A 461,373-nucleotide genomic window follows, 5' to 3' on the forward strand; every position below is an offset into this window, starting at 1 on the left:
ACAAAATACATCCATTAAAATTACTAAAAGTAAAGTTATTTATTTTTCCATTTTTACTGAAAAATGTCACTAACTCATTTAATATGTTATTAATTCATAGTTTTATTGTTGTCTTTTCTCCAACTACTATACCAGCTGTTCCTATCATTCTTAAAGCCCTTCCTATCTTTAAACGTTTTACATGTAGCGGTTTAATATATGCTTTTTCTCGGGCTGGTGTCTTTATTGTTTGTTCTTTTGGATTAATTTATTTAACAACATATTTTGGCTATCCAGGATTATTATTTATTATGATCCCAGTAAGTATTGGTTATATATTTGGGCTACTTCATTTTGAGAAGTTGTCTCGGGAAACTGAAAATCATCTTTAACCATAATTTTCCATTGTTTCAATAAAGGATGTTTAATAGATAAATGTTGACAGCATAGTTCAATAATTTGTTTTGTTATTGTTGGTATTTTTAAATGCATAGCTAAAGTTACAAAATGTATTATTGTTTCCTCTATAATCTTCTTAATTTTTTCAGGAGATTTTACACCAACAGTTTCTAAATTATGAATCCGATCAAAAATTTTAATCAATGCTACATTATATTTTTTTTGTTGAATTAATAAATCTAGTGTTGCCGCCGAGCTAATCTTGCCACTAGGTTTAACCCTAGTCAAATCTTCTACTTGACTAGCAACCTTGCTGCCAAAAATATAGGCAATCATCTTTTCGGTAAGTGTTGTATCCTCGATGGTGTCGTGTAGTAATGCGGTAACTATCATGTCCGTCCTAAACAATCGTGGAATTTCTAGGGCTGTATACTGGGCAACCATATAAGCCACCTCTATTGGGTGTGAGTAATATGGCTCGCCGGACTGCCTCATTTGACTACCATGATATTTTTTAGCATAGTAGATGCCTTTTTTTACTTCATCAATGTCTATTGGTTGCTTTACTTTTTCATTTAGCAAAATTAATTCATTAAGCAACCTCTCAGCATATGTACAATACTGGTATCTTGAATTATCCCAATAGTTAATATTTTCCATAAGAACCACAATATTTTAATTCTAAAGTCATTTTAAACTAAAATTTCGACTGTTTAAAGCATTTACTATTTTTTATTTTTAAAAAGATGCAATATCTTCTAATCTTGTTGTATAAATTACAGCATAGTACCATTTTTTATGCTGCTGCTGTTAAGAGGTCTTCCGAGCGTCTATTAGCGAGGAGTCGCGAAAAAGCGGCGACGCGGCAATCTAGGATACGCACAACTGTTGAAAGTTAAAAAATCGTCATTGCGACTCATCTTCGAGACAAAAAAGTGCTTAAAACGTCTAAAGAATCAGGTTTGCAGTGGTTTTGGCATGAAGTTTGCAGTCATGTAAACATCACTTTTCTACTTGACATACTAAAAATTAGTCAACATAATGCTTCTTATGTGTATTACCATTGTTTTGTTTCAAATAAAAACTCTTGTCATTATAAGTACACTTTTATCAGTATTTCTTTATTATAAAATTCCACAGGTGAAAAAATAATGGTATGGACCTCCTGATATACAGAATGAAAAGCAGTTGCTAATCTTCTAAAGTTAATATTAAATATTAAAATAACAATCAGGAGGCTAAGATGGAAGTTACCACAATTGGTATAGATATTGCAAAAAGAATTTTCCAAATTCATGGTGTAGATAAAAATGGTAAGACGGTATTAAAGAAAAAATTAATGAGAGATCAAGTTTTAACATTTATGGCTAATTTACCAAAATGTTTGGTAGGGATGGAAGCTTGCGGCGGAGCTAGTTACTGGGCAAGAGAAATAACTAAATTGGGGCATACAGTAAAACTAATGGCAGCACAATTTGTCAAACCGTATGTTAAAACTAATAAAAATGATCAAGCTGATGCAGAAGCTATATGTGAAGCGGTAACAAGACCAAATATGAGGTTTGTACCAATTAGAACTGTAGAACAACAAGATATTTTATCAATTCATCGAGTAAGAGAGAGATTGGTAAAAAATCGTACTGCCCTTGCTAATGAAATTAGGGGTCTACTACATGAATTTGGTTTTATTATTCCTCAAGGGATCAATAAGGTTATGACAAAATTAACCGAGATTTCAGATGAAGGAAATTTAAGCCAGCTGGGTTATCAAACATTTAGTGAACTGAAAGAGGAATTTTTGGATAATGACAAAAAAATAAAAGAGATAGAAAAAAGATTAAAAATAATAGCTAGCAACTTAACTCAATATCAACGATTAACAGCTATACTTGGTCTTGGTTTAATTACTGCTACTGCTTTAATAGCATCAATAGGTAATGCTACAAGTTTTGAGAATGGTAGGCAATTATCGGCATGGTTTGGATTAGTGCCAAGGCAGCATTCCAGTGGAGGGAAAGATAAGTTGCTTGGAATTAGCAAGCGAGGTGATGTTTACTTGCGTACTCTATTGATCCAAGGAGCTAGAGCTGTACTAAATGCCAAGATAAGATTTACATCGGAAGAACAAAAATCTAAAAAAGATTTTAGCAAATTTACGCAGTGGATGTTTAATTTATCTGAGCGAAATGGACATAATAAAACAGTAGTTGCTGTAGCTAATAAACTGGCAAGAGTGGTGTTTGCAGTACTAAGGTCAGGGGATGATTATGTAGAGAGTAAAGTTTGTAGCACAAAGCTATTATAATTAACATAAAATAAAATAAATAGTGGTTTATTAATTAATAGGTAAACAAAGAATATGTAAGAGATTCCAACCCGGAATATGCGTGAGATAATAATATTGATGGTAAATAAGACAAACCTTAGCTTACAAAGAAACTGATGACTACAATGGCTCTTTGAAGCCGATAAAATGATAAGTATATAGTAAATTTGTAAGCCAGCGAATTCCATCAGGGCTGTAGGATAAATTACACATAATTTATTAACTATAAGCCGGATACATGTATGCATTTGCATTTTTGCTATTAGATGTTATTTTTTTCTTGCATTTTACAGGAGGTTCATACATGTAGTCAGTAACGAGAATTTAATTCTACACTCCACTCGTCGCATAATACTCACGTTCTATAGCATAATTTCTGCTCATATTTATCTCGAAGATGAGTCGCGATGACGGTTTTTTAACTTTCAACAGTTGTGCCAGGATACGCGAAGCGTTACTCTAAAAAAACAGCTTCGCTGTTTACCTAGAGCATCTAAAGAGCCTTGCTATGACGATTATAGAAAAATGTAGGTATACTCTTCTGCTTTGAAAAATTGTTTTTTGAAAATATCATGGATTCGCATGCTCACGTACTATATGTACGCTCCGCTTGCTCACCATTCATTTTCAAATCCAATTCTTCAAATCATTTGAGTATACTATGGGTGCAGGGACACCCTAGGCTATTAAACCGATGTCTTACATAAATACTTGAGGTTATGTTATATCTTAAATATTGCTTTAGTTAGCTCATCATAGCTCTTTAACCTAACCAATATAGGTTCTAAATCATCCAGCTTGATCATACAAGGTCCGTCACTTGGGGCATTATCTGGGTCTTGGTGAACTTCCATAAAAATGCCTGCTACTCCAACGCTAACAGCTGCCCTTGCTAATATTTCAACATATTTTCTTTCGCCACCACTACTGTTGCCTATGCCACCTGGTTGCTGAACTGAATGGGTCGCGTCAAAAATTACAGGGGTCTTAGTTTCTGCCATAATTGGCAAACTACGCATATCCGATACTAATGTGTTGTAACCAAAACATGCACCCCGTTCGGTAAGCATGATATTCTTTGCACCAAACGCTTCAAGTTTAGCATACACATTCTTCATATCCCAAGGGGCAAGAAACTGACCTTTTTTAACATTAACAACCTTATTAGTCATAGCTGCAGCATGCAGCAAATCTGTTTGTCTACATAAGAAGGCAGGGATTTGAATTATATCAATAATTTCAGCAACTTTAGCACACTGATTCTCTGTATGAACGTCAGTAAGAATAGGGCAGTTAAAGGCTGTTTTTACTTTAGATAAAATTTCCAGCCCTTTCTCAAGACCGCTACCCCGGATACCATTTATTGAAGTTCTATTGGCTTTATCGAATGACGATTTATAGATAAAGGGTATGTTAAGTTTAGCAGTAAGGGTCACAAGCTTGTCAGCCATAAATAATGCATGATCTAGATTTTCTATTTGACAAGGTCCAGCAATAAACACAAATGGTAGGGTATTACCAATTTTGATATTATGTAAATCAATTATTTTTTGCATAACTTAGTCCTTAAATTTTACTTGGCAATTGGCAAGCTAGACTCTTCTTGTTTATCGTCAACTTGCTCAATTTTCTTAATTATCCCAAGGTTTTTCTTAGAAGACAGATTGGCAAGAATAATAGCATTAATTATAAACAAGGTGGCAAGCACTACCGTGGTTTTAGTCAAGAAATTAGCTACAGTTCTGCCTGTTACAACACCCATATTACCACTACCACCGCTCATACCACTTAACCCATCATTGCCAGTCTTTTGCATCAGAATTACGATAATTAGCAGTATTGCTATTACAATATGAACAAAAAGTAATATATTCATCATTTTTTAAAAAACCTATAATTTAATATTTGAACTAAAATTTGATAATCAAGTGAAGATTTGCCAATCATAACCCCATCAATATTCTGTACACTTAATATTTTTTCTATATTACCTAAATTTACAGATCCACCATACACTAAGCTAACATTATTTGCAACTTGGCTTTGCTGAAGAAAATAATTGAGGGCATCAAATATTTCTATTAATTCTTCTTGGTTAGGAATAATGCCTGTTCCTATAGTCCAAATCGGCTCATACGCTATTATCACATCTATCCCCTCCCCTATTGTATCATTTGGCAGGGATTCCACTAATTGTTTTAATAAAAAATTTTTATAATTATTATTTCTTCGTGTAGCTAGGTCTTCTCCGATACAAATAATAGGGCTAATCTTGGCGTTTAAGCAATTTTCTGCTTTTTGTCTGATTAATTCATTGGATTCTTGAAAGAGACTTCTACGTTCACTATGACCAACAATAGCGTAATTAATACCACTTAGTTTCAGTAGCAGGCTTGAATATTCTCCCGTATAACTTCCTTGTCCTTCAAATTGACTGACATTTTGTCCACAAAACTCTATAGATTTGAATTTATCAGATAAATAAGCAAGATAGGGAGCAGGAGGAGCTATAATAAATTTGTTGTTATGTTGCTGCTCTGTCAGCCTAGCACAAAATTTAAATGCATCATCTAAACTTATATGCATTTTCCAGTTAGCAATAATAAGTTTTTTCATAAAAATCGCTTGCAGATATTAGTGTACAGAACTATTGTACTATACTATTTTAGTATACTACAAAAACTTGAAGAGAAAAATTTATAATTTATGTTAAATAATATTAGAAACGCTGCTGATAGTTTTGTAATGCGTGTTTTACTTGGAATGATTGCCTTTGCATTTGTTGGATGGGGAATTAAAGATGTATTACAGACTACCAATAATTTTGATTTGATTACATTTTCTGATGCAAAAACTATTAGCGAAGAAGATTTTCTAAAAGCAAAAGCCGAACAAATTCGTGTTATTCAAAAACAAACTGGAACACATCTTAGTGAAGAAGATATAAAGCAGTTGAATATTGATAATTTTATTATTAAAAAACTTATCAATAATCGTATTATGAACTATTTAGTACACTATTATAATCTAGATATAACTGATGATACTGTGATTCAGTTTATTAAAGAATCTGCTAATTTTAAGAATGAGCAAGGTCTATTTGACATAACACTCTTTAAAGGTTTTTTAAAAAATTCTTATATTAATGAGGAGGACTATGTATCTGACGTAAAAGAACATACCTTAAAGAATACTCTAATTAGTATTTTTATAGAATCATTTCAAACACCAAAAATAATGGTCAAAAATATCGTAGACTATATGGCTGAAACAAGAGAGGTCGACCTTGTACAAATTGACCTAAAAGCTCAGCCTAAAGGTGCGTTTATGACTTATGCAACTTCGGTCGAGTTAGAAGAACTATACAAGCAAAATCAAGAGTTATTTGAAATACCGGAAAAACGTAGCTTGTCTTATGTAAAAATATCAAGTGAAGTGTTAGGTAAGCAAATTCATAATAGCGATGAAGAATTATTGAAGTTTTATCAGGATAACCAAGAAGAATTTGCTAATAAAAAATTTAGCGAGGTACGAAAACAGGTTAATGAATTATTGCAACAACAAAAAATAGAAGAGCTGAAGCTACTGTTAGCAAAAAATTTAGAGGATGATGTAGCAGCTGGTTCAAGTTTAACAGAAATTGCTGGAAAATATGAATTACCAATACAAAATTTGGATTCTGTAAGCTATAAGGATTTAACTAATAATATACAAGATGAATTTCAAGATTTGGCTAAGCCTGCGAGTGGTGAGCGGACTAGGCGTAGTCAAACCGTTGTTCCTACGCGAAGTCCCATCGTGCCACAACGCCAACATTTGAAAGGCGAATGGTATGTTGATCTTGGCCAAAATGCTGACAGTATTTTTGATCTTGCAGAAGGAGAATTATCATATCCAATGGAGATAACTGATCAAGGAGCTTTTATATTGGTTGAGATTAAATCTATTCAGCCAAGTAAACTACAAGAATTCTCGGCAGTCAAGGATCAAGTATACGAACTATGGTATAAGCAATATATTAGAAAGATAAATTTAGGAAACATAGAGAGTCTTGCTAAAGAATATAAACTTGGTAAAAGTAAAAAACCTCTAGACATTACTACCAACCAAGCTGCAACTTTTTCTAGGTATGAAGTTCACAATAATCAGCAATTACCAGCAGAATTACTATCAGCAATTTTTAATACTAACATTGATTCCAATACTCCAGTTTTTCAGTCAAAAGATAAGGCGTATTTTGCTTATGTAAAATCAAAAAGAATTGATAAGACGAAAAGGCAAGAAATTCAGAAAAAAAATGAAGTAGATATTGCAGTAGCCATAAGAAACAATGTTATTGATGAGCTGATTAGCTATGCCATTAAGAAAAATAAAATGAAACAAAAGAGTATGTGATTTATATTGTATGTTATCATTCACCTTACGTATAGCATTTAAAAATTGCAGAAAAGTACAAGAGTCTATTAGCAAGACCACGTAGTGCTAGGTGATGCACACAAAATTAGTAAGATGTATACAACTTTTAGTTAAACGTCATTGCGAGGAGCCACTTTGTGGCGACGCGGCAATCCAAATTACTTATTATATTTTTTGTGGATTGCTTCGTCGCCACAAAGTGGCTTCTCGCTAATAGCGCTAGGCTGTTTTTTCTATGACTTTTAAATTGCCATGGGGGTTACGCATAAGGTGAGTTATTATGATATAAATATGACAATTTATATAACTAATTTTAACCATATTGTTACTAAATCTTGCATATTAATATATATTAAGATTATATTATGTCATATTAATATAATCTTAATATGTGTTTATTATGTCAAAAGATCGTACGCTATTAGCAAGGCTTTCTACCGCAAAACAATTACTTGAGAATAAAATTGATAAGACAGAACGAGCTATAAAGTTGTTTGCTACTGATAGTACTGTTCATGAGATATTGCAGGCTGCTGATTTGGAAAAATGTTGTAATTTTGTAGAAAATACGGAAGATAGATCAGTAGCTAGTCAGGGATTAAAAACTAGTTTAAAAGGTCTGCATAGTCAACAATCTGTCTTATCAAAGTATAATACAGTTGATTGTAAAAAGTTTAAAGAACGCAGTGACCAAATATACGAAATAATTCAAGCTAGAAAGTTACTTAAATGTATTGACCAACATGATTTTAAGGAAGCACTGAAGATTGCTGGGTTGAGCTATATAATTAAGAAGGGTGCACCATGGATAAGTAGAATATGGATAACAGAAAATACTTTTTTTGAAAATTTGGATAAATATTTAGAAGTTAAACGGGAAGAATATAAAGTAATACTAGATGCACATCAAGCTGAATGTGAGCGTGAACCAAGTGCTCCAGCACTACCCCTATCAACTCCTCTTGAAGGATCAAGTAACTGTAATAATACGTATGTTACTAATAACAACCATCCAGCAGCAGATTCTGCACAACCTAGTGTACTACCACTTGATCAACATCCATACCTGCAACTACCTCAAAATAATATTACAACTACATCCCCAATGTACTCTTACCCAAAAGTCCGTAAACTTGCACCACCACCTCCAATACTATCCTCAGCACCGCCTTCATATACTGAAACAGTGCATGATGTGTCAATAGAATCTGATGAGAATAACCACCTTTTAGGTATGGCAGATCATTATAATTAAGCTCAGCTTTGTGGTTATACCACAATTGTTGAAAGTTAAAAAACCGTCTATTAGCGAAGCATTGTCCAGTAACATCATTTATCTATAGATTGTTTCCTAGATTGCTTCGCTTACGCTCGCTAATAGACGCTGTGGTATACTGCTCGTAAATGAAGAGTTGGTAGACGAAGATCAAAATCAACAAGTGCTAGGAGTGTCCAAGCCGAGGAGCACAGCGTACATTAGTACGTGAGCACCGCAGGTCTTGGACAACGACAACGCAATTGTTGATTTTCATCGAGTATATAGGTATTTGTAAACTTTCAACAGTTGTGAACCTACGGTCTCCTCGCAACTCATCTTCGAGATAAATATGAGCAGAAATTATGCTATAGAACGTGAGTATTATGCGACGAGTGGAGTGTAGAATTAAATTCTCGTTACTGACTACATGTATGGACCTCCTGTAAAATGCAAGAAAAAAATAACATCTAATAGCAAAAATGCAAATGCATACATGTATCCGGCTTATAGTTAATAAATTATGTGTAATTTATCCTACAGCCCTGATGGAATTCGCTGGCTTACAAATTTACTATATACTTATCATTTTATCGGCTTCAAAGAGCCATTGTAGTCATCAGTTTCTTTGTAAGCTAAGGTTTGTCTTATTTACCATCAATATTATTATCTCACGCATATTCCGGGTTGGAATCTCTTACATATTCTTTGTTTACCTATTAATTAATAAACCACTATTTATTTTATTTTATGTTAATTATAATAGCTTTGTGCTACAAACTTTACTCTCTACATAATCATCCCCTGACCTTAGTACTGCAAACACCACTCTTGCCAGTTTATTAGCTACAGCAACTACTGTTTTATTATGTCCATTTCGCTCAGATAAATTAAACATCCACTGCGTAAATTTGCTAAAATCTTTTTTAGATTTTTGTTCTTCCGATGTAAATCTTATCTTGGCATTTAGTACAGCTCTAGCTCCTTGGATCAATAGAGTACGCAAGTAAACATCACCTCGCTTGCTAATTCCAAGCAACTTATCTTTCCCTCCACTGGAATGCTGCCTTGGCACTAATCCAAACCATGCCGATAATTGCCTACCATTCTCAAAACTTGTAGCATTACCTATTGATGCTATTAAAGCAGTAGCAGTAATTAAACCAAGACTAGGTATAGCTGTTAATCGTTGATATTGAGTTAAGTTGCTAGCTATTATTTTTAATCTTTTTTCTATCTCTTTTATTTTTTTGTCATTATCCAAAAATTCCTCTTTCAGTTCACTAAATGTTTGATAACCCAGCTGGCTTAAATTTCCTTCATCTGAAATCTCGGTTAATTTTGTCATAACCTTATTGATCCCTTGAGGAATAATAAAACCAAATTCATGTAGTAGACCCCTAATTTCATTAGCAAGGGCAGTACGATTTTTTACCAATCTCTCTCTTACTCGATGAATTGATAAAATATCTTGTTGTTCTACAGTTCTAATTGGTACAAACCTCATATTTGGTCTTGTTACCGCTTCACATATAGCTTCTGCATCAGCTTGATCATTTTTATTAGTTTTAACATACGGTTTGACAAATTGTGCTGCCATTAGTTTTACTGTATGCCCCAATTTAGTTATTTCTCTTGCCCAGTAACTAGCTCCGCCGCAAGCTTCCATCCCTACCAAACATTTTGGTAAATTAGCCATAAATGTTAAAACTTGATCTCTCATTAATTTTTTCTTTAATACCGTCTTACCATTTTTATCTACACCATGAATTTGGAAAATTCTTTTTGCAATATCTATACCAATTGTGGTAACTTCCATCTTAGCCTCCTGATTGTTATTTTAATATTTAATATTAACTTTAGAAGATTAGCAACTGCTTTTCATTCTGTATATCAGGAGGTCCATACCATTATTTTTTCACCTGTGGAATTTTATAATAAAGAAATACTGATAAAAGTGTACTTTAATGACAAGAGTTTTTATTTGAAACAAAACAATGGTAATACACATAAGAAGCATTATGTTGACTAATTTTTAGTATGTCAAGTAGAAAAGTGATGTTTACATGACTGCAAACTTCATGCCAAAACCACTGCAAACCTGATTCTTTAGACGTTTTAAGCACTTTTTTGTCTCGAAGATGAGTCGCAATGACGTTTTATAGACGCCTTTTATAGACGTATTCGTAGGTAGCCACGTACTATATGTACGCCTAGCACCTAGACCCTTTGACTCTTGCTACTATCAGGATTTTGATTCTATCGTATATCAACTCTTCATTTACGAGTAGTATATTATTCATCTGTATTAAATATTTAATAGTTCATTAGCAAATTTATAATGGTTTTTACAATAAGTAGCAGCCACGTATAAAAAATAATCATCCTCTATATTTACTTTTTTCAAGGGTACTTTTTTATAGGATCTTTCGTAAGTAGTAACGGTAATTAGGCCGGCAGATGACAAAGTACCAAGTACAGACCAAAGTAGAGTGTTAATTGTTGTATGCCGTAGATTTTCGTTAATTAGGATGGTGACAGGCTTATTATTGCATCTCATTACTTGGCGGATTAATTTGCCAAAAGTACTGTGGTCATAAGGTCCTTTAGATTCGATAATTTTTACTACTGTTAGTCCTTCTTGTTGGCTGGTAGTAATGACATCATCTCTAAGTTTTAGATCCTTAGGATGCTCATAAACTGGATCAAAAAAGATGATTGCTTCAGAAGGTAAAGTTGTTGTGTATGTCATGGCAGTATCCCCTTTATGATTAAACTTAAAGTTATTAAGTTTTAACCACCAAAGAACCTTGAGAGATTACTTTGGCGATCGGGGAGTTAGTAAAACCGCTTAAGAACAGTTACGATAGCCTTTAGGCTTAAGGTATAAACCTTAAGCCCTGAACATAGCTAGCATCTCCCCGACCATGAGATCGAGGAACATCATTTTTGGCTGATGACTACCATCTTAAGTTAAGGGTTACTACACCCCAAAGGAACTTTGCAGTTACTTCACTTTTAATTTTAAACTATACTCCTATAAAGTCAATAATAGAAAAACTTATGCGAGGATAAAAAAGGTATTACTCGATAATCAAGTTTTTTAGAATTATTAAAAAATACGTCTATTAGCGAGAAGCCGCGAAAAAGCGGCGACGCGGCAATCCAGTATACGCGAAGCGTTACTCTAAAAAAACAGCTTCGCTGTTTACCTAGATCGCCACGGCATCTAAAGAGCCTTGCTATGACGGTTAAGGAAAAACTTGATTATCGAGTATTACACACAATTTGCTCACAGCAATTATTCTTAAAAATTTTTCTTTTTACCCCTTGAACTGTTATAAAATCAAGCATATATAGAATACACATTATTAAGTATTAAATCTATGGAGGTAAGAATGTCTTTTAGACCATTGCACGATAGAATTGCGGTAAAACCAATTCAACAAGAAGAAAAAACAAGTGGAGGAATTATTATTCCTGATACAGCAAAGGAAAAACCAATACAAGGTGAAGTAGTAGCTGTAGGTAAGGGAACAAAAAGTGAGAATGGTACTGTCCATCCATTAGAAATAAAAGTAGGAGATAAAGTACTTTATGGCAAATGGGCTGGCACTGAAGTAAAAGTTGATGGTTTAGATTTGGTCATTATGAAAGAAAGTGATGTCATGGGCATAATTGGTTAATAATTTATTTATTGTAAGGAGAATATATATATGGCAGCAAAATTAATAAAACACGGCTTACATGCACGTGAACAAATGCTAAAAGGTATTGATATTTTAGCTGATACCGTAAAAGTAACATTAGGTCCAAAAGGTAGAAATGTTGCAATTGAACAATCATTCGGGGCACCAAGGCTAACCAAAGACGGTGTAACTGTTGCAAAAGCCATTGAACTAAAAGACAAAGCTCAGAATTTGGGAGCTCAATTAGTGAAATCTGTGGCTAGCAAAACATCTGATGTTGCTGGTGATGGAACAACTACCGCAACTGTGCTAACTCAAGCAATAGCAAGAGAAGGCAATAAAGCCGTAGCAGCCGGTTTTAATCCTATGGATATAAAACGCGGTATAGACTCAGCGGTTAACCTAGTAGTTGAAGAAATTAGGAAAGCAAGTAAAAAGATCAGTAGCCAAGAGGAGATTGCTCAAGTTGGTACTATTTCGTCAAATGGTGATAAAGAAATTGGTGAAAAAATTGCCATGGCTATGGAAAAAGTAGGCAAAGAGGGAGTAATTACCGTCGAAGAAGCCAAGAATTTTAGTTTCGAAGTAGATGTAGTTGAAGGTATGATGTTTGATAGAGGTTATCTATCACCATATTTTGTTACTAATTCTGAAAAGATGGTAGCAGAATTGGAAAATCCTTTTATCTTACTATTTGAAAAGAAATTATCAAATTTACAACAAATGTTACCAGTACTTGAAGCGGTAATGCAATCAGGACGTCCTTTACTTATAATCGCTGAAGATGTAGAAGGAGAAGCACTGGCTACTCTAGTAGTAAATAAATTACGTGGTGGGTTAAAAGTTGCGGCAGTTAAAGCTCCTGGCTTTGGAGATAGAAAAAAACTCATGATGGAAGATATATCTATTTTAACCAATGGTCAGCTTATCAGCGAAGATCTTGGTATGAAGCTTGAGAATGTTAATATCAAAATGTTGGGTACTGCTAAAAAAGTTACCATCTCTAAAGAAAATACTGTCATAATTGATGGTGTTGGCAGTAAGGCGGATATCGCTACTCGTTGTTCACAAATTCGTAAACAAATTGATGAATCTACTTCAGAGTACGATAAAGAAAAATTACAAGAGCGTTTGGCTAAACTTGCTGGTGGTGTAGCTGTCTTAAAAGTTGGTGGTACTACCGAAGTTGAAGTAAAAGAAAGGAAAGATCGTGTCGAGGATGCCCTGCATGCTACTAGAGCTGCAGTAGAAGAAGGTGTTGTTGCAGGGGGTGGGGTCACTCTTTTCTATGCAGCAAAAGCTTTAGAATCGTTAAAAAATACTAACGAAGATCAACAGGCTGGTATTAACATAGTTAAGAAGGCATTGCAAGCTCCAGTAAAACAAATCGCAGAAAATGCTGGTGTGGAAGGAGCTATTGTAGTTGGAAAACTTAATGATAGTAAAGACAAACATTTTGGCTTCAATGCTCAAGATATGACTTATGTTGATATGATTAAGGCTGGTATTATCGATCCAACAAAAGTTGTACGTACAGCTTTGCAAGATGCAGCATCAGTTGCTTCTTTGATTATTACTACTGAAGCATTTATTATTGATGAACCAACTGATAAAGATGAACCTGCTATGCCACGTGGTGGCATGGGTGGTGGTATGGGCGGCATGGGCGGTATGGACTTCTAACGCTCATTTCTTCATACGAATAAACCCCAATTCGGGATAAGAATTAGTTAATTCTTATCCTGAATTGGCTTTAATACAAGGAAAAATGCATTAGACTTCTTTCGAAACTCGCTTATGCGCAAGGGTGTGAAGGAGACGCTTCACCTCGAACCGCAGCGTACTCTAATGTACGTGAGGATTCGAGTACCGCATCGACGTACAAATCACCAGCAGAAGTAGAGTTTCGAAAGAAGTCTAATAAAATTTACTTTGCTATAAGCCGGATACATGACTGCATTCGATCTTTAGGTTGCGGAAAGCTTAATTCTTGAAGTTCTACCTGAGTATACCTGAGTATGCTCAAGAACCTAAGCAAGGGGTAGATATGTTTGTTGCTTATCAGAATAAGTAAAAATTTGCCCAGTTTTTATATCAAAAAACCATAAATGAATAGTTAGCTCTTTCTTGGTCACTAGTTCATTAATCCATGGAAACGTCATACAATTTTGATGTGATTGTTTAAGTGCTAATTTTGTATAATCATCAGCATTATGATGTCTAAAATTAGGTGTTTTTATCAGAGAGACCCAGTTGGTTATAAAATCATTTTGCACTCTATCGTCACTATTTAATAATTCTTGAATTCCTCCACATTGGCTATGTCCTAATATAATTAAGTGTTCAACTTTCAAAAAGCATATTCCAAACTCTAAGGCAGCACTTGTGCCATGATGAGATCCATCTTTTTCGTAAGGAGGCACAATATTTGCTACATTACGTACAACAAATAAATCCCCTGGATCACATTGTACTATTAATGCCGGATCTACTCGTGCATCACAACAAGCAACCACCATAATCTTTGGTTGTTGACCATCCCGGGATAGACTCTGCATAATAGATTTATTACCATAAGCATATTTTTTTCTAAATAGCTGATAGCCTTTTAGTATTTTTTTAAAACTTTGTTGCATATATGACCCTCAAGACGTCACTGCAATTATAGCAGATATTTTTCAAGCACTAATAGATTTTAAATTTTTGTAGGCATACCATCCCAACGTTTTATTAAATCAGTATTAATATCAAAAATATCAAGAACCCGCGAAATTGAATAATTTATCATGTCATCCAAGGTTTTAGGTAAACTATAAAAAGCAGGTACTGGAGGTGCAATTATCCCACCATAATTCGTTACTTTTAACATATTTTCTAAATGACCTAGATGTAAAGGAGTCTCTCTTATCATCAACACCAGTTTTCTTCGTTCTTTTAGTGTAACCCCTGCTGCTCTACTGATTAAATTATTCTCAATACTGCCAGCAATTGATGCAAGAGTTCTCATGCTACATGGGGCTATTATCATGCCAAATGTCCTAAAAGCACCGCAAGCAACCCTAGCACCAATATCAGAAAGATTGTAACAGTAATCTGCTAGATATTTTACTTGTTCTATGGAATAATTCGTCTCATGTAATATGGTAAGATGAGCAGATTTTGAAATAATTAGATGACTCTCAATATTTATCTGCCTCAGAATTTCAAGTAACCTTATACCATATATTGCTCCAGAAGCTCCAGAGATTGCCACAAGCAATTTTTTTTTATTATCGCTAGTCATAGCTATATTTTTTCCTTTCAAAGTGTGTTTGCTTATATTAAAATGATGCTTGGTTTACAAAAAACCAAGCTAAAAAACCAAGATTTTAACTGATTATGGAGTTTGCAAATGAGTCTCATGAGCCACATACAAAGTTTACAAAAAAAACATAATGATTTAGAAAGACTAATAAATACCGGATTTTTGCATTTGCAAGATAATACTAAAGTCAGGCAGTTAAAGAAACAAAAATTAATATTAAAAGATAAAATTCTATTGCTATATAAAGGTTTCACCAAGAATGCTACTATCTCTCAGAAGTAAAGGATTAGCTATTATTTTGTCTTCGCCCTCGGCTACTGGTAAATCTAGCTTAGCTAGAGCAGTTTTAAAAATTGATAGTAATCTTAGATTGTCCGTTTCTGCAACTACTAGAAGGTCAAGAACAGATGAAGTTGATGGAGTAAGTTACTATTTCAAGACCAAAGAGGAATTTAATAAATTAATTGAGCAAGATGCATTTCTTGAATATGCAAATATTTACAATAATTATTATGGAACACCTAAAAAAGTTGTAGAAGACTTACTAAGTCAAGGGTTAGATGTTTTGTTTGATATAGATTGGCAAGGTACAAAGCTAATAAAAAAAACCTTGCCAAATGTAATTACAATTTTTATTTTGCCACCGAGTCCTAGTATTTTGCAACAACGAATTAAAAATAGAGGGCAAGATAGTAAAGAATCAATAAAGTTGCGTATGAAATTGGCTACTAAAGAAGTGTATTATGCCAAACAATATGATTACGTGGTTATTAACGATGATTTTGATACCACTCTTGAAACAATATATTCTATAATCACTGCTGAGCGATCGAAAAGAATAAGACTTGATTTAGGCAAGTTTTATAATGATTGGCATGACCAACTCTGATGTTATCCCATAACTGTTGAAAGTTAAAAATCGTCATCGCGAGGCGTTGATAGACGCCGTGGCGATCTTATGAAGTAAACTCTTCTTCACAAGATTGCCACGTCGTCGCTTACAGCGACTCCTCGCTAATAGACGGTTTAGGGCTTACAAAGCTCATCGCAATGACGATTTCTTAACTTTCGACAGTTATGGACGTTATTCTAGACAGTAGAGTTTACTATTACCCACAAATATTTATAGAGTTATAGTCAATTGATGAGAAGTTGGTGACGTCGTCACTCGTCGCTCGCCTATTACATATAGGCGTCGCTCCATCGCTCCTAGCACCAAATCCTCCTGAATTGACTATAGCCAACCGCCAACCTTGGATTAATTAGATAAAATTTCTCTCTAACGGTTCTATATTATTTATTTCTTTTATAAATTGTTCTTGTATTGTTTGCAAGTTATCTTGAAAATTATCCCAAAAATTTTTAATTTCTTGTTCGTAAGCAACCAGTTCAGACATAGTCCAATTAAATTGTTCAAAAAGTTTATATAAATTATTTAGTCCGATGTGAAGAACAATTATATTAAGTAATTTTGGAGAAAATAATTTTTTTATCCTTGCTTCTTGTGCTTCTTTATATTCACCATGATTAGCGATGCCAAACTCTGCTATATCATGCATTTGACTAGTCCGTACTTGTATTTCCACATTACGTCTAGATGTACCAATAGTAGTCACAATATGCAAGGAACTATAGCCGTTATCTTTGGGATTAACAATATAGTCTTTATATTTTTCATGGTTACTAGGATATATATCATTAATAATATCCAGTACTTTATAGCAGTCTTCTAGCGTATCAACTATAATTCTAAAAGCAATGAGGTCAGTTAATTGATAAAAACCAATACCTTTTCTTACCAACTTCTTTACGATAGAATAAGGGTCTTTTAATCTGCAAGATATCTTTGCTACTATAAAATTCTCTTGCAATTTAGTACTAATAATATCAGTGATATTGTGTAAATTATCAATATCCTCGTATAACATAAAATGCATACTGTTACTTTAATTATTGATTTAGATTATTATATATACTTTACTATCAAGAATTCGCAAGTATTTACGAAGGCAATTCTTCAAAAGCATCGAATATACCTGTAATATTAATAAAAACTATTACCCTGTCAAGATCAAATTATTAATTTATAAATAAGAAAGAGCTTCCAAATGATATAATTTGTTAAATAATTTTTATATCGAATTGAGATTAATGTACTTAGTGTTTAGTTATTTTATGTTATTATACAATCAGTTGATTTGAATTTGCTATGTTATAGAGAGGATAGGGTGAAAGTTTTAGTAGTAGGTGCTAATGGTTTTATTGGTTCATATATCACCGCTGAGTTATTAAAAGATAATCATGATGTAGTTTGTGCAGTTAGAGATATAAAAGCTACTAAAAGAAAATTCCCTAACCTAGAAATTTTAGCTTGTGATTTTAACAATGATACTGATCAACAAAAGTGGCTTAACAATTTACAAAATATTGATGTAGTCATTAATGTATCCGGAGTGTTAACTTCAACTAATAACAACAAAATAGAGAATGTTCATTTCTTTGGTTCAAAAGCTTTATTTGATGCATGTATTTTAGCTAAAGTAAAAAGAATTATTCATATTTCAGCTCTTGGTATAGATAATGAGAAAACTACTGACTATGCTATAACAAAGAAAAAAATTGACAATTATTTAAAAACTTTAAAAAATATTGATTGGGTGATTTTACAACCATCGCTTGTGTATACAAGTGGTTGTTATGGAGGCACTTCATTATTTAGATCTCTTGCAGCTTTACCTTGGTTTATTCCTTTAATAGGAGATGGATCACAACAATTCCAACCAATACATATGGATGACTTAACTAAAGTGGTTGTTAATTGTACTAAAAGAGAAGGAAAAATTTGTAGAGTATTAAAAATAGTTGGTTCAGAAATAGTTACAGTAAAAGATATATTGATTAATTTTAGGAGCTGGCTTGGTCTAGACACTGCTAGGCTAATAAAGATTCCTTTAATATTCATTAGAATTGCAGCTAAGTTAGGAGACTTTTTTAGTATAGGACCACTTAATAGCACTTCATATAATATGTTATTACAGCCGAATATTGCAGATAAGAAAGACTTTATCAATTTTACTTCTGTCGTTCCAAGAAGTTTTGAGCAAGGATTAGCCACTGAACCTCTTACTGTCCAATCACTATGGCATGCAAGACTTTTTTTGTTGAAACCACTATTAAAAATCATTTTAGGTTTATTTTGGATTATGACAGGCGTCATTACGGGAGTTTTTACTTCAGAACGAGGTCTGAAAATAATAACAGAGTTAGGATTTAGCAAGCAAATTGCACAAGTTATGTTATATTCAAGCTGTCTTGCTGATATAATTCTTGGAACTCTGATGATGATCAAGCCAAGAATTATAGGAGTATGTATACTACAGATTTTATTAATGCTAGCTTATACATTTTTTCTAACCTTTCTTAAGCCTGATTTATGGCTAGACCCCTTGGGGTCACTTACTAAAAATATTCCCATAATACTTCTTACTCTTGTCCTACTTGCTATAGAAAAGGATAAATAATGGATTGGTATTCTGTCGTCAAAACTATTCACATCATTAGCTCTACTATTTTGTTTGGTACAGGTATTGGTATTGCTTTTTTTATGTGGTGGGCGAATAAAACCGGGGATTTAGCAGCCAAAGTTTATGCAGCACGTACTACGGTTATTGCCGATTTTCTCTTTACTACCACTAGTGCTATTATTCAACCAATTAGCGGCATAATATTAATCAATATAGTTGGATATGATTTCTTTGATTTATGGCTTGTTTTAACTTATTTAGGATACGCTATTACAGGAGCATGTTGGCTACCAGTAGTATGGATTCAAATACAATTACGGAATATTGCAGTCAGAACATTAAAAAATAATGAGCAATTACCAGCACAGTATTATAAATTATTTAATTTATGGTTTTATCTTGGCTGGCCAGCATTTATCAGCCTAGTTATTATTTTCTTTTTAATGGTTTTTAAGCCGATGTAAAATTCGGTGAAATTATCGAAACAATCAGATTTGAGGCTGCTCTGCATCTGATTGTTAAATCATGTCATTGCGAGGAGGCCGTAGGTCGACGAAGCAATCCATATGACAAGCTTCATGGATTGCCACGCTCACGTACATTCGCTCGCAATGACGTGTAGAGAAGGTGTATTTACTAATATTAAAGCCAATTTGGGATAAGAATTAGAAATGAAAATAGCTACTTGGAATATTAATTCTATAAGAATAAGACTACAACATTTACGGGACTTTTTAACAGAAGTAGATCCAGACATTGTTTTGTTACAAGAAATCAAGTGTGAGACTGATAAGTTTCCTTTTGATGAACTATCAGATCTAGCGTATAATTTCTATGTGTATGGTCAGAAATCCTATAATGGTGTGGCTATCTTATCAAAGTTTCCAGCTGATGAAGTGGTAAAAGACTTTCCGGGTATTAATTGTACTAATCAAGCACGGATTATAGAAATATCTCTACAAACTCCTATAGGTTTTTGTAGTATCACTTCATTATATGCACCTAACGGTTCATTGGTAGGTAGTGATAAATTTAAAATGAAATTAGAATTTTATGACAATTTAATTAATTACTTCGAATCCAAGAGATCTCTTGATACTAAGGTGATAGTTGGAGGAGATTTTAATATTGCTCCTTTTGATATTGACGTATATTCCGCAAAAGAGTTGCAAAATACTACTTGTTTTACTAGTGAAGAAAAACAACGACTGAGAATTATTTTAAATTCTAGTTTTGAGGATTTATATAGATTATCAAATCCTACTAAGCAAGAATTTTCTTGGTGGGATTATAGAGCAGGTTGCTTTGAACAAAATAAAGGTATGCGTATTGATATGATACTTGCATCAAGCAATGTTGCAGATTATCTAAATGATTGCTACATGCATTATAATTTACGAACAAAAATTAAGCCTTCTGATCATATACCCGTTGTTGCTGTCATTAGTTAACCTCAAATATCGATGTACGCGAATTCGGGATAAGAATTTGTCAATTCTTATGCCAAATTGGGGTGATGTAAAACATCGGTTTAATAGCCTAGAGTGTTCCCTGCGTAGGTAGGGGGTATAAAAAAATAGCATGTATTGCCAAAAAAAAGTTAAGAAAAGTTAAAAAATGGTTACAAAAAGGTTTTACAGAAATAAAGAAGATTTTATTTGTGAGATATGTAGTGAATCGGTACAAGGAAATGGCTATACTAACCATTGTTCAACATGTTTCTACAGTAAGCATGTGGATATTAACCCTGGGGATAGAGCCTCTAGATGTAACGGACTAATGCAGCCAGTTTCCTATAAACTCGATAGTAAAAAGGGCATAATTCTAACCCATAAATGTCTTAAATGTGGAGAATATAAAAACAACAAGCTTGCGAACACAGATAGCGTAGAGAATTTGCTAGATGTTTTCAGTTATGCCTGAATATACCCCAATTAGGGATAAGAATTAGTTAATTCTTATCCCTAATTGGCTTTAATATAAGAAAAAATGCATTCTTAAAGCGGCTAACGCGAATGCATTTTAAACCTTTCTAAAGCTAAAAACATGATTTTAATCTTTTAAAATCATGTTTTTAGCAAAATATTAATTTAACAATCAAATGCAGAGTCGTCTCAAATCTGATTGTTTCTATAATTTTACCGAATTTGGGATAAGAATTCACAAATTCTTATCCTGAATTCGCGTAATATCAGGGCAATGGCATAAATTCTATCACCATTACTATGGCTCAAACATTTGCGGGTTAGCTATAGATCAGTCTATATATGTGTTTTTATTGCCACAAAGTATCTCTATAACACTATTGATTAATGCTCATAATAGTTTTTAGTTTGCCCTAAGGGAAATAGTATGCTATATATACCGAACTAGGTGGTCTAAGTGGGATTTGGAGAGATTTGTGTTTCACGGACCTTATTTGAGAATCTAATAAGGGGATTCTTGTCTATATAATTTAAGGAGAAATATTATGAAAAAGTTGTTTTTAATCGCTGCTACAAGTACGGCTCTTTTAACTTCTGCTACATCTTTTGCAGATGTAGGACAATTTTATATTAAAGCCGAAGGTGGTGCGACTAAGTTGAATAATACGAAAATGAATTCTGAGAATTCTAAAACAAAGAAAGAAGATAACTTGAAACTTAAATCTAAAACTAACGCGATTTTGGGTCTTGGTGCTGGTTATTATGCCATGGATAATGTTAGAGCAGAATTGACACTTGATTTCCTAGTCAACCCAGAATTTACTGGTTCTATCCCTGCAACTTCGACTGACGCAGCTAAAAAAGCGACAGCTAAAGGACAAGTGATGTCATTGTTGCTCAGTGGTTATGTTGATTTGTATGATGCAGGTTTTGCTAAATTCTTTGCCGGAGCAGGTATTGGTATGGCTCAAGTAAAAGAAAAGCTAACTGTGGAATTCACTAAAGACAATAAAAAGGGAGAGACAAGCTCTAACACTAAGAAACCCGCTAATAATTTTGCTTATCAGTTAACTGTTGGTGCTTCTGCTAATGTGGCTGATGGTGTGAATGTCGAGCTTGCCTATAGCTGGAGAGATTATGGAGAAACAAATTCTAAAAATAAAGATAAGAAGGAGACTGAAAAAATGTCTAAAACCGCTTACAGAGGTCACAATTTAATGGCTGGCTTAAGATTTGATATCTAATAGTAAATAATTTATAGATTTATTATTTTTGTTCTACAAAAGAAGAGGGCTTTTAGTAACCCTCTTCTTTTGTTATTTGTAGGGTTATCTTGAAAATAAGCTAGCGGATTAGTTTAATTTATAGTAAACTGTAAATTAAAAACTCACCTTACGCATAACCCTCATGGCAATTTAAAAGTCATAGGGAAAACAGCCTAGCGTCATTGCGAGGAGCAGCGACGAAGCAATCTAATGAATGTGGATTGCCACTACACTTACGTGGTCTCGCTAATAGACGTCTTGTACTTTTCTGCAATTTTTAAATGCTATACGTAAGGTGAATTAAAAAATGGAATTATGAAAAATTTACTCTTAGTAACGATTATAGCTATTTCACTTTTATTCTCTGTTTCCTCTTTGGCTATTGAAAATCAATTTTATTTGAAAGCAGAGGTTGGGGCGAATAAAATGGCTAATATTAAGTTAAATGATAAAAAACTAAAGCAAAATACCGCTATATTTCTTGGCGGAGGTTTGGGTTATTATATTCTAGATAATGTTAGAACTGATCTCATGTTTGCTTGGATTGCTAATCATCAATCTAAGCATTCTTTTGCCGGTACAGACTCAAAAATTAAGCCTCAAATTGCTACTTTAATGCTTAATGGTTATGTGGATATTGTTGATATAAGTATTTGTGAATTTTTTGTCGGTGCTGGTGCTGGAGTTGGTCAACTAAAAAACCAAATTACTAAGAATAATGGTGTATCAGTTTCTAGTGGTAAAAAAAACAACCTAGTCTACCAGCTTACTCTTGGAGCTGCTACAAAGTTAGCCCTAGGAGTAAAAGTTGAAGCAGCTTATAGTTGGAAAGATTTTGGTAGCACAAAAGAAATAAAAAGTCATATTAAGTCATTAGCATATAAAGGTCATAATGTATCACTCGGCGTCAGGTTTGATGTGTAATATCTAGTACCCTACATTTTTCTATAATCGTCATAGCAAGGCTCTTTAGATGCCGTGGCGATCTAGGTAAACAGCGAAGCTGTTTTTTTAGAGTAACGCTTCGCGTACTTGGATTGCCGCGTCGCCGCTTTTTCGTGACTCCTCGCAATGACGCTTTAAGCCTTACAACAGCACTTCGCTAATAGACGATTTTTTAACTTTCAACAGTTGTGGAATAACATCATTGAATAATTCGGACACTATATGAAAATACCATACCATTGTGATGTTGCCAAAAGGGTTATATTAAAAGAGTCTGCTGCATTAGTTGAATTATCTAATAATATTCCTAGTGATTTTAACAATATAGTAGATTATATAATTAATTATAAAGGGAGGATTATTTTAACCGGTATAGGAAAGAGTGGTTATATAGCTCATAAAATAGCAGCAAGTTTTGCTTCTACCGGTACGGCTGCTTTTTATCTGCACCCAGCTGAGGCTAGCCACGGTGATCTTGGTATGGTAACTGACAATGATGTAGTATTCATGCTGTCTAATTCAGGGGAAACAAAAGAATTATTTGATATAATGAAATATTGTAAGAGATTTTCTATAAAAATAATTGCCATGACTATGAATGCCAACTCTACTATAGCAATCAATAGCGATTTCCTATTATTAATACCAAGAATCAATGAAGCATCTTATATTGCCGCTCCAACAACTTCTTCAGTAATGATGTTATCTCTTGGAGATGCACTTACCACTTCTGTACATGAAGCACGAGGCTTTTCTGAAGATGATTTTCGGCTGTATCATCCTGGAGGAAAGATTGGAGCGAATCTTATAAAGGTAGAGAGCTTAATGCGAGTGAAAGATCAGTTGCCTTTAGTATATGCTGATACCTCATTTACCGATACTATATTGGTTATGAATCAAAAAAGTCTTGGATGTGCTATAGTGGTAGATAAAGATTTGAGTTTGGTTGGTATTATAACAGATGGAGATTTGCGTAGACATATTAATGATAAAATAGATATGAAGTATGCAAGCGATGTAATGACTTCTAACCCAAAACAAATTTCTCCTTCGAAATTAGCGGGAGAGGCTTTAGGTGTAATGAATAGTAAATCAATTACTAGCATACCAGTAACTGAAAATAATATAGTGATTGGTATTGTTCATATACATGACTTACTTAGGGCAGGAATCAGCTGATAAATGTTCATGATAATGTTACCCCAATTCTAGATAAGAATTAATTAATTCTTATCCTAAATTCGCGTATAATGTTGGCAATATTATGGTTAAGATTCCCTTCATAGATAAAGGTAGTAGTGCTATCATTTCATCTTATAGACGTTCAATTAGTCTATCAAAGATATTATCTTGTTTAGGAATAGTATTAACCTTATATTTTATTTATATAAATTTAAATCCTATCAGTAATAATTCAAAATCAACGGAGGATAATAGTAGCAATAGTGCTTTTAATCCAAATGATAAAGATTATGAAATAAAAATTTCAAATTCAATTTTTAAGGGGTTCAATAAAAACTTAAATCCTTACCAGATTCAGGCTGTGCAAGCAGTTAGGACTTTAGGTAATCAATATAAACTAGAAGAAATTAATGCTACATATAAAATAAATGACAACAAAGACTTAGTGATCAGTGCAAAAAATGGTATATTAAATGAGAATAGTCATATGTTAAAATTAAAAAATGATGTACAGTTTTTTTTAGGAGAAAGCACATTAAAAGCACAAGAAGCCCAACTGAATCTAATAAATAAAGAAACATATAGTAACACAGGGGTGGTATTATTTTATAAAAATTGTAAGATTACTTCTAATAAATTTAGTGCTACACATGATAATGATATTATAAATTTCAAAGGTAATGTATCGACGGTTATTGATGTATCGGATTTTTAGCATAATTTGCTATGTATTGTTTTTTCTAATCATAAGTTCATCCGTAGCCTATGGGAAATACTCAAAACATTCGAGTATGGATAGATTATATATTTATTCTGACAATTTAGTAATTGATCAAACTAAGAATCAAGCTTGTTTTACAGGAGAGGTGATTTTGTGGTTTGATGATATGATGGTAAAAACAACTAATTTAGAAATTTTTTATAAAACAGTTGATAATAAAAAAACTATTGATTACATTTCCATACCGTCAAGATTGACTGCTAAGAGGAATAATGGTCAAGAGTTACTAACTGCTACTTCTGCAAAATATTTTGTAGAAAGAAAAGAACTAGTACTGCTTGGTGATGTAATAGTACAGAATAAGGATGGTATTATAAAAACTGACAAACTAGTATATTATACGGAACTCAATAATATAGATTATACCAAATCAAAAAATTAGTTATGTAAGAAATTTTTTAAAGTATGCCGCGTTTAATAATAGAGAAATTACAAGTAAGTAGTATTTCAAAATCTTATAATAAGAGAGTGATCCTAAACGACGTATCTCTTCAATTAAAAACAGGAGAAATAGTTGGTCTTTTTGGTCCAAACGGTGCAGGTAAAACTACCTGTTTTAGTATTATTATAGGACTTACCAAACCAGATAGTGGAGCATTATTTTATAATGATCATGATATTACTCATTTACCAATTTATTTAAGAGCTAGGTTTGGCTTTAGCTATCTTCCTCAAGAACCATCAATTTTCCGTGGGCTATCTGTAGGAGATAATATTAGATTAATGCTAGAGGTTTTAGAAAATGACCAAGAAATTATCGAACAAAAAACATTAGATTTGCTTAAAGAATTTTCTATTCTTCATCTAAAAGACATGCCAGCAATAGGACTATCCGGCGGAGAAAGACGTAGGCTAGAAATCGCAAGAACAATAGCACTAGATCCCAAATTTATTATGCTTGACGAACCACTTGCAGGCATTGATCCTTTAGCAATTGAGGATCTTAAAAATTTGATTGTTCACTTACGTAACCGCAATATCGGCATCCTAATTACCGATCACAATGTTAGAGATACTCTTAATATAGTTGACAGAGCCTATGTTATTTACGAAGGAAAAGTCCTATTAGAAGGAACTCCACAAGAAATAGCCACAAGCTATCAAGTAAAGGAAGTATATCTAGGGCAATCTTTTTGTTTGTAATAATAGACATACTGTAATTGTAGGTAACCATACACTTTAAATTATCTATCCTATAACTTACAATCTTATACCTATTTTCAACTATTTTCTTTCAAAACTTAAATACTCGTGAACGGTTACACCTCGACTTGGTAATTCCTGCTACTATCATGATTTTGATTCTATCGTCTATCAACTCTTCATTTACGAGCAGTATACTTCATTATTTTAGAACGAAGTCAAAGTTCAGAAAGAACAGCTTCAAAAATAAATTAAGTTCAATTTAAACAGGAGTCATTTTACAGGATATCTATACATGAAAAAATTACCAGCAGAAGTAGATATTTTTTAGCTTACTATTATGTCAACCTGATCAACACATATTTTTTCTTACCTACGGATATCTTAATAACTTGGTTGTCCTGCATAAAGATCAAATCAATAACCATGTTTTCGTCTTGGATTAATTGATTATTGATTTTTGCTCCAGCCCCTCTAATCAACCGACGTCCTTCGGATTTTGATTTAGCAAGACCTGCTTCATAAAGTAACTCATATGCTGGAATACCTAGAGCTAACCTCCCCTGTTCTAGATAAATAGTTGGTAAATTGCAATCAATTTCTCCTTGTTCAAAAAGCTTGGTAGCTGTTTCTAAAGCTATCATAGCTGCCTCTTTACCATGACAAAGTTTAGTTAAATTAAAGGCTAATTGCTTTTTGGCACTATTAATATCAGATGCACTAAGTAAGATAAACTCTTGCATGGCATCTTCTCCTAACTCACTATATAATTTTGCGAACTTGACCACATCTTGATCTTCACAATTCCGCCAATATTGATAATAATTGTACGGGCTTAACATATCCTCATTTAGCCACACAGCTCCACCAACAGACTTGCCCATTTTGTTGCCAGAAGCAGTTGTTAGTAAGGGAGTAGTCATACCAAAGACTTCATTACCTGTTAGTTTCCTTGTAAAATCAACGCCCATTACTATATTACCCCACTGGTCACTACCACCTATTTGTAAAGAACAACCATATAGTTTATTTAAATGATAAAAATCGTAGGCTTGTAGCAACATATAATTAAATTCTAAGAAACTCATATGTTGCTCTCTCTCTAAACGTAATTTTACAGAGTCCATAGATAACATACGATTCACAGAAAAAAAACTACCAAAATTGCGAAGAAAATCTAAGTAATTTAACGATTCTAGCCAATTTGAATTATCAACTAATATTGCATCATTTTCCCCAGTACCAAATTTAATAAATTTTGATAATGATTTTTTTATACCTTCAGCATTTTGGGCAATTTCTTCTTTTGTTAAAGATTTCCTTGCTTCATCTTTACCAGTAGGATCACCAATTTTACTAGTTGCCCCTCCTAGGAGTACTATTGGCTTATGACCATATTGTTGCAATAAACGCAGTATCATAATTTGCATCAGACTACCTACATGTAAAGATTGTGCTGTACAATCAAAACCAATATAAGCAGAGATTTTGCTGTTTTTCATTAGCTCTGTTAGTTTTTCTAAATCAGTACATTGATATAGAAAACCTTTACTATCAAAATCTTTAATAAACATTTTTAAAACTAATTTTTTTTTAATATTTATTATTATTTTGTAGCAGAATTGAAGACCTCTACTTCAATTTTGCCACTCAACTTTTATCCAAAAACTTGAAAATTGATTTATCAATTCTTCAAGTTTTTGAAGTAGGTCAATATAGGAGCAGATATAAAAATAGATGAATATGTACCAACTATTATACCAAAAAACACTAATACACTAAAACTATAAATAGCTTCCCCACCAAATATTACCAAAGCTAGGTTTGCGAGTAAGGTTGTAACAACTGTTAGAATAGTTCTAGACAGAGTTTCATTAATACTCAGATTAATAATTTGTGGCATTACTTTCTTATGTGATTTACGTAAATTTTCTCTGATTCTATCATAGATAACTACTGAATCATTCACAGAATAACCTATTATGGTAAGAATAGCAGCTATGGAGCTTAAATTAAAGTCTAGCCTCATTACACTCATGAAACCTAAGCTTAGTATGGCGTCATGTAACAAAGCTACAAGTATACCAAGCCCAAAATACCACTCAAATCTAACCCAAGTGTAAACCATTATGGCAAGAAACGAAAGAATTAGTGCCGTTATTCCTGATTTTATCAGTTGAGTACCAACTTGTGGACCAACAAAATCTACTTTACGGTACTCAAATTTATAAGGAAATTGGTTTTTTAAAGTTGATTTGATAAGATCAATATTTTGCATTAAAGTATCTTCACTATTACTGCCAACTCGTATTGACAAATCATGCTGATTACCAAAATTTTGCAATACTACTTCACCAATCTTAAGGTTATTAAGTACTTCACGCATTTTGGTTAAATCAGGGTCTTGATCAAGCCGCACTTCTATAACAATCCCACCAGCAAAATCAATACCAAAATTAAATTTGTAAATCCCTATCCAAATAATACTTACAAGAGATAAAATAATGGATATCGTATAACTTACTTTTTTAAATCTGATAAAATCAAAGTTGATTTTATCAGGTAAAAGCCTTAATGGATATAATTGCATTATTGAATTCTTTAATTTATATACCGAGAGCTTGTCTATACAATTCTAAGATTGCATCTTGTTCAGCTAGCTTATTTTTATCAAGTTTTTTTAATTTTAACACCGACTTCATAGCCTTGGTATCAAAGCCACTAGAGCTAGCTGCATCAAATATATCTTTTATTGCTTCAGATAATTCAGCTTTCTCTTGTTCAAGTCCTTCTATTTGATTTATATATTGTTCTAATTGTTCTTTAGCTATCACTTCTGTCATAAAATTCAAGTTTATTGTTTATCAAAAATTGTATACTCAAATGATTTGAAGAATTGGATTTGAAAATGTCATGGATTCGCATGCTCACGTACTATATGTACGTTCCGCTTGCTCACCATTCATTTTCAAATCCAATTCTCCAAATCATTTGAGTATAATATGGCTAGTATATATTATTTTATCAAGCCACTAAGTAATTTATAGATAATTTTGCTATAAATGCTAGAAAAATTTTTAGATTAGTTACCCCAGCATCCGTAATGGAAGTCAATAAAAAATAGTAACTTAACATAAATTTTCATTCCAAGAAGAATTATTTTTTACAATAGAGTGCATAAAAGATGCTGGTTCAAAGATAAAATGACGACCGCATTAAACTCAGTATCCTGCCTAGCAATTTCTTGATTCTTAAATACTAATAATTGTTCTCTTCTTTTTAATAAAGCATGTAACTGTTGTTGACTATTACTATCATAAGTAACATTCACTGGTAAAGCAAAGCACGTTGCATAATCATGCAACAATTTACTATCGATATTATCAGTTTTAGCAAGCCATCCTTTAGCTTTAGCATAACTACGCACTTTATTAGGGTGTACTGTAGCAAAAGGCAATTTATTTATTAGACTTATTTCGAAACTCTACTTCTGCTGGTGATTTGTACGTCGATGCGGTACTCGAATCCTTACGTACATTAGAGTACGCTGCGGTTCTGCGTTCCGCGTCTCCTTCAAATCCCTCAGCATAAGCGAGTTTCGAAATAAGTCTATTTTTAAAAATTCTCTTAAGTTATGTTCATATCCACCAGTAGGTTCAAAGACAACAATTAACTCAGATAAGACAGGATAGTATTTATTAATAGTGCTAAGTATAGTAGTAAAGCCATGTTGATCATTGGTAACTTCAAAAGCCTTGTTGGTAGCTGGCATATAGATACTTAAAGTTTTTTTACTAACGTCCACACCAATATAAGTTGTTGCCATATAGAGTCTCATGATTTATATTAATAATAGGATATGCTACATACTCATACGCAAGGTTTAAACCTTATGACATCCGTTCGTAGTCTTTATCCAAACAGGATGGGTCTTTGCTGAGGTACGAAGTCTTTAAAATTCAAAGCTTCAATTCGGGATACAGTTTACCCATCCTACCACTATATATAACTGATCATGTTATATTTATCATGGTTTTTTTTATTGTATGAATTCGGAATAAGGATTAGTTAATTCTTATCACGAATTGGCTTTAATATAAGGAAAAATGCATTCTTAAAGCGGCTAACGCGAATGCATTTTAAACCTTTCTAAAGCTAAAAACATGATTTTAAAAGATTAAAATCATGTTTTTAGCAAAATATTAATTTAACAATCAGATGCAGAGCCGTCTCAAATCTGATTGTTTCGATAATTTCACCGAATTTGGGATAAGAATTGACTAATTCTTATCCCAAATTCGTGTATTAGTTGTTACCCTCTTGAACGATCCTTATAAAAACAAAGAGCTATTAGGCTTGAAATAGCACAAGCAATTACATAATAAATAGATGAAGTAATAGTACCAGTTTTTTGTACAAGATATTCTAGTATTAAAGGTGTTGTACCACCAAAAATACTGGTTGCTGTATTATAAGACAATGATAAAGCAGTATTTCTGATATTGGTTGGATAAAATTCAGCTTGCAGTGCAGGTTCAGGACCAATATAACAAGCAGCTAAAATTGATAATACGATTTGAGATATAATTATAAAACAAAATTCTCCAGTTTCAATTACATTCATTAAAAAAGGGATAACTAAAATAATTACCAGTAAATTAATCACAAAAATTTTCTTTCGACCAATTACATCAGATAAATAGCCAGAACATAAAGTAACAATAGCCATGATTATATAACAATAATTAGCTAAATTGCTAACTTGGTCATCGGTAAAACCACGATTTATCCTCAAAAATGACATTAGATAAGTAGCTTGTAGATAGAATATTACTGAACCTGTAGAATTGATGAAGATTGATATTAACATATCAATCCAATATACAGAGATAACTTTTTTTAGAGGAGATTTTAAAATCCCACCATCTTCTTTTATACTTTGAAAACTAGGGGTTTCACTGGTATATTTTTTTATATAAAGTCCAGCAAATAAAATAAAAATTCCTAATAAAAATGGTATTCTCCACCCCCAATCATTAAATTGTTGTGCTGATAAAAGGCTTTGTATAAGCTGTGAAATGACTGATCCAAATAATATGCCAATACAAATACTGGACATTGGTATACTACCAGTAAAGCCACGATGCACCTTACCTGTATGTTCAATAGCAAATGCAATTGAGCCAGTAAGTACTCCGCCCATTGATAAACCTTGCAGCATCCGAAGTAGAATCATTAATATAGTTGCGGTAACACCTATATTGTCATAAGTTGGTAATATGCCAATTAGTGCCGTTGGCAGAGACATACAAAATATAGATGTACTTAGAGCAGTCTTTCTACCAAAACGATCTCCCAGTACCCCAAAAAATACCCCACCTATTGGTCTCATTAAATAACCGATAGCAAATACCAAAAAAGCGTGCAATAAAGACGAGCTAGGACTTGATCTAGGAAAGAACTTTGCCCCTATTATAGGAGCAAAGTAACCAAATAGTGCGTAATCATACCACTCAAATGCATTTGCTACACCGCTTGCAAAAACCAACTTACGTTTATTCATATTTTTTATTATTTTTTGGCTATCAAGGGTTAGAACGCTTGTTAGCAACATATACTCGGTGAACTTCAAGAATTGGCGTTCCCGCGACCAAAGATCTTCGCTACTCACGTACTAATGTACGCCTAGCAGTTCGACTTTGACACTCCTAGCTCTTCTTGAAGTTGACCTTCGTCTACCCAACTCTTCATTTACGAGCAGTATATCAATCTATGTTTGATATTAATTCTTAGAGAATAGCAACCTTTTAAGTTGCCTACGAGTTTTTCACTGCTGACAGGTCTTGGATTATTTTTTAATTCAGTCCATAGTTTTCTAGCCTTATTATCAAGCTTTTCTGACTTTAACTTTTGGAAATCTTTAAATGATTTTTTAGTAAATTTCAAATTGTACAATGACATTAATTCATATCATCTTCATTTAAGCACTCATCCAAAGGTTCTTGCCGAGCTTTTAGTATTTCCTTAACTAATCCAGGTATAAAATATAATTCTAATGTTGCTTGCAAAGATTCATAATCTTCTTTAGATAGTAGCACTGCATCATAATCCTTACCTTTTAAATATACTGGCTTATGTGTTTCGTTTGTTTCTTGTACAAGCCTAAATAAATTAGCCCTTGCTACCGATATTGTCTGTACGTTCATAATTTATCTTCCTTATAAGTATACTCGCTTTGAAGGATTGTTTTTTGAAAATATCAAGGACTCGTGTACGCTCTGTTCGCCCCTTATTTGCAAATCCAATTCTCCAAATCATTTGAGTATATATACATAACTAGTACATGATATTGTACATTCAATATCATTTCAACAAAATGTTTGAAGAAAACAAGCATTGCTAGTATTTCTTCATGCAGTAGCTTTATCATTTTGTGTTATATTTCCTTTCTCAGAATATATTATAAACAATGTTGCAGGTATTATTATCAATGCTCCGTATAAAGTACTGTTTTCAGGTATTTCATTAAACACAAGATATCCAGCTGATGCTGAAATTATTAACTCTAAATATCTATAAGGGGCGGTGGCAGTGGCATCAACTAGAGAGAAAGCCTTTAATAAGAAAAATAAGATTAAACTACCCCCAGCTCCTAAGGTAAATAACAAAATAAATTCTGAACTGGTAGGTGTTTGCCAATACATTATTGATGGTGGTATTGATACTAAAGATGTTACTAGAGCAGAATAAAATAGCATACTAATCATTGATTCTTTTACTACAAATTTCTTATTGATAATATCTAACATTGCAAAAGCTACAGAAGCTAAGACAAAAATTAATATCTGTGGATTAAAGTCACTAGCATGAGGTTTCAGGGTAATAACAATACCAATAAAACCAAATAAAGTTGCTGCCCATCTTTGCCAAATAATATTCTCATTTAAGAAAAAAACTGCTAGAACTAGAGTAAATAAAGGTGTAGCAAAACCAATAACTGTAGCAGTAGTCACGGGGGCAATACTGAGACCATAAATCCAACACGTCATTGCAAAAAACAATAAAACCCCTCTTGCAATATGTATAAAAGGACGATTAGTTTTAAGAGTCTGTTTCCCATAATATAAAATAAAAGGGACAAGAATTAAAGCACTAAAGAAAAAGCGAAAACTAGTCACCTCAAAACTATGTAGCCTAAGTCCAAGATATTTTGCTGTTATGTCATTAGTTGCACTACTTACCAAGCTTAATATAAACCAACTAATACCAACAAAATAAGTTTTTAATTTATTATTCATTGTATAGACCTTAATTCGTTATTTTTTTATATTTTTTGTATTAGTGTTTTCTATATTTAGTGTTATAGTGTCACTAATGTTGAACAAGTTTAAAAATCTTATTATCAATTTGATTTCCAAATAAGAAAGAATATATATAATACAGCAATATATTTAAAGCAAGCAAAGGTTTATAGTTATGATAAAAGTCACGAAAAAATTTGGAATATTGCTGTTGGTAAGTTGTGTAAGTATCTCTAGCTTTGCTAATTCTGATTTAACTAATAATGACTATGATGCCGATTATTATGAAAATGAAGGTAATCTTGTTTTTAAAATAAGAGGGGGGGGGATAAAATCTAGTGCAAAGCAAAAAGGCTTTCCTAAGGCTACCGCCGCAAGCCCAGTATCGATTGGTAATTTTGTTGAAAATGGTTACGGTTTTGATGCTTCTACATCAATATTCTTTGCTAGTAATGTTGCTGCAGAGTTATCTTTAGGTTTTAATGTATTACGTACTAAAAATAATAGTTTAAAAAATGTGGCTTATAATTATGGTGGTAATCCAGCAGATGTTGGTAAGAGAAAAGATCTTTATATGATTCCCCTGACTGTCACGGGACAATATCATATAGCTCCCTTTGGTGCTATTAGACCTTATGTTGGCGTTGGTTATCATGGAGCTTATATGTTCAGTAAATCTAAAGGATGTACAGTCAAAAATGGTCACGGTGCTGTATTACAGATCGGGGTTGACTTATATGCTAAGGATGATACATTGATTAACTTAGATGTAAGGCAGTATTTTCTTAAGACCAAAGTTGATTATAAAAATAGTTTAATAAAACAACCTATATCATCTAAAGTAAGATTTAATCCGTTAATGATTGCAGTAGGTATTGGTTTTAGGTTTTAGCCTGACCTAATTAAGCGAGAAATTGAAAGTTGACTTATTAGTTAGAAGAGACTATATCTTTTCTAGACATATCAATATTATATTATTAGTTTTTTACTATGAGTTCACAACAAAAATTACCCATACTGCCTAGAGCAACTGCTATTTGGTTGATTGATAATACTGCTTTAACGTTTAAGCAGATAGCTGATTTTTGTGGGATTCATGAGTTTGAAATTAAAGGCATTGCTGATGGTGAAGTGTCCCAAGGTATTATGGGGCTAGATCCTATTGCTGGAGGACAATTAACTCAAGAAGAAATAATGCGTTGCACGAAAGATCCAAGTAGTAGTTTAAGACTTTTTGTGAGTAGTGCCTATGATTTGGTAAGTACAAAGAAAAAACAACAATCTAGATATACTCCTATTGCTAGACGTCAGGATAAACCAGACGCGATATATTGGTTACTTAAAAATTGTCCAGAAATTTTAGATAATCAAATTATAAAACTCATTGGTACTACTAAGTCAACCATAGAAGCTATCCGTGATCGTAGTCACTGGAACATGAAAAACATTCGCCCACGTGATCCAGTTTTACTTGGAATTTGTAGTCAAGTGGAATTAGACAAGAGTATTGAGCAAGCACAGCTTTTATCTAAGCAAGAAAAAACTGCTAAAGAATAAGTCAGGGCAATTTAAAAGCCGCGAACGGTAGTTGCTATAGACATGCCTGCAAAGGCTATGAGATGTTATAGATTCCCGCCTATGCGGGAATGACCTACTCATGGTTCATGCAACAAATCCTCCATGCGGAAGTTGGGAGGATTTAAAATGGCATCTTTAGTCCAGGTGGCAAACCAATATTACCTAAAGCATCAGACATAGAGTTTTGTGAATCTTCATCGACCTTGCTTTTAGCATCGTTGAAAGCAGCAACAATTAAATCTTCCAATAATTCCTTCTCTGTCTCTTTAAGCAAAGAGGAATCAATGGAGACCTTTCGAACCTCACCACGACCACTAACGGTAATATTTACTAACCCACCACCTGCTTTTCCAAAATATTCAGCATTTGCCATTTTTTCCTGCATTGCTTGCATTTTTTTCTGCATTGACTGAGCTTGTTTTAAAAATTGATTAAAATTTGTCATACTATGTACCTTTTAATTTTCTAACAAAATATCTGAAATTGTAACATTTGGAAAGTGTTGTGTTAAAATTTTCCAATCTTGACTTGATTTTACTTTATTTAGCAATTGTTCTTTAAGAGTGATTATTTTTAACTGTTTTGTAATGATAACATTCCAAGTTTTTCCTGACCAAGCAAATAATAAATTAGCAATTTGTTCTTTTATTTTTGTATTGAGATCGCTTCCAGCAATTTCTATAGTTTGAAGAACAAAAGATTTTAACTCCACTTGGTTTAGTAATCTGTAATAAACTTCCATCTCATTATGTAAATGTAAAAACTCAAGAAAATCGATAAGAAGAGCGGTAATTTGATAATTCTGAGTTGATTGTTGTAATACCGGCTGTTCTAGTTGTTCCCCATCATTATATTCCGCTAATTCTTCTAGCGATGGCAACATCTGGGAGTAAATAGATTTTATCACCAGCATTTCAGCTTCTATCAATTGATTATGTGAAGTTCTCATCTCTATAATTCCTTTACTATATATTTGCCAAATAATAGATAATTGAGGAAGAGTAATTTTTGTTAAAATATTTGTAACATTATCATTAAAAGATACATATATAGGATTTTGATAATTAGGTATACTATTCTGCTTTGAAGAATTGGTTTTTGCAAATACTTGCGGGGTATTCGCGTACTCACGTACTTCATGTACGCCTAGTTCGCTCACCCCTTGTTTATTGTCCCCATTCTCCAAATCATTTGAGTATAATATCTTTATTTTATTAAGATAGGCAGTAAAATCAGCAACTAATGCTACAAAAGTTTCTAAATTTGCTGAAGACATATAGAGATTGTTTACTAAATCAATCGATTTAGCAGCATCTTTTTGAATAATATATTCAAAAAACTTAACTATACTAGCTGTATCCACTAAACCAAGTATTTGATAAACGATTTCAGGAGTGATCAGATATCCTGCTGCCAAACTAGTTGCTTGGTCTAGTACTGAAACTGCATCTCTAGCTGAACCATCGGATCTAGACGCAATTATTCTCATAGCCTCTATCTCAACGTTTAACTGTTCTTTTTTAGCGATGAACTGAAGCAATTGAAAAATTTCATCAAATGTTAGCCTCCTTAAATCATATCGCTGACATCTAGAAATTACGGTTAATGGAATTTTTTGTGGTTCAGTAGTAGCAAATATAAATATTACATGTGCTGGTGGTTCTTCAAGGATTTTAAGTAGAGCGTTGAATGCACCTTTAGATAGCATATGAACTTCATCAATTATGAAGATACTGTACCTAGCGATTAGCGGCTTATATTCACTACTTTCTATTATTTTACGGATATCATCAACACTTGTCTTGCTAGCAGCATCAATTTCAATTATATCGGGATGGTTATTTTTATTAAAACTACTACAATTCTGACAACTCTCACAAGGTTTAATACTATCACCTTCAACTATCAGATTGGTACAATTAATAGTTTTAGCGATAATACGTGCTGAAGTAGTTTTGCCAACACCCCTAATACCAGTAAGAAGATAACCTTGAGATATACGATTTTTTAGAATAGTATAGCTTAAAATCTTTGTTAAAACTTCTTGTCCGTATAGCTCAGAGAAATTAGTAGGGCGATATTTTCTAGCAAAATTAATATATTGGTCAGTTGTTTTTGTCACTATGGTATATTCACAAAAATATGATCTACTCAAATGATTTCAAATCCAATTCTTGAAAACAGAAGAGTATGCTAGTAATGACCCACTAGAGACTATTTTGGCTGCTTCCTTTCGAACCTGACCACCTGAACAGCACCAATGCCCACTACTAGCACATGATAAAATAGTTCTTTTATCATCTAGAGGCAAGTTATTTAAGTAGCTAAATTGTATTTTTTTTCTATATCGCTTTTTGTCAGTCTACTTGGTGTTCCGAATATGTCTGGATTCTTAAGCTTAAATAAATCATCATCAAATTTTTGTACTTTTGCAATATGATTAAATATTATGGTAATAACATTTTCATCTTCAAGTATTTCTAGCTTTTTTATTTGTTTAGTTTTTTTATCAAAGGTAATCTGACTATGTCGTTCTGATAAAGTATGATAAATAGTAATTTTAAACATATTATCTTGATCTATTACTGACTCAATTTTGAAATATTTATCAAAATCTATACTATCTTCTAATAAAAAATTAAATACATTCTCTTCTGCCTTAATACGACTTACATGTTTCATATCATAGTCATACACAGAAACATAATTAGCATTACCAATAACCACCAAAGGGAATGGTGGGTAATAATTACATCGAAACTTAGAAGGCTTATTTATTAATAACTTACCTTCAGCTTTATTCCCTGCTGAATCCTCTTGGCTAAAGTCCACAGCCATGGATTTTATTTCACGTAAATATATTTTGAGTTGATCAGTAGCTTTGTTATCAAGAGGTTTATTCTCTAATATTAGAGCTCTAGCAGAATTCGCTTCTACTAGGGAATTTGTAGGAGGATCGGAACGCAGAATCGTAGCGTACTCTAGTGTACGTGAGGATTCGAGTCTAGTCCCGATGCCCAAATTACCAGTAGAAGTAGAGTTATGCAAGAGGTCTATTTCAGCATAGGCTATGGTTAGAAACCAATAAATGACAATAATACCTTTACAAAGCCAGCTCATCTTTTATACCTAATATACGCGAATTCGGGATAAGAATTAGTCAATTCTTATCCCAAATTCGGTGAAATTATCGAAACAATCAGATTTGAGACGGCTCTGCATCTGATTGTTAAATTAATATTTTGCTAGAAACATGATTTTAAAAGATTAAAATCATGTTTCTAGCTTTGGAAAGGTTTAAAATGCATTCGCGTTAGCCGCTTTAAGAATGCATCTTTCCTTATATTAAAGCCAATTCGTGATAAGAATTGACTAATTCTTATCACGAATTGGAGTTAATATGTGTTATATTTTGTTTCGCTGCTTTAAGTGTATTCTTTAACAAATAAGCGACAGTCATTGGTCCAACACCGCCTGGAACTGGGGTTATATATCTCACTTTATCAACAACATTGGTAAAATCAATGTCTCCTACCATCTTGTCGCTATTAGGAAGTTTACTAATACCAACATCAATAACTATAGAGTTAGGACTGAAATATTCTTTTGTTAGTGTTAAAGGAGATCCAATAGCAGATATTACTATATCAGTACGGGAAGTTATAGAACTTAAATTTTGAGTTCTTGAATGGCATATAGTCACAGTACAATCTTCTCTAAGTAATAAAGCTGATAATGGTTTACCTACAATATTAGAACGCCCTATAACTACAGCATTTTTTCCAGCTAAATTTGGTTCAACTTGTTTAAGTAAATCAATGCAACCAAGAGCCGTGCAAGGTATAAAGCCATTGCCTGAGTTACTATGTAGATAACCAACATTTATAGGATGGAAACCATCGACATCTTTGCTAGGATTGATGGCAGATAAGATTAAATTTTTATTGATATGTTCAGGTAGAGGAAGTTGTACGATAATTCCAGAAATATTTGAATCATTGTTGAGCATACTGATTTCATGCAGCATATGGTCAATATCAATTTCATTGGGCAAATTTATTTGCAAGGCGTTCATACCAATTGCTCCTGCTGCTTTGATCTTATTTCTTACATATATACTACTAGCTGGGTTATCACCCACTAGTATAATAGCAAGGGTTGGTACTAACTTGTGTTGTTCCTTGATTAAATTAATCTCTGCCCTTAACTTAGATAATATTTGTTCTGCAACATATTTACCATTGATTATATTACTACGTTCATTCACTATTTATGCACTCCTTTGGTAGTTGAATATTCGAAGTGTAAGGCCTTACCCTCAAATACCCTGCCATAGGCGTGATGTAAGCTGCTAGCTGCTTCGGCAAAACCAGTAAGAATTAATTTTAATTTTGCCGGATAACTAGCAATATCGCCAATTGCATAAATGCCCGAAATATTTGTTTCGAAATATGAAGGTTCTACAACTATATGATTAGTTTTGAGATTTAATCCCCAATTTTTTATGGGACCCAATTCTTGGGCAAGTCCGAAGAATGGTAATAAAATATTCGCGGGTAAAGTACAAATATTTCCCTCAAAATCTTTGACGTTGACTGCTTCTAGTTTGCCGTCTTTTCCTACTAAATGGTTCAGTTGATAATTAATTACCAACTCAATTTTACCACTATTTGCTAGTTCTTTGAGTTGCCTTATACTTTCATTCGCCGCCCGAAATTTCTCACGCCTATGCACTAAATATATTTTTTTAGCAATTTCAGAGAGTGATATTGCCCAGTCTACAGCCGAATCCCCTCCACCAGCTATTACAATTTCTTTGTTGGCAAAACTATTGCGGTTATTGATAAAATAAAATACTGATTTTCCCTCAAATGCTTCTATATTAGGTAATGGAGGCCTATTAGGTCCAAAAGAACCGCATCCAGCAGCTATAATAATAACTTTAGCAGTAATTATGATGTCTTTAGAAGTGGTAATTTGGAATTGCCCCTCTTCTTTTTTCAACTGTACTACTTGCTGATTTAGATGATAAACCGGATCAAACGGTTGTGCTTGCAATGCCAATTGTGCTATCAACTCTTCTGCCATAATTTTAGGATATGCTGGTATGTCATATATAGGTTTTTCCGGGTAAAGTTGGCTGCATTGGCCTCCTATTATCTCTTGGGAGTCAATAACATGGCAACGCATACCAAGCATCCCAGCTTGAAAAATAGCAAATAGACCAACTGGACCTGCACCAATTATTATAATATCAGTGTTGTGCATAAAATAAAATTTTTATAAATAAAAAATAGTCAAACTCTTAACACGCGAATTTGGGATAAGAATTTGTCAATTCTTATCCCAAATTCGGTGAAATTATCGAAACAATCAGATTTGAGACGGCTCTGCATCTGATTGTTAAATTAATATTTTGCTAAAAACATGATTTTAAAAAATTAAAATCATGTTTTTAGCTCTAGAAAGGTTTAAAATGCATTCGCGTTAGCCGCTTTAAGAATGCATTTTTCCTTATATTAAAGCCAATTCGTGATAAGAATTAACTAATTCTTATCACGAATTGGGGTTTAACGATACCGGGATTTTATGTTAGAATGGATAAATAATCAACTAATCAGTTTAAATTAATTTTGTATCATGATAAATTTTTATTTAGTTATCAATATTTTGTTCATTGGTTTAATGATCTATTTATTAATTAAAAATGTAAATATTTTTGTCAAACTCTTAGTGCTAAATAGTTTAACTAGTATAATAACCTTATTCATTTGTTTTCTTGGTTCATTTAAAATGAATAATTGTTATCTAGACATTGCTATAATTTACTTTCTCTTAAGTTTTATAGCAAGTGGAGCATATTTAAAGTATTTTATCAATCAATCTAATAATGTGATGTGATGGAAAAAGAAATAGTAATATTGGGTTGTGGTTTCAGTGGTATGCTTACGGCATTATCGTTTGCGAAAGAGGATATTAAGACTACCATCCTTGAGTATCAATCGATAAATTCTGATAATTTTTGTACTGATATCAGAACGACCGCCTTAACCCCTGCTTCTGTACAGTTTCTAAGAGGCCTTAATGTATGGTTTGAGATTGAGAAGATAGCTAGCAAAATGTTGGACGTCTATGTTGTTGATAATAAAGCACCAGAGATGCTATGTATGTCAAATATTAAGGGAAATGATGCATTAGGTTATATAGTAAAAAATAGTGAATTTAAGAAAATATTGCTAGCAAATGTTAGAAAAAACCCTCTGATTAAGGTAATTGATCAGTGTGATTATAAAAAAGTTGATAGTAAACCTGATCATTCAACCATATATCTAGATGACAATAAGACTATGAATAGTGACTTATTGATTGTTTGTGATGGACGTAATTCTAAAGTTCGTCAATATTATTTTTTTAATAAAATAGAGAGAACCTATAACCAAATCGCCTTGACATTTGATATTAAGCATGAGAAAGATCACGAAAATTGTGCTATTGAACATTTTATGCCATCTGGTCCTTTTGCTATTTTACCTCTCAAGGACCAAAAGGCCTCATCTATAATATGGACTACAGGGCAAGAGCAGGCTGCATTATTGATGAGCTTACCAAAGGAAGAATTTGAGTATTTAGCAAGTAAAAATTGTGGGAATTCTTTAGGGTCTATTGCTTTAGATAGTACTATTAGCTCTTTTCCTTTAAAGGCTCGTATAGCTAGTAAATATTTTTATAATAAAATAGCAGTTGTGGCAGATAGTGCCCATACAATTCATCCTTTAGCTGGTCAGGCTTTGAATCAAGGAATAAAGGATATTGAAACTTTAACTCAATTAGTGGCTAGTAGTGGTATAAGTACAGGAATGCTAGAACGATATCAAAAATTAAGACAAAATGATAATTTTCATATGTATATGATTACTGAAAGCTTAAATAGTATTTTCTCAAACCATTCAAAAACCTTGTGGTATCTAAGACGTTTGGGGCTTAAAACTATTGATAATATACAGCCTATTAAAAATTTGTTAGTAGAGTATGCCATGGGTCGTAGATAAAATGAATAAGGAAATTATAAAAAAAGTTCAAAATACCAGTTGACAGGATGGTAGATTTTGCATATAATTACTCCTACGAAAAGACGAACATTAATTATTCGTAGCTGTTTTTAAAAGTAAATAATCAGATATAGGTAGTGACAGCAAAATGTACTTATCACTAAAAGTGATAAATTAAACCTGTCAATTTTTTGAATAAAAAGTAGACAGAATCAAACTTGAGAGTTTGATCCTGGCTCAGAACGAACGCTTTCGGTATGCTTAACACATGCAAGTTGAACGGATTAATTTAGGGTTTGCTCTGAATTAGTTAGTAGCAAACGGGTGAGTAACACGTGGGAATCTACCCATCAGTACGGAATAACACTTAGAAATAAATGCTAATACCGTATATTCTCTTCGGAGGAAAGATTTATCGCTGATGGATGAGCCCGCGTCAGATTAGGTAGTTGGTAGGGTAATGGCCTACCAAGCCAACGATCTGTAGCTGGTCTGAGAGGATGATCAGCCACACTGGGACTGAGACACGGCCCAGACTCCTACGGGAGGCAGCAGTGGGGAATATTGGACAATGGGCGAAAGCCTGATCCAGCAATACCGAGTGGGTGACGAAGGCCTTAGGGTTGTAAAGCCCTTTTCAGCAGGGAAGATAATGACGGTACCTGACCAAGAAAGCCCCGGCTAACTCCGTGCCAGCAGCCGCGGTAAGACGGAGGGGGCTAGCGTTGTTCGGAATTACTGGGCGTAAAGAGTGCGTAGGCGGTTTAGTAAGTTGGAAGTGAAAGCCCGAGGCTTAACCTCGGAACTGCTTTCAAAACTACTAATCTAGAGTGTAGTAGGGGATGATGGAATTCCTAGTGTAGAGGTGAAATTCTTAGATATTAGGAGGAACACCGGTGGCGAAGGCGGTCATCTAGGCTACAACTGACGCTGATGCACGAAAGCGTGGGGAGCAAACAGGATTAGATACCCTGGTAGTCCACGCCGTAAACGATGAGTGCTAGATATCGGGAGAATTTCTTTCGGTTTCGTAGCTAACGCATTAAGCACTCCGCCTGGGGAGTACGGTCGCAAGATTAAAACTCAAAGGAATTGACGGGGGCTCGCACAAGCGGTGGAGCATGCGGTTTAATTCGATGTTACGCGAAAAACCTTACCAACCCTTGACATGGTGGTCGCGGGAAGCAGAGATGTATCCCTTCAGTTCGGCTGGACCACACACAGGTGTTGCATGGCTGTCGTCAGCTCGTGTCGTGAGATGTTGGGTTAAGTCCCGCAACGAGCGCAACCCTCATTCTTATTTGCCAGCGGGTAATGCCGGGAACTATAAGGAAACTGCCGGTGATAAGCCGGAGGAAGGTGGGGACGATGTCAAGTCATCATGGCTCTTACGGGTTGGGCTACACGCGTGCTACAATGGTATCTACAGAGGGAAGCAAGACGGTGACGTGGAGCAAATCCCTAAAAGATATCTCAGTTCGGATTGCTCTCTGCAACTCGAGAGCATGAAGTTGGAATCGCTAGTAATCGCGGATCAGCATGCCGCGGTGAATACGTTCTCGGGCCTTGTACACACTGCCCGTCACGCCATGGGAGTTGGTTTTACCTGAAGGTGGTGAGCTAACGTAAGAGGCAGCCAACCAAGGTAAAATTAGCGACTGGGGTGAAGTCGTAACAAGGTAGCCGTAGGGGAACCTGCGGCTGGATTACCTCCTTTAAAGACTTAATTATAGCATGTTATTACTTTTGTAATATTTGCTCAAGTCCGACTTTCGCTGTCACTACCTTTAACTGATTGTTTATCAAATTTTAAAAACAGCTTTTTCTTTAAGTATTCTTTTGTATTCACCAAGCCTAGCAAAATAAATATTTCCCAATATATATACTTGATGAATTTCAACAGTTATGGGTGACAGCGAAGGCTGGGATGCATAGTACCCTACATTTTTCTATAATCGTCATAGCAAGGCTCTTTAGATGCCGTGGCGATCCAAGTAACTCATCTTCGAGACGAAAAAGTGCTTGAAACGTCTAAAGAATCAGGTTCGCAGTGGTTTTGGCATGAAGTTTGTAGTCATGTAAACATCACTTTTCTACTTGACATACTAAAAATTAGTCAACATAATGCTTCTTATGTGTATTACCATTGTTTTGTTTCAAATAAAAACTCTTGTCATTAAAGTACACTTTTATCAGTATTTCTTTATTATAAAATTCCACAGGTGAAAAAATAATGGTATGGACCTCCTGATATACAGAATGAAAAGCAGTTGCTAATCTTCTAAAGTTAATATTAAATATTAAAATAACAATCAGGAGGCTAAGATGGAAGTTACCACAATTGGTATAGATATTGCAAAAAGAATTTTCCAAATTCATGGTGTAGATAAAAATGGTAAGACGGTATTAAAGAAAAAATTAATGAGAGATCAAGTTTTAACATTTATGGCTAATTTACCAAAATGTTTGGTAGGGATGGAAGCTTGCGGCGGAGCTAGTTACTGGGCAAGAGAAATAACTAAATTGGGGCATACAGTAAAACTAATGGCAGCACAATTTGTCAAACCGTATGTTAAAACTAATAAAAATGATCAAGCTGATGCAGAAGCTATATGTGAAGCGGTAACAAGACCAAATATGAGGTTTGTACCAATTAAAACTGTAGAACAACAAGATATTTTGTCAATTCATCGGGTAAGAGAGAGATTGGTAAAAAACCGTACGGCACTTGCGAATGAAATTAGAGGATTATTACATGAATTTGGTTTTATTATTCCTCAAGGGATCAATAAGGTTGTAACAAAATTAACTGAGATTTTAGATGAAGGAAATTTGAGTCAGCTAGGTTACCAAACATTTAGTGAACTGAAAGAGGAATTTTTGGATAATGACAAAAAAATAAAAGAGATAGAAAAAAGATTAAAAATAATAGCTAGCAACTTAACTCAATATCAACGATTAACAGCTATACTTGGTCTTGGTTTAATTACTGCTACTGCTTTAATAGCATCAATAGGTAATGCTACAAGTTTTGAGAATGGCAGGCAATTATCGGCATGGTTTGGATTAGTGCCAAGGCAGCATTCCAGTGGAGGGAAAGATAAGTTGCTTGGAATTAGCAAGCGAGGTGATGTTTACTTGCGTACTCTATTGATCCAAGGAGCTAGAGCTGTACTAAATGCCAAGATAAGATTTACATCGGAAGAACAAAAATCTAAAAAAGATTTTAGCAAATTTACGCAGTGGATGTTTAATTTATCTGAGCGAAATGGACATAATAAAACAGTAGTTGCTGTAGCTAATAAACTGGCAAGAGTGGTGTTTGCAGTACTAAGGTCAGGGGATGATTATGTAGAGAGTAAAGTTTGTAGCACAGAGCTATTATAATTAACATAAAATAAATAGTGGTTTATTAATTAATAGGTAAACAAAGAATATGTAAGAGATTCCAACCCGGAATATGCGTGAGATAATAATATTGATGGTAAATAAGACAAACCTTAGCTTACAAAGAAACTGATGACTACAATGGCTCTTTGAAGCCGATAAAATGATAAGTATATAGTTTGTAAGCCAGCGAATTCCATCAGGGCTGTAGGATAAATTATACATAATTTATTAACTATAAGCCGGATACATGTATGCATTTGCATTTTTGCTATTAGATGTTATTTTTTTCTTGCATTTTACAGGAGGTCCATACATGTAGTCAGTAACGAGAATTTAATTCTACACTCCACTCGTCGCATAATACTCACGTTCTATAGCATAATTTCTGCTCATATTTATCTCGAAGATGAGAAGTAAACAGCGAAGCTGTTTTTTCTAGGCGTATCCTAGATTGCCGCGTCGCCGCTTTTTCGCGGCTTCTTGCTAATAGACATATTTTTTAATAATTCTAAAAAACTTGATTATCGAGTATACAGGGTAATCAACATGCTGTATCACCAATAAGTTCTACAGATGATTGATATTCCAGCTCTGTAGATGCCGGTAAAAAATCTGCGAGAGTTTTGAGGTCGCATGTTATTGTTGGTTCTTGGGTAGAAGAATTGTGAAAAAGGTATGGGCTTTTAAAAAACCATGCGTATTCCCCTTCCATATCCTTGGCAGTTAAGTCATTTAATATAATACCATTTTGTGCTGAAAGTTTAAATGACTCATATTTTTTATAACCATTACCTTCTTTAACTTCTAAAGGCATCTTGGTGTTTTCTTGTTCCAATAATGCTTGTTGCTTTAGTAAATGAATTGATAGTAAATGTAGATTGTACTCAAGGCTCATACGATTACTTTTATTATATCCAGCAATAACCATTGCTTCATGGGTGTTTATCAATGATTCTAAAGGCTCTTCGCTATATTGTATATTATTATCTCCTATAAAAATCTTACTATTATCTTCAAATGATTTAATTAATATTGTTCTCATATGTGAGGCTGGAACAGTTATCATATACTCTTTATCTAGATGATGCTCCAATGTAGCTTTAGCAATAAAACTATGCAAATTTGTTGATAGATTTTTATGAAATTACCCGTTATAAGAAGCGGCTCTTGCAATCCCTACATGTCCAGTAAAATGAGCATTTTTAGATGTCATCATACTCACAAACATTTCAATTGATTCTTGGTCAATTTTATTGTGATCTTGCCAAATTTTATTTGCAACAAAAGCAACATATGTTTCTGTAAGATACTGGTCATGATAACGTAAACTAGGCAAAAATCCTGTAATACCAATGTCTGCCTTTTGTATACCTGTATGTGTAGTATAATAGTTTTTGCTATTTTGCCTCTGATTCACAGCATATTCGTTCCACATATCACAATTTTTTTCTGTAACTTTCACCATATAGAAATGAAGATCTTCTTGTTGTAAATGGTAAATTTCTGATTTTACCTCTTGTGATTCATATATAGATTTTAATTTATCTTTAAGATTAGAATGATCGTTGATCAATTGCAGTAAAATCAAAATTCATGAGTATTTTTAAAGCATGAAGATACTGCATTGATTTGTCATTTGTAGATTTCGCTTCATTACAGGTATTACAAGCATTCTTTACAAACTTAGCTAAGTCATCATTGCTTAGATTATTAGCATCACAGTCCTTAACTTGGCTATAAAAATTTTTAATTAAAGTATCGTTTGCACTAAATTTAATTTCTACTCTAGATGTTATGCTTAAAGATGTAATGTGATTATCATGGCAATTATGGCAATCTATTTGTATATATTGTAGCGGAGGGGTTGATAAAATAAACTCTTCAAAGTTATCAAAATCATCTTTATTAAGATAGTCAATCTTAATAGAATCGACGTTATCAAGCATTCCTGAAAATTGCACTTTATTTTGTAAAATATACTGGATTCCTTTAAAACCAATGGCTCTCAATATATTGTTGTCAATAGTTAAGGTGCTAGTTCCTATGCTGTTTTTAGCTTTTTCTAATAATTTTAATATTTGGTTATTGTCATATTCTAAATTTGGCATATAATTCCTACTCATCATTAAATTTCTAATCCGTTTAAAACGGATTATGGTTGGTCATTATATACAAAATTACTTAATTTTCTAGTATAATTTTGCTAAAAATTCATGTTATATAATTAAGCTTTATTTATTTTGCCTCTAATGAAATCAAATAAAACGCTATTGCAGCAGCATTTGAGACATTTAAGCTTTCTACTTTACTTGAAATGGGTATTTTAACTAAGTGATCACATGCTTCTTTAACTAGACGTCTGATTCCTTTATCTTCAGAACCAAGTACTATTGCCATTTTATCTGAAAATATTTTTGTACTTAAAGATTGTTTTGCATTGCCATCAAGACCAATAATCCAAAACCCATGTTTTTTTAGATATTCTATTGACCACCTTAAATTAGTGACTTTAACCATTTGTACTAGCTCTAAAGCTCCAGAAGCTGTTTTTGCTATGGTAGCATTTTCATCAGGTGCATTATCTAGAGGTAATATTATGGTCGTGATGTCAAAAGAAGCTGCACTACGAATAATAGCACCAATATTTTGTGGATCGGTTATTTGATCCAAAATAGCAACTTTACAATTAGGAATAGTTATGTCAATATCTTCAATACGATTAGAGAAGATACTTTTAACGTTAGCGGCTATTCCCTGATGATTATGATTTGAACCAAAAAGACGGGTTAAGTAATCTATGTTGGTAATCTCATACGGGTGGTTAGAGATTAAATTTTTGTGCAAATTGAAAATATCTTCTGTACATAAAACATTTTGAATATAACGTTTTGGGTTGCTTAATGCTGCAAATACTGGATGTTTGCCGTATATATAGTGCAAATCTTTAGAAATTTTAGCTTTATTTCTCATCTTATTAGAACCTAGAGTAATTTATTCTTGACACAAACTACTATTTATTATAGAAAGTTACAACTGATAAACGTTCTGAAGTAATGTAAGTTTAATATTAGCTTATTTAGGATAGTTCAAGAGAAAAGAGCCGGGGTCATTTGAGTTTCAGCTTTATAACAAAAAAGATGTCCTTCCCGCGTAGGCGAATCCATGATACCTAACAGCCATTTAGGCTGTTTTTTGGATTCCTGCCGCGGGAAGGATATAGAGGCTTCTTAAGTTAACACCCATGCGATTACTCAGGAATGATACTGATGTTGTTTAAGGGTTATATCCTTATTTATAAAGGCTTGTAGCCCGAAGTTCAAATGTCCTTGGAAAAGAGCAAAGAAGATTTGTTGGTACTTATACTAAGTTATATATATGCTTTACGTTTAATTAGACCATTTAATACTTGCGTAAATTCTTTGGAGGAATGGTCGAGTGGTCAATGGCAGCAGACTGTAAATCTGCCCGCGTGAGCGTACGAAGGTTCGAATCCTTCTTCCTCCACCACAAGTTGGTTAGGTAGATACGCGGGTGTAGCTCAATGGTAGAGCTCCAGCCTTCCAAGCTGGCCACGTGGGTTCGATTCCCATCACCCGCTCCAAGAGTATTGGTGATAATTGGAAATTGGATAAATTTGTATTTTTATGTTAAATTGTATTAAATCTTAAATTGTGGAGAATGAATTATGGCAAAGGTAAAATTTGAAAGGGATCTACCCCATTGTAATATAGGTACTATAGGACACGTAGATCATGGTAAGACTTCTTTAACAGCTGCAATAACTTTAGTGTTATCAAAAGAAGGTGGAGCACAGGCTACTAATTATGATGACATTGATAAAGCTCCTGAAGAGAGGGAAAGGGGTATAACTATTGCTACTGCTCACGTTGAATATAGAACTAAAAAAAGGCATTATGCTCACATTGATTGTCCTGGTCACGCAGATTATATAAAGAATATGATAAGTGGTGCAGCTCAAATGGATGCTGCTATATTGGTAGTATCTGCTGCTGATGGTCCAATGCCTCAAACAAGAGAGCATATATTGCTTGCTAAGCAAGTTGGCGTACCTGCAATAGTTGTATTTTTGAATAAAGTTGATATGGTTGATGATCCAGAATTGCTTGACTTAGTAGAAATGGAAGTCAGAGAACTTTTATCAATGTATGATTTTCCTGGAGATGATATACCAGTTATCAGAGGTTCAGCTTTACAGGCTCTAGAAGGAAAACCTGAAGGTGAAGCTGCGATTAAAGAGTTGATGAATGCTATTGATGAATATATACCTCAACCTGAGAGAGATACAGATAAACCTTTCTTAATGTCAATAGAAGATGTATTTTCTATTTCTGGAAGAGGTACGGTTGTTACTGGTAGAATCGAAAAAGGTATAGTAAAAGTTGGTGAAGAGGTAGAGATTGTCGGTATAAGAGATACTCAAAAAACTACTTGTACTGGTGTGGAAATGTTTAAGAAGCTATTAGATCAAGGTGAAGCCGGTGATAATGTTGGTATATTACTGCGTGGAACTAAAAGGGAAGATGTATGCAGAGGTCAAGTGTTAGCTAAGCCTGGAAGTATAACTCCGCATACTGAGTTTGAAGCTGAAGTTTATGTACTTACCACAAAAGAAGGTGGTCGTCATACAGCATTTACAGATAAATATCGACCACAGTTTTATTTTAGAACGACTGATGTAACTGGAGAAATCACTTTGAAAGATGGTAAAACAATGGTGATGCCTGGTGATAATGCGAATCTGAAAATTGCATTGATCGCTCCAATAGCTATGGAAGAGGGCGTACGTTTTGCTATACGTGAAGGTGGTAGGACAGTAGGAGCCGGTGTAGTATCAAAGATTATAAAATAATAAGAAATAGTCATCCTGAAAAAGTTCAGGATGACTATTTTTTTAGGGTTAGGCAAAATATGTTTAATTAGAGTAAATCTATTAAAGAATGTGCTTTGACTGGTCTAGCTGTTTATAAAAAGGTTTAGTTAATGAAAAATAATCAAAAAATCAAAATTCGTTTAAAGTCGTTTGATCACCGCTCGCTTGAGCAAGGTACTAGAGAAATAGTAGGGGCTGTTAAAAGAACCGGTGCTGATATAATTGGTCCAATTCCGTTGCCAAGGACAATTGAGAGATTTACCGTTAATAGGTCTCCGCATGTCAATAAAAAATCAAGGGAGCAATTTGAGATTAGAATTCAGAAAAGACTTTTGATAATAAGTTATCCAACTCCTCAGACTGTTGATGCTTTAAAAAAAGTTGATTTGCCTGCTGGTGTTGATGTTGAGATTAAGTTAGAGAGTGTTGAGTAATGAGAACCGGTTTAATTGCTAAAAAAATTGGTATGAGTTCAATTTTTAATGAAAAGGGTGAGAGAGCTACCGTTACTTTTCTACAAGTTGAAGATTGCCAAGTAGTGGGACAAAAGACCCTAGAAAGGGATGGCTATAATGCTTTGGTTATTGGGGTAAAAGATAAAAAATTATCTAAAGTAACAAAACCAATGAAGCAGGTATTTGCTAATGCTCAAGTTACGCCAAAGGAAAAATTGAAGGAATTTAGAATTTCTAAAACTTGTTTCCTTGATGTAGGTTTTGCATTGCATGTGGATCATTTTGTTATTGGTCAGTTTATAGATGTTGTAGGTACTACTATTGGTAAAGGTTTTGCTGGTAGTATGAAAAGGCATAATTTTAGAGGACTTGAAGCTTCACATGGTGTATCTGTGTCTCACCGTTCGCATGGTTCTACTGGTGGTAGACAAGATCCTGGTAAAGTATTTAAGAATAAGAAAATGGCTGGTCATATGGGAAGTACAAGAGTTACTATTCAAAATTTGAAAGTAGTCGATACTGATATGGAAAAAAGCATAATCATAGTTAGTGGAAATATTCCCGGTTCAAAAGGATCTTATGTCTACATTAAGGATGCTATTAAGAAAACCATTACAGCTATAGGATAAACTATATGAAAGCCAAATTATTAAATCTTGAAAATGAAGCTGTTGGTGAGATTGATTTAGATAACGAAGTTTTTGCCGTAGATTTTGTTAGGGAAGATATTATCAAGCTTGTTGTTGATTGGCAGAGAGCTAAAGCTATGGCTGGTACACATCAAACAAAGACAGTGTCGCAAGTATTTGGTACTACAAAGAAACCTTTTAAGCAAAAAGGTACGGGTAATGCAAGGCAAGGATCTTTAAGATCTGTCCAAATGAGAGGTGGTGGAGTTTCTCATGGTCCAGTAACAAGGAGTCATGCTACAAAATTGCCAAAAAAAGTTAGAAAACTTGGTTTAAAACATGCTTTGTCAGAAAAATTAGCTGAAGGAAAACTGCTAATAGTAGATTCTTTAAAATTACATGAATCCAAAACTTCTAATCTTATAAAATTATTAAATAATTTTCATGGTAAAAGTTATTTTATTGTTAGTGGTGATGAGGTTGATATCAATTTTTCTTTGGCAGTACAAAATATTCCAAATACTATTTCAGTACCGCAAATTGGTGCAAATGTTTATGATATAATACGCCATGATTATGTTTTGTTATCACAAGAAGCTGTAGATGCTTTAGAAAAGAGGTTAAAGTGAAGTCTTATAAACATTATGATCTTATTAGGAATCCTGTGATCACTGAGAAGACCAATATTTTATCTGAGCAACAAAATAAGTTTACTTTTCATGTTGCTGGTAGTGCTGAGAAAGCTTCTATCAAGATGGCGGTTGAAAAAATTTTTCAGGTTAAGGTTAAAAAAGTTAACATAATGAATGTAAAAGGTAAGAGAAAAAGATTTAAGGGTATTAACGGCAGACAATCAGATAAAAAGAAAGCAATTGTGACGTTAGAAAAAGGTTATACTATTGATTTTACAGGGGGTATTAAATAAATGGCTTTAAAAACGTTTAATCCAGTTACTCCATCCCTTAGAGAATTAGTACAGGTTGATAAATCTGATCTTTGGAAGGGTAAGCCTCATAAAGCTTTAACTAAAGGTTTATCTAAGACTGGTGGTAGAAATAATTTGGGTAGAACCACTGCTTGGCATAGAGGAGGAGGGCATAAAAGACTTTATCGTATAATTGATTTTAAAAGAAATAAACAGGATGTATTTGCTACTGTTGAAAGAATAGAATATGATCCTAACAGAACTTCCTTCATTGCTTTAATTAAATTCGATGATGGTGAGTATTCTTATATTTTAGCACCACAAAAGCTTATTATAGGAGATAGAATAGTATCAAGTGATGAAGCTGACATAAAAGTAGGAAATTGTTTATCTTTGAAATCTATTCCTGTTGGTACTACTTTACATAATGTAGAAATGAAAGTTGGTAAAGGTGGTCAAATTGCAAGATCTGCTGGTACTTCTGTTAATTTAGTAGGTAAGGATTCGGGTTATGCACAGATCAAGCTTCGATCTGGAGAATTTAGATTGATACCGTTAGATTGTAAAGCTACCATAGGTGTTGTTTCAAACCCTGATCAAAAAAATACCAATTTAGGTAAGGCCGGAAGAAATAGATGGCTAGGTTGGAGACCACATGTTCGTGGTGTTGCAATGAATCCAGTCGATCACCCACATGGGGGGGGAGAGGGAAAAACTTCTGGTGGTCGTCATCCAGTGACTCCATGGGGTTTCCCAACTAAGGGTAAGAAAACACGTAAGAATAAGCTTACATCAAAATTTATTATTAAGAGAAGAAAGTAATTAGGTAGTAATTATGGCTCGTTCAGTTTGGAAAGGACCTTTTGTAGATGGTTATCTGATAAAAAAAGTACAAAAATTGATTGAATCTGGTAAATCAGAAATGATCCAGACTTGGTCTAGAAGGTCAACAATTTTACCATTTTTTGTTGGAATAACATTTGCTGTACATAATGGAAATAAATTTATACCTGTTACTGTAAGTGAAGAAATGGTTGGTAAAAAATTAGGTGAATTTTCTCCAACTAGGACTTTTCATGGTCATGGCACAGATAAAAAAGTTAAGAGAAAATAGATATGGTGAAGGTGAATAAAGGCTCTACTACAGCAATTGCTAAGTCTCTTAGAGTGAGTCCGAGGAAATTGAATTTGGTTGCAACTTCTATTAGGAATATGAAAGTGTCTGAGGCTCTAATTCAGCTTACCTTTTCCCCTAGAAGAATTGCTCAAGATGTAAAAAAATGTTTGCAGTCTGCTGTTGCTAATGCTGAAAATAATTTTGGTTTAGATATTGATACTTTGTTTATTACTTCTGCAACTGTAGGTAAGGCGTTGGTGATGAAAAGAATTATGCCAAGAGCTAAAGGAAGAGCAACAAGGATTAATAAATTTTTTAGTAATTTATATATTACAGTTACTGAAGTTGAGGGGAAATAAGATATGGGGCAAAAAGTTAATCCGCATGGCTTTAGAGTTGGTCCGACATTAATTAAAGGTTGGGACTCGGTGTTATATGCTGATAAGAAGCACTATAAAGTCCTTCTTATCCAAGATTTAGAGGTTAGAAATCTAGTTAATAAAAACTATGTGCAAGCACAAGTTAGTAGAGTATTAATAGAGAGGCCTTCTAATAAGAATGTTATAATTAATATTTTTGCTAAAAAGCCTGGAGTTATTATAGGTAAAAGTGGTAACGACATTGATAAATTAAAAAAATCTGTCCAAAAAATTACGGGTTTAGAAGAAATATATATTAACATACATGAAGTAAAGAAGCCTAATATAGACTCTAACATTATTGCTCAAACGATTGCTATGCAGCTTGAAAAAAGAGTGTCTTTTAGAAAAGCTATGAAAACCGCTATCCAAGCCTGCTTTAAGCAAGGAGGGTTAGGTATAAAGGTTGCTTGTTCTGGACGTTTAGCTGGAGCTGAAATAGCGAGAACAGAGTGGTATAGAGAAGGTAGAGTACCTTTACATACTTTGAGAGCTGATATTGACTATGCGACTGCTGAAGCTATGACAACTTATGGAGTTATAGGTATAAAGGTTTGGGTCTATAGGGGTGATCATGTGGAAAGTAGAAAGAAACATAATTAATTTTGAAGTAAAATAATGTTAGCTCCAAAAAAACAAAAATTTAGAAAAGCACATAAGGGGAGAGTTTCCTCAAAAGCAAAGGCTGGTACTATGCTAGCTTTCGGTTCTTTTGGCTTGAAATCATTAGATGGTTTAAGGGTTACCGCAAGACAAATAGAGGCAGCAAGAAAGGCTGCAGTTCGTTGTATGAAAAGGCAGGGGAGATTATGGATTAAAATTTTTCCTGATTTGCCTGTGTCAAAGAAGCCTGCGGAAGTTAGAATGGGTAAAGGAAAAGGTTCTACTGAATTTTTTGCAGTGAGAGTATCACCTGGAAGAATTATGTTTGAAGTGGAAGGGGTTACAGATGATGTAGCGACGAAAGCACTTGAGCTTGCTAGTGCAAAATTGCCTGTAAGAACAAAGATAGTGAGGCGTTATGAATAATTTAGGGGTATCAGCAAAGGAATTGGTTGGGCAGACTACGGAAGAGCTTCACAAAAAGAGAATTTTGTTTAAAAAAGAGTTTTTTAATCTACGGTTTCAGAGAACATTAGGTGAATTACAAAATACTAGCAGGTTTTCTTTTGTAAAAAAAACAATAGCTCGTATTAATACAGAGTTAACTATAAGATCAAAAACTGGAGAATAGGGAAATGCCGAAAAGAGTGCTACAGGGTGTTGTTGTAAGTTCAAAAACTGATAAGACTATTACAGTTAAAGTAGAGCGTAGGTTTAAGCATCCTATATACAAAAAAATTGTGAAAGTTTCTAAAAAATATGCTGCTCATGATTCAGAAAATACTTATAAGGATGGTGATAAGGTTAGTATAGTTGAAAGTCGCCCTATATCTAAAACTAAGTCTTGGGTAGTGTTAGGGGATGTAGAGGTATCTCTTTAATAATAGGTTTAGTTGTTACAGAATGGTGAGTTTTATCCTTTGACTTTGTTGTTTAGATTGTTTATTGTGTTGCGTTATTAAATTCTCAAGTGGAAGTAAGTTATGATTCAGATGCAGAGCATCTTAGATGTTGCGGATAACTCTGGTGCTAAAAAAATTATGTGTATTAAAGTGCTTGGTGGTTCACATCACATGATAGCAAATCTTGGGGATGTCATTGTGGTATCTATAAAAGAAGCTTTACCAAGCGGAAAAGTAAAAAAAGGTGACGTACATAGGGCTCTAATTGTTAGAACAAAAAAGGGTGTTAGAAGGGCAGATGGTAGTACAATTAAATTTGATTCTAATGCAGCAGTACTTTTAAATAAGCAAGGAGAACCAATAGGTACAAGAGTTTTCGGTCCTGTAACTAGAGAATTAAGGGCAAAAAAATTCGTTAAGATTATGTCACTTGCAGAAGAGGTGTTGTAATGATTAAGCTAAAAATTAAAAAAGGTGATGAAGTTATTGTTATCACCGGAAAAAATAAGGGAAAAAAGGGTAAGGTCTTAAAGGTTTTGCCTGAGCAAAATAGAGCTATTGTTTCGGGTATAAATATTGTTCGCAAGCATGTTAAGGCGAGTAAAACAAGTGAAGGTGGCATAGTGTCAAAGGAATTATCCATACATATATCCAATGTTGCTCACATAGATCCTAAAACAGGTAACCATACAAAAGTTGCTTTTAAATTTCTAGAAGATGGTTCTAAAGTAAGAGTAGCTAAGAAGTCTGGTGAAATTATTAGTAGTAAGGAAGGTAAGTAATGTTGCTCAGGTTTAAAGATTTATACACTAAAGAGATTGTACCAAACTTACAGAAAGAGTTTGCGTACAAGAATAAACATCAAATGCCTAAGGTTGTAAAAATTGTTGTTAATATGGGTGTTGGTGAAACGGTTGCAGATTCTAAGGTAATTAATAATGCTGTCAATGATCTAACTCTAATTTCAGGACAAAAGCCTTTAGTGACTGAGGCCAAAAAATCTATTGCTACTTTTAAGCTTCGTGAAGGTATGAAAGTTGGTTGTAAAGTTACTCTGCGCAAAGATAGAATGTATGATTTTTTAGAGAGATTAGTAATCGTTGCTCTACCGCGTATTAAAGAATTTAGAGGTTTCTCCAGTAAAAGTTTTGATGGTAGAGGTAATTTTACTTTTGGTATAAAAGAACAGATTGTTTTTCCAGAGATTAATTACGACAAGATAGATGTAATTCGTGGTATGGATATCACGATTGTTACAAGTGCTATGAATAATGAAGAAGGTAAATTATTACTTTCTGGCTTTAATTTGCCTTTTTATAATTAATTTTTAGAAGAAAAATAGATGGCTAAAGTAAGTTCTATAAAAAAGAATAATAGAAGAAGAAAGATGGCACAAAGTTTATATAACAAGCGTGCTAAATTAAAGGACAAGATTTACGATAAAACTTTATCTTTGGAAGAAAGATTTTCGCTAGTGATGGTTTTAGCTAAGTTACCTAGAAACTCAGCTATGAATAGAGTCCGAAATCGGTGTGAGCTTACTGGACGTCCAAGAGGAGTGTATAGTAAATTTGGTCTATCACGAAATAAGCTGAGAGATCTTGGTAGTAAGGGATTAGTTCCTGGTTTGATTAAAGCAAGTTGGTAAAATATCTTGAATTCGATATAACTTATTATATCGAATTCAAGGGTTAAGTAGAAACAATCAGGTTTGAAGCGGTTCAGTACCTGATTGTTAAAATGTAATATTCTATTCAATAGGTGCTTTTAATAATTAAAATCACCCATTGAATGATGAAAAAAGTTGAAATGTACTCGTAGAACCGCTTCAAGGGTACACTTTTCCTTATAACAAGCCAATTAGATATAAAAATTAATAATTCTTATATCGAACTGAAGTTAAAATAGTAGGTTTATCGTATGTCAATGACAGATAATATAGCGGATATGTTGACTAGAATTAGAAATGGTCAAAAAAGTAAATTGATGAATATATCTCTACCTTGTTCAAAAATAAAATGTGCTATTTTGGACGTTTTAAAAAAAGAAGGTTATATAAAAGAGTATGTAGTTGTCAAGGATGGTAATATAAGTCATATTGAAGTGGATCTAAAATATTCTGTTAATGGAAAACCTGCTATATGTGAAATAAGTAGAGTTTCAAAACCAGGTAAGAGGATTTATTCTTCTATTGATAAACTAAAAGGATATTATAACAATATGGGTATTTATATTCTTTCTACTTCTAGAGGAGTTTTATCAGATAGAGAAGCACATAGCCAAAAAATTGGCGGTGAAGTAATTTGTAAAGTGTTTTAAGGTATAAAGATGTCACGTATTGGAAAATTGCCAGTCCCTGTGCCTGAAGGGGTGAAAGTTGAACTTGATGGGTTGAAAGTTAATGTTGTTGGTCCCAAGGGAGAATTAACAAAAACTTTCGCAGGAAATATAGCAATTTTATTGCAAGATAATCAGCTTTTTGTAAAACCATTAGCAGAGACTAAAAGTGCTAGATCTATGTGGGGTACGGCACGAAGTATAATAAATAGTATGATAAAAGGTGTTAAAGAAGGTTTTACAGAAGAGCTTGAAGTCAATGGCGTCGGTTATAAGGCTTTGGTGAAGGATAAATATTTAAACTTAATGCTTGCTAAAAGTCATAATACTAAAGTAGAAATACCTCAAAATATTAAAGTTACCGCTCCTAAACAAAATCAGATTATATTGGAAAGTGTTGATAAAGAAAAATTAGGTCAGTTTATATCAATTATTATAAAGCAGAGACCACCTGAACCATATAAAGGTAAAGGTATTAAACGCAAAGGTCAATATGTTCAGAGGAAAGAAGGTAAGAAAAATTAAAATTTAAGAGTTAAATATGCGTAGTTCAAAGTTAAAGTTTGATATAAGAAAGGCTAGAGTGAGGTCTAAGATATCAAAGGTATCAAACAGACTCAGGCTGTCTATTTTTAAGTCTGGAAAGCACATATATGCACAAGTCATAGATGACAAACAATCAATAACTATTGCATCTGCTTCGACTTTAGATAAAGAAATTAGACAGTTAAAAAAATCCAACTGTAATATTGGTACAGCCACGAAAGTAGGTGATTTAATAGGCGAAAGAGCATCGCTTAAAGGGGTACAAGAAGTTGTATTCGATAAGGGTGGTTATAAATATCATGGTGTTGTTAAGGCTTTAGCTGATGCAGCAAGAAAAAAAATGAAATTTTAATTTTAGGTTTAAGAAATGGCTAAAGCTAAAAAAAATACGGGTGAAGCACTAACAGAAACTTTGGTGGATGTAAACAGAGTTACTAAAGTAGTAAAGGGGGGTAGAAAATTCTCTTTTTCTGCTTGTATTGTTGCTGGTGATAAAGCCGGTAAGGTTGGTTATGGTCATGGTAAGGCGAAAGAGGTAACAGAAGCTAGAGCTAAGGCTACTCAAGAAGCAAGGAAAGATATGATTAAAATTCCTCTTTATCAAAATAGGACTATTCATCATGATGTCATTGGTAAAAGCGGAGCAGCTAAAGTCATTTTAAGAAGAGCCAAGGCAGGTACTGGTGTTATCGCTGGTGGTGCTATGAGAGCAATTTTTGATTCTTTAGGAGTTCATGATATTGTTGCCAAATCTTTGGGTTCTAGTAATGTATATGCGATGATTGCTGCAACTTTTGATGCGTTATCTCAACTCTCTTCTCCAAAGAATATTGCTGAAAGGAGAGGAAAAAGAATAAATGAGGTATCAACTAAATCTACAAAAGGGCAACAAATAATATCAGAAGCAAGTGTGCAAGTTTAAGTAGTGTAATAGCCCTTTCAGCGTAGACTCATGGGTGTCAACTTAAGAAGTTTCGATGTCATTCTCGCGTAGGTAGCAGAATCTAAAAAATAACCTGCAAAGGCTATTAACCCAAATTCGGGATAAGAATTAGTTAATTCTTATCCCGAATTTGCGTGTGAATGGGGTTTGGAAGCAATGGGCTATAGTGAGTCTTTATATTTAAAGTAAAGTAATAATTGGGTTGTAGGAATTTATGAGTAGTAATCAAGAAAAAGTGAATGAGGCAAAGGTTAAAGTTACCCAAATTGGTAGTAGTATAGGTCGTAAATATGATCAGGAAGAAACCTTGGTAGGTTTGGGTCTAAATAAAATGCATAAATCTGTTATTTTGAAAGATACAAACTCTGTTAGAGGGATGATCAAGAAGGTAAGACATTTGTTAAAAGTAGAAAATATAAATTAGAGTTTAGAAAATGAAATTAAATGAGTTATCTAACAATTTTGGTGCCAAGAGAGATAAAAAAAGAGTAGGTCGCGGTATTGGCAGTGGTAAAGGTAAAACATGTGGCAGAGGTGTTAAGGGGCAGAAATCTAGATCTGGTGTAGCTATCAAGGGTTTTGAAGGGGGGCAGATGCCTATGATTAAAAGATTGCCAAAGAGAGGCTTTAACTGTCCTAGTTCTAAGAAATATAGTGTAGTAAATATTGCTGATATAGAATTTTTAATAGCAGAAAATCGTTTGAACTCAACAGAAGTTGTAACAAAAGAGAGATTAGTTGAAGTCGGGTTAATTAAGAATACTAAATTATTGGTTAAATTACTATCTGTTAGAAGTGGTGAATTTAATAGTCCCTTATCATTTCAATTAGATGCTTATTCTGCTTCTGCTAAGAAGTTAATAGAACAAGTTGGTGGTCAAATATTGTAATTTATGAGTTTAAATTCCACACAAAAATCTAATAAAGACTTAGCTAATAGGATTATTTTTACTATTTTGGCTCTTATAGTATGTAGATTTGGGTCATTTATTCCTATAGCGGGTATTGATTCGGTTGCGTTAAGCAGTGTGGCTGAGCAAAATCAATCTGGTATACTTGGTATGTTTAATATGCTATCTGGGGGTTCCTTAGGTAGAATGTCTATTTTTGCTTTAGCAATTATGCCATATATAACTGCTTCAATTATCATTCAATTAATGTCAATAGCCTACAAGCCTTTAGAGAATTTAAAAAAAGAAGGTGAGGTTGGTAAAAGGAAAATCAATCAATTATCTAGGTATTTAACTGTTTTATTAGCTTCTTTTCAGGCATATGGTGTTGCAGTAAGTTTGGAACATGTTGTAACTAATGTAGGTCCAGTAGTTATTATACCGGGGCTTTTTTTCAAGGTTACTACCGTTATTACTTTAGTTGTAGGTACTATGTTCTTAATGTGGCTTGGTGAACAGATTACTGGTAGAGGTATTGGTAATGGATCGTCCTTGATTATATTTATAGGTATAGTGTCGGGGGTACCAAGTGCTATTATAAGCATGTTTGAGTTATCAAGAAGTGGTGGTTTGTCTCCGATAGTAGTTATGGCTATTTGTTTAGGAGTTATTGTAATTATAGCTATAATAATTTTCTTTGAGAAGGCACAGAGAAAAGTTTTGGTACAATATCCAAAGAGACAAGTTGGCAATAAAATTTATGGTGGTGATTCGACTCATATGCCTCTTAAACTTAATACTTCTGGGGTAATTCCGCCAATATTTGCTAGTTCGATTTTGTTGTTTCCTGTGACAATAGCTAATTTTTCTGGCAATAATTCAGAAATTATGAGTTTATTAACTTTCCATCTAGGGCATGGGAAGCCTTTATATATTTTGTTGTATGTTGCGTTGATAATGTTTTTTAGTTTTTTTTATACAGCAGTAGTTTTTAATTCAGAAGAAACAGCAAATAATTTAAGAAAGTATGGGGCATATATTCCTGGCAAAAGACCTGGTAAGAATACTGCGGAATATTTTGATTATTTGTTAACTAGGTTAACTGTAATAGGTGGTATATATCTTAGTTTTATATGTATAGTTCCTGAAATGTTAATGAATAAATACGCCGTATCTTTTGCCTTAGGGGGTACAAGTTTTTTAATTGTTGTTAATGTTGTTCTAGATACATTTGTACAAATTCAAACTCATTTATTTAGCAGTAAGTATGAGGGATTAATTAAAAAAATGAAGTTAAAAAACTAACTGATATTATAAAAAAACAATTCTTTAAAGCAAAAAATTATACATTTTAACTTAGTGGAGGGTATATATTATGTTATGTTTAAAGAAGAGTTTCAAATGATTATAGTGCTTATAGGGTCTCCTGGTTCAGGGAAGGGAACTCAAGGGCAGTTATTGGCAAGAAAGTTAAATTTACCTCATGTGTCTACTGGCGATATATTCAGACAAATGGTAAAGGTTAATAACAAGGATGGTTTGTTAATTAAAGAGTATATGGCACAAGGAAAACTTGTCCCTCCTAAATTGGTGAATAATGTAGTTAAGGAGTTTTTAACTCAGGATATATATAAAAACGGTTATGTTCTAGATGGTTATCCTCGTAATTTAGAGCAAGCTAATTTTTTAAGAATGTTTGCTAATCAAAAGATTAAAGTTGTGTTTTTCAACATAGACGATCAAGTGATTATCAAGAGGATTCTAGGTAGGTTTAATTGTGAAAATTGTGGACAAATTTATAATAGTTATTTCATTAAACCTAAGGTTGATAATGTCTGTGATGTTTGTGGGTCAGATAAGTTTATGCACAGACAAGATGATGATGAACAGACTATTAAGCAAAGAATAGAAGAATATAAAATAGAAACTTATCCGTTACTTAACTATTATAGAGATAATAGTGAATTCTATGTTGTTGATGCAAATAAGGATAAAGAAGAAGTAGAACTTGTTTTATATAAAGTGTTAAAAATGATTTGACTTTAAGGGATATTTTTATATTATTCCCTTTTGGTTATTATCGAAATTTTGGAGATTATTTGTGGCAAGAATAGCGAGTGTTAATATTCCAGCAAACAAAAGATTAGTAGTGAGCTTAACATATATTTATGGGCTTGGTTTTTCTGCTGCAGAAGAGATTTGTCAAAAAACTGGAATATCTGCAAGTAAAAGGGTCAAAGACTTAACAGATCAAGAACTTATTATTTTACGTAATATTATTGAAAAAGAATATAAAGTAGAAGGTGATTTAAGAAGAGAAGTGAATCTTAATATCAAGAAGAAAAAGGATATTAGAAGTTACCAAGGTCTTAGACATATAAGAAAGTTGCCTGTTCGAGGTCAGAATACTCATTCTAATGCTCGAACAAGAAAAGGTAAAGCTGTTGCGATTGCCGGTAAGAAAAAAGTTACAAAGTAATATGGTATAATGATGAGTCAGGCTAATACTAAGGTCAAGAAAAAAAGAAAAAATATTACTCTTGGCGTTGTTCATATAAAGACAACTTTTAATAATACTATTGTTACTTTTACGGATGTACAAGGTAATGCTATAGCTTTTTCAACAGCAGGTACACATGGTTTTAAGGGGGCTAGAAAAGCTACGCCTTATGCTGCTCAAATAACTGTTGATAAAGCCTCAGAAGTTGCAAAAGAACACGGTCTGAAAACTGTTTCAATTAGAGTGCAAGGTGCAGGGGCTCAAAGGGAATCGGCTATGCGTGCGGTATTTAGTCAAAATTTTATAGTTACGTCAGTTTTAGATGTTTCGTCTGTTGCACATAACGGTGTTAGAGCACCAAAAAGAAGAAGAGTATAGGGGCATAGGTAAATAATGTTATCATTAAATAAAAACTGGAGTGCATTAATAAAACCTTCTAAGATAGTTTATGACAGTCCTGATAAGAGTAGTAATATAGTAAAAATTGTGGTTGAACCTTTAGAGAGAGGCTTTGGTTTAACAATAGGTAATGCTATGAGGAGAATTCTACTCTCATCTCTTCAGGGTGCTGCAATAACATCAATAAAGATACTAGGGGTGGTGCATGAATTTTCTGCTATACCTGGGGTTAAGGAAGATTTAGTTGATGTAGTTTTGAATCTTAAGTCTGTGGTCATTAAGATGCATTCTTCAGAAAGAAAGATTGTCAGATTAAGTGCTACTGGTCCTTGCGTTGTAACTGCTGGGATGATTGGAACAGGGCATGATGTGGAGGTACTAACCCCTAATCATGTGATTTGTACTTTGGCAAAAGGGGTTCAGCTTGAAATGGAATTAGTGTGTGAGACGGGAAAAGGGTATGTTCCCGCTGCAAGCAGCGTTGGTTCGGAATTAGCTATTGGCGTTATCCCAATAGATGCGTTATTCAGTCCTGTAAGAAAGGTTACCTATAAAGTTGATAATACACGTGTTGGTCAAGTTACAGATTATGACAAATTGATTATGACCGTTGAAACTAATGGTAGTATTTCTCCGGAGATGTCTATAGCACTTGCTGCTAGAATTTTGCAAGATCAGTTGCAATTATTTATTACATTTGAAGAACAAACAGAAGATAAACAGGATAAGTTAGAAGAATTAGCATTTAATCCAGCGTTGTTGAAGAAAGTTGAGGAATTAGAATTATCTGTTAGATCTCAGAATTGTTTAAAGAATGAAAATATAATTTATATAGGCGATCTTGTTATCAAAACAGAAACAGAAATGCTTAGAACTCAAAACTTTGGTAGAAAGTCTCTTAATGAGATTAAGGATATATTATCAGGCTTTGGTTTAAAATTTGGTATGGACATACCAGGATGGCCTCCAAAAAATATTCAGGAGCTATCTAAGCGTTATGAAGATCCATATTAATAAAAGGTAACAACATGCGACATAAAATTAAGGGTAGAAAGCTTAATAGAACAAGTAGTCATAGACAGGCGATGTTTGCTAATATGGCCGCTGCACTTGTGATGAATGAGCAAATAAAAACAACTTTACCTAAGGCTAAAGAGCTTAGACCATATATTGAAGTGCTGGTAACTAAGGCCAAAAAATCTGATTTAGCGACTAGAAGAATGGTGCTTGCTAAAATCAAAGATAAAGTTGCTACTGAAAAACTTATTAGTGTTTTAGGCAAAAGATATAGTGAACGTCCAGGTGGTTATACTAGGATAATAAAAGCTGGTTTTCGTTATGGGGATATGGCATCAGTAGCTTATATTGAGTTCGTTGATAGAGATGTAAATAGTAAAGGCTGTATGACCCCAAAAGCAGAAAGTCATAACCATGAAGAACAAAACTAATGAATCTGTAGGAAAATAATAAATATGGCTAATCATTCATCAGCAAAAAAGGCAATAAGACAAACAATAAAAAAAACTTTAATAAATAAGAATAGGTCAAGTAGAATTAAAACTTACATAAAAAAAGTTTTGCAAGAAGTAACGCATGGCTCGAAAGAATCAGCTAAATTAGCTTTGACTGTTGCACAATCTGAAATAATGAAAGGTGTAACAAAAAACATTATCAAATTAAATACAGCATCACGTAAAATCAGTAGATTATCTCAAAAAATTAAAAATATGAATTAGCTTCTAGCTTCTTGTGTATGCCTTCTGTGTAACCTCAGTTTGATGAAAGACAGTTTAATAGCCTAGGGTGTATTATCCCTGCCTTATTACTATTACCCACATCTCTAGATTTGTGGGACGTCGTATATGACGTCAGTAGGTTCAAATATACGACTTTTAAAAGATGTAGGTAATAGTAGGTATGCAAGTGAGGATTCGAGAACAAAAAGAAGTGTTCACGAATTGATTCCTTTTGGTAGTTTTGTTGTCAAAATTTGCTTTCGTTCCTCATGGACATATATGTACTGCTTGTGGTTACTTGGCTACTTTTTTACTCAGAAATTCCTCAATAATTATTCAATTTGTGGGTACTTCCTAAAAATAATAGACTTCTTTCGAAACTCGCTTATGCTGAGGGATTTGAAGGAGACGCGGAACCTCGACCCGCAGCGTACTCTAATGTACGTGAGGATTCGAGTACCGCATCGACGTACAAATCACCAGCAGAAGTAGAGTTTCGAAAGAAGTCTAATGAACATATAGACTATAGAAATGAAACCTTTACAGAAGCTAGATAGAAAATGTATGCAAGGATATAGTTGAGAGGGATATGCTAAATATTTCAGCCTTTATTATCACAAAAAACGAAGCTACTAGGATTGCAAGAGCTATCAACAGTGTTAAGGACATTGTCGAGGAGGTTATTGTTGTTGATAGTGGGAGTACTGATGATACAGCACAAATTGCTAGAAATTTAGGAGTCAAAGTGATTTCTAACGGATGGAATGGATATGTTAAACAAAAGACTTTTGGTAAAAATTTATGTCAGAATGATTGGATATTAAATATTGATGCTGATGAAGAATTGTCAAAAGAATTACAGGATGAAATAGAGTTTATATTCGCTTCAAATAATCAAGATAACTATTTAGCCTATCGCACTAAAATTGTCACATTGCACCGTAATGATGATAAGATTCGCTGCTTTGCTCCTTATAATAAATGCATCAGATTGTATAATCGTAAATATAGTAGTTTTTCTGATAATAATATTACTACCCATGATTCGGTGTTATTTAATCTAAATATTAGTTTACAAAACAAAATCTATGATTTAAATGGTATAATTTATCGCAGGCTTGGCACGTCAATTGAACAACTGGTAGCTAAAGCAAATTGCTATTCCTCTGAGCAAGCAGAAAACTTAGTTAAACTAGGTAGGAGTCCATCAAAAACAAGAATTGTTACAGAAACTATGTTTTATTTTTTTAAATCATTTTTTATAAGACGATATTGGGTGTTTGGTCTTGATGGTTTTGTTGACTCTATGATTTTTGCTTTTGCACGGTTTATAAGACTTGCTAAAGCAAGAGAGTTGTTAAATAATAAAAAAGACGATAACAACATAGAAGCGTAGATTACATAATAGCCTACAATTTTTGTAAGGTTTAGTAGCAAGCTCAGCATATAGACATAAATACAGGGCAGTTTAAAAGTCGTTACCAGTGGGTGGTATAAATATATATTTAGCTGCTATCGATGTCATCCCAGCCTCGGTACGGGAAAGAAATGTTCTGAGGGGGGTGTTTATAGATTGTAGACCCTTGTTTTTGCAGGGGGTGACATCAATTCTATTACTATGACTCAAACATTTCTAGATTAGCTATAATGTATATAAGGCTACACGCTAGTTATGGTTGAAACATTTCCATGTTAGCTACATTACTACTTTCTGTAAACAAAATTAAAAAATTTCAAAATAATTACTTGCATAAAATAAAATTTTACTGTATATGTGACTAGAACACAATAAAACCGTTTGTTACGGTTCTTTTGTTATCAGAAATTATACTCAAATGATTTGAGTATAATCGAGGTTGAAAATGAATAGATTAAAGAGAAGATTAGCAATCTAATCAAAAATATGGTAAAATTCAAATGACCCTAGGGAAGATATTAATAAGTCGAAGATCCTATATATATGGACTATTATTTGTTGCAGTATCGATTGTTGTAGTGATAGTTTCTATCAAAAAAGTAGTCAGCAGACAAGCCCCAACACAGCAAGTGGACAATCAAGCTGTCGTAATTCCTGTAGAAGTGGTTAAGGCTCAATATTCAGAGGAGACAAATGATATATTGGTTACAACAGGTAAAACCTTAGCCTATGAAACACATGCAGTTAAAGTCAATACAACAGGAAGAATTAAAGAACTTGACTTGCCTATAGGTAGCTATGTTAAAAAAGGTGATATTTTAGCGGTATTAGATACCACGCAAATTGACTATCTGATTGAACTAGCAAATGAGGAGTATCGTCTTAAAGAGAAAAAAGCTAATGCGATGAAGCAGTTATTGGATAAGAACCTCATTAGATATACAGAGTATGTGAACCATAACATAGAATACCTTGATGCTAAACAAAAATATTATACATTACTTGATGAAAAAACCAATCATTATGTTGTTGCACCATTAAGTGGAATTGTTGAACGAAAACTTGTTACTGTGGGGGAGCTTGTTACACAAAAGGATAAAATAGTCGTTCTTTATGATATTCATATTATCAAGGTTGCGTTTGGTCTTGATGAAAGCGACTATCAAAAATTTAAAAGTTCGGGAGGAAGTTATGTCAACATCTATATTCCCGCTTTAAACTTAGCCCTTAAACTAAGTGATTTTAAAACTTCAGAAATTGCCCAAGATAAGAATCACTCAGTCTATATTGAGGCATTTATTCCAAATGATGATAATTCAATCATGCCGGGCTTATTTGTTAACGTAAATGTTATTTTCAATGGCAACAAGCAACGGATAAAATTGCCAAACTCAGCTGTTTTTTTTGACTCTTATTACTATGTCTATGTTATTGAGAATAATATAGCTAAAAAAGTAAGGATTGAAATAGGTGATAGTGATAGCCAAAGTGTAGAGGTAGTTAGTGGCATCAAACCCAATGACCAAGTGGTTATTTCAGGCAAGAAGGGATTGCATGACGAAGCCAAGGTTTTGATTGAAGATGAGACAACTCACTCAACAATACGAAATAGACCATAACTTATTGACGTACCGGAATCGAAACTTGACAAATTATAATAATAGTTTGGTAAATCGAGGATATTTCAATTTAATTTACAATATATTAATACTTTCTTTCATTATCGGAGAACTAAATTAAATGAATAAAAAAATTCAAAAACTATACTTTTTTATGATACTGTTATTCTGTAGTTCTGTTAGTGCTCTTGAGAATAATGATGATAACACAGCTAAACTTAAGCAATTAAACAAAATTCAAGCAGGTGCTATACAGGACCTGAGGAAGAAGGAACTTAAGCTTCAGGAAGAGTTGAAGCAAAAAGAGCAAGAACTGGAGGAATCTCAAAATATTAATGGTAGTGGTACTTCAAATAACTCAAATTCTTCATCAAATACAGGGCAAAGAACTACAGGAAGCAATAATGTTGCTCTAGAACAGTATATTGGTAGTAATAATCGTAATACTCAAGATAATGCAAGTTCTCAAATAAATTCTAAACTATCTGTAAATGATGACAAAAATCTTGATATTGTAAAAGTTCCAAATACTGCTGATTCTGTGCAGAAAACTAATCAATCACAAACTAATCAATCACAAAGTGATATAACTGGAAATTCGAACCAACAAGAAATAATGTTAGGTGATAAGAAGCAATCGAATAGTCAAATTGACCAATTGGATTCAGATGGTGAACCGCTGGAAACACGTGAAAATACTTTGAAATTTGAACTATTGCAGAGCGATATTGAAAAAGCTGAAGCAAAATTAAATGATTTGAATAATGCTTATATGGAGAAAAAATTAGCATTTGAAAAACTAGAGCAACTACAATCACAACTGCCTAAACAACCGGAGATAAAAGATCATTCATTAAATCAGCTGCAAAATCAAGAAGCTCAAAAAAATGTGGCTGCTTTACAGGGTGGTTTGCAGTTAGAGAAAGGGGTTGTTAAGGAAGAGTTAAAGACTCAGTTAGAAGAGACAGAAAAAAATACAAAAAATCAGCTGACAACACTTAGTGCAGCACAGAATTTAGAATATAATAAGTTGAATACAGATTTACAAGCTAAGTTGGATAAAGATAAAAAAGATCATGAACGAGTTCAGCAAGAATTAGTAGAAAAGGAGAAGGAAAATGAGAATTTGCAAAAGCAGATAACAACCTTAGGTAAAGATAAGGATGGCTTGGAGAAGGGTTTAGTAGATGCTAGAAATAAGGCAGCAGCTTTGACTAAAGAGAAACAGGAAAAAGATAACGAATTAAAAGGGATAAAGGATGAGTTGGCTAAAACGATAGCAGCTCACGCATTAGACAAACAAACCTTAGAGGATGGTAATAAGGAGTTGGAAAAAAACTTAGCAGATGCTAGAAAAAATGCAGAAGATTTGATTACAGCAAACGATAAAGCATTAGACGAGAAGGGTAAGTTAGCTGAAGCACTTGCGGCTCAGCAAGATACGTTAGCAAAGAATCAACAGGAACTGCTAGGTTTGAATCAAGAAAGAGAGAAGATAGCTAAAGAGCTAAAAAATTTGACTGAAGCTCAAGCAAAGAAAGAGCAGGAATTTGCAGCACAAATAGCAGCTTTGACAGAAGTTCAGAAACAATTTGTGGAAGATAAGAAGCAGTTAGATGTAAGCATTGTAGCTTTGACTGAGGCTCAGCAGGTAAAAGACCAAGCACATGAAGCAAAATTAGCAGAATTGAATAAAGAAAAAGAGCAGGCGGATAAAGATCAGAAAGTTCTAGAAGAAAAAATTGCAGCTTTGACTAAGGCAAACAATGAAGCATTACAAGTGGTACAAGATAAGTATGAATTAGCTGAGAAACAATTTGAGGAAGGTAAGAATCAGTTGGATGAAAAAATAACAAATTGGGCTAAAGAAAAAGAGCAATTGGTTAAAGCCCATGAAGAAAAGATTGAAGATGCGACTAAAGAGATTACAGCTTTGATTCAAGCTCAAGCAGAGCTGACTAAAACAAAAGATAAGGCATTAGAAGAGAATACTAAGCTAACTAAAGAGGTTGAAGCTCATAAAGTAAAAGAGGAAGAATTTAAAGTAGCAAAAGAGAGTGCTGCTAAGGAGCTAGCAGAATTTAAAGAAGCCAATGAGAAGGCTGCTAAAGAGGTAGCAGCTTACAAATTAGACAAACAAAACTTAGAGAAAGAGAATAAGTTAGTAGTGGAGAGGTTTGCAAAGGCAGAAAATGAGATAGCAACTTTGATGGAACAAAAAGATAAAGTGGCTAAAGTTAAGGAGCAGTTGGAGAATAGTTTACAAGTTGCTAATAATGAAAAAGATGCTATTCAAGATGAATTTGCTAAAGCACAAGAATCAGAAAAGTTGGCACAGGCTGAGATAGCAAAGAAACAACAGGCATTAGAATTAGCTCAGAAAGAATTAGAAATAGAGAAGAACAAATTTAAGGAAGAAAGTGAGAAGTTTGCTCAAGAAAAGGAACAGTTGAAAACAGAATTAGCAAATGCTAATCAGGATAATGAGGATTTAGACGTCAAGATAGCAGCTTTGACTCAACAAGCAAAGGAGGCAGAGGATAAGTTTGCTGAATTGGAGCAAGCTCACGAAGCTGCACAGGTTGAGATAGTAAATAAGCAACAAGAATTAGAAATAGAGAAGAGCAGGTTTGAGGAAGAAAGTAAGAAGCTACAAAAAAATATAACAGATTTAGAGGATGGTAAGAAACAGTTGGAACAGAATTTAGTAAATGCTGAAAGAAAAGCAGAAGATTTGACTGCAGCAAACGATAAAGCATTAGACGAGAAGGGTAAGTTGGCTGAAGCACTTGCGGTTCAGCAAGATACGTTAGCAAAGAATCAACAGGAATATAAAGCACAAATATCAGATATAACTAACGCAAAAGATGAGGCATTAAAAGACAAGGCTAAGTTGGATGGAGAGGTTGAAGCTCATAAAAAACAAATAGCAAATTTAACTGAAAATTATGAAGAGAAAATTGCAGATTTAACTCAAGCAAATGAGGAAATATTTGAAGATCTAGAAGCACAAGATAAGGAAATAGCAAATTTGACTGAAGAGAGTGAAGTTTATAAAAAGCAAATTGAATATCTGATTGAAGGACAAAATAGGGTTAAGGATTTAGAAGAAAAAGAACGGGAGTTAGAAGTTGCATTGGAAAAGTTGAAGGACAATAAAGGGGGCTTGGCAAATACAGATAGGGCTAATCAATCTAAAACAATTACGCAACAACAAGAGAAAGTAAGAATGATGAGGGAACAGATTAATCAAGAATTAGTAAAAGCTAAAAAAGAACTTGCAGCAGCTAATCTTTTCGCAGAGAATAGGAGAATAGAGGCTAGGGCTATAAGAAGCAGTGCTAATAGAGCAGTTACAGCAGCTAATACTTATGCAGATGGTAAGAGAATAGAGGCTAGTGGTATAAGAAGCAGTGCTAATAGAGCAGTTACAGCAGCTAATACTTATGCAGATGGTAAGAGAACAGAGGCTAGTGGTATAAGAAGCAGTGCTAATAGAGCAGTTACAGCAGCTAATACTTATGCAGATGGTAAGAGAATAGAGGCTAGTGGTATAAGAAGCAGTGCTAATAGAGTAGTTACAGCAGCTAATACTTATGCAGATGGTAAGAGAACAGAGGTTAGTGGTATAAAAAGCAAGGCTGATAGAGAGCTTAGCACAGCTAAGACTAAAGCACAGAATATTAAAAGACAGACTGAAAAAATACTTAAAGATCTTGGTACAAAACTTACAGAAGCTCAGCGTGCTGCAACTGCAGCAAATGCTAAAAAAACAAATGCTAGTGGAGGACAAGATGGGTCTGTGACTACAGCAGATGCAGGATATCAAGAATTAGTTGAAGTACAACAAAAATTAGATGCATTAGAACAAGAGATAACCACTTTAACTGATACTATTGGAGAAAAAGAACAAGAGATAACCACTTTAACTGATACTATTGAAGAAAAAGAACAAGAGATAACCACTTTAACTAATACTATTAGAGCAAAAGATCAAGAGATAAAAGAGTTAACTAACACTCATAAAGAAGAAAAGCAAAAACTTACAGAGCAGCATGATAAGGTAGTTAAAGATATGAATAAAGACTCCAAAGACAAAGCACAAGAAGTTAAAGATAAACATGATAAGGTAGTTAAAGATTTGAATAAAGGTTTCAAAGAAAAAGAACAAGAACTTAAAGAGACGAATAAGAAGATAGTTGAAGGTTTGAATAAAGGTTTCAAAGAAAAAGAGCAAGAAGTTAAAGAGAAGCATGATAAGGTAGTTGAACAGTTGGATAAGAATTTCAAAGCAAAAGAGCAAGCATTACAGAAAGGTTTAGCAGATTTGACTAAGGCTCATAAAACACAAGGACAAGAACTTGCAATATCAAAGCAGAATCTAACAAATCTGACTAACAGTTATAAACCATCAGGGCAAGTTATGGCTCAACAGAAAAAAGACGAGAAGAGGCTTCAAGAGCTGGAAAAACAAATTACAGCTTTGAAGGAAGGTCATAAAAATGAGTTGGCAAAGTATCAACAAGAAAATCAGTCTCTTAAAAGTCAAATAGCTTTGAATGAAACAAAGCAGGCAAACGATGTAGCATTAAAACAGAATATGTGTGAATTAGCTCAGCAAGGATTAGCTGGTACACAACAAGCAATGCAGAAGTTAAAACAACTGCCACTTAATCTAGACCCTATAGATGGAGATATAGCAAACAATGGCATTAAGAGATCTAAAAGATATAGTAAGAGATCTCTTAATTCAAATGATTTGCCCGATCCATTAAATAAGAAACTTGCTGCAACTAAGCTACTAGAACAACAGAGCAACGAAACTCTAGTTGTAATCCAAAAAGAATTTCCAACTGAGGTAGCTAATCCAGTAAAAATAGTAGAAACTGAAGCTCAGAATGTATTAAGAGACCAAAGTGGGGTTGTAGCATACAATACCATTAAGAAATCTAGTAGTGTAAATGATTTAAAATCACCCGATCTATCAGACAATAAACCTATTGAGACTAATATATCAGAAAAAAAACAGATCAAGAGTGAAGTTGTAACCCCAAAGAATCCTACAACTAAAGTAGTCAATTCAGTGCAAACAGTAGGAGTTGGTAGGATATCAGGAGTAAAACAGGACAAAACTCCAGTTGTAATCCAAAAAGGAGAATCCCCAGCTAAGGTAGCTAGTCCAGTAAAAACAGTAAGAACTGGAGCTAGTAACGTATTAATAGAACGAGGACAGAATGGTCCTCAACTTGCAGCCTCAAAGCGGCCTACAACTAAGGTAATCGATCCAGAAATAGTAAAAAAAGATACTGCTGTAACTAAACCTAAAATTGTAATCCCAGCTGTAACTAGAATACCAAACAATGCCACGCCACCCAAAATCCTGAACTCACTACCGAGGCAAATAGGGGTGCAGAGTCCTACTAAGAATATTAGGGATTAATATGAAAAAACTTTTATGATAAAAAAATTGTTGGAACATAGTAGCTTCTTTATTGTGATAAATATTGTGGTTGTGCTATTTGGTATATACTCATATTTGCAGCTGAAAATTCAACTTTTACCAAACATTCCTGTTTCAAATATTTACATTTCTATCGTTAACCCGAATGTAAAGCCGGACCTGATAGAGAAATATACTACCAAACCTTTTGAGGAAGTTTTTTCACATATTGATGGTCTTAAGTCGATTATTGCTATTAGTCAGTTAGGAGAGAGTAAAATAACTCTAAGCATTGCCAAAAAAGTTCCTATAGAACAAGCAATTAATCAAGTTAGAGATTTGATACTAAAAAATAAGGCTCTCCTGCCAGAGGGGGCTAAAGAGCCTATAATATCTACTGAAAGCTTTTCTGTTTTACCAATGATGTATATTGCGGTGAGTTCTAAGAACAATGTATCAGCTACTGCTGATGATATTGAGTTGATCAAAAAAAAGCTTAAATATGTCGATGGTATAGCCAATACATCTAGTTTTGGTATGACTGAAAAAGTGATCAATATCGATATTGATCCTGAAAAGATTGCAAAATATTATATTCCGTTAGATAGTATTCTTGCTTCGTTAACACTACAAAACAGTGATTTCTCTGGTGGTAAATTATCAAATCAATATAAAACAGAGTATATTTCTTTTGATACAGCAATTAATAAGTTGAGTGATTTTGGTGAAATCAATTTAGAAAGTAATAATGTTGCTATAAAATTAAAAAATATTGCCAGCATTACAATATCAGATAAAGAAGCCCTTAGCCTTGCTTATTTTGGCATGGATAAAATTGTTTTATTAGGTATTTTTGCTAAGTCGGATGCAAATCCAATCGATGTATCAAAGAGTGTAAAACATTTCCTAGAACATTATGAAAAAGCCAATCCCCAATTTATCTTTCAGGTTATTATCGATGATAGCCAAGATATTTTACAAGCATTTCAAGAAGTAAGAAAAACTTTGCTTGAATCGGTCTTGTTGGTGTCAGTAATTGTTTTACTGCTAATGGGATCATTGCGATATTCAATTATCGCAATTTGTGCAATTCCAGTTTCGCTTGCAGCTTGTTTTGTTATGCTGTACTTATGTGGTTTTACACTCAATGCCATAACAATGTTGGCTATGGTACTGGCTATAGGGTTAGTGGTTGACGACTCTATTGTAGTGATTGAAAATGCTGAACATTATTATCGGAAGAATAAAGATGCTTTAACTAGTATATTGCAAGCAATTTATAGTCTTTTTTTATCTGTTTTAATATTGATGTTTACGCTAGTAGTAATATATGTCCCTATTTTGTTTATTAAAGGAGAAGTAGGAAAAATTTTGCAGGAATTTGCTTTGTCAGTAATTGCTTGTTTAGTGATGTCCTTTATCGTTGCATTTACCTTAACACCCATATTGTTTTTAAAACTAGCAAATAATATGCATGAAAGCAAATTTGCTCAAATTGTTAATAAGACATTGGATATAATTACATACAAATATCAGGAGTCTTTATTTTTTATTATACGCCATGCTAAAGTATTTTTATCCTTGGTGACTATCGTTGTAGCGGCTGGTACATATGTTGCAGTTAACAATATGAAAATAGAAATTGAGCCATTTGAAAAAAAAGATATGCTTATACTTACTAACACCTTTATGGTTAATACCAATTTAAGTTACATCCATCACTATATGGAGAAAATTACTAAAATAATCAAAGATAATGATAATATAAAATATACTCTGAGCATTGAAGAATCACCACGTTCAACGATTTGGTTGATATTAAAAGATAAAACTAAAGCGGTACAAACATTGCATGACATTGAAGCTAAACTAGCAAAAATAGCAGTGGGTGGAGATATTTCAGTGAAATTTGCTCAAGGGAAAAATGCTGGTTCAGCAAAGGGTAACGTTGAGTTAAGCTTTTATGTCAATAACCAATCATCCATGGAGAATGCTTGGCAGGCTGTTCATTTTATACAGACTAACTCAAAAGATTTATTTACTAATGTTATAGCTATTGAGGCTTCACCTGTACAAGATTATAAAATTTGGTGTAATCAAGATAAGTTATTTAAATATGGTTTAAGTCAGAAAGATATATCAAGTACGTTAGACATTCTGTTTAATGCTAGGAAGATAGGGAGCTTTAAGCACTATGATAATAGCTATGATGTCATCGCTAAATCAGATCCTAAATTTGGCAAAACACTAAGTAATATACAAAATATGTTCATTACAACACAGAAAAATGGAGAAAACCTTATTCAGCTTAAGGATATATGTGATATTAATAGGGTGAATACCGTTAATCAAATTATGCGTTATAATGAGCAATATTCCATTGAAGTAATTGCCACTGCTAAACATGGTATTAAATTGCAGGATGCAGTTCATTTTATTAATCAGTTAAACAGCAAGTTACCAAATGATAGTGATATTAGCTATAGTGAGCAAACGCAAATACTTATTGATTCAACATCATCATTTACAGTACTAATTTTACTATCTGTACTTGGACTCTATTTATTAATGTTTGCACGCTTTAACGACTCAATTCTATCATTGTTTATTTTAGTTGGGGGAATTCCAGCCGCTTTAAGTGTAGCATTATTAAGCTTATATTTTTCTCAAGGGGGATTAAATATATATACGCAAATATCACTTATCACACTAGCAGGATTAATGACTAAGCATAGTGTGTTGTTATGTAGTGCAATGCATCAGAAGGGACAAAGAACTCTAAAAACAATAGTAACAGCGGCAACATCAAGAATCAGGGCAATTTTAATTACTTCTTTAGCTATGAGTATTGGTTTGTTGTCACTTTTCTTTGATAATGGCAACTATGCCAATAGTCGTTTTCAAATGGCTATAGTTTTGGTAACAGGGATTGTTGTTGGGTCGATATTAACACTTTATGTAACACCTTTGCTTTATGTTGGTTTTCATCAACTGTCGAAAGTTAGAAGAGCTAGGGAGCAGTAGTAAAAGCTATTAGTTTAATATATAAAAGATAGCTTTAATTATACAGGATAATGATAGCACAAATATTAACCCCACTAAGTATAATATTACAAACCAAAACCATTGTTTGGATTTTTGAGAAATAAAAATTTTTCTCAACTTACTAATACATAGGGTGATGAGTCGATTTTCCACGGAATATATAATAACAATAAGTTGTATAACCCAATATTATTGGTAAAAGTGTTGCCGCCCCTACCAACATTAGAGATTGTGATTCTGCTGCCGCTGCCGCTTGCCACAGAGATATTTGATATGGTACTATAAAAGGCCAAATACTTAAGATAAGCCCCAAATAGCCTAGAATAAAAAGTAAAACTGAGTAACAAAAAGGCTGAAATTCTTTATTCTTATAAAGAGTTGAAAGTAACCTAAATAATGTAAAAATAGTTAAAACGGGGATTAATGAGAGATATATAAAATTAGGCATACTAAACCAAAATATACGAATTCGCTCATTTAAAAACGGTATCCATAAACTTACTAAACCCATAAATAACATAACATATATTAACACGTATGATGCGGATTTACGAGCCCATATTTGGGTATTTTCGTCAGTCTTCATTATCAGCCAAGTAGCCCCAAGAAGAGCGTAACCAAATACTAGAGCAATACCTGTCATGATAGAAAAAGGTGTTAGCCAATCAAAAGCATTGCCAACAAATATCCTGCCATCAATTTTAATTCCTTGTATAAAAGCTCCTAGCATAATTCCCTGAAATAATGCAGCGATGATAGAGCCAAAATGGAAAGAGTAATCCCATATGAAACAATATTTTAGAGAGGCTTTAAATCTAAATTCAAAAGCTACTCCGCGGAAGATTAATCCCAAAAGCATTACGGTAATTGGTATATAGAAGGCTGACATTAAAACTGAATAAGCTAGTGGGAATGCGGCAAATAACCCCCCACCACCTAAAACTAACCAAGTTTCATTACCGTCCCAAAATGGTACTACAGAGTTCATCATTTTATTGCGGCAATCTTGAGTAGGAGCAAATGGGAATAATATACCAATGCCTAGATCAAAACCATCTAATAATACATAAAGAAAGATTGCTGTGGCAATTATTCCACCCCAAACCAAAGGTAAATCTATATAGGGAGCAAAATTAAGCATGGTTGATATATCCTTACTACGCTAATTCGGGATAAGAATTTGTCAATTCTTATCCCAAATTCAGTGAAATTATAGATTGCTTCGTCGACCTATGGTCTACTCGCAATGACGTTTTATAGGCGTATATGTCATTGCGAGCGAACGTACGTGAGTGTGGCAATCCATTTTGCTAAAAACATGATTTTAATCTTTTAAAATCATGTTTTTAGCTTTAGAAAGGTTTGAAATGTATTCGCAAAACCGCTTTAAGAATGCATTTTTCCTTATATTAAAGCCCATTCGGGATAAGAATTAACTAATTCTTATCCCGAATGGGGGTATATACTATAGTTGTAGTACTAGGTCCTTTTTTTATTAAAGTTATAATATAATAAATGCCTCCGCCAAATATAAAAGCATACACTATAACAAAAGCAATTAGTGAGGCAAAGATATATTGACCTAATACTGGTGAAGATACTTCAGATGTTCTGAGTATATTATATACTACATAAGGTTGCCTACCAACTTCTGTAACAAACCAACCTGCTAATATTGCTATAAAACTAGATGGAGTCATCAACATGCACCAATATTGAAACCATTTTGTATCAAATAATCTTTTACGTAAGTATAACACTAATGCAATAACCCCAGTAATTACCATTAATATACCGATTCCTACCATTACTCGGAAGGAAAAAAATACTATTAATACAGGAGGTCGATTTTCTTTTGGCCATTCTTTTAAACCTTTTACTTCTCCATCTAAGCTGTGTGTCAGTAATAAGCTAGCAACTTTTGGTATTTCTATAGTATATTTTGTCGTCTCTTCTTCTGATAAAGGCCAGCCAAAGAGTCTAAGGCCTGCTCCTTTCTCTGTGTCCCATATACCTTCTATAGCAGCAACTTTTGTCGGCTGATGTTTTAGAGTATTTAACCCATGTTGATCACCAATAAGAAGTTGTATGGGGGCAACAGCTACTGCCATTAACATTGCCATGCCAAACATGATTCTAGCATGGTTAACAAATTTTTTATGTAAAAGATAGCAGGCAGCAACACCACCAACTGCAAAAGCTGTAGTTAAATATGCTGCTACAATCATATGACAAAAACGATATGGAAATGAAGGATTAAAAATAATTTTCAACCAACTTACCGGGTATAAAATATTATCTGCTCGTACTTCATAACCAGTAGGAGTTTGCATCCAGCTATTAGCTGCAAGAATCCAAAAAGCAGAGATAATTGTACCAACTGCCACGATTAAAGTGGCAGCGAAATGCATATTTTTACTGACTCTATTCCAGCCAAATAGCATAATTCCAAGGAAAGATGATTCCAAAAAGAATGCAGTAAGCACTTCAAAACCTAAAAGTGGTCCAAGTACATTACCTACCTTATCAGAGAAACCTGACCAATTAGTACCAAATTGATAAGACATAACAACGCCTGATACCACTCCCATACCAAAAGTAATAGCAAAAATCTTAATCCAAAATTTATATATTTCTTGATAAATATTATTGCCAGTTTTAATCCATAACCCTTCTACGACAGCAAGCCAGCTAGCAACTTATCTTCGAGAGGGAGAAGTGTTTGAAGAGGTAGGAAAGTAAGGTTTATAAGGATTTTGCTATAAGATTTGTAGTCATGTAAATGATATTTTTTATTTGACAATGCTGGAATTTAGAGATATAATCTCTTTCATGTATATTACAACTGTTCCAAATAGAAATTCTCGTCCTGCAATATTGCTTCGTACCTCTTATCGCGAAGACGGGAAAGTATTAAATAAAACCCTAGCTAACTTAACTAACTGGGATGATTTACGCATTGAGGCTTTTAAGAAGATGCTGAAAGGTGAATTTGATGGTTTAGATGGTGTTCCTGAGGTTGGTGAAAGTTTTGGGACTATTTTTCTACTAAAAAGAATTGCTGATGAAATTGGTATTACTAAGGCTCTTGGTACTAGAAGCAAAGAAGCTTTATTGAGTCTATTTTTGGTTTTAGCACGCTTTGCTCACCAAGGGTCTAGACTTTCCAGCGTGAAATGGGCGAAATCGCATGCGATATCTGATGTATTATCTGTCGATTCATTTGATGAAACCCATTTATATCAGGCTCTAGAATGGTTAGAAGAGAACCAAGAAAAGATCGAATTAAAATTATTTAAAACTTATCAAAAGAAAAATAACAAGCCGCCTGTTATGCTTTTATATGACGTCACTTCCAGCTATTTCGAAGGAACAGAGAATGAACTTGCGGAATATGGGTACAATCGGGATAAAAAGAAGGGTAAAAAGCAAATAGTGATTGGTCTATTAACTGATGATCATGGCGAACCTTTGGCTGTTAGAGTTTTTAAGGGTAATAGTGCTGATCCTTCTACCATTTATGAGCAGATTGAGCTAGTAAAATCTAATTTTGGTATTAAGAATATAGTCTTTGTTGGTGATAAAGGAATGATTAAGAGGACAGGCAAAGAAGGATGGGACTATATTACAACCTTAAGTAAAGTTGAGATTGAAAGCTTAAAGAAAAGCGGAGTTTTGCAATATAGTTTTTTTGAAGAACAGCTATGCGAAGTAACCAATAATGGCAAAAGATATATTTTAAGGAAGAATGGTTCTATAGCCCGAAAAGTTGAGTTTGATAGGAATAACCGAGTTGAAAAATTGGTTGCAAAGATTGAAGAGCGTAATATATATGTATCAACCCATAAGAAAGCAAAGCTAGAACTTGGTTTAAATAATATTCAAAAAATTGCCAAAGAATGGCGGATAGATAAATTTATCAACCTAAAATTAGACGGCAACCAAATAGTGGTTGAAATTGATCAAGATAAGAAAAAAGAGTTGTTTGCTCTTGATGGTTGTTATGCGATTGAAACACAGATTGAAATTAAACTGATGAGTAAAGAATTGGTTGATAAAGCTTACCATAATTTACATGAAGTAGAATTGAATTTTAGCAGTATGAAGACAGGATTACTCGAGGTAAGACCGATCTTTTTAAGGAAAAGCAACAGAACGAAGGGACATGTATTTGTTTGCATGTTGGCATTAAAAATATGGCACTATATGAAAAATAAGTTGAAACAAGGTTGTGGCGTAACCAAGGATGGTAAATATAATGTGACCATTGAGGAAGCATTAAGAGAGCTGGATAAAGTATGTTTTTTATATTACACAATCAAGGGTTGCAAAGTTGCAAGATTACCAAAATTAAGCGAGTTTCAACAAAATTTATTCAATTTATTTGATTTAACGATGCCCCAAATGACAAAATCTGCAAAATGATAAAATAATGGTATGGATCTCCTGATATACAGAATGAAAAGCAGTTGCTAATCTTCTAAAGTTAATATTAAATATTAAAATAACAATCAGGAGGCTAAGATGGAAGTTACCACAATTGGTATAGATATTGCAAAAAGAATTTTCCAAATTCATGGTGTAGATAAAAATGGTAAGACGGTATTAAAGAAAAAATTAATGAGAGATCAAGTTTTAACATTTATGGCTAATTTACCAAAATGTTTGGTAGGGATGGAAGCTTGCGGCGGAGCTAGTTACTGGGCAAGAGAAATAACTAAATTGGGGCATACAGTAAAACTAATGGCAGCACAATTTGTCAAACCGTATGTTAAAACTAATAAAAATGATCAAGCTGATGCAGAAGCTATATGTGAAGCGGTAACAAGACCAAATATGAGGTTTGTACCAATTAGAACTGTAGAACAACAAGATATTTTATCAATTCATCGAGTAAGAGAGAGATTGGTAAAAAATCGTACTGCCCTTGCTAATGAAATTAGGGGTCTACTACATGAATTTGGTTTTATTATTCCTCAAGGGATCAATAAGGTTATGACAAAATTAACCGAGATTTTAGATGAAGGAAATTTAAGCCAGCTGGGTTATCAAACATTTAGTGAACTGAAAGAGGAATTTTTGGATAATGACAAAAAAATAAAAGAGATAGAAAAAAGATTAAAAATAATAGCTAGCAACTTAACTCAATATCAACGATTAACAGCTATACCTGGTCTTGGTTTAATTACTGCTACTGCTTTAATAGCATCAATAGGTAATGCTACAAGTTTTGAGAATGGTAGGCAATTATCGGCATGGTTTGGATTAGTGCCAAGGCAGCATTCCAGTGGAGGGAAAGATAAGTTGCTTGGAATTAGCAAGCGAGGTGATGTTTACTTGCGTACTCTATTGATCCAAGGAGCTAGAGCTGTACTAAATGCCAAGATAAGATTTACATTGGAAGAACAAAAATCTAAAAAAGATTTTAGCAAATTTACGCAGTGGATGTTTAATTTATCTGAGCGAAATGGACATAATAAAACAGTAGTTGCTGTAGCTAATAAACTGGCAAGAGTGGTGTTTGCAGTACTAAGGTCAGGGGATGATTATGTAGAGAGTAAAGTTTGTAGCACAGAGCTATTATAATTAACATAAAATAAAATAAATAGTGGTTTATTAATTAATAGGTAAACAAAGAATATGTAAGAGATTCCAACCCGGAATATGCGTGAGATAATAATATTGATGGTAAATAAGACAAACCTTAGCTTACAAAGAAACTGATGACTACAATGGCTCTTTGAAGCCGATAAAATGATAAGTATATAGTAAATTTGTAAGCCAGCGAATTCCATCAGGGCTGTAGGATAAATTACACATAATTTATTAACTATAAGCCGGATACATGTATGCATTTGCATTTTTGCTATTAGATGTTATTTTTTTCTTGCATTTTACAGGAGATTCATACATGTAGTCAGTAACAAAAATTTAATTTTCTGTCCCACACGCCGTATACTAACCTCGTTTTATGGCACAATTTTAATCCTATCCATCTCGAAGATAAGTCGCTATTTCCTGAAGATTCCCCTGTTGAATCGGAATCTGAATTGCAGTCTGACTCGTCATCAGTTGGAGCTGCCTCAGAGGAATTGCAGGGTAACGTTTCATTTACTGAGTTTACCGTTGTCTCCATAGGTAAATTAAAACTTTTTTCTTCAGTTGACTCAAGCTTTGGTAAACTTTTTTTACCTGAACTTACCGTTATCTCCGGCGATGAATCAAAGCTTTGCTCCGTAGTTGACTCAACTTCTGACAAACTTTGTTCACCTCTTTTTGCCGTTACCTCAAGCGGAAAATTAATGTTTTGTTCCTCAGTTGATTCAGGCTCTGACACGGTTTGTCCACAGACTTGCCCACAATATCTAGATATTATAGATATATTATAGATAGATGCGTTTTTTTGAAAATTTTTTACAGTTGGGTGGTAATTTTTTTCAGGTTGAGCTGAAATTTTTTGATGGCTAGATTGAATATTTGTACGATTAACGTGATAAGAAGTATCATTAGCTTTACGAAAATTTATAAATTTCTTAAGAAGTTTGATAGATAAAATATTACGGCATTTTAGGTTATGTTTGACCGTAGTAATCAAAGTGTGATAAATGAACCCACTTGTTTGTAATTCTATTAGACATTGTTTAACCCGTCTTTGACAAACTCCTAGCTCTTTCTCGAAAAAATGATAGCCTTCTTGTAATTCTTGTGTATTGTTATAGCTATCAGTTTTCGTGCAAGAAACTATCAACGATAAAAGTTGACGAGAAGTTTTACTTAATTGTTTACCACAATTATTGGTAAGGCTTCTCCATTCAGGTGGGACAAAATTACCGACTATATTATAGAAAATAGTGTCAGGATTTTCAATTAAGTTGTCGGAAAAAATTAACGATTCTGTCATATTTCCTCCCCGTGAAAAACGGTTAAAAATAGACTATTTTGTAGGTCAAATTTCAGGAAATTTGTCTGAGAAGTTACATATGAATTACATATGGAATTTTTAGCAAAAGTTAGAAAACCTTGGAAGTGGCATAAGTATTGGTGGAGACGAAGGGAATCGAACCCCCGACCCTCTGCGTGCAAGGCAGATGCTCTACCCCTGAGCTACATCCCCAAACCATATTAATGATAGGTAGCTTATATACCTTTTTACATGTAAGGTCAACAAACTTGTTTGAAAACTTAATATTTAGGCTAAATTTTTGTTCTGTCCCAAGGTAATGCCTTGCCATCAGATCCAAGTACCAAATCTCCTGATACATCATATTCTGCTGCCAAAAAAGAAGATTTACCGGATATAAGTTTTACAGGTCTAATTTTTTGTCCATTATGAAAATACTCCTTTGCCTGTTCTCTAGAGGTTGGGTTATTTTTAGACGCTGTTTTAGCTTTTGACATATATGTAATAATCTCAAATATTTTTCTATAATATACAAACCTAAGTACAAAATATCTTACCTTTTGTCAAGAAAAAGCTGTGAAATGATGTAATAGTGAATTATAGTGCATCAATACAATTATATCATATTTTATTAAACCACTAAGATGTTTAAAATACTTCCAAAAACATTTTATGAAAGAGATACGCTTATTGTCTCACAAGAGTTACTTGGAAAGGTTTTGTGCTTTGGTAATATAGAAGCACGAATTATTGAAACAGAAGCTTATGTTGGAGAAGATGATCCTGCTTGTCATGCAGCAAAGGGTATAACGCCCCGTACAAAGATTATGTATGGTTCTGCAGGTTATGCATATGTATATTTGATTTATGGTATGTATTATTGTTTAAATATAGTAACAGAAAAACAGGGATTTCCAGCTGCTGTATTAATTAGGGGGGTGTATCAATATAGTCCTTTACAAGTTTTACTTGATGGACCTGGTAAATTATGTCGTACTCTTGGAATTAATAAAACCCAAAATGGTCAAGATGTAACTAGTAATAAGTCTTTTTGTATTATTGATGTAGGTAGTACTCCTAAATTTATTAGTACTCCTAGAATTGGTATTAGCAAAGGTACAGACAGACTTTGGCGTTATTTAGAGGTATAATTTGGTGTGTGCCATCGAAGACGTAGGGGTGGACAATGTTTTACATCGAACTCAGGTTAAATTATAATGAATCTACAAGACCCAAATATTTCAAAGAGTCAAGCTACTTTGCCTAAGGTTACCATATACACTGATGGAGCTTGTTCAGGTAATCCTGGACCAAGTGGCTGGGGGGCATTATTACAGTTTCATGGAGATAGTGTAGAGCTAGACCCAAATGCTTTAAAAAATTGGTATAACAAAAAAAAGTTAAACGAGTTAGATATATGTGAGAACTCTACGAAGTTTCATGATAGCTTTTCTTTAAAGCAGAAGAGTATATTTGGTCATGAACTATATACCACTAATAATCGCATGGAAATGACAGCAGTAATTGAAGCATTAAAAGTTCTTAAAAAATCATGCTATGTAGAACTTTACACAGATAGTAAGTATTTACAGCTTGGAATAACACAGTGGATTAACACATGGATAAAAAATAACTGGCATAAAAACAACAATGATCCCGTCAAGAATGTTGATTTATGGAAAAAATTGTACGAAGAGTTAAGTAAACACTATATTATTTGGAATTGGGTTAAAGGTCACAATAATAATGAAGGTAATGAAATGGCTGATAGGCTAGCTGTGCAAGGAAAAGAAACTGCTATAAAAATACTTAAATGTCATTCATAGATAATTTTTTTATATCTATTTTCTCTAAGGAAATTGGAAAAGATCAATTTGGTAACAAATATTATCAAAGTAAAAAGCAGAATTATTTAGGTCAAGCTAGAAGACAAGTGGTTTATAAAGGTAAAGTGGAAGCATCGAAAGTTCCTCCTATGTGGCATGCTTGGTTGCATTATATGACTAATGAAGTACCAAATAACAATAATAAATTTGACTGGCAACAAAATTATCTCCCTAATATCACTGGCACTAGCTTATCTCATAACCTAATAAGAAATAGTACAACTGAAGCTAAATATAGTAGCTGGAAACCTTTAGATAAATCAAAATAATGAAACAGAATGTTATAGAAACTTTAGTTGGCTTTATAGTAATACTAGTTGCTTTAGCCTTTTTTGTTTTTGCTTATAAAATTGGTAACTCATCAAAAGTTGAATCTGGGTATATAGTTAAGGCAAATTTTCAGAATGCGGAAGGGATAGTTCAAGGCAGTAGCGTGATGTTAGCTGGTATAAAAATCGGATCAGTAACTAACATAACTCTAGATAAAACTAGCTTTTTTGCTTTATTAACCCTTAGCATCAATAATGATATAAAGTTACCTAAAGACACTAGTATAGCAATAGTCACAAGTGGAATACTTGGTAGTAGATACATATCCGTAACTCCCGGTTCATCTGAAGAAAATTTGGCTGGAGGTGATCAGATAAAATACACCCAGTCAGCAGTTAATATTGAATCCTTAATAGGTAAATTAATTTATTCCTTTGGTAGTGGCCGTAAGTAATCTACGCGAATTAGGGATAAGAATTTGTCAATTCTTATCCCTAATTCGGTGAAATTATAGATTGCTTCGTCGACCTACGGTCACAACTGTTGAAAGTTTACAAATACCTATACCACAGCGTCTATTAGCGAGCGTAAGCGAAGCAATCTAGGAAACAATCTATAGATAAATGATGTTACTGGATTGCTTCGTCGGCCTTACAGCCTCCTCGCTAATAGACGTATAGGGAAGCTGTATTTACTAACTTTCAACAGTTGTGAACCTACGGTCTCCTCGCTACTCATCTTCGAGATAAATATGAGCAGAAATTATGCTATAGAACGTGAGTATTATGCGACGAGTGGAGTGTAGAATTAAATTCTCGTTACTGACTACATGTATGAACCTCCTGTAAAATGCAAGAAAAAAATAACATCTAATAGCAAAAATGCAAATGCATACATGTATCCGGCTTATAGTTAATAAATTATGTGTAATTTATCCTACAGCCCTGATGGAATTCGCTGGCTTACAAATTTACTATATACTTATCATTTTATCGGCTTCAAAGAGCCATTGTAGTCATCAGTTTCTTTGTAAGCTAAGGTTTGTCTTATTTACCATCAATATTATTATCTCACGCATATTCCGGGTTGGAATCTCTTACATATTCTTTGTTTACCTATTAATTAATAAACCACTATTTATTTTATTTTATGTTAATTATAATAGCTTTGTGCTACAAACTTTACTCTCTACATAATCATCCCCTGACCTTAGTACTGCAAACACCACTCTTGCCAGTTTATTAGCTACAGCAACTACTGTTTTATTATGTCCATTTCGCTCAGATAAATTAAACATCCACTGCGTAAATTTGCTAAAATCTTTTTTAGATTTTTGTTCTTCCGATGTAAATCTTATCTTGGCATTTAGTACAGCTCTAGCTCCTTGGATCAATAGAGTACGCAAGTAAACATCACCTCGCTTGCTAATTCCAAGCAACTTATCTTTCCCTCCACTGGAATACTGCCTTGGCACTAATCCAAACCATGCCGATAATTGCCTACCATTCTCAAAACTTGTAGCATTACCTATTGATGCTATTAAAGCAGTAGCAGTAATTAAACCAAGACCAGGTATAGCTGTTAATCGTTGATATTGAGTTAAGTTGCTAGCTATTATTTTTAATCTTTTTTCTATCTCTTTTATTTTTTTGTCATTATCCAAAAATTCCTCTTTCAGTTCACTAAATGTTTGATAACCCAGCTGGCTTAAATTTCCTTCATCTGAAATCTCGGTTAATTTTGTCATAACCTTATTGATCCCTTGAGGAATAATAAAACCAAATTCATGTAGTAGACCCCTAATTTCATTAGCAAGGGCAGTACGATTTTTTACCAATCTCTCTCTTACTCGATGAATTGATAAAATATCTTGTTGTTCTACAGTTCTAATTGGTACAAACCTCATATTTGGTCTTGTTACCGCTTCACATATAGCTTCTGCATCAGCTTGATCATTTTTATTAGTTTTAACATACGGTTTGACAAATTGTGCTGCCATTAGTTTTACTGTATGCCCCAATTTAGTTATTTCTCTTGCCCAGTAACTAGCTCCGCCGCAAGCTTCCATCCCTACCAAACATTTTGGTAAATTAGCCATAAATGTTAAAACTTGATCTCTCATTAATTTTTTCTTTAATACCGTCTTACCATTTTTATCTACACCATGAATTTGGAAAATTCTTTTTGCAATATCTATACCAATTGTGGTAACTTCCATCTTAGCCTCCTGATTGTTATTTTAATATTTAATATTAACTTTAGAAGATTAGCAACTGCTTTTCATTCTGTATATCAGGAGGTCCATACCATTATTTTTTCACCTGTGGAATTTTATAATAAAGAAATACTGATAAAAGTGTACTTTAATGACAAGAGTTTTTATTTGAAACAAAACAATGGTAATACACATAAGAAGCATTATGTTGACTAATTTTTAGTATGTCAAGTAGAAAAGTGATGTTTACATGACTACAAACTTCATGCCAAAACCACTGCAAACCTGATTCTTTAGACGTTTTAAGCACTTTTTTGTCTCGAAGATGAGTCGCTAATAGACGTTTTATAGACGTATATGTCTATTAGCGAGCGAACGTATGTGAGCATGGCAATCCATTTTGCTAAAAACATGATTTTAATACATGATTTTAAAAGATTAAAATCATGCTTTTAGTTTTAGAAAGCTTTAAAATGCATTCGCAAAACCGCTTTAAGAATGCATTTTTAAGTAATATTTTTGAATTATGACAAATAACCTATTAGTGTAGCTCGAAATTAGTGTATACTGCAAAAATATTGAGAATTGATGAATTATATTGTCAATGTTTTTGTTATGAAATAAGTTATGATTATAATGTTTGAATTAATTTATTCACTAACTTGTCTTAGGTTTTACAAGTAGTGGGGATGTACAATGTTTAAGTTAGCTAATATATTAAATATACTAAAATCACCTTCTGATGCAGTAGAGGATCAAAGCGTTCAGTCTAACAACTTTGTTAAAGCTACTAGGAATTGGTATGAGGAAAGATCTGATAGGTTAATTGTACAACGTAATATCTTGTTGGTATTATCTATATTACTAATAATACTTATAATGGCATCTATAGCAGCGGTAACTATAGTGGTAAATTCAAGAGAGTTTAGCCCTTTTGTTATCCAAATTGATGATAGTACGGGGATGGCAACGATTGTAAATCCAATATCTTCGGAGATACTAAACGGTGACGAGGCACTTTCAAGGTATTTTATTAAAAAATACCTCATAGCTAGAGAAACATATAATCCTGTTGATTTTGATACTGAAGCAAGGAAAAGCGTTAGATTATTATCTTCAAGTCCAGTATATTATAACTATCTAGGATATATACAAAATAAAGATGTAAATCCAGTTTTAATATATGGTCAAAACAACACAACTTTTTTGGTAATTAAATCTTGGTCAGGAGTAGAAAAAAATAAATATATGGTTAGGTTCTCTATTAATGAAACAACAGGCAATAAAACGGTTTTCAATAAAATAGCTGTGGTAAGTTACGCATATATTCCAATGGAATTAACAGATGCAGATCGAGATATTAACCCAGTAGGTTTTCAAGTTAATGATTATAGGGTAGATGATGATAATAGCTAGACTTCTTTTCGTAGCGGCAATATTATTACATTCGGTTATTGCCAACGCTTGTGCAGGTAATATGCATATAGATAATGATGTAGATGATCTAGCCATAACTACTGATAACAGAATTAAAACTTATATACATAATCCTAATGAAGTTTATTTATTAGTTCTGCATTTTGGTTTTCAGTCAAGTATAGAATTTGCCAAAAATGAGGAGATACAAAATATTGTTCTAGGAGAATCCTATGCTTGGAAAATGACCCCGTTGGCAAATAGATTATTCATTAAGCCATTGGAAAAAAACATTAGAACAAATATGACTATCATAACTAATAAAAGGACTTACCAATTCGATGTTGTATCCAAAGAATTGGAAGAAGGTCGTGAAAAAGACTTGGTATATGTAGTTAGGTTTTATTATCCTAAAAAAAGGTTTAGTACTTCACAATAATACCTCAATTCGGGATAAGAATTAATTAATTCTTATTCCAAATTCGCGTAATAATGATATTAATTTACTATGGCAAAGCAAAATAATACCTCTTCTCAAATCAGTACACAGAGTGCAGAGGAACAAGACATACCAGAAGTTCAAAATGAGCTATCAAAAGTTGCCACTAATCCTAAGCAAAGCATTCTGATTCTACTTGTCATTTCTGCTGTCTTTATATTTATTTTTTTTAAACTTTTTATTGCTGATAATAAACCAGCTGAGGTGGTAGCTCCATCAGCACCTACTGATATTACTAAACCGACACAAGATAATTCTAAAAATCTACCAGAGATTCCAAAATTACCAGAAGCACCTAAACTCGAAACACCTGTGGAGCCTCCACCACCTCCACCACCTCCTCCCCCTAAAGTTGCTGATGTGCCAAAGCTTCCTTTACCTACTACTTCAGTAGATAATAATAATGCTGACAAAAGTGCTGATAAAGCTTCTCTTCCTTCCGTTGTATCATCACCCCTTCCTGGAGGAATAGCTGAAAGTGACGAGGAAAAGAAACGCCGTGAAGCAAAGAGAAAATCTTCTATAGTATTAATTGCAGGAGTTCCAGAGAAAAAAACACCAAGTCAAATTGCCGAAGAAGCAAATTTTCAAGATCGTGGAGATATGGCATTTGTTCTTGGTCGTGGTAAGATAATTGAAGCGGTACTAGAGACTGCTATTAATACTGACTTAGGTGGGGAAGTAAGGGCAATAATTAGCAGAGATGTATTTTCTGAAAGGGAAAAGATTATTTTAATTCCTAAAGGATCAAAGATTTTTGGTGCTTATACAACTGGTATTGATGGAGCGTATGGTCGAATTGCAATAATATGGAATCGTATTGATCTATCAAACGGTTATACCATTACCTTAGATGCTATAGCTGTTGATAATCTTGGAAGGAAAGGTGAGCAAGGAAGAGTAGATAATAAATATAAAGAACGATTAACCAATGCTGTATTATTATCGGCATTTAATATTGGACTTGCCAATGCCCTTGACAAAGTGGTAGCTCCCCCAGTTAATTCACAAGCTGCTGCCGCTAATGCTGCTGTTGCTGCTAATATACAAAGTTTAGCACAAAGTATTAATAATGGTCCTGGTACTGAGGATGTTAAAATTTCACAGATATGTTTTAGTGTCATGAACGCCATTCCCGACAAGACCTCAGCAGCCTATATTTCCATGATGCAGGCTTGCAATACTGCACAAAATCCAACTGGATCACAGCCTGGTCAAAGGATTGTTGCATTAATGACTGCAGTAACTAATGCAGCAGCTAGTTTGCTAACTAGCACTGCAACTGCTAGCACTCCAACCCAAGCACAAACAGCTTCAAAAAAAGCTTTTACTGATATCAGTGATACTATGAAATGTATGATTCAGCAACATGAATTTAGACCAACTATTACCATAGATCAAGGTACGGTAATTAAAATTTATGTCAATAAAGATTATAAATTTCCTCAATCTGTACTGAGAAAATCAAGATTGATAAAATGAGTGATAATTTTGCTGCATTAGAGACTTTTCTATTACCATTTAAAGAACTGTTCGCAGAAGATGGTGTCAATGAGATCATGGTAAATAAACTAGGAGAAGTATGGGTTGAGAAGAAAGGAGATTTGTTTTGTAAATCAGTACCTGAACTTGATTTTGAACATCTTATATCGCTTGGTAGGCTTGTAGCTCAGTCAACTGATCAGACAATTTCTGAGGAGAAACCTTTACTCTCTGCATCCCTACCAAATGGCTATCGTATCCAAATAGTATTTCCTCCTGCTTGTGAACCAGGTCATGTCGGATATGCTATCAGGAAAGGTAGTACAATGAACCTTACACTAGATCAATATGCCAAGCTGGGAGCTTTTGATTCAACATCTACTGGAGAATTAATTGACGAGAATGCAAAAATCTTAAATAATTATTTAAAAGAAAATAAAATAAAAGAATTTATTCGACATGCTGTAATTTCTAAAAAAAATATTATTATTAGTGGTGGTACATCAACTGGTAAAACAACCTTTACTAACGCTGCTTTAGCAGAAATTCCAAATAGCGAGCGATTAATTACTGTTGAAGATGCTAGGGAGGTAATCTTAGCAAATCACCCTAATAAATTACATCTCCTTGCTTCAAAAGGGGGGCAAGGTCGTGCAAAAGTTACTACTCAGGATTTGATTGAAGCATGTTTACGTCTAAGACCTGACAGAATTATTGTAGGTGAACTTAGAGGAGCTGAGGCATTTAGTTTCTTACGAGCAATTAATACAGGCCATCCTGGCTCTATATCTACTTTACATGCTGATGCACCAGCAATGGCTATAGAACAACTTAAGCTAATGGTTATGCAAGCTAGTTTAGGCATGCCACCAGAAGAAGTGAAAAAATATATATTAGCGGTCGTCGATATTGTGATACAATTAAAACGTGGTAGTGGTGGGAAGAGATATGTCTCAGAAATATACTATAGTAAGAATAGGCAAGACTAATGATGGGATTGGAGAAAATAGTAAACATTATCCGTAACCTCTTAGGTCATTTTATAATACACCCTTTGGTAGTATTTTGTACGATATGGATTAGTGGAGTGCTAGTTGCATTTACTACTAACGAGATTAGAGCTATAAATGTTGACTTAACAGCCATAGATATAGCTTATAAGTGGACTTATTGGCTAATTAGTGTATGGTCGCAATTAACTTTTCAAGCATATAACTACTTAAAAGTTAAGTTAATATTATCCCTTACTATACCGACAATTACAGTTATCATATTTTACTGGAAAAATTTTAAAAGAATAAAGAATTTACAATTTTTTATTCAACCGGAAAAAGTTTATGGAGATGCTAGTTGGGCTACTGAAGCTGATGTAGATAAAGCCGGTCTACGTTCAAAGCATGGTATGTTGCTTGGCACCAATAGCGGAGGATATTTTGTTGCTGATGGATTTCAGCACGCTTTGCTTTTTGCCCCAACCGGTTCAGGTAAGGGTGTAGGATTTGTAATTCCTAATTTATTATTTTGGGAACACTCTATTATAGTACATGACATTAAGCTAGAAAATCATGGTCTTACAAGTGGCTGGCGACAGAAACAAGGACAACGAGTATTTGTTTGGGAACCTTCCAATCCTGATGGGATAACTCATTGTTACAATCCTATAGACTGGGTAAGTACCAAACTAGGTCAAATGGTGGATGACGTACAAAAAATCTCAAATCTGATTATGCCTGAAAAAGATTTTTGGAATAATGAAGCACGCAGTTTATTTCTTGGTGTGGTACTATACTTAATTGCTGATCCGACAAAAACTAAATCCTTTGGCGAAGTGGTCAGGACAATGCGTAGTGATGACGTGGTGTACAACTTGGCAGTAGTTCTAGATACTTTAGGCAAGGTAATACATCCTGTGGCCTATATGAATATTGCTGCATTTCTACAAAAAGCAGATAAAGAGCGTTCAGGTGTTATCTCTACAATGAACTCTTCTTTAGAATTATGGGCAAACCCGCTAATCGACTCAGCTACTGCATCATCTGACTTTAATATACTTGAGTTTAAGAAGATTAAAACAACAGTTTATGTTGGTTTAACTCCTGATAATATACAGCGTTTACAAAAATTGATGCAGGTTTTTTACCAACAAGCTACGGAATTTTTAAGCCGCAAAATGCCTGATTTAAAAGAAGAACCTTATGGGGTTATGTTCCTGCTTGATGAATTCCCTACTTTAGGCAAAATGGATACATTTAAGGCTGGTATCGCATTCTTCAGGGGATATAGAGTTCGCCTATTCTTGATTATACAAGATACTCAACAGCTCAAAGGAACTTATGAGGATGCTGGAATGAACTCGTTCTTGTCAAATGCTACATATCGTATTACTTTTGCAGCTAATAACTATGAAACAGCTAACCTGATATCACAGCTAGTGGGTAATAAAACAGTTGAACAACGATCTTATAGTAAACCACTATTTTTTGATCTTAATATTTCAACAAGAACGCAGAATGTATCACAAGTTTCCAGGGCTCTGCTTTTACCTCAAGAAGTAATTCAATTACCAAAAGATGAACAAATCGTTTTAATTGAATCTTTTCCACCTATTAAATCTTTAAAAATTAAGTATTATGAGGATAAGTTCTTTACAAATAGGTTATTACCGCCTACATTTGTTCCAACTCAAAAACCTTATGATCCTAATAAAAATAATGTAGATGAGGAACAAGACAATACAGATTCTACTACTAAAGAAGATTAATTTTTTAAGTAAGAAATAAGATAAAACTCTATGCGTTCAGCCATTATTGATATTGGCTATAATGCCATAAGAGCTGTAGTTTATGAATGTGATAGACTTGGAGCTCCAGAAATTTTCAATGATAAATTTAAAAGTGATATTATCAATTTACTTAATCTAGATGACCTAGAAGTAAAGCATCAAGTATATCTGTCACTACAATATTTTGTACATATTTTTGATAGGTTATCAGTAACAGATGTTAAATGCGTTGCTACTGCTGTACTTAGAGGGCATCCAAGAGCTGAAGAATTTAGAGAAATAGTTAAAAGAAAATTTAATATTAATATTGAAATTATTTCTGGTAATCGCGAGGCCTATCTTACAGCTGCTGGATTAATTTCTGGTATCAATGATGCTTGTGGCATAGCAGCAGACCTAGGTGGAGGTAGCCTTGAACTTGCCCAAATCAAAGACAAAAAAGTGGGAATCTTAAAGTCTCTACCTTTAGGCACTAGCTTAATCACTAATAATCATTTTGACGATATTAATATAATTAGCCAAATGATCAACAAAGAGTTTGGAGAGCTATACTCAAATCATTCGGGTATACAACAATGTCAACAAGGGTATCATTGTCCAAACTTATACTTAATAGGAGGAGCTTTAAGGCTAATTGGACTTTCTTACATGGAGTTTGTTCATTATCCTCTTAAGAACTTACATAACCTTGAAATAAATCGTAGAGAATTTGAACTATATCTCGAAAAATTGGCTCATGCTCATAGTATGAGAACACAATATAAATCAAGAATTCATTCTAACGCAATTTTGGTGGCAAAATCTATGCTGAATGTCTTTTTACCTGAAAAGGTAATAATTTCAAATTATGGTTTAAAAGAAGGTGTTAGATTTGCTTGTCTCCCTAAAGAAGAACAGGAGAAAGATATTATTTATGAAAGAATCAAGACATTAGTAAATTTTGATGAAACTACTTATAATATCAAAAATTATACAGAAGTCATTAAGCCTATCTTAATTCAACCAGATACAACAACAATTAGTATAATTACTTTGGTCATAATGCTTGCACAATATAATAAAAATATCGATAAAACTCTTCGCTCTAATTTTATTGTTGAATTTATTTTAGCTTCAGATATTCCTTTTAGTCATCGTCAAAGGTTGATGCTGAGTATTGCTCTTGCACTTACCTATACAACAAGAAGTGATACATATATTAATAGATTAGCAAAAAGAATGATTAATTCATACGATTATTGTAACAGTCATATAATAGGTAATTTTATAAAAATTGCTAGGGAAATTGATGGACCAAGATTTCAGTCACCATCTTTTTCTCTTGAGTTAAAAGATAATAGATATATTGAAATTTCTACACTAAATATTTTACCAAAAGCGGTGTTTGAAAAAGTGTGCGAACGTCTGAAAGCTATAGGTTTCGCCCGAAAAATATTTATTGAAATAAAATGATAACAGTCTTATATTGCAAGTGTACAAGCTTTTTTAGAGTACGCGAGTCCCTCATTGTCAAAAAACAATTCTTCAAAGCAGAAGAGTATACAATAAATTAATACAACTACTTTTACATAATACGTCAGGAGATATATATGTTTATAGAAAATGCCTACGCAGATAACAACGATACAATATCAATAACAGAAACTGAAGAAGTAGCTCCAGTAGCTGAACCATCATCTACTCAATCAATATTAACAAGCCTTGTACCGATGGTATTAATCTTCGTTGTATTCTATTTTTTTCTAATTAGACCACAAGATAAACGTCGTCGTGAGAAAGAGGCTGTAGTTGGTAGCGTTAAGAAAGGAGAAGAGGTGGTAACTAATAGTGGAATCTTCGGAGTGGTAAGTAAGATTAACGATGCTGACAACACGGTAGATCTTGAAATAGCTGAAAATATACGAATCAAAATTCTGAAATCTTCAATACTTGATATTACAAGTCGTCACAAAACAGAAGTTACTGCCAAAGGTAAAAAAGATAAAGGGAAATAAGCTGTGTATAATATTCCTAAATGGAAAATATTCCTTTCTATTTTATGTACAATAGCAGCCTTTATTTGTGCTTTACCTAATTTTACAACTATAGATTCTAAAATACTGCCAAACCATAAGGTGAATCTTGGTCTTGATTTGAGAGGTGGTGCTCATCTATTGCTAGATGTAGATTTTGATAGTTACTTAAATGATGTAATGGACAGTTTAGCTGACCATTTACGAAAATATTTACGGGAAGATAAAATAGGTTATAAAAATCTTGTTGTTAAGAACAAGGCGGTGCAGTTTGAATTGAGAAACCTAGAAGATTATAAACAGGTCAAAAAGATATTAGGTAAAGTCGACCGAGAAATTACTGTGGAAAATGATAATACTAATATTAAGCTTAGCTATGGTGATTCGAAGCTTGCTGAATTAAGGTATCAAGTTATTGCCCAATCAATTGAAATAATCAGAATGAGAGTGGATAGCACCGGCACAACAGAACCTAACATACAAAGGCAAGGTGATAAACATATATTACTGCAAGTACCAGGTGAGGAAAATCCACAACAACTCAAAAATATTCTTGGCAAAACTGCAAAACTAACCTTTCATTTAGTAGATGAAACTGCCAACATACAACAAGCATTAAATGGACATTTACCCTTTGGTTCAATTTTAGTGAAAGGGGAAAATGAAAATAAGCAAGAATATTACGTAGTTGTTAAGAAAAAAGCTATTGTTAGTGGTGACCAGCTAACAACCGCCCAAGCTTCTTTCAATCAAAATTCCCAACCTGCTGTTGCTTTTTCTTTTAATAATCTTGGTAGTAAATTATTTGCAGAAATAACCAAGAATAATTCTGGCAAGAGGCTTGCTATCGTGCTTGATAACAAATTATTAAGTGCACCAGTAATTAATGAACCAATTCTTGGAGGAAGCGGTATAATTTCAGGTAATTTTACTGTTGAATCAGCAAATGAATTAGCGTTATTACTTAGAGCTGGTTCGCTGCCAGCCCCTTTAAAAATAATAGAGGAAAGAACCGTAGGACCAAATCTTGGAGCAGATTCAATAGAGGCAGGCAAGAAAGCAGGTATGATTGGTTTTGTTAGTGTGGTAATATTCATGATTTGGTCTTACGGAATTCTTGGCATTTTTGCCAATATAGCATTAAGCCTAGCTTTACTTTATATTTTAGCGTTATTGTCACTTTTTCAAGCTACATTAACTCTGCCAGGAATTGCTGGTATAATCCTAACGATTGGTATGGCAGTTGATGCCAATGTACTCATTTATGAAAGGATAAGGGAAGAACTTAAAAAAGGTGCATCTAATCTATATGCCATAAGGATGGGATTTGAATCAGCTTTTTCTACAATCCTTGATTCAAATGTTACAACTTTGATTGCAGCATTTTTACTTTTTATATTTGGAGCTGGAGGTATAAAAGGTTTCGCAGTAACACTAACTATTGGTATAATATCATCTATGTTCTCTGCGATTATTATTACTAAGTTGTTGATTGATACTTGGATTAAGTATCAAAAGCCCAAAAATCTAGGGTTATAATTAAACGAAGAAAATTATATTATGCTTCAAGCCTTAAAAAGAATGCTACTATCTGTTGTAACAGTTGCCCTAACTACCAGCGTAACATACGGGGATTATAAACATTCATCAGAACTTTCAGGATTCGAATTAGCTGCTAGCAAATTAGGTTTTACCTCACCAACCCAGCAAGAAGCTTTGTTAAAGATTTTTTATCTAGCTGGATATTTTGAACCACAAAAATTATGGCACGATCTAGTATGTTTTGACAAGACTAATGCAGACAAAATATTTCGTTTGATTCAGGGCAGTTTGGCTAAAGCTGGTGCTAATCAAAACGCTCCTAGTAAATTCAATGCTAAATCATTGCGTAAAAATTTATTTAAATCTATTAATGAGATAAATGTACGAAATATTGAAGATTGGTTACTATTTGTTGCTCAGGATGCGTTTGATCTTAATCTTGGTCAGGAACGGAATGAACTGACCACTAAAGATTGGATGACTAAATATAAGTCTCAATATATTGTAGATGCTAGACAATTGGGACTTATTAATGAAATAAAACCTCACTATCAAGAATATGATGAAGCTTGGATTGCCGGGGCAGCTAGAATTAGGTTATTGACACGTATAATCTATTATAATAAATTAACAGAACAAATTAAAGTTAACGGATTAGTACTAGTATTAACAGGAGCAAGACCCTTATGGGCTAATCTCGATGGCATTAACCCCAAAACATACACTGAATTGCTAGAAGCATGGCAAGGAAAGGCAGATATTAATAGATTGGATACTGTACAATTAGTTGGAAATGATTCAGCTTGTATTGAGGAAGGTGAAAGATATATCGAGTCTCTTGCTAAAGATTACGCTATTAAGTTAAATAAAGCTCAGCCATTTATTCAATATAAAACACAAGAAGAATGTCCATTAGGTCTTTTTCCTAGAAGATTCTATCCTAATTATGCAAGCAGCAATGAGAGAAAACTCACAGAAGACCTGATGAGTAGTGACCTAGTAAACAAGTTCCTTAATAAGGATCAAGTTAAACGTACTGAAATAATCAATACTAAAGTAGGCAAGAATAACGAAAGACCTGATACAGCCACTACTGCTCATGATGCAGCAGTTAATTTTGCTGAAAGAATTTTAAGTAGAAAATTTGGTAGACAAAAAGACTTTGTTATTTTATTTGTCAGTAATAATCCTCATATTGAACGCCAAACAATTGTTACTCAAAGAGAAGTTGATAAAGTATTACAACAATATGGATTAGATAAACAGGGTTATCATATTAAAATTGCAGGAATAGGTGCTAGTGCCGTACCGGATATTCCAATTATTCATTCTGAACTGGGTAAGTTGATAACGGCAAAATGGATAAATAAAAATCTACTAAGCACTGATAAATTTGGGCATTCTATTGATCAATTAATGTTCCAAACTCGTAAATGCCCTGATCCTAAATCAATACCTCCAATACCAAAAATTAAAGAAATATAATATAGGACTAATTGAAGGCATAATTGGATATTTGATTAATTGGGAGTGCCTACGAATTGAATAATTTTTCAGTAAAAAATAGATATCTTTGGCAAACTAGCTTATGCTGAGGAATTTAAAGAAGCCACAAAACCTCGACATGCAGTGGACTATGATGTACGTGAGGAGCAAAGTACCGGTAGCACGAATAAATTACCAGCAGAAGTAGAGTTTGCCAAAGATATCTAATGTAGCTGAGTACTACAAACAGTACGCAAATATATGTGAGGAACGAAAGCAAATTTTGACGACAAAATTACTAAAAAGAATCAATTACAGGCATGCCCTAGTGGACAATTGTAGAACCCAAACCGAAGTAAGAAATGTGATAAACCAGCATTCTTATCGTGCATTTGTATAGATGTATCAATTTAATTAATCTTTAGGAGGATATTGCCTGAATAATTTTAGAGTTTAGATTGCAATATGCTTTTGACTCCTTTTGAAAAAAAATTATTGACTCTAATGTGACTAGAATCCTAACCTAATCACACTAAAAGCTAATTAAGATAAGGTTTTTGAAGAAGATAAGTCAACTATTAGTACTGGAAAAGTTCCGTCAATAATGTCATTATTGACGACAATAAGCAACACTCCATTTAGAGCCTGAATTACTCAAGGAAGTAATATCTTGTATAAAAAGCTCAGCCAGTATCGAACAAGATTATCATAAAAGTCGTATATCTAAGTTACAATCTGAACATACAAAGATGAAAACTCGTATGGATAGGTTAACTGATTTATTTTTAGACGGTGATATTAGCAAGGAAGATCATGAAGAAAAACGTCAGCAATTAATGCAAAAACGTAAAGATATTATTAGAGAAATAGAGAACCATACAAATGCTGATGATAAATTTTCAGAACTCTTGATTAACCTAGTAGAACTGGCTTCTAGAGCGTTCGTAGCCTTCAAAGGTTCTACTATTGAGAGAAAACGTAAATTAATAAATTTAGTGTTTGGTAACCTAGAATTAAAAGACGGAAAGCTAGACTTTATGCTACGTTCACCATTTGACGCATTCGTAAAATGCACTAAAATCGGAGAATGGCGAAACCGGGGGGATTCGAACCTCCGACCTAGCGATTAGGAATCGCTCGCTCTATCCTGCTGAGCTACGGCTTCTTTTTTACTGTTTTTGAAGATTAATCATTAGACAATGAGGTCTATTATAGCAAAATTTTCAACAGTTACAAGCGTGTGACACAAAATCAAAAGGATTGACATGTTTATTATTAAGCCAAATTTCAAAATGTAAATGTTCCCCCGTACTATTGCCACTATTCCCTTGAAGCCCAATCATTTGACCTTTTATAACCATATCTCCTTCTTTTACATGTATTTTTCTCAAGTGAGCATATTTAGTGATAAATTTATTTGAATGTTTTATTTCTATTAAATTTCCATAAGCACGTTCTCGCCTTATGGTAGTAATTATTCCATCAGCAGAGGCATAAATAGGAGAGCTACTATAGCTTTTTAAGTCTGTCCCACAGTGGAATTTTTTTTTGTTTTTTCCTAGGGTGTTTGCGTACGCCGTAATGACTGGTAATCTTTACGTTATTATATTGTGGTAACATTATAGGAATAGTAGTAGTTAGCTTATTTAATTGTGCTAGCTCATTAATATTATGGGAACTATTTTTATTACTAGCTTTTTGAACAAGTCGTAATTCTTCTTGGGATAAGAACTTATACTTACAATTTAATTTTAGTAGCAAGTCCTTAATCTTGGTTGACCTGATCATTGCTTGGTTATTAATATTCTCAGTACAGCTGGCTTTAAATTTTTGTAAAAAAACCTTATTATATTGGCTATCATTAATAATAAGACCAAAATCTTTTGCATAGATGCAGTTATTTTTACTTAGTGCTGCTAAATTATATTGTATAATTAAAGTGCCGTGATTTAGTTTATGATCTTTTTGTAATTGTTGAGCGGTAACAGTTAAAAGCGTCTTGTTGGTAGATGAGGAGCTACATCCTTGTAATAATAGTATAGTTAACAACAATATACACAATTTAAGCATTTATTGCCTTTTATACCAAAGAAAATAAACCGGTATTCCGCTTAATATAAATGAGATAGCTGGTATTATGACCTTTAATGGTGTCTCACAAATAATCCACAGGCAAAAAGCAATTGATCCGAAGGCAATTAACCATTTATATAGTGAAGATTCTTCTAACTTTGCTAGCAGTAATTTTAAAAAAGCTACACTACAGGCTAGATATACAAATAAAAAAGAGATAACTGAAAAACTAATTATTGCGGTAACTTGTTCTGACAAATCTTCATTTGTTGTACTAATCAATAATAATAATATTCCAATACAACTTACAAACAAACTCCAAATTGGCGCTCCATTTTTATTTTTCTTAGCAAAAAAAGATGGCATTAAACCGTCTTGTGCTAATCCTAAAGCAATTTGTCCGCTGATTAATACCCAAGCATTTAACGTTCCAATGCAAATAATTGAAGCAAGCAAAGAAATAAGTAGATGCCACTGACCGCTAAAAATTATTTGAGTAGCATCTACATAAGGGGCGTTAGAATGTATCAAATCTTCTCGTGGAATTAAACCAATTATTCCAATACTATTAATAAGGTATAAAATAGCCACACAAAGTGTACCCATTACTATTGCTCTTGGTATTGTTTTTGATGGGTTAATTACTGAACCAGCCTGAGCAGTTGCTGACTCTACACCAATAAATCCCCAAAATGTCAGTAACGTTACTTCACCAAGAATTTGAGAAAAAGTTAAATTAGTTATTCTCTTATCCATAACAAAATTATTACTATCAAACTGATATAATGCTACAACTGGTATTATTATTAATGGAATAAATTTTAACATTGCTAGTATAAATTCAGCACGCCCCGCTACTCCTATACCTTTAAAGTTTAGTAACATAACAGCAAATAACAATAATATTTGTAGAATTAAGCATATAAAACTATTACGCACACCAATTAAAGGTGTTAAATATGTAACAGCTGAAATAACTACTACAGCTGTACTAACCCATGAAATAATCCAATAAGTCCAGCCAGTAAAGAATGCTACATCATTGCCAAATGTCTGCTTTAAATAAACATGAGGTCCACCTGTTTGTGGAAATCGTGCACAAAGTATACCAAATAAAAGTGCTATTATTATGGCACCACAGGAAGATACTATCCATCCAACTAAACTAAAAATACCAAATGGGGCTAAACCTGCCGGCAATATCAAAATAGCAGTGCCAAGTTGGCTACCAATAACTAAACCCAAAACTGACCAAAAACCAAGCTTTTGTGACATGTAATCTTGTGACATATAATCCTTAAGATGTAATAATCATAAACTTTACATAAAAAAATAAAAACTTGAAAACTGATCTATCAATTTTCAAGTTTTTGCAAGCAATATATTATATTCGACAATTATATTGTTGTTTCTTACGATCGCATATAGCTTTGCCAGCGTAGATCATGAGTAGGTCATTCCTAGCTAAAAGCAGGAATCCAAAAAATAGCCTGCAAAGGCTATTAGATATTATAGATTTCCGCCATTGCTAAAAATGACATACTAGTGATCCACGTTGGCAAAGTCTACGCAAGGATGACATCATTTTTACCACATCAAGATACTGGTGACCCCTACGGGACTCGAACCCGTGTTTTCACCGTGAAAGGGTAACGTCCTAACCACTAGACGAAGGGGCCATAAACTTTTTGGCATAGCTAACTAGAGAAGGTTTTAGCCATAGTAATGGGGATAGCCTTAATGTCATTCCCACGTAGGTAGCGGAATCTAAAAAAATAGCTTAAAAGACTATTAGATATTATATATCCCGCTACCTACGCAGGAATGACATACTTTTAACTAAGATATCAACATGCAACTAAAACATTCTCGGGTTAGCTATAGCCTATCTATATTCTCAGAATCAGAGCGTTCTAGTTTATACAGTATCTATGAAATATTGCAAGTATGATTTTATCGTTTTTTCTTATTTTTTCCGTCGGTAGTTTTATTGAACCTACCAATATTTTTTACAAACTTTTGTAGCCCATTTAATTCTGTACCATAAGTTTTCGTATATTCTTTAATTAACATTATATCATCTTTATGTGAGTCATTAAGTAGTAGAACTTCTTCAATTATATCATTTTTATTAAAAGTAATTCTTACTATTCTTTGTTCAATCACTTTTGGTTTAAACCATGTTCTCCTAGCTAAAGAACGTTGAACATAATACCAAGTATTAGGTGTATAGTCAGGTATAATTGTTGGTGTGCCAATTAAATCTTTTACCTCGGATTTACTAAGCCTCCTCTCCTCAAGCGTAGGTAATAAATTATCATCCACATACTGCCCTCTTGATTCTATAGTTTGACAACTACATAATGTAAAGAATATTGATGAAACAAGAAAAGTCCGAATTATAAAAAATTTCATAAAATTTATGTTTGAAATACCTAGATTTTGCAATGGAAGTATAATATACTGCTTCATCGATTTGACAAACACTTTTTCACAGATTAAGTATAATTTTTAAGAGGCTATATGGCAGTTCCAAAGAAGAAAACATCAAAATCAAGACGTAATATGAGACGCTCTCATCTTGCACTTGGTAAGATTAATGTAGTAGTAGATTCTCAAACAGGAGAATATAAACTTCCTCATCATATATCTTTAGCTGATGGCACATATAATGGTCGTCAAGTTATTGTGAAGAAAGAAGAAAAAGATGAAGAAGTAGCATAAACCAGTATGGCTTGTAAAATTCTTGGGTGCGGTGCATATTTGCCGGAACGTATTGTTAGCAATGCAGAATTATCGTTATCGGTTGATACCAACGATGAATGGATTCGCTCAAGGACGGGTATATTACAAAGGCACATTGCCGGGAACGATGAATATACGTCACATTTAGCTCTTAAAGCCAGTCATAATGCTCTAGATGATGCTGGGTTAAAGGCATCATCTATAGATTTGATAATTACCTGCAGCACTACTCCAGATAATAGTTTTCCTTCTATAGCTTCTAAGTTACAAGGTTATCTTGGGCTTAATAATGTACCTTCATTTGATCTCCAAGCGGTATGTTCGGGTTTTGTATATGGTTTACATGTTGCTGACTCTTTGATTAAATCTAGAAAATATAGGACAATATTACTGGTCGGTGCTGAAAAAATGTCGTCTCTACTAGATTGGAGCGATAGAACTACTTGCGTCTTATTCGGTGATGGTGCTGGTACTGTAATTCTGCAATATAGTGAGGATAGTTCTGGTATAATAGATAGTAATATTTACTCGGATGGTCGTTATTTTGATATTCTTTACACTGATGGTGGTGTAAGTACAGATGGCAAAAGCGGTAAAATAAAAATGAAAGGACGAGAAGTTTTTAGGCATGCAGTAGAAAAAATGAGCAAATCAGCTGAAGACATATTACATAATAATAATTTTACCATAGATGATGTTAACTATTTTATTCCACATCAGGCAAATATAAGGATTATAGATGCAATTATAGAGAGACTAAAAATTAATCCAAGTAAAGTAGTAAAAACGGTTGCAGAACATGCCAATTGTTCTGCTGCTTCAATCCCTTTAGCCCTCGCTTCTCTTAAATCTTATGCTAATATCAAAAAAGGTGATATACTCCTTTTTACAGCTATCGGTGCTGGAATAACTTGGGGATCGGTTTTAATCAGATGGTAACAACTAAGACTATTACTAGAGAAAAAATTGCTCACATATTAAAATCTAATCTAGGGCTATCAAGTATTATATGCGAGGAAATAGTCGATCAAATATTTAAGAATATTCAGCTAATGGCAAGCAATCAAAGATTGACGTTAACAGGTTTTGGAAGCTTTTGTACTAGCACAAAAAAACCTAGGCCTGGCATAAATTTTCATACAAAAGAGACAGTGATAATTCCAGCAAAAGAGGTAATGCGTTTTATACCAGCTAAAAAGTTAAAATTATTAATTAACTAAGACATCGGTTTAATAGCCTATTGTGTCACCCCTGCCCCTTCGGATATCACCCACAACTGTTGGAAGTTAAAATCGTCATTGCGAGACGCCACAGGCGTCGTGGCGATCTCATGATAGTCAAGCTCTCCTTCACAAGATTGCCACGAAGCTGCTGTAAGCGGCTTCTCGCTAATAGACGGTTTAGGGCTTGCCTCATCGCAATGACGATTTTAACTTTCAACAGTTATGCGGATGCCACCCCTGCGTAGGTAAGGGGTTAAAAAAATAGCAGAAGAGTATACCAGCAGAAGTAGAATTATGCAAGAGGTCTATTAAAAATGCAGAATAAAAAATATTACTCCATTGGTGAAGTAACAAAACTTCTAAATATTCACTCTCACCAGCTAAGATATCTAGAGCGGCTACTACCAAATCTAACTATACATAAGATACGTAACAGACGATATTATACAAGACAAGATATTGAATATTTGAGAGTCCATATGACAATCAAGAATATACAGATAGAATCGCAGCCTATTATCTCAAAACTATCCCATAATCAAATAAATAAAATTGATTGCCTGATCAAAAATTTTTATGACTTATCGTTGACTATCCAGCGAATTATTTCTAGATAAAAATTAATAATTCTTACATCGGTTTAATAGCCTATTGTGTCATCCCATAACTGTTGAAAGTTAAAAAAATCGTCTATTAGCGAAGCACTATTGTAAGGCTTAAAACGTCATTAGACTTCTTTCGAAACTCGCTTATGCTGAGGGATTTGAAGGAGACGCGGAACGCAGAACCGCAGCGTACTCTAATGTACGTGAGGATTCGAGTACCGCATCGACGTACAAATCACCAGCAGAAGTAGAGTTTTGAAAGAAGTCTATTGTGAGCGAACGTACGTGAGCGTGGATCCCCATGAAGCTTGTCATATAGATGCTTCCTCGACCTACGGTCTCCTCGCTAATAGACGATTTTTTTTAACTTTCAACAGTTGTGGCAGCAATACGCGAGGATGACATCGCTTTGACGTTAGTAACCTCAATTTTGGATTAATAAAATTAATCCAAAACTGAGGTTTGAAAAGACTGAATACGATTAATAATCATATTACAAAAAAGCTGGCATAGAAAAACTCCACACCAGCCTTAGAAAACAGGGATTTATTTCTTCACTTCTTCTTTCTTCGTTTCTTTCTTGTTCATGTTGTTTTCATCCACGTTCACTTCGTCTTGCTGCGGGTCTTTTTTCTCAGGAGTCGCTGCAGCAAAAGCAGAAATAGAGAAAGCTAAAGTTAGAATAATAGTTAACAAATTTTTCATAATAAACCTCATTTTTTGTATTGGTGATTCTAGCTTAAACTCCGTAATATTCAAGTCAAATAATAAGTAGAATTACCCTTTATTATAAAATATATTATTAATGTAATAACTCTGTGTCATTTTGGTTCACATTTTTACAAGTTTATTGACTGTTCTTTGCAAATTATTTTATAAGTTTCACATTTCTCAAGCAGTTTAGCGTGAGTATCCCTTGCAATTAACCTTCCATGATCAATTACCAAAATTTCGTCAGCCTGCTCTATACTTGAAATACGATGAGCGATAGATAATATCGTTTTATCTTTCATTATTTTTTGTAATCTATCTAGTAATTTTTGTTCACTCTCGCTATCTAAAGCACTCATTGCTTCATCTAGAAGTAAAATCTCCGGGTTATATAGAATTGCCCTACTAATAGCTATTCGTTGTTTCTGTCCCCCAGATAATTTAATGCCCTTCTCACCAATTTCAGTATCTAGTCCTTCTTGAAGATTTTGAACAAAATCCATTATTCCGGTATTATTAGCTGCTTTTATTATTTCTTCTTCACTAGCATCCGGTTTAGCAAAAACGATATTTGACCTAATCGTACTAGAGAAAATACTTGAATCCTGTGGCACATAGGCAATCATACGCCTTATCTGCTGGTCATTAGTCTTTGATATATCTTGCTTGGCAATTCTAATAATCCCTTTTTTAGGAAAATAAAATTTTAACATTAACTGCATCATGGTACTTTTACCAGCACCTGATCTGCCAACTATACCAATAAATTTACCTCTATCTATTTTAAATGACAGATCATCTATAACTAAACTATCTAATCTTGATGGATATATAAAGCTTACATTTTCAAACTCTATAATCCTAGAAGTCTTATTATCTTGATAATCACATATTTGGATATTGGTGTGTTGATTTTTAGAAGAATAATCTATAAGAGCAAAAACCCTTTCTGAAGCTACAAGAGATGAGTGTACCTCACTTAGAAGCTCAAAAATACCCCCGCTGCTCATACCGGCGATTATAGCGTAATAAATAAATGATATCATCTGACCTGATGATAAATCGCCATGTACTATATCTCTGCTACCTACCCATATAACTATAGTGATAGAGAATAGTATAACTGAAATAGCTATCGCGAAAAATATAGAACGGATTTTTAAGCGATCTGCCGTATGCTTTAAATAATCAGAAATTTGCCTATTGAAATCAGCTATTTTATTTGCCTGCTGATTAAAAGCTTGTATCGTGCAAATATTTGATACAGTTTCTTCTAAATTAACTGCAATATTGGCTTGCGACTTAAGAGCATTTTTTGATAAATTTCTTACATATTTGCCAAATTTTATTAGTGGTAACAATAATAATGGTATAATGGTAATGACAATCACAGAGAGTTTAGGACTCTGAAAGAACATCAATATAATTCCACCAATTAGCATTATTGAGTTACGAACAAAGAAAGAGAGAAAATTGATAATCAACTTGGAGATAAGTTCTATATCTATAGTCAGGCGGGAGATGATATCACCAATTTTTAGCTCTTCAAAACAAGCAATATCAAAATTAATTATATTACTGTAAGCTTCTTGCCTAATTGTACTCACGATTTTTTCAGCAATATTATTAATGAAATAAGAACGGAAAAAACTACCTACACTAAAAATTACTATTAAAATAGTAATATATAATATCGATTGATCAATTGACTGCAGATAATGTGTTTTTAGACCATTATCAATTAACTGTCTAAAACTACTACCTATTGCTAGCAACGAAATTGACACACATAATAAGGCCAACATAACAATTGCTAGATCTAATTTATAGAGCTTTAAGTAACTGATAAATCTATAAGAAATTGTCTTATGTATTGCAAACATAATTATTAAATAGCTGGTGCCGGATGTCGGATTTGAACTGACGACCTACCGCTTACAAGGCGGTTGCTCTACCACTGAGCTAATCCGGCAAATAAGAAAAAGCTCTAAAGTCAAGCACCTATTACTCGATAATCAAGTTTTTTTCTGAAGGCTACAATTCATGGTAGTTTATGTCATCCGAGCTACGGCGGGGTTCTCAAAAACCTTTAAGTCTAAGGTGTTTTTGTATTTTTAGATTCCGCTACCTACGCGGGAATGACATATTTTCGACTTCTTTTCATGACTTTTAAACTGCCATGAATTATATAACTTAATAAAAACTTGATTATCGAGTTATATGTACACCATAACTGTTGAAAGTTTAAAAATCGTCTATTAGCGAGGAGACCGTAGGTCGACGAAGCAATCTATATGACAAGCTTCATGGATTGCCACGCTCACGTACGTTCGCTCGCAATGACGGTTTTTTAACTTTCAACAGTTATACCTTACGGGGAGCATGTTTTTATCCACCCTAAGCTTTTTTTGACTCTTTCTTAGGAGATTTTATTTTACGATTCTTAATTTTAACTTCCATTTTCTTTTTGATTGATGCCGGAAGTAATATACCAGCTTCTTCAATAAACCTAGCAACACGATCTGTAGGCTGAGCACCCGTACTTAACCAATATTCTATACGATCAGATTTTAGAACCACACGATTTGCATCACCTCTGACAAGCATTGGGTCATAAGTACCTACTTTCTCCAAAAAATCACCATCCCTAGGAGCTGTTGCATTAGCTACAACTACTCTATAATGAGGACGCTTCTTTGCCCCACCTCTTGCCAAACGAATTTTTGTTGCCATATACCTCTATTTCACTATTTAATCTTTTCTTCTTTAAAAGGAACATGCTTCCTGACTACAGGATCATACTTCTTAAATGATAACTTCTCAGTTTGAGTTTTAGGGTTGCGTTTCTTTACCAAAAAATACCCTGTACCAGCTGTACTAACAAGTCTTACCAAAACATTCTTATTTTTTTTAGCCACAACTATCAGACCTTTTTGTATTATTTATAAAATAAACTGCTGGTCATAATAAAAGTAAGCTGGCAAATAGTCAAGAGTAAAATAGCTTTTGGTTTAATTGTTTGTAGTCCTTAATTTATCCCAAGACCGAATTCAAGAAGCATAAAGCAATATACCAATCACCACCATTATCATTCCTACTAATCCAACTATTTGAGCAACAATGATTGTAGTGTTATGGTGGATTATACCATAAATTAACCAACTCAAAGTAACAATAATTATCACAAGAAAACCATCAAGAGATAAGTCATCTGCACTCTTAGTAGTAAAAATTTTATAGGCCTGAGTATAAAATAAATATTGACCCATTGTACCAGCAAATATCATATATCTATCAAAAAAAATAACTAGTTTATTTTTTGTTTTCTCTGTATATGCCATATATGCACCTATTTAACTATTAGAACCTAAATAACCTCAGTTTTGGATTAAAATTTTTAATTTTAATCCAAAACTGGCTAAAATATCAGAAAAATGCATTCTTGAAACGCTTCTACGAATGCATTGTAATCTATTATCGCTAATAATCTTATTTTTATTGGTATAAAAATAAGATTATTAGCAAATGAAATCATTCCAATTTCTGATTAATGAAATTAATCCGAAATTGAGGTTAAATATCTATATGCTGTTTCTCATAACTCTCATGTCGCTCTTGTGCTTCAATACACAAAGTTGCAACTGGTCTTGCTTCTAGACGTTTTAAGCCAATTGGCTCTCCAGTTTCTTCACAATAACCATATTCATTTTTTTCTATCCTTACCAAAGCTTCTTCGATTTTATCAAGAAGCTTACGATACCTATCTCTTGTCCTAAGTTCAATTGCTGTATCCGTTTCAATTGACGCACGATCATTTAAATCCGGCTCATTCCAATTTTCTTCCTTGAGATGGGTTAAGGTTTCTCGTGATTCCTCTAGTAAAGAACTTTTCCACTCAAGGAGTTTTTGTCTAAAATATTCTAACTGTTGAGGATTCATATATTCTTCATCATTGGAAGGTTTATACCCTTTTAGTAAAATAATTTTAGACATACAGGCTTCTCATATTCAAACATGGGATAATATAACCTATAATTAAAAAGCATGGCAAGAAGATTATAATACTTCCCCTTTAGATTTTGATATTGGGTGAGCATTATTATAAATATTTTCCAAATGTTTTAGACTAATTTTAGTATAACGCTGGGTAGTTGACAAACTTTTATGCCCAAGTAATTCCTGAATAGACCTTAACTCTGCTCCATTCTCAAGTAAGTGCGTGGCAAAACTATGTCTAAAGGAATGAGCTGATAAATGTTCTGATAATCCATAGAAGCGACGTAATTTTATCAGTTCACGATTAAATACTGGAGCTTGTAATTTTTTACCCATTTTACCTCGAAATATCGGGTCTTTTTCATCTATACTATAAGGTAATTTACTCAAATATTGTTCTATTAGATCTCTAGCAACTGGCGTCCATGGTATTATCCGTTCTTTTCTGCCCTTCCCTGTTATTTTTATAAAATCTAAGTTTTGTAAATGAGATGTAGTCATAGATAATGCTTCGGATATTCTAAGACCAGCAGCATAAATAAGCACTAAAAGGGCTTTATTTCTTAACTCCACCCATTCTAAATCAGCAAAATCATCAATATGTTCAATGGATAATTGAGCATCTGACTGCGATAAAGATTTCGGTAATATTTTAGCTTTCCTAGGGTTTTTGACGGAGAAAATTGCATGGCAAGTGATATTAGCAGTCTTCTCTAGATATTTATAAAAATTCTTTATAGCAGATAAACTTCTAGAATTAGAAGCTGTTAGGTAATTATCTTGTTGCCTTTTAGAAAGCCAGCTCCGTACTAATCTTATGTCAACTTGCCTTATAGAACTAATGGTTATGATTTCAGAATTATAGTGAGTCATAAAATTCAGAAAATGTTCTAAATCATTCTTATAAGAAATTATGGTATGTTCTGAACAATTTTTTTGTAATTTCAGATATTTTTGCCATTTATCTATTAGCTCCAATACTTCTTGTGCTTTTTTCTGAATCATTGATCATTTACCTATACAAAAATTACTAAATATCTCTCCTAACACTTCTTCAACACTAATCTTACCAGTAACATTACTTAAACTTCTGATAGCCATTCTAACATCTTCTGTGGCTAGCACTAAGTCATTTTCAATATTAAAATTTTCTAAATATTCCAACGCTTTTTCTATACAATCTCGTTGACGTTGTCTAGTAATATGCGGCGATTCGGTTAAACCTGCTATATTATGAGCAATATTTTCGATTTCCTTTAATAAAATATCCAGTCCTATTTTTTCTTTTATAGAGATTTTTAAATAATTCTTGTTTAATGGCAGCAATCTATCTTTCATGATATCATTCCCGCATAGGCGGGAATCTATATCCCGCACTGAAGCAGGTTGACAATGCCCCAAACTTTTATCCAAAAGATCAATTTTATTGACCAACATTATGGTATTATCATCTATTAAATCTATAATATCAACCATCTCCTCAAAATATGAGGGTGAGTTGCTTAACTTTATAGCATCAAGCATAATTATTTTGATATCAGCCATTTTTGCTGACTCAATTGCACGTTTGATACCTTCTAGCTCTATTAGATCATTACTAGACCTTATACCAGCCGTATCTTGTAATATAATTGGGTATCCTCCTATATCTAGATGCCCCTCAATTATATCACGAGTTGTGCCTTCAATGTTTGATACAATAGCAACGTCTCTTTGCATCAAAAAATTAAGTAAACTAGATTTACCAACATTAGGAGTTCCTAAAATAGTCAATTTAATCCCAGTTCGTAGTAACTCCCCTCGTCTATTATCGTTAAGGTGTTTTATTATAGCATATTTAAGATCAGCACTAATAGTCATAACCCTATTTAATATTTCTTGTGGAATATCTTCATCAGGGAAATCGATATAAGCTTCAAGTAAGCCAATAATGGTAAGTAAAGTTTGTCTCCATCCATTATAAAGTTCTTCAAGTTCTCCACCAACTTGCTTAAGTGCCTGCCTATGTTGCCAAACAGTTTCAGCTTCAATTAAATCGGCAATACCTTCTGCAGCAGTTAAATCAAATTTGCCATTTAAAAACGCCCTACGGGTGAATTCCCCAGGCTCTGCAATCCTTAAACCATCTATGGTTAACAATGCTTCACTTAGCATAACAGCAATTGCTATGCTGCCATGTGTGTATATCTCCACTACATCTTCTCCAGTGAAGCTAGCTGGAGCTTGAAAATATGCTACAACTGCATCATCAATTAATTCTTGATTTTTAGGATTTATGAGCTTTTTACAGTACATAATTCTCGGAACAAACTCTATATTATTATTCTTAAGCAGGTGTTTTAAGGCAAATAGGCTTTTAGGTCCAGAGATACGAAAGACTGCAACACCAGCTTTTCCTAGTTTAGAGCTTTGAGCAAAAATAGTTTCCACGATGGCAGTGATCCTCTTGCTTAAGTAATTTATTTAATTATACTATACTCAAATGATTTGAAGAATTGGATTTGAAAATGAATGGTGAGCAAGCGGAGTGTACATATTAGTACATGAGCATGCGAATCCATGATATTTTCAAAAAACAATTCTTCAAAGCAGAAGAGTATATCTCTATTGCAACAATTATAAAGTTTGGTAACAACTATGACAATAGAAAAGACATCTTTAGCTTTGAGTAAGCTTACTTGTCAAGTGCCTAATTATAAATCAGAAATTTTATCACTAAGTACAACAAAAAGTGGGAATCCACTTTATAGCACCCCTCTTTATAGTAAGTTTGTACAAAAATTTCTAGTTTATATCCCTGTAGACTATAGATTTAGAGATAGACAAGAATTATTTGGTGAGTTTATAAATAATGCCTTTCAGTTCTTTCAAGAAAAACAGCCTGATAAAAGAAAGTTGCAGATTGTCAGTACAGTAATTGAAAATGATCCTGCAATTAATATTCTGCTACTGAATGATGACAAATCATTTATAGTTGATTCGATCATTTGTTTATTAACAAGCCTAAGTTTAAAAGCTAAATTTTTACTTCATCCTATTATAGCTTGTGTAAGGAACAATGATGGTCACTTACAAGAAATATTGGATATAAAGAAAGATAGAGTGGAATCTTTAGTCCATATCACTATTCTAGGGAGTTTTGATCAAAAAGATATTAGCTCTTTGGAAATGGCTTTAAATGAAGTTCTAGATCAGATAGATACTACTTATAATGTATGGTCTAAAATCTTAAACAGAGTGACGTTAATTTCAAACGATATCCAAAATAATCAGCAATTATATAATGACAATCATTTAGATTATCATGAATCTACAAATTTCTTAGATTGGTTAAAAGATGATAATTTTACTTTCCTAGGTATGATTAACTTTGATCTCACCTCTAAAGACTTCTCATCAGAAGATGGGGTCAAAAAGATATGGCAAGATAGTGGTGAGGTTATTGATATTATCGAACGCTCAGCAAATTCATTACATGAAAATAAACTAATTATTTTAGGTAAAATTAATATCTTATCAAAGGTACATAGAAGTAACTTAGTAGATTATATTTTAATTAAGAAAATTGATCAGGATAAAAAATATCACTCAGGTAGTATAATTTTTGGCTTATATAGCTCTGCAATGTATTATCAATTAGTTACTGATATTCCTATACTGAGACAAAAACTAAAATTTGTTGTAGATAAAGCCGCTTTCCCGATTGGTGGATATAATACCAAGAAACTTAAAAATATAATTCAATCTCTGCCTAAAGAAGCTTTGATACAGATTGATGAAGGTGATTTATACTGTATGTGCTTACATGTACTTTCAGGGATAACGAGTAAAAAACTTAAATTATTTATTCAACAAGATTGGTCTGGTTCGTTTATTAATATCATAATATTTCTACCAAGAGATCGTTTGACACTAGAAGTACATAGTAGCATAAATTATTATTTATCAAATATACTTAGTGGTCTAATACTTTCAGATTATACTGCAGAAGTGGTAGAAAATTTTTCATATTTATTTGTTACGTTGGAGGTACAGGGTAAAAAGAATATTGATTTTGATGTTGAACTAATAGAGCAAGAATTAGATAAACTCTCCACTCGTTGGAGTGAAGATTTCTACCAAGAGTTATGTAAAAAATTTGGTGAATACCAAGGTGGGGTAAATTTTAAGCTTTTTGACCCAATTTTTCCTATCGACTATAGAGAAAAATTTAATGGACAAACAGCTTTAATAGATATTGAGTATTTAAAAGAGGCTAGTATTTATCACAAACCGATATTTAATTTAATTGTTATAAATAATACAGAGTTCCAGCTAAAAATTTACAGCCCGACGCCTAAATTAGCTCTCTCAGACTTACTACCATCTATAGAAAATTTAGGATTCAAAGCTATAAATGAACAAAGCTTTGCCATAAAAGGAGCAGGAGATATAGTCAATTCAGGAGGATTTGGTGCTAGGAGCGATGGAGCGACGCCTATATGTAATAGGCGAGCGACGAGTGACGACGTCACCAACTTCTCATCAATTGACTATATTGAAGAAAGTTGGATATATGAGTTCACTCTCGAAGCATTGATAACTATTAAAAGTGATATTGATTTACTTAAAGCAAACGTAGAAGAGGCTCTAGATAAGATATATCTTGGACTTTTGGCTAATGATTCTTTGAGCAAATTAATAGTATTATCGGGTTTTAATTGGTGGCAAGTTAAATTGGTTAAAGCATTAACTAGATATTTACATCAAACTGGCTTTATCTATGGCAAGGGCTATGTTCAGTTGACCTTAATAAAGCATTTTTTATATACTAAAATGTTAGTTGATTTGTTTGATGCTAAATTTAATCCAGCAAATTTCTCAGATATATACTCAAATGATTTGGAGAATGGGGACAACAAACAAGGGGTGAGCGAACTAGGCGTACATGAAGTACGTGAGTACGCGAATACCCCGCAAGTATTTGCAAAAACCAATTCTTCAAAGCAGAAGAGTATACGTTCAAAAACTATAAAAGATAGTATCTTTAACTATCTTAATACAATTACTAGCAGTAGTGAGGACAAGGTTTTAAGACAGATGTTTGATATTATTGAAGCTATTATAAGAACTAACTGTTATCAGCCTAGCTCTAATGACTTAAAAAATTCAGCTAACAAGCATAATACAGTCAGTAAAAATTATTTTTCTTTTAAATTTGACTCGCAAAAAGTTCCTCACCTGCCTTTGCCAGTACCATTTGCCGAAATATTTGTTTACGATAATGATTTTGAAGCTATCCATTTACGAGGAGGCGTCGTCGCTCGCGGAGGTATTAGATGGTCTGATAGAGGTGAGGATTATAGGGTAGAAGTATTAGGACTAATGAAAGCACAAATGACCAAAAATTCAGTTATTGTACCTGTTGGCTCAAAAGGTGGATTTTTCGTTAATTTCACTGATGATAATATGACTCGCCAAGAATATATGGCAAGAGTGGTGCAGTGTTATAAAAATTTTCTCCGTGGATTACTTGATATCACTGACAATATAATTGATGGTAAAGTTATTCAGCCAAAAAATACTATTATCTACGACCAAGAAGATCCATATCTAGTGGTTGCAGCCGATAAAGGTACGGCAACGTTCTCGGATTATGCAAATAGTGTGTCGGCTGAATATAATTTTTGGTTAGGCGACGCTTTTGCTTCCGGTGGATCAGTAGGTTATGATCATAAGAAAATGGCTATTACCTCAAAGGGAGCTTGGATTTCTGTAGCAAGCCATTTCCATGCTATGGGTATTGATGTACAAAAAGACCCTATTACTGTTGTTGGTATTGGCGATATGTCTGGGGATGTTTTTGGTAATGGCATGCTTAGGTCTAATACCATAAAACTTGTTGCGGCATTTAATCATAAACATATATTTATTGATCCACAACCTGATCCAATTATTAGTTTCAATGAACGTATGCGACTATTCAATTTACCTACATCAAATTGGTCTGACTATAATCAACAATTAATTTCAAAAGGTGGCGGAATTTTTGAGAGAAGCAGTAAGTCTATATCATTATCCCTAGAAGCCAAGTTATTGCTAAAACTAGACATTAGCGAATCATCTCCTGAAGATATGATTAGAGCTATCCTACAAGCAGAAGTTGATTTGCTTTGGAATGGCGGTATAGGAACCTATATAAAAGCTTCAACGGAAAATCACCTAGAGATAGGCGATAAGGCAAATGATAATCTTAGAGTCAATAGTAAAGATATCAGAGCTAAAGTAATAGGAGAAGGTGGAAATATTGGTGTATCACAACAAGGTAGAATAGAGTATAGCAAGCTAGGTGGGAGAATAAATACTGATTTCATTGATAATTCAGCTGGCGTTGATTGTTCGGATCATGAGGTAAATATCAAAATTGCTCTTAATCAAGCTATGTCCTCTAAGAAGATTAGTTTAGAAGAACGTAATAAGTTCTTATTTACTATGACAAAACACGTCGAAGAACTGGTTCTAGTTGATAACTATAAGCAAAATCAGGCACTTGATATAATGCAATTATCTAGTACCTCAACTATCGGAATATTTAGCCAATTTATTGATACTTTAGAAGAAGAAAAATTAATTAATAGAACTGTTGAGTTCTTACCAACTCAGGAAGAACTCAGTAAAAGGACAGTTAATAAGGAAAGTATGACCCGCCCCGAGCTTTGTGTATTACTTTCTTATAGTAAACGCTCAGTCTATCATGATTTAATAACAGCAACATTTTCAAAAGATAAGTATTTTGAATCTTATCTGATTAATTATTTTCCAAAACTAATGCAAGAAAAGTTCCGTGAGGAAATTTTAGCTCATCCGCTTAAACATGAAATTATTCGAACCGTTGTAACAAATAAAATTGTCAATCAATTAGGCGGACCATCACTTAATCTTATAAAACGTGAAACTCAGGCTGCTCTTTGTGATATAGTTCGTTCGTATACTATTATCTGTGAAATTTTTGATTTAGATAATCTATGGACTATAATAGAATCTCTAGCAAGTAATATAGATCATAAAGTTAAAATTGACATGTTCACTGAGCTTGCTAAAATTATGCGTAGAGGTATCTCTTGGTTTCTAAAGCATAAAAAACATCCTATCAATATTAGCAATACCATTGATGAATTTTATGAACCAGCTAGAATGCTTAGTAAAGTGGTTGGTAATCTTCTTTTAGGAGAAGCAAAAAATAAATTCGATAATAAAGTTAAGCAATATACTTTATCAGGAGTGACAGATGAAATAGCTCATAGGATTGCAACTCTTGACAGCCTAGTGTCTGTCTTTGATATAATATATATTGCAAAAAAGACAAAAGCTAAAAATAATGATGTTGCTAATTTATATTTCACTACTGGTAATAAATTTAGTATTGATTGGCTTCGTAAATCTTGTGATAAACAACTAAATGATTCCTACTGGAATAGATTATCAATTCAATCATTAAAAGATGACTTATATGATAAACAAAGACAATTATTGACTAAAATAATTAACAACTCTAAATTAAATATTGATTTAGAGTTATGGATTGATAATAATATAGATGCCGTATGTATTTTTTTAGATTTTGTAAAAGGAATTAGATTGCAAGAAACTATTGACTTAAATATTTTAATTTTAGCAAACAAGAAATTTGAAACTTTTTTGCGTAAGCTTGAGTAATGCGTTATGTCGTCATCCCTAAAACAAGCGAGAATAGAATCTGGTAAAACTCTTGAAGAAATATCTAGCTATTTGAAGATTAGGAAGCAATATTTGGTAGCTCTTGAAGAGGAGGATTTTAGTTCGATGCCAGCGGAAGTTTATGTAAAAGGTTATCTTAAATTATACTCAAACTATTTAGGGATAGATGTAAATCTCAGTGAAAAAGACAAGCAGGAATCTTCAAAAGATATTGACCTCAGAAATAGGTCAGATCCAATGATATTGGACTATAAATGGAAAAAACAACTAATTATTATTTCTGTTTTAATATTAATAATAATTCCAATAATTTATCACTTAATATTATCATCTGAATGAAAATAACTAATGATTTATTACTTAAGTTAATGCAAGAAGTGGATCAAGGTCTTGAAGGTCTCTTGTCAAAGATCGCTAGGCAACATGAAGAAATCAATAAACTGCAGGATGAAAATAAACAGCTCAGGGATAATTATGCAAAAATACTTGAGCAAATAGCCGTATATATTGCTGAACTTGAAGCAATAAAACATAAAAATACATAAAATAAAGATGTCTATAGTAACAATACTACTTGGTAACAAAACTTTCCAACTCGCATGTAGTGAAGGATCAAGAGAAGAATTATGCAATCTTGCAGCCAGATTGAATGAAAATATTGCTCAGATAAAAAAAGTTAACCCATCAGCATCATTTGAACTATTATTAGTTATGTCTGCATTGAGTTTACAGGAACAAGTACAAAACTTGACTAACAAAATTGCTAAAATTGATGGTGCTAATATACCTCCCGAAGAAGAAAAATTTGCAGAAACGTTAAGTACTATAGCAGAATATTTAGAAGACCTTGCGAGAAAGATTGGAAAGTGATATTATATAATCCCGTGTATGAAACATCAATAGACCTATTTCGAAACTTGCTTATGCGCAAGGGTGTGAAGGAGACGCGGAATCTCGACCCGCAGCGTACTCTGATGTACGTGAGGAGCAGAGTACCGGTATCACGTGCAAATCACTAGCAGAAGTAGAGTTTCAAAAGAGGTCTAATGTTTATAATGGGCTGCCTGGTTCGTGAGCTTAACGTATTGCCCCGGGACTATAATTTTTATTATTAGGAAACCGTCCCTGTCTGAATCTATTATACAGATATATGGATTCCACCTTACATACAGGTTCTTTGAGGATTTTAGGCAACGACCAAAGTGGTTCATTTTTTTAGGCAACTTTTGTGCTATATTACATAAACAAAATTTTTACTAATCATAGAGTGCAGTCTGCTTTATTAATGTTGGTGGGTTGTTCTACTGCTCTATTACTAGTGACTTATAATCCAAATGATCCTTCCTTTAATTCTGTCACAGACAAATATCCTAGCAATTTATTAGGTCATTTCGGTGCTTATTTGGCAGATATTTTTTACCAATTTTTTGGTATAGCGTCCTTTATTTTACCAATTTGTTGTATTTTTTGGTCTCTGAGTGTATGGCGTTTAAAGAAAAAATGGGCTACCGTCAGGATAATTGTGATGCTGCTGTCAATTATATCATTATCGATAGTCTGCACTAATATAAAAATTAATTATTTACCGGCAGGTGCAGGTGGGACAACAGGTACTATTATTTATCCAATAATCAAGCAATTGGACAGTAGAGCCGATTATGCTTTAATTATTACTACATTTATTTTATTATTTTTATTGACTGAAATAAAATTTTCAGTTTTTGGGATCGTTATAATTAAATTATTTAAACTAATACCTTATAAAAAATTTATACTTTTACCTACAATATCGACAAATACCAAGTCAACGAAACAAGTTTTGATAAAAAAGATACCTTTTATTAATCAAGAAGAAGCAACGTATGCTCATAAAATAGATGCATTACAAGAAAAAAATAATGACATACACTCCCATTTTTCAAAACAACAATCTCCATTCAAAAAAGAAAATGGCGAATTACCATACTTGCCCCCTATCGAATTATTAAAACAAGCTGACAACCAAAATATCAAAGTAGAAACTTCATCAGAACTACAACATAATGCCCAAGCATTATTAACTGTTCTAGGTGATTTTGGGGTTAAAGGTCAGGTAATTAATATTAGCCAAGGTCCAGTGGTAACGTTATATGAATTTGAGCCAGCTGCAGGTACTAAATCTTCTAGGATTATCGGTTTATCAGATGACATTGCTAGATCTTTATCGGCAATATCAACTAGGATAGCCGTAATACCGGGTAGAAACGTTTTAGGTATTGAATTACCAAATAAACAACGAGCATTCTTTTGTCTAAGAGAATTAATCGAAACACCGGAATATCAAGATAGCAGTATTATGCTACCATTGATTTTAGGAAAGGATCTAGCTGGTAAACCTTTTGTTGCAGATTTAGCAAAAATGCCCCATCTGTTAGTTGCTGGTACGACAGGTTCCGGTAAATCAGTGGCAATTAACGCTATGATAATTTCCCTACTTTACCGCTATACCCCGGAAGAATGCCGTTTAATAATGATCGATCCCAAAATGCTTGAATTATCTACCTATGATGGCATACCACATCTTCTAACTCCAGTGGTTACTGAGCCAAGCAAAGCAGTGGTAGCCCTCAAATGGGCGGTAAAAGAGATGGAAAATCGTTATAGGGCAATGTCAAATATTGGGGTAAGAAATATAGCAGGTTATAATGCTAAAATTTCAGAAGCTACATCGGCAGGTAAAATATTAGAACGTACTATTCAAACAGGATTTGATCCGGAAACTGGTAAGCCTATCTATGAAACAATTGAAATGAATATGGAGAAATTACCATTCATTGTAGTAATTGTTGATGAAATGGCTGATTTAATGTTGGTAGCTGGCAAAGACATTGAATTGTCAATACAGCGTCTAGCTCAAATGGCAAGAGCAGCAGGTATTCATATCATCATGGCAACTCAAAGACCTTCTGTTGATGTTATTACTGGGGTAATCAAAGCTAATTTCCCAAGTCGTATCAGTTTTAAAGTAACTTCTAAGATTGATAGTAGAACTATTCTTGGTGAACAAGGCTCTGAGCAGTTACTAGGTATGGGAGATATGCTTTATATGGGTAATTCTTCAAAGATTACTAGGGTGCATGGTCCATTTGTTGATGATAAAGAAGTAGAGAAGGTTACCCAATATTTAAGATCCACGGGAGTGCCTGAATATATTTCAGCAGTGACCCAACAACTAGATGATGATGAAGTAAATGGCGAGAGTCTAGGAGATGATTCAAGCAGTGATGAAACTTTATATAAAAGAGCAGTACAAATCGTACAATTAGAACGAAAAGTATCAATTAGCTATATACAAAGATGTTTACGAATTGGCTATAATAGAGCGGCTACTCTTGTTGAAAAAATGGAACAAAATGGGGTAATATCTCCTCCTAACCATACTGGTAAGAGAGAAATATTATTGCCAGAAAATTAAGTTCACTGCCATATATTATTTCCCCATAACATATCTAGAAACTCTCTTATAGGCCAAATAGTAATTTCTTTATTTTCTAATATGATTACACGTTTTGTTTTTTCTAAGCTAATAACATGTAATTTAAAATTATGTTCTTTTGCAAATTCTAAAAGTCCTTTTAAATGATTTTTTTGTATAGAAGAGGAAATTTTAACTTCAAATGCATTATCATGTACGATAAAATCAACCTCGTAACCTTCCTTCGTACGCCAATAACATAACTGATCTCTTTTATCATTTAGATATTTATATGCTATAAATTCTAGAAACACATAATGTTCAAAAGCTTTACCAGCTTCAAATCCTATCATTTCTTGATACTCATATTTTCTTAAATAATTAACAAGAGCAGTATCAAAAAGATAGAATTTAGGTGTTTCTGTAATAATTTGTCGTTTAGTACGTGACCTATAAGGATATAAATGATACCCAAGATACATATCCTCTAATATTTCAAAATATGTTTTAACAGTTTTTGCATCTACTGCACAATCCCGAGCAATATTACTATAATTGATCATTTCACCATTAGAAATTCCTATAATTTCTAAAAATCTAGCAAAAGCCTCTCTTTTCCTCAGACTTGCCTCAAACTGGACTTCCGGTAAAATATAATCATATAAATACGAAGCTAAATATTTATGAATATTCTGCGAAGCTATATAATGGTCTGGAATAAGCCCATGATTACATATTTTATGCCAATTCAGTTCTTTTAGTTCAGGATAACATAGTGGTAAAAACATATATCTCCAAGCTCTACCTCCAAGTAAATTAGCTCCAGTTGATTTTAATCGCCTTGCACTTGATCCACAAAGAATAAATTGTAGAGAATTATTTGCCAAAAACTTATTTGATTCTATTAAATGATGCACTTCATCAAGAAGCAAAGGTACTTTTTGTACTTCATCGATAATGATAGTAGATACTTTATTTTGTGCGTTTATTTCTTCTCTTAAACGTTCCGGATGTTGGAAATAAATTTGATATATATCTGCTTGCAGTAAGTCTATATAAAGAGCGTTTGGAAAGCATTTTTTTAAATATGTTGATTTGCCAGTTTTACGAGCCCCCCATAAAAAACAAGATTGCTTCTCAGGTAATTTTAAATTTAAAAATCTCTTGATAATCATGAATATATTCCTAATAAATCTGATATTTAGAAGATTATATTCCTAATATATCTCTTTGTCTCTTATTTTTATATATATTGAGTTAGGGTATACTCAAATGATTTGAAGAATTGGATTTGAAAATAGACTTCTTTCGAAACTCGCTTATGCGCAAGGGTGTGAAGGAGACGCGAAACCTCGACCCGCAGCGTACTCTAATGTACGTGAGGATTCGAGTACAGACGTCGCGTACAAATCACCAGCAGAAGTAGAGTTTCGAAAGAAGTCTAATGAATGGTGAGCATGCTAGGCGTACATATAGTATAGTTACGCATGCGAATCCATGATATTTTCAAAAAACAATTTTTCAAAGCAGAAGAGTATATATACTTGAATGAATCTTGAACATACAAGGATTATTATAAGAATTATTTTTTCTCCTTGGTCTGTGACGTAGTATTAGTAAGCTCTCTAAATTCATTAAGTAGCATTTCTATGCATATATGCATCTCTTCTAAACGAAACGTCATATGTAAACCTTGCTCTTTCTTAGTAGTTAGAGTAATTAACTCTATTATTTCTTTATGCAATAGTGCTATTTCATCTTTTGCCTTGATGTAGGTATTGGGGAAGTCTTTACTGATGCTAATAATATTGTTATAGCTTAGCTGGATATTACTAAACCACCTGACAGATAACAGAATTAACAATATCTGCCCTATGATTATGCTGAATAATAGAATGACTAATAGTGGGTAATACATATTCTACTTCCATTGTATTGTTCTAAGATTGATATCATTTACATTATAGAATTATGGTATTACTAGGATTGTAAAAATAAATGAGGTTGAAATAAGTTGATTTGGGGTTGATTTGGCTAAGAAATTTGTATATAATCACAGTAATACCTCAATAAAAAGGTTATTATTTAAATAGCAGTTGATGCTATTTGATTAATGCTACTAGTAAGTACTTAGAAATTTTGCGAACTTGAAAGTACTTACCAGTTAACTATAATATTCAATATAATACTTGAGCTTTATTTAAGAGTAGAGCTTAAGTATTATATTGGTTTTTTAGTTTGAGATTTAGAAAAGTATATTCTTTGCTTTAAAAAATTAATCAATAATCATTGATCTCTTTTTTAATAATCTCATTCTATTTTGCTAGTTTATTATAGTTATTTTGAGGTGTCAAGAAAAAATATTTCTATGGTGGGAGTATTTAAATTTTAATTGTTCTGAGTATATGGCTCTTGTTCACCAAATACAAGAATTCCTCAAAAAAAAGTTTGATGAATTAAAATTAACAAGAAAAGATTTTGCTGAACAAAGTGGCATTCCTTATTCTACTGTAACTAATATTATGCAATGTCTGAAAGCTAACCCAACTATTAGTAATATATTGAAAATTGCTGACTACTTTAAGTGTTCTATGGATGAAGTTGTAGGAAGAAATGAATATATTTCTTTACCTAATATAGAAAGTCTAGAATTTTATAAAATTACATCAAGTGACATCACTTCTAATATAAAGAAGTTTTTGATTGATAAGGTAAAGAAACAAAATTTAAACTTATATAAATTAGGCATGACTATAGGTTTTAGTAATAACTCTTTACATAGTTTTGTTAATAGTAATAGGGAACAAAAAACTTTAAATAGTCAAATTGTAGTAGCCCTAGCAGATTATTTTGAAATATCACTAGATGAAATGGTTGGTAGAATTGCCCCTACTAAAGATACTGACAATGGTAAATCTTCTGATTGAATTTTTAGTTGCTGCTGACAGGCATACTCAAATGATTTGAAAATGAATGGTGAGAAGGCGTAGAGTATATATAGTATAGTTACGCATGCGAATCAATGATATTCTCAAAAAACAATTCGTAGGATCAGAAGAGTACACTATAAATTTATTCATCTGACAATTATCTTGTAACCGTGTCTATAACCACACAATTAAGGTTTATGATATTTATCAATTATCCAATCTATAAATATATTATCAACAGACTGCTTCTTCAAAGCATACTCATATACTTCTTTTATTAGAGCTGTAAGGTTTCTCAATGAGAAACTTAAGTTTCTTTCAATTAATATATTAATTGTTGCACTAGTAGCTTTGCTAAAAATTTTTATCTGATCAACAGTTAGTATCTCGAGGTTTATTTCATTATCAATAACAAGAGCTTCCAAGTTAATGTCTAAGGCTTTTGCAATTAATTGTAAATTATTAGCACTAGGATTTTTTGAACTACCATACAAAATGCTATAGACAGTATTTCTACTTAGTCCAGTTTTCCTCTCTATATCTATAGCATTTATGTTTTTTTGAGCCATTAACGAATTAAGTCTAGCCTGTAAATTTGCCATAAGTAATACTTTGTATATAAAATTAATATTTTTAAAATATAAGGTATAATAATCAAAAAGTAAATACCAATTACATTATTTTGTGTTAATTCTAATTGTTTCTGCTGCTCTAGCTGTTGTTTTTGTCTATAATATAACCTCAAGTATCGATGTAATAAATTAATAGTAGGCTCAGTATGCCATTAGGGGTGACATCCATAACTGTCAACAGTTGTAGGGGCTAGGCGTACATTTAGTACGTGGCTACCTACGATCCCTGAAGACGACAACGCAATTCTTGATTTTCATCGAGTATACTACTATGATTTCAAGAGTTGGGTAGACGATAGTATAACTTCAAGAAGAGCTAGGCAGTAGCAAAGTCGAGCGGCGTAGCGTACATGAGTAACGGAGCAGCACAGACCTTTGACACGACGCCGACAATTCTTGAAGTTCTACCTGAGTATATATATGTTTCATCCATTTTCCAGTTGCTACCCACTTACTTCATTAAGAATCAAAAGATAGTCCATCATCTACCCCTGACAATGGAACAGACACTGCACCAATACCACGATCAAGTACAGTTTGGTATATAGTAGTACATTTATTATTAAATGAATAATCAGTAGTGTAATCATGACTTGTTGCTTCATATAAGGATTCTACAATATCACTTATCTTTTTTAAATGAGCATCAGATGATAAACCCATTGATTTGTTCAATAATTCCCGAAAATCATTTATATCTTTCTGTATATTCTTATCTAGCTGTGCCTTAAACAAATCTGGTTTTTTAATTCTAGCACCATATGCTTCTAATAGACGAACATTTGGATAATTACCATTTATAGAAGCAATGTCTAATGGTGTATTAGTGTCCTTATTAGCTATATTTGGATCTGCTGCCATTTCTAATAACATTTCAGTGATCTTAGTACTATTAGGATTGTTCTTATGTTCTGTTGCATAATGTAGTATAGTATTACCGTCTTTATCTTGATTATTTACATTACCTTTTGTAACTAAATGATTTACTAATTTTACATTACCTGTCTTTACAGCTGTAAATAAAGGATTTTTATCAAATAAAGTAGTTAAACCACCATAGCGTATTTTAGCAACAACTTGCTTACACACTGTTCCAAACGTCATATTTATTCCTCCAGTTAGTTTTTATATCACAAATATCCGTTTCAAACGGATATTTGTGGTCATACTACAGTAAAATTCCATTACATGCAAGCAATATTTAAAAAATTTTTAAGTTGAATGAATAGAATCAAAGGTTTATATACTCGAATCTCATCTTCGAGACAAAAAAGTGCTTAAAACGTCTAAAGAATCAGGTTTGCAGTGGTTTTGGCATGAAGTTTGTAGTCATGTAAACATCACTTTTCTACTTGACATACTAAAAATTAGTCAACATAATGCTTCTTATGTGTATTACCATTGTTTTGTTTCAAATAAAAACTCTTGTCATTAAAGTACACTTTTATCAGTATTTCTTTATTATAAAATTCCACAGGTGAAAAAATAATGGTATGGATCTCCTGATATACAGAATGAAAAGCAGTTGCTAATCTTCTAAAGTTAATATTAAATATTAAAATAACAATCAGGAGGCTAAGATGGAAGTTACCACAATTGGTATAGATATTGCAAAAAGAATTTTCCAAATTCATGGTGTAGATAAAAATGGTAAGACGGTATTAAAGAAAAAATTAATGAGAGATCAAGTTTTAACATTTATGGCTAATTTACCAAAATGTTTGGTAGGGATGGAAGCTTGCGGCGGAGCTAGTTACTGGGCAAGAGAAATAACTAAATTGGGGCATACAGTAAAACTAATGGCAGCACAATTTGTCAAACCGTATGTTAAAACTAATAAAAATGATCAAGCTGATGCAGAAGCTATATGTGAAGCGGTAACAAGACCAAATATGAGGTTTGTACCAATTAGAACTGTAGAACAACAAGATATTTTATCAATTCATCGAGTAAGAGAGAGATTGGTAAAAAATCGTACTGCCCTTGCTAATGAAATTAGGGGTCTACTACATGAATTTGGTTTTATTATTCCTCAAGGGATCAATAAGGTTATGACAAAATTAACCGAGATTTTAGATGAAGGAAATTTAAGCCAGCTGGGTTATCAAACATTTAGTGAACTGAAAGAGGAATTTTTGGATAATGACAAAAAAATAAAAGAGATAGAAAAAAGATTAAAAATAATAGCTAGCAACTTAACTCAATATCAACGATTAACAGCTATACCTGGTCTTGGTTTAATTACTGCTACTGCTTTAATAGCATCAATAGGTAATGCTACAAGTTTTGAGAATGGTAGGCAATTATCGGCATGGTTTGGATTAGTGCCAAGGCAGCATTCCAGTGGAGGGAAAGATAAGTTGCTTGGAATTAGCAAGCGAGGTGATGTTTACTTGCGTACTCTATTGATCCAAGGAGCTAGAGCTGTACTAAATGCCAAGATAAGATTTACATTGGAAGAACAAAAATCTAAAAAAGATTTTAGCAAATTTACGCAGTGGATGTTTAATTTATCTGAGCGAAATGGACATAATAAAACAGTAGTTGCTGTAGCTAATAAACTGGCAAGAGTGGTGTTTGCAGTACTAAGGTCAGGGGATGATTATGTAGAGAGTAAAGTTTGTAGCACAAAGCTATTATAATTAACATAAAATAAAATAAATAGTGGTTTATTAATTAATAGGTAAACAAAGAATATGTAAGAGATTCCAACCCGGAATATGCGTGAGATAATAATATTGATGGTAAATAAGACAAACCTTAGCTTACAAAGAAACTGATGACTACAATGGCTCTTTGAAGCCGATAAAATGATAAGTATATAGTAAATTTGTAAGCCAGCGAATTCCATCAGGGCTGTAGGATAAATTACACATAATTTATTAACTATAAGCCGGATACATGTATGCATTTGCATTTTTGCTATTAGATGTTATTTTTTTCTTGCATTTTACAGGAGGTCCATACATGTAGTCATTTTATGCAACTTTACAACCAATTTATAGTCACAAAAATATTAGACAAATTTTCTCTCTAACTGATTTTCAAGGGGAGGGAATATGACACAAATATTAACTGCTCCTAACAGTCTTGTAGAGAATCCTGATACCATTTTTTACAATTTGGTGAGTAATTTATCTCAAATCCTATTTATGCAACAAAGCCATTTTTAGCTTCATCTTCTGAGCAACTTGCTTTTTTATTCATAGAGTTACAGAATGTTAATCTATTTGGTAGTTCTATTTTATGTTTTTGGGCTACTTTAATAACCTTTAATACGCCTACGACACCGTAGTAGTTTGGATCATAATTGTTGCAGAGTTCTTTCTTTTTCTTTATGTCTAATGAATCTTGTACTTCTCTTAGTGCTGTTTTAAGATATCTCTTATCATGCTTTTCTAGTTTGCTGTAGTGTTATGAATCTGCACAGGAACAAAGGTCTTGATATTCCTTTACGTTTACTAATGATTTTTCTATATCAGTATGCTTTCTTTTCATAACTAATTACCTTAATTATTGATTGTATTTTTTCTAAAATTAAGTTTCAAAGATGACTTTCAGCAAATTGCCAATTAATCATATGTTCTATATAAACTGAGACATAGTCTAGACGCTTATTACGATAATCTATATAGTATGCATGCTCCCAAACATCACAGGTAAGCAGAGGTTTCATAGATTTAGTAATAGGAGTTTCACCATTACTCGTTTTTACTATTTGTAATTTCCCATTATTAGAGACTAACCACGCCCAGCCGCTACCAAATTGGCTTACTGCTGCTTGCTTAAATTCAGTAGCAAAATTCTCGTAACTGCCAAAATCTTTATTTATCTGTTCCAATATCTTACTAGTAGGCTTTCCTCCACCTGAAGGCTTAATAGAATGCCAAAAGAAAGTATGATTCCATATTTGTGCTGCATTATTAAATATGGCTGCTTCAGTTGGTTTTATGCTTGTAGAAATTATTAATTCTTCCAAACTTTTTTTCTGCAATTCCTGATTATCTTGTAAAAGATTATTCAGGTTAGTTACATATGTTTGGTGGTGTTTCCCATGGTGGTAGTCAAAAGTTTCAGGGGAAAAATGCGGAACAAAATCACTTTTACCATAAGGTAATTCCGGCAAGACAAAAGGATAAGATGTTTGGTTAGATTGTTTGCAATATATCATAATTTCCTCAATTTTAGTATAAAATACTTACTTTTTTATTAAGCACTCTCGTTGTCATTCCAATTTCGGATTAATGAAATTAATCTGAAATTGAGGTTTAGTATATCATAACCATATAACTTTTGCAGGCTATTTTTTGAATTCCCGCTTTTAGCTAGGAATGACATCGAAGCCTATTGAGCTGAATTGCACTGTTTTGTCGGTTACCTAGTATGTGCATCTGTTTTTTGTTTAAGTTTTACTCCCAAATTTTGTGTAGGTGCTTCTGTTTCTTTTTGAGGAGAAATAACTGCTTTTCTTAACCCTGCTAGTGCATTTGTGATATCTGCTGAACCGACAGCAAACCCCGGTCTCTTTTGCTCAGTCTGTGGCTTGGTTGTTGGGGATTCTTCTACAGCTGTTTCTAATTTTCTAATATTAGGTAGCGAGTTTGTACTAGGCGGAGAAAGTGGCTGAGGAGGTGGTGGTGGAATTTCTCCAAGCTTAGATTGAACCTTAGGAGGAGATAGTATCTTTTCAGCTGCTAACTTCTTTTCCTCCTCTTCCCTTAGTGCTGCTGCTATCCTTGGAGCATCTATCTCCTCTTGTCTTTTTTGGCGTGCTTCTTCTTCTCTTCCCAGCCTTTCAAATTCAGCAGCGTCTTTAGCATATGTTGGAGATACCTTCTTATCGCCTTGCCCCTCAATAAATCCTCGACGTACTGCCAACTTTTTCTGCAACTCATTCATAAAGGGATCATCTGCTTGGTCTGCAGGTAATTCATTTAATGTTCGGTCTTCTACTTTGTTTAACTTAAAGTTACCTTTTGTTATAGCCGCCAACAAATCAGCTTGAGATATCTGTTGCAGCACTACATTAGAATGAAGAGGTGAAGGCGGAGGAGGTGGAGGAGGTGGTGGCGTAACTGGATCGTTAGGAGGAGTAACTGTTGCCTGCACTGAGATAGTAAAGTGTGCAGTTTCATGTACTACTACCGGTGCTGTGGTAGCCGTCGTTACATGAGGTTTCTGCTGAGTTTCTACCAGAGATGGGGGCAAAACCCCGGTTTCTTTTGCTGGAATGCTTGTAGATATTTGCTCCTGCACAAGGGGAATAGCCTTATAGTAACTTTTTATAAGTTCAAGCTCTTTAATAAAATCTGATTCTACTTGTTTTAACTCTTCTTTATGTTGTTTACTAAATGAAAATTTTAAAAACTTAATAAGAGAACGAGTCCATTCCCTTGCTTTAATAACAATTGGGGAACGATTTTTACTGTTTTCAACCTTTTTGGTTAACGCTTCTAGATTTTTCTGTAAGTTACTTCCATCCGCAACATTTATCGTACTAGTTATAATCTCAGCAACATCTTCTAAATTTTTCTTATCAGGAGAAGATGGTGGTAAGCTAACATAGGCTGCAATTGAAGCCTCAGCTAGCTTATTCACAGATTCATTGGCAAACCTTAAGTTTTCTTTACCACTTGTCATACAACTACTCCTACTTAATTAACATTTCTTAAGTATACAATATAACGTTATTAATTTAACGAAGTCAAGGACTCTAAGTAAAAAAACACAAATTTCGATGTAATAAATTATCAGTATAATCCCCATTAGGGCTGAACCATTGATTCCCTTTCGATGTCACCCCCCTGCTAGTCACAACTGTTGAAAGTTAAAAATCGTCTATTAGCGACTCATCTTCGAGACAAAAAAGTGCTTAAAACGTCTAAAGAATCAGGTTTGCAGTGGTTTTGGCATGAAGTTTGTAGTCATGTAAACATCACTTTTCTACTTGACATACTAAAAATTAGTCAACATAATGCTTCTTATGTGTATTACCATTGTTTTGTTTCAAATAAAAACTCTTGTCATTAAAGTACACTTTTATCAGTATTTCTTTATTATAAAATTCCACAGGTGAAAAAATAATGGTATGGACCTCCTGATATACAGAATGAAAAGCAGTTGCTAATCTTCTAAAGTTAATATTAAATATTAAAATAACAATCAGGAGGCTAAGATGGAAGTTACCACAATTGGTATAGATATTGCAAAAAGAATTTTCCAAATTCATGGTGTAGATAAAAATGGTAAGACGGTATTAAAGAAAAAATTAATGAGAGATCAAGTTTTAACATTTATGGCTAATTTACCAAAATGTTTGGTAGGGATGGAAGCTTGCGGCGGAGCTAGTTACTGGGCAAGAGAAATAACTAAATTGGGGCATACAGTAAAACTAATGGCAGCACAATTTGTCAAACCGTATGTTAAAACTAATAAAAATGATCAAGCTGATGCAGAAGCTATATGTGAAGCGGTAACAAGACCAAATATGAGGTTTGTACCAATTAGAACTGTAGAACAACAAGATATTTTATCAATTCATCGAGTAAGAGAGAGATTGGTAAAAAATCGTACTGCCCTTGCTAATGAAATTAGGGGTCTACTACATGAATTTGGTTTTATTATTCCTCAAGGGATCAATAAGGTTATGACAAAATTAACCGAGATTTCAGATGAAGGAAATTTAAGCCAGCTGGGTTATCAAACATTTAGTGAACTGAAAGAGGAATTTTTGGATAATGACAAAAAAATAAAAGAGATAGAAAAAAGATTAAAAATAATAGCTAGCAACTTAACTCAATATCAACGATTAACAGCTATACCTGGTCTTGGTTTAATTACTGCTACTGCTTTAATAGCATCAATAGGTAATGCTACAAGTTTTGAGAATGGTAGGCAATTATCGGCATGGTTTGGATTAGTGCCAAGGCAGTATTCCAGTGGAGGGAAAGATAAGTTGCTTGGAATTAGCAAGCGAGGTGATGTTTACTTGCGTACTCTATTGATCCAAGGAGCTAGAGCTGTACTAAATGCCAAGATAAGATTTACATCGGAAGAACAAAAATCTAAAAAAGATTTTAGCAAATTTACGCAGTGGATGTTTAATTTATCTGAGCGAAATGGACATAATAAAACAGTAGTTGCTGTAGCTAATAAACTGGCAAGAGTGGTGTTTGCAGTACTAAGGTCAGGGGATGATTATGTAGAGAGTAAAGTTTGTAGCACAAAGCTATTATAATTAACATAAAATAAAATAAATAGTGGTTTATTAATTAATAGGTAAACAAAGAATATGTAAGAGATTCCAACCCGGAATATGCGTGAGATAATAATATTGATGGTAAATAAGACAAACCTTAGCTTACAAAGAAACTGATGACTACAATGGCTCTTTGAAGCCGATAAAATGATAAGTATATAGTAAATTTGTAAGCCAGCGAATTCCATCAGGGCTGTAGGATAAATTACACATAATTTATTAACTATAAGCCGGATACATGTATGCATTTGCATTTTTGCTATTAGATGTTATTTTTTTCTTGCATTTTACAGGAGGTTCATACATGTAGTCAGTAACGAGAATTTAATTCTACACTCCACTCGTCGCATAATACTCACGTTCTATAGCATAATTTCTGCTCATATTTATCTCGAAGATGAGTCGCTACTTCAAAAGTGTTAACGATTTTTGCATAAAATTTGCATAATGTTAATATACATATTGACATAAGACCTTATTATATAGTATAATCCTGTGTTATAAATTATGGGAAGGGAGATCACGATGTCTCGTAGATGTGAGCTTAGTGGAGTAGGTGTTTTATATGGTAATAAAGTATCACACTCACAAAGAAAAACTAGAAGACGATTTGAACCTAACCTAAGGGTGGTAAGGTTTGCAAGTGATCTGACGAAGCAAGAATATAAGCTCTCGGTAAATGCCAAATGTATGCGTTCTGTTGAGAAAGTAGGTGGTTTTGATGCATATATGCTTAAAATATCATGTGATGTACTCTCAGATAAAGCACAGATAATTAAAAGAAAGATAGTTGAGAAAAAAGTTGGTGCTTCATTATGAAAACTGGAATACACCCAAAATATAAAAAATTCAAAATTATTATTAGTAAGGATGTTTTTGAAACAAATTCCGGTGGTCATGCAGAAGAGATTTTGATGGATGTGGATTATAGGAAACATCCAGCATGGACTAAAGAATTTGGAAATGTTGTTAACCAATCTAATAAAAATATCAGTGACTTTAATAAAAAGTTTGCTGGGCTTAGTTTTGGTAAAAAGGTATAGCTAGGCTTTTTACTCAAGGTAGATGTCAACCTGAACGGGGTGGAGGATTTGTTAAAACTAAGTAGTGTTTAGGTTCTGAAATAAATTTAGGGTGACGTCATAGTAGGTGTGTGCGTATATTATAGGAGTGTCTACGAATTGAATAATTTTTAGGAAAAATGTAGAAGAGTATACCGCAAGCAGTACGCAAATATACGTAAGGAACGGAAGCAAATTTTGACAATAAAATTACCAAAAAGAATCAATTCACAGGTACTTCCATTATCGTGGGGTGGAGCAGTTTGGTAGCTCGTCAGGCTCATAACCTGAAGGTCGTTGGTTCAAATCCAACCCCCGCAACCAATTATGGTACGAGTTTTAGTCTATCTGAGTTTGTTCTTGTAGTGTCCCATATATACTCGATGAAAATCAAGAATTGTGTCGTCATTATCCAAGATTCTAGCGGTACTCACGTACTAATATGTACGCCTAACACCTCGATTTGGTAATTCCTGCTACTATCATGATTTAGATTCTATCGTCTATCAACTCTTCATTTACGAGCAGTATATGACGCCTATGTATTTTTATTACACTAGAATACACTACTTATCTTCTGTGGAGTTTCTTAATAGAATCTAAAGTAGTTTCTAAAATCATACTTGCTGCAATTGAATCATCTTTTTGGTTACGTTCTCGTCTTTTGATTCCTAGCGATTTTAATAAACTATTGGCAGCAAGGGAAGTAAGTCTTTCATCTTGTAGATATATAGGAAGATTTATGGCTAAACTAAGCTTTTTGCTAAATTTTAATACAATCGCAGTTTGATCACTAGCCTGACCATTCATACTAATCGGCAGTCCTACGACAACACCACAGCTAGAATAGGTTGAGATCAAGTCTAATATTGATTTGATCTTATTTTCTTCTGTTATCTCATATATAGTTTTTATAGGCATAGCGAGGGTATGTTCTTGATTTGAGATAGCGATGCCTGTTTTGCGTGTCCCATAATCAACAGATATAATTGGTTTATTAACTTGTAAAAGTTGAAAAAACTCTTGCAGTGTTGATGTTATCATGATACCTAAGTTACAATCATACAAAAGTACGTTATTTATATGTTAAAACTAATCCAAAAACATTTAGATAGTAACCTAATCAAACTATCTTTGGTGTTCTCTTTTATTTATTTTCTACTTTTTAATTCAGCAGTTATTGTTTACAAGTTCAGCTACTACAAAGTCGCTTTTTTTAAAGCAATATTGGAGTTGAGTAAGGACTCTATTTATATTTGCTTTACTTGCTTTATCATTTTTTTTGGTTTAACTATCCATCGACTTGTTTTTATAATAGGAGCAATATTTTTATTTATAACGGGAGCAATTGCCAGCTATTATCTATATCTTTTCAAAATTTCTCCTACAAAAGAGATGATGGGTAGCTTTTTCTCTACTGACTTCAATGAAGTATATGAGATAGCTAGTATTAGGCTAATTGTTTGGCTAATTTTTAGCCTAGCTACTTGTATTTATACGATGAAGCATTTCTCTATTTTAGATAGTAAACTATTTGTTACAAAATTACTATCGGCAATTTGTCTTTTAATTACCATTAATAATATTATTATGCCGCAGTTTAATTTGCTAAAGGGTTATTTTCCTATCCAATATTTACATAATACATATTTATCTTTAAATAGCAAAAAAAGTGCAATGCGTGATGATATAAGTAAGAAGTTTTCTTTCATTGATCAATCGGATCAAAATATTACAGTAGTACTTGTAATAGGAGAATCAGCACGATTTGATCATTTTGGTATTAATGGTTATCACAGGAACACTACGCCATATTTAAGTTCTGTTGAAAATCTTTTTTCATTTAAAGCACAGTCTGCTTCCAATCACACACATCTTTCTGTCCCATCTCTTCTATCTCGCCATCCTGCGAGTAGCTTATACAAAAGTATAGAAGAAACGAGTTTTTTATCAATTTTTACCATGCTTGGTTTTAACACTAATTGGATTGGCACTCAGAGTATAGTAGGATACTTAAGAAGTAAAAATCCCGTTACAATTTATGATGAAGTTAGATTTGCTATAATACCCAGTGGTTCTATTTTATTAAAGAGGCTTGATCACGATGGAGAAATGTTACCTCATATTGAAAATAATATTGTAAATTCTACTACTAAAAATGTTTTAGTTATCCACACAGCTGGTAGTCATTGGAAATATTCTGCTCGATATCCTAAAGAATTTCAAAAATTTACTCCTAAGTGTAATTCCATTACTAAGGTAGATCAGAGCAGTTGTGATATTGAAGGGTTGATTAATGATTACGATAATACCATTTTATATACAGATTTTTTTTTGTATAATGTAATAGGTCTATTAAAAAATAGTAACGCTATCCTAATGTATGTTTCTGATCATGCAGAATCTTTGGGAGAACATGGTTATTACGGTCACGGTGGACCTATGATCCCAGAACAAACCACAGTGCCTTTTCTAGTTTGGGTATCGGATGAATTTAAAAAAAGACATCCTGATTTGGTAAGTTCTATAGCCAATCATTTAGGCACTGAAATTAGTCATGACTATGTATTTCATTCGATCCTTAATTGTGTTGGCATTCATTCTGCTGTGATTGACAAAAATTTAAGCCTATGTAGTAAGCAACGGTCAAATGGCTAAAATTTATCTAATTGCTGGTGAAATTTCAGGAGATTTTATAGGGAGTCATTTGATACAAAGCCTAAAAGATCTCTATAAGCTGGAGGAGATACAATTAGAGTTCGTTGGTGTAGGGGGAAGCAAGATGGAAGAAGCGGGGTTAGAGCATAGCCTTTTCCCGATTAGTCAAATAAATCTTATGGGTTTCGTCGAAATTATACCACATATTTTTAAGATCACTAAGCTAATCAAGCATACTATTGCTGATATAATTCAGCATGCCCCAGATTTGTTAATTACCATAGACTCGCCAAGCTTTACTTATAGAGTGGCAAAGAAGATTCGAGCAGTCCGGCCCAATTTAAAGATTATTCATATTGTCGCACCCTCCGTTTGGGCATACAAACCTTCCCGGGCTATGAAATACGCTAAAATTTACGATTATTTGTTGGCTTTACTGCCATTCGAACCACCATACTTTCAGAAGGTAGGTCTAGATTGCCGGTATATTGGTCATCCAATATTAGAGCAGTATTTTTATGATGATAAAGATAAAGAGCTATTAAAGCGAGAATTACAAATACCTGTTCATTCAGAAGTGTTATGTGTCACTTGTGGTAGCCGCAAAGGTGAAATAACAAGACATGCTCCGGTATTCACGGCGGCAATCAATCTACTAGCAAAAAAATTCCCTAATCTTGAAGTGATATTTGTCACGGCTGAGCCTAGTCATAAATCTTTAATTGAACCATTTTTATCAGATGCAGCATTTAACTACCATTTCTCGAGTGATAGACTTAAGATTTTTGCTGTAGCTACCCTTGCTCTAGCAAAATCTGGCACTAATACCTTAGAAATTGCCGCTTGTAATACTCCAATGATTGTTGCTTATAAATTAAATATCTTAAGCTTTCTATTAATAAAGTTACTAATAAAAATACCTTATATTTCTTTGATTAATATTATTGCTAATAAAGAGATATTACCAGAATTTATCCAGTTTAACTGTACTAAATCAAATATAGCAGATAAGCTTACATCACTATTAGTTGACAGGAAAAAAGCAGCGCAGCAAGTGAAAGAAAGCAGGAAGATTTTAATAGAATTAGGTTTTAAAAGCCCTAGCTCTCCTTCAAGCGTAGCAGCATATATTATAAAGTCAGAATGTTTAAACTGATATATACTCAGATAGAAAATCAAGAATTGCGTCGTCATTATCCAAGATCTGCGGTACTCACGTACTATAGTACGCCTAGCACCTCGACTTGGTAATTCCCGCTACTATCATGATTTTGATTCTATCGTCTATCAACTCTTCATTTACGAGTAGTATATATATAATAAATATCAAGTTTGTAAGAACTAGAGAATAAAAATAACGATGAAGTTGACTATTAGATACAAGAACCAGTTATGTTAGAAGAAAAGTTATTATTTTTTGCACTTGAAAAAGATCACCTTAGCTGATATAAAATAAACATCTTTGTATATACTCAGGTAGAACTTCAAGAATTAAGGTCTCGCGACCTAAAGATTTCAGCTGCCCCGTTACTCATGTACGCTACGCCGCTCGACTTTGCTACTGCCTAGCTCTTCTTGAAGTTATACTATCGTCTATTAACTCTTGAAATCATAGAAGTATATATATATACTCTTCTGCTTTGAAGAATTGGCTTTTGCAAATACTTGCAGGGATTTCGCGTACTCACGTATTTTATGTACTGCTTGCGTTCGCTCATCCCTTGTTTATTGTCCCAATTCTCCAAATCATTTGAGTATACGCACCCTTAGCTCAGCTGGATAGAGCAACGGATTTCTAATCCGTAGGTCAGAGGTTCGAATCCTCTAGGGTGCGCCATTCTTAGATTTTAGTGCATTTTACGAATGCGTCAAACGGTGGACGCAAGGTATAATCTAGCTTACAGCCATTCAGCTCTAGGTTCGAAAATACAAGATTTAACAATTTGCGTTTTTTCTCAATATTCGAACCTTTAAATGTTTCTAACGCTCCAGAAGCCAGTTCTACTAGGTTAACTAGGCGTTCTGAAAATTTATCATCAGCATTGTTATGGCTTTCTATTTCTCTCACGATATCTTCACGTTTTTGTATTAATTGCTGACGTTTTCCTTCATGATCTTCCTTGCTAATATCACCGTCTAAAAATAAATCAGTTAACCTATCCATACGAGTTTTGATCTTAGTATGCTCAGCATGTAACTCTCCTATACGCATTTTATGAAAACCTTGCTCTATTTTTGCTGAGCTTTTAATATAAGCAATTACTTCAGCTAGCAAATTAGGATCTAGATGGAGTGTTGCTAATACTTTTTCTACTTCCTGTAGTATTATTTCTTCTTTCACGTATATCCTTTTATTAGGGTTATCAGGATGCCATCCTAGTAAATATATCCACTCTGCTGTACTACCATTAGGATAAGTCTTCTGCTTAGTATCAGCAGTGATCACACGACCAGTAACAGCACATTTTATAAATCCTCTAAATATATATTCTTTTTCTCTATATTTAAACGGTTTTTTATTCCAGTTAACACGTACCCTTTGGCAAGTATCAAATAATTCTTTACTAATTAGAGGAGGATATATATGTTGGTATTCTTTTTTAGTTTTTAGGACTCGCATTACTCCGTAATAAAATAGATTTGTAATAATAGAATAAAGATGAGAGTGGCATAAATAATCTTGATTACCTCTAGAATTACGTAATCCTCATTCTTTAGTATTTCAGGTAGAGTATGACTGCCTGTAGCATATGTTTCAAATATTTTTTTAATTAAAGGACCACGATCAGGATCAATGATTATTTTTCCTTTGTTATGTCCTGTACCGTGTCCTTTGATATGCAAGTAACCAATAGGGGCAGTACTGATCCATTCCCCTAAACGTAATTTTTGGTCTATACTGCGGTTGACATTATCTCTAAGACTATCAACAAAGGCTTGAGCCATTAATACAAAAATATTCCACATCATCTTTTCTTGTGACGTAGAATATTTATGTATTATACAATTTTCTGTGTAAAAATGTAGTTCGATTTTTGCTCTTTCAATTAGATCATTTAGTATAGGTGTTTCTTTATAACTACGTTGTAATCGATCAACTTTATCTGCAACTACTGCTATAACCTCTTTTTGTTTTTTAGCAAAATCTATAGCCTCCATAAACTTTTTACGATTACCTACTGTTGATGATTCAGAGAATTCAAATATTCTTAGAATTTCTAAACCTTTACGCATACAATATTCTTGTAATCGGTATTTTTGCGCTTCAATAGAATAGCCTTCTTCTTGTTCTTTTGTTGAAACGCGACTCATCTTCTAGACGAAAAAGTGCTTAAAACACCTAAAGAATGAGGTTTATAAGGATTTTGCTATAAGATTTATAGTCATGTAAATGATATTTTTTATTTGACAATGCTGGAATTTAGAGATATAATCTCTTTCATGTATATTACAACTGTTCCAAATAGAAATTCTTGTCCTGCAATATTGCTTCGTACCTCTTATCGCGACTCATCTTCGAGATAAATATGAGCAGAAATTATGCTATAGAAGTAGATTGTCATGCGGTGTGTGGGACAGAAAATTAAATTTTTGTTACTGACTACATGTATGGACCTCCTGTAAAATGCAAGAAAAAAATAACATCTAATAGCAAAAATGCAAATGCATACATGTATCCGGTTTATAGTTAATAAATTATGTGTAATTTATCCTACAGCCCTGATGGAATTCGCTGGCTTACAAATTTACTATATACTTATCATTTTATCGGCTTCAAAGAGCCATTGTAGTCATCAGTTTCTTTGTAAGCTAAGGTTTGTCTTATTTACCATCAATATTATTATCTCACGCATATTCCGGGTTGGAATCTCTTACATATTCTTTGTTTACCTATTAATTAATAAACCACTATTTATTTTATTTTATGTTAATTATAATAGCTTTGTGCTACAAACTTTACTCTCTACATAATCATCCCCTGACCTTAGTACTGCAAACACCACTCTTGCCAGTTTATTAGCTACAGCAACTACTGTTTTATTATGTCCATTTCGCTCAGATAAATTAAACATCCACTGCGTAAATTTGCTAAAATCTTTTTTAGATTTTTGTTCTTCCGATGTAAATCTTATCTTGGCATTTAGTACAGCTCTAGCTCCTTGGATCAATAGAGTACGCAAGTAAACATCACCTCGCTTGCTAATTCCAAGCAACTTATCTTTCCCTCCACTGGAATGCTGCCTTGGCACTAATCCAAACCATGCCGATAATTGCCTACCATTCTCAAAACTTGTAGCATTACCTATTGATGCTATTAAAGCAGTAGCAGTAATTAAACCAAGACTAGGTATAGCTGTTAATCGTTGATATTGAGTTAAGTTGCTAGCTATTATTTTTAATCTTTTTTCTATCTCTTTTATTTTTTTGTCATTATCCAAAAATTCCTCTTTCAGTTCACTAAATGTTTGATAACCCAGCTGGCTTAAATTTCCTTCATCTGAAATCTCGGTTAATTTTGTCATAACCTTATTGATCCCTTGAGGAATAATAAAACCAAATTCATGTAGTAGACCCCTAATTTCATTAGCAAGGGCAGTACGATTTTTTACCAATCTCTCTCTTACTCGATGAATTGATAAAATATCTTGTTGTTCTACAGTTCTAATTGGTACAAACCTCATATTTGGTCTTGTTACCGCTTCACATATAGCTTCTGCATCAGCTTGATCATTTTTATTAGTTTTAACATACGGTTTGACAAATTGTGCTGCCATTAGTTTTACTGTATGCCCCAATTTAGTTATTTCTCTTGCCCAGTAACTAGCTCCGCCGCAAGCTTCCATCCCTACCAAACATTTTGGTAAATTAGCCATAAATGTTAAAACTTGATCTCTCATTAATTTTTTCTTTAATACCGTCTTACCATTTTTATCTACACCATGAATTTGGAAAATTCTTTTTGCAATATCTATACCAATTGTGGTAACTTCCATCTTAGCATCCTGATTGTTATTTTAATATTTAATATTAACTTTAGAAGATTAGCAACTGCTTTTCATTCTGTATATCAGGAGGTCCATACCATTATTTTTTCACCTGTGGAATTTTATAATAAAGAAATACTGATAAAAGTGTACTTTAATGACAAGAGTTTTTATTTGAAACAAAACAATGGTAATACACATAAGAAGCATTATGTTGACTAATTTTTAGTATGTCAAGTAGAAAAGTGATGTTTACATGACTACAAACTTCATGCCAAAACCACTGCAAACCTGATTCTTTAGACGTTTTAAGCACTTTTTCGTCTCGAAGATGAGTCGCGTCTTATCTTCGAGAGGGAGAAGTGCTTGAAGAGGCAGGAAAGTAAGGTTTACAAGAATTCTGCGATAAATTTGTAGTCATGTAAATGATATTTTTTACTTGACATGGCTAGAATAAGAAGGGTATGAATCTTATTCATGTATATTACAACTGTCCTAAATAGAAATTCTCGTCCTGCAATATTGCTTCGTACCTCTTATCGCGAAGACGGGAAAGTATTAAATAAAACCCTAGCTAACTTAACTAACTGGGATGATTTACGCATTGAGGCTTTTAAGAAATGTAATAAGCACTTACGCAATTTTTATGACCACTTAATTGCTAAACATAAAGCAGCAAAAGTTGCTCTTGTTGTTGTTATGTGCAAATTACTAGCTTTTATGCACTCTATTGTCAAAAATAATTCTTCTTACAATGAAAATTTATGTTAAGTTACTATTTTTTATTGACTTCCATTACGGATGTTTAGGTTACTTTAGCATTTTTTGGATATATATTTAGTCTGAAAGTAGAAGTTTATTCTCTCAACTTACCTTGGAATTTCTCATAAACAATTGTAACAATTTCTTGACTTAATAAATTTAGGTCTGCTTCATTTAGTGTACGATCATCTGCTTGGAATTGTACTTTAATTGCCATTGATTTCTTACCTGATGGTAGTTTATCTCCTGAATAAATATCAAATATATCAACTGATTTTATTATTTTTTTATTAGAATTCTTTATATAAGTCATCATCTCGCCAACTGGCTGTTCTAGATCAACTACAAAAGAATAATCTCTAAAAGTTGGCTGGTAGTCGGAAACAATAAACTCATCTCTTTTAGCAAACTTTGCTTTAGCAAATGGTATATTGGCAATATTTATTTCAAAGGCAAATATCTCGCAATCAATATCAAAATGCTTTAATATAGATGGATGAATTTGTCCAAAATATGCTATGGCATTTTTACCAAGTTTTATAATACTTGATTTTGTCGGATGGTAATACGGTAACTCAGTTGGACAAAATTGGCACTTATCAATCGATAAGCCAGTATAATTTAAAACATTTTCTAGGTCAGATTTAATATCAAAAACATCTACTAAGCGAGCTTCAGAATGACAATCTTTCACATGATATTGTCCACATCTTACTGCAGAAGCAAAAACTAACTCACCATCAGATTTACAAGAGTTAAAGATTGGTCCTATTTCCATCAAGGCAATTTCTCTAATTGATCTTGCTAAATTTTTTTGAACTAATTTAAGTAAATTTGCAATGAGGTTAGGTCGCATATAATTATTATCTACACTAATAGGATTTAGTAAAAATAATTCCTCTTTTATTGGAGCAAATATTGGAGCAAATAATTTTGCGACGTTACTATCCATGAATGAGTTTGTTACGACTTCATCATACCCGCAAGTGGCTAAAATTCTTTTAATATCAGAAATTCTTCTTTGCTCTTTAGGTATAATCCTTGTTAGTTGCATTTTTGGTAATTTAATCGAGTCTAACTTGTCATAACCATAAATACGAACAATTTCTTCAACAATATCTTCTTTGATTGCTATGTCATACCGCCAAGAAGGTATGGTAAGTTTTAGAGTGTCACCTATATCTACTATATCAAAGCCAAGTTTCTCTAAAATATTACAAATCTCTGTCTTATTTAAGCTCAGACCAGTTATTTTAGCTAGACAATCTACAGGGAATTCCACGAATCTTTGAACAAAGGAGATATCCCCATTATACACTATATCAGAAATTTCACCCCCACAAATAGATAAAATCATTTTACTTGCAATATTTAAGGCTTTTAAGGTAAATGCTTGATCAATATTACGTTCAAAACGATATCTAGAATCAGTATCAATCTGTAGAGATCTACCAGTTTTAGTAATATATTTAGCAGAAAAACACGCCGCTTCTAGCAAGACATTTTGTGTCTCAAGCTCACTTTTGCTACTATCACCTCCTATAATACCAGCAAGAGTAAGTACTTGCCTATCATCTTGAATTACCAAAGATCCTTCATCTAAATCATATTCTTTGCCATTCAAAGCTAGAAATTTAGTTTTTTCTTTAAGTAGTGTAATTTGCAGCTTATCTGATAATTTACTTCTATCGTAAGCATGCATTGGTTGCCCGAAACTATACGATATATAGTTAGTGACGTCCACTAGGGCTGAAACCGGTTTTAGCCCAATATTTTGCAATAATTGCTTTAACCAATCAGGGCTTGTCTTGTTTTGTAAATTTCTTATTTCCCGAAAGCAGAATAATGGACATGCTTCTTTATTTTCTATCTCTAAAGCCAAAATAGATTTAAATTCTCCGGCAATTGATGGTACTTCTAATTCTTTAAGCGTACCAATACCCTTGCTAGCTAGGTCTCTAGCTATACCATAGACGCCAAGAGCATCACCACGATTTGGGGTAACGTTAATGTCAAAAACTGGGTCATCATACCCATAATATTGTATAAATGGCTCTCCTATCTTAGCATCGGGCATCAGTTCTATTATACCATCAGAATTAGTACCCACTAATAGTTCTGCTTCAGAACATAACATTCCGCAACTTTTTTCCCCTCGTATTACCGACTCTTTAATTTTAAATTTACCATTAGGGATTTCACAACCTATTTTTGCCAGTACTACTTTAATATTTTCCCTAGCATTACTTGCTCCGCAAACTATCTGTAAAATACCTTCGCTAGTTTGAACGTCACATATTTTTAGCTTGTCCGCCGATGGGTGAGGTTTAGTAGCTAGTATATGAGCTACTTCAAAATCCTTTAGTTCCGTCCTTCTGTCTATTATTTCTTTTACTTCAAGGCCAAGCATAGTTAAACATTCAGCAATTTCCTCAACAGATCTCTCGGTATCTAGGAATTTTTTTAACCAAGATAAAGTAAATTTCATCTTGTTAATCCTCCAGCTAGACTTGGCAAGTCAAAAGCAGAGAAGTTATAGTGTTTTAACCATCTTATATCTCCTTCAAAAAATTGTCTGAGATCCTTGATACCGTATTTTAACATAGCAAAACGCTCAACACCTAGACCAAAGGCAAAGCCTTGATAGAGATCACTATCTATATTAACATTTTTAAGAACATTTGGATGAACCATACCACAACCAAGTACCTCAAGCCATTTATTGCTACCCTGCATCTTAATATCCACTTCTGCCGATGGCTCAGTAAACGGGAAAAAACTTGGTCTAAAACGTATGTCAATATTTGTTTGTTCAAAGAAATCTTTGATAAATTCAGTGATAACATATTTTAAATGTCCCATATTGATATTTTCATCGATCACTAAACCCTCAATCTGATGGAACATTGGTGTATGTGTCATATCGGAATCAGACCTATAAGTTCTACCAGGAGCAATAAACCTAAAAGGCGGTTTACCATTTTGCATCGTCCTGATTTGTATCGGTGAAGTATGAGTACGTAACAATAGGGGATGTTCTGCCTCTTTTGCCTTTAGATAGAAAGTATCGTGCATCTGCCTTGCGGGGTGATCTTCATAAAAATTTAGGGCAGTAAAATTATACCAATCATTTTCAATAGTTGAACCATACTCAATTGTTAACCCAAATTTTGCAAATATTTGAATTAATTCTTCGGTAGCTTGGGTAATGGGGTGTATGCTCCCCTTCTTATACTGCCGGGTTGGAATTGTTAAATCTGTCTTCTCTTCAGCAAATCGTTTATTTAATTCAATTTCCTCCAAGGCTGCTTGTTTTGCTTCTAGCAAATTACTAATCTGTTCTTTAAGCAGATTAACTGCCTCGCCTAACTTTTTGCGATCATTTTGCTCAAGACTACCAAGCTTTCTCATTTCTTGATTAAGTAAGCTTTGTTTCCCAAGAAACTCCACCCTAATTTGTTGCAACTCTGATAGAGCTTGAGTTGATTCTATTCTGCTTTGTGCAGATTTTAATATTTGGTTTAGATGATTCATAACAAGTTAATAATAATATCGAGCCATAAATATTAGACTAAATTTTATTATATCTCTAGATTAATTAGAAGCAAATGTCAATAACATGTTATTGCAGGGTTGCCTCTTGTTTATGTTATTACATAATAGACTTCTTTCGAAACTCTACTTCTGCTGGTGATTTGTACGTCGATGCGGTACTCGAATCCTCACGTACATTAGAGTACGCTGCGGTTCTGCGTTCCGCGTCTCCTTCAAATCCCTCAGCATAAGCGAGTTTCGAAAGAAGTCTAATGCTTAGCATTTTGGTGCTACTTTTGAGAATTTTGTTATGCTCATGGCATCATAATGTCCAAAATTTAAGGTTTTACGATTCTCGCTAGACCACGATTTACAAATGTGATAAAACCCTTGATTTTTTATTAATATTCCTATATAATTCATAGAACTAACTTAATATTATATTTATGCCTGACACACAACGATTATCAGAATCTGAAAACGAAAGCTTTGTTAGCTTAATTCGTAATAAAAACCTCAATGCTCTTGAAAAATTTATTAATTCTAAAGGATCGATTGATACGAATCAATCGGGGCTTGATACGGCTGGTCAATCCTTTTTGCAAGTGGCTGTTATATATGGTTCATATGAGATTTTAGAGCTATTACTCCAAAAGTGTTATTATGACTTAAAGTATCAAGATACAAATGGTAATACTGTTTATCATTATGCGGCAGGTTTAAATAAAAATAATGAATTGGCTCTACTGTACAGACACGACCAAAAATCTGCTCTTATACCTAATAAAGAAAATATTACCCCGTGCTATATTACTAAAGCTCGTGGTAATGATATTGGATGCAAATTACTTTCAGATCCCGTTGCACCTTTAACAATCATAGGCAAGCTTGCTGTAATTAATTTGTATGGAAATGTTAACAGTCTGGACATTCCTAAAACAATTATCGATGAGATTAATGCAGTACCGCAAGAGAGTAATACTTTGCAATACTCACTCAATATTACAGGAGATGTAACATTTCCTATTCCTGAGGTTTAAATGGAGATAAAAAACTATATGACTAGTTGTAGCAGCTCGCTTTTATAGGTAACAAGTAACTCAAATTAAATGACTTTATTAAAAATACAGTCTAGCTCGATTTAATTGACTCTCAAAATTTCTTGGCTCACATTATAATTGGTTCTATATTTTCCTTCGGCTCACTTTATTTGACCCTAATTACTCCCACAATACTTACTGAATTTAACTTTAGAAAATAATAATCTTATAATTATTTCGTAGTTTATACAGCTAGATGATTAGATAAAAATGCTCGTTATTTTTATAATAAAAATCACATTGAACTTTTGTATCAAATGTAATATACTGCTAGTAAATGAAGAGTTGATAGACGATAGAATCAAAATCATGATAGTAGCGGGAATTACCAAGTTGAGGTGCTAGGTGTACATCTAACAATTAGCCTTAAGTTTTTATTGACAAGAAAAACAGGAGAAGTCAAGGGATTTGAGTAAAGTGATTACTATAGTTATCCTAAAAAAATCTAACCATATAGGTTATTGTAATAGATCAAATATAATACTTTAATTTAAATAATATTAAAATTATTTAAATTAATTAATGTTATTTAGCAATAAAACATTGATTAACACTTACTCGTAAATGTCAATAAAAACTTAAGGCTAATTGTTAGGTGTACATATAGTACGTGAACACCGCTAGAATCTTGGATAATGACGACGCAATTCTTGATTTTCATCGAGTATATTGACCTCAATTCGATGTAAGACATCGGTTTAATAGCCTAGGGTGGTCACATAAGCGTCAACTTAAGAGCGTAATGATTGAGCATGTATAAGTAAATCAAACCTAAACGTCATTGCGAGAAGCCGCTGCAAGCGGCGACGCGGCAATCTAAGATACGCGAAGCGTTACTCTAAAAAACAGCTTCGCTGTTTATCTAGATCGCCACGGCATCTAACGATGCCTCGTGATGACGGCTGTGTTTAATTTGTTTATACCTGTTCAATCATTACGCTCTTAAGTTGACGTCTATGAGGGTGGTCATCCCTGTACCTTCGGATGTTACCCCTGCTAGGTAGAGGTCTAAGAAAATAGCATAGAAAGTATGTTATATAGTTTTAGACCCTTGCACAAGGGATGACATCATCCCTAATGGCGATGATTACTTGAGCCTATTATACGGTCACCAATTTTTATTTTTAAATGATTAATTTTAAAACTCTTTCAATTTACCTACTCAGGCTATATTGTGGCTATTTCATCGGTATATTGCTTCTGATTATCGGGGTTTTAATTCTTTCAAATATCTTTGACCTTTTGCAAAAATTTAAAGCTGTATATATTCCAACACATTTTTTTTGGAAACTTGTATTATATAAAATACCTTATTTAGTTAATGAAGTAGCTTCTCTTCTTAGCTTCATTGCGATGTTATTTTTTCTAAAAAGACTAACTAAACATAATGAACTAATAACTATTTTATGCAATGGTATACATATTTGGAGGGTTATTGCTGTTCCAGTTTTTGCAGCGGTGATTTTTGGTATAATACTAATAACTATATGTAACCCTATTGGTACATTTGGTTTACAAAAATATGAATCTTTAGAAGCAAAATTAAGTAAAAAGACATCTAATAATTTTATAATATCAAAATCTGGTTTACTATTTATTGAGAATTATCAAGGCAATAAAAGAATTATTCAGGCTGGGTCTATTGATGTAGTGAACAATAAGTTAAATAAGATTATTATATTATTTTTAGATGACAAAAATAATTTCTTAAAAAGAATTGATGGGGAATATGCTATTTTAGTTGATAATAATTTAAAACTAACTTCTGTAAAAATTTCGGATAACTATAATGTCAAACAATATGAGCATTTTACCGTTTCAACAAATTTATCAATAAGTAACTTACTAAATAGTTTTATAAATCCTGAGATGATTGCTATTTGGGATTTACCAGATATAATTAAACATTTAGTAGAATTTGGTTTACCAATAACTAACTATCAAGTTTATTTCTATAAACAGTTATTTAAGCCTATAATTATGGCTACCACAGTGGTTTTAGCAGCCTGCTTTTTTAGTCTCAAGCAACGTGATAATTCTCAAGAAAAAATCTTAGTAATTGGCTTATTTCTAGGTTTTATTATTTATTTCCTATTAGAGATTTTGTTTAAAATACTCGCATATAATGCAACCCCCCCTTTCTTAGCTATTTTATTGCCAAATATATGTATATTATTTTTCAGTAATTTTGTTATTATGCATTCTAAAGAAACCTGATGCGTTAAAATGATTTGATTTTGGAGAAATAAAAATGTTAACAAACTTTTTCAGGAAATTTGTATGTGATATGGCCATAGATCTTGGTACGGCTAATACTTTAGTGTATGTCAAAGGCAAAGGAATCGTACTTAACGAACCTTCTGTAGTTGCATTGATTAAAGTGGACGGAGCATTTAAGCCATACGCATTTGGTCAGGAAGCAAAAAATATGTTAGGACGTACCCCAACAGACATTGAAGCAAAAAGACCACTAAAAGATGGTGTTATAGCCGACTTTAAGGGAGCTGAAGAAATGATAAAATATTTCATCAGAACAGTACATAATCGTAGATCATTTACTGGTCCAATGATTATAATTTGTGTACCCTCAGGTTCTACACCAGTTGAGCGTAGAGCTATTCAAGAAGCAGCAGAGAGTGCAGGAGGTAGAGATGTATACCTTATAGAAGAACCTATGGCAGCAGCAATTGGTGCTGGCTTACCAGTAACAGAAGCAACTGGTTCAATGATTGTTGATGTAGGCGGAGGAACAACAGAAGTAGCAGTCCTATCATTAGGTGGTATTGTGTATGCTAGATCAGTACGGGTAGGTGGCGATAAAATGGATGAGTCTATTATTTCTTATATTAGAAGGCATTATAATTTACTAATCGGTGAAGCTACAGCAGAAAAAATCAAAAAGCAGATTGGGGCTGCTTACGTAGATGATAGTTTAGAACCAAGAGTAATGGAAATTAAAGGACGGGATTTAATCCATGGTATCCCTAAAGAAATGCTACTAAACGAAAGACAAATTGCTGACAGTCTAATTGAACCAATTAGTCAAATTGTAGAAGCAGTAAAAGTGGCGTTGGAATGCACTCCTCCAGAGCTTTCATCCGATATTGTAGATACGGGAATTGTTATGACTGGTGGTGGGGCATTACTCCGAAACTTAGATCATGTCCTAAAAGAAGCAACTAAACTGCCGGTAATTATTGCTGATGAAGCACTATCATGCGTAGCTCTTGGTACGGGAAAAGTACTAGAAGATTTTCAAAAATTTAAGCATGTGTTATTTAAACAAGATTAACCAATGGCATTACTTGCAAACAGAATAAAGCGTTCTAGTAAAATAGTAGAGTTTGCTAGATTTATACTTGTTACTTTGAGACGTGTTTTCGTTTTATTTTTTGTTATCGCCTCACTTTACTTATTTATTGCTGCTCCAAAAAGATTTTCTTCTATTTCTCTTGAAGTCGTTGGACATGTTATTTTTGGTGGATTGCTAATTCATGAAAACATATTTAAGCAAATTAATTTAATAACCCAAAATTTTATTTATTTACGAGACTTAGCAAGAGAAAATATCGAACTACAATTAGAAGTGGCAAGACTAAGAAAGTTACATAGTAATATATATTTGATCCAATCTGAGAATAAAGAACTAAAAAAACTACTATCAGTTGTAGAAGAAGAACAATATAACTATGTCAGTGCTAAATTACTAAGTGTTTCATTAAACCCCTTCAGTAAAACTGCTTTAGTGTCAGCTGGAGTGAGACATGGTGTGGAAGTTGATCAGATAGTTACCAACAGTGAAGGATTAGTTGGGCGAGTAATACAAGTAAGCAACAATTACTCTAAAATAATTTTAGTTAATGATGTAAACTCTCGAATCCCGATCACTACCGTATCTTCAAAAGAAAAAGGCATCATGAGCGGTTATGGTAATGGTAGCAAAATACTCTATTTACCAAAAACTCATCTTGTCCAAAAAGGCGAAAAAGTTATAACATCTGGTTATGGTAATATTTATCCTTACGGCATAACGGTAGGTTATGTAAAAAAAGCAAATGCAGAAAAGGTTCTTGTAAAGCCTGTAGTTGACTTATCAAAAACTGAGTTTGTCAGTATATTGTTTCCTCAATGAATCTAATAATCGGCTTTTATACTGCTATGATTTCAAGAGTTGATAGACGAAGAGGTCAATTTCAAGAAGAGCTAGGCAGTAGCAAAGTCGAGTAGCTAGGCGTACATGAGTAACGGAGCAGCTGAAATCTTTAGACACAACGACCTTATTCTACCTGAGTATATTATGTTTGGACAAAATCCTAAAAGACCAGCCATATTTAATGATGGAACTAGTCTAGAAATTAAGAGTATTTTTAAGACTATTCAGGGAGAAGGCCCTTTTATAGGTATGCCTGCTGTTTTTATTAGGCTTGGTGGATGCAATCTTGCTTGTAATTTCTGTGATACAGACTTTGAAGATTTTAATATGTTAACCATTAACAATATTATCGAAGAAGTTGAAAAACTTACGATTAATATCAAATTAGTGGTTATAACTGGTGGTGAGCCTTTTCGTCAACCTATAGAATTATTGTGCTATAAATTAGTAGATTTGGACTATATGGTGCAAATTGAAACTAATGGCACATTATATCGTAATCTTCCAGATAAAGTCCATATAGTTTGTTCACCAAAAGCTGGGAAAAATGGTTATGCACTATTGAGAGATGACTTACTATCTCATATTAATGCCCTAAAATTTTTGGTGGCTAAAAATATACCCAAATACTCTAACATACCAGAAGTAGGACAAAGCAAGTATAATATACCAGTATTTATTCAGCCTATGGATCAAAATAATCTGTTGCTAAATAAAGAAAATGAACGGTTAGCTATTGATTTGGCCATTAAGTATGGTCATCGCCTTTCCTTACAAACTCATAAGATTTTGGGTATTGAGTGATTATATATTAGAGCTTGTCCGCAAACTAAGTAATAGAAGTAATTCTACGAAGAAGTAATCGACTCATAGTCAAAAAAATTATATTTTCACTAGAATCAGTAAGAAAATCATATTCCTTGGAGAGCCTTCTATTTCTATTTATCCAAGCAAAGCTTCTCTCAACAACCCATCGCCTTGGCTGTACTTTAAACCCAACTTCCCTTGTTGGCAATAGTTCTAGTGGTGTATTTTTTGGTATCCAAAATCTGCACACTGGTCGTTTAACAATTTCTAAATCTATGTTATACTTTTCCTTAATGAGACCCTTTAAATCTTTAGACTGATACCCCATATCAGCCCACATTTGTTTAATAGTAGTGTACTCTTTTTGCATGTTACTGAGTAGCACTGTAGCTCCGTATCGATCATTCTCATTCGCAGAACCGACATAACAACCTAACACAAAGCCTTGTGTATCGGTAATAATATGCCTCTTTCTGCCCTTAATTTTCTTAGCTCCATCATAACCTTTAGCTCCACTTTTTCTGTTGTCTTGACAGACTGACTATCTATTATGCAAGCACTAGGATACTCATTTCTACCTAATTTTCTTCTAACATCCTTGATAAGTTCATGGTTCATACGTTCAAATACACCTTGCTTCTTCCATCTTCTAAATTGTTCATATACTGTCTTCCAAATTGGAAAGTCATGCGGCATATATCTCCACTGACACCCAGTACGTAATACATAAAAAATTGCATTCAAAATCTCTCTTTTGCTATGTTTTAAAGGTCTACCTCCCTTTACATACGATACTTGAAACAACCCCTCTATCCTTAACCATTCTTCATCTGTTAAATCTGTTGGATAATTTTTTCTGCTCATTCTTTTATACTTCTTACTAATAATACTTTGTTCACTTCATCATACCTTAATTTTAGTTTGCGGACAAGCTCTAAAAGGTACTAGAATTAATAAAGTGAGGATAAGTGTATTGACATCTGATATATATAAAATTTTAAGAATACACATATAAGGAATACAAATTAGTATTCCATACATACCATAATACCTAAAATCTAATATAAGCTTAATTTGTTCCATATATTATTCGCTCCTCATCTTCGAGATAAATATGAGCAGAAATTATGCTATAGAACGTGAGTATTATGCGACGAGTGGAGTGTAGAATTAAATTCTCGTTACTGACTACATTTTTTCACCTGTGGAATTTTATAATAAAGAAATACTGATAAAAGTGTACTTTAATGACAAGAGTTTTTATTTGAAACAAAACAATGGTAATACACATAAGAAGCATTATGTTGACTAATTTTTAGTATGTCAAGTAGAAAAGTGATGTTTACATGACTACAAACTTCATGCCAAAACCACTGCAAACCTGATTCTTTAGACGTTTCAAGCACTTTTTCGTCTCGAAGATGAGTCGCTCCCATATTGATGTTTATTTACATATTTCTTTGCTCTTACTGAGAATCCACCGGAATTGATTGTATATGAATGTTCCTGAAAACATAAAAAACTTTTTAAAAATAAAACTTAAAGATAAAAATTTAAAAAGAAAAGACTTTGTAAGAGATAGTGGTCTCCCTTCTTCAACATTAGGTAATATTAATAAAGCTGGATATTATCGTCCTACACTCAAAACTATTATCACTATTGCAAACTACTTTGAATGTTCTATGGATGAAGTTGTTGGCAGAAATATGAACTCTTCTTTAAACATAGGAAATTGTAAATTTCAAATGAGTGATTCAGAAAGCATCAGTATTAATCTAAAAAATTTTCTTACTGCAAAACTAAAAAAACTAAATTTAAATTTCTATAAATTAGCTAGATATCTTGGATTTAATGAGCATATTATTTCTGATTTGATAAAAGATAACTCTTCTCAAAAAACCTTAGGTAGTGCAATTACCATAGCTCTAGCCGATTATTTCCAAGTATCACTAGATGAAATGGTTGGTAGAATTGTGCCTACTAAAAATACTGATAATGGTAAATCTTCTGAACAAAGCTCTAATAGTGATCCTGATATGAATAATTTATAGCAATTGCTTTTTTAATACATATTACTAACCATCATACCCTAAAACTAAACATTTAGTGAAGTTACAGGAAATAAGATATAACTTTACAATCATAATTGGGGTAAGGCTAAAAATAGCAACCCATCCTTAGTAAGTTGTTTAAAACCTGATCCTTAGTCCTAGGCCTATATAAATCATACAGCTTAGATCCCCTTAATGATTTTTGGCCCACAAATCCATGTTATATTGTTTGCAATATTCAAACATATCAATTGTATTAGGGTGGTGTATGCCAAACTCCTTAATTTGCGGTTTACCAAAAAATTTATAATTATATATATCTTTTGATTTACAGGCGGCTTTTGCCCCTTTGTTATATAATTCACTTACTTGAGCAACATTTTTACTTCTAGTTCCATATAAATAATGATATATAACAAACGCTTTTTTATAAGATTCTATAGCTTGCTTAAGCTGATCTTGAGCAAACAAACTATCACCTTGTACTACATAACTAGCTGCTAAGCTAGGATTTTTAGAATAATTTGTTTTTTCCGGATTGTTGTTTTCATCTGCTAAAAATATGGGAATAGCTTTATTAATGTATTCAGAAGCTTTATCTATTTTACCTAAACCTAATTCACTTCTTGCCATTTCTGTATAAATATCTGCAAATATTTCATTATCTTCATTCTTTATGGGCTTATGTATATAATATAACTGTTGAGCTTGAGCATAAGCTTCTTGATATCTACCAAGGGAATTCAATATCTTTGTTCTAGGCATATAAGCTCCAGTAAAGTATGGGTCATTAATATGCGATCCATTTTTTATAAATAGTTCGATAATTTTATCTTCACCCTCTAAAGCTTCCTTATATTTGCCTTGCATATTAAATAATGCACTTTTTAAAGAATATATTATAGATAGATCAGCTTCTTGTATTGTTCTTTGTTTTACTAATTTTTCTATCTTTTTAAGAAATTCTTCAGCAAGTTTTATCTCTCCTAAAAACATATAAGATCTAGATATATGAGATATAAAATTAAATTTGAGAGAATAACTAGATTCATCATCATCAAGTTTACCTAAAATCTTTAATGATTTAATAAGATAAGAAATCGCTGTTTCAAAATTTCTTAATATTATTTTATTATACACTCCTATTGCTCCTAAATATCTAGCGTAATAAAATTTTTGATATTCAGACATTTGCCACAATTTAAATTTTTTGTTTTTATCTTTCCAACTAAACCAATCAACCATTTGTTGTGCTTTATTATTATTGTAAATGTTTATATATAGAGACAATAATTCACTTCTTAAGGTAAGTATTGCATATATGTTAATATTATATTTCTCAGAATTTGTGAGAATAATTTCTAGGTTTTCTAGTACAGTTTGAGCACTTCTCCACAAATATCCTGAGTGAGTTCCTTTCGCCTTAGGTAGCTTAGCAATAATATTTTCTAAATATATTTTATTATTATTGCCATTTAGTTCCATTATTTTATTGCTGACTATGTCATGCATTTCAAAAATAGGGTTATTCTCTCTAGCATTAATATTACTAATTAGCATAAACTTGGATAATTGATATATATCATCATCAAGGGTATCTTTATTATCAGTAATGATGGTAAGCAGCTGTTTTGAAAAAGCTTGGTTATTTAGTAAAGCTATTTTATTAAGTAACTTTGCTGCACTAAAGGGTAATTGTTGAACAGCCATACTAATATTCGTTGCTATTTTATCAGTTGATTGATAAATTTTCTTTTTATATTCTTCTTTATCTAGACCTTTAATTTTGTTAAGTAATTGAGTTCCTTGCACTATCAATATTGGATAACCACTAAAAGATTGCGTTAAAAATTCGATATTATTGTTATTTTTATTGTCTAATAAGTTATTAGCTAAAGCTACAATAGTAGGGTGATCGAGTAGTGGCATGGCTATAATGTTATGTAACTTTTCATTATCTTGCGAGCAAAACACTACATGACCATTATGTTCCCAATCGATTAAATCTTGTACTTTTTTATTTTCATTAACTTTTAAATTATCAAACACTAATAACCATTTAGTAGTAGTAGTTAAATATGATATTACTTCTTTTTTTGTTAAAGTAACTTCTTCAGATATATTAGTTCGTTTAACCATATTGAGTTGTTTGGCTAATTTCACAAATTGTTCATCAAAATCAAGGTTACAATCAAAAAACCAAATAAGATCATAATTATTTTTATTCTCATAACCATACATCCTAATCAGTTGAGTTTTACCTATACCACTAGTACCAACTATACTTGCTTGTCTATATTTACTTAAATATTCATCAAGGATTTTAAGTTGTTGCTCATGATTGACAAAATAACTAACTGGAGTGATTAAATTAGATACTTGTTCTTGAGCAAAAGTTCTAGTATTAATGATTAATAATATGATTGATAGTAGAAAATTTTTCATATAATGAAACTGTTGAAAAATAAATTATGCCCTAACGGTACGTATAAAACATATTATTACAAATAATTATAAAGAATAAGTAAAAATAACTCAACTTAAGTTTGAATATTAATAATAATCATCATTAAAAATATGAATAGAGAATTTTTATGAGAAAAATTTTAATAATTCTAATTTTGCAATTTATCGTAATAGAAGCATTTGCAAGTATTGAAAGAATAAAGCTACATTCTTTTGATAATTTAGTTGATCAAATTAAAAATGATACAATAAAAGGTAAAGATACGCTAATTGTATTTGATATTGATGGAGTTATTCTTTGTCCTAAGGACAGCTATTTAAGCCATAATAATCGTGAAGTACGTCATAAATTTCTTGATGACATTGAAAAATCACAAGGTCTAGCTCAGAGAAAAAATATATATGCACTTATTGCTGCTCAGATGGAATATAAGCTAATTGAACCAAGCTTAATGAAATACTTTTGGTTTCTAAAGTTCAATGGTTACGACGTTATTGCCTTAACATCAATGGGACCAAATAATCCATATTTTGATCAGGAACAAGATCGTGTTGATATGCTTAAAGATAAAGGATTATTGTTTGATAAAAGATATCACGGTCAAATAAAAATTGATAAACAAAAAAGACCCCAGCCAAAAGCCATTGAGGGAGTTATTTTTGCAAGAGGATATGAAAAGGGATTAGTTCTCAAGGCATACCTTGATCAACAACATACTGCCTATAGCAAGATAGTGGTGATAGACGATAAACCTCAAAATTTAGATTCTATTGAAAAACACCTAAAAAATCAGATTGGTAAAATAGTGCTAGTAGAATATAGCTATGATAAATTTGTAGAACAAAAATTTACAAACAATATTTCTACTTTGCAGCAAAATTTTCTTAAAACTCAATCTATTTGGTTAAGTGATAAACAAGCCTCAGTTTTATTACAAATGAGGAATAAAGCCAAAGTTGAATAATGTAAAGAAAAATTAGGTTAAATGTGAATTATAAAATTAGCCTTTGTGAACATTTCTAAGTAGGAGCAAAAAAGTGTAATTTTCGGACAAAAAATCACTATCAGAGGACATAAATATTGTACAAAATGCCTTGAGTAAGAGAGAGGTGGTTAACTAGAATTGAAATTTGATCCCTTTTAATCAGAATTTCGGATGGATCTCATCTTCAGTCGAGCTTGTGCCTCATCGTCACTCAGCCATATATAATGGTATGGATCTACCCTATATACAGAATGAGAAGCGTATGCTAATCTTCTAGGATAGGAAATGAATCCTAAACAATAATAAGGAGATCCATATGGAAGTTACCACAATTGGTATAGATATTGCAAAAAGAATTTTTCAAATTCACGGTGTAGATAAAAATGGCAAGACAGTATTGAAGAAAAAATTAACGAGAGAGCAGATTTTAACTTTTATGGCTAACGTACCAAAATGTCTAGTAGGCATGGAAGCTTGCGGTGGAGCTAGCTATTGGGCAAGAGAATTAACAAAATTAGGTCATAAAGTAAAATTAATGGCCCCGCAGTTTGTTAAACCTTATGTTAAAACTAATAAAAATGATCAAGCTGATGCAGAAGCAATATGTGAGGCAGTAGCAAGACCTAATATGAGGTTTGTACCTATCAAAACTGTAGAGCAACAAGAAATTTTATTTATTCATAGAGTAAGGCAACGATTGGTAAAAAACCGTACTGCTCTTGCTAATGAGATCAGGGGATTATTACATGAATTTGGTTTTGTTATTCCGCAAGGAATCAATAAGATTATGACAAAATTAACTGAGATTTTAGATGCAGGGGCTTTAAGCCAGCTAAGCTATCAAACGTTTAGTGAGTTAAAAGAAGAATTTGTAGAAAATGATAAAAAAATAAAAGAGCTAGAACAACGATTAAAAATCATAGCTAGCCAGTATAGTAATCACCAACAACTAATGACGATACCAGGTATAGGTTTAATAACTGCCACAGCCTTAATAGCCTCAATAGGGAATGCTAGTTGTTTTGAAAATGGTAGGCAATTATCAGCATGGCTGGGATTAGTGCCAAGGCAACATTCTAGTGGTGGTAAAGATAAGTTGCTTGGTATTAGTAAAAGAGGTGATATTTATTTACGTACTTTGTTAATTCAAGGAGCAAGAGACGTTCTGAATAGCAAGATAAGATTTACCACGGAAGAACAAAAATCTAAAAAAGATTATAGCAAGTTTACTGAGTGGATGTTTAATTTATCTGAGAGAAACAGTCATAATAAAACAGTTGTCGCGGTAGCTAATAAGCTAGCAAGGGTGGTATTTGCATTACTCAGTTCAGGTAATGATTATACCGAGAGTAAAGTTTGTAGTTAAAAAAACTGCTCCAAATAATTGATGAAATGACATTATAGGTAATAAAAGTTTAACAAATTCCAATCCGGAATATGCGAAGAATGATAATATTGATGGTAAATAAGACGAACCTTAGCTTACGAAAAAACTGAATTTAGCGATGGCTCTTTAGAAGTCGAATATATGATAAGTATAAGTTTGTAAGCCAGCGAATTCCATCAGGGCTATAGGGTAAATTGCTTGATTTATTGTCTATAAGCCGGATACATGACTGCATTCGATTTTTTTGCTGTTATATATTATTTTTTTCTTGCATTGTTGGGTAGGTCCATACATGGGTAGGTCCATACATGCTCTTATCTGCTATATCCTGATTTAATACCTCATTTTTATCTTTGAGTTCAGTATAATGAATACCTAGATAATTAATTTGAGGATATTTATCTTTAAGTACATTTTGCACTGAAATTAGATTTTTTAAGTGGTCATCGACAAAAATGATATTTTTGTAATTTTTATTTAATTGCTCCAAGAAACCTAAAAGCACTTTCCCTTTATCTGTTTTGTTCGTGAATATAACACGAGAGATACATTTAGGAAAGTCCTCCTTTAATAAATCACCATTATCTTTAAAATGATATTCAAGAGACTTTAAGCGTGATAAATGAAGTTGTGCTTCATTCTGAACGATACCATAGTTCCCACTGCTGTTGGCCGTAAACCCAACAATAGTCATTTTTTGAGCATCAAGTTTGTTAACAAAATTTGGCATATCCGGAGAAACCAATTCAACCTTAATAGAAGACAAAATCTGACTAGTTAAATACTCAGCCATCGGTACTTTACGCCCATTAAGTGCAATCTCTTTTCCTTGGAAATCTTTAAAGATGGCTTTGAGGTGTTTTGAGCGATAATTGTCTTTTTCGCCCACATATCTCAACACGCTATCCCGTGGGACAAACAGCACATAATCGAGGTCAAATAAAATAAGAGTGTTTTCGCCATCAAATTGAGAAGTATATGTTTTAATCTCGTTAACCGAAGATGCTTGTACAATTTGAGCATTTGCTTCAAAAGCGAAAAAGCCCATGAACACCATAAATGCAATCTTGATATATTCAAATAATTTGAAGAATTGGAGCGTAAAACAAGAGGTGAGCGGACTAGGCGTAGTAAACCGTTGTTCGTACGTGAATTCTCCGCAAGTATTTGCAAAAGCCAATTCTTTAAAGCAGAAGAGTATACCCAATTTAATTTGGTTCAAGTAATTTTTCATCGTTACAAAACCTATCTTGATGATGTCTATTTTTAGTCACCATTTGGATGAATGGTATCCCAATACACTTCTACTTCTTGCTATAAAAACTTAGTTAACCTTTAAGGGAGTGCCTATGAGTTTTAAACATCTAAATTAACTACATTCAAAGCATTTGCTTGAATGAATTGTCTTCTAGGTTCAACAATATCTCCCATTAATGTTGAAAAAATCACCTCGGCACTATCTTGTTCATGTACTTTAACTTGCAGTAAAGTTCTTTTTTGTGGATCTAATGTTGTCTCTCCTAACTGATCAGAATTCATCTCTCCAAGACCTTTAAAACGTTGAATAGATATACCTTTTTTACCATGTTCTAATATATAATTCAGCAAGATACTAGGTAACGTAATCATAAATTCCTGATTTTTGATCAACAACTTTGCTTGTCCAATAAATAAATTTACAAGTGGGGTAAATGCTTTAGCTAGCTGAATAAATTCAAAAGACTCAAGCTGTTCTTTTGATAAAATTTTACTTTCTTTTATCCCCCGAACAAAACGAAAAAATTCTATATTATTTGCGTTAACTATAAACTGCCAGTCTGTCTTATCAGGTGTGATATCACCAAGATTTAAAATATTTAAAGCCTGATTTATTTCATTCGTTTTATTTTCATCAAATATTTGATTACCTAATAAATCTTTTATAGCTAGACATTCTGCAATTTGCCTATTAAATTTTTTGCTTACTTGGTCAAGTAACGTAGTGAACCTAATAACCGCCTTTATTACCCCCTCAAGATCATTACCAATGATCTCTGCCCCATTATACAACATAATTGTTGCATCACTAATAGTAGATTTGATTAAATAATCTTGCAGAGCTTGTTCATTTTTTAAGTAAAGCTCGTTATTACCTTTTTTTATTTTATATAAAGGCGGCTGAGCTATATATAGATATCCTTTATCAATTAATTGACGCATATGCCGGTAAAAGAAAGTAAGTAATAAGGTTCTGATGTGCGAACCATCAACATCAGCATCAGTCATAATAATTATTTTATGATATCTTAACTTCTCCAAAGAAAACTCTTCATTACCAATAGCAGTGCCAAGAGCTGTTATTAGAGTCCCTACTTGCTCAGAGTTTAACATTTTATCAAATCTAGCTCTTTCAACGTTTAAGATTTTACCTCGCAGTGGTAAAATTGCTTGAAATTTCCTATCTCTACCCTGTTTTGCTGTACCACCGGCAGAATCTCCTTCCACAATAAATAACTCTGAAAGAGCAGGGTCTTTCTCTTGACAATCAGCAAGTTTTCCAGGTAAGTTAGAAATTTCGAGAGCCGATTTCCGACGAGTTAATTCCCTTGCTCTTTTTGCTGCTTCTCTAGCAGTTGCAGCTTCAATAATTTTATTAATAATTATTTTTGCGTCACTAGGATGTTCTTCAAACCATTCCAAAATCTTAGTATATACGGCACTTTCTACGATAGGTCGAACTTCAGAACTAACTAATTTATCTTTAGTTTGTGAAGAAAACTTAGGGTCTGGTACTTTTACTGATAAAATACATGAGAGACCTTCTCTCGTATCATCACCAGTGAAATTTACTTTATTTTTTTTGTTAAGCTGAGTATTCTCAATATAAGTTGTGACAACTCTAGTAAGAGCGGCTTTAAAGGCAATAAGGTGCGTACCACCATCACGCTGCCTTATATTATTGGTAAAGCATAAAATATTTTCATGATATGAATCATTCCAATTCATAGCTAGTTCGAAAGTAATCCCTGTTGCTTGGTTATTAGTATTGAGTGCTATACATTTATGTAATGAGGTTTTGGCTCTATCAACATACTTGACATAAGCTTCTACACCACCAGTGAAGCAGAATTCTACTTCCTGTTGTTCAGAAAAACGATGATCCTTTAATAATATCCTTACACCGGAATTTAAAAAGGCTAGTTCTCTAAGCCTATGCTCTACAGTAGCAAAATTAAATTCGATCGTACTAAAAGTTGTAACAGATGGAAGAAAAGTAATTTCAGTGCCATTCTTCTCTGATGAATTTCCTTTCAGTAACAATGGTACTTCAGTAGCACCATCTCTGAATTTTATAAAATACTCCTTATTAGCCCGCCAAATTTTAAGTTCTAACCATTCTGACAGAGCATTTACCACAGATACACCAACACCATGTAATCCACCAGATATTTTATAAGAATTCTGATCAAACTTGCCTCCAGCATGCAGTTGAGTCATAATAACCTCGGCTGCTGATATACCTTCTTCATGAATATCAACAGGTATCCCACGTCCATTATCACGCACTGTTACAGATCCGTTTGCATTTAGTATTATTTCAATTAAGTTACAATAACCAGCTAAAGCTTCATCGATTGCGTTATCAACAACCTCATAAATCATATGATGTAATCCTGAACCATCGTCAGTATCACCAATATACATACCGGGTCTTTTTTTTACTGCCTCAAGACCTTTTAAAACTTTGATGGAGTCAGCTCCATATTCTAATTCTGCTATTGATTGTTGTTGATTAGTTGACATATTATAACTGCTCGTAAATGAAGAGTTGGGTAGACGAAGGTCAACTTCAAGAAGAGCTAGGAGTGTCAAAGTCGAGCGGCGGAGCGTACATTAGTACGTGAGCAGCGAAGATCTTTAGACACGACGACGCCAATTCTTGAAGTTCACCGAGTATACATAAAATGAAAGATAAAGAATAACTATACACCAAAATTACAGCAAGTGTATAGTTTTCAAGTAGTTTACCCCAATTTTGGATAAGAATTAGTTAATTCTTATCCCTAATTCGCGTGTAGTTTGTTAAAAATGTTACCTTTTTCGTACTACACCTTGGTTTTTACTACTACTATTTTCAAGGACTACTTTCATAGCATTTCCTACTTGTAATAGTTCAGACAACGATTCTAACGGGGTTCTTAACGATGTAAGGTTTTTCAAAAAATATGCTGGTAGAATATTTTTTGTCTTATCCTTAACTAAATTCGCAAAAGATGTGGTGATTTTTTCCCTGTCAGGTATTAATTTGACTGTTTCTTGTATTTTTGACTTAATAATCAATATATTTTTGGCTGCTTTTTGGCAATATCCTAACTTCTCAAGAATGCTTTTATTGGGATCTAATGCAGCAATGAGGTTTTCTTTTATGTGAGATAATTCGGTTTCAATTGATTTTTTTAGATCTTTTCCTTGATTAGGTATATTTCCAAGGATTTTAGTCATACCTTTACGTAGAAGGTCAACACCTCCCATTATATCATCCTTAGTATGAGGGATTTCTTCAGATAAGTCAATAAGTTTTTTAAAAGATTTTTTTTCTTTTGGATCTTGTACAACCAATTTATTAATTTTCTTCAAAGAGTCAATATCTAGCCCTAATTCTGCTACAGCTACAGGTGACACCCCTGCTATTTCTGTGATTTCAACAATCTGCGTAGCTTTGGAATATTTTTCTTTAAGGTTTGTACTTTTTTCTATTTCGGTTCGTTTTTCTCTAACTATTTCTAGTTTTTCTTGCCAATTCTCTACTGTCTTAGTTAGATTTTCAGTACTGAGAAAAGATTTTACTGAGTCTAATAAGCCACTTCCCTTGAGTATTAAACCAACTACAGGCATTTGTACAGCTATTATACCAACTAATAAATTACCTAAATAATCAACTATATCTTTTGACGCTCCAGGATACAAGTTATCTAGTTTATTTTGAAACTCCAAAATACTTTCAAGAACTTTTATTATTAGCTCAATGAAAGCATCTTCAAAGAATAATATCTCTTCCTTTACCTGTTGCTGTTCATCAATGTACTTTTCTAATTCATCTAAAGAATTACCTACTGTTTCTCTGAATGATTCAGCTATTTCTCGTTCCCTTTGTTGATCTTCTGAATCTAGAAATATGTTATATATACAGTCAACTCTTTTTTTAATAGCTCTTAAGTTCCTAGGAAACGTTTTGAGTGTTTTCATAGAATCAAACTTTAACTGTTCTATAGCACTAGCAATAGAAGCATTTGATAAGATAGTGGGTAAAGCGACTTTTGAAAGGAAAGAGTATATGTTAGGCATAATAGATAATTGAATTATATTAAAATTTTTAAATTATTACTCAAAATAATACAAATAAAAACTACACTTTAAAACTGTTATATTGCTCTGACAGTTAGTTTTTGATATGTTATAGCTACTTGATTTGATCTGATTAAATATTTTTTAGCTATACGTGCTAGCTTTATCACAACAAATCAAGTTTTAGATCAAGAATACCTTTAACTTCTTGCATAAGCTAGCAAAATTTTTTAACATAAACATATTTTTAGAAAACCAATTATGCATAAATTCCTATACTTCGCCGTTATCATTTTACTAAACTATTCAGTTTATGCTGTTAACTTATCTGATGCTCTAACTAGTGCGTATAATAATAATGGTGAGTTACAAATCAATAGGCAGATTTTTTTAAATGAAATTGAACAGTTCTCTGCAGCTTTTTCAGGTTTTATGCCCAGTGCGTCTTATAATATTGATTCTGCTATTAATACGAATAAACCGAATAGTCAATATGCTACTTCTACTAAAAAAGAGCTGAAATCACAACAGGGAGCTTTAGTAATAGAGCAGCCTATATTTAGTGGTGGGAGTAGTGTTGCAACTTTGAAAGCCGCCCAATCAGCTTTTAGGGCATCACGTGCTAAATATTATGCAGAAGAACAAAAAATTCTTCTTAACCTAATAAAAACTTATCTCGATTGTTATGAAACAAAAGAAAAATATGAGATTTCTGAAATTAGTGTAAAAGCTAACAAACAGCAATTAGAAACCATTGAAGAAAAACTAAAATTAGGTGAGGCAACATCAATAGATTTAGCTAGTGCCAAAGCTGGTCTTGCAAAAGCTGAAACTGAGAAGTTAACAGCATATGCTAATTATCAAGCAACAAAAGCAAGCTTTATTCGAATGTTCGGTATAGAAGCAAGTGATATTGATATGCCTCCTATACCTGATAACTTACCTACTTCATTAGAGGATTTAATGCAAAGAGCGATAAATGTTAATCCTAACATAGATAGTACAAGACATAGTGTTAAAAGTCATAAAGCTAGTGAACTGGCAGCAAAAGCTGAACTTTTACCCAAGGTAAGCTTTAAAGTTCAATCTGGTAAAACCCATTACACTCCAGAAAGCCTATCTAATACCAATAATAGAAGTACTACATCTGCATTATCAGTTAATATACCTATTTATTCTCACGGGGGTAGCGAATATTCAAGAATTAGGAAAGCTAAAAATAGTACTAGGAGTGCAGCTATTCAACTTGATGATACAATAAAACAAATTAGGGCAAGTGCTATTGGTAGTTGGGAAGGATTTGAAGCAGCAAAGTCTAAAATTATTGCCACATCACAAGGTGTAGAAGCTGCTCAAATAGCTTACGATGGGACAATACAAGAAGAAATTGTTGGTTCTAAAACAATCTTAGACGTTTTAACTGCTGAAGAAAAATTACATAGTGCTAGGGTGTCAAAAGTTGATGCACACAGAGACTCTATTTTAGTAGCTTACCAAATGAAATCTTTAATTGGGGAATTGACAGCAAAAAGCTTAAAATTGAAAGTTAAATATTTTATTCCTGAAGATGAGTTTAAAGGACTCAAGAAGAAACTTATTATAGGTTTTTAATGAGTAAAGATCATAAAAAAAAACAAGATATGTCAGTTGAAGAGATATTGAAATCAATTAAAGGAATGATTGATAGTCGTGGTATAGTCAATTCAGCAGGATTGGGTAGCAAGAGAGATGGAGCGACGCCTATATGCAATAGGCGAGCGATCGAAGACGACGCTACCGACTTCTCCTCAATTGACTATAGTAATCAATCTAACGATGATGAAATACTAGAATTGACAAATATAGTAGGGGATGAGGCAAATAAGTTAGAAAATAATAGGCATAGTGAACTAGAAGAGGAACTATTGCAGACATCCTTGGTATCCGATAAATCTGCAGCAGAAACTACTAAGATTTTCCAGCATTTCTCGAAAACAGCTCAGGAGATTAGTACAAATGCTTCGAACCCTACGGTCAAAACATTAGAGGATATAATTATTGAAATGTTACGACCACAATTGAGTCAATGGTTAAATAAAAACTTACCTTTATTAGTAAAACAATTGGTAGAAAAAGAAATTCAAAAATTAATACCAAATGATAAAAAATGACTTAGTGGAGGATATCATTTGTGTTAGTTTTAACAGGGGAATTTAAAAGTTTGGCTATAAGCATACCCCCCACAACTATTGAAAGTTAAAAAATCGTCTATTATCGAGGAGTCGCATAGGTGTCATTGCGAGGAAGCCGCTGAAAGCGGCGACGCGGCAATCCAAGATACGCGAAGCGTTACTCTAAAAAAACAGCTTTGCTGTTTACCTAGATCGCCACGGCGTCTATCGACGCCTCGCGATGACGGTTTCTTAACTTTCAATAGTTGTGGTGGTCTCGCTAATAGACGTTTTGTACTTTTCTGCAATTTTTAAATGCTATACACGCGAATTTGGGATAAGAATTTGTCAATTCTTATCCCAAATTCGGTAAAATTATCGAAACAATCAGATTTGAGACGGCTCTGCATCTGATTGTTAAATTAATATTTTGCTAAAAACATGATTTTAAAAAATTAAAATCATGTTTTTAGCTTTAGAAAGGTTTAAAATGCATTCGTACCAGCCGCTTCAAGAATGCATTTTTCTGATATTCTAGCCAGTTCTGGATTAAAATTTTTAATTTTAATCCAGAACTGAAGTTTATATAATAAATTTAACGTGAGAATAATTATAAATGTACTTTAACATGGAGAGTAAGGAGATTATCTTAGGTAACAAATTTTTTATAGTCCTAATAACTATCTTTTTGTTTATGGATAAGGCTGATGCTGCTCCACCACCTCTTCCCCCAGCATTGCCACAATTAGAAAGTGATAAAATGAATCAACAGAAAGAAGAGGCAGGTTCTTTGCTGGAAAAAATACAACAATTTATGCATTCTAAGAAAATTGATAATGAAGTATCAGGATCAAGCAAACCATCATCCACACCACAAGATACTAATAATGAAGAAGGTGAAACAGATTCCTTCATTGATTTAGGGAATAATAAATTACCAACCTTAGAAAATACAAAAGAATTGGATCAATTAGATAAACATCTGTACCAAAAAATTGATTTAGATACACCTAGTAAGAATGACAGTAATACCAACAAAGATTCTCCTACTCTTCCAACAACTGAGGTTAAAGATGCTGTACCTATTAAGCCACTTGATTCATCTGCTCAGTCTAAACCTCAAATAGATATTCCGAGTAGTAATAAGTCTGAGCCACAAGCTACTGTACCTTCTGTAACTATACCTGATAAAGAGAAAGATCCAGTAATATTACAGCAGCCAAGTAATGCAGATAATAAAGAAGTGGTTGCTCCTAATCTAGATATATTGCCTTCTTCGCAAGAAAAAAAGCCTGCTTCACCGCAAGTAACTGCTCCTATAGTACCAATAGTATCACCTAAGGAAAATACTGAATCTAAAGTGACTAAGCCTCAAACTCTTATCCCAGTATTTGTAAAAAAGGATAAGCAACTAGATGACTCTAGTAAAACTGCCCTAGAGAAAGATACCATAGAGAGAGATAGGAATGTAATCAAAGAAGTGCAAGAAGTAAATAAGTATCAACCTCATCAATCTGCAATTACAAAAGATAAAGCTAGCACCATCAAAGAAACATCGCCTAAAATAACTGAATTTGTACAAGATGAAACACAAATGTTACTTTTACCAAATGATGATGTAGTATTGGGAGAGCTTACAGAAGAGGCAAGATTAGAGCAAATGGATATGTATTCATTTATTCAAATGTTTAAGAAAATTTATGATAGTGACAATAGAAAGCAGCAAAGAAAGATGATAGATAATTTTATTAGATTTCTTTCGAAACTCGCTTATGCTGAGGGATTTGAAGGAGACGCGGAACCTCGACCCGCAGCGTACTCTAATGTACGTGAGGATTCGAGTACCGCATTGACGTACAAATCACCAGCAGAAGTAGAGTTTCGAAAGAAGTCTATTGATAATTATGATAGTGATTTCCATACTACTATAGTAAGTGATGCAACGGATAGAGCATTTGAGGCAGTTAGAAAAAATAATTTATTTGTTCTTAGGGTTCTTTTGGATAATTATCCAATCATCCAAAGAAGGGGGAATGATAATTATACTCTTTTACATGAAGCTGCAGAAACTAATAATTACTATATAGCAAAACTGTTAATTATGCGTGGTATAAACATTAAGGCTACTAATTATCATTGTAGAACGGCATTGGACATCTCTGATGAACAAAATAATAATGTGGGCTGTTTGATAATGAAAGCAACAGCAAATTAGTTTACTCACCTTACGCATAACCCCTATGGCAATTCAAAAATTGCAGAAAAGTACAAGACGTCTATTAGCGAGACCACGTGAGTGTAGTGGCAATCCACATTTATTGGATTGCTTCGTCGCCACCAAAGTGGCTCCTCGCAATGACTCTAGGCTATTTTCCCTATAACTTTTAAATGCCATGCGTAAGGTGAGTTAGTTTATTTTTGCTAATCTAGCACTATGTCTTCCACCTTCAAATTTAGTCGTTAAAAATTTATCGATCATTTTACAGGCTAGTTCCTCATTGGGTATTTTAGCTCCTAACACTATTATATTAGCATCATTATGAGCCCTTGATCTTTCTGCCATAAATAAGTCAAAACATAAAGCTGCCCTTATTTCAGACGTACGATTTGCGGCAATTGACATACCTATGCCAGTTCCACAAATTAAAATTCCCAAAGGAGCTACATTTTCTAAAATCCCATCAACAACTTTTTTAGAATAATCTGGATAATCCACTATTTCTTGATTGTAAGTACCACAATCAAGAATAGATATATTTTTATCGTGTAAATAACTGATAATTTTGCTCTTGAGTAAAAATCCGGAGTGATCACTGGCTATTATAAGATCGTAAGTTTTCATAATTACTTAATTTTGATAAAAAAATACTAGACTTGATTCTATATTAAAGTTAGTTTATTGCATAATAAAATTGCAAATTTTTTGGTAAGTTATGAAGAGTAATATAGTTTTTGTCTATTTTATAGTCTTTTTGATTTCTGGATGTAGCACACAACCTCCAGCCCCTATTGAGTATAATCATGGAAAGGATTTTACTAAAAAGTCTACAACCATCAATTCACCAACTACAGCATATTCTAAAAATAAGAACATATTAGAAAGCGATGAAGATGAAATAATAAGTAGAGAAATTGATGAGAAAGAAAAAGATTTTGACGCTCCAACTGGTTTCTTAAAAGATCGTAATGCCATAGAAACTGAAAATCGAGACGACGTAATAATAGTTCCAAAAGTGAAACCAAATGATAGTAAGCTAATCTACCATGAGGTGCAACAAGGAGAAACATTAGTATCAATAGCAAATGGTTATGGTCAGAAGGTTGAAGAATTAGCTGAGCTAAATAACATATCTGCACCATATCATCTTAATGAATCCCAAATTATCACAATAAAAATTAGTACTGAGTTATTAAATAAAAAAAATCAAGAAAGTCTTGTAAGAAAAACGAAAAATGCTGTTCAAACTAATACACCAAAATTTATCAAACCAATTGAAGGTAAAATTATTATCAAATTTGGTGAACAAACATCTAAAGGAAAAAGCAAAGGAATTAATATTGCTGCAGACGAAGGAACTGCTGTAGAATCTATTGCAACAGGTCAAGTAGTGTTTGCAGGTAATGATACAAAGTTTGGTAACTTATTAATAATAAAGTTAGATAATAGCGACCTTTATGTTGCTTATGCTCATTTGCAAGACCTACTTGTTCAAAAAGGAGCAAGAATTTCACAAGGCAAGATAATAGGACATGTAGGGAGTACTGGAGATGCTAAATATCCTCAGCTACATTTTGCTATTCGCGAGGGAAAGATAGCTGTTGATCCGCTGAAATATGTAGACTATAAAAAATAATGAATAGGAATACAATAACAATTGTTATGTTTTTAAGAATTGATTAATAATAAGTTTCTTAGGAACTCACACTTGATACGTTCTACGATCAAGTTCATAATGGAAGAAACAGGATTGAGTGATTTGTTTCCTAGAAGGAGCGAATTATATTAGGAACTATAGGACAAATTAAGTTGATTTATTAACTATGAGTCAAATACGTAGCTGTATTTGTTTTTTCTACTATTGATATTTTCTTCTTGCACTATCTATGTTAAGTCTATAACATAAGTAAAAAGGTTCTGATAAACAAATATAGAGAAATAATATGATTATTAACACTATGTTGATAGAACAACTTGCTGCAGAGGCTTTTTGGTTCTTTGTATATAAGTATGATATGCAAAGTACAGGTTTTCCTGACTCTATAGATGACATTCCTGACTTGATGTGGTCTAGGGAGATTGCTAGGAAAAAATTAATACAATTAGGAGAAGCAGATGAAGAAAAACTAGTAGAACGACTCTATATGTTGGTTGCAAATGTAATTGCTACTCATGGGAAAGAAGAGAAAAATATTATTGGTACAATATATGTTGAAGACTTTAAAGAGTGTAAAGAAAAAGATTTCCCTTATACACATCTTATTACACAATTAGTTAATGATTCTGATGAAAATTATGATTTAAAAATAAAAGGACAAATACCACATGTTGGTACATTACTACTAAGAACTACTTTCCCTTCTGGGGTGTTATTGAAAGAAATTCCTGTAAAATCAAATTTATTAATTCCAAATACAAACAATGCATTAGGATTTAAAAAAACGATGGTTCTAATGCCAAAAAGTATATCAATATTACCTGATAATGCCTACGGTTATCGGGCATTTATTTCAGGTATATTTTGTATTTCTACCACAAAACCTGCAGATACTATTTGGCATAAAATTATTCCAAATAGTATTTGTTCCCTTGAAACACAAAAGTTTTACATATCCAAATGATTTGAGTATATACTTGTTACTCTATATTTTCATGCTTTCTTATTTTTATCATCTAGCAAGAATCCTCCAATTTGTGCATCCCACAGAGTTTTATAGATTCCTCCTTTAGTAATTAACATAGTATGAGTGCCATCTTCTACAATTTTGCCACGCTCGAATACTAAAATACGATCCATATGCAGAAGTGTTGATAAACGGTGAGCAATGACAATAGTTGTAGCATTAGTAGTTTCCAAAACTTCATTTATAGATTTTTGAATTAGGGCTTCAGTTGGTGAGTCAAGTGCCGATGTTGCTTCATCTAAAATAAGGATGGGAGCATTTTTTAAAATAGCCCTAGCGATTGCAATACGTTGCCGTTGTCCGCCACTTACCTTTACACCTCGTTCACCAACTATTGAATGGTAACCATTAGGCATTCTCTCAATATCATCATGTATTTTAGCTTTTTTACAAGCTTCTTCAATCTCTTGTAAAGTAGCATCATATTTAGCTAGCTGCAGATTCTCTAGAATAGAACGATGAAACATCGTAATATCTTGAGGGATTACTGAGATATTGCTTCTTAGCGACTCCTCCGTTACCTGTGAAATATCATATCCATCTACAAAAATATATCCGCTTTGTAAATTGAAATATCTAAGCAAGCATTTAATTAAAGTAGTTTTTCCAGCACCTGATGTGCCAACTATACCGATCCTTTCTCCAGGTTTGATGTGTAATGTAAGATTGTCAAATATAGTACTTCCACTACTATAACGGAAGGTTACGTCTTGATATTTAATATCACCTTTGACACGAGGAAGCAACTTAGCATTTTCTGCATCAGTAACATCTGAGATAGTATGAATAAAGTTAAATGAAGATTTGATGGCAGCAATCTTAGGATTTATGGAAAATATTATACTGTCTAATAACTGATCAATCGCCCACTCAATGTTAAAAGTAATCGCTATAGTAACTGCAAATTCACCAGCTGTGATTTGTTCAGTTTTGTATAAATATGCCAACAGCCATATTTGGGCTGCTGCTAGTATAGTAAGTAATATGGAATCGATCAAATCTACATAATAAGCATCATACTGCCTAGTTTTTCTATCCCAGCCTTTCCATTTATCAATGGCAGGAAGGAGTTTTAATTTCAGCTCTGTCCAAACATTGCCAATAATTTTAATACCAGAAATATTGGCAACAGAGTCATTGATAATGCCTACTGCTTCTTGTCGTGCCTTAACATATTCTTCTTGCAGCTGTCCTTGTTTTTTTAATAAAACTGACATTATTGGTACATACACAACAAGAAAAGCAATTACAACCCCTGCTATTTTATAATTCATCATGAACAAAAATATTATGCCACTTACAATAGTTACAAGCTGTACCAAAGAACGATTGAGAACAGTAATTATGGTTATAATACCGTCTTGAAAATCAGTGATTTTACTGGCAATTTCTCCTGATAAATGAGAATCAAACCAATGTAAAGAGTGTCTGATAGTTTTGCCATAAGTGCTTTCGATGATTTCTGCAAGCATCGCTGGCTTGTATTTAATATCAAAAAGCCTAACGATAAAAAACGTACCGTGATTCATCATTTTATATAATACAAACAACCAAAGAAGTAGGGTAACATCTATTTTTGGATCTTTGGCAATAGTATCAATAATTTCTTTAATTTGATAGTTAACGAACATATTAAACAGTGAAGCACCAATGGACATAAGCGTAAGGCTAGCTAGGTACACCCGGTATTTGTAAGCCAAGGCGTATAAGTATGATTTTAGTTCATAGTTTTGTTGTTTAGTAGAGACCATAAAATATTTATTTCTAATTATGCAAAAATGCACTTTATCATAGCAGGTTATAATATCTCCACTAAGTACTATCTTTAATATTTTTTTTAATTAGTGGAAAAGTTATAACCTGCTATAATGAATTCTTTACATAATTAAAAGGGAATTGTAGTGCAAAAATTTCTCAAATATTCAGCTGGGTTATTTATTTTAATAATCGTTATATTGCTAATAATTCCTTTATTTATTTCCTTAGAATCATATAAAGACCTAGCAACTGATAAAGTCAAAGAAATAACTGGTCGAGAGCTACAAGTCAATGGTAAGATCACCCTATCTTTATTACCAACTCCTACTATTACAGTTAGAGATATAAAGCTTGCTTCTCTACCTAATGCTCATTATCCTTCTCTATTGGAAGTTAAGGAAGTATCTGCTTCTCTTTCTATATTATCGCTATTTAGAGGAAATATAGAAATCTCAAAGATTGAAATTAATAAACCAGTACTTAATTTAGAACGGATGCGAAATGGTGTAGCTTCTTGGGAATTTCCTAAAATACAAAGCAATGTTAGTAACAGTTCAACTGATAAAATGCATGATAAAAATGCAGAATTTTCGTTAGATATAAACTTAATTAAAATTGTTGATGCTAAGCTAAATTATGTTAATTTTAGCGGTAGTACTAGAGGTAATAGTGTTTCCCCAACAACAGTAGATATCGATAGATTAGAAATTAAAAACCTGCATGGACCATCTGATTTAGCTTGCCAGTTCTATTCTTCCGGAAAGCATTATGATATCAAAGGTAATATAGAGGAGAAGCATGGTAGTATAGCTTTAACAGTGAATTTAAATGTTCTGCAAGAAAAAGTTAATCTCTCAGGTGACTTTGCTTACGACAATATGACTTTTGCTGGACAGCTCAAACTGGAAGGAGCTGCTAAGAATCTGCAAAGTATTTTTCCTGATATACCTATCCTACACGATTTAGATCACAAACTAACCTTTAACATCAATAGTGATAAGAAATCATTTAAAATAAGTAGTATTGACTTTACGGCAGGTAAGCTATCAGCTACAGGTAATGCTAATTTTTATTTTGAAGATGATAAGGGAGATTTAAACGTTAAATTATTGGATAAGCCATTCTCTTTTGCCACAGGCTTTGCATATTTAGATCAAAATTTATTGCTAAATAATATTAATCTAATTGTTGATAAAGCTAATATAACAGGCAATATAGGTCTTAAGGATTGGGATAAAGACCTAGTTATTTCTTATAATTTAAAAATTAGTGATATACCAACCATTGCTAGTTTGTTTGGAAAAACTTTACCTGTTAATCTTGGCGATGTTTTGCTAAAGGGTGAGACTATTAAACAGCAAAATTTACTTAAAACTAATAGCATGATAATGTTGGCAAAAACTACTAATAATGTCAAAGGAACTATCTCTTTAGATAAGGTTATTAAACCTGCTATTACTATTGAGAGTTTTGGTAATAATTTAGGTCAAACTATAGGGCAATTAACCACTAGTTCGCCTAATAAAATACTTGGTAGCTATTCTCTTTCAACACAAGTCGAAGGAGATATGACAGAAATTATAAAAATCAACATAAATAAATTTACTGTTGCATTAAAAAAGAACCCTGTAAATTTTAGTGGGGCAGTAAATATAAATTTGACATCTGCTAAACCAAAGATTCTATCAGATATAAAAATAGCTTCCTTAAATTTAGATGATTTAAGTGATGCACCTCCTAATAGTGGATCTACTAACTCGGTGCAAAATGTAGACAACTCTGTGCCTTGGTCTAAAGATACGATAGATTTGTCATTTTTAAACAAGTTTGATGGAGATTTAACCTTAACTATACAAAAAATTATTAAAGGGAGTCTGATTTTTGATAGTATAAAAACTACTATGTTATTAGCAAATGGTGTGCTGGATATAAAATCTTTAAATGGCAATTTATATGGTGGCACTTTAATCGCTACTGGCAAAATTTCTTCTCAAATTAATCAACCTGTTAGCTTTAAAGCTAGTATTAAGGATGCCGAGTTAAAAAATATAGTACCACAAGGAGGTAAAATTAAAGTTACGCAAGGGGTTGTTAATTGTGTACTCGATCTAAAAACAAAAGGTCAGAGCCAATTGCAATATGTAAGTAACTTATTTGGTAAAACAACATTAACAGCGTCTAATGGTAAAGTTAGTGGATTTGATCTACAAAAAGTATTAGATAGCCTTAAAAACATTAAAGACCTTCAAACTATTTTAAAAATGCTCGATGGTTTCTTTGCAAGTGGTGAAACAAAATTTCAAAAACTTGCTGTAGATACTGAAATAACAGAAGGCATAGTTAATATAACACATGGTACATTAGATGCCCCCTCGTCAAAGGTAGTAGTTACCGGCAATATTAACCTTCCTGCCTATACATTTGATACGGATAGCGTTATTACTGTCGATATAAAATTAATGCCACCATTCAAAGTTCGTTTTTATGGCTATCTTAATAATCCACAACATAAACTTGATACTAAAGCACTACAGCAATATCTTGTGAAGAATTTAGTAAATAGCGTGGTTAACGATGTTAAGAAAGGTAAAAAACCTGAAGACATACTAAAAGATATTATTGGAGTAGGCAAAGATAAAAAGCCCACAGGAGAAGAAGTGCAAAATGATAAAGATAGGGGATATTCTACTAATGAAGAGCAGCCTACCAACAAAGTAAAATCTACCATTGAAAAGGGATTAAAAGGATTATTTAAATAATGACATTTTTTAGATTTACCATTGCCTCATCTGTTACACCCTCCTCACTAATAGAGCTATAAGTATACGGCTTTAAAAAGATGTGGGCAAAAGTAAGCTCGCAATGACGTCTGTGGATTTGGCGTAATGTTAGGCCTAGTTAGCTCTACATATACTCAAATAATTTTCTGAGAATAATATCTTTTGTTATTAGTGGCACTAAATATTTATGCTATATTATTTTATAACTGATAGAGGTTGTTAATTAAAGTGTTTTTATGGCAAAAATTAAAATAACAGAAAAAGAGAGAAATAGCTACATATCAAATAAATCATTTTTGGAACATGCTCTTATATATGCTATTAGAGCTAGGGACAAAAAAACACTTGAATTGTTAAATAGTAGGTGTCCTGATTTCAATTCTTTTATTAAAATTAAACTAGAAGACTTATTTAAAGAATTAATGTATTTAGTCACGAATGATAAACATGAAAAGATAGTAAAATTAATAATTAACAAATTCGACATTAGTTTAAGCCAACAAAGAGATCAAAGAGGTGCAACTTTACTTAATGAAGCTGCTTGCTACGGAGCTGCAAAAATTGTAAGTTTTCTACTTAAAAAAGGATTTGATCCTAATAATCAAGATTTTTATGGACACACTCCATTACATCATGCAATAACTGTTAATAGTCTAGGAACTGTTATTCTACTCGTTAAACATCCTAAGATAGACTTAAATGTTCAAGATCAGGATGGCAATACCCCACTTCACTTATCAATTTTTCATAAGGATTATTCAATATTAACAACATTAAAAGATGTAGGAGCAAAGCAAAATGTAGCAAATAAAAGAGGCTATAATTATTTGGAACTCTATAAGGCATTGACAAAGGGAAGTGCAAAAGTTACGATGCCAAACTTACAACCACCTGAAGAAAAAGAAAACATAAAATTCTATGAAGGAATGGCAAATTTTTATAAGGGTATTTTATCGGATGGAAATCAAGGAGAATGCTTTGTGAGGGCTATCAATAGTATAAAAACCTTCCTTAATGAATTACCAATATCTCATAATACAATAGACTTTGCTTATGAAAGCTTATGGGCATTAGCTAAATTATATGAGTACTATAAATATAAAGATTGTAAAGATAGTAATAAATTACAAAAATATATAATAGATAAAGCGGAAGCTTGGGGGTTATGTACCGCCTCTGAAACAAATGCCTTAGAAAAAATAAATACAATTATAGATACGAATTTTGAAGATTTCTATAAAATAATACTACAACTTAAATCCCAAAATCCACCTTCTACCATTTTACAATCATTAGTAAAGCATGAATCGAACTCAAAAGATCAAGGTCTTAAAGACACAATGCTTCAAGTTGGATATGAACCCCATTCTTATTTTTCAGAATTATTAAAAAATTGGGATTTTGCACGTTTGCAGAATAATGATCTTAAAAACGAAGAAATTATTGAAACTGACGAAACATCTTATTTATCATCTCTTCCTAAAGAGCCTGAGTGTAGTACTATTACACAGGAGTTAGATTTGGCTGCAATGGGTTTAGCAGAAGAGGAGAGGAAAGCATTAGGTGTTGATAGTAATGATACCAGCGTTTTTTTGGCAAGCTAGGTTAGTTCTTTTAAGTTATTCTATAAAAATTTGTTCCTATTTTCTTGGATTTAGGTCATAATCCGTCGTTGTCATTTTCTCAAGAAGTAAAAATATATAATAAATGACTATTGACAAAAATATACCAAATTATCTGACGATAGCTCGTATTGTGGTTATTCCAATTATTGTAATGACTTTTTATCTAGATAACTCTAAACTAGCTCATAGAATTGCAGCGTTATTATTTATTATAGCTAGTATTACTGATTTTTTTGACGGTTATCTTGCTAGAAAATTTGATTTAGTATCAGGGTTTGGTAAAATGTTTGATCCAATAGCTGATAAATTATTAGTAGGTTGTGTAATTATAATGTTGGTAAAAAAAGGAGCAGCGGGAGAGATACCGTGCTTATTAATTTTAGCTCGTGAATTTTTAGTGGCTGGACTACGTGAATTTCTAGCTTTAATTCAAGTAAGTATTCCTGTGTCTAGATTAGCTAAGATTAAAACATTTACCCAAATGTTTGCTTTGTCAGCGTTAATTCTTGGTTCTAAAGGTTCAGGTATAATTTATATGGATTTAATAGGTCAAATAGCTTTATGGATTGCCGCACTTTTAACTGTAGTAACCGGATATTCATATTTGAAGACCTGTAGTAAATATTTTTGAGCAAATTAGTCCCTAAGCCAAAATATCACTATTGATTTAAATTTTACCATCTAAAAGCAATTATTTATTATAATAAAAAAATAAAATTATTGATATAATAGTAACTTAGTGTAGCATAAAAAGTATGATATATAATTAAATGATAGGTATTAATCCTAGATGTTTTAGATACATTACGCAACTATTATAAGCAGCCAACTTACGTTTCGAACAAAAGAATAGCTGTGTAATCTCTAACTATTAGTTTATTGGGTTATGAAGGAGCAAAATTCACCATATTTAGATAAATTAAAGCAAAATTTATTCCAGATATTTATCTTAATTTTTATAGTTTATAGTACAATCATAGCTTCATTGTATAAATATTATAATGCTAAAGTTGAAATGGAAAAAACACAAATTCTACAAAACCAGTATAATAAAATACTAGCAGTAAGTATGAATAAAATCTCTTCTCTAGCGTATCATTTATCTAGCAATATTCAGGAAAAAAATGTTACAATCAATAGTAATGGTAGTGAACTTGAGATATGTAATGAGGCAGAAAAATGTATAAACTATAATCTTTTTAATTTTGGAGCATTATTGAATAAGCATGTTCCGGAATTCATTTATTACAAGATAGAACTCAATAAAAAATTTCTTTATTCAAATATCAAAACTCAAAATTATCAAATAGATAAAATATATCCTATCAACGCTTCTAACCAACTTAATATTAGTTTGGCAATTAATAGTACATATTGGCATAAAGTAAAAGCAGATATTAAAAGACCATTTTGGATATTAACAGCGTTTATTACTGCTAATCTTCTATTGTTATATTTTCTCTTTAAAAGCTTATTTAAGAGTTTCAATAAATCGTATGCATTACATTATCAAGACAAACATGCTACAGAATTAGAACAGCTTAAGTTTAATTATCAGCAGGAATTAAAAAATTGCGAAACCTCTTTAATGAGGAAAATTTGGAATAATGATTTCAATAAACAAAAAGATTTAGAAATTAATTGTTTATTTGCTCAGGAAGCTAATCAAATATCCTTGCTTGATAAGAGTTCTAACAATCAAGAAGATATGATCAAGGATTATAGGTTAAAAAACTTTGGTGATAAAGTACCTTGCTCTATACTTCTGTATCAAGAAAATAAAATAGAAGAAATTAATGCCAGTAAATTAGTTGACTTATTTACTGATAGATTTAATCAGGAAGACGAAAATATATCGATTGAAATTTTAAGCAAAGCAAAAATATTATATTTTGCTTCTAATGCAGCGTTGTACCAAATCATTTATAGTGTTATTAACTATCTATTTTTTTTTGTTAAAAAAACAATCTTCTACTACCAAACACAATATTAGGTTAACTATCGATAATATAAAACAAAAAATAGAGCTACGTTTTGAATATGACGGTTATCCTATAATGACAGCAGAAGAGCTACTCAAAACATCAAATCATTTTTTCAAAACGCATGCTAACCCTTTTTTACTTAATTTAAGTCAAATATTTAATATATTAAGAGCTGATGGATTCAACTATAAAATAAGTTATAACCAAAGCAATATTATAGAAATCTATCCAAATGATTCAAGCATAAGACAGGAAAATAAAAGTAACCAACAACCAATAAAAACAGAAAATAATGTGATTCTACTAGCTTCTTTAACGAGGAAAAAAAATGAATAAATATTTATTGCCACTTATGGTGTTATTTATAGTCAATAATTCATTTGCCCATACACAAATATCTAATTTGATCACTCCAGTTAGTTATTTTGTCAATCATGAGCAACAAATTAAAATGCTTGAGAAACATTTAGGTAAATATAGACAAGCAAGTATAGTTGGTACTAGTGGTATAGGTAAAACTCAGTTAATTAGGATGTATACTTATGAGAATAAAAATAATTATGATCTAATTTGGTTGTTTGATTGTAACCTAGACCTTAATGAACAATTTGTTAAATTAGCCCAACAACTCAATATGGTCAAACAAACTAATATATCTGAAGCAGTAACTCTAGCCAAAAAAGAAGTAATGTCATATTTAACTTCTACTAGTAAATGGTTATTGGTGTTTGATAATTTAAAAGTTAATGAAAATAAAAAAGTGCAAGACTTTATTGATTGGGAACATAATGGTAATGTGGTGTTTTGTTCTCAAAATAACGAAATATTACCTAATGTTATATTAATGACCTTGTTTGATAAACCTACTATCGTAACTTTGGCTAATACTTTATTGGATAATAAAGATAAAAATAGTATCGAATTTTTAACGCAATCTTTTAGTGGTTATCCAATACTTATAGTTCAAGGAATCCAATTACTAAATAAAATTAAAGACCTAGATAAAGAAGAGTATAAAAAGAAAATTTATCAATCAACTGATAAAATAGCAACAAATATCAGCATGGCTATAAAGGAATTAAAGCCTAGTGCGGTAAAGTTACTTAATAAAATAGCTTTGATAAATAACCAAAGTTTCTCAAAACAATTACTTACTATAATTACTGATAACAAAGATACTCTCGATGATGATATATACCAATTATCTAAGTTTATGTTGATTAGCAATATTGATTCTAATCAGGATAATCCTATTTTTGAAATGAATGATGTAGTTAGCAACAAAATAATGGAGATGAATGGAGATAAAAACAATAGAATATGTTTAGAGGATATTATTCTAAAATTACCTAAACTCAAAGGAGTGCATTCTGCCCATGTATGGAGAGCTACTAATACTATATCCGAAAATTTAGAGATTATTTTTCAAAATGCTGAAAAATATAATATTAACATATATTTAATGCTTAACTTAAGATTGCAATTGTTTGCCTCATATATGAATGCTTGGAATCTATACAAATCAAAGCAAATGGTTAACTGGTTTGAGCAAAAAGAACAAGACGAACAGTTTAAATTTTGGCAAATGTCTACCTATCAGAAATTTTGTTACGCTAGATATTTAGTAGGAGTAGGACTTTACAATAGAGTAACATCGATAAATTATCAAAAAACTATTTCTTATTTAACTAAAGCACTTAAAGTTTTAGATACCCTAGGTGATGATTATGATTATATTTATTCTAAATTTAACTGTAGCTTAAACATTGCTCTAACTCATGTATATTTAGGTAATATAAAAACTGCTGAAGAAATTATTAATGAAATGGAGAAGCTATTTAAACATAGGATAGAGGGAGGAGATATATTTATATTATATCATGTGAAAGCTAGAATATTTTTTATTCAAGGTAAATATAATGAAGCTTTAGAATACGTCAATAAAGGCATCGAGGTATGGAAGACGTTAGATCCTAATGATCTAGGTTTTACTAGAGATTATTTACTTAGGGCAGCAATATTAAGCTCTATTGGCAAATATCAAGAAGCTTATGTTCAAACTCAACAAGTATATAATATGCATAAATCTGTAAACCAAGAGGCATTAGGTTATATTTATATACAAATGGCCAAAAGTGAACTGGGATTAAATAAAATAGATATTGCTTTAGATCATATTAATAAAGCTATAACAATATTGTTAGCAGATGAACGTAGAAATCCTAAGAATGTAGATCATTTGGAAGATCCAGATTTAGCAGCAGGTTATGTAGTACAAGGTGATATTTTACTTGCTCAAGGTAACATTAAAGAAAGTATAGAATCTTATAAAAAAGCTTATGCTATATACCACTATTTCTATGGGGATAAAAGTAAAAATGTTGTTCAAGTAAGTGAGTTATATAACAAAGGAGCAAAAGCAGCTTGTAAAAACAAAGATTTATATAATTATAAATTCTTTGGTAAACCACAAATTAAGGAATTTGGAATAAATCACCCTAATACTATTGCCATGTTTGAATATTGTAAACAATATGACATGGATTTATGGGTAAAGCAAGATTAAGGTTTGTGATATTTATCAATCATCCAATCTATAAATGTATTATCAACAGACTGTTTTTTCAGTGCATATTCATATACTTCTTTTATTAGAACTGTAAGATTTGTAAATGAAAAATTTAAGTTTCTTTCAATTAACATATTAATTGTTGCACTAGTGGCTTTACTAAAAATTTTCATTTGATCAATAGTTAGCACTTCATGGCTTATTTCGTTATCAACAACAAGAGCTTCTAGGCTAATATCTAAGGCTTTTGCAATTAATTGTAAATTATTAGCACTAGGGTTTTTTGAACTACCATACAAAATGCTATAAACAGTATTTCTACTTAATCCAGTTTTTTTCTCTATCTCTACAGCATTTATATTTTTTTGCACCATTAATGAGCTAAGTTTGGTTTGTAAATTTGCCATAGATAAGATTCTATATATAAAATTAATATTTCTAGATAATAAGGTATAACCATCAAAAAGTAAATAACTAAAATAATTAATTATAATTAATTTATTTAGATCATGGGAGTTTGTAACACTAATTTTTAATGATCTACTAAAAAATTTAAATTACCCTGACCCCTCTTATAAACATTTATACTTGAATTTTTTCAATCTATCTGATATGTATTACCTTGGATAGGTGTCCGAGTGGTTTAAGGATCTAGTCTTGAAAACTAGCGTGCGGGCAACCGTACCGTGGGTTCGAATCCCACCCTATCCGCCACTGTGGTACAAGTCATCATTTGTTAGTAAAATATTATATACTGATATGACATTCAAGTACTTAACATAACGATATTTTTGATATTCAGACATTTTATGCAGTTTAAATTCTTTATTCTTATCTTTCTGTTCAAACCAATCGACCATTTGTTTTGCTTTATAGAAATTATGAGAATTTACATATACAGCAGATAATACACATCTCAAATCAAGCATTGCATATAAATCTATATTGTATTTTTCAGAATTATTTAAAAGAATAGCTAAATTCTCGAGTATAGTATTTGCCATCATCCAGGCGTATTGTAAATGTATAGTTTTTGATTTGGGAAGCTTAGTAATAATATCTTCTAAATATAATTTATTATATTTATTGCCATTTAATTCCATTATTTTATTGCTAACTACATCATGCATCTCAAAAACAGGGTTATCTTCGTTAGGGTCAATATTGCTAATTAGCATGAATTTGGATAATTGATATATATCGTCATTAAGGGTATCCGGATTATAAGTGATAGCAGTAAGTAATTGTTTTGAAAAACTTTGATTGTTCAGTAAGGCTATTTTATTCAGCAACTTTATTGCACTTGGTGTTAATTCTTGAATAGCCATATTAATATTCGTTGCTATTTTATCAGTCGATTGATAAATTTTCTTTTTATATTCCTCTTTATCTAAACCTTTAATTTTGTTAAGTAATTGAGTTCCTTGCACTATCAATATTGGATAACCACTAAAAGATTGCGTTAAAAATTCAACGCTATTGTTATCTTTATTATCCAATAAGTTATTAGCTAAAACTATAATAGTAGGTCTATCAAGTATGGGCATTGCTATAATATTAGGTAACTTTTCATTATCTTGCGAACAAAACACGACATGACCATTATGTTCCCATTCAACTAAATCTTGCACTTGCTTATTTTAATTAACTTTTAAATTATCAAACACTAATAACCATTTATTAGTAGGGGTTAAATATGATATTACTGCTTTTTTTGCCAAAGCAACTTTTTCAGATATATTAGTTTGTTTAACCATATTAAGTTGCTTGGCTAATTTTACAAATTGTTCATTAATATCTAAGTTACAATCAAAAAACCAAATTAGATCATAATTATTTTTATTCTCATAAGCATACATTCTAATTAATTGAGTTTTACCTATACCGCTAGTACCCACTATACTTGCTTGTCTATATTTATTTAAATATTCATCAAGAATTTTAAGTTGTTGCTCATGATTGACAAAATAACTAACTGGAGTGATTAAATTAGATACTTGTTCTTGAGCAAAAGTTCTAGTATTAATGATTAATAATATGATTGATATTAGAAAATTTTTCATATAATGAAACTGTTGAAAAATAAATTATCCGGCTTATAGACAATAAATCAAGCAATTTACCCTATAGCCCTGATGGAATTCGCTGGCTTACAAACTTATACTTATCATACCATCGACTTCTAAAGAGCCATTGCTACATTCAGTTTTTTCGTAAGCTAAGGTTCGTCTTATTTACCATCAATATTATCATTTTTCGCATATTCCGGATTGGAATTTGTTAAACTTTTATTACCTATAATGTCATTTCATCAATTATTTGGAGCAGTTTTTTAACTACAAACTTTACTCTCGGTATAATCATTACCTGAACTGAGTACTGCAAATACTACCCTTTCTAGCTTATTAGCTACCGCGATAACTGTTTTATAACCGTTTTTCTCAGATAAATTAAACATCCACTCAGTAAAACTTATTAATATCGGGGTAAAAGATAACCATTGAAAAAAAGCTATTATCTGATCCGATAAAATTTGGTAAACCTTTAAAACATAGCTTCAAAGGTTGCCGCTCCCTCAGAATTGGTGATTATAGAGTGATTTATCAAATAGTAGATACAGCAATTAATATACTAGTAATTCAACACCGCAAAGATTGTTATAATAATTCATAACAACAAAACTACTATACCCCAATATCCTCAAACTTACAGGTTATCGCGTTTATAGACTTACTTTGTCTATTTAAGGGGCTTAAATTATCTCTTTATTAATCCTTTCCAAGCAAATTTTTTCCGTCACTGTTTTTAATTTTTTAACTCTATCAATAAGGTAAAGTAGCTGTTCTTTAGTTATTCTATAATCTTTGTTATAGCGAGCCTCAACATAAGCCTGTTCAAGTAATCTAAAACATTGCCTTTGCTCAACGCTAGAATGAGGAAATATCTGCCATAATTCTTCATTGTAATTTCCGGCTATACTACCTAATTTTCTTATATCGTGTAGTTTAGGTTTATAGCCAGAAAAAACTAACAGGATAGCATTATAAAAACTTTCGGTAGTTTGGTGTAACTCAAAAAAGCAGACAAAGCAAAATCTTTTCTTGTTAGTTGATATTTACAAGCAAGAAAAAAACCTTTGCCTCTTGCAAACCAGTATTCATAATCTTCTTTAGCTATTTGTCTTTGTTCTTGCCATGGTAAATTTTTGGCTTCCGCCAGCTGAAATTCACCACTATCATATAAGAGAATTCCTTCTTTTTTTATATCGGAAAAGAAATAATGCCCCTTCTCTAACTGACTATTTACCGTCTTAATTGATTCTAGCACCAAAGTTACCCATAATTCAAAGTTACCCATAATTCAAAAGGACTTCTTAATGATTTTTTTTCTAACCTTTTTTCTATTTTATCTTCTATGGATAACCCTGCAAGACCGGCATGTTTGCCTTTCTTCATGACTAACATAATATCGAGATCACTTTGATAGCTGTAGGTAATGTGACCTTTTTTATACTCATCTTGTACCCAATCTCCTCTAGCATAAGAGCCAAATAAAATAATCATCGCAATCTTGTGCTTTGATACAGCGAGAATTTCTTTGACGATATTATCAAGTCTTTCTTGAATTATCAGGGAGCGTTCAGGTAAAACAGTTTTCATATATTTGTAATGCAGCTATCTATAATGTAGATTACTACAATCGGCATAAATATTGCAAAAAGAATTTTGCAAATTCACCTATATACAAGAAATCTTTTCTATAATTATTTAAGATTTCATTTGAGTACCGTGATATTGTTGCAAGCAAAACATGATATTTCTTGGTGCAATAGATACCTTTTTAATTGCATCAATATTATTTACTATTTTAAAAAAGATGAATATTTTTAAAATTATACCTCCAGTTTTTTGTTGTGACTTTCTAGAGTCTCAATTAACAGCTCTTCTACTTGATAACTAATCTTTGCATTTTCAAAATCTGTGAAATCTATTATTATTTTGCTTGTAATTTTATTATTAGACTCTAGAAGTCCCACCAGTGTTATTGCTCCATTGTCAGTAATATTGTTATAGCTAAGGTTTATTTGGCTGATGGTTCTATTAGTTTCCAAAGCCTTAACAAGCTGGACAATATTCAAACTACTAACTTGGTACTCAAGATTTTCTGCTACCTTAGTATGGCAAGCCGTTATTAACTCTACAATCTTGGCATGATCAGGTAATTCAGATTTACAGACACTGGCAAAGAATTTCACATATTCATATTGCTGCTGTAAGCAATAACCATAGCCTTGTATCTGATGCTGAAGCTGAACATTACCCGGTTCAGCATATTATAAAAAATTTGTGGGAATATAAAATTTGGCGGGAATAAAATATGATGTAAATTGTAATTTTTTATGATATAATAACTCCCCTACAATACAGCTACCTTGGAACTTAGGTAGCCGAGTTGGTAGAGATAATCTGAAAAACCTAATAAACCGGATTCCTAGTAATGTTAGAGAGCTAAAATACATCATCTATGTTAATAGTCAGGACAACCTAAGAATAGTAAAGATTTAAGCCAAAGCCTAACCTCGCTCGCAGTTATTATATGCAATTTCGCTTCCTCTACCTGATTCGGTATAAAAATCTTATTGCCTAAGTGAAATTTAGCGATATCCGGTAAATGATCACTATTACTTGCGTAAACATTTTTCATGATTGTTCTAAGATTATCGATATCTTTTGACTTGTTAAATTTTACAACAATTTTTCACATATAATCCCCTGTAGTATCAGTATTGTAAGGGAGTTATTATATCCTAAAATCACAATTTGCATCATATTTTATTCCCGCCAAATTTTATATTCCCACAAATTTTTTATAAATACACTTTACATATCAAAATATGTCATATATTTTATATAAAGCATATAACTTTAATAATAGAATAGGACTGTGTAAGTCTAAAAAAATATCATTGAGAGAAGATGAGGCAATCCTGTTTTGTGTCATACCTGCAAAAACAGGTATCTAAATTCCCGCCGTTGCTAAGAATGACAACTTACAATTGCTTCGTTGTCACAAAGCGGCTTCTTGCTAATAGATGGAGTAATATTAGTTGGGTTAGCTATATGACATAAAAGACTATGCTAATGTCGGCGATACAGATCGAATAACAGTACTTTATTGATAACTACTAAGTACTAATCACTTTTGACCTAAATAAAAGAGAGGAAAAAATGCCATTAGACAACACTATTATACAACAAATAAGAAATAACTCTATTACTTATCTTTACCTTTATAATAAACAGATAGGAGATGCTGAAGTAAAGGAACTAGCCGAAGCCTTAAAGAATAATAAATCTATTACTCATCTTTACCTTCAAAATAACCAGATAGGAGAGGCAGGAGTGAAAGCTCTAGCAAAAGCCTTAAAAGATAATAAATCTATTACTACTCTTTACCTTTGGGGTAACTAGATAGGAGATGCAGGAGCGAAAGGTCTAGGAGAAGGCTTAAAGGATAATAAATCTATTACTACTCTTCATCTTGAACGAAACCAAATAGGAGAGGCAGGAGCGAAATCGCTAGGAGAAGGCTTAAAGGATAATAAATCTATTACTACTCTTCATCTTGAACAAAACCAAATAGGAGATGCAGGAGCGAAATCGCTAGGAGAAGGCTTAAAGGATAATAAATCTATTACTACTCTTCATCTTGAACAAAACCAAATAGGAGATGCAGGAGCGAAATCGCTAGGAGAAGGCTTAAAGGATAATAAATCTATTACTACTCTTCATCTTGAACAAAACCAAATAGGAGATGCAGGAGCGAAAGGTCTAGCAGAAGCCTTAAAGATTAATCCCTATATTACTTATCTTTCCCTTGATAATAACCATATAGGAAATATTATAGCACAGGAGATAGAAACAGAATTACAGATTAATAGAGATCCTACTAAAAAAGCCGCTAAGATACTAAAACAGCAACAACAAGCAGAGGTAGATGAAAAAGCCAGACAAGAAGCTGAGAGACTTGAGCAAGAGGCAAAGCTTAGAGAGCAAGAGGAAGCTAAGGCAATAGAAGAAGCAGCTAAATTAAAAGCCATAGAGGAGGCAAAAGTAAAAGAATATATACTAGATATACCGGTTGTGAAATTATTTGAGGTAGCAGATGGGAATAATCAGTTTGATAATGATGATCAGGCTACTATCAAGCAAGTATCGAATCTAATCCGAGATGGTAACGACCGCCTGCAGGAACATGGTAAGAAGGGGATATTGCTGCTTGGTGATACCGGGGCTGGCAAGAGTACACTCGCCCATTTGTTTAGTGGCAGAAAGCTGCAAGCAATTTTTGATGATAAAACTAACGAGCTGGTTATTGACGCTACTCATCTTCGAGATAAATATGAGCAGAAATTATGCTATAGAACGTGAGTATTATGCGACGAGTGGAGTGTAGAATTAAATTCTCGTTACTGACTACATGTATGAACCTCCTGTAAAATGCAAGAAAAAAATAACATCTAATAGCAAAAATGCAAATGCATACATGTATCCGGCTTATAGTTAATAAATTATGTGTAATTTATCCTACAGCCCTGATGGAATTCGCTGGCTTACAAATTTACTATATACTTATCATTTTATCGGCTTCAAAGAGCCATTGTAGTCATCAGTTTCTTTGTAAGCTAAGGTTTGTCTTATTTACCATCAATATTATTATCTCACGCATATTCCGGGTTGGAATCTCTTACATATTCTTTGTTTACCTATTAATTAATAAACCACTATTTATTTTATTTTATGTTAATTATAATAGCTTTGTGCTACAAACTTTACTCTCTACATAATCATCCCCTGACCTTAGTACTGCAAACACCACTCTTGCCAGTTTATTAGCTACAGCAATTACTGTTTCATTATGTCCATTTCGCTCAGATAAATTAAACATCCACTGCGTAAATTTGCTAAAATCTTTTTTAGATTTTTGTTCTTCCAATGTAAATCTTATCTTGGCATTTAGTACAGCTCTAGCTCCTTGGATCAATAGAGTACGCAAGTAAACATCACCTCGCTTGCTAATTCCAAGCAACTTATCTTTCCCTCCACTGGAATGCTGCCTTGGCACTAATCCAAACCATGCCGATAATTGCCTACCATTCTCAAAACTTGTAGCATTACCTATTGATGCTATTAAAGCAGTAGCAGTAATTAAACCAAGACTAGGTATAGCTGTTAATCGTTGATATTGAGTTAAGTTGCTAGCTATTATTTTTAATCTTTTTTCTATCTCTTTTATTTTTTTGTCATTATCCAAAAATTCCTCTTTCAGTTCACTAAATGTTTGATAACCCAGCTGGCTTAAATTTCCTTCATCTAAAATCTCGGTTAATTTTGTCATAACCTTATTGATCCCTTGAGGAATAATAAAACCAAATTCATGTAGTAGACCCCTAATTTCATTAGCAAGGGCAGTACGATTTTTTACCAATCTCTCTCTTACTCGATGAATTGATAAAATATCTTGTTGTTCTACAGTTCTAATTGGTACAAACCTCATATTTGGTCTTGTTACCGCTTCACATATAGCTTCTGCATCAGCTTGATCATTTTTATTAGTTTTAACATACGGTTTGACAAATTGTGCTGCCATTAGTTTTACTGTATGCCCCAATTTAGTTATTTCTCTTGCCCAGTAACTAGCTCCGCCGCAAGCTTCCATCCCTACCAAACATTTTGGTAAATTAGCCATAAATGTTAAAACTTGATCTCTCATTAATTTTTTCTTTAATACCGTCTTACCATTTTTATCTACACCATGAATTTGGAAAATTCTTTTTGCAATATCTATACCAATTGTGGTAACTTCCATCTTAGCCCCCTGATTGTTATTTTAATATTTAATATTAACTTTAGAAGATTAGCAACTGCTTTTCATTCTGTATATCAGGAGATCCATACCATTATTTTTTCACCTGTGGAATTTTATAATAAAGAAATACTGATAAAAGTGTACTTTAATGACAAGAGTTTTTATTTGAAACAAAACAATGGTAATACACATAAGAAGCATTATGTTGACTAATTTTTAGTATGTCAAGTAGAAAAGTGATGTTTACATGACTACAAACTTCATGCCAAAACCACTGCAAACCTGATTCTTTAGACGTTTTAAGCACTTTTTTGTCTCGAAGATGAGACGCGATGCAGCCACTTGATGATATTGTCATTGGTCATAAAATGGCTTCCGAGACTAAAATTCCTAATAAATGTCTCTTTAAAGACCTAACCATTTGGGACTGTCCTGGCTTTAATGATACTGACCCTGTCCAAGAAATTGCCAACAACTTTTATATTAAAAGGCTGTTTGAGACTACAGATCAGCTAAAATTTGTATTGGTGGTAGATGAATCAGATTTAAGGAGTAAGAGAGGCAGTATTTTCCTTGAAACACTATATAATTTTATTAAAAGTTTTAAGGATATTGAATCTATAGAGGATAGCATATCTTTAGTAGTTACCCATGTATCACCAAATAAAAATATTCAGAATATCAAAGAGTCTATAGATGCAATATTAAGAGATAATCAAATATTAAACGGTATTCCAGGAGCAAAAGAAAAGTGTAAAGCACTGATTAATAAACTCAAAGAGAATTGCTCAATACATCTATTCTATGAACCAACTGACGAAGGTGAGTTAGCTGTACCTGACTTACTTACAGCAATAGACGAATCATCTAAATATTCTGACGCTAAAGGTGATATGGTCAATATCACTATTTCTAAGAAAGCTCAGGAGTGTTCATCTCATCTGTTAAATACTGCCAGTAATAATTTTAATCAACTATTAGAGGTGATAGTTAAGGCTATTGGTAATGCAACTAAATGCTCAGATGCTAATTTACTCAATGCATTTTCTGAGAATTATCATCTTGTCAAAGATTGGATTCCATCATCAATTCATTACAATAACCTACTGCCAAGGCATAATAAAGATGAATATTTTTCAGAGCTGGACTTATTATCAAAGTTACAGAAAGTACTTAACTGTAAGCAAATGGGAAGCATACTAGATGGCATAATAATCTTGCAACAAGCATTGGAGATTTTTGCTGAATATGCTGAACCGGGTAATGTTCAGCTTCAACATCAGATCCAAGGCTATGGTTATTGTTTACAGCAGCAATATGAATATGTGAAATTCTTTGCCAGTGTCTGTGGAGTTAAGTTACCTGATCATGCCAAGATTGCAGAGTTAATAACGGCTTGCCATGCTAAAGTAACAGAAAATCTTGAGTACCAAGTTAGTAGTTTGCCTATTGATGAAGATAAACCTAACCAAGTTTATTATCATAAAGCTATAAAGTATCTAGAGGATTATCCGGACTCTCCTGCCTGCAAGAATCTTAAGGCTATAGCCTATAGTTGCTTAGCTAGTATCGCTGAGCAGAATGGTGAAAATGAGGCATTGGATTACTATGTAAAAGCTATAGAGGCGAATAGTCATCTACCAAAAATATATGAGAAACTTGGTCAGCTATTTTTTAATAAAGGTGAATATGCTAAGGCGATTAACTGCTATAAAGTAATTAATAATGCGGTTAGGATAAAAGAATGTTTTAAAGCATGGCTAAAACAAGATGCAGAGAATCCTGATATAATGCTAAAGCAGGCTGAGTATTTTGAATCTGTAGGGTTATTTGAGCAAGCTAAAAAATATTATTTCAACGCATCTAGCATAAGTCAGGATGATAATTTTAAAGCTGCGGCTTACAATAAAATTAGTAATATTATGGTTAATGCTGCTGCTCAAGGGCAAGATTTTGCCACCAAAGCACAGGAACACAATTTTTACAATTATGAGCTGGTAAATGAAGAATTTACCAACAATTTACTTGGCGACTCAGGTTTAGAATGTGATTTGTAATGCTAAAAGATTGCAAAGCAGTTTTGCTGCAATTATACGTTTTACCAAGTCCGTTGGGTTTTTTAATTCGTAATGGTAGCTATGAGAAGACAGTAATTGATGATGATAATCGTAAGTTGACAGTAGAAGTACCAAGAGATCAAGAAGGTTTGATTTCAATATTGATAAAAAATAGTATTATTAGCAAAAATTTTACTAATAATCTATTAGTGGATAATAAAACAGGTGTATAATGGTATTATAGTTAGTAGAAAATCGTAAAAACAATGACAGAAAAAAAGAGTAAAAATAATATTAATTATCAACCAAAGATGTTAGTGGGTAGTGATGACTTCTATGATCTGCTCATTAATAGCGATATATTCGTTGATAAAAGTTTAATGATCAAAGAGTTATTAGAAGATAGCGGTAAGGTTATCCTAATCACTCGGCCAAGACGTTGGGGTAAAAGCCTTAATATGGACATGCTTTGTAAGTTCTTGGAAATTGAAGTGGACGAGAGAGGTAAGCCTTTAGCTCAAGAAAAGAGAGTAAATAATAAATTATTTATCGGTGGTGAAATTGATTTAGGAGTAGCTAGTGGTAAAAAAAGACTACTTAAACCACTTCAGATAACACAGTATTCAGACATTATCTCTGACTACCAAGGTCAATTTCCAGTAATATACATAAATTTTAAAGAAGTGAAGGGGAGCGATTATAATGAAATTATTAGTAGTATTATAGATCAAATAATAGAACTATTTGAAAAATTTCATTATTTAGAACAATATCTTCAAGAAGATAATACATTTCTCAGTATTCCACAAAAAATAATACTAAGAAATTATCTAAGTGGTGATATTAATATAGGCTATTTAAAAAACAGCTTGAAGTTTTTAAGTCAGATTTTATATAAGCATTTTAAACAAAAAGTATACATATTAATAGATGAATATGATACACCAATTAATAGTGCATATTTAGAATTTGGTCACAAAGCAAAAGAATTTGAACGAATTCTTAAGGTGTTTAGAGGAATGTTTGGCAGCAGCCTAAAAGGTAATACTTGTATAGAAAAAGGAGTAATAACTGGCATATTAAGGATTGCTAAGGCTAATTTATTCTCAGATTTGAATAATGTTACTGAATATACATTACTTGATGATGATTTTTCTAAGTTCTATGGCTTCACCCAAGCAGAAGTTGATAAGTTACTAACCATCGTTCCAACTGAAACGAATCCTGAAGAGATTAAACATTGGTATAATGGGTATACATTTGGTGGCGAGATAATTTATAATCCATGGTCAATAATGCAATGTTTAGCACATAAAGGTAAGCTTGATCACTATTGGCTAGATAGTGGAGGTACGGGGATAATTGATAAGGCATTATTGTCAGATGAAATGCAACAAGATTTACAACAACTTGCTAGTGGTAAGAGTATTATATCGCAGATTACTAAACAAATAAGTTTCAATGATATTAATTCACGCTCAGGACTATTTAGTCTATTACTATTTAGTGGTTACTTGAATCCAATGGTCATCGAGTTAGAAGAGAATGTTTATGAACTATCCGCCCCTAATAAAGAGGTAAAACATATCTATAATGCGAGATTATTACAATGGGTTAGTAATAAGTTACAGATTGATAGTTCACTATATTATCCTTTTGCTACTCTATTACCTGCTTGTCGGTTAGAAGAATTTAAAGAACGGCTTCAGGAATTGTTATTAAACGCTACTAGTTTTCACCAAACAGGAAATAAAAAAGCTGAGTTATTTTATAGTGGTTTTATGCTAGGACTTGTTAACATGTTATCTTCTGCCTACATCATAACCAGTGAACAAGAGTCAGGCAGTGGACGAGCTGATATTATTATGATCCCCAAGGTTGGTAAAGAAGATAAGGCTATTATTATTGAGTACAAGATCGCCAAAAATACAGAAGATTTAGCCTTGGTAGCCCAAATGGGATTAAAGCAAATTATAGATAAGCAATATGACACTAAGATAAAAGAATATTCTCATGTCAAAAAAATCATTAAACTTTCTATAGCTTTTTGCGGTAAGAATGTGGAATTACAATACCAAGTTAATGAACCCTAATAATAGAGTGTAATGGCTTGAATAACTAGCAATTTTACGTCTATCGTGGTTCTGAAATTGTCCACTACGCCCCGCCACTGTGGTACAAGTCATCGTTTTTTTTAAAATATCGAAAGGGAAACGTAGAGATGTCTTAAGTTTTTTGCCTCTTAGTTTGAGGTTATGAAATACGAAATTTATCATTTTGCGTTTTTGAGGGCTTTCAGAACCTTTGAAAGTTTCATAGACCTTGCGATGCTAGAGTTATCAGCGTTGTAGCGGTATCAGTAAATTTATCATCTGCTTCATCATAAGTTTTCAGTAAACGATCAATTTCATATTGGCGATCTTTCAATTGTTGTTTTTTTGTTTGAAATTCTTTTTTGCTAAGTTCACCACTGAGTCGCAAATCTATTAATGAATTTAATCTATTTTCATTTTCGGTATGTTCTTTCTTTAATGAAGCTGTTGCTTGGTCATGGTCAGCTTTTTTTAGCTCATTAGTATTTTTTAAGTATGATAGGGTCTCTTTTGTTATAATTGCTTGGTAACCATGTGACCACATCTCTCCTTTTACTCTCATTTCACCGTAATAAAATGGTTGTTGTATTAAACGATGTATAACAGTTTTATTTAGGTGACAATTCTTTTTACTTCTTAAGCCTAATTCTTTAGCCATGTTTACCATAGACCTAAGAGTATAGACCCACAACTGTCGAAAGTTCGAATGGGATCATATTTTCAGCTCCACCAAGTTTGGATTACCGCCATAAAAAAGTACAATATCTTTAATAAGTTCCTTCTCAATGAGCAAAGTAAACTTTAATAACACCATCTTAAATCTTGTTAGTTTATTACTAATTTTAAAAATTATAAACAAAATTGCTGCTATTAAAATGCAATATAAATATACCTGCATTCCATTCATATTATTACTGACAAAATTCTTAAATTGTAAATTTTGTTTGATAAATCTAAAAAAAACTTCTATAGACCAGCGTTTCTTATAGGATTCAGCAATCTCCTCTGCAGATAAATCTAATATGTTAGTCAAAAACCATAACTAAAAACTCTTCTTTCAGTTCACTAAGTGTTTGGTAACCTAGCTGACTCAAATTTCCTTCATCTAAAATCTCGGTTAATTCTTGACTATCGAGTAGAACCACTTCAAACCTGATTGTTTCTATATACAATACTGAATTAGATGTAACAAGTTACATCTAATTCAGGTTATAACATATAAATAAGCTAGCACTAATAGTTATTATCTTAAATATCTACTAATTCTTGATAGGATACTTCTAAAACTTCATAAGATTTTGAACCTTTAGGAGTAGTTACTTCTACTATATCTCCGACCCCTTTACCGATGAGAGCCTTAGCAATTGGCGATACTATGGATACCCTCTTTTTGGTTATATCTGCTTCATACTCTCCAACAATATGATATATAACTATTTCCTCTATTTCATCATCGATCAACTTAACTAACGCCCCAAATTTTATGGTATCACCGGAGAGTTTTGAGGTATCAATAATTTTAGCTCTTGCTATTTTATCTTCAAGATCCACAATGCGACCTTCAATAAAACTTTGTTTTTCCCGTGCTGCATGGTATTCTGCATTCTCAGATAAATCTCCAAAATCTCTAGCTGTTGCTATAGCTTCAATTACTTTTGGTCGTTCTATATGTTTAAGATGTTTAATTTCTTTTTCTAAACTATCAAACCCTTTATGTGTAATAGGAAAATCTGCCATAATAATATGTCTTGTCTAAGTTAAGTTTTCTAGTATATTTGTTGTGTCAAACTTTGTCAAATAGGCCTTTTAGGTTATTATGCAAACTAAACTCTTTAATTTTGAAATACAACGTAAAACTTTCCATTTATACAGCTTGATTATACCACTTTTTTATTTATTTTCATCTAAATTAGTTGTTACTACACTATTATTTCTACTTATAATATGTGTATTATATATAGATATTACAAGGCATTATAATTTATATGTTAAGAAATTTACAGATAAATTTCTTGGAAAGTTTATGAGACCTGAAGAACAGAGTGGTTTATTCAGACTAAGTGGTAGCAGTTTTATGGTGGTTGGGTTTTTCTTAACTGCTCTTTTATTTTCAAAAGGTTTAGCGATTTCATCTTGGCTTATATTGATAATAGCTGATTGTCTTGCTGCGTTAGTGGGTACAAAAATAGGTACGCCTCTAAAAAATGGCAAATCATTGGAAGGTTCCATTGCCTTTCTAATTTCTGCAATTTTTATTAGCATATTAGTGTATTTTTTCATCGGCTATCACACTAGTTTTACTGTTATCATAATTAGTTCTACAGTTGCTACTATTAGTGAATTCTACTCAAAAGAGTTATCAATAAACGATAATTTATTAATACCTCTTAGCTACTGTTTCTCTACAATCATATTCACCTTTATTTTAAGTTTATGAGAATTCCATTAGAATTTTATGAACTTCTTAGAACTCGGATTAATTTATCAGATATTGTTAGACAAAAAGTAGTCTTAACTAAGAAATCTGGAAATTACTTGGGACTATGTCCTTTCCATGTTGAAAAATCTCCATCATTCACTGTAAACGACGCCAAGAAGTTTTATTATTGCTTTGGCTGTGCTGTTCACGGGGATGTTATAAAGTTTGTTTCCAACTTTAGCGGTTTATCTTATAAGGAAGCAGCCATTAAACTTGCTAATGATTATGGCATTGAATTGCCTAAATTAACAGCAGCACAACAGAAACTCTATGAAGAATCGGATGAACTATTTAATATCTTAGAGATGGCTGAAAGATTTTTTACATCACAATTGTCACAAGAAGTATGTAGCTACTTACATGACCGCGGTATTAGTAAAGAAGCAATTAAGGAATTCTCCATCGGATTTGCTCCTCCAGCTAAAGCATTACAGAAATTTTTTGAAAAAAAATCAATATCTTTGAAAAAACTTCAAAAAGCAGGCTTAGTGGGCAAGCGAGATGATGGTACAATATATGAGATATTTTATAATCGGATAATCTTTCCGATTAAAAATGTTTATAATAAAGTAGTTGGTTTTGGGGGGCGAGTGCTTGGTGAGGGGTTACCTAAATATTTAAATTCTCCGGAAACCATATTATTTCAAAAAAATGAAACATTATATGGGGAGAATAATGCAATTAGTGTTGCCTATAAGAAAAATCATTCAATCTTAGTTGAAGGGTACTTGGATGTTATTGCCTTGCACCAAGCTGGTTTTAAAGAAGCAATGGCAAGTCTTGGTACTTCGGTTACAGAGAATCACCTACAAAAATTATGGCGTGCCGGAGATGAAATAGTACTCTGTTTAGATGGGGATATAGCAGGAATAAAAGCCACCCATCGGGTAATTAATCTAGTACTACCTCTGATAAATGGCAATAAGAAAATTTCCTTTGTGGTGTTACCTAGCGGAAGTGACCCTGATGATATTATAAATAAAGATGGTGCAGGAAGTTTTACACAAATTTTTGATAAAAGAATTAATCTATCTGAAATGATTTGGCGTTCCGAATATGAAGGTAAGATTTTCTCAACTCCAGAAGACAAAGCTATTTTGGAAAAAAATCTTGGAGATTATTGCAAACAAATAAAGGATAAACTACTTAGCAATAATTATTATCGATATTTTAAAGATCAGATATGGCAAAATTTAATTAAACGGCAAAATAAAGTAACTATAACAAGTTCAAATATTATATCTACCACTCCTAACTATTCAGAAATCGAAATATTAGAACAAACTTTTTGTATAATATTGGTTAAATTTCCTGAAATGGCCAAAAAGCAAGAAATAAAGGATTTCTTATTAACGTTAAATTTCCAAAATAAAATGCTTGAAGCTTTTCGTGATTGGTATTTTGCAGAAATTATTAGCAACGATATATTAGATCAGGAAAATATTATTGGTTTGGCAGAAAAAACTGGATTTTATGACACTTTTTCAGTATTGTCAAAATCCAATAATCTATTTCTAGATTTGTCATTTAATAAGGATGATATCGATTCTGACTTACTTTGGCAATGGTTGCATAAAAAACATCACCTAGTGCTATTAAAACAAGAATATACCTCAATTATTCAAAATGGCTCAGATGAAGAGCTAAAAAAAGCTATATTATATCGAGAAGAAATTTTGAAAATCTCTAAAGAGATTTATAATCTAAACGAATCTTTTACTAATTGACCCAAGGTTTATAAATTATGACAGAAGCAAAAGAGAAAATAGATGTAAAAGGTACTGCAGTTGGTACTGCAGTTGATAACCTAGTTAAAACAGCTAAAGAAAAAGGCACTGCAGTCACTTATTATGATCTAAATAAAGTCATTCTAATGACTAATAATATATCAGTAAACGATTTAGAAAAGGTAATATCAAAGTTTTCTGAGGCTGGAGTTGATATTATAGAAGGTGATGATGACGAGATCAAACTTGATATTAATGTAGATGATGAATTTAAACTATCTAATAATGTTGATCGTAAGCCTGAAGACGAAAGTGAAGAAGAAAATTTAGGTACGACCGATGATCCAGTAAGGTTATATTTACGAGATATGGGAGGAGTTGGACTTTTTTCTCGTGAGACTGAAATAGAAGTAGCCCAAGATATTGAAGAAGGCAAAGAGATAATGGTTAAGTCACTTTGTGAAAATCCAATATCGATGAAATTCTTTATAAAATGGCATGAAGATTTAGTTAATGAAAAAATACTACTCCGAGATTTGATTGATCTAGAAGCTAATATGCTCAACGGGGATGATAGTAATTCTGAAGAGAATCAAAATAATTATATAGAATCAGATCATGAAGAACATGAAGAAGCTAGTAATTTATCAATAGCTACTATTGAGTTGCAGTTATTACCTAGTGTTATCAAGCGTATGGAAAAAGTTTCTAAACTTTCTGAAGAGTTGTTAATTGAAGCAAAAAAACATTACACACGTTATCCTCAGCCTAAAGGATTGCATGATAACAAAAAATATACCAAGAATCTACAATTACTAATTATTGAAATTTCTAGTATCCATTTTCACTCTAAAAGGACAGAAGAAATTCTTAATAGAATATATAGTCTAAATAGAGAATTAGTAACTAAAGAAGGGAGCTTCCTTAAATTAGCTGAGAAATATGGCATAAGTCGTCAGAACTTCCTAAATGAATATATGGGAGCAGTAATTGATGAAAGCTGGAAAAGGCAAATGCAAAAAAATAGGCAATCTAATTGGAAGAATTTCCTTGCTAAAGAATCTGATGCTATTGATCAAATGATTAGTGAATTAAAAACCATGGAAATGACTATTGGTTTGCCAATTATTGAATTTAAAAAATTAGTGCATACAATACAAAAGGGTGAAAGACAAGTCCTTAGGGCAAAAAAAGCTATGATAGAGGCTAATCTGCGTCTAGTTATCTCAATTGCTAAAAAATATGCAAATCGTGGATTACAGTTTCTAGATTTAATTCAGGAAGGAAATATTGGGTTAATGAAGGCTGTTGATAAATTTGACTATCGTAGGGGATATAAATTTTCTACTTATGCTACTTGGTGGATTAGGCAAGCTATTACTAGAGCTATAGCTGATCAAGCTAGAACCATACGTATTCCCGTGCATATGATTGAAACGATCAATAAAATTATTCGTACCTCTAGGCAGATGCTTAACGAGCTAGGTTATGAACCGACTCCGGCAGAAATTGCCGCTCGCCTTTCTATGCCAGTTGATAAAGTACGAAAAGTAATGAAAATAGCTAAAGAGCCAATTAGCTTAGAAAATCCAATAGGCGATGATGATGGTAGTTATCTTGGAGACTTTATTGAAGACAAAAATGCTGTATTACCGCTTGACGCAGCAATTCAATCGAATTTACGAGAGGTCACAACTAGAGTTTTAGCAACTCTTACTCCTCGTGAAGAAAGAGTTCTAAGAATGAGATTTGGTATAGGAATGAGTACTGATCATACACTAGAAGAAGTTGGACAACAATTCAACGTTACTAGGGAACGTATTAGGCAAATAGAGTCCAAAGCACTACGCAAATTGAAGCATCCGACTAGATCTAAAAAACTTAGTAGTTTCCGGGGGGGATCTAGAAAGCAAAACAATTCTTCAGATTCTGCTTTTGGAGGATGATTTTCTATAGGTTTTATTTTTACAATGTGAGTGTTGCGAATCGAATAATATATTCTATGAAATTCTCTCGTGCATGTAGTTGTTGTTGGTTGTGAAAGAAATACCGGTGAAAAAAATATGTAGTTAAATTAAAAGCTTGTTTTTTATCATTATTAGTAATTTGGCTATTAGTGGAGGTTAGGAATTGTGGTAAGATTAGAAGCCTGTCTTGATATGGTAACCCCTCTGATAAGCATACAGCTCTTCCAGATTTTGGCGAGACATAACCTAGATTCTCCCTACTACCTGTTACCGCACATTTATGCAGATCAAGACCATAGCCTGATTCTTGAAGTATGGCTAATTCAAATTTAATATATTCCTCAAAAATAAAATTATTTGCTAGACTACTTAAATATTCTACAAAAATTGGAAAAAATTTATTGTGATTTTCTCTTTCATGAAATGCCATCTTAATAAGGCTAATAATTGAATTAAAAGCGTAAAGCTTAATTTTATTAGTTATTAAAAGACCAGCGTAAGATTTTATTAATTCGCATTTAGCCATTCCTAGATGCTCGTGTAATCTAGCTTGCCAAAAAAAATCAACAATATTACCTTGTTGATTTACAGAGCCAAATTTTTTAGATGTTTCTCGTATTACACCGTAATATAAGCCATGATTTTCAGTAAAAACTGTAATAATAGCCGTATTTTCTTTTAGTGGTTTTTTGGCAATTATTATACCTATATCTTTAAAATTCATATTTAAACTTGTTACCTCAGTTTTGGATTAAATTTAAAAATTTTAATCCAAAACTGGCTAGAATATTCAGAAAAATGCATTCTTGAAGCGGCTGGTACGAATGCATTTTAATCTATTATCGCTAATAATCTTATTTTTATGCCAATAAAAATAAGATTATTAGCAAATGAAATATTTAACAATCAGGCGTCAAACCGCTTTAAGTCTGATTGTTTACATTCTCATTCCAATTTCGGATTAATGAAATTAATCCGAAATTGAGGTTTGTTGCAATCTCATATGGCTATATGAGTGTGGATCATTTTCCCAAAGCTCACGTACTTTCACAAAAAGGAAAAGGTGAATTTTACAATCAAAAGCTAGCTGCATCTCTATTCTTGCCTTATATCCTATTTCTTTAATTTTACAACCATTTTTTCCTAAAATAATAGTCTTATAAGAATTCTTTGAAACCACTATTACCTGATGAATTTTGATAGAGTTATCATTATTCTCCTGCCACATTTCAGTTTGAACAGTTAAATTATAAGGTAATTCTTGGTGGAGATTCAAGAATAATTGTTCCCTAGTTATCTCAGCTGCTAAAAACCGCATAGGTAGGTTAGTAACATCATCTTCTTCGTATAGCCAAGGCGACAGCTCTGCTTGGCTTTGTATGTAACTTAGTAAGTTATTGATATTCTCGCCGTTTAAAACGGATATTCTAAATATATTAGCATTTATGAACTGAGACCTTATAATATTTTCTATTTCTTCTATATATTGAGAAGGAATATCGATCTTATTTAACAAAAACATTAAATTTATTTTAAGATTTTGTAATTTTTTTAGTATTTGTAAAGTAAATTGGTCTATAGGTTTCGTACTATCTATTATTAATAAAACTAAATCTACACCATGTAAACTTGACCATGCACACCGTACCATTGCTTTTTCCAGTTGTTTCTTTGGCTCAAATATACCTGGAGTATCTAGTATTATCAGCTGCGTATCTTTTATAGTAACTATTCCAGTTATAATGGAGCGAGTCGTTTGAACTTTATTCGTTACTATGGAGATTTTTTGTCCAATAAGTTTGTTTAATAATGATGATTTACCAGCATTTGGTTTGCCGATTATACATAGAGAAATTGTCTTTTGAGATATTCCCACGGATTAAACCTTACAACTTGTTGAGGTAGTTCATTAATTTACGAGCAGCAACTTTTTCTGCTTCTTTAACTGAATGACCAGTACCAGTTTGTTGGTAGGCTTCCATTTTTACTAATACAGTGAAGATAGATGCGTGTGGTGATCCTTCTCTTTTTATCACTTCATACACGGGTCTTTCAATTCCCTTTCTTTGTGCTAATTCCTGAAGAGTAGTTTTAGGGTCATAATCAGCTAAATCAGTAATAGATATAAACTCATACCACAAATCATATACTATTTTTTGGGTCGTATCAATATTACTATCAAGATAAATGGCAGCAATTAATGCTTCCATAGTATTCTCAATATTATTAGGATTTTGTCTTCCCCCTAATACTTCTTCGCCATGGGTCATAATAATATAGTCTGACAAATTGATTTTTGCAGCTACTTTGCAAAGTGATTCTTTACAGACTAGATATGCTCTAATTTTTGCTAATTTCCCCTCATCATAAGTAGAGAAATTTTTAAATAAAATTTCAGTAATGATAAAATTAATTATTGCATCACCAAGTAATTCTAAACGTTCATAGTTTTTTTGAATTCCATGCTTTAGGGTATGTTGCTTAAGGGAAGGATGACTTAACGCTTCAAGTAAAATATCTTTATTATTAAAATTATATCCTATATCTTGTTCAAGCTTTTCCGGAGCAGAAAGAGCTGATTCTTTACTTGTTATCATTTTATATTTTATCTGTATAAAGGGATGTAAATATTCTGTTAAATCTAATAGATGTCAGCCAAGTACCAACACGGAGTATTTGATTAATTATCCCAATATCACTTTGCCATAATTCTTCTTTTGTAGAAAAAATAATAAATTGTCCTTTGGCTATAAAATTTTTAAACGGTACAAATCCTAGATCTATCCTACTATCATTCGATTCATCTCTGTTATCTCCAAGAAAGAAATACTTACCTTCAGGTACATAAAAGCTTTCCGTATTACCATATTTATTTATTAATGAATGATTATTTTGTTTTAATTTATAAGAAAAATAACTTACACCATTAGGTAATATTTCCTTATATTTTATATAATTTTTTCCTTCTTCACTTATATATGTACCAATTTCAGTGCGTTCTATGGCTTTATCATTTATATACACTACATCATTGATTAATTGTACTTTATCTCCAGGTAGACCGATTAGTCTTTTTATAAATCGAATATCCATATTATTTGGTGGGCGAAAAACTATTATATCTCCTCTTTGTGGCTGTGACGCCCATATTCTCCCATTCAAAATATTGGGACTAAAAGGAAAAGAATAATTACTATATCCATAAGAATATTTTGTTGAAAAAATATAATCATTCTCTAGCACTGTTGCTTTCATTGAACCTGTTGGCACAAAAAAAAGTTCCATGACAAAAAATCTTATCATCAGTGCCAAAAATATTGTAAAGATAAAAGAAGTATATTCTTTAATTTGTGTTTTTTTGTTGGTAATCGCAGCTGTTGTTTGCATAATTATTATTTAATAACGAACTAAATTCAGCCTACAATACCTTATTACTATGTTTAAATCCAGCTATTATTTTTAATCTCTTTTCTCTCTCTGTTATTCTTTTATCATTATCCAAAAATTCCTCTTTCAGTTCACTAAATATTTGGTAACCTAGCTGACTTAAATTTCCTTCATCTAAAATCTCAGTTAATTTTATCACAACCTTATTGATCCCTTGAGGAATAATAAAACCAAATTCATGTAATAATCCTCTAGTTTCATTCGCAAGTGCCGTACGGTTTTTTACCAATCTCTCTCTTACCAGATGAATTGACAAAATATCTTGTTGTTCTATAGTTTTAATTGGTACAAACCTCATATTAGGTCTTGTCACAGCTTCACATATAGCTTCAGTATCAGCTTGATCGTTTTTATTAGTTTTAACATACGGTTTGACAAATTGTGGAGTCATTAGTTTTACTATATGTCCCAATTTAGTTATTTCTCTTGCCCAGTAACTAGCTCCACCGTAAGCTTCCATTCCTACCAAACATTTTGGCGTATTAGCCATAAATGTTAAAACCTGATCTCTCATCAATTTTTTCTTTAATACCGTCTTACCATTTTTATCTACACCATGAATTTGAAAAATTCTTTTTGCAATATCTATACCAATTGTGGTAACTTCCATCTTAGCCTCCTGTTTGTTGTTTTAATATATTGAATATTAACTCTAGAAGATTAGCCACTGCTTTTCATTCTTTATATCAGGAGATCCATACCATTACCTTACGCATGGCATTTAAAAGTCATAGGGAAAATAGCCTAGAGTTTATTAGCGAGAAGCCACTTTGGTCACAACTGTTGAAAGTTTACAAATACTTATACCACAGCGTCTATTAGCGAGCATAAGCGAAGTAATCTAAATCACTCATCTCCTATTTTAAGAGCAGCTATAAAAGCAGATTGAGGTATCTCAACATTACCAATATTACGCATACGTTTTTTGCCAGCTTTTTGTTTTTCCAGTAATTTACGCTTACGAGTTATATCACCGCCGTAGCATTTAGATAAGACATCTTTACGCATTGCTTTGACAGTTTCTCTAGCAATTATTCTACTACCAATAGCAGCTTGAATAGCAATTTGAAATAATTGCCTTGGGATTAGATCACTGAGGCGTTTACACAATTCTCGACCTCGATATTCTGACCTTGAACGATGTACTATAGTAGATAAAGCATCAACTGGCTCGCTATTAACTAAAATAGATAATTTTACCAAATCGCTCTCCTGATAAACATCTATTTCCCAATCAAAGCTAGCATAGCCTTTTGTATAACTTTTTAACTTATCATAAAAATCAAATACTATCTCATTTAACGGTAATCGATAAATTACCATAGCCCTACCGGCTACATAAGTTAATTCAATTTGCACCCCTCTTTTATCGGTACATAAAGATAACACATTACCTAAAAACTCATCTGGTACTAATATTGTTGCCTTAACCCAAGGCTCTAACATTGAGTCGATATTTTGCACAGGTGGCAAATCAGCTGGGTTATGTATTTCTAATTGATTTCCACCACGCATATTAATCTTATAAATCACACTAGGAGCGGTGGTTATCATATCAAGGTCAAATTCGCGTTCCAATCTTTCTTGTACTATTTCAAGATGTAGTAACCCTAAAAACCCACAGCGAAAGCCAAAACCTAAGGCTGTTGAACTCTCTACTTCAAATTCAAAGCTAGCATCGTTAAGTTTTAATTTAGCTAAAGAATCTTTTAAATGCTCAAATTGTGAAGCATCTGAAGGGTATAAACCACAAAACACTACCGGTAAATGCGGCTTAAAACCAGGCAGAGATTCCTGACAAGGTCTTTTCTCGTCAGTTATTGTGTCCCCAACCTTACAATCAGCAACTTGTTTTATTGAAGCAGTAAAGAAGCCTATTTCTCCTGGGTATAAAATATCTGATATATGTTTTCTAGGAGTAAAATACCCAACATTTTCAACATTATAAGTAGAATTGGTAGCCATCATTTTAATACGCATATTCTTGCGTAAAACTCCATCGATAACTCTAACTAAAATTACTACCCCTAGGTAAGAATCGTACCAGCTATCAACCAATAATGCCTTTAGAATATCTGTTTGATTAGTTTTTGGACATGGCAGCCTATTAACAATTGCTTCAAGTATCTCCTCTATTCCTATACCACTTTTTGCAGAAATCAACAATGCATCGCCTGCATCTATGCCAATTACGTCCTCTATCTGTTGCTTAACTTTATCAGGATCAGCAGCTGGTAGATCAATTTTATTTAGAACTGGAATAATTTCATGATTATTATCGATCGCTTGATAAACATTTGCTAGAGTTTGTGCTTCAACACCTTGGCTACTATCCACTACTAACAAAGAACCTTCACAAGCAGCTAACGATCTACTCACCTCATAAGAGAAATCCACATGACCAGGAGTATCCATTAGGTTTAGATAGTATGTATTACCATCTTTTGCTTTGTAAGTTAATCTAACAGTCTGTGCTTTGATAGTGATACCACGTTCTTTTTCTATGTCCATTGAGTCAAGTACTTGATGACTCATCTCCCGAGCTGCCAGCCCCCCACAATATTCAATTAATCTATCTGCTAGAGTAGACTTACCATGATCAATATGAGCGATGATTGAGAAATTTCTGATAAAGTTTTGATTATTCATGGTATATTTGGTATAATGTTAAAATTAGAAAGAAGTTTTATCTTTATATAATAAAATTCCATTTTATAGTAGGAAAATTAACAATGCGTGCTGAAATTGAACATTATGTAAAAAAAATCGAACAGTCTTTAGAACTGCTCAGGAGGTCGCTTTGATTTCGATAATGCAAGCAAAAGGCTTTTAGAGCTAGAAAATATATCAGAAGATCCGGATATATGGAATAATCAAGAGAAGGCCTCGAGTATTCTAAAAGAAAAAAGACTTCTAGAGATCAAGCTTAACTCGTTTAAACAACTTCAGTCTAATTTTACGGAATGTTTAGAACTTGAGGATTTGGCATTTACTGAAAATGATCAACAAGTTTTGCAGCAAGTTCAAGAAGATTTAGGGAAACTATCTATTATTGCCGGAAAATTTGAGACTGAATGTTTATTTTTTGGAGAATTTGACAGTAATAATTGCTTTCTAGAAATCAACGCCGGAGCTGGAGGAACAGAAAGCCACGACTGGGCATCAATTATGATGCGTATGTATTTACGCTTCGCAGAAAGGCTGGGTTTTAAAAGCGAAATTATTCATCTTATTAATGGCGAAGAAGCTGGAATAAAATCATGTACTATCAAAATTAATGGCTACCAAGCATATGGTTGGTTTAGAACAGAATCTGGTGTACATAGGCTAGTTAGGATATCACCTTTTAATGCCGCAGGTAAAAGGATGACTAGTTTTGCTAGCAGTTGGGTATATCCAGAAATTGATGATGATATTTCCATTATAATAGATGAAAAAGATCTTAGAATTGATACTTATAGGTCTTCCGGGGCTGGGGGGCAACATGTAAACACTACCGATTCTGCAGTAAGGATTACCCACTTACCGACTAATATCGTAACACAGTGCCAAAATGATAGATCGCAGCATAAAAATAAAGCACAAGCTATGAAAATGCTTAAAGCAAGGCTTTATGAGTCAGAGTTAAAAAAACGTACCGATGATATTAATGAACAAAATGCATCCAAGACTGAAAATGGTTGGGGACATCAAATAAGATCTTATGTATTACAGCCTTATCAGATGGTTAAGGATTTACGTACCAACCATGAAACTTCTGATACTAAGGGTATACTTGATGGGGATTTAGAGAAATTCGTTTCAGCCAGCCTATCAATGAGTGTTGGTAATATTAGTCATTAGACTATACTAGTTATATAGTTAGTTTTTTACATAAATTATCTATACTCTTCTGCTTTGAAGAATTGTTTTTTGAAAATATCATGGATTCGCATGTTCACATACTATAACGCTTGCTCACCATTCATTTTCAAATCCAATTCTTCAAAACAGAAGAGTATATATTCCTAATTTGATAAAGTTTTTATTGAAAAAATACCTCAGGAAAAATAATCACATTAATTCTTCTTTATTAATCCTTTCTAGACATATCTTTTCAGTCACTATCTTTAATTCCTCTACCCGGTTAATAAGGTAAAGTAATTGTTCTTTACTAATTGTATAATCTTGATCATATCTTGCATCAACATAAGCATTTCGCAGTAACGTAAAGCACTCTTCTTGCTCAGGAGTCTCATGTGGAAATATCTTATAGAGATCGTAATGATGACTTCTAGCTCTATCGCCAAGTCCTAGTATATCATGTGACTTGGTCTTGTAACCAGTAAAAACTAACAGGATAGCATTATAAAAGCTCTCTGTAGCTTGATGGAGTTCAAAAGCACACTTATTAAAATTATTCCTTTGTAAGATATTATGGACGTCAATTATGCATTCTATACCTTTCCTAAACCAATATTTAAAATCTTTCTCAGCTATTGGTCTGCGTTCCTGCCATGATAGTTCCTTAGCTTCAGACAGTATAAATTCACTACTATCATATAAAAGAATTCCCTCTTTCTTGATATCACTAAAGAAATACTGACCTTTTTCCAGTTGCCTATTTACCAACCTAATAGGTTCAAGTATCAGAGTAATTGGTGGTTTTTCATCTAATGAGAATTTTTTACTTAGCCTGTTCTCTATCTTATAGAGTAGGTTGATAGCTGGATAGCCAGCATATTCTCCATTCTTTAAAATCAACAAAAGATCAAAATCACTTTGATACTTATAATAACTAATATCCCCTACCTTCTCTATATCCTCTACCCAATCTCCTCTAGCATAAGAGCCAAATAAGATAATCATCGCTATTTTTGATTTGCCTACATATAGGATTTCTTTAACAATATTATCTAGCTTTTCTTTAATCACTAGTGAGCGGTCAGGTAAGGTAGTTTTCATAAAACTGCTTTTTTATTCCAAATCAATCATATACTAAATATATTAAATAGTCAATAATAATTGAACCATAAATTGATTTATTTTCTCAAAGTTGCTATGAAAGTTAGCAACACTTCTTTTATTAACTTAAACCATATTTAACTCATTAATAAAGCAGTGATCTATTTTGATAGTGTTTATCCAAGTTTTTATTACTTGTTTATGAGTTACAACTATTACATATTTATAATTTAAGTACCTTCTTAATACGTTATTTGCTCTATTACTTAATAACTCTTTTGATTCCCATCTTTTACTAATACCAGCTGGATATACCCCATTATTTCTTTCATAATCCTCAATTGTACTTTTTAATTCGTATTGATTTTTTATCATAAAATTTAAATCTGGTTGCCATTCTCTTAAATCAAATTCAACAATAATATCTAGGTTAATATTTTTTGATATAATTGCAGAAGTTTGAAGGGCTCTAGTATAAGGAGAAGATAAAATTATTTCTGCTTTTTTTAATCTATGGTCTTTAGATACTTCGTTAGCTTCTCTTGTGCCATTTTCTGTCAAACAAGGTAAATCTCTACTTGCACCTTTTAATTTATACCTTTCGTTTAATGCCCAATCGGTTTCACCATGCCTTATTAAGAAGAAAATTGTCATTTTTTCAATAATCCAATAGACCTCTTGCAGAATTCTCTTCTGCTAGGGAATTTGCAGAAACCACTTCACTGCGAACCGCAGCATACTTAAGCGTACGTGAGGAGCAGAGTACTGGTAGCACGCACAAATTACCAGCAGAAGTAGAATTATGCAAGAGGTCTAATTAAGAATCCTCCAGCCATAAGTATAATAGATAGCCAAATAAAACTCATCATTGGTTTGTAATATATTTTTGCGTGAATTACATCATCATCAATTTTACTTAGAACCGCGTAAAGATCATAAGTTAAATAAGAATATATATTACTTTCTTGCGATAACTGCTTTTCTATTATATATAATCTATTTTCAGGCTTTAATATAGTGATATTATTCTGTTTATCCTGAATCCAAAATTCAGCAATTTGACGATAATAATTTTGAGCTGATGATACTCTGATATCTCTGAGCGTAACTTCAAAATTTCCTGATACTACCTTGTCTCCAACTTTTCCTATAAAATCTACTTCGCTCTGTAATAATGAATTAACAGTAATAGTAAAAACAAGTAATCCAAAACCTAGATGTCCTAAGATCATGGCAATAGCTTTTAGCTTTTTTCTAAAAAAATTACTTTTTGCTAGTATGTAATAACAATTTTGTATTATTAGAAAAAGAGAAAATGTCATGGTACATGCTGAAATAAAACCATACTGAATTTGATACGAGCTAGTAAAAGTTATTACTAAAGAAGAAGCTAGGATAAGTAGACTTCTTGGATAAATCAATCTAGTTGGTGATTTTGTCGTAGAAACTTGCCTTGCTCCGTAACAATCGTCTATGTGTGCTGCGGTGTTTGGCTTCGTTTTTCCTAAAAACCCCGAAAGTTTTTTTGATTTATGCAAGAAGTCTAGTAGGTTTTTTGTTCTTATATTATTTGTTTGAGCAATACCAGCTAGTAAAAGCGTTGGAATAATAAAGATTATAAAATTATTGATAAAAAATCTTTCGCTAATGGTAATAGATTCTTGGTATAATAAAGAATAAACTATGGGGTAAATGGTGGCACATAGTAATACTACTAAGGCTATTAAGAAAAAGCTACTACCCCAAATAATAAGTCTAGGTTTGTCTAATTTTGTCGGAAGAAGGATACCGATATTTTGACCTTTTAGAATGAGTAAAACTAAACTTGATGTAGCGAGGATAGCAAATATTGCTAGCATGTAGATTGCTCGCTTAGGTGATGATGCAAAAGAGTGAATTGAGGTGATTACGCTTGAACGTACCAAAAACGTACCAAATACTACAAGTAAGAAAGTGATGATTGATAAGGTTATAGTCCAATTCTTCATTTGTCCAGATTTTATCGTTACCAAGACTGAATGATGTAGAGCAATAGCAGATAGCCATGGGAACAGGGAAATATTCTCTACTGGATCAAAAAACCAAAACCCTCCCCAGCCAAGTTCTCTATAAGCCCACCATGATCCTAAGGCTATTCCTAAGGTTGAAAATAGCATTCCTAAATTGGTAAATATTTTAATTGCTCTGAGATTAACAAAGTCTAAACTAGACGTAAGTAGGATTACGCAAGCAGATGTGAAAGGTACAACGTAACAGACGTAACCTAAATATAATATAGGTGGATGTATTATTAGTGCAATATCTTGCAGCATAGGGTTTAAACCAAGACCTTGGGCGGGACGGAATGATAGGCTGTCAAATGGGTTAGAGGTAAAATAAATAAAACTACCAAATAATATTTGTATTAGTGCTAGTATAATTATGTGATATACTTGATTTGGACGGCTATTGAATAGAGCGATGTAAATAAAACCTATAATCTGCAACAAACATAGCCACAGCAGTATAGAACCTTCATGGCTTGCCCAGCTAGCAGCAATTTTAAATCCAAGAGGTTTTAATGTACTAGAATTCAGAAAGACATTCTGCACAGAAAAATCTGATATGATAAATCCATATACTAATAGTAAGAAAGATAATAATGTTGACAGGAAACTAAGGTAGAAAAAAAAAGTAGCAGAACGATATAAATATAAAGAACTAACAACTGTTAGTATGCTGAATAAGATTGCAGATATTTGTAAATAATTGCCAAGACTACTTATCACTTTCAGATTCTTTATTTGGTAGAATAATGACTTTTATGCTATCAAGTCTGTTACCTATTTTTTTGTTAATGGTGATACTTAAATTAAATATCTTGATAGATTCTCCTTGATTGGGAATACGCTCAAGTTTATGGATAATTAAGCCAGCTATGGTATTTGCGTCATCATCAGGTAGACTCCAATTTAATTCTCTATTTACATCTCTTATGGTTACAGATCCATCAATAATAAACTCCACATCAGATTTTTTTACAATTGTGTTAATAGGATAATCATGCTCATCGATAATAGGACCAACAATCTCTTCTAGAATATCTTCTAGAGTAATAATACCTTGTAGATCACCATATTCGTCAACAACACAGGCAAAATGGCTCTTTCTTTCCCTAAAAGCATGAAGTTGATGAGTTACCAAGGCATTGTCAGGTATGAACCAAGGCTGATTTACTAATTCTTTGATATTAATTTTTTTTGCATCGTTATTCTTTTCATAAAGAGCCCGGAGTAGATCTCTCATGTGCAGTACGCCAATTATATTGTCCTGAGTATCCTTCCATAATGGTATTCTTGTATGGGGGCTGGATAATAATGCTCGCTTCACTATCTCCTCTTTAGGCAAATCTATATTAATGGCTACTATGTTACTTCTATGTATCATAATTTCAGATACTGTCATTTTCCTAATATCTAATATACCCCCTAACATGTCACGGTCAGATTTATAAACATTACCTTCTTGATGATAATGTTCAATAACTCCTCTGACTTCTTCTGCTCCCGAGATATTTTGTTGTAGATTAATACGGAAAATAAAACAGAACAGCTTAACTATAACTTCAAAAATAGAATTAATTGGTTTCAAAAGCTTTAGGAAAAATATAATTGCTGGAGAAGTGAATAATGCTAACTGTTCTGCTTTTGCTACAGCAATAGCTTTAGGTATTATTTCGCCGAAAACAATTATCACGAAAGCCATAACTGCTGAAGCTGCGACAGTGCCGCCATCACCTAGCCAGTCGATAAATATACTGGTAGCAATGGTAGTGCAAACAGTATTAAGCAGAGTATTACCAATCAATAATGTGCCAATTACTTTTTCTTTATTCTTTAGAACTTGTAATACAGTGTTACGTTTAACACCTTTTGCCTTAAATTTTTGTATTTTCCCCGGAGAAGACGCGGTGATGGCTGTTTCAGTAGCTGAAAGCAGTGCGGCACATCCTATCATTAGAACAATAATGATTGTCAAAAAAATAGTCATTGATCCTTGTGTAAATTATTAGCGTAAATCTAATTATATTGGCAACTGTGCAATTCCCCTAATACTTTTTTAGTATGCTCTTGCCTCATGGTAATTTAAAAGTCGCAACTGTAAATAACCTAAATCTAACCTCAGTTCGATATAAGAATTATTAATTCTTATATCGAACTGGCTTTGTTATAAGGAAAAATGTACTCTTGAAGCGGTTCTACGAGTACATTTTAACTTATTAGGTGTAGAAGAGGCATATATAATTAATTTCGACTAGAATACAAAAGTTAAGGTTTGACTTAATATTGATAAAAAATAGTATGATTAGCAAAAATGTTACTAATATCTATTAGTGTACAATAAAAAAGGTGTATAATGTATTATATAGTTAGTAGAAAACAGTAAAAGTAATGCGCGATGAAAAAACGAAGAATAATGGTAATTATCAGCCAAAGATGTTTGTTGGTACTGATGACTTTAAAACATTATTATTAAACAGTGATGTATTTGTTGACAAAAGCCTAATGATCAAAGAATTGTTAGAGGATAATGGAGCAGTGACTCTAATTACTCGACCAAGGCGTTGGGGGAAAAGTATTAATATGGATATGGTCAGACGCTTTCTAGAAATAGAGCTAGACAATGAGGGGAATCCTTTACCGCTAGAAGAGCGAGTAAATTATAAATTATTTACAGGTGGAGAAATAGATTTAGGCTTTGGTGAGACTAAAGAACTGAAAGCATTAAAAATTGCTAGTATAACAAATGCTATGAAGCGTCAAGGTCAATTCCCCGTTATATTCATCACCTTTAAAAGCATAGAAGGTTCAAACTATTACGATATTGAACAAGGTGTAAAAAGCCAGTTACGGAAATTATTTCAGGCTCATAGCTATTTAAGTGATAGTAACAAACTGAAAACAAGTGAGATAGCTGATTTCAACCAATATTTATTTGGCGAGGTAACTCTAGACAATATCAAAAATAGTTTGGCTATTTTAAGCCATTTGCTTTACAAACATTATAATAGAAAGCCTTGGGTATTAATCGATGAATATGATACGCCAATTAATAGTGCTTACCGCTGGTTTGGCACTAATGAGGCAGAATTTCAGAAAGTGTTAGAAATTTTTCGTGGCATCATGAAATCTACCTTTAAAAAGGAAACTGGCGATCAAGAATTGCCAGTTGAAAGGGGAGTGATTACGGGAATTTTACGGATTGCCAAAGCTGAATTGTTTTCTGGGCTAAATAATGTTAGTGAATATAGTTTGTTAGATGAACCATTTGCCAAAGTTTACGGATTCACTGAAGCAGAAGTAGAAGAGTTATTAACTAAAGTCCCACTTGATACTAGTCCAGAAAAAATTAAGGATTGGTATAATGGTTATAAATTTGGTGGCGAGATCATCTATAATCCTTGGTCAATTATGCGATGCTTAGCAAGCAAAGGGAAGCTAGATCATTATTGGATTGATAGTGGTGGAACTGGGTGGATCGACCACATCTTGTTATCGGATGAGATGCAGCAGGATATTCAAACATTAGCCGCTGGTGGAGCTATCACCTCTAGCATTACCAAACATATTAGTTTCATGGACATTGGTCAGCCGGAAGGGTTGTTTAGTTTATTGTTATTTAGTGGCTATTTAAATCCACATGCTAAGATGCTAGAAAGGGATATTTATGAACTATCTATTCCTAATTATGAAGTAAAATATATTTACGAAAAAAGAGTACTCCAATGGGTTAGTAAACAAATAAACATTGATAGTTCTAGGTACTACTCATTTATTAGCTTGTTAATAGATGGCAAAATAGAGGAGTTTAAACAAAAAATGCAGGAGTTGCTGCACAGTAGCACTAGTTTTCATCAGGTAGGGGAGAAAAAGGCAGAGTTATTTTATAGTGGCTTTATGCTAGGGATTGTTAATATGCTAGCACCGAGCTATATCATATCAAGTGAGCAAGAATCAGGTGATGGACGCCCTGATGTAATCATGATCCCCAAAGCTGGTAAAGGAGATAAGGCAATTATTATTGAGTATAAGATAGCTAAAAATGCAGAAGATTTAACGACTATAGCAGGGTCTAGTCTACAACAAATTATTGATAGGAAATATGATACTAAAATAAAAGAACATCAACATGTTAAACAAATACTAAAAATCTGCATGGCTTTTTATGGTAAAAATATGGATTTACAATATCAAGTAACAAATCTTTAATAATAGAGCGTTAGTGCTTGTTAGTGCTTGAATAATAATTAGTGTTTGTTGTGGTTCTGAAATTGTCCACTACGCCCCGTCACTGTGGTACAAGTTGTCGTTTTTTCAAAAATATCGAAAGGGAAACGTAAGTAAGGTTCAAGTTTTTTGCCCCTGACGTTTAAGGTTCTGAAATACGAAATTTATCATTTTACCAACTCTTCAGGTTAATTGAGTATACTTCTCCTAACAGAATTCTGATCCAACCATAACGGGCTTTTGTTTGATACTGAGGATGAACGCTATCCATAAAATATATAGCTTCTTTAGCCTTGAGATTACCTTCTACTCCACAACTGTTGAAAGTTAAAAAACCGTCATCGCGACTCATCTTCGAGACGAAAAAGTGCTTGAAACGTCTAAAGAATCAGGTTCGCAGTGGTTTTGGCATGAAGTTTGTAGTCATGTAAACATCACTTTTCTACTTGACATACTAAAAATTAGTCAACATAATGCTTCTTATGTGTATTACCATTGTTTTGTTTCAAATAAAAACTCTTGTCATTAAAGTACACTTTTATCAGTATTTCTTTATTATAAAATTCCACAGGTGAAAAAATGTAGTCAGTAACGAGAATTTAATTCTACACTCCACTCGTCGCATAATACTCACGTTCTATAGCATAATTTCTGCTCATATTTATCTCGAAGATGAGTCGCGATGAGCTTTGTAAGCCCTAAACCGTCATTGCGCATAGGCGTCAACTTAAGAGCGTAATGATTGAGCATGTATAAACAAATTAAACACAGCCGTCATAGCAAGGCTCGTTAGATGCCGTGGCGATCTAGATAAACAGCGAAGCTGTTTTTTAGAGTAACGCTTCGCGTATCTTAGATTGCCGCGTCGCCGCTTGCAGCGGCTTCTCGCAATGACGTTTAGGTTTGATTTACTTATACATGCTCAATCATTACGCTCTTAAGTTGACACCTATGCGTCATTGCGAGGAGTCGCTGTAAGCGACGACGTGCAATCTTGTGAAGAAGAGCTTACTTCATGAGATTGCCACGGCGTCTATCGCACAACTGTCGAAAGTTCAACAAACGTCATTGCGAGGAGACCGTAGGTCGACGAAGCAATCCATATGACAAGCTTCATGGATTGCTGCGCTCACGTACGTTCGCTCGCAATGACGGTTTAGGGCTGGCAACGCTCACCGCAATGACGTTATCAGATGCAGAGCCGTCTCAAATCTGATTGTTTCAATAATTTTACCGAATTCGGGATAAGAATTAGTTAATTCTTATCCCGAATTCGCGTCTTCTTCTAACAAACTGGTTTAAAGAAGGATTTATTTTAGCCTATACCTTAAGATTGATAGATCACCACAACAGTTTGTTTATGTTATAGTCAATTCAGGAGGATTTGATGCTAGGAACGATGGAGCGAAGCCTATAGATAATAGGCGAGCGATCGAAGACGACGTTACCAAATTCTCATCAATTGACTATATCACAAATGCACAGCGGTTTGTTTGGTGCTTGGAAGAAAGTTTGGGAGTCAAGTAAGTCAAACTATCATGATATGACAAATCTCTATAGCTGTTTCAAATATAACACAGTTGATAGAAATTTATAAAAAAAATAGTCAAGTAGCTTGTAATTAATTATTTTTACATATATAGTAGCTGCGTGTTTAGATATTTCTAAAAAGGTTTTAAGGTATTATGATTGCGTAGGGTCATCCCTGTGCATCCGATGGTTACCCTTGCGAAAGTATGGGTCTAGAAAAGTTTAATATAGTCTGCTAGGCTGTTTTTTTAGACTTCTCTACCTGCACGGGAATGACATCGAGCAGAAATAATTTTTGAAACTAATTGCTCTAAGAAACTGTATTTAGAAAATGAATTAACTTAAATAGGAAAAAATTATGAATAATAAAAGTAAAAAAAGCAGTTTTTTGAAAAACTTGCTAGCGACTGCTTCTATTGCTTCAGTTATAGTCGGTGGAAGTAATACGGCATTTGGTGCTGCTGGGGGTATACCAGAGGCTAGGCTGACAACAGCAAACGCTACACTTCTCGACGGTATCGGATTAAATTTGGGTGTTGCTGGTTCTATACCATTTTTTTCAGGCTCTAGTTTGCAATATGATACTGGTCGTACTATTGATGCTAACGTTGTTGGTGGTCAAACCATTAGTGTGCTTGATCTAAATATAGCCCATCTTGGTGGTGCTCGACCTTTGTTTACAGTTACTACAAATACAGTTATCAATTCTATAATTAATAGCGATGGTGTTGATGGTACTGCTAATATGGTTCCTTTTAAAATTTTAAATGGTCAAAGTTTAACTTTCGGTGGTGAGATTATTGCTGGTAGTGAAGCTCTTATTGGTGCTGTTGCTCAGGCTGATCGTGCTGCTGGTGCTAAGTTTGTAAGTAAAATGGACTTTGATAATGGTAATGGTAGCTTTGATATTACTACTGGTGTTGGTGCTACTTTTGCTATTGCTCCTGCAAATCTCGATTTTGTTAACTTTAAAGCTGATAACGCTCAAAATGCAACATTGAATATTAACAATGCTGGCAAAGATCCTGCTGGCGTTGACTTTAGGACAACATTTAGGCACTTAGAAGTTGCCACATACAAAACAATTAACATTTCTGATGGCAGTATTGCTGAATTCAACTCTACTGCTGGGGGTGATGTGACTGTGTTGCAATTACAACAAGGAGTAAATAGTAGCATCAACTTTGGTAATAATGGTGATGGTACATTGTTACTTACTTCTAAAGTTGGGGGGAATGGTAATGCTGCTGACTTTAAAGTTATACATGGATCTCTTGGTGGTGCTAAAGATGGACATGGTATAATTCACTTCAATACTACTGCGGCAGCTGGATCTCTTGTTCCTCATGCTGCAGGTAAGGTCGTAGTTGGTATAAATAAGGAGAATAGAGCTAAAAAATTCATAGTTACTGCTACTGTTGGTGCTCGTGCAACAATTGAAGGAAAAGTATATGCTAAAGATATTGAATTACGCGGTGGGGCTGTTACTTTCGAAAATGAGGTTGATGTAGGAGATAAGGGTGCTACAAACATGATAACAGCACAGTCGAATGTAATTCTAAACGACAATAGTAATCTTGGTACAACAGATTTCCATGGTGTACTTAATAGTACAATTACTGTGGCAGCTGGTAAAACACTTGAAGGAAACTTTCATGCTGACGTAAACAATGGTGCAGCTCAAGTTGGAACAATAATTTTTCAAGGTGAGGGTGTATTAAAAGCTGATATAATAAACAAATTAGTTGCAATTGAAAATAATGCTGCTGGTACTTTGACATTGTCAGGACAGCATAATCTCACTGAACTAAGAGGAATTCTTGCTGGTACACATTTTACATTTGCTAAGGATTATAAACTGACCGGTAATATTAATGAAAGTGTTGCTGCTGCTGCTTCAGATTTAACGTTTTTGGGTAATGCTGAAATTATTGGTAACATTGGTGCTGCTGGTGCTGGAGCAGTTCGTAATATTATCATCCCTAAGGATAGCACAGTAAAAGTTGCTGGTGCTACGATTAATGCTGCTAATATCTTTAGTAATACTGATGGTGGAACATTGAAATTAACTAATAAAGCAGGTGATGTAACCATTACATCTACAATAAGTGCTAATGGTGGCGGTACTATTGATGCAACTGAAATGAAAAGAGATGGTACTTTAAAGATTGTTGGCTCTATTGGTATGAATCCTGCTGATAATAATAATAATAATAAAAAGCCTCTAGATAAATTATTACTGAAAGGACAAAAACTTAACTTTGACATAGCTGCAGCCAATAAATGGGTTAATATTGCTGGAATTGATTTTGGAGGTGAAGTTTCAACAGTTAAGATGGATGTTGGTAATGCTAAATATGCCTTTGGAGCTTTGACAAATGCAGGGGAAGCTACATTTAAAGTTAGTGAGAATGTTGCCTTATATAATACAACAACCTCTAAGGATGGGGGAGTAAAGGAGATCGAGTTTACAGCAGATAATAAGACTCTTACTCTTCATAAAGGTAATGATATTACTGCTAATAGTATAACTGCTTCCAATGGAGCTGGCGGAAGTCATCTAATTTTTGCTGGGGATGCTGCTCTAAAAGGCGACATAGGAACATCAGGAAGGAATTTTAAGAGTCTCAAAGTAAATGCTGGTGTTAAGGCAATTACATCGGGTCAAGGCTTTTTCAGCGGAAATATAGAATTAGCAGATGCCGGATCTACATTAGTTGTAGATGGTAATTATACCGCTAAAGCAGTTGTTGGTAATGTTCCTAGTAATGGAACACTGAAATTTGTTAATGCTGCTGGTGTTGGTACTGGTGTAAAATTCACTACTACAGCAGCTGCTAATGACCCTGCTGTTAACGCTATATCTACCTTAGAATTGCATGGTGGTGATGTTGAATTAGTAGGTGATAACGGTCTAAAATTTAGCAATATTAAGTTTGCAACTGCTGCAAGCTTAACTTTAGCTTCAAATATGGAACTTAAAGATATAAATGTTGATAGTACTTTGAGTTCTAAAGACGCTAGACCTACAGTTATATTATCAGCTATTGATCACACTATCAATAAGCATATAGGTGATAAGGATCATTTGGTTAATCTACAATTTGCTGGAGATAATACCTTAAATGTTACTATTACAGACTTCTTTGCTGGTGTAACAACTACAACTGATAATCAAGGTGCTGTTAACTTTAAAGCTGGTTCTGATAAGGTTTATGGTTTAGGTTCTAGCGGACACAACTTAAAAGCTGCAACTTTTGAAGTAAATACCGAAAACTTTGGTGATACTTATGTCAATAATGCTATTATTAATGACAAATTGAAGTACACAGCTGGTGGAACAGTAGCTGGTGGACTACAAGTTGGTAGTGATAAAGGTGGTTCTGTAGCTGAGTTTAAAGATGGTGTTATTTTGACAGCTACTATGACCAGTAAGGGAGCAGATAATAATATTAACTTCACAGATAATACTACTATTACTAGTACTAAGCTTGGTACAGAAAATGCTCGTTTTAAGACTATAACATTTAAGGGTAATAAAAAAGCAACCTTGAATAATGCTGCTATGTATGCAGACATAGTTAACTTCGGTACTGAAAAGATCGTAATTACTGGTGATAACAACATAATTAGTGGTACTTCACATATTCATGACAATATTAATCTGAACTCTAGTAAGTTAATCTTCCAAGATAACCAAAATGACGTAGTTTCTACATGGAATCTTGGAACTTCTATTGCAACTACCTTAACTGCAGATGGAAAACTTGGTTCTATAGAAGTTAATACTCCTATAGAGGTGGCTGCTAGTGTACCAGTTCATGCTATAATCGTTAAGGATGAAGGTCAATTAGGGGCGGATCAAGAGTACAAGTTGATTAGCAATGGTAAAAATCTACGTCTAGTTAATGGTGCACAATTTGGTCCTCTAACAGGAGTAAAAACAGATCAAGCATATGCAAAGTGGACTGTTTATACTAAAGAGGATAAAGATGTTTACTTGTTGCGTTCAAATAATGCTGCAACTATAGCTCCAGCTGATATGAAAGCTGCTGGTGGTGATGATAAAGATCAGGAAAATGCTGCTTTGCTTGGTCGTGAGGCACCATCTGCTATGACTGATATTGGTCTGTTATCAAAAGACCCAAAAGTACGTGGTGAAGCACTAAAAAGAATTACAAATGCTGAGAATGCACTAGTAACTGAAGCTGTCGATCATACTAATGCTGGGATTGCTAATTTAGTGGGAGCAAGACTTGCCCAAGTTGATGATCAACAAAAACCTGTAGCTAGTGGCTCTGATGATGTAGCTGGTGAATCAATGGGTGCATGGGCTATGCCATACTATAATCAAGCTGTTCAGAAGGGTGAAGGTAGTGTTGTTGGTTATAAAACGAAATCTGCTGGTGGAATCCTTGGTTTCGATGCTTTAGCAAACGAAAATCTAATGATCGGTGCTGCTGTTAGTATTGTTAGAACTGATATGAAATACAAAGATTATAAAATTGGAGAAAAAACAAACATTAATACTGTGATGCTCTCTATTTATGGATCACAACAACTTGATAAAAATTTCTTTGTACAAGGTTTGGTTTCTCTTGGTTCAAATAAAATTAAGAATAGCGATCCTAGAAAAGTTCCTACTTCTCGTAATGCTAGTGGTCAGCAAATTGCTAAAGCTAGTTATGATTCTCTGTCTTACGGTGGTCAAGTATTATTTGGTTACAATGCTAAAATGTCTGACTCAATGTCATTAATACCGATGGCTGGAATTCGTTATACAGGATCTAGCGATGAAGGTTATAAGGAAACTGGTACAGACAACGCAAATAAGGTCGTTGCTAAGAAGACTAACAATAAAGTTGAAGCTGTGCTTGGTACTAGATTTGCAGTTTCTGTAGATACTAGCGGTATTACAGTGATGCCTGAAGCACATGCTTTTGTTTCGCAAAAGTTATTTGGTAGTTCAGGGAAAGTTAGTGCTAAATTAGATGGTATGACTAGTTCGTTTGCTACTAGATCTAACAAAGAGGCAAAAACATTGTTTAACCTTGGTTTAGGCGTTACTGCTAAAGCTGGTAATATGGAGTATGGAGCTGGTTACGATGCATATTTAGCTAGTAAATATGTTGGTCACCAAGGTACTTTAAAAGTTCGTGTAAACTTCTAAACTAATCTTTTAAGTTTACTTATCTATTACTTCAAACAAAAGGGTTTTCTTTTAAAAAAGAAAGCCCTTTTTGTTTAATAAGAGTGCCTACGAACTGATTCTTCCAGATAAGTTTGTCGTCGGAATTTGCTTTCTCTCCTTATATAATGGGCTAAAAAATTTAGATAAAAAAGCATGTAGTTTTGTTTCGTAATAAGATAGAATAAAAAATTATACTTAGGATAAACGAATGACAAAGAAACAAAGTAGAAATTTTAGTGTAGAAGCAAAAACTAAGATATAGTCAATTCCAGGAGGATTGGATAGCAGGAGCGGTGGAGTGAGTATCACAACTGTTGAAAGTTAAAAAATTGTCTATTAGCGAAGTGTTGTTGTAAGGCTTAAACCGTCATTGCGAGGAGTCGCTGCAAGCGGGGCGACGTGGCAATCTTGTGAAGGAGGTCTTGACTATCATGAAGATTGCCACAGCGCCTAACGGTGCTTAGACGATTTTTTAACTTTCAACAGTTGTGCCGAAACATCGAGAATGTTAAATCCATGTCTCATATCGAACTCATACAATAAAAAAGCCATGATAAATATAACATGATCAGTTATATATGGTGTAGGATGGGTAAACTGTATCTCGAATTGAAGCTTTGAATTTTAAAGACTTCGTACCTGAGCAAAGACCCATCCTGTTTGGATAAAGACTACGAACGGATGTCATAAGGTTTTTAAACCTTGCTGTAGCATATCCTATTATTAATATAAATCATGAGGCTCTATATGGCAACAACTTATATTAGTGTGGACATTAGTAAAAAAACTTTAAGTAGATTTAAAGGGTCTCATTAAGGAAAAGTATAACATAGATTTAGAAATTGTTAAACGACCAGCGTGTAGATTTTGGATACCAAAAAGTACACCATCAGAACTATTGTCAACAAGAGAAGTTGGGTTTAAAGTACAGCCAAGGCGATGGGTTGTTGAGAGAAGCTTTGCTTGGATAAATAGAAATAGAAGGCTCTCCAAGGAATATGATTTTCTTACTGATTCTAGTGAAAATATAATTTTTTTGGTTATGAGTCGATTACTTCTTCGTAGGATATTTACTTCTATTACTTAGTTTGCGGACAAGCTCTAATTTAACTGATAATGAATGGTTTGGAGGTCTGATAACTGCCTTCATTCCTTTCTTTCTCAAATGCCAATTAATAGCTAAAACAGGCAATAATGAAGTATTGATAGTAGAAAGAAGTTGATTAAAGCCAACCCATAATGTTAGATACTGTACTACTTTATCAGGACGACCATTATATTTAAATACTTTACGAAAGAATGCTTTGACCACCGCTTTATCAAGAAACTTGGTTTTAAAAGTTTTCGTTCTGCTGCGATTACTATCACTGGTATAGAAAATATTCGTATGATTCAAAAAAGACAAATTACTGGAGCTAATAATAATTTTTCTACTTTTGAAAATTTTGTTATACTCATGGCATAATAATGTCCCAAATCCGAGGTTTTACGATTTTTGCTAGACCATGATTTATAAATGCGACAGAACCTGATAAAATGCCACCTTCTAAACAAAATGATAGGAGTTCATGTATGCACAATTTTGTATGTTCCTCGAGTAAATGTCATTTACCTGTCACACCGCAGCATGGTCGGATTATTGTGCATGGTGCACATGCACATAATTTAAAAGGTGTTTGCTTTGAGATACCAAAAACACGCTTAGTTGCGTTCACCGGTCTGTCAGGTTCAGGTAAGTCTTCCATTGCTGTTGATGTTTTAGCAAGCGAATGCGTCAGACAACTTTTGGGTGGATATGGCTTGGTTACTGATCACATTCCAAAACCAAGAGTGGATACCGTCTTGGGCTTATCTCCGGCAATAACCATTTCTCAGCGAAAAACGGATTTTAATTCCCGTTCGTTGGTGGGGACAAAAACAGGCATTTTAACACTCCTAAGAAATCTATTTGCTACTATTGGTTATCAGCAGTGTAGCGGCTGCGACGCTGAAGTTAAGCAACCATTACAAGGTAAGCATAAACTGACAACTGTTGAAACTGAAGAAAGAAATACCGCTTATTCATCGACTAAAAAAAGTTATTTTGGTTGCCCTCATTGTAAGGAGCAATTAGAAATACTGCAAATGTCACATTTTTCCCCTAATGCAGTTTCTGGAATCTGTGAGTCATGTAAAGGAATAGGTGAAACTCTCGACGTTGATATATCCAGTTTACTTGATGGAGAAAAAACTATCATTAACGGAGGGGTTAGGTATTGGGAGTCAGGTGTTGCAACTCATTATACGAAGGTAATTGAAGCTGCTAGCAAATCTTATAATTTTCCTTTTGACCAAGATCTACCCATAAAGTCTTACTCTGAGGAATTGCATAATTTTTTACTGTACGGAATCACATATCCAAATTTTGTTAAGAGCCATAAGGGACTCAAAGAACCTAAAAAAGTTGGTGAGGGTAAATTTGAAGGCATCGTTCCTCATTTAATGACTCAGTATAAGAAAAATCCTAGTAAGGCACCAGATAGTGTCACAAAATTTATGGTAAGAAGTGCGTGTCCATCCTGTAACAATGCCCGCTTAGGGAAACTTGGGAGGGAGGTAACCGTGGGCGGCAAAACTATTACAGAAGTTAATGCTCTCAGCCTAAGCGAACTACTTAAGTGGTTAGAGACGCTGGAAAGGATCCTTCCGAAGGATGAATTGCAAGCATATACCGCTTTTTCAAACGGATTGCAAGAGCGTGCATCAAACTTAATCGAAGTTGGTTTGCACTATCTTACTTTAGATAGGACACTTCCCTCATTGTCTGCAGGAGAGGCACAGAGACTTAGATTAGCTGATGCTCTTGGTAGTAGCTCGCTGACTGGCGTTTTGTATATTCTAGATGAACCAACAACTGGCTTACATCCCCATGATACAGCTAAGCTATTAAAAACACTGCGAAGGATACAAGAAAATGACAATACTGTAGTGGTCATTGAGCACGATCTCGATGTTATTAAAAGTGCAGATTATATAATAGATGTAGGTCCTGGAAGAGGAACTCAAGGTGGAGAAATTGTGGGTTTTGGCATGCCTACTGAAGTTATGGCTTGCGAAAAATCTATTACTGGTAAGCACTTAGCTAGGAAGGCAGCTATCAAACTTGATCCTCCAACTCAGGGTGATGGGAAAGCAATTACTATTCGTGGTGCGAGTGAAAACAACCTTAAGAATATTGATGTTTCTATACCAACACAACAATTGGTTGTGCTAACGGGTGTATCCGGTTCTAGAAAATCAACCTTTTTATTTGGCATCTTAGATAAGGTAACGAGAAATCATTTTAATAAAGCGAAAGAATTACCTGGGAAACATACTTCTGTCGAGGGATTAGAAAATGTTAAGCGAGTAGTGACAGTCAATCAATCTACTATAGGCTCAAAATCATCTCGTTCCAATGTAGCAACCTACACAAATCTTTTTGATTCAATAAGGGATTTGTTTGCTTCTTTGCCAGAATCAAAGAAACGCGACTTTGGTGCCAACGCATTTTCATTCAATGCATCAGATGAGCGTTGTGAGAACTGTAATGGATCTGGTGTAGTACAGGTTGATATGTCTTTCATGCCTGGAGTGGAGATGGATTGCTCCTCTTGTGCTGGTATGCGGTTTAATGATGATCTGCTTGCAGTGAAGTTTGCGGAATATAATATCGCTGAAATCCTAGACCTGACAGTAAGTGATGAGATCCCTGTCTTTGATAAGCAGAAGAAAATTCTCGAAGTCCTGAAGTTAATGCAGCGAGTTGGTTTGGAGCACTTAAAGTTAGGTCAATCCACTTCAACGTTATCTGGTGGTGAAGCACAAAGAATTAAACTTGCCTCTGAATTATCGAAAGCTAGTAAGCAAAAGACTTTGTTTTTATTGGATGAACCTACAACAGGGTTACATTGTGAGGAGGTAGGACTACTGCTTAATATCTTAAGAGAGCTGGTATCTACAGGGCATACTGTAGCAGTCATTGAGCATAATCTTGATGTCATGTGTAGAGCTGATACTATAATTGATTTTGGTCCAAGAGGTGGAACTGCAGGTGGTACAGTTGTTGCTAGAGGTACGGTACAAGAAGTGTGTGAGAGTAAATCATCAATAACAGGACAGAGCTTGAAAACTCATTTGGATTCCAACTTATAATTGCTTCATCGCCACAAAGTGGCTTCTCGTAATGACGCTAGGCTGTTTTTCCTATGACTTTTAAATTGCCATGGGAGTTATGCGTAAGGTGAGTGATTATTTATTACATGACTTATAGTTCTCGTACCATTTCCGATTATGGCATACACTCAACTATTGATTGCAATTTTTAAATTACTCTGCTAATTCATTTAAGATTTGGTATTGTAATACATTATTATTTTGTGTATCATAACTTGAGTTCGATGTAAGACATCGGTTTAATAGCCTAGGGTGTTATCCCATAACTGTTGAAAGTTAAAAAATCGTCATTGCGAAGTGCCGTTAGGCACTGTGGCAATCTTCATGATAGTCAAGACCTCCTTCACAAGATTGCCACGTCGCCGCTTGCAGCGGCTTCTCGCAATGACGGTTTAAGCCTTACAACAGCATTTCGCAATGACGGTTTTTTAACTTTCGACAGTTGTGGGTGTCATCCCTGTTAGGGTTGATACAGAGTCTAGTATTAATTTGTTACATCGATATTTGAGGTTATCATAAGAAATATTTTTAATCACTTGAAACTGAAGGAATTTAAAATGCAAGTATTCGTTGGAAAAGCTGCACCGGATTTTACAGCTAAAGCTATTATGCCTGATAATAGTATAGAATCTGAATTTAATCTTAAAAATTATGCTACGGGTCATAAAGTTGTATTGTTTTTTTATCCCCTAGATTTTACTTTTGTTTGTCCATCAGAAATTATAGCCTTTAATAATAGATTAGGAGAATTTACTGAGAGAAATACAAAGTTAATAGCAATAAGCGTTGACTCGCATTTTTCTCATTTGGCTTGGAAGAATACTCCTTACAATAAAGGTGGTGTTGGCAATATCCAAATTCCTATGGTGGCAGATCTTAATAAAAATGCCTCACATAGTTATAATGTACTTCATGATGATGGAATATCACTGCGTGGTACTTTTGTTATTGATGAAGAATTCATAGTACGCCATTTGTCAGTTAATGATTTGCCAATTGGTAGAAATATTGATGAAGTAATAAGACTGATAGATGCCCTAGACTATAATGCAAAGCATGGTGAAGTATGTCCAGCTGGGTGGCATAAAGGTGATGAAGGTATTACCCCATCACATAAAGGAGTGGCAGATTACTTAGCTTCTAATGCAGAAAAATTATAGTATATAGCGTAGGTTTTGCCGGATCAGTAGGATGTCATTGCTAGCTACTAACACCAATATACCGTAGCTAGAGATGACATCGAGATTTCTTAAGTTGACACACATAGGTTTACGCAGGTTTCCACGACCAGTTGTCATTTTTAAACTTCTCTAGTTAGAAATTAATTGTTTTTTTATTTTTTTACTTAGTGGGAAAAAATTTTGCTATATACTGCAAATATCATCCAAGGGATAATTTATGTCAAAGTAAGCTTAAAGCCAAAGAAAGAGATTTGATGCTTAAGGAGCTATTTTTAGATACTAACCGAGTATCTTATACAAAAGAAACAATTGATATTCTAAGACTAATTAGGAGTGAAAATGTTGGTCCAAGGACTTTTTGGAGTTTAATAAAGCTATTTGGTAGTAGTATGCTGCTATTGAAAACATCCAAGAATTTTCGCTGCGAGGTGGACGTTCTAAACCAGTAAAGGTATTTTCACAAAGTGAGGCAAGTAAAGAACTTGAGCTTTTGGAAAAGAATAATGCCAAAATTATTACCTATAAGTCTCTAGAATATTCAAGGTTATTGTTAGAGATTTTTGATTGCCCGCCTATACTAAGTTATAAGGGCAATATCGGGTTATTATCACACGAAAGATGTTTAGCAATTGTTGGAGCAAGAAATGCTTCAGTAAATGGTCGTGCTTTTGCAGCTAAAATCGCTAAGGAATTGACAGACGCAGATTATATAATGGTTTCTGGACTTGCAAGAGGTATTGATACGGCAGTGCATCAAGTTAATATCTCTAAAACAATAGGAGTTATAGCTGGAGGAATTGATCATGTCTATCCCCTAGAAAATATTAAATTATTCGAACAAATTCAACAAGAGGGGTTAATAATTGCTGAATTACCAATAGGTTCAAAACCTCTTGGACAACATTTCCCACAACGTAATCGATTGATTTCTGGTATATCTCTTGGAACGGTAGTAATTGAGGCAAGCCTAAAATCTGGATCATTAATAACAGCAAGGTTTGCTTTAGAACAGAATAGAGAAGTATTCGCAGTGCCGGGATTTCCGTTAGATCCTAGGTGTCAGGGTACTAATAAACTCATCAAGGAAGGAGCATACATGGTGGAATCTACCCAAGATATAGTAACTAATCTACCATATTTTTCTAAGGTTGTCAGCAAATCTAAGGATGTGGCAAATGATTCAGCTGAGAATAACCAGTTTAAAGCGTTAGATATAAAATATGCTAATCCAATTACCAACGATATGCGTATGAAAGTTAAGGAGCTTTTATCTTCAACTCCTATAGATTTTGATTGTTTGCATCAAACGCAGCTACCTTTGCAGGTTATATATATGATAATACTGGAGCTAGAACTGGCTGGAAAAATAACTAGATATCCTGGCAACAAGATATCTTTAATTTATAAATAAATATGAAATTAGTAATAGTAGAATCGCCAGCAAAGGCGAAAACGATAAATAAATATCTAGATAATGGTTTTAAAGTTATTGCTTCGTTTGGGCATATTAGAGATTTACCATCTAAAAATGGTTCAGTTCTGCCAGATGAAGATTTTGCTATGAAATATATTATATCAGATAAAGCAGAAAAATATGTTGAAGCAATAACTAAAGATGCTGCCAAGGCTGAAATGGTTTATCTAGCAACAGATCGAGACCGAGAAGGAGAATCAATTGCTTGGCATGTTGCAGAAATAATAAAAGAAAAAAACTTGGTTAAATCTAGTGATTTCTTTAAAAGAGTAGCATTTGATGAAGTTACAAAAAAAGCTATTTTACATGCAATTGAAAACCCAAGAAAGATTGATATTGATTTGGTTAATGCTCAGCAAGCAAGGAGGGCTTTAGACTATTTGGTAGGATTTACTTTATCGCCGATATTATGGCGTAAATTGCCAGGATGTAGATCAGCCGGAAGAGTGCAGTCTGTAGCACTGAGACTTATTTGCGAACGAGAAGATGAAATTGAACGTTTTAAATCGCAAGAATATTGGGATATTAGTCTTAATGTTCTTAATAGTAATAATGAACCGTTTTTAGCGAGATTAACTCATGTTAATGGTAAAAAATTAGAGAACTTCTCAATTACTAATGAACCAGCTGCCAATGATCTAGTCGAGAAAATAAAACTAAAGAGTTTTCATGTTGCCTCTATAGAAAAAAAACAGCAAAAACGTCAACCGCAACCGCCTTTTATTACCTCTTCGCTGCAGCAAGAAGCTGCAAGAAAATTAGGGTTTACTGCTAAAAAGACTATGCAAATTGCCCAAAAACTTTACGAAGGTATGGATATAGGTAATGAAACTATAGGTTTGATCACTTATATGAGAACGGACGGGACAACTCTTGCTAGTGAAGCTGTTGAACAAATACGTCAGTTGATAGATAAGAATTTTGGGGATAAATATTTGCCAGCTAGCCAGCGAGTTTATAAATCTAAAGCTAAAAATGCCCAAGAAGCTCACGAAGCGATTAGACCAACTGATATTACCCTGCTACCAGAAAAGTTAAAGGATAAACTAGATAAAGACTTTTACAAACTTTATGACCTAATTTGGAAGAGAACGGTAGCTTGCCAAATGGAAAATGTTATTATTGATTTGGTAGTAGCTCAGCTTGATACAGAAGATAAAGAATTTACATGCAGAGCAAATGGCTCAATTATTGCGTTTGATGGTTTTTATAAAATCTATCGAGAAGGTCTAGATGATGAAACAGAAGAAGAAAATAGACTTCTACCACCGCTAAAAGAAGGAGAGAAATTAATTACAGATTCAGTAAATCCAGCACAACATTTCACTGATCCGCCACCAAGATATTCTGAAGCTAGTTTAGTAAAGAGGCTTGAGGAACTTGGTATTGGTCGCCCGTCTACTTATGCTTCGATTATATCAGTGTTGCAAGATAGAAAATATGTAGTTGTTGAGAAAAAACGATTCTTCCCAGAGGAATTAGGGCGTTTAGTTACAATATTTTTGACAGGTTTTTTTAAGAAATATGTGGAATATGATTTTACAGCTGATCTTGAAAATGATTTAGATGAGGTGGCAGAAGGTAAAATAGAATGGAAGTCTTTACTAAAAAAATTCTGGGATGGGTTTAATAATAATGTAGAAGTAGTTAGTGGAAAAAAAATATCTGATATAATTACTTATGTTGAAGAAGCCTTAGATTATCACTTATTTGGAGAAAAGTCAGAAAGTAACAATTCAAGAATTTGCCCATCCTGCTCTACAGGTCAATTAGGTCTGAAGCTTGGTAAGTTTGGAGCATTCTTAGCTTGTAGTAATTACCCAGAATGTACTTTCAAAAAACAAATTACCTCTAAAAATAGTGATGATGTTGCTACTATGGAAGAGAACAAACTATTAGGAGTAAATAAGGATGGTTTTGATGTTTTTCTAAAGAAAGGTCCTTATGGTTTATATGTACAGACTAGTGAGCAAGTTGCCAAGGGTGAAAAACCAAAGCGTGCATCATTGCCACCTTCTATTGCCCAAAATGATGTTACTCTTGCTTTAGCTATGAGGTTGCTTGAGTTACCGGTTAAATTATGTTTGCATCCTGAATCTCAACAAGAGATTATACTTGGTATAGGTAGATATGGTCCGTATCTTAAATATCTTGATAGGTTTATTTCAATACCAAAAAGATACGATCCTTTTACCATAACAACAGAGATAGCTGTAGAAATAATTGAAACTAGTAACAATAAGTTAAAGAATAAACAAGAGAAAGATAATGGCAAACAGGTGATAGTTGCAAAAAAAACTTCTAAAAAGAAAGCTACAGCAAAAAAAACAACAAAAAAGAAAAAAGTATAATAAGCGGTTAAGATAAAATTATGGGAAGGGTTATCACAAGATTCGCACCATCACCAACAGGTATGCTACATATAGGTAATAGTAGAACAGCTCTGATAAATTGGTTATATACTAGAAAGCATAATGGCCTATTCATTTTAAGGTTTGATGATACTGATTTTGAGCGTAGTAAACAGCAATATAAAAATGCTATTGAACAGGATTTGAAATTTCTAGGGCTTAACTGGGATCAAACTTTTTGCCAATCTAATAGACTTGCTAAATATGAAGCTGTAAAGACATTATTATTGCAAAAAAATAGATTATATCCTTGTTTTGAGACTCAAGAAGAGCTGGAACTGAAACGTAAATTACAATTATCAATAGGACTCCCCCCTATCTATGACCGGGCAGCTTTGAACTTGACTCAACAACAAATAAATGATTATATTAGTCAAGGAAGAAAGCCGCATTATCGATTCTTGGTATCGCATACTCCAATTATATGGCAAGATATGATTAAGGGTGAAGTTAAATATGATGGGAAAAATCTTGGTGATCCGATAGTTATCAGAGAAGATAATAGTATGACTTATATGCTTTGTTCAGTTATTGATGATATTGATTATTCGATTACCCATATTATTAGGGGCGAAGATCATGTAACTAATACGGCGATTCAGCTACAAATGTTTGAAGCCCTACAGGGAGAGCTATACTCACATCAAAAGAGTATACCGAATTTTGCTCATCTTGGTCTAGTTATTAGCCGAGATGAAAAAATATCTAAAAGAATCGGAGGGTTTGAGATCACTGCTCTAAGGGATGAAATCGGATTAGAACCAATGGCAATTAATAGTTTTTTTAGTTTAATTGGTTCGTCATCAAGTATTGCATCGTTTAAGAATTTAGATCAGCTAATAAAAGAATTTGACATTAATAATTTTTCTAAAAGTCCAACAACTTATTTGCCGGAGGAATTAGAACGTCTGAATCATAAATTACTAATTAGCCTTAGTTTTGATGAAGTAAAAGATCGTTTAAGAGAGATTAAGGCTGAGCAAGTAACTGAACAGTTTTGGTTGGCAGTGAGAGCTAATTTGCAAAAATTATATGAAATAAAAGATTGGTGGAATATTTGTTACTCCCCATCTAAAGTTGAAGGCTTAGATAAAGATTTTTTAAAACAGGCAGCTATATTATTACTAGACGACCCAATCACCCTCGACAGCTGGAGCATATGGACTAAAAAAATTATGGTCGTTACTGGTAAAAAGGGCAAGGATGTATTCTTACCTCTAAGGCTTAGCATAACGGGAATGGCATCCGGACCGGAAATGTCAGTAATATTACCCTTACTTCGCAGAGAGGAAATTATAAAAAGATTAAGTTGATTTTTGTGTTGATCTAAAAAAATAGCCTGAAAGGCTATTAACCCCAATTTTGGATAAGAATTAGTTAATTCTTATCCAAAATTCGCGTGTTACGGATTCTAGAACGAAAATAACGATCGATAAGACCATTAGATAGAAACCTTCACACCTACTAGTTCGGACAGATATCAGCTTTACAAACTCCAATAATAACTCCATTAGTATTATTAGTTATAGTTGCGTTCATACTAGAGCCACATGCTATGAAAGTCATATCTTGACAATTCCTAACTTGAATATGACCTGAAGATACTTCAGTTACATTACATCCTGTTCCTGTAATTTGTGGGGGTTTAGTACCAATCTCATAAGTTATGTCAAAGTTAGCAAGAATTATATTGGTGTGATTATCTCCAAAGCTTGTGCATCTCCACACTTGACCTGTATAACTTATGCGATTCTTCCACTTAAAACTGCATGTATCACCAGGAGCAAAATACCAACCAGCATCGCCCATACTATGGCATTGGTCATCTTGTATATCTGATTTAACTAATGAAGATTTTTGACTTTTTATTTGACTAGAAGAATTATCTAATTTGTTAACATTCACTGGATCGTTTTTTATTTTTTCCATTGCTGGATTGCTAGCAAATGCAGATAAAGTGGTACACAATATAAAAGGTATAAAAAAAGAAAATCGCTGCATATTTATCTCCTTGTTAATGTTAATAATTATATAGTTTGATAGCGTAACATTTTTTCTGTAAATTGCATGTTAACCCGCTTACTTACGTTAAATCTACAGAAAGAATGTTTGCTATCGGGACACAATAGGCTATTAAACCGATGTCTTCTAACAAACTGTTCTAATAGTTTGTGTTTTTACAAAATGCGTAGCATTTTGTTTGCTGCTTACATAAAACTTAAGTTAAAGTAAATTAGGATAAACCATGACCTCCTACCTTCCGAGTTTTAAAAGTAGTAGCTGGCGTTTTGGATTCTTGCTTAATTTCAACAATTCTATCATTTAGGAATTTTTGTAAATTTACATCATCTTTAACATTAACATGTTCTCCTTGCCGTTGGTATCCCATTTTAGGAGATCCATTTATACTTGTTATCCTCTCTTCTGTTCTTAATCTAACCTGCCCTACATTCGCTTCTCTCTCTCCTCCAGAACCAATTTCTTTAACTCTTTCTCCCCTTCCATCCGCTTCAACCTTTGCTAATTCCATTAATAGTTTTATCTGTTCTTGAGGAGTTGATAATTTTTTTAATTCTTCATTGATATATTGTTTCTGCTTTTCAAGTGCATTTTTTTGCAAATTTTTATATATCTCTTCTGCTTGTGCAGTAATCTCAACATTGGTTTTTCGAGATGGAATTACCTGTGTTGCTAGGTTCTTCCTAAGGGATTGTGCTAGCTCTTTTGCGCTTTCCTCAACAGGCTTTGACTCAACTAATCTGCTAGCTGTACGAACATTATCAACTACTTTTGGTGTTAGAACGGGGGCATTCTGAAGAGTGGGCTTAGGTTCATCTATAATATTACCCCTTGGATTTACTTTCACATTTACTTTTTCTGGTTTTAGAACAGGTGTGGGATCTAGGGCATCAAGAGGCTTATCTAGAATATTACCCCTTGCATTTACTTCTTCCTCTTGGGTCGTGTCAGCAAGAGAAACCACAGCCTCTTTTGTTCTACCCAACTCCTCAGTCTTCTGAGGGGAAGTTATAATACGGTCCACAGATAGTGTATCGATAGATTGTGAAATATCCACTCCATGTCCCTTGTTTTTGGCTACTTCTTGCATCATTGCTTTATATTTTTCTTGCGTTACTGGCAAGGTATAGATATGTTCACCATGTTCTATATAGCCAACTGCATCAGGGCTAGTGCCATTAAACTTAACTGGACGTGGTGAGCTGACCTCGATTAGCCTACCATCATCATCATAGTGAGCCGTAAAATATACAGCCTTACTTGCAGCAATATTTCTGCCATGCTGATCCTTTACCGCTAGCGATAAATGCATTGGACCACCATCATTAAGTTCTATCGGAAAATCTATCGTCCTATAATTTTTAATTTCTACTGGAGTACCATCACTTTTTTGCACTGTTTGAGGTGGATTTATTTGATGTGTTGCTTCTGTTAATGTAGCAATCTCACGATCATTTGCATCTCGTACTATCTGCGTTTTAGTAGTAATACCATTAGCACTTCCTCCAACTCCATCCTTCCATTCCATAGTACTAAATCTATCTGCAAACTGAGTATGAACATTCTTGTAGCCGGCAATTTCGACTTGTTCCAAAGCTCTTTTTAACTCAACTCCTCTCAGAACTTCACTGATTTTCTCTTTGTTTTCTTCATTCTCACAGTACGCACGAAATTTAGTTATATCTCCAATTTCTTCTAGTTTTGCTATATTATTCTTTACTAGAGCTTCAACTATTAGCTCCCTCTGCTTGGTTAAGATTTGATTCCTAATTGCTTGGGTTATAGGGTCAACATCTAGATCGGCAGCAGAAAAAGAAGAGGTACGGATAGAGTCAAAAGAAGGATCTTCAGAATGCTCTTCTAATTCTCTAAGATTTTCCTCAGCAGAACCTTGCAATACAAAAACGTCCTGAGCGAGTTCTTCTTGAGCAGGTTCTTCTTTAGTAGAAGCAATAATTGCCTGCAACTTATCTTCATATTTTTCTAAACCACCAAGAGTTTTTTTACTCTGCATGGATTGTTGCAGTTTGTCAGCTAATATATCAAACACTATAAATTTATTAAATGTTAACTTATCTTGTTCAGTTAACTCATCTTTAGTCTTTTCCCCTATCTTTTTACATTCATCAGCATTAGTCTTGATTGCTTCAGCCAAACCGTCTAATACATCATTTACTACAACAACCTTGAATTCTTTTGAAATATAATGATTTTCCAAAACTCTATTTGGAATTTCAAGTAGGTGGTTAAATAGAGGATCAACGACCTCATGTTCAACTAGATCATTTTTTGCCTGAATATCTACTTTTTCTCCAGCTTTATCTATTTCAATCATCAAGTCTGTATAATAATCAAAATACTCTCTAGGATTTTTCTCTTCACTCTTACTCATTTTTACCACCCTATTCTTAAATTCTAATTATATTGATGCTAGATAATATTCTTATTTAAAGCAACTAAAAAAGTAGAGTCCATCACTTTAATTATATCATAAATAATATTAGCACTAAGCATATACGCAATTATATCTTGACATTTTCTTTGCCTAGAGGCAAACTAAGCTCTAACAAGCGGAAGTAACGGTAATTATGATCTTGATATTTATTTTAATGTTTTATGTTTTTACAATTAATAGGCATAGAGATAGCCAAAAGAGCTATAATTTTATCATACCATTATTTTATATTAATCTTTTAATAGCTAATATCTATTTTTACTTACATGCTACTGACCACTTAAATATCTCTTTTTAATTTGTTATGAACCCAGTTTCAAGCCAACCTACAATTATATATATGCTATTGCTATTGCTATTTTATGTATAGTAACAAATATCGTAGCCTTTATTTTCCAATTTTTTTATTATGAACTACCCTGCCCTTTATGTTTATTACAAAGATTCGGTTTTATTGCTATCGGACTTGGAGCACTACTTAGCATAATATATAATCCTTCTTGGAAATATGATATGATTATATTCATCTCTAGTATTTACACGCTGATGGTAGGGTTTAGGCAGGTTTTGCTGCATATTTTACCCCATGATTTAGGATATGGTAATACTTTCCTTGGGTTACATTTTTATACATGGTCAGCAATAATTTCTTTTTCTTTAATCCTATTAATGTCTATAAATTCCTATAATTAGCCTTATTCTAAGTAAATTTAGTATACTACAATTTTATCCTAGTTTTGTACCTACATTAATTGAAATTAGTTTGATAATTATCACTCTTGTTAATGTGTTTGCAACTTATTTTGAATGTGGTTTTGGCATATGTCCTAGCGATCCTACAACTTACTTAGAATGGAAAAATTTACAGCAATTATTTGGTAGTAGTTAAGTAATTTTAATTTATTAGATCTATGTTTAAAAAAGATAACTATTCAAGAAGTTTAATTATATTATTATAATAGAACATCATGAAAATTTTTAATAATAACCAATAAATGGAGGATACAATGTCAAAAAGCTTTGTAGAAAAAGTAAAAAAAGGGGCAGCAAAATTAGCAGATAAGGTAGAGCAAAAGGTAGAACAATTTGTTGATGCTGTCCCAACTGATGATGAGATAATGGACAAACTCCGAGATGGATTTAAAAAAATTAACTCTAAAGTTGCTCAAGTAAGCCCAGAAAGTGCAAAAACTTTGCGGAAGATAGAAGGAAAAATAGGGGTTAAGCCAAGTCCACAAAATCTTGCTGAAATAGTTGATGACTTACATAATCTCAAAGATAATTTTATGAAAGACATGAAAACCCCAAAAGTGATCACTCAATTCGGTGATTTTTTAAAATCTACTATTGCTTTAATAGGATCTATTGGTAAATCTGCAAAAGAACGTGGGAAAGCTTATAATAACTTTACCAAATCAGTAGAAGCCCTAGGTAAAGCGATTAGCAAAGCATTCGAGGGACCGTCAAAGACACGTTGAGGAGTAAAATATTACCAAGGCGGATTGATTCCTGCGTGGGTTCATTAGTGTCCGGAGCTATCTTTATAGTTAACCCAAGGAGATTCTAGCTATAATAATAGAAGTGCTGTCACCCCTGCTTCAGTGCGGGGTCTAGATTCCCGCTTTCGCGGGAATGACATTAACCCTAGCAGGGATGACACCCACAACTGTCGAAAATTCAACAAACATCATTGCGAGAAGCGTTGTCAGCCCTAAACCGTCATTGCGAGCGAACGTACGTGAGCGCGGCAATCCATGAAGCTTATCATATGGATTGCTTCGTCGACCTACGGTCTCCTCGCAATGACGTTTGTTGAACTTTCGACAGTTGTGGGATGACACAATAGGCTACTAAACCAATATCTTACATCAAATTAAGGTGTTAGATTATTTTTTAGTCTCATTTGTTATTTGTGACTTTGGTAACATTATTTTGATATCAGCTTTACTTTCAAGATCAGCAACATACTTTAATATAGCATCTCTACTAAGTTGATTGGTTATACTAGCAGTAGATTCCTCCTTAGAAGGTATTTGTGCAGGTCTTTTATCAAGTACAGTAATTATATGCCAACCAAATTGGGTTTTAACTGGAGAAGAGATTTCATTTACTTTCATTGATAATGCTTTATCTTCAAATTCAGGTACTAGCTGTCCAGAAGTAATATAGCCTATTTCTCCACCATTTGCTTTAGACCCTTCATCTTTTGAGAAATCCTTAGCAAGCTTAGCAAATTTTTCCCCTTTTTTAAGTCTATTTTGTACATTTATTGCTTCTTTTTCAGTTGCAACCAAAATATGACTTACTTTTACTTCCTCTTTTCCTTTTAGGCTAGCAACTAATTTATCATATTCAGCATTAATCATTTTCTCATCAACATGAGATTTTACATAACGCTCCATCAATTCTTGCTGAACCAATTGGTTTTTTACGACATTCAACTTAGATTGGAATTCTTTTGAAGATTCAATATTAGAATTCTTGGCTTCTTGCTCAAGCAATTTTGCATCGATATAGCCCTTTACTAACATTTCCTGTATATTCGCATCGAAATCAGTAAACTTTTTTCCTTTAGCACTTGGTTGGGTATCTAAAGAAGGTTGGAATTGTTGCATAACCTGTGATTCTTTTACTTCACCACCTTTGTAGGTAGCAACAATTTTATCTTCATCAGCAAAAGCACTACTCGCAAGTAAACTCGCAGCTAAAAAAATTATAGTTGTTCTTTTCATTTGTTATCCATTATTATATATTGTTTATGATAGCTGGATTTTATAAGGATAACCCTTCTACGTCAACAGCTATTTACAATTTGTTTGATAAATATCATAAAATATCATATTTTACAGGATATTTACTATTTAAATCTAGGATATAAATGCTTTCTTTACTTAAAAAATTATTCGGCACAGCAAATGATAGAAGTATAAAAAAACTATCTTTAGAAATTGAAAAAATTAATTTGCTCGAGCCTTCAATACAAAAACTTTCTGATGATGATTTGAGAAATAAAACAGAGCAATTTAGGCAAAGATTAAAAGATGGTGAGTCATTAGATGACTTAACTTATGAAGCTTTTGCTGTTGTACGGGAAGCTTCAAAAAGACTCTATGGGATGAGGCATTTTGATGTTCAGTTAATTGGTGGATTGATATTGCACCGTGGTATGATTACTGAAATGCGTACAGGAGAAGGAAAAACTTTAGTTGCCACATTACCCGCATATTTGAATGCTCTTACTGGTGAAGGGGTACATGTTGTTACGGTAAATGATTATTTAGTAAAACGTGATTCTGAGTGGATGGGAAGAATTTATAATTTTCTAGGGTTATCTGTTGGTTGTATCACTGCTGGTATCAGTGATGATGATAGACGTAACGCTTATAGAGCAGATATTACTTATGCAACTAATAACGAGCTTGGATTTGATTTCCTCAGAGATAACATGAAATATAGTGAAGATTCTAAGGTACTTCGTCCTTTTAAATTCGCTATTATTGATGAAGTTGACTCAATTTTAATTGATGAAGCAAGAACTCCGCTAATTATATCAGGTCCAGTAGACGATCGCTCGGATTTATACAGCACAATTGATAAATTAGTTCGTCAGTTTAAAGATGAAGATTACGAAAAAGATGAGAAATTACGGACAGTTAATCTTACTGAGAATGGTATAACTCATGTAGAATCAATGCTTGTAGCTAATAGTCTTATTGAAAAAGATTCAAGCCTTTATGATTTTGAAAATTTAAGTTTGGTTCATTATATCAATCAATCATTAAGAGCTCATATCCTCTTCAATCGTGATGTTGATTATTTAGTACGCGATGGAAAAGTTATGATTATTGATGAATTTACTGGACGCGTTATGGAAGGTAGACGGTATTCCGAAGGGTTACACCAGTCACTAGAGGCAAAAGAGCATGTACAAATTCAAAATGAGAATCAAACTTTAGCTTCTATTACTTTCCAAAACTATTTTAGGAATTATCCCAAATTATCAGGTATGACTGGTACAGCAATGACCGAAGCTGCAGAGCTAAAAGACATATACAATCTTGATGTTCTTGCTGTTCCTACCCATAATCCAATTACTAGAGTTGATTATGATGACGAGATTTATGGCAGTAAACAAGATAAATATGAAGCTATCCTAAAATTAATAAAAGAATGTTATGATCGTGGTCAACCTGTCTTGGTTGGAACGGTTAGTATAGAGAAATCTGAAGAAATTTCTAACTTACTTACCAAAAATAAAATAAATCATAATGTTTTAAATGCAAAATTTCATCAGCAGGAAGCATTTATTATAGCTCAAGCTGGACGATTTAAGGCTGTGACTATTGCCACAAATATGGCAGGTCGTGGTACAGATATTATGCTTGGCGGTAACCCAGAAATGCTAATAGAACAACTATCTCTAAAGAACCTACCAAAAGAGCAATATGAATTAGAAATAGTAAAAATAAAAGAGCAGATAGCTGAAGAGAAGCAGCGTGTAATAGAGGCTGGAGGATTATTTGTTATAGGTACTGAAAGGCATGAGAGTCGCAGGATAGATAACCAGTTACGAGGAAGAGCTGGTAGACAAGGCGATCCAGGCAATACAAAATTTTTCTTGTCTTTAGAAGATGATCTGATGCGTATTTTTGCCTCAGACCGTATTTCCGGAGTTTTAAGAACGTTAGGTTTAAAAGATGGTGAAGCAATCCATCACCCTATGATTAGTCGTTCACTTGAAAAAGCTCAACAGAAAGTTGAAGGACATAATTACGAAATACGTAAAAATTTATTACGTTTTGATGATGTTATGAATGATCAACGTAAGATAGTTTATGAACAGCGCAGTGACATCATTAAGTCAAAAGATGCACATGATTTTTTAACCAACATGACAAAAGAACTAGTGGAAAAAGTGGTATTAACTTTTATTCCGCCTAGTTCTTATAGAGAAGACTGGGATATAAATGCTCTAATAGGAGAGTTGCAGCGTATTTTTGCTATAAAACTACAGCATGAATCTATAACAAAAGCTGATGTTACCGAAGTACAGGTGGTATCTAACGTTGTACAAATGGTAAATGACTTGTACCAAGCAAAATATGAAGCATATAGCGTTAACTTGATGAATGACGCAATTAAGTATATTTTACTAACAACTTTAGATCAAGTATGGAAAGATCACCTACATAATTTAGATCATTTACGACAAGGTATATCACTAAGGGCTTATGCCCAAAAAGATCCTCTTAACGAGTATAAAAGAGAAGCTTTTAATTTATTTGAACAAATGCTCGATAATTTAAAGGAATTATTTATCCAAAGAGTTTGTCATCTCCATATGGATACTAGCCATATTAAAAAAGAGTCAATGTCTTTGGAAAATAAAAAACTTCAAAAGACAATGCGAGAAACTAGGGAGGACCCAGCTTTTCATAAATATAATGCTGGTGTTAGTATTGAAACTCAACTTAAAACCATCAAAACTCAAGTCAATCCACAGGATAGAGTACAATCAGACCCATCAAGTTGGGGAAAAGTGGCTAGAAATGAGTTATGTCCCTGTGGTTCTAGCAAGAAATATAAATATTGTCACGGAAGTAATGAATAAGCAGGGCAATTTAATGATAGGCAAACAACTAATGATAGACAGCCAACTTGTGAGTTGCTTAGTAGCCACCCAGTTTCCACAATTTAGAGATTTGCCTGTTCAGCCGGTCGAACTTAGTGGTTGGGACAACAGAACATTTCGCTTGGGTAAGCACATGCTTGTACGCATGCCTAGTAGCGAGAGCTATACAATACAGGTAGAAAAAGAGCAAAAGTGGTTGCCTAGATTGGCATCTTTGCTGCCACTTTCAATTCCACTGCCTGTAGCAATAGGAGAAGCTGGTGAGGGCTATCCATGGCGATGGTCCATTTACCGCTGGATTGAGGGCGAAACTGCTACATCTGCACACATAGCCGACCTAGGTGACTTCGCAACTAGTCTTGCACAATTTCTCATCGTTCTGCAAAGCATTGATCCCACGGACGGACCTCTACCAGGCTTACATAACTTCTATCGTGGTGGATCTCTAACGATCTACGACACTGAGACACGACAAGCAATTTCTGCATTAAGTAACAAGATCGATGTTAACACTGCTACTAAAATTTGGGAAGAAGCTCTTACTACTACTTGGCAAGCTTCACCAATATGGATTCATGGTGACCTCAGCACCGGCAACCTGCTAGTGCAAGAAGGAAAGTTAAGTGCTGTCATTGATTTTGGAGGGCTAGGGATCGGCGACCCAGCTTGTGATTTGGTGATTACTTGGACGTTGTTTCAAGGAAAAAGTCGGGAAATCTTTCGAACAATGCTTCCTTTAGACGCCGGCACTTGGACTCGTGGTCGTGCATGGACATTATGGAAGGCCTTAATTATCGCAGCAGGTCTCCCGGGTACAAATACTGCAGAAGTCACACAATCATGGCGTGTTATTGATGAAGTACTTACAGATTACAATCATAACTAAACAATGTTATGAATAGCAAAAATAGAACATAGAAGTAATTTCTATATTAGCCCTATCATAGAATATATGTAATTATAAGATTTTGGAGATGATGAGTTTCGTAGATTAACGGTAATAAAAATATCTGCATTTGAGAAAATAGCTAAGTTCTATTCTATGAAGAAAGTAATAAAAATAGGTACAAGAAGAAGCCCTTTGGCTTTAGTACAGACAAATTTAGTAGTCGACCAAATTAAAATTCATTACCCAAACATAAATTGTGAAATAGTCCCAATAATTACCTCTGGTGATTTGATTAAGGATAAAAATCTGTATGATATAGGTGGCAAAGCTTTATTTTTAAAAGAAATAGAAAATGCTCTTATAAATGGCAAAATTGACTTAGCTGTACATTCCTTAAAAGACGTACCTTGCAAACTACCGTCAGAATTGATGATATGTGCTGTACTTGAGAGCGAAGATGCACGGGATGTATTTGTCTGCTTAGATTATAAATCAATAGAAGAACTGCCTTTTGCTAGTAAGGTAGGTACATCTTCAGTGCGTAGAAAAGTCCTAATACAAAGAAAAAGACCTGATTTAAAAATTGTTACTTTTAGAGGAAATGTTGATTCAAGAATAAAAAAATTAATGCAAGGTGATGTTGATGCAACTATTTTAGCTTATAGTGGTTTAAAAAGATTAGGACTATTTGATACACAATATTGCCACTTAATAGAGACAAAGGAAATGTTGCCCTCTGTAGGACAGGGTGTTATAGCGATAGAGATAAGAAAAAATGATAATAAAATGCAAGAAATATGTAATAAAATTAACCATTTTGAAACATGGGAACTAATGCAAGCTGGAAGGGCATTTTTGGAATATTTAGATGCAGATTGTAAAACTCCTATAGCTGCTTATTCAACGTATATAGGTAATGATATTCTTACAGAGTTTATGCTTTCTGATTTTGACGGTAGTAAAATAGTTTTTCATAGTGACATTTCTAATCCAAAAGATTGCAAAAATTTTGGCATACAGGCTGCAAAAACTTTGATGTTAGCTATAGTGAATTGAGGAGAATTTGGTAACGTCGTCTTCGATCCCTCGCCTATTATATACTGCTCGTAAATGAAGAGTCGATATACGAAGATCAAAATCATGATAGTAGCAGGAGTCAAAGGGTCGAGGTGCTAGGCGTACTACATTAGTACGTGGCTACCTACGATCCCTGAAGACGACAACGCAATTCTTGATTTTCATCGAGTATATATAGGTGTCGCTCCATCGCTCCTGCTACTCAATTCTCTTCAATTGACTATAGCTAAAACCTTCTTACGCGAATTAGGGATAAGAATTAACTAATTCTTATCCCTAATTGGGGTTTCTTCCCGACTTCCGCATTTTTTAATAAGGCATAAGCTTAGAAGGGTCATAGTGCTGGGATTTTTAAAATTTAGGCACAACATTATTTTGTTATTTTAAATATATTGCAGCATGGTCTGAACGTTTGATGTTAAAGGTTTTATAGATTTTTCTAGCTTCGTTTTTTATTGCACTTGGTAGTCTATAAAGATCACCAGTCTTTGTATGTCTTAAGATTGAATCCTGTACTGATATTAATAATTCAACGATGTTAGTTACACTGATCTTTTGGGTCAGAGCAACCTTGTATTCTATAGTTTTAAGCACTGCAAAACTCATATAACACACAGCTATGTGTGCTTCTATCCTTTGTTTAGTCCAGTGAAAAATTGGACGCATTTGTAAATTATGTTTATTGATTCTAAATTGCTCTTCAATTACCCATAATCTAGCATATTTTGCTATTGCTTCATGTGGAGTTATAGTCTGGTCATTGGTGATTACCCCATGTATGCCATCCCACAACGCATCCTGCTCTATCTTCTCTGCGTCAATATAGCTCTTGCCATTTTCACTAGAAGTATATTTTTTTACTCCACTATTAGATATAAGTTTTTTAGTACTACCAAACTCACCAATAGTCTTATTAATTTTATCTAAAATTTTTTGTCGCTCCTGTGCATCATTAATAGCCCTTTTAGATTTATAACTGGTAATTAGACGTTTACCATCATGCTCTAGATCGGCAATCCAAGTAAGATCATTGCCTATAACAGTAGGCTTATAGTTTTCCTCTGATAATATTTCTTCTTTCTTTTCTTTCTTGAGTGTTTTAAGCTTTGCTGCCACAATATAACGATAACCACCTTCATCGAGAGCTTGCAAGTTAGCTTTACTAAACATTGCACGATCAGCAATAAAACAGACATCTTTAACTTTAAGATACGCTTGCCAGCTGTTAATTGATTTAATTAAGGTGCTAACTTCTGCGGTATTACCACTAAACAGCTCATAGCCAAGTGGTAATCCATCCTCATTAGTTGCTAGGGCAAGAACTAGTTGGGTAGTATTAAAGCGATGATCTTTACTATAGCCAAAGGCTCTTAGCTCATCTATTTCTACTGATTCAAAGTATAGTGTAGTAACATCAAAAAATACTAGGCTAATCTCTTTATTAGGAATCAGGGTTAGGGTGTTTTTAAAGCATAATTCTTTAATTTTAGGTATTTGCTCATGTAATTTGTCCATCATCCGATAAGTAGCATCTAGATCATGATGCCTGTCAAATTGATCGCTTAAATACTCAACTATCCCTTTTTTACTATTTGGTCTTACCATACGGGCTAACACTAAATCCTTCAGCATCCCAGCGTCACGTTTCCTTGCTAGTAACTGGTTAAAATGCATTTGATCATAAACATGCCCCCCTATTTGATGCACTCCTTCAACAACTCGCTTGACTTCTACAACCTCATTTAGTTTTACTTCGTTAACAGGTAGAATATCTTTTAGCAGCTTGTTAGTTGGACGACCTCTTTTAACCTCGTTAGTATCATCAGTAAACAAATTCCCCTGCCCAGTTGCAGCTTCTCTCTCAGCTTTAATCTTGGCAATCAAATATTGTGCTAGGGCAACTAATTTAGCTTCTTCTACTTCATCTACGAAGACTCCTAAATGACGTACTATACGCTGTTTGACGTTACCTTTACTATCACGATAACCTTCCACTATTTGAATAGATTGCCTTGGACTATTAGGAGTTTTTTTACGACGTATGTACATATTAGGGCTATAAAATATGGGGCTATATTTAATTAATTAAATAATAAACAACATCGCAGTTAAAGTCAATAATAAAATATCTACTAGGCACAACAGAACGAGAGTACCACTTCACCTCCTTACTAATGCCACTTATAACAACTAATATCAAAAAATCTGCGGAAGTCAGGTGCTACTCAATTCTCTTCAATTGACTATAGCTAAAACCTTCTTACGCGAATTAGGGATAAGAATTAACTAATTCTTATCCCTAATTGGGGTTTCTTGGGTTAACTTAGAATTATTCTTAATAGCATTTCATTATTAATTCGAACTGGTTATCATTAGAAGGAATAATTTTTGTACTAGTATTGTAAATAATTGGATCATTAATTTGCTCGTGACCAAACCTATTAGTCTTAAATACTGGAATTTTTAAGGTTGCTGCAAAATCAGTAAGAACAGTAATGATATTCTTACCATCACCTCCACAAGTCCCAAATATTATAGCATTTACATGATCTAGCAGCCTTGCTTGTTTTAAATGATATAAAATACGATCTAGCTGATATGGTTTTATGTCAACATCTTCCAAAAAAAGAATCTTATCTGCTGTTTTTATTTGCCATGATGTACCGATAGATGTTTGTACAATGGTTAAATTACCACCAGTAAGATTACCTGTAACAATTTTGCTAGATTTTGCAACAGGGTTGATTGCTGATAACCCTTTAATTTTAGCTAGAATTTCTTTACTAGAAATTATTTTTGCTATTTTTATAAAATTCTGATGATCTCTTGTTGGATTAAATATTTCAATGATTCCGTTACCATGAATTGTCTTCCATCCCCATTCTTGAGAAAAGAAAATATGTAAAGCCGTCATATCACTAAACCCTATAAAAAACTTTTCCTTTATAGGTTTTTTCATGCGTTGTAAGTCAGGAATCAATTTTGCTGAACCATATCCCCCGCGAAGTGTCCATACTACGTCATTTGATTGATCCAGTAATGCGTTTTCTAAACACGATAACCTTGTTTTATCATCGGCAGAATGGAATAAGCTTTTTCCTCCAAAGCAACTATTTGGAATATCTAGTTTTAATGAAGTAATATTTTTTAAATTAGATAATAATTCACTGCTTACCCCTGAGGCAGTAGCAACAACAGCAATTTTTGTATCTTTCAATAAGCTAATAAATTCCTTATTATTTTTGTTAAAGTCTAGATTCGAAAATGCTGATAATAACATAAAAACAACTGGTAGGAGGATTATACGAATTGGTAACATAATAACCTTATTTGAAAAATTTATGATATGGATGGTTTTCTGTTATAGTCTGAATTTTATCATTAATTAATTAATTTGATTATACACGATAAAAGTTATGCACTAAGTAAAAATTAGTCAATGGCATCAATATTTTTTCTATTTACAATTAAGATATTAATAAGATTTAATCAATACTTTAAGCAATTATGGAAATATATTTGTTTGTTAATAAGATGTAAAATTAAGTTGAACATGGATTTTACAAAATGATTATTCATTTTTTATTCACAAACTTATCCACAATACTTTTATATTATAGAGGACTATACATAGTTATATGCAGCAATTCCAAAAGTTGCCTAATTCTTTATATTTTCAATTATTTCTGTTGTTAAACCACATTCTCTTCAATACATCATCTTTTCTTACAAAATGATGATAAAAGGCAGCTAAAGTATGCAGAGCAATTAAAGCACAGAGAATAAATGCTGAAAATTCATGCATTTTGTAAAATATTTTGGCAAATAATGCATTCTGAATGAATGAAGTGATAGTAAACAGTCCATATATGTCAATGTTACGACCTGATAGAATGGTCATTAACACACCACTGATTGGCATTATAAACATTAAAAGATAGAGTATATTGATATTTAAGGTAGCGGCATTTTTTTGCCATTTTGGTAAATCACTTGGTAAGATTACTCTGATATTAATTAAACGCCATAGTAATCTTATGGATACTAGTAATAATACCATCACGCCTATAGCCTTGTGGGAGGTGTAAATTTGCTGTTTTACACTAGGATCTTCTATGTTTTGCATAGAAAAACCAACTATAATCATTGACACTATCATAACTCCAACTATCCAATGTAGAAGTTGTGTAACTAAACCATAGGAATCTTCAGTGTTTTTAATAGTCATATTCAAACCTACAACATAGATAAATAATTTTAAGTATATTCAAGTTTCTATCTTAATGTTAATATTTTTTTAGTTAGCAACTGTAAAATTATTATTCACTAAAGCTAATTTTAGTACTTGATCTATATTTGACACTGATAAAATTTCCAAGCTATTCTTTATATTCGGTGGAATATCCTTTAAGTCCTTGATGTTCTCTTCAGGTATTAATACTGTTTGTATACCACCTCGGCTAGCAGCCAATAATTTTTCTTTTAGTCCTCCAATTGGTAACACTGTACCCCTTAGGGTAATTTCTCCAGTCATTGCCACAGTTCTTTTGACTGGTATTTTGGTCATAAGTGAAACAATAGTGGTAAATATTGCACATCCAGCAGATGGTCCATCTTTTGGAATTGCACCAGCCGGTACATGTAAATGGATATCAAGGTCTTTGTAGTCTTCATATTTCAGTCCAAAATTATTAGCTCTAGAGCGGAAACAACTATAAGCTGCTTGAGCGGATTCTTTCATTACATCCCCAAGCTTGCCTGTAGTTTTAATATCTCCCTTTCCAGGAAATGACAATGCTTCAATGGTTAATAGTTCTCCACCAACTTCTGTATAAGCAAGCCCCGTGGTACTGCCTATTTGGTCTTCTTTCTCAGCTAAACCAAAATTATGTTTTCTAGCACCTAAATATTCTTCAAGATTTTCAGATGATATTGATATGCTTTTTACTTCTTTGTTACTCAGAATCCTTTGCAATATTTTTCTTGTAACAGAGCCAATTTCTCTTTCAAGCGATCTTACCCCTGATTCTTTGGTATAATATCTGATTAATTCTAAAATTGCTCCATCATCAATAGTTAGCTCATTTTTCTTCATTTGATGTAGTTTCAATTGCTTTGGTATTAAATAATTTTTAGCAATTTGTGATTTTTCTTCTTCAACATAACCAGAAACATTAATGATCTCCATACGATCTAGTAAAGCTCTTGGCAAATTATAAGAATTGGCTGTTGCAATAAACATTACTTCTGATAAATCATATTCTACTTCTAAATAATGATCAACGAAATGGCTGTTTTGTTCAGGATCCAAAACTTCAAGTAAAGCAGATGCTGGATCGCCTCGGAAATCAGAACCCATTTTATCAATTTCATCTAATAACATAACAGGGTTATTAGTTTTAACTTTTTTAATTAAGTTTATGATTTTTCCTGGCATAGAACCAAGATATGTTTTTCTATGACCTCTAATTTCCGATTCATCTCTAATGCCGCCAAGAGCAAATTTAGTATATTTCCTACCCATTGCTTCAGCAATTGACTTGACCAGTGATGTTTTTCCCACTCCTGGAGGACCAATTAAGCATAGTATAGGTCCTTTAATTTTTTTAGAGCGTTGTAATACTGCTAAATATTCAATGATGCGATCCTTGACTTTCTCAAGACCAAAATGATCCCGATTCAAAATTTCTCTAGTTTTATTTATATCAGTTTTACTATTATCAAATTTTCCCCATGGCATAGCTAATATTGTATCAAGATAGTTACGAACAACTGAGGATTCACCTGACATTTGATTCATAAGCTTTAGCTTTTTCAGTTCTGATTCGGCTTTTTCTTTTGCTTCTTTTGAAAGTTTTAAGGTCTTAATCTTTTTTTCTATATCAGAGAAGTCAGATTTATCCTGCTCGAGTTCTTTTTGTATAGCTTTCATTTGTTCGTGCAAGTAATAATCACGGTGAGTTTTTTCAATTTGTTTTTTTACTCGTAGTTGTAAAGCTTGTTCTGCTTCCATTTGAGCCATACTAGATGTCAATGTATCTATTATAGTTTTAATTCGTGTTTGAGGTTTTGTTTCTTCTAATAAAGTTTGTTTTATTAGTAATGGTGCAGTCAGATAAGAGGCTAGCACATTAGTAATATAACTAAAATTTGTCGGATCTTTGGTTATTTCATCAGCTATTGTTTCTATTATTTCTGGATTAATTTTTTTATGATTCTTGGTATATTTCATAAATAACTCAATGACAATTGACGTAGAAACTTTTAAAGCTTCCACATCAATTACCTCTTCATCTTGTAGTATGCTATATTCAGCTTCAAACATTTCTTTATTAGTTATGTTATGAAGCTTAACCTTCTGCATTGCTTCAACAAGAATTTTTGCATTATTTTGTAACCTTACTGTTTGTATAATTTTAGCAATTACTCCTGTAGAATGAAGATCTTGAATATCTGGAGTGTCTTGATCTTGTTGTTTTTGTAACACCAATAATATATATCTATTAGTATCTGTAGATTTAGTATTCAGTAAGGCTTTTAGAGACTTTGTCCTACCGACAAATATGGGAGCAACCATGCCGGGAAATATCACCATGTCTTTTAATGCGAGTAGGGGTAATTTTTCTTTATTTGTCATACTAAAACCTTGAAAAATTTATATACTAAAGGGATTGTTAACTATATAATGTTGCCGTGCTGGGATTTCAAGCTACATTTATTTTGTATATGCATTTATCACCTCAATCTCCAAATATAATATCAATAGCAAGTAATAGGGTAAAACAATATCTTCATTTGACTCCAATAGTCCAGTCTGAAACTTTAAATGAAATGCTGGGGCATAAAATTTTCTTTAAAATAGAATCGTTGCAAAAAACTGGAGCATTCAAGGTTAGAGGGGTATTAAACCATTTATTAGAGTTACAAGAACGAAATCGTTTACTAGATAAAATTGTTGCATATAGTACAGGTAATCATGGAATTGGTCTTGCTTGGGTAGCAAAAATTCTTAATCTGAATGCAAGAATTTATTTGCCCAAAGATACTTCTCCAATTAAGCAACAAGCAGCAAGATATTACGGAGCAGAGGTTATACTGACCGATACTAGGCAAGTGGCAGAAGATAGGGCAAAAGGTGACATAGAAAATGATTTCTACTATTTGCATCCTTCTGATAGCGATTCGAGTATAGCTGGAGCTAGTACTATGTGTTATGAAGCCTTGCAACAACTGGGGTTTAGCCCAGATGCTATTTTTGCTTCTTGTGGAGGAGGTGGATTACTTTCTGGATCATATTTAGCAAAAAAATTACTGTCTCCATCCAGCTTGCTTATAGGTTCAGAGCCGGTTAATGCGAATGATGCTTTTTTATCTATTCAGCAAGGTTCAATATACAGATTTGCTAATTCACCACATACTATAGCAGATGGCTTGCGTACTTTAGCAGTTTCACCACGTACATTTAATTATCTAAATAAACTTGATGATTTCTTTCTTGCTGATGAATATTCTATATATTACTGGACCGCTTGGTTAACGCATTTACTAAAAATTGCTTGTGAACCATCATGTGCTTTAAATATGGTTGGAGTAGTTGATTGGTTAAAGAGACAATCAAAACCTAAGAGAGTTTTAGTACTTATATCAGGTGGAAACATTGATCCTGCTCTTTATCAGGAACTTTGGAAGGGAAACTATCTATCTAATTTACCAAGCCCATTAATGTAACCTAGTTTACACGAATTGGGGCAAAAAGCACAACTGTTGAAAATTAAAAAATCGTCATCGCGATGAGCTTTGCAAGCCCTAAACCGTCATTGCGAGAAGCCGCTGCAAGCGGCGACGCGGCAATCTAAGATACGCGAAGCGTTACTCTAAAAAACAGCTTCGCTGTTTATCTAGATCGCCACGGCATCTGACGAGCCTTGCTATGACGGCTGTGTTTAATTTGTTTATACATATTCAATCATTACGCTCTTAAGTAGACGCCTCGCAATGACGATTTTTTAACTTTCAACAGTTGTGCTTCGCATACACAGACGATTATTATAGAGCAAAAGCAAATTTTAACAACACATTTTGACAACAAAATTACCAAAAAAAATCAGTTCGTAACACTCTCATTTTTTGCAGTACATATAAGCACATTACCATCAACTTGTACTATGCGGAGTAGATCTCCTTTATGTACTGATTTGATAGTATCTTTGCTGAGTTTAGCATTCATAATAGTTCCTGACCACAATACCTGTCCTGTTTCCCCTACTAGAAGTTTATTGCTGTATACCACTACTTCCTTACCAACCATATCAGAATATTCGTACTTATCATATTTCTTGTAAACATAAAATTTTAGCGGATACCATAAGGTAATCAGCCACATAAAAGAAGCAAAGCCAAAAATTATATACTGGTATTTTAAAAGACCCGGGTAATTGTTTAATATTATTTCAGTAGATACTCCACCTAGACCCAAAAATAAAAAACCAACATTTGGAATGTTAGCAAATTCTATAATTATACAAATAACGCCAGCGATCAACCACCATTCTACTATTGAAATTTCAGATAGGATCATAGGATACCTTCAACTAATATACTCACCTTACGCATGGCAATTTAAAAGTCATAGGAAAAACAGCCTAGCGTCATTGCGAGGAGCTGCGACGCAGTGACGAAGCAATCCATTTTTGGTTACTTTTATGGATTGCTTCGTCGACCTACGATCTTCTCGCAATGACGTTGACCATATACAACTTTTAAACTGCCCTGCCTAAAACCCGTTATACCTTCGAACTTTCGACAGTTGTGCTTACGACCTTCTCGCTAATGGACATGATTTAACAATCAGATGCAGAGCTATCTCAAATCTAATTGTTTCGATATAACAAGCTTCCAAGGAGAATTTAGTCATGAACAAATGTCTTTAAAAACATTATAACATTAGCTATATCTTGAGGTTTATTTAAACCAGCAAAAGTCATCTTTGTACTAGGTATATATTGACTAGGTTTATGCAAAAAATGAAATAAACTTTCTTCATCCCAAATTCCCCCTTTACTGGATAAAGCACTTGAATATTTATAATTCTCTGCTTTAGCTTTTTCTGCCCCAACGATATTCCATAGATGTGGTCCAACCTTATTAGCTTTACTCTTATCAAGAGAATGGCACATTAGGCATTTTTTTGCTATCTCCCTTCCTGCTTCAGCATTAGCAGTTTTCATCAATTCTTCTATATTCACTGGTGCTTCTACGGCAACCTTAGCGTCAAGGTCACTATGAGAATCTTCTGTTACTTCTACACTATAACCTCGAGATTCAGGATGTAAAACAGGCTTATACAAAATATTTGTTATAAACCCTACCATCATTGCAATTAAACTGGCTAACAAAATAGAAGCAGCAATTTTATTTAATTCTATTCCAGACATATTTAGGTCGTCTCCGTAGAGAGAATATGTATACTCGGTGAACTTCAAGAATTGGCGTTCCCGCGACCAAAGATCGAAGCTGCTCACGTACTAATGTACGCCTAGCAGCTCGACTTTGACACTCCTAGCTCTTCTTGAAGTTATACTATCGTCTACCAACTCTTCATTTACGAACAGTATATTATCTTAGAACCATTTTTATACTGGAGCGGGTGAAGGGATTCGAACCCTCGACTTCGACCTTGGCAAGGTAGCGCTCTACCCCTGAGCTACACCCGCTTTTAAAAGGCTCACTTATATAAAAACAAGTCATGAATATAAGGAAATACTGTAAAAAGATCAAGAAGAAATAACATAAAAAGAAATTTAATTTTAATCGTAGATACTGTTAATTAACCTTTAATTCGATGTAAGACATCGGTTTAATAGCCTAGGGTGTCATTCCATAACTGTTGAAAGTTAAAAAAACCGTCTATTAGCGAGCGAACGTACGTGAGCGTGCATAGGCGTCAACTTAAGAGCGTAATGATTGAACATGTATAAACAAATTAAACACAGACGTCATCGCGAGGCATCGTTAGATGCCGTGGCGATCCAGATAAACAGCGAAGCTGTTTTTTAGAGTAACGCTTCGCGTATCTTGGATTGCCGCGTCGCCGCTTGCAGCGGCTTCTCGCAATGACGTTTAGGTTTAATTTGCTTATACATGCTCAATCATTATGCTCTTAAGTTGACACCTATGCGTGAGTGCGGCAATCCATGAAGCTTGTCATATAGATTGTTTCGTCGACCTACGGTCTCCTCGCTAATAGACAGTTTTTTAACTTTCAACAGTCGTGGGGTGACATCATCCCTAATGGCAATGATTACTTGAGCCTACTATTAATTTTTTACATCGATACTTGAGGTTAATTAGATTACCCTACAGAAATGTAGAAAATCCTTGCTTAAAATAACTAAATCCACTAGAAATTATTACTTTTATCATGGAGCAAATTATGGGGCAAAAAAACAATCCTAATAACAGTTTGTTAGAAAAGCAAACAAATAATATTAATTATGATGATTTTCCTTATGAAAGTTTTCCTTTTACTTATACAAGGGCGGAACATTTAAGAACTATTGGTCTATTATTTAACATGAAACCTCCTGCTATAGAGACCGCTAGGATACTTGAGCTTGGTTGTGCTGAAGGTGCTAATATAATTGACTTTGCTGAAAGTTACCCAAAATCTTATTCTTTAGGAATTGATTTGTCAAATGTCCAAATTGTTAATGGCATGGAAATAGTTAAGAGTTTAGGTCTTAAAAATATTGAACTAAAACACTTATCTATACTAAATCTTGATGAGTCAGTTGGTAAATTTGATTATATAATTTGCCATGGAATAATCTCGTGGGTGCCTACTATAGTTAAGGACAAGATTTTTGAAATTTGCAATAAATTATTAAACCCCGACGGTATTGCCTTTATTAGTTATAATACTCTGCCAGGCTGGAATATACAAAAAACTATCAGAGATATGATGATGTTTCACAGTAGCACCTTTACTGACAACCATAGTAAAATACAACAAGCTAGATTATTATTAGATTTTGTTAATGATTCTTTAGAAGGTTCAGATAATTCTTATTCTAAATTCTTACAACACGAAACTAAACTTCTTAAAACTACAAATGATTCATATTTACTACATGAATATCTTGGAGAAGAAAATACAGCTTTTTATTTCCATGAATTCATAAGTACAGCTAGAAAACATAATTTAAATTATCTTGGAGATTCTGCACTTTCTGCGATGTTTGTCGGTAATTTACCTGCCAAGGCTGCAGAGCAATTACAAGCGATAAATGATATTGTTAGAACCGAACAATATATGGATTTTATCACTAATCGTAAATTTAGGACTACTTTGTTATGCCACAATAATGTCACTATAGATAGGAAAATTGAACCAAGTAAGTTAAGTGATTTTTATACTACTTTTAATATTATACCAGTCATGCCTGAAAATGAAGTGGATATGAATAATACAGTAGAAAGTTTAGGATTTCATTATAATAATAATTCAGAATCCCCTAATATTTCAACGTCTTCTCCTATAATAAAGGCAGTTTTCTATGTTTATGCTGATAATATTGGTAATCCTTTGACTTTGGATCAAATTTGTAAATTGGCTATGAAAAAATTAGAAAAATTACAGCTTAAAGATATTAGAGCAGAATTAGATCCTGTAATTATAAAACTAATGTTACAAGGGTACGTACAAATATTTGCAACAAAACCTCAGTCAGTATATGAAATCTCGGCAAAACCAAAAGTAAGTGATTTAGCAAGATATCAAGCTCAAAAATTAGACTCAACTAATTTGTTTGTGACAAATCGAGTTAATGCTGTTGTTCCATTGCAATTGCATGAAAAATATATTATTGAGCTATTAGATGGACACAACTCTATTCAGCAGATTGAAGAAAAAATATTTGAAAAATTTGCTTCTGGAGTATTAGTGGCATCTAATGAAAATGGTAAGATAAGCGACGAAAACCTTTTAAAGCCATTTATTAGTCATTATGTAGATGTTTGCTTGCAAAAATGCAAAAGAAATTATTTATTAATTGGGTAAAGTGATGTTAGTTGATAAAATTAAGACAAAAGTCGGTCATGAAGAGATAAATGTGATTATCGAGATTCCAATGCAAGATAGTCCTATAAAATATGAGATGGATAAGGAATCAGGAGCAATATTTGTTGATAGGTTTATGCAAACTGCTATGTTTTACCCATGTAATTATGGGTTTATCCCGCATACCTTATCAGAGGATGGAGACCCAGTAGATGTATTGGTTGTATCACATTATCCTGTCATACCTAGCTCTGTGATTAGGTCACGCCCTATTGGTGTTTTAATGATGGAAGATGAATCTGGATTGGATGAAAAAATTATTGCTGTGCCTAGCTCTAAACTAGATATTACTTTTGATTCAATAAAAGATTTAGATGATCTTTGCCCGATGTTGAAACAACGTATAGTACATTTTTTTGAACATTATAAAGATCTAGAGAAAGGTAAGTGGGTGAAGGTAACTGGCTGGGAAAATGCTCAAAAAGCTAAGGAGTTGATTAATGAAGGTATATTAAGGGTATCTACTAATACCATTTCCGAAAACTAATCATCACGTCGTCGTACTTCATGATCTCCGCTCCTCACGTACTAGTTGTACGCGAAGGTAGCCGACACTCGTACTCCGAGTAGCAATTTAGTTTTGGGAAATGGTATAAGATAGAAAATCAATAATTGGCATTTGCTTTATGACCGAAAACGATAAGGTGAAGAACAGTGCTTACATAACATCGAGGCGGCTTAAATGAAAGGCGAAGGATATACATTATTTCGTTCTGGAATTATAGTATCTGTCTTTACTTTAATCTCCCGTATATTTGGTTTGGCTCGCGAATTATTCATTGCTTCATTATTTGGTGCTGGTAATATTGCTGATAGTGTTAATGTTGCTTTTAAATTACCCAACCTATTTAGGCGTATTTTTGGGGAAGGGGCGCTTTCAGTCGTTTTTGTACCTATTTTTAATACAAAACTCATAGAATCTCGAGAAGCAGCACGCCATTTCACTGGCATTATCTTTACTATTTTACTTATTACTTTAGTGAGTGTGGTAGTGTTAATGCAGATTTTCATGCCATCATTAATGTTCATTATTGCTCCTGGTTTTCATGAAGATCTAGACAAGTTTAATTTGACAATTATTTTGTGTCGCATTACCATGCCATATTTAATTTTTATCTCGGTAAGTGCTTTACTAGGGGGAATTTTAAATTCAGTAAAAAGATTTGCAGCTTTTGCTTTTTCTCCGATCATTTTAAGTATTACTGTTATAATTACAACAGTAATATTACAAGAACATATATCTACTCCTATATCGATTAGTTTATCTTTGTTGATTGCTGGGTTATTACAAATTATCTTTATGTTTTTTTGTGTAATTAGGGTTGGTTTATCATTCCCACTAGTTTTTGACCCATGTAATAAAGATGTAAAAAAGTTTTTGTTTGGTATGGGTCCAGCGACTATTAGCTCTGGATTTCAGCAACTTAACTTATTTATCTCGCAATCAATAGCTAGCTTCATCGAAGGAACAATTTCAATATTATCCTATGCAGATAGAATATACCAATTTCCTTTATCTATAATAGGGGTAACTTTTGGTACTATATTATTACCAGAATTATCAAAAACATACCAAATGAATGATTTAGAAAAAGCAGCAAGGATTCAAAATAATGCTATTAAAGTTGGACTTTTATTATCTTTGCCAGCTGCGTTCGGTATTATCGCTTTATCAGAATCAATCATTCATGTAATATATGAGCGTGGAGCTTTTACTTATGCTGATACAATTAAAACTGCTGAAGCTATTTCCGGTTTTGCCCTTGGTTTACCAGCTTTTATACTTGCCAAAATTTTGATGCCTATATTTTATGCTAATAGTGATACGAAAACTCCTTTAAAAATAACATTATATTCTCTTACTGTGAATACTATATTAAATATCGTTCTGATGAAACCATATGGTCATCTTGGTATCGCTCTTGGCTGCTCTATTACCGCTTGGTATAATGTTTGGTTGTTATATATATATACAAAGAAGTATGGTCATTCTTTCATTGATTCAAAATTATACTTTTTTTGTGGCAAGATTTTATTCAGCTGCGTAATAATGGTACTAGTAATTTGGGTGATTAAGCACTATTGTTCTGAATATTATTATTCTGAATTGTTATTAGTAAAAACTTTTATGCTGGCAGCCACAATTTTATCTGGAACGATGACGTTTTTTCTAATGATTTATTATTTTAGACTTTATCCAAAATAATATATAGAAAGGTTTAAAATGCATTCGCAAAGCCGCTTTAAGAATACATTTTTCCTTACTTTGGCGATGTTTAGCTGAATCAGAAATAAAACGTCATTGCGAGAAGGTGCTTGCACCATAACTGTTGAAAGTTTACAAACACCTATACCATAGCGTCTATTAGCGAGCGTAAGCGAAGCAATCTAGGAAACAATCTATAGATAAATGATGTTACTGGATTGCTTCGTCGACCTTACGGTCTTCTCACTAATAGACGTGTAGAGAAGGTGTATTTACTAATATTAAAGCCAATTCGGGATAAGATTAACTAATTCTTATCCTGAATTGGGGTGTCTATCAACTCTTGAAATCATAGTAGTATATTAATGATGAAAACTGAATCTAATTATCAAGATTTTTTGAAAACTATAGCCATAATAACCATGGTAATAGATCATTTAGGGTTATACTTTTTCCCTGAATACGAGATAATGCGGGTTATTGGTCGTATTAGTATGCCTATTTTCTGCTTTTTTGTTGGCTATAATTTTCATAAAAAACCAAAAATTAAAATTCTTGTAGTCGGAGTTCTACTACATATTTTTACTACTATATTATTTAAGCAGTTCACCACAACTAACATACTTATTCCTATTTTTCTAGGTCAGTGCTATCTTTATTGTTTTCAAAATAGCCTAAATAATTTTTTCTATAAGGGTTATTGTCATGTTGTCTTCCTTGGGACTCTTTGGTTCTGCACTTGGTTCTTGGTTGATTATGGTACCATAGGTTTAGCTATCATGTTACTTGGCTATATAGCTAAACATGATCTAGGTAATCTTAGGATTGCCGTTGCAATATCTATGATTTTGACTGTACTGCATACCATTGCTGTTTTTCCCTTGTCGTATATCTATGTACTTATAGTAGTTATATTTGGAGTTTTACAATATATATTTATGGTTGCAAGAAATTTTGAACAAAAAATTGCTATAAATTTGCGAATTATAAGCCATAATGCTTTATATATCTATGCTATACATCTAGCAATTTTACAATTTCTATTTTTTAAATTCTACTTACAGAATTGATAAATCAGTTAATAAACTGTGCTAAAATGTCTATGTTTCAAAGAAAAATATAGAATCTACACATAATTGTCTTATCCCTTGTTGACAATTATTAAGAAAAAGAGTAACATGTTTGTTGAGTTTAATAATTAACTCTTTAATAGCATGAAAACCTTGTATCTATCGATTTATTTGGTTTAATTTCTACGGAAGAGTTGCGAATTAAGTTCAAATAAGTAACTCTATACTAAAAGGTTTTTATGGCTACTAAAGTAGGTAAGGTTAAATGGTTTAATACAACCAAAGGTTTCGGTTTCATCCAGCCAGACGATGGGGGGAGTGACGTTTTTGTTCACATCTCGGCTGTAGAGCGTGCCGGTATCCGTAATCTTAATGAAGGTCAAAGTGTTGGCTTTGATCTAGAAGATAATAAGGGGAAAATTTCTGCTGTTAATCTACAAATAAAATAATATTTATTTAAAACTACAAGCAACTACTCAAAATTTATGAGTGGTTATTAAACTAGTGAATTTTGGGTAGTATCATCTTTTTATACACTTCATGGATTATTTTTTGTAATTCAGTGTTTCACTGTAAGTTAAAGTTATAATTTTGTTGGAACATAATACAACAGTTTTTTACTATACAATTAATTGACAACTCACATTATAACGTAAGAACTTAATCATACACTTATTCTTTTAAAGTATAGAATATATGTTTACTCAAATGCTTTGACTAACCTGAACTAGATGTAATACATCGGTTTAATAGCCTAAGGTATCATCCCTACACCTTCGATGTACCCCAATTCGGGATAAGAATTAGTTAATTCTTATCCCGAATTGGGGTAAAGCATTTGAGCATTTTTAATTTAAGATAAATAATATTGGACTTATATAATGAAAAGTTTTAATTTACCAAATGAAGTGATTATATCACTTGAACGCATGAACATAACCTCTCCAACGGAAATTCAAAGAAAGGCCATACCGGTTGCTATGCAAGGTAATGATGTTCTAGCTTCTAGTCAAACTGGTTCGGGTAAGACCCTTGCCTATTTGCTACCAATAATCAATTCTTTTATACAGACTAAATCAATGTCTTTGGTACTTGTTCCAACTCGGGAATTAGCTACTCAAGTGCGTGATACTTTAACTAAGGTAACTACTCAAATAAAACTTCCTAGTGCGGTTTTGATAGGCGGTGAACCAATGCATAAACAATTTACACAACTAAAAGTAAATCCTAAAGTTATAATTGGCACACCAGGTCGTATCATAGATCATTTACTTCGTGGTACTTTAAAATTAAATACTATCCAACTGGTAGTACTTGATGAAATGGACAGAATGCTTGATATGGGTATGAAAGAACAATTAGAAGAAATAAATAAATATATACCTGCAAAACGCCAGGTTTTAATGTTTTCAGCTACTATGCCAAAACATATTATTGCATTATCGCAAAAATACGTGGTTAATCCTCATCGTATTACTGTTGGATCAACTACTAAGGCTGCATCTCAAATAAAACAAGAAACTTTGCGTGTTTCTGATAAAGAGAAATTTCCTGAGCTTATAAAGCAATTAAATGAACGTGATGGTTCTATAATTATTTTTGTAAAAACTAAGCGTGGTGCTGATCAGCTTGCAAAAATGTTGAAATTTGAAGATCATAAAGTTGAAGCTATACATGGTGATTTAACACAAGGTAGACGTGATCGTGTAATTTCATCATTTCGCTCTTCTCGTCATAGGATCATGGTGGCAACAGATGTTGCAGCTCGTGGCTTAGATATACCTCATACACAGCATGTTATCAATTATGACTTACCAATGGCTCCAGAAGATTATTTGCATAGAATAGGTAGAACTGGTAGAGCTGGTCTCTCAGGTTGTGCATTATCATTCATTTCGCCAGAAGATAATATCAGATGGAAAGCTATTGACCGCCTAATAAATCAAGGTGAAACTACTTCAAGAGCAGATATGAGGGAAAGTAAGAATCGCAGGAAACCATTTAATGGTCATAATGGCAAAAAAAGTTATTTTCCTCGTAATAACAATGATAGAAAACCTTATGCTGGTTCTGCTAGAAATAATAAAGCATTCTAATATCATAGTACCCTACATTTTTCTATAATCGTCATAGCAAGGCTCTTTAGATGCCGTGGCGATCTAGGTAAACAGCGAAGCTGTTTTTTTAGAGTAACGCTTCGCGTATCCTAGGTTGCTGCGTTACCGCTTTTTCGCGACTCCTCACTAATAGATGCAGCTATTGTAATAGTGGTTATATAAAAAATGTAGGGTACTATGGCTAATACCTCTCAACTATCAAAACCAATTCTTCAGATCACTTGAGTATACTTATTTACTCAAAGTTTTCTGAGATTGGGAATATGCTTGTTGTTCAATGCTTGCAACCCTTGATATAACCTGTTGTTTGATACCAAGATCTACTACATGCTCATATCTCATTCCATTATCTAGCAGGATATGACCAAGTTTATTTACTAACTCTACATCCTTTTTAGAGAATTTACTAATAATTAATTCTGTAATTTCATATAAAAACTTCCAAGATAGCTCAACTCTATCATTGAGTGATAGGTTCTTTTTATTATTTTCTTTATTAAATGGTTCTGCATTATTAGGATCATCAACAAGCGTTCTAACCGGTGTTTTCTTGCTCTTTTTATAAATAAAGAATGTAACAAACACTAGAAATAGACCTATTACAGCGATTATCAAATTAGTATTTTGCATAAAACCCTCAAATATATCTTACTGATACCATTTCCCAAAACTAAATTGCTACTCGGAGTACGAGTGTCGAGTACCTTCGCATACAACTAGTACGTGAGGAGCGGAGATCATGAAGTACGACCGTGATGATTAGTTTTCAGAAATGGTATGATAATGCCCTGCTACTTGACTCTATACCACACGATCTTCTTCTTGTGCTAAAAATTCTTCAAGCTTTTCTTTCGTATAATTTTTTTCCTCTAAAATCACTTCATTGTCAAAAATATGTTGTACTGTTTTTTCTTCTAATAACGGACCTTTTAAGCGCTCAAGAGCATTAGGATTTTTTTTATAAAAATCAAATATTGCTGTTTCTTGACCTGGAAACTTCCTTGCTTGAGCCATAATAGCACTTACAAGATCTTTCTGTTCGATATGCAAATTCTTAATTTTCATATATTCGGATAACATTAGACCTATTCTAACACGACGTAAGACTAGCTTATTATAATACTCACTAATTTCTGCTTCTGATTTATCTTTAAATATCGAATCTGAGTCACTATTGCTCTTCTCAGTTTGAGATTTCAGAATACTTATCTCTTGGTCTATTAAAGATTTAGGAACATTAAACATTAATAGCTTTTCTAATTGATCAAATAAGCTCATTTTCATTAAAGTGCGTATAGGCTCACTATATTCATTTTCTATGCTTTTAGAAATATTATCACGTAACTCTTCTAGTGTTTCACAATTAAATTTCTTAGCAAACTCATCATCAACAACTAGCTCATCAGCAGAATGTACAGCCTTTACTTGTACAATAAACTTAGCCGGTTGACCTGCGACTTGCTTCATATGGTAATCTTCAGGAAATTTAACGTTGATTTCTACCTCGTCCCCAGTCTTACTTCCAATAAGCTGATCTTCAAAGCCCTCAATAAAAGTTCCACTACCAATTACTAGTTTATAATCTGTAACCTTACCACCTTCAAAAGCCTCATTATTGACATAACCAATCGCATCAATAGTAACTTCCTGCCCTTCTTTTACTTTCCCTTTACTTTCTTTATTATAAATTTTTGATATAGATGCAAGCTTATCTATTTGCTTATTAACATCATCTTCTTTAATTACTAACTTTGGATAAATAATTTTTATTTTTTTAAAATCTGGCAATTCAATATCAGGTAATAGCTCAAATTTTAGAGTAAATTCTATATCCTCATTCTCTTCATTACGTAAATTTTCTAACTGTGGATCACCTACTGTTTTTAGTTTATGATCTTTAATAACATGCTGTACTGCATGATTAATTTCATGGTTTACCACATCAGACCTAACAGATTGCTTATATTTTTTATTAACAATGCTGATTGGCACTTTACCAACACGAAATCCATCAAGCTTAACTTTTTTTGCTAAACTAGCTAATTCTTTTTGTACTTCATTGGCAATTTTAGAAGAAGGAAGGACTACTTTAACTTCAAAATCTAGACCTTCATTTTTAAGTTCTGTGACTTGCATACTAAAAAACTCATTAGCAATATTAAAACCTTACGAAAACTTGAAGAGCTACTAAATTAAATAAAGCTCTCCAGTTTTTGTATTATTATTTTGTGGTGCGGATGGAGGGACTTGAACCCCCAAGCCTTGCGGCGCTAGAACCTAAATCTAGTACGTCTCCCAATTTCGTCACACCCGCATAGCTGTACCCCTGACTACTTAACATAGATTGTTTTAACAACTTAATTAAATAGGTTCAGCTAGGAGTTTTATCAGAGAATTATAATACACATGATACAGACTTTGTAAATCGTTAATTTCTGTGTATTCATTAATTTTATGAGCTGTATTAGATTGTAAACCAAATTCCACAACAGGACAATAATTTTGGATAAACCTCGCATCAGAAGTACCACCACTAGTAGATAATTTTGTATATACTCCTGTTGTATTAGATACTACCCGAACAAAATCGGCAATTAACCCTACTGGTTCTTGGATAAAACAATTAGCTGAAGTTACACTACTTAATTCATATTTAAAGTTATATTTCGCACAATATTTATTAATTATCTGATCTATCAAATCTGTTATGCTCGATGATGAATGAAGATCATTAAAACGAATATTAAACTTTGTTGTAATTTTTGAAGGAATTACATTAGTAACATCATTACCTACATCAATAGACGTAACTTCTAGATTCGACTGTTGAAAAAATTCACTTCCTTCATCCAGTCGATAATTAACCAACTCATTGAGTATCTGAACTAAAGGAGTAATCGGATTACTGGCTTGTAATGGATATGCCACATGCCCCATTGTACCATATAGAACTAGGTTAAAGTTAATACTTCCTCGCCGACCAATTTTTATGGTATCACCTATTTGACGCTCATTTGTTGGTTCACCTACAATAGCAAGATCGATCAAATTATTACCACCCTTATGCAAATATTTTAACATTTCCACAGTGCCATATTTGGCGTTTCCTTCCTCATCGCTAGTAATTAGAAAACTAATTGAACCATGCGGAGTTGGATTTAACTTAATAAAATCTAAGCTAGCAGCTAGAAAACATGCTATCGCTCCCTTCATGTCAACAACTCCCCTACCATAAATCTTATCACCTACGGTAGTTGCTATAAAAGGGTCGTTAAGCCATAATGCCTTATCACCTGTTGGCACGACATCAACATGTCCAGCAAAACAAATATTAGGTCTTGCATTACCATAAACAGCATAAAGATTGGTTACTTTATAATTATCCTCTCCAAATATTTTGATTTCAGTCTTAAAACCATTTTTTTCTAATAAGTCATTAATATATTCAATACAACCACTACTCTCAGGAGTTACTGATTGAAAACTAATTAAGTCTTCAAGAAATTTTATCAAGATAACCTCCAATAGTCATCAACTTATAGTTCTTCCTAAAAATTCCTCTCTCATATCTAGCCAATGTTTTATTCTCTGACAACCAAAACAGACACACCCGAGTGCCGCACAATCTTGGACGCATTGGGACCTAACATATAATCTCTGAGTTGTGGTCTTACTGCTGAAATAATGATTAAGTCAGCTTTCACTTCATTGGCATATTGTATTATTTCATCATATACTGCCCCTCGACCAATATGCAATTCAACTTCGATCTCCTCCGGCACATATTGTCTAATTAATTCTGTTACTTGTACCCGATATTTTTCTTTTTGATCTTTTGCCCAACTTTTAGGCAAATAATCCTCAACCATTTTCATACCGAAATCCGAGATGATATAAAGAAAATGTAATTTGGCACTAAAAATAGTAGCAAAACTTAAAGCCTTTGGTAATATCACCTTAACTGATTGTTTATCCGACAAATCTATTGGTATTATTATATTTTTAAACACAATTAACACTACTCCGGTGCATTTATATTATTATCTATTTCTTACTACTGAATGTTTTGGCAAAACAAAATTATTGGTATCAGCAAAATGCTTAATATCTATATTATATAACATATAATTAGAATGTTTAAAATGTTTTACGTTTTTGTGAAACATTCCGATAAATTTATCCAATAGTTTAGCATCCATATTGCTATTAGTAACTAAAATTGCTGTTACTGCTACTGTATTCTGATCGAGAGTGATCCCAGGATATAATGTTTTATCCAGTAATGCCTTATGAAAAGCTTTATTAGTGGCGATTAATTGTGCAATTTTATTATCTTCAATAGGTACAAAATCAACTTTACAGCTATTAGCAATAAATCCCACCAAGGCATTAGGATGACCTACCGTCATCATTATCACATCAATTTTACCGCTACAAAATTCTTTTATTGACTCTTCATAATTAATTTCATCAACATCTATTGGTTCTTTAGTAAAATTATATAACTTCCTTATAGCATTGTAGGTAATAGTATTACTAGAGAATGGCAAGCCATTTGATATTCTCTTACCCTCAATATCTGCAAAAGTCTTTATCTCATCCCGATTTTTTACAACAACAGTAAAAAACTCATCATATAGATTAAGTACCTGACGCATTTCTTGCATTTTTTCTGTATTAGAGTAATACCCAGTACCTTCAAAAGCCTCAAGTGCTACATTAGATTGCACTAAAGCTAAATCTATCTTACCTTCTTTTAGCAAAGCTAAATTTTCAACCCCTCCACTAGTAGGTACTACTTCACAATTCACACTTTTATCAGCTAAAGTAAAGGTTTTACACAGATCCAATCCGATAGAGTAATAACCCTTCAAAATAGAACCAGACCCAATTCTCACTGTTTTCTGTGAAGCAAAAACACAATTACTAGTAAAAAATAGGCAAAAAACTACCAATAAAACTCTGAAATTATTCATAAATAACACTATACACTAAAAATAATTGACCACTAATACCTTAAGACTTAAAATTTAATAAATCATTTTCCCTATCCAAAGTACCTTTACTATTATTGATAATCAAGATAATTGTTACAATTCATGTGTAAAAAAATCCTTATTCCTTACCAAGTGTGCAAATTTTATTAACTTAAGTAACCTCGGTGTCATCCCCGCGACTCATCTTCGAGACAAAAAAGTGCTTAAAACGTCTAAAGAATCAGGTTTGCAGTGGTTTTGGCATGAAGTTTGTAGTCATGTAAACATCACTTTTCTACTTGACATACTAAAAATTAGTCAACATAATGCTTCTTATGTGTATTACCATTGTTTTGTTTCAAATAAAAACTCTTGTCATTAAAGTACACTTTTATCAGTATTTCTTTATTATAAAATTCCACAGGTGAAAAAATAATGGTATGGATCTCCTGATATACAGAATGAAAAGCAGTTGCTAATCTTCTAAAGTTAATATTAAATATTAAAATAACAATCAGGATGCTAAGATGGAAGTTACCACAATTGGTATAGATATTGCAAAAAGAATTTTCCAAATTCATGGTGTAGATAAAAATGGTAAGACGGTATTAAAGAAAAAATTAATGAGAGATCAAGTTTTAACATTTATGGCTAATTTACCAAAATGTTTGGTAGGGATGGAAGCTTGCGGCGGAGCTAGTTACTGGGCAAGAGAAATAACTAAATTGGGGCATACAGTAAAACTAATGGCAGCACAATTTGTCAAACCGTATGTTAAAACTAATAAAAATGATCAAGCTGATGCAGAAGCTATATGTGAAGCGGTAACAAGACCAAATATGAGGTTTGTACCAATTAAAACTGTAGAACAACAAGATATTTTGTCAATTCATCGGGTAAGAGAGAGATTGGTAAAAAACCGTACGGCACTTGCGAATGAAATTAGAGGATTATTACATGAATTTGGTTTTATTATTCCTCAAGGGATCAATAAGGTTGTAACAAAATTAACTGAGATTTTAGATGAAGGAAATTTGAGTCAGCTAGGTTACCAAACATTTAGTGAACTGAAAGAGGAATTTTTGGATAATGACAAAAAAATAAAAGAGATAGAAAAAAGATTAAAAATAATAGCTAGCAACTTAACTCAATATCAACGATTAACAGCTATACCTGGTCTTGGTTTAATTACTGCTACTGCTTTAATAGCATCAATAGGTAATGCTACAAGTTTTGAGAATGGCAGGCAATTATCGGCATGGTTTGGATTAGTGCCAAGGCAGCATTCCAGTGGAGGGAAAGATAAGTTGCTTGGAATTAGCAAGCGAGGTGATGTTTACTTGCGTACTCTATTGATCCAAGGAGCTAGAGCTGTACTAAATGCCAAGATAAGATTTACATCGGAAGAACAAAAATCTAAAAAAGATTTTAGCAAATTTACGCAGTGGATGTTTAATTTATCTGAGCGAAATGGACATAATAAAACAGTAGTTGCTGTAGCTAATAAACTGGCAAGAGTGGTGTTTGCAGTACTAAGGTCAGGGGATGATTATGTAGAGAGTAAAGTTTGTAGCACAGAGCTATTATAATTAACATAAAATAAATAGTGGTTTATTAATTAATAGGTAAACAAAGAATATGTAAGAGATTCCAACCCGGAATATGCGTGAGATAATAATATTGATGGTAAATAAGACAAACCTTAGCTTACAAAGAAACTGATGACTACAATGGCTCTTTGAAGCCGATAAAATGATAAGTATATAGTTTGTAAGCCAGCGAATTCCATCAGGGCTGTAGGATAAATTATACATAATTTATTAACTATAAGCCGGATACATGTATGCATTTGCATTTTTGCTATTAGATGTTATTTTTTTCTTGCATTTTACAGGAGGTCCATACATGTAGTCAGTAACGAGAATTTAATTCTACACTCCACTCGTCGCATAATACTCACGTTCTATAGCATAATTTCTGCTCATATTTATCTCGAAGATGAGCCGCGAAGGCGGAGATCTTAAAAATCTTTAAGTCTAAGATGTTTTGTATTCTTAGATTCCGCACCGAAGCACATAGGTGTCAACTTAAGAGCGTAATGATTGAGCATGTATAAGTAAATCAAACCTAAACGTCATTGCGAGAAGCCGCTGCAAGCGGCGACGCGGCAATCTAAGATACGCGAAGCGTTACTCTAAAAAACAGCTTCGCTGTTTATCTAGATCGCCACGGCATCTAACGAGCCTTGCTATGACGGCTGTGTTTAATTTGTTTATACATGTTCAATCATTACGCTCTTAAGTTGACGCCTATGCACCTACACGGGAATGACATCAACCTTTAAGGACTATTATACTTACTAAAACTTGCACACTTAGTTATTCCTTATAATATGCTTCTCCAATTTCAATTTCACTACGATTATTTAACTTACGCCAATTATTGGTGTCCCTAAGTGAGTAGATGCAGCCACAATATTCTTGCTTATAAAAATTTTCACGTTTAGCTATTTCGTACATTCTACTGCTACCTCCATTTTTACGCCAATTATAAGTCCAGTAAGTTATTCCATCGTAATGAGAAGCAGCCTTGATCCCTGATTCATTAATTTGATCCATATCTTTCCAGCGGGAAAGACCAAGAGAGCTGGTAATAACTTTAAAATCATTCTCATAGGCATAAAGAGCTGTCCGTTCAAAACGCATATCAAAACACATAGAACAACGTTTACCTCTTTCTGGTTCATATTCCATACCTTTGCTTCTTGCAAACCAATTCTGCACGTCATAATCTGCGTCAATGAAACTGATACCCATTTTTTCAGCAAAACGGATATTTTCATTTTTACGAATTTCATACTCTTTTTTAGGATGAATATTAGGGTTATAGAAAAAAATAGTTAAATTAATACCGGACATTAACATTTTTTCCATCAGCTCTCCTGAACATGGAGCACAACAGGAGTGTAGTAGTACTTTACTTTCACCATTTGGTACTTCTAGAATTTCATTCATAATTATCTGTTAATTTTCTTTATAAAATTTTAAAATAACATACAATATAGCTAACTCGATTAGTATTTATCCATAGTTGATCTAGGGCAATGTTGTCATCCCCGCGTAGGCGGTGATCTAAAATAGTGTTCAGAAAACCCTGAAATATTATAGATTACCGCCTTCGTGGGAATGACATCCTTTCCGTTGAAACAAATGGATAAATGTTAGTCGGGTTAGCATTAAGATATTGTATTGTAGAAAAAAGTATAATAAATTATTATTTTTTATTAACAATAATTTTGTTACTAAATATTGAATATTGGTTTAATTGAGAGATATATTATGTTGAATGAAACAGTCAATTTACCGGAAGGTTTTGTGTATTTAGATCAAATAGATCCTACTATAATTCAACAGATGATGTATTATGATACTAGAAATTTTGTAGGAAAGCAGATTGATGGCTATAAAGCTAATAGAGCTGTACTAACTAAAGAAGCGGCTACTGCCTTAAAAAATCTTCAGCAAGATATAAAAAACGATAACTACTCTCTAGTAATTTATGATGCTTATAGACCTAATAAAGCTGTACAACATTTTGTTAGCTGGGGAGAAGATGTTGCTGATCAAAAAATGAAAGACTCTCATTATCCATACATTAATAAGGCTGAAATTTTTCAATTAGGTTATGTTGCTAAACTATCACCTCATAGTCGTGGAAGTACGGTAGATTTAACTATTATCGAACTTGGAAAACAATTAAATCCAAGCCCTAAAATGATAAAAAGACCTCTAAAAGATGGTCGTCTAATCCCTTATTTTGATGATAATACGGTTGACATGTATAGCTCTGTAGATCTTATGGATCTAGTATCCTCCCATGATAGTAAACTAATTGATGAACTTTACTTACAAAATCGTAATTATCTACGTGAAAAAATGAAAAAACATAATTTTAAGAAATATTCGGTTGAGTGGTGGCATTATACCTTACAAGACGAACCTTATAAAGATAAATATTTTGATTTTGATGTTGAATAAACTTCTTGCATCAAGTATAATAACTTAAAAAAAGTAATAATTATTTAAGGAGAAATTAAAATGAAAAAAAAAAGATGAGCTTGATAACGATAATAAAGAAAAGTTAAAAGATGCAGCTCTTAGATTAAGGATGTCTGAAGAGGAAGTTCTAAATAGAGTTCTAGAAGGAATATGGATAGCTTACATATTCAACCCAAAAGCCCTTGGAGGTCATCTAAAGAGAATGCAATCGGATATGACTTCATCAGAAGTATTAAAGAAGCAACTAACCGACGATTCAGGGGGCAATCTCCTCCTAAAATTTCTCCTTGGAATCATAGATTTGGTTAATAAAACACAAGAGAACTCTTCTCAACAACAGGAAGAAACGTCTAGTGCTGTTAGTTGCGAGGTGTCCAAGGATGATTCAAAAAAATCGGATGAAGTCTCAAATTCATTAACAGAAGTTATATCTATAAAACCACTAGAAACATCTAGTGCTGCTAGCTGTCAGGAGAGTACTCTTGGTGGTTGGAGTAACGATAATAAAAAACTCTTAAAAACGCTAACTGAACTATCAAACAAGTCTGAAAATGAAGTTTTAAATGAAATTTCACGAGACCTAGGGGAAGCTTTATCTAACCCTGAAGAGCTTGCAAATTATCTAACAGTAATGATAGAGAGCCTAATAATTAATGATTCTTGTACAAACGACAATCCCCCTAATGATGTAGCAGCTGGCAGTTCACATGAAATGTCTAATGTTGCTAGCTGTGCTTTAACGGGTGAAAATCTACCCTTTAACGAGGACTGCAATTAACCTCAGCTTGATGTAAAACATCGGGTTAATAGCCTAGGTGTCATCCATGCCCCTTCGGATGTCACCCACAGCTGTCGAAAGTTCAATAAACGTCATTGCGAGGAGTCGCGAAAAAGCGGCGACGCGGCAATCTAAGATACGCGAAGCGTTACTCTAAAAAACAGCTTCGCTGTTTATTTGGATCGCCACGGCATCTAACGAGCCTTGCTATGACGATTATAGAAAAATAGACTTCCTGCATAATTCTACTTTTGCTGGTAATTTGTGCGTGATACCGGTACTCTGCTCCTCACGTACATTTGAGTACGCTGCGGGTCGAGGTTTCGTGTCTCCTACAAATTCCTCAACAAAAGCGAATTCTGCAGGAAGTCTAATGTAAGGTACTAATGGTTTACAACTTTCGAAGTAGGAGAAGTATACTCAAATCATTTAAATTCCATTTCCCTATCATGTCTAATATGGACTACGTAGATGGTATCATCATATATTCGATATCGTAGTATATAACCTGATAAGCCAAATCGAATATATAAATCCCTATAATCTATTAGATTAGTCACCAGTTTACCTGTCAAAGGAAATTCTATAAGTTTGATAACTGCTTTCTTTATTGCTTCTGCTGCTCTCTTTGCAGCATTAGGATTATTTCTATCAATGAATTTTCTCAGTCGTACCAAATCTGCAATTGCTGATTCCAACCATACTAATCTTTCCATTAAGGTCTTTCCTCTTCTTTATCACTTCCCCATCTATCAAGCCACTCAGTTATTTTGTCATTTCCTAAAAATTTACCTTCCCCTGCTTCTTGCCAACGCTGTATCGTCTCTTGTTTTAATTGTTCTTCATGTTCCTCTGATTTGAGATAATTAGTAATTGCTTCCTTCATCAACCAGTGTGCTGAACGTCGCTTAATTTTACCAAGCACTTGCAACCTCTTCTTAATTTGCGGTGCAAGTTTCACGCTTACTACAATATTATCATCAGCTCTTTTCATACTCAGTCTCCTTTATAGTATTAAGTAACCGAAAGTTCGATGTAACTTGTTACATCGAACTTTCGCTAAGTATTTATAAGTAATACTATACACTACTTAATTTGTGTTTGCAACTCTCGAATTAGGAGAAGTATACAGGGTAATTTAAAAGTCGGGCTGCAAGCCTAATAAATAAAGGAAAAAGTGCTTAATATGCACTCGATGTCATTCCCGCGTAGGCGGGAATCTAAAAAAATAAGCCTGAAAGACTATTAAGTAATATAGATACCTACCTTCGCAGGGATGACATCGGTAGTGGTTAAACTTGCATCTATAGTAACTAATGATTGTGACTTTTAAATTGCCCTGTATATATTAATCACTTAAATTCTTGATTTTGTTAACTATAGAATATATTTCTTTTTTGCTGTAGCTTCTTCCAAAATTTTCATTAGCTATATCTGTGACACTTTTTGCACTCCATCCTTTAGATAAGTATAAATCTATAAATTTTTTTAAGTCATCTGCAAGAAGAGCTTTATGAGGTTCAGAAGTACCGGAAATTAGCAGTACTATTTCCCCCTTAATAATGTTCGAGTTATAGAAATTTATTACATCTTCTATTAACCCAAACTTTACTTCTTGATAAAATTTAGTAAGTTCTCGTGCTACACATACCTCCCTATTACCAAAAACAGTAAAAGCTGTATGTAGCGATTGTTCTATTCTGCTAGCAGTTTCAAAAAAAATCAAAGTTGCTTTTATATTAGATAATTCTGTAAAAATCTTCTTTTTACCTTCAATAGTTTTTGGTAAAAATCCAGCAAATAGAAAGCGATCTGATGGTAATCCAGAAATGGTTATAGAGGTAGTTAATGCCGAAACGCCCGGCACTACATCTATGTGATAATTCAGTTTCCTTAAATATCTTACTAGTTTATAACCAGGATCAGCAATTAACGGTGTTCCAGCATCAGATATTAGACTAACTATTGCTCCATTATCAATTAATGTGCGGATAAATTCTCTTTCTTGATCATCACTATGATCATTATATATTTGTAACTTAGTCTTTATATTATGTTTTGCTAGTAATTTTCTTGATATTCTAGTATCCTCACACAGTATAATTGTGGAATTTTTTAACGTTTCTAAAGCCCGGAGTGTTATATCATCTAGGTTACCAATAGGTGTTGAGACAATGTATAGCCCTAGTTTGAAGATCATAATTTAATCCTATAAGTAAGCATTATGAGTAGTATAAAAGACTTCCTGCATAAGTCAAAGAAGCTTTCGAGATTTTTAGGAGAAATGAAGCCGAGTCGAGCTGCGTACATAGACGATTGTTCGGAACGAAGGCGAGTTTCGACGACAAAATCACCAACTAGATTGACTTATGCACAAAAATTTTTAAAGGTCATCTTATCATTTATATGTCTTGTCTCTTTATTTTCTTGCCAATCTAATAAGGAGACTGTTGTTCCTAGGGCAAAAGAAGTTGCTCGGGAAACTCTAGAAGTGGCTATTTTAATGCCCCTAACAGGAGAACATTCTACATTAGGTAAGCAATACAACCAATTAATTAAAATGGGTCTAGAAGATGGCTTAAAAACTTATGTTCATGTTACTTCTTATGATGGTTCTAATGAAAAGCAGGTACTTGCTGCAATGGATAAAATACTGCTACGTAAAACAAAAATTATTCTCGGACCATTATATTCAAATCTTACTTCTCTAATTGCCAATAAAGCTAAAGCACATGATGTTATTATCATTACCATGTCTAATAATCCTGTATTGGCAGACAAAAAACTTTTTGTATTCGGTCATGCTCCGTCAAAGCAACTCATAAAAATAATTAATTACTTTGCCGATCATGATTATAAAAATTTCATTGCACTTTTACCTTCAGGTAGTCATGCACAAACTATAAACCAACTTATCCAAAATATACTAATTCAAAAAAATTCTACCTTAGTGCGGAGTGAATTTTATGCTAATATACCAGAATCAATAGAAAAGGCGGTTTTAACTGTCTCAAATAGTGTTGATAATTTAAATGAAATGGAGGATACGGCAACTAAACCTGTAATTTATCTGTCAGATGATAGTAAAAATTTAGATTTGCTTTTTGATAGTATTCATAAGCATAATTTAGATAAGAAAGCAATTATAATAGGTGATAACAGAATTGATATCGATCGTTCTGAACCTATAAGTATTATCTTCACCGGTTCATTGAATATTGTCAATAGTAATATAATAGAAAGGGCTAAAAATATAGGTATTAATCATTTGTCTTTCATGCATGCTGTAGCTTATGATCTAGGAAGGATAACATCAAAATATATAGATACCAACTTTACCGAAGAACGATTTTTAGCAGCTATTAATGGTAAAACCCCATATACTGGTATATCAGGTAATGTCTACTTCATCGATTCAATAGCTCAAAGAGAGTATGATATAATTAAGAAAGAAGATGGTCTGTATAGTACCATAGCAAAAAGCGATAACAAATTATGACTTAGACGGGGTAAATCTATCAATTTATTGCGTAATTTATCTAAATGACATATAGTAATAAATGATAAAATAACTTACACAAGTATTTGATATAAAATATGGAAAAATTAATAACAAACATGGATCAACATGGCAGAATATTGATTCCATCAGAAATAAGAGAAAGGCTTAATATACAACCGGGTGATAAAGTTAATCTAGAAGTTTATGAAAATGAGGTAAAGATAATTAATGCTAACCAAATAATAGATGAGATGCATGCAATCTTTACAAAAAACCAAAATAATAGAAAAGATTCAGTGGTAGATGATTTTATAAATAGAAAGCATGAAGAATACCAAATAGAAGAAAATAGAAGTATAAAAAATGGCTAATAAAATAGTGTTTGATTCCTCTGCTCTTATAATAGACTTCTTTCGAAACTCGCGTATGCGCAAGGGTGTGAAGGAGACGCGGAACCTCGACCCGCAGCGTACTCTAATGTACGTGAGGATTCGAGTACCGCATCGACGTACAAATCACCAGCAGAAGTAGAGTTTCGAAAGAAGTCTAATGCTATTTGCAAAAGAACTTGGATATGAATCCATAAGGCAGCATATGAAATATGCAATAATCTCAAGTGTAAATATTGCGGAAGTATACAAATACTGTATTGAAGTACAAAATTTAACAGAAGACGACTGTAGAAACCTGATAAAGCTTTCCGGTATCAAAATTATAGATTTTTGTGAAGAACAAGCATATCGCTCTTGCTACCCAATCCTCCTGAATTTACTATAGTAAACTTCGGTGCAGAGTCTAAAAATATATAATATCTTTCTTGGTTATTTTTTTAGATATTGCTACTTTCGCAGGAATGACGTAGAAGATGCTTAAGTTAAGGTTAAATTTAATGATACAGTCTATAAAATATTCAAAAAAAACTCAGTCCAATTTTATCTTCAATTTGTTAACATTTTTGATAATCGCTAGCATCCTTATCTTTATTGCTTGGGGTTTAAAGCAGATGGCAGCACCAATAACTGTATTAGAGCAGCAACCAGTAACTCTAGAATATAGTAATCTTTTTCAGTATTCTCTCAGAACGCTTTTGAGGATGCTAATTGCAGTAATTGTTTCATTAATTTTTACTTTTATTTATGCCAGCCTAGCTGTTAAAAGCAAGAAATGTGAACAAATATTAATTCCGTTACTAGATATTCTTCAATCTCTTCCTATTCTTGGATATATTTCTTTTACAGTTACAGTTTTTTTAGCTCTTTTCCCGTCAAGTATTATGGGAGCTGAATGTGCAGCGATATTTGCCATTTTTACATCGCAAGTTTGGAACATGACATTTAGTTTTTATTATTCGCTTAAGAATATCCCACAAGAATTGCATGATGCAGCATATATTTTTAGAATGTCAAAATGGAGGCAATTTTGGCAGGTCAGCGTTCCATATGCAGTGCCAAGATTAGTTTGGAATATTGTAGTATCAATATCTAGTGGATGGTTTTTCGTAGTAGCTTCAGAGGTTATCACAGTTGGCAATACCCATATAACCTTGCCTAGAATAGGATCATATATTGCTTTAGCAATTACACAGAAAGATCTTTATGCAATTAGCTCAGCAATTATGTCAATGTCACTGGTGATTATATCATATGATCAATTGCTACTTAGACCTCTAGTGGCATGGTCTGATAGATTTCGTTATGAAATGAATGCAGGTAATAACGTGCCACATTCTTGGGCATTCAATTTATTTCAAAGAAGTTTGATTATTCACAAATTATTCTCCCCTATTGCTTATATTGCAAAATTTATACTTTATCTCCCCATACTTAATCGTTATAGCGAAATAAATTCAAGTTCATCAAATAATTTTTCCAATAATACTTCGTGGAGCGATTATTTATGGTATACTGTACTGGGCGGCATAGCATGTTTTTCGGTCTATTACATATATCATTTCTTGCATTACGATATTGGTTGGTCTGAGCTATTGAACGTATTTGTTTTAGCATCAATTACTATGTTACGTGTGGTAGTACTTATAATTCTTGCGGCAATTATATGGGTACCGATTGGTATATATGTTGGACTAAATCCTAAAGTAACAGCTATTGTACAACCATTAGCACAATTTTTTGCAGCTTTTCCAGCAAACTTATTATTTCCTATTGTCTTTATAATTATTACTCGTTACGATTTAAACCCTAATATTTGGCTTAGTCCTCTGATGATTATGGGAGCTCAATGGTATATATTATTTAATGTTATAGTAGGAGCATCTACTATTCCCAATGATCTTAAAGATGCCACAAGAATTTTTAAAGTCAGTGGTTGGAATTGGTGGTTCAAAGTCATGTTACCAGCAATTACCCCATATTTTATAACAGGAGCAATAACTGCATCAGGTGGGGCATGGAATGCTAGTATTGTGGCAGAAATTATTAATTTTGGCGATCGGAAAATAGCAGCAAGCGGTATTGGAAGTTATATAGCTGAAATGACAATAAAGGCTGACTTTAATAAAATAGTCTTAGGTATGGGAGTTATGGCTCTATTTGTGGTATTGTTTAATCGTTTATTTTGGCAACCGTTAAATGAGTATTCTATTAAAAGATTTCAGCTATAATTCTATGAATCTAGAATATCCGAAAATTCTTAAAAAAGTCTATTGCATTTAGCTGTAAAGTGATTATAATATAATGTTTCGTTTAGCTAGCCTCAATTCGATATAAGGATTATTAATTCTTTATAGAATTGGCTTGTTATAAGAAAAAATGCATTCTTGAAGCGGCTTATACGAATGCATTTTAATCTATTACCGCTAATAATCTTATTTTTATATTGTATAAAAATAAGATTATTAGCAAATTAATATTTAACAATCAGGTGTAGAACCGCTTCAAACCTGATTGTTTCTATATGTATCCCTGAATTCGATGTAACTAAGTTACATCGAATTCAGGTTAGCTAGGCTAGCAATACAATGAATAATAGAATAAACAATCCATCTACGATAGTAGTTGCAATGTCTGGTGGGGTTGATAGCTCAGTAGTGGCTGCTATGCTCCATGAACAAGGTCATAAAGTCATTGGTATAACTTTACAATTATATGATCACGGTATAGCTACCAAGAAAAAAAATGCCTGTTGTGCTGGGCAGGACATTTACGATGCAAGAATGGTAGCAGATAAGTTGAACATTCCTCATTATATCTTAGACTATGAGTCTAAATTTAAAGAATCAGTAATTGATGACTTTGCTGATAGTTATATTAAAGGCGAAACACCGCTACCATGCGTAAAATGCAATCAGTCGGTTAAATTTAAAGATCTGCTAAAAGTAGCAAAAGATTTAGGGGCTGACTGTCTTGCTACTGGTCATTACGTTCGAAAAATCGAAGGTATAGGTGGGGCAGAATTACATACTGGTATTGATGCTGGAAAAGACCAAAGTTATTTTTTGTTTGCAACTACTTTGGAACAATTAAATTATCTATCTTTTCCTTTGGGAGGATTGAGCAAAGAGCAAACAAGAGATTTTGCTAGCAAATTTAATCTAAGCGTTGCCGATAAACCTGATAGTCAAGATATTTGTTTTGTACCGGATGGCGACTATAGGAAGGTAATTAGTGGTATACGAAAAAATGCTAATGAGCAAGGTAAAATAATTCATGTAGATGGCTTTGAACTTGGGACACATAATGGTATAATAAATTATACTGTAGGTCAACGTCGTGGTCTTGGCATAGCCTTTCAGACACCACTTTATGTAGTAAGAATTGATCCTACTACAAAGATTGTATATGTTGGTCCAGATTCGGCTTTAGACTCAACCGAATTTACTATTAAGGATGTTAATTGGCTTGGTAAAAAAATGACCGAACAAGAAGAAATTGATGTAAAAGTTAAGATTCGTTCGACTCGACCTGCTACCTTTGCCAAGATTAGTAAAATAAGTAATACAGAAATTAGAGTAAAGTTAATGTATGCAGAAAAATCTGTAACTCCTGGTCAAGCTTGTGTCATATATGATAATGATCGAGTCCTTGGAGGGGGATGGATTACTAGAGAGATTGTATAGATCCAATTTCAAAAAAGTCTATTTTTATAAAATAACCTCAACTATTGATGTAATAAATTAATATAGGCTCAAGTAATCATCGCCATTAGGGTGATGTCCACAACTGTCGAAAATTCAACAAACGTCATTGCGATGAGCGTTGTTAGTCCTAAACCGTCATTGCGATGAGTGCGGCAATCCATGAAGCTTGTCATATGGATTGCTTCGTTGACCTACGGTCTCCTCGCAATGACGTTTGTTGAACTTTCGACAGTTGTGGGGTGACATCGTTTTTACTACTGATAGTCTAGTGATACGATAGTAGTATAGTATTAGATTAATACACCCTTCTAGGGTTTTCTATTATTAAAATTGGAGGAATTAATGAGCTTTTTAACAAGAAAAAGTTTTGAATCAATAAAAGAACTAGGTAAGACTAGTGGTCTTAATAAAACTCTAGGAGCATTTGACTTAGTACTACTAGGGCTTGGTGCTATAATAGGCACAGGTGTATTTGTCACTACTGGTATAGTTGCTGCCAAATATTCTGGACCGGCTGTTACGTTATCATATGCTATTGCAGGTGTAACCTGTATTTTCGTTGCTCTTGCTTATACAGAACTTGCTACAATGTTACCTACTTCTGGTAGTGTGTATACTTATGCTTACGTAGCTTTTGGAGAAGTATTTGCTTGGTTAATTGGTAGTGTTATTATACTAGAACTTGGTTTTGCTGCTGGTACTGTTGCGGCCGGTTGGTCCGGATATGCTCAGGCAATATTGTCAGCAGGCGGAATATATTTACCTAAGGCTTTAACTGCTGTACCTGCCAATGGTGGTATAATAAATTTACCAGCTTTTCTTATCGTAGTATTTATCTCTTTTATTTTATATTTAGGAACAAAAGATAGTAAAAAGCTAAATGCTCTATTGGTATTTGTAAAAATGGCAGCTATATTTGCTTTTATCATATATGCTGCACCACATTTTAATGCTACGAATTGGCAGAATTTTTTACCTTTCGGCTTTAGTAATATGCTAGTTGGAGCATCTATTCTATTTTTTGCTATGACAGGTTTTGGTACGATAGCTGCTACAGCTGAAGAATGTAAAAACCCCAACCGTGATTTAATGATTGGCATTATTGGGTCACTGGTAATTTCAACAATAGTATATGTTATAATAGCTGGATTGGCTACTAGCATAGCCTCTTTTGATCAACTTAATAATGATCAACCACTTGCTTATGCACTAAGCCTAAATAACAGTAATGTTGGTTCGGCAATTGTTGCTACTGGTGCTGTTGCTGGTATGACTACAGTACTAATGATGAATATTTATGGTACGTCTCGTATCTTTTATGTAATTGCCCGAGATGGGTTACTACCTAAAAGTTTTGCCAAACTACATACTAAATATGATAGTCCTTATATTACTATCTTACTATTTTCTGCCCTTGCTGCTATATTAGGGGGATTTTGTCCAACGGAAATCCTTATACAGCTATCATCTATGGGAGCTTTAATAGATTACACGGCAGTTGCTATAATAGTTATGTTGTTTAGAATAAAAATGCCGGATGCAACAAGACCGTTTAAATGTCCTGCTGCTTTTATCATTATCCCATTTGTTTTAGTAGCTTGTCTATACTTACTAGTTATACAAATAGTTGATGGTGAGTTTAATTTAATGACTGCGGGGAAAGTACTAATATACTGGTTTGTGGCAATGTTTGTCCTATATATTTTTAGGTCATTTTTCATAAAACGAGAGGTCTAATTTGTATGAGTGATAAATTACAATCTTTACGTGGTATGAAAGACCTACTACCTGAGGATTACCTAATTCACGATTACATAATAAACACAGCCAAACATATAGGTGGGCTTTATGGTTATCAAGCCATAAGTACACCTATAATTGAATATACTAAAGTCTTTGATCGTACACTTGGAGAGACTTCTGATGTAATAAGTAAGGAAATATATAGTTTTCTTGATAAAAGTGGTAATCATATCTCTCTTAGACCGGAGTTTACGGCTGGCATTATCAGGGCTTTTATCTCTAATAACTTGCAACAAACATTACCTATTAAATTTTTTTCAAGCGGTCCAGTGTTTCGTTACGACCGACCACAAGCTGGAAGACAAAGGCAGTTCCATCAAATAAATTTTGAGTATATTGGGGGAGAAGGACCTAGCACCGATGCTGAAACTATCAAGCTTGCATTAGATATTCTTCGGACTTTAGAGATAGATAAAGATACAACTTTAGAAATAAACTCACTGGGTTGTACTGCAACTCTTGCTGTTTACCAACAACAGTTGGTAGAATATTTCAATGATTATAAGTCAGAATTATCAGAAGATAGCCAAAAGCGGCTTATCAAGAATCCAATGCGTATATTAGATTCGAAAGATGAAAATGATAAAAAAATAGTTGCAAATAGTCCACTAATATCTCAATATTATAGCAGTGATGCTACAAAATATTTTGACGATTTACTAAAATACTTAGATTTACTCAATATAAAATATATCATTAATCCAAGACTAGTAAGGGGACTTGACTATTATTGTCATACAGCTTTTGAGTTTACTACTAGCAACCTTGCTAGTCAGTCGACAGTTCTTGCTGGTGGTCGTTATGATGGCTTAAGCAAACTTATGGGAGGTCCTGAAGTAAAAGCCATTGGCTTTGCTGCTGGAATTGAACGCCTTAGCCTAATGAGAGAGTACCACATATCTAAACCTAGACCAGTATTTGTCTTTCCCATTAGCGACAATAATTTAGAATATTGCTTAATTTTAACAAATCAATTGCGTCAAAAAAATATTTCTGTTACCTTAGATAATAACGGCAAAATAGCTAAAAGAATAATACGAGCTAATCTACAAAAGGCTAAATATGCTATTTTTGTTGGTGATAATGAACAAATGAGTAATAATTTAAAATTAAAAGATCTTGATAAACAACAAGAATATCTATTGCAATTTGAACAAATTATAGAATTATTAACTCACCTTACGCATAACCCCCATGGCAATTTAAAAGTCATAGGAAAAACAGCCTAGCGTCTATTAGCGAGGAGCTGCGTCGCAGCGACGAAGCAATCTAAGAATGTGGATTGCCACGACACTCACGTGGTCTCGCTAATAGACGTCTTGCAATTTTTAAATGCTATATGTAAGGTGAATTATTAGTTAATGTAAACAAATTATAATTATATATGAGCAAATTTGTACGAGCAGATGGTAGGGTTATATATACTCAGACCAGTCTAACTAAACAACAAAAAGAAGCTATTGGATTACTCTCAATTGGCACGTTCTTAGAGTATTTTGACCTGATGCTTTATGTTCATATGGCTGTACTTCTTAATGAGCTTTTTTTTCCGAAATATGATCCTCACACTACTTCTCTTCTTTCTGCCATCGCTTTTTGTTCTACATTTGTTGCTCGACCAGTTGGAGCCTTGTTATTTGGCTGGATAGGTGATAATATAGGTCGTAAATCCACTGTTATCATAACAACTTCTATGATGGCTATTTCTTGCGTTGTTATGGCTAATTTACCCACTTATGCACAAATTGGCGTCACTGCTGCTTGGTTAGTTACTATATGTCGTATCGTTCAGGGCATATCTTCTATGGGGGAAGTAATAGGAGCAGAACTCTATGTTACTGAAATAACGAAACCTCCTGTGCAATATCCAGCTGTTTCGTTAATTGGAATTTCCAGTAGCTTAGGTGGAATGTTTGCTTTAGCTATTGCCTATTTGGTTACTAGAAATGGTTTTAATTGGCGTATTGCTTTTTGGGTTGGGGCTGGCATTGCCTTAGTGGGTGTTGTAGCTAGGACGAATCTTAGGGAAACCCCAGAATTTGTCGATGCTAAACGTTATTTAAAAAGAATTTTAGATAATGTTTCAAATAAGGTGAGCATAGATAAAAAACATGTGGAAAGTCATCCAATTTATAATGAAAAATCTAACCCAAAAACATTGTTGACTTTGTTTATGATGAATTGTACACGACCATTTTGCTTTTACTTTACTTATATTTATTGTGGTAATATCCTTAAAAATTCCTTTGGTTATAGTGCTGAGCAAATTATTCATCAAAATTTTACCGTCTCTATAATACAATTATTAGGTATATGCTTGCTGGCATATTTAAGCTATATTATTTATCCTTTAAAAATCCTTAAAGTAATAACATATATGTTTCTTATTTTCATATTGTTTCTCCCATATTTATTGAATAATATTAGAAATCCTTTTGACTTATTTTTAATCCAATCATTTACTATGTTCTTTGTTATTGCCCCTGTCGCAGCAATTACTTATAAGCATTTTCCTATCTTTAAACGCTTTACCTCCGTTAGTTTTATATTTGCTTTATCACGTGCCTTAATGTATGTTATTACTTCTTTTGGGGCTGTTTATTTGGTAGAATATTTAGGTAATTGGGGATTATTAATAATATTACTTCCAACAACTATAGGGTTTATAGTTGGTCTATATCATTTTGAAAAATTGGAGAAAGAAGCTGGGAATTATCCACAAAAGTCTGATATAGATTATGTTGGACGCACTGTGGTATAGATAAATTTTGATAACATAATGCAACTAAATTTTGTGGTATTGCTGGTATTTTTAAATGCATAGCAACAATTATAAACTCTTCCATAGTTTCCTTGATGATTTTTTTCATTTTCTCTAGCGATTTAGCTCCTAGAGTCTGTAAGTTATGCTTTCTATCAAATAATTTAATCAATGCTACATCATATTTTTTTTGTCTATATAACGATTCCATAATTTCCGCCGAGCTAATCTTCCCGTGAGGCTTGTTCCTGCTTAAGTCTTCTACTTGACTAGCAACCTGCTCTCCAAAAATATAGGCAATCATTTTTTCGGTAAGTGTAGTGTCTTCGATGGTGTCGTGTAATATGCTGGTAACAATAATGTCAGTGCGGAAAAGATAATCAGAGATCATATACGCCACCTCTATTGGGTGAGAGTAATAAGGCTCGCCTGACTGCCTCATTTGGCTGCCATGATATTTCTTGGCATAATAAATAGCCTTTATAACCTCATCAATATCTATTGGTCTATTTACTTCCTCATTCATCTTACGTAATTTGTCCAGTAACCTAGTAGCATATTGACAAGGTGCATACTTTGAGTTGTCCCAATAATTACTATCTTCCATAAAAACCATAATATTTTAAATCACTATACAAGTTAAACTAAAAATTAGAATATTACTAGGAGTTTATTGTATTTTTTTGAAAAAGATAAATATTTATACCAATTTCCAAAATTACTAATAAAAATTTTTATATTGACCTGCCTATAGATAATTATATAATCCACGCTTTCAATAAGTATAAAATTATAATGAATAAATTACCGAAAATATTATCTATAATATATATATATTCATTATTTTTTGCCAATGCTCAGGCAGAAGAGATTAATGCTGATCAGAGATTTTTTTATATTGGGACGGAAGCTGGAATAGTAGAGCCGGTGGTGAAAAAATTTCGCCATAATTCCGGCACTGGTTTTACCTTAAAAAGGTCTAAGATGTATAGTGGTAAGATTGGTTATAGCTTCTATCCGCAAATGGCAATTGAGCTTTCGGTAACACACCAACCAAAATACCGACTACATTATGTTTTACCACAAAAAGAACTAGCTCCCTCTCTAATTATACCACAAACTCTAGGGATCACTAAGGTAATTTCCAATATATATATGATTAATTTAGTATATGATCTCGATAAAGTGCAGGAAATAACTCCTTTTGTTATATTAGGTGCTGGGGTGGCACGGGTAAAAGTTAGCTCTGCTTCTTCTCATTGGGATTTAATGAATGTAGAGTATTTTAGAATTAAAACAACTCGTAGTAATTGTTTTGCTTGGCAAGTGGGTCTTGGATTTTCTAAGGAGTTATCTAGCAATTTTAGCATTGATGCAGCAGTAAAATTACAAGCTGCTCATTCAATAAAGATTAACTATGCTACTTTGGATATGAAAACCCAGCAATTTATACCAGCCACTCCTATTAAAAAAACCATAGGGGTTGGAGAATTTGGTATAGGATTTACTTATAAGTTACCAATTTAATGCAAGAAGACTATTAGTGTATTGAATTTTTTAGTGTATACTAGTAAAAATTTAAAGAATTGACAACAAAATACGGTGTTATCCGTGTTTTGTTTTACGTTATGGAGAATATATGACCACTAATTTAGAACTCACCTCAGCACCTCATAATACATACGATGAAGTGCCTTACGAAAGTTATCCGTACGCCTTAACCAATCCATATCACCTACGGACGCTTGCTGTTTTATTTGGGATGAAACCAACAGCAATTGAAACTGCACGAGTTCTAGAGCTAGGATGTGCTGCAGGCGGGAATTTAATACCTCATGCTGTTAATTATCCTAAAGCACATTTTGTTGGAGTTGATCTATCTAAAGTGCAAATAGATGAGGCTAATAAACATAAAGAAGGATTAGCTCTTAAAAATATAGAATTCCGACATTGTTCTATTACAGATATTGATGAATCATTTGGTAAATTTGATTACATAATTACTCATGGAGTAATCTCTTGGGTACCAAAATTTGTTCAGGATAAGATTTTTGAAGTAAGTAGTAAAAATTTATCAGAGAATGGAATCGCGTATATTAGTTATAATACACTACCTGGTTGGAATATGGTTCGTACCATAAGAGATATGATGCTTTATCACTCAAATACATTTAATAACATTCAAGATAAAATTGCTCAATCTAGATTGTTACTTGAATTTGTTAAGGATAGCTTAGAAACTTCCGACTCTCCTTATGCTCAAGTGTTAAAATCTGAAGCCAGTTTGCTTGCCAAACAAAATGATCATTATTTGCGTCATGACCATCTAGAAGAAGATAATGTACAATATTATTTTCATGAATTTATGGATGAGGCTAAAAAAAATAATCTACAATATCTGTCTGATTGTAGTATAGCTAGCGTGTATTTAGGAAATATGCCGGCAAAAGTGGTGGAGAAATTACAAGCAATAAATGATATTGTTAGAACCGAACAATATATGGATTTCATTACCAATCGTCGATTTAGATCAACCTTACTTTGCCATAATAGTGTTAAATTAAATAGATCTATCAATAATGAGGATATTAATAAATTTAATATGACATTTAATATAGTACCAGAAAAGCCTCTTGTTGATATAGATCTTAATTCACTTGAAACAGAGAAGTTTTTTTATAATGGTAATAAGGATAGTAGTTTATCAACATCTTCTCCTTATATGAAAGCAATACTCTATACTTTCTCTGAGAATATCAATAACCCAATGAGTTTTGATAAAATTGCCGTGAGTAGCAATAAAAAATTACATGGAACAAAATTGAATGAAATAAAGGCTGAGTTCTTAGCTAATGCCATGAAATTAGTATTGCAAGGATATATTAATATAACGTTACAGGTAACTCGAAAAGAAGTAGATATTAATAAACCTAAAACATCAAAGCTTATTGCATATCAGGTAGCTCATACACCCAATATGTGGGTGACAAACCAAAGACATGAGGTGGTAGCTATTAACCTTTTTGAAAAATTTGCTCTGCAATATATGGACGGTAAGCATGATAATAAGCAAATAATTGAATCTGTCATGCAGCATGTTAATTCTGGTGAGATGACATTAAGCCGTGACGGTAAAAAAATAGAGAATATTGATGAAGTCAGTAAAGAATTAGAAACATTCTTGCAACCTACACTAACTAGATTCGTGACTAATGCTCTGCTGATTTAAAGATAAGATATACTCTAAAACAGAAAATCAAGAATTGCGTCGTACCCCAATTTGGGATAAGAATTAGTTCATTCTTATCCTGAATGGGCTTTAATATTAGTAAATACACCTTCTCTACACGTCTATTAGCGAGAAGACCGTAAGGTCACGAAGCAATTATAAGTTAAAAGTATGATATAATAGATATTGAAGTCAATGTAAATAATGATTTATACTGACTTATAAGGGGGTATTACAGCGATAGTCATTAATAATATAAATGACTATCGCTGTGCAGGCGTGAGCGACCGTGAAGCAATTGGTTTTAAGATCGTATAGATCCTAGTACTCTAGCCCAAATCCCCGAGACGTTTGAATAGTTGATTGGGATGCCTTTGCACGCCCGCTTACAATCGTAAACATTAAAAGTCTTCGAGGTATTATGCTATTATACAATAATTTTACCGGTCTTGATATAGGAAAATTCAATTTTGTTGTTGCTATTCATGGAAAAAAAGAAACTAAAGAATATAATAACAACTCTAATGGAATAGCTGATTTTATCAAGGATTACAAAAAAGAGATTAGTTCTGCATTGTGTGTTTTAGAAACTACTGGTGGATATGAAATAGAACTATTACTAACGCTTTGCAATCAGGGTTTTGCTGTACATAGAGCCAATACTCGTAAAGTTAAAAACTTTATTAGGTCTTTTGGTAATGCAGCTAAAACTGACAGTCTTGACGCTAAAGCTCTAGCACTTTATGGTTTTGAACGATCAGAAAGATTAGAGCTATTTATAAGTACAATCTAAGCAAGCTTTAAACTTGTATGAATTAGTAGGACGTAGGAACGATCTTAAACAAATGTTAATTGCAGAAAAAAATAGGTTTCAGTCCCCGAGAGCTGATTTAATCAAGTCTAGTTGCGTTAAAATGATCGAAGTACTAGAAGAGCAAATTGCATCTATTACTAAAGAAATAGACGACTTAATAGCAAAAGATAAACTCTTGTTAATAGCAAAAGATAAACTCTTGCAGGCTAAGAAAGAGACTCTGCAAACTATTAGTGGTATAGGCACAGTAGTATCTAATGAGCTTATAGCTTTGTTACCTGAACTTGGTACATTAGACTTCTTTCGAAACTCTACTTCTGCTGGTGATTTGTACGTCGATGCGGTACTCGAATCCTCACGTACATTAGAGTACGCTGCGGTTCTGCGTTCCGCGTCTCCTTCAAATCCCTCAGCATAAGCGAGTTTCGAAAGAAGTCTATTGAACCGCAAACAAATAGCATCATTAGTAGGTGTTGCACCAATATCTAATGATAGCGGTAGATATAGCGGATATAGACATACAGGACATGGTCGAAATTTTGTTAGACCTATGTTGTTTGTAGCTGCTATGGCTGCTAGAAATTCTAACTCTGAACTGAAGGTATTTTATGAAAAATTGATCAATAGAGGAAAAAAGAAAATGGTGGCGATGGTAGCATTAATGCGTAAAATCATTGTGATTGCAAACGCTAAGTTACGTGATTTAACTAGCTCTGCACAAGCAATAAAAATTTAAACCAAATTTATTTAAATTTTTATTGCGAACATAGTTGATCTAATGAATGTGGATTGCTACTACACTCACGTGGTCTCGCTAATAGACGTCTTGTACTTTTCTACAATAGACTTCTTTCGAAACTCGCTTATGCTGAGGGATTTGAAGGAGACGCGGAACGCAGAACCGCAGCGTACTCTAATGTATGTGAGGATTCGAGTACCGCATCGACGTACAAATCACCAGCAGAAGTAGAGTTTCGAAAGAAGTCTAATTTTTAAATGCTATACGTAAGGTGAATGGTTAATTATCATTTTCTTGCATTTTTTTATGATATAAAGTACCAAAATCAATCGGGTCAATCATCAATGGTTGGAAACCACCATCCTGAGTGACATCAGCAATAATTTTTCTAGCAAATGGGAAAATCATTGCTGGACAATGAATTGCTAGTATTATTTGGTGTTGATCTTCCTCTATATTAATTAAATTAAAAACCCCTGCATATTTTAAGTCCACTATAAATAGTCTATGCTTTTCACTCATTGCTTTAGCTTCTATACTTAATTCTACCTCATAAAAATTCTCTTCAGGTAAATTAGAAATATTGAGGTCTAGGAATAAGTCAATTTGTGGATTACGTTCCAAAGATACTAAAGATCTCGGAGCGTCTGGATTTTCAAAAGACAAATCCTTTATGTATTGTGCATTAACAGCGATATGAGGCATTTCTTTTTGGTTAGTATCTTTCATAATAATATAGTCCTTTTTTACATTTTAAATTTTAAGTTATTGGAAGGGTAACACCTTTTTGTTTCATATATTTCCCATAACGATCGGCATAAGATATATTACAAGTTTGATCACCTTTTAAAAACAAAAATTGACATGCTCCTTCATTAGCATAAATTCTTGCTGGCAGTGGGGTAGTATTGGAAAACTCTAATGTTACATGCCCTTCCCATTCCGGTTCTAACGGCGTTACGTTAACAATTATACCACATCTTGCATAGGTTGATTTGCCAACACAGATAACTAGCACATCTCTTGGAATTTTAAAATACTCAATTGTTCTTGCTAAGGCAAAACTGTTTGGTGGAATAACACAAACATCAACCTCTCTGTCTACTAAACTATATTCATCAAAATTTTTTGGATCAACTATTGCCGAATTAATATTAGTAAATATTTTAAATTCCTTCGAGACTCTTGCATCATAACCGTATGAAGATAAACCATAAGAAATAATTCTCTCTGAATTATTCAATCTAACCTGCGTATCAGTAAAAGGTGCAATCATATCGTGTTCTATACACATTTTTCTTATCCAATTATCAGACATAATGGTCATATATAATTACACATACTATGTTTAAATTACCGAATATAAATGATATAGTTAAAAATTAAAAGTACTAAAACTTTAATTAGCAGGGCAGCCTCATTAAAATATTTATATATTCTTCTGCTTTAAATAATTAGTTTCGCAAAACTGTAGGAGATTCGCGTATATACTCAAATGATTTGAAGAATTGAATTTGAAAATGAATGGTGAGCATGCGAATCCATGACATTTTCAAAAAACAATTCGTAGGAGCAGAAGAGTATACTCGGATGATCTAAAGAATGGGAACAACAAACAAGGAATGCTTTGCCAGCGTAGGATGACATCTAGACTATTACCGATACTAGAGTTAACGATAGCTGGCATATAAGGCAAATATCCATTACATTATAAGAACGACTAACTACTTTGTTTTTACTTCTACTTGAACAACTTTCTGAAGCCCATTATCGAAATATAAGAATAAATCAAAGTTATCACCAACTTTTAGTATAGTTTTTAGATCCAAGAGCATAATATGCATACCACCCGGTTGTAAAATAGCACTACTTTTAGCTGGGATGACTAGCTTATCGAGTTTTACCATTTTACTAACCCCTTTTTCATCAACAAAACTTTTATGTAATTCAACCTTGTTAGCTATATCTGAAGAAACATTTACCAAATTGTAATCGAGGTCAGAGTCATTAAAAATCTCAAAATATATTGCAGAATTATTATTTTTGCTAGCAGTAGCAGAAGGTCTTGCCCAAGCATTTAGTATTGTAACAGGTGCAGTTAATGCAGTAGGAGCTGATGCTTCTAATGATGCTGCTGGATTGTTATTACTTGGTGTGGTAGTTGCAAAACATATTGATAGACTAAAATATAAAGTAACAGCAATGAAGGTTACTATGTTCTTAAGTAGCATATTATTACCATAAATTAAATTAATTACACAATCGATTCACTTAATTATATAACATATTATACATACACTAAGTATATTTTGCAAAAAAATAATATATTTATAGTGTATAATGCTAACTTTGGCTTACTTTAACAAATCTTTGTTTAAAAGAATCCCAATGATAGTGAACATTTACTGTTTTAATTTCTGTAACTGTAATATCTCCATTAGGTAACTGGGCAACATCAAAGCCTTTTTGTATAGATTCGGTAATTAGAGTCGCTGATTGACAAATATACCTAACATTAAAAAAGGGATTATTATCAGTATCTAATGAGCTTGTAGTGTTCTTAGTTGGGGTATTCAAAATAGGTGCGTTTTTTTCTTTCATTCTAAACAACTTCAGATATTCTGTACGTTTTTATAACAGTTTAGTAATAAGGTGGCAAGAGTTTGTTGTTAGATTAATTTAGGTTATTTAGTCTAATTAGTTTTTTTTGTAATGAGGTGTGTGCTGTGTTAGAAGGTTTTGATTTTTCAAAGTCTGCAATAAGGTTATTTTTCTATTTTTTAAAGAAAAGAAGAATTAAACTAACTATTTTAGGGGTGTTATGCATAATACGGGGAATGATACCAGCTATTGATAGTGTGTTGCTACAAAAAATTATAAATTTGATTGAGTCTTTTTCTAATGAAACAGTTAAAGACCTACCTTCCTCCATGTTGTTTTGGGCAATAATATATGCATTTTGGTGGGTATGTGTAAATACTATGTGGCGAATTTATGATTATATTTATCTAAAAACCATGCCATATATCAAAGCTCAGATATTAGACGAAATGTATAATTACACTCAGTATCATAATCATAGATTTTTTCAAGAAAACCTTACTGGTCATATTACCAATCGTATTACTGAAGGGGCTAGATCTTTTGAAATGGTTTTGTCTTCATTTGGAGAGAAAATTCTATACAAACTAGCTATAATTGTTTTTGCTCTTGGAACAATGTACTGGGTACATCAAATATTTGCTACTATATTCCTTATACATATTTGTGTTTTTGTAGGGACTAGCGTTATCTGTTCAAGTACAATAAACAAATATTCAGTAAATTATGCACGAAGCAAATCAATAGTTGCTGGCAGTATTGTTGATGCAATTGCAAATATTGGTGCAATACGGATGTTTACTTCTCATAAATTTGAACGTCAGAATCTAGAAGTAAGGATAGATGATGCTGTAGTTAATGAACAAATTATGCAACTCTTTATGTTTAAGCTACGTATTGTACTAGGCATAGCTTGTTCTATAATGATTTTTATAATGGTTTATTATCTAGCTCAACTTCGTAGTCAAATGCAAATAACTATAGGAGATTGCGTGTTGATACTTACTTTATCTATAACGGTTAGTAGTGAAATTTGGGATCTAACGCAGGAAGTAGGAGATATGTTCGAAGAGTTTGGTTCTTTTAATCAAAGTGTATCATTAATGAAACCTCATATTATAGAAGATATTGAGAATGCCCATCTTCTAAAGGTTACAAAAGGTGAGATAATATTTAAAAATGTTAGTTTTAAATATTATCATAATAATAATTTATTTGAGAATAAATCCGTTACAATTTTGAGTCAACAAAGGGTCGGATTAGTAGGGTTTTCTGGTTCAGGAAAAACAACTTTTATTAATCTTATTACACGGTTGCACGATATAGACCAAGGAGAAATTCTAATTGATGGGCAAAATATTAGATATGTAACTCAAGACTCTTTACGAGAAAATATTAGTATAATACCGCAAGAACCAATCCTATTTCATAGGACAGTCATGGATAATATTAGATATGGAAAAAAAGATGCTAGCTTAGAAGAGATAATAGAGGCAGCAAAACTAGCTCATATACATGAATTTATTGAGAGCCTAACAGAAGGATACCAAAGCTTATGTGGTGAAAGGGGTAATAACTTGTCAGGTGGTCAGAGGCAGAGAATAATAATAGCACGGGCAATATTAAAGAATGCTCCAATATTAATTCTTGATGAAGCAACAAGTAGTCTAGATAGTAAGACTGAGGAGTTGATACAAGATTCTCTATATTACTTAATGGAAAATAAAACTGTATTAGTTATAGCTCATAGATTATCAACTTTGTTGAATATGGATAGAATTTTGGTTTTTAATGAAGGTAGCATAGTTGAAGATGGACAACATGAGGAATTACTAAAAAACAGTAAATTGTACAAAAAACTATGGAAATCACAAGTAAAAGGCTTAATAATTTAAAGAAATTGCTGATTATTTCACCTTACGTATAGCATTTAAAAATTGTAGAAAAGTACAAGACGTCTATTAGCGAGACCACGTGAGTGTAGTAGCAATCCACATTCATTAGATCAACTATGTTCGCAATAAAAATTTAAATAAATTTGGTTTAAATTTTTATTGCTTGTGCAGAGCTAGTTAAATCACGTAACTTAGCGTTTGCAATCACAATGATTTTACGCATTAATGCTACCATCGCCACCATTTTCTTTTTTCCTCTATTGATCAATTTTTCATAAAATACCTTCAGTTCAGAGTTAGAATTTCTAGCAGCCATAGCAGCTACAAACAACATAGGTCTAACAAAATTTCGACCATGTCCTGTATGTCTATATCCGCTATATCTACCGCTATCATTAGATATTGGTGCAACACCTACTAATGATGCTATTTGTTTGCGGTTCAATAGACTTCTTTCGAAACTCGCTTATGCTGAGGGATTTGAAGGAGACGCGGAACGCAGAACCGCAGCGTACTCTAATGTACGTGAGGATTCGAGTACCGCATCGACGTACAAATCACCAGCAGAAGTAGAGTTTCGAAAGAAGTCTAATGTACCAAGTTCAGGTAACAAAGCTATAAGCTCATTAGATACTACTGTGCCTATACCACTAATAGTTTGCAGAGTCTCTTTCTTAGCTTGCAAGAGCTTATCTTTTGCTATTAAGTCATCTATTTCTTTAGTAATAGATGCAATTTGCTCTTCTAGTACTTCGATCATTTTAACACAACTAGACTTGATTAAATCAGCTCTCGGGGACTGAAACCTATTTTTTTCTGCAATCAACATTTGTTTAAGATCGTTCCTACGTCCTACTAATTCATACAAGTTTAAAGCTTGCTTAGATTGTACTTTAAATAGCTCTAATCTTTCTGATCGTTCAAAACCATAAAGTGCTAGAGCTTTAGCGTCAAGACTGTCAGTTTTAGCTGCATTACCAAAAGACCTAATAAAGTTTTTAACTTTACGAGTATTGGCTCTATGTACAGCAAAACCCTGATTGCAAAGCGTTAGTAATAGTTCCATTTCATATCCACCAGTAGTTTCTAAAACACACAATGCAGAACTAATCTCTTTTTTGTAATCCTTGATAAAATCAGCTATTCCATTAGAGTTGTTATTATATTCTTTAGTTTCTTTTTTTCCATGAATAGCAACAACAAAATTGAATTTTCCTATATCAAGACCGATAAAATTATTGTATAATAGCATAATACCTCGAAGACTTTTAATGTTTACGATTGTAAGCGGGCGTGCAAAGGCATCCCAATCAACTATTCAAACGTCTCGGGGATTTGGGCTAGAGTACCAGGATCTATACGATCTTAAAACCAATTGCTTCACGGTCGCTCACGCCTGCACAGCGATAGTCATTTAGTATTATTAATGACTATCGCTGTAATACCCCCTTATAAGTCAGTATAAATCATTATTTACATTGACTTCAATATCTATTATATCATACTTTTAACTTACAATTGCTTCGTCGTCGCAAAGCAGCTCTTCGCTAATAGGTGCTAGGCTGTTTTTCCTATGACTTTTAAATTGCCATGGGGGTTATGTGTAAGGTAAGTTAACCATAAAATTATCGAAACAATCAGATGCAGAGCCGTCTCAAATCTGATTGTTTCGATAATTTCACCGAATTTGGGATAAGAATTGACAGATTCTTATCCCAAATTCGCGTTACTTGGATATTATTTTGATAAAATTACTTGCTCTTATAGAGATAAAATGAGAACATAGATGTGTAATAAAGAATAATAAATTAATAATTATAGAAAAGTTAATGGGAGAAATATCATGAGGGTACTGTTAGTAGAAGATAATAGTGATATAGCTAGTTCTATTGAATTAACGTTAGCTTCAGAAGGAATTATTTGTGAGGTGGTGGAGTTTGGTACAGAAGGAATAGAAATAGCTAAAATTTATAATTATGATTTAATTATTTTAGACCTGATGCTGCCAGATATTAGTGGGTTTGAAGTCCTACTGAGATTACGTTCTGCTAAAGTAAAAACACCTATACTGATTTTATCAGGTATTACTACAGTTGATCAAAAAATTAAAGGACTTACGTGTGGGGCAGATGATTATATCACAAAACCATTTAACCGCGAAGAGTTAATTGCTCGTATTTATGCAATTGTTCGTCGTTCTAAAGGACATTCTGAGTCAGTGGTTAGGTTTGACAAGGTAAGTATTCATCTTGATACTAGAATTGTAGAAGTTGATGGAACAAGGGTTCATTTAACGAATAAGGAATATGCTATTTTAGAATTATTAGTCTTACGTAGGGGAACAGTACTGAATAAGGAGATGTTCTTAGACCATCTTTATAGTAGTGTTGATGAGCCGGAGATTAAAATTATAGACGTATTTGTATGCAAATTACGTAAGAAATTAGCTGATGCTGCTGGTGGTACAAACTACATTGATACAGTATGGGGACGTGGTTATATGTTGAAAGAATATGATGAACAAGAAACACTATTGCATCATTTTCAAGGAGAAGTTATTGAACCATCAGAATCAGAGATGGAAGATAACAAAGAGTCGTGATATAAAATAAAGGATCATGATTTTGATATTCGTCTATCAACTCTCCATTTACGAGCAGTATAACAGAAGCTTAATTTAATAAGATAGAGCATTATGATACCTAGCAAGATAGAATTAACTGGTAAAGTCTATATTAAATATGTTGATCCTATACCAGCCCCAAATGTTGGGGATGTTAAGCTTTTATTAAATGATGATGCATTGAGTCTTAACAAAGGAGATTATGATAACTTAAAGTCAAGTGGTTATATTAAAGCAAAAATTTTTGATGGACTTGTTTGGCAAAATATTAATATAAGTGAGTTATGTCTTGAGAAAGAACATAAATTTACTAAAAAACAAAAATCTATTGACTCAGTCTTACTGTGCCGAAGTATAATTGAAAGACATCGGGGAGTCACGTTGCACCGAACTTATAGAGGACATTTTACTACTCAAGAATAGACTTCATAAACAGGGGACTAATAAATGGAAACAAATGATAAAAAACCAAAGGACTCTAGAAAATTGGCAGACCAAATTAAGGATGCATTAGTAGGCATCACTGATGATGAACTTGGATCTGATGAGGCGATGGAAATTTTCAATGAGTTAAGTAACAACGATGCTTTCGAACAGGAAATAGAACAAATATTGGCTTGTCTTAACGAGCAAACAATGGATCTAACAAAATTACAGACACAGATTATCCTATTAATAAAAAAATATTTAGGTAAACTTGCACACAAGAAATTAGGAAAATTAGGTGTTAAAATTGATGAGAACCTTGTTAGTAAGAATGTTGCTGAAGTAAGTAATTACTTAATGCAACAACATTCACAATTGGTAAAAGAAGCTAACCGAGGTTTGATAAAATCAAAAGATAAGCTACAAGGCATAAGTAATCAATCTAGATTGGAAGCAAAACGTTTAGTGAAAAATTTTGCTTTATACCAAGTTTATAAGTTCATGAACCCTAAAAGAATAGCTGGAGAAACAAAGGAAGAAAATTTTGCTTATAATATGATTAGAGGGGGAATAGATCTAGCTAAAAAATATGAAGGTGGATCGAAAAGTGATCTTAAATCTTATTCTCCAGAATTTATCAAAAAATTAGATAAGGCTCATCAGAATTTTAAAGGTAGTGGCAGGACAATTTATTGATTAATGTTATTGATTAATGCGAGTTACCTATTATGGATTGTTTTACGCTCCAATTGAAGTAGGATTATTTGTATAACCCCAGTTGTCAATTCAATAGGAGTGATGAAGTAGAACCACTATGAAAGCAACATTATATATCTTAAGTTCATTTGGACTTGGAGCAATGAAAGCTAGTATAGTAAAATCTCTTAATAGTAGTATACCTATTTCTCTAGTTGTATTTTTACAATTCTTTCTTTGTGCTATCTTTTTTTTACCAAAAGTTATTAGGTCTCGTGGTCAATTAATAGTATCACAGCGATATTGTGCATTAATGACAAGGGGATTATTGGGGACAGCATATTGGTATTGCATGTTTTCAGCAGTAAATATACTTGTCTCTTTTCAATGTTAGTACACTTACAAATCTGTCTCCCATTTGGGTACTACTAATAACGGGTATTTTTATTGATAAATCTATCAAAAATGATCTATTATTTTTAGCAATAATTGGCTTTATTGGCTGTTTATTAATACTGAAGCCATCAGTAGAAATTATAAATTCAGGAGTCATTTTTGGATTACTTAGCGGAATATTTATGGCATTAACTATTATATCATTACACAACTTACTAAAAACAGAGACCTCAGATAGAGTATTAGTGTATTATTTTTGGATTTCCTCTCTTATTATGTTACCATTTTTAGTGGATTTTAATATAACACAAGTTTCTTCAAAGGATTGGATATTGCTATTAATCAACGCTCTGTTGATGCTGTTATACCAAATATTATTAAATAAGGGATTAGAAATTGGTTTAGCTACTGAAATGAGTATACTAGCTTATAGCAGCGTTGTATTTTCTTTAATTTTAAGTGTAGTTATATGGCAGGAAATACCAGATAGTTTTTCAATTATTGGAGCAATAATAATAATCTCAAGTGGAGCATATATATCTAGGAGACAAAAATCGTAAGCAAAAAGTAGAGTAAGATGAATATATCTATTAGTTTATGCTTTTGCAGGGATAACATTGGTGAATTTTAGATATCCCCAAGACTATTAACGTCTAACAAGTAGTAAATGAAGCTTTACAAATTGGCAACATTTGTAGTATAAGAGCCTAGGATTAAATTATTTAAAGAATTATAAAAATGAATATTCATGAATACCAAGCAAAGATGATTTTGAGGCAATATGGTATACCTACTTCTACAGGAGTTGTAATATTGCAAAAAGAAGATATCGATAGGCTAATTGATGGTTTAGAAGCAGAAATATATGTGGTTAAAGCCCAAATCCACGCAGGTGGTAGGGGAAAAGCTGGGGGTGTAAAAGTTGTAAGAACTAAAGAAGAGGCAAAGAAAGCAGCACACGCAATGTTTGGCATTAACTTAGTAACTCATCAGACGTCAGCTATTGGGCAAAAGGTTCGCTATCTCTATGTTGAATCTGGGTGTGATATTTTAAAAGAATATTATTTTAGTGCCGTTTTTGATCGTAGTAATAGCAAGGTAACTTTTATAGCTTCTACTGAAGGTGGAGTAGATATAGAAGAAGTTGCTCATAATACTCCAGAGAAAATTATTAAAGTATCAGTTGATCCTGCAACAGGCATACAGCCATTTCATTGTCGTAGAATGGCATACAAGCTTGGTTTTAAGAATGAGCAGGCAAAACAAATGATGAAAATTGTTGAATCAACCTATCAAGCTTTTATAGCAACTGATGCTAACCAAATTGAAATTAATCCATTAATAACAAAAGCTGATGGTAGTTTATTGGCACTTGATGCCAAGATTAACTTTGATGATAATGGACTATTTAAACATCCTGATATTTTAAATATGCGGGATGATGATGAAGAAGATGCTCTTGAAATAAAAGCAGCTAGCCTTGGTCTTAGTTATGTTAAGATGGATGGGACTATTGGTTGTATGGTGAATGGGGCTGGGCTAGCTATGGCTACAATGGATATTATCAAGCTTTATGGTGCTGAACCGGCAAATTTTTTAGATGTTGGTGGTGGGGCTGATCGTGAGAAAGTAACGGAAGCACTAAAAATAATTTTATCAGATTCACATGTACAAGGGGTTTTAGTTAATATTTTTGGTGGTATAATGCGTTGTGATATAATAGCCGAAGGCATTATTGCTGCAGTGAAAGAGATTGGCATTACAGTTCCACTGGTTGTACGTTTAGCTGGGACCAATTTTGAATTAGGTAAAAATATTTTAGCAAATTCTGGTTTAAAAATAATTGCTGCAAATGATTTAGGTGATGCGGCTGTTAAGATCGTCGATGCAGTAAAATAATTCATATAAAAAATACGGAAAATGCATATATGTCAATATTAGTTGATAAAAATACAAAAGTAATTTGCCAAGGTTTTACTGGCTCTCAAGGGACTTTTCATTCTGAACAGGCAATCAGTTATGGTACTAAAATGGTAGGAGGGGTAACTCCTGGAAAAGGTGGAAATACTCATTTAGATCTACCTGTATATAATACAGTACATGAGGCAGTTGCAAAAACTAAGGCTACTGCCAGTGTTATTTATGTTCCACCACCTTTTGCTGCTGATTCAATTTTGGAAGCTATAGATGCAGGAATTAGTTTGGTAGTGTGTATTACAGAGGGAATACCGATACTTGATATGATAAAGGTCAAAAGAGCATTAATAGGATCAAAAACTAGATTAATTGGGCCAAATTGTCCTGGCATTATTACTCCTGATGAATGTAAAATCGGCATAATGCCTGGTTATATTCATAAGAGGGGTAGGGTGGGAATTATCTCCCGATCCGGTACTTTGACTTATGAAGCAGTAGCACAGACTACAGCTGTTGGTCTTGGTCAATCTACCTGTATTGGTATTGGTGGAGATCCAGTTAATGGCACCGATTTTGTTGATTGTATTGAAATGTTTTTGCAAGATGATGAAACAGAATCGATTATTATGATTGGTGAAATAGGAGGGGATTCTGAGGAAAAGGCTGCTGAATTAATAAAAAGCTCAAAGATTAAAAAACCAATAGTTACTTTCATTGCTGGTGTTACTGCTCCTGAAGGTAAAAGAATGGGGCATGCTGGTGCAATTATTTCTAATGGACAGGGTTCAGTTGAAGATAAGTTGGAGGCATTGCAAAGTGCAGGTGTTACTATCACTAGATCACCAGCTGATATTGGTAAAACTATGTTTGAACTATTAGAAAAGCTCTAAACCTTAGAGGTAATAACTGCAAAAGCTACAGAAATTGGGTAATCGTCTGAAATGGACAAGTGAATTTTGATTTGTCCAAATTTGTTTGGATTCTCAGGGTGACAAATTTGGACAAAGGGCTTTCCTAAGGCATCATTTAGTACAGATATGTCTTTAAATCGTAAACCACGCCCCATTCCGATACCAAGGGCTTTGCTAACTGCCTCTTTCGCAGCAAACCTTTTTGCCAAAAAGCAACCATATTGGTCTTTGCTTAGAGAATTTAGCTTTTGTATTTCCGTTTTAGAAAGAATTATGTTTACAAAACGCTGGTCATATAGCTTTAAGATACGTTCTATTCTTGGAATTTGTACTATATCTGTACCAACACCAATAATCATTTTTGTTCATCATTACTAACATTATCATCAAATATTTGATCATCTAAGTCAGAGTAGTCTTCAGTAACACAAAGATCTGAGCCGCTTGGTAAATAATCAAACTCTTCTACATCAGTATCAAGGGAAGCATCAGTATTTTCTTCATCAATAGGATCGATTCTGCTTTTTGTTCGAAGACGTTTTAATAATTGTGCCTTTAGGGCTGGAATCGTTATATGACCAGCAGCTATTTCACGTAATGCCAGTACATTTGCCTTATCGCCTCTCACGTTATTAATAGTCATTTTACTACCAGAATTTATATCATTTGCTCTTTGAGCAGCTAAAGCTACAAGCTTAAATCTATCGTGAATTTTTCCAACACAATCTTCAATCGTTATCCTAGCCATAATACTCTTTTTTTAATTTTATAAGATATATATACAATAACGGATCAGTATAAAGTATAATTAGTAGATTTCAAGAATAGAATTTTCATTGCTTCTCTAGGGTAGTTTAAAAATCATAGATGCAGGTGGGAAGATGTAAGGACACTACAAAGAACTGGGGAAAATATTATGTTTTTTTGAGCATTTTTTTATATAGATCTAAGGTTTTACTAAGCATTAAATCAAGGGAAAAATTATCGATTACTGCTTTTCTTGCTGCTTGTTGTATTTTTTTACCTTCATTGGTTTTAAGTATAGATAAGCAATGTTCGATTTTTTCTGCTAAATCAACAGCATCGTTTGGTTTGACATGAAATCCAGTTTTTTTATCTAATATTGTTTCAATAGCTCCACCTATATTTGTAGCAATTACTAGCTTTTCCATTGATTGTCCTTCAGTTATAGTTCTACCAAATGCTTCTGGTTCAATTGAAGTAGATATTACTATATCTGAAACACCGTAAAGGCTGAGCATATCAGATTCATTACCAAAAATTTGAATTTTACTTTGTAGCTTCAACAAGTTTATAAGAGATTTTACTCGATTGGTAAAATTGGGATGTTTGGATAAATCTCCAACCATTAGACAGTAGAAATCTAGATGTTTTAATTTGCCAAGTGCTTCAACAAGGGTAAGATGCCCCTTCCAACTGGTCATTCTTGATGGTAACAATATTATAGGAGTATTGTTAGATATACCATATTTCTTTTTATGTTTTAGTAACTTTTCTTCTGTAACATTCTTTGGATCAAAATAATTATAATCTACCCCTCGATATATTACAACAATTTGATCTTCTAGGATTTGATAATTAATTAATATATGATGTTTTACAAAATTAGACACAGCTATGATCTTTTCGCCTTTGACCATGACGCTATTATAAAAATGTTTGAAAGGATTCGAGATGTTGTAGACTCCGTGGAATGTTGTTAAGAATTTAGCGCCTGTAGCCTTTGCGGCCATATAACAACTCCAAGCTGGAGCTCTAGATCTTGCATGCACTATATCTACGTTATATTCCTTAATTATTTCTGACAGAATTCTTGCGTTTTTCCATATTGTTAAAGGATTTTTAGTAGCACTATTCATAAAAATATGTGGCACTTCTGCCGCTACTAATTCTTCAACCAATGAACCACCAAATGAAACTACAATAACATTATAATCAACTTTTTTTAACATTTTAGCCACTTCAATTGTTCCTCGCTCTACTCCACCAGAGAATAAAGCTGGAACTACTTGCAAAATGGTGGGTTTATGATATCGTTTGGGTGAATCTGATGAAATCATTAATCTTTTACATAATTAATTTAAATGCATAAAATATATAATACAGAAAAGAAAAGATTTATCACTTACAATCATCATAAAAGTAGCAAAAAAAATATGCCATTGGTAATTTTTTTACATGGCTTGATGTCGGGTATGAATGGTAAGAAGGCTATATTTCTTGAGAATTACTGTAAAAAACGTGATTATAATTTTATCACATTTGATAATTTTGGTCATGGAGAATCATCAGGTAGATTTCTAGATGAAACGATTGGATCTTGGCTTACAGGGGTTGAACTAGTTTTAAATAAACTTGTAGTGCAACCAGCTATTATCATAGGCTCTAGCATGGGTGGTTGGTTAGCCATTCTTGCTGCTATAAAATTTCCTAGTAAAGTTTGTGGTCTTGTTTGTATTGCTCCTGCCCTAGATTTTACAGAAACTATTTGGCAAAACTTAACTGAAATGCAAAAAACACAAATGCAACAACAAAAATACCTTGAGGTTGGTGGGCGTAATTGCAACGATAAATATCCAATAAGTTATCAATTAATACTCGAAGCTAGAAATCACTTGTTACTAAATGCAAATAGTATTAAACTTAAGGGGGCTATTCATTTAATTCACGGGATGCTAGATGAGGACGTGCCTTATACCATCTCAAATAACCTTGTAGAAAAGATTACTAGTGATATGGTAGTGATGAAGTTAATAAAAGACGGAGTTCATACTCTTGTACGAGAATCAGATTTAGCTATAATAGCTAATTCTTTGGAAGAAATAATAAACTTATCATTAGAACTATGAATAAACATATATTTGCTAAAACAACTAAAGTTTCCGATTTTTTGAAAATATCGGAAGTAATAGATAAGTTAGATCAAGATAGCTTGGTACTTTTTGATGTAGATGACGTACTTATCATGGATCAAGATGAATATCGCTTAACTCATCCTTATAGACGGCAGTGGCGTGCTGAAAGCAAAAACCGTCTTACGAGAGAAGAAAGGCATCTTTTTTACAGTATTATTTTAAAAAATCGTACTATTCGCTTAGTGGACTATAATATAACTGATATACTAGGTAGATTATGGAAGATGCAAATCCCAACTGCTGCTCTGACCAAATTATATACAGGGAAATTTGGTGTTATTGAGGATTTTACCAATTGGCGTCTTACAGAGCTTAAAGGGATAAATATAGATTTTATGAAATCTACTCCGATAAAAGAGGAAATATTAATTGATGAATTACATATTGGGGGTGGTGTACCAATGATGAAAGAAGGGGTGATTCTGACAGCCGATGTTGATAAAGGTGCAGTATTAGAGAATATTTTACATAAAAAAAACTACTATCCTAAAACAATAATATTTGTGGACGATATTTTAGAAAATATTGAGTCAGTGGCAAAAATATGTAGCAAATTACAGATTAATTTTTATGGTTTTGAATTTGATGGAGCTTCTTTGATCCCGGAAACAGAACTAGATGAAAAAAGTGAAAAAATTCGTTTTGAGATTTTAGAGAAGGAACATCGTTGGATAACAGATTTAAAACTATAATTATTTTTTTATGTATATGCATTACTTCTTGCTATGCTATAGCTGAAGAACAAGAAACTATTGAGGTAAAAGCTACTAAAGTACAAATGGCTGATTTATATAATGTTTTCAGCGTTATAGGACAATGCAAGAGTGGTATGAGCCGTGATTATTATGCAAATGTTTCTGGTAGACTTGATTTAGTATCTACTTCCCAAGGAGGTAAGATCCATCAAGGTGATGTTTTACTTATTATTGACCAAGATTTAGCTATGTCAATTAAGTCACAAGCGGAAGTCTCTTTAAGAAAAGCCATGGCTTCTTATAGCCGTGACAAGGAATTATTTGCCAAAAAATATATTAGTAGTGATGTGCTAGAAAAATCTAGCAGTGAGTTAGAAGAAGCTAGGCTTGCTTTTGCTAAAGCAATGAATAGTTACAACGATATGGTTCTTATAGCTCCATTTGATGGATATATTGGTATAATAAAACCCAAAATAGGGGATAAGATAAAACAAGGAGATTATCTTTTTAGCATTATTGCTCAAAATTCTACTACTAATAATATTTTAATAGAGTTACCTGAGGGGCTTTATAATCAGGTATCAGAATCCACTAATTTAGTGATAACCGATAATAAGGGTGGATTAATTAATGGAAAAATTGCTGAAATCTCACAATATGTTTCAGATAATGGTACTATAAGTGCTAAAATTATCGTTGATTCTAATAGTAATATTGTGCATGGAAGCTATGTAAATATAGATCTAATTCTTAACAAACATAGGAATTTAGCTGTGCCTAATCAATCGGTACAGAGTAATAATAAAGGTGAGTATTTTGTATATAAACTCAATGACAATAAGGTACAACAACTTTATGTTAAACTTGGCACTAGTTTAAATGGTTTAACAGAGATTATCTCAAGCGAAATTAGGGAAGGAGATATGGTGGTATTGGAAGGGATTACTAAGATTTATGATGGTAACGTCGTCAAATTGTTAGATTAACCTGAATTCATGTAACAAGTTATATTGTTAAGCATCAACTGCGAACGATGTCACCGAACTAAGATTAAATTAACAGAGGATTAAAATGGAATATATATTATTAGTTTGTAGTATCGTGGCAATTCTTATTATTGTACAGATGGTTAAGGTTGTACCACAACAACAAGCATGGGTTGTAGAAAAGTTTGGAAAATTTGATAGGGTTTTGCAGCCCGGATTGAATATTTTGATACCAGTGATTCAGAGAGTAGCCTATAAACACACCCTGAAGGAAGAAGCTATTGATGTTACTGCTCAAACAGCCATTTCAAATGATAATGTTACGTTATTAATAGATGGTGTTTTATATGTAAAAATTGTTGATCCAGTCGCTGCATCTTATGGTGTTAATAGTCCATATTATGCTATCACACAGCTTGCACAGACCACCATGCGTTCAGAAATAGGTAAATTACCATTAGATAGGACTTTTGAAGAACGAGAAACGTTAAACATCGCTATTGTATCTGCTATTAACCAAGCTGCAATGAATTGGGGGATACAATGTATGCGTTATGAAATTAAAGATATTCAGCCACCACAAACAATACTTAAAGCGATGGAATTACAAGTTGCAGCAGAACGTCAGAAACGAGCTCAAATTTTGGATTCAGAAGGCAATAGACAAGCAAAAATAAATCATGCAGAAGGTGAGAAGGCTCAAGTGGTATTAAATTCTGAAGCTTCCTATACTGACCAAGTAAATAGAGCTAAAGGTGAAGCTGAGGCAATAGGATTAGTAGCAATGGCTACTGCTAAAAGTATTGAAGTTATTGCCGCTTCTATTCAAAAGTCTGGGGGTAATGACGCAGTATCTTTAAAAATTGCTGAACAATATATAAATGCTTTCGGTGAGTTAGCCAAAGATAGTAATACAGTAATTCTTCCGGCAAATCTTTCTGAACCGGGAAGTTTTATAACTCAAGCTTTAAGCATTTTTGATCAGCTAAAATCAGTGAGCAATAAAAAATTATCTAAGGAATCTTCTATGAAGAAACAAACGAGTGCTAGTGAGTAATTACTTATTTAACTTGAATTCGACATAAAAATAATTATTATTCTAAGCACCTTCGGATGTCAACTACAACTGTTGAAAGTTAAAAAATCGTCTATTAGCGAGCGAACGTACGTGAGCGTGGCAATCCATTTTGCTAAAAACATGATTTTAATCTTTTAAAATCATGTTTTTAGCTTTAGAAATATTTAAAATGCATTCGCAAAACCGCTTTAAGAATGCATTTTTCCTTATATTAAAGCCAATTCGGGATAAGAATTAACTAATTCTTATCCCGAATTGGGGTAGGTTACAATAAATTTAGGAGAAAATTTAATGACGTACGTGCCTATAGTAATTGAACAAACCCCTAGAGGGGAAAGAGCCTATGATATCTATTCTAGGTTATTAAAGGAACGCATCGTTTTTGTTTGTGGTCAAATTGAAGATTATATGGCCAATGTGGTGGTTGCACAATTACTATTCTTAGAGGCAGAAAATCCAGAAAAAGATATTTTTATGTATATTAACTCTCCTGGTGGTGTTGTGACTTCTGGCTTGGCAATTTATGATACTATGCAATATATTAAACCTAAAATTTCTACTCTTTGTATAGGGCAGGCTTGTTCCGCAGGGTCTTTGTTGCTTACTGCTGGTGAGAAAAATATGCGTTATTCCTTGCCACATAGTCGTATAATGATCCATCAACCGTCAGGTGGTTACCAAGGGCAAGCTACAGATATAGAAATTCATGCTAAAGAAACCATGAAATTAAAAAGAATGCTCAATAACTTATATGTCAAGCATACAGGGCAAGAACTAGATTCTATTGAAAAAAGTATGGAACGTGATAATTTCATGGATCCTGAAGTAGCTAAATCTTTTGGACTTGTTGATGAAATCATCACCGATAGAGCAAAAATCTTAGTAAGAAAATAGTTTAAAGGCTGTTAGATATTATGGATTCCGCACCGAAATGCAGGGGCAGGGGGCAGGATTATTTTTGTTTCTTGGTTTGTGACGTAGTATTAGATCTAGCAAATACTTTAAACTCATCAAGTAGTATTTTAAGATGCAGATTTATATCTTCTAACTGAAAGGTAGCATACAATATGTGATGTTCTTTCTTAACTGTACTGTTAGCTAGCTCTGTGGTCTTTTGATATAGAGCTGCTATTTCATTTTGTGCTTTGATGTAGATGTTAGAGAAATCCTTGCAAATAACCTCGATCTCGCTATAGGTTAATCTGATGTTATTAAGCAATTTGATTGAGAGGAGGATTAAGAGTATCTGTCCGATGATTATGCTGAATGCTAAAATAGCCAAGGTCAATATTTGGTAATTCATATGTTACTTCCTTTGTTGCCTAGGATTGTGCTTGTTTGCTATAGCCTTTCGTTAGATAAGCTTGGCTGATTGATTGCTGCTATAGGACTGTGAAAATAATAAGGGTTGATTTGGCTAAGAAATTTATATATGATCATAGTGATACCTCTATAAAAGGGTTGTTATTTAAATAGCATTTGATGCTATTTGATTAATTCTACTAGTAAGTATTTTTGAGCCTGTGAAACTTTTCGGTACTTACCAGTAGACTGTAATATTTAATATAATACTTGAGCTTTATTTAAGGATAGAGCTGAAGTATTATATTGACTTTTTTAGTTTGAGATTTATAGCTAACCAAATTAGCATTACTCCGTCATTGCGAGACCACGTAGTGGTCGTGGCAATCTAGAAAAATTAAATTGGATTGCTTCGTCGCTACTAAAGTAGCTTCTCGCAATGACGCCAATTTATATGGCTAAATACTAATCGGATAGCTAAACCAAAATGTGTATTTTGGTTTTAAAAAAATAGTCAGTAGTTACTGAGTTCTTTTTTTTTGGTCTCATCCTATTTTTGGGAGTTTATTATAGTTATTTGGGGTTGTCAAGAAAAAATGTGTCAACAGTTGATATATTTTTTATTTTTACTTAATCCATGAATTCTTAGATATGACTCTTGTTAAAGAAATACAAAAATTTTTAGGATTAAAATTTGAAATACTCAAATTGAAAAGAAGAGATTTCTCTGAGGGTAGTGGGATTCCTTATAATAATATTACTAGTATTATGAATGGATTAAGGTCTAATCCCCAAATGCATACTATACTGAAAATAGCTAACTACTTTGACTGTTCTATAGATGAAGTTGTTGGCAGAAGTGAATATATTCCATTATTACAAGTAAAAAGAAGATTTAAGGATTTATCACTAGATGATATTAATAATAACTTAAAAAAATTCTTAAAAGATAAAGTTGTTAAGCAAGATATAAATTTTTATATTTTAGGAAAAGAAATTGGATTTAATTATTCAATTCATAATTTTATTAACGGAAGCCGAGAACAAAAAAATTTAAATAGTCAAATTATAGTAGCCCTAGCGGATCATTTTCAAATGTCGCTAGATGAAATGGTTGGTAGAATTTCTCCTGCTAGAGATACTGACAATGCTAAATTTCCTGAACAAAACTTTAATAGTGATCCTGATCTGAATAATTTATAGCTAACCTGTGATTTTTTAAATTACCCTGTCATTTTTGGCAACAAAACCTAATTCAATTTTGATAACTATATATAAAATCCCTAATTATCGGTACAATAAACTGTTTAAATTTGCTACCACTAAATAAGCCGTAATGTCCAACTCCCTGTTGTAAATGATATTTTTTCATTGTCATAGGAATACCGGAACACAAATCTAATGCAGTTTTAGTTTGTCCAACTGCAGCTATATCGTCATTTTCGCCTTCGATACCTAGTAAAGCACAATTTGTTATATTTTTTAAATGAACTTTACGATTTTTTGAGACAAATTCATCTTTGGCAAGAGCAAAATTTTTAAATACTTCTTGTATTGTTTGGAGATAGAATTCCGATGTTATATCCATAGTGGCTAAATATTCATCATAAAATTTTATGGTATGATTAGCTTTTTCAAGGTTGCCATCTAGCAAATTTTGTAGTAAATCCAAATGCGAATTAATATGCCGAGGAATATTTAAACTGATAAAACCCATAAGTTGTAAAAACCCTAGATAGACATTTCTTCCGTAACCAGGATAGTTAAAGGGGACTGATGTAATCATCATTTGGCAAAACCATTGCATGCTTTTATGGATTGCAAACAAGTCAACATCTGTAGGATTAAGCCTTGCATCAATAGGTCCACCTATCAGAATCATTGACCTTGGTATATTTACATCATTATTTGCAGACATTATACTAATGGCAGCTAGAAGGGGGACTGTTGGCTGGCATACTGCCATAGTGTGCAGATTTGGTCCTAGAAGCGTCATAAACTCAATTAAGTAGTCTATAAAATCATCTAAGTTAAATTTACCAAGTTGATTAGGTATAGTGCTTGCATCAAGCCAATCTGTAATATATACATCTGCGTAGGGGAGCATTTCAGTTACAGTGTCCCTAAGTAAGGTAGCATGGTGTCCTGACAGTGGAGCGATTATTAATAACTTTGGCATTTCTTGCTTAATACCAATTTTGCTAAAATGCTTTAATTGACAAAATGTTTTAGCAGCAACTGTTTTTTCTTTAACAACATAAGACGTACCATCAATAATACATTCATTAATGTTAAATTTTGGCTTCTTGTATGTTCTAGTCATCCTCTCAGCAAGCGTCAAATATGCTAACATAACGTGAGTATAGCCGCTATCTTTTATAGGATTATTACTATTTTTAAACCACTGTTCTAAAATTTCTATGTTTGCTCGCATTGGAATAAGCATAGTTTTAAAGCCTTCTAGTGCATAATAAAGATTATTAGAACTGCCATTATGCATAATATTTGTCCTTTAGAAGTCTATTTATACTTTAATTTTATATAATTAAGTGTTAATAATATACTCAAATAGTGCAATATTCAAATGATTTGAGTATTAGTGCTAATGAATTATTATGATAATATAAAGGTGATGCATAAAAGAATTGTGGCGATTATTGGTAGACCCAATGTAGGGAAGTCTACGCTCTTTAATCGTTTGGCTATCAGGAAAAAGGCTATCGTGCATGACCGCCTTGGGGTAACACGTGATCGAAAATACGCTGATGCCCAAATTGGTCCATTTGATTTTACGGTAATTGATACTCCTGGTTTAGAAGAAGCAGAATGTGCGAAATTAGAATATAGAATGATGCAACAGACTGTAGAAGCCATTCTAGAAGCAGACTTGCTATGCCTTATGGTGGATGGTAAGGATGGCGTATTACCGGAAGATAAGTTTTTTGCTAATTTTATCAGAAGATATGATAAAAAATCTGTGTTGATTGTCAATAAATGTGAAGGACGGTTTGATTTTGCTAAAGAATACTACAAGCTTGGTTTTGATAATGTAGTGCCAATTTCTGCAGAACATGGTGTTGGTATGGCAGATTTACACGATGCAATAACTGAGAAATTAGGGGATGAGGAACTAGAGGAAGAATTAATCGACCCAATAAAGGCTGACTATATACAAATAGTGGTGAGCGGTAGACCAAATGCAGGAAAATCTACGTTTATTAATAGTATTATTAATAATGAAAGATTGTTAACAGGGCCTGAAGCCGGTATAACAAGGGAATCTATAGAAATTGATTGGCTATATAATGATAATAAATTTAAATTAATTGATACGGCTGGTCTAAGAAAAAAGGGAGCTATTAATAAGTCCTTAGAAAAATTATCAGCTTCTGATACTATTAATAGTATTAAGTTTGCTAATACTGTTATTCTGATGGTTGATGCACGAACGAATTTAGAGCAACAAGATCTGAATATTGCCAGTTATGTTATAGATCAAGGCAGAAGCCTGCTCATAGTAGTTAATAAGTGGGATTTAATTGAAGGGAAAAATAAAGATAAATTTAAGGAAGAATTTCTTTATAAGATGGAAACCAATCTACCGCAAGTTAAAGGAGTACCGATAATATTCATATCAGCCTTAAAAAAGCAGAATATTAATATGGTACTAGATGAGGCTATAAAAATTTATGCTTTATGGAATAAAAAAATTGCTACCAGTAAACTGAATCATTGGTTAGGTTTTGCACTCGAGCAACATCCACTGCCTTTACAAAAAGGTGGCAGACGTGTTAGAATTAAATACATGACCCAAACAAAAACTCGCCCACCAACTTTTAAACTATTCTCTAATAATCCTGAGAAAATCACGGATAGTTATACTAGATACCTTGTAAACAACTTGCGGGAAGCTTTTAATTTACCCGGTGTGCCAATAAGATTTACTTATACTAAAACTGAGAATCCATATGTAACTCGATAATCAAGTTTTTCCTTAACCGTTATAGCAAGGCATCTTTAGATGCCGTGGTGATCCAATACTGATTATCTTTCAAAATAGAATTAATAATTTAATTCCAACTAATGATAGACCTAATACTAAATTATACCATGATACCATGTTAATTCTATTTTGAAAGATAATCAGTACAAGTAAACAGCGAAGCTGTTTTTTTAGAGTAACCCTTCGCGTATCCTGGATTGCTGCCACAACTGTTGAAAGTTAAAAAACCGTCATCGCGATGAGCTTTGTAAGCCCTAAACCGTCATTGCGAGGAGTCGCTGTAAGCGACGATGTGGCAATCTTGTGAAGAAGAGCTTACTTCATGAGATCGCCACGGCGTCTATCGACGCCTCGCGATGACGATTTTTTAACTTTCAACAGTTGTGGGATTGCTGTGTTGCCGCTTTTTCGTGGCTTCTCGCTAATAGACGTATTTTTTAATAATTCTAAAAAACTTGATTATCGAGTGTAAAGTCATAGGTCTAATGTGAGTAGAGTCAATTAAATTTTATTCAGAAGATAACCAATTATTTTGAAAAAGAGTTTATCGTGAATAAGGGATAGTACTACTTCTATGGTAATTAATATTATAATGATCCATTCAAGTCTAGTTGAGTGTTTATAGTTTAAGTCATTTGACAAAATATTGTAGAGTTCATGGATCATGTTCAGCCGATGGTTAAGAATATCCTGACGAATTTGAATATCTTGAAACTCTGCAGTCATTAAGTATAAAGGTTCATAACTAGGACGACGCCAAAAAAATTCAGGAGTATCTAGTATATCGCTGTGTAAATTAATAGAATATCGTTCGTTAAATAATATGCCAATTTGTTGAGATATTTCCTTTTTTGAAAGTGATACACTGCCAGTGCTAGCTAGTTCTTGTTGAATTGGCGTTGTTTTTACAATTAAATTACTTACTGATTTTTCTAGTACACTAAGCTTAACTGACTGAGCTAAAGCATGCGATATAGATAATTTTATAAAAGTTGATTTATCTGCTAGAATGATTTGGTTTTTTTCTTCATCTATAAAGGTTTTACCAGTAGTTTCATCATAATCAAAATAGATAAAGTCAGACATTATCTCGTCAGTTTGATTAGCTTGCAGAGTTACTATGTCTTCTAGAATCATTTTTTCTTGGCTTTCTTCAGCTCCCCATATAGTAACACAGCCAAATGGGAAAAAGAAAACATCTATAGGGTCTAAGTTTTTTACTTGTTCTTTTTGAATATATAGTACATCATCGAAGTGTTTAGGTTCAAGACCAATCTTATTGAGATTTATTACTAAGTCATTCATCTTATATTCAGAAGTCGTACAGTAGGAAGCACATCTCATATAATAAATAATTTATAGCAAACAACTGTTGCATCAGTATAATATAGTAGTTATAAAAGTTATAAAGTCAATTAAAATATCATAGTTGGTAATTATGCATGAAATATTAACAAATAGAGCAATTATTGAAGTTGCTGGTGATGATGCAATGAATTTTTTGCATAATTTGACAACTAATGATATAAAAAATAATAATTATTGTTATAGTTATGCTCTAAATAATCAAGGAAGGTATTTATTTGATTTTTTTGTATTAAAACTATCAGCAACAAGACTTTTTATTGATATAAATGTTAATCAGTCTGATTTATTTAAAAATCACTTAGTGCGGTATAAATTACGTGCTAAAATTGAAGTGAATGACTTAACTAACATCTATCAGGTTATTTACTCAAAACAACAGCTGGAATTTAATGGATACAAAGACCCTCGTTATGATCAACTCGGTTTCCGTTCTATTGTTAGTAAAGATATACCAATAACTGCAGGAACACTAGGACTATACCTGCAAGATAAATATAATTTTGCCATAGTCGATGGGTATGAGGATCTAATTTTCAACAGATCCATTCCGGTCGAATATGGCTGTGAGGAATTAAACGCTGTAAGTTATACCAAAGGTTGCTATATTGGACAGGAAGTTATTTCAAGAACAAAATACCAAGGAGTAGTAAGGAAAAAAATATTTAAATTATCCGTTAACATAGATTCCATTAATACAGGCAGTTCAGATATAGCAAAAGATGATGAAATTATGGCAAATAATACAAAAATTGGAGTGATATGTTCAAGCTATAAGAATAATGCCATAGCTTTAATTAGAGTGGACGACTATCATTCATTACAAAACACAGTTATTACTGTAAAAAACCAAATTGTTTCTTTGTGCGTTCCACCTTGGCGTTCATATATGACTATTTAGGAACTTATGACAATATCGAGAACTTAATAAAGTTAGCTATAGATATATCTGAGTGATAATTTTCTAAAATTTTGCTTAAATTAAGATTTTAGTAATTTATTAGCTGATAATTTTAATTTCTTCAATGTCTTATGAAAAAATTTCTCAGCTGCTTTTAGATTGGTCATCATTTGGTCTACTGTTTTGACTATTTGGATAGCACTTTGTTGTATCTTGCTCGATTTAGGTAATTGTTGTTGTACTAAAACCCATTTTTCATAACAAACACTTATTTTTATATTGTTCTCTAACTCTTCTAATCCTGTACTAAATGATTTTATTTTTTGTTCTAGCAAGTTAATTGTAGATAGTAATTTATCCAAGGTTTCTTGATATTCACTAGTTTTCTGCTTAAAAGGCTCATTAGTAAAATCCTTGGACAATTCATCTTCCAACTCTTCAATGGTTGGTAGGGCAGTCTTAATATTTTCTGGCAAGCTTTCAGTCAACTTATATTCAGCAAGACCAATCGGCTTAGTCATGTCCCGCAGTGCATATTCAGCAAGTACTTGATCTTTGGTCTTACATAATATCAAACCAATGGATGGGTTATCTGTTGGGTGTTTTATTTGATCGTCAATTATAGATAAATAGAAATTCATTTTGCCGGCATGCTCTGGTTCAAATTCAACTGCTTTAATTTCGATTGCTATGAAACACCGAAGATTTAAGTGATAGAAGAGCAAATCTAGGTAATAATCTTTTTTACTAACTTTTAAATGATATTGACGTCCTATAAAAGAAAATCCGCTACCTAATTCCATAAGAAACTTTTCAATGTGTGCTATTAGGCTCTTTTCTATCTCTCTTTCATGTGCATCCTGACCTATACTTAAGAAATCAAAGGAGTAGGGATCCTTTAGAATTTGGTTAGCTAAATCTGATGTTGGAGATGGTAACTTTTCTTTAAAGTTGGTGATGGCTTTCCCGTGACGTTTATAAAGATTCATGTCAATCTGATGTATCATTACGGCACGTGACCAACCATACTGCACGGCTTGCTGCATATAAAAGATCCTTGCTTCCTGCTCTTTTACTCTTTCCATTAAAATAACATGATGATACCATGGCAATTCTCCAGCAACTTGCTGGAGAATTGTATAGTCCGTATATAGTTCAGCAAATCGACGCATATTATGTAAATTGGTAACACTAAAGCCTTTCATATCTGGAAATGCTTTTAACATATCTTTACTTAAATTATGAATAATTTTTGTACCCCAATCTTGATTACGTTGTTTCTGTAAAATCTCGCTACCAATATGATGGTATAAGATTATTAGCTCCTTGTTAACTGACAAAGCTGCCTTATAACGACTTATAGTTACACGGTCTTTTAACTGTTCTAAAAACTCTTTATATTCTGTAGTTATAATATTTTTATCCACGGTGGTTCTTAATTTATTGATTCCCTAACGTAATCACTATACCATTAATTCAGGATAATGATAACTCTTAAAAAAAAATGTGAGCAAGAGTAATGTATTGAGGAATGAAAAAAAATAAGCAACCTTGCAAAAATAATGAAAATTGCTATTAGTGGAGCATAAAAATCTGTTATATTTATTATATATAGTTAACCCTAGGAGGACACAGATTAGTAGCAATGAGAAAGAACAGCAAGATACCATATGAGTAAAATTATATTTTTAAATGGATGTGGCTCTGCTGGTAAAACATCTATCGCAAGAGCAATACAGTATTTAAGTAAGGATTCTTGGCTTACTTTTGGTATAGATACTTTTATTAGTATGACACCATTACCATGCTCATCTTATGATAAACCTGATGCTAGATATTTTACCTTTGTTCCGGGGATAAATGATCGTGGTTCAACCATGCGTGTTGAAACTAAGCCAAAGGGTAAGCAGCTCTTTGGTCTCATGCCGGATTTTGCCAATCTACTTGCAAGTCGTAATAATAACCTTATCATTGATGAAGTCTTATTTGAAGATGCTTGCCTCAAATCTTATATAAAAAGCTTGAATGGCTATATTGTCTATTTTGTCGGAGTTTTTTGTGATCTTTCAGTGATGCAAGAACGAGAAATTTTACGCTGTGATCGTGCTATAGGTTTATCGAATGACCAAATAGATAGAGTCCACGCAGGTAGCCTGCGAGAATATGATTTAACAGTTGATACCACGAGCAAGTCACCTTTTGAGATTGCCAAGCAAATTCTAGATTTTGTAGAGGAGAATCCTATGCCACAAGGTTTTATGACTATGCATGAGAGATTACAGTTATGACGCTTCCCTTAAAACCTTTTTATTTTTTACGTCATGGTGAAACAGATTGGAATAGACAGCATGTTTACATGGGTTCACAGGATATTCCTCTCAATCAAACTGGAGAAAACCAAGCACGGGAAGCTTCTCATATTCTTGGAAAAAAGGATATAAAGCATATTGTCACAAGCCCGCTTATAAGAGCATACAGGACTGCTGAGATCGTCAATGAAAAGCTAAAGGTTGATATTACAATTGTCCCGGAGTTAGCAGAATGTTATTGGGGTGAATATGAAGGTCAACCCATTGATAATAATATTCTGAAGAGATGGCTAGATGGCAATCCTCACCAAGGAGCAGAATATGTAAATGATTTTGACAAGAGAGTTTTGCGTGGTATTAATATTGCACTCAGCTTTCAAGAACCAGTTTTAATTGTTGCACATAGTGGAGTTTATTATGCTATCCAAAGACTTTTAGGATGGCCAATTATACATCTTAAAAATTGTTCTGCTATTTTTCACAGTCCACCAATCGGACAGAGTCAATCATGGTCTATATGTGAACTAAGTTAACCTCAGGTTAGTTGTGAGGAGGAGATTTATAAGTAATATCAAAATTCGTTACTGTGCAATGGAGGACATCTCTTGCATGTTACCTCTCGTGGAACAACTTGGGTATACTCTTCTGCTTTGAAGAATTGTTTTTTGAAAATATCATGGATTCGCATGCGTAACTATACTATATGTACGCCTAGCATGCTCACCATTCATTTTCAAATCCAATTCTCCCGACTTCCGCATTTTTTAATAAGGCATAAGCTTAGAAGGGTCATAGTGCTGGGATTTTTAAAATTTAGGCACAACATTATTTTGTTATTTTAAATATATTGCAGCATGGTCTGAACGTTTGATGTTAAAGGTTTTATAGATTTTTCTAGCTTCGTTTTTTATTGCACTTGGTAGTCTATAAAGATCACCAGTCTTTGTATGTCTTAAGATTGAATCCTGTACTGATATTAATAATTCAACGATGTTAGTTACACTGATCTTTTGGGTCAGAGCAACCTTGTATTCTATAGTTTTAAGCACTGCAAAACTCATATAACACACAGCTATGTGTGCTTCTATCCTTTGTTTAGTCCAGTGAAAAATTGGACGCATTTGTAAATTATGTTTATTGATTCTAAATTGCTCTTCAATTACCCATAATCTAGCATATTTTGCTATTGCTTCATGTGGAGTTATAGTCTGGTCATTGGTGATTACCCCATGTATGCCATCCCACAACGCATCCTGCTCTATCTTCTCTGCGTCAATATAGCTCTTGCCATTTTCACTAGAAGTATATTTTTTTACTCCACTATTAGATATAAGTTTTTTAGTACTACCAAACTCACCAATAGTCTTATTAATTTTATCTAAAATTTTTTGTCGCTCCTGTGCATCATTAATAGCCCTTTTAGATTTATAACTGGTAATTAGACGTTTACCATCATGCTCTAGATCGGCAATCCAAGTAAGATCATTGCCTATAACAGTAGGCTTATAGTTTTCCTCTGATAATATTTCTTCTTTCTTTTCTTTCTTGAGTGTTTTAAGCTTTGCTGCCACAATATAACGATAACCACCTTCATCGAGAGCTTGCAAGTTAGCTTTACTAAACATTGCACGATCAGCAATAAAACAGACATCTTTAACTTTAAGATACGCTTGCCAGCTGTTAATTGATTTAATTAAGGTGCTAACTTCTGCGGTATTACCACTAAACAGCTCATAGCCAAGTGGTAATCCATCCTCATTAGTTGCTAGGGCAAGAACTAGTTGGGTAGTATTAAAGCGATGATCTTTACTATAGCCAAAGGCTCTTAGCTCATCTATTTCTACTGATTCAAAGTATAGTGTAGTAACATCAAAAAATACTAGGCTAATCTCTTTATTAGGAATCAGGGTTAGGGTGTTTTTAAAGCATAATTCTTTAATTTTAGGTATTTGCTCATGTAATTTGTCCATCATCCGATAAGTAGCATCTAGATCATGATGCCTGTCAAATTGATCGCTTAAATACTCAACTATCCCTTTTTTACTATTTGGTCTTACCATACGGGCTAACACTAAATCCTTCAGCATCCCAGCGTCACGTTTCCTTGCTAGTAACTGGTTAAAATGCATTTGATCATAAACATGCCCCCCTATTTGATGCACTCCTTCAACAACTCGCTTGACTTCTACAACCTCATTTAGTTTTACTTCGTTAACAGGTAGAATATCTTTTAGCAGCTTGTTAGTTGGACGACCTCTTTTAACCTCGTTAGTATCATCAGTAAACAAATTCCCCTGCCCAGTTGCAGCTTCTCTCTCAGCTTTAATCTTGGCAATCAAATATTGTGCTAGGGCAACTAATTTAGCTTCTTCTACTTCATCTACGAAGACTCCTAAATGACGTACTATACGCTGTTTGACGTTACCTTTACTATCACGATAACCTTCCACTATTTGAATAGATTGCCTTGGACTATTAGGAGTTTTTTTACGACGTATGTACATATTAGGGCTATAAAATATGGGGCTATATTTAATTAATTAAATAATAAACAACATCGCAGTTAAAGTCAATAATAAAATATCTACTAGGCACAACAGAACGAGAGTACCACTTCACCTCCTTACTAATGCCACTTATAACAACTAATATCAAAAAATCTGCGGAAGTCAGGTAGAATGATCATATTTTTCACTAACTTCTTCATAGAGTGGAGTTTGATAAATCAATTCTATATATTTTCCATTTGGAGTTTTACCGCCTAAAGAGCTATGTGGTCTGTTCCAATTGTAATAATGTTCCCAATATCCTAATTCCTCAATAAGATCAGGGCTTTTAAGATCAATACTCGAATAGAACTCATCTAAGTCTGTTCGTTGAGTGCGTTCTACTTTGCCGTTTAAATGAGGAAAAGCTGGTTTAATAGGACGAAATTTAATAGCATATTCTTTTAAACGTTCCTAGACTTTATAAGCAAAAAATTCTTGTCCTCTATCAGTTTGAATACGTTGTATGGGAAATGGCATACGCTCCATAACTTGTTCTAAAAAATCTAAAGTATTTGTTGCAGTACGTCTTTTATATAAAGCCAAAACCTTATATCTAGTACAATCAATCTATAGCGGTATATTGGTATAAATTGTTAGCGATTTTGCACACGTCCATCTGTACCCTTTTTCTAGGAAGATTACAATTGTATCTTTTAGCTTGTTTACGCGCTTCTCATTCTGTATATAGGGTAGGTTCATACCATTATTTTAGCACATCCTAAAATTGAAACAATCTCTATGAATCATACATATTAATGGAGAGGATTATCTAGAACTAATCCTTGCAAAGTCACTAGTGTTGTGTCTTCTTGGTAACGTTCTATATCTTGTACTTGTTCTAGATATGTCTCTTCAACTAAACGATCCTCCTGTGCTTTTCTAGCTTGTTCAGCAGCAATCTTCTCCTCATCCTTACTACGCTGAACAATCAGATATTGCTGCAATGATATTTCCTCACCTTTCAGTAGTTTAATTACCGTTGCAATATCCTGATGTTCTAATATCATTGCTTTAAAGACTTGATCAACTTTAGAACCAAGCTGAGCTATTTCTATTTGCAGATTGGCATGCTGGGCTACCATTTTGATAATCTCATCATTACCGCTTCTTACAGCAATTTTCAGAGCAGATTCACCGTTATTAGTTAAAACTTCTGCACTGCTACTACCTAGTTGTAAAATCTTCTGCACTATTTCTGTTTTCTGAGCAGATATGGCAATTTGTAGCAGTGTATAACCAGCAAATTTTTGTGATAGAAGGCTACTATCATAAGATGATAATTTACTTATGGTAACAATATCATTTTGACCTATTGCCTCCACTACCGTACTAGCTAAATCCTGTCCTGTTGCCAGAACCTTTTTAATAAAGCTTTCATTACCATTATGTACTAATTGTTGTAATAAGGTTTTGCCTTCAACCGAGTAATTACAACAATTAGCCCCATAATATAGAGCTAATTCAAATAACTCATTATGTGTTTTCTTAATGGCATAATATGCTAACTCATCAGCATCAACTCCTAGAGATTTTATTATACTAATCATTGTCTCGCTGTCCGGCTTACCCCACAATTCAAAAAGAAAAAATGCTCGCTGCTTACCATCAGCTGATTGTAACTTCTCAAAAATAGCTTTCTCCTGCCCGCTCAGCCTATTTGCTATCTCCTTATTGACTAACTGTGTTTGGGTACATCTATTTGCAGCCTCTTGCTGTTTAACAGCGAAAGTAGAAGCAACTGACTTTTCTGTATCAATTTTCCCTTGTACTTGATTCAGTTCTATTGTAAGAGCCTTTATCTCTTCTCTTTCAATAGCCTCTAATCTTGCCTTTTCTTCAGCAATTGCTCGTTGTCTTGCCTGTTCAACTGCCACTGCTTGTTGCCTTGCCTGTTCCTCAGCAGCTTCCTGTTGTCTTAAACTATTAATTTGTGTTTCTAAGTCGTTAATTCTAACATTCGCCGTCGCCATATCTTGATCATATCGCCCTTGGTTAAACCTTGTCACTGTATGATTTGTTGATATTGTTTCAGTATAATAATATGATTCCTTATTAACACTGTGCTGAGCTTCCTCCTGTTGATGTAGAAGCTCTTGTATACGTTGTTTTGTCAAAATAGCCTCATCTTTAAATATAAAATTATTCCCGTACCTTTCCAGCCTAGATTAGAAATTCCTTATATGTACGCCTAGCACGCTCGCTTACCACTTGCACTTCTAGCCAACTCTTGAAATTCAACTGGTATACACGAAAGTAGCGAACTAATATTATTTTATATAGAATAATATAATTATTTTAATATGTAAAGTATTTTTAATAAAAAATAATGACCTGTTAATTATAATCTTAGATTTTAGAGCTTGTCCGCAAACTAAGTAATAGAAGTAATCCTACGAAGAAGTAATCGACTCATAGCCAAAAAAATTATATTTTCACTAGAATCAGTAAGAAAATCATATTCCTTGGAGAGCCTTCTATTTCTATTTATCCAAGCAAAGGTTCTCTCAACAACCCATCGCCTTGGCTGTACTTTAAACCCAACTTCCCTTTTAGCAATAGTTCTAGTGGTGTATTTTTTGGTCACACTACTGGACAAAAGAGATGGGGTGGTTGCAAGAGCTAGTAAATAGAGTATTTTAGATTGAACACAAAAAAATCTGTGGTACTCTATGTTACTAGCCGAATTACTATATAATCATTTTGAGATGAAAGATACAAGACTAAACACGTTCAAGGGCATAATAAAATCATTAATGTTGTGTCGAGGAAGCAAATATAAAAATATGGCAGAAGAAATAGAAGGAGATAAATTATTAGATTCAAAAATAAAAGCGGTATATAGATTTCTTCAAGAAGACAATATCAATATTGATGATTATTATAAGTTTATGAAAAATTATATTCCTCAAGGGAAAGTGGTTTTATCAATAGATAGAACCACTTGGGAATTAGGACAGGAGATAAGAAATATATTAGTATTGTCGGTATCATATAATAAAATTGCTATGCCATTAATATATAAAATAATTCCTTATAAAGGAGCATGTACGGCAGACGATCAAATTGCAGTAATATCGAAATTTATAGAGGAATTTGGTAAGGAAAAGATAGAGGGAATATTAGGAGATAGGGAATTTGATAATGAGAAATTAATTACCTATCTTCACAATAAAAATATTAATTATGCATTAAGGGTGAGAAGGACAAATAGAATAGTTAATAAAGAAGGTCAATGGATTAGGATCGATAGCATGAAAGAAATAAAGATAAGAAATTTTTCTACAAGGTTTTATTCTGTCCCAGTGAAATTTGATCATATCAAATTAGCAAGCGGAGAATATCTATCGATAGTGTATAGTAAGAACATGTCAAACGGATCTGAAATATATCGGAAGAGATGGGATATCGAGGCAGGCTTTAAAGGGTGTAAAAGTAATGGTTTTAGAATGGAAGATACGCATATAAAGAGTAAAGTACGATTAGAGAATTTTATAAAATGTTTATTTATAGCATATGCAATGGCAATAAAAATAGGAGCAATTGGAGAGCAAGAGCAACCGATAAAAATGAAGAAAACGCTAGGATGTAGGAGTTATTCTGTACTACAGTTAGGTATAAGATGTACTAGTTACGACTTAATCTGACAATAAGTAATAATCAGGCAGCTTGATAAGTAATAGCCAAGTTGTCTGATATTCTCTCTATATTACTAATATTTTTATCTTTAGCAATATAAAGTGAATCTCTAAAAGTTTGCATTGGTGTTTTACCAAAACAATGTTTACCTGAATGAGACCTTTCGTTATTATAATTTGTAAGCCAAGTATCTATATCAGCTTGTAACTCATCTAATGTATTATAGAGCTTTTTACGAAATAGAATGTGATAGCACTCTTCCTGCATAGTTTTGTGAAAACGCTCACATATACCATTAGTTTGAGGGCTATATGCTTTAGTTCTAGAATGATCTATATTCTCAATACCAAGATATAGTTGATAAGCATGATTCTCAGGTTTACCACAATATTCCGTGCCTCTATCTGTAAGTATTCGAAGCAAAGGGATATTATACTTTTCAAAAAATGGAATAACCCTATCATTCAAATGGTCTGCTGTAGTAATAGCTGTTTTCTCGGTATAAAGCTTACAAATAGCTACCCTAGAATAAGTGTCTACAAAGGTTTGTTGGTAGATACGTCCTATGCCTTTAATGTTTCCAACATAATAGGTATCTTGAGAGCCAAGGTAACTAGGATGCATGGTTTCAATCTCACCAGTTGCTTCACGTTTATTCTTGATTTTCTCAAGTGCAGCAAGTTGTGCATCACTCAAAATAATACCATCATTTGCAACTTTAGCATCCAATGCTTTTAGACGTTTTTTGAAATTCTCTAGATCATGACGTAGCCAAACAGACCTTACTCCACCTCCAGAGATAACGATACCTCTCCTACGTAATTCATTAGCAGTACGTTCCTGACCATAAGCAGGAAATTCAACAGCTATATTAACTACTGCATCCTCGATATTAGATGGAACACGATTCTTCAAACATGGCTTCTTTCTAGTCATCTCAAACAAAGATTCTGCTCCACCTTGCTCATGCAGTTCCTTATAGCGGTAAAATGTATCTCTGCTATAGCCCATTACTTTACAAGCTTGCTATACGTTTCCTAGTTGTTCTGCTAATTGTAATAAACCAATTCTTGGTTTTATAATTTTTTCTTGATATGTTGTCATCTGACAGTCTCCTTAATAAGAGGTTGTTAAAATTTGCTGGGTATGATTTTATTCCATATTTTCGTACCCAACAACTCCAAACTGTCAGATCAAGTCTTTACTTTTACATATAAGATCAATTAAACAAGCTTATAGTCGTTCTAAGCAATTTTTTGATTCCTTAATCATAAAATTGTTTAAGTTACACTTTGTGCAACCAACCTAACCTTTTTGTCCAGTAGTGTGATTTTTTGGTATCCAAAATCTGCACACTGGTCGTTTAACAATTTCTAAATCTATGTTATACTTTTCCTTAATGAGACCCTTTAAATCTTTAGACTGATACCCCATATCAGCCCACATTTGTTTAATAGTAGTGTACTCTTTTTGCATGTTACTGAGTAGCACTGTAGCTCCGTATCGATCATTCTCATTCGCAGAACCGACATAACAACCTAACACAAAGCCTTGTGTATCGGTAATAATATGCCTCTTTCTGCCCTTAATTTTCTTAGCTCCATCATAACCTTTAGCTCCACTTTTTCTGTTGTCTTAACAGACTGACTATCTATTATGCAAGCACTAGGATACTCATTTCTACCTAATTTTCTTCTAACATCCTTGATAAGTTCATGGTTCATACGTTCAAATACACCTTGCTTCTTCCATCTTCTAAATTGTTCATATACTGTCTTCCAAATTGGAAAGTCATGCGGCATATATCTCCACTGACACCCAGTACGTAATACATAAAAAATTGCATTCAAAATCTCTCTTTTGCTATGTTTTAAAGGTCTACCTCCCTTTACATACGATACTTGAAACAACCCCTCTATCCTTAACCATTCTTCATCTGTTAAATCTGTTGGATAATTTTTTCTGCTCATTCTTTTATACTTCTTACTAATAATACTTTGTTCACTTCATCATACCTTAATTTTAGTTTGCGGACAAGCTCTTACACCTAAACATAGAGTATTTGGAAAAGTGCTATATCAAAGATTGGTTCAGCTAAACTACGTAAAGCACTATACTTTCCTGCTATAGTAGCTAAAAATCATAACCCTATATTTAAACAATTTACCCAAAAGCTATCTAGTAAGGGTAAACCTACTAAGGTTATTATTGTTGCTATTATGCGTAAATTATTACATATTGTCTTTGGAGTAATTAAAAATAATTCTATCTTTAATCCTATTTTAGTCCTTGGCTCTTAAGACAGTATCAGAAGCCTAGTATACACATGTGCATCAACTATTGATTGTGACTTTTAAATTACCCTATTGAACTTATATAAAATAATTATAGAAATATAAACGATTCAATGCTATAAGTGACTCATAATATAATCATGTTATGATTTGGAGAGGTGGCCGAGAGGCTGAAGGCGACGGTTTGCTAAACCGTTATACGGGTTAACCGTATCGAGGGTTCGAATCCCTCTCTCTCCGCCATTCGGTACAAGTTGTCGTTTTTTCAAAAATATCGAACGGGAAACGTAGAGAGGTCTCAAGTTTTTTGCCCCTTAGTTTGAGGTTCTGAAATACGAAATTTATCATTTTGCGTTTTTGGGGCATTTCAGAACCTTTAAAAGTTTCATAGGCTTCAGATGCTAGAGTTATTAGCGTTGTAGCGGTATCAGTAAATTTATCGTCTGCTTCCTCATAAACTTTAATTAAACGAGCAATTTCATATTGGCGATCTTTTAATTGTTGTTTTTTTCTTTGAAATTCTTCTGTACTAAGTTCTCCATTGAGTCGCAAATCTATTAATGAATTTAATCTATTCTCATTTTCGGTATGTTCTTTCTTTAAAGCAGCTGTTGCTTGCCCATGCTCATCTTTCTTTAGCTCATTTGTGTTTTTTAAATAGGCTAGAGTCTCTTTTAGCATTTCTGGCTCTCTTATTACCTATTCTTTTAAAAACCTCTTCTACCTGCTTTAAAACCTCATCTTCTCTTACATAAATCTTTTTGTTTGGATTCTTTGGATCCCATGTACCTAAATAAGTCCATTCGTCCACTTTGCCATCTGAATATGTTTTGCTGTGAGTTTCAGCTGTTACAACTTTACCAGTTACTGCACAGGTGATTAATCCTCTAAAAAGAAAATCCTTACCACCATATTTAAAAGGCTTCTTCTTCCACCCTAAACGTACATCTTTACATGCCATAAAAGTCTCTTTTGTTATAATTGCTTGGTAACCATGTGACCACACCTCTCCTTTTACTCTCATTTCACCGTAATAAAATGGTTGTTGGATCATGCGATGCACTACTGTTTTATTGACGTAGCAATTGTTTTTGCTTCTAAGACCAAGCTCCTTAGCTTTTTCAGTCAAATAATTAAGAGTATACATTCCTGTTGCATATTCTTCAAAGAGTTTTTTTTATGATAGAACCTCTTACAGGATCGAGAATTACTATACTGTTTCCTCTTTCATCTCGACTATTTAGATAACCAAGAGGGGCTGGTCCTATCCACTCTCCTTTACGCAATTTATGATCTAGGCTTCTTTTAACGAGAAGAATCTCAGAAATTTCATTATTGGAAGAACCAATAAAAGCTGGTAAAATAGAATTACACTTTAGAATAGAAGGTTATGTAATAAACAAAGATTCTCAATCCCATGCAAGGCTAATGTGGGGGATGAACGTATTAATGGCACAATCTTACGTTGATAGTTTAAGTGATAACGTTAAAAGGAGTCTAGATCATAAATTACGTAAAGGACAATGGATAGGTCCAGCACCCCTTGGGTATCTAAATAGCAGAGACGCAAGTGGCAATAGTATAATAATTCTTGATCAGTCTAGAGCTTTTATTATCACAAAACTATTTGAAGAATATGCGAGCGGGATCTATACTCTTAGGTCTATGGTAAACATGGCTAAAGAATTAGGCTTAAGAAGTAAAAAGAATTGTCACCTAAATAAAACTGTTATACATCGTTTAATACAACAACCATTTTATTACGGTGAAATGAGAGTAAAAGGAGAGATGTGGTCACATGGTTATCAACCTATTATAACAAGAGAGATTTTTATGGCATGTAAAGATGTACGTTTAGGCTGGAAGAAGAAGCCATTCAAATATGGTGGGAAAGATTTTCTCTTTAGAGGATTAATCACCTGTGCTGTAACTGGCAAAATGGTAACATCTGAAATTCATAGTAAAACATATCCAAACGGTAAAGTGGATGAATGGATATATTTAGCTACTTGGGATCCACAGAACTTAGACAAGAAAATATATATAAGGGAAGATGAGGTTTTAAAGCAAATAGAAGAGGTTTTTAAAAGAATAGGTATAAGAGACCCGGAAATGCTAAAAGAGACCCTTGCATACCTAAGAAACACTAATGAGCTAAAAAAAACTGAGCATGACCAAGCAACCTCTATGTTAAAGAAAGAACATACCGAAAATGAGAATAGATTAAATTCATTAATAGATTTGCGACTCAATGGAGAACTTAGCACAGAAGAATTTCAAAGAAAAAAACAACAATTAAAAGATCGTCAATATGAAATTGATCGTTTACTAAAAACTTATGATGAAGCAGACGATAAATTTACTGATACCGCTACAACGCTAATAACTCTAGCATCGCAAGGCCTATGAAACTTTTAAAGGTTCTGAAAGCCCTCAAAAACGCAAAATGATAAATTTCGTATTTCAGAACCTTAAACGTCAGGGGCAAAAAACTTGAGACCTCTCTACGTTTCCCGTTCGATATTTTTGAAAAAACGACGACTTGTACCACAGTGGCGGGCTGCATGGTGTACGTTGCGAACTTTTTACCAATTTAGGTTAGAATTTTTGCAAATCCCTTTAAAGCCTAATTATAACAAAGCTCTAGCCTTAACAGGACTTTTATAGTTAGCCCCAAATAACCTAAAGAGTAAATTTTAGTCATAGGGGTAAAGAATTTATGTATGCAATATTTTTCTTAATCAATTTGGTATTTTAGCACTACTTTTTTGCCACAAAAGGCTATAGAGATTTTTACAATCTTCTTGACATGTTTGTGTCCTTTTACTTTAGCATCATATTGTTTATCTATAATTTGCTTTAAGCCTGTTTTTGCAATGGATTCTAAATTTTCAGCAGGTTTAGCTATTTTATATTCAATAATTAGTGCGTTATCTCTAAGTCCAGCTATAGGGATTAATATATGATCACATCTACCATATCCAGTTTCCTTATTTGATTCTATCATATATTGACTGACTAGGGGAGCAAGCAACCCTCCTATTAAATTATGGTAGTCCTTTTCATCCGTTAAATCATGATAACTAGTTGATCTTAACAAATACTCTTGTAATCTTTCTCCAAACTCACTGATTTGCTCAGTAATCAATAAACCAATAAAATTATCATATTCATTCATTTTTATGGTTAATTTTTTAGTGAGCCATTTTATTACCCTTTCTACATAGATGTTGCGTACTTCCTTATTAGGAATGGTTAAACAATATCTAGGGTCTTCTTTATTGTCATTAGCAAGAGTTGCGTTCAGATAACCAGTGAATAATAATAAGCTGTAAAATATATTTTGATTATCTTCAATTTCTTCTAAAGAAATTTGCTTATACAACTTCCTTACTATACCTTCTCCCTCTAACAGCTTGGTTAGATCTTCTTGTATTTCATCTGATACAAAAACTTTATCGATAATGCTAGTCCCACCACTATCTAGCCAATAGTGATCAAGCTCGCCCTCCCGTGCAAGACATTGCATAATTGACCATGGATTGTAGATGATCTCTCCACCAAAGGTGTAACCATTATACCAATTTTGAATTTCCTCAGGATTTGTTTTGGTTGGGACAACGGTTAATAGCTCATCAACTTCTGCTTGAGTGAAACCATAAAACTTAGCAAATTTTTTATCAAGTAAGGTATATTCAGTAACATTATTTAAATCAGAAAATAAATTAGCTTTAGCAATACGCAAGATGCCAGTTATTACTCCTTTCTCTAAGTAGGGATTCGTTTTCAAACTGCTACCAAGTATTCCTCTAAATAGCTTAAGAATTTGGTCAAACTCTTTTGTTTTATGTCCAAGTTCTAAATATGCATTATTAATTGGTGTATCATATTCATCTATTAATATGTATACTTTTTGATTAAAATGTTTAAACAATAGTTCGCTTAAGAAGCCTAAACTATCTTTAAGATCGTCTTTATTAAATTCTCCTGTAAAATATCGTTTTAGTTGTTCCTTTTGTACATCATCCAGTAAATTCTTATTTTTTGCTATATAATGTTTTAAATAACGATGTTTTACAAATAACTTAATAACTTGATTTCTTATCCCGTTCTCAATGTCTTGGTAACTGCTGCCCTTAACATCCTTGAAACTTATAGAAATAACCGGATATTGACCTTGGCGTTTCATGCTACTTGCTATGTCTGCAATTTTTAAGGACTTTAACTCTTTAGTTTCATCAAAACCTAAATCTACTGTACCTCCAAGGAATAATTTGTTATTTATCTTTTGTTCTAGTGGTAAAGGCTTGCCGTCCTGATCCACTTCTATTTCAAAAAACTTCTTGAGCATATCCATATTAAGGCTTTTACCCCAACGTCTTGGTCGAGCGATTAGGATAACCTTACCGCTATCTTCTAATAATTCTTTGATCATTAGACTTTTATCAACAAATACATCACTATTAACTACTAAGTCATAGAATTCATCCGTACCTACTAGCATTTTAGGCAGCTTATTACTCTCCTTAACAGTGTCAGCTCCCTTGAGATGTGTGTTAGTGTCTGAAAGTTCAACTATCATATTATTCAATTATATTTATGTTTTTGGTATTAAAATTTTTAGTTAAATTTTAATAAATTATTTTACCGATTAAGTTTTAATAAAATGTGGTAATATGCTGTTTCGATAAAAATATGATATAGTATAGATAAGTTTGATTCAATATAGAATTACATCTCGTGACAACATCATCTAATTATCATAATTGTGTTCATTTAAAAAAATATTGGATAACTAATTAAGGTCTTTTTCTAAACTAGGGTTTTAACAAATATTAATTAAAAAACCCAACGGACTTGGTAAAACGTATATTTGCAGCAAAACTGCTTTGCAATCTTTTAGCATTACAAATCACATTCTGAACCTGAGTCGCCAAGTAAATTGTTGGTAAATTCTTCATTTACCAAGTCATAATTGTAAAAATTGTGTTCCTGTGCTTTGGTGGCAAAATCTTGCCCTTGAGCAGCAGCATTAACCATAATATTACTAATTTTATTGTAAGCCGCAGCCTTAAAATTTTCATCCTTACTTAGGCTGAATGCGTGGTGATAATATTTTTTGGCTTGCTCAAATAAACCTATAGATTCAAAATACTCAGCCTGCTTTAGCATTATATCAGGATTCTCTGCATCTTGTTTTAGCCATGCTTTAAAACATTCTTTTATCCTAACCGCATTATTAATTACTTTATAGCAGTCAATCGCTTTAGCATATTCACCTTTGTTAAAAAATAGCTGACCAAGTTTCTCATATATTGTTGGTAGATGACTATTTGCCTCTATAGCTTTTACATAGTAAGCCAATGCCCCATTTTCACCATTCTGCTCAACTATATTAGCTAAGCAACTATAGGCTATAGCCTTAAGATTCTTGCAGGCAGGAGAGTCCGGATAATCCTCTAGATACTTTATAGCTTTATGATAATAAACTTGGTCAAGCCTATCTTCATCAATAGGCAAATTGCTAACTTGGTACTCAAGATTTTCTGTTACTTTAGCATGGCAAGCCGTTATTAACTCTGCAATCTTGGCATGATCAGGTAATTCAGCTTTACAGACACTAGCAAAGAATTTCACATATTCATATTGCTGCTGTAAACAATAACCATAGCTTTGTATCTGATGCTGAAGCTGAATATTACCCGGTTCAGCATATTCAGCAAAAATCTCTAATGCTTGCTGCAAGATTATTATGGCATGTGGTATGCTTACAATTTGATCATAGTTAAGTACTTTCTGTAACTTTGATAATAACTCCAGCTCTAGAAAATATTCATCTTTATTATGCCTTGGCAGTAGGTTATTGTAATGAATTGATGATGGAATCCAATCTTTGACAAGATGATAGTTCTCAGAAAATGCATTGAGTGAATTAGCATCTGAGCATTTAGTTGCATTACCAATAGCCTTAACTATCACCTCTAATAGTTGATTAAAATTATTACTAGCAGTATTTAACAGATGAGATGAACACTCCTTAGCTTCCTTAGAAATAGTTATGTTGATCATATCACCTTTAGCGTCAGAATATTTGGATGATGAATCTATTGCCGCAAGTAAATCAGGTACAACTAACTCACCTTCGTCAGTTGGTTTATAGAATAGATGTATTGAGCCATTATCTTTGAGCTTATTAATCAGTGCCTTATGCCCCTCTGTTGCCCCTTGATTATCTTTTAATATTTTATCTATAGAGTTTTTAATATGCTGAATATTTTTGTTTGGTGGTACATGAGTAAATACTAAAGATATGCTGCCCTTTATAAATTCAATATTATTAAAACTTTTTATAAAATTAGATAACGTTTCAAGGAAATCACTACCTCTATTACTCCTTAAATATGATTCATCTACCACCAACACAAATTTTAGCTGTTCTGTAGTTTCAAAGAGCCTTTTAATATAGAAGCTGTTAGCAATTTCCTGAACAGGATCAGTGTCATTAAAGCCAGGGCAATCCCAAATGATTAGGTTTTTATCTTTAGCAAAACATTTATTAGGAATCTTAGTCTCGGAAGCCATTTTATGACCAATGACAATATCATTAAATGGTTGCTTTGCTTCAATAACCATCTCGTTAGTTTCATCATCAAAAATCGCCTGTAGCTCCCTGCCACTAAACACATGAGCGAGTGTAGTCTTGCCAGCTCCAGTATTACCAAGCAGCAATATCCCATTCTTACCATGTTCCTGCAGGCGGTCATTACCATCTCGGATTAAATTCGATACTTGCTTGATAGTAGCCTGATCATCATTATCAAACTGATTATCCCCATCTGTTACCTCAAATAATTTCACAACAGCTATCTCTGGGACATATTCTTTTACTTTTGCCTCCTCTAGGGCTTTTAATTTAGCTGCTTCTTCTATTGCCTTAGCTTCCTCTTGCTCTCTAAGCTTTGCCTCTTGCGCAAGTCTCTCAGCTTCTTGTCTAGCTTTTTCATCTGCCTCTGCTTGTTGTTGCTGTTTTAGTATCTTAGCGGCTTTTGAAGGTTAAGAGTAGTAATAGATTTATGATCCTTTAAGCCTTCTGCTAGCGATTTCGCTCCTGCATCTCCTATCTGGTTTTGTATAAGATGAAGATCAATAATAGATTTAAGATCCTTTAAGGCTTCTGCTAGACCTTTTGCTCCTGCCTCTCCTATCTGGTTATTACCAAGGTTAAGAGAAGCAATAGAGTGATTAATCTTTAAGGCTTCTGCTAGTGTCTGCACTCCAGCATCTCCTATTTGGTTACCATAAAGGGAAATAGTAGTAATAGATTTATTATCCTTTAAGGCTTCGGCTAGCTCCTTTACTTCAGCATCTCCTATCTGTTTATTATAAAGGTAAAGATAAGTAATAGAGTTATTTCTTATTTGTTGTATAATAGTGTTGTCTAATGGCATTTTTTCCTCTCTTTTATTTAGGTCAAAAGTGATAAGTACTTAGTAGTTATCAATAAAGTACTGTTATTCGATCTGTATCGCCGACATTAGCATAGTCTTTTATGTCATATAACTAATCCGACTAATATTACTCCATCTATTAGCAAGAAGCCGCTTTGTGACAATGAAGCAGTTGTAAGTTGTTATTCTTAGCAACGGCAGGAATTTAGATACCTGCTTTCGCAGGTATGACACAAAACAGGATTGCCTCATCTTCTCTCAATGATATTTTTTTAGACTTACACAGTCCTATTCTATTATTAAAGTCATATGCTTTATATAAAATATATGATATATTTTATATAAAGCATATTTATAAAAAATTTGTGGGAATATAAAATTTGGCGGCAATAAAATATGATGTAAATTGTGATTTTTTATGATATAATAACTTCCCTACAATATAGCTACCTTGGAACTTAGGTAGCCGAGTTGGTAGAGATAATCTGAAAAACCTAATAAACCGGATTCCTAGTAATGTTAGAGAGCTAAAATACATCATCTATGTTAATAGTCAGGACAACCTAAGAATAGCAAAGATTTAAGCCTAACCTCGCTCGCAGTTATTATATGCAATTTCGCTTCCTCTACCTGATTCGGTATAAAAATCTTCTCGCCCAAGTGAAATTTAGCGATATCCGGTAAATGATCACTATTACTTGCGTAAACATTTTGCATGATTTTTTTAAGATTTTCGATATCTTTTGACTTGTTAAATTTGACAACAACTCTTCGCATATAATCCCCTGTAGTATCTGTATTGCAGGGAAGTTATTATATCATAAAAAATCACAATTTACATCATATTTTATTGCCGCCAAATTTTATATTCCCACAAATTTTTTATAAATATGCTTTATATAAAATATATCATATATTTTATATAAAGCATATGACTTTAATAATAGAATAGGACTGTGTAAGTCTAAAAAAATATCATTGAGAGAAGATGAGGCAATCCTGTTTTGTGTCATACCTGCGAAAGCAGGTATCTAAATTCCTGCCGTTGCTAAGAATAACAACTTACAACTGCTTCATTGTCACAAAGCGGCTTCTTGCTAATAGATGGAGTAATATTAGTCGGATTAGTTATATGACATAAAAGACTATGCTAATGTCGGCGATACAGATCGAATAACAGTACTTTATTGATAACTACTAAGTACTTATCACTTTTGACCTAAATAAAAGAGAGGAAAAAATGCCATTAGACAACACTATTATACAACAAATAAGAAATAACTCTATTACTTATCTTTACCTTTATAATAAACAGATAGGAGATGCTGAAGTAAAGGAGCTAGCCGAAGCCTTAAAGGATAATAAATCTATTACTACTATTTCCCTTTATGGTAACCAAATAGGAGATGCTGGAGTGCAGACACTAGCAGAAGCCTTAAAGATTAATCACTCTATTGCTTCTCTTAACCTTGGTAATAACCAGATAGGAGAGGCAGGAGCAAAAGGTCTAGCAGAAGCCTTAAAGGATCTTAAATCTATTATTGATCTTCATCTTATACAAAACCAGATAGGAGATGCAGGAGCGAAATCGCTAGCAGAAGGCTTAAAGGATCATAAATCTATTACTACTCTTAACCTTCAAAAGCCGCTAAGATACTAAAACAGCAACAACAAGCAGAGGCAGATGAAAAAGCTAGACAAGAAGCTGAGAGACTTGCGCAAGAGGCAAAGCTTAGAGAGCAAGAGGAAGCTAAGGCAATAGAAGAAGCAGCTAAATTAAAAGCCCTAGAGGAGGCAAAAGTAAAAGAATATGTCCCAGAGATAGCTGTTGTGAAATTATTTGAGGTAACAGATGGGGATAATCAGTTTGATAATGATGATCAGGCTACTATCAAGCAAGTATCGAATTTAATCCGAGATGGTAATGACCGCCTGCAGGAACATGGTAAGAATGGGATATTGCTGCTTGGTAATACTGGAGCTGGCAAGACTACACTCGCTCATGTGTTTAGTGGCAGGGAGCTACAGGCGATTTTTGATGATGAAACTAACGAGATGGTTATTGAAGCAAAGCAACCATTTAATGATATTGTCATTGGTCATAAAATGGCTTCCGAGACTAAGATTCCTAATAAATGTTTTGCTAAAGATAAAAACCTAATCATTTGGGATTGCCCTGGCTTTAATGACACTGATCCTGTTCAGGAAATTGCTAACAGCTTCTATATTAAAAGGCTCTTTGAAACTACAGAACAGCTAAAATTTGTGTTGGTGGTAGATGAATCATATTTAAGGAGTAATAGAGGTAGTGATTTCCTTGAAACGTTATCTAATTTTATAAAAAGTTTTAATAATATTGAATTTATAAAGGGCAGCATATCTTTAGTATTTACTCATGTACCACCAAACAAAAATATTCAGCATATTAAAAACTCTATAGATAAAATATTAAAAGATAATCAAGGGGCAACAGAGGGGCATAAGGCACTGATTAATAAGCTCAAAGATAATGGCTCAATACATCTATTCTATAAACCAACTGACGAAGGTGAGTTAGTTGTACCTGATTTACTTGCGGCAATAGATTCATCATCCAAATATTCTGACGCTAAAGGTGATATGATCAACATAACTATTTCTAAGGAAGCTAAGGAGTGTTCATCTCATCTGTTAAATACTGCTAGTAATAATTTTAATCAACTATTAGAGGTGATAGTTAAGGCTATTGGTAATGCAACTAAATGCTCAGATGCTAATTCACTCAATGCATTTTCTGAGAACTATCATCTTGTCAAAGATTGGATTCCATCATCAATTCATTACAATAACCTACTGCCAAGGCATAATAAAGATGAATATTTTCTAGAGCTGGAGTTATTATCAAAGTTACAGAAAGTACTTAACTATGATCAAATTGTAAGCATACCACATGCCATAATAATCTTGCAGCAAGCATTAGAGATTTTTGCTGAATATGCTGAACCGGGTAATATTCAGCTTCAGCATCAGATACAAAGCTATGGTTATTGTTTACAGCAGCAATATGAATATGTGAAATTCTTTGCTAGTGTCTGTAAAGCTGAATTACCTGATCATGCCAAGATTGCAGAGTTAATAACGGCTTGCCATGCTAAAGTAACAGAAAATCTTGAGTACCAAGTTAGCAATTTGCCTATTGATGAAGATAGGCTTGACCAAGTTTATTATCATAAAGCTATAAAGTATCTAGAGGATTATCCGGACTCTCCTGCCTGCAAGAATCTTAAGGCTATAGCCTATAGTTGCTTAGCTAATATAGTTGAGCAGAATGGTGAAAATGGGGCATTGGCTTACTATGTAAAAGCTATAGAGGCAAATAGTCATCTACCAACAATATATGAGAAACTTGGTCAGCTATTTTTTAACAAAGGTGAATATGCTAAAGCGATTGACTGCTATAAAGTAATTAATAATGCGGTTAGGATAAAAGAATGTTTTAAAGCATGGCTAAAACAAGATGCAGAGAATCCTGATATAATGCTAAAGCAGGCTGAGTATTTTGAATCTATAGGTTTATTTGAGCAAGCCAAAAAATATTATCACCACGCATTCAGCCTAAGTAAGGATGAAAATTTTAAGGCTGCGGCTTACAATAAAATTAGTAATATTATGGTTAATGCTGCTGCTCAAGGGCAAGATTTTGCCACCAAAGCACAGGAACACAATTTTTACAATTATGACTTGGTAAATGAAGAATTTACCAACAATTTACTTGGCGACTCAGGTTCAGAATGTGATTTGTAATGCTAAAAGATTGCAAAGCAGTTTTGCTGCAAATATACGTTTTACCAAGTCCGTTGGGTTTTTTAATTAATATCTATTAAATTGAAACTATAAAATTCAATTGGTAACTACTTTGTTTGTTCGTCTAAGTTATAAATTTAGTTTTATTTGCAATTGAACCGCCTTGCTTTTTATTCATATCCTAGTTTAGGATAGATAATTAGCTTGATAACTATAACGTTATATGTTACAATCATAATAAGGTAATATTATTTATGATATGATCAAAACTTTCAGCCATAAGGGTCTAAACAATTTCTTTAATAATGGCGATACTACAAAAATACAAAGTGATCATATAAAAAAACTCAGGCTGTTACTGGCTAACTTAAATGCTGCAACTAAGGTAGAAAACATGAATTTACCAAGACTCGGACTGCACAAGCTGCAAGGTAATATGAAAGACTTTTGGTCAGTTAAAATTAATGGTAACTGGCGTCTGATATTTCGTTTTAGTAATGGAGATGCCTATGACGTTGATTATTTGGATTATCATTAAAGCGAGGTATATATGTTCAATCCCCCACACCCGGGTAGTATATTAAAAGAATTATATTTAGAACCTTTAAATTTAACTGTCACTGAGGCATCTCTATCGCTTGGAGTTACCCGTAAAACTTTATCATTTCTAATCAATGAAAAATCTAGCATTAGTTCTTCTATGGCTATTCGTTTATCTACAGCATTTCCAAACACAAGCCCTGAATACTGGCTTAATCTTCAGCAACAGTATGATATATGGAATGCCAAAAAAAATATTGATGTTTCCCATGTTAAAATATTACTTCACATGTCTGCTTAAATTAGATTTATAACTTTTTTGTAAATTGTAATGTGTGTACTAGGTTCTGTTAATATTTTGATACATTCACTTATAATACAAGAAACGTCTGAGTAATCCCATCAATTCTTAAGAGCAAAAGAATATAATAATTACTTGAACTGTGTGTAATTTAATAAAGAAAAATTGTTTGTTTCAGGTTTGTATAATCAATCCGTCTATCCAAATGGGTGAAGTTTTTGTTGATGCCGATGGACCAGCCTAGCTGCCAAGCAAGTGAGATAAGGTTTCCTTTAATGGTGTTGTCTGAAGTAGCTACATCAATAGCACAGCAGCCGGTAAAGCCATAACGTGGATAGTCGTAGATGTGGAAAGAATTTGGTACACCGCCGATTTTGCGGTTGTATTCTTTAGAACGACAGGTTGAGATAAGCTGCATGGGACAGTTAAATTTGCTACGCAAGGCAACTAATTTTTCAGCAAAACCTGCAGCTAAAATGATTTGACCAGTTTGCCTGCAGGCTAGCTCTTGGTGAGTAAAGTATGGTAGGTAGTATTTGCTGTTCATACTATTATTATTTATTTAAGCAATATTATCTTTACGCCTTCCCACAAGGTTACAGCTGCTGTCCCTATGGTTACTGAAATTACAGCCCGTATCAGCATGTGACTTGATTCTTCTGAGCGTTTGCGAAGTTTCCTTAAAAAATGAAAATCACATTGTACTTCTTGTTGGTTGTCCATATCTGCACCAAAGGACTTTAATGCACTTATCACGCCTTTCTCTATGGCTTTTTCAAGATGTACCTCTATACTTAATAATATTTCTCTTCTTAAGACTTCGCATATGCGTTTTTCTGTGAATCTCATGAGAATATTATTTTTGACGTTTGTTTTTTCTACCGCCTATAGGAGTGTTAGTAAGAAACCGTAAGACAATATTGACAAGGGATACAATTGTGATAGTAATTGCAGTTTGATGCTCTTTTGGTACTTCAATACCATGCTCACTAGCAAGCCAACTTGCCACTATTGCTACTATATTGAAGGTAATAGTTTTAAAACCTTGTAGTATGTTCATAATAATTTCTCATTAGTTGTTATTATATCTCTTTCGAAACTCTACTTCTGCTGGTAATTTATTCGTGCTACCGGTACTCTGCTCCTCACGTACATCATCGTCCGCTGCGGTTCGCAGTGAAGTGGCTTCTTTAAATTCCTCAGCATAAGCGAGTTTCAAAAGAGATATGTTGTTTAGATTAGAATTTTGGTTAAGGGTTAGATTTAGATTGAGAATTTGGACTATGATTTTATCCAACTATTTCCATCGAAGCGGTATTTGCTGCCATTACTATCAAGTGTTACTTCCAGCCATTTAGGAGCAGTAACAAACTTCCAACCAATCTCCAACTTTTGGGCTATTTTATTTGCATGGCTGATAAACTCACCTTGAGGATGTTGACTAACTATGTAGAGCTGTCCAGTCATTGCATCTTGAGGTGGCATAGCTACTTGAGTAGCTTCTACCACTGGATTAATGAGGATATCGAGTAAAGTTAGTGCTTCGTTATGAGTAATCTCCTTTTGTGCCTGCCCACTATGGATATAGGGTAGCTTTAACCTAGAAGTGTAAGACATAGTAATTTTTAGAGCAACGTTAAAGTTGTCCCATAGCCTCTGCCGATTTGGCTGGAGAGTTGGTAAATGCTGGCGTTTAAGTTTACCGGTATCTCTGATGCATAGGCAAAATCAGCTGTTTGTGCTTGTTTGCTGTATATAACATTTGGGCTTGAGGCTTCAAGGGTTCTAATAACATTATTACCACTTTTAATATCAACCTGATATTTTTCAAACTCTTCGCCACTCATCTTCGAGATAAATATGAGCAGAAATTATGCTATAGAACGTGAGTATTATGCGACGAGTGGAGTGTAGAATTAAATTCTCGTTACTGACTACATGTATGGACCTCCTGTAAAATGCAAGAAAAAAATAACATCTAATAGCAAAAATGCAAATGCATACATGTATCCGGCTTATAGTTAATAAATTATGTATAATTTATCCTACAGCCCTGATGGAATTCGCTGGCTTACAAACTATATACTTATCATTTTATCGGCTTCAAAGAGCCATTGTAGTCATCAGTTTCTTTGTAAGCTAAGGTTTGTCTTATTTACCATCAATATTATTATCTCACGCATATTCCGGGTTGGAATCTCTTACATATTCTTTGTTTACCTATTAATTAATAAACCACTATTTATTTTATTTTATGTTAATTATAATAGCTCTATGCTACAAACTTTACTCTCTACATAATCATCCCCTGACCTTAGTACTGCAAACACCACTCTTGCCAGTTTATTAGCTACAGCAACTACTGTTTTATTATGTCCATTTCGCTCAGATAAATTAAACATCCACTGCGTAAATTTGCTAAAATCTTTTTTAGATTTTTGTTCTTCCGATGTAAATCTTATCTTGGCATTTAGTACAGCTCTAGCTCCTTGGATCAATAGAGTACGCAAGTAAACATCACCTCGCTTGCTAATTCCAAGCAACTTATCTTTCCCTCCACTGGAATGCTGCCTTGGCACTAATCCAAACCATGCCGATAATTGCCTACCATTCTCAAAACTTGTAGCATTACCTATTGATGCTATTAAAGCAGTAGCAGTAATTAAACCAAGACCAAGTATAGCTGTTAATCGTTGATATTGAGTTAAGTTGCTAGCTATTATTTTTAATCTTTTTTCTATCTCTTTTATTTTTTTGTCATTATCCAAAAATTCCTCTTTCAGTTCACTAAATGTTTGATAACCCAGCTGGCTTAAATTTCCTTCATCTGAAATCTCGGTTAATTTTGTCATAACCTTATTGATCCCTTGAGGAATAATAAACCAAATTCATGTAGTAGACCCCTAATTTCATTAGCAAGGGCAGTACGATTTTTTACCAATCTCTCTCTTACTCGATGAATTGATAAAATATCTTGTTGTTCTACAGTTCTAATTGGTACAAACCTCATATTTGGTCTTGTTACCGCTTCACATATAGCTTCTGCATCAGCTTGATCATTTTTATTAGTTTTAACATACGGTTTGACAAATTGTGCTGCCATTAGTTTTACTGTATGCCCCAATTTAGTTATTTCTCTTGCCCAGTAACTAGCTCCGCCGCAAGCTTCCATCCCTACCAAACATTTTGGTAAATTAGCCATAAATGTTAAAACTTGATCTCTCATTAATTTTTTCTTTAATACCGTCTTACCATTTTTATCTACACCATGAATTTGGAAAATTCTTTTTGCAATATCTATACCAATTGTGGTAACTTCCATCTTAGCCTCCTGATTGTTATTTTAATATTTAATATTAACTTTAGAAGATTAGCAACTGCTTTTCATTCTGTATATCAGGAGGTCCATACCATTATTTTATCATTTTGCAGATTTTGTCATTTGGGGCATCGTTAAATCAAATAAATTGAATAAATTTTGTTGAAACTCGCTTAATTTTGGTAATCTTGCAACTTTGCAACCCTTGATTGTGTAATATAAAAAACATACTTTATCCAGCTCTCTTAATGCTTCCTCAATGGTCACATTATATTTACCATCCTTGGTTACGCCACAACCTTGTTTCAACTTATTTTTCATATAGTGCCATATTTTTAATGCCAACATGCAAACAAATACATGTCCCTTCGTTCTGTTGCTTTTCCTTAAAAAGATCGGTCTTACTTCGAGTAATCCTGTCTTCATACTGCTAAAATTCGATTCTACTTCATGTAAATTATGCTTTATCAACCAATTCTTTACTCATCAGTTTAATTTCAATCTGTGTTTCAATCGCATAACAACCATCAAGAGCAAACAACTCTTTTTTCTTATCTTGATCAATTTCAACCACTATTTGGTTGCCGTCTAATTTTAGGTTGATAAATTTATCTATCCGCCATTCTTTGGCAATTTTTTGAATATTATTTAAACCAAGTTCTAGCTTTGCTTTCTTATGGGTTGATACATATATATTACGCTCTTCAATCTTTGCAACCAATTTTTCAACTCGGTTATTCCTATCAAACTCAACTTTTCGGGCTATAGAACCATTCTTCCTTAAAATATATCTTTTGCCATTATTGGTTACTTCGCATAGCTGTTCTTCAAAAAAACTATATTGCAAAACTCCGCTTTTCTTTAAGCTTTCAATCTCAACTTTACTTAAGGTTGTAATATAGTCCCATCCTTCTTTGCCTGTCCTCTTAATCATTCCTTTATCACCAACAAAGACTATATTCTTAATACCAAAATTAGATTTTACTAGCTCAATCTGCTCATAAATGGTAGAAGGATCAGCACTATTACCCTTAAAAACTCTAACAGCCAAAGGTTCGCCATGATCATCAGTTAATAGACCAATCACTATTTGCTTTTTACCCTTCTTTTTATCCCGATTGTACCCATATTCCGCAAGTTCATTCTCTGTTCCTTCGAAATAGCTGGAAGTGACGTCATATAAAAGCATAACAGGCGGCTTGTTATTTTTCTTTTGATAAGTTTTAAATAATTTTAATTCGATCTTTTCTTGGTTCTCTTCTAACCATTCTAGAGCCTGATATAAATGGGTTTCATCAAATGAATCGACAGATAATACATCAGATATCGCATGCGATTTCGCCCATTTCACGCTGGAAAGTCTAGACCCTTGGTGAGCAAAGCGTGCTAAAACCAAAAATAGACTCAATAAAGCTTCTTTGCTTCTAGTACCAAGAGCCTTAGTAATACCAATTTCATCAGCAATTCTTTTTAGTAGAAAAATAGTCCCAAAACTTTCACCAACCTCAGGAACACCATCTAAACCATCAAATTCACCTTTCAGCATCTTCTTAAAAGCCTCAATGCGTAAATCATCCCAGTTAGTTAAGTTAGCTAGGGTTTTATTTAATACTTTCCCGTCTTCGCGATAAGAGGTACGAAGCAATATTGCAGGACGAGAATTTCTATTTGGAACAGTTGTAATATACATGAAAGAGATTATATCTCTAAATTCCAGCATTGTCAAATAAAAAATATCATTTACATGACTACAAATCTTATAGCAAAATCCTTATAAACCTTACTTTCCTACCTCTTCAAACACTTCTCCCTCTCGAAGATAAGTCGCGATGACAACTATTTGTTTCTGTAATTTAGTAATGTCATTGCGAGGAGCCGCAAAGCGGCGACGCGGCAATCTAGGATACACGAAGCGTTACTCTAAAAAAACAGTTTCGCTGTTTACCTAAATCGCCACGGCATCTAAAGAGGCTTGCTATGACGATTATAGAAAAATTTAGGGTACTATGGTATTTAAGTCTAGTTTGTGGTTTCATTTTATCTATAGGCTTCGCTCCATCGAATTCAAGTTATAAATACAAAAAACTTCTTAATAAAAATTTGTATAAAATAAAATAATACCACCATGCACGAGCATATAACTAAACTCAATAGCATAGAATTAGGCAATTTATTTTCTATAGAAAATATTTTAGAATTATTATCAATAGGCTTATAAATAAATATTATCAGCTTTGCTAAATACAGTGCAGAGAATAGCGTACTTAAAGCTAGTACTACCATAACTAATATTTGATTTTGTTCTGCAGCAGCTAACATAATATAAAATTTACTAATAAAACCACCAAAAGGAGGAATGCCTATTAAGGATAAACTGGCAATGAGTACCATAAAGCTAGTTTTGGGCATTTCTTTAGCAGTACCTATAAGATCAGAGACTTGATTGGTATTCTTTAAGCTATAAATACTTCCCATCCCATAAAATAAACAGATTTTAGTAAATGAATGTGAACATAAATGTAGGATAGCAGCTCCCATAGATTTTGATGTAAACATGAAGCTACTAAGTAAAGCTATAGATAATTGGTTAATGGTAGAATAGGCTAATATCTTCTTAATATTATCGCTCTTTAATGCTTTGAAAGAACTATAAATTATAGTTATAATTGGTAAGAAAATAACCCAGTTAAGTTCTACAAAAAGAGATTGTAAATATTTAAGACCAAAAATATACATCAGAATTTTATAAATGCAAAAAAGTCCAGTTTTAACAACTACCACAGCATGTAGTAAGGCACTTACTGGGTAATGTGCTACCATCGCGGCTGGTAACCATTGATGTACAGGAAATAAAGCTGCTTTTGATATACCAAAAATAAACATTAATAACAAAATTATTGTTTGATTCTTGGAGAAATAATATTTGATAAAACCTTGCGATGTAAAATCTCCATGACCTGCTTTAGCATAAATAATTATTAGTGCTGGCAAGAATAGTAATGTCCCTGAAATCATTAATATTTTTAAATATTTATAAACCCCTGCCATAACTTTATCTCCACCACTGTGACCAATTAGTGGAGCAGTTGATAATGTTAATAGTTCATAAAAAATAAACATAGTAAAAAGATTTGAAGATAATGCTGCCATCCCGCTAAATAACACACTTAGATTAAGGAAGAATAGAAAACGACTTGAATTATCGATATTATTGATTGCCAAATATTTGGTTGTATAAATTAAAGCACAAATCCATAAAAAGCTCAGCAAAGTTAAAAAAATGAGACTTAGTGCTTCTAAATGCAGCCCTATAGAAAAATTACCATATATGTTTATTGACAGATTTGCTTTTACGCCTTTCAGAAACAACCAGTCAATAATTAAAATATTGACAAAAAAGAAGCTGCTAATGGTAATTAATAAAGAGTTACGGGTGTTATTATTACTATTACTGATAAGGGGAACTACTAAATTTAGCATAGCTAGCAGTAAAGTCGATGAAATCAAAAAACTAGGGGTAATAGCAGAATACATTACTGCCCTCTGAATGGCTGTAACTCAGGGGTATTTGCACTTTTCCCGATGTTGTGTCTGCAAGCGATGGAAGCACTATATCTCATATCGTTTTCATGACTCCTAAAAAAGGTAAGAATATTGGTAGAAAAAATTGCATTATACTAATAAAAATTAGTCCACAATACTTAGTGTTCGATTTTAATTGTGTATAATCGTAGTGATCCCAACATAGTTTTTTGGCAATTTTATAATGATAAAGTAACGACATAGCAGAACTTATGACAACAATAACAAACTCTAACCACATATTTTCAACAATCAACAACTCGAAAATACTAATCTTAATGAAAAACATACTACTTATTGGTAAACCACAGCTGTAAATTAGACTAAAAACTACCAAAATACGCCATAACATACTAAACGGTTTCGAAATATCAGAATAAGCAATGAGCAGAAATAAAGCAATCTTGTTAAGGCTATCAGCAAACAAAAAGGGAAATAACAGTGATTCACCTCTAGGAATAACTAAAAGCAAAAACATATAACCAATTTGCACCGCAGAAGAATATATAACAATATTTCTGACTCTTTGGCTTCTGCAAGCAAAATATGTACATAAAATAATAGTTGCCAAAGCTATTAAGCTGATAAAATTTGATAGATACTTAATGATCACATTGTAATCAATAGTAAAATGAATGAACCTCAAGATTATATAAATACCAATTATACTGGATATACTAGCAAGATATGTCAGAATAACAGGAGCAGCTGAACTATAGGTCCTGATCATCCAAAAATGCATAGGGAAAAAAGCTGTTTTTAGTATAGAGCCAATGAGAAAAAAACTAATGCCTAGCATCACTATTTTGGAGTCATAATGCGTCTTAAGAAGCATTAGATATCTTGCAAAATTCGCTTCTGCTGAGGAATTTAAAGGAGCCACGGAACGCAGAACCGGAGCGTACTCTAGTGTACGTGAGGATTCGAGTACCGGAGCGACATCCAAATTACCAGCAGAAGTAGAATTTTGCAAGATATCTGAAACATCTAACATATTAAGGCTGCCTGTGCTACTTAATAAAAATCCAATGCCTATTAATATCAAAGTAGCCCCGACAGTACCAAGCATAAGATAATCGAAAGCACCGATAACAGCCCTAGGATTATTGCCCTGTGCCATTAATACATAGCTACTTAATGAAGATATTTCAATGAATACATAAAGATTAAAGAGGTCATTAGTACTTACAATACCAAGATAGCCGCTATGGGCAAATAATAAAACTGCATAAAATAACGATTGTCTTTTTCTATCAAGAAATCTAAGTATGGTATTTGTAACCAATTTGTTACAAAAGATTAGAAAAAATAATAATACGCAATTAATATAGATAATTATAGGTTGGTTCAGATAGTCTAGCCGATATTCAATACCTATAGGGGCATGCCAATCACCAAAATTATATGATACGGCTTCTTTATTAATTACAGATAAACCGTAAATACTTAAAAATAAACTTAGTGCAATCGATATAACTGCTATAATTCGAGTAGCTAGCCTATAGCGAAAAGTTAGTATTGAGAATAACGCTCCAAAAAATGGTAGCAATACTTGCAGAGCGGGAAAATGTTTAATTAATGTCATTCACTTCGATCATTAGTTGTTTCGCTAAAATTAATCTCACCTTCTGATATAGTATTAAATTGCTTAGAAATACGGTAAATCAAGCTAAGACCCAATGATAAAGTAGCAAACCCAACAACAATAGCCGTGAGCATTAACACCTGAGGGAGTGGACTTGAATAGCTATGTAATATTAGACTTCTTGCATAATTCGCTTCTGCTGAGGAATTTGTAGGAGACACGGAACGCAGAACCGGAGCGTACTCAAATGTACGTGAGGATTCGAGTACCGGATCGACGCACAAATTACCAGCAGAAGTAGAATTATGCGAGAAGTCTATTGTACGTTCAATTGGTACAATACCTCCACTTACCTTACCAAGCATAAGGTAAAAAATTAGCACCGAACTTTGCATTACACTAAGCCCAATAATTTTACGAACATAATTATCACTGGTTAGCATTATAAATAAACCACTAACTAACACTAACAGTGTAAGAAAATATAAAATTTTTGAGATATATATAGTTTCTAAAAACATTATTGCTTAACTTAATTAATAGACTTCCTGCATATAGTTAACCCGAATAACATTACACCAAATTCACAAACGTCATTGCGAGAAGCTAGTTTAGTAGCGACGAAGCAATCCATAAAAGTAACCAAAAATGTATTGCTTCGTTGACTCACGTTTCCTCGCAATGACGCCGGTTCACTATGGCTAAATGTTAATCAGGTTAACTATTTAGCTATAAGTTTAATACGGCTTAAATGCTTCATTAAACACACACACTATTTTTTTACCATGACGTATTGACAGCTTGTGAAATACTTGTTCAATAATCACCATATTAGAGTTATCTTGTGAGAGTCTATAATTTACCATCGACTCTCTAAGAGCTTCATCAACTGCAAAAATAGCTGGTAACTCAGCATTTTTATCTCTGAATTGTAGGTAAGTATACACTCCATCATCAAAAATTTTAATTGGTGCAATCGATTCATTACCACTTATGGAATAATTAAAATTATATTTTTCAGGATGCGATAAATCAAGGTTAGCTGAAGATGTAACGTAATTTTGTAAGTGATCTCCAGAATTTTCATCATCAGGATAAATAAACCTTAAATTAAAAACCATATCTGGATCTCTCATATCTAAGGCTTCTGTAGCATATAGTTCAAAAAAGTAAGTTCGCTTATTAGTAATAAGCGTCATATTAGTTGTAGCATCTTGTTCCATCGGTTTAATGAAGATCCTATGACCCGCTGGTACTATTTGCCAAGAAGTGGTGTCTCCCATGGAAATACTAACTATTTCTTCATCTTTTGCTAGCTCTATACTAGCCTGATAACCATAATATCCAGTAAACTTAAATACATCATCAGGACTATAAACCATTACCCTAATTCTACTATCAATCGGCATTGGTCTAGATTCCCTAACGGCTAACGCAGTATTTACAAAAAATACTACTACAAAAAATATTATTAGTTGCTTCATCTTATTTTTTTACTTTTATCTTCTATTAACTTAAGTTTGTAACCAGTGACAGCAAAATTAAATCTTGAGTTAGGTGGTAGATGTATATTAATTGCATCTATTTCAAAATTTATTGTAGCTTGCCACACCATATTTTCTAAAATATCATTAGAAGCGTTTTTTGCCAAAGATGTAAATGTAACTTCAGCCTTATTATTTTTATGATAAACCACTGATGATATATTAACAGAACGCTTTAAGGACTTTTGGTAACGCATAACTGGAGACAATGGATTGTCAATATTCATAAAATTGGCAAATTGTCTAAATATTATACGCGTAGAGTTATTCTGCATAAATATATACTGAGGACGAAGTAAATCATAGTCATATGATTCTCTATGTATAACGTAATTTCTAATCATAATATCTGCAATAGAATTAATTGCATTATGCTTAATATGATTAGCGTTAGTTATTGTTGCACTTTTAAGGGATTTAGCACTAATTGCGTATCTCACCTGACGCTTTACTGGTAATAAAGTCTCAAAATTAATCACCACACTTAGAAATAATACAAAAAGAACTACACTAAATATCAACAAAAATGTTCTGTGTACAAGTGGATATATATATTCAAAATTATACCATCTTTTAGCATCAACAAAATATTCACCAGACTTAATATATTCTTGAACAGAACTTAACACCTTATCCATTAGCTTTAAAATAATTGCTTACCTATATCGGATTCTAACACATATTAGAAAAGATGTTATAATTTTTTATAAAAATTATTCTTTTAGCCTGTTCAAAAAGCTAATTTTGTGTCTACAATACCAATAAAAATCGTATTAAGAATAGTCAAATTAAAAAGAGTATTTGACTCAAGAAATGTTTGTTGTTATAAGCTCTGTGTATACTAAGTGTACACTTATACACTAGTATTTAATGATGGGGCGTAGCCAAGTGGTAAGGCAACGGTTTTTGGTATCGTCATTCGGTGGTTCGAATCCATCCGCCCCAGCCATTCTCTGATTTCAGTGCATTTTGTAAACATATCAAACGGTGGACGCAAGGTATAGTCTAGCTTACAGCCATTCAATTCTAGGTTTGAAAATACAAGATTTAACAATTTGCGTTTTTTCTCAATATTCGAACCTTTAAAGGTTTCTAACGCTCCGGAAGCCAGTTCTACTAGGTTAACCAAGCATTCTGAAAATTGATCATCAGCATAATTATGGCTTTCTAGTTCTCTCATGATATCTTCACGTTTTTGTATTAATTGCTGACGTTTTTCTTCATGATCTTCCTTGCTAATATCACCGTCTAAAAATAAATCAGTTAACCTATCCATACGAGTTTTAATCTTAGTATGTTCAGTATGTAGCTCTCCTATACGCATTTTATAAAAACCTTGCTCTATTTTTGCTGAAGCTTTAATATAACCAATTACTTCAGCTGACAATTCAGGCTCTAAATGGAGTGTTGCTAGTACTTGCTCAACTTCTTGTAGTATTATTTCTTCTTTCACGTATATTCTTTTATTAGGATTATCAGGATGCCATCCTAGTAAATATATCCACTCTGCTGTGATACCATTAGGATAAGTCTTCTTCTTAGTATCAGCAGTGATCACACGACCAGTAACAGCACATTTTATCAATCCTCTAAATATATATTCTTTTTCTCCATATTTAAACGGTTTTTTATTCCAACCAAGGCGTACTGCTTGACAAGCATCAAATAACTCCTTACTAATGATTGGTGGATAAATATGCGGGTATTCTTTTTTAGTTTTTAGGACTCGCATTACTCCGTAATAAAATGGATTTGTAATAATAGAATGAAGATGAGAATGACACAAATAACCTTGATGACCTCTAGAATTATGTAGTCCCCATTCTTTGGTTTTCTCTAGTATTTCGGGAAGAGTATGACTACCTGTAGCATATGTTTCAAATATTTTTTTATTAAATGTGAGCGTTCATGATCAACTATTATTTGCCCCTTACCTCGATCGTTACTATTACTACTTTTTATATGCAAATAACCAATGGGAGCAGTGCTTATCCATTCTCCTTGACGTAGTTTTTGAGCTATACTGCGGTTTACGTTATCTCTAAGAGCTTGTCCGCAAACTAAGTAATAGAAGTAATCCTACGAAGAAGTAATCGACTCATAGCCAAAAAAACTATATTTTCACTAGAATCAGTAAGAAAATCATATTCCTTGGAGAGCCTTCTATTTCTATTTATCCAAGCAAAGGTTCTCTCAACAACCCATCGCCTTGGCTGTACTTTAAACCCAACTTCCCTTGTTGGCAATAGTTCTAGTGGTGTATTTTTTGGTATCCAAAATCTGCACACTGGTCGTTTAACAATTTCTAAATCTATGTTATACTTTTCCTTAATGAGACCCTTTAAATCTTTAGACTGATACCCCATATCAGACCACATTTGTTTAATTAGTAGTGTACTCTTTTTGCATGTTACTGAGTAGCACTGTAGCTCCGTATCGATCATTCTCATTCGCAGAACCGACATAACAACCTAACACAAAGCCTTGTGTATCGGTAATAATATGCCTCTTTCTGACCTTAATTTTCTTAGCTCCATCATAACCTTTAGCTCCCCTTTTTCTGTTGTCTTGACAGACTGACTATCTATTATGCAAGCACTAGGATACTCATTTCTACCTAATTTTCTTCTAACATCCTTGATAAGTTCATGGTTCATACGTTCAAATACACCTTGCTTCTTCCATCTTCTAAATTGTTCATATACTGTCTTCCAAATTGGAAAGTCATGCGGCATATATCTCCACTGACACCCAGTACGTAATACATAAAAAATTGCATTCAAAATCTCTCTTTTGCTATGTTTTAAAGGTCTACCTCCCTTTACATACGATACTTGAAACAACCCCTCTATCCTTAACCATTCTTCATCTGTTAAATCTGTTGGATAATTTTTTCTGCTCATTCTTTTATACTTCTTACTAATAATACTTTGTTCACTTCATCATAGCTTAATTTTAGTTTGTGGACAAGCTCTAAAGCGATACTGCCCACACATTATAAACGTGACGGTGATGGCAAAAAAGATGATGTACTTAATCCTAAAATTTGGCACATAGATTTAGAAGAAAGCATGAGGATTAAATGAAGATAAAATACGGAACAAAAAATTGCCAAAAAAACAAAAGTGCAGCAAAGATGCAGTAAAAAAGCACTGCTCTTTTGGATTACCCGCAAACCCTTTTAGAAACTGGGATACAAGGCAAGCCAAAAAAGCAGTATGCTTTTAAATAAAAATGCGTTTTTGGACTACCCGCAAGACCTTATACTGCAAGGCTTTCAAGGTAGGTCAAAAAAGCAGGATTTTGTATATATATAAATATATATAGCAGACTTATAAAAAGTCTGCCTTAGATATATATTTTTGCTTCTGCTGGCAACTCATCTTCGAGACAAAAAAGTGCTTAAAACGTCTAAAGAATCAGGTTTGCAGTGGTTTTGGCATGAAGTTTGTAGTCATGTAAACATCACTTTTCTACTTGACATACTAAAAATTAGTCAACATAATGCTTCTTATGTGTATTACCATTGTTTTGTTTCAAATAAAAACTCTTGTCATTAAAGTACACTTTTATCAGTATTTCTTTATTATAAAATTCCACAGGTGAAAAAATAATGGTATGGATCTCCTGATATACAGAATGAAAAGCAGTTGCTAATCTTCTAAAGTTAATATTAAATATTAAAATAACAATCAGGATGCTAAGATGGAAGTTACCACAATTGGTATAGATATTGCAAAAAGAATTTTCCAAATTCATGGTGTAGATAAAAATGGTAAGACGGTATTAAAGAAAAAATTAATGAGAGATCAAGTTTTAACATTTATGGCTAATTTACCAAAATGTTTGGTAGGGATGGAAGCTTGCGGCGGAGCTAGTTACTGGGCAAGAGAAATAACTAAATTGGGGCATACAGTAAAACTAATGGCAGCACAATTTGTCAAACCGTATGTTAAAACTAATAAAAATGATCAAGCTGATGCAGAAGCTATATGTGAAGCGGTAACAAGACCAAATATGAGGTTTGTACCAATTAGAACTGTAGAACAACAAGATATTTTATCAATTCATCGAGTAAGAGAGAGATTGGTAAAAAATCGTACTGCCCTTGCTAATGAAATTAGGGGTCTACTACATGAATTTGGTTTTATTATTCCTCAAGGGATCAATAAGGTTATGACAAAATTAACCGAGATTTTAGATGAAGGAAATTTAAGCCAGCTGGGTTATCAAACATTTAGTGAACTGAAAGAGGAATTTTTGGATAATGACAAAAAAATAAAAGAGATAGAAAAAAGATTAAAAATAATAGCTAGCAACTTAACTCAATATCAACGATTAACAGCTATACCTGGTCTTGGTTTAATTACTGCTACTGCTTTAATAGCATCAATAGGTAATGCTACAAGTTTTGAGAATGGTAGGCAATTATCGGCATGGTTTGGATTAGTGCCAAGGCAGTATTCCAGTGGAGGGAAAGATAAGTTGCTTGGAATTAGCAAGCGAGGTGATGTTTACTTGCGTACTCTATTGATCCAAGGAGCTAGAGCTGTACTAAATGCCAAGATAAGATTTACATTGGAAGAACAAAAATCTAAAAAAGATTTTAGCAAATTTACGCAGTGGATGTTTAATTTATCTGAGCGAAATGGACATAATAAAACAGTAGTTGCTGTAGCTAATAAACTGGCAAGAGTGGTGTTTGCAGTACTAAGGTCAGGGGATGATTATGTAGAGAGTAAAGTTTGTAGCACAAAGCTATTATAATTAACATAAAATAAAATAAATAGTGGTTTATTAATTAATAGGTAAACAAAGAATATGTAAGAGATTCCAACCCGGAATATGCGTGAGATAATAATATTGAGATAATAATATTGATGGTAAATAAGACAAACCTTAGCTTACAAAGAAACTGATGACTACAATGGCTCTTTGAAGCCGATAAAATGATAAGTATATAGTAAATTTGTAAGCCAGCGAATTCCATCAGGGCTGTAGGATAAATTACACATAATTTATTAACTATAAGCTGGATACATGTATGCATTTGCATTTTTGCTATTAGATGTTATTTTTTTCTTGCATTTTACAGGAGGTTCATACATGTAGTCAGTAACGAGAATTTAATTCTACACTCCACTCGTCGCATAATACTCACGTTCTATAGCATAATTTCTGCTCATATTTATCTCGAAGATGAGTATTGATAGATGTAAGTAAAAAATGACTTGTGTGAGATACGAGAACAATTTATAGGGGAATAAAAAAATTAACTTTTATATTTAGTAACATATTTTATTATGCTAACTCCTATGTAAAATAAAGGAGTGCTACATATTGTGAAGAAAAGTTTAAATGAATAGCTGTTCACTATAAGTGACCACATACGATCTATTGGTAGCACTCCAAATATACTCATGAAGCTAATAACAATACAAGTATCTATAAATAGCGAAATTGCTGTACTGCCATTGTTCCTAAGCCATAGCCATCTACCATGAGTGACTTTACGTATCCATAAATAAATTGTAATATCAATAAGTTGAGCAGTGTAACAGGCAATAATTGAGCCTATGAAAGCAATACTATATAACCCAAAAACCTTATGAAAAGTTATATTATCGATTTTAGACCATTCTGTGGCATTTAACCTATCCATTATTGCTATAATTAATACAACAATTATATTCATAGCTAGTGCAAGTTTAACACAGAAATTAGCTTTGGTTTTCCCATAAAATTCAACAATTAAATCAGTAAGTAAAAATGTTAATGGGTATGTTATCGCACCTACAGAAAGTTCAAAAGTATAAAAAGGTAATATTGGTAAGAAAACAAACTTTTGATATATTAAATTACCTATTACAATGAGAATTGCAAATAATACGCATATAGTAATATAAATTTTTTCATCTATGGTCATGTTTTTGGAATCATAAATTAAGAATATTTTGAGTAAAAACTATAATTTAAAATAAATAAGTTTACCTAAAATTCAACTTATAAAATTATTTATATATGGTAAAGTTTGTTGTATTATACTGCTCGTAAATGAAGAGTTGGTAGACGAAAATCAAAATCAACAAGTGCTAGGAGTGTTCAAGACGAGGAGCACAGCGTACATTAGTACCGCAGGTCTTGGACAACGACAACACAATTGTTGATTTTCATCGAGTATACATCATCATCCACCACGGTTTCACCATATAATTAATATTGTGACATTAATACAGAAATTTTACTTTTCTTGTATGTAGAATAATACAATTATTCTTTACTAAATGCACCAATATCTATATTAACTCGTCTTAACTCTAAATTAAATTTTTTTATAAGGTTACAATTGTGCTCAAGAAAATTAAGGTACTTTGCATGGCTACTCTGATGGTTATAACACCAACTTTAACAATGGCAATTAGTGGTGAGGTTAGAAAAATTACTCCACCAAAATTAGACACTGCATATTTGGGACAAAAAATACTTTGTTATCGTCCAATGAGACATGGTTCTCCTAAAATGAGTTAGAGGAAAAAGATAGTAAAATAATCGCTAATAACTATGGACATGGTGGTAGTGGCTGGACTCTTGGACTTGGTTCTGCTGAGTACGTTAATGACTTACTTATAAACTCAAAATATGCAACTGATCTTACAAAAGATACGCCAATTACCATTATTGGAGCAGGCTTTTTGGGATTGTTTACAGCTTATGATTTAGAACAAAAAGGTTTTAAGAATATTACGATTGTTGCAGAAAAATTTGATGGACTGGCTTCTAATAATGCGGGTGGTTTACTTGCTCCAGTATCTATGGATAATGGTCAAGAAATACAGACAGTTCTCTAGAAAATAGAAATTGATGCTTATAAATTTTATGCGTCAATCGCTAAGAAACAGCATCCACACTTTAAGGAAGGAGCTATCATTATTCCAGCTTATTTTAGAACTCGGGAAGAATCTGGTTTAGAGCCTTATGTTGGTAAAGTCATGAATCCAGCAAAAGATGTGACAGTTGATTTTGATAATGGTACGACAAGGAAGATGATTGTATATGATGACGGTATTTTTATGGATACAGGCATACTTATGGCAGAACTTGACGAATATTTAAGAAGTAAAAATATTAAGTTTGTACAGAAAAAAGTTAACTCATTTGCTGAACTTGATGGAAAATTTATCTTCAATTGTACTGGCCTTGGTGCTAGTAAGCTTAATAATGATGAGAAATTGGTGTCAGTCCAAGGTCACTTGATTATGCTTAAAGATCAAAATCCTAAAGATCTACAATATATGATTTTGACTCGTTGGGATGAAGGCAAAACTACGTCTGGACAGAAAGTAGAACGTGATTTTTATATTTTCCCAAAACATATGCCAAATACTGGTGTTAATGATGTAGGAGTCATTGGTGGTACTTTTATTGAAGGTGCAACACCTGCAACACCTAATGACGAAGAATTTGGTATTATACTACAAAATGCTAAAGAATTTTATGGGATTAAATAATACCATTTTCCAAAACTAAATTGCTACTCGGAGTACGAGTGTCGGCTACCTTCGCGTACAACTAGTACGTGAGGAGTGGAGATCATAAAGTACGACGACGTGATGATTAGTTTTCGGAAATGGTATAAGTCCCGTAATTAAGGTTAGTTCATTAGACTTCTTTCGAAACTCTACTTCTGCTGGTAATTTATTCATGCTTCCGGTACTCTGCTCCTCACGTACATCATCGTCCGCTGCAGGTCGAGATTCTGTGGCTGCTTTAACAACTTCATCATGCTTCAGCTTCTTTGTAGCCATTGTAATAATTTATTATGAGTTTTTTTGTTTGCTATGCTTGAGTACCAAACACATTAGGTTGTATATGTTTACTCTTAGTAGGTATAATTGCCTATATACTTGTTCAATAAATGATTTTCTAGCAATTGACAAGCTTATTTTTATTTGTTAGCATCAAAGACTACCATAATATTATTTTAAAAACAAATTCACTACAACTAGAATATCAAATATGCAATCTCAAGATACTAACGATTTACGTAAAATAGCTGATATTATTAGTACTAAGCTAAATGAAAATGATATAGCAGCAGCAACATATTATAGATTAAAAGACCCTTGTTCTGCCTTAAATAAGATGATACTAAAGACTAACGAATTAACGGATCTAGTGGCTTTTAGATTTATAGTTGATAAGCTAGAATATTGTTATAAAGTGTTGGATATTATTTGTGGTATCTATTCTGTTAAAACAACAGAGAAAAAGAACTATATTGATTATCCTAAAGATAATGGTTATCGTTCCTTGCATATTGTTACGAGTGTCGGCAACCCTAGACGTGATGTGGAAATGCAGGTACGAACCAATGAGATGCATGATATAGCAGAATTTGGTACAGCAAATCACGATGAATATAAAAAGACGCAGGCAGCAAAGATAAGAGAGTTACTGCCTACTGGTATATTGAATGTAGCTGATATTAATACTGAGCTAAATAAAGCGTACGACATCTTTACCCATTTTAATTGGACTATACAAGAACTTATTGATTATGAGCAAACAATTATAAATCTTTATCGTATTTATCAAGACAACTTGCGTAAAGTATGAAGTGCATAGTGTTATTGAGTAACTAAAATATGTGCTTAACGCGAATTCGGGATAAGAATTAACTAATTCTTATCCCGAATTGGGGTATATGCTAAAATTTTTTTGGGTTAGCTATAGCTTCAAACCATATTTGGCTAGTAAAGATGAAAGCTCTAATTTTATACTATTTAGTTCTTCCAAATTATCTGATTCATATCTAGCAATAATTTTATCTTCAGTATTAGAAGCTCTTAGTAACCACCATGCATACCCTTGAAATTTATTGACTTGAAATTCATTGGGCATATTATGTGAGTCAACCCTTATACCATCAATATCGTTGAAACTGATATTTCTGCTGTTTAAATCCTCTTTTATTTGCTGAATAATATCAAATTTAAGATTATCTGGTACAGAAATCTTAATTTCAGGGGTATTATAACATTTAGGTAACTCATCTATCATATCGTCCAAAGTTTTTTTTGACCTTGATAATAAATCAACAAACCGTAGGGCGGCATAAATTGCATCATCATATCCGTAATATTTATCAGCAAAAAATATATGACCACTAGTTTCACCGCCAAGTAACGCCTTAGTTGTTTGCATCTTATCTTTGATAAATGAATGACCTGTTTTCCACATTATCACGTTTCCGCCATATGACTTAATCTGATTAAATATGCTACTGCTTGATTTGATATCCATTATAATAGTTGCATTTGGATTTTGATCAATTACATCCTTTGCTAATATACCAAGGATTTGGTCGCCTAAAATTATTCGTCCTTTCTTACTTACAATGCCTATACGATCTCCATCCCCATCGAATGCAATACCAATATCGCAATCCTGAATCTTAACTATCTCTATTAGTTGTTCTAGATTCTTGGGAATAGTTGGATCTGGGTGGTGACTAGGAAAATTACCATCAATTTGCGAATTTATAACGATATTTTTGTTAGGTAATCTTAATGCTAATAAGTCAATAATATTGCCAGCCGCACCATTGGCAGGATCCCATGCGACTTTTATTTGAGGAGCTATAGTTATTTCTTGCAAAATCCTATCTAGATATTTATCGATAACATTTAAATTGCGTATATTACTTAGTGCTAGAAATTTTTTTGGTATAATAAGATTGGTGGACCAATCTTGACTTAGAATATTATTCAGTAAATCTTGTATTTGTTGGTCGAAAAAAGGCTTGCCTTGTGATAACAACTTAAAGCCATTATCATCTTTGTGGTTATGGGATCCTGTTATCATTATGCTAGCTTGTGGCTTAAATATTTTATCAGCAAAATATAAAACAGGGGAGGGGACAATGCCTATTGAGGTAACCTTTCCCTTAGCTGAAATAATGCCATTAACCAAAGCATGGTAAAGGGCAGGGGAGCTTAATCTACCATCACGTCCTATAAATATTTCGTTCCCTTGCTTGGATATATGCATTTTGGTAAAACAAAAGCCAATTTTATAAGCAATAGTTGGATTAATATCTATTAGACTGCTGCCACGAATGTCGTACAGTCTAAAAATTGTTCTATTTATTTCCATTGTTATTATAATTGAGTATACTTACAAAACTTGAAATGTTGATTATATTATAAATGAAAATTTTAGCATTTGATACGGCAAATAATAGTGCATCTGTTGCAATCTCTGAAGATCAGGTTATTCTAGCCTATATTGAGGAATTAAGGTCTTCTATGCAAGCTGAAACTATAGTGCCAATGATTGAAGAAGCATTGAAAATAGCAAAGATATCTTACCATGATCTAGATTATTTGACCGTTACAAACGGTCCTGGCAGTTTTACAGGCATTAGAATAGGGCTATCAGTGGCAAAAGGCTTGTTGCTAAGTACAGATATAATAGGCAGTACTATATCTAATTTTGAGTTTTCTTGGTGGATGGCTAGCAGGCAAGTAAAAAATTATAATAAAATTTTTATTTTTCTCAATGCATATAGAGGGCAATTATATAGCCAAGTTTTTGACCAAAATGAACAAGCTTCTATTCCATCACTGATAAATTATGACCAAGCTGTGGAATTATTAAATACAAAAGATGCTACTATTAATGTCTGTGCAGGTAACGGGGTAGAGATGATATACGACAAGATTAGGGATATAAAAAATTTAACAATTTTACCTCGTTTTACTAGAGTTAAGGCACTGCATATATGTAAATATATAGCCGATAAAATAAGGAAGCCCAATTTCTCTAACTCCATAGAGCCGTTATATATTAGACCAGCTGATGCAAAGATTAGAGTTCTTACATAATTCTACTACTACAAACCTCAGTTTTGGATTAAAATTTTTAATTTTAATCCAAAACTGGCTATAATATCAGAAAAATGCATTCTTGAAGCGGCTGGTACGAATGCATTTTAATCTATTATCGCTAATAATCTTATTTTTATATCAATAAAAATAAGATTATTAGCAAATGAAATATTTAACAATTAGGCGTCAAACCGCTTTAAGCCTGATTGTTTACTTTCTCATTCCAATTTCGGATTAATGAAATTAATCCGAAATTGAGGTTGCAAGAAGTCTATTAAAAATTTCCTACCCTCTTCCTTTAGCTTTCGTCTTTTCATTATGTGGAGGTGGTGACGTTGGTGCTTTAGATGACATATGTGATTTTGCTTTTTGCCCGACAAATTTTGCTTCATTCTTCAATTGTTCAGCCAATGGTAGTTTGCTCTTGTCATCAGAGTATCCATGCCATTTGTCTTTTAAATATTCACAAATTCTTTTAATAAAATTTTTCCTTGGTATTATCGTATTCGATGATTCAGCTCGATCGTTTACTAATTGCTTAGTAAATTTCTTTACTGTATATTTATTTGGATTATCGATAAACTTATTTAACTGTTCCGCAGCTTTTTTAGCAATGTCATTAATGGACTGTGAACTTAATTTCCCTGTCTTTGTATCTTTTTGAGTTTTGATTGCTTGATCAATTCGCTCTATCAATATGTCAGATAAAGCCTCTGTAGCACCATTTGCTTTTTTAAATGTGCTTATTGTTTGCGGCTTTACTTCTTCATCTGATATGATTTTTGCAACTCTTTCTTTCATATCTGTTTTATATTGTTGCTCATTAAGAGGAACAGTTAATAACTCTCTCGATAAAGCCTTATTACTATCAATAATTGCTTGAGGGTCTTTTTTCTTACAATTTGTTTGGATTGCTTGTATATCACTAATAAATCGATCAGCAATCTTACCAGTGCCAGCTACATCAATTACTACTTGCGGTGTTAATTCAGAATCTCCTGCTTTTCCTAACGTAGCGGTAATATTTACAGCCATATAATCTTGGCTATTAAATTTCGTACCCATCATCTTCCTAAGGTCACTATGTGGAGAGAAAGCACTCATACTACAATCAAACATGATATTTTGTCCGCCGATATATGATACGTTATGATCTTTATCTATAGTGATCTTGGACATACTACCATCTCTTAGCCATTCACTTCTAGGATCATATCCATAGTGAGCAGATGCTTTAATTCTTAGTGGGGTGAATCCAGCTGTAGCAGCAGCTAGACTACCTTGGTGAGTTGCAGCTAAAATATATTCTGTTTGTGTTTCTGATAAATGATAATCCTTTGTTAATATATCATGCATATCTTGATAAGTTACCTTATAGTCCTGATCTTTACCTAACTTACACTTAGCTAGTAAGTCTACTAGCTGTCCATCTTGGGTTTCAAGATAAAATACACCGCGGTTTATATCCTTGTTAACCTGTTTTTCACGAGACTTAGGATTTTTTTGATAATCTTTGTCATGTTTAGGATCAAAGGACTCTGCTATATATTGTAAGTCTTGCTCTATATTTTGTGCAGCATCATCAGATGTAAAACTATGTGATTTCATAATATCTCCTTAGTTAACTTGCATTCAATAAACTAGATTAATAAACTAGTTTTTAATAAGCTTTTTCCACATTGACTATGATAATGGGTGATTTATTTATCTCATGTTTCAATGTTTTACGAATAGCTGACCTTACAGCATTCTCAATCTGTTCATTGAGAATGCTACCTTTTGATTTTCTCTGAATTTCTATCGTTTCAGTAATATCATCTTTAATCATATTAATTAGCTGTGCATCATCGTCAGAGTCAAGGAGACCCGGCATAGATAAAATAGGGCTGCAACTAAGGCTACCATTTTTATTTATTACCAAACTTGCCACTACTATACCAGAATCACGCATACGTCTACGAGTTCTAAAAATTGATGATTCTGCTGGTAAAAGATAATTGCCGTCAACAGCCAAATAACCTGTTGTTACCTTGGATAAAATACGAGGATTATGAGGATCAAGTAATAATAAGCTACCATTTTCTACCTCAATAGCGTGTTTTATACCATTTTTACGAGCTAATTTTGCTTGCTCATGTATATGTACCGGCTCACCATGCACTGGTACACAAATCTGAGGTCTAATTAGAGAGTACATGTGTTTGAGTTCGTCAATTGCTGGATGCCCAGAAACATGTACAAAGTGATCTCGTTCAGTTATCACTTCAACTCCTGACCTTACAAAAATATTAAACATACGGAAAATTTTCTTTTCATTGCCGGGAATAATTTTTGAAGAAAATATGATTGTATCTTTAGGAGCTAACTTTATACTATGGTGACTATTATTTGCCATTTTTGCAGTAGCTGCTAGAGGCTTACCTTGGCAACCAGTAGCAATAACTAAAAGTTCTTGCCTTTTAAATCTTGCTATATCTCGTTCATCGATCAAAGGGGCAATATCTTTCATATAACCACTTTCCTGTGCTGCAAGCAAAATTCTATGCAAACTTCTTCCCGATAGGACAACTTTTCTTTTTGCCATCTGACCTGCGTGAATTAGGGTCTCAAGACGAGCCAAATTTGAGGCAAAAGTTGTTACCACAACCATCTGAGGACAACCTGCGATAATATCTACTAAACTTTTACGTACGTCTCCTTCCGAGCCAGAAGTTCCTTCATTAAATACATTAGTTGAGTCACAGACTAAAGCTAGAACCCCTTCATCACCATAAGATTTTAGTAGAGCTTCATCAGCTTTCTTACCAAGTACCGGATCATTATCAAATTTCCAGTCTCCTGTATGGAGAATATTGCCAGCTTGTGTACGTATCATAATCGCCTGCATTTCTGGAGCTGAGTGGGTTAGCGGTATCATCTCTAGTTGGAATGGATCAAGATTTATTTTTGCCGAAGGCTTTACTTCATGAATTTTTATAGTTTTAGCAAAATCATATTCTGCTAATCTAAGTTTTAGAAAATTTGCTGTAAAGGTAGTGGCATATATTGGACATTCTAGGCTACTCCACAAATATTGGATTGCTCCCAAATGGTCTTCATGTGCGTGAGTTAGAACTAAACCTACTAGATCTTTTTTATAGCGTTCAATAAAGCTAATATCAGCAATTATCATGTCAACACCTGGTAAATAATCATCGGCAAAACCGCTACCGCAGTCGACCATCAACCATTTTCCTTGATAATGATATAGATTGACATTTATGCCTATTTCATTTGCACCACCAAGTGGTAAAAATAGTAAATCATTTTTATGGTTTTTAATGTTGAATGACATATTAACTTCTATATGATGTAGGATTTAAGTATACTTTTATAACTTATTTTTGGCTTTTAGTCTATGATTAATACTAATTTAGTTTATACTAGTATATTCACCTTTGGTATAGTTTTATTATTAACTATACTATTTCCTAATTTGGATATAGATTTCTCAAAATTATTCTACGACAGCAATAATGGATTTATCTATCGTAACAATAATATTGTACTATCATTATTTGAAGTTATTCCCATATTAACTAAACTACTGACTATAGTAATATTATTATACCTACTTTACTTAATTGTTAAGTACAAAACTTTTAATAGGCTTATTATTTCAGGAAGCATTTATATAATTTTATCTACAGCAATAGGTCCTGGGCTACTAGTAAATTATATATTTAAAGAAAATTTTGGTAGGGCCCGTCCGCTGCAGATTAAAGAGTTTAATGGTACAAAAAATTTTACTAGAGCCTTCTCAATCTCTAATGAATGTTTACATAATTGCTCATTTTCATCAGGCCATGCAGCTATGGGGTATAGCTTAACTAATCTTGCTTATGTTGCTCCTTTGATATTTTTCTCAAGAATTTACAGTATTACATTGATTTTTGGTACATTAGTTGGACTAAGTCGTATATTAATGGGAGGGCATTTTTTAAGTGATGTACTGGCTTCTTGTGTTGTTATATTAACAATTAATCATTTATTGTATTTATGTTGGCAAAAACTAAAATTAATTTAAATAAAATTGCGATTGTTTATAATAGTTCTACAAAATCATTAGGACTAGTTAGACAGCTTGAACTAGTTTATAAGTTTTGTAAGGTAGAAGAAGCAGAAATAATTGTTGTAGTTGGAGGGGACGGGGAATTACTACATGCGATACATCGTTATATGCATCTTGATGTTTCTTTTTATGGAATTAATTCTGGTAACATTGGGTTTTTAATGAATCCAGTTATTGTTGAAAGATTAATGGATAATTTACAAGAATCTATAATTTCTCATTTATATCCTTTAAAAATGCAAGCAGAAAGCATAGACAATAAAACCTATACTGCCCTAGCTATTAATGAAGTATCAATATTTCGTAAAACCAACCAAGCTGCTAAATTCAAGATCGAAATTGATCAAGTTGAGCGTATGAGTGAATTAGTAGCTGATGGGGCAATGGTTGCAACCCCAGCTGGCAGTAGTGCGTACAACTTATCTGCTGGAGGTCCTATTTTGCCACTTGAGTCAAACGTATTATGCCTCACACCAATTTGTCCTTTCCGTCCAAGACGCTGGCATGGTGCGTTACTACCATTTTCTACTACTATAAAGTTTGAAATCTTAGAAAGTAATAAAAGACCAGTAAATGCAGCTGCAGATTTTCAAGAGTTTGATAATATTAAGTCAGTATTAATTAAATCTGTAAAAAACAAGAAGATAAAGTTATTATTTGATAAAAAAAATAGCCTTGAAAATCGAATTATTAAAGAGCAATTTAATGAGTAATTCACCTTACGTATAACATTTAAAAGTTATAGGGAGAATAGCCTAGAGCTATTAGCGAGGAGTCACTTTGGTCATAACTGTCAAAAGTTAGTAAATACAGTTTCCCTATACGTCTATTAGCGAGCGAACGTGCGTGAGCGTGGCAATCCATGAAGCTTGTCATATAGATTACTTCGTCAACCTACGGGCTCCTAGCTAATAGACGATTTTTTAACTTTCAAGCAGTTGTGGGTTGATGTCATCCCAGCTTTCGCTGGGATGACATAATGGCGGTGACATCTCCCCTAATGGCGATGATTAATTGAGCCTACTATATAATTTATTACATCGATACTTGGGGTTAAAAAATAATTTTTATCAAAACTAAAGATTATTTCTCCCTTTTTTCTTAAAGCTTTGTTATAATCACTCTAGTTAACCTGAATTTGATAGTAATAAGTTAATAAATTTAATATGAGAATAAATGAATAAAGAATTTGTAAGACATTTCCTAATAGGCTTTTTTAGTATATTTAAAATATCTCAAACGACAGTAAGAAAAAAGCCAGAGATAGATTTACTTGAATACTTTATTAGGGTAGAAAAAGATATTAATTCAACATTTCAAGAAATAAGAAAATAATATGAAAGATAGTAAAAGTTTTTTTGCTAATAACAATAGGTTGAACAAAGGATATTTAAAAGTTAGTAATCCTAAGGAGTCTGATAATAGCTTCTATAGTAAGAAGTTTGCACATGTTTTGCCACCTGTAGATTTAATGGCAGAATATGAAAATATTTATCCAGGAACATTGACAAAGCTAATTGCCATGGCAGAAAAAGAGCAAGTACATAGACATCAGATGGATATTAAAAGTATTGAGGTTTATGAAAGCGTAACAAAAAAAGGTAGAATAAGTAGTATTATATTCATGATAATGGTCTGTATTACTACTGTAGTTTTGGCTGTGTTGGGGCATTTTATGATTGCCAGTATTTTCACTGTTTCAGTATTGTTAGGCATAGGAACTGGAGTATTCTTGTCTTCTGCTAAATTTACTAAGCGGAAAGACTATACTAGAAGGTGAAATTATATAAGAATTTTATAATAATTGAGTAAAGATTATGAGTAAGTTACAAAAAGAAATGCAAGAAAGGCAGCAAAGTCCTTTTAAATATGTAGTTTTTAGTGGTGGTGGAGCTAAGGGGGCTGGATATTCTGGTGTTTATGAGGGCTTGAATGAATCTAAAGTAATTGAAGGGTTAGAAGCAGTTGCAGGATCATCGGCAGGGGCAATAGCTGCTGCAGTGACTGCATTTGGTATACCACCTAAAGAATATGAAGCTATTTCAAAAAATACAAACTTCAAAGATTTACTTGGGACTCAAGGATTTTCAATTGGTCCGGTGCCGCTTAGTAAAGATGGTACTCCATTATACGAGCTTGTAGATAAGACTATAAGAAAAGGTGCTTATAATTTTTTAAAAGGCAAGAATTTTGTGGAACTTGCTACAGTGAGACATGAAAGGATTTCAGAAGAACTGAGAGAGTTAGACAAAAAAAGGCAAGATCTTTTAAATAAGATTGAAACATTAAAACAACAAGATGATAATAATAGTCAGCAGATTGCTGATATAAATGAAAATATTCGAGGTTTAGATTTTCAGGAACAAGATTTTAAAAAACAATCCAAGAAAATTCAAGCTATAATAGAATCTAATGGTAAAGAATTCATTGAATTAACAAACAAATGTCAAAAGGGTGGTGAACTCCTTTTTAAGGATTTAGCTCTTTTAAGACTTCTTGATCCAGTGCAATTTAAAGACTTATTGATTACTGCAGTAAGGCGAGATGATAGTACTTTGCAAATTTTTAGTGCTGAAAATACTCCTGATGTTCCAATTGCTAGAGCTTGCCATGCTTCCGCTTCTCTTCCTTTAGTTTTTCAACCTGTAAAAATTGATGGTGTCGAGTATGTCGATGGGGGGTATAGAGACAATACTCCTATAGGCTATTTCCCTGAAAATGACAGTAAAGTCGATGTTGCGGAAGAGTTGGATGGTTTTGAGAATGTTACCCTAGCAAAAAAGCAAGGTAGGGTTTTAGCTCTTGCCTTCGGTAGTGGTATGGATGATTCAGCAAATATTGCTATATATAGTGCCAAGAATTTTGAAGGTCCAAATGTCCTAGTGAAATTTTTACTTGATGTAGTATATAAAATGCTAGCTAAAGTTGGTGGAAATTTTATATACACAAAAACTAATGAAAAGACTTTTGATGATTTACGTGAGAATGCATTAAATACGGTTACATTAGATACTCAAGGTATATCTACTCTCAGCTTTGATGATGCTGAAAAATATGCAGGTTATTTACATATTAAAGGTCGTTTTCAGACTTTGGAGTATTTAGATAATTTTGAACTTGGTAAAGGGGTAGATAAAACATTTGAACAACAAAAATTTTTCCTAAATGTTTATGAAGTTTATGATAATGAAAATTTGAATAAAACTTTTTTTAATAAGCTATTAGATCATATAGCTCCAGCGGAAGAAACTAAAAAAAAGAACTCTTGGCAAGATCGTGATGTTATGCGAAATCATCAAGACAAAGCTGACACATTGTTATCTTTTTGTACGGAAGAACGCTGGAAGGGAAAAGATAACAAGGCTGTATTAAAAGAGTATGTAATAGTTGCAGCAACTGCACGCAATAATGAACTTAGAAATGATACCAAGTCTATAGAATCACTGATTAAGACCTTAAATAATCCAACAACACCGAGTAAAATTAAAAATGATTTTGTAGAATTATTAGCTATTGATAAAAAACAAGATCAGAGATTTGATACAAGTAAAAGTCCAGCAAAGAATATTACTGAATTTAAGTTTACAAAAGAAGATTTTAAAGATTTTCTAGGTAAAAATAAAAGTGAGGCATTTCGAATTAGTAGTGGAGGAAAGGGAGTAGGGCAGACTAAGGGGGGATGATATACTCAAATGATCCTACGAATTGGACTTGAAAATGAATGGTGAGCATGCTAGGTGTACATATAGTCATATCTTTACCCTAAGTTGTAAGTAGTAGAAGAATAGTGTATAAATATCAACCAAGTAAACAAATAATAGGTTGATAAAAGAAGATGCTAAAGTGGATAGAGAAAGAACTAGAATATGTAGATTTGGGAGATGAACATTTAAATGAAATTAATAAAGGTATATACTGATACAAGTAATTTATTTTCAAGTTTTAGCTCTAAGAAAGATTTGTTAGATACAATAAAGACAGGTAATGTTGAGAAGTGTGAAACGCTTTTTAAGAGTCATTATGATATTAGTTCTCTTTATGTTCTTAGCACTCATCATGTTAGAGATTGTGACGTATATGTGTTTAGCTATATTCTCAGTGAGTTAATTAAAACTGCGGGATTCAATAGTGTAGGATTTCTTCAAACTTTAGGGAAAGCTATAGATGATCCAAATATTAATACTGGAGCATGGTTGTATCTCTCTGCAAGCAGCTATGATAGCCTGCCTGAGTGTAACCCTTTATTAGAAGTCCTAGAAAAAAAATTTAAGAATATTCGCAGTGAGACCAAGTATCTTGTTGAGCGTAATAGTGTAGCAGGATATTCAATTTTTTCAAAAAATGTAACAAAGGACACTGAATCAAAATCCATTACTTCAGATGAAAATTCAGATACAGTTTATAACAATTGTGACCCACAGCAAGCTGAATCGCTTCATATTGCAGGTGAAATTGATACAGTGTCTGAAGATTTTTTATAATATAGTCATCATTGTACACATCATATCTTTACACGCGAATTCGGGATAAGAATTTGTCAATTCTTATCCCAAATTCGGTAAAATTATTGAAACAATCAGATTTGAGACGGCTCTGCATCTGATTGTTAAATTAATATTTTGCTAAAAACATGATTTTAAAAGATTAAAATCATGTTTTTAGCTTTAGAAAGGTTTAAAATGCATTCGCAAAACCGCTTTAAGAATGCATTTTTCCTTGTATTAAAGCCAATTCGGGATAAGAATTAACTAATTCTTATCCCGAATTGGGGTTTTACCCATAAGTTTTTAAAAACCTGCCTTAGTTTCTTGCCATCCATTAAAACTGCCATTTATGCTACTACTTGGTTTATTGTTAAATTGTGATATACTGCTCGTAAATGAAGAGTTGGTAGACGATAGTATAACTTCAAGAAGAGCTAGGCAGTAGCAAAGTCGAGCGACGTAGCGTACATGAGTAACGGAGCAGCGCAGATCTTTGGTCGCGGGAACGCCAATTCTTGGAGTTCACCGAGTATACCAAATCTAAAAATTAGTTTATATAAAAATTAGTCATTTTCTCGGAGATTAATTTAGAGTCATATTTTTCTAAAATATCTTGTCGAATTTTTTTACCTAGGTGTTTTCTAAGTAGAGGCATAGTGATTAATAGCTCCATAGCTCTTGCTAAATCTTCTGTATTTTGCGGTTTAACTAATAATCCGTTTATTTGGTCTTGTATTAATTCTCTACCACCTGGGACATCAGTAGTAATAATGGCTCTACCATATGCCCCAGCCTCTAAAAGACTACGGCTTAGCCCTTCACGGTAGGAAGGTAATGCTGCAATATGTGCTTTTTTCCATATTTTTTCTATATTTTTCTGATAACCAAGATATTTGATATATCCTAGATTTTGATAGTCTTCTAATATTGATTGTGCTATTGATTGCTTATTATCTTTGTCAGGTTCGCCAACTAACCAAAACTCAGCATCTATACCTTTTTGTTTTAATATTTTTGCAGCATATATAAATTCATATATACCTTTATCAACAATCATTCTAGCTACCAATGCCACCACTATTTTACTACCTAGTGGTTCTAGAAGAAAAGGAAACTTTTCAGTTTCTATACCAACGCTGCATTGTTTAACAATTAAATTTTTGGGTGCTATAGCTAATTTTACCAGTAAGGCTAAATCATCATCGTTTTGTACGACAAATAGCATGCTTCTATAATATCCTATTATAGATATTATTCTAACTATAATGCTTCTAACTAATCTTAGCAAAAAATTACTACTTATAAAAATTAAACCCATACCAACAAAAGTGTTAATAACTTGCGGTAAACTCTTCTGTTTTGAGTATATGCTACACAAGAAGGCAGTTATACTCCCATAAAAAATTGGTTTTATAGTAAAATTATGCAATATATCCGGTTTCTCTTTATTTAATATGCTAATTAACTTGCTTAATAATACTAAATCAGTAAAAGGGTTGATACTTCCACGCTTTATTGAAATTGGAATTACTCGTAAACCATGCTGTTCTATCTTATCTTTAAATTCACTAATATTTGTTAATACTTTAACTTCATAGCCTTGCATTTTAGCGGTTAAAGCAATTGGCAGAAGATGGGCATAAAAGTGCCAATCTGTATTTGTGAAAATGATAATTTTTTTCATTTGCTTTTCTTAATAATAATTCTATAAATAATACCATAGAGCAAATACCCACTTAATTATATCATAAAAATTAACTGCACTAATACCATATGTCAAATTATTTAGTCACTGGAGGTGCTGGTTTTATCGGTTCACATCTTGTTAACTTACTAGTAAAAGAAGGCAATCAGGTTGTAATATTAGATGATCTTTCAACAGGTAATTTTAATTATTCGTTTAATAAAAATGTTGAATTTATTCAAGGGAATATCTTAGATCAAGATATTTTAGAAAAACTATTTAGAAATATTGATGGTTGCTTCCATCTTGCAGCGATAGCAAATGTACAGGAATCAATTGATAATTGGTATCACAATCATCAAGTGAATTTAACGGGAACTATTAATATATTCCTTCAGGCAAGTAAACAGAATATACCAGTTATATATGCATCATCTGCTGCTGTTTATGGTACAGTAAGTGACTTTCCTTTACAAGAGAATGGTAAGGTAAACCCGCTTTCTCCTTATGCAGTGGATAAATTAGCCTGTGAGCTGCAAGCTAAGGTTTTTGGTGAGCTTAAATCTCTTAAAACCTGTGGCTTACGCCTTTTTAATGTTTATGGTAAAGGGCAACTTAGAGGTTCTGATTACTCTGGTGTAATATCAATATTTAAACAGAAAGTAGAAGAAGGTAAGGAGTTGGTTGTTTTTGGTGATGGTAATCAAAGTCGTGATTTTATACATGTTTCAGATGTTACCAATATGTGCGTTAGAGCCTTGTCTATTGCGAGTACCTCAGCCCCTGTACTAAATGTTTGCACGGGACGTACCTATTCTATAAATGAACTTATTCAACTAATTAATAAGATTGCTATTGTTAAAGGGATAAAATATCTACCAAGTCAGGCTGGGAATATAAATATTTCTGTTGGCAGCACAGAATTGGCTCAGCAACTTTTAAATTATATGCCAGTATATGGGTTAGAAGCTGGATTATTAGAGTTATTTAGTGTAAATTTATGAATTCAAAAGAAACCCTGATTTTAGTATCTGATGTTAGGGGATGGGCTTTTGATAACGTCGCTCAATATGTTCAATCTTTACTAAGTGACCAATATGATTGTCATATTATTTACAGCTGTGATTACAAAATATATAAGGATTTTTTAATCAAATTAAACCAATATACTTCTATTAAATTAATACATTTTTTCTATCGTGGCTATCTGACAGAATTACTAACAAGCATAGCAGATAATTCTAGTAATAGTAAGGCTACAGGAGAAATATTAGTAAATACTACCATTACCACTAGCATACCTGATCATCTATTTATTGAAAGTGAAAGTGAAATATTAAAAAATTTACCAACTTTCCAATTTATTGATAACTACTACACTACTTCTAAAAGATTATATGATATTTATGCAAATATCATAGATTATCCAAAGCCTTGGCAAGTAATTTATGATAATGTACTAATTCATGATGTGGAATCAAGTCATGATGAAGATCATGCAAGTTTAGTTGTAACATGGATTGGTAATAGTTCTTGGGGAAGTTGGCATAGTAGTACTCCTGATTATAAAGGTCTAAAAACAGTAATTATACCGGCACTAGAACAGCTTGATAAAGATGGAATTCATATCAAAAGATGTATAGTGGATAAAAATGAGCTAATACGTTCTAAACAAGAAATTTGGGAGATTTTAAAAAAAACAGACATTTTGCTAATAGCATCTGTGCAAGAAGGAACGCCGCTAACCATCATTGAAGCTATGGCATTTGGTTGTGCAATTATCACTACGGATGTAGGTATTGCTAGGGAGGTGTTACCTGAGGTGCAGCATGAATTTATAATTAACAGGAATCATACAGGATTTATAAATGCAATAAAAAAATTAAATGTTGAAAGGGAACTATTAGCAAAGATTAAACAACAAAACTGTTTATCTTATCAGGAAATCTTTGCAAATAAAACTCAAATGCAAAACTTATGGTATTCATTTATAGAAGACTCAGTAAACAATCATACCAAAAAACAGATATTACAAACAAAACAACAAATTTTAAGAAATATAGAGCTTGTTAATAATAAAGATTCTTCCTTTGTAACGTATAGACTACTCTCAAAAATCCTTTTTCCCCCCTTTCTTAAAGAAATAGCACGATTTCTTCTAAAATATTCTTGGGTTAAGTTGTCTGTTAGACGAATAATTACTATGTTCTATTCTTTTTTTTCAAAAAATGACTATGATAATTTTAAAAATTTTATAATCAAATATCAAGGACAAAATCAAGATCGATGTCATTCCAGCAACGATGGAAATCTATATCCGCTGCCTCTAGGACAAAAAGATATTGATGATATTTATGTAATTTATCCTAGCATTTTTCTTGGAGTTGCTAATTCCACTAAAGGATTATTTGATAAAACAATTCCTTTTCCTATGGGGAAACTCAACGTTTTGATAAGTTATATTAACTCGTATTTACCTGACAAAGTTATTACTCAAATAGCAAAATTACTTATAAAGACAGGTATTAAAAACTTAATTATATCTGGAGGGCTTGATGTTCATATTCAATTAGTAGAGAAGCTACATGAAATGAAAGGGGATAATTGTTTAAATATCTACTATTTATGGCATGGTTCTCCTGCCCAATGGGTAAATATTGGTCATTGCCAAATTTTTTATAGATGGTTGAATTTATATAAGCGGCATAAAATTAAAGCCATTGTTACTCTGAAAAGTGGTCTAGAACAATTTCTTATAGCCAATGGTATACAATCTTATCTATTACAAAACTTCATACCATTGTTGCTAGAAAAAAAGATAATTTCCCGAGAAATTTTAAATTTACTAGGTAAATTTAAAATTGGTATATGGAGTACATCAAACATATGGATCAAGAATCTCTACCCTCAATTTGCGGCGATAAGTATGTTTAAAGATCGAGTTTGTTGTTATACTAATTTCTCTTTTGATAACAATAAATATGCTTCTTGGATGATGGAAGATGTAGAACTTAAAGTTTTTCCTGAGAATTTACCACATAAAGAATTAATAAAATTGATGGCAAATACTAATTTAACTTTATACATTACTAATTCGGAATGTTCCCCTATGATAGTTTTAGAAAGCCTAGGTTTAGGAGTGCCTTGCTTAGTTGGTCCTACAGCGGATGTTTATGATGATGAATTTTTACGTGATATGTTAACGGTTAACCGTGTTGACTGTCCGTTAACTATATTTAATGCCGTAGAAAAGGTTCAACAAAATATTGATATAATTTGTTCTAAGCTACCTGACTTCATTAAAAAATATAATGAAAAAGCTCTTGTTTTAAAAAACTCTTTGCTGACGGTTATAAAAGATAATCATATGAATTGACTATACTTAACTTCAACCACATTGGTTAACAGGGCAGTTTAAAAGTCCCAACTAATGATAGAAAATACTAAATTATAGAAATAAATAGTTGTCATCGCGACTCATCTTCGAGATAAATATGAGCAGAAATTATGCTATAGAACGTGAGTATTATGCGACGAGTGGAGTGTAGAATTAAATTCTCGTTACTGACTACATGTATGAACCTCCTGTAAAATGCAAGAAAAAAATAACATCTAATAGCAAAAATGCAAATGCATACATGTATCCGGCTTATAGTTAATAAATTATGTGTAATTTATCCTACAGCCCTGATGGAATTCGCTGGCTTACAAATTTACTATATACTTATCATTTTATCGGCTTCAAAGAGCCATTGTAGTCACCAGTTTCTTTGTAAGCTAAGGTTTGTCTTATTTACCATCAATATTATTATCTCACGCATATTCCGGGTTGGAATCTCTTACATATTCTTTGTTTACCTATTAATTAATAAACCACTATTTATTTTATTTTATGTTAATTATAATAGCTTTGTGCTACAAACTTTACTCTCTACATAATCATCCCCTGACCTTAGTACTGCAAACACCACTCTTGCCAGTTTATTAGCTACAGCAACTACTGTTTTATTATGTCCATTTCGCTCAGATAAATTAAACATCCACTGCGTAAATTTGCTAAAATCTTTTTTAGATTTTTGTTCTTCCAATGTAAATCTTATCTTGGCATTTAGTACAGCTCTAGCTCCTTGGATCAATAGAGTACGCAAGTAAACATCACCTCGCTTGCTAATTCCAAGCAACTTATCTTTCCCTCCACTGGAATACTGCCTTGGCACTAATCCAAACCATGCCGATAATTGCCTACCATTCTCAAAACTTGTAGCATTACCTATTGATGCTATTAAAGCAGTAGCAGTAATTAAACCAAGACCAGGTATAGCTGTTAATCGTTGATATTGAGTTAAGTTGCTAGCTATTATTTTTAATCTTTTTTCTATCTCTTTTATTTTTTTGTCATTATCCAAAAATTCCTCTTTCAGTTCACTAAATGTTTGATAACCCAGCTGGCTTAAATTTCCTTCATCTAAAATCTCGGTTAATTTTGTCATAACCTTATTGATCCCTTGAGGAATAATAAAACCAAATTCATGTAGTAGACCCCTAATTTCATTAGCAAGGGCAGTACGATTTTTTACCAATCTCTCTCTTACTCGATGAATTGATAAAATATCTTGTTGTTCTACAGTTCTAATTGGTACAAACCTCATATTTGGTCTTGTTACCGCTTCACATATAGCTTCTGCATCAGCTTGATCATTTTTATTAGTTTTAACATACGGTTTGACAAATTGTGCTGCCATTAGTTTTACTGTATGCCCCAATTTAGTTATTTCTCTTGCCCAGTAACTAGCTCCGCCGCAAGCTTCCATCCCTACCAAACATTTTGGTAAATTAGCCATAAATGTTAAAACTTGATCTCTCATTAATTTTTTCTTTAATACCGTCTTACCATTTTTATCTACACCATGAATTTGGAAAATTCTTTTTGCAATATCTATACCAATTGTGGTAACTTCCATCTTAGCATCCTGATTGTTATTTTAATATTTAATATTAACTTTAGAAGATTAGCAACTGCTTTTCATTCTGTATATCAGGAGATCCATACCATTATTTTTTCACCTGTGGAATTTTATAATAAAGAAATACTGATAAAAGTGTACTTTAATGACAAGAGTTTTTATTTGAAACAAAACAATGGTAATACACATAAGAAGCATTATGTTGACTAATTTTTAGTATGTCAAGTAGAAAAGTGATGTTTACATGACTACAAACTTCATGCCAAAACCACTGCAAACCTGATTCTTTAGACGTTTTAAGCACTTTTTTGTCTCGAAGATGAGTAGCGAGCCACAAAGTGGTGCATAGGCGTCAACTTAAGAGCGTAATGATTGAGCATGTATAAACAAATTAAACACAGCCATCATAGCAAGGCTCGTTAGATGCCGTGGCAATCCAGATAAACAGCGAAGCTGTTTTTTAGAGTAACGCTTCGCGTATCTTAGATTGCCGCGTCGCCGCTTGCAGCGGCTTCTCGCAATGACATTTATGCATTTTAAAAAACAAACTTTTCTATCATTAGTTGGGACTTTTAAATTACCCTGTTGGTTAATTTAATAATGAAGCTAGTAGTACTATTGATTTTATGCTATATTAGCTAATCACTACTAATAACATAAATAATTATTATGAGTAACGATAAACCGTTAATTTCCTTTGACTATGCTATTAAGTACCTTCTGAAAGATAAAGGCGATTATGCTATAGTAGAAGGTTTTATCTCAGCTCTTCTTAAGACCAAGGGTTATAAGGACGTTAAAATAGTAGCCTTACTTGAGGTCGAGAGTAACAAAGAAGATAGTAAAAGCAAAAGAAGTCTAGCTGATGTAATTGTAGAAGACGAAGATCATCATAAATACATTATTGAAATCGAGCGTAATGTTAAGGATTCTTTCATTCATAAGGCCTGCTTTAACACCTCAAGACTCATCGTTGATAACCTTGCTCAAAGAGAAGATTATACCCAAATAATAAAGATATTTCATATATCCCTACTCTATTTTCCTATAGGAAATGGTAATGGAGTTATTTACCATGGTAAAACTATTATTCATGAGATAGAAACTAATGAAAGATTAAATGTGCATATTAAGAATATGGAGACTTTTGAGGTTTTTGATGCTACTGACATCCTACCAGAGTATTTTTATATATCAGTGCCTTTGTTTAATGATCGTTTAGAGAAAGAGATTGATGACTGGCTACATGTCATGAAATATGATAAAGTACCACCAAACTATCATTCGCCTTATATGAGCCAAGTAGCGGATAAGCTTAACATTCTCAAAATGACCAAAGAAGAGAGGGCAAACTACTCCTATTACCAAAAAAAACTTTATAACGATAGAGATGAATTGCAAGTTGCTGAAGCTAGAGGTGCAGCTAGAGGTGCAGCTAGAGAAAAAATTGTTATAGCTAAAAACTTACTTCAAGCTGGATTATCAATTGACGTCATTGCTGAGTCTACTGGTTTGAGTATAGAGGAAATCCAAAAATTAACTCTTGTAGCTAATGAACCTCAAGTTTAGCTTATGGAAATTTTAAAAAATTGAGAATTGGCATGATAAGTTTTTGATGTTTCCGGTATCATTATAAATAAAATATCAAACTATCTGATTATAACTCCACTAATCTACAATTGTAGTACTAGATCATGACACAACAAAGTTTCCTAAACTCATTAAATCCTCAACAACTGCTAGCAGTGTCCCATGTACATGGTCCTATTCTTGTGCTTGCTGGAGCAGGGACTGGTAAAACTAAAGTGTTAACGACTAGAATAGCCAACATAATCCAGCAAGGGTTAACTCTACCTCAAAATATTCTAGCAGTTACTTTTACTAATAAAGCTGCTAGAGAAATGCAAGATCGAATCAACAAAATGATTGATTGTTATGGGCTAAATATAGGTACATTTCATTCTATAGCAGCAAGAATTTTGCGTCAGCAAGCAGAACATTTGAATTTTAGCTTGAATAGTAGGTTTACTATTATTAGCCCTGATGATCAGCTTAAATTGGTTAAAGATATAGTTAAGCAGAAAAATATAGATACCAAAAAATATGTTCCCAAACTTTTACATATTATTATTTCGTGTTGGAAAGATCAGGGGTTATTGCCGTATAAACTTTCTGAATCTGATATTAAGCTACCAATTCATAAAGTGGCTCAATTTGTCTATGACGAATATCAGCAAAATTTACTAGCATCTAATGTAGTAGATTTTGGGGATTTACTACTTTACAATAATGAATTGTTTATAAAAAACCCTATAATATTAAAGTATTATCAGGAACAATATAAATATATTCTGATTGATGAGTATCAAGATACTAACGCTGTTCAGTATCTTTGGGCAAGGATGTTGGCAAGTAGCTCAAAAAATATCTGCTGTGTTGGTGATGATGATCAATCTATATATAGTTGGCGGGGTGCAGAAGTTGGTAATATATTACGTTTTGAAAAGGATTTTCCAAATGCTACAATAATAAAATTAGAACAAAATTATAGATCTAGCTCAAAAATCTTATTAGCTGCATCAAGTGTAATTGACCATAATAAGAATCGTCACGGTAAAACATTATGGACTGATAAAAATGATGGAGAAAAAATTAAAATTATATCTTGTTGGAATGATAAAGAAGAAGCAAGATTCGTTGTATCTGAAATTAGCAAGTTAGTTACAGAGGGAAAGTATAATGCAGGATTAGTTGCGATATTAGTTAGAGCAGGTTTCCAAACTAGAGCATTTGAAGAAGTGTTTATTAGTAATGCATTACCATACAAAATTATTGGTGGTCTTAAGTTTTATGAACGAATGGAGATACGTGACTTACTTGCCTATATACGTATCACTTTAAATCATAGTGACAATCTTGCTCTTGAACGCATAATAAATGTTCCAAGGAGAGCTATTGGTAATACCACATTAAAACAAATAAAAGATTATGCGGTTGAACATAATATACCTATTATTGCTGCCATTCGTCAGATGTTACAAGCAGAAACTTTTAAAAATAAAGTCAAAGATAGTCTAAACAAATTTATTAGTAATATCGATAATTGGAGTTTTCGATATAAAAATGACCCGGCTGTTAATGTCACTAAATCTTTACTAGAAGAATCAGGTTATCTTGAGATGCTACAAGAAGAAAAAACAGATGAAGCAACTGGCAGAATTGAAAATATTAACGAAATGCTTAGAGCAATCGCAGAATTTGATAATATTCAAGATTTTATAGAACATTCTAGTTTGGTAATGGAAAATGAGGAATTAGAATCAAATTTTGGTGGTTCTGTTAGCATTATGACGCTCCATGCTGCTAAAGGTCTTGAATTTGATCTAGTTTTTCTACCAGGTTGGGAAGAGGGGGTGTTTCCACATCAGCGATCACTAAAAGAGGGTGAAAAAGGTCTAGAAGAAGAGAGGAGAATCGCCTATGTGGGTATTACTAGAGCTAAGAAAGACCTATATATTACTTATGCAGAAAGTCGTTTTATGTTTTATGAAATAATAAGATCCTCTCCTTCTAGGTTTCTTGGAGAAATACCAGATAATGTTTGTGTTAGAACTTCTTCAACTAAACAACTTAATTATTTAGGTACAAAACACAAAGTTTCTTTTTAATCTTTATAAAATTATTTCATAAATGGTATTAGTGTAGTTAATTTTTATGATATGCTGTCCTTTAGGTAAAAGATAATTGCTTGCTTAATAGAGATATTTTTATATAATCTTTTCATTTTAAGAGATATAGAATGCATAAATATAGGACGCATAATTGTAATGAATTGCGATTAAAGGATGCTGGGCAAAGGGTAAAATTATCCGGCTGGGTACATAGAAGAAGGGATCACGGTAATTTAGTCTTTATTGATCTTAGAGATCATTTTGGTATAAGCCAGTTGGTGTTTACTGATCAAAATCCAAGTTTAATGGATGATGCTAGTCGGTTAAGGTATGAATCAGTTATAACTGTTGTAGGTAGAGTGGTAGCAAGGAGTGATGAAACAATAAACGACTCGTTAATGACTGGTAAAATTGAAATATTGGTAAGTGAGTTTATAGTTGAGTCTAATGCTGAAAGTTTACCATTGTTAATCAATTCTGATCAACCTGCCCCTGAAGACACTAGACTGAAATATCGGTTCTTAGATCTTAGACGCGAGAAATTACATAATAACATTATGTTAAGATCGCAAGTTATAGCTCATATACGTCATCTGATGACGCAAAAAGGGTTTACGGAGTTTCAAACACCGATTCTAACGGCTAGTTCACCAGAAGGAGCTAGGGACTTTTTGGTGCCAAGTAGATTGCATCCTAGTAAATTTTATGCACTACCACAAGCCCCGCAGCAATTTAAACAATTGCTTATGGTGTCAGGATTTGATCGTTATTTTCAAATAGCCCCTTGTTTTAGAGATGAAGATGCTAGGGCTGATAGGTCACCAGGTGAGTTTTATCAGTTGGATGTGGAGATGTCTTTTGTTACGCAGGAAGAGGTATTTAATACCATTGAGCCGGTAATGTATGAGATATTCAGCAAATTTTCTGATAAAGAAGTATCAAATACACCTTTTATACAAATTCCATATGAACAAGCAATGTTAAAATATGGTTCTGATAAGCCGGATCTTAGGAATCCACTGATCATTGCAGATGTTACAGAATTATTTAGAGATTCTAACTTTGCTATTTTTAAAGAAAATATAAAAAATGGCTCTGTTGTTAGAGCTGTGCCAGCTCCTAAAGCTTCTGCTTTACCTAGAAGCTTCTTTGACAAAATGGCAGAGTTTGCGACTTACGAGGGGGCAAGTGGGCTTGGTTACATCCAGTTCCTAGAAGATGGGCAAGCTAAAGGACCTATTGTTAAATTTCTAACAGATGAGCAATTATTGAATTTAAAGTCTTTAGCGAATCTACAAAATGGTGATGCTGTCTTCTTCTCTAGTGATAAAGTTGATAAAGCATCTAAACTTGCCGGCAAGCTACGAACTAAATTAGGGGAAGAATTAGATATACTTAAAAAAGATTGTTTTGAGTTTTGTTGGATAACAGATTTCCCATTTTATGAATTAAATGAACAAACCAAAAAAATAGATTTTAGCCATAACCCATTTTCTATGCCACAAGGTGGTATGGCAGGTTTAGAATCAGCCAAAACAGTAGATGATCTACTAGCCATTAAAGCTTATCAATATGATATTGTTTGTAATGGTATCGAGTTATCTAGTGGTGCAATTAGAAATCATAAACCGGAAATAATGTATAAAGCTTTTGAGATTGCTGGATACTTCCCGGAAGTTGTTGATAAAAAGTTTGGTGGTATGATCAGGGCTTTTAAATTTGGTGCCCCTCCACATGGGGGGATAGCCCCTGGAATAGATAGGATGGTTATGTTATTAACTGATTCAACTAATGTTAGAGAGGTAATAGCTTTCCCACTAAATCAGCAAGCGGAAGATTTATTGATGAATGCTCCTGATTATATTGATGAAAAAGCTTTAAAAGAGCTTAATATTAACTTAGCACCTTCAGTCAGAAATAAATTGTTAACTGAAGGTTCTTAAACAGAGTACCCTAGATTTTTATGTCACTACTGTTAGGAGTCCTTCCGAGCGTCATTGCGAGGAGTCGCGAAAAAGCGGCGACGCGGCAATCTAGGATACACGAAGCGTTACTCTAAAAAAACAGCTTAGCTGTTTACTTGGATCGCCACGGCATCTAAAGAGCCTTGCTATGACGATTATAGAAAAATGTAGGGTACTATGGTTCTTAATCAGAGTACTATAATTATGAGCAGTATATAGTGAAAAAAAAAACAAGAAATAAAATTATCGGAGCATTTCTAGGTACAATAGTTGAATATTATGATTATGGTTTGTATGGTTTTTCTGCTGGTATTATGGCAGCAAAATTCTTTCCAAACACTGATTATCTAACTAATCTAATAAATGTTTTTGCTATTTATGCGATAGCATATTTATCAAAACCTATGGGATCAGTGATTTTTGGTCGTATCGGAGACTTGTATGGGCGTAAAACTGCATTAAGTATAACCATCATAGGTATTGGAATACCTACGATGGTTATAGGCTTCCTACCAGAATACTCATCTATTGGTGTGTGGGGTGCAATAATTTTGGCTTTGTGTCGCTTTATGCAAGGTTTTTTTATAGGTGGAGAATATGATGGAGCGGCTATTTATGTTATCGAACATTTAGGGGAGAAATACCGATATACAGCTTCAGCAATAACTCGTTGTACTGGGGTTGTAGGTTTATTACTAGGGAATGGGGCGACCAATTTTTTTAATGCCCATATTTTTCCAGATTGGAGTTGGCGTATTCCTTTTTTCTTTAGTTTACCTTTAGCTTTAATCGTTTTATATTTTCGCCGAACATTTGATGAAACACCGGAATTTAAAAAGAATCAAGACAGTAAAGCGAAGACGCAAAGCTTGGCTAGTTTAATTAAGAAGCAGTGGCGAGTTATTTTGATGGCAGTCTTTCTTGCTGGTGGATTTGGTGCAACTTACCAAATATCCGTTATGTTTATGAAACAATATTTGCCTATGGTTCTACCGCAAACTAGTTTCATTATTAGTACATTTTCAGTTTTAATAACCATATGTTTTGCCATTCCTATGCCTATTGCTGGCTTGTTAGCAGATCGGCTTAGTCAAATGTTAGTATTTAAGTTTAGCTTATTTGGTACTATTGTATCTAGTCTATTATTTATTATATCCGTTAACTATCAGATGGTTAATTTAGCTTTGGGTTCTTGTTTAATGCTAGCATGTTTTGTTGCTCCTTTCAATGCTCTTTCTCATGGTATCATGACAAAAGCTTTTGCTGTCAATGATCGTTATCGTGCAGTAAGTCTTGGTCATAATATTGGGTCAATGTTGATGTCTGGCAGTGCTAGTTCTGTTTGTTTAATATTAATGAGATACCTAAATTTTCAATTATTGCCAATCATATATCTTATGTTATTTGCAATATTAGCATATTTTATGGCAAAATGTTTTGAGAAAGATTATAAAAACAAAATTAAGTTACAAATTGATATCAATTTATAAAATTTATCTTTTATACTACTATAGTTGTAGTACTAGCGTCAAAACAATGTCATCCCACAACTGTTAAAAGTTAGTAAATACAGCTTCTTTATACGTCATGAGCTACGGAGGCTGTAAAGCCGACTAAGCAATCCAGTAATATTATCTATAGATTGTTTCCTAGATTGCTTCGCTTACGCTCGCTAATAGACGCTATGGTATAGGTATTTGTAAACTTTCAACAATTGTGGGGGTTATGCGTAAGGAGGTGAGTTAAATATCTTATACCAAATTGAGATTATAATAATCATAAAATTAAAAGGATATAATGCAAGAGAGATGTCAGACTAAGAAATGTCAGGCTAATATTATTATAAAATTAAAGTTAGATCTAAGTAATGCAAAAAAAGGTAAAAAATAGATTAAAGTTTATATTATTTTACCTTTTATGCAGTGCTGGGGGAATATATATGGTATTATACAATCTTGAAGATAGTATAGTATTTTTTTACCCTACGTCAAAAATTAACGAGTCAAAACTTGGCAAAGAATTGAGAGTAGGGGGCTTAGTTAAAGTAGGTTCAATCAGAAAAATTACTGCTGATAAAGTGCATTTTGTCATTACAGATGACATTAAAGACCTAGAAATATCTTACCAAGGGGTTTTACCCGCTTTATTTCGTGAGAATCAAGGGATAGTAGCTGTAGGTAAATTATCAGGTAATATATTCATAGCTCGTGAGTTATTAACTAAGCATGATGAGAATTATTCTCCAGCCTCACCTACATAGTACCCTACATTTTTTGTATAACCACTATTAATATGGCTTTCAACCGTCATTGCGAGGAGGCGATGGAATCGCCGACGTGGCAATCTTATAAAGTATTACTCCTCACTTCACGAGATCGCCACGGCACCTAACGGTGCCTCGCGATGACGGTTATACAAAAAATGTAGGGTACTATGAAAAATATGCTATGAGACAATAATGATTATTCGAATCATCTTACCAATCATCTTAATTTTAACATGTTTTTTTGTAGTTAAAGTACAAGCTTTACCTGTTACTCGTGATACAGGTAGCTTACATGATACTGAAATCTTTGGGTACGAAGTTATTCCCAGAGAGGATAGTATTGAGTATATAAAAAAAATAATTAACAAAGCACAGGATAAAAAGATTCATCTTACTGTGAAAGGAACGCAGCATAGCCAAGGAGGACACAGCTAAGCCGGGGTGGTATAGTTCTAGACTTATCTAATCTTAATAATATAGAACTTTTAGGAAAGAACTTAGTGAGGATACAAGCTGGAGCAACATGGAAACAAGTGATTGAATTCCTAAATCCTCTAGGTTTATCTATTGCTGTTATGCAATCAGATTATGATTTTAGCATAGGGGGTACAGTCTCAACTAATGTTCATGGTTGGCAAGCTAATAAACCGCCAATGGTTTCTACCATTCATGGTTTTCATATTTTAACTTCTGAAGGGAAGGTAATTTACTGTAATCGAAGCGAGAATTATGATTTGTTTAAAGCTGCAATAGGTGGTTATGGAATGTTTGGAGTTATCATAGATGTTGATCTTAAAATAGTTCCAAATAGATTATATTGGTTGAAACAAGAGGTTTTTAATATAGGTGAATTTCCTAGCTATTTTCAGAGAGAGGTTAAAGATAATTCAAAAGCCAATATGTTCTTCGGTAGGTTTTCTATTAGCAAAAGATACTTTTTAAAGAGGCTTATTGTAAAGATATATGAAGATTATGATTTACCAATTGCTAATTCTTCTCTTTCCGTTTTAAACGGAACAGATGAATTTGTTAGCTTATTATTTGCCTCCACTTATAATAACCAATTTTTTAAGAAGATTCGTTGGTATATTGAGACAAGTAAAGCGGTTAACAAAGTTTTTAAAACAGCATCACGTAATCAATTATTATACCAGTCTACAAAAGTCTATACTACTAAAGATCCGAAAAAAATAGATCTGTTACAAGAATATTTTATTCCTATAAACCGTTTTAATGAATTTGTCAGTTTCTTGCAGACTCTTCAAAAGGATATTAGCCCTTATCTTATGAATCTTACCTTGAGACATATTGAGGGAGATTCTGAAACTTTGCTAAATTATGCAAAAGAAGATATGTTATGCTTTGTGATGTTATTACGTGGTCCTAAAACTGAGAAATTTGATCAAGATATAGGCAGAGTGGCAATTAAGATAACTAATAAAGCTTTACAGTTAAACGGCAGTTATTATCTTCCTTATAGACCTTATCAAACAAGGTTGCAGTTTATGCAATCTTACCCAAAATTTCATCAATTTAAAACAATAAAGAATAAATATGATCCAAAGATGATTTTTGTTAATGAATTTTATAAAAACTACTTAGAAGAGTTATGATCAAATTTAGGTTATACTCGGTGAACTTCAAGAATTGGCGTTCCCGCGACCAAAGATCTCCGCTGCTCACGTCTCATCTTCGAGATAAATATGAGCAGAAATTATGCTATAGAACGTGAGTATTATGCGACGAGTGGAGTGTAGAATTAAATTCTCGTTACTGACTACATTTTTTCACCTGTGGAATTTTATAATAAAGAAATACTGATAAAAGTGTACTTTAATGACAAGAGTTTTTATTTGAAACAAAACAATGGTAATACACATAAGAAGCATTATGTTGACTAATTTTTAGTATGTCAAGTAGAAAAGTGATGTTTACATGACTACAAACTTCATGCCAAAACCACTGCGAACCTGATTCTTTAGACGTTTCAAGCACTTTTTCGTCTCGAAGATGAGTCACGTACTAATGTACGCCTAGCAGCTCGACTTTGACACTCCTAGCTCTTCCCGACTTCCGCATTTTTTAATAAGGCATAAGCTTAGAAGGGTCATAGTGCTGGGATTTTTAAAATTTAGGCACAACATTATTTTGTTATTTTAAATATATTGCAGCATGGTCTGAACGTTTGATGTTAAAGGTTTTATAGATTTTTCTAGCTTCGTTTTTTATTGCACTTGGTAGTCTATAAAGATCACCAGTCTTTGTATGTCTTAAGATTGAATCCTGTACTGATATTAATAATTCAACGATGTTAGTTACACTGATCTTTTGGGTCAGAGCAACCTTGTATTCTATAGTTTTAAGCACTGCAAAACTCATATAACACACAGCTATGTGTGCTTCTATCCTTTGTTTAGTCCAGTGAAAAATTGGACGCATTTGTAAATTATGTTTATTGATTCTAAATTGCTCTTCAATTACCCATAATCTAGCATATTTTGCTATTGCTTCATGTGGAGTTATAGTCTGGTCATTGGTGATTACCCCATGTATGCCATCCCACAACGCATCCTGCTCTATCTTCTCTGCGTCAATATAGCTCTTGCCATTTTCACTAGAAGTATATTTTTTTACTCCACTATTAGATATAAGTTTTTTAGTACTACCAAACTCACCAATAGTCTTATTAATTTTATCTAAAATTTTTTGTCGCTCCTGTGCATCATTAATAGCCCTTTTAGATTTATAACTGGTAATTAGACGTTTACCATCATGCTCTAGATCGGCAATCCAAGTAAGATCATTGCCTATAACAGTAGGCTTATAGTTTTCCTCTGATAATATTTCTTCTTTCTTTTCTTTCTTGAGTGTTTTAAGCTTTGCTGCCACAATATAACGATAACCACCTTCATCGAGAGCTTGCAAGTTAGCTTTACTAAACATTGCACGATCAGCAATAAAACAGACATCTTTAACTTTAAGATACGCTTGCCAGCTGTTAATTGATTTAATTAAGGTGCTAACTTCTGCGGTATTACCACTAAACAGCTCATAGCCAAGTGGTAATCCATCCTCATTAGTTGCTAGGGCAAGAACTAGTTGGGTAGTATTAAAGCGATGATCTTTACTATAGCCAAAGGCTCTTAGCTCATCTATTTCTACTGATTCAAAGTATAGTGTAGTAACATCAAAAAATACTAGGCTAATCTCTTTATTAGGAATCAGGGTTAGGGTGTTTTTAAAGCATAATTCTTTAATTTTAGGTATTTGCTCATGTAATTTGTCCATCATCCGATAAGTAGCATCTAGATCATGATGCCTGTCAAATTGATCGCTTAAATACTCAACTATCCCTTTTTTACTATTTGGTCTTACCATACGGGCTAACACTAAATCCTTCAGCATCCCAGCGTCACGTTTCCTTGCTAGTAACTGGTTAAAATGCATTTGATCATAAACATGCCCCCCTATTTGATGCACTCCTTCAACAACTCGCTTGACTTCTACAACCTCATTTAGTTTTACTTCGTTAACAGGTAGAATATCTTTTAGCAGCTTGTTAGTTGGACGACCTCTTTTAACCTCGTTAGTATCATCAGTAAACAAATTCCCCTGCCCAGTTGCAGCTTCTCTCTCAGCTTTAATCTTGGCAATCAAATATTGTGCTAGGGCAACTAATTTAGCTTCTTCTACTTCATCTACGAAGACTCCTAAATGACGTACTATACGCTGTTTGACGTTACCTTTACTATCACGATAACCTTCCACTATTTGAATAGATTGCCTTGGACTATTAGGAGTTTTTTTACGACGTATGTACATATTAGGGCTATAAAATATGGGGCTATATTTAATTAATTAAATAATAAACAACATCGCAGTTAAAGTCAATAATAAAATATCTACTAGGCACAACAGAACGAGAGTACCACTTCACCTCCTTACTAATGCCACTTATAACAACTAATATCAAAAAATCTGCGGAAGTCAGGACCTGATTCTTTAGACGTTTCAAGCACTTTTTCGTCTCGAAGATGAGTCACGTACTAATGTACGCCTAGCAGCTCGACTTTGACACTCCTAGCTCTTCTTGAAGTTGACCTTCGTCTACCAACTCTTCATTTACGAGCAGTATATTTGTTATGTAATGATGTAAAAATATGCTTTGCAAGGGTTTTGCTTATACCTTTTACCTTAGATAATTCCTCAATAGTAGCATCGCATATTGCTTTATATGAGCCAAAATAATGTAACAAGGCTTTTTTTCGGATAAGACCAACTGAATTTATGTCATCTAAACTAGAGACTTTAATAGCTTTAGAACGACGTAGCCTATGATTTTTTATAGCAAAATTATGTGCTTCATCACGCAGAATCTGTAAATATTTCATGACTGGCAGGTTTTTGTTGATGGTAAAAGCTTCTTTACCAAGCATATGAAATTGTTCGCATCCAGCATTCCTGTCAGGTCCTTTTGACATACAAACAAATGGAATTTCAAGATCAAATTCTGCCATTATTTTTTGTACTACTGATAGATGTCCTTTACCTCCATCAATAATCATTAAACTAACTACACTCTTATGCTTTGAAGAATTGGTTTTTGCAAATACTTGCGGGGTATTCGCGTACTCACGTACTTCATGTACGCCTAGTTCGCTCACCCCTTGTTTATTGTCCCCATTCTCCAAATCATTTGAGTATATACTTTTTGGATGTTCTTTTTTTAATCTTGTAAATCTTCTTGTTAGGACTGTTCTTAGCATTTCGTAATCATCACCTCCTTTGGCATCTCCCTTGGCAACAGGTATATTAAATATCCTATATTCTTTTTTATCGAATCCGGATTTAGTTGCAACGATCATACTACCTACAGCAAATGTTCCCATAATGTGACTATTATCGTAAACTTCGATTCTATCTGGTAGTAGTGGTAGGTTGAATAATTGTTGTATTTGTTGGAAGATCATTTGATTTTTAGCAAATTGTTTTAAATGCTGATCAAGTGCTAGCTGACCATTCAATTTAGCATTTTCTAATAATTTGACTTTATTACCACGGATAGGATGTATTATATACAATTTATTATTACCACTAAGTTGTTTAATAGCTTTAGTTACTAATTCTAGATCAATGATTGGATGATTTATAATTATCTCATTTGGAACTGGATTAGTTTGATAAAACTGATTGATAAATTGTGTTAGAATCTCAGTTTTGTTGCTTTCATCCGTTTGAAACGGAAAATATGCTATATTTCCATAAGATTGACCAAACCTGTATACAAACAGTTGAATACAATAACAATTATTCTTTTCAACAATGGCTATAACGTCAGCATTTTTTATAGAACTACTAGATAAGGTTGATTTTAGTTGGATATAACTCAGCGCCTTTATTCGGTCTCGTATTTCGGCAGCAGCTTCAAAACGTAATTGTAGACTTAATTGTTCCATTTTGTCAGACAGAGTTTTTTGTAGTTCCTTAGTTTTGCCAGTTAAGAAGTCTCTTACTTGGCTAACCAGCTCACTATAATCTTCTTTACTAATTTTGCCAACGCATGGGGCAGAGCATCTAGCAATTTGGTATTGTAAACAAGGACGCTTGCGGTTCTTAAAATAATTATCACTACAAGAACGTAGTTTAAAAATTTTTTGTAATTCTTTTAGGGTAGTATCTACTTGCTCTGAAGAAACAAATGGACCAAAGAATTCACCACTAGATAAATTTTTTCCTCTATATTTAATTAATTGTGGGTAATCAGTATCCAAACGTAATTTGACATAGGGAAAAGATTTGTCATCTTTAAGTAATATGTTAAATTTTGGCTGAAACTTTTTGATTAATTGTGCTTCAAGTAATAAAGCTTCAATTTCAGAATTAGTAACATTATACTCTAAATGATGTGTTAGAGATACCATGCGTATTGTTTTATTGTCAAGTTCAGTTTTAATATAGTTAGTAAGACGTTTTTTTAGATTCTTAGCTTTCCCCACATAGATAACTTGCTGATCAGCACTCAGCATTCTATAAACCCCAGGAAGATTAGGAGCATTCTCAAGATGAGATTTTATTAATTCACTACCTATAAGTTTAGATTTTTGTAACATAATTTACCAAACAACTAGAGTTCGACATAACATTAACTGTACGTACGACTGTACTCCTTATTTATCAAGGCTTATAGCTCAACTTTCAAATTACCCAGCTTTTTGGTAATTAATCCTATGCAGAAGACTAACAAACTGCACATAGTACCAACAAATACCCCCTTTAGACGAGAATTATGAGTGAAAAAATATGACCAAATGAGAAAAGATGTGATCCCACTTAATCCACATAAAACCATCATGCTTTGTGTTATAGTAATGTTGAAAAGAGCAAATACTAAAGGGACTAATATTAGTGGTCCCCAAAATCCAGTAATAAACATTACTAAATCAATTACATTATTAAATTTTAAGGCAACAATTATTGCAAAACTGCCGATTATGACATTAGTAATTCTAGCAATTAACAATAATTTCTTTTGATTTTGTATTTTAAAAATAGGATTTAATAAGTCCTTCACTAAGGCTATTGAGGTAACATTTAAATCAGAATCAGCGGTAGACATAACTGCTGCAAGTAAACCAACTATCACAAAGCCTTGTAACCCTGAGGGTACTATTTGATCAATTAGGTGTGGTAATGCAAGATTAGAAGAATAGTTGGGATAAAGATTATAGGCAATCAGACCATTTAAGGTGATAAATATTAAGAATATAGCATATATAACTGATTTTATATATATAGCGGTACTAGTCTTTTTTGCATTATTATTAATTAGAGCCCTCTGAATAAAATTAGGATATAAGTTCATTACACAAAAACTTAGCATGACAGTTATCGTATTAATAAATATCTCACTGGCAAAATTATTATTATAGATAAAATACACTTTTTCACTAGGTAGTTGTTGGATAAATTCACTGATGCCAACTTTATTGAGACCACATATGGCAATAACTGGAATAGCCATTATCATTGCAAAAAATTGTAATAAATTAGTAAACATAATCGATTGTAATCCTCCAATAGTTGTGTAGATGATAACAATTCCATAACTTAATATTACTCCTTCTAAATAATTAATCTTTAAAATATATTGAAAAATATAACCACTAACACTAATTTGGGCAGCAACAAAGCCTATAGATACCATAACAGACGCAGTGCCAGCAATAAAACGACCTGATATACTATAATATTTTACCATTATATCGCCGACACTTTCTGCTCCATAATGTTTAGTTATTTGGGGTACAAGATAAATAGCTATGAGTATATCGATTGGTAGAGTGAGTATTAGTCCATAGCTATACGATAAATCACCGGAAAAGGCTTTTTCAGCAATACCAAAAGTAGCACCTCCACCAACAGATGAAGCAAAAATAGTTGCAACCAACAATAGTTTACTATTGCTAGTCTTGCCTTGAACGGTAGCATAATCTGTAAAACTTATAAGTCTAGATCTGTAGTATGTACCAACAACAAGTATTGATAGCAAGTATACCAATACAATAATATTATCAAGGGTCATTCTAATTATTTTTATTGAAAGTGGCAGAGTATAATATAAAAAAACTTTTTTGTATTACTTAAACTACGCTAACTGCAATCATCTTTATATATATCTTTTCTATGTTTTATAGCGACTATGAAAATTGTTTTAATTTTCGGCTCAATTCTATAGACAATACGATAATCGCTAACCCGGAGGCGTCTATGACCTTTCAGGCTGTAACGTAAAGGTTTTCCAAAACCAATAGGGTCGATCATCAAACGCTCTTCAATAACTTTTTTAATAAGTGCCTTAGCTTTTGTAGAGAGAGAAGGAATGTGTTTGTTTATTACTTCTTCTAAATAACATATACTCGAATGATTTGGAGAATTGGATTTGAAAATGAAGGGCGAGCGAACGGAGTGTACATTTAGTACATGAGTACGCGAGTTCCTGATATTTTCAAAAAACAATTCTTCAAAGCAGAAGAGTATACTTGATATTTTACTTCCATGCATCATCATGGCTATAAGTTTTAACATCGTCCTTATCAAGTTTCTCCGCTACTTTAGATAAATAGAAGTCCTCTCGCATTTCTAAAGCTTCAAGAGCTAATTCACGCACTAAACTCGCAACAGACTTATGCTCCTGATGGGCTAAATGTGAAAGTAAGCCAGCAGTTGTTTCTTCAAAAGTTACATTGATTCTTGGGTTTTTTGTTGCCATGATGTATAGCTTTATTAATGTTTAGCATAAGTGCAATGTAACACTTTTACATCACTTTGTCAAGGGATGTCAGAAATAAGAAATACTACAAGATCGTTTGTTACCTTCGAGTATTTGTAAGTGAATTTTGGTTATAGGTCTAGGTAATATTTTTTCAATTAATTCTGGCCATTCAATTAGACAAAGATTACCCTGAAAGGCTTCTTCTATACCTAGTTCATAAATTTCTTCTAAGTAGTTTAAACGATAAAGATCAAAATGATAAATCGTGAATTTTGATGTTGTATAAATTTGTAGCAAATTAAAAGTAGGACTGATGATATGAGTAGCAGACCCACAAAAATACTTTATAATCTCTCGACATATAAATGTTTTTCCGCAGCCTAAATCACCGGAAAAAGTTATAATTTCACTCGATTCTAAATTTTTAGCAATAGTTTGTGCAAACGATATAGAGTCTTGTTCATTGTTTAAAATAATAGACTCTTGTTGAAATTTCATTGTATCTTCAAATTTGGGGATGAATCAATAGAAGCTAGGAAACTGACTGTTTCTCCTCTTCTAGGCGATCAACCTTAGTTAAGAACCAATCTGTATTTTTAGAGATAAGGCTTCTAGAAAACGTCCATTCTTCTTGCATATATTTTATACTACTAGTTATTCTTTCACCTGTGAATAATACTTTTATGAAAATATTATTAGCGAATGTATAAGCTTCAGAAATTTTGGCATCTAGTACGCTGCCATTAACAAATTCTCCATAGGTTTCAGAGAAAATATGGAATTCTTGTATATATCTTTTATCCACCAATGTAAGTAAATCTTCAATATCATCATCATTAGAGGCTTCAATAATCAGTTCCAAGGCTGCTTTTGCACTATGTAAAAATTTTCTTGCTTTAAATGATGGAAGTTTAGCCGATACAGCTTCAAGACCAGCTATTATAGCAGTGGAATTCTCTTCAACTATTAACCCATCAAGCTCCATAGGGTTAATAGGAGGGGTTTTCACCATGCTATGAGGCAAATTATTCTTAAGAATATTACTAGCAGCAGTGTTTGCTGTATAAGTAACGTCTTTGATTCCTGTTTCCCCGAAAAAGGAAGATTTGCGTTTAGCTGGATCATCCTCTGATGTAGAGCCAAGAGTAGCAATTAGCCTATTTATAATAAAAAAAGCGACTCCAGCAAAAATTAACAACTCTATTATTTGAGCAGACATTAATATAACTCTATTAGTTTGAATTCTTTATACTATTCAACAGTTGTGGCGTCATTGCGAGGAAGCCGTGAAAAAGCGGCGACGCGGCAATCCAAGATACGCGAAGCGTTACTCTAAAAAAACAGCTTCGCTGTTTATCTGGATCGCCACGGCGTCTGTCGACGCCTCGCGATGACGATTTTTTAACTTTCAACAGTTGTGATCCTAATTACACCATTTTCAACAGATTCTGAAATAAATTCAGGATGACATTTCATGGTAATAGTATTCTATTGTAAAATTTAAAGATTTGGAAGTTATTTATGCACCAAAACACTTAGTGCAAATACAAAATATGTTATAAGTGATATTTATTATTTATTTTAGGTGAATATGATAACAAAATATTTTAAAAAAATCTTTAAAGCTAAGTCCTGTAAATCACATACATTTATTGATTTTACTGCTCTAGGGAATTCGGAATTTAGGGATGTAAAAGTTGGTATAGAGGCATATCGTAAAAATGTTATAGTTTATCGATGTGTGAATTTAATAGCACAGTCAGCAAGCCATGTGCCTTGGATAGTTAGTAAAAATAATCGAGGATCTTTTGCAAGAATAGCAAATCATCCTGTTTATAATTTATTGAAAAGATCTAATCCAGAGAAAGCAGGGGCAGATTTTTTCGGTGAAGTGATAGCAAGTAAGCTGTTATATGGTAATGCCTATATTTTAGCTACATTAATGAATAATCGACCCCGGGAAATTTACTTACTGCCTAGCAATGCAACTGAGTTAGTGTTAGATAAGAACTATCCAGTAGCGTATAGATATATGAGTAGTAGTGGAGAGAAAATTTATCCTATCTCAGCAATTAATCGAATGAGTAAGGTGTTACATTTAAAAAATTATCATCCTACTAATTCGTGTTATGGATTATCTTGCCTTGATGCTGCTTCTTTACCAATTGATTTGCATTCACAGGCTACTAGCTGGAATAGCTCTTTACTAAGGAATGGAGCCCGTCCAAGCGGAGCGTTGATAGTCAAAGAGAGTAATGGTTATCTTAGTGACGAACAGTTTGATAGGCTACACGAGCAGCTTACGGAGAAATTTACCAGTAGTAATAATTCTGGTAAGCCTCTTCTTTTGGAAGGGGGACTTGATTGGCAAGAAATGAGCATTAATCCAAAAGATATGGATTTTATTGAAGCAAAAAATTCGGCAGCTAGGGAAATAGCTTTAGCTTTTGGTATTCCCCCTCAATTGCTAGGTATTAATGGCGATAATACCTATAGTAATATGCAAGAAGCTAGATTAGCTCTTTGGGAAGAGACGTTAATTCCTTTACTTGATAAATTATCAGATGCCTTAAGTAACTGGTTGTCACACTGGTATCAAGAGGGAATTATTATCGATTTTGATCGTGATAGTATTTCAGCATTAACAGAAAAACGCGAAAATTTATGGGCTAAAATCTCGAATGCTAGTTTTATGACTTTGAACGAGAAAAGGTCTCTTGTCGGTCTTAAACCAATAGATGGTGGGGATAGATTATGACAAAAGACACAATTACTACGTTATATAGTTTTATTGCTAGAATTGTTTCCCTCCTTGAAGATGAACTAGACGAGCTAGGATCAAAAAAATCCAAGGGTGAGATAATAATTAAGAAAAATATTACAGAAACGCTGAATAAATTAGTCAATTTAATTATTCAGCTAAATAAGCTCAGCAAAGATGAGGATTTAAATGAAAATACTATAGTGAAAGAAGAGGATGAAGCAATCATATCCGAGTTTTTGAGTAAATATCAATGACTTATCCAAAGAAGTTATTACATGCAATATTGAGACAAGACTTTAATAGTTTCATAAATAAAGTGTTTAATACAATTAATCCTGGGATAGAATATCAAGCCAATTGGCATATTGAGCTTATTGCTGAATATTTACAAGCAGTACAAAAGGGCGATATTAAAAGGTTAATAATCAATATGCCGCCTAGGCCTCTAAAATCTGTGTGTATTGGAGTGGCATGGCCAGCTTGGATATTAGGACATGATCCAACAAAAAGGATCATGTCTGCCAGCTATTCTCAAGTGTTAAGTGTAAAACACTCTTTAGATTGTCGTTTTGTACTTACTTCCGACTGGTATAGCCAAGTTTTTCCTAAGACGGTTTTAAGTAAAAAACATAATCAAAAAAGTAAGTTTATGACAAAGGATAATGGTTTTAGATTTGCTACGTCAGTTGGAGGTTCAGCAACAGGCGAGGGGGGGTGATATACTTATTATAGATGATCCTCATAACCCGAGTCAAATCAACTCACCAAAAATGCGAAAGCGAGTAGTTGAATGGTTTGAACAAACTTTTGTCACTAGACTTAACAATAAGAATACAGGAGCAATAGTATTAGTTATGCAGAGATTACACGAAGAAGATTTAAGTGGGCATTTGCTTCTTAATTCCAATTCTTGGCATCACTTAAAAATTCCAGCTATGGCCAAACGAAATCAAGTATATTCTATTAATAATTATAAATATCAATATGTTAAAGGCGATATTTTACATGGGTTTCGAGATAACCCTGAATATCTTATAAAATTAGAACAGGAAATTGGTATACATAATTATGCTGCTCAATATTTGCAAGAACCAATAGCTAATAATTGTATATTATTGAATATGGAGGATATTAGCTTTTATGAGAGCTTGCCGGAAAACTTTGATTATTTCGTGCAAAGCTGGGATACTGCCATTAAAATTTCAGAAAATGCTGATTATAGTGTTTGTACCTCTTGGGGCATTTTAGATAAGAGATATTATCTTGTATCAATGTTCAGGCAAAAACTTACTTATCCAGAGTTAAAGAGTCAAGTAGAGAAATTAGCCAAGAAATATTGTCCTAGATATATATTAATTGAAGATAAAGCAAGTGGTCAGCAAGTTATACAAGATCTAAGATTAGATGGAGTTGTTAACATAGTTGCCATAAAACCAAAACTTGATAAAATCACTAGATTTTCCTCAGTGTTAACTTTATTCCAATCTTCAGCCGTAGCTTTGCCAAAACAATCGGCTTTTAATACTACACTACTTAATGAATTGTTAAGTTTTCCACATTGCAAAAATGATGACATAGTTGATTCAGTTAGTCAATTTTTGAATTTTATAAAGAAACAATCTAACAAAGCAACAGTAAGGATACGAGGGTTTTAGTTGGTTACATTTATAAGTCATCCCCTGTTTGCTTTTTGTCATAGTACCCTAAATTTTTTGTATGACCACTATTAATATGCCTTCCAACCGTCATTGCGAGGAGGCGATGAAATCGCCGACGTGGCAATCTTGTGAAGTATTACTCCTCACTTCACGAGATCGCCACGGCACCTAACGGTGCCTCGCGATGACGATTATACAAAAAATGTAAGGTACTATGGAATTAATATACCCGTACCGCCAACAATTATTAGTAGTTTGTCTCTTTTACTAATCTCATTTTATTTTTTTATAAATTTTTTTCATAAAACACTTAGTGCTAGAGATTTATAATATATATTACCATTAGTCGTTGCAATTATAAGGTAATATGTATACTCAAAACTTACATCAGAATCAAGTGATTCAAAATTTAATCATAAAATCTAGTACAGACAATGGCGTAGTTATTTCAGGTTATGCTAGTGTTTATAATATTTCTGACCAGCATAATGACCTAATTGTTAAAGGAGCTTTTGCCTCAGCTAATCATTCACATATCAAGTTTCTTTGGCAACATGATTGGCAAAAACCAATAGGTGTAATTAAGTCTTTGATAGAGGATGATTACGGCTTAAAAGTTGAAGCTGTAATTAATAATAAAATTGAAAAAGGCAAAGAGGCTATAGAACTTGTCCGTCAAGGGGCAGTTGATAGTCTTTCCATCGGTTTTAATATAAAACTATCAAATTACAATAACTTAAATCAAAGAGTTATCACTGAAGCTGAATTAATTGAGGTTAGTATAGTAACTTTTCCAGCCAATTATCATGCTAAGATTTCGCATATCACAAAACAAATATATTCAAATGATACAATTTTAATGGAGAATAACATGGATACAGAATTAATGACCAAACAAAACAATAATGAGATAAAAATCAATGAGTTACAGGAGAAAATATATAATCTAGAAAATTTTTTGTCTCGTCCAGAAATAGGGGGGATGCAAGATATTGAGTATAAAACAGCTTTTGATAGTTATATTCGTAAAGGTAGCCAAAGTGAATTAATCCAAAAATCTTTAAATAGTGGGGAGCAGGAAGGTGGGGTATTATTAGTACCAGCTTTATATAATAGTATAATCACTGAGATTAACGCTAGATCACCTATGAGGCAATTAGCATCAATTGAAATAATTTCTAGTAATGCCCTTGATATAGTAATTGAAGATGGCAATTTTGCTAGTGGTTGGGTTGGCGATCTAGAGGCAAGAGATGAAACAACTGCTCCTAAATTAAAGCAACAGAGAATTTTTGTACATGAGCTTTACGCTCAGCCAAAAGCCAGCCAAACTTTGATAGATGATTCAGCTATTAGGATAGAGAACTGGCTGATAGAGAGTTTAAGAGATAGTTTTGTAAAAGCCGAAAATGATGCGTTTATTAATGGAGATGGTAAGAAGAGACCGAAAGGTATTTTATCTAGATATCATGATAAAATAGAACATTTTGATATGGGTGAGCAAGTTACCGCAGAAAAATTACTGGATTTTATCAATTTGCTTGATGAAGAATATTTGGCAAATGCTAGTTTTTTAATGAACCGTACTACCTTGTCATTCATTCAAAAACTGCAAGATAATAATGGTCGTTTTATTTGGCAGCAGTCGCTCTCGGACTCTTTAAAGCAAACAATTTTTGGAGTGCCTGTGGTTTGTTGTTCTGAAATGCCCTCGATAAAGAAAGATAATATTGCAATTGTCATAGGTGATTTTAAATCAGCATATAAAATTATAGATCGTGGTGGTATTAATATCATGAGAGACCCTTATACCGATAAGCCATTTGTAAAATTTTATGCAGTCAAAAGAGTAGGGGGCGATGTAGTAAATCAGAGTGCTATTAAATTGGCGATGTTTGGCTGAGCCAGAAATAAAAGGTCTATTAGCGAAGTGCTGCTGTAAGGCTTAAACCGTCTATTAGCGAGCGAACGTATGTGAGCGTGGCAATCCATGAAGCTTGTCATATAGATTGCTTAGTCGCCACAAAGTGGCTCTTCGCAATGACGCTAGGCATCAACTTAAGAGCGTAATGATTGAACATGTATAAACAAATTAAACACAGCCGTCATAGCAAGGCTCGTTAGATGCCGTGGCGATCCAAGTAAACAGTGAAGCTGTTTTTTTAGAGTAACGCTTCGCGTATCCTAGATTGCCGCGTCGCCGCTTGCAGCGGCTTCTCGCAATGACGATCCCGCTTACGCGGGGATTATATCCTTTTTTGTTAGGTATTATATGCATAAAGAAAATATATTTAAAGTTATTGAATTAATTCCTCAGACTATTTGGACTTTAGTAGAAGTTAAAAACTATATGAGGATAGAAGGTAATTATGATGATGATTTAATTAATAGTCTAATAAATGCGGCAATTATGGCCGCTGAGAATTTTACTAAACTTACGATAATAACAAGGAGGATAGAATTTATTTGCAATATTAAAAATCAGCAAAATTTTCAGTTAAAATATCAACCGATAAAGGAGCTAGTAAAAATTACTCTAACAAATAGTGATGGACCAGCGATTGAGTTACAATCTAGGTAATATCACCTAGATATGGCTAGATCATTATTATGTTTAAATAAAAAATTAGAAAATTGTCAGCTAATGGTTGAATATTTTGCTGGTTATGATAGGATTAGTATCCCAGCATCAATAAGACATGGAATATTAATGCATATAGCAGAAATGTATGACAGAGAAAGGCAAAATGCTACTTCTTTGTCAACGGAAGTTAAAAATTTATATTTAGCATATAGACAATTAAAAATATAGTTAAAAATGAAAAAATCAGTAGCACGTAGTTTGCAGCATCAGGTAAAAATTTTAGAAAACTTTTCTACAAGTGAAATAGAGCAAGAAAAATGGCAAGAGAAATTATCTGTTTATGCTGAAATAAAACCTATTTGTGATAATCGATTTATATCGATAGAACCTGTGAATTTTGGTCATATTATGACGGAAGGGTTTTATCTGTTTAAAATAAGATTTATCAAAGGCGTTACCACCAAGATGCGTATATCATTTAGAGATAGGCAATTTGAAATTAAGCGGATTATTAACGTGGCAGAACAAAGTAAATTTTTGAATATCGTAGGGCTAGAGATATATGTCTGTTAATTTTATTCATGATTTTCACATGACAATATATAAATTATTATCTAATGACCAAGATATTAGACTTAGCGTTGATCGAATTTACATATCGGTAGTCCAAGATGCAAAATATCCGTTCTTACTAATAAATATTTTGAAAGTTGAAAATATATCAAGATTAAATCAAAATATTTACTAGGTGGAATTTGAGATAAGTGCTTTTGCTAGGGATAAAAACCAAGGTCTGTTGACTTTACTTGCTGAAAAAATTACTAATAAATTAACAGCTAATGTATGTATTCTTCAAGATTATATGGTTGCTAGTATGAAAGCATGTAATATAAATTTTCAGCGTAGTTCTGACCTTATAACTACTAAGCTTACGATAGATTATAAAGCTTTATTGAAGGGGAATAGTTGATGAAAATAAACTATTCCATATACTCAAAGATCAGAAGATGATAGAGTTGATAATATTGAAGGAAAAGGGAGTAATTGATATGGAAAAATATTTAGACCCAACAAATGATAGTCTGTTTAAGAAAATCTTCCGTGATAAGGAGAATTTAAAAGAATTTCTTAATAGTGTTCTTGATTTATCTGAAATGTACAGAATTAAGGAAATTGAATTTATTCCAGTAGAAGAATTAGCGGGGATTCATAAGGGTAGGAGAAGTGTATTTGATTTAAAAGTTAAAGATGAATCAGGAAACTGGTACATTATCGAAATGCAAAAAAGAAATGAAACCAATTATTTAAAAAGAGTACAATATTATTCTGCCCATTCATATGTTGGGCAACTTATAGAAGGTTTAACTCACTTGGATTTATTGCCAGTAATAGTGATTTCATTGGTAAAAACTAGAATATTTGACAAAGAAGTGCCTTATATAAGTATTCATAAAAATGTTGAGACTACTACTAATAAACAATATTTATTTGACCTCTCTTATATATTTATAGAGCTTGGAAAATTTAAAAAAACACAATTAACCAGTGTTGCTGATGAGTGGTTACATCTATTCAAATGTGCAACACAAGAGACAGAACCACCTAAAGATATTAAGAGCAGTAAGGTATTAGATGCTTACCATATGATTGAACGGTATAAGCTTACCCCAGCAGAATACGACTTATATATTAGGACTAAATTGCAGGAAGATGCAGAAGAACTTGCTTTAGCAGAAAATTTTAATGAAGGTAGAGCTGAAGAAAAAATAACAATAGCAAAAGAAATGCTAGCTAATAATGAGCCGATAGAAAAAATAGTTAAATATACAGAACTATCCATAGAAGAAATAGAACAGCTAAAGAAATAAGCTTTGTATACTCAAATGATTTGGAGAAATTAAATGATTAATCTTGAACAAGAAGATTTTTTATTATTGAAATCTATCTTAAAAAAATATCCATATACATTTCAAGCATATGGCTCTCGCAGTAAAGGTAGCAATAGGAAATTTTCTGATCTTGACCTTTGCATTATGGAACTAATAAGTGATGAAGAATTACTTAACTTGCAAGAGGAATGAGAATGTAAACAATCAGGCTTAAAGCGGTTTGACGCCTGATTGTTAAATATTTCATTTGCTAATAGATTAAAATGCATTAGTACCAGCCGCTTCAAGAATGCATTTTTTTGATATTCTAGCCAGTTTTGGATTAAAATTTTTAATTCTAATCCAAAACTGAAGTTTATAGGAGAAATTATGAATTTTCATGATATACGTATGCCAAAATTTATTGAAACTTTTGCTGTTGGCAGACCAGAATTTGCTACTTCTTGTGCTATGACATTATCGGGCAGGGAAGTGAGAAATTTAGATAGAGAATATGCTAAACAAAAATATTTGATTAAAAATTGTCGTCTGAGTAGTCTCGAATTTGAACAGTTTAGTTCTTTCTTTAGAGCAAGAAGGGGAGGGAATTTTGCCTTCCGCTTTAGAGATAATGTCGATTATCAAGTATCAAGGCAAATTATTGGCAAAGGTGATGGGGAATTAACCCAATTCCAACTGGTTAAACTATATGAAGACCCAATTTTGCCCTACGCTAGGATAATTAGTAAACCGGTATTTGCTAGTGGAGAATTCTATGTTAATGATATCAATACAGAGGTGCAAGTTGATTATAATACTGGAGTAGTAACCTTGCCAAAACCATTAGATAAAGATCAAATTTTGACAGGTAATTTTATTTTTGATGTAGCTGTGCGATTTGCTAGTGATAGTTTTGAGTATTTTTATTCTTCTGATGGGTCAATAGAATTATTGGAGGTTATATGACAGTAGCTTTAACAGAAAACATTGATAATCCCATAGCTGAATTACAGGGGTTTACTTATTGTTTCCATATAAAACTACAAGACAATCTTGATCTGTATCTTACCGAGTCTGATAGATCTTTATCAATTGATAATATAATATTTGTTCCGAATTCTGGAGTGACTTTAAAGGAAGGAGGATTTAATGATTCTGCTCAGAATTACATTATCTTAGAAGGAGTTTTTGAGAATAAGGGAGTAAAGCAACATTATGATTTAGCCTAGGCTATGGTCAAGATATATGTTTGTTTTGCTAACTCTTGTAGGCATTTTGTTACTTATCGCTGCATCACTTATACTAAAAGAGATTTGGATTTTACTTTACGTTTAGAGCCAAATATAGATGTATATAATCAGTCGTTACTGCAATCTTTTAGTAAGAATTGTCGTGCTAATTTTGGTGATTTGAAATGCAAAATAGATAAAACAGTTTATAGTCAGATATATAATATTAAGGAAATGTTTGGTAGAACTATGGTTATCTCAAACCTTGATAAAGAAAATGGTTATTTCAATTACGGGGATGCTATTTTAGCTAATAGTCAAGCTGATGTTCAATTTTATAGTAAAATCCTTAGTCATTCTGAGAATTTAATTACATTGGATAAAACAATTCCCGATAGTATGAAGCATAATAAAACTGTTTTACTTACTGTAGGTTGTGATAAAAAATTTACAACTTGTTGCAATAAGTTCAACAATGCAGTAAATTTCAGAGGAGAGCCATTGATTCCTGATGATAACTTTATCAAAGTGATTTAGGTAAGGCAGAACTATTAAAATGGCTGCTGATCGTCTATTAGCGAGGAGACCGTAGGTCGACGAAGCAACCTATATGACAAGTTGTTTCATGGGGGTTGCCACCATAACTGTTGAAAGTTTACAAATACCTATACCACAGCGTCTATTAGCGAGCGTAAGCGAAGCAATCTAGGAACAATCTATAGATAAATGATGTTACTAGATTGCTTCGTCGACCTACGGTCTCCTCGCTACTCATCTTCGAGATAAATATGAGCAGAAATTATGCTATAGAACGTGAGTATTATGCGACGAGTGGAGTGTAGAATTAAATTCTCGTTACTGACTACATGTATGGACCTCCTGTAAAATGCAAGAAAAAAATAACATCTAATAGCAAAAATGCAAATGCATACATGTATCCGGCTTATAGTTAATAAATTATGTATAATTTATCCTACAGCCCTGATGGAATTCGCTGGCTTACAAACTATATACTTATCATTTTATCGGCTTCAAAGAGCCATTGTAGTCATCAGTTTCTTTGTAAGCTAAGGTTTGTCTTATTTACCATCAATATTATTATCTCACGCATATTCCGGGTTGGAATCTCTTACATATTCTTTGTTTACCTATTAATTAATAAACCACTATTTATTTTATGTTAATTATAATAGCTCTGTGCTACAAACTTTACTCTCTACATAATCATCCCCTGACCTTAGTACTGCAAACACCACTCTTGCCAGTTTATTAGCTACAGCAACTACTGTTTTATTATGTCCATTTCGCTCAGATAAATTAAACATCCACTGCGTAAATTTGCTAAAATCTTTTTTAGATTTTTGTTCTTCCGATGTAAATCTTATCTTGGCATTTAGTACAGCTCTAGCTCCTTGGATCAATAGAGTACGCAAGTAAACATCACCTCGCTTGCTAATTCCAAGCAACTTATCTTTCCCTCCACTGGAATGCTGCCTTGGCACTAATCCAAACCATGCCGATAATTGCCTGCCATTCTCAAAACTTGTAGCATTACCTATTGATGCTATTAAAGCAGTAGCAGTAATTAAACCAAGACCAGGTATAGCTGTTAATCGTTGATATTGAGTTAAGTTGCTAGCTATTATTTTTAATCTTTTTTCTATCTCTTTTATTTTTTTGTCATTATCCAAAAATTCCTCTTTCAGTTCACTAAATGTTTGGTAACCTAGCTGACTCAAATTTCCTTCATCTAAAATCTCAGTTAATTTTGTTACAACCTTATTGATCCCTTGAGGAATAATAAAACCAAATTCATGTAATAATCCTCTAATTTCATTCGCAAGTGCCGTACGGTTTTTTACCAATCTCTCTCTTACCCGATGAATTGACAAAATATCTTGTTGTTCTACAGTTTTAATTGGTACAAACCTCATATTTGGTCTTGTTACCGCTTCACATATAGCTTCTGCATCAGCTTGATCATTTTTATTAGTTTTAACATACGGTTTGACAAATTGTGCTGCCATTAGTTTTACTGTATGCCCCAATTTAGTTATTTCTCTTGCCCAGTAACTAGCTCCGCCGCAAGCTTCCATCCCTACCAAACATTTTGGTAAATTAGCCATAAATGTTAAAACTTGATCTCTCATTAATTTTTTCTTTAATACCGTCTTACCATTTTTATCTACACCATGAATTTGGAAAATTCTTTTTGCAATATCTATACCAATTGTGGTAACTTCCATCTTAGCATCCTGATTGTTATTTTAATATTTAATATTAACTTTAGAAGATTAGCAACTGCTTTTCATTCTGTATATCAGGAGATCCATACCATTATTTTTTCACCTGTGGAATTTTATAATAAAGAAATACTGATAAAAGTGTACTTTAATGACAAGAGTTTTTATTTGAAACAAAACAATGGTAATACACATAAGAAGCATTATGTTGACTAATTTTTAGTATGTCAAGTAGAAAAGTGATGTTTACATGACTACAAACTTCATGCCAAAACCACTGCAAACCTGATTCTTTAGACGTTTCAAGCACTTTTTCGTCTCGAAGATGAGTCGCTAATAGACGGTTTAAGCCTTACAACAGTGCTTCGCTAATAATAGTTAATGGCAATTACTAGAACCTTTACCCATCCCTACTGTAGTGTTATAGCCACAATCTACATAATGTATTTCACCAGTAACTCCTTCTGCTAAGTTACTCAGCAAATATAATGTAGCCCCTGCAACATCACGCTGAGAAGTGTTTCTGCGTAACGGCGATGCAGCTTCATGGAGAGCTAACATAGTTTTGAAATCACTAATACCACTAGATGCTAGAGTTTTTATAGGACCAGCTGATATGGCATTTACTCGGATGTTATTTGATCCCATATCAGTTGCAAGATATTTTACACTAGATTCTAACGCAGCTTTAGCAGGTCCCATGACATTATAATTAGGTACTACTTTTTGTGAGCCATAATAAGTTAGGGTAAGAATACTACCACCATCTTTCATCAAAGGTTCTGCACGTTTTGCCAAGGCAATTAGAGAATAACATGATATATTCATGGTATTAAGAAAGTTAGACAATGAGGTATCTATATATCTGCCTTTTAATTCATTCCTGTCAGAGAAACCTATAGAATGAACCAAAAAATCAAGTTTGCCCCACTTCTGCTCAATAATTTTAAACAAATTATCAAGTGATTCTTCATCTGTTACATCACATGGAACAACGAAATCACACTTAATTTCTTCAGCAAGTGGTATAACGCGTTTCTCAAGCACTTCTCCTTGATAAGTCAAGGCTAAGTTTGCCCCATGTTCTTTGGCAATTTGAGCAATAGCCCAAGATATTGATAAATTATTAGCGACACCTGTAATTAATCCTTTCTTACCATCAAGCAAAGCAGTGACTTTAACTTGCATATATATTCCTTATTTTTATTAAAACCTTGCCCAAACAATAGCATGATGTATATTTTTGTAAACAATTTTTATCAAAGTAACATTAATGTTCTCATCCAAAATATTCACCCTGATTTCAGGTATGATTAGTGGTTTAGTTTTTGCTCCAATTTTCTTTATACCTGGATTATTTGCCTTGGCACTGCTATGTTATCAAGTACAAATTGCTAATAGCTGGAAAGAAGCCTCTATATTAGGTTTTATATTTGGCTATGGACATTTTTTAGTCAGTATGTACTGGATTAGTATAGGGGTTACTGTTTATATTGATGAATTTTGGTGGGCAGTGCCACTGGCATTATTTGGCCTACCAATTATTTTGGCTTGTTTCATTGCTACAACCTGTGGTTTCGGATTCCTAGCCAAGAGTCATCATTTTTATCAGTTTATCTTTTGCCTTTATTGGGTATTTTTTGAATGGGTACGATCATGGATATTTACCGGGTTACCATGGAATTTGCTTGGATATGCTTTTTCATTTTCTGATATTCTAATTCAGTCTTCTAGTATCATAGGAATATATGGGTTAAGTTTTATTGTAATATATATATCAACTAGTTTTTATCATATCTTTACTAAACAATATAATCTATTAAAAATATTATTAGCAAATTCATTGATAATAATCTCTCTAATAACTTCCTACGGTTTATTAAAGCTACACAACAATCCTACCAGCTTCTCAAATATAAAAGTTCGACTAGTTCAGCCAAGTATTCCACAAATTGCTAAGTGGGACGTTGAAGAATTTTGGAAAAATTTTAATCTTCATATCGCATTGTCTAAAGAGCCGGGCAACGTAGACCTAATTATATGGTCGGAAGCTGCTATGGTAGCACCGCATGATTACCAACCAATCAAAATAAAAATATTAAAGATGCTAAAAATTAAAAAGGCAATTTTAATTACTGGTGGTATAACAAATAATGGTAAGAACGGGGAGGATTTTGAAATTTATACGAGTTTATACGCTTTAACAGAAGTGGGAAATAAATTATTTGAGTATCATAAATCTCATTTAGTACCATTTGGTGAGTATATGCCTCTCAAATGGCTATTACCATTTAAGAAATTAACCGCTGGGTTGTTAGATTATACCGCAGGAGATAGACAGCTCGTTAGTCTTGATAAACCTAATATAACCATAAAACCACTTATTTGCTATGAATCAATTTTCCCAAATTTTGTCCGAACGAGTAATAAACTCTCAGATGTGATCATTAATGTCACTAATGATGCATGGTATGGAAACTCCACTGGTCCATACCAACATTTACAGATTAGTCGTATGCGTAGTGTAGAAAACGGTCTTCCTATGCTTAGAACGGCTAATAATGGTATATCGGCTGTAATAGATCCCGTAGGCAGAATTATTCAACAACGTCACATCAATGAAGTAGGTTATATAGATAACTTACTTCCTAACAAGCTAAAATTTGAAACTTTATATTCACAATTTGGAGATATATGTGCCTTGTTAGCAATAATAACTACCCTTATTAGTTACATTTTAATAAAAAATATTATTAATATCAATAAAAAATTACTTGATTAAGCTAGAATATTATACTATCATTAGTTGCAATAGGTAGAGAAATATTAAATTATTATAACAATGAATAAATATAATGAATCAAAAGAAAGAATAAATATAATTGTAGGTATGCGTTTAAAAAAGCGTCGTATAATGCTCGGCATGAGCCAACAAGAATTGAGTGAAGCTATTAATCTTAGTGTAAAACAGATACAAAAATATGAAAATGCTACTACCCCCATAGCTGGCAGTATATTGTATTTTTTTGCAAAAATATTAAATGTATCTATTGAATATTTTCTTGATATGACTAAAACTACTGAGGTATCAGAGGATTACCTATTTGGTACGCAAGACAACAATAGTCTTGTAAATAATATTATTGCTGAAGATAAAGCAGAGTATTTAGTACCTTTAAAATACGACACAGAAAAAGAAGTATCTTATCTTGTGGAAGGATTTACCGAGATTCAAAATCCACATATTAGGCAGAAAATAGTTGAACTGATTAAGTCAATAGTAGCATCTCAAGGTAATCAAATATAAACCGTAGTAATTAACTAGCTTTACAAGTTGGTCAACTATCGAATTTGGGATAAGAATTGACTAATTCTTATCCCAAATTCGCGTAGCTAGGGTTATTTTTTTGCTTTACTAGCATCAATATCATAAAAACTCCTTGCTCTTTCAACTATCAGATCAAACTGTTCTTCATTGGGAGTTTGTGGTGTAGCTCCTTCAATAAATGTTCCACCAATAACCCCTACATCATCAGCACTACTGCTAGGTAAATGCTTTGGATGCATGTAAAAATACCAATTTACTGCTTGCCCAGAACTAGTTTTACCATTACCTAAATTAACTGAAATTAAATATTTCACATCTTCAGTATCTTGGTTTTTTAACATAATTAAATGTCCTTGGCCAAGAGTCATTGCATTATCATTATCAAGTTCTTTAGCACCAAGACCGGTACAATCTACTATATATTTAGTTTTAATTTCTGCAAAATTTTGAATTTTATTTTTAATAAAAGGTACTTTCTTATTTTTTAAATAAGTTGTCAAACTTATCATCATTTTTGGTACATTGATCAGAATTCCGTCATCGTAAGCTACCATAACTCTTGTTGTACCATTACCAAAATCAAGTACTACATCTTTGGCTGGTTGCATTACCCCGGCAGTTACATAAGGTTCTAGATCTGATTCTTCCCTAGTTGGAAAGTAAGCTGGCATTATAACAGCTCCATCTATAAAATTACTCTGTTGTTTTTTAGCAATAGCAGAATAAACTTTATAAGCATTAACAGCTATTTTATTCATCATGGGTCTTGCATTTGGTGGATAATCCATGAAAGAAGGCTTAAGCAATCCACCAGCATTATTAGAAGCCAGTCCATCAAATTGGTCAGCAATAATAGTGATGTTACTATACCCCTTTTCAATCAGATCATAAGCACTCCATAACCCCATAACACCAGCTCCGATAATAGTAATGGGAGTATCAGGTTTTAAATCAGTAGCATATTCTGATTTTTGCAATAATTCATTAACATAAGCAATAGCTCCTGGTGCTAATGTCCAACCGCTACCACTATGACCATAATTATGGGCAATAACTTTATCACCTAGCTTAGTAACAGTCATATTTGGTATACCATGCCTTGTAGGGCGATAACATATAATTCTTTGACCAAGATTAACAGCTTCTAGTTTTAGTGGGACAATTTTTCGTATTTCAGGTTGAGCTTGTGGTTGAGCGTACACCGTTGGTAACATAAATATTAGAACCATAGCAAAAGATTTAACAGAATTAACCAATATGTTCCAATATTGATATAGAGTAGGAGGTAGTAACTTCAATAAGGTGGTAAACATATTTAACTCATTAATTAAAGTTGATTATTAACTATTAGCAACATCATACGCATTAGTCTATTATGTAAATAAATCTGATCTAAAGATATATTATTTTTATTAGCAATATGTGATAATTTCCTTTCAAACAGTAGTTGAATATATAAGATGTGTTTTAGTAAATAAAGACATAAAATTTTTGGAAGTGGCACTTGCTACTATTTCTAGGTTTGTTTCCTTTATTTCAGCTATTTTTTCTGCTACATATTTAACAAAGGCTGGCTCATTTTGTTTTCCACGCATTGGAACAGGAGCTAGGTAAGGAGAATCTGTTTCAATTAATAATCTATCTAGTGGAATATAACGTACTATATCCTGTAAACTAGTTGCATTTTTAAAAGTTACAATTCCAGCAACCGATATATACATACCAAGGTCAAGCATTTTTTTTGCCAAATGTTCTGAGGAGGTAAAGCAATGAATAAGACCGGTAAATGGTGCATTTTGCATTTCACTGCTTAAAATATCAATGGTGTCTTCTTCTGCTTCTCTTGTATGGACTATAATTGGTAATCCTGTGCCTTGAGACGCTTTTATATGCTCTTGAAAAGACCCAATCTGTTTATTTTTGTCGGATGTTTGGTAATAATAATCAAGACCAGTTTCACCAATACCAATAATTTTGGGGTGATTACAATATTCCATAATAGTTTCGTACGAGACAATTTCCTTGACTTCATTGGGATGAACACCGCATGAGGCAAAGATGTTTCCGTATTTTACGGTTATTTCTAAAATAGCTGGTAATTCCTCAAGCGTAGTACAGATAGTCTGCATGTACTGAACACCATTATCCTTAGCCCGAGCTATTATTGCCGATAAATCTTCTTTTAACATGTTAAGGTGACAATGAGAATCAATTAATATCATGAGCGTATCCAATTTTTTGAGACTATTCTATTAGCAATTATATTAGCAATTTTTTCTACTTCATTAAGTGGGATATAATTATACTGTTCAAGCTGAGTTACAGATTCGTCTAATATTCTCGCTATTCCTAATTCTACCAATTTTTGTATAAACGATAGATGTTTAGGTAATTTAAAATTATTAGGGCAAAATATGTAAAGAGGCTTGCCGGTGGAGGCTGCCTCACTACACATTGAAATCGAATCAGCAGTGGAAATTATGTAATCTGCCTGTGATAACATACCAAAATAAGGGTTAGGTTTAGTGTTTTCCTCTGTTGGATCGTAAATAATAGCAGAGGAAGATACATTGTTTTTAATAATTTCTTTTGCTGAATTGGGGGTGCGTCTACTAAAACTAATAAACAAGCTATATTCTTTGCTTTTTTGTATAAGATTAGATAATATTGTTACAATTTGGCGAGCATTATCATCGGTAAAAGTATAATTTTTACTATTACCACCGATAATTACTGAGATAAATTTCCCAAGTTTTGGATAATTTTTACGTAATTCAATGCCACCATCCTGTATTTTTGCTTGGACATTGTTCAGAGCCCCAGTAATTCTCAATATACTCAAATCACTTGAGTACATATTTAGTTCTTCCTTACTAACTTTATCATGGTGTGGTAAAATAATTAGATCAAATTGCTTGAGCGGTAGGTTAGGGTGCATAATTTGAACAATTTTTATTCTACCATTAGACTTATGTTTTAAATAACTTGCTAAAGAAGCAGTTCTTCTCCCAGCAGAAATTATTAAATCTGGGAATCCTTGCCTGTCTGTAATAGTTTCCCACGATTGTAATAGTTCCTTTTTTACATGGATAGGGCTTAATCGAAGTAAGAAATTTGGCAAATTACCCCAAAAATTATATTCAATAGGTTTTAATTCATAACCAAGCTTGATATTTTCTGCTAGAGCTATGGCTTGATTAACGTTACCTACGCAGCTGTCAGCTAGTACCCAAATTTTAGGTTTAGTAGTATCTATCATATTTTTTTCTATCTATATTATTATTCCTAGCTCAAGCCTTATTAATAGCCAGTTGACCATCAGTTGATTTTATGTTTATCGTATCACCGCTCATGATACTACTCGAAAGAATCATTTTGGCAAAATGATTCTGTAGTTCTCGTTGAATAACTCTCTTTAATGGTCTAGCACCAAACATTGAGTCATAGCCTTTATCAGCAAGGTAATTTATAGCTGATTCATCAAATTGCAATATAATATTTTGTTGCAAAAGAATTTCTTTCAGATTATCCAGTTGTATTTTAACAATATCATGTATGTTGGCACGATTTAGTTTATGGAATAGAATAATCTCATCTAGCCTATTTAAGAATTCAGGTTTAAATACGGCTCGTACATATTCCATTACTTGTTCTTTGATTTTATGTTGATCATCTTCTTCTCGTTGATTAATAAGTATTTCAGCTCCAAGGTTAGAAGTAAGAACAATAATGGTATTTTTAAAATCAACGGTTATCCCTTGACTATCGGTCAGTCGTCCTTCATCTAAAATCTGCAGCATGATGTTAAAAATATCTGAATGAGCCTTTTCTACTTCATCAAATAAAATAACTTGATAAGGTCTCTTACGCACTGCTTCTGTTAAAGTTCCTCCCTGTTCATAACCAACATATCCTGGAGGGGCTCCAATCAAACGTGATATCGAATGCTTTTCCATATATTCAGACATATCAACTCTGAGAATAGCGTTACGATCATTAAATAAAAAAAGTGCTAAAGCTTTGGTTAGTTCAGTTTTCCCAACACCAGTTGGCCCTAAGAATAAAAATGACCCAAGTGGTCTATTAATATCTTGCAAACCAGCACGAGATCGACGTACGGCATCGCTGATTCCTCTTATAGCTTCATCTTGACCGATCACTGACTTGCGAAGTTTATCTTCCATAGCTAGTAGTTTCTCACGTTCGCTTGATAGCATTGTATCAATCGGTATACCAGTAATTCTAGATATGATTATAGCTATATCGTTTTCCGATACGACTTCTTTTGATAGTTTGTTATCTCCTCCTTCTATTGCTTGTTGTAGTTTCGTAGTCAAATCAGGAATAATACCATATTTTAGCTCACTAGCCCGTGCAAGATCGCTACTTCTTTCTGCTCGTTCAAGTTCTGCTTTAGCTTTTTCTAGTTCCTCTTTTAATTTTTGCTCAATATGTATTTTTGATTTTTCAGCTTGCCAGCTAGCACTCATATCATAAGAAAGAGATTCAAGTTTTTCTAATTCATCTGTTAAGAGGATAATTTTCTTTTTTGAATGTTCATCATTTTCTTTTTTTAGAGCTGCTAGTTCAATCTTTATTTGAATAATACGGCGATCAAGTTCATCCAATTCTTCCGGTTTAGTAGATAATTCTATTTTTAACCGACTACATGCTTCATCAATCAGGTCAATAGCTTTATCTGGTAAGTAACGATCAGTAATATATCTATTAGATAAAGTGCTGGCAGCAACTATAGCACTATCAGCAATTCTTACACCATGATGTAATTCGTATTTGTCCTTAATACCACGTAAAATTGATATAGTATCTTCTACTGTTGGTTGGCTAACATAAACTGCCTGAAACCTTCTAGCAAGAGCTGTATCTTTTTCAATATATTTACGGTATTCATCTAACGTGGTAGCACCAATACAATGGAGTTCTCCTCTAGCAAGCATGGGTTTTAGTAAATTTGATGCATCCATAGCCCCATCTGTTTTGCCAGTTCCTACTAAAAGATGTAGTTCATCAATAAATAAAATGATTTCCCCGCTAGATTCTTTAATTTCACTTAGTACAGCCTTTAAGCGTTCTTCAAATTCACCGCGGTATTTAGCCCCAGCAATTAAAGCTCCCATATCAAGTTCAATGATACGACAATTTGCTAGTGTTTCTGGAATGTCTTGGCTAAAGATTCTTTGAGCTAACCCCTCTATTATGGCTGTTTTACCAACTCCTGGCTCTCCTATCAGTACTGGATTATTCTTCATTCTTCTTGATAAAACTTGTACGGTTCTTCTAATTTCCTCATCTCTGCCAATTATTGGATCAAGTTTACCAAGTTCTGCCAGCTCAGTAACATCTCTACCATATTTCTTTAGGGCATCGTAACTACTTTCAGAAGATTCGCTATCTGCTTTCTTACCTTTTCTTAACTGCAGAATTGCGGCGTTTATTTTTTTACTAGTTATTGAATTATCCAATAAGATTTTACCAGCAGGTGTTTGGTCATACGATAATGCTTCAAAAACTCGCTCAATAGTGATAAAACTATCAGCATTATCCTTAGCAATATCTAGGGCTTTATTAAGTAATTTTAAGCTTTCCGATGATAAATAAATCTGTCCTCCTCCCTCAATTTGTACTTTTGGGATTTTGTTTAATTCTATAGTTACAGCTTTATTTAAATCGTCTAAGCTACTACTCAAAATATTAATGAGATTAGTAATAATGCCGCTATCATCATTTAACAAACTCGCCAGTATATGTAATGGCAATAGTTGCTGATGATCATTTTTTGCTGCTAAACTTTGGGCATTAGAGATGACAGATTTTGTATGTGTAGTAAATTTATCCATGTCCATTTCAATAACCTTATAAATTTTAAATTAGGTCAAACTTTACTAGAATATATCATACTATTTGACCCCACTAAGTATTTCATATTAATATTTTATATTATTTTATATAATTAATGATTAATAATAATACAAGGGGCTATAACCATAACTGTTGAAAGTTTACAAATACCTATACCACAACGTCTATTAGCGAGCGTAAGCGAAGCAATCTAGGAAACAATCTATAGATAAATGATGTTACTGGATTGCTTCGTCGACCTTACGACCTCCTCGCTAATAGACGTATAGAGAAGCTGTATTTAGTATTTGGCATAGAGAAGATGTCAGGATTGCTTGGGGATCGGGAGTTGATTCTTGCATAGTTCTATTTTTTATTTAATTATTTTAACACACATTTGTTATTATTAACATAACTATTAGTAAGAAATTCATTTTAACTTAATATTAATAATGTTAAGATATATTAAAATAGTATGTAAAGGGTATAACTATGGATGCAATTATTCAATCAAAGGTAACACTTACTCAAACTCATCTAACAACAGAGCAAAAATATACTACAGGTTTACTTTTAATAGGTACATTTTTAGAGTATTTTGATCTGATGCTGTATATTCATTTAGCAATTCTGTTAAATGATCTATTTTTTCCTAAGACTGACCCACACGCTGCTTCACTCCTAGCTGCTTTAACTTTTTGTTTGACCTATATATTTAGACCTGTTGGTGCTTTGATTTTTGGTTATATAGGAGATAATGTTGGTTATAAAGCAACAATCATTATAACAACGTTTATAATGGCTATTTCATGTATTACTATAGCTAATTTACCTGTTTATGATCAAATAGGTATTGTCTCTACTTGGATAATTATAATATGTCGGATTTTTCAAGGTATATCTTCCGTAGGAGAGATAATAGGTGCTGAACTATATCTGACTGAAATGACCAAACCACCTATCCAATATCCAATTGTAGCGTTAGTTTCAGTTTGTACTATCATAGGAGGAATATTTGCACTTGGTTTAGCATCTTTTAGTACGTCATTTGGAATTAGTTGGCGTCTAGCTTTTTGGGCAGGTGCAACAATAGCCATTGTTGGGACAATGGCTAGGACGATGCTGAAAGAAACACCAAAATTTCTAAGGCAAAAATCAGTAGTGGATAATTCTATTGGACCGACAAAATTTAACATGACAACAATGTTAGCTTACTTCGTGATACAGTGTGGATGGCCTATATGCTTCTATTTTGCTTATATCCATTGTAGTAGCATTTTAAAAAACTCTTGTGGTTATTCGCCGGAGGCAGTAATTCATCATAATTTTCTTCTTGTAATGCTATCTTTAGTTAGCTCTTTAATTTATGCATATTTAAGTTATAAAATATACCCATTAATAATTCTTAAGGTGAGACTAGCGATATTCTGTATTTTTATTGTTAGTTGTCCTTATTTACTAGACCATTATAAAACCCCAATTGTCATATTTTTAATCCAATTAATGACTGGGCTATTTGGTATCTGTACCATGCCAGCGGATACAATTTTTTTCCGGCATATTCCTATTTTTAGACGATGTACTTACGTTAGTTTGTCTTTCGCTTTATCGCGTACTTTAATCTATATTATTGCTTCTTTTGGTCTTGTGTATCTAATAGAGTATTTTGGTAATTATGGATTATTAGTTATTATGATTCCAATAACTCTAGGGTTTGTTTTTGGCATCTATCACTTTGAAAAGTTAGAGAAGCAAGCTGGTTTTATCAATCCGGTAACTATACAAAACTTACAAACTTAACTGCTATAAGCAATATCATAATGAGTATCACAAAGGTAAGTATTATCATTTTAATACAGCTTAAAATTTCGAGTAGAGATTTCTTTGACGTATGTAGTATACAGGTCGGGAAAATCTTCTTTAAACTTAGGTATTTCAAAGGTTTTGCGAGTGGTGCTTTTCCATGAAACAAGAATATGATCACCTTTTTTTAGGTAAGTGTGCAATTGCATATAGTTCATCACTTCAAGTTTCAAGGTATTTTCCGTGGCAAGTAGGGTTTGTTGTAGTTCTTCCAGCTTGTTCAACTCTGCTACTTTCTCGGCTATCGACTTATTGGCTTCGATGATATTTTGGCTGACACTATTATCACTGGAAATGGCATAGAGTTTTCTTGCCTGCTCAATAGTTTGGGGTACTGCTGAAGGGGCAAGAGAAGGAAGAAGTGAAGTTTGTTCTATAGGAGAATTTGGCAGCTGCTCATCAACAATAGTATCTTGCAATTTATTATTTTTTTTCGTTTTTTTCAAATTATTTGAGTACATCGCTGAGGGCAACGCTATACTATGTTGTATAGTACCATTTGCTTTCTTTTTGATTGGACTAATAGCATGTTGGTTATTATCTATATCTTGATTAGTTTGGGTTAGCATTTTACTCCTCGTGACATATTATTAATTTTATTATTTTGTTGTTAACTAATTCCTTGCAAAAATACTTCTCTCTCTAGCAATCGTCTTCTAACCAAGCCTTGAAGTCTAATACCGCAAGCATGAACCCATTTAGGAAATTCATCAGCCGCTAGTAAATATTCACCACGTAGTAGTTTTTGCCTCAGTACAGGACAAAGTGGCGTCTCATCTTCGAGATAAATATGAGCAGAAATTATGCTATAGAACGTGAGTATTATGCGACGAGTGGAGTGTAGAATTAAATTCTCGTTACTGACTACACTTTTATCAGTATTTCTTTATTATAAAATTCCACAGGTGAAAAAATAATGGTATGGATCTCCTGATATACAGAATGAAAAGCAGTTGCTAATCTTCTAAAGTTAATATTAAATATTAAAATAACAATCAGGATGCTAAGATGGAAGTTACCACAATTGGTATAGATATTGCAAAAAGAATTTTCCAAATTCATGGTGTAGATAAAAATGGTAAGACGGTATTAAAGAAAAAATTAATGAGAGATCAAGTTTTAACATTTATGGCTAATTTACCAAAATGTTTGGTAGGGATGGAAGCTTGCGGCGGAGCTAGTTACTGGGCAAGAGAAATAACTAAATTGGGGCATACAGTAAAACTAATGGCAGCACAATTTGTCAAACCGTATGTTAAAACTAATAAAAATGATCAAGCTGATGCAGAAGCTATATGTGAAGCGGTAACAAGACCAAATATGAGGTTTGTACCAATTAGAACTGTAGAACAACAAGATATTTTATCAATTCATCGAGTAAGAGAGAGATTGGTAAAAAATCGTACTGCCCTTGCTAATGAAATTAGGGGTCTACTACATGAATTTGGTTTTATTATTCCTCAAGGGATCAATAAGGTTATGACAAAATTAACCGAGATTTTAGATGAAGGAAATTTAAGCCAGCTGGGTTATCAAACATTTAGTGAACTGAAAGAGGAATTTTTGGATAATGACAAAAAAATAAAAGAGATAGAAAAAAGATTAAAAATAATAGCTAGCAACTTAACTCAATATCAACGATTAACAGCTATACCTGGTCTTGGTTTAATTACTGCTACTGCTTTAATAGCATCAATAGGTAATGCTACAAGTTTTGAGAATGGTAGGCAATTATCGGCATGGTTTGGATTAGTGCCAAGGCAGTATTCCAGTGGAGGGAAAGATAAGTTGCTTGGAATTAGCAAGCGAGGTGATGTTTACTTGCGTACTCTATTGATCCAAGGAGCTAGAGCTGTACTAAATGCCAAGATAAGATTTACATTGGAAGAACAAAAATCTAAAAAAGATTTTAGCAAATTTACGCAGTGGATGTTTAATTTATCTGAGCGAAATGGACATAATAAAACAGTAGTTGCTGTAGCTAATAAACTGGCAAGAGTGGTGTTTGCAGTACTAAGGTCAGGGGATGATTATGTAGAGAGTAAAGTTTGTAGCACAAAGCTATTATAATTAACATAAAATAAAATAAATAGTGGTTTATTAATTAATAGGTAAACAAAGAATATGTAAGAGATTCCAACCCGGAATATGCGTGAGATAATAATATTGAGATAATAATATTGATGGTAAATAAGACAAACCTTAGCTTACAAAGAAACTGATGACTACAATGGCTCTTTGAAGCCGATAAAATGATAAGTATATAGTAAATTTGTAAGCCAGCGAATTCCATCAGGGCTGTAGGATAAATTACACATAATTTATTAACTATAAGCTGGATACATGTATGCATTTGCATTTTTGCTATTAGATGTTATTTTTTTCTTGCATTTTACAGGAGGTTCATACATGTAGTCAGTAACGAGAATTTAATTCTACACTCCACTCGTCGCATAATACTCACGTTCTATAGCATAATTTCTGCTCATATTTATCTCGAAGATGAGTGGCGATCCAAATAAACAGCAATTATCTTTTTAAAAAAACAAACTTTTCTATCATTAGTTGGGAATTTTAAATTACCCTGAACTAGCACTTATTTTAACAGATTGACAAATATATTAAATTCAGATATCCTCTAGTCCTTAAATTCGAGTAAGCGAAGAAATCTTAAGGACTAGGTTTTAAGGACTGAAAAAGAGAGATTAGGCGTCAAAATTACGACATCCTTGCTTTTACGAAAGGGCGGCAGCTCGAATCTGTCATTGCCCGCTAATAATATAAATAATTAAATAAGTAGAATTATGACAAACTGTATTAAAAAATCATTATTTGTTACAGCTGGTCTTGCTGTAATGGGTTTGGGACTATTTTTGGGTAATCCTAGTAGAGTTGATGCTGCGGTTAAAGAGGGACAAAAATTTTCAGATTGGGTAGTTAACTGCACCACAGATGCTGAAAAAAGACAGGTCTGTTATTTAAGTCAAGCAATTAACTCTACTAATAAAGATGGTAAACAACAAGTGTTAGCTGTGTATCAAGTAGGTTATTTGGGTAGTGGTAAGGCAAAAAGTTTAAAAATGATACAAATAGTTCCTACTGATGTTTCTGTTGCTCCAGGTACGTCAATTATTAGTTCCCAAAAATTAGTTGCTCCAGGTAAGTACGTTACTTGTACAAAAGAATCTTGTCAGGCTGTTGTTGAAATATCAGATAAAGATCTTAAAGATATTTTATCAAAAGATGCTAATCCTATCGTGGGGATAATGAATTCAGCTGGTCAACAAGTAAATCTTCCACTCTCTACGAAAGGTCTTGAAGAAGGCTTGAAAGCGTTGAAGTAACCTGAGTTCACGTCAATTTGGGATAAGAATTAGTTAATTCTTATCCCAAATTCGGTGAAATTATAGATTGCTTCGTCGACCTATGGTCTCCTCGCAATGACGTTTTATAGACGTATATGTCATTGCGAGCGAACGTACGTGAGCGTGGCAATCCATGAAGCTTGTAATATTATAGATTGCTTCGTCGACCTACGGTCTCCTCGCAATGACGATTTTTTTTACTTTCAATAGTTGTGGGGTTATCATGAGTATTTGTCCTAATAAATTATCTGAAACAGATAATGAAATATACCAAATTATTAATGCTGAAAAAAAGCGTCAGCATGATTTTATCGAATTGATTGCTTCTGAAAATTTTGTAAGCCCGGCAGTATTAGAAGCACAGGGGTCAGTTCTTACCAATAAATATGCTGAAGGATATTTTGGAAAACGCTATTATAATGGTTGTGAAGAGGTTGATAAAGCTGAGCTTTTGGCGATAGAACGAGTAAAAAAACTATTTAATTGTAACTATGCTAACGTTCAGCCTCATTCCGGCTCTCAGGCTAATCAGGCAGTATTTTTAGCCCTATTAAAACCACATGACACCATACTTGGTATGTCGCTAGATACAGGGGGGCATTTGACTCATGGTGCTTCCCCTAACTTGTCTGGCAAATGGTTTAACTCTGTATCTTATTCGGTGAATAAAGAAACTTTCTTAATTGATTATTCACAAATAGAGCAAATGGCCGTGCAGCATAAGCCTAAATTGATTATAGCTGGCTATTCTGCTTACTCACGTCAATTAGATTTTAGCAAATTTAGGGAAATTGCTGATAGAGTAGGGGCATATTTGCTAACAGACATTGCTCATATTGCTGGACTTGTTGCTACAGAGGAACATCCAAGCCCCTTACCTTATGCTCATGCTGTTACCTCTACTACTCATAAAACTCTGCGTGGTCCACGTGGTGGTATTATTCTTTCAAACGATGAGGAATTGGGCAAAAAGATAAATTCTGCTTTATTTCCTGGCATGCAAGGTGGACCGTTAATGCATATTGTTGCAGCAAAAGCAGTAGCGTTTTTGGAAAACTTACAACCAGATTATCATCTTTATATAAAACAGGTTATGAGTAATGCAAAAGCTCTTGCTAACAGTTTAATGGCAAGAGGCTATGATATTTTAACTAATGGCACTGATAATCATATAGTATTAGTGAACCTACGAAAATATGGTATAACTGGTAAGATGGCCGCAGATTCACTTGAAAGAGCCGGCATAACCTGTAATAAAAATGCTATACCATTTGATACAACTTCACCGTTTATTACTTCTGGTATTAGGCTTGGTACTCCAGCATGCACCACTAGAGGTTTCAAAGAAAAGGAGTTTATAGAAGTTGGCGAGATGATTTGCAACGTATTAGATGGGTTGAAAGCTACGCAAGATAATAGTGATTGTGAGCAAGAAACTCGCAAGCAAGTTAAAAAATTAGTAGATAATTTCCCGATTTATGTTTAAACATATTGTTTCCTAGATTGCTTCGCTTACGCTCGCAATGACGCTGTGGTATAGGTATTTGTAAACTTTCAACAGTTGTGGGATGACACCCTAAACTATTAAACCGATGCCTTACATCAAACTCAGGTTAGGTTAGCTATAACTCCCTTTCATTTCCTTAATTTTTGCAATAATCTTTTCTAGGATATTTGAAGGAGTAAGACCAAAATATGAGTATAGCTCTTCAGAACAACTAGATAGACCAAATTGGTCGACTCCAAAAAACAGTCCGTTTTCTCCGATGATTCGATGCCAGCCGAAGCTACTTGCAGCTTCTATAGCCACTTTTAAGTTACCCCTAGATAAAATATTTTGGATATAGCTAGGTTTTTGTTTAAAAAATAGCTCAAAACATAATATTGATATAACCTCAGCTTTAAAACCATGGTTAGTTAGCAGCTCTTGTACTTTTAGAGCAATTGATAATTCAGAACCTGTGGCAAAGATAGCAACATCTACTTTTTCTTGATTATTCCCTAACAATATATACCCACCTTTAGAGCATAAACTTTGTGAACTGATGTGGCTAACTATTTGATTTTCCCTATGTTGAACCTTAGTAACTTGAGGGACAGCTTGTCTTGTTAAAGCAAGAACAGAAGACCCTTGTTTATTAGATAGTGCAATTCGCCAAGACTCGGCTGTTTCTATATAGTCTGCAGGGCGTAGTACCATCATATTTGGTAAGCTTCGGAGGGCTGATAGATGCTCAACTGGTTGGTGAGTAGGCCCGTCTTCTCCTACACCGATTGAATCATGAGTCATTATATAGATTACTTGTTGCTGCATAATAGCAGAAAGTCGCATACTTGGCTTCATATAATCAGAAAAGGCTAAAAAAGTAGCACCTACAGGTAAAAATCCTGATAATGACAGTCCGTTCATGATAGAACCCATAGCATTCTCACGAACACCATAATGGATGTAGTTACCACTAAAATCATCTTTACTGATTACTTTACTATGATTATTTTTGATATTATTGGATAATGATAAATCAGCTGATCCAAAAATAATTTTATCAGATAGTTTGCTTAATTCTTCTACAATTCTACCGGATGAACTACGGGTTGCTTCATCTTTTACCGGGATAGGGATATTATCAAGAAAAGAACAATCGATATTAGGTCTAGCAAAATACGCTTTTTGTTCTTGACTTATATCAACAAAGTTTTCCTGCCAATTATTATAACTCACTTGATTTCTTAGCCAAGCGATGCCCCATAGGTCTTTTAATTTTTTTGGCAGGCTAAACTCTTCATCCTTAAAACCTAAATTTTCTTTTAGCAATTTAACTTCGTCTTTGCCAAGGGGCGAACCATGGGCTGCATTTGAATTTACCTTGTTAATAGAACCTTTGGCAATTAAAGTACGACAGGCAATGAAGTAGGGTTTATCAGAATTTTTTGCCCTAGTTAAGCTGGCATTAATTTGCTCAAAATCATGCCCATCTATAGATTCGGTAATCCAACCCATGGCAGTAAATTTAAGCAAATGGTCTTCAGATACGGTAAGGTTGGTAGAGCCATCGATGGAAATTTTATTATCATCAAATAAAACTATTAGGTTATTAAGGCATAAATGCCCAGCTAAAGAAGCAGCCTCGTAGCTTATACCTTCCATTAGGCATCCATCTCCAATTATACAGTAAATTTTATGGTCACTAAGATCTTTGCCCAATTTTTGTTGATATTTTTTTTGACCAATAGCCATACCCACTGAAGTAGCAAATCCCTGACCTAAAGGACCTGTAGTAGCCTCAATAGCTTCATATGCCCCATATTCTGGATGTCCAGGAGTTTTTGAATGTAATTTTCGGAACTGTTTTAAATCTTCTAAGTGGAAATTTCTATAATTTGTTAAATAATAAAAACTATAAAGTAACATAGAACCATGCCCAGCTGATAGAACTAGGCGATCACGGTCAAACCAAGTTGGATCATTAGGATTGAATTTAAGAAAATCAAATACTAAAACTGTCATCACATCTGCCATGCCAAGTACCATACCCGGATGCCCTGACTTGGCATGCTCTATGCTATCACTTGCTAAAACTCTAATACAGTCACTTAATTTGCAATATTCTTCTGAATATTTTGGTATTTTATTAAACTTCATTATGATAAATATCGCTTTTATGTTAAAAGATATATACTTTTCTAGTTTCAAGAATTGGAATATATTGATAAAAATTTTTTATGAATCTACATCAAAATAGATATTATGACAATAAAACTATTATCCGTTTTCTCGTGGTTTACTACTTTATTTCATCAATTACGGTTATCAATCAGTTCAATAAATTTTTACCAAGATGTTTATAGATCATATACAGGGTATGGAATTAAGTACATATTTACTGTATCTTTTATATCATCATTGATTTTTTGTCTTTTTATATTTAATTATTTGTTGGCTTTGACGGATTATTTTACTGAAAACCGCTCTACAAAAAGCACCACAACTATTGAATATATATTAAAACAGTTACCGGAAATCTATTATGATGGTAGTAAAATTTCAGTTGATCAAGATGAACCTATATATTTACTCGATGAAAATGGTAATAAAATTGCTGTTATAGACTCAAAGAATCAACTACCTTATAGCGAGAAAATTAAAGTTCCTCTCCTCTTTAGTAGCAATAATATAACCCTTACTACGATTGAAATAACTGATAAAAAAAAGAATGCATTTAGTATTGGATATTCTAAATTATTTACTTCTGATCGAAAAATTTTAACTGAAGAAGTCATTAAAAAGCATTTCTCCGAGATACTTACACAAGCACCGAAGGTATTTATTTACATTTTAATGCCAATAATGATAGTCTATCGTTTTGTAATGATTTTATTCGAAAAAATCTTTATTATCATATTAGTATATCTGTTAACTAATTATTTTGGGCCTAAATCCTCTTGGCAAACATGCACTAGGATAGTATTATTTTCAAGTGGAGTGACCATTTTATTACAACCTATTATTGTTATATTTTTACCAGCATTGAGTAGCATGCTATTTTTTATACAAATGTTTGCCTATTTTTTACTCTTTTTGGGGATGTTGCAAATACGAAGTAAATAGGGCTAGGTGATGCACACAAAATTCTTCAACGTCATTGCGAGGAGGCATGAGCCGACGAAGCAATCCACAAAAAATATAATAAGTAATTTGGATTGCCGCGTCGCCACTAAAGTGGCTTCTCGCAATGACGTTTGTTGAACTTTTGACAGTTGTGCCTTGCAATGGACGAAAAAGAATTTTTAACTTTGTATTGTATATACTTGTTTATACAGTAACAATATTAATGATATTATGCAAATTCAAATCCAAAAATGGGGAAATAGCTTGGGAATTAGAATTCCTAAACATCTAGCTGATAAGTTACATTTTCAACAAGGTACATTTGTTAATTTAGAAACAGCTGATAACTATTTGATTATCAGTACAGAAACATCAGAATTAGATATATTATTGGATAATATTACAGATTCTAACTGTCATCATGAAATATTAAATGATGACATTGCTGTAGGTAATGAATCGTGGTAACATTCATACCTGAAAGAGGGGATGTAGTTTGGCTTAATTCTGAACCTCAAAAAGGCAAAGAGATTCAAAAAACATGACCAGAGGTAGTTCTTACTCCTCATAGATATAACCTCATTAAGACTATTATTGTAGTTATACATTGCTATGAAACAAATATATAAATCGTCTATTAGCGAGGATTCGCTGAAAGCGGCGACGCGGCAATCTAGGATACGCGAAGCGTTACTCTAAAAAAACAGCTTCACTGTTTACCTAGATCACCACGGCATCTAAAGAGCCTTGCTATGACGATTATAAAAAAAGTACTATGCTCGCAATGACGTATCTAGTAAGTAAAAAATATAGGATGTTTATTTGAGACAGGATAGTATACAAAGACTAGCAAAAGCGATTAGTAACGCAGGGATATGTTCAAGACGTGATGCAGAACTGCTTATTAAAAATAATCAAGTAAAAGTAAATGGCGTTATTATTGATTCACCAGCAACCAATGTTGATGAAACTAGTGTTATTGAGGTGTCGGGAAAACTAATAAATCAACAACATATCCCGCGTTTATGGGTATATTACAAACCTGTTGGACTCATTACTTCGCATAAAGATACAAGTGGTAGAGAAACGGTATTTGCTAGTCTTGCAAAGATGAATCTGCCTAGAGTAATCTCAATAGGGCGACTGGATATCAATAGTGAAGGGCTATTGTTACTAACCAATAATGGTGATTTAGCGAGAAAGTTTGAGCTACCATCAAGTAAAATAGAACGTGTATATAAAGTCAGAGCATATGGTAACCCAAATCTTTTGCTAAAAAATTATAAAAATATAGAAATTGATCAAATACGTTATGATCCTAAATCAATTAAATTAATAAAATCAGGCAGAACAAATTGTTGGTTTGAAGTAGTCTTGACTGAAGGTAAAAATCGTGAAATTAGAAAAATATTTGAATATTTTGGCTTGACTGTTAACCGGTTAATTAGAATTAGCTATGGAGATTTTTTATTAGGTAATTTGCAACCAAATCAGTATAAAGAACAGACATTAGAAAAATTTAAGAAATTTTTATGATTAGAATTATAGCAGGCAAACATAAAAATCGGATCATACCTACCTTAAAAAACTCTAACTATCGTCCTTCCACAGGGAAAATCCGAGAGGCCATCTTTAGTATACTAACTTCAGGAGAATTTAGTGACGGCAGATTATTTAGCAATGAATCTCAAGTTCTCGATTTATTTGCCGGCACGGGTAGTCTAGCTTTTGAAAGCTGTTCTAGAGGTGCTGGAGCAATTACATTAGTTGATATAAATAGTGATTATTTGCAGGCAGCAAAAGAATTTGCCAGTAAAATAGGTGAGCTGGATAAAATGACTTTCCTAAATATTAATGCAGCAGCTCTACCTTCGGCTTATCACAGCTTTGACTTAATTTTTATTGACCCTCCATATTATCATAATCTTGTACCGAAGGCAGTTAATGCTTTAAAAAAAGGTCAATGGTTAAAAGATGGTAGCATTATTGTAGTCGAACTTGCTAAAAGCGATGACTTTAGCGATGATTCTTTACAGCTAATTAAAGAAAAAATATACGGTGATAGTAAATTGCTTATCTTTACATGAATATTCTATAATATATATTATGGAAAATAAACTTTTGATTTGTTATATATAAAGGTTGTCTTAATACTGCTCAAGAATTGGTTACTAATCCAGGAGCTGCAGCATCCACTGTTGCTGTAGGAGGAGCTGCAGTATATGCAGGTTTAAAACAAGGGAATCCTGCACTTGTAGTGGCAGAGGCTTTAGGAGCTGAAGCTGCATTGGCATGTTTAACAGGAGCAGTTAATACAGAGCTACCTGTACGAATCATTCTTCTACTGTAGAGACAACGGGTGAAACTATCTATAATTGGCATGATGATATGCAGAAGAACTATAGTGGCTATTGATTGGCATATTATTCAAAGGTTTAAAAGTTATTTTATATTTTATCGTTATTAAATATGATTAAAAAATATATAGCAATAATATTTACAGGTTGTGTAGGTGAGCTTATTTTGCTTCACTATGGTGCTAAAGCTTCCCCTATTTTTCAGGGGCTTAGTATATTACTAACTATTTGTTTATGTATATTATTGGTTTTGGCTAATGAATATTATCTTAAAAATAAGAGTGGCAAAATCTATATTATTTTAGATTTCCTGATTATAAGCACTTTTGCGTTATGTAGCTGGTTAGGAATAACAATTATATTTATTATCGTAGATATTTACGATAACAAACCTTTAAGCAGTTGGTCTGAATATTGCTATATGAATAGAAAAGCAGCCTATTTTGTATTTTTACCATGGATATTTCTTAATGCTTTTAAAGCCTTAAGAGTTCTTTGTAAGAAAGATAAGAATTACCAAGTGTGTAAGTTTAAGTAGGTATTTGTAAGACTTAAACCGTCATTGCGAGCAAACGTATGTGAGCGTGGCAATCCATGAATCTCTTGTCATATAGATTGCTTCGTCGACCTACGGTCTCCTCGCTAATAGACGATTTTTTAACTTTCAACAGCACACTTAGTAGAATTATTAATTCTTATCTTTCTTATAGCTTTTTATAAAGAAGCATTGCATCACCATAACTAAAAAACCGCATTTTTTTATCTATAGCATATTTGTAGATATTCTTTATTTCCTGATAACCCGCGAATGCACAAACTAACATGAATAATGTAGACTTTGGCAAATGGAAATTGGTAACTAACATATCAACAATTTGAAATTTAAATCCCGGTCTAATAAAAATGGTTGTTTCAAATTCTCCGTCTTGTATTTGTCCATGTCCATCAATGCTACTGCTTTCTAACGCCCGTAAGGACGTCGTTCCCACGGCTATTATCCGTCGGCTTTCTTTTTTTGCCTTATTAATGATATCTGCAGTTTTTTTATCTATATGATAATATTCTGAATGCATTTTATGTTGATCAATATCCTCAGTTTTAACTGGTAGGAACGTCCCTGCCCCAACATGCAAAGTAATAAAAGCAGTTTCAATATTTTTTGCTTTAATTAATGCAAGTAATTCATCAGAAAAATGTAGCCCTGCAGTTGAAGAGGCTACTGCTCCAAGTTTTTTACTATAGACTGTTTGATATCTATTATTATCTTCTAGTAAATTTTCCTGCCTCTTTATATAAGGAGGTAGCGGGATTTCACCGTATTTTTCTAAAAATTCAAAAACTGAGAGATTATCTAGAAAAAATTCGACCTCAACCTGCCCCATTACAAGTTTTTTACTTATAATAATCTTATTACAACCAAAATCAAATTGATCTCCTTCATTAAGTCTTTTTGAAGGCTTGGCAAAACCATGCCAATAATTATTATTTATTGGCTTATTTAGGTATAAATCGATCTTTTTTCCATCTTTATTCAATAGCAATTTAGCTTTAATAACTTTACTATCATTAAACACCATTAAATCACCAGGGCATAGATAGTCAATTATATCATAAAACTTGCTCTGCACTAAGTCTTTATTTGGTGCTACTGCCAACAAATTAGACTCATCTCGTTTTTTTTCTGGTTTCTGAGCTATTAACTCAGTCGGTAAGGTAAAATCAAAATCAGATAATTTCATTGTACCTCTCATATAAATTTTGGGGCGATTATGTTTTAATATAATCTGCTCGTCAATGATTATTTCACAAATCCCTTGTGTTACTGTAATATTAGCTAGACAATTATAGGTTTCTTTTCTACTATTCTATACCAATTATTGTATTTTAACCTATTAAAACAGGTTCTATGTGCTTATCTAAGGTTAAAATACTTATAGCAAAGGTGCTATTTGTAATATCTGCATTGGGAACTGTAATTATTCCACCAATTACGGTATATGGAACTGGTGATTCATCTAGGCATAAGGCTGTAGAACTTTTTAATACTCCATTGGTTATTAATGAAAAACGAACATTTGAACAGTTTAAAAAACAGTTGGGTGTTAACCGACCCAACTCTTACCTAACTAATGTGGCTAATTTTTTTAACCGTAAAAAAACACAAGGACAAAATGAATTCCCACTAGAAGAGCTGAATGTTGAATTTATTTCCTCTGAATTTTATGATGATATAGCCCCTGATGAACCTTATGTGGATATAGAAAAAACAAAAAAAATCAGGAGGATACAACCGATGGACAACAACCAATAGTGCCAGTAGCTAATATACCACAACAAGCAGGATTAGAAGGAGTTGGAGCAGGACATAATCCTGCCCCACTTCTATTGCCTAATAATGGAGTACCACCAGCAGGGGAAGATGGAGCTGTTGGAGTACCGCCAGCAGAAGAAGCAGAAGAAGAACATGTACCACCAGCAGGGGGAGAAGCAGCACCACCAGCAGGACCTACATCGCCAGCAGAAGCTATAGTGCCACAAGAAAAAGTTGCACAGATAGCAAGGGTAACAGTGGCATTAGCGGAAGAATTATTACAAAAACAAAAAGAAACAGTGAGAAATATTGCCTTAGCACTGAATGAAATAATTATCTTGTCTCATGAATTCGCAAACTCATCTATTGATTTAAGATTAAGCGATTTAAAACATCTAAACAATCTTTCTCCACCCGCTGCTGATGATGAAGATGATATTGTTCCTAAAAATGTGTGGGTTAGTGGTACGATAGGTATAACCAAATATAATGGGAAATGCTTGTTAAGTAGCTATACTGGCAGAACTAGTGCTGCAACTATTGGAGGCGATTTAGAGTTACCTAATGGCAGCATTATTGGAGGAGCTTATAATTATGTTCTCTCTAACTTTAAATACAAGAATCGTACTGAGAAATTTACTGCCCACACCCACGTAATATTTATGTATGGTCAAACTAACTTGTCTAAGAAACTAATATTACAAGGATTCCTTTCCCTTGCTTCGGGTAATGTTTCTGCAAAATTACCAGTACAAAACCAGCTAGCTAAAGCTAAATTTGCTAATAGCTCATATAGTAGCAAGCTAGTAGTTGCTTACAAATCAAAGGTTGGTAAAGCTTTAATTATCCCCCATATTGGGCTTAAATACGGGGGGCAGGATATTGCTGGATATGAGGCAAGCTTTGAAAGACAAAGTCTATCGGTAGCTGCTGCTAACAGCCGAAGTTCTTCGGGTCTTATAGGATTTGAAGTAATTATGCCAATGAAGATTAGTGATACTACCCAAGTGATTCCTAGATTGCATATGGAAGTCGAAAAGTTTTTGCATAATAAGCAGCAGAAGCTTCATATGCAGGTCATGTCATATCCATCTAGCAGCAGAGAGGAAATATTGCTGCTTGAAAAACCTACTAAATATAACTACAAAATTGGCGGAACTATCACTATAAAACGTGGAGCAACAGAAATCATGGCAGTATATAACTATTTAGCATCTAATAATAAATATTCAAGCCATCAAGGTTCACTTAAATTAAAATTATCGTTTTAGGCTCAACTATTAAACCAAACTCAGATTATATATTATCATTCGAGTATATCCACATCCCCCTCTTCCTCAGGGCTATCAGCAATCAATGCGGTAGAAACTACTTTTTCTCCTTGTTCGGTTTTGAATAATATTACACCACTAGTATTACGACCAGTTATACGTACAGATTCAAGTTTACACCTAATTAGTTTGCCATTATTAGTAATTAACATCAACTCATCAGACATATCAACCGGCATTACTCCAACAACTAATCCAGTTTTGTCAGACACATCCATATTAACAATACCGCTACCACCACGGTTAGTAATCCTATATTCGTATGCGGAACTTCTTTTTCCGAAACCATTTTCACTAACAGTAAGAATAAATTCTTCTGAAATAGCCATTTCTAAAATCTGCTCTTTACTTAAATGTACACCAAATTCTTCCGGGGTAAATTCCTTGCCACCTGCTATTAACAACCTATTCTCTATAGGAATTGATAGATAGGCTTCTCTTTCCTCCATTGTACATGCTATGCCTTTTAATATTGTCATAGAAATAACGTAGTCACTAGCAGCAATCCTCATACCTCTTACACCATCAGAAGTACGGCTTTTAAATACCCTAACTGAACTAGCTGGGAATCTTACAGCTTTACCAGCTTTGGTTGCCAATAAAACATGGTCTTCATCCTTACAAACTTTAACATCTATTAAATGGTCATTATCATCAAGTCTAATAGCAATTTTGCCATTTGATTGAATACGTTTAAAGTCTGATAAATCATTCCTTCTAATGTTACCTTGGCTTGTAGCAAATATAATATTCAAACTATCCCACTCATCCTGATTTTCAGGCAAGGGCATAATATTATTTATACGTTCTCCTTCTTTTAAAGGTAAAATGTTGACTATTGGTCTTCCTTTACTCTGAGGATTACCAAGTGGCAGTTTATATAATTTTAAGCTGTATACCTGCCCGGTATTTGAGAAAAACAACATCGGTGTGTGAGTACTGCCAACAAATATTTGAGTGGTAATATCTTCGTCCCTCATTGACAGCCCTGACCTCCCCTTTCCTCCTCGTTTCTGTGCTCTATAGGTAGCAAGAGGTACACGTTTAATATAACCGCCCAATGTCACAGTCACAACCATTTCTTCTCTTTGGATAAGATCCTCAATATCTTGATCAAAGTCACCTAATTCAATGCTAGTAAGGCGGGGGGTAGCAAATTCATCTTTGATTCTAATTAACTCATTTTTTAGGATATCTAGAAGTTTCTCACGTGATGCTAGAATGTCAGTATAACCGCTAATCTCCGTAGCTAGTTCTGCAAGATCATTTTCTAATTTATTTTTCTCCATAGCAGTTAAACGTTGCAATCGCATTTCAAGAATTGCTTTTGTTTGTGTTTCAGTAAAATAACATTTACCATCATCTGCTATCATTGCCCTATCATCAACAAGTTTTACTAGGTCTATTATAGATGACGCATCCCAAGTTCTTTGCATTAGTTGCTCTTTAGCACTTGCCGGATCATTTGAAGATTTAATTATTCTAATAACCTCATCAATATTACTAACAGCAATCATTAGTCCCAATAAAATATGAGCCTTATCACGAGCCTTATTTAACAAATATATCGTCCTGCGAGTTATTACTATTTCTCTAAAATTGACAAAAGCAGCTATCACTTCTTTTAAGTTCATAACTTCTGGTAGCCCATCTCTTAGAGCTAACATAATCACACCAAAACTAGTTTGTAGCTGGGTATAGGAATATATTTGATTCAGCACCACTTCTGTTACAGCATCTTTCTTTATTTCAATTACTACTCGAATACCATCCTTATTTGATTCATCTCTAAGATCACTGATACCTTCAATACGTTTTTCCTTGACTAGTTCGGCAATTTTCTCAACCAATTTAGCTTTATTAACCATATATGGTATTTCTGTAATAATAATAGCCTGTCTATTATTAGATATCTCTTCAATTTCGCTGCGTCCTCTAGTTAAAATACTCCCCCTACCCGTTAAATAAGCTGACCTAATACCGCTTGTACCAAGTACGATACCAGCAGTAGGAAAGTCAGGTCCTTTAACTACTGACATAAGTTCTAATATTTCTACATCATTATTATCAACATATAGGCAGCAAGCATCAATTATTTCTCCAAGATTATGAGGAGGAATATTGGTAGCCATGCCAACAGCAATACCATTAGTTCCGTTTACCAAGAGATTGGGAAACATTGATGGTAGTACCAATGGTTCTTTTTCAGAACCATCATAATTTGGCGTAAAATCAATGGTTTCTTTATCAATATCTTCGAGCAATGTATGAGTAACTTTAGCAAGTCTTGACTCTGTATACCTCATAGCAGCGGCAGCATCACCATCTCTTGAACCGAAATTACCCTGCCCATCAACGAGTGGTAATCTTAAAGAGAAATCCTGTGCCATTCTCACTAATGAGTCATAAATTGCAGCGTCGCCATGCGGATGGTATTTACCCATCACATCACCGACAGTTCTTGCTGACTTACGATAAGGTTTGTTAAAGTAATTAGATGCTTCATACATTGCATAAAGGATTCTGCGATGCACTGGCTTTAGACCATCACGTACATCTGGAATGGCTCTACTGACGATTACACTCATAGCATAATCTAAGTAAGAGCCTTTCATCTCATCTTCAATGCTAATAGATATTAAGTTTTGACGATCTAAATTAGTCACAGTTAGAACCTACATTTATTAAAGTAATATTAGAATAGTTTAAGTATATTACATATTCAGAAAAAAATCTATTGCTGAATGAGCGTAGACTAGCTGGAAAAGCTATTTTTTTCCAAGTGTAGCTATAACCCGAAGAACAGATTCCCCAGTTGAGGAAAAAAAAGGAATTAAATAGATAGGGACAAGTTTAAAAGCTCGAGACGTCATTGCGAGGAGCTGCGATGCAGCGACGAAGCAATCCATTTTTAATCACTTTTATGGATTGCTTCGTCGGCTCATGTCTCCTCGCAATGACGCCATTTTACTATGGTTAGCTATACATAACATCTTTTTTTAGATTGCCTGAATTTCAAATAAATCGGCAAGCCAAATAGCGTTAGAACTCTTATAACATAATAATAACGATAATCACATGCCATAGTAGCAAAAAATAGTACTATTGAAAAAACAATAGATATTGCTACGATATATGCCAAAATAACTTTCTCGGGACTATTAGATTGTTTATTTGTTAGAATAGATATTAAATAAACAAATGTTAGTATAAGGCTAATAATATTCTTTGTTAAAATCTTTGACCATAATCCTATATACTTTACCATCCAGTCTTTTAAATGATTTTTTTTAAGATGAATTCCATGTTTTTGAGCTTCGTTATGATCAATAAATAATTCTCCCCGAGAATACCCTACCCCTTTCATTAAAATAGTAAAAGCATTTGCCCGATGTTGTAAAAAAGCTAGTGGATGAGTAAACACAGCCTTTATATAAGAAGCCTCCATTTCTTGCAACTTTATAGGGTCTACTACAGAGTTATAAATCCTAGTATCACCAAAAACTAATAGATTAACCATGTAAGGAGTATAGTTTTTTTTAAGCTTCTCAAAACTATATAAATCTTGGTCTTCTTTAACATATTTTGGTACTAAATCATCATTATTGATAGCAACACTTACTCCAGCAATATCAAATAATTGACGTAATTGCTCTGAATGACTTTCAGTGGAAAAATGCTTAGTAAGTTTAGCATTACCATATATTATTAATAGCGAAATGATGCAGGTTAGTATTATTCTTATTAACAAGCTAGTTTTAAGATAAATTGACAATACAAACAAAATCAAAATTGGAGCTATAAATTGTGCTTGAAATTTAACACCAACAATATAAAAAACAATTGACAATAATCCAATAACTACCAACAAAGGAGCAGGTTTTCGGCGATAAGTATAAAAAATACAAGTAGCTACTACAAAGAAACTACTAAAGGCAAAAGCTACATCTTTCCAAATTGTTCCAGATTGGGATAATATATTAGGTAGAAATGGTATTAATTAAGTAAAGCCATCTGTATTTATTTTGTGAATCAGCATAGAAAAGCAGCAATACTCCACCCCACAATAATGCTAAATTTAATAGTAGCATCGTCTGCGGACCTTGGTAAATATAGTGAAGTAAAGACCACACCATTGACATTAACGGTGGGTGATGAGAGAAATAGTTTTTATTAATACTCTGCCCATATTGATCGAAACTGTCATATGACATACCACCAAGATAGGCAGAGGCAAAATGTAAAGACATTAAAAATAAACACAAAATGACAGGGTAATATTTACGCAAAAACTCTGTACAGCAATTCATGTTCACAATTTATTCTGATATTCCAGCCAGTTTTGGATTAAAATTTTTAATTTTAATCCAAAACTGAGGTTTCAAATATGATGGTCTATAAGCCGGATTTTGTATAAATAATATTTCTATTATCTACTGCAGTTATTTATCTAGGATAAATATTACCATTTATCTCAAGCGATCCACCCACATTACTTCTAGTCAGAGATGCCTAGGAACACGTAAGTTCTATAATGCCTATTTGATCTTGCTCTTGGTGGGGTTTACCATGCGTAGCTTGTTACCAACCTACCGGTATGCTCTTACCACACCATTTCACCCTTACCAAAATTTGATAACAAAGTTTGGCGGTATATTTTCTGCGGCACTTTCCCTAAAAGATTACTCTTCCGCTGGACGTTAACCAGCACCATATCTCTGTAGAGTCCGGACTTTCCTCGTAAATTCTAGTATAGATATTTACGCAACTGCACGACCATCGAAGTGATTATGTTCTGAAATAATCTTTCCGTCAATGATTATTTAAAATTATTCTTCTAGGATGCTTAGTGCTAGTTAAAAACCTGTTATTATTTATATTTTCAAGATAATAAGTTAAATTTATGGTAGTGAGTATAAAATTTGCCGCTGAATTACGGGATAAATTATATGGATTAAATCTTTCTGACCCAAAATATCTACAATTTTACCAAGAAATGGTATTTACTTTTATTAAAGGTAATGAAAATGAAATATTACAAGTATATAAAGATATTAAGGGGTACAACACTATAGGGATAGGCTTTAACATGGATAATCCAAGAGCAAAAATTGTGTGGCAGACAATATTCCAAGGTTCTTTATCATTTGACAAAGTTTATAATGGCGATAAAGCTATTACAATACAACAATCTCGAATGATATATGACTGTAAGAGTGCTGTTAATCGCCTAGAGCTAAAAAATATTTATGGTAAGTCTTGGGATAAGTTAAAACCTAACGAGATGCTGATGATTGAGGATCTGTATTGGAATGGTGGTAATAAGCTAGTAGGTAAATATACCAAGTTTTTTAAATATATGATCCTTTATACTGAAAGTTCTAGATTAAAATATCTTATACAAGGATTAATCGAGGTAAGAGAAAATTCTAATAAAGAGAGAATTAGGGGTGTTCAAAATCTTAGAAATGTACAAAGTGAAATAGGTGACTCGTCCAAATGTTCTGCTCCAGTGATAAGGACCTGATATAACTTTTTTTCACAGCTACCTCTTGTAAAATAAACGAGAAGACACTATATCAAAACTTATCAAGTTGATTTATTAAATTGGGATTAGGAGTGTATATGGCGAAGATCATAGGTATAGATTTAGGAACAACAAATTCTTGCGTCGCAGTAATGGAAGGAAAAGAGCCAAGAGTCATAGCAAATGCTGAAGGAGTTAGGACTACTCCTTCAATGGTAGGATTTGGTAATGACGGTGAAAAATTAATTGGAGATTCAGCAAAACGTCAAGCTGTAACCAATCCACAAAATACTTTATACGGTATTAAAAGATTGATAGGTAGAGGTTTCTCTGATCCTATGGTAAAAAAAGACCAAGATCTTGTACCATACAAGATAGTAAAAGCTGCTAATAACGATGCTTGGGTTGAAGTTAAGGGCGAAAAATATTCTCCAAGCCAAATTAGTGCTTTCATTTTACAAAAAATGAAAGAAACAGCTGAGAATTATCTTGGTGAGAAGGTAACACAAGCAGTCATTACTGTACCAGCATATTTTCACGACGCACAGCGCCAAGCAACCAAAGATGCTGGCAAAATTGCTGGTTTGGAAGTATTAAGGATAATCAATGAACCAACAGCAGCCGCTTTAGCATATGGTTTCGATAAAGCTGAGAGCAAAATAATTGCAGTTTATGATCTTGGTGGTGGTACGTTCGATGTATCAATTTTAGAGATAGGTAACGGTGTATTTGAAGTTAAATCTACCAACGGTAATACTTTCCTTGGTGGTGAAGATTTTGATTCTAGAATTCTAGATTATTTAATTGATGAATTTAAGAAAGAAAGTGGTATAGATTTACGCAAAGATCCTTTAGCTTTGCAACGTCTGAAAGAAGCTGCTGAAAAAGCTAAAAAAGAATTATCATCTGTACCTCAAACTGATGTTAATTTGCCATATATTACGGCTGATAGCTCAGGTCCTAAGCATTTAAATATAAAATTTACTAGGGCGAAATTAGAATCCTTAGTGGCAACATTAATTGATGATACAATAGAACCATGTAAGAAAGCTTTAAAAGATGCTGGGCTAAAAGCTTCGGATATTCAAGAAGTAGTACTTGTTGGTGGTATGACTAGAATGCCAAAAGTTATTGAGAAAGTAAAGGATTTCTTTGGTCGTGAACCACATAGAGGAGTTAACCCCGATGAAGTCGTGGCTCTAGGTGCTGCTATTCAGGGAGGAGTGTTAAATAAAGAAGTTACTGATATATTATTGCTAGACGTTACCCCTTTATCTTTAGGTATTGAAACTCTTGGTGGGGTATTTACTAGGCTGATTGATCGTAATACTACTATTCCGACTAAAAAGAGTCAGGTATTCTCTACTGCTGATGATAACCAACATGCTGTAACGATTAGGGTATTCCAAGGTGAACGGGAAATGGCTTCTGATAATAAGTTACTTGGTCAATTTAATCTTGATGGTATTCCGCCTGCACCACGAGGATTACCGCAAATTGAAGTAACTTTTGATATAGACGTTAATGGTATAGTTCATGTTTCTGCCAAGGATAAAGCTAGTGGTAAGGAACAAAAAGTAACTATTCAAGCTTCTGGAGGTCTTAATGATGCGGAAATTGAACAAATGGTAAAAGATGCAGAAAAAAACGCTGAGGATGATAAAAAGCGTCGTGAATTAATTGAGGCTAGAAATAGTGCTGATAGCTTAATTTATTCAACAGAAAAAACTCTAAAAGAACATGATAGTAAAATATCAGCTAGTGATAAACAAGAAGTAGAAAATAGCATAACAGAGTTAAAAGCAGCTTTAGAGTCTGATAATCTTGAGCAAATTAAAGCAAAAACTGATGCTCTTATGGCTAGTAGTATGAAAATAGGAGAAGCTATGTATAAATCTCAGCTAGATGATCATAGTGAGGAAAAACCTGGGACGAATGATGACAAAGTAGTTGATGCTAACTACGAAGATGTCAGCAACAAGTAGGAATTTTTGGATGTCACCCCATAACTGTTGAAAGTTAAAAAATCGTCTATTAGCAAAGTGCTATTGTAAGGCTTAAACCGTCTATTAGCGAGCGAACGTACGTGAGCGTGGCAATCCCACAACTGTTGAAAGTTAAAAAACCGTCATCGCGAAGCGTCGATAGACGCCGTGGCGATCTCATGAAGTAAGCTCTTCTTCACAAGATTGCCACGTCGTCGCTTACAGCGACTCCTCGCTAATAGACGGTTTAGGGCTTACAAAGCTCATCGCGATGACGATCTTTTAACTTTCAACAGTTGTGGACATCACCCCTCATGGTGAGGCTGCTAAAAAGGATAATTTAAACTAAATTAAAAATCAGATATTCTTATTATGTCGACAAAAGATTATTACCAAATACTTGGGGTTAGTAAAACTGCTACCCAGGAAGAGCTAAAAAAAGCTTATCATAAATTGGCGATGCAATATCATCCTGACCGTAATACACAGGATAAACAAGCAGAAAAAAAGTTCAAGGAAATAAGTAGTGCTTATGATATCTTAAAAGATGAACAAAAAAGAGCTGCCTATGATCGTTTTGGACATGATGCCTTTCAGAATTCAGGTGCAGCATCGTCAGCTGGAAGACATAACAATAGTGGACCTGATATAAATGATATATTTGGTGAGTTTTTTAATGATTTTATGGGTGGCGGGGCAAGAAGACAGCGACCATCAACTACCATTAGAGGCTCAGATCTAAAATATGATATCACAGTTACTTTGCAAGAAGCATTTCGTGGTATCGACAAAAATATTAGTTTTACCAGTGAAGTAAAATGCCAAACATGTAATGGCAGCGGATCAGAAAGTAATGCCGGAATGACCGAATGCGACGCTTGTGCAGGACAAGGGGTTACCAGAAGACAAGAAGGCTTCTTGACATTTAAACAAACTTGTGCAAAATGCCAAGGTGCAGGACAAATCATTAAAAATCCATGCAAAAAATGTTATGGTCAGGGGCGTTACTCACAACATAGAAATTTATTAGTAAATATTCCAGCTGGTATTGAAGAAGGTACTAGAATAAGGCTTATGGGTGAAGGAGATGCCGGAGTGCGAGGAGGAAATAACGGGGATTTGTATATTTTTATTACTATTAAACCGCATGACCTCTATAAAGTTGATGGAATTAATTTGCATTGCAGACTACCAATTAGTTTTATTAAAGCTATTTTAGGTGGAGAAGTAGAAGTTCCAGATATAGAAGGTGGTAAGGTAAAATTACAAATACCCGCTGGTACACAAAATGGCGAACAACTTAGGTTAAAAGGCAAAGGTATGTCTAAGGTTAGATCAAGCATTAGAGGTTATATGTTTGCCCACATACATATTGAGATACCAAAGAATCTTACTAAAAAACAAAAAGAATTACTAGAATTGCTGGATAAAGAATTTACAAGCGACAAAGATGAGGATGACGCTAGTTTTTTTAATAAAATGAAAAACTTATGGTCATGAAATTTTATCTAGATAATCAAGTTTTTCCTTAACTGTCATTCAGATTTCCTATTTAAAGCAATTAAATAAACCTCTACTGACTCTTTACGACTAGAATATGGTTTAAAATGCTTGACCTTATGAAAATTAAGTTTAACTCTGTTTAGCACATTATTCTCCGTACCACCTCGAAAAATTTTAGCAATAAAATGCCCCCCTGGTCTTAAAATTTTTAAGGCAAAGTCAAGGGCATGCTCACATAAGTCAAGAGTCCGAATATGGTCAGTTGTTGCATGCCCCGTCGTATTAGCAGCCATATCACTCATTACCACATCAGCACTACCATCGAGCATCTTTATAATAATCTCTTTGGTATCTTCAGCATAAAAGTCTTTTTGTAAGCAATGTACACCAATAATTGGCTCAATGTCAAGCAAATCAACTGCAATTATCGTGCTATTATTACCACTAGATTCATCAGATTTAATAGACTTCCTGCAGAATTCTACTTTTGCTGGTAATTTGTGCGTGATACCGGTACTCTGCTCCTCACGTACATTTGAGTACGCTGCGGGTCGAGGTTCCGTGTCTCCTACAAATTCCTCAGCAAAAGCGAATTCTGCAGGAAGTCTAATAATTTTGCTAGCCACTTGACTCCATCCACCTGGTGCAGCACCTAAATCGACTAATTTCATCCCTGGTTTTAACAGATTAAATTTTTCATGGATTTCCAGCAACTTATAAGCTGACCTAGACCTATAACCATCAAGCTTTGCTTTAGAAACATATGGATCATTTAATTGGCGCGTGAGCCACTTTTTCGATGAATTTTTACGCTTTTTTGCAGTTTTAACGGCAACAAATTTACCTCTAAACCCTAATATATTAGATGTCATGACACATGATCTCACTAGATTTTTTAGCAATTCTATCCAATACAGAATTAACAAAACCAACCTCGTTTTCATTCAACATATCACCTGTAATGTCGGTGAATTCATTAATTACCACTTTACTTGGAACATTTGGAAGAAATTGTAATTCACAAATTGCCACACGCAAGAGAGCAAGAAGCAAAACAGGTAAGCTGGTAATTTGCCATTCCGATGTCAAATGCCTTGATATCATCTTATCAATTTGAGGTAAATTTAGAACTACAGACTTTACTAACAATTCAAAATAGCTTATACTTAGCTTTACTTTTATTGGTTTATTGAAATTGGTTGTTAAATCATTAGCTACTCGTTCATCATGATAGAATTGAACAATTTGCTGCATAATCTGGTCTATGTTTTGATCAGGAATCTCCGGTTTATACTGATAAATTGCCTGCACCGCAGCAATACGTGCTATCGTTTTGGTACTAATCTTGGTTGAGGTCATAAAAATTTTTGATGTATTGGTAACATATTTAATCTATTACTCGATAATCAAGTTTTTTAGAATTATTAAAAAATACGTCTATTAGCGAGAAGCCGCGAAAAAGTGGCGACGCGGCAATCTAGGATACGCGAAGCATTACTCTAAAAAAACAGCTTCGCTGTTTACCTAGATCGCCACGCCACTTTGTGGCTCGCGATGACAACTATTTATTTCTATAATTTAGTATTTTCTATCATTAGCTGGGACTTTTAAACTGCCCTGGCGATGACGGTTAAGGAAAAACTTGATTATCGAGTATATTAGCTATAGCAAAAAAGCATAATTTAGTAAACCTATTTAAAAAATAATGAGTTGTATGTTATCAATATTCGGATTTATTCTAACAATCAGCTTATTAGTCTTTATTCATGAGTTTGGTCATTATTACATAGCTAAAATATTTGGAGTAAAGGTCGAGGAATTCTCGATAGGTTTTGGTAAGGAACTCTTTTCTAAAATAGACAAAGATGGCGTAAAATGGAAAATTTGCACCCTACCCTTCGGTGGTTACGTTAAAATTTATGGATTTGACCCTGCAACACTTGAAGATGCACAGGATAATAGACCTCTAGCTTTTCTTAGCAAGCCTCTATGGGTTCAGTTCTTAATTATAGCTGCTGGACCTATAGCTAATTACTTGTTAGCCATTCTCATATTCACAACTATTTATTTTTCCCATGGTCAAGTAGAGATAGCTCCTGTAATTGGTGAAGTGGTGGCTAATTCCCCCGCTGAACTAGCTGGTCTTATGGAAAATGATAAAGTTATTATGATTGGCACTAATAAAATTGATAGTTTTGTCGATTTACAGAAAAATATATTCATGAGCGGGACTAAACCCATCAATCTTTTAGTTGAAAGACATGATGAGATTATTAATATTGTTATAACTCCAAAGGAGATTAGTCAAAAACTGGATAATCAACCTGAGATAAAAAGACCTTATATAGGAGTTATTGCTAAGAATGAACCTATTTTTATAAAAATGAATATTTTTCAAAGTATCTATCAAGGATCGAAAGATGTTATTTATATTTCCAACTTAATTTTAAGAAACTTTGGACAAATGCTAATGGGTACAAGATCTTTAAATGAGATTGGGGGACCAATTGCCATTGCTAAGGAGTCAGGGAAATCTTTAGAACAAGGGGTAGCAAATTTCGCACTATTTGTAGCCATGATATCAATTAATCTAGGTTTACTTAATTTGCTACCGATTCCAGTTCTTGATGGTGGACATTTATTATTTATAATATATCAAATAATATTTGGCAAACCACTTAGTGCATCTATAAAAAATGTTATACTAAGACTAGGTATGGGGATAATTATTTTTCTTATTGTAATTTCCTTGTCAAATGATATAAAAAACTTAGTATTTTAAATTTTAGTATGACTTATAAAACCAAACAAAAGAAGGTTCTTGTGAAAACAAACGTCAAATCAACTATTAAACTAGCTATTTTGGCAACAACTGTTTTATATAATACATCAGCTTTATCGGCTGAGTATATAAAAAAAATAACTATTCAAGGTAATAAAATAATCGAAAACTCGACTATTGAAAATTACTTAAAGCTTCAAGTAGGAGAAGAATATACTTCATCCAAAGGAGATGAAGCAATTAAAAACCTTTACTCAACGTCTCTATTTGAAAATATAAGTATTACACTAGTCAATGGTGGCAATTTGATAGTTACTGTATCAGAAACTCCGTTTATTACTAAAGTAGTGTTTACAGGTAATTCTAAAATCAAAACATCTTCATTATCGAAAGAATTGCTTACTATGTCTGGTGAATCAATGAGTCCAGCTAAAATCCAACTAGATGTGGAAAAAATTAAAGAGATATACAAACGTTCAGGTCGTTTCTCTACAACCGTAACGCCAAAAATTGAAAGGCTTGAGAATGACAGAGTAAAAGTTACTTTTGATATTGCAGAAGGACCTAAAACAACTGTTAAAAAAATCTATTTCAGTGGAAATAATAATTACCGTAGTACAGAACTACAATCTGTTATCCTAACAAAACAGTCAAGATGGTTTAACTTTTTAGAAACAAATGATACTTACGATCCAGACCGCTTAGAGTATGATAAAGAATTGTTAAAGGAATTCTATCAGTCAGTAGGATTTGCCGATTTTCGTGTTATTTCTGTTACAGCAGAACTCAATCCAACCAAAGAATATTTTACCATCACTTACTCTATTGAAGAAGGGGCAAAATATAATTTTGGCAACATTACTATTGACAATAAATTACCTAATATTGATATAAATGAAATTAAAAAATATATTAATGTTAAGTCAGGTGATACATTTAATATTAATAGTTTGAATAAAATAGCAAATAAAATCTCTTCACATTTTGCAAGTAAAGGTTATCCAGGAATTAATGTTTACCCTGATATAAGTAGTAAAAACCCTGATCATACTGTCGATATTAAATTCGTGATAGATAAGGCAGAAAAAGTATTTATTAATCAAATTAATATTACGAATAATCTAAAAACTGAAGATAAAGTTATTAGACGAGAATTTAAAATTTCTGAAGGAGATATATTTAACCGTTCTTATATAGAAAAAGGTCATCAGAATCTACGCAATTTGGATTATTTTGAAAAAGTACTTATTAGCGTTACACCAACAACACGAAAAGACAAATATGATATTAATATTGACGTTGAGGAAAAATCAACATCTTCAATTAGTTTTGATGCTGGCTATAACACAGCAGGAGGACCATTTGGACGTATATCATTTTTGGAACGTAATTTAATTGGTACTGGAAAAGTGTTAAATGCTGGAGTACAAGTAGGAAAAAAGAGTATTAGTTACTATGGTGGCATAACCGAACCTCATTTTCTTGATAAAGATGTATCGCTAGGTTTTAATGTTTTCAATAATTATAGCGGTCGTGGAACTTCATTTCTTTCACAAGGAGATCAAAATTATACGTTAAAATCTATAGGACTCAAACCTTCTCTTGGTTATGATATTGCGGAAGACTTAAGTCATGAAATTGACTATACTCTTAAGAGAGATGTATTAAGCTCTCTAGGCAATTCAAGTTCTATATTCTTAACTGAACAGATGGGAAAATTCATCACATCAGCCATCGGACATACTATCACTTATGATCAGCTTGATAGTAGGATTATTCCTAAAAATGGTTATGTTATTAGTGGCACTCAGGAATTTGCTGGTGTTGGGGGTAATAATAAATATTTAAAACATGAACTAGACGGTAAATATTTTAAATCTTTTATCAATAATAAATTCACTTTAAAACTTTCAAGTAGTGTCGGTGGTATTATGGGTGTAGGAGGTAAAACTGTAAGAATTTCTGATCGGTTTAATTTGGGTGATTATAGCCTTAGAGGATTTGCTGCTAGTGGAATAGGTCCTAGAGAAAAAACAACAAATGAAGGTCTTGGCGGAGAAAAATATTATACATTTTCAACAGAACTCAACTTTCCGACTGGTTTGCCAGAAGATTTTAATTTAACTGGAGCTGTTTTTATGGATGCTGGTAGTCTTTGGGGTGTAGGATTAAATTCTAAAAGTATTTATAAATCTGATAGTTTTTATAATGATAAGTCACTTCGTGCTTCTGTTGGGGTAGGTTTTATATGGGTCACTCGCTTTGCCCCTATCAGAATGGATTGGGCTTGGCCAATTAAAAAGAGACCTTATGATGAAAAGCAAATTTTTCATCTAAAGTTTTCTACCCATTTTTAATATTGTAACCTGAGTTCTAAAATTAATGAAAAAGAAGTTGAAATGTTGCCAAAAGCCCCAGCTTTGGTAGAAGTTAACTCAAAATTAGTAAGAATTGCAAAAAATTTTATACGACAACAACACAAGGTCAAAAACAATAATTTTCAAAATAATCTTGTATAATCCTCGGTGTTTCGTGTATAAATTAAGTTTTAAAATAAGTTCTAAAAATTTGTAAGCTCTATATGAAATTAGCAAAATTATTATTTTATACCATCACTACCTGCTTAGCTTTATCTAGCTGTAAAACTAAGAAGATAGATGAAGATTTAATTGTTCCAGCTCCTGAATTATACAATGATGGTCTTGTGTTATTGGAAAAACAAAAATATTTGAAAGCTGCCGAAGAATTTTCTAGAATTTTTTATCAAGACCCTGGTAATAAAATGACTCCTCAAGCTGAGTTAATGCAAGCCTATTCTTTATTTTTAGCATGTCAGTATGAGGAAACGGTAGATGTACTTGATACTTTTATTAAGCTTCATCCAATGCATGAAGATATTGCATATGCGTATTACCTAAAGGCATTATCGTATTATATGCAAATCTCAAATGTACAGCTTGATCAATCAAGAACCTTTTTAGCTAAAGAAAGTTTTGAAGATGTTATAAAACTTTTTCCTAAAACAAAATATTCAATTGATGCATCTTTAAAAATTGATTTAGTAAATGATCATTTAGCCGGTAAGGAAATGGACGTAGGTCGTTATTATCTCAGTAGAAATAACCCGATAGCTGCTATCAATAGATTTCAGCTTATTGTGGATAATTACCAAACTACATCACATATACCAGAAGCACTTTATCGTTTAGTGGAAAGTTATTTAATGCTGGGACTTAGCGTTGAAGCGAAGAAATATGCTGCAGTACTTGGTCACAACTACCCAAACAGTAACTGGTATAAATATTGTCAACCGTTTATTAACAACTTTCCAAAGGAACCAAATAAAACGCCATCTCAATAATAGAATTTTTTTACAATTCTACTTTTGCTGGTAAATTTTACGTCGCTCTTGGACTCAAGTCCGTAATGCATATTTCATGCCACTTACGGTTTTTTGCTTTTCTTGCCTCTTCTACAAATTCTCTAGCATAAGTACCTTATTTAGGCTCTATATATCTTATGGGATTGTTGCAACAGTTTCATTATATAGAATAAAGCCTTTATCATTTATTATTTAACAATCTAGGTATTTTTATGAAGAAAAAAGCTTACTTTTTATTTTTTTTCTATATTTCATTTTGTTTCTCTGCTTATGCTAAGAAAGAATTATATACTATATGGCAGGATACTGTAGTAGTTAACGATCCACTGATAGAGAAAATAATTGACAGTAAAGCAATGCAAAGATTAAAATTAATTGATCAATTTGGGCCCGCACCTTATATAGGGTTACTTCCATATTTTAGTAGATATGATCATAGTATAGGGGTATTTGTATTACTTCAAAAAGCACAAGTATCAAAAATTGAGCAAATAGCTGGGCTATTACATGATACTTCCCACACTGTTTTTTCTCATTTAGGAGACAATTTATTTTATCATGAGCAGCAAGAAAAGTCCTATCAAGATACGATTCATTTATGGTTTTTACGTTCTATGAAAATAGATGAAATTATAAGTAGATATAATATTACGATAAAAGATCTTGATCCAGATGATCCAAAATATACGGCTCTTGAAAGACCACTACCTGATCTTTGTTCTGATAGAATACAATATAATATTCATACAGCAGTAATACTTAATAAAATATCTAAATTAGAAGCAAAGGAAATAGTAGATGATCTGAAATTCCATAATGGAGTTTGGTTTTTTACTAATAAAAATACTGCCAAGAAATTTGCAATGATTCCTTTATATTTAATTAAAGAATTATGGGGAGCCCCATTTAATGCTGTAGTTTATGATTATTTTCATAAAATCTTAAAACGTGCTATAAAAATAAAACTAGTTTCTAAAGATGAGTTACATTTTAGCGTAGATCAAAATGTAATGCAAAAAATAGAAAATAGTAATGATAAAATTATAAAAAATTTATTAAATAAATGCAAAGAAGATGCAAAATCTTTTAGACTAGCTAAATATGGTAATGGTCAAATAAATATAAAACCAAAATTCAGAGGTATTGATCCTTTAATTCTTGATAACAACCAATATAAAAAATTATCTCAATTAGATGAAGACTTTTCAAAAAAATTTAAAGAAGTACAAAATTGGTGTAAAAATGGTTATGGAATTAACCTTCCTAATTCAGAGGATTAAATTTATTAGACGGCATTGAATCTAGCCTAGATGCCTAAAGCACCAACAGAACTAGAGTTATGCAAGAGGTTCTAATGTTACAAAGTCTTTCGGTGAAGAATTTTATTTTGATAGACGAACTGGAGATAGAGTTTGAGAAAGGACTATGTGTGATTACCGGCGAAACTGGAGCTGGTAAGTCTATTTTGCTAGATGCAATTTTGTTCTCTTTAGGTAACAAATTCTCTGATAATGTAATAAAACATGGATGCGATTATTGTACGGTTGCTACAACATTTACTCTCAATAATGATTTAAAAAAGCTTTTGGAACAATTTAATATTGAGTGTGACCAAGAATTATTGATAAAACGTATCCAAAAATCTGGTAACCGCAAAAAATTTCTTATAAATGATCAAGCGGTGACAGTAAATACCTTGCAACAAGTAGCAGATTATTTATTTGAACTTCATGGACAAAATAGCCCTACTACCCTTCTTACCCCCTCCTCCCATATTAATATTCTAGACGATTATGGAAACCTTCTAGGTTTAAGAGCTGAATTATCCAAGCATTTCAATATTTTACAAGCAACTACTAAAGAAATCAATAAAGTTACAAAAGATAAAGATACTATAGAACGAGAGATAGATTATTTAAATTTTGTAACCAAGGAATTAAAAACTCTTGACTATCAAGTGGGAGAAGAAGAAAAACTTACCACTATAAGACACAGTTTACAAAATCGTGATAAAGAAATACAAACAACTCAAGATATATTATCACATCTTGAAACTCCTGAAATTAATAAGGTCATTGCTAATGTTCAACGTTTAATAGCCCGTAACTTACAGGGAAATGAGGAATTTGCCTCTATTTCATTAAATTTGGATGATTGTTATAATAGTCTAGAAGAAGCACGTATAAAATTACAAAACATTATTAATAACTTCGATACAAATGAATTTAACTTAGATGAAGTGGAAGAAAGACTGTTTAAAATCCGTGACATAGCACGAAAATATAATATCTCTTGCGATAAAATACCTGAATTTGTTGACAATTCTAACCAACAATTAAATGCCCTGAAGGATAAAATTAATAATGTTAAAATCCTAGATACTAATAAGCTAGCTGACCATAAAAAATATTTTGAACTAGCTGAAGCTTTATCGCATCAGCGTTCTAAAATAGCCAGAAACCTAGAGTTAGCTATGCAAAAAGAGCTTGAACAACTTAAAATGGAAAAGGCAATTTTTAAAGTAGAAATAGTATCTAAGGATAATATTGCAAACCAAACTGACAATAAACATTTTTTGGAAGACAGGGATACTTCTCAAGTAATATTATCTAAGGTATCAGATAATGGTATCGATAATGTGCGTTTCGTTGCTTCAACTAACCCTGGTATGCAACTTGCTCCTATTGATAAAATTGCTTCTTGTGGTGAATTATCAAGATTTATGTTAGCACTAAAAATTTGTCTTTTTGATAAACTACTTAATGACACTATTATTTTTGATGAAATAGATACAGGAATTGGTGGTATCGTAGCCGATAAAGTAGGAGAAAAACTAAAAAAGCTTAGCTCTATTGCCCAAGTTATCACAATTACTCACCAACCGCAAGTGGCAGGTAAGGCAGATCAGCATATTGTCGTTAACAAGCTACAATTGAATGAAAGCACTAAAATTACTGTAAAAAATCTAAATCTTCAAGAGAGGCAAGCTGAACTTGCTCGCATGATCTCAGGCAAATCTATTACCGATGCAAGCTTGAAGGCAGCTAAAGAGCTTCTACATCCTTAGCCCCCTTCCCCTTAAGCAACCACCTTTTTCTTAATTACTTTATTAGGATTTACTTGAAGTTTTTCTTTAATTCTAGCTGCTTTACCACTTAGATTTCTTAAGTAATATAGTTTAGCACGCCGTACTACACCATATTTAACAACTTCAATCGAATGTACAATTGGTGAGAAAATCATAAATCGTCTTTCCACACCTTCACCATGACTGACCTTACGAACTACAAAAGAAGATGCAACACCACTATTCCTTCTAGCAATTACTACGCCTTCATACATTTGAAACCTTTCTAGTAATTTTTCCTTACCATCTTTCTCAACTGTTCGGTCAATTATCTTTACAGTAACTTTTACAGTATCCCCTGCTTTAAAGTCAGGAATCTTTTTATTTTCCGTTAGTTTCAGAATTTGCTGTTGTTCAAACTCTTCAATAATATTCATTACCTTAAACTCCTATAAATATTTAATAAATCCGACCTACGTTTTTTAGTAATCTCTAAAGATTGTTTGCTTTTCCAATCTCTAATTAACTGATGATTACCAGACAACAAAATACTCGGAACTTCTCTACTTTTCCATTTTGCCGGTCTCGTATACAGAGGACATTCAAGCAATCCAGCAAACTCTCCATTTTCCTCAAAAGATTCTGATTGCAATGTGTCTTGATTCAGTAATACATTCGGAAGTAATCTAATCAAGCAATCAAGAATAGCAAGAGCTGCCACCTCACCACCAGATAAAATATAATCCCCTATACTAATTTCCGTTACATTATACTCTTCAATTATACGTTCGTCAACCCCTTCAAAGCGACCACATAAAATTATTATTTGCTTTTCTTGTATAATTTCACGAGCAATATTTTGGTTAAATAGCTTTCCTCTTGGTGAGGGATAATATATTTTGGCATTAGGATTTGAAGACAAAACATGATCTATACAACTACCCACCACATCTGGACGCATTATCAGTCCGTTACCACCACCATAAGGCTCATCATCAACATTTTTATGCCTAGTTAATCCAAAATCTTTTATATTAACCACATTATAAGACCAAATACCCTTTTCTAAGGCTTGCCCTGCAAGGGAATATTGCAAAAATCCAGGGAACATTTCTGGAAATATGGTTAATATTGATGCATGTAATGAAGACATGTAATAAATAATTAAATAAATATGATGAAATTTTAAAATAAAAAAATTGATTTGACTTATATTATAGTTTATATAATTAGGCAATATGAATCCACTAACACTTTATTGTTAATCTTCATCATTTATTTTTCGGAGCATGGCGCAGCCTGGTAGCGCATCTGGTTTGGGACCAGAGGGTCGGGAGTTCAAATCTCTCTGCTCCGACCACAAATTTCATTGTATTTAACATTTAATACCTCCTTTACTATTAAACAAATGTGGGCTGATATGGGGTATCAGTCTAAAGATTTAAAGGGTCTCATTAAGGAAAAGTATAACATAGATTTAGAAATTGTTAAACGACCAGCGTGCAGATTTTGGATACCAAAAAGTACACCATTAGAACTATTGCCAACAAGAGAAGTTGGGTTTAAAGTACAGCCAAGGCGATGGGTTGTTGAGAGAAGCTTTGCCTGGATAAATAGAAATAGAAGGCTCTCCAAGGAATATGATTTTCTTACTGATTCTAGTGAAAATATAATTTTTTTGGCTATGAGTCGATTACTTCTTCGTAGGATATTTACTAATTCACATTACCATAGTACACAAACATTTGATAAAATATAGGCAGAAGGTCAGGAAATTAAGAGTTTTGCAGAGAATATAGATTTACAGCATGGGAGAATAGAAAGAAGAAAAATCGAGATAATTGATATGCCATTTGGATATTTAAATGGCATATCAATTAAATATGCAAAATTACCCGAAAAAGAGAAAAGAAGCACAAGGCTAATAGCTGTGAGACAGAGAATGTATTAATGATTACTAGCTTAGAGAAAAAGTTTAGTATAGAAGAATTGTTAAAATTTAACAGAAGTCATTGGTCATGCGAAAATAATTTAAACTGGATAAAAGATAAGGTTTTTGAAGAAAACAAGTCAACTATTAGTACTGGAGAAGCTTCGTTAATAATGTCATTATTGAGGACAATAACTCTTGCTATAATAGCTCTATTTTCAAACAAAATTACTGAAACTAGAGAAAACTTTAACAATTATAGACATAACTTAAAGTTGGAATTTTTAAACTGCCCTGATTGGATATAGACAAAGGAGTGTTTTACATGATAACAATATTATGGTATACTGATGCCAAAGTGTACTCATACCATTTCCGAAAACTAATCATCACGTCGTCGTACTTCATGATCTCCGCTCCTCACGTACTAGTTGTACGCGAAGGTAGCCGACACTCGTACTCCGAGTAGCAATTTAGTTTTGAGAAATGGTATTAGTCACCAAATTTTCATCAATTGACTATAAATATCAAGTTTATAACTTACAATAATATATTATGAATTTTATCGATGAAGCTAAAATATGCTTAAAAGCCGGTAATGGTGGTGATGGGGCGATTAGTTTTCATCGAGAAAAATATATTGATATGGGTGGACCTGATGGTGGCGATGGTGGTCGTGGTGGTAGCATTATTTTTAAGTGCAATTCTCATCTTAATACTTTAGTAAATTTTAGGCATAAACTGCATTTTAAAGCAGAAAATGGTGAGAATGGTAAAGGCTCAAACCGTAGTGGGAAGTCTAAACCTGCTTTACTTTTAGAAGTACCAGTAGGAACACAAATATTCTCAGAACATGGCGATGTTCTACTATATGATTTCACTTCCGATGAACAAACTTTTGAAATTCTTAAGGGAGGCAAAGGCGGGCTTGGTAATAGCCATTTTAAGTCATCTACCAATCAAGCTCCGCGACGTAGGACTGAAGGTGTTGTTGGAGAAGAGATGTGGGTAAATTTACAACTCAAACTACTTTCAGATGTTGGTATTATAGGTCTACCTAATGCAGGGAAATCAACTTTCCTTGCAGCCACGACATCAGCAAAACCTAAAATTGCTGATTATCCATTTACCACACTAAGCCCTAATCTTGGTGTGGTTTATGTAGATGATGAAGAATTTGTGATAGCTGATATCCCAGGTTTAATAGAAGGGGCTCACTTAGGACATGGACTAGGTGATAAGTTCCTAAAACATATTGAGAGATGTAATTTATTGATTCATTTGATATCAGCAACAAGTGATAATTTGATTGCTGATTATAGAACTATTAGGAACGAGCTTGAATCATATTCGAGCTTATTAAAAAATAAGTTTGAAATAATTTGTTTGAATAAGTGCGATGTTTTGTTAGAAGAAGAAATTAAAGACAAAATTACAGAATTGCAAAAAATTACTAGTGAGGAAATTTTTATAGTGTCTAGCTATACAAGAACTGGATTAAATAGGGTAATTAAAAAAGCTCTTGAAAACGTAAAAAACACAAATCACCCCAATTTAGGATAAGAATTAACTAATTCTTATCCCAAATTGAGGTAAATTAAATCCCTCCCATATATTTTTCAAACTTATTTTCCTCGTCTTGATATTTATCTGCATCCGCTAGAGCTGGTTTTTTAATAGTAATATTAGGCCACATGCTTGAGAAAAATTTAGCTCTCTCTATCCAATCAATCAGCTGTTCTGACTCTGGCTTAATAGCTTTAACCGGACACTCAAGCTCGCACACTCCACAATCAATACATTCATCGGGATTAATCACCAACATTAACTCCCCTTCATAGAAACAATCAACAGGACATACTTCTACACAATCGGTATATTTACATTTTATGCACTCATCGGTAACAACATAAGTCATGAATTATCATATTCCTTGAATTTGGCTATTAAAACACAAGATCTCAAACCTAAAACTAATAAAAAATATAGTATACTAGTTATAAACATTAGCACTAAGGGCAATAACATAGAATTATGAATTGTCGGACTGCCTAGCCGTAAAACACTTGCTGGCTGGTGTAAACTATACCAAATATTTACCGAAAATTTTACTATGGGGATATTGATAAAACCAATCAATGCAATCACCGAAGCTGGTTTTTCAGCACGCCTTATATTATCACCACTATTAACAACTACTATATAACTTAAATATAGTAAGAATAATACTAACATTGAGGTAAGTCTAGCATCCCAAACCCACCAAGTCCCCCAAATAGGCTTTCCCCATAACGAACCTGTAACCATGCTAATCAGGCAAAAAACTGCACCAATAGGGCTACTGGCCACTGCCATTAAAAAGGACATTTTAGTCTTCCACACTAGATTACACAAGCTACAAATAGCCATAAATGTATAAATCCCTAGTGCCATCCAAGAAGCTGGCACATGAACATACATAATCCTGACCATCTCACCCTGCTGGTAATCTTGTGGGGAGACTATCAAAGCTTGGTATAATCCCAGTCCCATTAGTATCAACATGGAAACTAGCAATAATGGTATAATGGTTTGTATTAACTTACTAAAAAAATAAGGGTTTAGTAATTTAAACATTTAGCTACTTGGTTAATTATTTTTAAATATTGATTATAGTATAAATCATCGTTAATGTCAGTTATTCTCCAATTCTCGCTTTCAACTTCTACTATCTCTGCTTTAAAATTTTTATAAATTCGAACATCTTGATCGAGACTTAATAATAAACATTTACTGTTGGACATAGCTAATAAATGCTCAAGATTACTAATATATTTAAGGCTTTTTTGATCAGAATTATATAATTTTGCAACGCTGATTCGTTCAAATTTTCGGCTATTATCAAAAAAATATTCTAGACTATCACTAAGTAAAATAACATCTGTCAAAGGTCCTAATTTTTCATTTTTGATTTTCGTAAGTCTCTCTATTTGTTTTTTTGCCTTATCAAGATTTTGGTAAATATCTGAACTAATCTCAGGAAATCGTCCCGCTAATATCTTAGATAATTGTTCTAATACTACTTTTACATTATCTAAATCAAGCCAAATATGCCAATTACTATATGAGTCATTACTAATAATTTTTAGCCCCGTAAAATTACTAATTTTAATAACATTTTTACTATGACCATTCATTAACTTCCCAGCAAAACCATCAAATTGCTCATCTATATAAAATACAATATCTGCATCTTTGACTTTTTTAAGGTCACTAGGTTTTAAATTATAATGGTGCGGGCAATCATCATTATTGGCAATAGCTACAATCTCTGCTTGATCTTTAACTAGCATAGCTATAATAGCTGCTAGCGGAGTTATACTAGTAACAATATATCTCTTTCGAAACTCTACTTCTGCTGGTAATTTGTACGTCGAGCCTAGACTCAAATCCTCACGTACGCTTGCCGTACTGCTTGCGGTTTTGCGTTTCGTGACTCCTTCAAATTCCTCAGCACAAGCGAGTTTCGAAAGAGATATAATATTCATTTTATCTATACTGGCAAAAGCTGCATAATTAAATAATGTTATAATCATAGCAATAAAAATGCTAGCACTAATAGTAATTTTCATTATTTTCCAATAATTTAAATAATTGATTCTTATTAAGCGTAAAATCACTTTCTATCCAAGCTTTTTCTAATTTGTCTAGCAATATGCCAATAGCTTTACCATGAATATTTAATTTTTGCAAGTCATGACCCTTTATAGGAAATATTGGACGGGGAATGGAGCTATATCTATCTAGAAATTTCTTGGCTACCGTTCTATCTAGTTTGCCTAATGATACTAGAACACTTATATACTGTAAATAATCATCATTTTTCCACCAAATTTCTCTTAATACAAATTCGTTTATTTCTCTATTAATAACTTTAAGTATCGTAGTGATTTTTACGGCGATTTGTCGGGAAAATTTTAAATTTAGTAAATCACTTAGTGATAAGTTCTTTATGTGATAAAATAAGAGTGAATACCTAGTGTAAGGCTCTAAAAAACCAAAATTAATTGCTTCTGACAAAAATCTTTTATCAAACTGGCTAACTGGCAATATTATTTGCAATATGCCATTATCAAACATTTGCTGCAAAATATCAGGACTATTATCTGAGATAATCAATTTGTCCATTTCCCATTTTATCCGTTCTTTTGATAGTAATTTTAGATTTTCCTTCAATTTAATACAAGCATTTAGCCCATCTAGATCCAGCTGTGCAGCATAATAGCAGGAAAACCGAAAAAACCGTAAAATACGCAAAAAATCTTCTTGGATTCGTTCAAATGCCTGTCCTATAAATATTACTTTCGATTGTCGCAAATCATCTATTCCACTAAAATAATCATAAATTTTATGTTCAAATGGGCAATAACTAAGGGCATTAATAGTAAAATCTCTTCTAGCAGCATCCTCCATAAAATCATCAGTAAAGATAACTTCTGCACTCCTACCATCACATTTTATATCTTTTCTAAGTGTAGTAATCTCAAATTTTTCATTCTTGAATAAAGCTGTAACTGTACCATGTTTTATGCCAGTTGGTATGACCGTAATGTTGGCTTTTGATAAAATATCTGTTACTTGTTTTGGTAATAAATTTGTTGCTATATCAACGTCATAGTTAACTACACCAATAATAGCATCCCGAACAGCCCCCCCAACAATTCTAGCCACTCCTCCATTTAGTTTTAGTATTGACAGAATCTCTTTGTAATAACATGACTGAATAGATAATTCTTTTGTTACAACGTGCATTATAGAAACACCTTATTTTTATTTTGTGTCATTATTTACAAGCTTCAGTTTTGGATTAAAATTAAAAATTTTAATCCAAAAGTGGCTAGAATATCAGAAAAATGCATTCTTGAAGCGGCTGGTACGAATGCATTTTAATCTATTATCGCTAATAATCTTATTTTTATACCAATAAAAATAAGATTATTAGCAAATGAAATATTTAACAATCAGGCGTCAAACCGCTTTAAGCCTGATTGTTTACATTCTCATTCCAATTTCGGATTAATTTCATTAATCCGAAATTGAGGTTACAAACATATCCTTGATTTCATTCAGTGTTAGCTTTTGTTTCTTTAATCGTTGAATTTCTATACATTGTTCAATCATTTCAGGTGAGTAAAGCTGATAGCGTGATTTAGTAACATCAGCAATTTCAAGCAAACCTTCCTTAGTCCAAAAACGAATTGTTGACACAGTCTCATTGACAGCTTTTGCAAGCTTACCAATTCTTAATAATTTCTCTGATAATACTATATCTGAAGAGTTTACAGAGTTTGCTGCTTTAAGATAAATATCAAGAGAACGATTGACTGCATTAAAGATAATCTTTTCATAGGCTTCTTTTGAACCACCAAGTTGTGCAGTTTCTAGAGATGTTATATAAGGTAACCTCTCTTGTAGTCTAATAATAGCCGGTGGATAACCTGCCATTATTAGAATTAAATTCATCAATAATCGTGCAGTTCGACCATTCCCGTCTGAGAAAGGATGAATAGTTACTAGTCGATAATGTGCTTCTCCTGCAAGTGCTGCAGGATGCATATCTTTAGATGAGTTTAGCCATGCAATAAAATCTACCATCAAGTTTGGTACTTTTACTGGATTTGGCATTATTACCCTTGAACCTGAAATACGTACTGCTACTCGTCTATAACATCCAGCATTATAATCATCGATACCCTTTAGGATAAGAGCATGAATTGATAAAATATCGTTTTCAGTAATTTCACAAGTTTTCTTTTGCTGTATTTCATGGATTAAGTCCAAAGCTTGTGCATGATTTTTTGCCTCAAGATGTTCTACTAACGATTTTCCACCAACTGTTAAGCCTTTTTCAATTACCACAGCAGTTTCCAAACGCGAAAGAGTATTCCCTTCAATAGCATTGCTGGTATAAGTCAACTCTACCTTAAACCACTGCTCCAAGTTTTTAACCAATTCTGGAGTTAATGGTCTGATTCTATCCAGTTGCTTTTTTTTGTTGTTTAGTAGGTCATATTTCATATAGCAAAATATAAAGTATCACTTAATGCTTTTCAACAATTATTTTTCTATAATCGTCATTGCAAGGCTCTTTAGATGCCACAACTGTTGAAAGTTAAAAAACTGTGAACACTCACAAAAAAACCGTCATTGCGAGCGAACGTACGTGAGCGTGGCAATCCATGAATCTTGTCATATAATTGACCTATGGTCTCCTCGCAATGACACTTCCCCTAGTTAATTTCCTACTAAACTACTGGCAAATAAAACCGGGTCAAACGATTTTAAATCATCTATTTTCTCTCCTATCCCTATAAAATATACCGGTAAGGTGAATTGCTGTACAACACCAACTATTACGCCAGCTTTTGCTGTACCGTCTAATTTAGTAACTATAAGACCTTTTATGTTAGCAATAGCCGAAAATTGTTCGACTTGGTTATATACATTTTGCCCAGTGGTAGCATCAATTACCAATATACTATGGTGAGGTGCTGTATCATCAATCTTCTTGATCACTCGAACAATTTTTCCAAGCTCTTCCATCAGATTTTTTTGGTTATGTAATCTGCCAGCTGTATCAATAAATAATATATCCACATCGTTGTTTATTGAGTACTGCATAGAAGTGTAAGCAACACTAGCAGGATCAGCTGATTCTTTTCCTGTAATAAACATAGATTCACTTCTATCAGCCCAAATAGATAATTGGCTAACAGCACCAGCTCTAAATGTATCACAAGCTGCAATAGCCACTTTTTTACCTTGCCCACTATAAATGGCGGCAAGCTTTCCTATCGTAGTAGTTTTACCTGAACCATTAACCCCACAAACTAGGATTACATTAAGCTTTTTATCGTACAATTCAAAAGGCTTGCTAGTTTTTATCAATAATTGTCCGATAATATTGGCAAGTTGTTCTTTGATTACCAAACTACTCACTTCTTTGTCAAATTTGATAGATCTTAGTTTACTGACAAGCTCTATCGCAACAGATGGAGTTATATCTGAAGATATTAACAACTCTTCTAGCTCATTTAAAGTTTGCTCATCTAGCTTTTGTTTATAAAATATTTGATCAATGCCCGAAGATATTTTATCCGAGCTATTGATTAATGCCTGTTTTAATTTAGTAAATATAGAAGTCATTTTATAGCCGCCCTTTTAAGCCTATCATTAATTGCAACGCCGATACCAATTTCTGGGATGGAGGCAACGGCAATTGCTAATCCATTTAATTCCGCATAATTGTCCAATATTCTAAGGTTGGCAAATAAGTTGCTAGCAGCAATAATTAAGTCTCCGGTTAAACTTAAATTAAGCGAGAAATTACCCTCAAGCTTACTATTAGCAAAATTAAGCCCTACCTCATTAGGCTCTAAACTCTCTGCATTCAATCTTACTTTAACTCTTGGAGAGTAGTGTTTATTCATCATACCTGGAGCTTTAATTTGTACCAAGCTAGGTGTTTTATCTAATTTCTTACCTAGAACTTCCTCTATTGCTTCCTTCGTTATAAAGCCATCTCGCAAAATAGTTAAATTATTAGTAGTAGTGTCCACTATGGTGGACTCTATACCATACTGACACTTACAATCATTCAAATTATCGCCTAAAATAAAAACATCTTTCTCATCTAAAAAATGTTCTTTTACATGTTCTAAAGCCGTGCTACTAATATAACCTGATGGGTTAGCACTAGGTGCTGCTATAGCCGTACCAGATTTTCTTATTAGCTCCAAAGCAATATTATGTGATGGTATACGGAGTGCAACCGTTGTTAGTCCAGCTAATACTGACCTTGTTATATTTGCACCGCTTTTTAATGGTACAACAATAGATAAAGGTCCTGGCCAAAAGATATTACTTAACTTAAGAGCATCTGCATTAAATTCCCCTATAGTTTTAGCTTGCCTCATAGTTGCCACGTGTACAATCAGAGGATTTATACTTGGACGCTTTTTTATCTTAAAAATCTTTTGACAAGCTTGTTCGTTACTAGCATCTGCCCCAAGTCCATATACTGTTTCTGTTGGAAAAGCTACTACATTACCAAGTTGTATGAATTTGGCAGCCTGCTTTAATGTATAGCTCACCTTACGCATACCCCCATGACAATTTAAAAATTATCAAAGAAATCCAAAACGTCATTGCGAGGAGGCGTGAAGCCGACGAAGCAATCCATTCCTGATCACTTTTTTGGATTGCTTCGTCGCCACTGAAGTGACTCCTCGCAATGACGGTTGAACCGAAAAACGACTCCTTACAATGATGTTTAGGACACCAACCTAATTCATTTGTACTAATCATAAAGCACTAAATTTTGCTAATTTATCAAATAATTGTGTAACCATTCTGAGCAACAATAAACGATTATTGGCAATGTTATGATCTTGATCTTTGACCATAACATTATCAAAGAACTCATTGACAGGGTTTAATATTTCTAGTAATAGACTAAGAGTCTTAGTAAAATCTTTTTCTACAATATAACTATCAATTTGCTTAGAAATAACTCCTAATGATAAAAATAATTCTTGTTCATATTTGGAAATAAAAGCATCTTGGTTAACCTCTCCTTCTATATTACTACCTTCTAGTATATTGTTTGCTCTTTTGTAAATAGTTAATAAATTCTCACCATCAGCCTTAGTCAGAAACTCCTGTAAGGAGGCAAGCTTTATTTCACTAACAACTAGGTCTTCTTCAATATCAAAATCAAGCACAGCATTAATTAACGATAGATCATAGTGATTTTTAAAATAATATTTGGCTCTTTCTTCTAAAAAATCTAGAATTATCTGCCTAGTTTTATTTAGCCCACTATCATCCCCTCCTCCCTTTACGTCTTCAAACATAGTTTGATATAAGTGAACTACATAAGCAACTAATTGCTTAATATTTATACTCAGTCTATTACCTAAAATTATCCTAATAATACCTAGTGCTTGCCGCCTGAGTGAGTAGGGGTCTCTTGAACCACTTGGCTCTTCTCCTATTAATATCAAACCTACTAAACTATCCAATTTATCAGCAATAGCCAATATTGCCGCATCTCCTACTGGTAAACTATCCGATGGGCCTTGGGGTTTATAATGATCCCTGATTGCTGATGCGATTTCTTCCCCTAGCCGATCTTCTTTAGCATAATAATATCCCATAATTCCTTGCAACTCAGGAAATTCTCCAACCATTTCGCTAGTGAGATCACTTTTACAAAGTCTAGCTGCTAGTTGCAAATCCTTATTTCCTAGTATACTCTTCTGCTTTGAAGAATTGGTTTCGCAAAACTGCGGGGTATTCGCGTACTCACGTACTTCATGTACGCTCCGTTCGCTCACCCCTTGTTTTACGTTCCAATTCTCCAAATCATTTGAGTATATGATATAATTACAAATATCAGCAATCCTTTCAGTTTTTTGTTTTACACTACCAAGCTTGGCATGAAATGTTATCCTTTCAAGTTTTGGCAATTTTGATTGTAAACTATTAGATAAATCCTGCTGATAAAAATACAAGGCATCAGAGAGTCTAGCAGATAATACTTTCTCGTTGCCACTTACTATGATATTTTGATCATCAGGCATATTACTGACGAAAAGAAAATAAGGGGCAAAATTACCAGTCTCATCAAAAGTACTAAAATATTTTTGATGGTTACGCATTGAGCTAACCAGCACCTCACTAGGTAACTTCAAAAAGTGAGATGGTATTTTACCCACCATAACAACGGGCAATTCTACTAATCCTGTTACTTCTTCTAATAATTTCTTATCCTCTTTTATCACTAAATTAAGTGACTTTGCTATTATTAATAATTGGCTTTTAATTATCTCCTTGCGATCATCTTGATTAATAATGACATTACTCTTCCGCAGCTTAATCTGGTACTCAGAAAAACTGTCTATAGTAATCGATTCAGGACTGATAAATCTATGACCAAAGGTAATATTATTAGCCATCAAATGGCCATATTTAATTGCTAATATTTCTCCATCAAATATACATAAAATATTCCTAAGAGGTCTAATCCAACTTATATCATAATTCCCCCAATACATAGATTTTGACCAAATATACTTACTAATTGCTTTAGGAATCATATCTTCCAATAGCACTCGTATATCGGTTTCTTTAGTATTTTTTACTATTATATAATATGATTGCCCTTGCACTAATAGTGTAGACAAATTTTTTTGCTCAATATTATTTGAGCGACAAAATCCTTCTATAACCTGCGATGTACTCGAAACTTTTGGTCCTCTTATGGTAATTTCTTTTGGCGGTATAGATTTCGGTAAATTGGTAATATACACGGCAATTCGCCTAGGTCCAATAAATACCTGAACATCACCTGTTATCCTACTATCTTGCAAGATTGTAGTAAATATGGTTTTATAGCTTTCCGCTGCATTTTTCTGCATTAAAGCTGGTATTTCTTCACTAAACAGTTCTAACAATAACTCACTCATATTAACTCTTCTTCTCTTCTAATTACACGAATTAGGGATAAGAATTAACTAATTCTTATCCCTAATTGAGGTTAATTCTAACCACTTATTACAGCATAGCTTCGCCAAATTTCGTACCCTGAGTATGTAAGATGCTCTCTCTGTTACGCTAATTACCCCCCGAGCATTTAACAGGTTAAAAAGATGGCTAGCTTGAATACAATAATCATAAGCTGGCAACGGCAAATCTGCAGCAATTAAATCATTACATTGTTTTTCACTATCAATAAAATGTTGAGATAATATTGCTATGTCAGCCAATTCTAAATTAAACTTTGAAAATTGTTTTTCAGCTTCAAAATCTACTTCACCATATGTTAAAGCCTTCTCTCCAGTTTGACCATTCCAGTCAAGATTTTTGACCTCATCGACCCCTTGTATATAGAGTGCTAGACGTTCTAAACCATAGGTAATTTCACCAGCAACCGGGCGACACTCGATACCACCAATTTGTTGCATATAAGTAAATTGCGATACTTCCATACCATCACACCATACTTCCCAACCAAGTCCAGTCGCCCCAAGAGTAGGAGATTCCCAATCATCTTTAACAAACCTAATATCATGTTTTTTCAAATCTATACCAAGACATTCAAGGCTCTTTAAATATAGCTCTTGTATATCATCAGGAGATGGTTTTAGTATAACTTGCAATTGATAATAATGCTGCATTCTATTGGGATGCTGAGCGTATCTACTATCATTAGGTCGCCTAGATGGCTGAACATAAGCTACAAACCAAGGCTTTTTGCCAAGACTTCGTAGTACAGTGGCAGGATGAAAAGTACCAGCTCCAACATGCGAATCATATGGTTGTAAAATCGCACAACCATATGATGCCCAATAATTCTGCAAGGTTAATATAATTTGCTGAAATGATAATTTTTGCATATTTATAAATTTGCTTGTTTATTTTTTAGACGAACACTCCCTATTTTACAATTAGAGAACTTCCTGCACCGAAGCTGTTTAAGTTAACAAAACTTGTACACTTGGTAAAAATGGTTAAATCTTACTCCATGTTCCTACTGGACTCTGTTTATAACAGTCAATCACCGGTGTCGCAATAGTTAGTTCATTTATTGCTTTAACTATTAGACTTAAATTATCCAAACCATCATATATTATAATTATTCTTTGAAAATGTGCAACATACTGTTTGTTATTAAGAATTTCTTCAATATCAAATGGGGCAATGATTATTAAAATGCTAGCTTGGTTAGGATTTTCTAACTGATGAGTAATATAAACTGGTTGTTTTTCTGGTAATGGATCAAGTTTACTGCCATGCGGAATAAATTGTTTCCTAGAATATGTCCATATCATCTTGTTTAGTGATTCTTGTACCTCAAGATCTGGAGTTAAAACTACAATCCTTAAATTACTATGATAAGATTTTTCTACTAAAAGGCAGGTTGTCTTATGAAGTAATCCTTCAGCAGTATGGTAAAGACTAAATTGTTGCATGATAATTCTCTTAAATTTAAAACTTATACTCGATAATCAAGTTTTTTAGAATTATTAAAAAATACGTCTATTAGCGAGAAGCCGCGAAAAAGCGGCGACGCGGCAATCCAGTATACGCGAAGCGTTACTCTAAAAAAACAGCTTCGTTGTTTACCTGGATCGCCACGGCATCTAAAGAGCCTTGCTATGACGGTTAAGGAAAAACTTGATTATCGAGTAATAGACGTATATGTCATTGCGAACGATGTTACATCGAATTTAGGCTATTAGTAGCCCTCTATCTCTACCTTCCAAATCCTTATAAACTTGCTTAACCGTATAACCATAACTAACAAAAATTTCTGTAACAGCTGCCAATTGATTAAAACCAATCTCTAAAAATAATTTACCATTTTGTTTTAAAAATCCCTTGGCTTCTTTAGCGATTATGTAATATGAGGCCAATCCATTATCTTCGGCAAATAAGGCTAAGTGGGGTTCATATTGCAGGGTCTCAGGAGACATATAAATAGTATCATCAAAAGAAATATATGGTGGATTACTTACGATAATATCAAATTTTTGCTTTTCCAAATTTTCAAACCAGTTACTATTAATTATTTTAAATCTATCAGAAACTTTATGTTTTATAGCATTTTGACGAGCTATAGCAATTGCTTCGTTACTTATATCAGTTGCAATTACATTGCTATTTGGCATTTCTAGTAACAAGCTCAAAGCTATACAACCACTACCTGTGCCAAGTTCCAATATTGCTAGCTCTGCATTTGTTTTTATATCGCTTAAAATTGCATCTACAAGTACCTCAGTATCTTGCCTAGGAATAAGCACTTTATTATCTATGATAAATTGGTAACCATAAAACTCTTTATACCCTATAATGTAGGCTATTGGTTCTAATAATATACGTCTATTAACTAAATTTTTAAAAATAATTTGTTCTGACTCGGTCAACCCTTCTTCTGATCTTGCTAATAAATATTCAATAGATTTACCAGTTATATGCTGCATCAATATGCGTGATTCTAGGTTTGCTGATTTAATACCTACTGTTTGTAATTTGCTAGTAGCATAAATTAATAATTCTTTTATATTCATATACAATTCGACTTTCAAGTTTTAACTAGCACTAAGTATCATTGCAAAATTTTTTCTAATTTTCTCTCATCAAATACAATAAGAGCTTTAGCGTATGCAATATTACTCAATATAATTACCAATAATAAGAGTAGTCTTATTTTCATGACAACCTCTCTATTTTATTGAAGATAATGTAAAATATTGATACCACTCCTAGTACATAACAATAATAGACATATGGTACCACAGTTAATGGAGATACTTGGGTATAGCACTTGCAAGCAATATTTGTGCTCCATATGGTATGAGCCCTTGAAAAACACAAGAAAAAACATCAAGCCAAGCAGCAGTATAATGTGCTGGTATCTTGTGTTTATTCCAACAAATACTATGCTGATGAATAATGAAACAAAGACATTAATTCCACTAATGGCAAGAATAACCCATGTATGGACCTACCCATGTATGGACCTACCCAACAATGCAAGAAAAAAATAATATATAACAGCAAAAAAATCGAATGCAGTCATGTATCCGGCTTATAGACAATAAATCAAGCAATTTACCCTATAGCCCTGATGGAATTCGCTGGCTTACAAACTTATACTTATCATATATTCGACTTCTAAAGAGCCATCGCTAAATTCAGTTTTTTCGTAAGCTAAGGTTCGTCTTATTTACCATCAATATTATCATTCTTCGCATATTCCGGATTGGAATTTGTTAAACTTTTATTACCTATAATGTCATTTCATCAATTATTTGGAGCAGTTTTTTTAACTACAAACTTTACTCTCGGTATAATCATTACCTGAACTGAGTAATGCAAATACCACCCTTGCTAGCTTATTAGCTACCGCGACAACTGTTTTATTATGACTGTTTCTCTCAGATAAATTAAACATCCACTCAGTAAACTTGCTATAATCTTTTTTAGATTTTTGTTCTTCCGTGGTAAATCTTATCTTGCTATTCAGAACGTCTCTTGCTCCTTGAATTAACAAAGTACGTAAATAAATATCACCTCTTTTACTAATACCAAGCAACTTATCTTTACCACCACTAGAATGTTGCCTTGGCACTAATCCCAGCCATGCTGATAATTGCCTACCATTTTCAAAACAACTAGCATTCCCTATTGAGGCTATTAAGGCTGTGGCAGTTATTAAACCTATACCTGGTATCGTCATTAGTTGTTGGTGATTACTATACTGGCTAGCTATGATTTTTAATCGTTGTTCTAGCTCTTTTATTTTTTTATCATTTTCTACAAATTCTTCTTTTAACTCACTAAACGTTTGATAGCTTAGCTGGCTTAAAGCCCCTGCATCTAAAATCTCAGTTAATTTTGTCATAATCTTATTGATTCCTTGCGGAATAACAAAACCAAATTCATGTAATAATCCCCTGATCTCATTAGCAAGAGCAGTACGGTTTTTTACCAATCGTTGCCTTACTCTATGAATAAATAAAATTTCTTGTTGCTCTACAGTTTTGATAGGTACAAACCTCATATTAGGTCTTGCTACTGCCTCACATATTGCTTCTGCATCAGCTTGATCATTTTTATTAGTTTTAACATAAGGTTTAACAAACTGCGGGGCCATTAATTTTACTTTATGACCTAATTTTGTTAATTCTCTTGCCCAATAGCTAGCTCCACCGCAAGCTTCCATGCCTACTAGACATTTTGGTACGTTAGCCATAAAAGTTAAAATCTGCTCTCTCGTTAATTTTTTCTTCAATACTGTCTTGCCATTTTTATCTACACCGTGAATTTGAAAAATTCTTTTTGCAATATCTATACCAATTGTGGTAACTTCCATATGGATCTCCTTATTATTGTTTAGGATTCATTTCCTATCCTAGAAGATTAGCATACGCTTCTCATTCTGTATATAGGGTAGATCCATACCATTATATATGGTGTTATAAGAATAACATCATAATTTTTTACATGAGCAATTGCTTGAACATTAGAGTTTAATGCTAGTAAGGATATAGTAATAATTGAAGCAATTAAAGCTACTTTTGCATTAAGCTTCAATTTTTGCTTCATATTAGCCTCCTGCGACATTACAGAAGCAATAGTTGTATCTGATATAATAGATAAATTGTCTCCAAACATTGCCCCTCCCACCACTGTTGCTACACACAATGGTGCTGATAGTTCCATTTGTTGGCTTAAAGCAAAACCTATTGGGGCAATTGTTGCAATAGCTCCCATAGAAGTACCGATACTTGTCGAGACAAATGCTGTAACTACAAATAGTCCTATAAGTAAAAACCGCGAAGGAATTAAAGATATAGCAAAATTCACAGTAGCATCCACGCTGCCAATTTGCTTTGTAAGTTCACTGAAAGCTCTAGCAAGCAGGAATATAATGCACATTGTTATTATATCCCTGTGACGCACTCCATCTAAAAAGTCCTGCATCTTTTTTTGAAGGCTTCCTTTGTGTAATAGCCAAGCAAGTGCAATTGCAGGTATTATAGCCGTTATAGGTGAAAATTGATAAAAGGCATTTGGAATGCCCAATAAAGTAAAATAAACTCCACTACCAACAAATAGTAAAATGAATGATAAAATAGGTATAAAATGAATAAGATATGACATACTTTTCCTCTAAGATCAGATTGAAATTAACAATAAATGATAATGAATGTAATTAGATGCTAAGAAGCACAACGTAATCTGCCTGATAAATAGGCAGCAATAATGGATTAGCCCTGCATGGGCATTCGAGGAAAAAGAGAAATAATATGTCTAAAACAGATTAACACGTACATAAGTATTAGTTTATATTAAATAGACTTCTTGCATAATTCTAGTTCTGCTGCTATTGGTACGTTAATCTTAGGATTAAATCCTAACGTACATTTTAGTCTTCTGCAAAACATCTAGTATAAGTGAATTATGCAAAAAGTCTAATTTATGTTAATACTATCACAGTAGTTACTAATATGCAAATGTATATTTTCAATAATGTCAATAAATGGTATCCCCCTAAAGGTATCATCCTATTTACCCCAATTTGGGATAAGAATTAACTAATTCTTATCCCAAATTGGGGTTACTCGCACGCCTAGGCAACTCTTGAAATTCATCGGGTATAATTATCTCCATAATATCCTGCGACAAAGGTGATTGAAATTCCAATAATTTACCACTCACTGGGTGGGAAAAACTTATATACCAAGAATGTAATGCTTGCCTCTTGAAATTTACTAGTTTTTGTGGTACTATGCTATAATTATGGCTAACTTTCCTGCTATTCTTACCATAAGTTTGGTCTCCTACCACAGAATGTTTTAAATGACTCAGCTGCACTCTGATTTGATGAGTTCGACCAGTAGTAAGTTTACATTCTAACATACTGATTAGACCATTAAAAAATATTTCTTCTGTTTTATAATGAGTAATTGCCTCTTTACCACCAAATTTCAAAACAGTCATTTTTTGCCGTAAGATACGGCTTCTTCCGATATTATTTCTTATAACTCCTTCTTGTGGATTGATAATACCCCAAACTAATGCTTTATATTTGCGTATAAGATTACGACTTTCTATCTGACTGGCAAGATGTTGATGGGCAAAATTATTTTTGGCAACAACCATCAGACCTGATGTATCTTTATCTAAACGATGAACTATACCAGGTCTTTCTAACCCTCCTATGCTAGATAAAGATTTTGCATGGTGTAACAAAGCATTTAGCAAAGTATCATGATGGTTTCCACTACCAGGATGTACTGTCATACCAGCTGCTTTATTGATCACCATTAAATCTTCATCTTCATAGAAAATATCAAGCTTAATATCAGCTTCCTGCATTGTTAAAGGCTCAGTATCTTTAAAAACTACTAAAATAAGATCATTCTCCTTGACCTTAAAGTCGGAATCAGAAATAATCAAACCATTAACTTGTACTTGCAAGCCATTTATGAGCTTCTGAATTTGGCTTCTAGATGTTTTACTGATAAGACCTACCAAAGCCTTATCAAGTCTAAACCCATCTAAATTTTTTGGTACGTTATATTCTTCCATCTACTACAAAATATTTTTTAAATGAATAAAATGAGGCATTTTACAAAAAAAATCAACCAACTAAAATGGTTGCAAGCAATTGGTATAGATTATTATTTTTCACAATCAACTATTAATCAGCAAGAAATACCCTGCACTCCTAGTCATTCCCGCAATTCTTCATGTCATATATGGATTGCTTCGTCGGCTACGCCTCCTCGCAATGACGACAGTACTTTTATCCACACGTCATTGCGAGAAGGCACTTTAGTGGCGACGAAGCAATCCATTTCTAATCATTCCCGCACAGGCGGGAATCCATATCCTGCACAGAAACAGGATGACAGTATTTCCTTGTCTAGAACTTTGGCTGACTCAGCTAACAGCCTAGAAGAACTAAAAAAACTACTAATGAATTTTAACGGTTGTGGTTTAAAGAAATTAGCCAATAAAACCGTATTTGCTGATGGG

The 461,373-nt window shown here is 33.2% G+C and carries 435 protein-coding genes, 14 tRNA genes, 1 rRNA gene, 2 other RNA genes and 15 pseudogenes (2 of these 467 running past the window's edge); 259 read left to right on the forward strand and 208 right to left on the reverse strand.

The features are described from left to right. Window positions 1–371, forward strand: the 3' portion of a protein-coding gene (locus tag AAHN03_RS03980; RefSeq protein ID WP_342278222.1) for an MFS transporter. The gene continues 940 nt to the left of window position 1, outside the view; the window shows 371 of its 1,311 coding nt (coding positions 941–1,311); the start codon falls outside the window, past its left edge; it ends in the stop codon at window positions 369–371. Here the strand turns inward: AAHN03_RS03980 and AAHN03_RS03985 are convergent. After that, window positions 289–1,038 (reverse strand): HD domain-containing protein, encoded by a 750-nt coding sequence (locus AAHN03_RS03985; protein WP_342278223.1) that lies wholly within the window; start codon window positions 1,036–1,038, stop codon window positions 289–291. The two genes, AAHN03_RS03980 and AAHN03_RS03985, sit on opposite strands and share 83 nt — an antisense overlap. A 275-nt stretch (window positions 1,039–1,313) precedes the next feature. On the opposite strand from AAHN03_RS03985, the gene AAHN03_RS03990 reads away from it, so the two are divergent. After that, the gene (locus AAHN03_RS03990) at window positions 1,314–1,508 is read left to right on the forward strand and encodes a hypothetical protein (protein ID WP_342278224.1); all 195 of its coding nucleotides are present in this window, start codon (window positions 1,314–1,316) and stop codon (window positions 1,506–1,508) included. A 113-nt stretch (window positions 1,509–1,621) separates the two neighbouring features. Beyond that, a complete protein-coding gene (locus tag AAHN03_RS03995) occupies window positions 1,622–2,683 on the forward strand; it encodes an IS110 family transposase (protein WP_342278225.1) in 1,062 nt (353 codons plus the stop codon). Window positions 2,684–3,426: 743 nt separating this feature from the next. On the opposite strand, the gene kdsA is transcribed toward AAHN03_RS03995, so the two are convergent. The 3 genes from kdsA to AAHN03_RS04010 are packed head-to-tail and all read right to left on the reverse strand — an operon-like array spanning window position 3,427 to window position 5,320. Continuing rightward, a complete protein-coding gene (gene kdsA, locus AAHN03_RS04000; RefSeq protein WP_342278226.1) occupies window positions 3,427–4,260 on the reverse strand; it encodes a 3-deoxy-8-phosphooctulonate synthase in 834 nt (277 codons plus the stop codon). 17 nt (window positions 4,261–4,277) lie between these two features. Next, window positions 4,278–4,583: a preprotein translocase subunit SecG gene (gene secG / locus AAHN03_RS04005; RefSeq protein ID WP_341755495.1), complete on the reverse strand. Its 306-nt coding sequence runs from the start codon at window positions 4,581–4,583 to the stop codon at window positions 4,278–4,280. Continuing rightward, entirely contained in the window at window positions 4,580–5,320 is a 741-nt protein-coding gene (locus AAHN03_RS04010; RefSeq protein ID WP_342278227.1) for a triose-phosphate isomerase family protein, read from the reverse strand. The genes secG and AAHN03_RS04010 overlap by 4 nt, the downstream gene beginning before the upstream one ends. A 90-nt stretch (window positions 5,321–5,410) precedes the next feature. On the opposite strand from AAHN03_RS04010, the gene AAHN03_RS04015 reads away from it, so the two are divergent. Further along, window positions 5,411–7,099: a peptidylprolyl isomerase gene (locus AAHN03_RS04015; protein WP_342278228.1), complete on the forward strand. Its 1,689-nt coding sequence runs from the start codon at window positions 5,411–5,413 to the stop codon at window positions 7,097–7,099. A gap of 421 nt (window positions 7,100–7,520) precedes the next feature. Beyond that, window positions 7,521–8,375: a hypothetical protein gene (locus AAHN03_RS04020; RefSeq protein ID WP_342278229.1), complete on the forward strand. Its 855-nt coding sequence runs from the start codon at window positions 7,521–7,523 to the stop codon at window positions 8,373–8,375. A gap of 757 nt (window positions 8,376–9,132) precedes the next feature. Here the strand turns inward: AAHN03_RS04020 and AAHN03_RS04025 are convergent. From AAHN03_RS04025 to AAHN03_RS04035, 3 genes are all read right to left on the reverse strand, one after another. Continuing rightward, complete coding sequence (locus AAHN03_RS04025; RefSeq protein ID WP_342278230.1) at window positions 9,133–10,194, reverse strand: IS110 family transposase; 1,062 nt, start codon at window positions 10,192–10,194, stop codon at window positions 9,133–9,135. 145 nt (window positions 10,195–10,339) lie between these two features. After that, the gene (locus tag AAHN03_RS04030; RefSeq protein WP_341761148.1) at window positions 10,340–10,501 is read right to left on the reverse strand and encodes a hypothetical protein; all 162 of its coding nucleotides are present in this window, start codon (window positions 10,499–10,501) and stop codon (window positions 10,340–10,342) included. A gap of 182 nt (window positions 10,502–10,683) precedes the next feature. Continuing rightward, window positions 10,684–11,127, reverse strand: coding sequence for a hypothetical protein (locus AAHN03_RS04035; RefSeq protein WP_342278231.1), 444 nt, complete (start codon window positions 11,125–11,127; stop codon window positions 10,684–10,686). A gap of 646 nt (window positions 11,128–11,773) precedes the next feature. Here AAHN03_RS04035 and AAHN03_RS04040 point away from each other — a divergent pair. Both AAHN03_RS04040 and groL read left to right on the forward strand, forming a co-directional pair. Further along, window positions 11,774–12,061, forward strand: a complete 288-nt coding sequence (locus tag AAHN03_RS04040; protein ID WP_341762618.1) for a co-chaperone GroES — start codon at window positions 11,774–11,776, stop codon at window positions 12,059–12,061. A 30-nt stretch (window positions 12,062–12,091) separates the two neighbouring features. Continuing rightward, entirely contained in the window at window positions 12,092–13,747 is a 1,656-nt protein-coding gene (gene groL / locus AAHN03_RS04045) for a chaperonin GroEL (RefSeq protein WP_341761683.1), read from the forward strand. Between the two features lie 347 nt (window positions 13,748–14,094). Here groL and AAHN03_RS04055 read toward each other — a convergent pair whose 3' ends face one another. Then, window positions 14,095–14,700, reverse strand: coding sequence for a carbonic anhydrase (locus AAHN03_RS04055; RefSeq protein ID WP_342278232.1), 606 nt, complete (start codon window positions 14,698–14,700; stop codon window positions 14,095–14,097). A gap of 59 nt (window positions 14,701–14,759) precedes the next feature. Further along, the gene (locus AAHN03_RS04060; protein WP_342279177.1) at window positions 14,760–15,347 is read right to left on the reverse strand and encodes a UbiX family flavin prenyltransferase; all 588 of its coding nucleotides are present in this window, start codon (window positions 15,345–15,347) and stop codon (window positions 14,760–14,762) included. A 108-nt stretch (window positions 15,348–15,455) separates the two neighbouring features. On the opposite strand from AAHN03_RS04060, the gene AAHN03_RS04065 reads away from it, so the two are divergent. Next, window positions 15,456–15,650, forward strand: a complete 195-nt coding sequence (locus AAHN03_RS04065) for a DUF465 domain-containing protein (RefSeq protein WP_341762615.1) — start codon at window positions 15,456–15,458, stop codon at window positions 15,648–15,650. Then, window positions 15,628–16,257 carry a guanylate kinase gene (gmk, locus tag AAHN03_RS04070; protein ID WP_342278233.1) on the forward strand — a complete coding sequence of 210 codons (630 nt, stop codon included), beginning with the start codon at window positions 15,628–15,630 and terminating at the stop codon, window positions 16,255–16,257. The genes AAHN03_RS04065 and gmk overlap by 23 nt, the downstream gene beginning before the upstream one ends. A 373-nt stretch (window positions 16,258–16,630) precedes the next feature. Here gmk and AAHN03_RS04080 read toward each other — a convergent pair whose 3' ends face one another. Continuing rightward, window positions 16,631–17,305, reverse strand: coding sequence for a bifunctional (p)ppGpp synthetase/guanosine-3',5'-bis(diphosphate) 3'-pyrophosphohydrolase (locus AAHN03_RS04080; protein WP_342278234.1), 675 nt, complete (start codon window positions 17,303–17,305; stop codon window positions 16,631–16,633). 291 nt (window positions 17,306–17,596) lie between these two features. Between AAHN03_RS04080 and AAHN03_RS04085 the strand changes: the two genes are divergently transcribed. The 10 genes from AAHN03_RS04085 (at window position 17,597) to lptB (ending at window position 26,133) form a co-directional block, all read left to right on the forward strand. Continuing rightward, window positions 17,597–18,889 (forward strand): SDR family oxidoreductase, encoded by a 1,293-nt coding sequence (locus AAHN03_RS04085; protein ID WP_342278235.1) that lies wholly within the window; start codon window positions 17,597–17,599, stop codon window positions 18,887–18,889. After that, complete coding sequence (locus AAHN03_RS04090; protein ID WP_341761690.1) at window positions 18,889–19,356, forward strand: DUF2269 domain-containing protein; 468 nt, start codon at window positions 18,889–18,891, stop codon at window positions 19,354–19,356. Before AAHN03_RS04085 ends, AAHN03_RS04090 begins: the two co-directional genes overlap by 1 nt. Window positions 19,357–19,563: 207 nt before the next feature. Next, window positions 19,564–20,343: an exodeoxyribonuclease III gene (xth, locus tag AAHN03_RS04095; RefSeq protein WP_342278236.1), complete on the forward strand. Its 780-nt coding sequence runs from the start codon at window positions 19,564–19,566 to the stop codon at window positions 20,341–20,343. A 166-nt stretch (window positions 20,344–20,509) separates the two neighbouring features. Then, a complete protein-coding gene (locus AAHN03_RS07660) occupies window positions 20,510–20,815 on the forward strand; it encodes an RNHCP domain-containing protein (RefSeq protein WP_341761560.1) in 306 nt (101 codons plus the stop codon). A 547-nt stretch (window positions 20,816–21,362) separates the two neighbouring features. Next, window positions 21,363–22,061 (forward strand): adhesin, encoded by a 699-nt coding sequence (locus AAHN03_RS04100; RefSeq protein ID WP_342278237.1) that lies wholly within the window; start codon window positions 21,363–21,365, stop codon window positions 22,059–22,061. A 336-nt stretch (window positions 22,062–22,397) separates the two neighbouring features. Beyond that, entirely contained in the window at window positions 22,398–23,006 is a 609-nt protein-coding gene (locus AAHN03_RS04105; RefSeq protein ID WP_342278238.1) for an outer membrane protein, read from the forward strand. 243 nt (window positions 23,007–23,249) lie between these two features. Further along, window positions 23,250–24,206: a KpsF/GutQ family sugar-phosphate isomerase gene (locus AAHN03_RS04110; RefSeq protein WP_342278239.1), complete on the forward strand. Its 957-nt coding sequence runs from the start codon at window positions 23,250–23,252 to the stop codon at window positions 24,204–24,206. Window positions 24,207–24,291: 85 nt separating this feature from the next. Continuing rightward, window positions 24,292–24,924, forward strand: coding sequence for an LPS export ABC transporter periplasmic protein LptC (gene lptC / locus AAHN03_RS04115; protein ID WP_342278240.1), 633 nt, complete (start codon window positions 24,292–24,294; stop codon window positions 24,922–24,924). Between the two features lie 76 nt (window positions 24,925–25,000). Continuing rightward, complete coding sequence (locus AAHN03_RS04120) at window positions 25,001–25,372, forward strand: LptA/OstA family protein (protein WP_342278241.1); 372 nt, start codon at window positions 25,001–25,003, stop codon at window positions 25,370–25,372. A 23-nt stretch (window positions 25,373–25,395) separates the two neighbouring features. Next, entirely contained in the window at window positions 25,396–26,133 is a 738-nt protein-coding gene (gene lptB, locus AAHN03_RS04125) for an LPS export ABC transporter ATP-binding protein (protein ID WP_375331475.1), read from the forward strand. A 338-nt stretch (window positions 26,134–26,471) separates the two neighbouring features. Here the strand turns inward: lptB and tyrS are convergent, their stop codons facing one another. The 8 genes from tyrS to AAHN03_RS04165 all read right to left on the reverse strand — a co-directional run bounded on the left by tyrS (window position 26,472) and on the right by AAHN03_RS04165 (window position 33,431). Then, window positions 26,472–27,707 (reverse strand): tyrosine--tRNA ligase, encoded by a 1,236-nt coding sequence (gene tyrS, locus AAHN03_RS04130; RefSeq protein WP_341761554.1) that lies wholly within the window; start codon window positions 27,705–27,707, stop codon window positions 26,472–26,474. A 110-nt stretch (window positions 27,708–27,817) separates the two neighbouring features. Next, window positions 27,818–28,723, reverse strand: coding sequence for a protein translocase subunit SecF (secF, locus tag AAHN03_RS04135; RefSeq protein ID WP_342278242.1), 906 nt, complete (start codon window positions 28,721–28,723; stop codon window positions 27,818–27,820). A gap of 16 nt (window positions 28,724–28,739) precedes the next feature. Beyond that, entirely contained in the window at window positions 28,740–28,976 is a 237-nt protein-coding gene (locus tag AAHN03_RS04140) for a GapR family DNA-binding domain-containing protein (protein WP_341762604.1), read from the reverse strand. Between the two features lie 320 nt (window positions 28,977–29,296). After that, window positions 29,297–29,590, reverse strand: coding sequence for a hypothetical protein (locus AAHN03_RS04145; protein WP_342278243.1), 294 nt, complete (start codon window positions 29,588–29,590; stop codon window positions 29,297–29,299). Between the two features lie 27 nt (window positions 29,591–29,617). Next, window positions 29,618–29,959: a hypothetical protein gene (locus AAHN03_RS07665; RefSeq protein WP_410521322.1), complete on the reverse strand. Its 342-nt coding sequence runs from the start codon at window positions 29,957–29,959 to the stop codon at window positions 29,618–29,620. Window positions 29,960–30,445: 486 nt separating this feature from the next. Further along, on the reverse strand, window positions 30,446–31,696 hold the full coding sequence (locus AAHN03_RS04155; protein ID WP_342279180.1) for an MFS transporter: 1,251 nt from the start codon (window positions 31,694–31,696) through the stop codon (window positions 30,446–30,448). Between the two features lie 397 nt (window positions 31,697–32,093). Beyond that, window positions 32,094–32,339, reverse strand: coding sequence for a type II toxin-antitoxin system prevent-host-death family antitoxin (locus AAHN03_RS04160; RefSeq protein WP_342278244.1), 246 nt, complete (start codon window positions 32,337–32,339; stop codon window positions 32,094–32,096). A 204-nt stretch (window positions 32,340–32,543) separates the two neighbouring features. Beyond that, the gene (locus tag AAHN03_RS04165; protein WP_341762598.1) at window positions 32,544–33,431 is read right to left on the reverse strand and encodes a DMT family transporter; all 888 of its coding nucleotides are present in this window, start codon (window positions 33,429–33,431) and stop codon (window positions 32,544–32,546) included. A gap of 178 nt (window positions 33,432–33,609) precedes the next feature. Between AAHN03_RS04165 and AAHN03_RS04170 the strand changes: the two genes are divergently transcribed. Together AAHN03_RS04170 and AAHN03_RS04175 are read left to right on the forward strand one after the other, a co-directional pair. Then, complete coding sequence (locus tag AAHN03_RS04170) at window positions 33,610–34,326, forward strand: OmpW family outer membrane protein (protein ID WP_342278245.1); 717 nt, start codon at window positions 33,610–33,612, stop codon at window positions 34,324–34,326. 98 nt (window positions 34,327–34,424) lie between these two features. Next, window positions 34,425–34,991: a cell cycle transcriptional regulator TrcR gene (locus AAHN03_RS04175; RefSeq protein WP_341761547.1), complete on the forward strand. Its 567-nt coding sequence runs from the start codon at window positions 34,425–34,427 to the stop codon at window positions 34,989–34,991. 142 nt (window positions 34,992–35,133) lie between these two features. On the opposite strand, the gene AAHN03_RS04180 is transcribed toward AAHN03_RS04175, so the two are convergent. From AAHN03_RS04180 to AAHN03_RS04210, 6 genes are all read right to left on the reverse strand, one after another. After that, on the reverse strand, window positions 35,134–35,457 hold the full coding sequence (locus AAHN03_RS04180) for a YbaB/EbfC family nucleoid-associated protein (protein ID WP_341761546.1): 324 nt from the start codon (window positions 35,455–35,457) through the stop codon (window positions 35,134–35,136). A 12-nt stretch (window positions 35,458–35,469) separates the two neighbouring features. Then, entirely contained in the window at window positions 35,470–37,137 is a 1,668-nt protein-coding gene (gene dnaX / locus AAHN03_RS04185; RefSeq protein WP_342279181.1) for a DNA polymerase III subunit gamma/tau, read from the reverse strand. 59 nt (window positions 37,138–37,196) lie between these two features. Next, an RNA gene (gene ffs / locus AAHN03_RS04190) (signal recognition particle sRNA small type) lies at window positions 37,197–37,292 on the reverse strand. Window positions 37,293–37,328: 36 nt separating this feature from the next. After that, window positions 37,329–38,132: an outer-membrane lipoprotein carrier protein LolA gene (locus AAHN03_RS04195; protein ID WP_410521323.1), complete on the reverse strand. Its 804-nt coding sequence runs from the start codon at window positions 38,130–38,132 to the stop codon at window positions 37,329–37,331. Window positions 38,133–38,394: 262 nt separating this feature from the next. Continuing rightward, window positions 38,395–39,279 carry a bifunctional 5,10-methylenetetrahydrofolate dehydrogenase/5,10-methenyltetrahydrofolate cyclohydrolase gene (locus tag AAHN03_RS04205; protein WP_342278246.1) on the reverse strand — a complete coding sequence of 295 codons (885 nt, stop codon included), beginning with the start codon at window positions 39,277–39,279 and terminating at the stop codon, window positions 38,395–38,397. Continuing rightward, window positions 39,279–40,280, reverse strand: coding sequence for an NAD(P)/FAD-dependent oxidoreductase (locus tag AAHN03_RS04210; RefSeq protein ID WP_342278247.1), 1,002 nt, complete (start codon window positions 40,278–40,280; stop codon window positions 39,279–39,281). Before AAHN03_RS04210 ends, AAHN03_RS04205 begins: the two co-directional genes overlap by 1 nt. Window positions 40,281–40,652: 372 nt before the next feature. On the opposite strand from AAHN03_RS04210, the gene AAHN03_RS04215 reads away from it, so the two are divergent. The 5 genes from AAHN03_RS04215 to AAHN03_RS04235 all read left to right on the forward strand — a co-directional run bounded on the left by AAHN03_RS04215 (window position 40,653) and on the right by AAHN03_RS04235 (window position 45,448). Then, the gene (locus tag AAHN03_RS04215) at window positions 40,653–40,913 is read left to right on the forward strand and encodes a monovalent cation/H+ antiporter complex subunit F (RefSeq protein ID WP_341762595.1); all 261 of its coding nucleotides are present in this window, start codon (window positions 40,653–40,655) and stop codon (window positions 40,911–40,913) included. Further along, window positions 40,913–42,061 (forward strand): FAD-dependent monooxygenase, encoded by a 1,149-nt coding sequence (locus tag AAHN03_RS04220; RefSeq protein WP_342278248.1) that lies wholly within the window; start codon window positions 40,913–40,915, stop codon window positions 42,059–42,061. The genes AAHN03_RS04215 and AAHN03_RS04220 overlap by 1 nt, the downstream gene beginning before the upstream one ends. Window positions 42,062–42,275: 214 nt before the next feature. Next, a 16S ribosomal RNA gene (locus AAHN03_RS04225) occupies window positions 42,276–43,778 on the forward strand. A gap of 301 nt (window positions 43,779–44,079) precedes the next feature. Next, the gene (locus AAHN03_RS04230) at window positions 44,080–44,241 is read left to right on the forward strand and encodes a hypothetical protein (protein WP_341761540.1); all 162 of its coding nucleotides are present in this window, start codon (window positions 44,080–44,082) and stop codon (window positions 44,239–44,241) included. Between the two features lie 145 nt (window positions 44,242–44,386). Beyond that, the gene (locus AAHN03_RS04235; protein WP_342278211.1) at window positions 44,387–45,448 is read left to right on the forward strand and encodes an IS110 family transposase; all 1,062 of its coding nucleotides are present in this window, start codon (window positions 44,387–44,389) and stop codon (window positions 45,446–45,448) included. Between the two features lie 544 nt (window positions 45,449–45,992). On the opposite strand, the gene AAHN03_RS04240 is transcribed toward AAHN03_RS04235, so the two are convergent. The 4 genes from AAHN03_RS04240 to rlmB all read right to left on the reverse strand — a co-directional run bounded on the left by AAHN03_RS04240 (window position 45,993) and on the right by rlmB (window position 48,421). Further along, window positions 45,993–46,493, reverse strand: a complete 501-nt coding sequence (locus AAHN03_RS04240) for a hypothetical protein (protein WP_342278249.1) — start codon at window positions 46,491–46,493, stop codon at window positions 45,993–45,995. A 102-nt stretch (window positions 46,494–46,595) separates the two neighbouring features. Beyond that, window positions 46,596–47,024 (reverse strand): hypothetical protein, encoded by a 429-nt coding sequence (locus tag AAHN03_RS04245; RefSeq protein WP_342278250.1) that lies wholly within the window; start codon window positions 47,022–47,024, stop codon window positions 46,596–46,598. Continuing rightward, window positions 47,005–47,559, reverse strand: a complete 555-nt coding sequence (locus AAHN03_RS04250) for a hypothetical protein (RefSeq protein ID WP_342278251.1) — start codon at window positions 47,557–47,559, stop codon at window positions 47,005–47,007. The genes AAHN03_RS04245 and AAHN03_RS04250 overlap by 20 nt, the downstream gene beginning before the upstream one ends. 127 nt (window positions 47,560–47,686) lie before the next feature. After that, window positions 47,687–48,421, reverse strand: coding sequence for a 23S rRNA (guanosine(2251)-2'-O)-methyltransferase RlmB (gene rlmB, locus AAHN03_RS04255; protein ID WP_341762591.1), 735 nt, complete (start codon window positions 48,419–48,421; stop codon window positions 47,687–47,689). A gap of 451 nt (window positions 48,422–48,872) precedes the next feature. Between rlmB and AAHN03_RS04260 the strand changes: the two genes are divergently transcribed. The 36 genes from AAHN03_RS04260 (at window position 48,873) to AAHN03_RS04435 (ending at window position 76,243) form a co-directional block, all read left to right on the forward strand. Further along, window positions 48,873–48,958: transfer RNA gene (locus AAHN03_RS04260), tRNA-Tyr, on the forward strand. A gap of 20 nt (window positions 48,959–48,978) precedes the next feature. Continuing rightward, a tRNA-Gly gene (locus tag AAHN03_RS04265) sits at window positions 48,979–49,052 on the forward strand. An 84-nt stretch (window positions 49,053–49,136) separates the two neighbouring features. Further along, on the forward strand, window positions 49,137–50,321 hold the full coding sequence (tuf, locus tag AAHN03_RS04270; RefSeq protein ID WP_341748170.1) for an elongation factor Tu: 1,185 nt from the start codon (window positions 49,137–49,139) through the stop codon (window positions 50,319–50,321). A 131-nt stretch (window positions 50,322–50,452) separates the two neighbouring features. Beyond that, window positions 50,453–50,776 carry a 30S ribosomal protein S10 gene (rpsJ, locus tag AAHN03_RS04275; protein ID WP_341748171.1) on the forward strand — a complete coding sequence of 108 codons (324 nt, stop codon included), beginning with the start codon at window positions 50,453–50,455 and terminating at the stop codon, window positions 50,774–50,776. Next, a complete protein-coding gene (rplC, locus tag AAHN03_RS04280) occupies window positions 50,776–51,426 on the forward strand; it encodes a 50S ribosomal protein L3 (protein WP_341761536.1) in 651 nt (216 codons plus the stop codon). The genes rpsJ and rplC overlap by 1 nt, the downstream gene beginning before the upstream one ends. Before the next feature lie 5 nt (window positions 51,427–51,431). Then, the gene (rplD, locus tag AAHN03_RS04285; protein ID WP_342278252.1) at window positions 51,432–52,055 is read left to right on the forward strand and encodes a 50S ribosomal protein L4; all 624 of its coding nucleotides are present in this window, start codon (window positions 51,432–51,434) and stop codon (window positions 52,053–52,055) included. Further along, entirely contained in the window at window positions 52,052–52,351 is a 300-nt protein-coding gene (locus AAHN03_RS04290; protein WP_342278253.1) for a 50S ribosomal protein L23, read from the forward strand. Before rplD ends, AAHN03_RS04290 begins: the two co-directional genes overlap by 4 nt. Next, window positions 52,352–53,173, forward strand: coding sequence for a 50S ribosomal protein L2 (rplB, locus tag AAHN03_RS04295; RefSeq protein ID WP_341762588.1), 822 nt, complete (start codon window positions 52,352–52,354; stop codon window positions 53,171–53,173). It abuts the gene before it with no gap. A 13-nt stretch (window positions 53,174–53,186) separates the two neighbouring features. After that, window positions 53,187–53,465 (forward strand): 30S ribosomal protein S19, encoded by a 279-nt coding sequence (rpsS, locus tag AAHN03_RS04300; RefSeq protein ID WP_341748176.1) that lies wholly within the window; start codon window positions 53,187–53,189, stop codon window positions 53,463–53,465. Between the two features lie 2 nt (window positions 53,466–53,467). Beyond that, window positions 53,468–53,827 carry a 50S ribosomal protein L22 gene (rplV, locus tag AAHN03_RS04305; protein WP_341748177.1) on the forward strand — a complete coding sequence of 120 codons (360 nt, stop codon included), beginning with the start codon at window positions 53,468–53,470 and terminating at the stop codon, window positions 53,825–53,827. Window positions 53,828–53,830: 3 nt separating this feature from the next. Then, on the forward strand, window positions 53,831–54,490 hold the full coding sequence (gene rpsC / locus AAHN03_RS04310; RefSeq protein ID WP_341762587.1) for a 30S ribosomal protein S3: 660 nt from the start codon (window positions 53,831–53,833) through the stop codon (window positions 54,488–54,490). 15 nt (window positions 54,491–54,505) lie between these two features. Continuing rightward, window positions 54,506–54,916 carry a 50S ribosomal protein L16 gene (rplP, locus tag AAHN03_RS04315; RefSeq protein WP_341761532.1) on the forward strand — a complete coding sequence of 137 codons (411 nt, stop codon included), beginning with the start codon at window positions 54,506–54,508 and terminating at the stop codon, window positions 54,914–54,916. Beyond that, entirely contained in the window at window positions 54,909–55,121 is a 213-nt protein-coding gene (gene rpmC, locus AAHN03_RS04320; protein ID WP_341761531.1) for a 50S ribosomal protein L29, read from the forward strand. The genes rplP and rpmC overlap by 8 nt, the downstream gene beginning before the upstream one ends. 4 nt (window positions 55,122–55,125) lie before the next feature. After that, entirely contained in the window at window positions 55,126–55,371 is a 246-nt protein-coding gene (gene rpsQ / locus AAHN03_RS04325) for a 30S ribosomal protein S17 (protein ID WP_341761530.1), read from the forward strand. 102 nt (window positions 55,372–55,473) lie between these two features. Then, window positions 55,474–55,842, forward strand: coding sequence for a 50S ribosomal protein L14 (rplN, locus tag AAHN03_RS04330; RefSeq protein ID WP_341748182.1), 369 nt, complete (start codon window positions 55,474–55,476; stop codon window positions 55,840–55,842). Next, window positions 55,842–56,174, forward strand: coding sequence for a 50S ribosomal protein L24 (rplX, locus tag AAHN03_RS04335; RefSeq protein ID WP_341754669.1), 333 nt, complete (start codon window positions 55,842–55,844; stop codon window positions 56,172–56,174). Before rplN ends, rplX begins: the two co-directional genes overlap by 1 nt. 2 nt (window positions 56,175–56,176) lie before the next feature. Then, entirely contained in the window at window positions 56,177–56,716 is a 540-nt protein-coding gene (gene rplE / locus AAHN03_RS04340; RefSeq protein WP_375331539.1) for a 50S ribosomal protein L5, read from the forward strand. An 18-nt stretch (window positions 56,717–56,734) separates the two neighbouring features. Next, window positions 56,735–57,040, forward strand: coding sequence for a 30S ribosomal protein S14 (gene rpsN, locus AAHN03_RS04345; RefSeq protein WP_341748185.1), 306 nt, complete (start codon window positions 56,735–56,737; stop codon window positions 57,038–57,040). 272 nt (window positions 57,041–57,312) lie between these two features. After that, a complete protein-coding gene (rpsH, locus tag AAHN03_RS04350; RefSeq protein ID WP_341748186.1) occupies window positions 57,313–57,711 on the forward strand; it encodes a 30S ribosomal protein S8 in 399 nt (132 codons plus the stop codon). Between the two features lie 9 nt (window positions 57,712–57,720). Next, the gene (gene rplF, locus AAHN03_RS04355) at window positions 57,721–58,254 is read left to right on the forward strand and encodes a 50S ribosomal protein L6 (protein ID WP_341748187.1); all 534 of its coding nucleotides are present in this window, start codon (window positions 57,721–57,723) and stop codon (window positions 58,252–58,254) included. Between the two features lie 16 nt (window positions 58,255–58,270). After that, window positions 58,271–58,627: a 50S ribosomal protein L18 gene (gene rplR, locus AAHN03_RS04360; protein WP_341751354.1), complete on the forward strand. Its 357-nt coding sequence runs from the start codon at window positions 58,271–58,273 to the stop codon at window positions 58,625–58,627. Window positions 58,628–58,642: 15 nt separating this feature from the next. After that, the gene (gene rpsE, locus AAHN03_RS04365) at window positions 58,643–59,197 is read left to right on the forward strand and encodes a 30S ribosomal protein S5 (protein ID WP_342278254.1); all 555 of its coding nucleotides are present in this window, start codon (window positions 58,643–58,645) and stop codon (window positions 59,195–59,197) included. 235 nt (window positions 59,198–59,432) lie between these two features. Next, the gene (gene rpmD, locus AAHN03_RS04370) at window positions 59,433–59,642 is read left to right on the forward strand and encodes a 50S ribosomal protein L30 (RefSeq protein WP_341761527.1); all 210 of its coding nucleotides are present in this window, start codon (window positions 59,433–59,435) and stop codon (window positions 59,640–59,642) included. A 10-nt stretch (window positions 59,643–59,652) separates the two neighbouring features. Beyond that, window positions 59,653–60,108, forward strand: a complete 456-nt coding sequence (gene rplO, locus AAHN03_RS04375) for a 50S ribosomal protein L15 (protein ID WP_341761526.1) — start codon at window positions 59,653–59,655, stop codon at window positions 60,106–60,108. Window positions 60,109–60,111: 3 nt separating this feature from the next. Beyond that, window positions 60,112–61,413: a preprotein translocase subunit SecY gene (secY, locus tag AAHN03_RS04380; RefSeq protein ID WP_342278255.1), complete on the forward strand. Its 1,302-nt coding sequence runs from the start codon at window positions 60,112–60,114 to the stop codon at window positions 61,411–61,413. 96 nt (window positions 61,414–61,509) lie between these two features. Further along, complete coding sequence (locus AAHN03_RS04385) at window positions 61,510–62,148, forward strand: adenylate kinase (protein WP_341762257.1); 639 nt, start codon at window positions 61,510–61,512, stop codon at window positions 62,146–62,148. A gap of 61 nt (window positions 62,149–62,209) precedes the next feature. Continuing rightward, window positions 62,210–62,587 carry a 30S ribosomal protein S13 gene (rpsM, locus tag AAHN03_RS04390; RefSeq protein ID WP_341761524.1) on the forward strand — a complete coding sequence of 126 codons (378 nt, stop codon included), beginning with the start codon at window positions 62,210–62,212 and terminating at the stop codon, window positions 62,585–62,587. A gap of 12 nt (window positions 62,588–62,599) precedes the next feature. Then, a complete protein-coding gene (gene rpsK, locus AAHN03_RS04395) occupies window positions 62,600–62,986 on the forward strand; it encodes a 30S ribosomal protein S11 (RefSeq protein ID WP_341748194.1) in 387 nt (128 codons plus the stop codon). A 15-nt stretch (window positions 62,987–63,001) separates the two neighbouring features. Next, window positions 63,002–64,021, forward strand: coding sequence for a DNA-directed RNA polymerase subunit alpha (locus AAHN03_RS04400; RefSeq protein ID WP_342278256.1), 1,020 nt, complete (start codon window positions 63,002–63,004; stop codon window positions 64,019–64,021). A 14-nt stretch (window positions 64,022–64,035) separates the two neighbouring features. Next, window positions 64,036–64,455, forward strand: coding sequence for a 50S ribosomal protein L17 (rplQ, locus tag AAHN03_RS04405; protein WP_341761522.1), 420 nt, complete (start codon window positions 64,036–64,038; stop codon window positions 64,453–64,455). A gap of 24 nt (window positions 64,456–64,479) precedes the next feature. Then, a complete protein-coding gene (gene rpsT / locus AAHN03_RS04410) occupies window positions 64,480–64,743 on the forward strand; it encodes a 30S ribosomal protein S20 (protein ID WP_341761521.1) in 264 nt (87 codons plus the stop codon). A 341-nt stretch (window positions 64,744–65,084) separates the two neighbouring features. Continuing rightward, a complete protein-coding gene (locus AAHN03_RS04415; protein ID WP_342278257.1) occupies window positions 65,085–65,300 on the forward strand; it encodes a palindromic element RPE1 domain-containing protein in 216 nt (71 codons plus the stop codon). Window positions 65,301–65,332: 32 nt separating this feature from the next. After that, window positions 65,333–66,139 carry a glycosyltransferase family 2 protein gene (locus AAHN03_RS04420; RefSeq protein ID WP_342278258.1) on the forward strand — a complete coding sequence of 269 codons (807 nt, stop codon included), beginning with the start codon at window positions 65,333–65,335 and terminating at the stop codon, window positions 66,137–66,139. Window positions 66,140–66,738: 599 nt separating this feature from the next. Then, window positions 66,739–67,779 (forward strand): efflux RND transporter periplasmic adaptor subunit, encoded by a 1,041-nt coding sequence (locus AAHN03_RS04425; protein ID WP_342278259.1) that lies wholly within the window; start codon window positions 66,739–66,741, stop codon window positions 67,777–67,779. Between the two features lie 121 nt (window positions 67,780–67,900). Next, complete coding sequence (locus AAHN03_RS04430; protein WP_342278260.1) at window positions 67,901–73,219, forward strand: hypothetical protein; 5,319 nt, start codon at window positions 67,901–67,903, stop codon at window positions 73,217–73,219. Between the two features lie 15 nt (window positions 73,220–73,234). Beyond that, entirely contained in the window at window positions 73,235–76,243 is a 3,009-nt protein-coding gene (locus tag AAHN03_RS04435; RefSeq protein WP_342278261.1) for an efflux RND transporter permease subunit, read from the forward strand. 142 nt (window positions 76,244–76,385) lie between these two features. Here the strand turns inward: AAHN03_RS04435 and cydB are convergent, their stop codons facing one another. Beyond that, complete coding sequence (gene cydB / locus AAHN03_RS04440) at window positions 76,386–77,405, reverse strand: cytochrome d ubiquinol oxidase subunit II (RefSeq protein ID WP_342278262.1); 1,020 nt, start codon at window positions 77,403–77,405, stop codon at window positions 76,386–76,388. A gap of 295 nt (window positions 77,406–77,700) precedes the next feature. Further along, a pseudogene (locus tag AAHN03_RS04445) lies at window positions 77,701–78,963 on the reverse strand (cytochrome ubiquinol oxidase subunit I); the annotation flags it as partial. Window positions 78,964–79,096: 133 nt separating this feature from the next. Between AAHN03_RS04445 and AAHN03_RS04450 the strand changes: the two are divergent. Together AAHN03_RS04450 and AAHN03_RS04455 are read left to right on the forward strand one after the other, a co-directional pair. After that, entirely contained in the window at window positions 79,097–80,689 is a 1,593-nt protein-coding gene (locus AAHN03_RS04450; RefSeq protein ID WP_342278210.1) for an IS1634 family transposase, read from the forward strand. A gap of 99 nt (window positions 80,690–80,788) precedes the next feature. Further along, on the forward strand, window positions 80,789–81,850 hold the full coding sequence (locus AAHN03_RS04455; RefSeq protein WP_342278263.1) for an IS110 family transposase: 1,062 nt from the start codon (window positions 80,789–80,791) through the stop codon (window positions 81,848–81,850). A 331-nt stretch (window positions 81,851–82,181) separates the two neighbouring features. Here AAHN03_RS04455 and AAHN03_RS04460 read toward each other — a convergent pair whose 3' ends face one another. The 3 genes from AAHN03_RS04460 to AAHN03_RS04470 form a co-directional block, all read right to left on the reverse strand. Then, window positions 82,182–83,165, reverse strand: coding sequence for a hypothetical protein (locus tag AAHN03_RS04460; protein WP_342278264.1), 984 nt, complete (start codon window positions 83,163–83,165; stop codon window positions 82,182–82,184). Window positions 83,166–83,303: 138 nt separating this feature from the next. After that, window positions 83,304–83,378, reverse strand: a tRNA-Ala gene (locus tag AAHN03_RS04465). Window positions 83,379–83,458: 80 nt separating this feature from the next. Continuing rightward, window positions 83,459–83,662 carry a hypothetical protein gene (locus AAHN03_RS04470; RefSeq protein WP_341748342.1) on the reverse strand — a complete coding sequence of 68 codons (204 nt, stop codon included), beginning with the start codon at window positions 83,660–83,662 and terminating at the stop codon, window positions 83,459–83,461. Between the two features lie 147 nt (window positions 83,663–83,809). On the opposite strand from AAHN03_RS04470, the gene AAHN03_RS04475 reads away from it, so the two are divergent. From AAHN03_RS04475 to mlaD, 4 genes are all read left to right on the forward strand, one after another. Further along, window positions 83,810–84,316: a DNA-3-methyladenine glycosylase gene (locus AAHN03_RS04475; RefSeq protein ID WP_342278265.1), complete on the forward strand. Its 507-nt coding sequence runs from the start codon at window positions 83,810–83,812 to the stop codon at window positions 84,314–84,316. Window positions 84,317–84,382: 66 nt separating this feature from the next. Next, window positions 84,383–84,991: a ribonuclease HI gene (locus AAHN03_RS04480; RefSeq protein ID WP_342278266.1), complete on the forward strand. Its 609-nt coding sequence runs from the start codon at window positions 84,383–84,385 to the stop codon at window positions 84,989–84,991. Next, window positions 84,979–85,320, forward strand: coding sequence for a complex I NDUFA12 subunit family protein (locus AAHN03_RS04485; protein WP_342278267.1), 342 nt, complete (start codon window positions 84,979–84,981; stop codon window positions 85,318–85,320). Before AAHN03_RS04480 ends, AAHN03_RS04485 begins: the two co-directional genes overlap by 13 nt. Continuing rightward, window positions 85,320–85,775 (forward strand): outer membrane lipid asymmetry maintenance protein MlaD, encoded by a 456-nt coding sequence (gene mlaD / locus AAHN03_RS04490; protein WP_341763041.1) that lies wholly within the window; start codon window positions 85,320–85,322, stop codon window positions 85,773–85,775. Before AAHN03_RS04485 ends, mlaD begins: the two co-directional genes overlap by 1 nt. A 702-nt stretch (window positions 85,776–86,477) precedes the next feature. On the opposite strand, the gene AAHN03_RS04495 is transcribed toward mlaD, so the two are convergent. Together AAHN03_RS04495 and AAHN03_RS04500 are read right to left on the reverse strand one after the other, a co-directional pair. Next, entirely contained in the window at window positions 86,478–87,539 is a 1,062-nt protein-coding gene (locus AAHN03_RS04495) for an IS110 family transposase (protein ID WP_342278268.1), read from the reverse strand. 145 nt (window positions 87,540–87,684) lie between these two features. Continuing rightward, window positions 87,685–87,846, reverse strand: a complete 162-nt coding sequence (locus AAHN03_RS04500; protein WP_341761148.1) for a hypothetical protein — start codon at window positions 87,844–87,846, stop codon at window positions 87,685–87,687. Window positions 87,847–88,232: 386 nt separating this feature from the next. Between AAHN03_RS04500 and AAHN03_RS04505 the strand changes: the two genes are divergently transcribed. The 9 genes from AAHN03_RS04505 to AAHN03_RS04545 all read left to right on the forward strand — a co-directional run bounded on the left by AAHN03_RS04505 (window position 88,233) and on the right by AAHN03_RS04545 (window position 98,754). Then, on the forward strand, window positions 88,233–88,952 hold the full coding sequence (locus AAHN03_RS04505; RefSeq protein ID WP_341763040.1) for a virB8 family protein: 720 nt from the start codon (window positions 88,233–88,235) through the stop codon (window positions 88,950–88,952). Next, window positions 88,939–89,391 carry a TrbG/VirB9 family P-type conjugative transfer protein gene (locus AAHN03_RS04510; protein ID WP_341751373.1) on the forward strand — a complete coding sequence of 151 codons (453 nt, stop codon included), beginning with the start codon at window positions 88,939–88,941 and terminating at the stop codon, window positions 89,389–89,391. Before AAHN03_RS04505 ends, AAHN03_RS04510 begins: the two co-directional genes overlap by 14 nt. 69 nt (window positions 89,392–89,460) lie before the next feature. After that, window positions 89,461–90,933: a TrbI/VirB10 family protein gene (locus AAHN03_RS04515; RefSeq protein WP_342278269.1), complete on the forward strand. Its 1,473-nt coding sequence runs from the start codon at window positions 89,461–89,463 to the stop codon at window positions 90,931–90,933. Further along, window positions 90,930–91,922 carry a P-type DNA transfer ATPase VirB11 gene (gene virB11 / locus AAHN03_RS04520; protein ID WP_342278270.1) on the forward strand — a complete coding sequence of 331 codons (993 nt, stop codon included), beginning with the start codon at window positions 90,930–90,932 and terminating at the stop codon, window positions 91,920–91,922. The genes AAHN03_RS04515 and virB11 overlap by 4 nt, the downstream gene beginning before the upstream one ends. A gap of 2 nt (window positions 91,923–91,924) precedes the next feature. Beyond that, the gene (locus tag AAHN03_RS04525; RefSeq protein WP_342279183.1) at window positions 91,925–93,694 is read left to right on the forward strand and encodes a type IV secretory system conjugative DNA transfer family protein; all 1,770 of its coding nucleotides are present in this window, start codon (window positions 91,925–91,927) and stop codon (window positions 93,692–93,694) included. A 30-nt stretch (window positions 93,695–93,724) separates the two neighbouring features. After that, window positions 93,725–95,167, forward strand: coding sequence for a Ppx/GppA family phosphatase (locus AAHN03_RS04530; protein ID WP_342278271.1), 1,443 nt, complete (start codon window positions 93,725–93,727; stop codon window positions 95,165–95,167). Between the two features lie 137 nt (window positions 95,168–95,304). Further along, complete coding sequence (yajC, locus tag AAHN03_RS04535) at window positions 95,305–95,709, forward strand: preprotein translocase subunit YajC (RefSeq protein ID WP_342278272.1); 405 nt, start codon at window positions 95,305–95,307, stop codon at window positions 95,707–95,709. Between the two features lie 3 nt (window positions 95,710–95,712). Continuing rightward, window positions 95,713–97,266, forward strand: a complete 1,554-nt coding sequence (gene secD, locus AAHN03_RS04540) for a protein translocase subunit SecD (protein WP_342278273.1) — start codon at window positions 95,713–95,715, stop codon at window positions 97,264–97,266. Between the two features lie 21 nt (window positions 97,267–97,287). Further along, complete coding sequence (locus AAHN03_RS04545; RefSeq protein WP_342278274.1) at window positions 97,288–98,754, forward strand: hypothetical protein; 1,467 nt, start codon at window positions 97,288–97,290, stop codon at window positions 98,752–98,754. A gap of 1,088 nt (window positions 98,755–99,842) precedes the next feature. Here the strand turns inward: AAHN03_RS04545 and AAHN03_RS04550 are convergent. The 6 genes from AAHN03_RS04550 to AAHN03_RS04570 all read right to left on the reverse strand — a co-directional run bounded on the left by AAHN03_RS04550 (window position 99,843) and on the right by AAHN03_RS04570 (window position 103,242). After that, window positions 99,843–99,919 (reverse strand) — tRNA-Arg (locus AAHN03_RS04550). 58 nt (window positions 99,920–99,977) lie between these two features. Beyond that, on the reverse strand, window positions 99,978–100,337 hold the full coding sequence (locus AAHN03_RS07670; protein ID WP_410521357.1) for a M23 family metallopeptidase: 360 nt from the start codon (window positions 100,335–100,337) through the stop codon (window positions 99,978–99,980). Then, entirely contained in the window at window positions 100,264–100,824 is a 561-nt protein-coding gene (locus AAHN03_RS04555; RefSeq protein WP_410521324.1) for a hypothetical protein, read from the reverse strand. Before AAHN03_RS04555 ends, AAHN03_RS07670 begins: the two co-directional genes overlap by 74 nt. Then, complete coding sequence (locus tag AAHN03_RS04560; protein WP_342279184.1) at window positions 100,825–102,102, reverse strand: APC family permease; 1,278 nt, start codon at window positions 102,100–102,102, stop codon at window positions 100,825–100,827. A 329-nt stretch (window positions 102,103–102,431) separates the two neighbouring features. Beyond that, window positions 102,432–102,506 (reverse strand) — tRNA-Glu (locus AAHN03_RS04565). Window positions 102,507–102,780: 274 nt separating this feature from the next. After that, complete coding sequence (locus AAHN03_RS04570) at window positions 102,781–103,242, reverse strand: outer membrane protein assembly factor BamE (RefSeq protein WP_342278275.1); 462 nt, start codon at window positions 103,240–103,242, stop codon at window positions 102,781–102,783. 108 nt (window positions 103,243–103,350) lie between these two features. On the opposite strand from AAHN03_RS04570, the gene rpmF reads away from it, so the two are divergent. The 4 genes from rpmF (at window position 103,351) to AAHN03_RS04590 (ending at window position 105,412) form a co-directional block, all read left to right on the forward strand. Then, entirely contained in the window at window positions 103,351–103,551 is a 201-nt protein-coding gene (rpmF, locus tag AAHN03_RS04575; RefSeq protein ID WP_341751317.1) for a 50S ribosomal protein L32, read from the forward strand. Window positions 103,552–103,557: 6 nt separating this feature from the next. Further along, window positions 103,558–104,511 (forward strand): beta-ketoacyl-ACP synthase III, encoded by a 954-nt coding sequence (locus tag AAHN03_RS04580; protein WP_342278276.1) that lies wholly within the window; start codon window positions 103,558–103,560, stop codon window positions 104,509–104,511. Next, window positions 104,505–104,792 (forward strand): HU family DNA-binding protein, encoded by a 288-nt coding sequence (locus tag AAHN03_RS04585; RefSeq protein WP_341762560.1) that lies wholly within the window; start codon window positions 104,505–104,507, stop codon window positions 104,790–104,792. Before AAHN03_RS04580 ends, AAHN03_RS04585 begins: the two co-directional genes overlap by 7 nt. A 317-nt stretch (window positions 104,793–105,109) precedes the next feature. Beyond that, entirely contained in the window at window positions 105,110–105,412 is a 303-nt protein-coding gene (locus tag AAHN03_RS04590) for a MerR family transcriptional regulator (protein WP_342278277.1), read from the forward strand. Window positions 105,413–105,946: 534 nt separating this feature from the next. On the opposite strand, the gene AAHN03_RS04600 is transcribed toward AAHN03_RS04590, so the two are convergent. From AAHN03_RS04600 to mnmE, 9 genes are all read right to left on the reverse strand, one after another. Further along, window positions 105,947–106,105 carry a hypothetical protein gene (locus tag AAHN03_RS04600; protein WP_341762562.1) on the reverse strand — a complete coding sequence of 53 codons (159 nt, stop codon included), beginning with the start codon at window positions 106,103–106,105 and terminating at the stop codon, window positions 105,947–105,949. 134 nt (window positions 106,106–106,239) lie between these two features. Then, window positions 106,240–107,985, reverse strand: coding sequence for an ABC transporter ATP-binding protein (locus AAHN03_RS04605; protein ID WP_410521358.1), 1,746 nt, complete (start codon window positions 107,983–107,985; stop codon window positions 106,240–106,242). A 23-nt stretch (window positions 107,986–108,008) separates the two neighbouring features. Further along, window positions 108,009–108,083: transfer RNA gene (locus AAHN03_RS04610), tRNA-Thr, on the reverse strand. 425 nt (window positions 108,084–108,508) lie between these two features. After that, entirely contained in the window at window positions 108,509–108,844 is a 336-nt protein-coding gene (rpsP, locus tag AAHN03_RS04615; protein WP_342278279.1) for a 30S ribosomal protein S16, read from the reverse strand. 14 nt (window positions 108,845–108,858) lie between these two features. Then, window positions 108,859–109,029, reverse strand: a complete 171-nt coding sequence (gene rpmG / locus AAHN03_RS04620; protein WP_341747615.1) for a 50S ribosomal protein L33 — start codon at window positions 109,027–109,029, stop codon at window positions 108,859–108,861. Window positions 109,030–109,161: 132 nt separating this feature from the next. Then, window positions 109,162–109,452: a SemiSWEET family sugar transporter gene (locus AAHN03_RS04625; protein WP_341762564.1), complete on the reverse strand. Its 291-nt coding sequence runs from the start codon at window positions 109,450–109,452 to the stop codon at window positions 109,162–109,164. Between the two features lie 232 nt (window positions 109,453–109,684). Then, window positions 109,685–110,104 (reverse strand): RNA polymerase-binding protein DksA, encoded by a 420-nt coding sequence (dksA, locus tag AAHN03_RS04630; RefSeq protein WP_341747613.1) that lies wholly within the window; start codon window positions 110,102–110,104, stop codon window positions 109,685–109,687. Window positions 110,105–110,167: 63 nt separating this feature from the next. Further along, window positions 110,168–111,112, reverse strand: coding sequence for a tyrosine recombinase XerC (locus AAHN03_RS04635; RefSeq protein WP_342278280.1), 945 nt, complete (start codon window positions 111,110–111,112; stop codon window positions 110,168–110,170). Between the two features lie 3 nt (window positions 111,113–111,115). Next, window positions 111,116–112,537 (reverse strand): tRNA uridine-5-carboxymethylaminomethyl(34) synthesis GTPase MnmE, encoded by a 1,422-nt coding sequence (gene mnmE / locus AAHN03_RS04640; RefSeq protein ID WP_342278281.1) that lies wholly within the window; start codon window positions 112,535–112,537, stop codon window positions 111,116–111,118. Between the two features lie 207 nt (window positions 112,538–112,744). Between mnmE and AAHN03_RS04645 the strand changes: the two genes are divergently transcribed. From AAHN03_RS04645 to AAHN03_RS04665, 5 genes are all read left to right on the forward strand, one after another. Continuing rightward, window positions 112,745–117,802 carry an NAD-glutamate dehydrogenase gene (locus tag AAHN03_RS04645; protein ID WP_342278282.1) on the forward strand — a complete coding sequence of 1,686 codons (5,058 nt, stop codon included), beginning with the start codon at window positions 112,745–112,747 and terminating at the stop codon, window positions 117,800–117,802. Window positions 117,803–117,808: 6 nt separating this feature from the next. After that, complete coding sequence (locus AAHN03_RS04650; RefSeq protein WP_342278283.1) at window positions 117,809–118,162, forward strand: helix-turn-helix domain-containing protein; 354 nt, start codon at window positions 117,809–117,811, stop codon at window positions 118,160–118,162. Then, the gene (locus tag AAHN03_RS04655) at window positions 118,159–118,368 is read left to right on the forward strand and encodes a hypothetical protein (RefSeq protein WP_341762569.1); all 210 of its coding nucleotides are present in this window, start codon (window positions 118,159–118,161) and stop codon (window positions 118,366–118,368) included. Before AAHN03_RS04650 ends, AAHN03_RS04655 begins: the two co-directional genes overlap by 4 nt. 7 nt (window positions 118,369–118,375) lie before the next feature. After that, the gene (locus tag AAHN03_RS04660) at window positions 118,376–118,693 is read left to right on the forward strand and encodes a cell division protein ZapA (RefSeq protein ID WP_342278284.1); all 318 of its coding nucleotides are present in this window, start codon (window positions 118,376–118,378) and stop codon (window positions 118,691–118,693) included. Window positions 118,694–119,051: 358 nt separating this feature from the next. Further along, on the forward strand, window positions 119,052–121,277 hold the full coding sequence (locus tag AAHN03_RS04665; protein ID WP_342278285.1) for a DNA translocase FtsK: 2,226 nt from the start codon (window positions 119,052–119,054) through the stop codon (window positions 121,275–121,277). Window positions 121,278–121,279: 2 nt separating this feature from the next. Here AAHN03_RS04665 and AAHN03_RS04670 read toward each other — a convergent pair whose 3' ends face one another. The 3 genes and pseudogenes from AAHN03_RS04670 to AAHN03_RS04685 all read right to left on the reverse strand — a co-directional run bounded on the left by AAHN03_RS04670 (window position 121,280) and on the right by AAHN03_RS04685 (window position 123,195). Further along, entirely contained in the window at window positions 121,280–122,065 is a 786-nt protein-coding gene (locus AAHN03_RS04670) for a DUF4143 domain-containing protein (RefSeq protein WP_342279186.1), read from the reverse strand. Continuing rightward, window positions 122,048–122,452 (reverse strand): annotated as a pseudogene (locus AAHN03_RS04675) (AAA family ATPase); the annotation flags it as partial. The gene AAHN03_RS04670 and the pseudogene AAHN03_RS04675, both read right to left, overlap by 18 nt. A gap of 407 nt (window positions 122,453–122,859) precedes the next feature. Beyond that, window positions 122,860–123,195, reverse strand: a complete 336-nt coding sequence (locus tag AAHN03_RS04685; RefSeq protein ID WP_342278286.1) for a hypothetical protein — start codon at window positions 123,193–123,195, stop codon at window positions 122,860–122,862. Window positions 123,196–123,619: 424 nt separating this feature from the next. Here AAHN03_RS04685 and AAHN03_RS04690 point away from each other — a divergent pair, with 424 nt between their 5' ends. Then, window positions 123,620–124,204 (forward strand): helix-turn-helix domain-containing protein, encoded by a 585-nt coding sequence (locus AAHN03_RS04690; RefSeq protein ID WP_341761511.1) that lies wholly within the window; start codon window positions 123,620–123,622, stop codon window positions 124,202–124,204. Window positions 124,205–124,395: 191 nt separating this feature from the next. Here the strand turns inward: AAHN03_RS04690 and AAHN03_RS04695 are convergent, their stop codons facing one another. Further along, on the reverse strand, window positions 124,396–124,809 hold the full coding sequence (locus AAHN03_RS04695; RefSeq protein WP_341761512.1) for a helix-turn-helix domain-containing protein: 414 nt from the start codon (window positions 124,807–124,809) through the stop codon (window positions 124,396–124,398). Window positions 124,810–125,298: 489 nt separating this feature from the next. Continuing rightward, a complete protein-coding gene (locus AAHN03_RS04700; RefSeq protein WP_342278287.1) occupies window positions 125,299–125,943 on the reverse strand; it encodes an ankyrin repeat domain-containing protein in 645 nt (214 codons plus the stop codon). 169 nt (window positions 125,944–126,112) lie between these two features. Between AAHN03_RS04700 and AAHN03_RS04705 the strand changes: the two genes are divergently transcribed. Together AAHN03_RS04705 and AAHN03_RS04710 are read left to right on the forward strand one after the other, a co-directional pair. Then, on the forward strand, window positions 126,113–126,274 hold the full coding sequence (locus AAHN03_RS04705) for a hypothetical protein (protein WP_341761148.1): 162 nt from the start codon (window positions 126,113–126,115) through the stop codon (window positions 126,272–126,274). Between the two features lie 145 nt (window positions 126,275–126,419). After that, a complete protein-coding gene (locus tag AAHN03_RS04710; RefSeq protein ID WP_342278288.1) occupies window positions 126,420–127,481 on the forward strand; it encodes an IS110 family transposase in 1,062 nt (353 codons plus the stop codon). A 902-nt stretch (window positions 127,482–128,383) separates the two neighbouring features. Here AAHN03_RS04710 and AAHN03_RS04715 read toward each other — a convergent pair. Beyond that, window positions 128,384–129,010 (reverse strand): superoxide dismutase, encoded by a 627-nt coding sequence (locus AAHN03_RS04715; protein ID WP_342278289.1) that lies wholly within the window; start codon window positions 129,008–129,010, stop codon window positions 128,384–128,386. Between the two features lie 203 nt (window positions 129,011–129,213). Then, a complete protein-coding gene (locus tag AAHN03_RS04720; protein WP_342278290.1) occupies window positions 129,214–130,479 on the reverse strand; it encodes a hypothetical protein in 1,266 nt (421 codons plus the stop codon). 228 nt (window positions 130,480–130,707) lie between these two features. On the opposite strand from AAHN03_RS04720, the gene AAHN03_RS04725 reads away from it, so the two are divergent. From AAHN03_RS04725 to AAHN03_RS04745, 5 genes are all read left to right on the forward strand, one after another. Beyond that, a complete protein-coding gene (locus AAHN03_RS04725; protein WP_341761148.1) occupies window positions 130,708–130,869 on the forward strand; it encodes a hypothetical protein in 162 nt (53 codons plus the stop codon). Window positions 130,870–131,014: 145 nt separating this feature from the next. Further along, window positions 131,015–132,076 (forward strand): IS110 family transposase, encoded by a 1,062-nt coding sequence (locus AAHN03_RS04730; protein ID WP_342278268.1) that lies wholly within the window; start codon window positions 131,015–131,017, stop codon window positions 132,074–132,076. 546 nt (window positions 132,077–132,622) lie between these two features. Further along, window positions 132,623–132,916: a 50S ribosomal protein L28 gene (gene rpmB / locus AAHN03_RS04735; RefSeq protein ID WP_341761471.1), complete on the forward strand. Its 294-nt coding sequence runs from the start codon at window positions 132,623–132,625 to the stop codon at window positions 132,914–132,916. Beyond that, entirely contained in the window at window positions 132,913–133,140 is a 228-nt protein-coding gene (gene rpmE / locus AAHN03_RS04740; RefSeq protein WP_342278291.1) for a 50S ribosomal protein L31, read from the forward strand. Before rpmB ends, rpmE begins: the two co-directional genes overlap by 4 nt. 265 nt (window positions 133,141–133,405) lie before the next feature. Next, a tRNA-Met gene (locus tag AAHN03_RS04745) sits at window positions 133,406–133,482 on the forward strand. A gap of 246 nt (window positions 133,483–133,728) precedes the next feature. Here the strand turns inward: AAHN03_RS04745 and ruvX are convergent. Then, complete coding sequence (gene ruvX, locus AAHN03_RS04750; RefSeq protein WP_342278292.1) at window positions 133,729–134,202, reverse strand: Holliday junction resolvase RuvX; 474 nt, start codon at window positions 134,200–134,202, stop codon at window positions 133,729–133,731. Window positions 134,203–134,241: 39 nt separating this feature from the next. Between ruvX and AAHN03_RS04755 the strand changes: the two genes are divergently transcribed. From AAHN03_RS04755 to AAHN03_RS04765, 3 genes are all read left to right on the forward strand, one after another. Continuing rightward, a complete protein-coding gene (locus tag AAHN03_RS04755) occupies window positions 134,242–135,816 on the forward strand; it encodes a phosphoethanolamine transferase (protein ID WP_342278293.1) in 1,575 nt (524 codons plus the stop codon). Beyond that, window positions 135,809–136,972: a lipid-A-disaccharide synthase gene (gene lpxB / locus AAHN03_RS04760; protein ID WP_342278294.1), complete on the forward strand. Its 1,164-nt coding sequence runs from the start codon at window positions 135,809–135,811 to the stop codon at window positions 136,970–136,972. The genes AAHN03_RS04755 and lpxB overlap by 8 nt, the downstream gene beginning before the upstream one ends. A 604-nt stretch (window positions 136,973–137,576) precedes the next feature. Next, window positions 137,577–137,653: transfer RNA gene (locus AAHN03_RS04765), tRNA-Arg, on the forward strand. 3 nt (window positions 137,654–137,656) lie between these two features. Here the strand turns inward: AAHN03_RS04765 and AAHN03_RS04770 are convergent. The 4 genes from AAHN03_RS04770 to AAHN03_RS04785 form a co-directional block, all read right to left on the reverse strand. Then, window positions 137,657–138,436, reverse strand: a complete 780-nt coding sequence (locus AAHN03_RS04770; protein WP_342278295.1) for a hypothetical protein — start codon at window positions 138,434–138,436, stop codon at window positions 137,657–137,659. After that, window positions 138,436–139,128, reverse strand: coding sequence for a recombinase family protein (locus AAHN03_RS04775; RefSeq protein WP_342278296.1), 693 nt, complete (start codon window positions 139,126–139,128; stop codon window positions 138,436–138,438). Before AAHN03_RS04775 ends, AAHN03_RS04770 begins: the two co-directional genes overlap by 1 nt. A gap of 620 nt (window positions 139,129–139,748) precedes the next feature. Then, window positions 139,749–140,810: an IS110 family transposase gene (locus tag AAHN03_RS04780; protein ID WP_342278230.1), complete on the reverse strand. Its 1,062-nt coding sequence runs from the start codon at window positions 140,808–140,810 to the stop codon at window positions 139,749–139,751. 145 nt (window positions 140,811–140,955) lie between these two features. After that, complete coding sequence (locus AAHN03_RS04785; protein WP_341761148.1) at window positions 140,956–141,117, reverse strand: hypothetical protein; 162 nt, start codon at window positions 141,115–141,117, stop codon at window positions 140,956–140,958. Window positions 141,118–141,278: 161 nt separating this feature from the next. On the opposite strand from AAHN03_RS04785, the gene AAHN03_RS04790 reads away from it, so the two are divergent. Then, window positions 141,279–141,572 (forward strand): hypothetical protein, encoded by a 294-nt coding sequence (locus AAHN03_RS04790; RefSeq protein ID WP_341761466.1) that lies wholly within the window; start codon window positions 141,279–141,281, stop codon window positions 141,570–141,572. An 85-nt stretch (window positions 141,573–141,657) separates the two neighbouring features. Here AAHN03_RS04790 and pheT read toward each other — a convergent pair whose 3' ends face one another. The 3 genes from pheT to AAHN03_RS04805 all read right to left on the reverse strand — a co-directional run bounded on the left by pheT (window position 141,658) and on the right by AAHN03_RS04805 (window position 145,380). Next, the gene (gene pheT / locus AAHN03_RS04795) at window positions 141,658–144,051 is read right to left on the reverse strand and encodes a phenylalanine--tRNA ligase subunit beta (RefSeq protein ID WP_342278297.1); all 2,394 of its coding nucleotides are present in this window, start codon (window positions 144,049–144,051) and stop codon (window positions 141,658–141,660) included. After that, a complete protein-coding gene (gene pheS, locus AAHN03_RS04800) occupies window positions 144,048–145,097 on the reverse strand; it encodes a phenylalanine--tRNA ligase subunit alpha (RefSeq protein ID WP_342278298.1) in 1,050 nt (349 codons plus the stop codon). The genes pheT and pheS overlap by 4 nt, the downstream gene beginning before the upstream one ends. Before the next feature lie 118 nt (window positions 145,098–145,215). Beyond that, a complete protein-coding gene (locus AAHN03_RS04805; protein WP_342278299.1) occupies window positions 145,216–145,380 on the reverse strand; it encodes a palindromic element RPE1 domain-containing protein in 165 nt (54 codons plus the stop codon). 163 nt (window positions 145,381–145,543) lie between these two features. Between AAHN03_RS04805 and AAHN03_RS04810 the strand changes: the two genes are divergently transcribed. From AAHN03_RS04810 to AAHN03_RS04830, 5 genes are all read left to right on the forward strand, one after another. Further along, window positions 145,544–146,137, forward strand: coding sequence for an ankyrin repeat domain-containing protein (locus tag AAHN03_RS04810; RefSeq protein ID WP_342278300.1), 594 nt, complete (start codon window positions 145,544–145,546; stop codon window positions 146,135–146,137). 1,188 nt (window positions 146,138–147,325) lie between these two features. After that, window positions 147,326–148,414, forward strand: a complete 1,089-nt coding sequence (locus AAHN03_RS04815) for an LptF/LptG family permease (RefSeq protein ID WP_342278301.1) — start codon at window positions 147,326–147,328, stop codon at window positions 148,412–148,414. A gap of 34 nt (window positions 148,415–148,448) precedes the next feature. After that, window positions 148,449–149,489, forward strand: coding sequence for a rod shape-determining protein (locus tag AAHN03_RS04820; RefSeq protein ID WP_342278302.1), 1,041 nt, complete (start codon window positions 148,449–148,451; stop codon window positions 149,487–149,489). 3 nt (window positions 149,490–149,492) lie between these two features. Next, complete coding sequence (mreC, locus tag AAHN03_RS04825) at window positions 149,493–150,329, forward strand: rod shape-determining protein MreC (RefSeq protein ID WP_341761460.1); 837 nt, start codon at window positions 149,493–149,495, stop codon at window positions 150,327–150,329. Window positions 150,330–150,494: 165 nt separating this feature from the next. Beyond that, window positions 150,495–151,154 carry a 7-carboxy-7-deazaguanine synthase QueE gene (locus tag AAHN03_RS04830; RefSeq protein ID WP_342279188.1) on the forward strand — a complete coding sequence of 220 codons (660 nt, stop codon included), beginning with the start codon at window positions 150,495–150,497 and terminating at the stop codon, window positions 151,152–151,154. Between the two features lie 25 nt (window positions 151,155–151,179). Here the strand turns inward: AAHN03_RS04830 and AAHN03_RS04835 are convergent. Next, window positions 151,180–152,021, reverse strand: a protein-coding gene (locus AAHN03_RS04835; RefSeq protein WP_342278303.1) for an IS5 family transposase whose coding sequence is annotated in 2 segments (ribosomal slippage) — window positions 151,180–151,649 and window positions 151,649–152,021 — 843 coding nt in all. Because the reading frame shifts where the segments join, the coding sequence is not laid out codon by codon here. Between the two features lie 380 nt (window positions 152,022–152,401). Continuing rightward, on the reverse strand, window positions 152,402–152,563 hold the full coding sequence (locus tag AAHN03_RS04840; RefSeq protein ID WP_341762078.1) for a hypothetical protein: 162 nt from the start codon (window positions 152,561–152,563) through the stop codon (window positions 152,402–152,404). Window positions 152,564–152,653: 90 nt separating this feature from the next. On the opposite strand from AAHN03_RS04840, the gene AAHN03_RS04845 reads away from it, so the two are divergent. Continuing rightward, a complete protein-coding gene (locus AAHN03_RS04845; RefSeq protein ID WP_342278304.1) occupies window positions 152,654–153,208 on the forward strand; it encodes a helix-turn-helix domain-containing protein in 555 nt (184 codons plus the stop codon). Between the two features lie 192 nt (window positions 153,209–153,400). Here AAHN03_RS04845 and AAHN03_RS04850 read toward each other — a convergent pair whose 3' ends face one another. Further along, window positions 153,401–155,653, reverse strand: coding sequence for a tetratricopeptide repeat protein (locus tag AAHN03_RS04850; RefSeq protein ID WP_342278305.1), 2,253 nt, complete (start codon window positions 155,651–155,653; stop codon window positions 153,401–153,403). A 149-nt stretch (window positions 155,654–155,802) separates the two neighbouring features. On the opposite strand from AAHN03_RS04850, the gene AAHN03_RS04855 reads away from it, so the two are divergent. Then, window positions 155,803–156,639, forward strand: coding sequence for a DUF2608 domain-containing protein (locus AAHN03_RS04855; RefSeq protein WP_342278306.1), 837 nt, complete (start codon window positions 155,803–155,805; stop codon window positions 156,637–156,639). 337 nt (window positions 156,640–156,976) lie between these two features. Further along, window positions 156,977–158,026 carry an IS110 family transposase gene (locus AAHN03_RS04860; RefSeq protein WP_342278307.1) on the forward strand — a complete coding sequence of 350 codons (1,050 nt, stop codon included), beginning with the start codon at window positions 156,977–156,979 and terminating at the stop codon, window positions 158,024–158,026. A gap of 271 nt (window positions 158,027–158,297) precedes the next feature. Here AAHN03_RS04860 and AAHN03_RS04865 read toward each other — a convergent pair whose 3' ends face one another. From AAHN03_RS04865 to AAHN03_RS04875, 3 genes are all read right to left on the reverse strand, one after another. Further along, window positions 158,298–159,104 carry a DUF2608 domain-containing protein gene (locus tag AAHN03_RS04865; RefSeq protein WP_342278308.1) on the reverse strand — a complete coding sequence of 269 codons (807 nt, stop codon included), beginning with the start codon at window positions 159,102–159,104 and terminating at the stop codon, window positions 158,298–158,300. Window positions 159,105–159,403: 299 nt separating this feature from the next. Further along, complete coding sequence (gene gyrB, locus AAHN03_RS04870) at window positions 159,404–161,830, reverse strand: DNA topoisomerase (ATP-hydrolyzing) subunit B (RefSeq protein WP_342278309.1); 2,427 nt, start codon at window positions 161,828–161,830, stop codon at window positions 159,404–159,406. Window positions 161,831–162,118: 288 nt separating this feature from the next. Next, on the reverse strand, window positions 162,119–163,372 hold the full coding sequence (locus AAHN03_RS04875; RefSeq protein ID WP_342278310.1) for a hypothetical protein: 1,254 nt from the start codon (window positions 163,370–163,372) through the stop codon (window positions 162,119–162,121). A 261-nt stretch (window positions 163,373–163,633) separates the two neighbouring features. Between AAHN03_RS04875 and AAHN03_RS04880 the strand changes: the two genes are divergently transcribed. From AAHN03_RS04880 to AAHN03_RS04890, 3 genes are all read left to right on the forward strand, one after another. Further along, window positions 163,634–164,983: a TolC family protein gene (locus tag AAHN03_RS04880; RefSeq protein ID WP_342278311.1), complete on the forward strand. Its 1,350-nt coding sequence runs from the start codon at window positions 163,634–163,636 to the stop codon at window positions 164,981–164,983. Continuing rightward, window positions 164,983–165,522, forward strand: coding sequence for a DUF2497 domain-containing protein (locus tag AAHN03_RS04885; protein WP_342278312.1), 540 nt, complete (start codon window positions 164,983–164,985; stop codon window positions 165,520–165,522). Before AAHN03_RS04880 ends, AAHN03_RS04885 begins: the two co-directional genes overlap by 1 nt. Window positions 165,523–166,138: 616 nt before the next feature. Then, complete coding sequence (locus tag AAHN03_RS04890) at window positions 166,139–167,737, forward strand: palindromic element RPE1 domain-containing protein (RefSeq protein ID WP_342278313.1); 1,599 nt, start codon at window positions 166,139–166,141, stop codon at window positions 167,735–167,737. 192 nt (window positions 167,738–167,929) lie between these two features. On the opposite strand, the gene rpiB is transcribed toward AAHN03_RS04890, so the two are convergent. Next, the gene (gene rpiB / locus AAHN03_RS04895; protein ID WP_341747329.1) at window positions 167,930–168,364 is read right to left on the reverse strand and encodes a ribose 5-phosphate isomerase B; all 435 of its coding nucleotides are present in this window, start codon (window positions 168,362–168,364) and stop codon (window positions 167,930–167,932) included. Between the two features lie 91 nt (window positions 168,365–168,455). Here rpiB and AAHN03_RS04900 point away from each other — a divergent pair, with 91 nt between their 5' ends. Both AAHN03_RS04900 and AAHN03_RS04905 read left to right on the forward strand, forming a co-directional pair. Further along, window positions 168,456–169,376 (forward strand): LysM peptidoglycan-binding domain-containing M23 family metallopeptidase, encoded by a 921-nt coding sequence (locus tag AAHN03_RS04900; protein ID WP_342278314.1) that lies wholly within the window; start codon window positions 168,456–168,458, stop codon window positions 169,374–169,376. 307 nt (window positions 169,377–169,683) lie between these two features. After that, on the forward strand, window positions 169,684–170,361 hold the full coding sequence (locus AAHN03_RS04905; RefSeq protein WP_342278315.1) for a hypothetical protein: 678 nt from the start codon (window positions 169,684–169,686) through the stop codon (window positions 170,359–170,361). 29 nt (window positions 170,362–170,390) lie between these two features. Here the strand turns inward: AAHN03_RS04905 and AAHN03_RS04910 are convergent, their stop codons facing one another. Then, complete coding sequence (locus AAHN03_RS04910; RefSeq protein ID WP_342278316.1) at window positions 170,391–172,082, reverse strand: ABC transporter ATP-binding protein; 1,692 nt, start codon at window positions 172,080–172,082, stop codon at window positions 170,391–170,393. Between the two features lie 243 nt (window positions 172,083–172,325). On the opposite strand from AAHN03_RS04910, the gene AAHN03_RS04915 reads away from it, so the two are divergent. From AAHN03_RS04915 to AAHN03_RS04940, 6 genes are all read left to right on the forward strand, one after another. Beyond that, window positions 172,326–174,941 (forward strand): AsmA family protein, encoded by a 2,616-nt coding sequence (locus AAHN03_RS04915; protein ID WP_342278317.1) that lies wholly within the window; start codon window positions 172,326–172,328, stop codon window positions 174,939–174,941. Window positions 174,942–175,198: 257 nt separating this feature from the next. Beyond that, on the forward strand, window positions 175,199–176,566 hold the full coding sequence (locus AAHN03_RS04920) for an ankyrin repeat domain-containing protein (RefSeq protein WP_342278318.1): 1,368 nt from the start codon (window positions 175,199–175,201) through the stop codon (window positions 176,564–176,566). A 103-nt stretch (window positions 176,567–176,669) separates the two neighbouring features. Then, complete coding sequence (gene pgsA / locus AAHN03_RS04925) at window positions 176,670–177,218, forward strand: CDP-diacylglycerol--glycerol-3-phosphate 3-phosphatidyltransferase (protein ID WP_342278319.1); 549 nt, start codon at window positions 176,670–176,672, stop codon at window positions 177,216–177,218. A gap of 384 nt (window positions 177,219–177,602) precedes the next feature. Beyond that, window positions 177,603–178,580: a hypothetical protein gene (locus AAHN03_RS04930; RefSeq protein WP_342278320.1), complete on the forward strand. Its 978-nt coding sequence runs from the start codon at window positions 177,603–177,605 to the stop codon at window positions 178,578–178,580. Further along, window positions 178,540–178,908: a hypothetical protein gene (locus AAHN03_RS04935; RefSeq protein ID WP_342278321.1), complete on the forward strand. Its 369-nt coding sequence runs from the start codon at window positions 178,540–178,542 to the stop codon at window positions 178,906–178,908. The genes AAHN03_RS04930 and AAHN03_RS04935 overlap by 41 nt, the downstream gene beginning before the upstream one ends. Next, on the forward strand, window positions 178,901–181,138 hold the full coding sequence (locus AAHN03_RS04940) for a tetratricopeptide repeat protein (protein WP_342278322.1): 2,238 nt from the start codon (window positions 178,901–178,903) through the stop codon (window positions 181,136–181,138). Before AAHN03_RS04935 ends, AAHN03_RS04940 begins: the two co-directional genes overlap by 8 nt. On the opposite strand, the gene AAHN03_RS04945 is transcribed toward AAHN03_RS04940, so the two are convergent. Beyond that, window positions 181,135–181,548, reverse strand: a complete 414-nt coding sequence (locus AAHN03_RS04945) for a helix-turn-helix domain-containing protein (protein ID WP_341751650.1) — start codon at window positions 181,546–181,548, stop codon at window positions 181,135–181,137. The genes AAHN03_RS04940 and AAHN03_RS04945 overlap by 4 nt on opposite strands. Window positions 181,549–181,765: 217 nt before the next feature. Here AAHN03_RS04945 and AAHN03_RS04950 point away from each other — a divergent pair. After that, window positions 181,766–181,855 (forward strand) — tRNA-Ser (locus tag AAHN03_RS04950). Here the strand turns inward: AAHN03_RS04950 and AAHN03_RS04955 are convergent. The 3 genes from AAHN03_RS04955 to AAHN03_RS04965 form a co-directional block, all read right to left on the reverse strand. Further along, on the reverse strand, window positions 181,846–182,772 hold the full coding sequence (locus AAHN03_RS04955) for a hypothetical protein (protein ID WP_342278323.1): 927 nt from the start codon (window positions 182,770–182,772) through the stop codon (window positions 181,846–181,848). The two genes, AAHN03_RS04950 and AAHN03_RS04955, sit on opposite strands and share 10 nt — an antisense overlap. A gap of 9 nt (window positions 182,773–182,781) precedes the next feature. Beyond that, window positions 182,782–183,204, reverse strand: a complete 423-nt coding sequence (locus AAHN03_RS04960) for a hypothetical protein (RefSeq protein WP_342278324.1) — start codon at window positions 183,202–183,204, stop codon at window positions 182,782–182,784. A gap of 269 nt (window positions 183,205–183,473) precedes the next feature. Next, window positions 183,474–183,599 carry a hypothetical protein gene (locus AAHN03_RS04965; RefSeq protein ID WP_341761437.1) on the reverse strand — a complete coding sequence of 42 codons (126 nt, stop codon included), beginning with the start codon at window positions 183,597–183,599 and terminating at the stop codon, window positions 183,474–183,476. A 122-nt stretch (window positions 183,600–183,721) separates the two neighbouring features. Here AAHN03_RS04965 and AAHN03_RS07675 point away from each other — a divergent pair, with 122 nt between their 5' ends. After that, window positions 183,722–183,814, forward strand: a complete 93-nt coding sequence (locus tag AAHN03_RS07675; protein WP_410521359.1) for a type II toxin-antitoxin system RelE family toxin — start codon at window positions 183,722–183,724, stop codon at window positions 183,812–183,814. Between the two features lie 79 nt (window positions 183,815–183,893). On the opposite strand, the gene AAHN03_RS04970 is transcribed toward AAHN03_RS07675, so the two are convergent. From AAHN03_RS04970 to AAHN03_RS04985, 4 genes are all read right to left on the reverse strand, one after another. Then, complete coding sequence (locus AAHN03_RS04970; protein WP_342279189.1) at window positions 183,894–184,256, reverse strand: HEPN domain-containing protein; 363 nt, start codon at window positions 184,254–184,256, stop codon at window positions 183,894–183,896. Further along, a complete protein-coding gene (locus AAHN03_RS04975) occupies window positions 184,169–184,498 on the reverse strand; it encodes a hypothetical protein (protein WP_342278325.1) in 330 nt (109 codons plus the stop codon). Before AAHN03_RS04975 ends, AAHN03_RS04970 begins: the two co-directional genes overlap by 88 nt. Then, window positions 184,474–184,800 (reverse strand): nucleotidyltransferase domain-containing protein, encoded by a 327-nt coding sequence (locus tag AAHN03_RS04980; RefSeq protein ID WP_342278326.1) that lies wholly within the window; start codon window positions 184,798–184,800, stop codon window positions 184,474–184,476. The genes AAHN03_RS04975 and AAHN03_RS04980 overlap by 25 nt, the downstream gene beginning before the upstream one ends. A 233-nt stretch (window positions 184,801–185,033) precedes the next feature. Further along, window positions 185,034–185,396 (reverse strand): hypothetical protein, encoded by a 363-nt coding sequence (locus tag AAHN03_RS04985; protein WP_342278327.1) that lies wholly within the window; start codon window positions 185,394–185,396, stop codon window positions 185,034–185,036. Between the two features lie 973 nt (window positions 185,397–186,369). On the opposite strand from AAHN03_RS04985, the gene AAHN03_RS04990 reads away from it, so the two are divergent. The 3 genes and pseudogenes from AAHN03_RS04990 to AAHN03_RS04995 all read left to right on the forward strand — a co-directional run bounded on the left by AAHN03_RS04990 (window position 186,370) and on the right by AAHN03_RS04995 (window position 187,572). Further along, window positions 186,370–186,612, forward strand: coding sequence for a hypothetical protein (locus tag AAHN03_RS04990; RefSeq protein WP_342278328.1), 243 nt, complete (start codon window positions 186,370–186,372; stop codon window positions 186,610–186,612). Window positions 186,613–186,666: 54 nt separating this feature from the next. Continuing rightward, window positions 186,667–186,948, forward strand: a pseudogene (locus AAHN03_RS07680) (hypothetical protein); the annotation flags it as partial. A 336-nt stretch (window positions 186,949–187,284) separates the two neighbouring features. Next, window positions 187,285–187,572 (forward strand): hypothetical protein, encoded by a 288-nt coding sequence (locus AAHN03_RS04995; RefSeq protein ID WP_342278329.1) that lies wholly within the window; start codon window positions 187,285–187,287, stop codon window positions 187,570–187,572. 376 nt (window positions 187,573–187,948) lie between these two features. On the opposite strand, the gene AAHN03_RS05000 is transcribed toward AAHN03_RS04995, so the two are convergent. Together AAHN03_RS05000 and AAHN03_RS05005 are read right to left on the reverse strand one after the other, a co-directional pair. Beyond that, entirely contained in the window at window positions 187,949–189,010 is a 1,062-nt protein-coding gene (locus AAHN03_RS05000; RefSeq protein ID WP_342278330.1) for an IS110 family transposase, read from the reverse strand. Between the two features lie 145 nt (window positions 189,011–189,155). After that, window positions 189,156–189,317, reverse strand: coding sequence for a hypothetical protein (locus AAHN03_RS05005; RefSeq protein WP_341761148.1), 162 nt, complete (start codon window positions 189,315–189,317; stop codon window positions 189,156–189,158). 25 nt (window positions 189,318–189,342) lie between these two features. On the opposite strand from AAHN03_RS05005, the gene AAHN03_RS05010 reads away from it, so the two are divergent. Genes AAHN03_RS05010 through AAHN03_RS05020 form a run of 3 tightly spaced genes read left to right on the forward strand, consistent with a single transcriptional unit; the run spans window position 189,343 to window position 193,160 of the window. Next, complete coding sequence (locus AAHN03_RS05010; protein WP_342278331.1) at window positions 189,343–191,067, forward strand: hypothetical protein; 1,725 nt, start codon at window positions 189,343–189,345, stop codon at window positions 191,065–191,067. Further along, on the forward strand, window positions 191,067–191,300 hold the full coding sequence (locus AAHN03_RS05015) for a hypothetical protein (RefSeq protein ID WP_341761433.1): 234 nt from the start codon (window positions 191,067–191,069) through the stop codon (window positions 191,298–191,300). The genes AAHN03_RS05010 and AAHN03_RS05015 overlap by 1 nt, the downstream gene beginning before the upstream one ends. Window positions 191,301–191,333: 33 nt before the next feature. Then, a complete protein-coding gene (locus AAHN03_RS05020) occupies window positions 191,334–193,160 on the forward strand; it encodes an AAA family ATPase (protein ID WP_342278332.1) in 1,827 nt (608 codons plus the stop codon). Between the two features lie 220 nt (window positions 193,161–193,380). On the opposite strand, the gene AAHN03_RS05025 is transcribed toward AAHN03_RS05020, so the two are convergent. From AAHN03_RS05025 to greA, 4 genes are all read right to left on the reverse strand, one after another. Continuing rightward, the gene (locus AAHN03_RS05025; protein WP_342278333.1) at window positions 193,381–193,818 is read right to left on the reverse strand and encodes a hypothetical protein; all 438 of its coding nucleotides are present in this window, start codon (window positions 193,816–193,818) and stop codon (window positions 193,381–193,383) included. Window positions 193,819–193,872: 54 nt separating this feature from the next. Further along, window positions 193,873–194,193 (reverse strand): transposase, encoded by a 321-nt coding sequence (locus tag AAHN03_RS07685; RefSeq protein ID WP_410521325.1) that lies wholly within the window; start codon window positions 194,191–194,193, stop codon window positions 193,873–193,875. Continuing rightward, the gene (locus tag AAHN03_RS05035) at window positions 194,186–194,332 is read right to left on the reverse strand and encodes a hypothetical protein (protein ID WP_342278334.1); all 147 of its coding nucleotides are present in this window, start codon (window positions 194,330–194,332) and stop codon (window positions 194,186–194,188) included. The genes AAHN03_RS07685 and AAHN03_RS05035 overlap by 8 nt, the downstream gene beginning before the upstream one ends. A gap of 76 nt (window positions 194,333–194,408) precedes the next feature. Continuing rightward, a complete protein-coding gene (gene greA, locus AAHN03_RS05040; protein WP_342279190.1) occupies window positions 194,409–194,900 on the reverse strand; it encodes a transcription elongation factor GreA in 492 nt (163 codons plus the stop codon). 76 nt (window positions 194,901–194,976) lie between these two features. Here greA and AAHN03_RS05045 point away from each other — a divergent pair, with 76 nt between their 5' ends. Genes AAHN03_RS05045 through rpoD form a run of 3 tightly spaced genes read left to right on the forward strand, consistent with a single transcriptional unit; the run spans window position 194,977 to window position 199,312 of the window. Beyond that, the gene (locus AAHN03_RS05045) at window positions 194,977–195,597 is read left to right on the forward strand and encodes a diacylglycerol/polyprenol kinase family protein (RefSeq protein WP_342278335.1); all 621 of its coding nucleotides are present in this window, start codon (window positions 194,977–194,979) and stop codon (window positions 195,595–195,597) included. Then, the gene (gene dnaG, locus AAHN03_RS05050; protein WP_342278336.1) at window positions 195,594–197,366 is read left to right on the forward strand and encodes a DNA primase; all 1,773 of its coding nucleotides are present in this window, start codon (window positions 195,594–195,596) and stop codon (window positions 197,364–197,366) included. The genes AAHN03_RS05045 and dnaG overlap by 4 nt, the downstream gene beginning before the upstream one ends. Window positions 197,367–197,383: 17 nt before the next feature. Beyond that, the gene (gene rpoD, locus AAHN03_RS05055; protein WP_342278337.1) at window positions 197,384–199,312 is read left to right on the forward strand and encodes an RNA polymerase sigma factor RpoD; all 1,929 of its coding nucleotides are present in this window, start codon (window positions 197,384–197,386) and stop codon (window positions 199,310–199,312) included. A 19-nt stretch (window positions 199,313–199,331) separates the two neighbouring features. Here rpoD and recO read toward each other — a convergent pair whose 3' ends face one another. The 6 genes and pseudogenes from recO to lepA form a co-directional block, all read right to left on the reverse strand. Next, window positions 199,332–200,057, reverse strand: coding sequence for a DNA repair protein RecO (gene recO, locus AAHN03_RS05060; protein WP_342278338.1), 726 nt, complete (start codon window positions 200,055–200,057; stop codon window positions 199,332–199,334). A 246-nt stretch (window positions 200,058–200,303) separates the two neighbouring features. Next, a complete protein-coding gene (era, locus tag AAHN03_RS05065; protein ID WP_342278339.1) occupies window positions 200,304–201,209 on the reverse strand; it encodes a GTPase Era in 906 nt (301 codons plus the stop codon). Window positions 201,210–201,219: 10 nt separating this feature from the next. Then, complete coding sequence (rnc, locus tag AAHN03_RS05070) at window positions 201,220–201,930, reverse strand: ribonuclease III (RefSeq protein WP_341761424.1); 711 nt, start codon at window positions 201,928–201,930, stop codon at window positions 201,220–201,222. Window position 201,931: 1 nt separating this feature from the next. Beyond that, on the reverse strand, window positions 201,932–202,720 hold the full coding sequence (gene lepB, locus AAHN03_RS05075) for a signal peptidase I (protein WP_342278340.1): 789 nt from the start codon (window positions 202,718–202,720) through the stop codon (window positions 201,932–201,934). A 61-nt stretch (window positions 202,721–202,781) separates the two neighbouring features. Next, window positions 202,782–203,390 (reverse strand): annotated as a pseudogene (locus AAHN03_RS05080) (IS110 family transposase); the annotation flags it as partial. Window positions 203,391–203,626: 236 nt separating this feature from the next. Next, window positions 203,627–205,429: a translation elongation factor 4 gene (gene lepA / locus AAHN03_RS05085; protein ID WP_341761419.1), complete on the reverse strand. Its 1,803-nt coding sequence runs from the start codon at window positions 205,427–205,429 to the stop codon at window positions 203,627–203,629. An 83-nt stretch (window positions 205,430–205,512) separates the two neighbouring features. Here lepA and prfB point away from each other — a divergent pair. Beyond that, a protein-coding gene (prfB, locus tag AAHN03_RS05090) for a peptide chain release factor 2 (protein ID WP_342278341.1) occupies window positions 205,513–206,623 on the forward strand; the annotation gives its coding sequence in 2 pieces (ribosomal slippage) (window positions 205,513–205,581 and window positions 205,583–206,623; 1,110 coding nt in all). A 210-nt stretch (window positions 206,624–206,833) separates the two neighbouring features. Here prfB and AAHN03_RS05095 read toward each other — a convergent pair. From AAHN03_RS05095 to AAHN03_RS05115, 4 genes are all read right to left on the reverse strand, one after another. Beyond that, complete coding sequence (locus AAHN03_RS05095) at window positions 206,834–207,724, reverse strand: HEPN domain-containing protein (RefSeq protein ID WP_342278342.1); 891 nt, start codon at window positions 207,722–207,724, stop codon at window positions 206,834–206,836. A gap of 126 nt (window positions 207,725–207,850) precedes the next feature. Next, window positions 207,851–208,378: a histidine phosphatase family protein gene (locus AAHN03_RS05100; RefSeq protein ID WP_342278343.1), complete on the reverse strand. Its 528-nt coding sequence runs from the start codon at window positions 208,376–208,378 to the stop codon at window positions 207,851–207,853. 146 nt (window positions 208,379–208,524) lie between these two features. Beyond that, complete coding sequence (locus AAHN03_RS05110) at window positions 208,525–210,489, reverse strand: heme lyase CcmF/NrfE family subunit (RefSeq protein WP_410521360.1); 1,965 nt, start codon at window positions 210,487–210,489, stop codon at window positions 208,525–208,527. After that, complete coding sequence (locus tag AAHN03_RS05115; protein WP_342278344.1) at window positions 210,482–211,753, reverse strand: HlyC/CorC family transporter; 1,272 nt, start codon at window positions 211,751–211,753, stop codon at window positions 210,482–210,484. Before AAHN03_RS05115 ends, AAHN03_RS05110 begins: the two co-directional genes overlap by 8 nt. A 401-nt stretch (window positions 211,754–212,154) precedes the next feature. Between AAHN03_RS05115 and AAHN03_RS05120 the strand changes: the two genes are divergently transcribed. Continuing rightward, window positions 212,155–213,972, forward strand: coding sequence for an AAA family ATPase (locus AAHN03_RS05120; protein WP_342278345.1), 1,818 nt, complete (start codon window positions 212,155–212,157; stop codon window positions 213,970–213,972). 190 nt (window positions 213,973–214,162) lie between these two features. Here the strand turns inward: AAHN03_RS05120 and AAHN03_RS05125 are convergent, their stop codons facing one another. Next, window positions 214,163–214,342 carry a hypothetical protein gene (locus AAHN03_RS05125; protein WP_342278346.1) on the reverse strand — a complete coding sequence of 60 codons (180 nt, stop codon included), beginning with the start codon at window positions 214,340–214,342 and terminating at the stop codon, window positions 214,163–214,165. 15 nt (window positions 214,343–214,357) lie between these two features. Between AAHN03_RS05125 and AAHN03_RS05130 the strand changes: the two genes are divergently transcribed. The 11 genes and pseudogenes from AAHN03_RS05130 (at window position 214,358) to gltX (ending at window position 231,284) form a co-directional block, all read left to right on the forward strand. Then, the gene (locus AAHN03_RS05130; RefSeq protein WP_341761540.1) at window positions 214,358–214,519 is read left to right on the forward strand and encodes a hypothetical protein; all 162 of its coding nucleotides are present in this window, start codon (window positions 214,358–214,360) and stop codon (window positions 214,517–214,519) included. Window positions 214,520–215,878: 1,359 nt separating this feature from the next. Further along, complete coding sequence (locus AAHN03_RS05140) at window positions 215,879–220,690, forward strand: autotransporter outer membrane beta-barrel domain-containing protein (protein WP_342278347.1); 4,812 nt, start codon at window positions 215,879–215,881, stop codon at window positions 220,688–220,690. Between the two features lie 817 nt (window positions 220,691–221,507). Beyond that, window positions 221,508–221,798: pseudogene (locus AAHN03_RS05145) on the forward strand (transposase); the annotation flags it as partial. 1 nt (window position 221,799) lies between these two features. After that, on the forward strand, window positions 221,800–221,934 hold the full coding sequence (locus AAHN03_RS05150) for a hypothetical protein (RefSeq protein WP_342278348.1): 135 nt from the start codon (window positions 221,800–221,802) through the stop codon (window positions 221,932–221,934). 83 nt (window positions 221,935–222,017) lie between these two features. Continuing rightward, window positions 222,018–222,176: pseudogene (locus AAHN03_RS05155) on the forward strand (IS6 family transposase); the annotation flags it as partial. 107 nt (window positions 222,177–222,283) lie between these two features. Further along, the gene (locus AAHN03_RS05160; protein WP_342278349.1) at window positions 222,284–224,884 is read left to right on the forward strand and encodes an excinuclease ABC subunit UvrA; all 2,601 of its coding nucleotides are present in this window, start codon (window positions 222,284–222,286) and stop codon (window positions 224,882–224,884) included. A 578-nt stretch (window positions 224,885–225,462) separates the two neighbouring features. After that, window positions 225,463–226,065: a peroxiredoxin gene (locus AAHN03_RS05165; RefSeq protein ID WP_341762471.1), complete on the forward strand. Its 603-nt coding sequence runs from the start codon at window positions 225,463–225,465 to the stop codon at window positions 226,063–226,065. A gap of 188 nt (window positions 226,066–226,253) precedes the next feature. Beyond that, a complete protein-coding gene (locus tag AAHN03_RS05170) occupies window positions 226,254–226,535 on the forward strand; it encodes a hypothetical protein (RefSeq protein ID WP_342278350.1) in 282 nt (93 codons plus the stop codon). A 41-nt stretch (window positions 226,536–226,576) separates the two neighbouring features. Continuing rightward, window positions 226,577–227,497, forward strand: a complete 921-nt coding sequence (gene dprA, locus AAHN03_RS05175) for a DNA-processing protein DprA (protein WP_342278351.1) — start codon at window positions 226,577–226,579, stop codon at window positions 227,495–227,497. A 2-nt stretch (window positions 227,498–227,499) separates the two neighbouring features. Further along, window positions 227,500–229,911: a type I DNA topoisomerase gene (gene topA, locus AAHN03_RS05180; RefSeq protein WP_342278352.1), complete on the forward strand. Its 2,412-nt coding sequence runs from the start codon at window positions 227,500–227,502 to the stop codon at window positions 229,909–229,911. Between the two features lie 20 nt (window positions 229,912–229,931). Further along, complete coding sequence (gene gltX / locus AAHN03_RS05185) at window positions 229,932–231,284, forward strand: glutamate--tRNA ligase (protein ID WP_342278353.1); 1,353 nt, start codon at window positions 229,932–229,934, stop codon at window positions 231,282–231,284. A gap of 151 nt (window positions 231,285–231,435) precedes the next feature. Here gltX and AAHN03_RS05190 read toward each other — a convergent pair whose 3' ends face one another. After that, a complete protein-coding gene (locus AAHN03_RS05190; protein WP_341762475.1) occupies window positions 231,436–231,972 on the reverse strand; it encodes a hypothetical protein in 537 nt (178 codons plus the stop codon). Between the two features lie 232 nt (window positions 231,973–232,204). Beyond that, window positions 232,205–234,382 carry a Sca4 family protein gene (locus AAHN03_RS05195; protein ID WP_342278354.1) on the reverse strand — a complete coding sequence of 726 codons (2,178 nt, stop codon included), beginning with the start codon at window positions 234,380–234,382 and terminating at the stop codon, window positions 232,205–232,207. Window positions 234,383–234,835: 453 nt separating this feature from the next. Here AAHN03_RS05195 and AAHN03_RS07690 point away from each other — a divergent pair, with 453 nt between their 5' ends. From AAHN03_RS07690 to AAHN03_RS05205, 3 genes are all read left to right on the forward strand, one after another. After that, entirely contained in the window at window positions 234,836–235,138 is a 303-nt protein-coding gene (locus AAHN03_RS07690; protein WP_410521361.1) for a disulfide bond formation protein B, read from the forward strand. 70 nt (window positions 235,139–235,208) lie between these two features. After that, on the forward strand, window positions 235,209–235,334 hold the full coding sequence (locus AAHN03_RS05200) for a hypothetical protein (protein WP_342278355.1): 126 nt from the start codon (window positions 235,209–235,211) through the stop codon (window positions 235,332–235,334). A 118-nt stretch (window positions 235,335–235,452) separates the two neighbouring features. After that, a complete protein-coding gene (locus tag AAHN03_RS05205; RefSeq protein WP_342278356.1) occupies window positions 235,453–235,923 on the forward strand; it encodes a hypothetical protein in 471 nt (156 codons plus the stop codon). Window positions 235,924–236,331: 408 nt separating this feature from the next. Here the strand turns inward: AAHN03_RS05205 and AAHN03_RS05210 are convergent, their stop codons facing one another. Then, window positions 236,332–237,177 (reverse strand): peptidylprolyl isomerase, encoded by an 846-nt coding sequence (locus tag AAHN03_RS05210; protein ID WP_342278357.1) that lies wholly within the window; start codon window positions 237,175–237,177, stop codon window positions 236,332–236,334. A gap of 146 nt (window positions 237,178–237,323) precedes the next feature. Here AAHN03_RS05210 and secA point away from each other — a divergent pair, with 146 nt between their 5' ends. The 3 genes from secA (at window position 237,324) to hemC (ending at window position 242,022) form a co-directional block, all read left to right on the forward strand. Then, window positions 237,324–240,056: a preprotein translocase subunit SecA gene (gene secA / locus AAHN03_RS05215; RefSeq protein WP_342278358.1), complete on the forward strand. Its 2,733-nt coding sequence runs from the start codon at window positions 237,324–237,326 to the stop codon at window positions 240,054–240,056. A 13-nt stretch (window positions 240,057–240,069) separates the two neighbouring features. Then, the gene (locus tag AAHN03_RS05220) at window positions 240,070–240,963 is read left to right on the forward strand and encodes an aminoglycoside phosphotransferase family protein (RefSeq protein ID WP_342278359.1); all 894 of its coding nucleotides are present in this window, start codon (window positions 240,070–240,072) and stop codon (window positions 240,961–240,963) included. A gap of 156 nt (window positions 240,964–241,119) precedes the next feature. Next, a complete protein-coding gene (hemC, locus tag AAHN03_RS05225; RefSeq protein WP_342278360.1) occupies window positions 241,120–242,022 on the forward strand; it encodes a hydroxymethylbilane synthase in 903 nt (300 codons plus the stop codon). Between the two features lie 399 nt (window positions 242,023–242,421). Here the strand turns inward: hemC and AAHN03_RS05230 are convergent, their stop codons facing one another. From AAHN03_RS05230 to lon, 4 genes are all read right to left on the reverse strand, one after another. Then, complete coding sequence (locus AAHN03_RS05230; protein ID WP_342278361.1) at window positions 242,422–244,092, reverse strand: IS1634 family transposase; 1,671 nt, start codon at window positions 244,090–244,092, stop codon at window positions 242,422–242,424. A 286-nt stretch (window positions 244,093–244,378) separates the two neighbouring features. After that, window positions 244,379–245,347: an LD-carboxypeptidase gene (locus AAHN03_RS05235; RefSeq protein WP_410521362.1), complete on the reverse strand. Its 969-nt coding sequence runs from the start codon at window positions 245,345–245,347 to the stop codon at window positions 244,379–244,381. 372 nt (window positions 245,348–245,719) lie between these two features. Next, window positions 245,720–246,271 carry a cytochrome b gene (locus tag AAHN03_RS05240; RefSeq protein WP_342278363.1) on the reverse strand — a complete coding sequence of 184 codons (552 nt, stop codon included), beginning with the start codon at window positions 246,269–246,271 and terminating at the stop codon, window positions 245,720–245,722. 69 nt (window positions 246,272–246,340) lie between these two features. Then, window positions 246,341–248,680 carry an endopeptidase La gene (gene lon, locus AAHN03_RS05245; RefSeq protein WP_342278364.1) on the reverse strand — a complete coding sequence of 780 codons (2,340 nt, stop codon included), beginning with the start codon at window positions 248,678–248,680 and terminating at the stop codon, window positions 246,341–246,343. Window positions 248,681–248,769: 89 nt separating this feature from the next. On the opposite strand from lon, the gene AAHN03_RS05250 reads away from it, so the two are divergent. Beyond that, entirely contained in the window at window positions 248,770–249,771 is a 1,002-nt protein-coding gene (locus tag AAHN03_RS05250; protein ID WP_342278365.1) for a serine/threonine dehydratase, read from the forward strand. Window positions 249,772–250,147: 376 nt separating this feature from the next. Here AAHN03_RS05250 and AAHN03_RS05255 read toward each other — a convergent pair whose 3' ends face one another. From AAHN03_RS05255 to AAHN03_RS05265, 3 genes are all read right to left on the reverse strand, one after another. Further along, window positions 250,148–250,621 (reverse strand): NfeD family protein, encoded by a 474-nt coding sequence (locus tag AAHN03_RS05255; protein WP_342278366.1) that lies wholly within the window; start codon window positions 250,619–250,621, stop codon window positions 250,148–250,150. 328 nt (window positions 250,622–250,949) lie between these two features. Further along, window positions 250,950–251,477, reverse strand: coding sequence for a cytochrome c family protein (locus AAHN03_RS05260; RefSeq protein ID WP_342278367.1), 528 nt, complete (start codon window positions 251,475–251,477; stop codon window positions 250,950–250,952). Window positions 251,478–251,681: 204 nt separating this feature from the next. Further along, window positions 251,682–251,756: transfer RNA gene (locus AAHN03_RS05265), tRNA-Gly, on the reverse strand. A gap of 719 nt (window positions 251,757–252,475) precedes the next feature. Here AAHN03_RS05265 and AAHN03_RS05270 point away from each other — a divergent pair. The 6 genes from AAHN03_RS05270 to AAHN03_RS05295 all read left to right on the forward strand — a co-directional run bounded on the left by AAHN03_RS05270 (window position 252,476) and on the right by AAHN03_RS05295 (window position 259,533). Next, window positions 252,476–254,101 carry a class I SAM-dependent methyltransferase gene (locus tag AAHN03_RS05270; RefSeq protein WP_342278368.1) on the forward strand — a complete coding sequence of 542 codons (1,626 nt, stop codon included), beginning with the start codon at window positions 252,476–252,478 and terminating at the stop codon, window positions 254,099–254,101. 4 nt (window positions 254,102–254,105) lie between these two features. Further along, window positions 254,106–254,648, forward strand: a complete 543-nt coding sequence (gene ppa / locus AAHN03_RS05275; RefSeq protein WP_341761391.1) for an inorganic diphosphatase — start codon at window positions 254,106–254,108, stop codon at window positions 254,646–254,648. 195 nt (window positions 254,649–254,843) lie between these two features. Beyond that, window positions 254,844–256,367 (forward strand): murein biosynthesis integral membrane protein MurJ, encoded by a 1,524-nt coding sequence (murJ, locus tag AAHN03_RS05280; protein WP_342278369.1) that lies wholly within the window; start codon window positions 254,844–254,846, stop codon window positions 256,365–256,367. Between the two features lie 365 nt (window positions 256,368–256,732). After that, window positions 256,733–257,437 (forward strand): TraX family protein, encoded by a 705-nt coding sequence (locus tag AAHN03_RS05285; RefSeq protein ID WP_342278370.1) that lies wholly within the window; start codon window positions 256,733–256,735, stop codon window positions 257,435–257,437. Between the two features lie 239 nt (window positions 257,438–257,676). Further along, window positions 257,677–257,886, forward strand: coding sequence for a cold-shock protein (locus AAHN03_RS05290; protein ID WP_341751689.1), 210 nt, complete (start codon window positions 257,677–257,679; stop codon window positions 257,884–257,886). Between the two features lie 432 nt (window positions 257,887–258,318). After that, complete coding sequence (locus AAHN03_RS05295) at window positions 258,319–259,533, forward strand: DEAD/DEAH box helicase (RefSeq protein WP_342278371.1); 1,215 nt, start codon at window positions 258,319–258,321, stop codon at window positions 259,531–259,533. Window positions 259,534–259,785: 252 nt separating this feature from the next. Here the strand turns inward: AAHN03_RS05295 and AAHN03_RS05300 are convergent, their stop codons facing one another. The 6 genes from AAHN03_RS05300 to AAHN03_RS05325 form a co-directional block, all read right to left on the reverse strand. Next, window positions 259,786–260,184, reverse strand: coding sequence for a DUF2660 domain-containing protein (locus AAHN03_RS05300; RefSeq protein WP_341761387.1), 399 nt, complete (start codon window positions 260,182–260,184; stop codon window positions 259,786–259,788). Window positions 260,185–260,355: 171 nt separating this feature from the next. Next, entirely contained in the window at window positions 260,356–261,690 is a 1,335-nt protein-coding gene (gene tig, locus AAHN03_RS05305; protein WP_342278372.1) for a trigger factor, read from the reverse strand. Between the two features lie 93 nt (window positions 261,691–261,783). Next, window positions 261,784–261,868 (reverse strand) — tRNA-Leu (locus AAHN03_RS05310). A gap of 47 nt (window positions 261,869–261,915) precedes the next feature. Then, on the reverse strand, window positions 261,916–263,070 hold the full coding sequence (gene dapE, locus AAHN03_RS05315) for a succinyl-diaminopimelate desuccinylase (protein WP_342279194.1): 1,155 nt from the start codon (window positions 263,068–263,070) through the stop codon (window positions 261,916–261,918). 65 nt (window positions 263,071–263,135) lie between these two features. Next, a complete protein-coding gene (locus AAHN03_RS05320; protein ID WP_341747208.1) occupies window positions 263,136–263,564 on the reverse strand; it encodes a universal stress protein in 429 nt (142 codons plus the stop codon). 30 nt (window positions 263,565–263,594) lie between these two features. After that, the gene (locus tag AAHN03_RS05325; protein WP_341762493.1) at window positions 263,595–264,530 is read right to left on the reverse strand and encodes a TAXI family TRAP transporter solute-binding subunit; all 936 of its coding nucleotides are present in this window, start codon (window positions 264,528–264,530) and stop codon (window positions 263,595–263,597) included. Between the two features lie 220 nt (window positions 264,531–264,750). On the opposite strand from AAHN03_RS05325, the gene AAHN03_RS05330 reads away from it, so the two are divergent. Next, window positions 264,751–264,912 (forward strand): hypothetical protein, encoded by a 162-nt coding sequence (locus AAHN03_RS05330; protein ID WP_341761148.1) that lies wholly within the window; start codon window positions 264,751–264,753, stop codon window positions 264,910–264,912. 145 nt (window positions 264,913–265,057) lie between these two features. Next, window positions 265,058–266,119 carry an IS110 family transposase gene (locus AAHN03_RS05335; RefSeq protein WP_342278373.1) on the forward strand — a complete coding sequence of 354 codons (1,062 nt, stop codon included), beginning with the start codon at window positions 265,058–265,060 and terminating at the stop codon, window positions 266,117–266,119. A gap of 789 nt (window positions 266,120–266,908) precedes the next feature. Here AAHN03_RS05335 and AAHN03_RS05340 read toward each other — a convergent pair. Then, on the reverse strand, window positions 266,909–267,544 hold the full coding sequence (locus AAHN03_RS05340) for an epoxyqueuosine reductase QueH (protein WP_342278374.1): 636 nt from the start codon (window positions 267,542–267,544) through the stop codon (window positions 266,909–266,911). 324 nt (window positions 267,545–267,868) lie between these two features. Between AAHN03_RS05340 and AAHN03_RS05345 the strand changes: the two genes are divergently transcribed. Then, the gene (locus tag AAHN03_RS05345) at window positions 267,869–268,567 is read left to right on the forward strand and encodes a M15 family metallopeptidase (protein WP_342278375.1); all 699 of its coding nucleotides are present in this window, start codon (window positions 267,869–267,871) and stop codon (window positions 268,565–268,567) included. A 130-nt stretch (window positions 268,568–268,697) separates the two neighbouring features. Then, a complete protein-coding gene (locus AAHN03_RS05350) occupies window positions 268,698–269,366 on the forward strand; it encodes a hypothetical protein (RefSeq protein WP_342278376.1) in 669 nt (222 codons plus the stop codon). A gap of 425 nt (window positions 269,367–269,791) precedes the next feature. Here AAHN03_RS05350 and AAHN03_RS05355 read toward each other — a convergent pair whose 3' ends face one another. The 3 genes from AAHN03_RS05355 to rsmI all read right to left on the reverse strand — a co-directional run bounded on the left by AAHN03_RS05355 (window position 269,792) and on the right by rsmI (window position 271,566). Next, on the reverse strand, window positions 269,792–270,082 hold the full coding sequence (locus AAHN03_RS05355; RefSeq protein ID WP_342278377.1) for a type II toxin-antitoxin system RelE/ParE family toxin: 291 nt from the start codon (window positions 270,080–270,082) through the stop codon (window positions 269,792–269,794). Next, a complete protein-coding gene (locus AAHN03_RS05360; protein ID WP_342278378.1) occupies window positions 270,082–270,360 on the reverse strand; it encodes a CopG family ribbon-helix-helix protein in 279 nt (92 codons plus the stop codon). The genes AAHN03_RS05355 and AAHN03_RS05360 overlap by 1 nt, the downstream gene beginning before the upstream one ends. Window positions 270,361–270,714: 354 nt before the next feature. Further along, the gene (rsmI, locus tag AAHN03_RS05365; protein WP_342278379.1) at window positions 270,715–271,566 is read right to left on the reverse strand and encodes a 16S rRNA (cytidine(1402)-2'-O)-methyltransferase; all 852 of its coding nucleotides are present in this window, start codon (window positions 271,564–271,566) and stop codon (window positions 270,715–270,717) included. A 24-nt stretch (window positions 271,567–271,590) separates the two neighbouring features. On the opposite strand from rsmI, the gene AAHN03_RS05370 reads away from it, so the two are divergent. The 7 genes from AAHN03_RS05370 to AAHN03_RS05405 all read left to right on the forward strand — a co-directional run bounded on the left by AAHN03_RS05370 (window position 271,591) and on the right by AAHN03_RS05405 (window position 281,528). Next, a complete protein-coding gene (locus AAHN03_RS05370; protein ID WP_342278380.1) occupies window positions 271,591–272,865 on the forward strand; it encodes a penicillin-binding protein activator in 1,275 nt (424 codons plus the stop codon). Window positions 272,866–272,963: 98 nt separating this feature from the next. Continuing rightward, on the forward strand, window positions 272,964–273,239 hold the full coding sequence (locus tag AAHN03_RS05375) for an AbrB/MazE/SpoVT family DNA-binding domain-containing protein (protein WP_342278381.1): 276 nt from the start codon (window positions 272,964–272,966) through the stop codon (window positions 273,237–273,239). Between the two features lie 518 nt (window positions 273,240–273,757). Next, window positions 273,758–275,488 (forward strand): ABC transporter permease, encoded by a 1,731-nt coding sequence (locus tag AAHN03_RS05385; protein WP_342278382.1) that lies wholly within the window; start codon window positions 273,758–273,760, stop codon window positions 275,486–275,488. 357 nt (window positions 275,489–275,845) lie between these two features. Beyond that, window positions 275,846–276,943, forward strand: coding sequence for a tRNA 2-thiouridine(34) synthase MnmA (gene mnmA, locus AAHN03_RS05390; protein ID WP_342278383.1), 1,098 nt, complete (start codon window positions 275,846–275,848; stop codon window positions 276,941–276,943). Window positions 276,944–277,306: 363 nt separating this feature from the next. Beyond that, the gene (locus AAHN03_RS05395) at window positions 277,307–278,701 is read left to right on the forward strand and encodes an amino acid permease (RefSeq protein ID WP_342278384.1); all 1,395 of its coding nucleotides are present in this window, start codon (window positions 277,307–277,309) and stop codon (window positions 278,699–278,701) included. 5 nt (window positions 278,702–278,706) lie between these two features. Continuing rightward, window positions 278,707–279,996 (forward strand): histidine--tRNA ligase, encoded by a 1,290-nt coding sequence (gene hisS / locus AAHN03_RS05400; RefSeq protein ID WP_342278385.1) that lies wholly within the window; start codon window positions 278,707–278,709, stop codon window positions 279,994–279,996. Between the two features lie 155 nt (window positions 279,997–280,151). Next, entirely contained in the window at window positions 280,152–281,528 is a 1,377-nt protein-coding gene (locus tag AAHN03_RS05405) for an MFS transporter (protein ID WP_342278386.1), read from the forward strand. On the opposite strand, the gene AAHN03_RS05410 is transcribed toward AAHN03_RS05405, so the two are convergent. Continuing rightward, window positions 281,431–282,135, reverse strand: a complete 705-nt coding sequence (locus AAHN03_RS05410) for an HD domain-containing protein (RefSeq protein ID WP_342278387.1) — start codon at window positions 282,133–282,135, stop codon at window positions 281,431–281,433. The two genes, AAHN03_RS05405 and AAHN03_RS05410, sit on opposite strands and share 98 nt — an antisense overlap. A 188-nt stretch (window positions 282,136–282,323) precedes the next feature. On the opposite strand from AAHN03_RS05410, the gene AAHN03_RS05415 reads away from it, so the two are divergent. The 6 genes and pseudogenes from AAHN03_RS05415 (at window position 282,324) to AAHN03_RS05440 (ending at window position 286,567) form a co-directional block, all read left to right on the forward strand. Next, window positions 282,324–283,055, forward strand: coding sequence for an outer membrane beta-barrel protein (locus AAHN03_RS05415; protein ID WP_342278388.1), 732 nt, complete (start codon window positions 282,324–282,326; stop codon window positions 283,053–283,055). A gap of 145 nt (window positions 283,056–283,200) precedes the next feature. Next, window positions 283,201–284,757, forward strand: a pseudogene (locus AAHN03_RS05420) (methyltransferase regulatory domain-containing protein); the annotation flags it as partial. Window positions 284,758–285,178: 421 nt separating this feature from the next. Next, on the forward strand, window positions 285,179–285,550 hold the full coding sequence (locus AAHN03_RS05425; RefSeq protein ID WP_342278389.1) for an IS110 family transposase: 372 nt from the start codon (window positions 285,179–285,181) through the stop codon (window positions 285,548–285,550). Between the two features lie 13 nt (window positions 285,551–285,563). After that, window positions 285,564–285,989 carry a hypothetical protein gene (locus AAHN03_RS07695; protein ID WP_410521326.1) on the forward strand — a complete coding sequence of 142 codons (426 nt, stop codon included), beginning with the start codon at window positions 285,564–285,566 and terminating at the stop codon, window positions 285,987–285,989. 21 nt (window positions 285,990–286,010) lie between these two features. Beyond that, entirely contained in the window at window positions 286,011–286,307 is a 297-nt protein-coding gene (locus AAHN03_RS05435; protein ID WP_342278391.1) for a transposase, read from the forward strand. A gap of 53 nt (window positions 286,308–286,360) precedes the next feature. Then, window positions 286,361–286,567, forward strand: a complete 207-nt coding sequence (locus AAHN03_RS05440; RefSeq protein ID WP_342278392.1) for a palindromic element RPE1 domain-containing protein — start codon at window positions 286,361–286,363, stop codon at window positions 286,565–286,567. Between the two features lie 22 nt (window positions 286,568–286,589). Here the strand turns inward: AAHN03_RS05440 and secB are convergent, their stop codons facing one another. The 4 genes from secB to AAHN03_RS05460 all read right to left on the reverse strand — a co-directional run bounded on the left by secB (window position 286,590) and on the right by AAHN03_RS05460 (window position 288,911). Further along, complete coding sequence (gene secB, locus AAHN03_RS05445) at window positions 286,590–287,039, reverse strand: protein-export chaperone SecB (RefSeq protein ID WP_342278393.1); 450 nt, start codon at window positions 287,037–287,039, stop codon at window positions 286,590–286,592. Window positions 287,040–287,070: 31 nt separating this feature from the next. Next, window positions 287,071–287,637 carry a dCTP deaminase gene (gene dcd, locus AAHN03_RS05450; protein WP_341761370.1) on the reverse strand — a complete coding sequence of 189 codons (567 nt, stop codon included), beginning with the start codon at window positions 287,635–287,637 and terminating at the stop codon, window positions 287,071–287,073. Between the two features lie 397 nt (window positions 287,638–288,034). Next, window positions 288,035–288,541, reverse strand: a complete 507-nt coding sequence (locus AAHN03_RS05455) for a copper chaperone PCu(A)C (RefSeq protein WP_342278394.1) — start codon at window positions 288,539–288,541, stop codon at window positions 288,035–288,037. Window positions 288,542–288,653: 112 nt separating this feature from the next. Then, on the reverse strand, window positions 288,654–288,911 hold the full coding sequence (locus tag AAHN03_RS05460; RefSeq protein ID WP_341762470.1) for a DUF2671 domain-containing protein: 258 nt from the start codon (window positions 288,909–288,911) through the stop codon (window positions 288,654–288,656). Window positions 288,912–289,036: 125 nt separating this feature from the next. Between AAHN03_RS05460 and AAHN03_RS05465 the strand changes: the two genes are divergently transcribed. Continuing rightward, the gene (locus AAHN03_RS05465) at window positions 289,037–290,806 is read left to right on the forward strand and encodes an ABC transporter ATP-binding protein (RefSeq protein ID WP_410521327.1); all 1,770 of its coding nucleotides are present in this window, start codon (window positions 289,037–289,039) and stop codon (window positions 290,804–290,806) included. Window positions 290,807–290,954: 148 nt separating this feature from the next. On the opposite strand, the pseudogene AAHN03_RS05470 reads toward AAHN03_RS05465, so the two are convergent. Both AAHN03_RS05470 and AAHN03_RS07700 read right to left on the reverse strand, forming a co-directional pair. Next, window positions 290,955–291,251 (reverse strand): annotated as a pseudogene (locus AAHN03_RS05470) (transposase); the annotation flags it as partial. Between the two features lie 21 nt (window positions 291,252–291,272). Then, window positions 291,273–292,058, reverse strand: coding sequence for an IS110 family transposase (locus AAHN03_RS07700; protein WP_410521328.1), 786 nt, complete (start codon window positions 292,056–292,058; stop codon window positions 291,273–291,275). A 591-nt stretch (window positions 292,059–292,649) separates the two neighbouring features. Between AAHN03_RS07700 and ctrA the strand changes: the two genes are divergently transcribed. From ctrA to sucD, 6 genes are all read left to right on the forward strand, one after another. Continuing rightward, entirely contained in the window at window positions 292,650–293,408 is a 759-nt protein-coding gene (ctrA, locus tag AAHN03_RS05485; protein ID WP_341762468.1) for a response regulator transcription factor CtrA, read from the forward strand. Window positions 293,409–293,501: 93 nt separating this feature from the next. Continuing rightward, on the forward strand, window positions 293,502–293,852 hold the full coding sequence (locus AAHN03_RS05490; RefSeq protein ID WP_342278395.1) for a hypothetical protein: 351 nt from the start codon (window positions 293,502–293,504) through the stop codon (window positions 293,850–293,852). A gap of 24 nt (window positions 293,853–293,876) precedes the next feature. Beyond that, window positions 293,877–294,551 (forward strand): DUF5394 family protein, encoded by a 675-nt coding sequence (locus AAHN03_RS05495; RefSeq protein ID WP_342278396.1) that lies wholly within the window; start codon window positions 293,877–293,879, stop codon window positions 294,549–294,551. A gap of 374 nt (window positions 294,552–294,925) precedes the next feature. Continuing rightward, window positions 294,926–295,507 carry a DMT family transporter gene (locus AAHN03_RS05500; RefSeq protein WP_342278397.1) on the forward strand — a complete coding sequence of 194 codons (582 nt, stop codon included), beginning with the start codon at window positions 294,926–294,928 and terminating at the stop codon, window positions 295,505–295,507. A gap of 178 nt (window positions 295,508–295,685) precedes the next feature. Continuing rightward, complete coding sequence (gene sucC, locus AAHN03_RS05505; RefSeq protein ID WP_342278398.1) at window positions 295,686–296,846, forward strand: ADP-forming succinate--CoA ligase subunit beta; 1,161 nt, start codon at window positions 295,686–295,688, stop codon at window positions 296,844–296,846. A gap of 29 nt (window positions 296,847–296,875) precedes the next feature. Further along, window positions 296,876–297,754 carry a succinate--CoA ligase subunit alpha gene (sucD, locus tag AAHN03_RS05510; RefSeq protein ID WP_342278399.1) on the forward strand — a complete coding sequence of 293 codons (879 nt, stop codon included), beginning with the start codon at window positions 296,876–296,878 and terminating at the stop codon, window positions 297,752–297,754. Here sucD and acpS read toward each other — a convergent pair. The 3 genes from acpS to AAHN03_RS05525 all read right to left on the reverse strand — a co-directional run bounded on the left by acpS (window position 297,751) and on the right by AAHN03_RS05525 (window position 299,856). After that, window positions 297,751–298,134 carry a holo-ACP synthase gene (gene acpS / locus AAHN03_RS05515; protein ID WP_341762463.1) on the reverse strand — a complete coding sequence of 128 codons (384 nt, stop codon included), beginning with the start codon at window positions 298,132–298,134 and terminating at the stop codon, window positions 297,751–297,753. The genes sucD and acpS overlap by 4 nt on opposite strands. After that, on the reverse strand, window positions 298,131–298,523 hold the full coding sequence (rpoZ, locus tag AAHN03_RS05520; protein WP_342278400.1) for a DNA-directed RNA polymerase subunit omega: 393 nt from the start codon (window positions 298,521–298,523) through the stop codon (window positions 298,131–298,133). Before rpoZ ends, acpS begins: the two co-directional genes overlap by 4 nt. A 166-nt stretch (window positions 298,524–298,689) precedes the next feature. Continuing rightward, complete coding sequence (locus AAHN03_RS05525; RefSeq protein WP_342278401.1) at window positions 298,690–299,856, reverse strand: glycosyltransferase family 4 protein; 1,167 nt, start codon at window positions 299,854–299,856, stop codon at window positions 298,690–298,692. Window positions 299,857–299,880: 24 nt separating this feature from the next. On the opposite strand from AAHN03_RS05525, the gene AAHN03_RS05530 reads away from it, so the two are divergent. The 5 genes from AAHN03_RS05530 (at window position 299,881) to AAHN03_RS05550 (ending at window position 304,364) form a co-directional block, all read left to right on the forward strand. Next, a complete protein-coding gene (locus AAHN03_RS05530) occupies window positions 299,881–300,645 on the forward strand; it encodes an alpha/beta hydrolase (protein ID WP_342278402.1) in 765 nt (254 codons plus the stop codon). Continuing rightward, on the forward strand, window positions 300,642–301,403 hold the full coding sequence (locus tag AAHN03_RS05535) for a DUF2608 domain-containing protein (protein ID WP_341762459.1): 762 nt from the start codon (window positions 300,642–300,644) through the stop codon (window positions 301,401–301,403). The genes AAHN03_RS05530 and AAHN03_RS05535 overlap by 4 nt, the downstream gene beginning before the upstream one ends. Continuing rightward, complete coding sequence (locus AAHN03_RS05540) at window positions 301,379–302,392, forward strand: efflux RND transporter periplasmic adaptor subunit (protein ID WP_342278403.1); 1,014 nt, start codon at window positions 301,379–301,381, stop codon at window positions 302,390–302,392. The genes AAHN03_RS05535 and AAHN03_RS05540 overlap by 25 nt, the downstream gene beginning before the upstream one ends. 85 nt (window positions 302,393–302,477) lie before the next feature. Further along, window positions 302,478–303,449, forward strand: coding sequence for an SPFH domain-containing protein (locus tag AAHN03_RS05545; RefSeq protein ID WP_341748025.1), 972 nt, complete (start codon window positions 302,478–302,480; stop codon window positions 303,447–303,449). A gap of 312 nt (window positions 303,450–303,761) precedes the next feature. Continuing rightward, on the forward strand, window positions 303,762–304,364 hold the full coding sequence (locus AAHN03_RS05550; RefSeq protein ID WP_341754920.1) for an ATP-dependent Clp protease proteolytic subunit: 603 nt from the start codon (window positions 303,762–303,764) through the stop codon (window positions 304,362–304,364). A 58-nt stretch (window positions 304,365–304,422) separates the two neighbouring features. Here the strand turns inward: AAHN03_RS05550 and AAHN03_RS05555 are convergent, their stop codons facing one another. Then, window positions 304,423–304,773, reverse strand: a complete 351-nt coding sequence (locus AAHN03_RS05555; protein ID WP_342278404.1) for a hypothetical protein — start codon at window positions 304,771–304,773, stop codon at window positions 304,423–304,425. A gap of 650 nt (window positions 304,774–305,423) precedes the next feature. On the opposite strand from AAHN03_RS05555, the gene AAHN03_RS05560 reads away from it, so the two are divergent. Beyond that, window positions 305,424–305,975, forward strand: coding sequence for a helix-turn-helix domain-containing protein (locus tag AAHN03_RS05560; RefSeq protein ID WP_342278405.1), 552 nt, complete (start codon window positions 305,424–305,426; stop codon window positions 305,973–305,975). Window positions 305,976–306,027: 52 nt separating this feature from the next. On the opposite strand, the gene phaZ is transcribed toward AAHN03_RS05560, so the two are convergent. Continuing rightward, window positions 306,028–307,272 (reverse strand): polyhydroxyalkanoate depolymerase, encoded by a 1,245-nt coding sequence (gene phaZ / locus AAHN03_RS05565; protein ID WP_342278406.1) that lies wholly within the window; start codon window positions 307,270–307,272, stop codon window positions 306,028–306,030. Window positions 307,273–307,404: 132 nt separating this feature from the next. On the opposite strand from phaZ, the gene der reads away from it, so the two are divergent. Continuing rightward, window positions 307,405–308,754, forward strand: a complete 1,350-nt coding sequence (gene der / locus AAHN03_RS05570) for a ribosome biogenesis GTPase Der (RefSeq protein WP_342279197.1) — start codon at window positions 307,405–307,407, stop codon at window positions 308,752–308,754. Window positions 308,755–309,276: 522 nt separating this feature from the next. Here the strand turns inward: der and AAHN03_RS05575 are convergent. Continuing rightward, the gene (locus tag AAHN03_RS05575) at window positions 309,277–310,080 is read right to left on the reverse strand and encodes an RMD1 family protein (RefSeq protein ID WP_341762453.1); all 804 of its coding nucleotides are present in this window, start codon (window positions 310,078–310,080) and stop codon (window positions 309,277–309,279) included. Between the two features lie 133 nt (window positions 310,081–310,213). On the opposite strand from AAHN03_RS05575, the gene AAHN03_RS05580 reads away from it, so the two are divergent. Then, the gene (locus AAHN03_RS05580) at window positions 310,214–311,041 is read left to right on the forward strand and encodes a folate-binding protein (RefSeq protein WP_342278407.1); all 828 of its coding nucleotides are present in this window, start codon (window positions 310,214–310,216) and stop codon (window positions 311,039–311,041) included. 80 nt (window positions 311,042–311,121) lie between these two features. On the opposite strand, the gene AAHN03_RS05585 is transcribed toward AAHN03_RS05580, so the two are convergent. Then, window positions 311,122–312,468, reverse strand: a complete 1,347-nt coding sequence (locus AAHN03_RS05585; RefSeq protein ID WP_342278408.1) for a YhcG family protein — start codon at window positions 312,466–312,468, stop codon at window positions 311,122–311,124. A 243-nt stretch (window positions 312,469–312,711) separates the two neighbouring features. Here AAHN03_RS05585 and AAHN03_RS05590 point away from each other — a divergent pair, with 243 nt between their 5' ends. Beyond that, complete coding sequence (locus AAHN03_RS05590) at window positions 312,712–313,329, forward strand: phosphotransferase-like protein (RefSeq protein ID WP_342278409.1); 618 nt, start codon at window positions 312,712–312,714, stop codon at window positions 313,327–313,329. Next, entirely contained in the window at window positions 313,326–313,883 is a 558-nt protein-coding gene (locus AAHN03_RS05595; protein WP_342278410.1) for a histidine phosphatase family protein, read from the forward strand. The genes AAHN03_RS05590 and AAHN03_RS05595 overlap by 4 nt, the downstream gene beginning before the upstream one ends. A 300-nt stretch (window positions 313,884–314,183) precedes the next feature. On the opposite strand, the gene AAHN03_RS05600 is transcribed toward AAHN03_RS05595, so the two are convergent. From AAHN03_RS05600 to AAHN03_RS05615, 4 genes and pseudogenes are all read right to left on the reverse strand, one after another. Further along, window positions 314,184–315,854 (reverse strand): IS1634 family transposase, encoded by a 1,671-nt coding sequence (locus tag AAHN03_RS05600; protein WP_342278361.1) that lies wholly within the window; start codon window positions 315,852–315,854, stop codon window positions 314,184–314,186. Window positions 315,855–316,034: 180 nt separating this feature from the next. Further along, window positions 316,035–316,560 (reverse strand): annotated as a pseudogene (locus AAHN03_RS05605) (DDE-type integrase/transposase/recombinase); the annotation flags it as partial. Window positions 316,561–316,651: 91 nt separating this feature from the next. Next, window positions 316,652–318,013: an ankyrin repeat domain-containing protein gene (locus tag AAHN03_RS05610; protein WP_342278411.1), complete on the reverse strand. Its 1,362-nt coding sequence runs from the start codon at window positions 318,011–318,013 to the stop codon at window positions 316,652–316,654. Between the two features lie 257 nt (window positions 318,014–318,270). After that, window positions 318,271–318,438: pseudogene (locus AAHN03_RS05615) on the reverse strand (transposase); the annotation flags it as partial. 244 nt (window positions 318,439–318,682) lie between these two features. Here AAHN03_RS05615 and AAHN03_RS05620 point away from each other — a divergent pair. Further along, complete coding sequence (locus tag AAHN03_RS05620) at window positions 318,683–319,543, forward strand: transposase (protein WP_342278412.1); 861 nt, start codon at window positions 318,683–318,685, stop codon at window positions 319,541–319,543. Window positions 319,544–319,556: 13 nt separating this feature from the next. Here the strand turns inward: AAHN03_RS05620 and AAHN03_RS05625 are convergent, their stop codons facing one another. Continuing rightward, on the reverse strand, window positions 319,557–320,546 hold the full coding sequence (locus tag AAHN03_RS05625; RefSeq protein ID WP_342278413.1) for an IS481 family transposase: 990 nt from the start codon (window positions 320,544–320,546) through the stop codon (window positions 319,557–319,559). Between the two features lie 318 nt (window positions 320,547–320,864). Next, a pseudogene (locus AAHN03_RS05630) lies at window positions 320,865–321,505 on the reverse strand (IS5 family transposase); the annotation flags it as partial. Between the two features lie 114 nt (window positions 321,506–321,619). Here AAHN03_RS05630 and AAHN03_RS07705 point away from each other — a divergent pair. Both AAHN03_RS07705 and AAHN03_RS05635 read left to right on the forward strand, forming a co-directional pair. Further along, window positions 321,620–321,835 (forward strand): hypothetical protein, encoded by a 216-nt coding sequence (locus AAHN03_RS07705; protein WP_410521363.1) that lies wholly within the window; start codon window positions 321,620–321,622, stop codon window positions 321,833–321,835. A 146-nt stretch (window positions 321,836–321,981) separates the two neighbouring features. Beyond that, window positions 321,982–322,072, forward strand: a tRNA-Ser gene (locus AAHN03_RS05635). On the opposite strand, the gene AAHN03_RS05640 is transcribed toward AAHN03_RS05635, so the two are convergent. Both AAHN03_RS05640 and AAHN03_RS05645 read right to left on the reverse strand, forming a co-directional pair. Continuing rightward, window positions 322,034–322,510 carry a hypothetical protein gene (locus tag AAHN03_RS05640; RefSeq protein WP_342278414.1) on the reverse strand — a complete coding sequence of 159 codons (477 nt, stop codon included), beginning with the start codon at window positions 322,508–322,510 and terminating at the stop codon, window positions 322,034–322,036. The two genes, AAHN03_RS05635 and AAHN03_RS05640, sit on opposite strands and share 39 nt — an antisense overlap. Then, a complete protein-coding gene (locus AAHN03_RS05645) occupies window positions 322,470–322,976 on the reverse strand; it encodes a recombinase family protein (RefSeq protein WP_342278415.1) in 507 nt (168 codons plus the stop codon). Before AAHN03_RS05645 ends, AAHN03_RS05640 begins: the two co-directional genes overlap by 41 nt. Before the next feature lie 188 nt (window positions 322,977–323,164). Between AAHN03_RS05645 and AAHN03_RS05650 the strand changes: the two genes are divergently transcribed. Further along, entirely contained in the window at window positions 323,165–324,238 is a 1,074-nt protein-coding gene (locus tag AAHN03_RS05650; RefSeq protein WP_342278416.1) for a recombinase family protein, read from the forward strand. A gap of 328 nt (window positions 324,239–324,566) precedes the next feature. On the opposite strand, the gene AAHN03_RS05655 is transcribed toward AAHN03_RS05650, so the two are convergent. The 3 genes from AAHN03_RS05655 to AAHN03_RS05665 form a co-directional block, all read right to left on the reverse strand. Then, window positions 324,567–326,411 (reverse strand): AAA family ATPase, encoded by a 1,845-nt coding sequence (locus tag AAHN03_RS05655; protein WP_342278417.1) that lies wholly within the window; start codon window positions 326,409–326,411, stop codon window positions 324,567–324,569. Window positions 326,412–326,734: 323 nt separating this feature from the next. Next, complete coding sequence (locus tag AAHN03_RS05660; protein WP_342278418.1) at window positions 326,735–328,687, reverse strand: hypothetical protein; 1,953 nt, start codon at window positions 328,685–328,687, stop codon at window positions 326,735–326,737. Window positions 328,688–328,857: 170 nt separating this feature from the next. Continuing rightward, the gene (locus AAHN03_RS05665) at window positions 328,858–329,277 is read right to left on the reverse strand and encodes a hypothetical protein (protein ID WP_342278419.1); all 420 of its coding nucleotides are present in this window, start codon (window positions 329,275–329,277) and stop codon (window positions 328,858–328,860) included. A 1,240-nt stretch (window positions 329,278–330,517) separates the two neighbouring features. Here AAHN03_RS05665 and AAHN03_RS05670 point away from each other — a divergent pair. From AAHN03_RS05670 to AAHN03_RS05685, 4 genes are all read left to right on the forward strand, one after another. Then, window positions 330,518–330,937, forward strand: a complete 420-nt coding sequence (locus tag AAHN03_RS05670; protein ID WP_342278419.1) for a hypothetical protein — start codon at window positions 330,518–330,520, stop codon at window positions 330,935–330,937. 170 nt (window positions 330,938–331,107) lie between these two features. Beyond that, window positions 331,108–333,060: a hypothetical protein gene (locus tag AAHN03_RS05675; RefSeq protein ID WP_342278418.1), complete on the forward strand. Its 1,953-nt coding sequence runs from the start codon at window positions 331,108–331,110 to the stop codon at window positions 333,058–333,060. 259 nt (window positions 333,061–333,319) lie between these two features. Continuing rightward, window positions 333,320–333,598, forward strand: a complete 279-nt coding sequence (locus tag AAHN03_RS05680; RefSeq protein ID WP_342278420.1) for a type II toxin-antitoxin system RelE/ParE family toxin — start codon at window positions 333,320–333,322, stop codon at window positions 333,596–333,598. A gap of 12 nt (window positions 333,599–333,610) precedes the next feature. Beyond that, a complete protein-coding gene (locus tag AAHN03_RS05685) occupies window positions 333,611–333,901 on the forward strand; it encodes a HigA family addiction module antitoxin (protein WP_341757470.1) in 291 nt (96 codons plus the stop codon). Between the two features lie 151 nt (window positions 333,902–334,052). On the opposite strand, the gene AAHN03_RS05690 is transcribed toward AAHN03_RS05685, so the two are convergent. The 14 genes and pseudogenes from AAHN03_RS05690 to AAHN03_RS05765 form a co-directional block, all read right to left on the reverse strand. Next, a complete protein-coding gene (locus AAHN03_RS05690) occupies window positions 334,053–334,448 on the reverse strand; it encodes a D-Ala-D-Ala carboxypeptidase family metallohydrolase (RefSeq protein WP_342278421.1) in 396 nt (131 codons plus the stop codon). A gap of 11 nt (window positions 334,449–334,459) precedes the next feature. Next, window positions 334,460–334,750 (reverse strand): hypothetical protein, encoded by a 291-nt coding sequence (locus tag AAHN03_RS05695; RefSeq protein WP_342278422.1) that lies wholly within the window; start codon window positions 334,748–334,750, stop codon window positions 334,460–334,462. Between the two features lie 7 nt (window positions 334,751–334,757). Beyond that, window positions 334,758–334,961 carry a hypothetical protein gene (locus tag AAHN03_RS05700; RefSeq protein WP_342278423.1) on the reverse strand — a complete coding sequence of 68 codons (204 nt, stop codon included), beginning with the start codon at window positions 334,959–334,961 and terminating at the stop codon, window positions 334,758–334,760. Between the two features lie 12 nt (window positions 334,962–334,973). Then, window positions 334,974–335,198, reverse strand: coding sequence for a palindromic element RPE1 domain-containing protein (locus tag AAHN03_RS05705; RefSeq protein ID WP_342278424.1), 225 nt, complete (start codon window positions 335,196–335,198; stop codon window positions 334,974–334,976). After that, window positions 335,183–335,518 carry a DUF2793 domain-containing protein gene (locus AAHN03_RS05710; protein ID WP_342278425.1) on the reverse strand — a complete coding sequence of 112 codons (336 nt, stop codon included), beginning with the start codon at window positions 335,516–335,518 and terminating at the stop codon, window positions 335,183–335,185. The genes AAHN03_RS05705 and AAHN03_RS05710 overlap by 16 nt, the downstream gene beginning before the upstream one ends. Window positions 335,519–335,526: 8 nt before the next feature. Then, window positions 335,527–335,748 carry a hypothetical protein gene (locus AAHN03_RS05715; protein ID WP_342278426.1) on the reverse strand — a complete coding sequence of 74 codons (222 nt, stop codon included), beginning with the start codon at window positions 335,746–335,748 and terminating at the stop codon, window positions 335,527–335,529. A 414-nt stretch (window positions 335,749–336,162) separates the two neighbouring features. After that, window positions 336,163–337,223, reverse strand: a pseudogene (locus AAHN03_RS05720) (IS110 family transposase). A gap of 99 nt (window positions 337,224–337,322) precedes the next feature. Further along, window positions 337,323–337,691 carry a hypothetical protein gene (locus AAHN03_RS05725; RefSeq protein ID WP_342278427.1) on the reverse strand — a complete coding sequence of 123 codons (369 nt, stop codon included), beginning with the start codon at window positions 337,689–337,691 and terminating at the stop codon, window positions 337,323–337,325. Further along, entirely contained in the window at window positions 337,678–338,910 is a 1,233-nt protein-coding gene (locus AAHN03_RS05730) for an IS1634 family transposase (RefSeq protein ID WP_342278428.1), read from the reverse strand. The genes AAHN03_RS05725 and AAHN03_RS05730 overlap by 14 nt, the downstream gene beginning before the upstream one ends. 374 nt (window positions 338,911–339,284) lie before the next feature. Next, the gene (locus AAHN03_RS05735) at window positions 339,285–340,754 is read right to left on the reverse strand and encodes a proton-conducting transporter membrane subunit (RefSeq protein ID WP_342278429.1); all 1,470 of its coding nucleotides are present in this window, start codon (window positions 340,752–340,754) and stop codon (window positions 339,285–339,287) included. An 82-nt stretch (window positions 340,755–340,836) separates the two neighbouring features. After that, entirely contained in the window at window positions 340,837–342,387 is a 1,551-nt protein-coding gene (locus tag AAHN03_RS07710) for a proton-conducting transporter membrane subunit (RefSeq protein ID WP_410521329.1), read from the reverse strand. Continuing rightward, window positions 342,384–342,908 (reverse strand): cation:proton antiporter subunit C, encoded by a 525-nt coding sequence (locus AAHN03_RS05755; protein WP_342278430.1) that lies wholly within the window; start codon window positions 342,906–342,908, stop codon window positions 342,384–342,386. Before AAHN03_RS05755 ends, AAHN03_RS07710 begins: the two co-directional genes overlap by 4 nt. A gap of 216 nt (window positions 342,909–343,124) precedes the next feature. Continuing rightward, window positions 343,125–343,871 (reverse strand): P-type conjugative transfer protein VirB9, encoded by a 747-nt coding sequence (gene virB9 / locus AAHN03_RS05760; RefSeq protein ID WP_342278431.1) that lies wholly within the window; start codon window positions 343,869–343,871, stop codon window positions 343,125–343,127. Further along, a complete protein-coding gene (locus tag AAHN03_RS05765) occupies window positions 343,868–344,569 on the reverse strand; it encodes a VirB8/TrbF family protein (RefSeq protein WP_341760850.1) in 702 nt (233 codons plus the stop codon). The genes virB9 and AAHN03_RS05765 overlap by 4 nt, the downstream gene beginning before the upstream one ends. 236 nt (window positions 344,570–344,805) lie before the next feature. Here AAHN03_RS05765 and AAHN03_RS05770 point away from each other — a divergent pair. Beyond that, window positions 344,806–344,880 (forward strand) — tRNA-Gln (locus tag AAHN03_RS05770). Between the two features lie 756 nt (window positions 344,881–345,636). On the opposite strand, the pseudogene AAHN03_RS07715 reads toward AAHN03_RS05770, so the two are convergent. Both AAHN03_RS07715 and AAHN03_RS05775 read right to left on the reverse strand, forming a co-directional pair. Beyond that, window positions 345,637–345,816 (reverse strand): annotated as a pseudogene (locus AAHN03_RS07715) (recombinase family protein); the annotation flags it as partial. 175 nt (window positions 345,817–345,991) lie between these two features. Beyond that, window positions 345,992–346,834: pseudogene (locus AAHN03_RS05775) on the reverse strand (IS5 family transposase). A gap of 495 nt (window positions 346,835–347,329) precedes the next feature. On the opposite strand from AAHN03_RS05775, the gene AAHN03_RS05780 reads away from it, so the two are divergent. Further along, window positions 347,330–347,491, forward strand: coding sequence for a hypothetical protein (locus AAHN03_RS05780; protein ID WP_341761148.1), 162 nt, complete (start codon window positions 347,330–347,332; stop codon window positions 347,489–347,491). Between the two features lie 145 nt (window positions 347,492–347,636). Further along, window positions 347,637–348,698, forward strand: coding sequence for an IS110 family transposase (locus AAHN03_RS05785; protein WP_342278432.1), 1,062 nt, complete (start codon window positions 347,637–347,639; stop codon window positions 348,696–348,698). Window positions 348,699–349,203: 505 nt separating this feature from the next. On the opposite strand, the gene AAHN03_RS05790 is transcribed toward AAHN03_RS05785, so the two are convergent. Next, entirely contained in the window at window positions 349,204–349,857 is a 654-nt protein-coding gene (locus AAHN03_RS05790; RefSeq protein WP_341761044.1) for a queuosine precursor transporter, read from the reverse strand. A gap of 422 nt (window positions 349,858–350,279) precedes the next feature. Here AAHN03_RS05790 and AAHN03_RS05795 point away from each other — a divergent pair, with 422 nt between their 5' ends. From AAHN03_RS05795 to AAHN03_RS05805, 3 genes are all read left to right on the forward strand, one after another. Continuing rightward, on the forward strand, window positions 350,280–350,459 hold the full coding sequence (locus AAHN03_RS05795; RefSeq protein ID WP_342278433.1) for a hypothetical protein: 180 nt from the start codon (window positions 350,280–350,282) through the stop codon (window positions 350,457–350,459). Window positions 350,460–350,623: 164 nt separating this feature from the next. After that, entirely contained in the window at window positions 350,624–350,779 is a 156-nt protein-coding gene (locus AAHN03_RS05800; RefSeq protein ID WP_342278434.1) for an FAD-dependent oxidoreductase, read from the forward strand. 159 nt (window positions 350,780–350,938) lie between these two features. Continuing rightward, entirely contained in the window at window positions 350,939–351,439 is a 501-nt protein-coding gene (locus tag AAHN03_RS05805) for a hypothetical protein (RefSeq protein WP_342278435.1), read from the forward strand. Between the two features lie 45 nt (window positions 351,440–351,484). On the opposite strand, the gene AAHN03_RS05810 is transcribed toward AAHN03_RS05805, so the two are convergent. Further along, entirely contained in the window at window positions 351,485–351,736 is a 252-nt protein-coding gene (locus AAHN03_RS05810; protein ID WP_342278436.1) for a hypothetical protein, read from the reverse strand. 211 nt (window positions 351,737–351,947) lie between these two features. Here AAHN03_RS05810 and AAHN03_RS05815 point away from each other — a divergent pair, with 211 nt between their 5' ends. Beyond that, window positions 351,948–352,547: a bifunctional (p)ppGpp synthetase/guanosine-3',5'-bis(diphosphate) 3'-pyrophosphohydrolase gene (locus AAHN03_RS05815; RefSeq protein ID WP_342278437.1), complete on the forward strand. Its 600-nt coding sequence runs from the start codon at window positions 351,948–351,950 to the stop codon at window positions 352,545–352,547. 111 nt (window positions 352,548–352,658) lie between these two features. On the opposite strand, the gene AAHN03_RS05820 is transcribed toward AAHN03_RS05815, so the two are convergent. Next, the gene (locus tag AAHN03_RS05820) at window positions 352,659–354,086 is read right to left on the reverse strand and encodes a phosphomannomutase/phosphoglucomutase (RefSeq protein WP_342278438.1); all 1,428 of its coding nucleotides are present in this window, start codon (window positions 354,084–354,086) and stop codon (window positions 352,659–352,661) included. A gap of 53 nt (window positions 354,087–354,139) precedes the next feature. On the opposite strand from AAHN03_RS05820, the gene tsaB reads away from it, so the two are divergent. Beyond that, window positions 354,140–354,817, forward strand: coding sequence for a tRNA (adenosine(37)-N6)-threonylcarbamoyltransferase complex dimerization subunit type 1 TsaB (tsaB, locus tag AAHN03_RS05825; protein WP_342278439.1), 678 nt, complete (start codon window positions 354,140–354,142; stop codon window positions 354,815–354,817). A 288-nt stretch (window positions 354,818–355,105) separates the two neighbouring features. Here tsaB and AAHN03_RS05830 read toward each other — a convergent pair whose 3' ends face one another. Together AAHN03_RS05830 and AAHN03_RS05835 are read right to left on the reverse strand one after the other, a co-directional pair. Continuing rightward, window positions 355,106–356,428: a hypothetical protein gene (locus AAHN03_RS05830; RefSeq protein ID WP_342278440.1), complete on the reverse strand. Its 1,323-nt coding sequence runs from the start codon at window positions 356,426–356,428 to the stop codon at window positions 355,106–355,108. 52 nt (window positions 356,429–356,480) lie between these two features. Further along, the gene (locus AAHN03_RS05835; protein WP_342278441.1) at window positions 356,481–358,154 is read right to left on the reverse strand and encodes a ribonuclease J; all 1,674 of its coding nucleotides are present in this window, start codon (window positions 358,152–358,154) and stop codon (window positions 356,481–356,483) included. 63 nt (window positions 358,155–358,217) lie between these two features. Here AAHN03_RS05835 and AAHN03_RS05840 point away from each other — a divergent pair, with 63 nt between their 5' ends. The 5 genes from AAHN03_RS05840 (at window position 358,218) to AAHN03_RS05860 (ending at window position 363,412) form a co-directional block, all read left to right on the forward strand. Then, a complete protein-coding gene (locus tag AAHN03_RS05840; protein WP_342278442.1) occupies window positions 358,218–358,886 on the forward strand; it encodes a phosphatase PAP2 family protein in 669 nt (222 codons plus the stop codon). Continuing rightward, window positions 358,877–359,644 carry an NAD kinase gene (locus AAHN03_RS05845; protein ID WP_342279199.1) on the forward strand — a complete coding sequence of 256 codons (768 nt, stop codon included), beginning with the start codon at window positions 358,877–358,879 and terminating at the stop codon, window positions 359,642–359,644. Before AAHN03_RS05840 ends, AAHN03_RS05845 begins: the two co-directional genes overlap by 10 nt. Before the next feature lie 623 nt (window positions 359,645–360,267). Then, window positions 360,268–360,711: a DUF2335 domain-containing protein gene (locus tag AAHN03_RS05850; protein ID WP_375331075.1), complete on the forward strand. Its 444-nt coding sequence runs from the start codon at window positions 360,268–360,270 to the stop codon at window positions 360,709–360,711. Between the two features lie 37 nt (window positions 360,712–360,748). Beyond that, window positions 360,749–362,614 (forward strand): patatin-like phospholipase family protein, encoded by a 1,866-nt coding sequence (locus AAHN03_RS05855; RefSeq protein ID WP_342278443.1) that lies wholly within the window; start codon window positions 360,749–360,751, stop codon window positions 362,612–362,614. 210 nt (window positions 362,615–362,824) lie between these two features. Beyond that, window positions 362,825–363,412, forward strand: a complete 588-nt coding sequence (locus AAHN03_RS05860) for a hypothetical protein (RefSeq protein WP_342278444.1) — start codon at window positions 362,825–362,827, stop codon at window positions 363,410–363,412. 550 nt (window positions 363,413–363,962) lie between these two features. Here the strand turns inward: AAHN03_RS05860 and AAHN03_RS05865 are convergent. Next, window positions 363,963–365,099 (reverse strand): glycosyltransferase family 4 protein, encoded by a 1,137-nt coding sequence (locus tag AAHN03_RS05865; RefSeq protein ID WP_342278445.1) that lies wholly within the window; start codon window positions 365,097–365,099, stop codon window positions 363,963–363,965. A gap of 89 nt (window positions 365,100–365,188) precedes the next feature. On the opposite strand from AAHN03_RS05865, the gene AAHN03_RS05870 reads away from it, so the two are divergent. Next, window positions 365,189–366,103 (forward strand): NAD-dependent epimerase/dehydratase family protein, encoded by a 915-nt coding sequence (locus tag AAHN03_RS05870; protein WP_342278446.1) that lies wholly within the window; start codon window positions 365,189–365,191, stop codon window positions 366,101–366,103. Next, window positions 366,100–368,475 carry a glycosyltransferase gene (locus tag AAHN03_RS05875; RefSeq protein ID WP_342278447.1) on the forward strand — a complete coding sequence of 792 codons (2,376 nt, stop codon included), beginning with the start codon at window positions 366,100–366,102 and terminating at the stop codon, window positions 368,473–368,475. The genes AAHN03_RS05870 and AAHN03_RS05875 overlap by 4 nt, the downstream gene beginning before the upstream one ends. 523 nt (window positions 368,476–368,998) lie before the next feature. Here AAHN03_RS05875 and AAHN03_RS05880 read toward each other — a convergent pair. Together AAHN03_RS05880 and AAHN03_RS05885 are read right to left on the reverse strand one after the other, a co-directional pair. Beyond that, window positions 368,999–370,060, reverse strand: a complete 1,062-nt coding sequence (locus AAHN03_RS05880; protein WP_342278432.1) for an IS110 family transposase — start codon at window positions 370,058–370,060, stop codon at window positions 368,999–369,001. A 145-nt stretch (window positions 370,061–370,205) separates the two neighbouring features. Beyond that, window positions 370,206–370,367, reverse strand: a complete 162-nt coding sequence (locus tag AAHN03_RS05885) for a hypothetical protein (RefSeq protein WP_341761148.1) — start codon at window positions 370,365–370,367, stop codon at window positions 370,206–370,208. A 365-nt stretch (window positions 370,368–370,732) separates the two neighbouring features. On the opposite strand from AAHN03_RS05885, the gene AAHN03_RS05890 reads away from it, so the two are divergent. The 7 genes from AAHN03_RS05890 (at window position 370,733) to AAHN03_RS05920 (ending at window position 379,577) form a co-directional block, all read left to right on the forward strand. Beyond that, on the forward strand, window positions 370,733–371,632 hold the full coding sequence (locus AAHN03_RS05890; protein WP_342278448.1) for an Rpn family recombination-promoting nuclease/putative transposase: 900 nt from the start codon (window positions 370,733–370,735) through the stop codon (window positions 371,630–371,632). Window positions 371,633–371,757: 125 nt separating this feature from the next. Further along, window positions 371,758–373,731, forward strand: a complete 1,974-nt coding sequence (locus tag AAHN03_RS05895; RefSeq protein WP_342278449.1) for a UvrD-helicase domain-containing protein — start codon at window positions 371,758–371,760, stop codon at window positions 373,729–373,731. Window positions 373,732–373,862: 131 nt separating this feature from the next. Beyond that, window positions 373,863–375,677 carry an aspartate--tRNA ligase gene (gene aspS, locus AAHN03_RS05900; protein ID WP_342278450.1) on the forward strand — a complete coding sequence of 605 codons (1,815 nt, stop codon included), beginning with the start codon at window positions 373,863–373,865 and terminating at the stop codon, window positions 375,675–375,677. Between the two features lie 236 nt (window positions 375,678–375,913). Continuing rightward, window positions 375,914–377,188, forward strand: coding sequence for an MFS transporter (locus tag AAHN03_RS05905; protein ID WP_342279200.1), 1,275 nt, complete (start codon window positions 375,914–375,916; stop codon window positions 377,186–377,188). 377 nt (window positions 377,189–377,565) lie between these two features. Next, entirely contained in the window at window positions 377,566–377,958 is a 393-nt protein-coding gene (gene ccmE / locus AAHN03_RS05910) for a cytochrome c maturation protein CcmE (protein WP_342278451.1), read from the forward strand. A gap of 198 nt (window positions 377,959–378,156) precedes the next feature. Further along, a complete protein-coding gene (locus AAHN03_RS05915) occupies window positions 378,157–378,399 on the forward strand; it encodes a hypothetical protein (protein ID WP_342278452.1) in 243 nt (80 codons plus the stop codon). A 41-nt stretch (window positions 378,400–378,440) separates the two neighbouring features. Next, window positions 378,441–379,577: an FAD-binding oxidoreductase gene (locus AAHN03_RS05920; protein ID WP_342279201.1), complete on the forward strand. Its 1,137-nt coding sequence runs from the start codon at window positions 378,441–378,443 to the stop codon at window positions 379,575–379,577. Window positions 379,578–379,797: 220 nt separating this feature from the next. Here AAHN03_RS05920 and AAHN03_RS05925 read toward each other — a convergent pair whose 3' ends face one another. From AAHN03_RS05925 to AAHN03_RS05960, 8 genes are all read right to left on the reverse strand, one after another. Beyond that, window positions 379,798–379,959, reverse strand: coding sequence for a hypothetical protein (locus AAHN03_RS05925; protein WP_341761540.1), 162 nt, complete (start codon window positions 379,957–379,959; stop codon window positions 379,798–379,800). Window positions 379,960–380,115: 156 nt separating this feature from the next. Continuing rightward, window positions 380,116–381,786 (reverse strand): IS1634 family transposase, encoded by a 1,671-nt coding sequence (locus AAHN03_RS05930; protein WP_342278361.1) that lies wholly within the window; start codon window positions 381,784–381,786, stop codon window positions 380,116–380,118. 296 nt (window positions 381,787–382,082) lie between these two features. Further along, window positions 382,083–384,074, reverse strand: coding sequence for an excinuclease ABC subunit UvrC (gene uvrC, locus AAHN03_RS05935; RefSeq protein WP_342278453.1), 1,992 nt, complete (start codon window positions 384,072–384,074; stop codon window positions 382,083–382,085). 71 nt (window positions 384,075–384,145) lie between these two features. Beyond that, window positions 384,146–385,555 carry a sodium:solute symporter gene (locus tag AAHN03_RS05940; RefSeq protein WP_342279202.1) on the reverse strand — a complete coding sequence of 470 codons (1,410 nt, stop codon included), beginning with the start codon at window positions 385,553–385,555 and terminating at the stop codon, window positions 384,146–384,148. 59 nt (window positions 385,556–385,614) lie between these two features. Further along, window positions 385,615–386,049: a type II toxin-antitoxin system RelE family toxin gene (locus AAHN03_RS05945; protein ID WP_341762286.1), complete on the reverse strand. Its 435-nt coding sequence runs from the start codon at window positions 386,047–386,049 to the stop codon at window positions 385,615–385,617. Next, a complete protein-coding gene (locus AAHN03_RS05950) occupies window positions 386,012–386,233 on the reverse strand; it encodes a DUF6290 family protein (RefSeq protein WP_342278454.1) in 222 nt (73 codons plus the stop codon). The genes AAHN03_RS05945 and AAHN03_RS05950 overlap by 38 nt, the downstream gene beginning before the upstream one ends. Before the next feature lie 69 nt (window positions 386,234–386,302). Beyond that, entirely contained in the window at window positions 386,303–386,734 is a 432-nt protein-coding gene (gene tsaE, locus AAHN03_RS05955; RefSeq protein ID WP_342278455.1) for a tRNA (adenosine(37)-N6)-threonylcarbamoyltransferase complex ATPase subunit type 1 TsaE, read from the reverse strand. A gap of 34 nt (window positions 386,735–386,768) precedes the next feature. Then, entirely contained in the window at window positions 386,769–387,455 is a 687-nt protein-coding gene (locus tag AAHN03_RS05960) for a hypothetical protein (protein WP_342278456.1), read from the reverse strand. A 372-nt stretch (window positions 387,456–387,827) separates the two neighbouring features. Here AAHN03_RS05960 and AAHN03_RS05965 point away from each other — a divergent pair, with 372 nt between their 5' ends. The 14 genes from AAHN03_RS05965 to AAHN03_RS06030 all read left to right on the forward strand — a co-directional run bounded on the left by AAHN03_RS05965 (window position 387,828) and on the right by AAHN03_RS06030 (window position 396,876). Then, window positions 387,828–388,994, forward strand: coding sequence for a phage portal protein (locus AAHN03_RS05965; protein ID WP_342278457.1), 1,167 nt, complete (start codon window positions 387,828–387,830; stop codon window positions 388,992–388,994). After that, a complete protein-coding gene (locus tag AAHN03_RS05970) occupies window positions 388,991–389,254 on the forward strand; it encodes a hypothetical protein (protein ID WP_342278458.1) in 264 nt (87 codons plus the stop codon). Before AAHN03_RS05965 ends, AAHN03_RS05970 begins: the two co-directional genes overlap by 4 nt. Beyond that, window positions 389,251–389,718 carry a hypothetical protein gene (locus AAHN03_RS05975; protein ID WP_342278459.1) on the forward strand — a complete coding sequence of 156 codons (468 nt, stop codon included), beginning with the start codon at window positions 389,251–389,253 and terminating at the stop codon, window positions 389,716–389,718. The genes AAHN03_RS05970 and AAHN03_RS05975 overlap by 4 nt, the downstream gene beginning before the upstream one ends. Further along, a complete protein-coding gene (gene terL, locus AAHN03_RS05980) occupies window positions 389,675–390,655 on the forward strand; it encodes a phage terminase large subunit (RefSeq protein WP_342278460.1) in 981 nt (326 codons plus the stop codon). The genes AAHN03_RS05975 and terL overlap by 44 nt, the downstream gene beginning before the upstream one ends. Window positions 390,656–391,025: 370 nt before the next feature. Then, window positions 391,026–392,561: a phage major capsid protein gene (locus AAHN03_RS05985; protein ID WP_342278461.1), complete on the forward strand. Its 1,536-nt coding sequence runs from the start codon at window positions 391,026–391,028 to the stop codon at window positions 392,559–392,561. 369 nt (window positions 392,562–392,930) lie between these two features. Continuing rightward, window positions 392,931–393,239: a head-tail connector protein gene (locus AAHN03_RS05990; protein WP_342278462.1), complete on the forward strand. Its 309-nt coding sequence runs from the start codon at window positions 392,931–392,933 to the stop codon at window positions 393,237–393,239. A 12-nt stretch (window positions 393,240–393,251) separates the two neighbouring features. Continuing rightward, on the forward strand, window positions 393,252–393,470 hold the full coding sequence (locus AAHN03_RS05995; protein WP_342278463.1) for a hypothetical protein: 219 nt from the start codon (window positions 393,252–393,254) through the stop codon (window positions 393,468–393,470). Between the two features lie 6 nt (window positions 393,471–393,476). After that, window positions 393,477–393,815 (forward strand): phage head closure protein, encoded by a 339-nt coding sequence (locus tag AAHN03_RS06000; RefSeq protein ID WP_342278464.1) that lies wholly within the window; start codon window positions 393,477–393,479, stop codon window positions 393,813–393,815. Between the two features lie 175 nt (window positions 393,816–393,990). Further along, window positions 393,991–394,212 carry a hypothetical protein gene (locus AAHN03_RS06005; protein WP_342278465.1) on the forward strand — a complete coding sequence of 74 codons (222 nt, stop codon included), beginning with the start codon at window positions 393,991–393,993 and terminating at the stop codon, window positions 394,210–394,212. Between the two features lie 79 nt (window positions 394,213–394,291). Further along, complete coding sequence (locus tag AAHN03_RS06010) at window positions 394,292–395,110, forward strand: Rpn family recombination-promoting nuclease/putative transposase (RefSeq protein WP_342278466.1); 819 nt, start codon at window positions 394,292–394,294, stop codon at window positions 395,108–395,110. A gap of 33 nt (window positions 395,111–395,143) precedes the next feature. Beyond that, the gene (locus AAHN03_RS06015; protein ID WP_342278467.1) at window positions 395,144–395,323 is read left to right on the forward strand and encodes a nucleotidyltransferase domain-containing protein; all 180 of its coding nucleotides are present in this window, start codon (window positions 395,144–395,146) and stop codon (window positions 395,321–395,323) included. 177 nt (window positions 395,324–395,500) lie between these two features. Beyond that, the gene (locus tag AAHN03_RS06020) at window positions 395,501–396,076 is read left to right on the forward strand and encodes a TIGR02217 family protein (protein ID WP_342278468.1); all 576 of its coding nucleotides are present in this window, start codon (window positions 395,501–395,503) and stop codon (window positions 396,074–396,076) included. Then, window positions 396,073–396,339: a hypothetical protein gene (locus tag AAHN03_RS06025; RefSeq protein WP_342278469.1), complete on the forward strand. Its 267-nt coding sequence runs from the start codon at window positions 396,073–396,075 to the stop codon at window positions 396,337–396,339. Before AAHN03_RS06020 ends, AAHN03_RS06025 begins: the two co-directional genes overlap by 4 nt. A gap of 3 nt (window positions 396,340–396,342) precedes the next feature. Further along, window positions 396,343–396,876, forward strand: a complete 534-nt coding sequence (locus AAHN03_RS06030; RefSeq protein WP_342278470.1) for a DUF2163 domain-containing protein — start codon at window positions 396,343–396,345, stop codon at window positions 396,874–396,876. A 647-nt stretch (window positions 396,877–397,523) separates the two neighbouring features. On the opposite strand, the gene AAHN03_RS06035 is transcribed toward AAHN03_RS06030, so the two are convergent. The 3 genes from AAHN03_RS06035 to AAHN03_RS06045 form a co-directional block, all read right to left on the reverse strand. Then, entirely contained in the window at window positions 397,524–398,585 is a 1,062-nt protein-coding gene (locus AAHN03_RS06035; RefSeq protein ID WP_342278373.1) for an IS110 family transposase, read from the reverse strand. Between the two features lie 145 nt (window positions 398,586–398,730). Continuing rightward, entirely contained in the window at window positions 398,731–398,892 is a 162-nt protein-coding gene (locus tag AAHN03_RS06040) for a hypothetical protein (protein ID WP_341762078.1), read from the reverse strand. Window positions 398,893–398,960: 68 nt separating this feature from the next. Next, window positions 398,961–399,770, reverse strand: a complete 810-nt coding sequence (locus tag AAHN03_RS06045) for an enoyl-ACP reductase (protein ID WP_341762271.1) — start codon at window positions 399,768–399,770, stop codon at window positions 398,961–398,963. 85 nt (window positions 399,771–399,855) lie between these two features. Between AAHN03_RS06045 and lnt the strand changes: the two genes are divergently transcribed. Further along, window positions 399,856–401,364: an apolipoprotein N-acyltransferase gene (gene lnt, locus AAHN03_RS06050; protein ID WP_342278471.1), complete on the forward strand. Its 1,509-nt coding sequence runs from the start codon at window positions 399,856–399,858 to the stop codon at window positions 401,362–401,364. A gap of 60 nt (window positions 401,365–401,424) precedes the next feature. After that, a complete protein-coding gene (locus AAHN03_RS06055) occupies window positions 401,425–401,889 on the forward strand; it encodes a helix-turn-helix domain-containing protein (protein ID WP_341761007.1) in 465 nt (154 codons plus the stop codon). Window positions 401,890–401,981: 92 nt separating this feature from the next. On the opposite strand, the gene AAHN03_RS06060 is transcribed toward AAHN03_RS06055, so the two are convergent. The 4 genes from AAHN03_RS06060 to clpB form a co-directional block, all read right to left on the reverse strand. Continuing rightward, window positions 401,982–403,223: an FAD-dependent oxidoreductase gene (locus AAHN03_RS06060; protein WP_342278472.1), complete on the reverse strand. Its 1,242-nt coding sequence runs from the start codon at window positions 403,221–403,223 to the stop codon at window positions 401,982–401,984. A gap of 123 nt (window positions 403,224–403,346) precedes the next feature. Beyond that, complete coding sequence (locus AAHN03_RS06065; RefSeq protein WP_342279203.1) at window positions 403,347–404,129, reverse strand: TatD family hydrolase; 783 nt, start codon at window positions 404,127–404,129, stop codon at window positions 403,347–403,349. After that, window positions 404,129–405,169 (reverse strand): mitochondrial fission ELM1 family protein, encoded by a 1,041-nt coding sequence (locus tag AAHN03_RS06070; protein ID WP_342278473.1) that lies wholly within the window; start codon window positions 405,167–405,169, stop codon window positions 404,129–404,131. Before AAHN03_RS06070 ends, AAHN03_RS06065 begins: the two co-directional genes overlap by 1 nt. A 31-nt stretch (window positions 405,170–405,200) precedes the next feature. Further along, a complete protein-coding gene (gene clpB, locus AAHN03_RS06075; protein ID WP_342278474.1) occupies window positions 405,201–407,774 on the reverse strand; it encodes an ATP-dependent chaperone ClpB in 2,574 nt (857 codons plus the stop codon). 487 nt (window positions 407,775–408,261) lie between these two features. Between clpB and AAHN03_RS06080 the strand changes: the two genes are divergently transcribed. Further along, a complete protein-coding gene (locus tag AAHN03_RS06080; protein WP_342278475.1) occupies window positions 408,262–409,569 on the forward strand; it encodes an MFS transporter in 1,308 nt (435 codons plus the stop codon). Between the two features lie 50 nt (window positions 409,570–409,619). On the opposite strand, the gene AAHN03_RS06085 is transcribed toward AAHN03_RS06080, so the two are convergent. Next, complete coding sequence (locus tag AAHN03_RS06085) at window positions 409,620–410,201, reverse strand: hypothetical protein (RefSeq protein WP_342278476.1); 582 nt, start codon at window positions 410,199–410,201, stop codon at window positions 409,620–409,622. Window positions 410,202–410,242: 41 nt separating this feature from the next. After that, the gene (locus tag AAHN03_RS07720) at window positions 410,243–410,479 is read right to left on the reverse strand and encodes a glycoside hydrolase family protein (protein WP_410521364.1); all 237 of its coding nucleotides are present in this window, start codon (window positions 410,477–410,479) and stop codon (window positions 410,243–410,245) included. 161 nt (window positions 410,480–410,640) lie between these two features. On the opposite strand from AAHN03_RS07720, the gene AAHN03_RS06090 reads away from it, so the two are divergent. The 3 genes from AAHN03_RS06090 to glyA all read left to right on the forward strand — a co-directional run bounded on the left by AAHN03_RS06090 (window position 410,641) and on the right by glyA (window position 414,483). Then, a complete protein-coding gene (locus tag AAHN03_RS06090; RefSeq protein WP_342278432.1) occupies window positions 410,641–411,702 on the forward strand; it encodes an IS110 family transposase in 1,062 nt (353 codons plus the stop codon). Between the two features lie 734 nt (window positions 411,703–412,436). Further along, complete coding sequence (locus AAHN03_RS06095; RefSeq protein WP_342278477.1) at window positions 412,437–412,976, forward strand: invasion associated locus B family protein; 540 nt, start codon at window positions 412,437–412,439, stop codon at window positions 412,974–412,976. Window positions 412,977–413,220: 244 nt separating this feature from the next. Further along, a complete protein-coding gene (gene glyA, locus AAHN03_RS06100; RefSeq protein WP_342278478.1) occupies window positions 413,221–414,483 on the forward strand; it encodes a serine hydroxymethyltransferase in 1,263 nt (420 codons plus the stop codon). Window positions 414,484–414,615: 132 nt separating this feature from the next. Here glyA and tkt read toward each other — a convergent pair whose 3' ends face one another. Then, entirely contained in the window at window positions 414,616–416,640 is a 2,025-nt protein-coding gene (tkt, locus tag AAHN03_RS06105; protein WP_342278479.1) for a transketolase, read from the reverse strand. Between the two features lie 105 nt (window positions 416,641–416,745). Between tkt and AAHN03_RS06110 the strand changes: the two genes are divergently transcribed. From AAHN03_RS06110 to AAHN03_RS06135, 6 genes are all read left to right on the forward strand, one after another. After that, window positions 416,746–417,606, forward strand: coding sequence for a DUF1189 family protein (locus AAHN03_RS06110; protein WP_342278480.1), 861 nt, complete (start codon window positions 416,746–416,748; stop codon window positions 417,604–417,606). A 231-nt stretch (window positions 417,607–417,837) separates the two neighbouring features. Next, on the forward strand, window positions 417,838–418,074 hold the full coding sequence (locus AAHN03_RS06115; protein WP_342278481.1) for an AbrB/MazE/SpoVT family DNA-binding domain-containing protein: 237 nt from the start codon (window positions 417,838–417,840) through the stop codon (window positions 418,072–418,074). Between the two features lie 369 nt (window positions 418,075–418,443). Then, window positions 418,444–419,142 (forward strand): pseudouridine synthase, encoded by a 699-nt coding sequence (locus AAHN03_RS06120; protein ID WP_342279204.1) that lies wholly within the window; start codon window positions 418,444–418,446, stop codon window positions 419,140–419,142. Next, window positions 419,139–419,693, forward strand: coding sequence for a 16S rRNA (guanine(966)-N(2))-methyltransferase RsmD (gene rsmD, locus AAHN03_RS06125; RefSeq protein ID WP_342278482.1), 555 nt, complete (start codon window positions 419,139–419,141; stop codon window positions 419,691–419,693). Before AAHN03_RS06120 ends, rsmD begins: the two co-directional genes overlap by 4 nt. A gap of 77 nt (window positions 419,694–419,770) precedes the next feature. Next, window positions 419,771–419,956: a hypothetical protein gene (locus AAHN03_RS06130; protein ID WP_342278483.1), complete on the forward strand. Its 186-nt coding sequence runs from the start codon at window positions 419,771–419,773 to the stop codon at window positions 419,954–419,956. A 119-nt stretch (window positions 419,957–420,075) separates the two neighbouring features. After that, window positions 420,076–420,501: a hypothetical protein gene (locus AAHN03_RS06135; RefSeq protein ID WP_342278484.1), complete on the forward strand. Its 426-nt coding sequence runs from the start codon at window positions 420,076–420,078 to the stop codon at window positions 420,499–420,501. A 166-nt stretch (window positions 420,502–420,667) separates the two neighbouring features. On the opposite strand, the gene queA is transcribed toward AAHN03_RS06135, so the two are convergent. Next, window positions 420,668–421,702 carry a tRNA preQ1(34) S-adenosylmethionine ribosyltransferase-isomerase QueA gene (queA, locus tag AAHN03_RS06140; protein ID WP_342278485.1) on the reverse strand — a complete coding sequence of 345 codons (1,035 nt, stop codon included), beginning with the start codon at window positions 421,700–421,702 and terminating at the stop codon, window positions 420,668–420,670. A gap of 203 nt (window positions 421,703–421,905) precedes the next feature. On the opposite strand from queA, the gene AAHN03_RS06145 reads away from it, so the two are divergent. Then, complete coding sequence (locus AAHN03_RS06145) at window positions 421,906–422,274, forward strand: hypothetical protein (protein WP_342278486.1); 369 nt, start codon at window positions 421,906–421,908, stop codon at window positions 422,272–422,274. After that, window positions 422,274–423,545, forward strand: a complete 1,272-nt coding sequence (locus tag AAHN03_RS06150) for an autotransporter outer membrane beta-barrel domain-containing protein (RefSeq protein WP_342278487.1) — start codon at window positions 422,274–422,276, stop codon at window positions 423,543–423,545. The genes AAHN03_RS06145 and AAHN03_RS06150 overlap by 1 nt, the downstream gene beginning before the upstream one ends. A gap of 35 nt (window positions 423,546–423,580) precedes the next feature. Here AAHN03_RS06150 and gyrA read toward each other — a convergent pair whose 3' ends face one another. From gyrA to rnpB, 4 genes are all read right to left on the reverse strand, one after another. Beyond that, a complete protein-coding gene (gene gyrA, locus AAHN03_RS06155) occupies window positions 423,581–426,271 on the reverse strand; it encodes a DNA topoisomerase (ATP-hydrolyzing) subunit A (RefSeq protein WP_342278488.1) in 2,691 nt (896 codons plus the stop codon). Window positions 426,272–426,585: 314 nt separating this feature from the next. Further along, entirely contained in the window at window positions 426,586–427,473 is an 888-nt protein-coding gene (locus AAHN03_RS06160; RefSeq protein ID WP_342278489.1) for a hypothetical protein, read from the reverse strand. A gap of 112 nt (window positions 427,474–427,585) precedes the next feature. Beyond that, complete coding sequence (locus AAHN03_RS06165; RefSeq protein ID WP_342278490.1) at window positions 427,586–427,915, reverse strand: hypothetical protein; 330 nt, start codon at window positions 427,913–427,915, stop codon at window positions 427,586–427,588. Window positions 427,916–427,987: 72 nt separating this feature from the next. Next, window positions 427,988–428,389: RNase P RNA component class A (gene rnpB, locus AAHN03_RS06170), an RNA gene on the reverse strand. A 119-nt stretch (window positions 428,390–428,508) separates the two neighbouring features. Here rnpB and AAHN03_RS06175 point away from each other — a divergent pair. The 3 genes from AAHN03_RS06175 (at window position 428,509) to dnaJ (ending at window position 432,617) form a co-directional block, all read left to right on the forward strand. Next, entirely contained in the window at window positions 428,509–429,132 is a 624-nt protein-coding gene (locus tag AAHN03_RS06175) for a hypothetical protein (protein WP_342278491.1), read from the forward strand. A gap of 98 nt (window positions 429,133–429,230) precedes the next feature. After that, window positions 429,231–431,117 carry a molecular chaperone DnaK gene (dnaK, locus tag AAHN03_RS06180; RefSeq protein WP_342278492.1) on the forward strand — a complete coding sequence of 629 codons (1,887 nt, stop codon included), beginning with the start codon at window positions 429,231–429,233 and terminating at the stop codon, window positions 431,115–431,117. Window positions 431,118–431,489: 372 nt separating this feature from the next. Beyond that, entirely contained in the window at window positions 431,490–432,617 is a 1,128-nt protein-coding gene (gene dnaJ, locus AAHN03_RS06185) for a molecular chaperone DnaJ (RefSeq protein WP_341760983.1), read from the forward strand. Window positions 432,618–432,652: 35 nt separating this feature from the next. Here dnaJ and AAHN03_RS07725 read toward each other — a convergent pair whose 3' ends face one another. Together AAHN03_RS07725 and nusB are read right to left on the reverse strand one after the other, a co-directional pair. Continuing rightward, window positions 432,653–433,492 carry an SAM-dependent methyltransferase gene (locus AAHN03_RS07725; RefSeq protein ID WP_410521330.1) on the reverse strand — a complete coding sequence of 280 codons (840 nt, stop codon included), beginning with the start codon at window positions 433,490–433,492 and terminating at the stop codon, window positions 432,653–432,655. Beyond that, the gene (gene nusB / locus AAHN03_RS06205) at window positions 433,482–433,979 is read right to left on the reverse strand and encodes a transcription antitermination factor NusB (RefSeq protein ID WP_342278493.1); all 498 of its coding nucleotides are present in this window, start codon (window positions 433,977–433,979) and stop codon (window positions 433,482–433,484) included. Before nusB ends, AAHN03_RS07725 begins: the two co-directional genes overlap by 11 nt. 355 nt (window positions 433,980–434,334) lie before the next feature. Here nusB and rseP point away from each other — a divergent pair, with 355 nt between their 5' ends. From rseP to recN, 5 genes are all read left to right on the forward strand, one after another. Continuing rightward, window positions 434,335–435,402 (forward strand): RIP metalloprotease RseP, encoded by a 1,068-nt coding sequence (gene rseP, locus AAHN03_RS06210; RefSeq protein ID WP_342278494.1) that lies wholly within the window; start codon window positions 434,335–434,337, stop codon window positions 435,400–435,402. A 41-nt stretch (window positions 435,403–435,443) separates the two neighbouring features. After that, complete coding sequence (gene bamA, locus AAHN03_RS06215; RefSeq protein ID WP_375331116.1) at window positions 435,444–437,759, forward strand: outer membrane protein assembly factor BamA; 2,316 nt, start codon at window positions 435,444–435,446, stop codon at window positions 437,757–437,759. A gap of 224 nt (window positions 437,760–437,983) precedes the next feature. Further along, a complete protein-coding gene (locus AAHN03_RS06220) occupies window positions 437,984–438,763 on the forward strand; it encodes an outer membrane protein assembly factor BamD (protein WP_342278495.1) in 780 nt (259 codons plus the stop codon). A 233-nt stretch (window positions 438,764–438,996) separates the two neighbouring features. Continuing rightward, window positions 438,997–440,064: a hypothetical protein gene (locus AAHN03_RS06225; RefSeq protein WP_342278496.1), complete on the forward strand. Its 1,068-nt coding sequence runs from the start codon at window positions 438,997–438,999 to the stop codon at window positions 440,062–440,064. A gap of 74 nt (window positions 440,065–440,138) precedes the next feature. Continuing rightward, the gene (gene recN / locus AAHN03_RS06230; RefSeq protein ID WP_342278497.1) at window positions 440,139–441,851 is read left to right on the forward strand and encodes a DNA repair protein RecN; all 1,713 of its coding nucleotides are present in this window, start codon (window positions 440,139–440,141) and stop codon (window positions 441,849–441,851) included. Between the two features lie 11 nt (window positions 441,852–441,862). Here the strand turns inward: recN and rplS are convergent, their stop codons facing one another. Then, window positions 441,863–442,288, reverse strand: coding sequence for a 50S ribosomal protein L19 (gene rplS, locus AAHN03_RS06235; protein WP_341747533.1), 426 nt, complete (start codon window positions 442,286–442,288; stop codon window positions 441,863–441,865). Next, window positions 442,288–443,004 carry a tRNA (guanosine(37)-N1)-methyltransferase TrmD gene (trmD, locus tag AAHN03_RS06240; RefSeq protein ID WP_342278498.1) on the reverse strand — a complete coding sequence of 239 codons (717 nt, stop codon included), beginning with the start codon at window positions 443,002–443,004 and terminating at the stop codon, window positions 442,288–442,290. Before trmD ends, rplS begins: the two co-directional genes overlap by 1 nt. Window positions 443,005–443,134: 130 nt before the next feature. On the opposite strand from trmD, the gene AAHN03_RS06245 reads away from it, so the two are divergent. From AAHN03_RS06245 to obgE, 4 genes and pseudogenes are all read left to right on the forward strand, one after another. Next, a tRNA-Pro gene (locus AAHN03_RS06245) sits at window positions 443,135–443,211 on the forward strand. A gap of 27 nt (window positions 443,212–443,238) precedes the next feature. Further along, a pseudogene (locus AAHN03_RS06250) lies at window positions 443,239–443,610 on the forward strand (transposase); the annotation flags it as partial. A 191-nt stretch (window positions 443,611–443,801) separates the two neighbouring features. Further along, on the forward strand, window positions 443,802–444,089 hold the full coding sequence (locus tag AAHN03_RS06255; protein WP_342278499.1) for a hypothetical protein: 288 nt from the start codon (window positions 443,802–443,804) through the stop codon (window positions 444,087–444,089). Window positions 444,090–444,336: 247 nt separating this feature from the next. Then, entirely contained in the window at window positions 444,337–445,344 is a 1,008-nt protein-coding gene (gene obgE, locus AAHN03_RS06260; RefSeq protein ID WP_342278500.1) for a GTPase ObgE, read from the forward strand. Between the two features lie 34 nt (window positions 445,345–445,378). On the opposite strand, the gene fdxA is transcribed toward obgE, so the two are convergent. The 14 genes from fdxA to AAHN03_RS06335 all read right to left on the reverse strand — a co-directional run bounded on the left by fdxA (window position 445,379) and on the right by AAHN03_RS06335 (window position 460,923). Then, a complete protein-coding gene (gene fdxA, locus AAHN03_RS06265; RefSeq protein ID WP_341763349.1) occupies window positions 445,379–445,699 on the reverse strand; it encodes a ferredoxin FdxA in 321 nt (106 codons plus the stop codon). Next, window positions 445,696–446,397, reverse strand: a complete 702-nt coding sequence (locus AAHN03_RS06270; RefSeq protein WP_342278501.1) for a heme ABC transporter permease — start codon at window positions 446,395–446,397, stop codon at window positions 445,696–445,698. Before AAHN03_RS06270 ends, fdxA begins: the two co-directional genes overlap by 4 nt. Next, window positions 446,382–447,392 carry a metal ABC transporter solute-binding protein, Zn/Mn family gene (locus AAHN03_RS06275; RefSeq protein WP_410521331.1) on the reverse strand — a complete coding sequence of 337 codons (1,011 nt, stop codon included), beginning with the start codon at window positions 447,390–447,392 and terminating at the stop codon, window positions 446,382–446,384. The genes AAHN03_RS06270 and AAHN03_RS06275 overlap by 16 nt, the downstream gene beginning before the upstream one ends. Continuing rightward, window positions 447,376–448,572, reverse strand: a complete 1,197-nt coding sequence (locus AAHN03_RS06285; RefSeq protein ID WP_342278502.1) for a CCA tRNA nucleotidyltransferase — start codon at window positions 448,570–448,572, stop codon at window positions 447,376–447,378. The genes AAHN03_RS06275 and AAHN03_RS06285 overlap by 17 nt, the downstream gene beginning before the upstream one ends. Before the next feature lie 273 nt (window positions 448,573–448,845). Beyond that, window positions 448,846–449,838 carry a Fic family protein gene (locus tag AAHN03_RS06290; protein WP_342278503.1) on the reverse strand — a complete coding sequence of 331 codons (993 nt, stop codon included), beginning with the start codon at window positions 449,836–449,838 and terminating at the stop codon, window positions 448,846–448,848. 216 nt (window positions 449,839–450,054) lie between these two features. Continuing rightward, window positions 450,055–450,966, reverse strand: a complete 912-nt coding sequence (ftsY, locus tag AAHN03_RS06295) for a signal recognition particle-docking protein FtsY (protein ID WP_342278504.1) — start codon at window positions 450,964–450,966, stop codon at window positions 450,055–450,057. Further along, a complete protein-coding gene (locus AAHN03_RS06300) occupies window positions 450,963–451,913 on the reverse strand; it encodes an L-threonylcarbamoyladenylate synthase (RefSeq protein ID WP_342278505.1) in 951 nt (316 codons plus the stop codon). The genes ftsY and AAHN03_RS06300 overlap by 4 nt, the downstream gene beginning before the upstream one ends. A gap of 210 nt (window positions 451,914–452,123) precedes the next feature. Then, complete coding sequence (gene glyS / locus AAHN03_RS06305) at window positions 452,124–454,289, reverse strand: glycine--tRNA ligase subunit beta (protein WP_342278506.1); 2,166 nt, start codon at window positions 454,287–454,289, stop codon at window positions 452,124–452,126. Window positions 454,290–454,337: 48 nt separating this feature from the next. After that, window positions 454,338–455,219, reverse strand: a complete 882-nt coding sequence (locus tag AAHN03_RS06310; protein WP_341763341.1) for a glycine--tRNA ligase subunit alpha — start codon at window positions 455,217–455,219, stop codon at window positions 454,338–454,340. Between the two features lie 114 nt (window positions 455,220–455,333). After that, entirely contained in the window at window positions 455,334–455,795 is a 462-nt protein-coding gene (locus AAHN03_RS06315) for a DNA polymerase III subunit chi (protein ID WP_342278507.1), read from the reverse strand. Between the two features lie 258 nt (window positions 455,796–456,053). Continuing rightward, the gene (gene prmC / locus AAHN03_RS06320) at window positions 456,054–456,893 is read right to left on the reverse strand and encodes a peptide chain release factor N(5)-glutamine methyltransferase (protein WP_342278508.1); all 840 of its coding nucleotides are present in this window, start codon (window positions 456,891–456,893) and stop codon (window positions 456,054–456,056) included. A gap of 758 nt (window positions 456,894–457,651) precedes the next feature. Next, window positions 457,652–458,701 (reverse strand): IS110 family transposase, encoded by a 1,050-nt coding sequence (locus AAHN03_RS06325; protein ID WP_342278307.1) that lies wholly within the window; start codon window positions 458,699–458,701, stop codon window positions 457,652–457,654. A 47-nt stretch (window positions 458,702–458,748) separates the two neighbouring features. Beyond that, entirely contained in the window at window positions 458,749–459,492 is a 744-nt protein-coding gene (locus tag AAHN03_RS06330; protein ID WP_342278509.1) for a Na+/H+ antiporter NhaC family protein, read from the reverse strand. 441 nt (window positions 459,493–459,933) lie between these two features. Next, window positions 459,934–460,923, reverse strand: a complete 990-nt coding sequence (locus tag AAHN03_RS06335; RefSeq protein WP_342278510.1) for an RluA family pseudouridine synthase — start codon at window positions 460,921–460,923, stop codon at window positions 459,934–459,936. Window positions 460,924–460,953: 30 nt separating this feature from the next. Here AAHN03_RS06335 and AAHN03_RS06340 point away from each other — a divergent pair, with 30 nt between their 5' ends. Continuing rightward, on the forward strand, window positions 460,954–461,373 hold the 5' portion of the coding sequence (locus AAHN03_RS06340) for a uracil-DNA glycosylase family protein (protein WP_342278511.1). 489 nt of this gene lie beyond the right edge of the window; the window shows 420 of its 909 coding nt (coding positions 1–420); it begins with the start codon at window positions 460,954–460,956; its stop codon lies beyond the right edge, outside the window.

The organism is Candidatus Tisiphia endosymbiont of Myopa tessellatipennis, assembly GCF_964031105.1.
Lineage (GTDB): Bacteria > Pseudomonadota > Alphaproteobacteria > Rickettsiales > Rickettsiaceae > Tisiphia.

What these genes read in the sequence shown, in the direction of transcription:
- AAHN03_RS03985 (WP_342278223.1), bottom strand. Translation starts at nt 1,038, where the DNA reads ATGGAAAATATTAACTATTGGGATAATTCAAGATACCAGTATTGTACA.
- AAHN03_RS03995 (WP_342278225.1), top strand. Translation starts at nt 1,622, where the DNA reads ATGGAAGTTACCACAATTGGTATAGATATTGCAAAAAGAATTTTCCAA.
- kdsA (WP_342278226.1), bottom strand. Translation starts at nt 4,260, where the DNA reads ATGCAAAAAATAATTGATTTACATAATATCAAAATTGGTAATACCCTA.
- secG (WP_341755495.1), bottom strand. Translation starts at nt 4,583, where the DNA reads ATGATGAATATATTACTTTTTGTTCATATTGTAATAGCAATACTGCTA.
- AAHN03_RS04010 (WP_342278227.1), bottom strand. Translation starts at nt 5,320, where the DNA reads ATGAAAAAACTTATTATTGCTAACTGGAAAATGCATATAAGTTTAGAT.
- AAHN03_RS04015 (WP_342278228.1), top strand. Translation starts at nt 5,411, where the DNA reads ATGTTAAATAATATTAGAAACGCTGCTGATAGTTTTGTAATGCGTGTT.
- AAHN03_RS04020 (WP_342278229.1), top strand. Translation starts at nt 7,521, where the DNA reads ATGTCAAAAGATCGTACGCTATTAGCAAGGCTTTCTACCGCAAAACAA.
- AAHN03_RS04025 (WP_342278230.1), bottom strand. Translation starts at nt 10,194, where the DNA reads ATGGAAGTTACCACAATTGGTATAGATATTGCAAAAAGAATTTTCCAA.
- AAHN03_RS04035 (WP_342278231.1), bottom strand. Translation starts at nt 11,127, where the DNA reads ATGACATACACAACAACTTTACCTTCTGAAGCAATCATCTTTTTTGAT.
- AAHN03_RS04040 (WP_341762618.1), top strand. Translation starts at nt 11,774, where the DNA reads ATGTCTTTTAGACCATTGCACGATAGAATTGCGGTAAAACCAATTCAA.
- groL (WP_341761683.1), top strand. Translation starts at nt 12,092, where the DNA reads ATGGCAGCAAAATTAATAAAACACGGCTTACATGCACGTGAACAAATG.
- AAHN03_RS04055 (WP_342278232.1), bottom strand. Translation starts at nt 14,700, where the DNA reads ATGCAACAAAGTTTTAAAAAAATACTAAAAGGCTATCAGCTATTTAGA.
- AAHN03_RS04060 (WP_342279177.1), bottom strand. Translation starts at nt 15,347, where the DNA reads ATGACTAGCGATAATAAAAAAAAATTGCTTGTGGCAATCTCTGGAGCT.
- AAHN03_RS04065 (WP_341762615.1), top strand. Translation starts at nt 15,456, where the DNA reads ATGAGTCTCATGAGCCACATACAAAGTTTACAAAAAAAACATAATGAT.
- gmk (WP_342278233.1), top strand. Translation starts at nt 15,628, where the DNA reads ATGCTACTATCTCTCAGAAGTAAAGGATTAGCTATTATTTTGTCTTCG.
- AAHN03_RS04080 (WP_342278234.1), bottom strand. Translation starts at nt 17,305, where the DNA reads ATGCATTTTATGTTATACGAGGATATTGATAATTTACACAATATCACT.
- AAHN03_RS04090 (WP_341761690.1), top strand. Translation starts at nt 18,889, where the DNA reads ATGGATTGGTATTCTGTCGTCAAAACTATTCACATCATTAGCTCTACT.
- xth (WP_342278236.1), top strand. Translation starts at nt 19,564, where the DNA reads ATGAAAATAGCTACTTGGAATATTAATTCTATAAGAATAAGACTACAA.
- AAHN03_RS07660 (WP_341761560.1), top strand. Translation starts at nt 20,510, where the DNA reads ATGGTTACAAAAAGGTTTTACAGAAATAAAGAAGATTTTATTTGTGAG.
- AAHN03_RS04100 (WP_342278237.1), top strand. Translation starts at nt 21,363, where the DNA reads ATGAAAAAGTTGTTTTTAATCGCTGCTACAAGTACGGCTCTTTTAACT.
- AAHN03_RS04105 (WP_342278238.1), top strand. Translation starts at nt 22,398, where the DNA reads ATGAAAAATTTACTCTTAGTAACGATTATAGCTATTTCACTTTTATTC.
- AAHN03_RS04110 (WP_342278239.1), top strand. Translation starts at nt 23,250, where the DNA reads ATGAAAATACCATACCATTGTGATGTTGCCAAAAGGGTTATATTAAAA.
- lptC (WP_342278240.1), top strand. Translation starts at nt 24,292, where the DNA reads ATGGTTAAGATTCCCTTCATAGATAAAGGTAGTAGTGCTATCATTTCA.
- AAHN03_RS04120 (WP_342278241.1), top strand. Translation starts at nt 25,001, where the DNA reads ATGGATAGATTATATATTTATTCTGACAATTTAGTAATTGATCAAACT.
- lptB (WP_375331475.1), top strand. Translation starts at nt 25,396, where the DNA reads ATGCCGCGTTTAATAATAGAGAAATTACAAGTAAGTAGTATTTCAAAA.
- tyrS (WP_341761554.1), bottom strand. Translation starts at nt 27,707, where the DNA reads ATGTTTATTAAAGATTTTGATAGTAAAGGTTTTCTATATCAATGTACT.
- secF (WP_342278242.1), bottom strand. Translation starts at nt 28,723, where the DNA reads ATGCAATTATATCCATTAAGGCTTTTACCTGATAAAATCAACTTTGAT.
- AAHN03_RS04140 (WP_341762604.1), bottom strand. Translation starts at nt 28,976, where the DNA reads ATGACAGAAGTGATAGCTAAAGAACAATTAGAACAATATATAAATCAA.
- AAHN03_RS07665 (WP_410521322.1), bottom strand. Translation starts at nt 29,959, where the DNA reads ATGGCAACAACTTATATTGGTGTGGACGTTAGTAAAAAAACTTTAAGT.
- AAHN03_RS04155 (WP_342279180.1), bottom strand. Translation starts at nt 31,696, where the DNA reads ATGAATAAACGTAAGTTGGTTTTTGCAAGCGGTGTAGCAAATGCATTT.
- AAHN03_RS04160 (WP_342278244.1), bottom strand. Translation starts at nt 32,339, where the DNA reads ATGAACGTACAGACAATATCGGTAGCAAGGGCTAATTTATTTAGGCTT.
- AAHN03_RS04165 (WP_341762598.1), bottom strand. Translation starts at nt 33,431, where the DNA reads ATGAATAATAAATTAAAAACTTATTTTGTTGGTATTAGTTGGTTTATA.
- AAHN03_RS04170 (WP_342278245.1), top strand. Translation starts at nt 33,610, where the DNA reads ATGATAAAAGTCACGAAAAAATTTGGAATATTGCTGTTGGTAAGTTGT.
- AAHN03_RS04175 (WP_341761547.1), top strand. Translation starts at nt 34,425, where the DNA reads ATGAGTTCACAACAAAAATTACCCATACTGCCTAGAGCAACTGCTATT.
- AAHN03_RS04180 (WP_341761546.1), bottom strand. Translation starts at nt 35,457, where the DNA reads ATGACAAATTTTAATCAATTTTTAAAACAAGCTCAGTCAATGCAGAAA.
- AAHN03_RS04195 (WP_410521323.1), bottom strand. Translation starts at nt 38,132, where the DNA reads ATGAGCTGGCTTTGTAAAGGTATTATTGTCATTTATTGGTTTCTAACC.
- AAHN03_RS04210 (WP_342278247.1), bottom strand. Translation starts at nt 40,280, where the DNA reads ATGCACAACACTGATATTATAATAATTGGTGCAGGTCCAGTTGGTCTA.
- AAHN03_RS04215 (WP_341762595.1), top strand. Translation starts at nt 40,653, where the DNA reads ATGATAAATTTTTATTTAGTTATCAATATTTTGTTCATTGGTTTAATG.
- AAHN03_RS04220 (WP_342278248.1), top strand. Translation starts at nt 40,913, where the DNA reads ATGGAAAAAGAAATAGTAATATTGGGTTGTGGTTTCAGTGGTATGCTT.
- AAHN03_RS04235 (WP_342278211.1), top strand. Translation starts at nt 44,387, where the DNA reads ATGGAAGTTACCACAATTGGTATAGATATTGCAAAAAGAATTTTCCAA.
- AAHN03_RS04240 (WP_342278249.1), bottom strand. Translation starts at nt 46,493, where the DNA reads ATGAGAACAATATTAATTAAATCATTTGAAGATAATAGTAAGATTTTT.
- AAHN03_RS04250 (WP_342278251.1), bottom strand. Translation starts at nt 47,559, where the DNA reads ATGCCAAATTTAGAATATGACAATAACCAAATATTAAAATTATTAGAA.
- rlmB (WP_341762591.1), bottom strand. Translation starts at nt 48,421, where the DNA reads ATGAGAAATAAAGCTAAAATTTCTAAAGATTTGCACTATATATACGGC.
- tuf (WP_341748170.1), top strand. Translation starts at nt 49,137, where the DNA reads ATGGCAAAGGTAAAATTTGAAAGGGATCTACCCCATTGTAATATAGGT.
- rpsJ (WP_341748171.1), top strand. Translation starts at nt 50,453, where the DNA reads ATGAAAAATAATCAAAAAATCAAAATTCGTTTAAAGTCGTTTGATCAC.
- rplC (WP_341761536.1), top strand. Translation starts at nt 50,776, where the DNA reads ATGAGAACCGGTTTAATTGCTAAAAAAATTGGTATGAGTTCAATTTTT.
- rplD (WP_342278252.1), top strand. Translation starts at nt 51,432, where the DNA reads ATGAAAGCCAAATTATTAAATCTTGAAAATGAAGCTGTTGGTGAGATT.
- rplB (WP_341762588.1), top strand. Translation starts at nt 52,352, where the DNA reads ATGGCTTTAAAAACGTTTAATCCAGTTACTCCATCCCTTAGAGAATTA.
- rpsS (WP_341748176.1), top strand. Translation starts at nt 53,187, where the DNA reads ATGGCTCGTTCAGTTTGGAAAGGACCTTTTGTAGATGGTTATCTGATA.
- rplV (WP_341748177.1), top strand. Translation starts at nt 53,468, where the DNA reads ATGGTGAAGGTGAATAAAGGCTCTACTACAGCAATTGCTAAGTCTCTT.
- rpsC (WP_341762587.1), top strand. Translation starts at nt 53,831, where the DNA reads ATGGGGCAAAAAGTTAATCCGCATGGCTTTAGAGTTGGTCCGACATTA.
- rplP (WP_341761532.1), top strand. Translation starts at nt 54,506, where the DNA reads ATGTTAGCTCCAAAAAAACAAAAATTTAGAAAAGCACATAAGGGGAGA.
- rpmC (WP_341761531.1), top strand. Translation starts at nt 54,909, where the DNA reads ATGAATAATTTAGGGGTATCAGCAAAGGAATTGGTTGGGCAGACTACG.
- rpsQ (WP_341761530.1), top strand. Translation starts at nt 55,126, where the DNA reads ATGCCGAAAAGAGTGCTACAGGGTGTTGTTGTAAGTTCAAAAACTGAT.
- rplN (WP_341748182.1), top strand. Translation starts at nt 55,474, where the DNA reads ATGATTCAGATGCAGAGCATCTTAGATGTTGCGGATAACTCTGGTGCT.
- rplX (WP_341754669.1), top strand. Translation starts at nt 55,842, where the DNA reads ATGATTAAGCTAAAAATTAAAAAAGGTGATGAAGTTATTGTTATCACC.
- rpsN (WP_341748185.1), top strand. Translation starts at nt 56,735, where the DNA reads ATGGCTAAAGTAAGTTCTATAAAAAAGAATAATAGAAGAAGAAAGATG.
- rpsH (WP_341748186.1), top strand. Translation starts at nt 57,313, where the DNA reads ATGTCAATGACAGATAATATAGCGGATATGTTGACTAGAATTAGAAAT.
- rplF (WP_341748187.1), top strand. Translation starts at nt 57,721, where the DNA reads ATGTCACGTATTGGAAAATTGCCAGTCCCTGTGCCTGAAGGGGTGAAA.
- rplR (WP_341751354.1), top strand. Translation starts at nt 58,271, where the DNA reads ATGCGTAGTTCAAAGTTAAAGTTTGATATAAGAAAGGCTAGAGTGAGG.
- rpsE (WP_342278254.1), top strand. Translation starts at nt 58,643, where the DNA reads ATGGCTAAAGCTAAAAAAAATACGGGTGAAGCACTAACAGAAACTTTG.
- rpmD (WP_341761527.1), top strand. Translation starts at nt 59,433, where the DNA reads ATGAGTAGTAATCAAGAAAAAGTGAATGAGGCAAAGGTTAAAGTTACC.
- rplO (WP_341761526.1), top strand. Translation starts at nt 59,653, where the DNA reads ATGAAATTAAATGAGTTATCTAACAATTTTGGTGCCAAGAGAGATAAA.
- secY (WP_342278255.1), top strand. Translation starts at nt 60,112, where the DNA reads ATGAGTTTAAATTCCACACAAAAATCTAATAAAGACTTAGCTAATAGG.
- AAHN03_RS04385 (WP_341762257.1), top strand. Translation starts at nt 61,510, where the DNA reads ATGATTATAGTGCTTATAGGGTCTCCTGGTTCAGGGAAGGGAACTCAA.
- rpsK (WP_341748194.1), top strand. Translation starts at nt 62,600, where the DNA reads ATGAGTCAGGCTAATACTAAGGTCAAGAAAAAAAGAAAAAATATTACT.
- AAHN03_RS04400 (WP_342278256.1), top strand. Translation starts at nt 63,002, where the DNA reads ATGTTATCATTAAATAAAAACTGGAGTGCATTAATAAAACCTTCTAAG.
- rplQ (WP_341761522.1), top strand. Translation starts at nt 64,036, where the DNA reads ATGCGACATAAAATTAAGGGTAGAAAGCTTAATAGAACAAGTAGTCAT.
- rpsT (WP_341761521.1), top strand. Translation starts at nt 64,480, where the DNA reads ATGGCTAATCATTCATCAGCAAAAAAGGCAATAAGACAAACAATAAAA.
- AAHN03_RS04420 (WP_342278258.1), top strand. Translation starts at nt 65,333, where the DNA reads ATGCTAAATATTTCAGCCTTTATTATCACAAAAAACGAAGCTACTAGG.
- AAHN03_RS04430 (WP_342278260.1), top strand. Translation starts at nt 67,901, where the DNA reads ATGAATAAAAAAATTCAAAAACTATACTTTTTTATGATACTGTTATTC.
- AAHN03_RS04435 (WP_342278261.1), top strand. Translation starts at nt 73,235, where the DNA reads ATGATAAAAAAATTGTTGGAACATAGTAGCTTCTTTATTGTGATAAAT.
- cydB (WP_342278262.1), bottom strand. Translation starts at nt 77,405, where the DNA reads ATGCTTAATTTTGCTCCCTATATAGATTTACCTTTGGTTTGGGGTGGA.
- AAHN03_RS04450 (WP_342278210.1), top strand. Translation starts at nt 79,097, where the DNA reads ATGTATATTACAACTGTTCCAAATAGAAATTCTCGTCCTGCAATATTG.
- AAHN03_RS04455 (WP_342278263.1), top strand. Translation starts at nt 80,789, where the DNA reads ATGGAAGTTACCACAATTGGTATAGATATTGCAAAAAGAATTTTCCAA.
- AAHN03_RS04460 (WP_342278264.1), bottom strand. Translation starts at nt 83,165, where the DNA reads ATGACAGAATCGTTAATTTTTTCCGACAACTTAATTGAAAATCCTGAC.
- AAHN03_RS04470 (WP_341748342.1), bottom strand. Translation starts at nt 83,662, where the DNA reads ATGTCAAAAGCTAAAACAGCGTCTAAAAATAACCCAACCTCTAGAGAA.
- AAHN03_RS04475 (WP_342278265.1), top strand. Translation starts at nt 83,810, where the DNA reads ATGTTTAAAATACTTCCAAAAACATTTTATGAAAGAGATACGCTTATT.
- AAHN03_RS04480 (WP_342278266.1), top strand. Translation starts at nt 84,383, where the DNA reads ATGAATCTACAAGACCCAAATATTTCAAAGAGTCAAGCTACTTTGCCT.
- AAHN03_RS04485 (WP_342278267.1), top strand. Translation starts at nt 84,979, where the DNA reads ATGTCATTCATAGATAATTTTTTTATATCTATTTTCTCTAAGGAAATT.
- mlaD (WP_341763041.1), top strand. Translation starts at nt 85,320, where the DNA reads ATGAAACAGAATGTTATAGAAACTTTAGTTGGCTTTATAGTAATACTA.
- AAHN03_RS04495 (WP_342278268.1), bottom strand. Translation starts at nt 87,539, where the DNA reads ATGGAAGTTACCACAATTGGTATAGATATTGCAAAAAGAATTTTCCAA.
- AAHN03_RS04505 (WP_341763040.1), top strand. Translation starts at nt 88,233, where the DNA reads ATGTTTAAGTTAGCTAATATATTAAATATACTAAAATCACCTTCTGAT.
- AAHN03_RS04510 (WP_341751373.1), top strand. Translation starts at nt 88,939, where the DNA reads ATGATAATAGCTAGACTTCTTTTCGTAGCGGCAATATTATTACATTCG.
- AAHN03_RS04515 (WP_342278269.1), top strand. Translation starts at nt 89,461, where the DNA reads ATGGCAAAGCAAAATAATACCTCTTCTCAAATCAGTACACAGAGTGCA.
- virB11 (WP_342278270.1), top strand. Translation starts at nt 90,930, where the DNA reads ATGAGTGATAATTTTGCTGCATTAGAGACTTTTCTATTACCATTTAAA.
- AAHN03_RS04525 (WP_342279183.1), top strand. Translation starts at nt 91,925, where the DNA reads ATGGGATTGGAGAAAATAGTAAACATTATCCGTAACCTCTTAGGTCAT.
- AAHN03_RS04530 (WP_342278271.1), top strand. Translation starts at nt 93,725, where the DNA reads ATGCGTTCAGCCATTATTGATATTGGCTATAATGCCATAAGAGCTGTA.
- yajC (WP_342278272.1), top strand. Translation starts at nt 95,305, where the DNA reads ATGTTTATAGAAAATGCCTACGCAGATAACAACGATACAATATCAATA.
- AAHN03_RS04545 (WP_342278274.1), top strand. Translation starts at nt 97,288, where the DNA reads ATGCTTCAAGCCTTAAAAAGAATGCTACTATCTGTTGTAACAGTTGCC.
- AAHN03_RS04555 (WP_410521324.1), bottom strand. Translation starts at nt 100,824, where the DNA reads ATGCTTAAATTGTGTATATTGTTGTTAACTATACTATTATTACAAGGA.
- AAHN03_RS04560 (WP_342279184.1), bottom strand. Translation starts at nt 102,102, where the DNA reads ATGTCACAAAAGCTTGGTTTTTGGTCAGTTTTGGGTTTAGTTATTGGT.
- AAHN03_RS04570 (WP_342278275.1), bottom strand. Translation starts at nt 103,242, where the DNA reads ATGAAATTTTTTATAATTCGGACTTTTCTTGTTTCATCAATATTCTTT.
- rpmF (WP_341751317.1), top strand. Translation starts at nt 103,351, where the DNA reads ATGGCAGTTCCAAAGAAGAAAACATCAAAATCAAGACGTAATATGAGA.
- AAHN03_RS04580 (WP_342278276.1), top strand. Translation starts at nt 103,558, where the DNA reads ATGGCTTGTAAAATTCTTGGGTGCGGTGCATATTTGCCGGAACGTATT.
- AAHN03_RS04585 (WP_341762560.1), top strand. Translation starts at nt 104,505, where the DNA reads ATGGTAACAACTAAGACTATTACTAGAGAAAAAATTGCTCACATATTA.
- AAHN03_RS04590 (WP_342278277.1), top strand. Translation starts at nt 105,110, where the DNA reads ATGCAGAATAAAAAATATTACTCCATTGGTGAAGTAACAAAACTTCTA.
- AAHN03_RS04600 (WP_341762562.1), bottom strand. Translation starts at nt 106,105, where the DNA reads ATGAAAAATTTGTTAACTATTATTCTAACTTTAGCTTTCTCTATTTCT.
- rpsP (WP_342278279.1), bottom strand. Translation starts at nt 108,844, where the DNA reads ATGGCAACAAAAATTCGTTTGGCAAGAGGTGGGGCAAAGAAGCGTCCT.
- AAHN03_RS04625 (WP_341762564.1), bottom strand. Translation starts at nt 109,452, where the DNA reads ATGGCATATACAGAGAAAACAAAAAATAAACTAGTTATTTTTTTTGAT.
- dksA (WP_341747613.1), bottom strand. Translation starts at nt 110,104, where the DNA reads ATGTCTAAAATTATTTTACTAAAAGGGTATAAACCTTCCAATGATGAA.
- AAHN03_RS04635 (WP_342278280.1), bottom strand. Translation starts at nt 111,112, where the DNA reads ATGATTCAGAAAAAAGCACAAGAAGTATTGGAGCTAATAGATAAATGG.
- AAHN03_RS04645 (WP_342278282.1), top strand. Translation starts at nt 112,745, where the DNA reads ATGACAATAGAAAAGACATCTTTAGCTTTGAGTAAGCTTACTTGTCAA.
- AAHN03_RS04650 (WP_342278283.1), top strand. Translation starts at nt 117,809, where the DNA reads ATGTCGTCATCCCTAAAACAAGCGAGAATAGAATCTGGTAAAACTCTT.
- AAHN03_RS04655 (WP_341762569.1), top strand. Translation starts at nt 118,159, where the DNA reads ATGAAAATAACTAATGATTTATTACTTAAGTTAATGCAAGAAGTGGAT.
- AAHN03_RS04660 (WP_342278284.1), top strand. Translation starts at nt 118,376, where the DNA reads ATGTCTATAGTAACAATACTACTTGGTAACAAAACTTTCCAACTCGCA.
- AAHN03_RS04670 (WP_342279186.1), bottom strand. Translation starts at nt 122,065, where the DNA reads ATGTTTTTACCACTATGTTATCCTGAACTAAAAGAACTGAATTGGCAT.
- AAHN03_RS04685 (WP_342278286.1), bottom strand. Translation starts at nt 123,195, where the DNA reads ATGTATTACCCACTATTAGTCATTCTATTATTCAGCATAATCATAGGG.
- AAHN03_RS04695 (WP_341761512.1), bottom strand. Translation starts at nt 124,809, where the DNA reads ATGGCAAATTTACAGGCTAGACTTAATTCGTTAATGGCTCAAAAAAAC.
- AAHN03_RS04700 (WP_342278287.1), bottom strand. Translation starts at nt 125,943, where the DNA reads ATGACGTTTGGAACAGTGTGTAAGCAAGTTGTTGCTAAAATACGCTAT.
- AAHN03_RS04710 (WP_342278288.1), top strand. Translation starts at nt 126,420, where the DNA reads ATGGAAGTTACCACAATTGGTATAGATATTGCAAAAAGAATTTTCCAA.
- AAHN03_RS04715 (WP_342278289.1), bottom strand. Translation starts at nt 129,010, where the DNA reads ATGATATATTGCAAACAATCTAACCAAACATCTTATCCTTTTGTCTTG.
- AAHN03_RS04720 (WP_342278290.1), bottom strand. Translation starts at nt 130,479, where the DNA reads ATGACAAGTGGTAAAGAAAACTTAAGGTTTGCCAATGAATCTGTGAAT.
- AAHN03_RS04730 (WP_342278268.1), top strand. Translation starts at nt 131,015, where the DNA reads ATGGAAGTTACCACAATTGGTATAGATATTGCAAAAAGAATTTTCCAA.
- rpmB (WP_341761471.1), top strand. Translation starts at nt 132,623, where the DNA reads ATGTCTCGTAGATGTGAGCTTAGTGGAGTAGGTGTTTTATATGGTAAT.
- rpmE (WP_342278291.1), top strand. Translation starts at nt 132,913, where the DNA reads ATGAAAACTGGAATACACCCAAAATATAAAAAATTCAAAATTATTATT.
- ruvX (WP_342278292.1), bottom strand. Translation starts at nt 134,202, where the DNA reads ATGATAACATCAACACTGCAAGAGTTTTTTCAACTTTTACAAGTTAAT.
- AAHN03_RS04755 (WP_342278293.1), top strand. Translation starts at nt 134,242, where the DNA reads ATGTTAAAACTAATCCAAAAACATTTAGATAGTAACCTAATCAAACTA.
- lpxB (WP_342278294.1), top strand. Translation starts at nt 135,809, where the DNA reads ATGGCTAAAATTTATCTAATTGCTGGTGAAATTTCAGGAGATTTTATA.
- AAHN03_RS04770 (WP_342278295.1), bottom strand. Translation starts at nt 138,436, where the DNA reads ATGCGAGTCCTAAAAACTAAAAAAGAATACCAACATATATATCCTCCT.
- AAHN03_RS04775 (WP_342278296.1), bottom strand. Translation starts at nt 139,128, where the DNA reads ATGAGTCGCGTTTCAACAAAAGAACAAGAAGAAGGCTATTCTATTGAA.
- AAHN03_RS04780 (WP_342278230.1), bottom strand. Translation starts at nt 140,810, where the DNA reads ATGGAAGTTACCACAATTGGTATAGATATTGCAAAAAGAATTTTCCAA.
- AAHN03_RS04790 (WP_341761466.1), top strand. Translation starts at nt 141,279, where the DNA reads ATGTATATTACAACTGTCCTAAATAGAAATTCTCGTCCTGCAATATTG.
- pheT (WP_342278297.1), bottom strand. Translation starts at nt 144,051, where the DNA reads ATGAAATTTACTTTATCTTGGTTAAAAAAATTCCTAGATACCGAGAGA.
- pheS (WP_342278298.1), bottom strand. Translation starts at nt 145,097, where the DNA reads ATGAATCATCTAAACCAAATATTAAAATCTGCACAAAGCAGAATAGAA.
- AAHN03_RS04805 (WP_342278299.1), bottom strand. Translation starts at nt 145,380, where the DNA reads ATGCTAAGCATTAGACTTCTTTCGAAACTCGCTTATGCTGAGGGATTT.
- AAHN03_RS04810 (WP_342278300.1), top strand. Translation starts at nt 145,544, where the DNA reads ATGCCTGACACACAACGATTATCAGAATCTGAAAACGAAAGCTTTGTT.
- AAHN03_RS04815 (WP_342278301.1), top strand. Translation starts at nt 147,326, where the DNA reads ATGATTAATTTTAAAACTCTTTCAATTTACCTACTCAGGCTATATTGT.
- AAHN03_RS04820 (WP_342278302.1), top strand. Translation starts at nt 148,449, where the DNA reads ATGTTAACAAACTTTTTCAGGAAATTTGTATGTGATATGGCCATAGAT.
- mreC (WP_341761460.1), top strand. Translation starts at nt 149,493, where the DNA reads ATGGCATTACTTGCAAACAGAATAAAGCGTTCTAGTAAAATAGTAGAG.
- AAHN03_RS04830 (WP_342279188.1), top strand. Translation starts at nt 150,495, where the DNA reads ATGTTTGGACAAAATCCTAAAAGACCAGCCATATTTAATGATGGAACT.
- AAHN03_RS04845 (WP_342278304.1), top strand. Translation starts at nt 152,654, where the DNA reads ATGAATGTTCCTGAAAACATAAAAAACTTTTTAAAAATAAAACTTAAA.
- AAHN03_RS04850 (WP_342278305.1), bottom strand. Translation starts at nt 155,653, where the DNA reads ATGAAAAATTTTCTACTATCAATCATATTATTAATCATTAATACTAGA.
- AAHN03_RS04855 (WP_342278306.1), top strand. Translation starts at nt 155,803, where the DNA reads ATGAGAAAAATTTTAATAATTCTAATTTTGCAATTTATCGTAATAGAA.
- AAHN03_RS04860 (WP_342278307.1), top strand. Translation starts at nt 156,977, where the DNA reads ATGGAAGTTACCACAATTGGTATAGATATTGCAAAAAGAATTTTTCAA.
- AAHN03_RS04865 (WP_342278308.1), bottom strand. Translation starts at nt 159,104, where the DNA reads ATGGTGTTCATGGGCTTTTTCGCTTTTGAAGCAAATGCTCAAATTGTA.
- gyrB (WP_342278309.1), bottom strand. Translation starts at nt 161,830, where the DNA reads ATGTCAACTAATCAACAACAATCAATAGCAGAATTAGAATATGGAGCT.
- AAHN03_RS04875 (WP_342278310.1), bottom strand. Translation starts at nt 163,372, where the DNA reads ATGCCTAACATATACTCTTTCCTTTCAAAAGTCGCTTTACCCACTATC.
- AAHN03_RS04880 (WP_342278311.1), top strand. Translation starts at nt 163,634, where the DNA reads ATGCATAAATTCCTATACTTCGCCGTTATCATTTTACTAAACTATTCA.
- AAHN03_RS04885 (WP_342278312.1), top strand. Translation starts at nt 164,983, where the DNA reads ATGAGTAAAGATCATAAAAAAAAACAAGATATGTCAGTTGAAGAGATA.
- AAHN03_RS04890 (WP_342278313.1), top strand. Translation starts at nt 166,139, where the DNA reads ATGTACTTTAACATGGAGAGTAAGGAGATTATCTTAGGTAACAAATTT.
- rpiB (WP_341747329.1), bottom strand. Translation starts at nt 168,364, where the DNA reads ATGAAAACTTACGATCTTATAATAGCCAGTGATCACTCCGGATTTTTA.
- AAHN03_RS04900 (WP_342278314.1), top strand. Translation starts at nt 168,456, where the DNA reads ATGAAGAGTAATATAGTTTTTGTCTATTTTATAGTCTTTTTGATTTCT.
- AAHN03_RS04905 (WP_342278315.1), top strand. Translation starts at nt 169,684, where the DNA reads ATGATTATTAACACTATGTTGATAGAACAACTTGCTGCAGAGGCTTTT.
- AAHN03_RS04910 (WP_342278316.1), bottom strand. Translation starts at nt 172,082, where the DNA reads ATGTCCATTGGTGCTTCACTGTTTAATATGTTCGTTAACTATCAAATT.
- AAHN03_RS04920 (WP_342278318.1), top strand. Translation starts at nt 175,199, where the DNA reads ATGGCAAAAATTAAAATAACAGAAAAAGAGAGAAATAGCTACATATCA.
- pgsA (WP_342278319.1), top strand. Translation starts at nt 176,670, where the DNA reads ATGACTATTGACAAAAATATACCAAATTATCTGACGATAGCTCGTATT.
- AAHN03_RS04930 (WP_342278320.1), top strand. Translation starts at nt 177,603, where the DNA reads ATGGAAAAAACACAAATTCTACAAAACCAGTATAATAAAATACTAGCA.
- AAHN03_RS04940 (WP_342278322.1), top strand. Translation starts at nt 178,901, where the DNA reads ATGAATAAATATTTATTGCCACTTATGGTGTTATTTATAGTCAATAAT.
- AAHN03_RS04945 (WP_341751650.1), bottom strand. Translation starts at nt 181,548, where the DNA reads ATGGCAAATTTACAAACCAAACTTAGCTCATTAATGGTGCAAAAAAAT.
- AAHN03_RS04960 (WP_342278324.1), bottom strand. Translation starts at nt 183,204, where the DNA reads ATGAAAAATTTTCTAATATCAATCATATTATTAATCATTAATACTAGA.
- AAHN03_RS04965 (WP_341761437.1), bottom strand. Translation starts at nt 183,599, where the DNA reads ATGTTTAATTTATCTGAGAAAAACGGTTATAAAACAGTTATCGCGGTA.
- AAHN03_RS04975 (WP_342278325.1), bottom strand. Translation starts at nt 184,498, where the DNA reads ATGGGTAACTTTGAATTATGGGTAACTTTGGTGCTAGAATCAATTAAG.
- AAHN03_RS04980 (WP_342278326.1), bottom strand. Translation starts at nt 184,800, where the DNA reads ATGAAAACTGTTTTACCTGAACGCTCCCTGATAATTCAAGAAAGACTT.
- AAHN03_RS04990 (WP_342278328.1), top strand. Translation starts at nt 186,370, where the DNA reads ATGCCATTAGACAACACTATTATACAACAAATAAGAAATAACTCTATT.
- AAHN03_RS05000 (WP_342278330.1), bottom strand. Translation starts at nt 189,010, where the DNA reads ATGGAAGTTACCACAATTGGTATAGATATTGCAAAAAGAATTTTCCAA.
- AAHN03_RS05010 (WP_342278331.1), top strand. Translation starts at nt 189,343, where the DNA reads ATGCAGCCACTTGATGATATTGTCATTGGTCATAAAATGGCTTCCGAG.
- AAHN03_RS05015 (WP_341761433.1), top strand. Translation starts at nt 191,067, where the DNA reads ATGCTAAAAGATTGCAAAGCAGTTTTGCTGCAATTATACGTTTTACCA.
- AAHN03_RS05020 (WP_342278332.1), top strand. Translation starts at nt 191,334, where the DNA reads ATGACAGAAAAAAAGAGTAAAAATAATATTAATTATCAACCAAAGATG.
- AAHN03_RS05025 (WP_342278333.1), bottom strand. Translation starts at nt 193,818, where the DNA reads ATGGCTAAAGAATTAGGCTTAAGAAGTAAAAAGAATTGTCACCTAAAT.
- AAHN03_RS05045 (WP_342278335.1), top strand. Translation starts at nt 194,977, where the DNA reads ATGCAAACTAAACTCTTTAATTTTGAAATACAACGTAAAACTTTCCAT.
- dnaG (WP_342278336.1), top strand. Translation starts at nt 195,594, where the DNA reads ATGAGAATTCCATTAGAATTTTATGAACTTCTTAGAACTCGGATTAAT.
- rpoD (WP_342278337.1), top strand. Translation starts at nt 197,384, where the DNA reads ATGACAGAAGCAAAAGAGAAAATAGATGTAAAAGGTACTGCAGTTGGT.
- recO (WP_342278338.1), bottom strand. Translation starts at nt 200,057, where the DNA reads ATGAATTTTAAAGATATAGGTATAATAATTGCCAAAAAACCACTAAAA.
- rnc (WP_341761424.1), bottom strand. Translation starts at nt 201,930, where the DNA reads ATGATAACAAGTAAAGAATCAGCTCTTTCTGCTCCGGAAAAGCTTGAA.
- lepB (WP_342278340.1), bottom strand. Translation starts at nt 202,720, where the DNA reads ATGCAAACAACAGCTGCGATTACCAACAAAAAAACACAAATTAAAGAA.
- lepA (WP_341761419.1), bottom strand. Translation starts at nt 205,429, where the DNA reads ATGAATAATCAAAACTTTATCAGAAATTTCTCAATCATCGCTCATATT.
- AAHN03_RS05095 (WP_342278342.1), bottom strand. Translation starts at nt 207,724, where the DNA reads ATGAAAACTACCTTACCTGACCGCTCACTAGTGATTAAAGAAAAGCTA.
- AAHN03_RS05100 (WP_342278343.1), bottom strand. Translation starts at nt 208,378, where the DNA reads ATGACAATTTTCTTCTTAATAAGGCATGGTGAAACCGATTGGGCATTA.
- AAHN03_RS05115 (WP_342278344.1), bottom strand. Translation starts at nt 211,753, where the DNA reads ATGACTATTTTTTTGACAATCATTATTGTTCTAATGATAGGATGTGCC.
- AAHN03_RS05120 (WP_342278345.1), top strand. Translation starts at nt 212,155, where the DNA reads ATGCGCGATGAAAAAACGAAGAATAATGGTAATTATCAGCCAAAGATG.
- AAHN03_RS05125 (WP_342278346.1), bottom strand. Translation starts at nt 214,342, where the DNA reads ATGAGTCGCGATGACGGTTTTTTAACTTTCAACAGTTGTGGAGTAGAA.
- AAHN03_RS05140 (WP_342278347.1), top strand. Translation starts at nt 215,879, where the DNA reads ATGAATAATAAAAGTAAAAAAAGCAGTTTTTTGAAAAACTTGCTAGCG.
- AAHN03_RS05160 (WP_342278349.1), top strand. Translation starts at nt 222,284, where the DNA reads ATGCACAATTTTGTATGTTCCTCGAGTAAATGTCATTTACCTGTCACA.
- AAHN03_RS05165 (WP_341762471.1), top strand. Translation starts at nt 225,463, where the DNA reads ATGCAAGTATTCGTTGGAAAAGCTGCACCGGATTTTACAGCTAAAGCT.
- topA (WP_342278352.1), top strand. Translation starts at nt 227,500, where the DNA reads ATGAAATTAGTAATAGTAGAATCGCCAGCAAAGGCGAAAACGATAAAT.
- gltX (WP_342278353.1), top strand. Translation starts at nt 229,932, where the DNA reads ATGGGAAGGGTTATCACAAGATTCGCACCATCACCAACAGGTATGCTA.
- AAHN03_RS05190 (WP_341762475.1), bottom strand. Translation starts at nt 231,972, where the DNA reads ATGCAGCGATTTTCTTTTTTTATACCTTTTATATTGTGTACCACTTTA.
- AAHN03_RS05195 (WP_342278354.1), bottom strand. Translation starts at nt 234,382, where the DNA reads ATGAGTAAGAGTGAAGAGAAAAATCCTAGAGAGTATTTTGATTATTAT.
- AAHN03_RS05205 (WP_342278356.1), top strand. Translation starts at nt 235,453, where the DNA reads ATGTCAAAAAGCTTTGTAGAAAAAGTAAAAAAAGGGGCAGCAAAATTA.
- AAHN03_RS05210 (WP_342278357.1), bottom strand. Translation starts at nt 237,177, where the DNA reads ATGAAAAGAACAACTATAATTTTTTTAGCTGCGAGTTTACTTGCGAGT.
- secA (WP_342278358.1), top strand. Translation starts at nt 237,324, where the DNA reads ATGCTTTCTTTACTTAAAAAATTATTCGGCACAGCAAATGATAGAAGT.
- AAHN03_RS05220 (WP_342278359.1), top strand. Translation starts at nt 240,070, where the DNA reads ATGATAGGCAAACAACTAATGATAGACAGCCAACTTGTGAGTTGCTTA.
- hemC (WP_342278360.1), top strand. Translation starts at nt 241,120, where the DNA reads ATGAAGAAAGTAATAAAAATAGGTACAAGAAGAAGCCCTTTGGCTTTA.
- AAHN03_RS05230 (WP_342278361.1), bottom strand. Translation starts at nt 244,092, where the DNA reads ATGTACATACGTCGTAAAAAAACTCCTAATAGTCCAAGGCAATCTATT.
- AAHN03_RS05240 (WP_342278363.1), bottom strand. Translation starts at nt 246,271, where the DNA reads ATGACTATTAAAAACACTGAAGATTCCTATGGTTTAGTTACACAACTT.
- lon (WP_342278364.1), bottom strand. Translation starts at nt 248,680, where the DNA reads ATGACAAATAAAGAAAAATTACCCCTACTCGCATTAAAAGACATGGTG.
- AAHN03_RS05250 (WP_342278365.1), top strand. Translation starts at nt 248,770, where the DNA reads ATGCATTTATCACCTCAATCTCCAAATATAATATCAATAGCAAGTAAT.
- AAHN03_RS05255 (WP_342278366.1), bottom strand. Translation starts at nt 250,621, where the DNA reads ATGATCCTATCTGAAATTTCAATAGTAGAATGGTGGTTGATCGCTGGC.
- AAHN03_RS05260 (WP_342278367.1), bottom strand. Translation starts at nt 251,477, where the DNA reads ATGTCTGGAATAGAATTAAATAAAATTGCTGCTTCTATTTTGTTAGCC.
- AAHN03_RS05270 (WP_342278368.1), top strand. Translation starts at nt 252,476, where the DNA reads ATGGGGCAAAAAAACAATCCTAATAACAGTTTGTTAGAAAAGCAAACA.
- ppa (WP_341761391.1), top strand. Translation starts at nt 254,106, where the DNA reads ATGTTAGTTGATAAAATTAAGACAAAAGTCGGTCATGAAGAGATAAAT.
- murJ (WP_342278369.1), top strand. Translation starts at nt 254,844, where the DNA reads ATGAAAGGCGAAGGATATACATTATTTCGTTCTGGAATTATAGTATCT.
- AAHN03_RS05285 (WP_342278370.1), top strand. Translation starts at nt 256,733, where the DNA reads ATGATGAAAACTGAATCTAATTATCAAGATTTTTTGAAAACTATAGCC.
- AAHN03_RS05290 (WP_341751689.1), top strand. Translation starts at nt 257,677, where the DNA reads ATGGCTACTAAAGTAGGTAAGGTTAAATGGTTTAATACAACCAAAGGT.
- AAHN03_RS05295 (WP_342278371.1), top strand. Translation starts at nt 258,319, where the DNA reads ATGAAAAGTTTTAATTTACCAAATGAAGTGATTATATCACTTGAACGC.
- AAHN03_RS05300 (WP_341761387.1), bottom strand. Translation starts at nt 260,184, where the DNA reads ATGCAAAATACTAATTTGATAATCGCTGTAATAGGTCTATTTCTAGTG.
- tig (WP_342278372.1), bottom strand. Translation starts at nt 261,690, where the DNA reads ATGCAAGTCACAGAACTTAAAAATGAAGGTCTAGATTTTGAAGTTAAA.
- AAHN03_RS05325 (WP_341762493.1), bottom strand. Translation starts at nt 264,530, where the DNA reads ATGAATAATTTCAGAGTTTTATTGGTAGTTTTTTGCCTATTTTTTACT.
- AAHN03_RS05335 (WP_342278373.1), top strand. Translation starts at nt 265,058, where the DNA reads ATGGAAGTTACCACAATTGGTATAGATATTGCAAAAAGAATTTTCCAA.
- AAHN03_RS05340 (WP_342278374.1), bottom strand. Translation starts at nt 267,544, where the DNA reads ATGAATGAAATTCTAGAAGTACCAAATGGTGAAAGTAAAGTACTACTA.
- AAHN03_RS05345 (WP_342278375.1), top strand. Translation starts at nt 267,869, where the DNA reads ATGTTGAATGAAACAGTCAATTTACCGGAAGGTTTTGTGTATTTAGAT.
- AAHN03_RS05350 (WP_342278376.1), top strand. Translation starts at nt 268,698, where the DNA reads ATGTCTGAAGAGGAAGTTCTAAATAGAGTTCTAGAAGGAATATGGATA.
- AAHN03_RS05355 (WP_342278377.1), bottom strand. Translation starts at nt 270,082, where the DNA reads ATGGAAAGATTAGTATGGTTGGAATCAGCAATTGCAGATTTGGTACGA.
- AAHN03_RS05360 (WP_342278378.1), bottom strand. Translation starts at nt 270,360, where the DNA reads ATGAAAAGAGCTGATGATAATATTGTAGTAAGCGTGAAACTTGCACCG.
- rsmI (WP_342278379.1), bottom strand. Translation starts at nt 271,566, where the DNA reads ATGATCTTCAAACTAGGGCTATACATTGTCTCAACACCTATTGGTAAC.
- AAHN03_RS05370 (WP_342278380.1), top strand. Translation starts at nt 271,591, where the DNA reads ATGAGTAGTATAAAAGACTTCCTGCATAAGTCAAAGAAGCTTTCGAGA.
- AAHN03_RS05375 (WP_342278381.1), top strand. Translation starts at nt 272,964, where the DNA reads ATGGAAAAATTAATAACAAACATGGATCAACATGGCAGAATATTGATT.
- AAHN03_RS05385 (WP_342278382.1), top strand. Translation starts at nt 273,758, where the DNA reads ATGATACAGTCTATAAAATATTCAAAAAAAACTCAGTCCAATTTTATC.
- mnmA (WP_342278383.1), top strand. Translation starts at nt 275,846, where the DNA reads ATGAATAATAGAATAAACAATCCATCTACGATAGTAGTTGCAATGTCT.
- AAHN03_RS05395 (WP_342278384.1), top strand. Translation starts at nt 277,307, where the DNA reads ATGAGCTTTTTAACAAGAAAAAGTTTTGAATCAATAAAAGAACTAGGT.
- hisS (WP_342278385.1), top strand. Translation starts at nt 278,707, where the DNA reads ATGAGTGATAAATTACAATCTTTACGTGGTATGAAAGACCTACTACCT.
- AAHN03_RS05405 (WP_342278386.1), top strand. Translation starts at nt 280,152, where the DNA reads ATGAGCAAATTTGTACGAGCAGATGGTAGGGTTATATATACTCAGACC.
- AAHN03_RS05410 (WP_342278387.1), bottom strand. Translation starts at nt 282,135, where the DNA reads ATGGAAGATAGTAATTATTGGGACAACTCAAAGTATGCACCTTGTCAA.
- AAHN03_RS05415 (WP_342278388.1), top strand. Translation starts at nt 282,324, where the DNA reads ATGAATAAATTACCGAAAATATTATCTATAATATATATATATTCATTA.
- AAHN03_RS05425 (WP_342278389.1), top strand. Translation starts at nt 285,179, where the DNA reads ATGCTATTATACAATAATTTTACCGGTCTTGATATAGGAAAATTCAAT.
- secB (WP_342278393.1), bottom strand. Translation starts at nt 287,039, where the DNA reads ATGAAAGATACTAACCAAAAAGAAATGCCTCATATCGCTGTTAATGCA.
- dcd (WP_341761370.1), bottom strand. Translation starts at nt 287,637, where the DNA reads ATGACCATTATGTCTGATAATTGGATAAGAAAAATGTGTATAGAACAC.
- AAHN03_RS05455 (WP_342278394.1), bottom strand. Translation starts at nt 288,541, where the DNA reads ATGCTACTTAAGAACATAGTAACCTTCATTGCTGTTACTTTATATTTT.
- AAHN03_RS05460 (WP_341762470.1), bottom strand. Translation starts at nt 288,911, where the DNA reads ATGAAAGAAAAAAACGCACCTATTTTGAATACCCCAACTAAGAACACT.
- AAHN03_RS07700 (WP_410521328.1), bottom strand. Translation starts at nt 292,058, where the DNA reads ATGCTATTATACAATAATTTTATCGGTCTTGATATAGGAAAATTCAAT.
- ctrA (WP_341762468.1), top strand. Translation starts at nt 292,650, where the DNA reads ATGAGGGTACTGTTAGTAGAAGATAATAGTGATATAGCTAGTTCTATT.
- AAHN03_RS05490 (WP_342278395.1), top strand. Translation starts at nt 293,502, where the DNA reads ATGATACCTAGCAAGATAGAATTAACTGGTAAAGTCTATATTAAATAT.
- AAHN03_RS05495 (WP_342278396.1), top strand. Translation starts at nt 293,877, where the DNA reads ATGGAAACAAATGATAAAAAACCAAAGGACTCTAGAAAATTGGCAGAC.
- sucC (WP_342278398.1), top strand. Translation starts at nt 295,686, where the DNA reads ATGAATATTCATGAATACCAAGCAAAGATGATTTTGAGGCAATATGGT.
- sucD (WP_342278399.1), top strand. Translation starts at nt 296,876, where the DNA reads ATGTCAATATTAGTTGATAAAAATACAAAAGTAATTTGCCAAGGTTTT.
- acpS (WP_341762463.1), bottom strand. Translation starts at nt 298,134, where the DNA reads ATGATTATTGGTGTTGGTACAGATATAGTACAAATTCCAAGAATAGAA.
- rpoZ (WP_342278400.1), bottom strand. Translation starts at nt 298,523, where the DNA reads ATGGCTAGGATAACGATTGAAGATTGTGTTGGAAAAATTCACGATAGA.
- AAHN03_RS05525 (WP_342278401.1), bottom strand. Translation starts at nt 299,856, where the DNA reads ATGATTTCATCAGATTCACCCAAACGATATCATAAACCCACCATTTTG.
- AAHN03_RS05530 (WP_342278402.1), top strand. Translation starts at nt 299,881, where the DNA reads ATGCATAAAATATATAATACAGAAAAGAAAAGATTTATCACTTACAAT.
- AAHN03_RS05535 (WP_341762459.1), top strand. Translation starts at nt 300,642, where the DNA reads ATGAATAAACATATATTTGCTAAAACAACTAAAGTTTCCGATTTTTTG.
- AAHN03_RS05545 (WP_341748025.1), top strand. Translation starts at nt 302,478, where the DNA reads ATGGAATATATATTATTAGTTTGTAGTATCGTGGCAATTCTTATTATT.
- AAHN03_RS05550 (WP_341754920.1), top strand. Translation starts at nt 303,762, where the DNA reads ATGACGTACGTGCCTATAGTAATTGAACAAACCCCTAGAGGGGAAAGA.
- AAHN03_RS05555 (WP_342278404.1), bottom strand. Translation starts at nt 304,773, where the DNA reads ATGAATTACCAAATATTGACCTTGGCTATTTTAGCATTCAGCATAATC.
- AAHN03_RS05560 (WP_342278405.1), top strand. Translation starts at nt 305,424, where the DNA reads ATGACTCTTGTTAAAGAAATACAAAAATTTTTAGGATTAAAATTTGAA.
- phaZ (WP_342278406.1), bottom strand. Translation starts at nt 307,272, where the DNA reads ATGCATAATGGCAGTTCTAATAATCTTTATTATGCACTAGAAGGCTTT.
- der (WP_342279197.1), top strand. Translation starts at nt 307,405, where the DNA reads ATGCATAAAAGAATTGTGGCGATTATTGGTAGACCCAATGTAGGGAAG.
- AAHN03_RS05575 (WP_341762453.1), bottom strand. Translation starts at nt 310,080, where the DNA reads ATGAATGACTTAGTAATAAATCTCAATAAGATTGGTCTTGAACCTAAA.
- AAHN03_RS05580 (WP_342278407.1), top strand. Translation starts at nt 310,214, where the DNA reads ATGCATGAAATATTAACAAATAGAGCAATTATTGAAGTTGCTGGTGAT.
- AAHN03_RS05590 (WP_342278409.1), top strand. Translation starts at nt 312,712, where the DNA reads ATGAGTAAAATTATATTTTTAAATGGATGTGGCTCTGCTGGTAAAACA.
- AAHN03_RS05595 (WP_342278410.1), top strand. Translation starts at nt 313,326, where the DNA reads ATGACGCTTCCCTTAAAACCTTTTTATTTTTTACGTCATGGTGAAACA.
- AAHN03_RS05600 (WP_342278361.1), bottom strand. Translation starts at nt 315,854, where the DNA reads ATGTACATACGTCGTAAAAAAACTCCTAATAGTCCAAGGCAATCTATT.
- AAHN03_RS05620 (WP_342278412.1), top strand. Translation starts at nt 318,683, where the DNA reads ATGGCAGAAGAAATAGAAGGAGATAAATTATTAGATTCAAAAATAAAA.
- AAHN03_RS05625 (WP_342278413.1), bottom strand. Translation starts at nt 320,546, where the DNA reads ATGGGCTATAGCAGAGATACATTTTACCGCTATAAGGAACTGCATGAG.
- AAHN03_RS05640 (WP_342278414.1), bottom strand. Translation starts at nt 322,510, where the DNA reads ATGCTAAAAGAGACTCTAGCCTATTTAAAAAACACAAATGAGCTAAAG.
- AAHN03_RS05645 (WP_342278415.1), bottom strand. Translation starts at nt 322,976, where the DNA reads ATGTATACTCTTAATTATTTGACTGAAAAAGCTAAGGAGCTTGGTCTT.
- AAHN03_RS05655 (WP_342278417.1), bottom strand. Translation starts at nt 326,411, where the DNA reads ATGATAGTTGAACTTTCAGACACTAACACACATCTCAAGGGAGCTGAC.
- AAHN03_RS05665 (WP_342278419.1), bottom strand. Translation starts at nt 329,277, where the DNA reads ATGCCATTAGACAACACTATTATACAACAAATAAGAAATAACTCTATT.
- AAHN03_RS05670 (WP_342278419.1), top strand. Translation starts at nt 330,518, where the DNA reads ATGCCATTAGACAACACTATTATACAACAAATAAGAAATAACTCTATT.
- AAHN03_RS05680 (WP_342278420.1), top strand. Translation starts at nt 333,320, where the DNA reads ATGATCAAAACTTTCAGCCATAAGGGTCTAAACAATTTCTTTAATAAT.
- AAHN03_RS05685 (WP_341757470.1), top strand. Translation starts at nt 333,611, where the DNA reads ATGTTCAATCCCCCACACCCGGGTAGTATATTAAAAGAATTATATTTA.
- AAHN03_RS05690 (WP_342278421.1), bottom strand. Translation starts at nt 334,448, where the DNA reads ATGAACAGCAAATACTACCTACCATACTTTACTCACCAAGAGCTAGCC.
- AAHN03_RS05695 (WP_342278422.1), bottom strand. Translation starts at nt 334,750, where the DNA reads ATGAGATTCACAGAAAAACGCATATGCGAAGTCTTAAGAAGAGAAATA.
- AAHN03_RS05700 (WP_342278423.1), bottom strand. Translation starts at nt 334,961, where the DNA reads ATGAACATACTACAAGGTTTTAAAACTATTACCTTCAATATAGTAGCA.
- AAHN03_RS05710 (WP_342278425.1), bottom strand. Translation starts at nt 335,518, where the DNA reads ATGTCTTACACTTCTAGGTTAAAGCTACCCTATATCCATAGTGGGCAG.
- AAHN03_RS05715 (WP_342278426.1), bottom strand. Translation starts at nt 335,748, where the DNA reads ATGAGTGGCGAAGAGTTTGAAAAATATCAGGTTGATATTAAAAGTGGT.
- AAHN03_RS05730 (WP_342278428.1), bottom strand. Translation starts at nt 338,910, where the DNA reads ATGTATATTACAACTGTTCCAAATAGAAATTCTCGTCCTGCAATATTG.
- AAHN03_RS05735 (WP_342278429.1), bottom strand. Translation starts at nt 340,754, where the DNA reads ATGTATTCTGCTATTACCCCTAGTTTTTTGATTTCATCGACTTTACTG.
- AAHN03_RS07710 (WP_410521329.1), bottom strand. Translation starts at nt 342,387, where the DNA reads ATGACATTAATTAAACATTTTCCCGCTCTGCAAGTATTGCTACCATTT.
- AAHN03_RS05755 (WP_342278430.1), bottom strand. Translation starts at nt 342,908, where the DNA reads ATGTTTTTAGAAACTATATATATCTCAAAAATTTTATATTTTCTTACA.
- virB9 (WP_342278431.1), bottom strand. Translation starts at nt 343,871, where the DNA reads ATGAAGCAACTAATAATATTTTTTGTAGTAGTATTTTTTGTAAATACT.
- AAHN03_RS05765 (WP_341760850.1), bottom strand. Translation starts at nt 344,569, where the DNA reads ATGGATAAGGTGTTAAGTTCTGTTCAAGAATATATTAAGTCTGGTGAA.
- AAHN03_RS05785 (WP_342278432.1), top strand. Translation starts at nt 347,637, where the DNA reads ATGGAAGTTACCACAATTGGTATAGATATTGCAAAAAGAATTTTCCAA.
- AAHN03_RS05790 (WP_341761044.1), bottom strand. Translation starts at nt 349,857, where the DNA reads ATGACCATAGATGAAAAAATTTATATTACTATATGCGTATTATTTGCA.
- AAHN03_RS05810 (WP_342278436.1), bottom strand. Translation starts at nt 351,736, where the DNA reads ATGGCTACAAAGAAGCTGAAGCATGATGAAGTTGTTAAAGCAGCCACA.
- AAHN03_RS05815 (WP_342278437.1), top strand. Translation starts at nt 351,948, where the DNA reads ATGCAATCTCAAGATACTAACGATTTACGTAAAATAGCTGATATTATT.
- AAHN03_RS05820 (WP_342278438.1), bottom strand. Translation starts at nt 354,086, where the DNA reads ATGGAAATAAATAGAACAATTTTTAGACTGTACGACATTCGTGGCAGC.
- tsaB (WP_342278439.1), top strand. Translation starts at nt 354,140, where the DNA reads ATGAAAATTTTAGCATTTGATACGGCAAATAATAGTGCATCTGTTGCA.
- AAHN03_RS05830 (WP_342278440.1), bottom strand. Translation starts at nt 356,428, where the DNA reads ATGAAATCACATAGTTTTACATCTGATGATGCTGCACAAAATATAGAG.
- AAHN03_RS05835 (WP_342278441.1), bottom strand. Translation starts at nt 358,154, where the DNA reads ATGTCATTCAACATTAAAAACCATAAAAATGATTTACTATTTTTACCA.
- AAHN03_RS05840 (WP_342278442.1), top strand. Translation starts at nt 358,218, where the DNA reads ATGATTAATACTAATTTAGTTTATACTAGTATATTCACCTTTGGTATA.
- AAHN03_RS05850 (WP_375331075.1), top strand. Translation starts at nt 360,268, where the DNA reads ATGAAAGATAGTAAAAGTTTTTTTGCTAATAACAATAGGTTGAACAAA.
- AAHN03_RS05855 (WP_342278443.1), top strand. Translation starts at nt 360,749, where the DNA reads ATGAGTAAGTTACAAAAAGAAATGCAAGAAAGGCAGCAAAGTCCTTTT.
- AAHN03_RS05860 (WP_342278444.1), top strand. Translation starts at nt 362,825, where the DNA reads ATGAAATTAATAAAGGTATATACTGATACAAGTAATTTATTTTCAAGT.
- AAHN03_RS05865 (WP_342278445.1), bottom strand. Translation starts at nt 365,099, where the DNA reads ATGAAAAAAATTATCATTTTCACAAATACAGATTGGCACTTTTATGCC.
- AAHN03_RS05870 (WP_342278446.1), top strand. Translation starts at nt 365,189, where the DNA reads ATGTCAAATTATTTAGTCACTGGAGGTGCTGGTTTTATCGGTTCACAT.
- AAHN03_RS05875 (WP_342278447.1), top strand. Translation starts at nt 366,100, where the DNA reads ATGAATTCAAAAGAAACCCTGATTTTAGTATCTGATGTTAGGGGATGG.
- AAHN03_RS05880 (WP_342278432.1), bottom strand. Translation starts at nt 370,060, where the DNA reads ATGGAAGTTACCACAATTGGTATAGATATTGCAAAAAGAATTTTCCAA.
- AAHN03_RS05890 (WP_342278448.1), top strand. Translation starts at nt 370,733, where the DNA reads ATGAGTAACGATAAACCGTTAATTTCCTTTGACTATGCTATTAAGTAC.
- AAHN03_RS05895 (WP_342278449.1), top strand. Translation starts at nt 371,758, where the DNA reads ATGACACAACAAAGTTTCCTAAACTCATTAAATCCTCAACAACTGCTA.
- aspS (WP_342278450.1), top strand. Translation starts at nt 373,863, where the DNA reads ATGCATAAATATAGGACGCATAATTGTAATGAATTGCGATTAAAGGAT.
- ccmE (WP_342278451.1), top strand. Translation starts at nt 377,566, where the DNA reads ATGCAAAAAAAGGTAAAAAATAGATTAAAGTTTATATTATTTTACCTT.
- AAHN03_RS05915 (WP_342278452.1), top strand. Translation starts at nt 378,157, where the DNA reads ATGATTATTCGAATCATCTTACCAATCATCTTAATTTTAACATGTTTT.
- AAHN03_RS05930 (WP_342278361.1), bottom strand. Translation starts at nt 381,786, where the DNA reads ATGTACATACGTCGTAAAAAAACTCCTAATAGTCCAAGGCAATCTATT.
- uvrC (WP_342278453.1), bottom strand. Translation starts at nt 384,074, where the DNA reads ATGTTACAAAAATCTAAACTTATAGGTAGTGAATTAATAAAATCTCAT.
- AAHN03_RS05945 (WP_341762286.1), bottom strand. Translation starts at nt 386,049, where the DNA reads ATGTTAAAACTTATAGCCATGATGATGCATGGAAGTAAAATATCAAGT.
- AAHN03_RS05950 (WP_342278454.1), bottom strand. Translation starts at nt 386,233, where the DNA reads ATGGCAACAAAAAACCCAAGAATCAATGTAACTTTTGAAGAAACAACT.
- tsaE (WP_342278455.1), bottom strand. Translation starts at nt 386,734, where the DNA reads ATGAAATTTCAACAAGAGTCTATTATTTTAAACAATGAACAAGACTCT.
- AAHN03_RS05960 (WP_342278456.1), bottom strand. Translation starts at nt 387,455, where the DNA reads ATGTCTGCTCAAATAATAGAGTTGTTAATTTTTGCTGGAGTCGCTTTT.
- AAHN03_RS05965 (WP_342278457.1), top strand. Translation starts at nt 387,828, where the DNA reads ATGATAACAAAATATTTTAAAAAAATCTTTAAAGCTAAGTCCTGTAAA.
- AAHN03_RS05970 (WP_342278458.1), top strand. Translation starts at nt 388,991, where the DNA reads ATGACAAAAGACACAATTACTACGTTATATAGTTTTATTGCTAGAATT.
- AAHN03_RS05975 (WP_342278459.1), top strand. Translation starts at nt 389,251, where the DNA reads ATGACTTATCCAAAGAAGTTATTACATGCAATATTGAGACAAGACTTT.
- AAHN03_RS05985 (WP_342278461.1), top strand. Translation starts at nt 391,026, where the DNA reads ATGTATACTCAAAACTTACATCAGAATCAAGTGATTCAAAATTTAATC.
- AAHN03_RS05990 (WP_342278462.1), top strand. Translation starts at nt 392,931, where the DNA reads ATGCATAAAGAAAATATATTTAAAGTTATTGAATTAATTCCTCAGACT.
- AAHN03_RS05995 (WP_342278463.1), top strand. Translation starts at nt 393,252, where the DNA reads ATGGCTAGATCATTATTATGTTTAAATAAAAAATTAGAAAATTGTCAG.
- AAHN03_RS06000 (WP_342278464.1), top strand. Translation starts at nt 393,477, where the DNA reads ATGAAAAAATCAGTAGCACGTAGTTTGCAGCATCAGGTAAAAATTTTA.
- AAHN03_RS06010 (WP_342278466.1), top strand. Translation starts at nt 394,292, where the DNA reads ATGGAAAAATATTTAGACCCAACAAATGATAGTCTGTTTAAGAAAATC.
- AAHN03_RS06015 (WP_342278467.1), top strand. Translation starts at nt 395,144, where the DNA reads ATGATTAATCTTGAACAAGAAGATTTTTTATTATTGAAATCTATCTTA.
- AAHN03_RS06020 (WP_342278468.1), top strand. Translation starts at nt 395,501, where the DNA reads ATGAATTTTCATGATATACGTATGCCAAAATTTATTGAAACTTTTGCT.
- AAHN03_RS06025 (WP_342278469.1), top strand. Translation starts at nt 396,073, where the DNA reads ATGACAGTAGCTTTAACAGAAAACATTGATAATCCCATAGCTGAATTA.
- AAHN03_RS06030 (WP_342278470.1), top strand. Translation starts at nt 396,343, where the DNA reads ATGGTCAAGATATATGTTTGTTTTGCTAACTCTTGTAGGCATTTTGTT.
- AAHN03_RS06035 (WP_342278373.1), bottom strand. Translation starts at nt 398,585, where the DNA reads ATGGAAGTTACCACAATTGGTATAGATATTGCAAAAAGAATTTTCCAA.
- AAHN03_RS06045 (WP_341762271.1), bottom strand. Translation starts at nt 399,770, where the DNA reads ATGCAAGTTAAAGTCACTGCTTTGCTTGATGGTAAGAAAGGATTAATT.
- lnt (WP_342278471.1), top strand. Translation starts at nt 399,856, where the DNA reads ATGTTCTCATCCAAAATATTCACCCTGATTTCAGGTATGATTAGTGGT.
- AAHN03_RS06055 (WP_341761007.1), top strand. Translation starts at nt 401,425, where the DNA reads ATGAATAAATATAATGAATCAAAAGAAAGAATAAATATAATTGTAGGT.
- AAHN03_RS06060 (WP_342278472.1), bottom strand. Translation starts at nt 403,223, where the DNA reads ATGTTTACCACCTTATTGAAGTTACTACCTCCTACTCTATATCAATAT.
- AAHN03_RS06070 (WP_342278473.1), bottom strand. Translation starts at nt 405,169, where the DNA reads ATGATAGATACTACTAAACCTAAAATTTGGGTACTAGCTGACAGCTGC.
- clpB (WP_342278474.1), bottom strand. Translation starts at nt 407,774, where the DNA reads ATGGACATGGATAAATTTACTACACATACAAAATCTGTCATCTCTAAT.
- AAHN03_RS06080 (WP_342278475.1), top strand. Translation starts at nt 408,262, where the DNA reads ATGGATGCAATTATTCAATCAAAGGTAACACTTACTCAAACTCATCTA.
- AAHN03_RS06085 (WP_342278476.1), bottom strand. Translation starts at nt 410,201, where the DNA reads ATGCTAACCCAAACTAATCAAGATATAGATAATAACCAACATGCTATT.
- AAHN03_RS06090 (WP_342278432.1), top strand. Translation starts at nt 410,641, where the DNA reads ATGGAAGTTACCACAATTGGTATAGATATTGCAAAAAGAATTTTCCAA.
- AAHN03_RS06095 (WP_342278477.1), top strand. Translation starts at nt 412,437, where the DNA reads ATGACAAACTGTATTAAAAAATCATTATTTGTTACAGCTGGTCTTGCT.
- glyA (WP_342278478.1), top strand. Translation starts at nt 413,221, where the DNA reads ATGAGTATTTGTCCTAATAAATTATCTGAAACAGATAATGAAATATAC.
- tkt (WP_342278479.1), bottom strand. Translation starts at nt 416,640, where the DNA reads ATGAAGTTTAATAAAATACCAAAATATTCAGAAGAATATTGCAAATTA.
- AAHN03_RS06110 (WP_342278480.1), top strand. Translation starts at nt 416,746, where the DNA reads ATGACAATAAAACTATTATCCGTTTTCTCGTGGTTTACTACTTTATTT.
- AAHN03_RS06115 (WP_342278481.1), top strand. Translation starts at nt 417,838, where the DNA reads ATGCAAATTCAAATCCAAAAATGGGGAAATAGCTTGGGAATTAGAATT.
- rsmD (WP_342278482.1), top strand. Translation starts at nt 419,139, where the DNA reads ATGATTAGAATTATAGCAGGCAAACATAAAAATCGGATCATACCTACC.
- AAHN03_RS06135 (WP_342278484.1), top strand. Translation starts at nt 420,076, where the DNA reads ATGATTAAAAAATATATAGCAATAATATTTACAGGTTGTGTAGGTGAG.
- queA (WP_342278485.1), bottom strand. Translation starts at nt 421,702, where the DNA reads ATGAAATTATCTGATTTTGATTTTACCTTACCGACTGAGTTAATAGCT.
- AAHN03_RS06165 (WP_342278490.1), bottom strand. Translation starts at nt 427,915, where the DNA reads ATGAATTGCTGTACAGAGTTTTTGCGTAAATATTACCCTGTCATTTTG.
- AAHN03_RS06175 (WP_342278491.1), top strand. Translation starts at nt 428,509, where the DNA reads ATGGTAGTGAGTATAAAATTTGCCGCTGAATTACGGGATAAATTATAT.
- dnaK (WP_342278492.1), top strand. Translation starts at nt 429,231, where the DNA reads ATGGCGAAGATCATAGGTATAGATTTAGGAACAACAAATTCTTGCGTC.
- dnaJ (WP_341760983.1), top strand. Translation starts at nt 431,490, where the DNA reads ATGTCGACAAAAGATTATTACCAAATACTTGGGGTTAGTAAAACTGCT.
- AAHN03_RS07725 (WP_410521330.1), bottom strand. Translation starts at nt 433,492, where the DNA reads ATGACATCTAATATATTAGGGTTTAGAGGTAAATTTGTTGCCGTTAAA.
- nusB (WP_342278493.1), bottom strand. Translation starts at nt 433,979, where the DNA reads ATGACCTCAACCAAGATTAGTACCAAAACGATAGCACGTATTGCTGCG.
- rseP (WP_342278494.1), top strand. Translation starts at nt 434,335, where the DNA reads ATGTTATCAATATTCGGATTTATTCTAACAATCAGCTTATTAGTCTTT.
- AAHN03_RS06220 (WP_342278495.1), top strand. Translation starts at nt 437,984, where the DNA reads ATGAAATTAGCAAAATTATTATTTTATACCATCACTACCTGCTTAGCT.
- AAHN03_RS06225 (WP_342278496.1), top strand. Translation starts at nt 438,997, where the DNA reads ATGAAGAAAAAAGCTTACTTTTTATTTTTTTTCTATATTTCATTTTGT.
- recN (WP_342278497.1), top strand. Translation starts at nt 440,139, where the DNA reads ATGTTACAAAGTCTTTCGGTGAAGAATTTTATTTTGATAGACGAACTG.
- rplS (WP_341747533.1), bottom strand. Translation starts at nt 442,288, where the DNA reads ATGAATATTATTGAAGAGTTTGAACAACAGCAAATTCTGAAACTAACG.
- trmD (WP_342278498.1), bottom strand. Translation starts at nt 443,004, where the DNA reads ATGTCTTCATTACATGCATCAATATTAACCATATTTCCAGAAATGTTC.
- AAHN03_RS06255 (WP_342278499.1), top strand. Translation starts at nt 443,802, where the DNA reads ATGATTACTAGCTTAGAGAAAAAGTTTAGTATAGAAGAATTGTTAAAA.
- obgE (WP_342278500.1), top strand. Translation starts at nt 444,337, where the DNA reads ATGAATTTTATCGATGAAGCTAAAATATGCTTAAAAGCCGGTAATGGT.
- fdxA (WP_341763349.1), bottom strand. Translation starts at nt 445,699, where the DNA reads ATGACTTATGTTGTTACCGATGAGTGCATAAAATGTAAATATACCGAT.
- AAHN03_RS06270 (WP_342278501.1), bottom strand. Translation starts at nt 446,397, where the DNA reads ATGTTTAAATTACTAAACCCTTATTTTTTTAGTAAGTTAATACAAACC.
- AAHN03_RS06275 (WP_410521331.1), bottom strand. Translation starts at nt 447,392, where the DNA reads ATGAAAATTACTATTAGTGCTAGCATTTTTATTGCTATGATTATAACA.
- AAHN03_RS06285 (WP_342278502.1), bottom strand. Translation starts at nt 448,572, where the DNA reads ATGCACGTTGTAACAAAAGAATTATCTATTCAGTCATGTTATTACAAA.
- AAHN03_RS06290 (WP_342278503.1), bottom strand. Translation starts at nt 449,838, where the DNA reads ATGAAATATGACCTACTAAACAACAAAAAAAAGCAACTGGATAGAATC.
- ftsY (WP_342278504.1), bottom strand. Translation starts at nt 450,966, where the DNA reads ATGACTTCTATATTTACTAAATTAAAACAGGCATTAATCAATAGCTCG.
- glyS (WP_342278506.1), bottom strand. Translation starts at nt 454,289, where the DNA reads ATGAGTGAGTTATTGTTAGAACTGTTTAGTGAAGAAATACCAGCTTTA.
- AAHN03_RS06310 (WP_341763341.1), bottom strand. Translation starts at nt 455,219, where the DNA reads ATGCAAAAATTATCATTTCAGCAAATTATATTAACCTTGCAGAATTAT.
- AAHN03_RS06315 (WP_342278507.1), bottom strand. Translation starts at nt 455,795, where the DNA reads ATGCAACAATTTAGTCTTTACCATACTGCTGAAGGATTACTTCATAAG.
- prmC (WP_342278508.1), bottom strand. Translation starts at nt 456,893, where the DNA reads ATGAATATAAAAGAATTATTAATTTATGCTACTAGCAAATTACAAACA.
- AAHN03_RS06325 (WP_342278307.1), bottom strand. Translation starts at nt 458,701, where the DNA reads ATGGAAGTTACCACAATTGGTATAGATATTGCAAAAAGAATTTTTCAA.
- AAHN03_RS06330 (WP_342278509.1), bottom strand. Translation starts at nt 459,492, where the DNA reads ATGTCATATCTTATTCATTTTATACCTATTTTATCATTCATTTTACTA.
- AAHN03_RS06335 (WP_342278510.1), bottom strand. Translation starts at nt 460,923, where the DNA reads ATGGAAGAATATAACGTACCAAAAAATTTAGATGGGTTTAGACTTGAT.